At 71.8% G+C, this 461,373-nt stretch carries 342 protein-coding genes and 1 tRNA gene (1 of these 343 only partly in view); 170 read left to right on the plus strand and 173 right to left on the minus strand.

Annotation, left to right across the window (positions count from 1 at the left end):
• The first annotated feature begins 635 nt into the window (after positions 1 to 635).
• From O0S08_RS39730 to O0S08_RS39740, 3 genes are all read left to right on the plus strand, one after another.
• The gene (locus tag O0S08_RS39730) at positions 636 to 2,456 is read left to right on the plus strand and encodes a hypothetical protein (protein ID WP_269034698.1); all 1,821 of its coding nucleotides are present in this window, start codon (positions 636 to 638) and stop codon (positions 2,454 to 2,456) included.
• A gap of 622 nt (positions 2,457 to 3,078) precedes the next feature.
• Positions 3,079 to 4,650, plus strand: a complete 1,572-nt coding sequence (locus O0S08_RS39735; RefSeq protein ID WP_269034699.1) for a hypothetical protein — start codon at positions 3,079 to 3,081, stop codon at positions 4,648 to 4,650.
• 25 nt (positions 4,651 to 4,675) lie between these two features.
• Entirely contained in the window at positions 4,676 to 5,695 is a 1,020-nt protein-coding gene (locus O0S08_RS39740) for a bestrophin family protein (RefSeq protein WP_269034700.1), read from the plus strand.
• Between the two features lie 39 nt (positions 5,696 to 5,734).
• Here the strand turns inward: O0S08_RS39740 and O0S08_RS39745 are convergent, their stop codons facing one another.
• Together O0S08_RS39745 and O0S08_RS39750 are read right to left on the minus strand one after the other, a co-directional pair.
• Positions 5,735 to 6,202 (minus strand): hypothetical protein, encoded by a 468-nt coding sequence (locus O0S08_RS39745; protein ID WP_269034701.1) that lies wholly within the window; start codon positions 6,200 to 6,202, stop codon positions 5,735 to 5,737.
• Between the two features lie 332 nt (positions 6,203 to 6,534).
• Positions 6,535 to 7,587, minus strand: a complete 1,053-nt coding sequence (locus O0S08_RS39750; RefSeq protein WP_269034702.1) for a DUF445 domain-containing protein — start codon at positions 7,585 to 7,587, stop codon at positions 6,535 to 6,537.
• A gap of 273 nt (positions 7,588 to 7,860) precedes the next feature.
• Here O0S08_RS39750 and O0S08_RS39755 point away from each other — a divergent pair, with 273 nt between their 5' ends.
• The gene (locus O0S08_RS39755) at positions 7,861 to 8,013 is read left to right on the plus strand and encodes a DUF1328 domain-containing protein (protein ID WP_269034703.1); all 153 of its coding nucleotides are present in this window, start codon (positions 7,861 to 7,863) and stop codon (positions 8,011 to 8,013) included.
• Between the two features lie 287 nt (positions 8,014 to 8,300).
• Here O0S08_RS39755 and O0S08_RS39760 read toward each other — a convergent pair whose 3' ends face one another.
• Positions 8,301 to 8,759 carry a carboxymuconolactone decarboxylase family protein gene (locus O0S08_RS39760; protein ID WP_269034704.1) on the minus strand — a complete coding sequence of 153 codons (459 nt, stop codon included), beginning with the start codon at positions 8,757 to 8,759 and terminating at the stop codon, positions 8,301 to 8,303.
• The gene (locus tag O0S08_RS39765; protein ID WP_269034705.1) at positions 8,756 to 10,465 is read right to left on the minus strand and encodes a glutamine--tRNA ligase/YqeY domain fusion protein; all 1,710 of its coding nucleotides are present in this window, start codon (positions 10,463 to 10,465) and stop codon (positions 8,756 to 8,758) included. Before O0S08_RS39765 ends, O0S08_RS39760 begins: the two co-directional genes overlap by 4 nt.
• Positions 10,466 to 10,575: 110 nt before the next feature.
• On the opposite strand from O0S08_RS39765, the gene O0S08_RS39770 reads away from it, so the two are divergent.
• Positions 10,576 to 11,202 (plus strand): hypothetical protein, encoded by a 627-nt coding sequence (locus O0S08_RS39770; protein ID WP_269034706.1) that lies wholly within the window; start codon positions 10,576 to 10,578, stop codon positions 11,200 to 11,202.
• Between the two features lie 336 nt (positions 11,203 to 11,538).
• On the opposite strand, the gene O0S08_RS39775 is transcribed toward O0S08_RS39770, so the two are convergent.
• Positions 11,539 to 12,111, minus strand: coding sequence for a hypothetical protein (locus O0S08_RS39775; protein WP_269034707.1), 573 nt, complete (start codon positions 12,109 to 12,111; stop codon positions 11,539 to 11,541).
• Between the two features lie 756 nt (positions 12,112 to 12,867).
• Between O0S08_RS39775 and O0S08_RS39780 the strand changes: the two genes are divergently transcribed.
• The 3 genes from O0S08_RS39780 (at position 12,868) to O0S08_RS39790 (ending at position 15,689) form a co-directional block, all read left to right on the plus strand.
• A complete protein-coding gene (locus O0S08_RS39780; RefSeq protein WP_269034708.1) occupies positions 12,868 to 14,079 on the plus strand; it encodes a cytochrome P450 in 1,212 nt (403 codons plus the stop codon).
• 479 nt (positions 14,080 to 14,558) lie between these two features.
• Entirely contained in the window at positions 14,559 to 15,083 is a 525-nt protein-coding gene (locus tag O0S08_RS39785; RefSeq protein WP_269034709.1) for a hypothetical protein, read from the plus strand.
• 120 nt (positions 15,084 to 15,203) lie between these two features.
• Positions 15,204 to 15,689, plus strand: a complete 486-nt coding sequence (locus O0S08_RS39790; protein WP_269034710.1) for a GNAT family N-acetyltransferase — start codon at positions 15,204 to 15,206, stop codon at positions 15,687 to 15,689.
• A 161-nt stretch (positions 15,690 to 15,850) separates the two neighbouring features.
• Here O0S08_RS39790 and O0S08_RS39795 read toward each other — a convergent pair whose 3' ends face one another.
• The 6 genes from O0S08_RS39795 to rpsT all read right to left on the minus strand — a co-directional run bounded on the left by O0S08_RS39795 (position 15,851) and on the right by rpsT (position 23,098).
• The gene (locus O0S08_RS39795) at positions 15,851 to 16,180 is read right to left on the minus strand and encodes an SCP2 sterol-binding domain-containing protein (RefSeq protein ID WP_269034711.1); all 330 of its coding nucleotides are present in this window, start codon (positions 16,178 to 16,180) and stop codon (positions 15,851 to 15,853) included.
• A 342-nt stretch (positions 16,181 to 16,522) separates the two neighbouring features.
• Complete coding sequence (locus tag O0S08_RS39800; protein ID WP_269034712.1) at positions 16,523 to 18,862, minus strand: serine protein kinase PrkA; 2,340 nt, start codon at positions 18,860 to 18,862, stop codon at positions 16,523 to 16,525.
• Between the two features lie 127 nt (positions 18,863 to 18,989).
• Positions 18,990 to 19,538: a hypothetical protein gene (locus tag O0S08_RS39805; protein ID WP_269034713.1), complete on the minus strand. Its 549-nt coding sequence runs from the start codon at positions 19,536 to 19,538 to the stop codon at positions 18,990 to 18,992.
• Between the two features lie 10 nt (positions 19,539 to 19,548).
• Complete coding sequence (locus O0S08_RS39810) at positions 19,549 to 22,275, minus strand: carboxypeptidase-like regulatory domain-containing protein (protein WP_269034714.1); 2,727 nt, start codon at positions 22,273 to 22,275, stop codon at positions 19,549 to 19,551.
• A complete protein-coding gene (locus O0S08_RS39815) occupies positions 22,275 to 22,685 on the minus strand; it encodes a RidA family protein (protein ID WP_269034715.1) in 411 nt (136 codons plus the stop codon). Before O0S08_RS39815 ends, O0S08_RS39810 begins: the two co-directional genes overlap by 1 nt.
• A gap of 137 nt (positions 22,686 to 22,822) precedes the next feature.
• Positions 22,823 to 23,098, minus strand: a complete 276-nt coding sequence (gene rpsT, locus O0S08_RS39820; RefSeq protein ID WP_269034716.1) for a 30S ribosomal protein S20 — start codon at positions 23,096 to 23,098, stop codon at positions 22,823 to 22,825.
• Between the two features lie 180 nt (positions 23,099 to 23,278).
• On the opposite strand from rpsT, the gene O0S08_RS39825 reads away from it, so the two are divergent.
• The 3 genes from O0S08_RS39825 to O0S08_RS39835 all read left to right on the plus strand — a co-directional run bounded on the left by O0S08_RS39825 (position 23,279) and on the right by O0S08_RS39835 (position 26,209).
• Positions 23,279 to 24,142: a peptidylprolyl isomerase gene (locus tag O0S08_RS39825; RefSeq protein WP_269034717.1), complete on the plus strand. Its 864-nt coding sequence runs from the start codon at positions 23,279 to 23,281 to the stop codon at positions 24,140 to 24,142.
• A gap of 604 nt (positions 24,143 to 24,746) precedes the next feature.
• The gene (locus O0S08_RS39830) at positions 24,747 to 25,052 is read left to right on the plus strand and encodes an antibiotic biosynthesis monooxygenase (RefSeq protein WP_269034718.1); all 306 of its coding nucleotides are present in this window, start codon (positions 24,747 to 24,749) and stop codon (positions 25,050 to 25,052) included.
• Complete coding sequence (locus tag O0S08_RS39835) at positions 25,046 to 26,209, plus strand: iron-containing alcohol dehydrogenase (protein WP_269034719.1); 1,164 nt, start codon at positions 25,046 to 25,048, stop codon at positions 26,207 to 26,209. Before O0S08_RS39830 ends, O0S08_RS39835 begins: the two co-directional genes overlap by 7 nt.
• Positions 26,210 to 26,300: 91 nt before the next feature.
• Here the strand turns inward: O0S08_RS39835 and O0S08_RS39840 are convergent, their stop codons facing one another.
• On the minus strand, positions 26,301 to 27,230 hold the full coding sequence (locus O0S08_RS39840; protein WP_269034720.1) for a PA14 domain-containing protein: 930 nt from the start codon (positions 27,228 to 27,230) through the stop codon (positions 26,301 to 26,303).
• Positions 27,227 to 28,987 (minus strand): glycosyltransferase family 39 protein, encoded by a 1,761-nt coding sequence (locus O0S08_RS39845; RefSeq protein WP_269034721.1) that lies wholly within the window; start codon positions 28,985 to 28,987, stop codon positions 27,227 to 27,229. The genes O0S08_RS39840 and O0S08_RS39845 overlap by 4 nt, the downstream gene beginning before the upstream one ends.
• Before the next feature lie 1,018 nt (positions 28,988 to 30,005).
• Here O0S08_RS39845 and O0S08_RS39850 point away from each other — a divergent pair.
• Positions 30,006 to 30,884 carry a hypothetical protein gene (locus O0S08_RS39850; RefSeq protein WP_269034722.1) on the plus strand — a complete coding sequence of 293 codons (879 nt, stop codon included), beginning with the start codon at positions 30,006 to 30,008 and terminating at the stop codon, positions 30,882 to 30,884.
• A 69-nt stretch (positions 30,885 to 30,953) separates the two neighbouring features.
• On the opposite strand, the gene O0S08_RS39855 is transcribed toward O0S08_RS39850, so the two are convergent.
• From O0S08_RS39855 to O0S08_RS39865, 3 genes are read right to left on the minus strand one after another with little or no spacing between them, the layout of a single operon-like run.
• On the minus strand, positions 30,954 to 31,892 hold the full coding sequence (locus O0S08_RS39855) for a CHAT domain-containing protein (protein ID WP_269034723.1): 939 nt from the start codon (positions 31,890 to 31,892) through the stop codon (positions 30,954 to 30,956).
• A gap of 9 nt (positions 31,893 to 31,901) precedes the next feature.
• Positions 31,902 to 32,102: a hypothetical protein gene (locus O0S08_RS39860; protein ID WP_269034724.1), complete on the minus strand. Its 201-nt coding sequence runs from the start codon at positions 32,100 to 32,102 to the stop codon at positions 31,902 to 31,904.
• Positions 32,103 to 32,147: 45 nt separating this feature from the next.
• The gene (locus tag O0S08_RS39865) at positions 32,148 to 35,033 is read right to left on the minus strand and encodes a serine/threonine-protein kinase (protein ID WP_269034725.1); all 2,886 of its coding nucleotides are present in this window, start codon (positions 35,031 to 35,033) and stop codon (positions 32,148 to 32,150) included.
• 268 nt (positions 35,034 to 35,301) lie between these two features.
• On the opposite strand from O0S08_RS39865, the gene O0S08_RS39870 reads away from it, so the two are divergent.
• Positions 35,302 to 35,976, plus strand: coding sequence for an RNA polymerase sigma factor (locus O0S08_RS39870; RefSeq protein ID WP_269034726.1), 675 nt, complete (start codon positions 35,302 to 35,304; stop codon positions 35,974 to 35,976).
• Between the two features lie 160 nt (positions 35,977 to 36,136).
• The gene (locus O0S08_RS39875; protein WP_269034727.1) at positions 36,137 to 37,216 is read left to right on the plus strand and encodes a hypothetical protein; all 1,080 of its coding nucleotides are present in this window, start codon (positions 36,137 to 36,139) and stop codon (positions 37,214 to 37,216) included.
• Between the two features lie 45 nt (positions 37,217 to 37,261).
• Here O0S08_RS39875 and O0S08_RS39880 read toward each other — a convergent pair whose 3' ends face one another.
• The 5 genes from O0S08_RS39880 to O0S08_RS39900 form a co-directional block, all read right to left on the minus strand.
• Entirely contained in the window at positions 37,262 to 37,717 is a 456-nt protein-coding gene (locus tag O0S08_RS39880; RefSeq protein WP_269034728.1) for a hypothetical protein, read from the minus strand.
• 82 nt (positions 37,718 to 37,799) lie between these two features.
• On the minus strand, positions 37,800 to 38,600 hold the full coding sequence (locus tag O0S08_RS39885; RefSeq protein WP_269034729.1) for a class I SAM-dependent methyltransferase: 801 nt from the start codon (positions 38,598 to 38,600) through the stop codon (positions 37,800 to 37,802).
• Between the two features lie 15 nt (positions 38,601 to 38,615).
• The gene (locus O0S08_RS39890) at positions 38,616 to 39,290 is read right to left on the minus strand and encodes an HAD family hydrolase (protein ID WP_269034730.1); all 675 of its coding nucleotides are present in this window, start codon (positions 39,288 to 39,290) and stop codon (positions 38,616 to 38,618) included.
• Between the two features lie 112 nt (positions 39,291 to 39,402).
• The gene (locus tag O0S08_RS39895; RefSeq protein ID WP_269034731.1) at positions 39,403 to 40,395 is read right to left on the minus strand and encodes a phytoene/squalene synthase family protein; all 993 of its coding nucleotides are present in this window, start codon (positions 40,393 to 40,395) and stop codon (positions 39,403 to 39,405) included.
• On the minus strand, positions 40,392 to 41,921 hold the full coding sequence (locus O0S08_RS39900) for a phytoene desaturase (protein WP_269034732.1): 1,530 nt from the start codon (positions 41,919 to 41,921) through the stop codon (positions 40,392 to 40,394). The genes O0S08_RS39895 and O0S08_RS39900 overlap by 4 nt, the downstream gene beginning before the upstream one ends.
• A gap of 68 nt (positions 41,922 to 41,989) precedes the next feature.
• On the opposite strand from O0S08_RS39900, the gene O0S08_RS39905 reads away from it, so the two are divergent.
• Positions 41,990 to 42,577 carry a Uma2 family endonuclease gene (locus tag O0S08_RS39905; RefSeq protein ID WP_269034733.1) on the plus strand — a complete coding sequence of 196 codons (588 nt, stop codon included), beginning with the start codon at positions 41,990 to 41,992 and terminating at the stop codon, positions 42,575 to 42,577.
• A gap of 157 nt (positions 42,578 to 42,734) precedes the next feature.
• Here the strand turns inward: O0S08_RS39905 and O0S08_RS39910 are convergent, their stop codons facing one another.
• The 3 genes from O0S08_RS39910 to O0S08_RS39920 all read right to left on the minus strand — a co-directional run bounded on the left by O0S08_RS39910 (position 42,735) and on the right by O0S08_RS39920 (position 49,869).
• The gene (locus O0S08_RS39910) at positions 42,735 to 43,070 is read right to left on the minus strand and encodes a hypothetical protein (RefSeq protein WP_269034734.1); all 336 of its coding nucleotides are present in this window, start codon (positions 43,068 to 43,070) and stop codon (positions 42,735 to 42,737) included.
• A 311-nt stretch (positions 43,071 to 43,381) separates the two neighbouring features.
• Positions 43,382 to 47,998, minus strand: a complete 4,617-nt coding sequence (locus tag O0S08_RS39915) for an Lhr family helicase (RefSeq protein WP_269034735.1) — start codon at positions 47,996 to 47,998, stop codon at positions 43,382 to 43,384.
• 134 nt (positions 47,999 to 48,132) lie between these two features.
• Complete coding sequence (locus O0S08_RS39920) at positions 48,133 to 49,869, minus strand: hypothetical protein (RefSeq protein ID WP_269034736.1); 1,737 nt, start codon at positions 49,867 to 49,869, stop codon at positions 48,133 to 48,135.
• 279 nt (positions 49,870 to 50,148) lie between these two features.
• On the opposite strand from O0S08_RS39920, the gene O0S08_RS39925 reads away from it, so the two are divergent.
• Positions 50,149 to 51,966: a glycosyltransferase family 39 protein gene (locus O0S08_RS39925; RefSeq protein WP_269034737.1), complete on the plus strand. Its 1,818-nt coding sequence runs from the start codon at positions 50,149 to 50,151 to the stop codon at positions 51,964 to 51,966.
• Between the two features lie 542 nt (positions 51,967 to 52,508).
• Positions 52,509 to 54,038, plus strand: a complete 1,530-nt coding sequence (locus tag O0S08_RS39930) for a hypothetical protein (protein ID WP_269034738.1) — start codon at positions 52,509 to 52,511, stop codon at positions 54,036 to 54,038.
• 163 nt (positions 54,039 to 54,201) lie between these two features.
• Here O0S08_RS39930 and O0S08_RS39935 read toward each other — a convergent pair whose 3' ends face one another.
• Both O0S08_RS39935 and O0S08_RS39940 read right to left on the minus strand, forming a co-directional pair.
• The gene (locus O0S08_RS39935) at positions 54,202 to 54,783 is read right to left on the minus strand and encodes a hypothetical protein (RefSeq protein WP_269034739.1); all 582 of its coding nucleotides are present in this window, start codon (positions 54,781 to 54,783) and stop codon (positions 54,202 to 54,204) included.
• A gap of 391 nt (positions 54,784 to 55,174) precedes the next feature.
• On the minus strand, positions 55,175 to 56,626 hold the full coding sequence (locus O0S08_RS39940; RefSeq protein ID WP_269034740.1) for a sigma-54-dependent transcriptional regulator: 1,452 nt from the start codon (positions 56,624 to 56,626) through the stop codon (positions 55,175 to 55,177).
• A gap of 879 nt (positions 56,627 to 57,505) precedes the next feature.
• Here O0S08_RS39940 and O0S08_RS39945 point away from each other — a divergent pair.
• Together O0S08_RS39945 and O0S08_RS39950 are read left to right on the plus strand one after the other, a co-directional pair.
• Positions 57,506 to 58,285 (plus strand): MerR family transcriptional regulator, encoded by a 780-nt coding sequence (locus O0S08_RS39945; RefSeq protein WP_269034741.1) that lies wholly within the window; start codon positions 57,506 to 57,508, stop codon positions 58,283 to 58,285.
• A 197-nt stretch (positions 58,286 to 58,482) separates the two neighbouring features.
• Positions 58,483 to 59,718 carry a cytochrome P450 gene (locus O0S08_RS39950; protein WP_371879517.1) on the plus strand — a complete coding sequence of 412 codons (1,236 nt, stop codon included), beginning with the start codon at positions 58,483 to 58,485 and terminating at the stop codon, positions 59,716 to 59,718.
• On the opposite strand, the gene O0S08_RS39955 is transcribed toward O0S08_RS39950, so the two are convergent.
• From O0S08_RS39955 to O0S08_RS39970, 4 genes are all read right to left on the minus strand, one after another.
• The gene (locus O0S08_RS39955) at positions 59,693 to 60,427 is read right to left on the minus strand and encodes a protein kinase family protein (protein ID WP_269034743.1); all 735 of its coding nucleotides are present in this window, start codon (positions 60,425 to 60,427) and stop codon (positions 59,693 to 59,695) included. The genes O0S08_RS39950 and O0S08_RS39955 overlap by 26 nt on opposite strands.
• Before the next feature lie 539 nt (positions 60,428 to 60,966).
• Positions 60,967 to 61,611 carry a hypothetical protein gene (locus O0S08_RS39960; RefSeq protein ID WP_269034744.1) on the minus strand — a complete coding sequence of 215 codons (645 nt, stop codon included), beginning with the start codon at positions 61,609 to 61,611 and terminating at the stop codon, positions 60,967 to 60,969.
• A 415-nt stretch (positions 61,612 to 62,026) separates the two neighbouring features.
• Entirely contained in the window at positions 62,027 to 62,476 is a 450-nt protein-coding gene (locus O0S08_RS39965; protein ID WP_269034745.1) for a hypothetical protein, read from the minus strand.
• Positions 62,477 to 62,902: 426 nt separating this feature from the next.
• Complete coding sequence (locus O0S08_RS39970; protein ID WP_269034746.1) at positions 62,903 to 64,363, minus strand: hypothetical protein; 1,461 nt, start codon at positions 64,361 to 64,363, stop codon at positions 62,903 to 62,905.
• 11 nt (positions 64,364 to 64,374) lie between these two features.
• Here O0S08_RS39970 and O0S08_RS39975 point away from each other — a divergent pair, with 11 nt between their 5' ends.
• A complete protein-coding gene (locus O0S08_RS39975) occupies positions 64,375 to 64,659 on the plus strand; it encodes a hypothetical protein (protein ID WP_269034747.1) in 285 nt (94 codons plus the stop codon).
• Here O0S08_RS39975 and O0S08_RS39980 read toward each other — a convergent pair.
• Entirely contained in the window at positions 64,632 to 66,467 is a 1,836-nt protein-coding gene (locus O0S08_RS39980) for a DUF2254 family protein (protein ID WP_269034748.1), read from the minus strand. The two genes, O0S08_RS39975 and O0S08_RS39980, sit on opposite strands and share 28 nt — an antisense overlap.
• A 50-nt stretch (positions 66,468 to 66,517) precedes the next feature.
• Here O0S08_RS39980 and O0S08_RS39985 point away from each other — a divergent pair, with 50 nt between their 5' ends.
• The 6 genes from O0S08_RS39985 to O0S08_RS40010 all read left to right on the plus strand — a co-directional run bounded on the left by O0S08_RS39985 (position 66,518) and on the right by O0S08_RS40010 (position 71,385).
• Positions 66,518 to 67,327 carry a type III pantothenate kinase gene (locus tag O0S08_RS39985; protein WP_269034749.1) on the plus strand — a complete coding sequence of 270 codons (810 nt, stop codon included), beginning with the start codon at positions 66,518 to 66,520 and terminating at the stop codon, positions 67,325 to 67,327.
• 95 nt (positions 67,328 to 67,422) lie between these two features.
• Positions 67,423 to 67,995 carry a Uma2 family endonuclease gene (locus O0S08_RS39990; protein WP_269034750.1) on the plus strand — a complete coding sequence of 191 codons (573 nt, stop codon included), beginning with the start codon at positions 67,423 to 67,425 and terminating at the stop codon, positions 67,993 to 67,995.
• A gap of 10 nt (positions 67,996 to 68,005) precedes the next feature.
• Positions 68,006 to 68,923, plus strand: coding sequence for a hypothetical protein (locus O0S08_RS39995; protein WP_269034751.1), 918 nt, complete (start codon positions 68,006 to 68,008; stop codon positions 68,921 to 68,923).
• Positions 68,924 to 69,110: 187 nt separating this feature from the next.
• Entirely contained in the window at positions 69,111 to 70,130 is a 1,020-nt protein-coding gene (locus tag O0S08_RS40000) for a TlpA family protein disulfide reductase (RefSeq protein WP_269034752.1), read from the plus strand.
• Positions 70,127 to 70,822, plus strand: a complete 696-nt coding sequence (locus O0S08_RS40005; protein WP_269034753.1) for a cell surface protein — start codon at positions 70,127 to 70,129, stop codon at positions 70,820 to 70,822. The genes O0S08_RS40000 and O0S08_RS40005 overlap by 4 nt, the downstream gene beginning before the upstream one ends.
• On the plus strand, positions 70,819 to 71,385 hold the full coding sequence (locus O0S08_RS40010; RefSeq protein ID WP_269034754.1) for a DUF6939 family protein: 567 nt from the start codon (positions 70,819 to 70,821) through the stop codon (positions 71,383 to 71,385). Before O0S08_RS40005 ends, O0S08_RS40010 begins: the two co-directional genes overlap by 4 nt.
• Positions 71,386 to 71,650: 265 nt before the next feature.
• On the opposite strand, the gene O0S08_RS40015 is transcribed toward O0S08_RS40010, so the two are convergent.
• From O0S08_RS40015 to O0S08_RS40045, 7 genes are all read right to left on the minus strand, one after another.
• The gene (locus O0S08_RS40015) at positions 71,651 to 72,535 is read right to left on the minus strand and encodes an RNA polymerase sigma factor (RefSeq protein ID WP_269034755.1); all 885 of its coding nucleotides are present in this window, start codon (positions 72,533 to 72,535) and stop codon (positions 71,651 to 71,653) included.
• 439 nt (positions 72,536 to 72,974) lie between these two features.
• Positions 72,975 to 75,716, minus strand: coding sequence for a serine/threonine-protein kinase (locus O0S08_RS40020; protein ID WP_269034756.1), 2,742 nt, complete (start codon positions 75,714 to 75,716; stop codon positions 72,975 to 72,977).
• A gap of 110 nt (positions 75,717 to 75,826) precedes the next feature.
• Positions 75,827 to 76,513 (minus strand): hypothetical protein, encoded by a 687-nt coding sequence (locus tag O0S08_RS40025; RefSeq protein ID WP_269034757.1) that lies wholly within the window; start codon positions 76,511 to 76,513, stop codon positions 75,827 to 75,829.
• Between the two features lie 581 nt (positions 76,514 to 77,094).
• Entirely contained in the window at positions 77,095 to 77,319 is a 225-nt protein-coding gene (locus tag O0S08_RS40030) for a hypothetical protein (RefSeq protein WP_267704405.1), read from the minus strand.
• Positions 77,320 to 77,611: 292 nt separating this feature from the next.
• The gene (locus O0S08_RS40035) at positions 77,612 to 77,746 is read right to left on the minus strand and encodes a hypothetical protein (protein ID WP_269034758.1); all 135 of its coding nucleotides are present in this window, start codon (positions 77,744 to 77,746) and stop codon (positions 77,612 to 77,614) included.
• Positions 77,747 to 77,877: 131 nt separating this feature from the next.
• Positions 77,878 to 78,825 (minus strand): C-type lectin domain-containing protein, encoded by a 948-nt coding sequence (locus tag O0S08_RS40040; RefSeq protein ID WP_269034759.1) that lies wholly within the window; start codon positions 78,823 to 78,825, stop codon positions 77,878 to 77,880.
• Positions 78,822 to 79,805 (minus strand): MopE-related protein, encoded by a 984-nt coding sequence (locus tag O0S08_RS40045; RefSeq protein WP_269034760.1) that lies wholly within the window; start codon positions 79,803 to 79,805, stop codon positions 78,822 to 78,824. Before O0S08_RS40045 ends, O0S08_RS40040 begins: the two co-directional genes overlap by 4 nt.
• 320 nt (positions 79,806 to 80,125) lie before the next feature.
• Here O0S08_RS40045 and O0S08_RS40050 point away from each other — a divergent pair, with 320 nt between their 5' ends.
• Positions 80,126 to 80,557: a hypothetical protein gene (locus O0S08_RS40050; RefSeq protein WP_269034761.1), complete on the plus strand. Its 432-nt coding sequence runs from the start codon at positions 80,126 to 80,128 to the stop codon at positions 80,555 to 80,557.
• Positions 80,558 to 81,058: 501 nt separating this feature from the next.
• Positions 81,059 to 82,762, plus strand: coding sequence for a SulP family inorganic anion transporter (locus O0S08_RS40055; protein WP_269034762.1), 1,704 nt, complete (start codon positions 81,059 to 81,061; stop codon positions 82,760 to 82,762).
• 410 nt (positions 82,763 to 83,172) lie between these two features.
• Here O0S08_RS40055 and O0S08_RS40060 read toward each other — a convergent pair whose 3' ends face one another.
• On the minus strand, positions 83,173 to 83,967 hold the full coding sequence (locus tag O0S08_RS40060) for a DUF1963 domain-containing protein (protein ID WP_269034763.1): 795 nt from the start codon (positions 83,965 to 83,967) through the stop codon (positions 83,173 to 83,175).
• A 321-nt stretch (positions 83,968 to 84,288) separates the two neighbouring features.
• On the opposite strand from O0S08_RS40060, the gene O0S08_RS40065 reads away from it, so the two are divergent.
• The 6 genes from O0S08_RS40065 to O0S08_RS40090 all read left to right on the plus strand — a co-directional run bounded on the left by O0S08_RS40065 (position 84,289) and on the right by O0S08_RS40090 (position 93,979).
• Entirely contained in the window at positions 84,289 to 85,914 is a 1,626-nt protein-coding gene (locus tag O0S08_RS40065) for a sulfatase-like hydrolase/transferase (protein ID WP_371879578.1), read from the plus strand.
• Positions 85,911 to 86,891, plus strand: coding sequence for a formylglycine-generating enzyme family protein (locus O0S08_RS40070; protein WP_269034764.1), 981 nt, complete (start codon positions 85,911 to 85,913; stop codon positions 86,889 to 86,891). The genes O0S08_RS40065 and O0S08_RS40070 overlap by 4 nt, the downstream gene beginning before the upstream one ends.
• A gap of 126 nt (positions 86,892 to 87,017) precedes the next feature.
• Positions 87,018 to 88,196 carry an AAA family ATPase gene (locus tag O0S08_RS40075; protein WP_269034765.1) on the plus strand — a complete coding sequence of 393 codons (1,179 nt, stop codon included), beginning with the start codon at positions 87,018 to 87,020 and terminating at the stop codon, positions 88,194 to 88,196.
• Complete coding sequence (locus tag O0S08_RS40080; RefSeq protein WP_269034766.1) at positions 88,193 to 88,735, plus strand: bpX5 domain-containing protein; 543 nt, start codon at positions 88,193 to 88,195, stop codon at positions 88,733 to 88,735. The genes O0S08_RS40075 and O0S08_RS40080 overlap by 4 nt, the downstream gene beginning before the upstream one ends.
• A gap of 262 nt (positions 88,736 to 88,997) precedes the next feature.
• Positions 88,998 to 90,791 (plus strand): hypothetical protein, encoded by a 1,794-nt coding sequence (locus O0S08_RS40085; RefSeq protein ID WP_269034767.1) that lies wholly within the window; start codon positions 88,998 to 89,000, stop codon positions 90,789 to 90,791.
• A complete protein-coding gene (locus tag O0S08_RS40090; protein ID WP_269034768.1) occupies positions 90,788 to 93,979 on the plus strand; it encodes a bpX6 domain-containing protein in 3,192 nt (1,063 codons plus the stop codon). The genes O0S08_RS40085 and O0S08_RS40090 overlap by 4 nt, the downstream gene beginning before the upstream one ends.
• Before the next feature lie 248 nt (positions 93,980 to 94,227).
• Here O0S08_RS40090 and O0S08_RS40095 read toward each other — a convergent pair whose 3' ends face one another.
• Entirely contained in the window at positions 94,228 to 95,031 is an 804-nt protein-coding gene (locus O0S08_RS40095) for a phytanoyl-CoA dioxygenase family protein (protein WP_269034769.1), read from the minus strand.
• Between the two features lie 533 nt (positions 95,032 to 95,564).
• Between O0S08_RS40095 and O0S08_RS40100 the strand changes: the two genes are divergently transcribed.
• Positions 95,565 to 95,981, plus strand: coding sequence for a hypothetical protein (locus tag O0S08_RS40100; RefSeq protein ID WP_269034770.1), 417 nt, complete (start codon positions 95,565 to 95,567; stop codon positions 95,979 to 95,981).
• 113 nt (positions 95,982 to 96,094) lie between these two features.
• Here O0S08_RS40100 and O0S08_RS40105 read toward each other — a convergent pair whose 3' ends face one another.
• Positions 96,095 to 96,439, minus strand: coding sequence for an AgmX/PglI C-terminal domain-containing protein (locus tag O0S08_RS40105; protein ID WP_269034771.1), 345 nt, complete (start codon positions 96,437 to 96,439; stop codon positions 96,095 to 96,097).
• Positions 96,440 to 96,750: 311 nt separating this feature from the next.
• On the opposite strand from O0S08_RS40105, the gene O0S08_RS40110 reads away from it, so the two are divergent.
• The 5 genes from O0S08_RS40110 to O0S08_RS40130 all read left to right on the plus strand — a co-directional run bounded on the left by O0S08_RS40110 (position 96,751) and on the right by O0S08_RS40130 (position 103,621).
• Positions 96,751 to 97,362, plus strand: coding sequence for an RNA polymerase sigma factor (locus tag O0S08_RS40110; protein WP_269034772.1), 612 nt, complete (start codon positions 96,751 to 96,753; stop codon positions 97,360 to 97,362).
• Positions 97,352 to 99,055: a serine hydrolase domain-containing protein gene (locus tag O0S08_RS40115; protein ID WP_269034773.1), complete on the plus strand. Its 1,704-nt coding sequence runs from the start codon at positions 97,352 to 97,354 to the stop codon at positions 99,053 to 99,055. Before O0S08_RS40110 ends, O0S08_RS40115 begins: the two co-directional genes overlap by 11 nt.
• 71 nt (positions 99,056 to 99,126) lie before the next feature.
• Complete coding sequence (locus tag O0S08_RS40120) at positions 99,127 to 99,849, plus strand: hypothetical protein (protein ID WP_269034774.1); 723 nt, start codon at positions 99,127 to 99,129, stop codon at positions 99,847 to 99,849.
• Between the two features lie 135 nt (positions 99,850 to 99,984).
• The gene (locus tag O0S08_RS40125; RefSeq protein WP_269034775.1) at positions 99,985 to 101,076 is read left to right on the plus strand and encodes a calcium/sodium antiporter; all 1,092 of its coding nucleotides are present in this window, start codon (positions 99,985 to 99,987) and stop codon (positions 101,074 to 101,076) included.
• A 343-nt stretch (positions 101,077 to 101,419) separates the two neighbouring features.
• Positions 101,420 to 103,621: an OPT family oligopeptide transporter gene (locus tag O0S08_RS40130; RefSeq protein WP_269034776.1), complete on the plus strand. Its 2,202-nt coding sequence runs from the start codon at positions 101,420 to 101,422 to the stop codon at positions 103,619 to 103,621.
• A gap of 22 nt (positions 103,622 to 103,643) precedes the next feature.
• Here the strand turns inward: O0S08_RS40130 and O0S08_RS40135 are convergent, their stop codons facing one another.
• Positions 103,644 to 104,243: a CAP domain-containing protein gene (locus O0S08_RS40135; protein ID WP_269034777.1), complete on the minus strand. Its 600-nt coding sequence runs from the start codon at positions 104,241 to 104,243 to the stop codon at positions 103,644 to 103,646.
• Between the two features lie 190 nt (positions 104,244 to 104,433).
• On the minus strand, positions 104,434 to 105,216 hold the full coding sequence (locus O0S08_RS40140) for a hypothetical protein (protein ID WP_269034778.1): 783 nt from the start codon (positions 105,214 to 105,216) through the stop codon (positions 104,434 to 104,436).
• Between the two features lie 273 nt (positions 105,217 to 105,489).
• Between O0S08_RS40140 and O0S08_RS40145 the strand changes: the two genes are divergently transcribed.
• Complete coding sequence (locus tag O0S08_RS40145) at positions 105,490 to 106,227, plus strand: TerB family tellurite resistance protein (protein ID WP_269034779.1); 738 nt, start codon at positions 105,490 to 105,492, stop codon at positions 106,225 to 106,227.
• Between the two features lie 316 nt (positions 106,228 to 106,543).
• On the opposite strand, the gene O0S08_RS40150 is transcribed toward O0S08_RS40145, so the two are convergent.
• The 4 genes from O0S08_RS40150 to O0S08_RS40165 form a co-directional block, all read right to left on the minus strand.
• Positions 106,544 to 107,356: a hypothetical protein gene (locus tag O0S08_RS40150; protein ID WP_269034780.1), complete on the minus strand. Its 813-nt coding sequence runs from the start codon at positions 107,354 to 107,356 to the stop codon at positions 106,544 to 106,546.
• A gap of 41 nt (positions 107,357 to 107,397) precedes the next feature.
• A complete protein-coding gene (locus O0S08_RS40155; protein WP_269034781.1) occupies positions 107,398 to 107,862 on the minus strand; it encodes a ferritin family protein in 465 nt (154 codons plus the stop codon).
• A gap of 417 nt (positions 107,863 to 108,279) precedes the next feature.
• A complete protein-coding gene (locus O0S08_RS40160; RefSeq protein ID WP_269034782.1) occupies positions 108,280 to 109,080 on the minus strand; it encodes a class I SAM-dependent methyltransferase in 801 nt (266 codons plus the stop codon).
• 99 nt (positions 109,081 to 109,179) lie between these two features.
• The gene (locus tag O0S08_RS40165; RefSeq protein ID WP_269034783.1) at positions 109,180 to 109,905 is read right to left on the minus strand and encodes a hypothetical protein; all 726 of its coding nucleotides are present in this window, start codon (positions 109,903 to 109,905) and stop codon (positions 109,180 to 109,182) included.
• Positions 109,906 to 110,517: 612 nt separating this feature from the next.
• Between O0S08_RS40165 and O0S08_RS40170 the strand changes: the two genes are divergently transcribed.
• Both O0S08_RS40170 and O0S08_RS40175 read left to right on the plus strand, forming a co-directional pair.
• A complete protein-coding gene (locus O0S08_RS40170) occupies positions 110,518 to 112,230 on the plus strand; it encodes an acyl-CoA dehydrogenase family protein (RefSeq protein ID WP_269034784.1) in 1,713 nt (570 codons plus the stop codon).
• 552 nt (positions 112,231 to 112,782) lie between these two features.
• Positions 112,783 to 113,310: a hypothetical protein gene (locus O0S08_RS40175; RefSeq protein ID WP_269034785.1), complete on the plus strand. Its 528-nt coding sequence runs from the start codon at positions 112,783 to 112,785 to the stop codon at positions 113,308 to 113,310.
• 206 nt (positions 113,311 to 113,516) lie between these two features.
• On the opposite strand, the gene O0S08_RS40180 is transcribed toward O0S08_RS40175, so the two are convergent.
• The gene (locus O0S08_RS40180) at positions 113,517 to 114,962 is read right to left on the minus strand and encodes an aminotransferase-like domain-containing protein (protein ID WP_269034786.1); all 1,446 of its coding nucleotides are present in this window, start codon (positions 114,960 to 114,962) and stop codon (positions 113,517 to 113,519) included.
• 149 nt (positions 114,963 to 115,111) lie between these two features.
• Here O0S08_RS40180 and yedA point away from each other — a divergent pair, with 149 nt between their 5' ends.
• Entirely contained in the window at positions 115,112 to 116,056 is a 945-nt protein-coding gene (gene yedA / locus O0S08_RS40185; RefSeq protein ID WP_269034787.1) for a drug/metabolite exporter YedA, read from the plus strand.
• Positions 116,057 to 116,107: 51 nt separating this feature from the next.
• Here the strand turns inward: yedA and O0S08_RS40190 are convergent, their stop codons facing one another.
• The 4 genes from O0S08_RS40190 to O0S08_RS40205 all read right to left on the minus strand — a co-directional run bounded on the left by O0S08_RS40190 (position 116,108) and on the right by O0S08_RS40205 (position 120,678).
• Positions 116,108 to 117,358, minus strand: a complete 1,251-nt coding sequence (locus O0S08_RS40190; protein WP_269034788.1) for a leucine-rich repeat domain-containing protein — start codon at positions 117,356 to 117,358, stop codon at positions 116,108 to 116,110.
• A gap of 221 nt (positions 117,359 to 117,579) precedes the next feature.
• The gene (locus O0S08_RS40195) at positions 117,580 to 117,987 is read right to left on the minus strand and encodes a hypothetical protein (RefSeq protein ID WP_269034789.1); all 408 of its coding nucleotides are present in this window, start codon (positions 117,985 to 117,987) and stop codon (positions 117,580 to 117,582) included.
• Positions 117,988 to 118,347: 360 nt separating this feature from the next.
• Positions 118,348 to 119,175: a metal-dependent hydrolase gene (locus tag O0S08_RS40200; RefSeq protein ID WP_269034790.1), complete on the minus strand. Its 828-nt coding sequence runs from the start codon at positions 119,173 to 119,175 to the stop codon at positions 118,348 to 118,350.
• 120 nt (positions 119,176 to 119,295) lie between these two features.
• On the minus strand, positions 119,296 to 120,678 hold the full coding sequence (locus tag O0S08_RS40205) for an HTTM domain-containing protein (protein WP_269034791.1): 1,383 nt from the start codon (positions 120,676 to 120,678) through the stop codon (positions 119,296 to 119,298).
• 242 nt (positions 120,679 to 120,920) lie between these two features.
• Here O0S08_RS40205 and O0S08_RS40210 point away from each other — a divergent pair, with 242 nt between their 5' ends.
• From O0S08_RS40210 to O0S08_RS40225, 4 genes are all read left to right on the plus strand, one after another.
• Complete coding sequence (locus tag O0S08_RS40210; RefSeq protein ID WP_269034792.1) at positions 120,921 to 121,325, plus strand: hypothetical protein; 405 nt, start codon at positions 120,921 to 120,923, stop codon at positions 121,323 to 121,325.
• A 76-nt stretch (positions 121,326 to 121,401) separates the two neighbouring features.
• Entirely contained in the window at positions 121,402 to 121,935 is a 534-nt protein-coding gene (locus O0S08_RS40215) for a hypothetical protein (protein ID WP_269034793.1), read from the plus strand.
• Positions 121,932 to 122,918 (plus strand): HTTM domain-containing protein, encoded by a 987-nt coding sequence (locus O0S08_RS40220; protein ID WP_269034794.1) that lies wholly within the window; start codon positions 121,932 to 121,934, stop codon positions 122,916 to 122,918. Before O0S08_RS40215 ends, O0S08_RS40220 begins: the two co-directional genes overlap by 4 nt.
• Entirely contained in the window at positions 122,884 to 123,516 is a 633-nt protein-coding gene (locus tag O0S08_RS40225; RefSeq protein ID WP_269034795.1) for a TetR/AcrR family transcriptional regulator, read from the plus strand. The genes O0S08_RS40220 and O0S08_RS40225 overlap by 35 nt, the downstream gene beginning before the upstream one ends.
• 121 nt (positions 123,517 to 123,637) lie before the next feature.
• On the opposite strand, the gene O0S08_RS40230 is transcribed toward O0S08_RS40225, so the two are convergent.
• Positions 123,638 to 123,988 carry a hypothetical protein gene (locus O0S08_RS40230; protein WP_269034796.1) on the minus strand — a complete coding sequence of 117 codons (351 nt, stop codon included), beginning with the start codon at positions 123,986 to 123,988 and terminating at the stop codon, positions 123,638 to 123,640.
• A 234-nt stretch (positions 123,989 to 124,222) separates the two neighbouring features.
• Positions 124,223 to 126,802 carry an ATP-binding cassette domain-containing protein gene (locus O0S08_RS40235; RefSeq protein ID WP_269034797.1) on the minus strand — a complete coding sequence of 860 codons (2,580 nt, stop codon included), beginning with the start codon at positions 126,800 to 126,802 and terminating at the stop codon, positions 124,223 to 124,225.
• Positions 126,803 to 126,888: 86 nt separating this feature from the next.
• On the opposite strand from O0S08_RS40235, the gene O0S08_RS40240 reads away from it, so the two are divergent.
• Positions 126,889 to 127,452, plus strand: coding sequence for a hypothetical protein (locus tag O0S08_RS40240; RefSeq protein WP_269034798.1), 564 nt, complete (start codon positions 126,889 to 126,891; stop codon positions 127,450 to 127,452).
• Positions 127,453 to 127,466: 14 nt separating this feature from the next.
• On the opposite strand, the gene O0S08_RS40245 is transcribed toward O0S08_RS40240, so the two are convergent.
• A complete protein-coding gene (locus tag O0S08_RS40245) occupies positions 127,467 to 128,483 on the minus strand; it encodes a PEGA domain-containing protein (protein ID WP_269034799.1) in 1,017 nt (338 codons plus the stop codon).
• Between the two features lie 134 nt (positions 128,484 to 128,617).
• Between O0S08_RS40245 and O0S08_RS40250 the strand changes: the two genes are divergently transcribed.
• Entirely contained in the window at positions 128,618 to 131,152 is a 2,535-nt protein-coding gene (locus O0S08_RS40250) for a protein kinase domain-containing protein (RefSeq protein WP_269034800.1), read from the plus strand.
• Between the two features lie 350 nt (positions 131,153 to 131,502).
• Here O0S08_RS40250 and O0S08_RS40255 read toward each other — a convergent pair whose 3' ends face one another.
• From O0S08_RS40255 to O0S08_RS40275, 5 genes are all read right to left on the minus strand, one after another.
• Positions 131,503 to 132,915 (minus strand): hypothetical protein, encoded by a 1,413-nt coding sequence (locus tag O0S08_RS40255; protein WP_269034801.1) that lies wholly within the window; start codon positions 132,913 to 132,915, stop codon positions 131,503 to 131,505.
• A gap of 14 nt (positions 132,916 to 132,929) precedes the next feature.
• A complete protein-coding gene (locus O0S08_RS40260) occupies positions 132,930 to 133,823 on the minus strand; it encodes a hypothetical protein (RefSeq protein ID WP_269034802.1) in 894 nt (297 codons plus the stop codon).
• Positions 133,790 to 134,587: a hypothetical protein gene (locus O0S08_RS40265; RefSeq protein ID WP_269034803.1), complete on the minus strand. Its 798-nt coding sequence runs from the start codon at positions 134,585 to 134,587 to the stop codon at positions 133,790 to 133,792. Before O0S08_RS40265 ends, O0S08_RS40260 begins: the two co-directional genes overlap by 34 nt.
• Before the next feature lie 339 nt (positions 134,588 to 134,926).
• Positions 134,927 to 135,163, minus strand: a complete 237-nt coding sequence (locus tag O0S08_RS40270) for a hypothetical protein (RefSeq protein WP_269034804.1) — start codon at positions 135,161 to 135,163, stop codon at positions 134,927 to 134,929.
• Between the two features lie 222 nt (positions 135,164 to 135,385).
• Positions 135,386 to 136,174, minus strand: a complete 789-nt coding sequence (locus O0S08_RS40275) for a hypothetical protein (RefSeq protein ID WP_269034805.1) — start codon at positions 136,172 to 136,174, stop codon at positions 135,386 to 135,388.
• Positions 136,175 to 137,040: 866 nt separating this feature from the next.
• On the opposite strand from O0S08_RS40275, the gene O0S08_RS40280 reads away from it, so the two are divergent.
• Positions 137,041 to 137,937 carry a UbiA-like polyprenyltransferase gene (locus O0S08_RS40280; RefSeq protein WP_269034806.1) on the plus strand — a complete coding sequence of 299 codons (897 nt, stop codon included), beginning with the start codon at positions 137,041 to 137,043 and terminating at the stop codon, positions 137,935 to 137,937.
• Positions 137,938 to 137,977: 40 nt separating this feature from the next.
• On the opposite strand, the gene O0S08_RS40285 is transcribed toward O0S08_RS40280, so the two are convergent.
• Positions 137,978 to 138,742, minus strand: a complete 765-nt coding sequence (locus O0S08_RS40285) for a hypothetical protein (RefSeq protein ID WP_269034807.1) — start codon at positions 138,740 to 138,742, stop codon at positions 137,978 to 137,980.
• Positions 138,743 to 139,218: 476 nt separating this feature from the next.
• Between O0S08_RS40285 and O0S08_RS40290 the strand changes: the two genes are divergently transcribed.
• Complete coding sequence (locus O0S08_RS40290; RefSeq protein WP_269034808.1) at positions 139,219 to 139,680, plus strand: hypothetical protein; 462 nt, start codon at positions 139,219 to 139,221, stop codon at positions 139,678 to 139,680.
• 230 nt (positions 139,681 to 139,910) lie between these two features.
• On the opposite strand, the gene O0S08_RS40295 is transcribed toward O0S08_RS40290, so the two are convergent.
• Both O0S08_RS40295 and O0S08_RS40300 read right to left on the minus strand, forming a co-directional pair.
• Positions 139,911 to 140,684, minus strand: a complete 774-nt coding sequence (locus O0S08_RS40295) for a hypothetical protein (RefSeq protein WP_269034809.1) — start codon at positions 140,682 to 140,684, stop codon at positions 139,911 to 139,913.
• An 857-nt stretch (positions 140,685 to 141,541) separates the two neighbouring features.
• Entirely contained in the window at positions 141,542 to 144,172 is a 2,631-nt protein-coding gene (locus tag O0S08_RS40300) for a serine/threonine-protein kinase (protein ID WP_269034810.1), read from the minus strand.
• A gap of 99 nt (positions 144,173 to 144,271) precedes the next feature.
• Between O0S08_RS40300 and O0S08_RS40305 the strand changes: the two genes are divergently transcribed.
• Entirely contained in the window at positions 144,272 to 144,883 is a 612-nt protein-coding gene (locus O0S08_RS40305; RefSeq protein ID WP_269034811.1) for an RNA polymerase sigma factor, read from the plus strand.
• Between the two features lie 61 nt (positions 144,884 to 144,944).
• Here the strand turns inward: O0S08_RS40305 and O0S08_RS40310 are convergent, their stop codons facing one another.
• From O0S08_RS40310 to O0S08_RS40325, 4 genes are all read right to left on the minus strand, one after another.
• Complete coding sequence (locus O0S08_RS40310) at positions 144,945 to 148,052, minus strand: multidrug efflux RND transporter permease subunit (protein WP_269034812.1); 3,108 nt, start codon at positions 148,050 to 148,052, stop codon at positions 144,945 to 144,947.
• A gap of 29 nt (positions 148,053 to 148,081) precedes the next feature.
• The gene (locus tag O0S08_RS40315; RefSeq protein WP_269034813.1) at positions 148,082 to 149,221 is read right to left on the minus strand and encodes an efflux RND transporter periplasmic adaptor subunit; all 1,140 of its coding nucleotides are present in this window, start codon (positions 149,219 to 149,221) and stop codon (positions 148,082 to 148,084) included.
• Between the two features lie 128 nt (positions 149,222 to 149,349).
• Positions 149,350 to 149,910, minus strand: a complete 561-nt coding sequence (locus O0S08_RS40320) for a TetR/AcrR family transcriptional regulator (protein WP_269034814.1) — start codon at positions 149,908 to 149,910, stop codon at positions 149,350 to 149,352.
• Between the two features lie 352 nt (positions 149,911 to 150,262).
• Entirely contained in the window at positions 150,263 to 151,669 is a 1,407-nt protein-coding gene (locus tag O0S08_RS40325; protein WP_269034815.1) for a serine/threonine protein kinase, read from the minus strand.
• Positions 151,670 to 151,853: 184 nt separating this feature from the next.
• Between O0S08_RS40325 and O0S08_RS40330 the strand changes: the two genes are divergently transcribed.
• Together O0S08_RS40330 and O0S08_RS40335 are read left to right on the plus strand one after the other, a co-directional pair.
• On the plus strand, positions 151,854 to 152,651 hold the full coding sequence (locus tag O0S08_RS40330) for a hypothetical protein (protein ID WP_269034816.1): 798 nt from the start codon (positions 151,854 to 151,856) through the stop codon (positions 152,649 to 152,651).
• 14 nt (positions 152,652 to 152,665) lie between these two features.
• Entirely contained in the window at positions 152,666 to 154,285 is a 1,620-nt protein-coding gene (locus O0S08_RS40335; protein WP_269034817.1) for a hypothetical protein, read from the plus strand.
• Positions 154,286 to 154,320: 35 nt separating this feature from the next.
• Here O0S08_RS40335 and O0S08_RS40340 read toward each other — a convergent pair whose 3' ends face one another.
• A complete protein-coding gene (locus O0S08_RS40340; protein ID WP_269034818.1) occupies positions 154,321 to 155,121 on the minus strand; it encodes a hypothetical protein in 801 nt (266 codons plus the stop codon).
• A 25-nt stretch (positions 155,122 to 155,146) separates the two neighbouring features.
• On the opposite strand from O0S08_RS40340, the gene O0S08_RS40345 reads away from it, so the two are divergent.
• On the plus strand, positions 155,147 to 155,413 hold the full coding sequence (locus tag O0S08_RS40345; protein ID WP_269034819.1) for a hypothetical protein: 267 nt from the start codon (positions 155,147 to 155,149) through the stop codon (positions 155,411 to 155,413).
• A 357-nt stretch (positions 155,414 to 155,770) separates the two neighbouring features.
• On the opposite strand, the gene O0S08_RS40350 is transcribed toward O0S08_RS40345, so the two are convergent.
• Positions 155,771 to 156,712 carry a hypothetical protein gene (locus tag O0S08_RS40350; RefSeq protein ID WP_269034820.1) on the minus strand — a complete coding sequence of 314 codons (942 nt, stop codon included), beginning with the start codon at positions 156,710 to 156,712 and terminating at the stop codon, positions 155,771 to 155,773.
• Between O0S08_RS40350 and O0S08_RS40355 the strand changes: the two genes are divergently transcribed.
• The 3 genes from O0S08_RS40355 to O0S08_RS40365 all read left to right on the plus strand — a co-directional run bounded on the left by O0S08_RS40355 (position 156,702) and on the right by O0S08_RS40365 (position 160,034).
• The gene (locus tag O0S08_RS40355) at positions 156,702 to 156,863 is read left to right on the plus strand and encodes a hypothetical protein (protein ID WP_269034821.1); all 162 of its coding nucleotides are present in this window, start codon (positions 156,702 to 156,704) and stop codon (positions 156,861 to 156,863) included. The genes O0S08_RS40350 and O0S08_RS40355 overlap by 11 nt on opposite strands.
• Before the next feature lie 1,090 nt (positions 156,864 to 157,953).
• On the plus strand, positions 157,954 to 158,115 hold the full coding sequence (locus tag O0S08_RS40360; RefSeq protein ID WP_269034822.1) for a hypothetical protein: 162 nt from the start codon (positions 157,954 to 157,956) through the stop codon (positions 158,113 to 158,115).
• A gap of 266 nt (positions 158,116 to 158,381) precedes the next feature.
• The gene (locus tag O0S08_RS40365) at positions 158,382 to 160,034 is read left to right on the plus strand and encodes a hypothetical protein (RefSeq protein WP_269034823.1); all 1,653 of its coding nucleotides are present in this window, start codon (positions 158,382 to 158,384) and stop codon (positions 160,032 to 160,034) included.
• An 18-nt stretch (positions 160,035 to 160,052) separates the two neighbouring features.
• Here the strand turns inward: O0S08_RS40365 and O0S08_RS40370 are convergent, their stop codons facing one another.
• The gene (locus O0S08_RS40370) at positions 160,053 to 160,937 is read right to left on the minus strand and encodes a hypothetical protein (RefSeq protein ID WP_269034824.1); all 885 of its coding nucleotides are present in this window, start codon (positions 160,935 to 160,937) and stop codon (positions 160,053 to 160,055) included.
• Positions 160,938 to 161,004: 67 nt separating this feature from the next.
• Between O0S08_RS40370 and O0S08_RS40375 the strand changes: the two genes are divergently transcribed.
• Positions 161,005 to 161,142 (plus strand): hypothetical protein, encoded by a 138-nt coding sequence (locus O0S08_RS40375; protein WP_269034825.1) that lies wholly within the window; start codon positions 161,005 to 161,007, stop codon positions 161,140 to 161,142.
• A 256-nt stretch (positions 161,143 to 161,398) separates the two neighbouring features.
• Here O0S08_RS40375 and O0S08_RS40380 read toward each other — a convergent pair whose 3' ends face one another.
• Positions 161,399 to 162,286, minus strand: a complete 888-nt coding sequence (locus tag O0S08_RS40380) for a hypothetical protein (protein WP_269034826.1) — start codon at positions 162,284 to 162,286, stop codon at positions 161,399 to 161,401.
• Positions 162,287 to 162,305: 19 nt separating this feature from the next.
• Here O0S08_RS40380 and O0S08_RS40385 point away from each other — a divergent pair, with 19 nt between their 5' ends.
• Positions 162,306 to 162,527, plus strand: a complete 222-nt coding sequence (locus O0S08_RS40385; RefSeq protein ID WP_269034827.1) for a hypothetical protein — start codon at positions 162,306 to 162,308, stop codon at positions 162,525 to 162,527.
• Between the two features lie 601 nt (positions 162,528 to 163,128).
• On the opposite strand, the gene O0S08_RS40390 is transcribed toward O0S08_RS40385, so the two are convergent.
• Both O0S08_RS40390 and O0S08_RS40395 read right to left on the minus strand, forming a co-directional pair.
• On the minus strand, positions 163,129 to 163,572 hold the full coding sequence (locus O0S08_RS40390; RefSeq protein WP_269034828.1) for a hypothetical protein: 444 nt from the start codon (positions 163,570 to 163,572) through the stop codon (positions 163,129 to 163,131).
• A 73-nt stretch (positions 163,573 to 163,645) separates the two neighbouring features.
• Positions 163,646 to 164,230, minus strand: a complete 585-nt coding sequence (locus O0S08_RS40395) for a C39 family peptidase (protein ID WP_269034830.1) — start codon at positions 164,228 to 164,230, stop codon at positions 163,646 to 163,648.
• A gap of 600 nt (positions 164,231 to 164,830) precedes the next feature.
• On the opposite strand from O0S08_RS40395, the gene O0S08_RS40400 reads away from it, so the two are divergent.
• On the plus strand, positions 164,831 to 165,730 hold the full coding sequence (locus O0S08_RS40400) for a DMT family transporter (protein ID WP_269034831.1): 900 nt from the start codon (positions 164,831 to 164,833) through the stop codon (positions 165,728 to 165,730).
• Between the two features lie 226 nt (positions 165,731 to 165,956).
• Positions 165,957 to 166,502: a DUF924 family protein gene (locus O0S08_RS40405; RefSeq protein ID WP_269034832.1), complete on the plus strand. Its 546-nt coding sequence runs from the start codon at positions 165,957 to 165,959 to the stop codon at positions 166,500 to 166,502.
• A gap of 115 nt (positions 166,503 to 166,617) precedes the next feature.
• Here the strand turns inward: O0S08_RS40405 and O0S08_RS40410 are convergent, their stop codons facing one another.
• Positions 166,618 to 167,574: a hypothetical protein gene (locus O0S08_RS40410; protein ID WP_269034833.1), complete on the minus strand. Its 957-nt coding sequence runs from the start codon at positions 167,572 to 167,574 to the stop codon at positions 166,618 to 166,620.
• A gap of 403 nt (positions 167,575 to 167,977) precedes the next feature.
• Between O0S08_RS40410 and O0S08_RS40415 the strand changes: the two genes are divergently transcribed.
• Complete coding sequence (locus O0S08_RS40415; RefSeq protein WP_269034834.1) at positions 167,978 to 168,385, plus strand: GFA family protein; 408 nt, start codon at positions 167,978 to 167,980, stop codon at positions 168,383 to 168,385.
• 617 nt (positions 168,386 to 169,002) lie between these two features.
• Here O0S08_RS40415 and O0S08_RS40420 read toward each other — a convergent pair.
• Positions 169,003 to 171,699 (minus strand): MMPL family transporter, encoded by a 2,697-nt coding sequence (locus tag O0S08_RS40420; protein ID WP_269034835.1) that lies wholly within the window; start codon positions 171,697 to 171,699, stop codon positions 169,003 to 169,005.
• A 213-nt stretch (positions 171,700 to 171,912) separates the two neighbouring features.
• On the opposite strand from O0S08_RS40420, the gene O0S08_RS40425 reads away from it, so the two are divergent.
• From O0S08_RS40425 to O0S08_RS40435, 3 genes are all read left to right on the plus strand, one after another.
• Positions 171,913 to 172,401: a YybH family protein gene (locus tag O0S08_RS40425; RefSeq protein ID WP_269034836.1), complete on the plus strand. Its 489-nt coding sequence runs from the start codon at positions 171,913 to 171,915 to the stop codon at positions 172,399 to 172,401.
• Between the two features lie 79 nt (positions 172,402 to 172,480).
• Positions 172,481 to 173,803 (plus strand): vWA domain-containing protein, encoded by a 1,323-nt coding sequence (locus tag O0S08_RS40430; protein WP_269034838.1) that lies wholly within the window; start codon positions 172,481 to 172,483, stop codon positions 173,801 to 173,803.
• Between the two features lie 138 nt (positions 173,804 to 173,941).
• Positions 173,942 to 175,951 carry a choice-of-anchor L domain-containing protein gene (locus O0S08_RS40435; RefSeq protein ID WP_269034839.1) on the plus strand — a complete coding sequence of 670 codons (2,010 nt, stop codon included), beginning with the start codon at positions 173,942 to 173,944 and terminating at the stop codon, positions 175,949 to 175,951.
• A 74-nt stretch (positions 175,952 to 176,025) separates the two neighbouring features.
• On the opposite strand, the gene O0S08_RS40440 is transcribed toward O0S08_RS40435, so the two are convergent.
• From O0S08_RS40440 to O0S08_RS40455, 4 genes are all read right to left on the minus strand, one after another.
• Positions 176,026 to 177,546: a 4-hydroxyphenylacetate 3-hydroxylase family protein gene (locus O0S08_RS40440; RefSeq protein WP_269034840.1), complete on the minus strand. Its 1,521-nt coding sequence runs from the start codon at positions 177,544 to 177,546 to the stop codon at positions 176,026 to 176,028.
• 75 nt (positions 177,547 to 177,621) lie between these two features.
• The gene (locus tag O0S08_RS40445) at positions 177,622 to 178,494 is read right to left on the minus strand and encodes a hypothetical protein (protein WP_269034841.1); all 873 of its coding nucleotides are present in this window, start codon (positions 178,492 to 178,494) and stop codon (positions 177,622 to 177,624) included.
• Between the two features lie 60 nt (positions 178,495 to 178,554).
• Positions 178,555 to 179,721 carry a sensor histidine kinase gene (locus tag O0S08_RS40450; protein WP_269034842.1) on the minus strand — a complete coding sequence of 389 codons (1,167 nt, stop codon included), beginning with the start codon at positions 179,719 to 179,721 and terminating at the stop codon, positions 178,555 to 178,557.
• 133 nt (positions 179,722 to 179,854) lie between these two features.
• A complete protein-coding gene (locus tag O0S08_RS40455; protein ID WP_269034843.1) occupies positions 179,855 to 181,165 on the minus strand; it encodes an N-succinylarginine dihydrolase in 1,311 nt (436 codons plus the stop codon).
• A gap of 70 nt (positions 181,166 to 181,235) precedes the next feature.
• On the opposite strand from O0S08_RS40455, the gene O0S08_RS40460 reads away from it, so the two are divergent.
• Positions 181,236 to 181,742: a DnaJ C-terminal domain-containing protein gene (locus O0S08_RS40460; protein WP_269034844.1), complete on the plus strand. Its 507-nt coding sequence runs from the start codon at positions 181,236 to 181,238 to the stop codon at positions 181,740 to 181,742.
• Positions 181,743 to 181,968: 226 nt separating this feature from the next.
• Here the strand turns inward: O0S08_RS40460 and O0S08_RS40465 are convergent, their stop codons facing one another.
• The gene (locus tag O0S08_RS40465; protein ID WP_269034845.1) at positions 181,969 to 182,556 is read right to left on the minus strand and encodes a hypothetical protein; all 588 of its coding nucleotides are present in this window, start codon (positions 182,554 to 182,556) and stop codon (positions 181,969 to 181,971) included.
• Positions 182,557 to 183,206: 650 nt separating this feature from the next.
• Here O0S08_RS40465 and O0S08_RS40470 point away from each other — a divergent pair.
• From O0S08_RS40470 to O0S08_RS40505, 8 genes are all read left to right on the plus strand, one after another.
• Positions 183,207 to 184,718, plus strand: coding sequence for a L,D-transpeptidase family protein (locus O0S08_RS40470; RefSeq protein WP_269034847.1), 1,512 nt, complete (start codon positions 183,207 to 183,209; stop codon positions 184,716 to 184,718).
• Positions 184,719 to 185,016: 298 nt separating this feature from the next.
• Positions 185,017 to 185,655 (plus strand): glutathione S-transferase family protein, encoded by a 639-nt coding sequence (locus O0S08_RS40475; RefSeq protein ID WP_269034849.1) that lies wholly within the window; start codon positions 185,017 to 185,019, stop codon positions 185,653 to 185,655.
• A 236-nt stretch (positions 185,656 to 185,891) separates the two neighbouring features.
• Positions 185,892 to 187,064, plus strand: coding sequence for a phosphatidate phosphatase App1 family protein (locus tag O0S08_RS40480; protein WP_269034850.1), 1,173 nt, complete (start codon positions 185,892 to 185,894; stop codon positions 187,062 to 187,064).
• A 99-nt stretch (positions 187,065 to 187,163) separates the two neighbouring features.
• Positions 187,164 to 190,052, plus strand: a complete 2,889-nt coding sequence (locus O0S08_RS40485) for a DUF4215 domain-containing protein (protein ID WP_269034852.1) — start codon at positions 187,164 to 187,166, stop codon at positions 190,050 to 190,052.
• A 76-nt stretch (positions 190,053 to 190,128) separates the two neighbouring features.
• Complete coding sequence (locus tag O0S08_RS40490; protein WP_269034854.1) at positions 190,129 to 192,975, plus strand: DUF4215 domain-containing protein; 2,847 nt, start codon at positions 190,129 to 190,131, stop codon at positions 192,973 to 192,975.
• Between the two features lie 235 nt (positions 192,976 to 193,210).
• A complete protein-coding gene (locus tag O0S08_RS40495) occupies positions 193,211 to 194,443 on the plus strand; it encodes an LLM class flavin-dependent oxidoreductase (RefSeq protein ID WP_269034856.1) in 1,233 nt (410 codons plus the stop codon).
• A 136-nt stretch (positions 194,444 to 194,579) separates the two neighbouring features.
• A complete protein-coding gene (locus tag O0S08_RS40500; protein WP_269034858.1) occupies positions 194,580 to 195,563 on the plus strand; it encodes a hypothetical protein in 984 nt (327 codons plus the stop codon).
• Positions 195,564 to 195,658: 95 nt separating this feature from the next.
• Entirely contained in the window at positions 195,659 to 196,159 is a 501-nt protein-coding gene (locus tag O0S08_RS40505) for a hypothetical protein (protein ID WP_269034860.1), read from the plus strand.
• A 17-nt stretch (positions 196,160 to 196,176) separates the two neighbouring features.
• Here O0S08_RS40505 and tcmP read toward each other — a convergent pair whose 3' ends face one another.
• Positions 196,177 to 197,355 (minus strand): three-Cys-motif partner protein TcmP, encoded by a 1,179-nt coding sequence (tcmP, locus tag O0S08_RS40510; protein ID WP_269034861.1) that lies wholly within the window; start codon positions 197,353 to 197,355, stop codon positions 196,177 to 196,179.
• 22 nt (positions 197,356 to 197,377) lie between these two features.
• Complete coding sequence (locus O0S08_RS40515) at positions 197,378 to 198,166, minus strand: DUF5131 family protein (RefSeq protein ID WP_269034862.1); 789 nt, start codon at positions 198,164 to 198,166, stop codon at positions 197,378 to 197,380.
• 275 nt (positions 198,167 to 198,441) lie between these two features.
• Between O0S08_RS40515 and O0S08_RS40520 the strand changes: the two genes are divergently transcribed.
• Positions 198,442 to 199,098 (plus strand): hypothetical protein, encoded by a 657-nt coding sequence (locus tag O0S08_RS40520; RefSeq protein ID WP_269034863.1) that lies wholly within the window; start codon positions 198,442 to 198,444, stop codon positions 199,096 to 199,098.
• Between the two features lie 267 nt (positions 199,099 to 199,365).
• Positions 199,366 to 199,845: a YqaA family protein gene (locus O0S08_RS40525; RefSeq protein WP_269034864.1), complete on the plus strand. Its 480-nt coding sequence runs from the start codon at positions 199,366 to 199,368 to the stop codon at positions 199,843 to 199,845.
• Positions 199,846 to 199,958: 113 nt separating this feature from the next.
• On the opposite strand, the gene O0S08_RS40530 is transcribed toward O0S08_RS40525, so the two are convergent.
• On the minus strand, positions 199,959 to 200,939 hold the full coding sequence (locus O0S08_RS40530; protein ID WP_269034865.1) for an ABC transporter ATP-binding protein: 981 nt from the start codon (positions 200,937 to 200,939) through the stop codon (positions 199,959 to 199,961).
• A 108-nt stretch (positions 200,940 to 201,047) separates the two neighbouring features.
• On the opposite strand from O0S08_RS40530, the gene O0S08_RS40535 reads away from it, so the two are divergent.
• The 8 genes from O0S08_RS40535 (at position 201,048) to O0S08_RS40570 (ending at position 215,945) form a co-directional block, all read left to right on the plus strand.
• The gene (locus O0S08_RS40535; RefSeq protein WP_269034866.1) at positions 201,048 to 202,463 is read left to right on the plus strand and encodes a DsbA family protein; all 1,416 of its coding nucleotides are present in this window, start codon (positions 201,048 to 201,050) and stop codon (positions 202,461 to 202,463) included.
• 72 nt (positions 202,464 to 202,535) lie between these two features.
• Positions 202,536 to 207,812, plus strand: coding sequence for a protein kinase domain-containing protein (locus O0S08_RS40540; protein ID WP_269034867.1), 5,277 nt, complete (start codon positions 202,536 to 202,538; stop codon positions 207,810 to 207,812).
• A 137-nt stretch (positions 207,813 to 207,949) separates the two neighbouring features.
• A complete protein-coding gene (locus tag O0S08_RS40545) occupies positions 207,950 to 209,374 on the plus strand; it encodes a sensor histidine kinase (RefSeq protein ID WP_269034868.1) in 1,425 nt (474 codons plus the stop codon).
• Positions 209,375 to 209,496: 122 nt separating this feature from the next.
• On the plus strand, positions 209,497 to 210,690 hold the full coding sequence (locus tag O0S08_RS40550) for a hypothetical protein (protein WP_269034869.1): 1,194 nt from the start codon (positions 209,497 to 209,499) through the stop codon (positions 210,688 to 210,690).
• Between the two features lie 90 nt (positions 210,691 to 210,780).
• Entirely contained in the window at positions 210,781 to 211,173 is a 393-nt protein-coding gene (locus O0S08_RS40555) for a nucleotidyltransferase domain-containing protein (protein WP_269034870.1), read from the plus strand.
• Positions 211,163 to 211,600 carry a hypothetical protein gene (locus O0S08_RS40560; RefSeq protein ID WP_269034871.1) on the plus strand — a complete coding sequence of 146 codons (438 nt, stop codon included), beginning with the start codon at positions 211,163 to 211,165 and terminating at the stop codon, positions 211,598 to 211,600. The genes O0S08_RS40555 and O0S08_RS40560 overlap by 11 nt, the downstream gene beginning before the upstream one ends.
• A gap of 142 nt (positions 211,601 to 211,742) precedes the next feature.
• Positions 211,743 to 213,197, plus strand: a complete 1,455-nt coding sequence (locus O0S08_RS40565) for a tetratricopeptide repeat protein (RefSeq protein ID WP_269034872.1) — start codon at positions 211,743 to 211,745, stop codon at positions 213,195 to 213,197.
• A 57-nt stretch (positions 213,198 to 213,254) separates the two neighbouring features.
• Positions 213,255 to 215,945, plus strand: a complete 2,691-nt coding sequence (locus O0S08_RS40570) for a DNA methyltransferase (protein WP_269034873.1) — start codon at positions 213,255 to 213,257, stop codon at positions 215,943 to 215,945.
• Between the two features lies 1 nt (position 215,946).
• Here the strand turns inward: O0S08_RS40570 and O0S08_RS40575 are convergent, their stop codons facing one another.
• The 5 genes from O0S08_RS40575 to O0S08_RS40595 form a co-directional block, all read right to left on the minus strand.
• A complete protein-coding gene (locus tag O0S08_RS40575; RefSeq protein ID WP_269034874.1) occupies positions 215,947 to 216,642 on the minus strand; it encodes a porin family protein in 696 nt (231 codons plus the stop codon).
• Positions 216,643 to 216,726: 84 nt separating this feature from the next.
• Positions 216,727 to 217,488 carry an NRDE family protein gene (locus tag O0S08_RS40580; RefSeq protein ID WP_269034875.1) on the minus strand — a complete coding sequence of 254 codons (762 nt, stop codon included), beginning with the start codon at positions 217,486 to 217,488 and terminating at the stop codon, positions 216,727 to 216,729.
• Positions 217,488 to 220,571, minus strand: a complete 3,084-nt coding sequence (locus O0S08_RS40585; RefSeq protein ID WP_269034876.1) for an efflux RND transporter permease subunit — start codon at positions 220,569 to 220,571, stop codon at positions 217,488 to 217,490. Before O0S08_RS40585 ends, O0S08_RS40580 begins: the two co-directional genes overlap by 1 nt.
• Complete coding sequence (locus tag O0S08_RS40590; RefSeq protein ID WP_269034877.1) at positions 220,568 to 221,803, minus strand: efflux RND transporter periplasmic adaptor subunit; 1,236 nt, start codon at positions 221,801 to 221,803, stop codon at positions 220,568 to 220,570. Before O0S08_RS40590 ends, O0S08_RS40585 begins: the two co-directional genes overlap by 4 nt.
• A gap of 106 nt (positions 221,804 to 221,909) precedes the next feature.
• Complete coding sequence (locus O0S08_RS40595) at positions 221,910 to 222,479, minus strand: hypothetical protein (RefSeq protein ID WP_269034878.1); 570 nt, start codon at positions 222,477 to 222,479, stop codon at positions 221,910 to 221,912.
• Positions 222,480 to 222,880: 401 nt separating this feature from the next.
• Here O0S08_RS40595 and O0S08_RS40600 point away from each other — a divergent pair, with 401 nt between their 5' ends.
• The 3 genes from O0S08_RS40600 to O0S08_RS40610 all read left to right on the plus strand — a co-directional run bounded on the left by O0S08_RS40600 (position 222,881) and on the right by O0S08_RS40610 (position 226,728).
• Complete coding sequence (locus O0S08_RS40600; protein WP_269034879.1) at positions 222,881 to 224,605, plus strand: DUF1592 domain-containing protein; 1,725 nt, start codon at positions 222,881 to 222,883, stop codon at positions 224,603 to 224,605.
• 14 nt (positions 224,606 to 224,619) lie between these two features.
• Entirely contained in the window at positions 224,620 to 225,987 is a 1,368-nt protein-coding gene (locus tag O0S08_RS40605) for a DUF1552 domain-containing protein (protein ID WP_269034880.1), read from the plus strand.
• A gap of 165 nt (positions 225,988 to 226,152) precedes the next feature.
• Positions 226,153 to 226,728 (plus strand): alpha/beta hydrolase, encoded by a 576-nt coding sequence (locus O0S08_RS40610; RefSeq protein WP_269034881.1) that lies wholly within the window; start codon positions 226,153 to 226,155, stop codon positions 226,726 to 226,728.
• A gap of 60 nt (positions 226,729 to 226,788) precedes the next feature.
• On the opposite strand, the gene O0S08_RS40615 is transcribed toward O0S08_RS40610, so the two are convergent.
• Complete coding sequence (locus O0S08_RS40615; RefSeq protein ID WP_269034882.1) at positions 226,789 to 227,538, minus strand: SDR family NAD(P)-dependent oxidoreductase; 750 nt, start codon at positions 227,536 to 227,538, stop codon at positions 226,789 to 226,791.
• 98 nt (positions 227,539 to 227,636) lie between these two features.
• A complete protein-coding gene (locus tag O0S08_RS40620) occupies positions 227,637 to 228,551 on the minus strand; it encodes a LysR family transcriptional regulator (protein ID WP_269034883.1) in 915 nt (304 codons plus the stop codon).
• A gap of 187 nt (positions 228,552 to 228,738) precedes the next feature.
• Between O0S08_RS40620 and O0S08_RS40625 the strand changes: the two genes are divergently transcribed.
• The 3 genes from O0S08_RS40625 to O0S08_RS40635 all read left to right on the plus strand — a co-directional run bounded on the left by O0S08_RS40625 (position 228,739) and on the right by O0S08_RS40635 (position 233,398).
• Complete coding sequence (locus O0S08_RS40625) at positions 228,739 to 230,331, plus strand: hypothetical protein (RefSeq protein WP_269034884.1); 1,593 nt, start codon at positions 228,739 to 228,741, stop codon at positions 230,329 to 230,331.
• A gap of 1,363 nt (positions 230,332 to 231,694) precedes the next feature.
• On the plus strand, positions 231,695 to 232,321 hold the full coding sequence (locus O0S08_RS40630) for a hypothetical protein (protein ID WP_269034885.1): 627 nt from the start codon (positions 231,695 to 231,697) through the stop codon (positions 232,319 to 232,321).
• A 213-nt stretch (positions 232,322 to 232,534) separates the two neighbouring features.
• Positions 232,535 to 233,398 carry a hypothetical protein gene (locus O0S08_RS40635; protein ID WP_269034886.1) on the plus strand — a complete coding sequence of 288 codons (864 nt, stop codon included), beginning with the start codon at positions 232,535 to 232,537 and terminating at the stop codon, positions 233,396 to 233,398.
• A gap of 42 nt (positions 233,399 to 233,440) precedes the next feature.
• Here the strand turns inward: O0S08_RS40635 and O0S08_RS40640 are convergent, their stop codons facing one another.
• The 4 genes from O0S08_RS40640 to O0S08_RS40655 all read right to left on the minus strand — a co-directional run bounded on the left by O0S08_RS40640 (position 233,441) and on the right by O0S08_RS40655 (position 238,354).
• Entirely contained in the window at positions 233,441 to 234,136 is a 696-nt protein-coding gene (locus tag O0S08_RS40640) for an acetoacetate decarboxylase family protein (RefSeq protein ID WP_269034887.1), read from the minus strand.
• 237 nt (positions 234,137 to 234,373) lie between these two features.
• Complete coding sequence (locus O0S08_RS40645; RefSeq protein ID WP_269034888.1) at positions 234,374 to 235,393, minus strand: FAD binding domain-containing protein; 1,020 nt, start codon at positions 235,391 to 235,393, stop codon at positions 234,374 to 234,376.
• Complete coding sequence (locus O0S08_RS40650; RefSeq protein ID WP_269034889.1) at positions 235,393 to 237,849, minus strand: xanthine dehydrogenase family protein molybdopterin-binding subunit; 2,457 nt, start codon at positions 237,847 to 237,849, stop codon at positions 235,393 to 235,395. The genes O0S08_RS40645 and O0S08_RS40650 overlap by 1 nt, the downstream gene beginning before the upstream one ends.
• Entirely contained in the window at positions 237,839 to 238,354 is a 516-nt protein-coding gene (locus O0S08_RS40655) for a (2Fe-2S)-binding protein (RefSeq protein ID WP_269034890.1), read from the minus strand. The genes O0S08_RS40650 and O0S08_RS40655 overlap by 11 nt, the downstream gene beginning before the upstream one ends.
• Before the next feature lie 288 nt (positions 238,355 to 238,642).
• Between O0S08_RS40655 and O0S08_RS40660 the strand changes: the two genes are divergently transcribed.
• Positions 238,643 to 239,875, plus strand: a complete 1,233-nt coding sequence (locus O0S08_RS40660) for a hypothetical protein (protein ID WP_269034891.1) — start codon at positions 238,643 to 238,645, stop codon at positions 239,873 to 239,875.
• 31 nt (positions 239,876 to 239,906) lie between these two features.
• Here the strand turns inward: O0S08_RS40660 and O0S08_RS40665 are convergent, their stop codons facing one another.
• Together O0S08_RS40665 and O0S08_RS40670 are read right to left on the minus strand one after the other, a co-directional pair.
• Positions 239,907 to 241,103: an SO2930 family diheme c-type cytochrome gene (locus tag O0S08_RS40665; protein ID WP_269034892.1), complete on the minus strand. Its 1,197-nt coding sequence runs from the start codon at positions 241,101 to 241,103 to the stop codon at positions 239,907 to 239,909.
• 24 nt (positions 241,104 to 241,127) lie between these two features.
• Entirely contained in the window at positions 241,128 to 242,531 is a 1,404-nt protein-coding gene (locus tag O0S08_RS40670) for a parallel beta-helix domain-containing protein (RefSeq protein WP_269034893.1), read from the minus strand.
• 239 nt (positions 242,532 to 242,770) lie between these two features.
• On the opposite strand from O0S08_RS40670, the gene O0S08_RS40675 reads away from it, so the two are divergent.
• A complete protein-coding gene (locus O0S08_RS40675) occupies positions 242,771 to 244,975 on the plus strand; it encodes an alkaline phosphatase D family protein (protein WP_269034894.1) in 2,205 nt (734 codons plus the stop codon).
• 131 nt (positions 244,976 to 245,106) lie between these two features.
• On the opposite strand, the gene O0S08_RS40680 is transcribed toward O0S08_RS40675, so the two are convergent.
• The 3 genes from O0S08_RS40680 to O0S08_RS40690 form a co-directional block, all read right to left on the minus strand.
• Positions 245,107 to 246,153, minus strand: coding sequence for a hypothetical protein (locus O0S08_RS40680; RefSeq protein WP_269034895.1), 1,047 nt, complete (start codon positions 246,151 to 246,153; stop codon positions 245,107 to 245,109).
• Between the two features lie 140 nt (positions 246,154 to 246,293).
• On the minus strand, positions 246,294 to 247,046 hold the full coding sequence (locus tag O0S08_RS40685; protein WP_269034896.1) for a LolA family protein: 753 nt from the start codon (positions 247,044 to 247,046) through the stop codon (positions 246,294 to 246,296).
• A 162-nt stretch (positions 247,047 to 247,208) separates the two neighbouring features.
• Positions 247,209 to 250,136, minus strand: a complete 2,928-nt coding sequence (locus tag O0S08_RS40690; protein WP_269034897.1) for an FtsK/SpoIIIE family DNA translocase — start codon at positions 250,134 to 250,136, stop codon at positions 247,209 to 247,211.
• A 157-nt stretch (positions 250,137 to 250,293) separates the two neighbouring features.
• Between O0S08_RS40690 and O0S08_RS40695 the strand changes: the two genes are divergently transcribed.
• The 3 genes from O0S08_RS40695 to O0S08_RS40705 all read left to right on the plus strand — a co-directional run bounded on the left by O0S08_RS40695 (position 250,294) and on the right by O0S08_RS40705 (position 252,406).
• The gene (locus O0S08_RS40695; protein WP_269034898.1) at positions 250,294 to 251,118 is read left to right on the plus strand and encodes an OmpA family protein; all 825 of its coding nucleotides are present in this window, start codon (positions 250,294 to 250,296) and stop codon (positions 251,116 to 251,118) included.
• Between the two features lie 127 nt (positions 251,119 to 251,245).
• Positions 251,246 to 251,752, plus strand: coding sequence for an RNA polymerase sigma factor (locus O0S08_RS40700; protein ID WP_269034899.1), 507 nt, complete (start codon positions 251,246 to 251,248; stop codon positions 251,750 to 251,752).
• A 3-nt stretch (positions 251,753 to 251,755) separates the two neighbouring features.
• Entirely contained in the window at positions 251,756 to 252,406 is a 651-nt protein-coding gene (locus O0S08_RS40705) for a hypothetical protein (protein WP_269034900.1), read from the plus strand.
• Positions 252,407 to 252,519: 113 nt separating this feature from the next.
• On the opposite strand, the gene O0S08_RS40710 is transcribed toward O0S08_RS40705, so the two are convergent.
• Positions 252,520 to 253,005, minus strand: a complete 486-nt coding sequence (locus O0S08_RS40710) for a hypothetical protein (RefSeq protein ID WP_269034901.1) — start codon at positions 253,003 to 253,005, stop codon at positions 252,520 to 252,522.
• Positions 253,006 to 253,134: 129 nt separating this feature from the next.
• Between O0S08_RS40710 and O0S08_RS40715 the strand changes: the two genes are divergently transcribed.
• On the plus strand, positions 253,135 to 254,715 hold the full coding sequence (locus O0S08_RS40715; protein WP_269034902.1) for a benzoate-CoA ligase family protein: 1,581 nt from the start codon (positions 253,135 to 253,137) through the stop codon (positions 254,713 to 254,715).
• Positions 254,716 to 254,753: 38 nt separating this feature from the next.
• Positions 254,754 to 255,530 (plus strand): creatininase family protein, encoded by a 777-nt coding sequence (locus O0S08_RS40720; RefSeq protein ID WP_269034903.1) that lies wholly within the window; start codon positions 254,754 to 254,756, stop codon positions 255,528 to 255,530.
• A 3-nt stretch (positions 255,531 to 255,533) separates the two neighbouring features.
• Here the strand turns inward: O0S08_RS40720 and O0S08_RS40725 are convergent, their stop codons facing one another.
• On the minus strand, positions 255,534 to 255,842 hold the full coding sequence (locus tag O0S08_RS40725) for a putative quinol monooxygenase (RefSeq protein ID WP_269034904.1): 309 nt from the start codon (positions 255,840 to 255,842) through the stop codon (positions 255,534 to 255,536).
• Positions 255,843 to 255,865: 23 nt separating this feature from the next.
• Here O0S08_RS40725 and O0S08_RS40730 point away from each other — a divergent pair, with 23 nt between their 5' ends.
• On the plus strand, positions 255,866 to 256,126 hold the full coding sequence (locus O0S08_RS40730) for a hypothetical protein (RefSeq protein ID WP_269034905.1): 261 nt from the start codon (positions 255,866 to 255,868) through the stop codon (positions 256,124 to 256,126).
• A 16-nt stretch (positions 256,127 to 256,142) separates the two neighbouring features.
• Here O0S08_RS40730 and O0S08_RS40735 read toward each other — a convergent pair whose 3' ends face one another.
• Both O0S08_RS40735 and O0S08_RS40740 read right to left on the minus strand, forming a co-directional pair.
• Complete coding sequence (locus tag O0S08_RS40735) at positions 256,143 to 256,526, minus strand: hypothetical protein (protein WP_269034906.1); 384 nt, start codon at positions 256,524 to 256,526, stop codon at positions 256,143 to 256,145.
• Positions 256,527 to 256,534: 8 nt separating this feature from the next.
• Positions 256,535 to 256,834 carry a putative quinol monooxygenase gene (locus O0S08_RS40740; protein WP_269034907.1) on the minus strand — a complete coding sequence of 100 codons (300 nt, stop codon included), beginning with the start codon at positions 256,832 to 256,834 and terminating at the stop codon, positions 256,535 to 256,537.
• Between the two features lie 283 nt (positions 256,835 to 257,117).
• Between O0S08_RS40740 and O0S08_RS40745 the strand changes: the two genes are divergently transcribed.
• Positions 257,118 to 257,945: a peptidylprolyl isomerase gene (locus O0S08_RS40745; protein WP_269034908.1), complete on the plus strand. Its 828-nt coding sequence runs from the start codon at positions 257,118 to 257,120 to the stop codon at positions 257,943 to 257,945.
• A gap of 207 nt (positions 257,946 to 258,152) precedes the next feature.
• Here the strand turns inward: O0S08_RS40745 and O0S08_RS40750 are convergent, their stop codons facing one another.
• A complete protein-coding gene (locus O0S08_RS40750; protein ID WP_269034909.1) occupies positions 258,153 to 258,743 on the minus strand; it encodes a 5-formyltetrahydrofolate cyclo-ligase in 591 nt (196 codons plus the stop codon).
• A 188-nt stretch (positions 258,744 to 258,931) separates the two neighbouring features.
• Here O0S08_RS40750 and O0S08_RS40755 point away from each other — a divergent pair.
• Positions 258,932 to 259,004, plus strand: a tRNA-Gly gene (locus tag O0S08_RS40755).
• 125 nt (positions 259,005 to 259,129) lie between these two features.
• Positions 259,130 to 261,565, plus strand: a complete 2,436-nt coding sequence (locus O0S08_RS40760; protein ID WP_269034910.1) for a hypothetical protein — start codon at positions 259,130 to 259,132, stop codon at positions 261,563 to 261,565.
• A 452-nt stretch (positions 261,566 to 262,017) separates the two neighbouring features.
• Here the strand turns inward: O0S08_RS40760 and O0S08_RS40765 are convergent, their stop codons facing one another.
• Positions 262,018 to 263,598, minus strand: coding sequence for an Ig-like domain-containing protein (locus tag O0S08_RS40765; RefSeq protein WP_269034911.1), 1,581 nt, complete (start codon positions 263,596 to 263,598; stop codon positions 262,018 to 262,020).
• A gap of 56 nt (positions 263,599 to 263,654) precedes the next feature.
• On the opposite strand from O0S08_RS40765, the gene O0S08_RS40770 reads away from it, so the two are divergent.
• On the plus strand, positions 263,655 to 264,368 hold the full coding sequence (locus O0S08_RS40770; protein WP_269034912.1) for a hypothetical protein: 714 nt from the start codon (positions 263,655 to 263,657) through the stop codon (positions 264,366 to 264,368).
• 355 nt (positions 264,369 to 264,723) lie between these two features.
• Here O0S08_RS40770 and O0S08_RS40775 read toward each other — a convergent pair whose 3' ends face one another.
• The 3 genes from O0S08_RS40775 to argS form a co-directional block, all read right to left on the minus strand.
• Positions 264,724 to 265,299 (minus strand): dienelactone hydrolase family protein, encoded by a 576-nt coding sequence (locus O0S08_RS40775; RefSeq protein WP_269034913.1) that lies wholly within the window; start codon positions 265,297 to 265,299, stop codon positions 264,724 to 264,726.
• A 242-nt stretch (positions 265,300 to 265,541) separates the two neighbouring features.
• The gene (locus tag O0S08_RS40780) at positions 265,542 to 265,934 is read right to left on the minus strand and encodes an MAPEG family protein (RefSeq protein ID WP_269034914.1); all 393 of its coding nucleotides are present in this window, start codon (positions 265,932 to 265,934) and stop codon (positions 265,542 to 265,544) included.
• A 264-nt stretch (positions 265,935 to 266,198) separates the two neighbouring features.
• Positions 266,199 to 268,010: an arginine--tRNA ligase gene (gene argS, locus O0S08_RS40785; RefSeq protein ID WP_269034915.1), complete on the minus strand. Its 1,812-nt coding sequence runs from the start codon at positions 268,008 to 268,010 to the stop codon at positions 266,199 to 266,201.
• An 81-nt stretch (positions 268,011 to 268,091) separates the two neighbouring features.
• Here argS and O0S08_RS40790 point away from each other — a divergent pair, with 81 nt between their 5' ends.
• Positions 268,092 to 268,235 carry a hypothetical protein gene (locus tag O0S08_RS40790; RefSeq protein WP_269034916.1) on the plus strand — a complete coding sequence of 48 codons (144 nt, stop codon included), beginning with the start codon at positions 268,092 to 268,094 and terminating at the stop codon, positions 268,233 to 268,235.
• 15 nt (positions 268,236 to 268,250) lie between these two features.
• Here O0S08_RS40790 and O0S08_RS40795 read toward each other — a convergent pair whose 3' ends face one another.
• The 7 genes from O0S08_RS40795 to O0S08_RS40825 form a co-directional block, all read right to left on the minus strand.
• The gene (locus O0S08_RS40795) at positions 268,251 to 270,578 is read right to left on the minus strand and encodes a DUF4185 domain-containing protein (protein WP_269034917.1); all 2,328 of its coding nucleotides are present in this window, start codon (positions 270,576 to 270,578) and stop codon (positions 268,251 to 268,253) included.
• A gap of 102 nt (positions 270,579 to 270,680) precedes the next feature.
• Positions 270,681 to 271,550: a CheR family methyltransferase gene (locus O0S08_RS40800; protein WP_269034918.1), complete on the minus strand. Its 870-nt coding sequence runs from the start codon at positions 271,548 to 271,550 to the stop codon at positions 270,681 to 270,683.
• A complete protein-coding gene (locus tag O0S08_RS40805; protein WP_269034919.1) occupies positions 271,543 to 274,743 on the minus strand; it encodes a response regulator in 3,201 nt (1,066 codons plus the stop codon). The genes O0S08_RS40800 and O0S08_RS40805 overlap by 8 nt, the downstream gene beginning before the upstream one ends.
• Positions 274,744 to 274,751: 8 nt before the next feature.
• On the minus strand, positions 274,752 to 276,335 hold the full coding sequence (locus O0S08_RS40810) for a response regulator (protein ID WP_269034920.1): 1,584 nt from the start codon (positions 276,333 to 276,335) through the stop codon (positions 274,752 to 274,754).
• A 288-nt stretch (positions 276,336 to 276,623) separates the two neighbouring features.
• The gene (locus O0S08_RS40815; protein WP_269034921.1) at positions 276,624 to 277,466 is read right to left on the minus strand and encodes a bile acid:sodium symporter family protein; all 843 of its coding nucleotides are present in this window, start codon (positions 277,464 to 277,466) and stop codon (positions 276,624 to 276,626) included.
• A gap of 138 nt (positions 277,467 to 277,604) precedes the next feature.
• Positions 277,605 to 278,324 (minus strand): metallopeptidase family protein, encoded by a 720-nt coding sequence (locus tag O0S08_RS40820; RefSeq protein WP_269034922.1) that lies wholly within the window; start codon positions 278,322 to 278,324, stop codon positions 277,605 to 277,607.
• Complete coding sequence (locus O0S08_RS40825; RefSeq protein ID WP_269034923.1) at positions 278,321 to 279,805, minus strand: NlpC/P60 family protein; 1,485 nt, start codon at positions 279,803 to 279,805, stop codon at positions 278,321 to 278,323. Before O0S08_RS40825 ends, O0S08_RS40820 begins: the two co-directional genes overlap by 4 nt.
• Positions 279,806 to 280,553: 748 nt before the next feature.
• Between O0S08_RS40825 and O0S08_RS40830 the strand changes: the two genes are divergently transcribed.
• Complete coding sequence (locus O0S08_RS40830) at positions 280,554 to 281,798, plus strand: CapA family protein (protein ID WP_269034924.1); 1,245 nt, start codon at positions 280,554 to 280,556, stop codon at positions 281,796 to 281,798.
• Between the two features lie 115 nt (positions 281,799 to 281,913).
• Here O0S08_RS40830 and O0S08_RS40835 read toward each other — a convergent pair whose 3' ends face one another.
• The 6 genes from O0S08_RS40835 to O0S08_RS40860 form a co-directional block, all read right to left on the minus strand.
• Positions 281,914 to 282,717 carry a PPK2 family polyphosphate kinase gene (locus O0S08_RS40835; RefSeq protein WP_269034925.1) on the minus strand — a complete coding sequence of 268 codons (804 nt, stop codon included), beginning with the start codon at positions 282,715 to 282,717 and terminating at the stop codon, positions 281,914 to 281,916.
• A 197-nt stretch (positions 282,718 to 282,914) separates the two neighbouring features.
• Positions 282,915 to 284,486: a hypothetical protein gene (locus O0S08_RS40840; protein ID WP_269034926.1), complete on the minus strand. Its 1,572-nt coding sequence runs from the start codon at positions 284,484 to 284,486 to the stop codon at positions 282,915 to 282,917.
• 67 nt (positions 284,487 to 284,553) lie between these two features.
• Entirely contained in the window at positions 284,554 to 286,014 is a 1,461-nt protein-coding gene (locus O0S08_RS40845) for an adenylosuccinate synthetase (RefSeq protein ID WP_269034927.1), read from the minus strand.
• A gap of 821 nt (positions 286,015 to 286,835) precedes the next feature.
• Entirely contained in the window at positions 286,836 to 287,588 is a 753-nt protein-coding gene (locus O0S08_RS40850; protein WP_269034928.1) for a ferritin-like domain-containing protein, read from the minus strand.
• The gene (locus O0S08_RS40855) at positions 287,585 to 288,790 is read right to left on the minus strand and encodes a hypothetical protein (protein WP_269034929.1); all 1,206 of its coding nucleotides are present in this window, start codon (positions 288,788 to 288,790) and stop codon (positions 287,585 to 287,587) included. Before O0S08_RS40855 ends, O0S08_RS40850 begins: the two co-directional genes overlap by 4 nt.
• A 129-nt stretch (positions 288,791 to 288,919) precedes the next feature.
• Positions 288,920 to 289,609 (minus strand): SDR family NAD(P)-dependent oxidoreductase, encoded by a 690-nt coding sequence (locus O0S08_RS40860; protein WP_269034930.1) that lies wholly within the window; start codon positions 289,607 to 289,609, stop codon positions 288,920 to 288,922.
• A gap of 362 nt (positions 289,610 to 289,971) precedes the next feature.
• Here O0S08_RS40860 and O0S08_RS40865 point away from each other — a divergent pair, with 362 nt between their 5' ends.
• Positions 289,972 to 291,714, plus strand: a complete 1,743-nt coding sequence (locus O0S08_RS40865; RefSeq protein WP_269034931.1) for an IgGFc-binding protein — start codon at positions 289,972 to 289,974, stop codon at positions 291,712 to 291,714.
• Positions 291,715 to 291,796: 82 nt separating this feature from the next.
• On the opposite strand, the gene O0S08_RS40870 is transcribed toward O0S08_RS40865, so the two are convergent.
• The 5 genes from O0S08_RS40870 to O0S08_RS40890 all read right to left on the minus strand — a co-directional run bounded on the left by O0S08_RS40870 (position 291,797) and on the right by O0S08_RS40890 (position 299,756).
• Positions 291,797 to 294,622, minus strand: coding sequence for a WD40 repeat domain-containing protein (locus O0S08_RS40870; protein WP_269034932.1), 2,826 nt, complete (start codon positions 294,620 to 294,622; stop codon positions 291,797 to 291,799).
• 35 nt (positions 294,623 to 294,657) lie between these two features.
• A complete protein-coding gene (locus O0S08_RS40875) occupies positions 294,658 to 296,220 on the minus strand; it encodes a serine hydrolase domain-containing protein (protein WP_269034933.1) in 1,563 nt (520 codons plus the stop codon).
• 97 nt (positions 296,221 to 296,317) lie between these two features.
• Positions 296,318 to 297,295, minus strand: a complete 978-nt coding sequence (locus tag O0S08_RS40880; protein WP_269034934.1) for a DUF5914 domain-containing protein — start codon at positions 297,293 to 297,295, stop codon at positions 296,318 to 296,320.
• Positions 297,296 to 297,579: 284 nt separating this feature from the next.
• On the minus strand, positions 297,580 to 298,101 hold the full coding sequence (locus O0S08_RS40885; RefSeq protein ID WP_269034935.1) for a hypothetical protein: 522 nt from the start codon (positions 298,099 to 298,101) through the stop codon (positions 297,580 to 297,582).
• A gap of 476 nt (positions 298,102 to 298,577) precedes the next feature.
• Positions 298,578 to 299,756: a lycopene cyclase family protein gene (locus O0S08_RS40890; RefSeq protein ID WP_269034936.1), complete on the minus strand. Its 1,179-nt coding sequence runs from the start codon at positions 299,754 to 299,756 to the stop codon at positions 298,578 to 298,580.
• A 107-nt stretch (positions 299,757 to 299,863) separates the two neighbouring features.
• Between O0S08_RS40890 and O0S08_RS40895 the strand changes: the two genes are divergently transcribed.
• From O0S08_RS40895 to O0S08_RS40905, 3 genes are all read left to right on the plus strand, one after another.
• Positions 299,864 to 301,204, plus strand: coding sequence for a hypothetical protein (locus tag O0S08_RS40895; protein ID WP_269034937.1), 1,341 nt, complete (start codon positions 299,864 to 299,866; stop codon positions 301,202 to 301,204).
• 37 nt (positions 301,205 to 301,241) lie between these two features.
• Positions 301,242 to 302,207 carry a hypothetical protein gene (locus tag O0S08_RS40900; RefSeq protein WP_269034938.1) on the plus strand — a complete coding sequence of 322 codons (966 nt, stop codon included), beginning with the start codon at positions 301,242 to 301,244 and terminating at the stop codon, positions 302,205 to 302,207.
• A 736-nt stretch (positions 302,208 to 302,943) separates the two neighbouring features.
• Positions 302,944 to 304,071: a hypothetical protein gene (locus O0S08_RS40905; protein ID WP_269034939.1), complete on the plus strand. Its 1,128-nt coding sequence runs from the start codon at positions 302,944 to 302,946 to the stop codon at positions 304,069 to 304,071.
• Positions 304,072 to 304,163: 92 nt separating this feature from the next.
• Here O0S08_RS40905 and O0S08_RS40910 read toward each other — a convergent pair whose 3' ends face one another.
• Positions 304,164 to 305,441 (minus strand): vWA domain-containing protein, encoded by a 1,278-nt coding sequence (locus O0S08_RS40910; protein WP_269034940.1) that lies wholly within the window; start codon positions 305,439 to 305,441, stop codon positions 304,164 to 304,166.
• Between the two features lie 595 nt (positions 305,442 to 306,036).
• Between O0S08_RS40910 and O0S08_RS40915 the strand changes: the two genes are divergently transcribed.
• From O0S08_RS40915 to O0S08_RS40930, 4 genes are all read left to right on the plus strand, one after another.
• Positions 306,037 to 307,332, plus strand: coding sequence for a TolC family protein (locus O0S08_RS40915; protein ID WP_269034941.1), 1,296 nt, complete (start codon positions 306,037 to 306,039; stop codon positions 307,330 to 307,332).
• Positions 307,333 to 307,468: 136 nt separating this feature from the next.
• Positions 307,469 to 309,199, plus strand: coding sequence for a heavy metal-binding domain-containing protein (locus O0S08_RS40920; protein ID WP_269034942.1), 1,731 nt, complete (start codon positions 307,469 to 307,471; stop codon positions 309,197 to 309,199).
• A 116-nt stretch (positions 309,200 to 309,315) separates the two neighbouring features.
• On the plus strand, positions 309,316 to 312,606 hold the full coding sequence (locus O0S08_RS40925) for an efflux RND transporter permease subunit (RefSeq protein ID WP_269034943.1): 3,291 nt from the start codon (positions 309,316 to 309,318) through the stop codon (positions 312,604 to 312,606).
• 241 nt (positions 312,607 to 312,847) lie between these two features.
• Entirely contained in the window at positions 312,848 to 314,194 is a 1,347-nt protein-coding gene (locus O0S08_RS40930; protein ID WP_269034944.1) for a sensor histidine kinase, read from the plus strand.
• 42 nt (positions 314,195 to 314,236) lie between these two features.
• On the opposite strand, the gene O0S08_RS40935 is transcribed toward O0S08_RS40930, so the two are convergent.
• Positions 314,237 to 314,902 (minus strand): RNA polymerase sigma factor, encoded by a 666-nt coding sequence (locus O0S08_RS40935; RefSeq protein WP_371879579.1) that lies wholly within the window; start codon positions 314,900 to 314,902, stop codon positions 314,237 to 314,239.
• 70 nt (positions 314,903 to 314,972) lie between these two features.
• On the opposite strand from O0S08_RS40935, the gene O0S08_RS40940 reads away from it, so the two are divergent.
• The 3 genes from O0S08_RS40940 (at position 314,973) to O0S08_RS40950 (ending at position 319,345) form a co-directional block, all read left to right on the plus strand.
• The gene (locus tag O0S08_RS40940; protein ID WP_269034946.1) at positions 314,973 to 315,422 is read left to right on the plus strand and encodes a c-type cytochrome; all 450 of its coding nucleotides are present in this window, start codon (positions 314,973 to 314,975) and stop codon (positions 315,420 to 315,422) included.
• A gap of 164 nt (positions 315,423 to 315,586) precedes the next feature.
• Positions 315,587 to 317,407: a WD40 repeat domain-containing protein gene (locus O0S08_RS40945; RefSeq protein WP_269034947.1), complete on the plus strand. Its 1,821-nt coding sequence runs from the start codon at positions 315,587 to 315,589 to the stop codon at positions 317,405 to 317,407.
• 294 nt (positions 317,408 to 317,701) lie between these two features.
• A complete protein-coding gene (locus tag O0S08_RS40950; RefSeq protein WP_269034948.1) occupies positions 317,702 to 319,345 on the plus strand; it encodes a glycosyltransferase family 87 protein in 1,644 nt (547 codons plus the stop codon).
• 58 nt (positions 319,346 to 319,403) lie between these two features.
• Here O0S08_RS40950 and O0S08_RS40955 read toward each other — a convergent pair whose 3' ends face one another.
• From O0S08_RS40955 to O0S08_RS40970, 4 genes are all read right to left on the minus strand, one after another.
• Positions 319,404 to 322,079 (minus strand): sensor histidine kinase, encoded by a 2,676-nt coding sequence (locus O0S08_RS40955; RefSeq protein ID WP_269034949.1) that lies wholly within the window; start codon positions 322,077 to 322,079, stop codon positions 319,404 to 319,406.
• Between the two features lie 249 nt (positions 322,080 to 322,328).
• On the minus strand, positions 322,329 to 325,235 hold the full coding sequence (locus O0S08_RS40960; RefSeq protein WP_269034950.1) for a serine/threonine-protein kinase: 2,907 nt from the start codon (positions 325,233 to 325,235) through the stop codon (positions 322,329 to 322,331).
• Positions 325,236 to 325,382: 147 nt separating this feature from the next.
• Complete coding sequence (locus O0S08_RS40965; protein WP_269034951.1) at positions 325,383 to 327,491, minus strand: hypothetical protein; 2,109 nt, start codon at positions 327,489 to 327,491, stop codon at positions 325,383 to 325,385.
• Between the two features lie 164 nt (positions 327,492 to 327,655).
• Positions 327,656 to 328,084: an ABA4-like family protein gene (locus O0S08_RS40970; RefSeq protein ID WP_269034952.1), complete on the minus strand. Its 429-nt coding sequence runs from the start codon at positions 328,082 to 328,084 to the stop codon at positions 327,656 to 327,658.
• A gap of 116 nt (positions 328,085 to 328,200) precedes the next feature.
• Between O0S08_RS40970 and O0S08_RS40975 the strand changes: the two genes are divergently transcribed.
• Positions 328,201 to 329,103: a hypothetical protein gene (locus O0S08_RS40975; protein ID WP_269034953.1), complete on the plus strand. Its 903-nt coding sequence runs from the start codon at positions 328,201 to 328,203 to the stop codon at positions 329,101 to 329,103.
• Positions 329,104 to 329,225: 122 nt separating this feature from the next.
• Here the strand turns inward: O0S08_RS40975 and O0S08_RS40980 are convergent, their stop codons facing one another.
• Positions 329,226 to 330,752: a hypothetical protein gene (locus O0S08_RS40980; RefSeq protein WP_269034954.1), complete on the minus strand. Its 1,527-nt coding sequence runs from the start codon at positions 330,750 to 330,752 to the stop codon at positions 329,226 to 329,228.
• Between the two features lie 758 nt (positions 330,753 to 331,510).
• Here O0S08_RS40980 and O0S08_RS40985 point away from each other — a divergent pair.
• Entirely contained in the window at positions 331,511 to 342,085 is a 10,575-nt protein-coding gene (locus tag O0S08_RS40985) for a hypothetical protein (protein WP_269034955.1), read from the plus strand.
• Between the two features lie 219 nt (positions 342,086 to 342,304).
• Here O0S08_RS40985 and O0S08_RS40990 read toward each other — a convergent pair whose 3' ends face one another.
• On the minus strand, positions 342,305 to 343,468 hold the full coding sequence (locus O0S08_RS40990; RefSeq protein ID WP_269034956.1) for a hypothetical protein: 1,164 nt from the start codon (positions 343,466 to 343,468) through the stop codon (positions 342,305 to 342,307).
• 440 nt (positions 343,469 to 343,908) lie between these two features.
• On the opposite strand from O0S08_RS40990, the gene O0S08_RS40995 reads away from it, so the two are divergent.
• The 4 genes from O0S08_RS40995 to O0S08_RS41010 all read left to right on the plus strand — a co-directional run bounded on the left by O0S08_RS40995 (position 343,909) and on the right by O0S08_RS41010 (position 347,484).
• Positions 343,909 to 344,979: a hypothetical protein gene (locus O0S08_RS40995; RefSeq protein ID WP_269034957.1), complete on the plus strand. Its 1,071-nt coding sequence runs from the start codon at positions 343,909 to 343,911 to the stop codon at positions 344,977 to 344,979.
• Positions 344,980 to 345,034: 55 nt separating this feature from the next.
• On the plus strand, positions 345,035 to 345,700 hold the full coding sequence (locus tag O0S08_RS41000; protein ID WP_269034958.1) for a hypothetical protein: 666 nt from the start codon (positions 345,035 to 345,037) through the stop codon (positions 345,698 to 345,700).
• 338 nt (positions 345,701 to 346,038) lie between these two features.
• Positions 346,039 to 346,890, plus strand: a complete 852-nt coding sequence (locus O0S08_RS41005) for a 3'-5' exonuclease (RefSeq protein WP_269034959.1) — start codon at positions 346,039 to 346,041, stop codon at positions 346,888 to 346,890.
• A gap of 78 nt (positions 346,891 to 346,968) precedes the next feature.
• Positions 346,969 to 347,484, plus strand: coding sequence for a hypothetical protein (locus O0S08_RS41010; RefSeq protein WP_269034960.1), 516 nt, complete (start codon positions 346,969 to 346,971; stop codon positions 347,482 to 347,484).
• A gap of 222 nt (positions 347,485 to 347,706) precedes the next feature.
• Here the strand turns inward: O0S08_RS41010 and O0S08_RS41015 are convergent, their stop codons facing one another.
• The gene (locus O0S08_RS41015) at positions 347,707 to 348,702 is read right to left on the minus strand and encodes an aldo/keto reductase (RefSeq protein WP_269034961.1); all 996 of its coding nucleotides are present in this window, start codon (positions 348,700 to 348,702) and stop codon (positions 347,707 to 347,709) included.
• Positions 348,703 to 348,895: 193 nt separating this feature from the next.
• Positions 348,896 to 350,020, minus strand: a complete 1,125-nt coding sequence (locus O0S08_RS41020) for a hypothetical protein (protein ID WP_269034962.1) — start codon at positions 350,018 to 350,020, stop codon at positions 348,896 to 348,898.
• Positions 350,021 to 350,367: 347 nt separating this feature from the next.
• On the opposite strand from O0S08_RS41020, the gene O0S08_RS41025 reads away from it, so the two are divergent.
• The 3 genes from O0S08_RS41025 (at position 350,368) to O0S08_RS41035 (ending at position 355,365) form a co-directional block, all read left to right on the plus strand.
• Positions 350,368 to 352,362: a serine/threonine-protein kinase gene (locus O0S08_RS41025; RefSeq protein WP_269041901.1), complete on the plus strand. Its 1,995-nt coding sequence runs from the start codon at positions 350,368 to 350,370 to the stop codon at positions 352,360 to 352,362.
• A 264-nt stretch (positions 352,363 to 352,626) separates the two neighbouring features.
• On the plus strand, positions 352,627 to 354,249 hold the full coding sequence (locus tag O0S08_RS41030) for an ABC-F family ATP-binding cassette domain-containing protein (protein ID WP_269034963.1): 1,623 nt from the start codon (positions 352,627 to 352,629) through the stop codon (positions 354,247 to 354,249).
• A 111-nt stretch (positions 354,250 to 354,360) separates the two neighbouring features.
• Positions 354,361 to 355,365, plus strand: coding sequence for a ferritin-like domain-containing protein (locus O0S08_RS41035; RefSeq protein WP_269034964.1), 1,005 nt, complete (start codon positions 354,361 to 354,363; stop codon positions 355,363 to 355,365).
• Between the two features lie 189 nt (positions 355,366 to 355,554).
• Here the strand turns inward: O0S08_RS41035 and O0S08_RS41040 are convergent, their stop codons facing one another.
• Positions 355,555 to 356,367, minus strand: coding sequence for a hypothetical protein (locus O0S08_RS41040; protein WP_269034965.1), 813 nt, complete (start codon positions 356,365 to 356,367; stop codon positions 355,555 to 355,557).
• A 251-nt stretch (positions 356,368 to 356,618) separates the two neighbouring features.
• Positions 356,619 to 357,734 (minus strand): hypothetical protein, encoded by a 1,116-nt coding sequence (locus tag O0S08_RS41045; RefSeq protein ID WP_269034966.1) that lies wholly within the window; start codon positions 357,732 to 357,734, stop codon positions 356,619 to 356,621.
• 459 nt (positions 357,735 to 358,193) lie between these two features.
• Between O0S08_RS41045 and O0S08_RS41050 the strand changes: the two genes are divergently transcribed.
• The 4 genes from O0S08_RS41050 (at position 358,194) to O0S08_RS41065 (ending at position 363,429) form a co-directional block, all read left to right on the plus strand.
• Complete coding sequence (locus O0S08_RS41050; protein ID WP_269034967.1) at positions 358,194 to 360,521, plus strand: alginate O-acetyltransferase AlgX-related protein; 2,328 nt, start codon at positions 358,194 to 358,196, stop codon at positions 360,519 to 360,521.
• A gap of 262 nt (positions 360,522 to 360,783) precedes the next feature.
• Positions 360,784 to 361,503, plus strand: a complete 720-nt coding sequence (locus tag O0S08_RS41055) for a ferritin-like domain-containing protein (protein ID WP_269034968.1) — start codon at positions 360,784 to 360,786, stop codon at positions 361,501 to 361,503.
• A gap of 7 nt (positions 361,504 to 361,510) precedes the next feature.
• Positions 361,511 to 363,220, plus strand: a complete 1,710-nt coding sequence (locus O0S08_RS41060; RefSeq protein WP_269034969.1) for a carbamoyltransferase family protein — start codon at positions 361,511 to 361,513, stop codon at positions 363,218 to 363,220.
• Complete coding sequence (locus tag O0S08_RS41065) at positions 363,217 to 363,429, plus strand: DUF5989 family protein (RefSeq protein ID WP_269034970.1); 213 nt, start codon at positions 363,217 to 363,219, stop codon at positions 363,427 to 363,429. Before O0S08_RS41060 ends, O0S08_RS41065 begins: the two co-directional genes overlap by 4 nt.
• Positions 363,430 to 363,614: 185 nt before the next feature.
• On the opposite strand, the gene O0S08_RS41070 is transcribed toward O0S08_RS41065, so the two are convergent.
• The 6 genes from O0S08_RS41070 to O0S08_RS41095 form a co-directional block, all read right to left on the minus strand.
• A complete protein-coding gene (locus tag O0S08_RS41070) occupies positions 363,615 to 364,196 on the minus strand; it encodes a hypothetical protein (protein ID WP_269034971.1) in 582 nt (193 codons plus the stop codon).
• A gap of 186 nt (positions 364,197 to 364,382) precedes the next feature.
• Positions 364,383 to 368,168, minus strand: coding sequence for a LamG domain-containing protein (locus tag O0S08_RS41075; RefSeq protein ID WP_269034972.1), 3,786 nt, complete (start codon positions 368,166 to 368,168; stop codon positions 364,383 to 364,385).
• A 267-nt stretch (positions 368,169 to 368,435) separates the two neighbouring features.
• Positions 368,436 to 368,831, minus strand: coding sequence for a carboxypeptidase-like regulatory domain-containing protein (locus O0S08_RS41080; protein WP_269034973.1), 396 nt, complete (start codon positions 368,829 to 368,831; stop codon positions 368,436 to 368,438).
• A gap of 131 nt (positions 368,832 to 368,962) precedes the next feature.
• Entirely contained in the window at positions 368,963 to 370,390 is a 1,428-nt protein-coding gene (gene ltrA / locus O0S08_RS41085) for a group II intron reverse transcriptase/maturase (RefSeq protein WP_269034974.1), read from the minus strand.
• A gap of 521 nt (positions 370,391 to 370,911) precedes the next feature.
• Positions 370,912 to 374,262 (minus strand): protein kinase domain-containing protein, encoded by a 3,351-nt coding sequence (locus O0S08_RS41090; RefSeq protein WP_269034975.1) that lies wholly within the window; start codon positions 374,260 to 374,262, stop codon positions 370,912 to 370,914.
• Positions 374,259 to 376,331, minus strand: a complete 2,073-nt coding sequence (locus O0S08_RS41095; protein WP_269034976.1) for an SIR2 family protein — start codon at positions 376,329 to 376,331, stop codon at positions 374,259 to 374,261. Before O0S08_RS41095 ends, O0S08_RS41090 begins: the two co-directional genes overlap by 4 nt.
• Before the next feature lie 617 nt (positions 376,332 to 376,948).
• Here O0S08_RS41095 and O0S08_RS41100 point away from each other — a divergent pair.
• Complete coding sequence (locus O0S08_RS41100; protein WP_269034977.1) at positions 376,949 to 378,586, plus strand: hypothetical protein; 1,638 nt, start codon at positions 376,949 to 376,951, stop codon at positions 378,584 to 378,586.
• Between the two features lie 295 nt (positions 378,587 to 378,881).
• On the opposite strand, the gene O0S08_RS41105 is transcribed toward O0S08_RS41100, so the two are convergent.
• Positions 378,882 to 379,718, minus strand: coding sequence for a hypothetical protein (locus O0S08_RS41105; protein WP_269034978.1), 837 nt, complete (start codon positions 379,716 to 379,718; stop codon positions 378,882 to 378,884).
• Between the two features lie 40 nt (positions 379,719 to 379,758).
• On the opposite strand from O0S08_RS41105, the gene O0S08_RS41110 reads away from it, so the two are divergent.
• Positions 379,759 to 380,436, plus strand: coding sequence for a hypothetical protein (locus tag O0S08_RS41110; protein ID WP_269034979.1), 678 nt, complete (start codon positions 379,759 to 379,761; stop codon positions 380,434 to 380,436).
• Between the two features lie 99 nt (positions 380,437 to 380,535).
• On the opposite strand, the gene O0S08_RS41115 is transcribed toward O0S08_RS41110, so the two are convergent.
• Complete coding sequence (locus O0S08_RS41115) at positions 380,536 to 381,642, minus strand: PcfJ domain-containing protein (protein WP_269034980.1); 1,107 nt, start codon at positions 381,640 to 381,642, stop codon at positions 380,536 to 380,538.
• A gap of 1,025 nt (positions 381,643 to 382,667) precedes the next feature.
• Here O0S08_RS41115 and O0S08_RS41120 point away from each other — a divergent pair.
• The 3 genes from O0S08_RS41120 (at position 382,668) to O0S08_RS41130 (ending at position 388,021) form a co-directional block, all read left to right on the plus strand.
• Complete coding sequence (locus O0S08_RS41120) at positions 382,668 to 384,161, plus strand: hypothetical protein (protein WP_269034981.1); 1,494 nt, start codon at positions 382,668 to 382,670, stop codon at positions 384,159 to 384,161.
• 342 nt (positions 384,162 to 384,503) lie between these two features.
• A complete protein-coding gene (locus tag O0S08_RS41125; protein ID WP_269034982.1) occupies positions 384,504 to 385,484 on the plus strand; it encodes an AAA family ATPase in 981 nt (326 codons plus the stop codon).
• 11 nt (positions 385,485 to 385,495) lie between these two features.
• Complete coding sequence (locus O0S08_RS41130; protein WP_269034983.1) at positions 385,496 to 388,021, plus strand: S8 family peptidase; 2,526 nt, start codon at positions 385,496 to 385,498, stop codon at positions 388,019 to 388,021.
• Between the two features lie 19 nt (positions 388,022 to 388,040).
• Here O0S08_RS41130 and pyrF read toward each other — a convergent pair whose 3' ends face one another.
• Positions 388,041 to 388,772, minus strand: coding sequence for an orotidine-5'-phosphate decarboxylase (gene pyrF, locus O0S08_RS41135; protein ID WP_269034984.1), 732 nt, complete (start codon positions 388,770 to 388,772; stop codon positions 388,041 to 388,043).
• 47 nt (positions 388,773 to 388,819) lie between these two features.
• On the opposite strand from pyrF, the gene O0S08_RS41140 reads away from it, so the two are divergent.
• The 4 genes from O0S08_RS41140 to O0S08_RS41155 all read left to right on the plus strand — a co-directional run bounded on the left by O0S08_RS41140 (position 388,820) and on the right by O0S08_RS41155 (position 392,424).
• Positions 388,820 to 389,971, plus strand: coding sequence for a serine hydrolase domain-containing protein (locus tag O0S08_RS41140; protein WP_269034985.1), 1,152 nt, complete (start codon positions 388,820 to 388,822; stop codon positions 389,969 to 389,971).
• Between the two features lie 491 nt (positions 389,972 to 390,462).
• On the plus strand, positions 390,463 to 390,969 hold the full coding sequence (locus tag O0S08_RS41145) for a hypothetical protein (protein WP_269034986.1): 507 nt from the start codon (positions 390,463 to 390,465) through the stop codon (positions 390,967 to 390,969).
• Positions 390,970 to 391,423: 454 nt separating this feature from the next.
• Positions 391,424 to 391,810 carry a hypothetical protein gene (locus O0S08_RS41150; protein ID WP_269034987.1) on the plus strand — a complete coding sequence of 129 codons (387 nt, stop codon included), beginning with the start codon at positions 391,424 to 391,426 and terminating at the stop codon, positions 391,808 to 391,810.
• Positions 391,811 to 391,872: 62 nt separating this feature from the next.
• Positions 391,873 to 392,424, plus strand: a complete 552-nt coding sequence (locus O0S08_RS41155) for a zinc ribbon domain-containing protein (RefSeq protein WP_269034988.1) — start codon at positions 391,873 to 391,875, stop codon at positions 392,422 to 392,424.
• Between the two features lie 85 nt (positions 392,425 to 392,509).
• On the opposite strand, the gene O0S08_RS41160 is transcribed toward O0S08_RS41155, so the two are convergent.
• Positions 392,510 to 393,766: a radical SAM/SPASM domain-containing protein gene (locus tag O0S08_RS41160; RefSeq protein WP_269034989.1), complete on the minus strand. Its 1,257-nt coding sequence runs from the start codon at positions 393,764 to 393,766 to the stop codon at positions 392,510 to 392,512.
• Positions 393,767 to 394,380: 614 nt separating this feature from the next.
• Positions 394,381 to 395,538: a tRNA dihydrouridine synthase DusB gene (dusB, locus tag O0S08_RS41165; RefSeq protein ID WP_269034990.1), complete on the minus strand. Its 1,158-nt coding sequence runs from the start codon at positions 395,536 to 395,538 to the stop codon at positions 394,381 to 394,383.
• A gap of 138 nt (positions 395,539 to 395,676) precedes the next feature.
• On the opposite strand from dusB, the gene O0S08_RS41170 reads away from it, so the two are divergent.
• Together O0S08_RS41170 and O0S08_RS41175 are read left to right on the plus strand one after the other, a co-directional pair.
• Complete coding sequence (locus O0S08_RS41170; protein WP_269034991.1) at positions 395,677 to 396,762, plus strand: fibro-slime domain-containing protein; 1,086 nt, start codon at positions 395,677 to 395,679, stop codon at positions 396,760 to 396,762.
• A gap of 30 nt (positions 396,763 to 396,792) precedes the next feature.
• Positions 396,793 to 397,326, plus strand: a complete 534-nt coding sequence (locus O0S08_RS41175; RefSeq protein ID WP_269034992.1) for a hypothetical protein — start codon at positions 396,793 to 396,795, stop codon at positions 397,324 to 397,326.
• Positions 397,327 to 397,373: 47 nt separating this feature from the next.
• Here O0S08_RS41175 and O0S08_RS41180 read toward each other — a convergent pair whose 3' ends face one another.
• On the minus strand, positions 397,374 to 398,093 hold the full coding sequence (locus tag O0S08_RS41180; RefSeq protein ID WP_269034993.1) for a hypothetical protein: 720 nt from the start codon (positions 398,091 to 398,093) through the stop codon (positions 397,374 to 397,376).
• Positions 398,094 to 398,187: 94 nt separating this feature from the next.
• On the opposite strand from O0S08_RS41180, the gene O0S08_RS41185 reads away from it, so the two are divergent.
• Together O0S08_RS41185 and O0S08_RS41190 are read left to right on the plus strand one after the other, a co-directional pair.
• Positions 398,188 to 398,979, plus strand: coding sequence for a DUF72 domain-containing protein (locus O0S08_RS41185; RefSeq protein ID WP_269034994.1), 792 nt, complete (start codon positions 398,188 to 398,190; stop codon positions 398,977 to 398,979).
• A 148-nt stretch (positions 398,980 to 399,127) separates the two neighbouring features.
• Positions 399,128 to 399,724, plus strand: coding sequence for an alpha-ketoglutarate-dependent dioxygenase AlkB family protein (locus O0S08_RS41190; protein WP_269034995.1), 597 nt, complete (start codon positions 399,128 to 399,130; stop codon positions 399,722 to 399,724).
• A gap of 128 nt (positions 399,725 to 399,852) precedes the next feature.
• Here O0S08_RS41190 and O0S08_RS41195 read toward each other — a convergent pair whose 3' ends face one another.
• Both O0S08_RS41195 and O0S08_RS41200 read right to left on the minus strand, forming a co-directional pair.
• Positions 399,853 to 402,060, minus strand: a complete 2,208-nt coding sequence (locus O0S08_RS41195) for a multiheme c-type cytochrome (protein ID WP_269034996.1) — start codon at positions 402,058 to 402,060, stop codon at positions 399,853 to 399,855.
• A 197-nt stretch (positions 402,061 to 402,257) separates the two neighbouring features.
• Positions 402,258 to 403,850, minus strand: a complete 1,593-nt coding sequence (locus O0S08_RS41200; RefSeq protein WP_269034997.1) for a DUF2330 domain-containing protein — start codon at positions 403,848 to 403,850, stop codon at positions 402,258 to 402,260.
• A 602-nt stretch (positions 403,851 to 404,452) separates the two neighbouring features.
• Here O0S08_RS41200 and O0S08_RS41205 point away from each other — a divergent pair.
• The 3 genes from O0S08_RS41205 to O0S08_RS41215 all read left to right on the plus strand — a co-directional run bounded on the left by O0S08_RS41205 (position 404,453) and on the right by O0S08_RS41215 (position 406,392).
• Positions 404,453 to 404,800 (plus strand): ArsR/SmtB family transcription factor, encoded by a 348-nt coding sequence (locus O0S08_RS41205; protein WP_269034998.1) that lies wholly within the window; start codon positions 404,453 to 404,455, stop codon positions 404,798 to 404,800.
• Complete coding sequence (locus O0S08_RS41210) at positions 404,784 to 405,662, plus strand: SRPBCC domain-containing protein (RefSeq protein WP_269034999.1); 879 nt, start codon at positions 404,784 to 404,786, stop codon at positions 405,660 to 405,662. The genes O0S08_RS41205 and O0S08_RS41210 overlap by 17 nt, the downstream gene beginning before the upstream one ends.
• 136 nt (positions 405,663 to 405,798) lie before the next feature.
• A complete protein-coding gene (locus O0S08_RS41215) occupies positions 405,799 to 406,392 on the plus strand; it encodes a protoglobin domain-containing protein (protein WP_269035000.1) in 594 nt (197 codons plus the stop codon).
• 9 nt (positions 406,393 to 406,401) lie between these two features.
• On the opposite strand, the gene O0S08_RS41220 is transcribed toward O0S08_RS41215, so the two are convergent.
• Complete coding sequence (locus tag O0S08_RS41220) at positions 406,402 to 407,547, minus strand: PQQ-dependent sugar dehydrogenase (RefSeq protein ID WP_269035001.1); 1,146 nt, start codon at positions 407,545 to 407,547, stop codon at positions 406,402 to 406,404.
• Positions 407,548 to 408,119: 572 nt separating this feature from the next.
• Between O0S08_RS41220 and O0S08_RS41225 the strand changes: the two genes are divergently transcribed.
• Positions 408,120 to 409,280, plus strand: a complete 1,161-nt coding sequence (locus O0S08_RS41225) for a DUF4215 domain-containing protein (protein ID WP_269035002.1) — start codon at positions 408,120 to 408,122, stop codon at positions 409,278 to 409,280.
• Between the two features lie 102 nt (positions 409,281 to 409,382).
• Here the strand turns inward: O0S08_RS41225 and O0S08_RS41230 are convergent, their stop codons facing one another.
• Positions 409,383 to 410,105, minus strand: a complete 723-nt coding sequence (locus O0S08_RS41230) for a hypothetical protein (protein ID WP_269035003.1) — start codon at positions 410,103 to 410,105, stop codon at positions 409,383 to 409,385.
• 207 nt (positions 410,106 to 410,312) lie between these two features.
• Here O0S08_RS41230 and O0S08_RS41235 point away from each other — a divergent pair, with 207 nt between their 5' ends.
• Positions 410,313 to 410,774: a DUF1877 family protein gene (locus O0S08_RS41235; RefSeq protein WP_269035004.1), complete on the plus strand. Its 462-nt coding sequence runs from the start codon at positions 410,313 to 410,315 to the stop codon at positions 410,772 to 410,774.
• A 4-nt stretch (positions 410,775 to 410,778) separates the two neighbouring features.
• Here the strand turns inward: O0S08_RS41235 and O0S08_RS41240 are convergent, their stop codons facing one another.
• Entirely contained in the window at positions 410,779 to 411,210 is a 432-nt protein-coding gene (locus O0S08_RS41240; protein WP_269035005.1) for a hypothetical protein, read from the minus strand.
• A gap of 97 nt (positions 411,211 to 411,307) precedes the next feature.
• On the minus strand, positions 411,308 to 412,951 hold the full coding sequence (locus tag O0S08_RS41245) for a DUF2330 domain-containing protein (RefSeq protein WP_269035006.1): 1,644 nt from the start codon (positions 412,949 to 412,951) through the stop codon (positions 411,308 to 411,310).
• Between the two features lie 594 nt (positions 412,952 to 413,545).
• On the opposite strand from O0S08_RS41245, the gene O0S08_RS41250 reads away from it, so the two are divergent.
• Positions 413,546 to 415,213: a golvesin C-terminal-like domain-containing protein gene (locus O0S08_RS41250; RefSeq protein WP_269035007.1), complete on the plus strand. Its 1,668-nt coding sequence runs from the start codon at positions 413,546 to 413,548 to the stop codon at positions 415,211 to 415,213.
• A 121-nt stretch (positions 415,214 to 415,334) separates the two neighbouring features.
• On the opposite strand, the gene O0S08_RS41255 is transcribed toward O0S08_RS41250, so the two are convergent.
• The 4 genes from O0S08_RS41255 to O0S08_RS41270 form a co-directional block, all read right to left on the minus strand.
• Positions 415,335 to 416,165, minus strand: coding sequence for a hypothetical protein (locus O0S08_RS41255; protein ID WP_269035008.1), 831 nt, complete (start codon positions 416,163 to 416,165; stop codon positions 415,335 to 415,337).
• A 259-nt stretch (positions 416,166 to 416,424) separates the two neighbouring features.
• Positions 416,425 to 417,492, minus strand: coding sequence for a hypothetical protein (locus O0S08_RS41260; protein ID WP_269035009.1), 1,068 nt, complete (start codon positions 417,490 to 417,492; stop codon positions 416,425 to 416,427).
• A gap of 8 nt (positions 417,493 to 417,500) precedes the next feature.
• Positions 417,501 to 418,487, minus strand: coding sequence for a coiled-coil domain-containing protein (locus O0S08_RS41265; RefSeq protein WP_269035010.1), 987 nt, complete (start codon positions 418,485 to 418,487; stop codon positions 417,501 to 417,503).
• Between the two features lie 229 nt (positions 418,488 to 418,716).
• Positions 418,717 to 419,121, minus strand: coding sequence for a hypothetical protein (locus O0S08_RS41270; protein WP_269035011.1), 405 nt, complete (start codon positions 419,119 to 419,121; stop codon positions 418,717 to 418,719).
• Between the two features lie 97 nt (positions 419,122 to 419,218).
• Between O0S08_RS41270 and O0S08_RS41275 the strand changes: the two genes are divergently transcribed.
• The 5 genes from O0S08_RS41275 (at position 419,219) to O0S08_RS41295 (ending at position 424,271) form a co-directional block, all read left to right on the plus strand.
• A complete protein-coding gene (locus tag O0S08_RS41275) occupies positions 419,219 to 420,106 on the plus strand; it encodes a DUF6910 family protein (protein WP_269035012.1) in 888 nt (295 codons plus the stop codon).
• 338 nt (positions 420,107 to 420,444) lie between these two features.
• Entirely contained in the window at positions 420,445 to 421,116 is a 672-nt protein-coding gene (gene mobA / locus O0S08_RS41280; RefSeq protein WP_269035013.1) for a molybdenum cofactor guanylyltransferase, read from the plus strand.
• Positions 421,117 to 421,303: 187 nt separating this feature from the next.
• The gene (locus tag O0S08_RS41285) at positions 421,304 to 421,930 is read left to right on the plus strand and encodes a YqaA family protein (RefSeq protein ID WP_269035014.1); all 627 of its coding nucleotides are present in this window, start codon (positions 421,304 to 421,306) and stop codon (positions 421,928 to 421,930) included.
• A gap of 324 nt (positions 421,931 to 422,254) precedes the next feature.
• Positions 422,255 to 423,424: a ribosomal protein L7/L12 gene (locus O0S08_RS41290; protein ID WP_269035015.1), complete on the plus strand. Its 1,170-nt coding sequence runs from the start codon at positions 422,255 to 422,257 to the stop codon at positions 423,422 to 423,424.
• Between the two features lie 181 nt (positions 423,425 to 423,605).
• Positions 423,606 to 424,271: an oxidoreductase gene (locus O0S08_RS41295; protein WP_269035016.1), complete on the plus strand. Its 666-nt coding sequence runs from the start codon at positions 423,606 to 423,608 to the stop codon at positions 424,269 to 424,271.
• 475 nt (positions 424,272 to 424,746) lie between these two features.
• On the opposite strand, the gene O0S08_RS41300 is transcribed toward O0S08_RS41295, so the two are convergent.
• The 3 genes from O0S08_RS41300 to O0S08_RS41310 all read right to left on the minus strand — a co-directional run bounded on the left by O0S08_RS41300 (position 424,747) and on the right by O0S08_RS41310 (position 428,273).
• A complete protein-coding gene (locus O0S08_RS41300) occupies positions 424,747 to 425,790 on the minus strand; it encodes an amidohydrolase family protein (RefSeq protein WP_269035017.1) in 1,044 nt (347 codons plus the stop codon).
• A gap of 632 nt (positions 425,791 to 426,422) precedes the next feature.
• Entirely contained in the window at positions 426,423 to 427,145 is a 723-nt protein-coding gene (locus O0S08_RS41305; RefSeq protein ID WP_269035018.1) for an enoyl-CoA hydratase/isomerase family protein, read from the minus strand.
• A gap of 33 nt (positions 427,146 to 427,178) precedes the next feature.
• Positions 427,179 to 428,273, minus strand: coding sequence for a hypothetical protein (locus tag O0S08_RS41310; protein ID WP_269035019.1), 1,095 nt, complete (start codon positions 428,271 to 428,273; stop codon positions 427,179 to 427,181).
• Positions 428,274 to 428,407: 134 nt separating this feature from the next.
• On the opposite strand from O0S08_RS41310, the gene O0S08_RS41315 reads away from it, so the two are divergent.
• Entirely contained in the window at positions 428,408 to 429,559 is a 1,152-nt protein-coding gene (locus O0S08_RS41315) for a TolB family protein (RefSeq protein ID WP_269035020.1), read from the plus strand.
• Between the two features lie 135 nt (positions 429,560 to 429,694).
• On the opposite strand, the gene O0S08_RS41320 is transcribed toward O0S08_RS41315, so the two are convergent.
• Positions 429,695 to 430,360, minus strand: a complete 666-nt coding sequence (locus O0S08_RS41320; protein ID WP_269035021.1) for a glutathione S-transferase family protein — start codon at positions 430,358 to 430,360, stop codon at positions 429,695 to 429,697.
• Positions 430,361 to 430,510: 150 nt separating this feature from the next.
• Between O0S08_RS41320 and O0S08_RS41325 the strand changes: the two genes are divergently transcribed.
• Both O0S08_RS41325 and O0S08_RS41330 read left to right on the plus strand, forming a co-directional pair.
• Positions 430,511 to 431,860, plus strand: a complete 1,350-nt coding sequence (locus O0S08_RS41325; protein ID WP_269035022.1) for an NAD(P)/FAD-dependent oxidoreductase — start codon at positions 430,511 to 430,513, stop codon at positions 431,858 to 431,860.
• 153 nt (positions 431,861 to 432,013) lie between these two features.
• Positions 432,014 to 432,754: a fatty acid desaturase CarF family protein gene (locus tag O0S08_RS41330; protein ID WP_269035023.1), complete on the plus strand. Its 741-nt coding sequence runs from the start codon at positions 432,014 to 432,016 to the stop codon at positions 432,752 to 432,754.
• 498 nt (positions 432,755 to 433,252) lie between these two features.
• Here the strand turns inward: O0S08_RS41330 and O0S08_RS41335 are convergent, their stop codons facing one another.
• Positions 433,253 to 433,453 carry a hypothetical protein gene (locus O0S08_RS41335; RefSeq protein WP_269035024.1) on the minus strand — a complete coding sequence of 67 codons (201 nt, stop codon included), beginning with the start codon at positions 433,451 to 433,453 and terminating at the stop codon, positions 433,253 to 433,255.
• 1 nt (position 433,454) lies between these two features.
• Positions 433,455 to 433,967 carry a hypothetical protein gene (locus O0S08_RS41340; RefSeq protein WP_269035025.1) on the minus strand — a complete coding sequence of 171 codons (513 nt, stop codon included), beginning with the start codon at positions 433,965 to 433,967 and terminating at the stop codon, positions 433,455 to 433,457.
• A gap of 98 nt (positions 433,968 to 434,065) precedes the next feature.
• On the opposite strand from O0S08_RS41340, the gene O0S08_RS41345 reads away from it, so the two are divergent.
• The 5 genes from O0S08_RS41345 (at position 434,066) to O0S08_RS41365 (ending at position 440,829) form a co-directional block, all read left to right on the plus strand.
• Complete coding sequence (locus O0S08_RS41345) at positions 434,066 to 434,986, plus strand: DUF4349 domain-containing protein (protein ID WP_269035026.1); 921 nt, start codon at positions 434,066 to 434,068, stop codon at positions 434,984 to 434,986.
• A 5-nt stretch (positions 434,987 to 434,991) separates the two neighbouring features.
• Complete coding sequence (locus O0S08_RS41350) at positions 434,992 to 435,603, plus strand: hypothetical protein (protein ID WP_269035027.1); 612 nt, start codon at positions 434,992 to 434,994, stop codon at positions 435,601 to 435,603.
• Between the two features lie 632 nt (positions 435,604 to 436,235).
• Complete coding sequence (locus tag O0S08_RS41355) at positions 436,236 to 438,074, plus strand: DUF2079 domain-containing protein (protein WP_269035028.1); 1,839 nt, start codon at positions 436,236 to 436,238, stop codon at positions 438,072 to 438,074.
• Positions 438,075 to 438,620: 546 nt separating this feature from the next.
• The gene (locus tag O0S08_RS41360) at positions 438,621 to 440,030 is read left to right on the plus strand and encodes a thioredoxin domain-containing protein (RefSeq protein ID WP_269035029.1); all 1,410 of its coding nucleotides are present in this window, start codon (positions 438,621 to 438,623) and stop codon (positions 440,028 to 440,030) included.
• Positions 440,031 to 440,139: 109 nt separating this feature from the next.
• Complete coding sequence (locus tag O0S08_RS41365; protein WP_269035030.1) at positions 440,140 to 440,829, plus strand: hypothetical protein; 690 nt, start codon at positions 440,140 to 440,142, stop codon at positions 440,827 to 440,829.
• Positions 440,830 to 441,200: 371 nt separating this feature from the next.
• Here O0S08_RS41365 and O0S08_RS41370 read toward each other — a convergent pair whose 3' ends face one another.
• From O0S08_RS41370 to O0S08_RS41390, 5 genes are all read right to left on the minus strand, one after another.
• The gene (locus O0S08_RS41370; RefSeq protein WP_269035031.1) at positions 441,201 to 441,848 is read right to left on the minus strand and encodes a peptide chain release factor-like protein; all 648 of its coding nucleotides are present in this window, start codon (positions 441,846 to 441,848) and stop codon (positions 441,201 to 441,203) included.
• Positions 441,845 to 442,972 (minus strand): RNA ligase RtcB family protein, encoded by a 1,128-nt coding sequence (locus O0S08_RS41375; RefSeq protein WP_269035032.1) that lies wholly within the window; start codon positions 442,970 to 442,972, stop codon positions 441,845 to 441,847. Before O0S08_RS41375 ends, O0S08_RS41370 begins: the two co-directional genes overlap by 4 nt.
• Positions 442,973 to 443,686 carry a hypothetical protein gene (locus tag O0S08_RS41380; protein ID WP_269035033.1) on the minus strand — a complete coding sequence of 238 codons (714 nt, stop codon included), beginning with the start codon at positions 443,684 to 443,686 and terminating at the stop codon, positions 442,973 to 442,975.
• Positions 443,687 to 444,289: 603 nt separating this feature from the next.
• Positions 444,290 to 445,762: a serine/threonine-protein kinase gene (locus tag O0S08_RS41385; RefSeq protein WP_269035034.1), complete on the minus strand. Its 1,473-nt coding sequence runs from the start codon at positions 445,760 to 445,762 to the stop codon at positions 444,290 to 444,292.
• Positions 445,763 to 445,788: 26 nt separating this feature from the next.
• Positions 445,789 to 447,150 carry an Ig domain-containing protein gene (locus tag O0S08_RS41390; protein WP_269035035.1) on the minus strand — a complete coding sequence of 454 codons (1,362 nt, stop codon included), beginning with the start codon at positions 447,148 to 447,150 and terminating at the stop codon, positions 445,789 to 445,791.
• A 191-nt stretch (positions 447,151 to 447,341) separates the two neighbouring features.
• Here O0S08_RS41390 and O0S08_RS41395 point away from each other — a divergent pair, with 191 nt between their 5' ends.
• Entirely contained in the window at positions 447,342 to 447,857 is a 516-nt protein-coding gene (locus O0S08_RS41395; protein ID WP_269035036.1) for a hypothetical protein, read from the plus strand.
• 1,227 nt (positions 447,858 to 449,084) lie between these two features.
• Here O0S08_RS41395 and O0S08_RS41400 read toward each other — a convergent pair.
• Positions 449,085 to 449,528: an RNA-binding S4 domain-containing protein gene (locus tag O0S08_RS41400; RefSeq protein ID WP_269035037.1), complete on the minus strand. Its 444-nt coding sequence runs from the start codon at positions 449,526 to 449,528 to the stop codon at positions 449,085 to 449,087.
• 223 nt (positions 449,529 to 449,751) lie between these two features.
• Between O0S08_RS41400 and O0S08_RS41405 the strand changes: the two genes are divergently transcribed.
• The 6 genes from O0S08_RS41405 (at position 449,752) to O0S08_RS41430 (ending at position 459,882) form a co-directional block, all read left to right on the plus strand.
• On the plus strand, positions 449,752 to 451,002 hold the full coding sequence (locus tag O0S08_RS41405) for an RNA polymerase sigma factor (RefSeq protein ID WP_269035038.1): 1,251 nt from the start codon (positions 449,752 to 449,754) through the stop codon (positions 451,000 to 451,002).
• Between the two features lie 37 nt (positions 451,003 to 451,039).
• Positions 451,040 to 451,351, plus strand: coding sequence for a DUF493 family protein (locus O0S08_RS41410; protein ID WP_269035039.1), 312 nt, complete (start codon positions 451,040 to 451,042; stop codon positions 451,349 to 451,351).
• Positions 451,352 to 451,448: 97 nt separating this feature from the next.
• Positions 451,449 to 452,072, plus strand: a complete 624-nt coding sequence (locus O0S08_RS41415) for an LpoB-related protein (RefSeq protein ID WP_269035040.1) — start codon at positions 451,449 to 451,451, stop codon at positions 452,070 to 452,072.
• A gap of 6 nt (positions 452,073 to 452,078) precedes the next feature.
• A complete protein-coding gene (locus O0S08_RS41420) occupies positions 452,079 to 453,467 on the plus strand; it encodes a COG3014 family protein (protein WP_269035041.1) in 1,389 nt (462 codons plus the stop codon).
• A 72-nt stretch (positions 453,468 to 453,539) separates the two neighbouring features.
• Positions 453,540 to 454,154, plus strand: coding sequence for a hypothetical protein (locus tag O0S08_RS41425; RefSeq protein ID WP_269035042.1), 615 nt, complete (start codon positions 453,540 to 453,542; stop codon positions 454,152 to 454,154).
• A gap of 376 nt (positions 454,155 to 454,530) precedes the next feature.
• A complete protein-coding gene (locus O0S08_RS41430; RefSeq protein ID WP_269035043.1) occupies positions 454,531 to 459,882 on the plus strand; it encodes a protein kinase domain-containing protein in 5,352 nt (1,783 codons plus the stop codon).
• 162 nt (positions 459,883 to 460,044) lie between these two features.
• Here the strand turns inward: O0S08_RS41430 and O0S08_RS41435 are convergent, their stop codons facing one another.
• Positions 460,045 to 460,629: a superoxide dismutase gene (locus tag O0S08_RS41435; RefSeq protein WP_269035044.1), complete on the minus strand. Its 585-nt coding sequence runs from the start codon at positions 460,627 to 460,629 to the stop codon at positions 460,045 to 460,047.
• A 445-nt stretch (positions 460,630 to 461,074) separates the two neighbouring features.
• Between O0S08_RS41435 and O0S08_RS41440 the strand changes: the two genes are divergently transcribed.
• Positions 461,075 to 461,373, plus strand: the beginning of a protein-coding gene (locus tag O0S08_RS41440) for a DUF8224 domain-containing phage-derived protein (RefSeq protein ID WP_269035045.1). The gene runs 1,321 nt beyond the window's last position; only the first 299 of its 1,620 coding nucleotides appear in the window; its start codon is at positions 461,075 to 461,077; the stop codon falls past the right edge of the window.

The following is a 461,373-nucleotide window of genomic DNA, read 5'->3' on the forward strand; positions in this document are numbered from 1 at the left end:
ACCGACGCGCCGCTCGGGCCCCGCCCCGCACCCGTGCTTCGCCCGCTCGGCCTCCTGGCCCTGTCGACCGACGCGCCGCTCGGGCCCCGCCCCGCACCCGTGTGCTTCGCCCACTCGGCTCCTGGTCCTGTCGACCGACGCGCCGCTCGGGCCCCGCCCCGCACCCGTGTGCTTCGCCCCGCACCCCGGTGTGCTTCGTCCGCTCGGCCTCCTGGCCCTGTCGACCGACGCGCCGCTCGGGCCCCCCCCGCACCCGTGTGCTTCGCCCGCTCGGCCTCCTGGCCTTGTCTGTCGACCGACGCGCCGCTCGGGCCCCGCCCCGCACCCGTGTGCTTCGCCCGCTCGGCCTCCTGGTCCTGTCTGTCGCCGACGCGCCGCTCGGGCCTCGCAGTCCTGCATCCTCGCTCGCCTGGCTCCTCTGCGCGGTCCTGTCGTCCGCCGGGTCCTCGCTCGTGAGGGCGTCGTCGCTTGCCTGTACTTTTCACCATGTCCAAAGAGCCCTGTCTCTTCAGACATAACCCTGTCGCCGCCCGTCCACGTGGGCGGCAGCCCGACCTGCGTCGGCGCCGGGCATGCGCGCGACCACACGCGGCCGCTGCGCCAGCGGGCGCGCCGCCCGGAGTAAAGTGCCGGGGATGAGCGCCCGTCCCGCCGAAGCCCGGCCGAGCGCCTTGATGCGCCGCCACGAAGTCTCCGAGCGCTCGCTCGCCGCCGCGCGCGACGAGCTCCGCACCCACTCACCCGCCTCTGCGCGGATCGATCTCCTCGCCCACCACGGACGCGCCCTCGCGGCCGCGACGATCGATCCCCTCGCAAGCCGCGAGGGCTCGTCCTTGTCGACCGAGCTCGCAGCGCGCTCGAGCGCACGTCGGCGCCAGGCAAGGCACGACCGCCTCGTCGCGCTTCGGCCCTGCGCCTGCTCGCTGCTCGCAGTCGTGCTCGCGCCCGCCTGCTTCAGCGACGGCGGCTATCACCCGGCCGGCGCCGTCACCCTAACCACCGGCGAGGACGACAGCACCACCGGCACCACCACCACCGGCACTACCACTGGGCCCGACGAGCCGGCGACCACCACCACCACCGGACCGCCGCCGCCCGAGTGCGGCGACGGCGTCGTCGATCCCGACACCGAGGCGTGCGACGACGGCAACCGCGACGACGGCGACGCCTGCCTCGGCACCTGCGTCGCGGCCGGCTGCGGCGACGGCGTCGTGTGGGTCGGCGTCGAGGACTGCGACCTCGGCGCGGACAACCACCCGACCGCGCCCGACACCTGCCGACCGACCTGCAAGTGGCCCGCGTGCGGCGACGGCGGCCTCTACGTCGGCCCGCTCGGCCCGGACCTCGAGCTGCCCACCGGCGACGAGAACATCGCCGGCGGAGACGACGCCCCGCGCATGATCGGCGCCGCCGGGGACGGCAGCTTCGTCGTCACCTGGCGCGTCAGCGCCGGCTTCTTCGAACAGGTCCACGCCCGCCGCGTCGACCCCGAAGGCCTGCCGCTCGGCGAGGTCGTCCAGCTGGTCGAGCAGCCGCTCGTGCAGGTCCGCGATCCCGTGATCGCCGTCGCGCCGAACGGCGACTACGCGGTCGCGTGGCAGACCCTGCTCGAGAACAATCAGCTGTTCGTCCGCGGCGTCGCGAGCGACATGGCCGCCGAGAGCTTCAAGCTCACCGGCCTCGTCGGCTCCTCGCCCGCGCTCGCCCTCGATCCGTCGGGCGCGATGATCGCCGCCTGGCGCGCCGGCGGGCTCAAGAACACCACCCACGTCTACCTGCGCCGCTTCCCGCTGTTCACCGCGCCCGAGGCCCCGGCCGAGCAGGCGATCAGCGACCACCTGGCCGGCGTCGCCGGCTCGCCGACGATCGCCCTGCACCCCGACGGCCGCTTCCTCGTCGCCTGGAGCGACCCCGACGGCGCGATCGTCTTCCGCCGCTTCACCCCCGACCTCGTCGCCGGCCGGCTCGTCACCACCGGCCTCTCGGTCGGCGGCGGCGCCAACAACAGCGCCCTCGCGTGGACCGGCGCGGTCGTCCAGCCCGGCACCGACGCCGCGGTGATCGCCGGCCGCGACGTCGACGGTCACCTCGTGCTGCAGCGCTTCGACGCCGCCGACCTCCCGGCGGGCGTCGTCCAGATCGACGACGTCGACGCGCTCCACGTCCCGTTCGTCGACGTCGCCGCCGACCCGTGGGGCAACCTGGCCGTCGCCTGGTCGGCCTGCGGCGCGCCCGGCGATCTCGCCCCGACCTGCGCCGACGTGACCTCGGTGTCCTCGTTCCGGTGGTTTTATTCCGACCTCACCCCGCAGGCCCCTGCCGCCCAGGTCACCACCCGCAACGGCATGCCCCACCCGCTCTCGCTCGCGGTCGCCCCCACCGGCGCCGCCGCAGTCGCCCGGATCGAAGGCGACAAGGTCCTTCTAAATATGTCCCAATTGCAATGTCCTCTCTGACATTGCTCAAAGGTCATGTCCAAAAGGGCACATGACGACACGCCTCGGCGCTGCCTGCATGCGCCGGATCGAGGACCTCCCCGGCGGAGCGTGGATCTCAGGGTGTCCGATCCCCTTCGTGCGCAAGCACGGAGCGTCGCCAGCAACGAACCCGTATTCGTCGCCTCGCTGTGCCCGCAGTGATGCACGAGCGCCGTGGTCACGCTCGCGTCGGCGAGCCGCGCGAGCGCGGGCGTCGTCGGCACCGGACCCGGGCCTTCCTCGCCTCGCTGTGCCCGCAGTGATGCACGAGCGCCGTGGTCACGCACCCGTCGGCTCGCCGTGCGCGAGCGCGGCGCGTCGTCGGCGACGGACCGGGCCTTCCTCGCCTCGCTGTGCCTGCAGCGGCCGTGCATGAGCGTCGTGGTCCCGCACGCGTCGGCTCGCTGCGCACAGCGATCGCCGTACACGGGCGTCGTGCCCGCCGCTGCCCGGCCGCGTTCTTCCCGGCAGCATCACCTGTCCGCAGTCACATTTCCCTCGAGACATGTCCCTTGCGACCCGGCGCGGCCTCGCGCAGGCGCGAGCGGAGACACACGCAGCCCGGCCCGCGGCGGCGGCGGACCGGGGTAAGCTCCCGGGCATGTCGACCCGGGCGATCGCCGGAGCCGGAGCGCTGGTCCTCGCCTGCGCCGGCGTGGCCTGCTTCAGCGACGGCGGCCTGCACACCGGCGGCCCCGCGAGCACGACCACCACGAGCACGACCACCACGACCGGCACCACCGTCGAGCTCACCACCGGCGAGCCGACGACCACCTCCGCCTCGACCACCACCGGCGAGCCCCCGCCGTTCTGCGGCGACGGCCAGCTCGACCCGGGCGAGCAGTGCGACGACGGCGACGACGACGACGGCGACGCCTGCCGCACCGACTGCCAGGTTGCGAGCTGCGGCGACGGCGTCGTTCAGCGCGGCGTCGAGGAGTGCGACGACGGGCCGGCCAATCACCCGAGCGAGCCGACCGCCTGTCGGCCCGACTGTCACAAGCCCGCGTGCGGCGACGGGGCCCTGTACATCGGCCCGCTCGGCCCGCCCGTCATCGCCGCCAGCGAGCCCACCGCGGAGCAGAGCGACGACGTCCCGCGGGCGATCGGCGTCGACGCCCAGGGCACCTTCTCGGTCGTGTGGCGGGTCAACGCCCTCGTCGATCGCCTCGACGTCCAGACGGTCGCCGCCGACGGCACCCTCGTCGGCGCGCCGCTCGACCTCGCCGACCCACCGTCCCAGGTCCTGCGCGACCCGGTGATCGCAGTCTCGCCGGTCGGCGACCTCGCCCTCGCGTGGGAGATCAACGCCAACAACGACGACATCCTCGTCCGCGGCGTCGTCGCCGGCGTCGCCGAGCCCGGCATGAACGCTCTGGTCGCCAAGAACCCGATCCAGCAGTCCCCCGCGATCGCGCTCGACGACGCCGGCCGGCTCACGCTCGCCTACGTCGGCGCGGTGCTGCCCAACCTCTCGCAGGTCTATGTCCGCCGGATCGCCAACTTCGATCCCGCATCGCCGCCCGAGTTTGCGATCAGCGAGCACGACGTCGGCGTCCCCGGCCCGCCCACGGTCGCGACCTGGCCCGACGGCGCCTTCGTGGTCGCCTGGGGCGATCCCGGCGGCGCGATCGTCTACCGCCGCTTCACCGTCGACGGCGTCCCCGGGCCCGTCGTCGCCAGCGGCCTCCGGACCGGCGGGATCGCCCTCACCGGCAGCGCCAACCCGTGGAGCGGCCTCGCGGTGACACCCGATCTCCGCGTCGTGCTCGGCGGTATCGGCGACGACGGCCTCGTCGATCTGCAGACCTTCGACCCTGCCGACGTCCCGCAGTCGATCGTCGCCGTCTCCGAGGCGCCACGCATGCACGCCCCGTTCGTCGACCTCGGCAGCGACGCGTGGGGCAACCTCGCGGTCGCCTGGGCCGAGTGCGGCGACGCCGACGCGCCGGCGACCGAGGATTGCAGCGCCCTCGCCTCCGACCTGCGGCTGCGGTGGTTCCGCGCCGACCTCACCCCGCACACGCCGGTCACCGCGGTGCACAGCACCATGGTCGGCGCCCCGCCGGCCTTCGGCGTCGCCGTCGCGCCCTCGGGGATCACCGGCGTCACCTACCTCGCCGGCGACGACGTCGTCGTCCGCGTCGCCGGGCTCGCCTGCCCGGCCCCGTGATACCGTCGCCGTTTCACGCCGATCGATGCACGCGGGCCGTCATTATCCCCTCAAGCACGTCATCCTGTGGACCCGGCGCGAGACCCTCGCCTTCGCCGTCATCGCCGCCGTCCCGACCGTCCTTTACGTCGTCGCCGGCTTCACCTGGCTGACCGTCCCGTGGCTGCCGATCGCCCTCATCGGCACCGCGGTGGCCTTCATCACCGGCTTCAAGAACAACGCCTCCTACGGCCGGCTGTGGGAGGCGCGGCAGATCTGGGGCGGCATCGTCAACACCAGCCGCTCGTTCGGCGTCATGGCCTGTGATTACCTGCTCCAAGAGCCAGGTCACTCCGGCGCCGCGATCGACTTCCAGGCGCTCCGCGACGGCCTGATCGCGCGGCACATCGCCTGGCTGACCGCCCTGCGGTTCCAGCTGCGGGAGCCGCGGGCGTGGGAGAACATCGGCCTCACCCACAACGTGGAGTATCGCCGGCACTACCAGATCCCCGAGCGGGACAGCGACTACCTCGGCATCGAGCTCGGCAAGCTGCTCGGCGGGGCCGACTGCGCCGCGATCCTCGCCGCCAAGAACCCCGCCGCGCAGCTGCTGGCCCAGCAGTCGCACGCGCTCCGGGCCCTGCGCGAGCGCGGCCTGTTGTCCGACTACCGCCACGTCGCCCTCACCCGCGTCCTCGCCGAGCTCTACGAGCACCAGGGCAAGTGCGAGCGGATCAAGAACTTCCCCTACCCGCGGCAGTTCGCCACCTTGAACCTCCTGTTCGTGTGGCTGTTCATCACCCTGGTCCCGCTCGGCCTGCTGCAGGAGTTCTCGAAGCTCGGCGACGGCTTCGTGTGGTTCACGATCCCCGCCGGCGTGGTCGTGGCGTGGGTGTTCCACACCATGGACAAGATCGGCGAGAGCTCGGAGAACCCGTTCGAGGGCGGGCCGAACGACGTCCCGATCACCGCGATCGCGCGGGCCATCGAGATCGACCTGCGCGAGATGCTGGGCCAGGACGACATCCCGCCGCCGCTGCAGCCGCGCGGCGAGATCTTGATGTAATTTTGACAATGTTTAGACCTGTCCCGACGGACAGGCGATTCACACCAGCAGCTCGGGATCGTCGGGGAACAGGCGCGCGGCGATGGCGGCGGCGCGTGACGACTCGCGCGGCAGCTCGAACACCATCACCTGGCCGTCGGCCACCGCGATCGACCACACCAGGCGCTCGTCGCCGCAATACGTGCGGAGCAGCTCGGCCTCGTCGCGGCCGGCCAGCACCTCGGAGAAGTTGGGCCCCATCGTCAGCGCCAGGCGCTCGATCACGTAGGCGTGGACGCCGGGCCAGGTGCCCTTGTAGCCGCGCTCGGCCGCGTCGAGCAGGCGCGCGTCGGTGGTCCCGAGCGCCAGCGCCAGCCGCTCGCGGAAGTCGACCGGGGCGTCGGCCGGCGGCGGCGTCACGACCTCGACGTCGATCGGCAGCTCGAGCTCGTCCGTCTGCGCCAGCCGGCGCAGCAGGATCGGCGCCGACGGGGTGCGGTCGCGCCGCGGGCGGGGTTGTCGTTCCATCGGTTCCATCGCTTCCTCTCTCCGGTCCGCGCAGGAGGGACCCGCATCGGACGCATGTCCATGCAATGATCCATTTCCACGTGCGAGCAATCCGCAAACCGCTCGAATGCGCGACCCGCCCCCTGGCCCAGCCGCTCGATCGCGGCGCAGACGGCGATAATCACCGTTCAGACGCGTTCTGCGGCCTGTGCGAGTTGCGCACGCGGGCGCACGGGTGTGACCAATCGCGCGCGGCCCGCCGGCGGCGAAGACCGCGGAGTCCACGTCACACCCATCACATTCGCGGCGAATCAGCGGACCGCGCCCGACGTTTCTCCGCTCCCCGCTCGCGGTCACAGCCGGCGACGCGGACGATCGCTGCGCAGGCGCGGTCTCTCGGCCCGACGAGCCAGCTCTTCCATGAAATGACGGTCGTCGAGATCCGGCACGCGGGTGCGGATCTGCGACAGCAGCTCCTCGACGTCGGGCTTGTCACAGCCGCGGTGGAGCTCGTCGACCAGGCTGAGCAGCAGCCGCTCGGAGCGTGCGCGGTCCGCCTCGATGCGGCGGCGCAGCACCGTCGCGCGCACGACCAGGCCGATCACGATCGCCAGCGCGAGGCCCAGCACCCACGCGATCACCTGGCTGATCTGGATGCCCTTGTGCAGCGTGTGGTCGAGGCGGCTCCAGAGCGACTCCTCGTACTGGCCGAGGTCGCGCCGCACCTCGAGCTCGGCCAGCGCGTCGGCGGCGCCGAGGACCAATTGCTTGCTCGCCTCGCGCGAGACGATGCCGACCACCGGGACCAGCTCGTCGCGCACGGCGTCGCGCAGCGCCGGCGCCAGGTCGGCGCGCACCAGCTTCTTCAGCCCGGGGCCGAGGTCCTGCTCCAGCACCGAGCGCAGCGCCGGCCCGAGGTCCTCCTTCAGGCCCTTGCCGGCCGACTGCGTCAGCGCGACGACCGTCGTCCGCGTGAGCTCGTCGACCATCGCGCTGGCCTCGCGGCGCGTCTTCGGCGACAGCGCGGAGTCGAGGGTCTGCTGCACCGTGGACGCCAGCGCCGGGCTGATCTGCTCCTTCAAGCTCGTGCCCGCCGCCCTGGCGATCGTGTCGACGAAGCGCGCGGTCGCCTTCCGCAGCGCGGCCTGGCGCTCCTCGTCGGTGAGCCCGTCGAGCGCCCCCTCGACCAGCGACGCCGTCAGCTCGCGACCGGCCGCCTGGATCTGCGGGTCCGCCAGCAGCTTCTGGATCCGCTCCTGCGATTGCGGGTCCTCGAGGAAGCCCACGCTCTCGTCGAGCGCCGCCGGCACCGAACTGCGGACCACGCCCTCGGCGGTGAGACACGCCGGAGCGCCGAGAGCGAGGAGAACGATCAGGGTGACGCCGCGCTGGTCGATGGGTCGCATGCGAGAGCCATGAGAGCTGTCGGCGTCGTCGCCACCACGCGCCTCGCTGCATGGGTCGTGCACGCCAGCTCGCTAGCCGCGAAACGCCAGAGATCGACCTCCGTCGAGCCGTCCCGGCGATCGCCCGCGTGCGCGCGAGACGGCCTCGCCAGCGCGTGCAGGCGCGGCGCGGCGGAGGACGCGCGACGAGTTTGGGGTCATCGCTTGACTCTGCTCGCGCCTCGATCACGGTTTCGATGGGAGCCGCGAGGCCCCCGAGAATGGAGGTCCACCGTGCTTTACTGGTCCATCGTCTTCTTCATCGTCGCCCTCGTCGCCGCCATCTTCGGCTTCGGCGGCCTCGCGGCCGAGAGCGCCTACATCGCCAAGATCCTGGCCTTCATCGGCCTCATCCTCGCGGTCGTCACCTTCGTGATGCGGCGGTGAGCGCCAACTTCCAACCTGTCCTGCGGGACAGCTTGCTTCGCCCGTCCCGCGAGGCTCGAGCTGTCCCGCAGGACACCTCTCCGCGGGGCCGTGATCTTCACGGCCCCGCGCTCGTCGTGTCCCGAGCCCGAGGCGCGGGCTCGGCCGCGAGGCCGACGCAGGCGCCCTGACAGGCCTCCGCCGGCGGATTCACCGTCCGCGGCTCGACCCGCGAGCACCGGCCTCGACCGCGACCGTCAAGGGCCTCGCCGCCGACGCGCACGAGGCCGCTCTCGACCGCCTCGCCCTCACGGCCCGACGGGGTAGCGGCTGGCGATTGCGACCCGGTTCCACACGTTCATCTGGATCGCCAGCCACTCGACCGCGGCGATCTCCTCTGACGACAGCACCTCGGCGGCCTCGGCGTAGACGGTCTCGGGGATCTGGTCGCGGGCGACGAGGGTGACGGCCTCGGTCAGCTCGAGCGCCGCGCGCTCCTTGTCGTTGAAATACTGCGTCTCGCGCCAGGCCGGCAGCACGTTGATGCGGTCGCTGGACTCGCCGGCGGCCAGCGCGTCGCGGCTGTGCATGCGCAGGCAGAAGGCGCAGTGATTGATCTGCGACGCGCGCAGGCGCAGCAGGTGGACGAAGCCGTCGGCCAGGCCGGCCGCCCGGGCGCGCTGGGTCACCTGCGCGTCGAGGGACACCACCGCCCGGTACAGCTCCGGGGCGATCTTGCCGAGGTTGACGCGGTCGTCCTGGTTCACTTGCCACCTCCCTTGGCCTCGAGCTTGGCCCACGAGTCGCGCAGGCCGATCGTGCGGTTGACGACCAGGCGCTCCTCGGTGCTGTCGCGGTCGACGCAGAAGTAGGCCAGGCGCTCGAACTGCACGCGGGTGCCGGTGGGCGCGGCGGCCATGCTCGGCTCGACGCGGGCGTCGGCGACGACCGCGAGCGAGTGGGGGTTGAGGTTGTCGAGGAAGGTCTTGCCCTCGGGCGCCTCGTTGGGGTCCTCGGTCATGAACAGGCGGTCGTACAGGCGCGCCTCGACCGGCAGCGCGTGGGCGGCCGACACCCAGTGGATCGTGCCCTTGACCTTGCGGCCGGAGTTCGGCTGGCCGGGGCGCGACGACGCGTCGAGCGTGCAGCGCAGCTCGAGGATCTCGCCGTGCGCGTCCTTCACCACCTCGTCGCAGCGGATGATGCCGACGTGGCGCAGCCGGACCTCGGCGCCCGGGCTCAGGCGGAACCACCCCTTGACCGCCTGCTCCTTGAAGTCCTCGCGCTCGATCAGCAGCTCGCGGCCGATCGGCACCGGCCGGGTCCCGCGCGTCGGGTCGTCGGCGAAGTACGGCGCATCGATCCACTCGACCTCGCCCGCGGTCCAGTTGGTCAGCGTCACCTTCAGCGGGTAGAGCACGCCCATCACCCGCGGGCTGGTCGCGTTGAGGTGCTCGCGCAGCGCGTGCTCGAGCAGCGTCACGTCGATCAGGCCGTTGCGCTTCGACACCCCGACGCGCTCACACAGGTTGCGGATCGCCTCCGGCGTGTAGCCGCGGCGGCGCAGCCCGGCCAGCGTCGGCATGCGCGGGTCGTCCCAGCCGGACACGTAGCCCTCCAGCACCATCTGCTTGAGCTTGCGCTTGCCGAGCAGGGTGTAGCTGAGGTTGAGCTTGGCGAACTCGATCTGCTCCGGGTCGCCGGGGACCGTCAGCTGGGCGAGGATCCAGTCGTACAGCGGGCGGTGGTCCTCGAACTCGAGCGTGCACAGCGAGTGGGTGATCCGCTCGAGCGCGTCCGAGATGCAGTGCGCGTAGTCGTACATCGGGTAGACGCACCACTGGTCGCCGGTGCGGTGGTGGTGCACCTTCTTGATGCGGTAGATCGGCGGGTCGCGCATGTTGATGTTGCCGTGCTCGACGTCGATCTTGGCGCGCAGCACGTGCTCGCCCTCCTCGAACTCGCCGGCGCGCATGCGGCGGAACAGGTCGAGGTTCTCCTCGACGCCGCGGTCGCGGTACGGGCTCGCCGTGCCCTTCTTGTAGAAGTTGCCGCGGTAGGCCTTGATCTCCTCGGCCGTGAGGCTGTCGACGAACGCCTTGCCGGCGCGGATCAGGTCCTCGGCGAAGTCGTACAGCCGCTGGAAGTAGTCCGAGGCGAAGTACTTGTGCTCGCCCCAGTCGAAGCCGAGCCAGCGGATGTCCTCCTGGATCGACTCGACGAACTCGACGTCTTCGGTGGCCGGGTTGGTGTCGTCGAAGCGCAGGTGGCAGCGCCCGCCGAACTCCGCGGCCATGCCGAAGTTGAGGCAGATCGACTTGGCGTGGCCGATGTGGAGGTAGCCGTTGGGCTCGGGCGGGAAGCGGGTGCACACGCGGCCGCCGCGCCGGCCCTGGGCGATGTCCTGTTCGATCCGCTCGCGGATGAAGTTCGAGGGTCCATCGTCGACTGGCGGCTGGCTCTCACTGGTCATGGCGACGAGATCCGTACTCCAGATGGGCCCGCAGGGTCAAACGGCGGCCCGCGGCGGCTTTGTGGCGGGAAATTTGCCCCGCCCGCGCGACCGGTGTTTCCTTGCGCCCCGTGAGCCCCGGAACCTCGCGCTGGACCGCCGTTCGGGCCTTCCTCGGCCGGCACGCCTACGTCGCCCTGGCGGCCGGTGCGCTGCTCGTGCTCACCCGCACCGTCGACTTCGCCCCGCCGCCGCTCGTCCGGGCCGACCCGTCCGCGCACGGCGGGGCTGCCGGCCCGGTCGAGGTGCAGGAGTTCTCGCCCGAGCTGCGCAGCCCGCAGGTCATGCAGCTGCGGCTGGTCCTGCGCCGCTACGACGACCCCGCCCTGCCGGTCAAGGCCGACGACCACGCCCTCGACGACCGCGGCGACGTCCTGTCCTCCCCGCTCGTCACCGCCGTCGTCGGCACCGAGGCCGCCGTCGACCAGAAAGTCGCGCTCGAGGGCGGCGACCTCCAGGTCCGCCTCGGCCTGCGCGCGACCCCGCGGCTCGCGCTCGGCGGCGCCACCACCCTCGAGCACACCCTCGAGGTCCGCAGCGAGCGCGCCGGCTGGCGCGGCCACGCCGAGCGCCCGGTGTTCGTCGCCGGCGGCGTCCTCGGCGACCTCGACGGCCGCGGCCAGCGCTGGGTGTTCGCCGTCGACGACCACCTGTTCAGCCTCGACCTCGAGGCAGTGCGCCCCGGCGGACCCGCCTGAGCGCGCCCGCTCCCGCCCGCACGGAGCCGGTCGCTCGACCTCGCCGCCGCGCGGCCCCTCGCGCACGCGCGAGCGAAGGGACGAACTCGTTCGGGCTTGCCCCTCGCGGACTTCTCGTCGGCGCTGCTCACACGGTGCCGGTCGCTCGATCCTCGACCTCGAGGCCGTGCAGCCCCTCGCGCCCGCGTGCGCGGAGCGAACTCGTCGAGGCCTCCCCGCGGAGCGCTCATAAACGAGGGCCGCGGCCCGTGTGCCACGTATGTCCAAAAGGACATTTCACATTGGACATGCCCCTTGCAGCATGTCCTCGAGGACCTGCTCAATCAAACCTGTGCTTCAGCGCCGGTACGGGTCGGCCACCCGGGCCAGCAGGGTCGACTCGAAGGTCCGCAGCGCGATCATCGTCCGCCGCAGCTCGGCGAACACGTGGGCCAGGTCGGGCGCCTCGGGGTACAGCACCTCTTCCCACAGGTCGTCGCTGCGGTCGAACACCCCGGGGCGGAACAGCGCCGCGTAGAACGGCGCCGGCGACAGCCCGAGCCCGAGCAGGAACAGCCGCTCGCGCTCGTCGAGCCGCCGGAACAGCAGGAGCCACTCCCACAGCGCCCGGCGCGCCTCGCCGATCGCGCGGTCGTAGGCGTCGCAGCGGGCGCGTCGGCCCCAGGGCGTCTCCGGGGCCAGGGGGTTGTCCCAGCACGACAGCGGGGTCGCCAGCGCGTGACGGACCACCCGGGCCTGCCGCGCCAGCTCTCCCAGGCCGCGGCTCAGGTGCGCGACGCTGGGGTCGCCGTCGCCCTCGCTGAGGGCCAGCAGCTCCTGCCGCCGGGCGTCCCGCTCGCGCTCCCGCGACCACCAGCGCGCCGCGGCCACGGCCGTGACCCCTGCGCTGACGGTGATCGCCCAGCTCACTGCCGTGAATGTGAACGACGCGGGGCATGAACTCAAGGCCGCCCGGGGGCGCAGTTCCGCCCTCGACCTGCCTCTCGAGCCATGTACTCCTATTGCCCCGCGCGGCCCGGCCAGCCGTCTGTCGTCATTCACGCAGCCCATTCGTCGCGCACGCATTCCCCGCATCGACCGGCCGGCCCCGATCGCCAGGGGCGGATCGTCTGCACCGGGAGTCTGCCCACGGCCCTGGCTCCTGGAGAGACGCACACCGCCTCGCGAACCCACGCCGGGCGGGAGACTCTGCGTCGCGGTGAAGGCCCGATCCACGAGCGAGGCGCCCCACGATCGCGACAACTCACCCGCTCGAGCGCCAGTGGGATCGCGGTCGGGCCGTCGCGGCAGTTCGCCGCTCGAGCCCCTCGCGCTTCAGGCCCTCGCGCTCTGCTCACGCGACAGTTCGCCGCTCGCGAGTCGGGCTCCGCTGGCGCGCCGCAGGTCCGATCCAGGAGCGAGCCACCGGCGATCGCGAACAGGTGACAGCAGCTCGCCGTGCTCCATGACCTCGAGCCGGCGCTTCCCTGGAGGCGCGAGGCTCGTCGCGCCAAGTCTATGGATTCTCTGTGAAGCGAGCGTCGACGCGGTGGCGTGAGTGAAGCGCCGACGCGATGCGACGGGGCCGACGCGGACGCATGACCGCGGACGACCGATCGTTCATCGCATTGGCTCCACCGCGAACCCGAGACACGCGGCCGACGAGGCTGGTACGGTGATATCTGGATGACTGCGAGCAACGACGCCCGTCCCTTCCTCGATTTGCACGGACCCGAATTCTCGCGCGACCCTCACGCGGTGCTCCGGGCCGCGCGCGAGCAGAGCTGGTGCGCGGACACGGCTCTCGGCCCGGCGATCCTGCGCTACCACGAGGTCCAGGCCACTCTGGCCCAGCGCACGCTGCGGACCCCCGGACCTGACTTTTTGGCCATGCAGGGGATCCACGACGGACCGCTGGTCGAGATCATGGCCGGCTTCTTGCTCAACACCGACGGCGCCGCGCACGATCGCCTGCGCCGGCTGATCAGCCGCTCGTTCACCGTCCGCCGCGTCGAGGCCGTGCGGCCGCGGATCGTCGCCATCGCCGAGGAGCTCGCCGACGCTCTGGCGGCCAAGGGCCGCTGCGACCTCGTGGGCGAGTTCGCCGACCCGTTCGCCCGCCGCGTGCTGTGTGCATTCGTCGGCATCCCCGCCGACGCCCAGGCCCGCGTGCGCCGCTGGACCGCCGACCTCGGCCTGCTGTTCGGCCTCAGCGTCGCGACTCATCGGGCGCAGATCGAGGCCTCGATGCTCGAGCTGCGCGCGTTCATCGACGACCTGATCGCGCTCCGCCGGCGCGACCCGCTCGACGACCTGCTCAGCGAGCTGGTCGCCGCCGAGGCGAACGGCGACGCGCTCACCGACCTCGAGCTGCGGGCGATGATCGTCACCTTCATGTCGGCCGGCAGCGACACCGTGCTGAACCAGCTCGGCCACGCGTTCGCGGCCTTCCTCGCCCACCCGGAGCAGTGGCGCCTGCTCGCCGCGGACCCGACTCTGGCCGCGACCGCCGCCGAGGAGGTCGTGCGCTTCTCGCCGGCCTCGCTGCTCGGGGTGCCGCGGATCGCCACCGCCGACGTCACCGTCGCCGGGCACGTGTTCCCCCGCGGCTCCTTCATCCTCCCGATCACCGGCTCGGCCAACCGCGACGCGCAGGTGTTCGTCGACCCCGACCGCTTCGACATCACCCGCAAGCGCGACGTCCACGCCACCTTCGGCGGCGGCATTCACTATTGCCTCGGCGCCGCGCTGGCCCGTGTGCAGCTGCAGATCACCCTGCCGATGCTGGCGACCCGCCTCGGCGAGCTCCACCCCGACGGCCCGATCCCCTGGCTGCCGCCGACCGAGGCCGTCTACGGCCCGCTGCGCATCCCGGTGGCCTACCGCGCCCGCGCCTGAGCCTGCGACCGACTGCTGCGATTGGCCGCGGGGCGAGCGGGATCGCAAGACATGTCCCTTCGAGCATTCGATGATCCCCCACGAGCCCGCTGGGCCGCCGTCACCGACGAGCCCGGCTGGACGTCGCGCGACCGCTCGCTCGCTGCGACGAATGCCGCGCTCGACGGGCCTGCGCGCCCGTCCGCCCGGCACCACGGTCATTGGAACTTCGGGACATATGCGCGTACCGGTCGGTACACGGGCGCGGGCCGGCGCGACCGGCGGACCGCGGGCATTCGAGGTCGCGGCGGCGGCGACCGGCGCGGGCCCGGTTTCGCCCGCGACGGGCAGCAACCGCGGTGATTGGGGCGATAGGACGGGTCACGCTCGAGGTCGCTGTATTGGTGCCACTCGTGGCTCCGGTACATAAGCAGGCCGACCATTGTGGTGCGCGTCGGTCCGGCCGACCGGCGCGGCGCCGAGGTTCAAGGAGATCCGCCATGCTCGCACGTTCATGTCTGACCTTGCTGCTCTGCTGCACCTCGACCCTCGCGGCGGCGAAGGAGCCCGCGCAGGTCGCGGCCGCGCAGGGACCCGTCGCGCGCCCGCTGGCGGCGCGCAATGTGGAGCCCGCGAACCAGCCGGGGCTCATCTCGCCCGGCAAGGAGCCCGATATCGTCCCGCCCGACTACAAGCGCGACTGGCAGAGCGAACAGCGCTTCCTGCAGGCCGGCACCGGCGTGTCGTGGGCCCTCGCCGGCCTCGGCACGATCGGCTTCGCCGTCCCGCTCGGCATGCTCAATCGCTGCAACCAGGCGTCCGACCGCGGGGCGATGATCGACTGCAGCCAGGAGCGCAGGACCGCCGGCATCATGGCCCCGATCCTCGGCGTGCTCACCATCGCCGCGCTCGTCCCCGCCGTGATGTTCACCCGCCGCCTCGTCCAGCACGACAACAAGAAGCCCGGCAAGCGCCAGCGCGCCGCCCTCGGCGTCAACACTGGCGGCCTGGTGCTGAATTTCTAAAAAAAGCAAAAGCCGCACCACGGCGAGCTCTCGCTGCGTCTCGCGAGGCGGCCCCACGTCGCGGCCGAGAGGCTTCACCGCCGCTCGCCCGCGGCGACGGCGCGGCGTATCCTCGCGGCCATGCCTGCCCGACTGCGCACCGCCGGACCCGCCGACGCCGCCGACATCCATCGCCTGATCGTCGACCTCGCCGTCTACGAGCGCGAGCCGAACGCCGTGGAGGTCACAGTCGATCAGCTGGAGGCCCAGCTCGCGGCCGAGCGCCCGCCCTTCGAGTGCCTCCTGGCCGAGGACGATGACGGCGCGGTCGTCGGCTTCGCCCTGTACTTCCACAACTACTCGACCTGGCGCGGCCGCCCCGGCCTCTACCTCGAGGACCTGTTCGTCGACCCCTCGCGGCGCGGCCGCGGGATCGGCAAGCAGCTGCTCGTGCGCCTGGCCCAGATCGCCGTCGAGCGCGGCTGCGCCCGCATGGACTGGGCCGTGCTCGACTGGAACGCCCCGGCGATCGCCTTCTACGAGTCGCTCGGCGCCCGGGCCGTGGCGGACTGGACCATCTTCCGTCTCACCGGACCTGGCCTCAAGAACCTGGCCGAAGCGACATGACCTTCGGGTCAGCCCGTTCGCGCGCCGACGGGCTGCTCCTCGGCGTCGTCCGGCGCGAGACCGACGTCCGCCGAGCGCCACTCACGACATTCGCGGACGGCCGGGCGCGACGCCTGCGACGATTGCCAATGGCGACAGGATCCGCGCTCGCGGGGCCCGGCTCACAGCCGCGACAGCTGGCCGACGCGGGCGACCAGCGACTTGCTGCCCATCACGACCAGCCGGCCGGCGGTGGCCAGCGCGTCGACGGTGCTCGGATCGCCGGTGACCAGGCTGGTGAAGTCGGCGCTGTCGATCGCCAGCTCGCATTGCGCACCCGGCCAGTAGCCGGCCCACACGCCCGTCTTGGCGCGAGTGACCTCGACCCACCATTCGCCGCCGCCGGGGCCGGAGATCCGGAACTGATACGTCCCGCCGATCTCGGCCGCGGCCGCCGGATTACGGCGGAGCGCCGCCGGCAGGTCCTCGTTGAAGAAGCGCTGGACGTTCATCCCCGGGTGTTGCCGCCGGCCACCCTGACACGCTGTTCTGCTGGAGTCAACGATCGCGCCCCCGCTGCCTGCGTCGCGGGAGCTGGCCTCGTGGAACGCCTTATCGGCCGCGAGCGGCGCTTCCGGCGTCGTCAGCGCCTGGTCGTCGAACCAATGGTAGTACCCGGACACACTGCGACATATCGCGCGCTACCGCGCAATATGCAATCGTGACGTCTCGCCGTGAAACGGGGACCGCGCTCACCTCAATGATCGCTCGCGGCCTCCGGCGCGCCGTGCGTGGCGCTCCAGGAGGCCCGGGGAGCGGCTCGCGTGGGCCCGCGGACCTTGCCGGCCCGGCCGTCAGTAGCGGGCCTTGGACAGCTGCACGAGCGTCTCGCGCAGCGTCTCGCGGGTGTGGCGCTCGCGCCTCAGCCCGCCGTCGTGGTTGCCGAGCAGGATCTCGAGCGCGCGGCGGGCCACCTGCTCTTCTTGCGGGGCGAGCGGGTTGTCGGCGCGGCGGTCGTCGGCGAGGAGCTCGAGCATGCGCTGGATCCCCCGGGCCACCAGGCCCTTCTGCTGGCGGTAGTAGTCGTCGCGCAGGCGGTAGAAGTAATCGGCGAAGATCTCGGCGTAGGCCGGCTCCTCGTCGGGGTGGCTGAGCGCCCAGGCGCCGATCCGCGACAGCAGGTCGGTGCGGAAGTGCGGGCCCGCCTTCGGGTCCATCGTCTTCTCGAGGCCCTGCATGAACTTCTCGTCCGGGTCGCGCAGGTTGCCGGTGACGGGGTCGAACATCTTCTCGCGCTTGACCGCGTGCTTGACGTGGACCACGTACTTCTTGAAGACCTCGAGGTAGCGGGCCTCGTCGACCAGGCCCATCGCCTCGCGGACCTCCCAGTCGGACGCGCTGAGCCAGTAGTTCCAGGCCGCGGCGGTGATGCTGCCCTCGCCGTCGAGCAGGTGGAACCCGCTCGCCGCCTTGGGCAGCAGCATCCAGCGGTGGTTGAGCGCGTCGCCCATGAACTTGCGCAGCTCCTTGAACAGGCGCGGCACGGTGACGCAGGTGGTGCCCGGCTCGCTGGCGGCCGCGAGCAGCACGCGCTTGAGGTCGCGGACCGACGCGCCGAAGCTGCCCTCGTAGTCGCCGAGCAGGTGCTCGGCCCCCTCGGCGCGCACGACCGCCTGGGGGAACCGCTCCAGATGCATCTGCGGGACCGCCAGCAGCAGCTCGCGGGCCTCGTCGCTGGTGAGGCCGGCGGGCACGCGGCCGTAGGCGTAGAGGTCGGCCTTGTCGAGCGGCCCGAGGCGCGACAGCACCGCTTGCAGCTTGGGCGAGTAGTCGGCCGGGTTGGGCGGGCGCAGGCGGGTCATCACGCCCCACAGCGCGAGGATCCGCGGCACGTGCGGGGCGATGTGGATGCCCCGCAGCACGTCGCCGACCTGCTCCTGGTAGACCTTGCGCTCGACCCGGTAGTCGAGCAGGTACGGCACCGGGATCAGCTCGAGGCGCCCGCGCAGGCTCTGGTACTCGCCCGAGCGCAGCGCGCGGAACTCGAGCAGGTTGAGGTCGTTGGCCGAGCCGCTGAACACCACGTCGAGCGCCAGCACCACGTGCTCGAGCGCGACCTGCCCCGACTCGGTGGCCGTCAGCAGGTACTTGTAGTGCTCGTACGGCCGCTTCAGCAGGTCGCTGAAGTTGATGAGGCCGCGGTTGGCGTCGACCAGGTCGCCCTGACACGCGAACAGCACCTGGCCGCCGACGGCCGGCGGCAGGCTGGCGTAGGCGCGGTCGCCGGTGACCGGGAAGCTGCGCGCGTCGGCGGTCTGCTTCGGCTCGACGGTGACGAGGCCGCTGCGGTACTGCCGGCTGAGGAACAGCCGCTCGACCTGCACGTGCTGGTACACCTTGCGCAGGTCGCCCTGGTAGATGTTGAGCAGGGCGTCGAAGATCCGCCGGTTGCGCTGCGACAGGTCGCCGCGCAGGGCCGCGTCGCCGATGACGAAGTGCTCGAGCCGGCTGTCCTTCGGGTCACGTGCCTGCGCCGCCGTCAGCTGCGACTGCAGCAGCGCCGCCCGCTCGGGCACCGGGATCAGGTACAGCGGCGGGTCCTTGTTCTCGTCGCTGAGCTTGGCGTCGATCGCCTCGGCGCCGAGCTTGGCGAAGGTCGCCTCGCCGATGGCCGCGCTCCACGGCCCGCTGCCGAACCCGATCCCGCCGCTCTTCGAGCTCTTGTTGGGGAACACCCACGAGAAGCGGTAGAGCGCCCCGCCGTCGGTCTCGGAGTAGGCCTCGAGCGCGCGCATCACCGCGTCGAGGAAGGTCGTCTTGGCCGAGCCGTTGGGCCCGTGCAAGAGCAGCAGCTTGTTGACGCGGCCGATCCGGACGAAGCCGTCGAGCGCCTCGTAGAAGGCGTTCTGGGCCGGCTCCTGGCCGACCAGGCGGCCCGAGCCGCCGTCGAACTCGCAGTCGAACAGCTTGAAGCGCGCGACCTTGCCGCTGGGGATCCGGACATCCCGGCGGCCGTAGAAGTCGAAGCAGTCGCGCAGGTACTGCGCCGCGTTGCGCGCGTGGACGTGCGGCTGGGTGCACAGCAGCTCGAACCACTCCTCGAAGCTGAGCACCCGGCGGGTGCTCTCGAACTCCTGGGCGACCGCGGCCGCCAGCGCCTCGATCCTCGTCTTGGCGCTCACTGGCTCGTCCATCGCTGCCTCCGTTCGTCGCTCGGCGACGAGAAGCCCCATGGTAATCGAGCTCGCCGCGCTCGGCAAAAAGCCGGGGCGCCCGGGGCGCGAGGCCGACCCTCGCGAACGACGTTCGCGAGGCCCTGCGCTACTTCACCGCGACCTTGAAGTCGACCTTCTGCGTGACCGGCGAGCAGGCCTCGTCCTGGCACACGGCGAACTTGAACTCGCCCGTGAAGGCCTTGTCTCCGGCGGAAGTGGGCGTGAACTTCACGGCGAATTCCGCGCTCTTCTCGTCGAGCTTGGCGGCGTCGGCCTTGGCCAGGTCGGCCTTCGGCAGGGTGACGCCGTCAGGCGCCGACAGCGCGAGCTTGGTCGGGAAGTCGAGGTTGATGTGCCAGGGGCCCTGCGGCACGGCTGCGACGGTGATCACGCCCTCGCGACCGACGGCGGCGTCGGCGGGCGGGGTGATGCGGAGGGCGAAGCGGTCGTCGCCGGGGCCGTCGACGATCTTGACCTTGTCGCCGGCCGGGGCGGCGTCGGCGGTCTTGGCCGGTTCCGCCGGCTTCGCGGCCTCGGCGACCGGCTTGGCCTCGGGGCTCTTGGCATCGGGGGTCGCCGGCTTCTTCGGGTCGCCTCCGCAGGCGGCAGCGAGACCGAGCACCAGCAGCGCGTAACGCGACGAACGAATGGTCATGGCGCGCGAATCATAGCCGATCGAAGCGCAGGTCAACCTCGCGGGTCACGTGGCCGCGGCGGACGTCGGTCTGTAAAGTCACGGGTGCCAGCAGTTCGGCGAGCCCCGGCGGTGGGATCGCCTCGACCGTCACGTCGCCCTCGGGCAATCCCTCGACCGACCAGCGCCCCTCGGTGTCGGTGGTCGTCTCGGCGAGCACTGTGTTGCCGTCGCGCGTGCGCACGTAGAGGCGCGCCCCGGCGACCGGTTCGCCGCGCTCGTCGGTGACCTCGCCGTCGAGCCCGGCCGCCTCCTCGAGGTCGAGCACCAGCGTGCCCGGGGCGCCGCCAGCCGGCCGCGCGGACGAGGTCGAGACGCCGACCCAACCCGGCGCCTCGACGCGCACCCGCACCCGCTCGCGCGCCAGCCGGGCGGCCCGCACCTCGCCGGCCTCGTCGGCGGCCCACACCTGCCCGTCGACCTCGACTCGCGCCCCTGCGATCGGGTCGCCGCTGCCGGCGGCGCGGACGACGACCTCGAGCGACCACCCGCGCGCGAGCACGAGCTCGACCGGCGCCTCGCCGCGGCTGGCCTTGTCGATCTTCACGCGCTTGCTCGCCGGCGCGTACTCCGGGTGGTCGAGCTCGAGCGTGGCTGTCCCCGGGACCAGGCGCGAGAGCTCGAACAGCCCGCGCGCATCGGTGTACGTCACCTCGGTCGGCGCGAGCTCGCCCGCCGGCAGCAGCGTCACCCGCACGCCGGCGATCGGCTGGTCGTTGCCGTCGCGCACCCGGCCCTCGAGCCCGCCCTCGGCTGGTTGCAAGATCTGCTCGACCGACGTCGCCCGGCCCTCGAGGTCGACCTCGACCACCGCCGGCACCATGCCCGCCGCGCGGATGACGATCCGCTGCTTGCCGCGGCGATGGCCCGCGCTCCACATGCCGAAGCCGTCGCTCATCACCTCCGAGCCGTCGGCCAGCTCGATGCGCGCGCCGGCGATCGGCTGGCGGTTGCCGTCGAGCACGCGCCCGCCGAGCGGCACCCCGTGACCGAGCGTCAGCACCACCCCGTCCTCGCGCTCGCCCGGGGACAGGTCGACGATCACCGTCGCCGAGCCGGCGTGGTCGCCGTGGACCGCGTGCAGGCGGTAGCGGCCGGGCATCAGGGTGTCGAGGGAGAAGTCGCCGCGCTCGTCGGTCTCGGCCCAGGTGCCGACGGCCTCGTCGTCGCCGACCAGCGGGATCGGCGGGACCGCCCCGCGCGTGACCCCGAGGCTGCCGCCGCGCTGCAGCGCGCTGAAGGTGCGCGCGCGGATCATCGCCTCGCCGGGGCTGTAGAGCGTGTCGGCGTCGACGACGATCCTGGCCTCGGGGACAGGTCGTCCGTCGTCGTCGATCACGGTGCCGGCGATCCGCCCCGGGCGCACCAGCGTCAACGTCTGCCGCGGCGGCGTCTCCTTGCCGACCTCGACCGCCACCGACTCCGAGGGCAGGTAGCCGTCGGCGTCGGCGCGCACCACATACGGTCCGGGCACGACCGGGCCGAGGTCGGCCATGCCGGCGTCGTCGGACTCGGCGATCGTCTGCAGCAGGCCGACGCTGGCGTAGCCGAGGGTCACGCGGGCGCGCGGCACCGGCGAGCCGTCGGGGCTGACGACCTGCACCGGCACGCGCTGGGCGGCGATCAGCGCCAGGCTGACGTGCGCGCCGGGGCTGAGGTTCTCGAGCGGGATCGAGGCGTACTCCTGCTCGCCGGGCGTCTCGGCCCGCACCTGCGCGACCAGGCCGTAGACCCCGTCGACCAGGTCGGAGAACAGGAACTCGCCGCTCTTGCCGGCCGGCTGGACGATCGGCGGCCACAGCGACGAGCCCTCGAGCCGCACCTGGGCGCGGGCCACCAGCGCCGGGTCGCCGACCACCGCGCCGCTCAGGTCCTGCAGCGAGTCGACCACGATCACCACCGCGGCCTCGGGCGCGAACGCCTCGACCACCGACAGCGCCAGGCCTTGCCCGGTCGCGCGCAGGCGCAGCGGCCCGGCCGGCACGGTGTCGAGCACGAAGGCCCCGGCCGCGTCGCTGTCGACCCGCCACGGCTCCGGCTCGCCGAGGCCCGGCAGCGGCGTCGCCTCGATCCGCACCCCGACCACCGGCAGCCCGCGCCGATCGATCACCTGTCCCTTGAGCCAGGAGGCCGGCCCGAGCGCCAGCGTCGGCAGCACCGCCTCGGTCCCCGCCTGCGCCGGCGCGGTCAGCACCCCGCGCAGGTGCCCGGGCACCTGCGCCTCGATCGTCACCGCCGCCGCCGGCCCGGCCGGCAGCGCCAGGTCGAGCGCGAACTGCCCCTCGCCGTCGCAGCTCGCCTCGGCCAGCAGGAACCCGCCCCGCCACGCCCGCGCCTTGCACTCGCGCGGCGGCGCCAGCGGCACCGCCGGCCCGTCGGCACCTGGCTCTTTGTCCAGGGCCGAAGGGTCATAGCCGTCAGGACCGGTCCCATCGGCCATGTCCTTCGCGCCAGATTCCCCCACGGGCGCCGGCGGCTCGACTGCCCCGCCGACCTCGACCATCACCTTGCCGCGGACGCGGGCCGGCGGCGCGGTCTCTGCCGGGGCCGCGGTCGCCTCGCCCGGGAGCTCGCCGGTGCCGCCCGCGGCCTCGCCGGCGACCTCGGTCGCCGGTTCGCAGCCGCGCAGGAGCAACCCGCCGGTGGCCGCGAGGGCGACGACCAGGCCCGCGAGCGCCGCCTGGGTTCGTCGCTGCATCAGCCGACGGCGATGGCGTCGATCTCGACCAGCACGTCCTTCGGCAGGGTGGCCACCGCGACGGTCGAGCGGGCCGGGCGGTGGTCGCCGAAGTGGCGCCCGTAGATCTCGTTGACCGCCGCGAAGTCCTTCATGTCCTTGAGGAAGATCCCGCAGCGGACGACGTTGCCGAAGTCCATGCCGGCGGCGCGGAGGATCGCGGCGAGGTTGTGCATCACCCGCTCGGTCTGGGCCTTGATGTCGCCCTCGCCGACGATCTGCATGGTCTGCGGGTCGAGCGGGATCTGGCCGGCCGTGTAGAGGGTGCGACCGCCGCTGACGACGATCCCCTGGCTGTACGGGCCGATCGCCGCCGGCGCGTCGGGGGTGGAGATGACCGTACGGACCACGGGCGGGGCGTCTTGCTGCATGGCGGCAAGGGTCGCCGATGCCCGGGGCTGGGGCAAGGCCGATCGTCACTCGTGCGGCGACCCAATACGAGGAGCGCGCCGGACCACGGGCCCTGGCGCGCTCGACTCGCGCGTTGGTTGCGAGAACGACCGACGGCTCAGGCCACCGGGGCGTTCTTCTTGTTGAACGCGAGGCGCACGCGCGACGCGTAGCGCGACGCGGTGTTGCGGTGGATCACGCCCTTGCTCGCCGCCTTGCCGATCGCCTGCAGCGCGAGCGGCAGGGTCTCCTTGGCACCCTCGAGGTCACCACCTTCGAGGGCCTTGCGCAGCCGCTTCATGTACGTGCGCATGGTGGACAGGTGGAACACGTTACGCTCGCGCCGCTTGAGACGTTGACGGTTGCGCTTCTCTGCCGACTTGTGATTCGCCACGGCTCTTGCTCTTCGTTTCCTGGAGGGGAGGGAGCTTATGGACCCGAGGCGCTACCCTTGTCAAGGCGACGCCCGGCTGCCACTGTACGCCTCGCGCGCCGCGGCCCTGGGCTCCACGGGTCATTACACCCGAGTTTTGACCGTGCGCCGGCGGCCCGACGCGTGTAGACCCTCACAACCATGCCGACCTGCCCTTCGCCGCGCCCGTGGAGCCTGCTCGCCGCCCTCCTGGTCGGTTGCGTGTTCGTCCCGCCACCGCCGCTGCCGGAGGAGATCGCCGCGATGGAGGCCGCCAAGGCGGCCCGCAAGTCCGGCCAGCGGCCGACGCCGGGCGAGGAGGGCGCCGAGGAGAGCGGCGGCGGCGGCGGCAGCGAGATCGCCTTCAAGAAGGGCGACCAGGCCCCCGAGGGCCTCTCGCCGGCCCAGCTGCGGGCCTACAACATCGCCCAGGGTGACCCGGAATCCGGCGAGTTCACCCTCGAGGAAGCCCTCGCCGGCCTACCCGGCCGCCCCGACGACGCCCTGTGGGCCCTCTTCAAGACCCCGCGCGGCGTCCTCGAGTGCGAGCTCGAGGTCGACCGCACGCCGAAGACGATCGCCAACTTCGTCGGCCTCGCCCGCGGTCTGCGGCCCTGGTACGACAAGGCCTCGGACGCGTGGGTCAAGCGGCCGTACTACGACAACACCACCTTCCACCGAGTGATCCCCGGCTTCATGGTCCAGGCCGGCGACCCGACCGGCACTGGCCTCGGCAACCCCGGCTACCTCGTCGAGGACGAGATCGATCCGGAGTTGGTCCACGACGCGCCCGGTGTGCTCAGCATGGCCAACCGCGGCCCCAACACCGGCAGCGCCCAGTTCTTCATCACCCTCAACCCGACCCCGCACCTCGACGGCAAGCACACCGTGTTCGGCCACTGCAACGAGGCCGCCATGCGCCTGGCCGACGACATCGCCCTGGTCCCGCGCGACGGCAACGACAAGCCGCGCGACCCCGAGCTCCTCAACTCGGTCGAGATCGTCCGCCGCCCGCGCGCCCGCTGACGCGCCCTGCCTGTCCGCGGGGACAGGGACGTCGATCGTCGGGACCTCGGTCGAGCTCGACTGCCGCCCGCGGGTGCTCGCCTGTCCTCAAGGACAGGCGTCTGAACTTCGGGACCTCGGTCGCTCGCCCGCCGCCCGCGGACTCTCGCCTGTCCTCAGAGACAGGCGTATGAACTTCGAGACCTCGGTCGCTCGCCCCCCGTCCGCCGACGCTCGCCTGTCCTCAAGGACAGGCATCTGAACTGCGGGACCTCGGTCGCTCGCCCGCCGCCCGCGGACGCTCGCCTGTCCTCACGGACAGGCATCTGAACTTCGGGACCTCGGTGCTCGCCCCCCGCCCGCGGATGCCTGGCCTCACGGACATGAGCCCCGGTCTCTCGGGACCTCGATCGGGCTCATCCGGCGCTCGCCGCGAGCACCCGCGATCGCCTGTCCTCACGGACAGGTGCATCGATCGTCCGGGACAGCCCCGAAAGCCAGCGCCGCATGCCCTTCGGGACATGTCCCTCTCCGCCCCCGCCCCCACCGAGCCCAGTAGCCGGGCCCGCCAGGACGTGCTCGGCCGTGACTTCGTGCGCCGCCCGACCTCTGCTATGGTCGAGGCGTGCTCGTCGTCCATGTCCACGTCCACGTCGTGCCCGACCAGGTCGAGGCGTTCCGGGCCGCCACGGTCGCCAACGCGAGCGAGAGCGTGCGCGAGCCCGGCGTCGCCCGCTTCGACGTCCTCCAGCAGGAGGGCGACCCGACCCGCTTCATCCTGGTCGAGGTCTACCGCGACGAGGACGCCCCCGCGCGCCACAAGGAGACCGCGCACTACCAGCGGTGGCGCGACGCGGTCGCGCCGATGATGGCCAGCCCGCGCACCAGCGTCCGCTTCGCCAACGTCTTCCCGGCGGACGACGCGTGGTGATCCCGTTCGAGCTGGCGACCGCCGCGCGGATCGTGTTCGGCCTCGGCGCCGCCGCCCAGGTCGGCCCGATCGCCGCCGAGCACGGGCGCCGCGCCCTCGTCGTCACGGGCCGCGACCCGAGCCGCGTCGAACCTGTCCTCGAGGCCATGCGCGCCGCCGGCCTCGAGACCTCGCTGTTCACGGTCGCCGGCGAGCCGACGGTGGCCGACGCCGAGCGCGGCGTCGCGGCCGCCCGCGCCTGCGACTGCGAGGTGGTGGTGGCGATCGGCGGCGGCAGCCCGCTCGACGCCGGCAAGGCGATCGCGGCCCTGGTGCGCAACCCCGGCCCGCCGCTCGACTACCTCGAGGTGGTCGGCCGCGGGCGCCCGCTCGTCCACGACCCGGTCCCCTTCATCGCCGTGCCGACCACCGCCGGCACCGGCTCGGAGGTCACGCGCAACGCGGTGCTCGCGGCCGAGGAGCAGCGCGTCAAGGTCAGCCTGCGCAGCCCGAAGATGCTGCCGCGCGTCGCGATCGTCGATCCCGCGCTGACCGTCTCGCTGCCGCCGGCAGTCACCGCCGACTGCGGCCTCGACGCCCTCACCCAGCTCATCGAACCGTTCGTGTCGCGCAAGGCCAACCCGATCACCGACGCCCTGTGCCGCGACGGTATCGCCCGCGCCGCCCGGGCCCTGCCGCGCGCCGTCGCCGACGGCCGCGACCTCGACGCCCGCAGCGACATGGCCCTCGCCAGCCTGCTCGGCGGCCTCGCCCTCGCCAACGCCGGGCTCGGGGCCGTGCACGGCTTCGCCGGCCCGATCGGCGGCGCCTTCCCGGGCGCCCCGCACGGGGCCGTGTGCGCCCGCCTCCTGCCCGAGGTCCTGCGGATCAACGCCCGCGCCCTGCGAGCCCGCGAGCCCCACAGCCCCGTCCTCGCCCGCCTCGACGAGGTCGCCCGCCTCGTCACCGGCGACCCCGCGGCCCCCCTCGACGAAGCCGTCGATCACCTGCGCGCCCTCGTGTCGTCGCTGCAGATCCGCCCGCTCGCCGCCTGGGGCCTCGCCGCCGCCGACCTGCCCGACCTGGTCGACCGCTCGCGCCGCGCCAGCAGCATGAAGGGCAACCCGATCGACCTCACCGACGACGAGCTGCACGAGGCCCTCGCGGCCGCGCTGTGAGCCTGCCCTTCAGGACATGCTCGATCCGCCGCAGTCAAAAGGGCATGCCCTGAAGGACATGCCCTTTATTTATAAAAGGATAAGCAAGGTTTCACTCGCAGGGATCGTCTTCGTCGGCGGGCCCGCGCGGCGCGTGCAGCATCGACGGCGGGATCGGCTTCGGCGGGTCGTTCGCGTCGAAGCTGGCCAGCACCTGCACGTGAGCGTCGCCGGTGAACTCGCTGTAGTCGACGCGGACGTGGTGGACCCCGGCCTCGAGCTGGGCCTCGCCGCCGCGCGACTGCGTCTTGCCGCGGGTCCGGTTGAGCACCACGAGGTCGCCGTCGACGTACACCCGCGAGCCGTCGTCGGAGATCGACTGGAAGATCGCCTTGGTCGGCGCGTCGAGGTGCAGGCAGCTGTCCCAGCGGACCGAGAAGCGGTCGGCGGGCACGTCGTCCATCGGCGCGTCGCGGCCCCAGTCGAAGTCGATCTGCCGGTCGTAGCGGATCTGCCACTTCCCGCTGTGGTCGGAGCGGGCGTAGTAGGTCCCGCGCCACGGCTGCAGCGTCAGCGTCCACCACGGCCGCACCGCGATCAGCAGCACCGCCGCGGCCGCCGCGGCGATCGCCGCCTGCTTGTGCCACTTCGGCCGCGGCGCCGCCTCGCCGCGCGCCAGCGCGAGCAGCTGGCCGAGCCGCCACGTGTGCGCCTCGACCTCCCCGCGAGCGAGCGGGAAGCCGCCCGGCTCCCACGCCGGCCGGGCCCGCTCGGCCTGCAGCGCCGGCAACCCCCGCCCGAGCTCCGCCACCGCCCGCGGCCCGATCGCGGCCTGCAGCCGCGCCGGCAGCCACGCGCCGACGGCGGAGATGTCCTCCGGAACATGTCCATCCAGACATACCGCCCGCGCCAGCGCCTCCCACGCGCCGACGAGGTGGTGCGCCGCGCTGCGCGGCTCGCACGAGGGGTCGACGGTCACCGCGCGCGCGGCTCGATGGGCCGCCTCCGCCACGGTCAGGGCGCGTTGCGTCTCGGTCATCATCCGCTCACCTCCTGGTCCTTGTCGCTCACGGTCGGCGCCGCCTCGGCCGCGGGCTTGGGCGGGGGCAGCCGCTTTCGCGCGCCCTTCTCGGTGCGGTGCGAGATCGGCCGGCCGCGCAGGTCCTTCACCACGTTGAGCACCCCGCCGTCGCGCTCGACCGCGAAGATCTGCGGCGCGTCGGGGAAGCGCGTGTCACAGCGGTCGCGCAGGTAGCCGACGCTGAAGTCGGAGTACTGCTCGCCGGGGCGGGTCTTGAACGAGCGGAAGTTGCTCGGCACGTGCAGGTGCATCGCCTTGCCCGAGAGACAGCCCGTGAAGTAGTACACCGAGTCGAGGTAGGTCTCGCGCTCGTTGTCCCACAGCCACCGCTGCATGCCCAGCATCGCCTCGGGGTTGGTGTTGCCGTAGTAGTCGGTGTCGTAGTGCCCGATCGCCCCGGCGACCCCGCCGATGAAGCGGTTGAAGTAGACCACCTGGTGCGGGTGGAGGCGGATCGACTGCGCCAGCAGGTCGAGCAGCAGCGCGCCCGTCAGCGCCCACGCGGCCGCCCGCGCCCACCGCCGGCGCAGCCGCACGATCAGCGCCTCGTTCGCCACCGCCGCCAGCGCGACCATCGGCGGGACGACGAACAGGAAGTGGCGATAGCCGTCGTACAGCGGCGAGCCCTTGTACACCGCGTAGACCGGCGGCACGAAGATCGACATCCCCAGCAGCAGCAGCGCCAGCGCCGGCCGCACGTGCTCGGGCCGGCCGCCGCGGCGCAGCAGCGCCGCCACGCCCCACACCGTGCCGACCGCCAGCATCACCAGCACCAGCTCCGGCGTCTGGAACCCGAAGTAGTGCGGCAGGTAGTCCCAGCCGATCTCGTAGTTCCACAGGTACTCGTCGGCGAACGGCATCTTGCGCTGGTGCGCGTCGAAGCTGCTCATGCGCCGCAGGGCGATGAACGGCCGCGTCAGCGGGTCCAGCTGCGCCCACGGCCAGCCGATCAGCATCACCGCCCACGCGCCCGCGGTCACGCCGGCGCCGATCGCCAGCGCCCGCCGCACGTGGGCCGCCAGCGCCGCCCAGCTGCGCCGCAGCCAGGCCGCGTGGGCGGCGAACAGCCCCAGCACCAGCGCGAGGAAGCACAGCAGGATCAGCCCCGCGATCCGCACGCTCAGCGCCAGGCCGATCGCCACCGCCAGCTTGGCCAGCGTCCCGCGCGACGGCCGCGGCAGCTCGCCGATCGCTACCACCATGTAATAGAGGCTCCACGCGTACGCGACCGCGAACGGGCTGTCCTTGGGGTTGTTGAACATGTGGCCCCACCACACCGGGTGGAGCGTCAACATCACCAGCGCCAGCAGCCCCGCGCGCGGCCCGGCGAGCGCCCGCCCGAGCTTCCACACGCCCATCAGACCGAGCACGCCGACGAGCCCGCCGAGCAGGTGGATCGCCGGAAAACCCTCCATCGGCACCGCGATCGCGCGGAAGATCGCCCCGAGCAGGTCGTAGCCGCCGCCGTACAGATAGTTGATCCGGTACGTCAGCGCGCCGGTGTCCGTGAACCCCGAGGTGTACCACTGGGAGATCCGGTAGCCGTACGCGAGGTGCCACGCCTCGTCCCAGGTGACCCCGTACTGCCGGAACGTGGCCAGCACCGTCACCAGCGCCGCCGCCAGCCACACCCACGCCACCCGGTCGTAGACCCGCGCGCCCGCGGCCGAACTCGACGGTAACAGGCGCGACAGCAGCGACGATGATCCGTGTGACAAGAGCGCAACCTCGAAATTGCCCCCAGTGTGGCGAGCACGGCGGCCGGTTCAAGCACCCGCGCGACAAGTCGCGAGCTCGCGACCTCTGGGTCACGCGCGGCGTGACCGTTCGCGACCGTGACGCCGAGCTGTGACAGATCCCGCGCGCTCACGCACGCCTCGATCTCACAACCTGTCCCTTCGAACATTTTTGAATGAGAGGGAACGCGCGCTGGCGGGTTCTCCGCTTCGCCTCGACCTGTCCCTTCCGACAGCTCGCGCGGGCCTCTCCGCCCCTCGATCGCCCGGCCGCCACATGTCCTTCCGGACAGTTTTTAAATCAGGCACCACCCTCTCCGCCTCGTGTTTCGGTCCGCCGCCATCGACATGTCTTCTAAACAGCTCCCCCGGTCACCTCCCGTCCCATCTCTCGGCTCGCCACCTCCCTGTCCCGCCATCTCTCGGTCCGCCGCCGCCAGGATGTCCTTCTAAACAGCTCGATCCAGCCGCCTCCCGTCCCATCTCTCGGCCCGCAGCGCTCACCAGCCGCCCGTCCTCTCCGACCTTCGCTCCGTCCGCCGCCTGAAGGTCTCACGTCCTTCGGGACAGCTTCCATGTCCCTGAGGACAGCTCACTCTCCGCCGAATCGCTCTCGACTCGCGTCGCTCGTGCGACGCTCGCCGCCCTCTCGTACCGCCCCTGCACGTCGGGGCGGCTCGGGCCTGTCCATGTCCTCGGGGACAGCTCACTCTCCGCCGGATCGCTCTCGACTCGCGTCACTCGTGCGACGCTCGCCGCCCTCTCGCACCGCCCCTGCACGTCCGGACCGCCCGGGCTGCTCCTCCATGTCCTTGGGGACAGCTCACTCTCCGCCGAATCGCTCTCGACTCGCGTCACTCGTGCACCGCTCGCCGCCCTCTCGCACCGCCCCTGCACGTCCGGACCGCCCTGGCCCGCTCGGTCTGCCCCGGCCGACGTCTCCCCGCCCGCGAGGACGACCTCGGCCGGCGTTGCCCTGCGTGCTAGTCTCCCCGCGCCTGTGACCGCCCCGACCTCTGCCCCGCCGGTCCTCGCCTCGCTCTCCTGGCTGGCCCCCGGTCCGCTCCCTGCTCGCCGGGGTCTCGCCCAGCTCGGCTGGGGCCTCGCCCAGCCGCTGCTCGGCCTGCGCGTCGTCGTGCGCGAGCCGGCCCTGCTCAGGGCCGCGGCCTGGCCCGTGCTGCTGTTCGCCGGCTTCTGCGCCCTCGTGGCGCTCGGCTCCGAGGACGACCTCGGCGGCCGCCTCGACGTCTTCCTCACCACCCTCGTCACCCTCGCGCCGGCGCCGGTGATCCTGTTCGGCAAGACCTACCGGCGCCTGGCCGCCGCCGCCCGGGTCCCGCTCGGCCTGTCCCCAAGGACAGCCGACATGCCGAAGCTGCGCACCGCGATCGCCGACGCCATCCGCCAGGCCATCCTGCTCGGCATCGGCCTGGTCCCGGTGTGGCTCGCGTTCGAGCTGATCCAGGCGTTCTGGCCCGCCGCAGCCCCCGGCTTCGTGTGGATCGCCTGGGCCGTCACCGGCTTCTGGGCCCTGCACTGGATCGTCGTCGAGGCGCTCGACAACGGCCACACGGTCGACCCCGCCGCACCGACGAAGGACACCGGCGATCGCCCCGCCGACCCCTGGTTCGTGCGCCTGTGGCAGGTCCCGCTCCTGCGCGGCTTCTCCGGGCTCTTGCGCCGACTGAGCCGCCCGTGGCGGCGCGAGCTGCAGCTCGTCGCCCGCCACCCCGAGCTCGCGCTCGGCTTCGGCCTCGGCGTCGCCGCCATGCTCGCCGTCCCCTTCGTCGCCCTGGTCTTTCGGCCAGCCGCCGTCGTCGCCGCGGTCCACGTGCTCGGCCGCGTCGACGAGGCCACCCCGCCTGCCATGCCCTCGTGACAAGCGGGCGAGATGCATCGCGTCACGCATCGGCGCCGACGCGTGACGGATGCATCTCGGCGCCCCGCGTCAGCGCGTCGGCCGGGCCGGGGCCATCCGCAGCTCCCGCGGATCGGCGCCGGCGCGCGGGTTCAACTGCGGCAGCTCGTCCGCCGGCGGCTCGAGCGAGCCGAGGCGCGCGCGCGCGTAGAGGAACGCCTCCTCGAGATCGAGCCCGTCGGCGAGACGGCGATACAGGCCGCGTGAGAAGCTCAGCGCCGCCTCGTCGGTGACCTCCTTGCGCATGCCGATCACCGCGTCGACGTACTGCGTCAGCGGCGACGTGGCCGCGCCGCTGAAGCAGTTGTTGAGCACGATGCACTTCGGCGGGCTGCGCATCACGCCGATGAAGCGGGCCAGAGCGTCGTAGCGGAGCCGGTGCGTCGACCCGGCGGGGCCGACGACCAGGAGCGTACCGTCGCGGCCACCGTGTCCGCCGAAGTGGATCCACGTCGGCTTGTGATCGGCGATCAGGTCGAGCACGTCGTCGGCGCCGACCTCCCAGCCGTAGACCACCTGCACGTGGTCACGCACCGGCGTGAGCGTGTCGGTGATCAGCCCGACCTCCTTGGCGAGGTCGAGCTGCGACTGGTCTTCGGGACAGGCCATCAGGACCAGCAGCACCGGCCGGGGACGATCGCCGGAGTCTCCCGGTCCGCGCGTCGGGGCGTCGCCGCCGCGGAGGAGCGGGTCGTGACCCAGCACCGTGACTGCGACGGTGCGGACGTACGGGTCTCGCGGGCGCCACTCGGCGAACTTGACGAACAGCGCGTCGTCGACGTACCCGGACTGTTGCAGCGCGCGCACTGCATCGAAGACGTACTGCGAGACTGCCACCGCCGCGGGGCCCGGCAGGCGGGGCACGACGTCGGCGTAGTGCATCGTCAAAAACTCTTGCAGGGCCGTGGGCGGGACCTGGTGCAGCAGGTACTCGTAGAGCGCGGTGGGAAACTCGGGATAGCGAGGCATCACACCCTCCTACGCCCCGCGCATCGGGCTCTTGGGCTTGTCCGGCCGCGGCGCCGCGGGCACTCGCTCCGGACGATCGGGACCCTTGGGCGGGGCGACGTCCTTCGGCGGCGGCGGCTTGTCGATCTCGGTCGGCGCGGGGTCGGAGGATTGCGTCGCGACGTCCCTCGCGGCGCGGATGGATGAATTGACGGGTCGTTCGTGGGTCATGGCGGTCGTTGCGTGTACACAAGTGCCCACGCGCGGACGTATCGATCAAGGCTTCGACGCGAGCCAGGCCTGAATCACGTCAGCGTCCTCAGGCCGACCGGCGCTTCGGAAGAAGTCGAGCGCCGAGGTCGCCAACCCCCATGCCTCGGGCGCATCGCGGCCGAGGGCGCGTGCGAGGGCGAAGCGCAGGCGGGCCGCGAGCAGCGGATCGGGCGCCGCGGACAGCAACTCGAGCCCGGCCTCGGCGTGGCGGGCAGCCGCGGTGCGGTCGTCGGCCGCGAGGGCGACGTCGGCGGCCACGCGCAACACGAAGGCGCCGAGCCCCGGGTCCTCGGCCCGCCGCGCCGGCGGCCACCGCTCCAGCGCCACGGCCATGCGCTGAAGGGCGCGGCCGACGTCGCGGAGCTCCGGCCTGTCGATCAAGAGATCGGCGGCGCTCGCCGACAGCAGCGCAAAGTTGATGGCGTGGACCGGGAGATCGACCTCCATGAGCGCCGCGATCGCGTGCTCGTAGGTCGCCAGCGCCTCCGCGTACTTCTCGGCGCCCGCCAGCTCGCGGCCGAGGAAGACTGCCACGTACACGCGCTCGTCCAGGAGCGCCGGTTCGTCGGGGTGCCGGCGGAGGATCGCGTCAGCGCGGCTGGCGATGCGCGTCACCTCGGCGGCGTCGCCCTCGCGATCGTGGAGCCGCGCCAGCGCGACGTCGACGCTGACCAGCAGGACGCTGTCGGGCCCGAACGCCTCGGCGTAGAGGTCGCGCGCGCGGGTCAACTCGCGCCTGGCCTCGGCGCGCCGGCCCGCGTTCAGCAGGTGCTTGCCGAGCTCCTCCGCGTAAAGAGGATGCGCGTCGCTGCCGACGAACTCCGCGAGCGCCGCCCGGGCCTCCTCGGCCCGCGCAGCCGCCTCGTCGGCCTCGCCGCGCGCCGCTGCCAGCGCCGCCTCCAGACGCGGGAGGTTGTAGTGCCACAGACCGACGGGCGGATCGACCCGCAGGTGCTCCCTGGCCGACGCCAGCACCGGTCCGGCCTCGTCGACGCGACCGAGCCGCAGCAGTCGATCGGCGGTCCCCAGCTCGAGCTCGCCGAGGAGGCCGCCGCGGTCGCGCCCGGTCTGCCGCAGCCGGGCCAGCGTCTCCTGCTCCTGCCACGCAGCGGCGTCGAGGTCGTGGCAGACCACGGTCGCGCTCGTCAACAGCAGCGAGGCGTCGGCCGCGGCGAAGCTGTCGCGCGCGCCGTCGGCGAGGACCCGCGCCTCTCGCAGGTTCGTCACCGCCTCGGCGCCGCGACGCAGCCGCAGCTGCGTGCGGCCGAGGTCGTACAGCGCCTGCGAGGTCGCCGGGTCGTACGCGACGTCCCGGGCACGCGCGACCGCATCGGCGAAGTGTTCGGCGGCCGCCGGAAACTCGCCGCGCAGCAGCGCCGCCTCGCCGTCGCGCCGCAGGCCGCGGACCACCGCCACGCCGACGGCTTGCTCGGCCGTGGGCGGCGCGACGTCGGCCGCCAGAAATTGCGGATCGAGGCAGCGAGCCACCGACCCGAGCGCGCCGTCGAGATCGCCCGGCGTGATCGCCAGACTCTTCACGTTCGGCGCCTGCAGCACCGCGAGCACCGAGCGCAACGCGTCCTCGCGCTCGTCGAGGCAGGCAGTGGCGCGCGCGTGGCCGGCGTCGCCGACCTGGGCGTCGCGATGCACCTCGCACAGCGCGACGCGACCGTCGCGGAGCGAGTCGGCGAAGCCGTCGAGGTGGTCGACGAGGACCGCCGCGATCTTCCGATCCGGCACCGGCAGCGACTCCGCCAGGCCGGCGGCGACCGACGGCGACCACAACGCGTCGACGCCGGCGCCGACGTCCTTGCAGGTGCCGGCGAGCGCGTGCGAACCGGCGAGCGCGACCCCGGCGCTGCACACGGCCGTGAGCGCGAACCAGGCGAACCGCCGCTGCCGACGCAGCCGATCGAGCGCAGCCACCAGCGCGGCCATGTCGGCGTGGCGCGCCTTCGGATCGCTCGCAAGCCCGCGGCGCAGCAGCTTCTCGAGCTCCGCCGGGACGCCGCGCGGGCGAGTCTTCGGGGCGACGATGCGACCGGCGCGCTGCTCGGCGAACAAGGCCTCCGCGGTCGCCCCCTCGTAGGGTCGCTGGCCGTAGATCGCCTCCCACAGCACCACGCAGAAGCTGAACTGGTCGGTGCGCGCGTCGAGCTCGTCGCGGCGGAACTGCTCCGGGGACATGTACGCCGGCGTGCCCGCGCCGCTGCGCGACCAAGCGCTCGGCTGAGTGTGCTCGAACTCGGCCCACAGGGCGTCGTCACGGGTCGCACCCATGTGACTGTCGAAGAAGGCCAGGCCGAAGTCGCCGATCCGCACCCGCCCGTCGGCGCCGACGAGGATGTTGGCCGGCTTGACGTCGCGGTGGATGATCCCGGAGGCGTGCGCCTCCGCCAGGCCGCGGCCGACGTCGACCAACCTGTCGAGCACCAACCGCGGGCTCGGCCTGGCCTCGGCCAGCCACACGTCGAGCGGCGCCCCGCGCACGTACTCCATCACCAGGTAGACCTCGTCGCAGTGCTCGCCGGCCGCGTGGATCTGCAGCACGTGCGGGTGACTGAACTGCGCCAGGTGCCGCGCCTCTCGCAGCAGCCGCTCGCGCGCCTCCGGATCGCCGGGCGTGCGCAGGACCTTGATCGCCACCTTGCGCAGCAGCTGCGTGTCCGCGGCGGCGAACACCACGCCCATCGCCCCCTCGCCGAGCTTGCCGAGCAGCGTAAAACACCCGCCGAGGATCACCGCAGTCCGCGGCTCGTCGGGGAACAGGCGCGCGCGTCCGTCGAGATAGGCGAACGCGGCGGCGATCCCGGGCCTCGTGCCGGCGTGGGCGATGTCCGGCGGCATCGCGTCGGAGTTTCGCATGGTGCTCGTGAACTCGACTGACATGGTCGGATGGGGAGTGTCAGCCGCACGGCCCGACGATCAGTGCGCGTCCGCAAGCACACGGCTCGTCGCCGCCTCCGCCGTGATCGGCCGGCTCTCCCGCGGGCACTTCCCCTGCGCCATGAGACGCCTCCGCGGACCGCCCGCCCTTTGGGTCGCGTGACAGCCCCCGGCCCGATGCGCGGCTCGCGCATGACGCCCGTGCGAAATTTTCTCGCGGGACGGTGATCGATCGGGCGCCCACCGGGCCTTTTAAAAAGTGAGGCCCGCGATGTCCACCGTCCCCCGAATCTCCGCCATGAAGCACGACGACCGCAGCGACGAAGCCCTCCACGACGCCCTCCTCGCCGGTGACAAGCACGCCGGCGCGGTCCTCTACGACCGCTACTTCCTCAAGCTCCGCGGCTACTTCATCAACAAGGTGGCCGACCCGAGCACGGGCGACGACCTGACCCAGAAGACCTTCGAGGTCGTCGTCTTCAAGCCCGAGACCTACGAGAAGCGCTCGGGCTTCCGCGCCTACCTGTTCGGGGTGGCGCACAACGTGCTCCGCAGCGACTACCGCCAGCGCAAGCGCGCCGCCGATCGCCGCGCCGACGTCGAGGACATCGAGGCCCTGCCGGTCGCCCAGCTGGGCCCGGGCGTGTCGACCCTGGCGGCGCAGAAGGCCGCCGCTCAGCGGCTGGTCGAGGCCCTGCGGCAGCTGCCGATCCACCAGCAATCGCTGTTCGAGATGTACTACTGGCAGGAGCTGTCGGGCTCGGAGATTGCCGAGATCTTCGGCTGCAAGGAGGCGACGGTGCGCGGCCGCCTGCGACTCGCCAAGCGTGCCCTTCTGGAAAAACTCGGCCTGCCGCACGACAGCCTCGCCGAGCTCCTCCGGGCCATGCGCGACATGGCCGGCTGGACCGAGTCGATCAAGCTGCAGCTCGCCGAGGGCCGCTGACCGCGGAGCCGGCCCGGCGTCGACGCAGACGCGAACCGACGAACAGCGGCCCCGTCCGCCTCACTCCCTGACGTCCCTCGACGAGCCCCGCGCTCGACTTCGTGCGACCTCGCGGCCGGGCCGCGTTGTGTTCGTCGGCCAGGCCGACTATGGTCGCCGCGTGGATCTTCGCCTGCGTCGCCTCGCGGTCGGATGGGGCCTCCTCGCGCTCGGGTGCAACACCAGTGAGCCGAACCTCAGCGGCCAACCCGTGCCGGAGACATCGCCCGGCCCTTCCAGCGCCCCCGACCCGACCGGCTCCGGCGATCTGTCCGACACGAACACGACCGACGAGGTCGAGCCGACCACCACCACCGGCGAGGTCGAACCGACCACCACGGCCAGCGCCACGAGTGCGCCGAGTGGGCCGCTGAGCGTCGACCTCGACGCCCTGCTCTTGACCTTCCCCGACGGCTGCGTCGGCCCGGGCGTCACCCTCGACGCGCTCATCGCCGACGGCATCGTCGTGCCTGACGGCGACGCCGCCGCGACGCCGACCTGCCAGCTCGTGGCCGGCCGCGGCATGGGCTCGCGCGACTTCGACGACGACGCGAACACGCCGGACTCCTTCCCTCCCGGCATCATGGTCGACCCGTCGACCTGCGAGCTCGCGGGCGCGGTCGACGACGCCCTGCCGTTCGGCGTCCACGCCTTCATCGTCACCCTCGAGCAGGAAGGCGTCGCCGCCCACCTCCCGTACTGCATCGCCAAGACGGACCAGCCGGCGGCCGCCTACGCCGTCGAGCGCGTGGACCAGGGCGACGACCGCACCCACTCGCCCGGGCTGTGGCGAGCCCAGTCCGACGGCCCCGACATCCACTACGGCGACGACACCCCGGACCCGCAAGTGCTCGTCCACGGCCCGCCGGAGTGCGCCGGGATCCAGTGCTACTACGCCTACTACCTCCACTACAACGGCCTGTCCCAGGCCGCACAGGTCACCGCGAGCCCGGCGAGCAAGACGGTGCTCGACGGCGTCGACAGCTTCACGCACGCGATCCGCATCGACGAGCTCGCGCAGGACCTGCCGCCGGAGCTGGTCGCCCGCCCGTTCGTCGTCAACGTCACCTTCGAGTACTGCATGGCCGACAACAACGTCGACTGCGGCAACACCGAGCCCGATCCCGCGACCAAGATCGCCCTCATCCGCGAGAACGGCGGCGGCAGCGGCTACGCCTTCGCGCTCGTGGTCCTGCCGTGATCTTTAATTAAAAGACATGCTCGATCGAGCATGTCCCATGAGACATCACTCCGCGTGCGCCACCATGAACTCGAGCGCCGCCGTGCACGGGAACTGCACCTTCGTCACCGCGGATACCAGCGAGCACTGCGTCCCGCTGCAGGTCGCCCGCGCGTCGCGTCGCCCGCTGCCCTCCGTCTCCGAGGTGAAGCTGCCCACCTCGGTCAGGGTCACGTCGACCGTCGCGCCGGACAGCTTCGCCCGCAGCACGTGCTGCGGGCACTCGAACTCCTTGCCCGACAGCTCGCACGGGATCGCCCCGTTGGCCTCGTCCGGCGTGATGGTGAAGGTCCCGTCGCCGTTGGCCTTCAGCGCGAAGTCGACCGACAGCATGTCGGAGATCGTCCCGCAGCCGTCGTCGAAGATCTCGCCGACCGCGAACTCCCACCGCCCGTCGCGCGGCTCGAACTCCGGCCCGCAAGCAGACAACAACGACAAGCCGAGCAGCCACGCACGCGTCATGACTCGCAGGCTAGCAGACTCTGCGCGGTGACCCAAACCTTTCGCGCCGGCCTCTCGCTGCGACAATGCCCCGATCGCGGCGCTAGCCCGGCTTGCGCATGAACACCAGGTACTGGTACGGGAGCAGCTCGCGGTCGGTGCGCTCGTGGGACAACCCGAGCTTCTGCAGGTGAGCCGCCACGATCGCGTCGTCGACGCGCATCGCCGCCGGCGGCCCCGGTGCGTCGTCCGGCGCGTCTTTCTTGAAATCGACGACCACCAACAGCCCGCCCGGCTTCAGCGCGTCGCGGACCTTGCCGAAGAAGCGCGAGGGCTCCTCGATGTGGTGGTAGGTGTCGACCATCAGCGCCACGTCGAGGCCCTCGGGCAGCTTCGGATCGGCGCTGGCGCCCTCGACCGTGGTCACGTTGGCGAGGCCCTCCTTGGTCGCGCGCTCGCCGATCCACTTCACCATGTCGGGCTCGAGGTCGTTGGCGATCACCCGGCCCTGCGGCACCGCCTTCGCCAGCCGCACCGTGAAGTACCCGGTGCCGGCGCCGAGGTCGGCGACCGTCATCGCCGGCGTCAGCTTCAGCGCCGCCACCACCTCGTCCGGCTTCTGCCAGGCCGCGCGGTCCGGGCTGTCGAACTGGGCCGTCCACTCGGCCGCGTTGTCGAAGCGGTGGTGCTTGTGGTGCCCGCGCCCGCGGTGGTCGGAGTAGGCCAGCGCCTCCTCCTCGTGCTCCTGCGCGTGGTAGGCCCGCTCCTTGCTGGCCTCGTGGTCATGTCCTTTGGGACCTGTAGTCTCGGGCATGTTCTTCGCGTCATGTCCCGCGGGCGGGGCGGCCGGCTTGCCGCACCCGACCAGGGCCCCGGCGATCGCGGCGATCACGGCTGTTCGCATGACCGGAACATACCCTCAGCGCAGCAGCGCGGAAAGCCGCGCGCGCACCCCCGGCCACGGCGTCCACGTCGGGTCGGGCGGGTCGCCGCCGGCCAGCACGCCGAGGAAGCGCATGCCGCAGGTCTCGGCGAACCGCTGATCGGCGAACGCACGGTCGCCGACCATGACCATGCGCTCGCCGGGCAGCCCCATGCCGGCCAGGGTCCGCGCCGCCATGCGCGCCGCCGGCTTCATCGCCCCGTGCTCCTCGGTCACCAGCGAGAAGTGGAACAGCGCCGGGTCGATGCCGAGCGCGCGCAGGCGGTCGTGGGCGCCGCGGTAGTCGCTGACGAGCCCGAGCCGCAGGCCGCCGGCGCGCAGCCGCAGCAGCAGCTGGGCGGCCCCCGGGTAGGCCCGCCCGGCCCGCTCGACCCCCCGCAGCACCTGCGGCTCGTAGCGCTCGGCGATCCACCGGCGCCAGGTCTCCTGCCCGCGCGCGTCGCTCGCCAGCCGCTGCAGCGTCTCGCGCGCCAGCGCCCCGGCGTCGTCGAAATCGACCCCGGCCAGCCCGGTCCGCACCTTCGTGTACCGGAGCAGCCGCGGCAGCGCCGGCAACATCCGCGACAGCACCCACCGCTCGACCGGCCGCTTGTCGTACAGCGTCCCGTCGAGGTCGAACACGACCCCGGCGATCGCTCCTTCACTGGCCATCGTCGCCCCTCCGCTCGTTCGTCACATGAACGTCAAGACATGTCTCTTTTGTCATGTCTTTTGTCACCGGTCCCTCGCGACATGCCCTCTCGGCCAGGCGCCTCGATTGTCATCAAAAGACCTCGCGGACCAGCTCGAGCACGCGCCCGCCGCGAGTCACCCGCGCGCCCCGACGCACCCCGGCGTCGGCGCCCGGCAGGTCGGCGATCAAGCGGTGCAGCGCCGGCTCGTGGGCCGCGCGGCGCGGGCGGATCGCCCCGCGGACGAACGCCAGCAGCGCGGCCCCCGTCCACAGCGCCTTCTCCAGCGCCGGCACCACGGTGCGCCCCGCCAGCGCGTCGCCGCCGCGCCGGCGCAGGCGCAGGCCGATCGCGCGGTAGACCCGGCTCGCCACCACGATCGCCAGCCGCGTGCGCCACGGGATGAACCGCATCCCCGCGTCGGCGCTGGCGTAGTAGCGCTCGGCGAGCGCCAGCACGTCGAGCACGACCGTGGCCACCGCCTCGCGCCCGGCGGTCCCGGCCAGCAGCGCCTCGGCGCTCGTGCCCGCGAAGTCGAGCCGCGTCTCCGGCAGGTAGACCCGCCCGAGCCCGGCGTCCTCGGCGACGTCGCGGGCGATGTTGGTCAGCTGCATGGCGATCCCGAGGTCGAGCGCGAACGGGGCGGCCAGCGGCTCGCGGGCGCCGATCACCCCGCACATCATCAGCCCCACCGTCCCCGCGACCTGATAGCAGTAGCGCAGCAGCGCCGCGTCGTCGGGCAGCGCCACCGGCCCGGCGTCGGCGCGCACGCCCGCGATCAGCTCGTGGGCCACGCGCAGCGGCACGCCCCAGCCGCTCAGCAGATCGCGGTAGCACGCGACCAGCGGCCGCGCCTCCGCGGCGCCCGCCAGCTCGGCCTCGATCGCCTCGATCGCCGCCAGCCCCTCGCCCGGCGCCTGCGCCAGGTCGACCGCGTCGTCGACCAGCCGGCAGAACGCGTACACCACCGCCGCCTCGTCGAGCCGCTCCGCCGGCAGGAACCAACCCGCCAGGTCGAACGTGCGCGCGTGGCGGGCCAGCGTCGCCCGACTCTCGGCCACCACCCGGGTGCGGTCGTAGCTCACCGGCCCGCTCCTCGCATGTTTTTTAAAGAGACATGTCCCTTGCGACCTGGCCCCGGCATCACCCGCTCGAGCACCTTGGCCGAGCACAGCACCCCCGGCATGCCCGCCCCCGGGTGGGTGCCGGCGCCGACGAAGTACAGCCCGCGCACGTCCTCCGAGGTGTTGTGGTAGCGGAAGTAGGCCGACTGAGTCAGCCGGGGCTCGGGGCCGAAGGCCGCCCCGCCGTACGAGCGCAGCGTCGTCTCGAAGTAACGCGGCGTCACGTGCTTGCGGGTGACGATGTGCTCGCGCAGGCCCGGCACGTGCTGCTCGCTCAGGAAGTCGACGATCTTGGCGAAGTAGGCCTCGCCGAGCCGGTCCCAGTCGAGCCCCTCGGCCTGGGTGTTGGGCACCGGCGACAGCACGTAGAACGCCTCACAGCCGGGCGGCGCCAGGTTCGGGTCGGTCCGCGTCGGCGCGTGCAGGTACAGCGAGAAGTCGTCCGCCAGCACCTTGCGCTCGAAGATGTCCTCGAGCAATTCGCGGTACCTCGGCCCGAGGATGATCGTGTGGTGCGCCAGCTCGGGCCAGGTGCGGTCGGCCCCGAAGTAGCCGACGAACAGCCCCATCGACAGCTTCTTGCGGCTTATCAAGAAGTCGCTGTTCCACCGGCGGTGCCGCCGCGCCACCAGCTTCGTGTACACCGTCGCCGGGTCGGCGTTGCTGACCACCGCCGCGCACTCCAGCCGCTCGCCCGCCGCCGTGCGCACCGCCGTCGCGCGCCCGCCCTCGACCTCGATCTCCGTCACCGGCGCGTTCACCCGCACCTCGACCCCGAGCTCGCCGAGCAGGCGCACCATCGCCTGGACGATCGCGGTCGTCCCGCCGAGCGCGAACTCGACGCCCCACTTGCGCTCGAGCCAGTGAATGAGCGCGTAGATCGCCGGGGCGCGGAACGGGTTGCCGCCGATCAGCAGCGGCTGGAACGTGAAGACCTGGCGCAGCCGCTCGTCGGCGATCGACCGGCTGACCCACTCGTACATCGAGCGCCAGCAGCCGAGCCGCGCCAGATCGGGCACGATCTTCAGCATGTCGGTGAAGCGATCGAAGGGTCGGTCGACCAGCTCGGTGTAGCCGATGTCGAAGATCTCGCGCGCCTGCGCCGCCAGGCGGCGATAGCCGTCGACGTCGCGCGGCGAGAATTGCTCGATCTGCGCCAGGATCCGCGCCTCGTCGCCGACGTAGTCGAAGCGCGAGCCGTCGGGGAACAGCACGCGATAGAACGGATCGACCGGCACGAATTGCACGTAGTCCCGCCGCTCGCGCCCGACCAGCGCGAACAGCTCGTCGAACAGATGGCTCGCGGTGACCACCGTCGGCCCGGCGTCGAACGAGAACCCGTCCTGCTCGAACACCGCCGCCCGCCCGCCGGGCTGATCCATCGCCTCGAGCACCAGGACCTCGTGCCCGCGCGCGCGCAGCCGGATCGCCGCCGCCAGCCCACCGAGCCCCGAGCCGATCACGATCACCCTGTCCTGCTCGCTCATGCCGCCGCGCGAGTGTATCGCCACGCGCCCGCAGAACACGCCCGCGACACCCGTGGTATCCTCACTTCGTGACCGCCGCCACGAAGCTCGCCACCTACGCCGACCTCGTCGCGCTGCCGGAGGACGTCAGGGCCGAGGTCCTCGGCGGCGAGCTCGTCACTCAGCCGAGCCCGACCTTCGGCCACCAGAGGGCTCAGGTCCGCATGAGTCGCTATCTGGGCGGCTTCTTCGACGATGACGACCAAGGGCCTGGCGACTGGTACATCGTCGTCGACATCGACGTCCGATTCACCGCCCACGACATCGTGAGACCCGACGTCGTCGGCTGGCGCCGACAGCGTCTCGCGGGCGACCAGCAGCGGCTTCCCATCGACGTCATCCCCGACTGGATCTGCGAGATCCTCTCGCCCTCCTCGACCAAGCGGGACCGGCTGCACAAGTCCCTGCTCTACGCCCGGCACGGCGTCCCGCACTACTGGCTCCTCGACCCCGTCGCCCGCCTGCTCGAAGCCTACGCGCTCGACGGCGGCCAGTGGAAGACCATCGGGGTGTACGACGAGACCGCCCACGCCCGCATCGCCCCGTTCGAGGCGATCGAGCTGCCGGTCGCTCGCCTGTTCCTGCCCGAACCGCCGCCCACAGATGAGCCCCGTTGAGCCCGGAAGACGACCTCGAGCGCATCCTCGCGGACGAGTAAAAGCGCGGTGTCCCGCTCGACGTCGGCGCCGCCGCGCGTACTCTGGCACATCCCCGCGATGGCCCGCTCCTCGGCTGGAACGACGCCGGCGGCTCGCACTGTGATGAATCACCGCCTCACGCGTCGCGCTCGTACCCGTAGGCGAACGTCGGCTTGCTGGGATACGACTCGAGGGTGAACGTGTCCCCCGCGAAGAACGCGATCCCGGTGGGGAACACCTGCGTGACCGCGTCCGTCGGCGACATGTACTGCGAGCGCTCGGCCACGACCTCGTCGTTGCGCAGGATCTTGTAGCCGAGGTTCGAGTTCATGATGCCGGTCATCCACGCATTGATGACCAGCACCTTCCCCGCCGGCACCGTGTAGCTCAAGTGATCCCCCATTTCGGCGGTGAGCCGGAACACGCGCAGCTCCGACGGATCGGGGCAGTAACAATCGTCCTTCTTCGCCATCGCACCACCTCTTTCAAGACAATAGCCATTCGATGACCGCTGCGCGCCGGAACGGCCGCATCGAACATCGATCGCAGCAGTCTGACACGCCGCGATCACCCCGGCAACGGCCGACAGCGCCCCCGGCCAGCCAGCTCGTGACGCGTCGATCTTCCATTCGCACGGACGCGCCTCGCCGCCAGCAGACCGCCCGCGCCCCGCTCCTCTACGTGGGTCCCGACGCCTGGAGGGGCGACCTTCTTCGCCGCTCATGCCGGGTCGAGGCGTTCATCGCTGCGCGTCATCCATGTCTCAGGGACCGCTGCCGACTCTCAGCCCTCGCCGCCCGACCAGCGCGCGAACAGCCCCTGGCTCGTCGCCGCGAACCCGGCGCGCTCGAACAGCGGCAGCCACGGCGAGTCCTGCGCCGGCACCCCGTCGACCTGGCCGATGAGCAAGGTCCGCCGGACCGGCGACAGCAGCCCCGTCAGCGCGCGAGCGGCCGCCTCGGCCACGCGCGAGCGCTCGGGTTCGTCGGCGGGCGCGAACATCACCACGCTGCGGGCCTCCTTGCCGACGTGGGCGGCCAGCATCCCGTCGACCAGCACCACCGACGTCCCGGCCGCGCGCCCGACCCGCGTGCCTGCGTGCTCCGGCCACGGCAGCGCCGCCCCGTACGGGTTGGCCGGGTCTGTGCTTGCCAGCACCACCGCCTCGGCCTCGGCCGGCGGCTCGCGCAGCGCTCGCAACCTGTCCTCTGCGCCAGGTACTGCGAATTGCGCCGCCCCCAGCCCGTCGACGAAGTAGCCGCGGCGGACCCTGCCCGCCTCCTCCATCGCCTTCAGCACCTCGTAGACCGCCGAGAACCCGCCGGCGATCTCCTCGGCCTGGACCGCCTCACGGGTCACGATCCCGTGCCGCTCGAGCAGCGCCTGCGCGAGCGCGTGCCGCCGCCGCGTCTCGAGCGCGTTCAAACTATCTGCCCCATCGGGCATATCCCTTAAAACATGTCGCGGCGGCCAGACCAGCGACCAGCGGCCCTCCGAGCCCGGCGGGCCCAGCCTGCGCGCGCGGAACGGGCTCGGCGGCGGCGCGCCGCGGCGGCGGTCGCTGGCCGAGCCGAACACCAGCTTGCGCAGCGCCACCAGGGTGTCGTTGCTGACCTCGCCGGCCCAGACCATGTCCCACAGCGCCTGCAGCAGGTCGGGCTCGAAGCCGCCGACCAGCGGCGCCAGGTCGCTGAAGAACAGCGCCCCGCGCTCGCGCAGCGCCGCGCGGATCTTCGCCGGCAGCTCGCCGGGCACCTCCGAACCTGGCCTTCGGAGCATGTCCAATTGGTCCGCCAGGTACAGGGCGATCCGGCCGTCGCTCGAGCCGACCGCCGCCACCCCGAGCCAGCCGACCTCCCCCGCGGCGCACAGCCCGTCGAGGTCGCCGGCGCGGTAGTCGACCAGGCGGGCCGGCAAGATCTCCGTCTCGAGCGCCGACGCCAGCAGCGGCGCCCCTTGCAGCTGCCCCACGACCTGCAGCAGCGCGTCGCGCCCGTGCAGGCGCGGCTGCAGGTGCTGCCAGCGGCTCAGGAAGCGGGCGTAGGCCGCCTGCGGCGCCGGCTCGACCGCCTTGCGCAAGCGCGCCAGGCTGCGCCGCTTGATCTGCCGCAGCACCTCCGCGTCGCACCACTCCGCCCCGGTGCCCCCCGGCGTGAACTCGCCGGCGACCACCCGCCCCTCCGCCGCCATGTTTTTAAGGACATGGTCGATGGGACCTGTCCCGATGCTCAGCCGAGCCGCCACCGCCGCCGCGGTGAACGGCCCGTGCGTGCGCGCGTAGCGGCGGACCAGGTCGCCGAGCGGGTCGGCGACCGCCGCCCGCAGCGCCTGCGGGATCGTCTTCGGCAGCGCCACCCCGAGCGCCCCCTCGAGGCGGCCCGCGTCCTCGACCGCCGCGAATCGACCTGTCCCTTCGGCCATCTTGTCATGGATCGAGAAGACCCGCCGGGCCGCCACCAGCTCGCCGAGCCACTCGCCGGCCGCGTCCGGCGGCGCGCAGCGCTCGGCGATCTCTGCGCGCGACAGGTCGCCGAGCGCGATCAGCAGGTCGTGCAGCGCGTCGGCCGACGTCGCCGGCCGGGTGATTCGTTGCAGCCCGCGCTCGACCTCCGCGATCGCCTCGGCGTCGAGCAGCTCGCGCAGCGACGACTCGCCGAGCAGCGCGCGCAGCTGGCCGGTGTCGATCGCCAGCGCCTGGGCGCGGCGCTCCGCCAGCGGCGCGTCGCCCTCGTACATGAAGTTACCGACGTAGCCGAACAGCAGCGAGCCGGCGAACGGCGACGGCCGCTCGCTGTCGACCGTCACGACCCGCAGCTCTCGGGTCTGCACCTGGCGCAGCAGCTCGCGCAGCGCCGGCAGGTCGAACACCTCGCGCAGGCACTCGCGGAACGTCTCGAGCACGATCGGGAACGAGCCGAACCGCCCGGCCACGCTCAGCAGGTCGGCCGCCCGCTTGCGCTGGGCCCACAGCGGCGCCCGCCGGCCGGGGAACCGCCGCGGCAGCAGCAGCGCGCGCGCGGCGTTCTCGCGGAACCTGGCCGCAAAGACAGCCGTCTGCCCGAGCTGCTGCACCACCAGGTCCTCGATCACCTCCGGCGCCAGCAGCAGCGCCGACATGTCCGGCGCCGCCTCGGCGTCGGGGAAGCGGAACACCATCCCGTCGTCCGACCACAGCCCCTCGACCTGCTCGCCTCGTTGCTCGCGCAGGCGGGCCAGCGCCGCGGTGGCCCACGGCGCGTGCACGCGGGCCCCGAACGGCGACAGCACGCACACCCGCCAGTCGCCGACGTCGTCGCGCCAGCGCTCGACCACGATCGCCTCGTCGCTCGGCACCTCGCCGGTCGCCGCGCGCTGCGCCTGCACGTAGTCGAGCAGGTCGTCGGTCGCCTTCTCGTCGAGGAAGTGCTCGCGGGTCAGCTTGCGCCGGGCCGCCGCCGGGGTCGCGGACGCCAGCTCGCGCGCCAGCCGGCCGATCGCGCGCCCGAACTCGGCCGGCCTGCCGGCCGCGTCGCCGCGCCAGAACGGCATCTTGCCCGGCTGCCCCGGCGCCGGGCTGACGATCACGCGGTCGGGCGTGATCTCCTCGATGCGCCACGACGACGCCCCGAGCAGGAACACCTCGCCGACGCGCGACTCGAACACCATCTCCTCGTCGAGCTCGCCGACCCGCCGCATCGTCGCGCCCGGCTCGCCCTGCAGGAACACCCCGTAGAGCCCGCGGTCGGGGATCGTGCCGCCGCTGACGACCGCCAGGGTGCGCGAGCCGGCGCGCGCGGTGAGCCGGCCCGAGTCGCGGTCCCAGGTGATGCGCGGCTTCAGCTCCGCGAACTCGTCGGACGGGTAGCGGCCGGACAACATGTCGAGCACTCCCTCCAATGTCTCTCGGGACAGGTCGGCGAACGGCGCCGCCCCGCGGACCTCGGCGTGCAGCGCCTCGACCGTGGTCGCGTCCATCGCCACGCTGGCGACCACCTGCTGGGCCAGCACGTCGAGCGGGCTGCGCGGGTAGGCGATCGGCTCGACCTCGCCGGCGGCGATCCGCGGGGCCGCGGCCGCGCACGCCAGCAGGTCGCCGCGGAACTTCGGCACCAGCACCCCGCGGGACACCGCCCCGACCTGGTGGCCCGCCCGGCCGATCCGCTGGATCCCCGCCGACACCGACGGCGGCGACTCGATCTGGATCACCAGCTCCACCGCCCCGACATCGATCCCCAGCTCGAGCGACGACGTCGCCACGATCGCCGGCAGCTCCCCGGCCTTGAGCCGCGCCTCGATGATCTGCCGGCGGTCGCGCGCCACCGCCCCGTGGTGCGCCAGCGCGATCTCGGCCTGCGCGTGGTCGTTGATGGCCGCCGCCAGCCGCTCCGCCAGGCGGCGGTTGTTACAAAAGATCATCGTCGAGCGGTGGGCCCGGATCCGCTCGACCAGGCGCGGCACGATCGACGGCCAGATCGACTTCCCGCCGCCCTGCAGCCCGCCCGCGCCGGGCGCCTTGCGCCGCGCCCGCGCCGGGGAACGCGCCCCTTTCTTCGCGGATGTCCCCTCGGACATGCCCTCGGGAGCATGTCCCTTCACCCCTGTCCCTTCCGACATTCCCTCTCGAGCCTGTCCTTCGGCGCTCTCCTCGGCCGGCACCTCGATCGTCAGCTCCCACGCCTTGCGCCCCGGCGGCGCAGCGATCGTCACCGGCCGCGGCTGCCACTCGCCGGCCGCGTCCGTCGCCCCGCCCCCGAGCAGGCGCGCAACCTCCTCGAGCGGCCGCTGCGTGGCCGACAGGCCGATCCGCTGCAGGGGCGGCGCGGCCGGGTCGTGGCGGCGGCGCAGCATCTCGAGTCGCTCGAGCGTGAGGAACAGGTGGGCCCCGCGCTTGGTCGCCGCGACCGCGTGGATCTCGTCGACGATCACCGACTCGACCGCGAGCAGCCCCTCGCGCGCGCTCGAGGTCAGCAGCAGGTACAGCGACTCCGGCGTGGTGATGTAGATGTCGGGCGGCGCGCGGCGCAGCTGTCCGCGCTCGGCCTGGGTCGTGTCGCCCGAGCGCACCCCGATCGTCGGCCGCCGGAACTCCGCGCCCATCGCCTCCGCGACCGCGGCGATGCCCGCCAGCGGCCGCTGCAGGTTGCGCTCGACGTCGGCCGCCAGCGCCTTGAGCGGCGACACGTAGATCACGCGACAGCGCCGCTCGGGCGGGGGCTCGGGCGCGAACATCAGGCGGTCGATCGCCGCCAGGAACGCCGCCAGGGTCTTGCCCGAGCCGGTCGGCGCCAGCAGCAGCGTCGAGCGCCCCGCCGCGATCTCCGGCCACGCCGCCGCCTGCGCCGCCGTCGGCGCCCCGAACGCGTCCGCGAACCACCGCCGCGTCGGCGGGTGAAACAGCGAGAGCGGGTCCTTCGGGCTCACGGGCCCGCCAGTGTACGCGCCCGCCCGCCTCCGCGCACGCGCGACCTCTGGTTCGGCTTCGCAGATCCGAAGAGCGACCCTCGTGCGGGCGCGGGCACGGGCCTCGGTCGTCGGGTTCTACGTCACTCCCACGCTCACGGCGACAGCACCCCCGTCATCGCCCGCGACAGCCAGATGTCGTGTGAATCGGCGTGCGCCTCGGTCAGACCGCGGCCGCGCTCGGCGGTGACCTGAATGTAGTAATGACCGCCCGGCTCGAGGTAGCCGTCGGGGATCGTCACTTCCGTGAATTCGGTACGGATGCTGCCGAGTGAGCGGCGCAGGACCGGACCGTCGACGCCGTCGATGTCGTCGATGGTGCGGATCGTGATCGTGTAGGCATCGGGCGCGCCGAACTTCGGCGCGGAGAAGCTGATCGTCGGGTTGACGCCGACGCCGGACAGCGACGAATCGGGCGCCACCTCGACGCCGTTGACCGCCAGGTCGCGCACCAGGCCGAGCTTCGGCACGATCGGCGCCAGCGCCAGCTCTTCGAGCCGCCCCTGCACGATCAGGTCGGACCCCAGATAATCGTAGACCCCGCCGCCGCCGGGGTCCGGGACGAACACGTAGCGCGAGCACTGCACGATCAGCGTCTGCGTGCCGTCGTCCGAATACGGGTCGCCGACCTCGAGGTCGAGCACGCGGTCACCCGGGGTGACGAACATCGTCGCGCAGTCCGGGCCCATGCACCCCGGGTCGACCGGCGCGTCGAGGCCGTACACGTTGATCCCGCCGAGGTTCGGCGTCATGCCGGTGATGGGATGCTCCGTGCCGGGCTCGAGCACCGCGGCGACGAAGCAGCCGACCGACTTGAGGTCCGCGTCGTAGACCTGCAGCTCGGCCATGAACTCGCTCGCGCGCAGGTCGAGGCTGACGAACTCGCTATCGATCTTTTTAAAAGTGCCGGTCACTGCAGTCGTCGCCCCGGACTCCATCGGCGACAGCGACAGCTTGGCAGTCTCGGCCAGCACGTATTGCTGCGCGAACGACCACGGGTCCTGCAGCTCCGCGCCCATCGGCTCCGGCACCAGCGGCCGCGCCGCCAGGTGGCCGAGCCAGAAGTCGTCGCCCTCGCCGGTGTCGACCAGCGGCCAGCCGACGCGTCCGCTGTCCGGTCGCCACGCGATCGACCACTCGCCGATCTCCGTCGCGTCGAGCTGCGGCGAGCCCGACATGTCCTCCGGGTCGAGGTTGGGGAACACCAGCAGCAGCGCGTCGGCGTTGTACGAGTACAGCTCGAACTGATCCTCCGGCCCGAGCGGCAGCATATCGCCGACCGACACGCTCACCGCCGTGGCGACGTCGTCGGTGAACGCGACGTCGGACCGGCCGGCGAAGATCCCCGCGTAATTGCCGAGCTGGCGCGCCTGGCTCACCGTCACTTGCTGCGGCCCCGGCACTCCCGGCAGCTCGGGCAACCCCGGCAATCGCGTGCGCAATTGATAGACCGCCTCCGGCACCCCCGCGAACTCGAGCCGCGATTCGGCCTCGGCGTAGATCGGCGAATACGTCGCGCCCACCGCGACGATCGCCATCTCCGTGTAGTCGAGCAGAGGGTCGCGCGCCGCCGCGATCTCCGGCCCGTCGAGCGGCCGATAGGTGCGCGTCGCCGGGGCGATCACGCCGTCGAACTCCTCCTCGTCGCCGGTCGTCGGCGTCGGCGGATCGCTGGTGCTGGTCGGCATCTCACCGGTCGTCGGTGCGTCGGTGGTGCTACCGCTGCTGTCGCTGTCGCTGTCGGTGGTCGGCGTGTTGGCGACCGGCGGCGGACAACCTGCCAGGACGACCACCAGGCCGAGCGCGAGCTTAAGTCTTAGGGGAGAGCGCATGCGCCTTATTGCAGCAGATCGGCGCAGGCATACAACCCTCGCGCACGCGCGCCCGCGGCGGCGCCGGATCGTCGCCTGCCTGCCCCCAGGACCCTGGCCGCGCGAAGCCGCGGCGGCGTTTGCTCGTCGCCGACCCGCTGCACCTCGACCGCCCGGAGGCCTCGCAAGGGCGCCCGCAGCGGCTCCACGGCGCGGCGAACGCACCCGAGCGTTTCCGCGCGATCGGCAGCGTGGCCGCAAATGGCCGGCGCGCCTGCGACTCGGGCATCATCGCCGCCCGTGCTCGCCCGCCGCGACATCGGAGCCGCGCTGGCCATCGCCGCGATCGCCGGCTTGTCGTGCCTGATCCGCCTGCCCGGCTTCACCGAGGGCGGGTTCGCCTCGCACGACGTCGGCGGGATCCTCTACGAGGCCATGCTCCTGCGCGCCGGCGGCCTGCCCTACGTCGACGCGATCGAGCTCAAGGCCCCGGGCACGTTTTACCTGGCGACCGTCCTCGCCGGGCCCGAGGGGCGGGACATCGCCGCCTTCCAGATCGCCGCCAACCTGGTCGCGGTCGCCTCGCTGGTGGTGTTCGCCGCGCTCGCCTGGCGCCTGTGGGGCGCGCGCGCGGCCGTCGTCGCCGCCGCGCTGTACGCCCTGCACGACGCCCACCTCGACAGCATGGACGCCAACTACGTCACCTGGGCCCAGCTGCCGGCGGTGGCCGCCGGGCTGTGCGCGGCCTGGGCCGCGACCTGGCGCGAGGGGCATGCCCTTCGGAGCAGGTCTCTTCGGACATGGCTCTTGAGCGGGGTGATGTGCGGCCTGGCCGCCCTGTGCAAGCAGCCCTCGGGGGTGGTCCTGGTGCCGGTGCTGCTGTGGGCCCTGTGCCCGCCCGGGCGCCGCGACGTCCGGGCCGGCCTGGCCGTGCTCGCCGGCTTCCTGCTCGCGCACCTCCCCGTCGCCCTCCACTACCTCGCCCGCGGTCAACTCGGCGCGCTGCTCGGCGGCTACGTGTGGAACCCGTGGGGCTTCGAGTACATCGCCCGCAACACCACCGCCACCGCGCCGACCCGGGCGGCCTGGGAGCTCGTCGCGGCCGCGGTGCACTTCCTGGCCCTGCCGCTGGCGCTGGCCGCGTTCGCCCTGGCCGCCCGTCCCCGAGGACATGCTCCGAAGGACATATCACATGTCCCTGCGGCCAGCCCCTCCGCCCCGGCAGCCCCTGCTCGCGAGCATGCCTCGAAGGACATATCACATGTCCCCGAGGCCAGCCACGCCGTCGCCGCCGGCGAACCCGCCTCAAAGGCCGTTTTACCGGTCCCCGCGGCCAGCCCCGCCGCGCCGGCCGCCTCCGCTCGAGAACATGGCCCCGCGGACAGCGCCCATGACTTCGGGGCCCCACCACCCGCCTCGGCTGCCGGTCCCTCGGGACATGCCCCGAAGGCCAGCCCACACGTCCCCGGGACCATGCGCTTCCTGCTCGCGTGGATGGCCGCCGCCGTGGCCGCCGCCGCCACCGGCCTGCGCTTTTACAAGGGCTACTGGCTCGGCGTCCTCCCGCCGCTGTGCCTGCTCGCGGCGGCGCCGTGGGGCGCGACCTCCCCCGCCCTGTGGCGGCGCGGCCGGGTGCGCTTCCTCGTCGCCCCGCTGGTCCTGGCGCTGACCGTCCGCGCCGCCTGGGCCCTGCGTTTGACGCGAGACGACCGCGCCCGCCCGCACGACGAGGGCGCCCGCACGATCGGCCGGTGGATCGGCGAACGCACCGGCCCCGACGACAAGATCTGGGTGTGGGGCTGGCACCTGTGGGGCGTGCACGCCTACAGCGGCCGCCTCTCGGCCAGCCGCGTTTATAAAACGCTCGGCCTGCTGACGACCACGCCCGACGACACCTGGCGCACCCCCGCCGGCGCGCCGCAGGTGCTGACCGAAGGCCCGTGGGCGCAACAACTCCTGAGCGACCTGGCCGCCGACCCGCCGGCCTTCGTCGCCATCGGCGGCACTGCGCCCAAGCACGAGTTCCCGGCCCTGCGCCGCTTCCTCGTCGAGCACTACGTGCGCGACCACGGCCTCCGCGTCGGCAAGGTGGAGATCTGGCGCCGCGCCGACCGCTGACGCGAACTCGGCTTCGCCGCTTCTGCGCATTCGCTCGCCGGGCCGAGTCACGACATTCGCCGCCAATCACCCGCGAAGTCGCCCCCTGGGCGCCCTGTAATTGGGCCGACCTCGACGGCGACCTGCGATCCTCATGACGATCACTGCGAAGCTCGAGTTCGGCCACGCACGATCGGACCGTCACGCCGAACGAAGGCACCGCCGATCACGACCAAGCGAGCGCCCCGGCGTCGACGCTTCCTTTCACGCTCAAAGGCCTGGACCGGGCCGCAACGCGCGATCGCGTCGCAGGTCGATCCTGCCGGCGACGTAACGAACTCGCCTCGCGCTCCGCGACGAAGGCCGCCGCGCGACCGACGGTGCGGAGCGCCGCCATCCGGCATGTGAGCCGCTGCACGAAGCGAGGCCGCGCCTTGCGACCTCGCGGCTCGCGGACGTGATCGATCGGCCCCGCGTGTCCGCACGTCCGTGCCCGCGCTGCGCGTGAGCCCGGCCCCCTGGCGAGCGCCCGCGGCCTTCCGCTATGGTCACCGTCCACTCCTATGTCGACACCTCGCCTGCTGATCGTCCCGCTCCTCTTCTCCCTCGCCTGCGGCGGCAGCGACCCGGGCGGCAGCACCGGCGGCACCGACGATTCGACCTCGACCGGCCCCGGCACCACCACCGGTACCACCGACACCCCGGGACCGACCAGCACCGGCGTCGACCCGACCACCTCGACGTCCACCACCACCTCGGCCACCGGCACCACCACCACCGGCGACGAGACGACGACCGCGCCCGCGACCTCGACGACGACCACCACGACCACCGGCGATCCCGACACCACCACCACGACCACCGGCGACCCGGACACCACCACCGGCGGCGTGGTCGACGGCTTCCTCATCGGCGTGCACACGGCCGACGTCTCGCCGAGCGACGCGCACCTGAACCAGAACGTCTACATGGGCGCCTACGGGGCCCCGTTCACGCGCGGCCCGGCCCAGGGCGTGCACGACTCCATCTTCGCCCGCAGCTTCGCCATCGAGGGCGACGGCGGCGGCGTGATCATGACGATCGTCGACCTGCCCGGCATGGGCAACCAGAACACCCGCGCCGTCCGCCAGAAGGTCGCCGAGCTCACCGGCCTCGACGAGGGGCAGATCCTGGTCGGCACCACCCACAGCCACTCTGCGCCCGACCTCATGGGCCTGTGGGGCGGCGTGCCGGGCGACTACCGCGACTTCATCAACGAGGAGATCGCCCAGAGCATGGCCGCCGCGTGGGAGGCCCGCGTGCCGGCGACTCTGGCCGTCGCCACCGTCAAGGCGCCGAACAACAACCGCCGCGGCTGGGGCTTCACCGACGACGACATGACGATCCTCGACGCCAAGGACCTCGAGGGCGAGCGGATCGGCACGCTCGTCAACTTCGCCGCCCACCCGGTGATCCTCGGCGAGGACAACAAGGAGATCTCGTGCGACTACGTCGGCTACTCGGTCCAGAAGATCGAGGCGGCCCTCGGCGCGCCCGCCAGCCTGTTCAACGGCGCTCTCGGCGACGCCACGCCCAAGGTCCCCGACGGCCAGTACCCCGACGACTTCGCCCGCGCCCAGGCCTACGGCGAGCTGCTCGCCGACATCGCCATCGAAGCGGTCGAGACCGCCGAGCCGGTCGAGGGCTCGCTGGTGTGGTCGCACACCGAGTGGGAGCAGGGCGTCGACAACCTCCTGTTCCAGCTGGCCGCGGGGCTCGGCATCCTGCAGTTCGACTTCGAGTCGATGGGCCTGTCGCAGGTCGTCACCACCCAGAGCACCTACTTCCGCCTCGGCACCCAGGTCCAGGCCGTGGCCTTCCCCGGCGAGTCGCTGACCCGCAACGGCCTGGCGATCAAGGAGGTCATGAAGACCCCGCACAAGATGATCCTCGGCAACACCGGCGACGCCCTCGGCTACTTCATCCCCAGCGACGAGTGGCAGACCGGCAAGAACGACAACTACGAGGAGACCGTGTCCCTCGGCAAGACCGCCGGCGACACCGCCCGCGACAAGATCAACGCCCTCGTCTCCGCCGACAACGCCAACTTCTGAGCGCAGGTGCTCACGGACATGACTCGAAGAGCATGTCCGAAGGGCCATCGCGGGTGATCGGGCGGAGACCCGGACCGGCGTCCGAACCTGTCCTCCGGGACATTCGCGTCGCCGCCCGGGTCATCGGCCTCGCCCGCTCGGGCCTGTCCGCGAGGACAGGCCCTCAGCCGGCCCCCGGCGGCCGGGCCGGGCGGCCTTGGCCGGGGTTCTGGGAGACGACGCGGAAGGTCGCGCGCACGCGGTCGATGTGGCCGTCGCCGTCGGCCACGGTGATCGGCAGGACCCAGTCGCCCGGCGCGGCGAAGTCGACGGAGACCGTCCACTGGGTCCCGTCCGAGCGCGTGGGCCAGACGTCGGGGAAGAACGCGTGGCCGATCGCCGAGGCCGGCGGGACCGCGGCGTCGAACGTCAGCATCAGCGGGTACGTCGGCATCTCCGCCTCGGCCGTCTCGTCGACGGCGGCGTCCTCGTCGTCGACCACGAACCCCGGCCCGGTCCGGACCTCGAGCGACATCCGCGTGCGCCCCGGCGTCGACGGCCAGGCGAAGTTGCTGTTGGAGAACGGCGAGAACTCGAGCACGTACAGGCCGTCGTCGGTCTCGATCGGCCGGCCCGCGACGACGTAGTTCACCATCCCGCCCGGCTCCCCCGACTGGCCCGGCCGCGACTCCGGCGGGGCGCACCCGCCCGCGACCAGCAGCGCCACGACTGTCCATCCCATGAGTCCGCCGACGACGTTCGACATACGACCTCCTGGCCGAAAGCGTAGACCCGCGCCCGCTGCCGACCACCGCAGCGCTTGCGCGGGCCGGCCCCGCCGCCGGTACGATTTGCTCGGGCGCGCCGCGCAGCGGGCGAGCGGACGTCGACGTGTCCTCAGAGACAGATAACCACCGGAGCGCCGAGCGACGCGCCTCATCCTGACCGGCCTCCGCGCGACCGAGCTTCGAACACCTGTCCATCAGGACATGTCTCCGCCCGCCGGCGACCGCCGGCCCCGCAGCGGCTTCAGCCGAACCCATGTCCCAAAGGACACGTATTCGCGGGCGACCCGAGCGAGCGGACGAGCGGCATTATTATTATGATTAAAACATGTCCTTCAGGACATATCGCCAGCGCTCGCGGCCGCCCGCGCCTCACGTGATGTCGTGCTTCTTCAGCAGCCGCTTGAGCTGGTCGCGGCTGCGCAGCCCGAGCTCGCGCCAGGCCCGGTCGCGCACGCCGCCGACGCGGGCCAGGGCGGCGACGATCTGCTCGCGCGACAGCTCGCGCGGGTCGGTCGAGTCGGCGGTCGGGGCCGGCGTCGACGCGGCGGGGCGGGCGACGAAGTCGTCGGGCAGGTCGAGCAGCGAGCTCGAGCTGGTGGCGATGGCCCGCCACAGCAGCTCGGTGAGCTCGCGGGTCTGGGCGGTGAAGCGGTGGCGGGCCAGCGCGGCGACCAGGCGCGGGCTGAGCTGCGGCTCGCCGGCGACGAAGAAGCGCTCGGCGATCGTCGGGTCGCGCGCCGCGAACCCGCGCAGCAGGTGCCGCGCCACCAGCAGCACGTCCTCCGGCCGCTCGTCGAAGCCCGGCACGCGCACGCGGTGGGTGAAGCGGGCCAAGAAGTCGTGCTTGAGCTCGCCGGGCTCGCGGTTGGTGGCCGCCAGGACCCGCACGTCGGTCGCCCGCATCGACGAGTCGCCCAGGCGCTGGTACTCGCCGCTGTCCATCACCCGCAGCAGGCTCGCCTGCAGCGTCTCCGACAGCTCGCCGATCTCGTCGAGGAACAGCGACGAGCGGTCGGCGTCGCCGAACAGGCCGCTGCGATCGGGCGTCCCGGGGACGGGGTAATCCTTGAGGTTGCCGAACAGCTCGGCGTCGATCAGCCGCTCGGGGATCGTCGCCGCGTTGCGAGCGATCAGCGGCCGCGCCCCGCGGCTCGAGGCGGCGTGGATCGCCCGCACCACCAGCTCCTTGCCCGCCCCGCTCGGCCCCTCGACCAGCACGTGGCCGTCGCGCTGGGCCAGGAACAGGATCTGCTGCCGCAGCAGCCACGCCGCCGGCGACTCGCCGACCAGCCCGAACCGGTCCGCGGTGCCGAACGGGAACGGGTCGGGCCAGGGCCCCGGCCGCGGCCAGTCGAGCGGCCGCCGCGTCGCCTGCAGCATGAACCGCCCCACCGCCTCGATCGTGTCGCCGGGCAGGACCGTGGCGCCGCGCGTCGGCTGGTCGTTGATCCGCAGCTCGCCCTTGCCGATGCCCTCGATCGCCAGCTCGTCGCCCTGCTCGACGGTGATGCGGATCTGCCAGCGCGACACCCGGGCCGACTGGAACGGCCCGCGATCCTCGCTGGCGAACGGCCGCAGCCGCCTCAGCGTCAGCGGCAACGACCCGTCCTCGTAGCTCTCGACCGCCCGCCCCAGCGTGAAGCTCATCCCGCGCGCCGTGGGCGGCAACACCACCACCTCGCCGACCCGGTCCGGTTCGTCGTGCGACCACAACACCACCAGAGCCGGCGCGAACCGCTGCGGCGCCGTGAAGTCACGGTCGTAGGTGGTCTCCGCCGTCTCCGACAGCGTCGACTCGTCCGGTTGTCGCCGACCCTGCATGCTCGTCGGCCGAAGTTATGCAGTTCGCCCGCCCGACACCAGAGGGAAGCGTCCTTCGGGCTCCTGCGCGATTTCGCGCAAACAGGGCCTGAGGCCCGAAAACGCCGGCGCAGGCCGATCTTGAGCGCGAGCCCGATTTTCTCCGCGCAGCGTCCCGTCGCCGCACGCCGCCAGCCCCGCCGCGGCCGCGGTGCTCTTCCACGAGGCCGGACGATCGTCCTCCTCGCACCAGGAGTCCTCGTCGGCGCCGGCCGCCGCTTCGCCGCAGGTCCTGTCGAGGATCCGCGCCCGCTCGCCAGGGTCCGCCGAGTCGCGATCGCTTCGCCACGGACCCGCGAAGAATTCGCGCCACCCGTGCCTCACAGATCCGCCGCGAGCGATCGGTTCGCCATCGACGCGTCACGCCGCCGGCCCTGTCGACGATTCGCGCCAGGAGGATTCGCGCCCCTGCCGTCGCGCCTCGCGGGCCGCCGCTTCACGCCGCAGGTCCTGTCATTCGCGCCCGCTCGCTCGCGTCCGCCGCGAGCCACGCGTTCGCGATCGACCCCACCCCGAGGATTCGCGCCCCCGTGTCGTCGCGCCGCGGCCGCTGCCTCCCACCGCAGGTCCTGTCATTCGCGCCCGCTCACCCGCGTCCGCCGCGAGCCATTCGTTCGCCATGGACCCGCCCCGCGCTGCGCTCGACGAGGAGTCGATCCATCCGACGATTGCTCGGCAGCCCTGCGCGCAACGGGTATTGAACGGATCGTCTCTTCGCTGTCTTGACCTTGACCTTGGGTCAACGTTCATGCTTACACGTGGACACCACGAACTGTCCTGCCATCGTCGATGCGGTCCGCGAGACCGCCGCCATTTACCGACAGCGAGTCCTCCGAGCCGATGAGCAACCGCGTCACGATCAGCCAGGCGGCGGCGTTCGCCGGTGTCACGGTGAAGACCGTGCGGCACTACCACAAGCACGGACTCGTCGAGGAACCCCGGCGTGACGGCTCCGGCTACCGGCGATACGGCCCTGCCGAGCTGCTCCGGCTGGTCCAGGTCCGGACGCTGGCCGCCGCCGGCGTGCCGCTGGCCGAGATCGGGCCGATGCTGGACGCCGACGCCGCGCAGTTCGCCGCCGCCATCGCCGACGTCCAGCGGCGCCTCACCGAGCGGATCGACGACCTGATGGCCCGACGCGCCATGCTGCACCGACTCGCCGGCGGCGCCGGGGTCCTGCTGCCCGACCGGGCACGTGCGTTCCTGGACCGGCTGCCCGACTTCGGGCTGAGCGCCGAGACCATCGCGGACATCCGGGACGGCTTGGTGCTGGCCAGGGCGCTGGTCCCGGAGGGCTTCGACGACTACCTCACCGAGGTCGAGCGCGCCCTCGGCGACGCCAAGTTCGTCGAGTTGTCCAAGCGCGCCCTGGAGGCCGCGGCCTGGGCACCGGACGATCCGCGCATCGAGGAGCTCGCGACCGCCACGGTCGATCACTTCCTCGCCAACCCTGGGCTGCTGGCGATCCTGACCAGCTTCCAGGGCCACAGCGACGACGCCGACGCCCGCTACGGGATGATCCGCCGCTACGGGCCCGACCAGGCGCTGGCCTGGGCGAGGCTGACGAAGCTGGTCGAGAACAAACTCCGCGCCGCGGGCGTGCCCATTCCAGATCCATGACGGCGAGGCCTCGCATTCGCGGGTCCGTGTCGATCGGTTCGATTCCTCGGCCCGGCTCGGCGCCATCGCCTGGACGAGGCGCCACGCCGAGCGTGGTCCCTTCATTGTTCGCTCGAGCCCGTCCGCATTCGGGATCACGAACCGCGCAAAAAATCGCGGTTTGACCTTGACCCGAGGTCAAGGTGCACGCTCGCGTCATGAACGACCCCGCGTTGACGATTCCCATCCCGCACGGCCTCCCCATGGAGCGCGATGCAGGCCCCTTCGATCCGCCGCGCCCGATCACCCGGCTGCGCCAGGCTCGCCCTGTCAGTCCCATGATCTTCCCCGACGGTCACGAGGGCTGGCTCGTCACCGGCCACGACGCGGTCCGCCAGCTCATGGCCGACACCCGGTTCAGCTCTCGCCAGGACCTCGGCGTTCTCCACGTGCCGTACGAGGTCCCCGGCATGCCCGCCATGACCGAACCATCCCCGCAGGTGCCGGGCCTGTTCATCGCCATGGACCCGCCGGACCACACCCGGCTGCGGAGCCGGCTCACCGGCGCCTTCACCGTCAAGCGCATGCAAATGCTCGAAGAGCAGATCCTCGCCATCGCGGAGCGACAACTGGACGAACTGGCGCGCCTCACCCCGCCGGTCGACCTGGTCCAGGAGTTCGCGCTGCCGGTGCCCTCGCTGGTGATCTGCGAACTGCTCGGTGTCCCCTACGCCGATCGGGGGAACTTCCAGGTCAACTCCGCCAGGTTCCTGGAGAAGGACATTCCGCTCGACGAGAAGATGGCCGCGTACGGAGCACTGACCACATACCTCTCCGAACTCGTCACGCGCAAACGCGCCGTCCCCGGCGACGACATCCTGTCCGACCTGGCCCGCCACGACGACCTCACCGTCGAGGAGCTGACCGGCATCGCCTTCCTGCTGCTGCTCGCAGGTCACGAGACCACCGCCAACATGCTGGCGCTCGGCACCTTCGCGCTCCTGGAGCACCCCGATCAGCTCGCCGAACTGCGCGCTCGTCCGGAGCTGCTCCCCGACGCCGTCGAGGAGCTCATGCGCTACCTGTCCGTCGTCGACATCCTCTATCGCTACGCCACGGAGGACCTCGAACTCGGCGGCGAAACGATCCGCAAGGGCTCGACCGTTGTCGTCTCGATGCTGGCCGCCAACCGTGACCCCCGGCGCTTCGACGACCCCGACACTCTGGACATCCAACGCAAGGCCCGCGGTCACCTGGCCTTCGGCCACGGCTTCCACCACTGCCTCGGCAACCAACTGGCCCGCATCGAGATGCGTGCCGGGTTCGCGGCGCTGCTGCGTCGCTTCCCGACCCTCGAGCTCGCCGTCCCCGCCGGCGAGGTGAAACTCAGGACCAACATGCAGATCTACGGCGTCCACGAACTGCCGGTCACCTGGACGCAAACGGCCCGCTGAACCGTCGGCCGAGCGCGTGACCTCGTGGGGGGAGCGCGCCTTCGACCCCCGCCTCACGGTGCAGCAGGCGACATGCACGCCCGCGTGCCGACCGCCGCACGACGGCAGTCCGCTCAACCTCGCCGCGCGGCTCGTCGGCGGCGACCGGGACGGACGACACCGACGGCGGCCCTTCGGTCGCCCTTGCCGGACCGACGTCCATCACCCGCGCGCGCCCGTCGTCGCCGACCCTCACGTCGTCGGACCTGAAGTCGCGACGCACGAGCCCGGCCGCGTGCACCGCCGACGCTCTCCGACCTGCCTGAAAGAACAGGCCGACGCTCGCCTCGAACCCGCCCTCGCGCCGGCGCACCGCCGTCTCCTCGCGCAGCTCCATCGCCCGGAACACCGACCTCCGCAGCGCGCTCGCGTCGAAGCTCTGGACCCCGGTCGGGCGCGACATCTCGGCCAGCGCCTTGACCTCGCGGATGAAGCGACCGATCACCGCCGTGTTGCGATCGCCGTGCACCCTCTTCGGCGCCCGGTCGAGCTGGCCGTCGTACGCCGCGCGCATCACCCCCATCCCGCCCGGGCCGAGCAGGCGCAGCAGGCGGAAGCGGCCGAACTTCCGGGCCTCGCCGCCGCCCGGCGCCTCGCGCTCGCCGGGGCCGTCGTCGTCGGGGACGTCGGTCGAGAGCCGATCCGGCGCCCCGGAGCCCCGCTCGATCATGCTCCCGAAGGTCCCGAGCTCCCGCACCGGCGAGGCACGCCAACGCCCCGCAGACCCCACCAGCCCGCCGTCGGGCGCGCTCGCACGCCCGCTGACGCGCCCGCCCGCGTGGACGCCCCTCCGGAGGCGCCTGTCCCTCGAGACATGCGAGTTCCGGCCGCGCCTCGAGCCGCCTGTCTTTCGGGACATCCCATAGGACGCCCCTGGGGCCGCGTCCGCGCCGGGCCGCTTCGAACATGTCGCTCGGGACATGTCTGTGTTGCCATCCCGCGGGCCGGACCGCCGCGCTCGCCGCCGCCCGATCGCCGCCCTGCCCCCTCGCCCGGCGCGGGCGCTCGCCCACGCGCCGCGCCGCCGGGCCGCGCGCCAGCGACTGTCTCTTCAGCCATGTTCTTGTCGACATCCGCGGACTCCCCTCTGTAACGCGAACGACCCGGAGCGCAGGGGCGCCCCGGGGTCCTGGAAGGCCGTCCGACGGCCGCGGCGCCGGTTCCCTGGCGCGGACGCGGCGGCCGCACGAGCGGCCGGCAGACCGGCGCTCAGTCGTGGACGTCGAGCCAGAAGCACACGTCGACGTCGACGAACACCAGCTTCCCGCCGCTGTCGTCGTCGTCGTCGTCGTCGTCCTTGTCGTCGTCGTCCTTGTCGTCGTACTTGTCGTCGTCGTCGTCGTCGTCGTACTCGTCGTCGTCGTCGTCGTACTCGTCGTCGTCGTCGTACTTGTCGTCGTACTTGTCGTCGTACTCGTCGTCGTCGTCGTACTCGTCGTCGTACTTGTCGTCGTACTTGTCGTCGTCCCAGCGCGCGCCCTCGCTGCAGAACGCCGCGCCGGCGCCCTCGCACTGGCTGCGACAGGTCGCCTCGCGCTCGGCCTGACAGGCCTGCAGCGCCGCGGCCGAGCGCGTCCGGTCGCCGAGCTCCTGGAGGCACAGCGGCGTCACGGCCTCCGCCGTGCAGTTCGTCAGGCACTGCGGGCCCTGCTGGAGATCGCACTGGTAGTCGCGATGGGCTGGCAGCTGGACCTCGACGCAGATCAGCATCTCGAGCTTCTTGTCGCCGTCGTCGCAGCTGTCGCCCCAGCAGAGCTCGGCCGTGGGCGCCGGGGTGGCCAGCGGCCGGGCAGCGCTCGCGAACGGGAGGGTGAACGCGAGGAGCGGCGCGACCAGCAAGATCTTGCGCATCATGTTCGATCCTTTCGAAGCGGCGCCGGGGTGCATTCCGTCGCCGCCCCGAATCGTACTTCCGCGATCCTGCGGTGCAACTCGGTGATGTCGACAGTCGCACGAGCTATCATGGTGATCACAATCCAGGGAACATTCGCGGGACGTCGTCGGGCGGCGAAGACGGGGCCGCCGGGGGCGTCGATACGACGCCCCCGGCCCAGCTCCGTCCGCAGCGCCCTGCGGCTTCGATGATTCGCCCCGAATCGCGGGAGTCGACCTCCCGCCCCGCCGCGCGCCCGGGAGAGCCCCGGGACCCCCGACCTGTCCGTACTCCCCAGAACGTCAGGTCGCACCGGTCCCGGAGCCGCCCGCGACGGCCCCGTCGTCCGCGTGCAGGACGCGGGCCCGTCACGTGCGTGCGGCGGTTCCGGGGCGATTAACCGGCGTCGATGCCGACGCCGATGCACGCGAGAATATCGACGAATGCCACCTCCTTGCCGCGCTCGCAGAACGCGGCCCCGCCCGCGTCGCACTCGCTGCGGCACACGGCGACGCTGTCGGCCTCGCAGGCCGCCAGCGCCCGCGGGGTCGCCCGATCGCCCACCTCCGACAGGCACGCCGGCCCGACCGCGTCGAACGTACACGCGGCCAGGCACGCCGGCCCCTTCCGCACCTCGCAGTCGCGGTGATCCTCGCCGAGGAGCACCCCCCCGCACAGGGCGAGGTCGAGCTCGAAGTCCCTCTCGCTCGCCGCGAAATCCTCGTCGTCGTCGCAATCACCCGGGCACCACGACGTCTCGGGATCCTCCGCCTTCAGCGGCTGGGCCGCCGTCGATTGCAGCAGCACGAACGGCGACGCGAACGCAAACGTAGTCGTTAACATCATGGCAGAACGAAGCATTTCGGCCCTCCGGTCGCCGGCCATCCGCCGGGACGCACGGACCGAATATTTCGTCGACCCCCTCGGGCCGCCACGAGACACTGTGGAGAGGCGCAAGCCGGAGGCGACGCGCGCGCGCCACGAAAGCCCGCAAACACCCGTCCATCCCCCGCAGAACGCCGTTATTCACGGGCGCGGCGGGCTCCGGACGGCGGCCCGACCGCCCGTGCGGGTCTCCACAATCGCTCGCCGCGAAATCTCAGGTGCCGTCCATCGCCTACATCGGCGACGGCGACAGGTCTATACAATCGCCGACCCGACCGCCGCGGCTAACTCCGCAGGATCGTTGCGGCGACGTCTCGAGGCGAGACCGGCGCCGGAGCCGGCCGCGCACCCGCAGGGCCCGGGCGGCGGCCTCCTCGCCGCTCTCCGCTATTTGTCGAGGGAGATGGACCCGACATCGAACACCTCGCCGCGCCTCATCTCGATCCCGAGGTCGGAGCCCATGGTGATCCGCCACTTGCCCTCGGACTTGAGGGCGATGCCGTAGGCGCCGAGCGGCACCGCGTCGAACTTCCACTCGCCCTGGTCGTCGGTCTTGCCGGCGAACTTGACCGAGCTGTCGGCGCACGGCGTCTTCGTGAACATCAGCTTCGGGCTGGGGCACAGCTCCACCTCGACCCCGACCACCGGCCCACCGCCGCGCAACAGCTTGCCCTTGAGCCCGCCCGTCTGGACGGGCCCGGTCGCCGGCAGCACGGCCGGACCCGCGCCGGCGACGGCCACGCCGACCACCTCGCCCGACAGCTCCGGCACCGACCCCGACGGCCACTCCACCTTCACGTCGCCCGGCCCGAGGATCGTCACCCCGATCTCGCCACCGACCCACACTCGCCCCGACGCATCGACCGCCAGCGCCCGCACGCCCTCGGACATGTAGTCCTTCTTCCGCCACACCTTGGTGGCCTTCGGCGTCGAGATCACGAGGTCGAACAGGTTGCGCGCCGCGAACGTGCCATCTGTCCCGAGGGCCAGGTCGCTGTAGGACGGGACGCTGCCGCCGCCGATCTTCACCGCCTCCGCGTCGGCCGCCCCCGGCCCGAGTTTGATCAATGCCGCCGAGGCCAATGCGTAGACCGTGCCGTCGGCGGCGCGCCCGACCCCCTCCATGAACAGCGGGTCCTTGATCTTGCCGAGGTCGAGGGTGCTCCAGGCGCCCCTGTCCTTGACATGGACGCGGTTCGACGAGGCGATCCACACCTTGCCCTCGCGGTCGACGGCGATCCCGTCGAGGATGTCGTCGCCGGCCCCGATCGCCGGCTTCTCCTCGCGCGTCCACGCCTTGCCGTCCCAGTGCGACACGCCGCCGAAGCCCGCGACCCACAGGTCATCGTCGGCGACCACGAAGAAGTCGTCGATCGTGCCGGTCTCGCGGAAGTCGCCGCGCACGACCTCTTTAAAACCGTCGGCGTCGAGCTTGGGCAGCTTGTAGATCGTCTCGAACCCGAGCACCCACAGCGCCCCGTCGGCGGCGATGTGGAGGTTCTTGATCAGCTCGTCCGGCCCGTCCTTGAGCGGCACGAACTCGCCGCCGTCGAGCCGCACGATCCCCTTCTTGTCGACCGCGAAGAACGCCGGGCCCGCGGCCTGCGACACCACCGGGGGAGGCGCCGCCGGCTCGCTCGGCGCCGCGACCAGGGCCGCCTCGGGCACGTGCGGCTTCGGCTCGGTCTTCGCCTCGGTCTTCACCGGCTTCATCTCGGGCGCCAGGGGCGGCGCCACCGGGTTCTCCTGCGCCTCCGGCTTCGCCACGATCGGCGGGCTCGTGGTCTCGCCGCAGGCGACCGCGAGCGACCCGAACAACAGCGCGAGGGACCGGGGGGCGGGCTGCATCGCGCGCGAGCGTGCCACGAGGGCGCCCGCCGCGAGAAGCCCCGGGCGAGACAGTCGCCTCCGGCGCCCGCCTGCGCGTGATCGCCACCGAAGTGGACTGTGCCCCGCAGATGTGCGCCGACGTCCTGCAGCGCATCGCTGACGGCACCCCGTTCTCGGCCACCTTCGAGCTCACCGCCGACGAGGACGTGCCGCTGCGCCTGCTCGCGCTGGCGGACGAACAGCGCCGGCGTGGACATGTCCCTTCAGACATGTCCCGACAATCGGCTCACTTGCGCAGCACCAGCGAGTCGTAGAGCACCGGGCCTTCGGCCTGCAGGCCGTCGAACCACTGGAAGAACTTCGGCAGCATCGCCTTCTGGTCGGGCGTCAGGTAGTCGAAGTTGGACCCGCGGTCGTTGACCTCCCAGAACTCGGGCGTGTCGAGGTTGGCCAGCTCGATCCACATCGAGCGCAGGCGGCGGGGGTCCTCCAGGCGCATGTCCTCGGCGATCCGGCGCGCCAGGGAGGTCGCGCCGTACACCAGGTAGTGGGTGGCCAGCTTGATCTGGGCCTTCCGCACCCCGCGCAGCGTCTTGGCCTTGTCGCTCGACTCGGTCGCGTCGTCGACCGCGAGGAAGATCTTCAGCAGGTCGTCGTGGCACTCGCTGCTGAGCTGGAACGCCCGCTGGCACATCGTGCCGATGTCGTGGGCGATCACCTCGGCGACGAACGCCATGTTGCGCTGGAACGCGACCCCCGAGTAGTAGCGCATGCGGTGCGCGATCTCGACGGCGCGGTCGGCCAGCGTCTTGTCGCGGTCGATCACCGTCGGCTTCGAGCGCTTGCCGATCTCGAGCACCGTCTCGCCGAGCTGGCGGTACTGGTGGAGGATGTTGTACGCGGTGCGGATGTCCGACGCGTTGAGGGTGGCGCGCAGGTAGGTGTTGAAGAACTTGATCGTCAGGTCGAGCGCGCGCAGGTCGCCGTAGACCGAGGCGGCCTCGCCGAGGCGGCGGGTGTTGATGGCGAGCAGGTAGCAGATGTCCTTGATCTGCGACTGGCCCTCGGTGAACAGCATCTGGTACTGGCGCAGGACCTTCCACTCGAGCCAGGTCCGGCGGTGGCGGAGGTCGGTGATCGCCTCCGGGGACAGCGACACGAAGTCGGGGCTCTGGCGGTCCGGGATCTTGAACCACTCGAGCACCATGCCGTTCTTCATCTCGCCGTACTCGACGCAGAACTCGCGCAGGGCGTCGATCGTCGTCGAGACGATGTTCTTGTCCTTCTGCTGCAGCGCGTTGAGGCCGATGTTGGTCAGGTGCTCGACCGCCTCGACCGCGCTGCGCTGGCGCTGCTCGATGCTGATCGACTGGCGGCCGAGCTTGGTGGTGCAGGCGTCGAGCCCGTTGGTCTTGATCCGGCCGATGATCTTGTTCGGGTCGAGGAAGTCGAACACGTACGCGAAGTACGGGAACAGCAGCAGCAGGCTGGTCGTCATCAGCATCATGGAGAACATCACGTCCCAGCGCGGGCCGGCGTAGTCGGCCCCGTCGAGCGAGAAGTTCACCCACACCACGAACAGCGTCGACACCACGAAGAAGCCGAGCACCAGCATGTTGGTGCGCGCGCGGAAGAACAGCACCGTGATGTGCGGCGTGAACCGGGTCGCCGCCAGCTGCACGATGATGCTCGAGACGGTCAGCGCCAGGCCGAGGACCGCCGCCATCACCTCGCCGAGGCCGCCGACGGTGTTCTGCGCCTTCTCGAGGTCCTGGTGGATCAGGCGGTCGACGAGGCTCAGCTCGTCGGTGCCGGTGTACGACAGGACGTTGAGCCAGAACGACAGCAGGTAGAAGACCACGACCACCGCGCCGATCATCAGCAGCGGCATCGACCAGGTCTTGAGGGCCAGGCGGTACTGCCCGCGGGCCTGCTGCCGGCGCCGGATCTCCGCCTCGCGCGCCTGGCCGTCGAGCGGCAGCCGGCGGAGGATCATCGACCGACTGGCGTGCATCGTGTCGTCGAGCTTCTCCTCGCGCGTGACCGCGGTCGGCGACACGCTCGGCTCCTGCGGCCGCTGCGGCGGCTGCGGCCCCTGCGCTGCCTTGGGCTCGTCGTCCACGGGCGCCACGGTAGCAGAGGTCGAGCCGCCGGGGTTAGAGTGCCCCGGCCATGCTGCTCGCCATCGACGTGGGCAATTCCAACACATCCATCGGGGTGTTCGCGGGGGCCGAGCTGCGATGCGAGCTGCGCCTCGCCACCCAGCGCAACTGGACCCGCGACGAGCTCGCGGTCGCCGTCGAGCGCGTGCTTGCGCTCGTCGGCATCCGCTTCGCCGACCTGCGCGACGCGGTGATCGCCAGCGTGGTCCCTCCGGTCGTCGGGCCGCTCCTGCGGGCCCTCTCGCACTACGCGGGGCTCGGCGCGCTGGTCGTCGAGCCGGGCTTGCCGACCGGCATGCCGATCCTCTACGACCCGCCGCACGAGGTCGGCGCCGACCGGATCGTCGCCGCCGTGGCCGCCCACCGCCGCTACGGCGCGCGCGGCACCGCGGGCGCTTCCGAGCCGGCCCGCGGCGTCCTCGTCGTCGACTTCGGCACCGCCACGACCTTCGACGTCGTCACGCCTGCGCCCGAGTACCTCGGCGGCGTCATCGCCCCCGGGATCGGCATCAGCGCCGACGCCCTGTTCGCCCGCGCCGCCAAGCTCCCGCGCGTCGACATCGCCCGGCCCGCCCGCGTCATCGGCACCAACACGATCATGGCCGTGCAGTCCGGACTCTTGTACGGCTACGTCGGATTGGTCGAGGGCATGATCCGGCGGATCCGCGACGAGCTCGATCACCCCGTCACGGTCGTCGCCACCGGCGGCTTCGCCCCCGACGTCGCCCGCGAGACCGACGTGATCGACGTCGTCGACGACGCCCTCGTGCTCGAGGGCCTGCGCCTCATCCACGCCCTCCACCGCCCGCCCGCGGTCTGACGCAAACATCCTCGACGGCCGCGCTGAAGGCCCTCCGTGAAGCCCGGCGCCGCCTCCGCGCGCCCGCCCCGGCTGCATGTGGTACGGTTCGAGCCATGGAGGCCGCGCGCAAGCTCAAGACCTACGAGGATCTCCTGGCGGTCCCCGAAGACGTGCACGCCGAGCTGCACGCCGGCGAGATCGTCACGCAGCCGGGCGGCCTCTCCGATCACAGCCGCGTGCAGCGCAGCATGAGCCGCTTCATCGGCGGTCCTTTCGACGACGACACCGACGGCCCCGACGGCTGGTGGATCTTCACGGAGATGGACGTCCGATTCACGCGCCACGACGTCACCCGCCCCGACCTGGTCGGCTGGCGACGCTCGCGGCTCCCCTCGCCCGCCAACTTACGCCCGATCGACGTCGTGCCCGACTGGATCTGCGAGGTCCTCTCGCCCTCCAACGCCCGCAACGACCGCGTGTTCAAGGCCCGACTGTACGCAGAGCACGGCGTCCCCTACTACTGGCTGATCGACCCGGCCGAGCGGCTCCTCGAAGCATATGTCCTCAAGGACAGTCAGTGGGTAGTCGCCGGCGCCTGGGACGACACTGCGGTCGCCCGCGTCCCGCCGTTCCAGGACGTCGAGCTCCCGGTCGGCCGGCTGTTCCTCCCGCGGCCGACCACCTGACCTTTCGGCCATGTTGCACCCGCCCCTCAGCGACGCGCGCCTCGGCGCCCGCCTGCACAAGCTGGTCGGCCCCGGCGCCGGCCCGGCGCAACGCGAGCTGGCGGCCCGCGCCCTGATCCCCGCGCCGGGCAGCGACACCTGGCTGGCCCTCTATCACCTGTGGGCGCTCGATCACTCGCCGCACGCCGAGCTCGCCGGGCGCACCGCCGCCGAGCTCCCGGGCCCTGCGATCTTCGCCGCCCTCGCCGACCCGCTGCTGCCCGCGCCCGCGCTCGACTTCATGGCCCGGCGCCGCATCGATCGCGCCGACGAGCTCGCGGTGCTCGTGCGTCACCCGCAGGTCCACGCCGACACCCTCGCGCTGGTCGCTCGCTGCGGCCCGCCGCGCACCTGCGAGGCGATCGCCCTCGCGCACGCGCGCCTGTTGGCCGCGCCGGCGATCCTCGCGGCCCTGGCCCACAACCCGCGCTGTCCGAGCGCCGCCCTCCACGCCGCCGTCGAGCTCGGCGCCCGCGAGCGCGTGCCGGGCCTGCGCGGCCTGCATGGGGCCTTGCTCTCCGGACATGTCCCTCACGACAGGTCCGACGACCACGCCGCGCGCCAGCAGGCGGCCGTCCGCTCGCGCGCCGGCGAGGACCTGGCCGCCGCGCCGCCGCTGCCCGCCGATCCGCCCGACCAGGACGACGCCGATCTGCCGGCGCCGCTGGAGCCCGCGCCCGCCGCCGTCGTGCCCGTGCCCGTGCCCGCGCGACGCGTCGCGCCCTACGACGCCCGCGTCGCCGCCGTCCTCGATCCGGCCACCCCGCTGCCGCAGGCGATGAGCCTGCTGTGGCGCCTGCGTCGGCCCGACCTCCGCCGCGTCGCCGACGCGCGCCGCCTCCCGCGCCCGCTCGTCGCCGCCGCCCGCCGTAGGCTCGGTCAACCCTGAACGGCTCCGCCATGCCCCATCGCACCGCCCGATCCGCCTGTACCGCGGCCCTCCTCGCGCACCGGGCCGAACGCAGCGTGAATCATCGCGCCGCCCCCTCGACCGTCCCCCTGCTCACCACCTCCGCGGTGAACGCTCGCCTCGCCCCCTCACACCTCATCCCTCGCCCGGCCCGGAGGCGCGGCCCATGAACCGACTCCGCACCGCGCTCGCGCGCTGGGGCGGCGCGCTCCTCCACCCGCGAGCGACAGCCGCCTCGCTGGCGCCCGAGGACGGCGCGCGCGACGGCCTCCTCTTCATCCTCCTGTTCGCCGCCGGCGCCCACCTCCTGCCGATCGGCGACGCGGTGGCCGACTTCACCGCCATGGCCGGGCTGGCCGCCCTGCCCACCTTGCTGTCGGGCTTCACCGTCCTGATCCCGTGGCTCGTCACGACCCTCGCGGTCGAGGCGATCCTCGGCCCGCAGCGGGCCCACCGGGCTGCCCTGTGCCTCCTGCCGATGTTGCTCGTGGTCGCGCTCGCCCGCCTCCTCGCCGGCGCCGGCCACCCGCTGCCTGTCCCGAAGTACAGCCTCGAGATCTTCGGCGCGGTCCTGGCGGCCGGCCTCGCGCTGTGGGTCCGCCCGGCGGTGTGCATGTCCCGAGAGACAGCCACGCCCGCGCCCCCCGGCCGCGCCGCCGTCGTCGTCGGCGCCCTCGTCGTCCTGCTGCCGCTCGTCAGCGCCGGGCGCGACGCCGCCGACCTGGCCGCGCACTGGCGCACCCTCGCGCCGGTGGCCGTCGGCGAGGGGGTGCCCGACTTCCACGCCGAGGACCTCGACGGCGGCGACTTCACCACCGCCGACCTGCGCGGCGGGGCCCGGCTGCTGGTCTTCTTCACCAGCTGGTGCGGCGTGTGCAGCGACGAGATGAGCAAGTACGCCGCGGTCCACCGCGAGCTCGGCGACCGCGGCTTCGCGGTGATCGGCGTCAATTGCGACCGCGAGGGCGACCAGAGGGCGATCGCCGCCCGCTACCGCGACGACAAGCAGCTGCCGTTCCGCATCGTCCTCGACCACGGCGCGATCGCCCGCGCCTTCCGCCTGTCCGTCTATCCTCACCTGGTGCTCGTCGACGCCCACGGGCAGATCCGCTGGGTCCACCAGGGCCGGGCGATGGACAGCACCCTGCGCGCCGCGATCGCTGCGGTCACCAGCCCCGCGCCATGACGATCCGCGCCCGCCTCGCCCCCTTGCTCCTCGCGTTCGCCTGCGCCCCGATCGACGACGCGGACGACGGCCTCGACCGCCACCCCGCGCTCGGGTCTTGCCCCGAGGACATGTCCTCGGGGACAGACGATGCGTTCGCCGACTGCGTCGACGAGTTCGTGCCCGAGGGCGGCGGCTGGGGCGACGAGTCGTTCCCCGAGATCGTCCTCGGCCCGCCCGAAGCCGGCGCGAACGGCAACGCCGGCCTCGACGTGCTGTCGCTCGGCTGCGGCGGCCAGATCACCGTCTACTTCGCCGGCGACGGCGTGGTCGACGGCCCCGGCCCCGACCTGCTCGTGTTCGAGAACCCGTTCGTGGTCGGCGACGGCACCTTCGCCGAGCCGGCGCGCGTGCTCGTCAGCGACGACGGCGTCGACTGGCGCGCTTTCGCCTGCGACCCGGTGGGTGACGATCTCCTGCGCGGCTGCGCCGGCGTCGCGCTGGTCCGCGCCAACTCCCAGAACGGCCTCGACCCTACCGACCCCGCCGAGGCCGGCGGCGACGCCTTCGATCTCGCCGAGGTCGGCCTCGCGCGCGCCCACTACGTCCGCCTCATCGACGTCGGCGACGAGTACGATCCGTCCGGCCAGTGGTGCACCGGTCGCAGCGGCGGCTTCGACCTCGACGCCCTGGCCGCCGTGCACGCGCCATGAGCTTCCACCTCTACAACCGTCACGCGCTGGCCCACGTCGGCAAGCGCTTCCCGGGCGCCACCGTCCTCGACCTGACCTCGCGCGGGCCTGACCCGTGGGTCAAGTTCAGCCCCTTCTACCCGCACGGCGGCATCCCGGTGCCCTTCACCCCCGGGCGCGCCGCCGCCTCGGTCGAGGGCGTGTGGCAGGCGCTCAAGGTGTTCGCCACCCAGGACGTCGACCCGAGCAAGCTCGACATCACCACCATGAAGGGCATCAAGCGCACGGTGCAGCGCCTCGGCACCTGCCTCGGCCACCGCGACGGCCTCGCCGGCACGCGCCTCCTGTCCTACGCCGAGGCCCGGCGGCAGATCTACCTGCCCACCTACCGCTGGGTCCTCGCGCACCACCTCGGCCCCCAGCTGCTCGAGCTGCAGCGCCTCGGCGCCGCCGGCCCGGTCGTCCTCCTCGACTACGAGACCAACCCCGACCCCGACGACCTCAGCCGCCCGCTGTCGCACGTCGGCCTCGTCATTCACCTGTTACAAGGGACATGGCCCGAAGGCCCTGTCTCTTCGGACTGAGCTTTCAAGACATGCCCGAACGGGCATGCCCTGAAGACCATATAGCAGCTGACCCGCCGCACCCCGTCGCCGTCCACGACGACCGACGATCCGCGCCGTCCCGACCCATCGCCAGGAGTGCACTGCAGTCAGGCGGCGCGACGGCGGTCGCCAGGTACGACGAGCCGAACGTGATTCAGCCGCGGCGCTCGCGGGGCATCGGCGCGTGACCGACGGTGCCGGGAACGGGGTCCCTCGCCGTGGACCGCGAGTCGGCCCGCTCGCTTCACCCGCCCGCCCCGAGCACGCGCGAGAGGCTGAGGTCCAGCTGGCTGCGGATCAGCCGCAGCACGCTGTGCGACTCCGACTCGGACAGCTTCAGCGACTGCACCAGCAGCGCGCGGGTCCGCAGGGCCAGATCCTCGCGCACGCGGACCAGCCGGCGCGCGGCGGTCGCCCGGTGGACCTTCTGCAGCGCCGCGATCTGGTCGATGCTGAGGCCGTCGAGCAGGTGCTGCCGCAGCAGGTTGCGCGCCTGCTCGTCGAGCTCGGCCAGGGCCGCGTGGAACGAGCGGCGGAACGCCTCGCCGTAGGTCGCCTTGAGGTGGGCCAGCTCGAGATCGCCGCCGACGCGCTCGTCGGCCAGCTCGAGATCGTCGGCCGACGTCTGCCGCGCCTCGCGGCCCGCCAGACGCCGCGCCTCGCGAGCGACCGCCACGTACAGCCACCCGGCCAGGTCGCCGCGCCCCGAGTACGTGGCCAGCCGCCGCGTCCCGCTCGCGTCGGCCACCAGCAAGCTGCCGGCGATCCGCTGCCGCGCGTCCGCCACGACGTCCGCCGTCAGCCCCGCGCGGGCCAGCCGCTCGGCCACCGGCGACAGATACGCCGCGTCGAAGCACTGCAGCGCCCGCGGGTCGCCCGCCAGACACGCCGCGACCAGGCACAGCTCCTCGGCCCGCAGCCTCGCCAGCGCGGCCAGCGGGTCGGCCTCCGCCGCGACCTTCTCGCCGAGGAACCGCCCGACCTCGTCCTCGCTCAGCGCGACCCCGGCGAAGCGACGCCGCGCGGCCGCGACGATCGCCGCCAGCGCGGACGACACCGCGGCCCGATCGACGACCTGCGCCGGGCTCGAGAGACACGAGAGGAACGAAGCCGCGAGGACGTCCGACAAGCGCGTGCAGTTTGTCACGGAACCTGCGCCGCCGGCAGCCGCGACTCGGCGCCCGACGCCGCCTCTCCCCGGTGGCGCCGCCCTTCCCGCGGCGCCAGGAAGATCCGCCATGAAGCCCAAGAACAACCCGCCCCCGAAACCCCAGCCGCCGCGGACCGACCGCCCGCTCGTCATCCGCACCGGCGTGCGCGCAGGCCCCTACGAATTCCTGTGAACGCCCCGCCTGCGCGACCCCGACCTCGACGCTCGGGGTCGCCGCACGACGTGCGAGCGGTGGGGTTCATCCTCGCGCACGCGCGGGCCGAGCGTCGCAAGACCATGTCCTCAAGGACATGTATTATCCGACATATCGTGATCGTCTCATCGCTCTGGCGCAGCGAGCCGCCGCGAGCCACCGCGCCGCTCGGGTCGACGTCCGAGAACATGTCCCGAAGGACATCTAAAAATTACCTCGATCGTCTTGTCGCTCTCGCGCAGAGAGCCACCGTGAAGCCGCCGCGCGCCAGCTCGGGGCCGCCTCCGGGCTCTCCGCGAACGTCTTCGCGGCCGCGCGCCCCAGTTCGAGCGCGCGCGGCAGCTCGCGCTGCGCGGCCCACGACGCGCGTGCCAGCGCGAATTGCAGGTGCGCCCGGTCGAGCGCGCCCGGCTCCGCCGCTCGCATCACCGCCTCGGCCCCCGTGAGCGTCCCCAGCGCCTGCGCGAGCGCCCCGCGACCCAGCTGCGCCTCGCCCAGGCCCGCGAGCGCCACACCGCGCAGCTCGGCGCGCCCGGCGTCGACCTCCGCGAGCGCCAGCGCCCGCGCGAAGCTGCTCTCGGCGGCCGCGAACTCGCCGCGAGTCAGCTCGGTCCGGCCGACGCGCGCCCACGTCTCGCCCACCTCCACGTGCTCACGCCCGTAGGCCGACTCGTAGATCGCCAGCGCCTCTCTAAAAAAGTGCCCGGCGGCCGCGTGAGCGTCGAGCGTCTCGCTCAGCGATCCCAGGTTGAAGCGCACGTCCGCCGCGTACGTGCTGCCCGCCCCGTGCAGCCGCTCGTGGATCGCCAGCGCTCGCACGTACTCCGCGTACGCAGCGGCGTGCGAGCCGCGGCGGGTGTGCAGATTGGCCAGGTCGATCAGGATCGTCGCCACCTCGCCGTCGTGCTCGCCGAAGCCGCGCCCGTAGATCGCCAGCGCTCGCTGCATCGCCGCGACGGCCGCCTCCTCGTCGCCCGCGGCCAGCTCCAGCTGCGCGCGCGCGCCGTCGATCGCCGCCCGTCGCACGTCGTCCGGCGCAGCGTCGAGTCGCGCCCACCACATCTCCAGCTGTCGCGTCCACAACCGACCACCCGCGACGTCGCCGCCTTTCACCGCCACCACGTCGACTAGCCCGCGCGCCGCCTCGGCCGCGATCTCGTAAGCTCCCGCAGCGCCGGCGAAGTGCAGCGCGTCGAGCAGTTGCTCCCGCGCCGCCGCGAAGTCGCTGCGGTGCAGCGCCACATCGGCCGCGGCGATCGCCGTCAACGCGCGCAGCTGCGGTCGATCCTTCGCTGCCGCCTGCGCCGCGCTCACCGCCGCCGCCGCCGCGTCGAGCCGGCCCGCCACCAGCGACAGACGCACCCGCAGCGTCGCGCGCCGCACCGCCGCCACCTCGGCCTGCTCCGCCGACGGCTCGCGCAGCTGCCCCGGCTCGCGGCACGACCCCGGCGGCCGCATCGCCACCACCGCCCCGCCGAGGCGCCCCAGAGTCGCCCCCGTGCCGAGCACCTCGAGCGTCGCGTCGAGCCCCGCCAGCAGCTCGTCCAGACAGCCGCGCAGCCGCGCGTGCACCTCGGCGTCCATCGTCCCGTCGACCGTCGCCAGAGCGCAGGCCTCGCGCCGCAGCCTCGCCCAACCCGCCGCGTACTCGTCGATCCGCCGGGCAGTCGCCGCGAAGCTCGCCTGCGCCAGGGCATCGCCGCTCGCCGCGATCTCCCGCGCCAGCGCCTCGCGCCGACCCGGGCTCCACACCGTCGCGATCGCGCCCGCCTCCGCAGTGCAGGCCACGATCGCCCCCTCCCGCGCCACCACGCGCCAGCCGAGTGCGAACGCCAGCGCCAGCGTCACCCCCAGCGCCAGCCCGCGTCGCAGCTGGCGTCGCCACGGATCGTCGCGCAGCGCCGCGAGCAACGCCGCCATCGTCGCGAAGCGCCGCTCCGGCTCGCGCGCCAGCCCGCGCCGCAGCGCCCGATAAACGAACCCCGGCACGCGAGCCCCCGCGCTCGGCGTCCGCACCCGCTCGTGGATCACCGCCTCCGCCAGCGCCAGCGGGCTCGCCGTCGTGAACGGATGCTCGCCGTACAGCGCCTCCCACAGCGCCACGCAGAACGCGAACTCGTCGCTGCGAGCGTCGACCGCCTGACCCAGCCACTGCTCCGGCGCCATGTAGCGCGGCGTCCCCGGCGTCGCCCCCGGACGCGTCAACGTCCGCCGCAGCGCCGCCGCCTCGACCGCTCCGGACGCCGCGCTCGCCTCGTCGTCCGCCTCTCCGCGCGCCAGCCCGAAGTCGACCACGCGCGGTCGCCCGTCACGACCGACGAGCACGTTGTCGGCTTTGAAGTCGCGGTGCACCAGCCCTGCCGCGTGCGCCGCCGCCAGGCCCTCGCCCGCGGCCAGGAACATCGCCACGACCTCGCGCCAGCCCCGCCGTCGCGCCGCCAGCCAGGCCACCAGCGTCTCGCCGTCGACCAGCTCCATCGCCAGCCACACGCGATCGTCCTGCACCCCCGCGTCGTGCACCGTCGCCACGTTCGGGTGGGCCAGCAGGGCCATCGCCTGGGCCTCTCGCACCATCCGCGCCCGCGCCAGCGGATCGGCGGCGATGCCCGGCGCGAGGAACTTGAGCGCGACGCGACGGCCGAGCTGCGGATCGTACGCGGCATGTACGACGCCCATGCCGCCGGCGCCGAGGCGCCCCAGCACCACGTAGCGACCGATCCGCTCGGGCACGCGCGTCTCGTCCGCGGGCCCCGGCGGCTCGGTGCCCGCCAGCGCCGTCGCGCCGCACGTCTGCCAGCCGCGCACGAACGTCGCCACCAGCTCGCGGCACTCGCCGCAGCGATCGATGTGCACCTCGACTCGCCGCCGCGTCGCCGTCGACGCCTCGCCCCCGCAGTACTCGACGACCTCGTCCTCGCTCAGACAACCCGCCGACGGCGCCGGCATCGAGTCGGGACTCGTGGAAAGATCCATGAGGATGAACCCCGCGGTCGAGGTCGCCGATGGTCGTCGCGCGCGCGCGGTCCGGTCAAGCCGACCGCGCGCCACACCGGGCGTCAGCAGTCACCGCAGCCGCAGACCCCCACCACGCACTGCCCGCCGCCGATCGGCGCAGTGTGACAGTACTGGTCCCAGAACCACGCGCACCCGTTCTGGTAGCAGATGTTCGGGCAGCCGCCGTCCTCCGCGGGGCGCGGGGTGAGGGTGAGGTCGTCGGTGACGAGCGCGTCGCCGCCGGCGATCTGCTGCTCGACCTGCGCGAGCAAGCCGGGCACCAGATCGAGCTCGACGAAGGCCGCGCGCGCCAGCTCCCATTCATCGCGCACCTCGTCGAACAGCGCGCGCGCGGCCGGTTCGTCGGTCCCTTCGAGGTGCACGACCGCGCTGCGTTCGCCGGCGCGGATCGTCAGCGGCGCCGGCTGCTGGTTGGCGTCGACCTCGAACTCGAGCGCGCGGCCCTGCCAGTCGAGCTGCAGGCGCACGACCCCGGGAGCCACGGTCTCCGCGACCAGGGCGCCCGGCCCGGCCGCCCCGCGCAGGACCACGCGCGCGCCGGCGGCCTCGCGCGTGATCGTGTAGTCGGTGACGCCGCGGGCCAGCACCACCGGCGCGGTCGCGGCCGCGACCTCGAGGACGGGCGCCGCCTCGCCGTGAGCGACGTCGACGGGTTCCTCGTCGCAGGCGACCGGGACGGCGACGGCGAGCAAGAGAGCAGGGAGGATTCGCAGGGTGAAAAACGACATGTTCGTGACCTCGATGGAGCCGGCGCCGGGCGCCGCGCCTCCTGCCTGGACGAGGCAGCGCGCGCGAGCAGGTCGCGCCCCCGCGGCGAAAAATCGCCGGCGAGCCAAATCCCGAGCCCGCCGCGCGCTCCCGCTCATCCTCCAAAGTTGTCCCCGAGGACAACTTTCCGAGGACCAGCGAGGCCGACCCATCACCGCGGCCAGACAAACCTGTCCCCGAGGACAGAATCATCACCCCGTGATCCCCGCCGCGATCATTCCCGGCGCCACGCCAAGGCAGTCAAAAAAACTGCCCCCCAAGACAGCTACCATCGCCGCCCCCGTCGGCTTACTCCCGCATCCATTCACCTGTCCCCGGGACATCCTCTCACGAGCCCTGTCGAAGACGACCGCGCCAACCATCGCCGCGCCCCCCGGACATTCGACAACCTGCCCCGAGGACAACCTCTCACTGTCGCCCCGCCGGCGCTCACTCCCTGTCGATCAAAATGTCCCAAAGGACAGCCGTTCACCGCCTCGCGCTCCCGCCCCTGGCGAGCACGTCGACCGCCGTGCTCGCCCCATCCGCCGCACGAGCGGGGTTAGCTGCGGCCGCGCAGGCGCTCGAGCGCCTGGACCAGCGACTCGAAGGCGATCCGCTCCGCCTCCGTCCGCGACAGCTCGCCGTCGATCTCGCAGATCGCAGCGCGCTCGTCGAAGCGCAGCCGCAGGTCGTCGCGCAGCGCGTCGTCGCGGACCTGCGCCAGCAGCGTCGCCGCCTGCCGAGCCCAGCGGCTCGGCCCCGTCCCCGCACTCGCAGCCTTCACGCACCCCTCTATGCCCCAGCCCTCGCCGCCTCGCCATCACCGAAGCGCGCGCCGTTTCGCGCCGCGCACATTCGCCCCGCGCGGGCCTGCGCATCACGTGTCCTTCAGGACATGTTCATATTCGCGTGTCGTCGAGCGCTCGCCCTCCAGGCTGGATCCTCCATGGCTATTTCTGTCCCAAAGGACACCCAGATCCCTCGCGCGCCGCCGGCACCGCCCCGGCCTGAAGAGGGTCGCGCCGTTCGGTCGGCGCCGGACCCGGCCGCGCCGTCTGCCCCCGCTCATCGGCGTCTCACACCGCCAGGGCGCCGTCGCCGGCCTCGCTCGAGGGATCGAGCCGCGCCCCGCGCTGCGGAACCATGCGGACCGCGCCGGCCGCCGTGAACGTCGCCGCGCGGCGTGCCCCTTCGTCGACCACATGCTCCAAGGGACAGGCCTCGCACCGCCGCCGCGCCCGCATCGTCGACCGCATGCCCCAAAGGACATGTCCGATCACGCCCCGCCGTGCTGCGCGCGGCCGAATCGGACCTGCCTTGAAAGACAGCCCTCACTCGCCGCTCACGGCGGCGGAGGCCCCTCGCAGATCCACTTGTGCAGCGCCCCGCAGCTCTCGTCGACCCAGCGCTCCTGGGTGTTGCCCTTCCCCTTCGACACCAGCGCCAGGCAGTCGGCGCCGCCGTCGCCGCTGCCCTTGTCGTCGGGTTGATTCGGGGCGAAGCGGCCGTCCCACTTGGGCACCTCCGAGCCGTCGAGCCAGCGCCAGCTGCCCTCCTGGTTGCCGTCGCCGTCCTGCGCGCCGAGGTACCACTGCCCGCTGTTCTCGGCCAGGTAGCTGACCAGCAGGTTGTGCTCGAGCCAGTCGTCGTCGATCGCCAGATCGAGCCCGCGCAGCTGGCAGTCGGCGCGCGCGTCGGCCCAGTTGTGGGCGCCGGTGCAGAACGCGTACAGGCGCCCGGCCGCGAGGATGTACGTGCACACGCCGCAGGCGATGTTGCTGCGCGGGTCGAACTCGTCGACCGATTGATCGCAGTCGTCGTCGACCACGTTGCACGTCTCCGGCTGGCCCGGGAACACCGCCGCGTCGGCGTCGTCGCAGTCGCCCGCCTGCGGCGAGAAGCCCGGGCCCGCGCACGCGGTCACCGGCTGCCCGTCGTCGCCGAAGCCGTCGCCGTCGTCGTCGACGTAGAGCGCCTCCGGCGTCGCGCACGGCTCGCCGGTCGTGTCCGGCTCGCCGGCGGTCGTGGTGGTGGTGGTGGTCGGCTCCGCGGTGGTGAGCCCGGTCGACGTCACCGCCGCCTCGGTCGTCTCCGCGGGGCCGCCGGTGGTCGTGGTCGTCGGCGCGATCGTGGTCGCCGGCGGCTCGCCGGTGGTCGTCGACGTGGATGTCTCTTGGGGCAGGTCGTCCGGCTGCGCCCCGAGGCCGCTGCCGTCGTAGGTGCACGCGAGCGACAGCGCCGCCGCCAGCGCGAGGACCTGCGTCCGTCGCGGGCCCGGCGCGCCGTTCATGGCAACGGGCCCTCGCAGATGAACTTGAGCCCGCCGTCGCACATGCTATCGGCCCACTTGCCCTTCTCGCCGAAGTAGCCGCCCACGCCGTTGTTGTCGACCAGGACCATGCAGTCCGCTTCTTCCCAGACGAGCCACTCCTGGTCGTCGGGCTGATTGTTGCCCCACCCGTCGCCGGCCACGTTGACGCCGTCGGACACCCACTTGAAGGTGCCCTCGGTCATGAGGTCATTGCCGCCGAGCCACCACAGGCCGGTGTCGCCGATCTCCTGCACCAGGAAGTCGTGCTCGGCGCCGCCGTCGTCCTTGGCCAGGTGCAGCCCGTGCCCGACGCAGAACTTCTCCGCCTGCTCCCACTCGAGCGAGTTGGTGCAGAAGTAGTAGAGGCTGTCCTCGCGCACGACGAAGCGGCAGCCGGCGCAACTCTCCGAGTTCTGCTCGGCGTCGTACTCGTCGAACATGCCGTCGCAGTCGTTGTCGAGGGTGTCGCACATCTCGATGATGCCGGGGTGCGAGTAGGCAGCCATGTCATTGCAATCGGTATTGTCCGGCACCCACCCCTGCTCGCCCTCGCAGACGAGCATGGGCATGTTGGGGTCGCCGTAATTGTCGTTGTCGAAGTCCTTGTAGGCCATCACCAGCGGGCAGCCGGTGGTCATGTCCGGCATGGTGGTGCTGGTCATCGGCTGCGTGGTGGTCTCGGGCTCGCCGGTGGTCGTCAGCGACGGCATCGAGGTCGGGTCGCCGCCCGGCCCGCCGGTGCCGTCGGTCATCGACTCCGAACCCGACACGCCGACCGTCTCGTCGCTCGTCGTCGCCGGCCCCGGCCCGGTGTCCGTCAGCGGCCCCGGCTCGGTGGTCGAGCCCGTCGTCGTCGTCGGCCCCGCGCCGGCGCCGGTCTGCGGCGTCTCGCCCAGCCCCGAGGCGTCGAACGTGCAGCCCGCGGCGAGCACGAGCAAGAAGACAGCGACCCTACGCATCGCTCCCCACTCTAGCCGGAACACCGCCCCGCCGGGCCGCCTGCACCCGCCGAAGCCTCACGCGCGCGGGCGCAAGCGCGCGCCGCGTTTGATACACTCGCGACATGCGCACGCGCCTCGCCCCCACGCTCGCAGCCCTGCTCGCTTGCACGCCCGTAACAACCGACGCGCCGCCCAGCCAACCCCCGTCCTCGCCCGCGCAATCGCCCGGCCTGCCGGCCACCTCGGCTCCCGCTCCGACGCCGACGCCAGCCCCTCAGCCCGCCCCCGAGTCCCTCGAGGAGCGCAACGTCTCGAAGTCCGCCGGCACCGCGGGCGGCGTGACAGTGCTGTGGCCGCGCATCATCCCGCGGGAGATCGTCGACGACAACCGCGGCCTCGCCTCGGCCCTGCAGCAGCAGATGAAGCGCATCGTCGAGAAGCACCTGCCCGGCCGCCCGATCGACTTCCGCCCCGAGCCGGAGCGGGTGTGCCCGAAGGAGGGCTGCGCGGGCGTGTCGGTCGGGCTGCTGCTGTCGCGCCAGAACCAGGGCTGCCTGGTCATCGCCCTGATCTCCCGCCCCGGCGTGTCGCCGACGAAGATCGTCCCCTGGGTCGGCAAGGTCCAGCTCCGCGCCGACACCGTCGGCTTCCGCGAGTGGCCCGAGTCGCAGATCACCGTCGACGACTACGTGCCCTGCAACTCGCTCCTCACCACGATGGACGCCCAGGAGCCGGCCATCGCCGCGGCCCTCCAGGCAGCCGCCCAGTAGATTTTTTCCGGAGGACCACGCCGCCTGTCTTCCGGGCCAGGCGGCGATCCGGTGACTCCGTTCGACATGTCTCTCCGGACATACGGCGTCTGACACCAGGCCGATGTCCGGGGAGCCGTCTCTCTCGGGGCGTACGGAGAACGAGGTTGCGGTGCGGCCGCGGGTCTGACGCGGCGCTCGTCGTCTCCGCCCCGCCCTCGGCGTCGCTCGCCGCACCAAGGATGTCTTCAGGACATGTCCCTCGCGCCATACTTCCCATCGCGCCGCAGGCCGCATGTCCCTCGGGACACCTCACCTGTCCCTCGCGCCATCTACCCGCCGCCCCGCCCCGGCCCTCGCCGCGGCCGGCGGTGCGACCGCGGGCGTGACGAGACGCTCGTCGTCTCGCTCCGGACCGGCTGTGCCCGCCAGGACCTCGTTCGCCGCGGCGCCCGACGCAGCTGCCGCCCGGTCGCGGGCCGCTGAAGCCGGGGCGACAACGTGCCACACTCGCCGCGCCGCATGTCGTCTCTCGAGCCCAAGCGCCGCGCGCTCCTGCGCTGGACCGCGGGGTACAGCCGCCCCGACTTCGCGGCCGACCTGCTCGCGGGCGCGACCACGGCGGTGCTGTTGGTCCCGCAGGCGATGGCCTACGCCATGCTCGCCGGTCTGCCGCCGATCACGGGCCTCTACGCCTCGCTCGCGCCGCCGCTGGTGTACGCGGTGCTCGGCACCTCGCGGCGTCTCGCGGTCGGGCCGGTCGCGCTCGACTCGCTGCTCACCGCGGCCGCTCTCGCGCCGCTCGCAGCCGGCGACGTCGCCACCTACGTCGCCGCCGCCGCCGCGCTGGCGATCCTCGCCGGCGCGTTTCAGGCCCTCACCGGCGCGCTGCGCCTCGGCTTCGTCGTCAACTTCCTCTCGCTGCCGGTGCTGCGCGGCTTCACCTCGGCCGCGGCGATCCTCATCATCGCCAGCCAGCTCGGGCCCTTGCTCGGCCTCAGGCTGCCGACCAGCGCCGGCATGTGGCCGCTGTTCGTCGCGCTCGGCGAGCAGCTGCGCGCCGTGCATCTGCCGACCCTCGCGCTCGGCCTCGGCGCGGTGGTCCTGCTCGTCGCGCTCGGCAAGTTCCGCGGCAAGGCGCTGCTCCTGGTCGTCCTCGCCACCCTCGCCGGCCACCTCTTCGCCCTCGACGCTCGCGGCCTGGCCTTGCTCGGTCCGGTGCCCTCGGGCCTGCCGGTGCCCGCGTGGCCGGCGGTCGACCGCGAGCTGCTGGTCAGCCTCGCCCCCGCCGCCGCGCTCATCGCCCTGATCTCCTTCATGGAGGCGTTCTCGTCCGGCCTCGCGGTCGCGCGCCGCGGCGAGGTCGTCGAGCCCGATCAAGAGCTGCTCGCGCTCGGCTTCTCCAACATCGCCGCCGGCCTCGCGCGCGGCTACCCGATCGCCGGCGGCCTCTCGCGCACCGCCGTCAACGCCCAGGCCGGCGCCCGCAGCCCGCTCGCCGGCGTCGTCACGGCCGCGATCGTCGCCCTCACCCTCGCCCTGTTCGCCCCGCTGCTCGCCACCCTGCCGCGCGCGGTGCTGTCGGCGATCATCGTCGTCGCCGTCGCGCGCCTGGTCGACCTCGCGTTCGTGCGCGAGCTCCGGCGCACCCGCCCGCGCGAGCTCGTGCCGCTGGCGATCACCTTCGCCGCCACCCTCGCGCTCGGCGTCGGCCTCGGCCTCGCGTTCGGCGTCGGCGCGTCGCTGCTGCTGTTCGTCCTCCGGACCACGCGCCCGCACACCGCCGTGCTCGGCCGCCTGCCCGGCACCCAGGTCTACCGCAACGTCCTCCGCTTCCCCGACGCCGAGACGGTCCCCGGCGTCGTCATCGTCCGCCTCGACGCCCCGCTGTACTTCGCCAACGCGACCTACCTGATCGACGAGCTGCGGCGGCAGATCTCCGCCCAGAGCGCCCGCGCCGTGGTGATCGACGCCGGCGGCGTGCACGACATCGACGTGTCCGCGCTCGCCAACCTGCGCGACTTCCTCGGCGAGCTGCGCCAGCACGGCATCGAGCTCCACGTCGCCGACCTCAAGGGCCCCGTGCGCGACGTCCTGGCCCGCAGCGGCTTCACCGCCGAGCTCGGCCCCGACCGCTTCAGTTTCACCGCCCACGAGGCCATCCAGCGCGCCAGCGGCGGCCAGGCCCCCGCGCCCGACCCCCGCGCGACCCAGAACTGGCCCTGACCTGCCCCGCAGGACAGCCCAAGATGTTCAAGGCCCGCCAGCACGCGCCGAATAGCGCGTCAGCGGCGACCAGGTCCCCGCGCCGCCCAGAACTGGCCATGACCTGTCCCGCATGACAGCCAAGGCTTCCGAGCGCTCGCACCGGCGCACGCCGGAGCGAAAATGTCTCTTCGGACATATCATCGCAGCGCTCCGCGAGTAACCTGTCCTACAGGACATCCTCACCCCGAGGACTCGCGCTCGGCGGCGCCGGCGTCGACGCGCCGGTGCAATGAGCCGTCCCACGATCTCCCGCCTGAGGCGGATCGACATGTCCCGAAGGACATATGAAGTCCCCGACGCGCTCGGCGGTGCCGCTCACCGGAGGCTCGCCCGTCCCGACGACCCCCGCCGCGCTCGCGGCCCGCGCGTCACTGCTGGCAGAAGTACGCCTTCTTGCCGCAAGCCGGGCAGGCGACGATCCACGTCGTCCCGCCGTCGCCGACCACCACCGCGCTCTCGCCGAGCTGGAGCACCGGCTGCATCGGCGTCTTGCACTTGCACTTCACGGTCTCGGGCTCCGCCACCCAGCGCGGCCAACCAGCCAGCTTGACCCCGTCGAGCGTCTCGAGCTCCGCCTCGTCCATCGCCTCCGCGAGCGCCTCGAGCCGCTCGCGGGTCGCCTCCGACTTCGGGCTCACCGCGAGCGCGGCCGCCAGCGACTCGACCAGGGTCGACGGGTAATCCTCGACCTCGCGCCAGTCGCGGAGGAACGTGACCGACAGCGCGTCCTCGTCGTCCTCGTCGTCCTCGTCCTCCTCGCCCGGCTCGATCGGCTCTCCGAGCGCGACCTCGCGGATCAGCGCGCCCTTGCTCCACGGATTCTCCGCGCCGCCGCTGCTCTGACAATCGTCGCACCAGAACAGCTGCAGCAGCTCCCCGCTCAGGCTCGCCTGCGCCGCCTGCGGCAGGTCCGAGCGGCGCAGCTGCAGGACGAAGCGGAGCGGCTGCTTGCACTCGCCGCACCTCGGCGCCGGCGCCTCCTTCGACAGGAACGGCGCCCCGCCGACCTTCGACGCGGTGACGTCGTCGGCGCCGAGCACCGTCTCGTCGTCGACGTAATCGGGCTCGTCGGTGACTGCTACCAGCGCCGGCACGAACGCCGTCCGCACCAGCCTGGGCCGCACGTCTTCGAGGGTCAACGACTCGGTCTGCTTCTTCGCCATGGGGGGCCGCGAAGCTAGGCGATCGCATCCGCCGGCGCAAGCACCGCCCGCCCCGACCGACCGGCCATTGCGCCCGCGACCCTTCACACACGCCCTCGCAGACGCGCCCTCTCGTGCCCGACGCCATTGCGCCACACCCCGTCCGGGGCCAAGGACCTGCCCACATTTCTCGCGCTCGACCATGACGACAAGGACGGTCCCGTGCCCCCGCGCAATGTTCATACCTCGACCGCGCTCCTCCGGCGGACCGCCGCGCTGAGCCTCGCCCTCGCCTGCACGCCGCGCCCCGGGGAAAGGCCCGCAGCCGGGCAGGAGCCGCCCATCGAGGGGCCCGAGCTGGCCCCGCCGCTCGCCCCCGACGGCCTCGTCGAGCCGGAGCCCGCCGCCCGGCCGCTCGGCCCCGGCTACGATCACCCCGATCAATTCCTCAGCGCCCGCACCAGCCGCCCGGCTGCCAACATGGAACCCGTGGTCACCCACGCCGCGCAGGTCCGGGCCGCCCGCGACAAGCTGGCCGCGCTGCAGCAACGCATGGGGAGGCGCCCCAACATTCTGGTCTTCCTGATGGACGACGTCGGCTGGATGGACCCCGGCTTCAACGGCGGCGGCGTCAGCGTCGGCAACCCGACGCCGCAGATCGATCGCGTCGCCGCCGAGAGCCTGGTCCTGACCTCGGCCTATTCGCAGCCGAGCTGCTCGCCGACCCGCGCCACCATCATGACCGGTCAATACCCGGTCCATCATGGCATCCTGCGCCCGCCGATGTACGGCCAGTCCGGCGGCCTCGAGGGCGCGGTCACCCTCGCCCGCCTGCTGTCGGAGCAAGGCTACGTCACCCAGGCGATCGGCAAGTGGCACCTGGGCGAGAACGAGGGGTCTCAGCCGCAGCACGTCGGCTTCGACGATTTCCGCGGCTTCCTCAGCGTCTCGGACATGTACACCGAATGGCGCGACCCGCACTTCAACCCGGAGATCGCGCTGAGCCCCGCCCGCACCGCATTCATCCGCAGCCTGCCGTTCTCCCGCGCCGACGTCCACGCGGTCCGCGGCGGCCCGCTCGAGACGGTCCAGGTGATCGATCTCGAGACGATCCAGGACCTCGACCAGGAGTGGGCCGCCTACGGCGAGCGATTCCTGCGCCGCATGGCCGGCGAATCGCGCCCGTTCTTCATGTATTACAACACCCGCGGCTGCCACTTCGACAACTACCCCAACGCTCATTACCGCGGCCGCTCGCCCGCCCGAACCACCTACAGCGATTGCATGGTCGAGATGGACGACGTGTTCGGCCGCCTCTACCGCACCCTCGAGCAGACCGGCCTGGTCGACAACACCCTCGTGCTGTTCACCTCCGACAACGGCCCCGAGCAGGAGATCGCGCCGTACGGTCACACCCCGTTCCGCGGCGGCAAGGGCTCGACCTGGGAGGGCGGCGTGCGCGTGCCGACCTTCGCCTCGTGGCGCGGCACCATCACCCCGCGCCGGTCCGAGGGCCTGTTCGACCTCGCGGACATCTTCAACACCGCGCTCGCCCTCGCCGGCCGGCCCGGCGGCGAGCTGTCCGCGCTCGTGCCCGACGATCGCTACGTCGACGGGGTCGACCAGACCTCCTTCCTGGTCGCCGACGACGGCGAATCGAACCGCCGCAGCGTCCTCTACTTCTGGAACGACCGCCTCGTCGGCACCCGCATCGACGAGTTCAAGTTCAGCTTGCAGGCCCAGCTGCCGCAGCTGGTGACGCAGCGCGGACAGCAGGGCGGCTTCACCGGCGCGATCGTGCCGGGCGCCGGCGCGCTGATGTTCAACCTCTACACCAACCCGCAGGAGGACGACTCGATCGGGGTCCGTCACCTCCCGGTCGTCCTCGCCCTCGAGGCCGAGCTGCTGCGCTACCGCGAGGTGCTGAAGAAATTCCCGGCGCGCAAGCAGATCGAGTTCACGCAATGACCCGCCTCCTCGTCGCCGCGCGCGGCTCGCTGCTCGCCGCGTGCCTGGCAGCCTGCGAATCATCACCGCCCGGGATGGTGTGGATCCCCGCCGGCGAGTTCTGGATGGGCTCCGACGACCCGCGGCTGACCGACGCGCACCCGCGCCACCGCGTCGCGGTCTCGGGCTTCTGGCTCGGCGCCACCGAGGTCACCAACGCCCAGTTCGCCGCCTTCGTGCGCGCGACCGACCACGTCACGCTGGCCGAACGGATCCCGCGCGCCGAGGATTATCCAGACGTCCCGCCCGACCGCCTGGTCGCCGGCTCGATCGTCTTCACCCCACCCGGGCGCGTCGCCTCGCTCGCGCGCGCCGACGCGTGGTGGCGCTACGTCCCGGGCGCCGACTGGCGGCACCCCGAGGGTCCGACCAGCGACCTCGAAGGTCGCATGAATCACCCCGTCGTCCACGTCGCCCACGCCGACGCCGTCGCTTACGCGCGCTGGGCCGGCGCCCGCCTGCCGACCGAGGCCGAGTGGGAGTACGCGGCCCGCGGCGGCCTCGACCGCAAGCGCTACGTGTGGGGCGACGCGCCGCTCGTGAACGACGCGCACCCCGCCAACACCTTCCAGGGCCGCTTCCCCGGCCACGACACTGCCGCCGACGGCCACGCGGGAGCCGCCCCGGTCGCCGGCTACCCCAGCAACGGATATGGCCTTTACGACATGTCCGGGAACGTCTGGGAGTGGACCGCCGACTGGTACCGCCCCGACACCTACGCCCGCCGCCCGCCGCGAGCCGTCGATCCGCCTGGCCCTCGGGACAGCTTCGACCCGGCCGAACCCGGCGTCGCCAAGCGCGTCCAGCGAGGCGGCTCCTACCTCTGCACCGACCAGTACTGCGGCCGCTACACCCCCGACGCCCGCGGCAAGGGCGCCCCCGACAGCGCCACCAACCACCTCGGCTTCCGCATCGCCCGCGACGCCCCGGCGCCGTGAACGGGCCTCTCACATGTCCTGAAGGACATCCATCGCCCCTCGCCTCGAGGAGCCCAGCGCGAGCCCACCGCGCACTTTCGCCCACCTCACCGCTCCGCCGCCGAATCGCGTACCCTGCGGTCGCGCGTGACTCTCTCGTCTCTCACCGACGCTGCCGCTGCCGTTCGCGGGGCCCTCGCCGTCGCGGGCCGCGGGCTCGTCGAGCGCGACGCCTTGCTCGAGCTCGTCGTCCTCGCGGCCGTCGCCGGCGAGCACCTCCTGGTCATCGGTCCCCCGGGCACGGCCAAGAGCGCCGCGGTCCGGCGGATCGCGCGGGCCCTCGGCGGCAACTACTTCGAGTACTTGCTGGGCCGCTTCACCGAGCCGAGCGAGATCTTCGGGCCCGTCGATCTCCGCAAGCTCCGCGAGGGCCGCGTCGAGACCGAGACCGCCGGCATGTTGCCCGAGGCCGAGATCGCCTTCCTCGACGAGGTCTTCCTCGGCTCGACGGCCATCCTCAACGCCCTGCTCGGACTCCTCGCCGAGCGGGTGTTCCGCCGCGGTCACACCACCATGCGCTGCCCGCTGCGCGTGTGCGTCGGCGCGGCCAATGCACTGCCGCAGGAGGAGAGCCTGGCCGCCTTCGCCGATCGCTTCCTCGTGCGCGTGTTCGTCGAACCGATCCCCGACGCTCGCCTCGAGGAGCTGCTCGAGCAGGGCTTCGGCGCCGCACAAGAGCTCGACGCGCCGCTGGCCTCGCTCGCGCAGCTCGACGTCCTCGGCGCCGCGGCTCGCAACGTCGACCTCGAAGGCGTGCGTCCCGCGCTCGCGCACGCCATCCGTCGCCTGCGCGGCGCCGGCATCGCGCTGTCGGATCGCCGGCTCGTCAAGATCCAGCGCCTCGTCGCCGCCGCCGCAGCGCTGGCCGGGCGCACGCGGGCGAGCGACGGCGATCTGTGGCCGATCGTCGCCGCAGTGCCGACCGCGGCCGAGCAGGCCCAGACCCGCGACACCCTGCGCGACCTGTTGCAGCGCTCCGAGAGCGGAGTGCTCGGCGCCGCCGCGGCCGAGTCGTCGCTCGGCCCGCTGGTTCGCGCCGCGCGGATCGCCGGCGACGCCGACCTCCTGCTCGCGCGCGACCCCGGCATCGAGCCGCTCGCGCGCGAGGCGTGGCGGCTCAAGCTGGAGGCGCTCGCGCGCGAGATCGACGCCAGCTTCCGCGCCGAGGAGCTCCCGGCCGACGCCGCGCGGGTGCGGGCCGCGATCGTCGAACGATTCGCCGCGCTCGACGCCGCCGCGCCGGCGCCGGGCCCGGGCGGCGTGTGACCGCCGCGATTCACGTCACCTGGCGGACCCGCGCCGTCCCCCTGTCCCCGCAGGCGGTGGCCGCCGCCGGGCCCGTCGCCGCGCGCCTCGTCGATCGACTGCTCACATTCACCGACGACGCCCTGACGCGCTTGCGCGGGGTCGCCGGCCCCGACCTGCTCGTCCTCACCGGTGAATCCGCCGACCTGCCGTGGCTCGACGGCGTCGAGTACCTCGGCCGCGACCCGCTCGCCCCCGGATTGTACATACCGACCACCCTCGAGCCCGCGCCGGTGGCGGCGCTGCTCGAGCGAGCCCTGCGACAGCGCGCCCCGCAACTGGCCCCGCCGCTCGCGCTGGTGTCGCTCGCCGAGAAATCCCACGAGTCCGATCTCCATCGACCTGCGCCCGGCGACTCCCACGATTCGACCCGACCTCCATCCTCACCGCCTCGCGACTCCCACGATTCCACGCTGTTCGTACGGCCGCGCCTCGTCTCGCTGGCCGACGCCCGACCGCTGGTGCGCGCCAGACTCCGCGCGTGGCGAGGTCTCGCATGACCCGCTTCGCCCCGCCTCTCTCCGCCCCGCGACGCCGACGAATCCACGCGGCTCGTGCTGCCGCGATTCGTCTCGCGCGCCGATCCTCGTCGTCGAGCGAACGCCAAACTCCGCGCGTGGCGAGGTCTCGCATGAACCGCCTCGCCCCGCCCCTCTCCGTCCCGCGACGCCGACCCATCCACGCGGCTCGTGCTGCCGCGATTCGTCTCGCGGGCCGCTCCTCGTCCGTCGCGCTCCCTCGCGGCTGCGCGCGAGGTCGCGAATGAGCGTCCACGTCTTGCCGCCGGCGCTCGTGCCGTGGGAGCCGTGGCTCGCCTTGTTTCCGGCCGAGCTCGCGCTCTCGCTGGGTCCGATGATCCAGCGCCTCGCCGCCGCACTCGGCCCGCTCGCCGTCCCCGCGCACAGCGGCCACGGCGAGCCCGACGGCTTCGGCGGCCTCGATCGCCGCGGCCACTACGAGCGCCTGCTCGCCAGCGAGTGGCTGCTCGCCGAGCTCGCCCCCGAAGAATTCCTGCGCCGCGCCGCCGCCTCCGAGCACGCCTTCCTCCGCCTCGAGCGGCGCGAGCCGGCCCTCGCGCGCACCAGCGTCGTCCTGTTCGACAGCGGCCCGACCCAGCTCGGCGGCCCGCGCCTCGCCCAGCTCGCCGCCCTCATCGCCCTCGCCCGCCGCGCTCAGGCCGCTCACGCCTCGCTCGCCTGGGGCGTCCTGCAGGCGCCCGACGTCCCGCTCCACCGCGACGTCACCCGCGAGACCGTCCACGCCCTCCTGGCCAGCCGCTCGACCTCCACCGTCACCGCCGCGCACCTGGCCGCCTGGAAGACATGTCTCGGAGGACATGACTCCAAAGACACATGGATCATCGGCGGCGCCGCGGTCCGTCGCCACGCCTGGGCCGGCGTCGCCACCGTCGAGCTGCGCGACCTCGTCGCCCCCGGCGCCTCGGAGCTCGCCGCCGACCTGCGGACCGCCACCGGGCGCACCGCCGACGTTCGCCTCCCGCTGCCCGACGGCCCCACCTGCGTCCGCCTGATCCGCGAGCCCTTCCCTCCGGAGCGAGCGACCCCCAGAGTCCCCGCCCCCCGCCGCACCCGCCGCGTGCCCGTCACCAACCTCGTCATCACCAACAACGGCGAGCGCGTGTTCGCCGGCGCCAGGGGCGGCGGCGTCATCGTCTATCCCGTCCCTCACTCGCCGCAGGGCGGCGTCGGCAAGCCCAAGCTGCACTTCCCCGAATTGTCGCGGCCGCCCGTGGCGGTCGGCTGGTACAACCGCGGCAGCGCGGCCGTGGCCGACAACACCAACGGCGCGGCGATGTTGTTCCGCAAGGCGAAGCGCTCCGCGAACAGCCACGAGGACCTGCGCTACGCCGACGCCGACGCGCCGGTCGTGGCCGGCGACCGCCTGGACCTCCTGCGATTCCGCCGCGGCTACGCGTTCTTCCGCGACTGCGTCGACAAGTTGTACGCCCTCGGCCTGCCCGAGAGCGGCGCGAACGCCATGCATCGCGTCGAGACGGAGACGCTCGCCGTCGCCGACTGCCCCGAGTGGCTCGTGCACGTCTCCTTGCACATGCTCGACGACGACTGCGCCCTCCCGTGGTACTGGTCGATCTGCGTCGACAACGGCCCCCAGCCGTCGCAGCACGTCCATCTCGGCTTCGAACGTCCCCACGGCGCCCACATCACCCGCGACATCAGCGGCGACTGGCAATGCGCGATCAGCCACGAGCCCGGGCGCTGGAAGTACTACGGCAAGAAACCACTCGAGCTCGAGTGGCGCACCGACGATCGCGTGATCGGCATGCTCCCCGCGTACCGCCACGCCGACGCCCCCGACCTCGGCCCCGCGCTCGTCACCCTGGCCTCCGACCGCTACTTCATGGCCCGCCAGGGCGACAACGCGGTGCTCCTCACCCGCGCCGAGGAGCCCGTCGTCCACGCCGTCCTCTCGACCGTCACCGGCCACCTCGCCTACCTCACCGCCCTCAACACGCTTGTCGTCCTGCGCCCGCCGTACGACACCCCGCTCGCGCGCTTCGTCGTGGAGGACCCATGACCGCCGCGACCGTCCGCCCGCGCCAGACCCTTCATCGCGGCAGCGTCGAGGCGATCGGCGTGCTCGTCAGCGACCTCGCCGGCGACGAGCTCGCCGCGCGCCGCAAGATCCTCGACCTCTGGCGACCGGGGACCACCGTCTTCGTCGTCGCCGAGCAGACCTGGCTGGTGAGGTGGCCGCTGCCGCAGCGCCTCCGCTGCGATCGCGCCCCCGGCCTCCCGATCGTCTCGCGCGGCTCCTGGCTCACCACCGCGCCGCTCGCCGACGACGAGCTCGCCGCCCTCGCCGCTCCCGCCGGCGCGCTGCTGTACGTGCGCCACGGCGCCTGCGAAGTCGTCTCGCTCGAGCGGACCGTCGACGTCGCCGAGTGGCTCGCGGTCGCCGACTTCGAGCCCGTCGAGGTCGGCTCGCTCGGCGATCCGCCGCGACCTGCCGCGTCGAGCCACGACCCCGCGCCGCCCGTCCGCGCGCTCTTCCGCCACCTCGTCGCCGCCCCGCCGGCCGACGCCCGCGACGTCGCCGCCGCCATGCAGACCGCCGCGCGACGTCGCCGCGGATTGTTCGTACCCGCGGCCGCGCAAGCGAACGCGGGCGACCTCTCGGGCGCCGCGCCCGACGAGCCGCGCGCGTCCGGCAAAAAACCGGTCGCAGCGATCGCAGTCGTCCTCGCCGTCGGGCTCCTCGCCGCCTCGCAGTTCGTCGGGGCCGGCCTCTACGCCGCGCTCGCCGCCGGCGGCGTGGCCTGGGCAGCAGCCCGCTCGTCGCGCTCACGCGAGGCCGCGACGGAGCCGACCGCCCTCGCGCGCAAGTCGGGATCGATCCCCGGCACCGGCGAGCCCGCGGCGCCGACGAACGCCGCCATCACCCGCAAGGCCGGCTGGATCGCCGGCATCGGCACGGTGGGCGGCGTCGCCATGTTGCTCGCCGCACCGCTCGCCGCCGTCTCTGCGCTCGGCGTGCTCGCCACCATCCCCGTGATGCTCGCCGTCGCCGGGGTCCTGCGCCGCGTCCTCGGCATGAGCGGCGCCCCGTCCTCTCCCGGCGCTTCGCCACCGCCGCCGCAGCCGCTCCCCCGCCCCCTGCCCGCGCCGCCATCGCCGCCGCCTGCGCCCTCGCGCCTGCGCGACCTCATGCTCCGCATGCTCGCGCGCGCCGGCCTGCTGACGGGCCTGAACCGGCGCCACGCTCGCTACTTGCAACGGCTCGTCGACATGTTCGAGCGCGGCGACTACGACCAGGCCCTGCGTCACGCCATCCCGCTCGGCGACGGCGACGGCGAGCCCGGGCCGCCCGCGCTGCGCGGCCCCACCGTTCGCAAGGACCTGCAGATCCGCCCGGGCCCCGCGGCGCCCTCGTCGTCGCTGCTGCTCGCCGGCGACGACTTCTCGTTCCTCCGTCAGACCTACCGCGCCGCCTTCGATCGCCTGGTCAAGGCCGGCCGCATCGACGAGGCCGCCTTCCTGCTCGCCGAGCTGCTGCACGCCGACGAGGAGGCCGTCGGCTTCCTCGAGCGTCACGACCGCCGCCGCCTGGCCGCCGAGATCGCCGAGGCCCGCAACCTCGCGCCCGGCCTCGTCGTGCGGCAATGGTTCCTCGCCGGCGAACGCCAGCGCGGCATCCTCGTCGCGCGCCGCAAGGGCGCCTTCGCCGACGCGGTCGCCCGCCTCGAGCGCGACCCCCAGCACCGCGACGAGGCCTCCGCCCTGCGGCGCGCGTGGGCCGGCACCCTCGCCGCCGCCGGCGACTACGAGGTGGCCGTCGAGATCGCAACACCTGACCCTTCGGCCATCTCCGACGTCCGCCGGTGGATGGACCTCGCCATCGCCCGCGGCGGCCCGGGCGGCGCGCGGATGCTCGGGCGCGCGCTGCAGCGCTTCCCCGACGACCTCGCCCTGCACCTCGAGGAGCTGCTCCGCCTCGCCGACCCCGACGAACCGGCGCACACCGACGCCCGCAAGCAGCTGCTCGACGTCCTGGTCGCCGGCCCCGTCACCGACGCGGTGCGGCTGGCCGCGCGCCCGCTGCTCCGCGGCCTCCTCGTCGACGCCGACCGCGGCGACCGCCCGATCGACGAAGCAAAGCTGCAAACGCTGGCGCTCGCGCTCGGCGCCGACGCCCTCCGCGTGGATCTGCCGGCCTGGCCCAAACGCCAGGTCACGACCTCCCTCGCCATGCGCTCCGGCCTCCGCCACCTCGAGTTCGGCCCGGGCGACGTCGGCGCGATCGCGGTGCACGACCTCGCCCTGCTACCCGACGGCAAGCTGCTGGTCGCCCTCGGCGAGCTCGGCGTGCGGCTGTACGCCCGCGACGGGCGGTTGCTCTGGTACGCCGATCAGCCGGCCGAGTCGCTGGTCCTGTCCGACCACGGCGATCGGGCGATCGCGGTGGTCGGCCGCGGCCGCGGCGTGGTCCGCCTCGCCCGCCTCGACCTCGTGCGTCACAAGGCGACCTCGTGGTGCGAGGGCCGGCTCGCGCGCTGGGCCGCGAATTTCGACGGCCACACCTGGCTCGTCGCCGAGAGCTCGAGCTTGCGGCCCGACCGCCAGCAGCTGGTCGTCGTCGACGTCCTCGTCGACACCGAGCTGCGCGCCCTCGACCGCCGCGACCTCGACGACGCCGCCGTCCTCGACGTCGCCCGCTCCGCCGCCGCCGCCGTGGTCCTCCTCGCCCGGCCGTCCGGCGAGCTCGAGCGCTGGCGGTGGGACCTGCCCGACTGGACCCTGCGCCGACGCGAGGAGCTGCCGCACCCGGACCAGCTCACCGACCCAAACCTGCTCGGACCGCATCTCGTCGGTCCGATCCCTTGCAAGCGCCTGTGCAGCGCCGAATCCCCGCGCGGCGAGCACGTCGCCTGCTACAAGCCCGACATCCCGAACCTGCCGGCCCTCCTCCACGTCTCGTACCAGGACCAGCGCGCCGGCACCCTCCGCGGCCTCAACGGTGCCCCCACGAGCGTCGTCGTCGACGGCAACTGGCTCGCCGTCGTCTCCGCCTCCGAGACAAGTCTCGAAGTCCTCGTCATGACCGTCGACGACCGTGAGCCTCGCGCCGTCGTCCTGCTGGCCGGCGCCCGCCGGGCCACCTTGCGCCTGACGGACCAGGTCCTGGCGATCGCCGACGATCGCGGCCGGGCCCTGGTGATCGACCTCCTCGACGGCGAGGTCTCGCGCTCGCTGCGGATCGTCTGAAGCGCTCGCACTCGCGTCGCCTGGTTCGTTCGCAGCGAGCCCCTCATTCGGCCTCACGACTGCCGGGACGTCCCGAGAATCGAGCGCGACGAACTGCCGCGCTCGACTCCCCGGAGTCATCGAGAGACGCTCCGCAGCAAACGTCCGGGACGCGAGCGCGCCGACCTGCTGCGCTCGATTTCCGTGAGGTCCTCGAGCGCGCGGCCGATCGCCGCACGCTCGGTCACTGCATCACGCGGCGAGCCGCCTCAAGCACGACCCAGCGCGCGGCGGATCGCCGTCTCGACCGGCACATACCGCCCGTCGGCGCGCTCGAGCTGGAACGGCTCTCGCGCCAGCAGCGGCGGCTGGGCGAGGAACCGCGGCCGCGTCCCGCGATGGGGCTGGGCCGAGTGCACGAGGAACGGGTGGCACAGGTACACAGCGCCGGCCTCGCCGGTCGCCAGCGCCTCGGGCAGGTGCGCCGAGCCGGCGAAGCCATCGGCCGCCAGCTCGCGCAGGCTCAGCCCGGCCTCGCCGGCGGGAGCCAGCTGGCGCGCGATCGCCAGGTGCGAGCCGATGCGGATCCGCGTCGGCGCGTCGTCGTCGCCGACGTCGGAGAGCAGGAACAACATCAGCAGCGCGCGGCCCTGCGAGGACACGTTGACGCGCCACTCCATGAAGTCGGGGTGCTCGGTGCCGAAGCTGACGTCGACGTGCCAGCCCGCGTCGCCTGGATCGACGGGCGACGGGAAGCGCACCGGGAACGTGCCGAGCGCCCTCTGCGGCCACCAGCGGTCGCGCCCCACCAGCTTGTCGAAGGCGTCGCGCAGCGCCGCGGTGTTGGCCGCGGCGACGAACGGCGGCTGGCCGTACTGGCCGAGCCGGATCACCGGCCGGGTCCAGGTCGCGGGGTCGTCGGGGTCGCAGCCGGTGTCGCGCCAGAGGATCGCCCGGGCCTCGTCCGCCACCTCGCGCGGGAAGGCGTGGTCGATGCGGACGAATCCGTCGCGGATGAAGTTCTCGATGTCCGCGTCGCCGAGCGCGCGGAAGGAATTGTCGTGAGCAGCCATGAAAAAATTCTCCGATCGCGCCGGCCCGCGGCGCCGCGAGGCGCCCGGAGGCCGGCAGTTCAGCCGTGGGCGCCAGGCGCCCGGTTCGAAGCGAGGGGCCTCAAACGACTTCGAAGAAGGCCGAAGCGATCGTGAACATCATCATGCCGCGGCCAGCATAGCCCACCGGCCCACCCGACTCAAGCTCGGGTCCTCGCCGACAGCTCGGCGCGCACGCCATCTCCTGCGTTTATGGACATGTCGTAAAGCACATGTCCTTTCAACCATCGCGGAGCCTCGCGCGATCGATGCGGTCTCGTCCGTGGCAGTCGTCTTCGCGCGCGCATCGTGGCGACCGTCACAGGCGGATTGTCTTGCGCTCGCACGCGCCGCTCGACGGCCCGCGAAAGCGCGCTAGCGCCCGCTGCGCAGCATCGCCCCGACCCCGCGAGAAACGCCGCGTGGGCCCGCCAGCAGGCCTTTCGCGGCCGGTTCGCATGGTCCGCACCAGATAAGGCGACTGGCCTATACGAGCTCCACCCCGCGCGATCACCATGGCCTTCGACAGCGACACCCTCAACACGATCTACGCCTCCACTCAGGGCTTCTGTCACCGCTGCCGCCGCAAGCTCGCGTTCTCGCGGTTCGGCTGCTGCGACGGCCGCGGCGCCTGGGACATCGACGCAGTCAGCCCGCACCCCAAGGTCATGGCCTTGCTGCCGGGCTGCCTCCGCTGCGTGCAGAAGCCGACCCCGCGGCGGATCCCCAAGTCGGCGCCGGCCCCTGCAGTGGCCGAGGACAGGCCCCCGGCCGCCGCCGAGGACCCGCCCGACGAGCCCGCCGCGAACAGCGAGGAGCCGCCGTACGGCGACACCGCCCTCGTCGGCGGCGCCGCCGGAGCCGTGCTCGGCGGCCTGTGGGGCGCCGTGCTCGGCGGCCTGATCGCCCTCGGCCTCCAGCTGTGGGGCTGACTCTCTTTTTTAAGTTCATGTCCCATTAGACATGTTGCTGCCAGGGTCATGACCCGTGCGAGCTCGGGCGCCGCGAGCTCGCACGGGTCATTCACTCGCGCAGAATGCAGCGGTCAGCCGGGCGCGAACTCGAAGGGGTAGCTGACCTGCACCGAGCCGCCGCTGGGCGCCGGGAACTTCCAGGTCTGCACCGTCGTCGCGACGCAGCTCTCGACCTTCGCGTCGGCGAGCGTCGAGCCCTGCTGGATCTCGCTGCTGCTGACCTCGCCGCCGCCGGCGATCTCGAAGTCCACCGTCAGCTTGCCGGCCATCGTCGGCTTGCGCGTCAGGCCCTCGTTGTAACAGGCCCGGATCTCCTGGATGTGGGCCTTCACGACCTTGCGGATCTCGTCCTTGTCGAGCGAGCCGCCGCCGGCCCGGGCCGGGGTGGCCGCCGTCACGATCGTGGTGATGAGCATCGCCGGGTACCATCTGCGCATATCGTCGCGTCTCCTTCGTTCACCCTGTCTCACGGAGGCGCGGCCGCGAGGTTCCCGAGGCTGCGCTCCTTCTCGCTACCTCTTCACCGAGAAGATCGCGGGCGAGGATCTCGCTACGACCTGGGATCCGCGGCGCTCTCTCTGAAGAAGAGGAGCCCCCTCGCCGCCCGGTCGTCGAGAACCTCGGCGGGCGTCTGCGCGCAGGCGCCCCGATCGCCGCCCTGATACCCCCTCGAGGCTTTTTTGCGTCGTTCGGGAACCCGCGGGCGGCCCGCCCGTGACACCCTCGCGTGACCGCCCTCGCCTCGCGGGACCCCGACGCAGTGCCGCCTCGACCTCCACCCGACGAGCTCGACGAGCTCACCCTGGCCCGCGCCCAGCGGGGCGACGCGCGGGCGCGGAGGGACCTGGTGATCCGCTATCAACGCCCCGTGTTCGCGCTGCTGTCGCGCATGCTGCACGGGCGAGCCGCGGCGCCGCAGGTCGAGGACCTGGCCCAAGAGACATTTTTGCGGGTGTTCCGCGCCTTGCAGGGCTTCGACCGGCGCGGCCCGGCGCGGCTGTCGACGTGGATCTTGACGATCGCCAGCCGGCTGGCGATCGACGAGCTGCGGCGGCGCCGCCCCGAAGTCGCCCCGATCGACCCGCTCGCCGAGCCCGCGGGTCCGGCCGCCGCCGACGCCGACGCCGAGCGCGTGCGCCTGGCGGCCGCGCTGCAGCACGCGATCGACGACCTGTCCCCCGAGTTCCGCGCCGCCTTCCTGTTGCGCGAGTATCACGAGCTCGAGTACGCCGAGATCGCCGACAACCTGCAGGTCGATCTCGGCACCGTGAAGTCCCGACTGTCTCGCGCCCGCGCCGCCCTGCGCCGCGCTCTGGAGGAGGTGTACCGTGCACGATGAACCCCGCACCGACGCCGAGCGCCGCGCGCTCGCGGCCTTCACCGCCGCCGAGCCGCCGGCCGACTTCGCCGATCGCGTCCTCGCGGCGGCCGCCGCCGAGGGCCGCGGCGAGCCCGGGCGCGCCCCGTTCGGCCGCCTGCTCGGCCTCGGGCTCCCCCGCCTGGCCGGCGTCGCGGTCGCCGGCGTGCTCGCCGTCGCCGTCGCTGCGGTCGCCGCGGCGGCCGCCGGCTGGATGCCCGAATGGACAGGTCTTTCGCGACATGTCCCGGAGATCGTCCCGGCCGAGCTGCCGCGCGACGAGACGTCTGTGAGCGCGGTCTTGCCGGAGGGCCCGCCGACGCCGGCGCTGGCGCTGCCGGCCGACCTGGCCGCGCGGGTCGACGCCTACGTCGGCGCGTTCGGCCGCAGCTACGGCGACGCCTTCAAGTTCCACGGCGTGATCGGCGTGGTGAAGGACGGCGAGCTCGCCCTGACCCGCGGCTACGGCCGGGCCGACCTCGGCAAGGACAGCCCGATCGACGCCAACACGCGGTTCAAGATCGGCTCGCTGACCCAGACCTTCACCGCGGTGGCGGTGCTGCAGCTGCGCGACCGCGGCCTTATCGACCTCGACGCACCTGTCCGCAAGTACATCCCCGACTACCCGGCGATCGGCGGCCGGATCACCGTCCGCCACCTGCTCACGCACACCTCGGGGATCCCCAGCTACACCGACGCCGCGGTGTTCTCGGTCGGACACACGCGCGCGGTCGCGGCGGCCGACGTGCGGGCGATCTTCCAGGACCTGCCGCTCGAGTTCGTGCCCGGCACCGACTTCGACCTCAGCAACTCGGGCTACTTCCTGCTCGGGCAATTGATCGAGCAGGTCGCGCACGTGCCGTTCGCCGACTACCTGCGCGACAACGTGCTGGCGCCCGCGGGCATGCGGGACAGCGGGATCGGCCTCGCCGCCGCGGCGCTCGGCCACGAGTTCGACGAGGACGAGGTGCTGGTGCCCGCCACGCAGCGCCACTTCTCGGCCTACGGCGCCGCCGCCGGCATGGTCTCGACCGCCGCCGACCTGGCCCGCTGGGACCGCGCCCTCCGCACCCCGGGCCTGGTGCTCGCGCAGAAGAGCCTCGACGAGATGACCACCGTCGTGCGCGAGGAGTACGGCATGGGCTGGTTCGTCCGCCAGGACGCCACGGGCACGATCGCGTGGCACCCCGGCGGCGTCGAGGGCTACAACGCGACGATCGCCCGCTTCCTCGGCGACGGCATCACCGTGTTCGTGCTGGCCAACACCGAGGCGATCGACACGCGCGCGGTCGCCTACGACCTGGCGCAGATCGTCCACGGGGGCGAGGTCCCGCCGCCGCGCGAGTACGACGAGGTCCGGCTGTCGGCCGCGCAGCTCGGCCGCTACGTCGGCACCTACGTGCTGACGGAGACGACGCACAAGGAGCTGAAGGGCCTGGTCGAGGACGACGAGCTCAGCGCGATCGAGCAGGTCCGGGTGTTCCGCGCGGGCGACCGCCTGTGGATGAACGTGCCGGAGCACGGCGACAAATGGATGCACTTCATGGGCGACGATCGCTTCTTCTTCAAGGACCCTTCGGCCACGCTGGCAGAGTTCGGCCCGCCGGGCGCGCCCGTCGCCCATCTCACGCTTCAAGCCGGCGAACTGCGTTTCATCCTGAAGAAGAACGGATGAAGCGGGGAGCAGGGCGGTATTTGACAACCTCGCGTCCGCGCTCGTATCGTGCCGGCTGGGGGATCTGCTTCATGTCCAAACGTTCTGCTCTCTCGGGTCATGTCGTAACGCGCAGCTTGATGTTCGCCCTGCCGTGGGCGCTCATGGCCGCGCCCGGGTGCGACGGCGGCGAGCGCAAGTCGATCGCCGAGCAGATCGGCCCGCCGACCAAGAAGGTGTCGGAGCTCAAGCAGGACTCGGGCGTGTCGGAGGAGGAACTGGCGCGCCGCCGCAAGGAGGCCGGCTTCAAGACCAAGGCCGAGATCGACGCCGAGCTGGCGGCCGAGAACGCCAAGGAGATGGAGAAGGTCGAGCGCGAGTGGATCAAGACGCGGCTCAAGGAGTACAAGCAGCTCGACGTCGACACCGGCAAGTTCATCGACGACGTCGAGAAGGAGGCCGGCAAGTGGGCCGCCGCCAAGGACCCGCAGAAGGCCGCCGACAAGGGCATCAAGCCGCTGCAGGACCGCTTCAAGGCGCTGATCAAGCAGATCGACAAGCTGTCGGAGCGCAGCACCAAGGGCGGCAACACCCAGGCCAGCTACAACAAGCTGTTCCGCCCGCTCGAGGAGGTCGTGAACAACCTCGGGCCCGCGATCGCCAGCGAGGCCGCGTTCACCGAGGCCATCAAGAACGCGCGCACCGAGCTCGAGGGCATCAACAAGGCGCTCGAGGAGATCGAGAAGGACGAGACCCTCACCACCAACAAGTTCAAGGAGGGTGAGGGCGACGCCAAGGAAGAGAAGAAGAAGTAAGGGCGAGCGCCGCCGCGCGCCCGCGCGCAATTTCACCGCGACGGCCACGCGGCGCCCCGCCATCGCTCTCAGACCCGCGCGCAGACGCCTACGAGCGGCGAACGGCGGTTCGGTCGCGTATCCTCCCGGCCACCGATGTCCGCCGTCACCGTCGCGCTGTTCGTCCTCGGCCTCGTCCTCCTCGTCGTCGGCGCCGAGCTGCTGGTGGGCGGCGCTGCCCGCCTGGCCGCGCGCCTCGGCATCTCGCCGCTGGTCATCGGCCTCACCGTCGTCGCCTTCGGCACCTCCGCGCCGGAGCTCGCCGTCTCGATCAGCGCGGCGCTGTCGGGCGACGGCGGCGCCGACGTGGCCATCGGCAACGTCGTCGGCAGCAACATCTTCAACGTGCTGTTCATCCTCGGCGTGTCGGCCCTGATCGCGCCGCTGCTGGTCCAGCGCCAGCTGGTCCGCTTCGACGTGCCGCTGATGATCGTCGCCAGCGCCGCCTGCTGGTTGATGGCCCTCGACGGCACGATCGGCCGCGTCGACGGCGTCATCCTGTTCGTCTCCCTGCTGGCTTACACGTTCATGCTGCTGCGGATCGCCAGGCGCGACGGCCAGAGCGGCGACGAGGAGGTCCCGCTGGCCCAGCCGGGCAGCGCGACCGCGAAGCTGCCTGTCCAATTGGCCATGGTGGTCGGAGGCCTCGCCATGCTGGTGATCGGCTCGCGCTGGCTGGTCGACGGCGCGGTCGCGTTCGCCCGCCTGTTCGGCGTCAGCGAGCTCGTCATCGGCTTGACGATCGTCGCCGCCGGCACCTCGCTGCCCGAGGTCGCGACCTCGGTGCTCGCCGCCATCCGCGGCCAACGCGACATCGCCGTCGGCAACGTCGTCGGCAGCAACATCTTCAACGTCTTCTGCGTCCTCGGCATCAGCGCCGCGATCGCCCCGAACGGCGTCACAGTCGCTCCGGCCGCGCTGGCGTTCGACATCCCGGTGATGACCGCGGTGGCGATCTCGTGCCTGCCCCTGTTCATCACCGGCGGCGGCCTGGCCCGCTGGGAGGGCGCGCTGTTCCTGTTCTACTACGTCGCGTACACGGCCTACCTGGTCCTGGCGTCGCTGCAGCACGAGGCGCTGGCGACCTACGGCATGGCGATGCGCTACGTCGCCTTGCCGCTGACCGCGATCACGCTGCTGCTCGGCCTCGTGCTCGAGCTGAAGCAGCGGCGCGCCAAAACGGCGTGAAGCGTCGATGCGCCGCGCGGTCGTCCACGAGTACTGCGACCAGATCCGCGACGGCACGCACGAGCCGCTGCTGCGCGCCCCCTCCTCTCGCCGCCGGGAGAGTCCCCGCCCGCCGAAGTGCGGTCCCGGTCAAGATCTCGCGCGGACCTGGCTGCCCGCACCGTCGGGCGATCCCACTGGACGACCCTGCTGGTTCACTCCGAGCGGATGATCGGGTCGATGTGCTCCGGCAGCGACCGCCGTCACTGGTTGGTCGAGTCGGGCCTCGCGGTCGGCGAACCGCCGCCGTGCCCGCCGCGGCTCCACACGTGACCGCTGGGCGCGGATGGGCTACCGTCGCCGCGTGTCTGCCGGCGAAGCCCTCCCGATCCCCGTCCCGCCCGACCGCGACCCGCCCGAATTGACGCGCGGGCCGCTGCTGCTCGGCGTCCTGCTCGGGATCGTGTTCGGCGCCTCGTCGATCTACCTCACCCTCAAGGTCGGCCTCACAGTCTCGGCCTCGATCCCCGTCGCGGTGCTGGCGATTACGGTCCTGCGCGCGCTCAGCCGCGCGCTCGGGACCCGCCGCGCCACCATCCTCGAGAACAACACGGTGCAGACGGCCGGCTCGGCCGGCGAGTCGATCGCGTTCGGCGTCGGCGTCACCATGCCCGCGCTGATGATCCTCGGCTACGACATGGACATCGGCCGCGTCATGCTGGTGGCGATCCTCGGCAGCATCCTCGGCGTGCTGCTGTTCTCGCCGATGCGCCGGCCGATGATGGCCGACAAGACGCTGGCGTTCCCCGAGGGCACCGCCTGCGCCGAGGTGCTGAAGGTCGGCGAGCGCGGCGGGGCGACCGCGCGGACCGTGTTCACCGGCTTCTTCGTCGGCCTGTTCTACAAGCTGGCGATGGCGGGCGCGCACCTGTGGAAGGAGGTGCCGATGTGGGTCTCGGGCGGGACGAAGACGGTGGTGACGCCGCAGGGCACGCTCACCGTGAACACGCCGGGGGTCCTGCCGGGCGGCTCGGTGGGCGCCGAGATCTCACCGGAGCTGCTCGGGGTCGGCTACATCGTCGGCCTGCGCGTCGGCGGGATCATGCTCGGCGGCGGCGTGCTGTCGTACCTGGTGCTGATCCCGATGATCAAGTTCTTCGGCAGCGCCAGCCCCGACGCGCTGGTGTTCCCGGCCACCAAGCCGATCGCGTCGATGGGCATCGACGACATCCGCAACGCCTACGTGCTCTACATCGGCGCCGGCGCGGTCGCGGCCGGCGGCATCATCAGCATGGCGCGCTCGCTGCCGACCATCGTCTCGTCGCTGCGCGCCGGGCTGTCCTCGCTCGGCGCCGACAAGGGCAAGACCGAGGTGGTCCGCACCGAGCGCGAGCTGTCGATGAAGACGGTGCTGCTCGGCGCGCTGGCGGTGATCACCGCGATCAGCCTGTCGCCGTTCTTCCCGGTCGGCTTCCTCGGCGCGCTGCTGATGGGCCTGTTCGCGTTCCTGTTCGTGACCGTGTCGGGTCGCCTGACCGGCGAGATCGGCTCGTCGTCGAACCCGATCTCCGGCATGACGGTGGCCACCCTGCTGCTGACCTGCCTGATCTTCCTCGCCGCCGACTGGGTCGGGGCCGAGCACCGCCTCGGCGCGCTCACCATCGCCGGCGTCGTCTGCGTGGCGGCCAGCGTCGGCGGGACCACCGCCCAGTCGCTCAAGACCGGCGCGCTGATCGGCGCGACCCCGCGGCGGCAGCAGATCACGATGATCCTCGGCTCGGCCACCTCGGCGCTGGTGATCGGCTTCACCCTGCTGCTGCTCAACAACGCCAGCACCGTCTTCACCCTCGAGCACGAGGCCGTCGGCGTGCTCGCGCCCGCCGACGTGCCGCTCGGCCCGGCCGAGCCGCTGCGCGGGCCGGAGGCGCTGAACGATTCGGCCAGCTACCGCGTGCTGCAGCTGCCCAAGCCGCGCGAGGGGATCCCGGCCGGCAAGTACCTGGTCGACGAGGCAGGCAAGATCAAGTACCTGGTCGACCCCGGCATCAACGGTCGGGTCAAGAAGCGCGACGACGGCACGCCGGTGGTCAAGTACGACGCGCCGAAGGCCAGCCTGATGGCGCTCATCACCGACGGCATCCTCACCCAGCAGCTGCCGTGGGTGCTCGTCATCCTCGGGGTGATGATCGCGGTCACGCTCGAGCTGGCCAGCGTCAGCGCCCTGCCGTTCGCCGTCGGCGTGTACCTGCCGATCTCCGCCAGCGCGCCGATCTTCATCGGCGGCCTGGTGCGTCACTTCGCCGACCGCGCGCGCACGCGCCGGCGCGTCGCCGTGGGCCTGGCCGCCGAGAGCGAGCTCGAGGCCGAGTCGAGCCCGGGCGTGCTGATGTCGAGCGGCCTCATCGCCGGCGGGGCGATCGCCGGCATCGGCCTGGCCCTGCTGGCGCTCGCGCCCTCGGTGCAGCACGCGATCAACTTCGGCGAGACCGCCGAGCTCGGCGACCTGGGTTCGCTGATCCCGTTCGGCCTCCTGATCGCCGGGCTGGTGCTGATCGCGCGCCGCTGACATCGCGGCGCGCCCGCGCGGGTCAGTAGGGCCGCTGACCCCAGATGTTGCCGGGTGGGTCGTAGTTGCAGACCCACACCTCCTGGTCGTCGCAGCTGGCCATGCCGCAGCCGAGGCGCTCGCTGTCGGCCCACACGACCTGCGTGTAGTGGCCGCACACGCCGCTGCAGGTGTTGGCGATCGCGTCGTAGTCCGCGACCTCGACGGCCCAGCTGTCGACGACGTCCTGGGCGGTCGGCATGTAGCCCCAGCTGCTGAAGATGTTCTCGCCGTACTTCTGCGCGTCGGGCCCCTGGTACGGCCGGTGCTGCATCACGCAGCCCATCGCGGCCAGCTTGTCGGCCCACTCCTGGGCGAAGGCGGCGACCTCCGGCGACCAGGTGAGCGGAGCGATGCCCAGCTCGGCTCGCACCGCGTTGTGGGCGGCGGTGAGCCCCGCCAGCCGACCCGGCTCGGGGTCGGACCGCGGGGCGATCGGCGCGTCGATCGCGGCGATGTCTTCACATGTCTCGAAGGACATGTCTCCCTGGCAAGCCGCTACGAGCGCCAGCAGACCGGCGGTGACGGTGCCGGCGGCGCGGCGCGCGGCGGACGGGTGACTCGGGACGATGACCGTGGACATGAGGAGCGAGCGTGTCTCGAGCACCACCCGCGACTCGAGGACACTGCGGAGCCCGCCGACGTCCGGCGCACGCGCGGACCCGCCGACGCCCCGCGCGAGGTCGACCGTGGCGAGGCGCGCACGTCGACGTCGAGCGGCGCTGCGACCGTCACCGCCGAGCCGCGCGTGGACTGTCGCAGGGCGCCCCGGGTCACACGGGGAGTTGATAGCGCCAGTGCGACAGCGGATCGCGGCGGATGAACACGTGCATCCCGCCCTCGCCGGCCGCGAGGCTGAAGATCGATCGGTCGACGCTCCACTCGTAGCCGAGAGTGGACACGTCGACATGAATCAAGAGCCATGTCGGATAGGGCAGCCGCCACAGGAAGTCGCGCACGAACGCGGTGAGGCTGTCGAACTTGCCGGCGTAGACCGGGAGGGCCTCGTCGATCCCGTCGTCGCCGAAGCGGGCCCGCAGGAGCGCGCGCACCTGCTCGGCCTGCTGCGCCTCGCCCGGGTCGCCGTCGTCGCCGAGGCGGAAGGCGTACAGCGTGCCCTGGCGCTCGACGGTCCAGAAGTGCCGCTGCAGGTGCATGTCGAGGCCGATCCCCGCGAGGTCGGTGCGCGGGTGGATCCGCCCGGAGAAGCCGAGCGCGCCGCGGGCGAACGCGTCGAAGTCGGTGTAGGCCCCGAAGTACGTGCCCACGTAGGAGAACGGCCGCGCCGCCTCCGGTACGCCGGGATCGGGCGGCCGCGCCAGCCGGGTGCCGCGCCGCAGCACCCGCGCGTTGCTGAGCTCGCGGTGATGACTGCGAAAGCGGTCGACGAGCGCGTCGACCTCGTCGAAGAGCCGCGCGACGTCCGGGTCGCTGTCGCTGAGCGCCGCGCGCTGCAGCGACGCGACCGCGGTCTTGACGAGCTCCTGGGCGAAGCCCGCGGTGGTGATCCGGACGTCGCGGGTGATCTCGTGTCGAGTCCGCTGCCTGAAGTCCATGACGTAGCCTCGCCCGCACCATACCCGAGCTCGGCATGTCCCCACAAGTCCCCTCTGGTCTCGGCGCGTCCCCGTCAGTCCCCATGCGTCCCGGCCCGCGAGTGTCATCAAGAAGGCCCGCTCAGGGGCCCTGTTTCCCGGCCGTCCGCGCCGCTGCGCGAAACCACTTCTCTTTCGGGGGCGAAGGCGGATATGATGGTGGGTCGCTCGTGGGCTCGCCGGCGCCCGCACGTTCGGGGTGACGCACCGGGCGAAGCTGGCTAACGTGGGCCCGTGGCGCTCACCGACGAACAAGCGTGGACTCTGACCTCGGCCGGCCTCGTCGCGCTGGCCGACGGCGTGCTCAAGGGCGGCGAGGCGGCGCGGATCCTGGGGCTGGCGAACGAGCAGCTGGCGCGCGAGGACCAGGACGCGTGGATCGATCGGTTCGCCGACAGGGCGGCGCTGTGGGACCACGCCCGCGGCTTGCCGCGACCGCCGGCCGAGCGGACACCCGACATCCTGCGCAGCGCGTGGTCGATCGCGCTGGTCGACGGGGAAGGCAGCGCCGAGGAGGCCGCGGTGCTGGACCGCGTCGGCGAGCTGCTCGGCGTCGACGGCGAGCAGCTGAAGGGCTGGCGCAAGACCTGGACCGCGCAGGCGAACGAGCTGGCGCAGTACGTGGCCGCGTTCGCGGCGATGATGCTGCACCGCCGCGCCGACGCGGCCCGCGAGCCGATGCAGCCGATCGACGACGCCGGCCGGGCCGAGTACGGCGCCCTGCTGGCTCGCCTGCCGCTCAGCGAGCCGCGCCGCAAACGGGCGCTGCGCCTGCTCGACCAGGCGCCCACCCTCGACGAGCTCGGCGGCGCCCTGCAGCTCGCCGAGCCCGAGCGCCGCGGCCAGGCGCTCGACGAGATCGCCCGCCTGATCCGCGGCAGCGACCACGTCGCCGTCGGCCGCCAGCTGTTCCTCGCCCTCGCCGCGCGCATGGCCGTCCCCGAGGACGTGGCCCGCGTGATCCTCGGCTGAGGCCGGCCGCTCTCGCGGTCGATCTCCGCTTCACGGCGCCGAGGCGTGGCGACGGTCGACATATTGGCATGTCTCGTAAGACATGCTCTATCGAGCATGTTGATTCAGACATTCGCCTCGGGACATGCTCCTTCAGACACGTACTTCGCCCGCGGCCTGATCGCCTGCCCCGAAGGGCAGGCCGTCTCGCGCAGGCTCACCGTCGTCCGCATGTCTCGACAAGACATGAGCGATCGAGCCTGCCGACAGGGCACGCGCTCTCGTGGACGTGCGTGGCGCGCGACCTGCTCGACCGCCTCGAAGTCGTCCTCGCGAGTTACTGCTGGAAGCAGCTCTGCGGCGGCGCCACGTCCTCGGGGTCGAGGCCGGGGCACTGGCAGATCCCGTAGCCCTCGCCCCGGTGGGCGCCGCAGACGAGCCCCGCCTCGCAGTCCTCGTGGCGGGCGCAGATGCTCCCGGGCGGGCCGTCGCTCGGGTAGGGCCAGTGGCGGCAGTCGTAGCCGTCGGGGAATTCGCAGCACGCCAGCGCCCGCACCTCGGACGGCGAGCAGGCCCAGCAGCTGCCCTCGGCGTAGCCGATCGCCTCGCCCTCGCCGTCGCACCAGATGTCGATGTCGGCAGAGGTGCACACGCCCGGGCCGTCTTCGGTGCCGCGCAGGCATAGGCCGTTGCACGGCGGGTCTTCCGGCCGGCCGCAGGCCGTCGCGCCGAGGCCGGCGCAGTCGAGGTCGGTCCAGTCGTCGAACCGCGGGGTCGCGTCGGGGGCGAAGTTGATCGGCGGCAGCGGCGGCGCCGGCTCGGGGAACGGGACCTCGCAGACCGCGTGCTGGAGCCCCCCGCTGGTCGAGCTCTGCGAGTCCGCGGTGGTGGTGAGCGGCCCGCTGGTGGCGCTCGTGGTCTCCTCCGGGCTCGTCGCCACGCTCGTGCTCGGGACGGCGCTCGTGGTCGTGCTCGCGCCCTCGCTCTCGCTCCCCGGCGCCTCGGTGCTGGCGGCCGGGCCCGACGTGTCGCTCGTGGTCGTGGTCTGCTCGCCGGTGCTGCCGGTGTCGGCCTTTTGCGGGACACAGGCCGGGAGCAGACAGGCGAGCGCGATCAGCGGAGATGACAGCTCAATCCATCGTAAGTGCATGCACTCACGATGGACCAGGCCGCCGCCCGCGTCCAGCGGCCTCAGATCATCGGCCGGTTGGGCGCGGCGGGCAGGGCCTCGAGCATCGTCTCGAGGCGGATCAGGTGGTCCTGCGAGTGGTCGAGCAAGATCTGGAGCTCCTGCACGACCTCGCTCGCCAGCAGCGGGTCGGCCAGGATCTTGGCGTAGCCCTCGTAGCCGACCACCTCGCCGCGGTGCAGCACCCGCAGCGGGACCTCGTCGTTGACGATCGAGGCCAGCCCCTCGAGGCTGGTCGCCAGCGAGCCCCACGCGCCCGAGCTGTCCGGCTCGACCCCGCCGTGCTGGCGGATGATCGCCCCGAGACGCCGTACGGCGCTGACGTGGTCCTCCCGCAGCTGGCGCAACGCGCCCTCTTCCGTCTGGCCGGCGAACTTCTGCAGCGCGCGGTCGTAAGCTTCGATCGCGGACAACTCGCCGCGGTATTGCGACAGCAGCGAGTCCATGAGCGGCTTGGGTAGTGCCATGGCGCGTCCTCCGAACGCAACCGTGACCGACGACATCGAGCTGTCAAGCCGGCCGCGCGGCGCCCCCTGCGCGGCCAGCGGACGCGGCCGTGGCGGCGACGACTGGCGCGGCGTGTCATCTGTCTTTTCGAGCATGCCCATGAGGACATGCCTTCAAAGACACTCTCGTTCGTGAACGCCCCGCGCGTGGCCGCGCCGAGCCGACCGCGTCACGTCGGCGAGTGGCCGGGCGGTCGCGGCGGCGTCACACTGGACGGGATGGAGGCGCTCGTGGCCATGCTCCTGTTGCCGCTGCTGCTGGTGGCGCCGCTGGGCGAGGCGCTCGAGCGGCGGCGCGACCGGCTGCAGGACCGGGAGATCGAGCGGGCCTGGGGCCAGACCTGGATGCGGGTGCACGGGCCGCGGGTGGCGGCCGGCTCAGAGCGCCGCGGGCTTTACGAAGCGGACCACGAAGCGGTCGGCCGTGCCGCGCTTCCCCGCCGCCGCCGCGGCCGACGGCGCCGCGTTCCAGTCGCGCGGGTCGTCCGGGTTGCGGAGAAATTCCGCCGACCCCGCGCGCTCGAAGCCCGCCTGTAGCACCTCGTCGATCACCATCGACTCCTCGACGCGGTGGAGCGACTCGGCCTCGCTGGCGCCCGCGCCCGCGCCCGCGCTGTGATCGACGAGGACGTAGAAGCCGCCGGGGCGCAGGGCGGCGAAGATCGCCCGGTTCATGCGCGCGCGGTCGGTGCCCATCCAGTAGGTGTCGTGATAGAAGAGCACGTTGATCACGCCGTCGAGGTCCGTCGCCTCGGGCGGCAGCGGGTCGTCGAACTCGCGGTCGACGCGGACCACGTTGCGCAGCTCCGGCGTCTTCAGCCGCTCGGTCCAGGCGGGCTCCAGGAACCGCTCGCGGACGAACTTGTTGTTCTGCGCGTACACCACGCCGTCAGGCCCGACTGCGCGGGCCAGCAGGAACGTCGTGTAGCCGCGGCCAGCCCCGAGGTCGGCGAGCCGCATCCCGGGGCGCAGGGCCAAGAATCGCAGCAGCTCCTCCGGCTTGCGCCCGGGGTCGAGCTCCCGCTCCGCCGCCGGCCTGGCCGGGTCTTCGACGATCGCCCGGATCGCCGCCTCGTCGAGCCCGGGGCCCGCGTCGGGTGCGCTGACCACGGCCGGCTCGGCTGCCGGTCGACAGGCGGTCAGCGCGAGGATGAGGAGCGCGGCGCGACGGCGGGACATCGCGCGCAACCTAGCACCGAGGGCGCGGGCCGTCACATTGTCGGCGTCCGCCGCGGTCCCGGCCCCGAAGCGGGGTTCGGCGAACCCCGCCCGCGCAGCTCACAGCGGGACCGGGACGCCGCGCAGCCACAGATCGGCGAGGCGGTCGTCGTGCATCACGGGGGTGACGAAGTAGCCCTTCGGCCGCGAGTCGGCGATCGCCTGCGCCGACACCAGCGGCTCGTCGGTCACGACCTGTTCGCCGGTGTAGGAAGCGTGGACCAGGCGGACCTCGGCGCCGTCGACCACGGCGAAGCCGATGTGATTGGCGAGGCCGATGATGTAGAGGCCGTCGCCGAGCCCGGCGATCTTCGCGGCCAGAGCCTCGGCGGGGACGCTGAAGTAGCGGTGGAGGTCGGCCGGCGCCGGAGCCAGCGCCTTCTGCACCGTCAGCGCCGGCGCCTGCGCGTACTTGTAGCGGCTCGAGAGCTCGAGGCCGGCGTTCTCGAGCACCGCGGCGACGAAGTAACCGCACGCGACCGTCTGGCCCGGCGCGTGCGGCCGATTCGCAGTGCTGTTCTTGCCGAGCCCCCACGGCATGCCGAGCCAGGCCGGGAACACCTCCCGCACCACCGTGTCGCGGAAGTACTTGCGCGCCTCGGCGCGAATCTCCGCGCGCTTCGCCGGGTCCGTGGTGGCCGCATAACGCCGGCCGAGCCGGGCCCGCTCGCCGGCGATCGCCGCCAGAGTGTTCTCAAAAGCGGGCCGCGGGGCCTCGACCGCCGCGGCCTCCCCCGCGCCCGCGGCGAGCCCGCTGTCGGCGGGGCAACCTGCCCAAAAGGACATGGCCGCGGCGACAGCGAGGAGGAGGCCGGCGAGCCGAAGCGAGCGACGGGCCGGCGCGCCCGCCGCATTTGTCCGAACGGACATGTCCGATGCGACAGGTACATAGCTGGCGAGCGGGGGCTGGCGACGGCCCGGCCAACTTGTCCGCAAGGACATGTCCGATGCGACAGAGACAGAGCCAGCGAGCCACGGCTGGCGACGGCCCGGCCAACTTGTCCGCAAGGACATGTCCGATGCGACAGAGACAGAGCCGGAGAGCGGGGGCTGGCGACGGCCCGGCCAACTTGTCCGAAAGGACATGTCCGATCCGACAGAGGCAGGGGCGAGTCGGGACGGGCGACGGGCGGGCGCGCGCACGACTCGGCAACGCGTGAGCCGGGTCCCCGCATTCCTGGCGTCGGCGTCCGCGCGCGGGGTCTGCCGCGGTCGCGCACGGCCGTGCCCCTCCTCCGACCCCGCGAGTGGACTGCCGGCAGGCCGTGTGGCGGCTCGCGCCCGCTCGCGGTCTCCCCCTCGTCCGTTGACGCCCCGCCCCGAAGACGTCCCGATGTCCGCGAGGTCTCACGCCCGGCGGGATCCCGCGCGGGGGCGCGGACGTGCGAAGCTCCGCGCGTGCCCGGTTTGCCCGTCTGGACCCGCCTCTGCCCTGTCGACGTGTTGCGTCACCCGGTCCTCGCCGGCGTCGCCGAGCTGCTGGCCGCTCCGGACGTGCAGGCCTCGCTGCACGAGGGCCAGCGCGCGGGCGCCTATCCGGCCGAGATCGTCGCCGCGCTGCGGCGGATCGGCGTGGCCCGCCTCTACACCGACGAGGCCGAGGTGTTCCACCTCTGCGGCCTCAACGCGATCGCGGCCGCCGTCGACGGCTCGCTGGCGATCACCCTCGGCGTCAACGCCCTCGCCCTGCTACCCGTGCACCTCGGCGCCGGCCCCGAGCTACGCAGCCGAATTTTTACAAAAATCAACGACGGCGCGTTCGCGGCGATGCTGCTGACCGAGCTCGACCACGGCTCGAACCTGCTGCGCAACGAGGCCGCCGCGGCCCCGCACCCCGACGGCGGCTTCCGCCTGACCGGCGAGAAGCACCTGATCAACGGCGCCACGCACCACGACGTCCTGGTCGCGCTGATGCGGACCGCCCGCGGCGGTGCGGTCGCGTTCGGCGACTTCTCGGTGTTCTGCGTCGACCGCGACGACAGCGTCGAGGCCCTGCCTCGCTGGTCGACCCTGCCGGCGCGGGCCGCCGACATCGCCGGGGTCCGGTTCCACGGCACACATGTCCCCGAGGACAGCCTGATCGGCAAGCTCGGCGACGGCTTCAGCCTGGTCCAGCGCACCCTCACCCTGTCGCGCGGCGGGATCAGCGGGCTCGCGTCCGGCTGCGCCTCGGGGGCGCTGGCGCTGGCGCTGGCCTACGCCCACACCCGCGACGTCTACGGCGCGCCGATCGTCGGCCTCGACCCGATCGCCGACCACCTCGTCGCCCACGCCGAGCTCGACCTCGCCGCCGCGGCGATGGCGGTGAAGGCGGCGGTGGCCGCCAACGCGCTCGGGATCGGCGCGGCGGTCTACACCGCCGCGGCCAAGCTGGCCTGCTGCGCGCTGGCCGAGGAGGCGGTCGAGCAGGGCCGGCGCGTCGTCTCCAGCCGGGCCCTGCTCGCCGATCGGCCTTATGAGAAGTTCGTCCGCGACGTCACCCTCTACGGCGTGTTCGACGGCACCAGCCACCTGATGCTGAACGACCTCAGCCTGCGCCTGCCGCAGCTCGTCAAGTCGCGCGACGACGTCGAGCCGACGCTGCCGCGCGTGGCCGCGATGTTCGCCGCGCCCGTGCGCCCGCTTGCGGCCCTCGGCGACGCCCGGGCGCCGGTCCGCCACCTCGACCTCCCGGCCCACGCGCGCGCCCTCGAGGCGATCGACGGCGGCGTCGGCTTCACCGCCTTCGTCGCCCTCGCCGACGCCCTCGTCGCCCTCGGCCGCCGCCTGCGCGGGCACAAGGCGTGGCACGACCAGGGCGTCCGCTTCGCCCTCGCCGAGGCCCTGGCCTGGCTCGAGTGCGCGTTCGCCCTGGTCGAGCTGGCCGACCCGCCGCGCCGGGAGGCCGTCGGCGCGCCCGCCTTGCCTTCGGGACAGCCTGTCCCCGGGGACATCCTCGTCGGCGCCCTCGCCCGCCTCGGCCTGCGCGCCCGCGCCCGCCTGCTGGAGGTCGCCGCGGCCGCCGAGCTGCCTGTCCCTGCGGACATGTCCCAGGTCGAGCGCGACCTCGTGTCCGCCCGCGCCGCCGCCCGCCCGGGCGCGCGCGCGTGGGTGCGCGCGCAGCTGCCCTGAGAGACAGGTCGAGATCGACCGCGAGGTCGGCCACGCCGCCCCGCGCGCAGCTGCCCTCAGAGACAGGCCGTGCGCGCGACCGAGGGTCGGCCTCGGCGTCGGCCCGCGAGCAGCTGCCCTGAGAGACAGGCCCGCGACGGGCCTCTCGTCCGCCCGCGCCGCCGCCCGTCGGGCGCGCGTGAGAGCGCGCAGCTGCCTCGAGGACAGGCGCCGCTCGGCCTCCTGGTCTCCCGCCGGGGGACCCTCGCTACCGGCAGCTGCGACGGGTGACTCGCCCCTCGCCCGTGTTAGCGTCGCCGCGGCGAGACCCCGGATGACCTATCGACTCGAGCGCGAGCTGGCGACCGACACCGCGATCGGCCAGCTGCGATTGTCCCCCGACGGCGAGCGGCTGGCGCTGCTCACCAGCGACAAGAACAACAGCGTGCGCCTGCTGCGGACCGGCGACCTCGCGCCGGTGCCGGCGCCGCGGTTCATCCGCAACGACCTCGACTTCGCCGGCGACGGCGCGCTGTTCGTCGCCGGTACCACAGCTCGAGCACGTCGAGGTGCTTGTGGAGCGCGAGCCAGCGGCCGTCGGGGGCCGCGGACAGCGCCCAGCTGTGGTTCACCAGCCGCGTCTCCGGCCCGCTCTTCCTGCAGACGATCGACCTCGATCCGCAGGGGTGGAACCTGCAGCCGACGCCGCAGCAGCCGCTGCCGGCCGTGTTCGTGTACAGCCCCGTGCGCACCGCTCCGCGCGGCCTGATCGCCGTGAGCGACGCGCTCGGCGACCTCGTGCTGCTCGAGTGGGGCGTGTGGTCGCCGCGCCCGCTCGGCCTGCGCGCGCTGTGGGGCGAGCGCCTGCCGGAAGAGCTGGTCGTCGCGTCCGACTGCAGCCACGTCGCAGTCGTCGCCCGCGACCCCGACAACCGCCTGCGCCTCCGCGCGGCCGCGCTGGCCGGCGACGGCGAGCCGTTCTCGTTCCGCCCCGAGAGCCCGGCCAGCGGCCTCGCGGTCGCCCTCACGGCCGACGGCGCCCGCCTGGCCGTCGCCACCCGCACCGCGCCGAGCGTCCTCTACATGTTCGTACGGACATGACCTTCACGGCATGTTCTTAAAAACATGCCTGAAGATCCTCACCCTCGAGCCGGCTGTGGACCCGGCCGCCGGCGACCTGGCAGTCGCCCTCGCGGCCTGCGGAACCGCCTGGCCGTCGCCACCCGCGCCGAGCGTCCTCTACAGGGTCACCCAGGACATGACCTTCACATCATGTCCCATAAAACATTCTCCAAAGAACATGCCCATCAAGCCAGCTCGGGCCCCGGCCGCTCGGCGACCTCGCGGGCGAGCCGGCCGAGCGTGCGGACCGCGTGGGCCAGCAGGTCGGACCACGGGTAGCCGCAGCTCATGCGGATGCAGTTGGCGAACCGCGGCTTGGCGGAGAAGATCGGCCCGGGGGCGACGCTGATGCTGTGGGCCAGCGCGCGGGCGTGCAGCTCGAGCGCGGACGTCCCTGGCGGCAGCTCGACCCACAGCACGAAGCCGCCGGCCGGGCGCGACACCCGGGTGCCGGCCGGGAAGTGCTCGGCGATCGCGGCGCTGACCTGCTCGACCTGGGCCTGCAGCTTGCGCCGCATCGCCCGCAAGTGGTGCTCGTAGCCGCCGTTCTCGACGAAGTCGGCGATCGCCAGCTGCGGCAGCGTCGGCGTCGCCACGCTGTTGGCGAACTTGAGCTGCTCGACCTGGTCGCGGAACCGGCCGGGCATCACGTAGCCGACGCGGTAGCCGGGCGCCAGGGTCTTGGTGAACGACGAGCACAGCATCACCAGGCCGGCCTCGTCGAACGCCTTGGCCGGGCGCGGCATCGTCGGCCCGAAGTACAGCTCGCCGTAGATGTCGTCCTCGATCAGCGGGATGTCGCGGCGCGCCAGCATCTCGACCAGGCGCTGCTTGGCGGCGTCGCTCATCGACGCCCCGAGCGGCTGGCTGACCACCGGCAGGGTCAGCACCGCCTTGATCTTGTGGACCGCGAGCGCCTCCTCGAGCGCGTCGAGGTCGATCCCGGTGCCCGGCTGGCACGGGATCTCGAGCGCGCGGATCCGCAGGCCCTCCATCAGCTGCAGCAGGCCGAAGTACAGCGGGCTCTCGATCGCCACGGTGTCGCCCGGCTGGGCCACCACGCGCAGGCACAGGCCGAGCGCCTCCATCGCCCCGACGGTGGTCACCACGTCGTCGGCGGTGACCGTGCAGCCGCGTTCGACCGCGCGGCGGGCGATCTGTCGCCGCAGCGCCGGGCAGCCCGGCGGCGGATCGTAGGCCACGCCGACCGCCCCGGAGGCGCGGGCGATCCGCGCCAGGGTGCCGTTGAGGCGGTCGGTCGGCAGCAGCTCCGGGCTCGGCGTGGCCGCCCCGAACGGCACGATGTGCGGGTCGCGAGCGGCGCCGTAGACCTTGGCCACCAGGCTCGCCACCGACACCTTCGACGCCGTCGTCGACGTCCGCGGCGCTCGCGGCTCGGGTAACGTCGCGCAGCGCCGGCGCACGTAGTGGCCCGACTGCGGCCGCGCCTCGATCAGGCCGCTGCCCTCGAGGTGCTGGTAGGCCTGGATCACCGTCGACACGCTGACGCCCTGCTGCTTGCTCAGGCGCCGCACCGACGGCACGCGGTCGCCGGGGCGCAGCGCCCCGCGCTCGATCAGCCCGGCCACGTGGGCGGCCACCCGCTCGTAGAGCAACGACTGCGCGTCCACGACACCAGCCTACCCCGACGCGGCGGGTGCGACCAGCACAGCCCGGCGGGGGCGCGACCGGCACAGTTGCAGCGAACCGGAACTGTACTGGTACCATCGCGGCCTTTCTGCATCTGTTACGGTCGGGGTCGCCGGCCCATGCTGTGGCCATGGCTTCCCATTCCGGCGTCTGGATCGCCCCGCCCGTGCGGATCGCCTGGGACCGGGCCGCCGCCGCCGCGGCCCGACCCGCGCGCGCGAGGCCCCCGCTGCTGATCGTCGCGGCGATGCTGGCGGTGTACTTCCTGTGGGGCTCGACCTACCTGGCGATCCGCGTCGCCCTCGAGACCATCCCGCCGTTCTCGCTCGGCGCCGCGCGGTTCCTGATCGCCGGCGGCGTGCTCTACGCCGGGCTGCGCCTGCTCGGCGTGCCGCGGCCGACCGCCGCCGAGTGGCGGACCTCGTTCCTCACCGGCGCGCTGCTGTTCGTGGCCGGCAACGGCTTCGTGGTGCTCGGAGAGCAGTGGGTCAGCTCCGGCCTGGTCGCGCTGGTGGTCGGCACCATGCCGCTGTGGGCCGCCCTGTTCGGGCGCGCCGCCGGCCAGCCGCCGACCGTGCGCGAGTGGCTGGGCCTCGGCCTCGGCTTCGTCGGCGTCGCCGTCCTGCAGCTCGGCGGCGAGCTGGCCGGCGCCGGCCTCGGCGCCCTGCTGGTCCTGCTCGCGCCGGTCTGCTGGGCGCTCGGCGTCGTGCTCGGCCGCACCCGCCCGCTGCCGGCCGGGCCGATGGCCGCGGCCTCGCAGATGCTCGCCGGCGGCCTGATGATGGCGGTCCTGGCCGCGCTGCTGGGCGAGTCTCCGGCTGTCCCTTCGGCCAGGTCGATCGCCGCGGTCGCCCACCTGGTGATCAGCGGCTCGCTGATCGGCTTCACCGCCTACGGCTACCTGCTGCGCCGCACCCGCCCCGCCGTCGCCAACAGCTACGCCTACGTCAACCCGGTCGTCGCCATCGTCCTCGGCGCCGCCCTGGCCGGCGAATCGGTCGGCCCGCTCACCTGGCTGGCCACAGCGGTGATCCTGTCCGGCGTGGTCGTGATCGGCCTCGGCGGCAAGCGCTGAGCCTGTCCCTTCGCCCATGTCTTTTCCGACATGGCCGAAGAGGCGCTCGCGTCACGGCAAGACGCACTGCTGCCCGCCCGGGCACTCCAACAGCCCGTCGGCGAACACCCACGCCCCGGTGGCGGTGCAGAACGCCGGCAGCGCGGCCGCCAGGGAGTCGGCCGACAGCGGGTTGCCGGTCATGTGCACCTCGAGGCACTCGTCGGGGTTGTCGGTCGCGTCCCAGCCGGACCCGACCAGCGGGTCGGCCTCGACGATCTGGTTGTCGGACAGGAGCATGATGGTCGGCGTGGGGAAGCTCGCGACCGGGGTGAGGTCGGAGATCAGCGCGCTCTCGGCGTGGAAGGAGTGGATCGGCAGGCCCGTGAGCGGCTCGAGGTCGTCCACGTCGGTGTGGTGGATGCTCAAGCGCTCGAGCGCCTTCATGCCCGCCAGCGGGCCGAGGTCGGCCACGGCGGTCCCGGAGATGTCGAGCTGATCCAGCCCGGTCAGGCCGGCCAGCGGCTCGACGTCGAGGTAATCGCAGCCCGGGGCGATCAGCTTGCGCAGGCCGGTCAGGCCCGCGAGCGGCGCCAGCGTGGCCACCGCGGTGTCGCTGATGTCCAGGATGTCGAGCGCGCCCAGCCCGGCGAGCGGCCCGAGGTCGGCGACGTCCGTGCCGGAGACGTTCAAGATCTCGAGCGCCGCCAATCCAGCGAGCGGCCCCAGGTCGACGACGTTCGTGGCGTGAAGGCCGAGGTCGCGCAGCCCCGTGAGCCCCGCGAGCGGCCCTAGGTCGGTGACCTTGTTCCCCAGCAGCTCGACCCGCTCGAGCGTCGCCAGCCCCGCGAGCGGCCCGAGGTCGCCGACCTCGTGCCACACCAGCTCGAGCATCCGCAGGCCCGTGGCGCACTCGAGACCGGTGAGGTCGACGATGGTCATCGCGCCGCCGGTGAACTCCTTCAGCCCGGCCACGTCCGCGCCGAGCAGCGGTCCGTCCGGCTGTTGCAAGAGCTCGCGCACCCGGAACTCGAGGGCCGGGTCGGGGAACTCCACCTCCGCGCAATCGACCGGGACGTCGGTCGTCGAATCCTTGGTCGTCGACGACTCCGTCGAATCACTCGCGGCCGTCACGCTCTCGGTGGCCGCCGGCCCCGTGCTCGTGCCCGGCTCCGTCGGCGCCGGCCCGCCGCTGCTCGTGGGCGACGTGCTCGACGCGGGGTCGGTCGGCGCCGAATCGCTGCTGTCGTCCGTCGACGTCGCATCGGTGTCGCCCTTCTCGCCGGGGCAAGCGGCGAAGAGCAGCACCCACCCGGCGGCCATGAAACTAATTTGAAAGCTCGACATGCCGGGGACGATAGGAACCCCGGACGACGGGTGTCAACCGACCGCGAGGGGCAACGATCTGTCCCAAAGAACATACTGGATCGGGCCTGGGCCGGCGCCGCGGCCCGCCGGCGCCGCCGAGACCGCGGCTCGCCGGGGTCGCTCGACCGACACGTCCGAAGAGACCTGTCCTTCGAGACACTCGATGCCGCGCGGCCTCAGACCCGCGGCCCGTCGTAGACCTGGACGACCACGCGGATGTGGCCCGAGTTGTCCTCGTGGTTGCTGTCCCAGTAGTAGAAGCTGAGAGTCCCCTCGGTCAGGATCGTCATGCTCAGGTGGGTGCCGACGCCGAAGAACGTGCTCCCGCCGTCGAGGCTGCCGACCAGGGCGCCGAACAGGAACGACTGCGCGCCGCGGCTGTGCAGCCCGTAATCGCCGCCGAGCGGGTTGCCGAGGCCGTTCGCGTTCGAGGTGCGGTCGGCGACCCCGGCGCTCCACGTCTGTGCGGGGTCGACGTTGACGAGCAACAGCTGCCCCGGCGACAGCGCGATCCCGGTGTCGAGCGCCGCTCCGCCCGAGATGCTGTGCGTCCTGGCGTCGACCATGAAACTGCTGTGCGCCATGCTCCTCGACCTCCCACGATCTCGCGGCTTCGTGAGCCGGGACCTCGCGGCCGTCCAGCGAGCTGCCCGCGCCTCGCCCGGCGAACCGCGAACGCCCGCGCAGGGAGGCCCGCGAGCAGGACGCGCGCATTCGTGCCCTCGGCGTGCGCGATTGCCGCGACGCACGGATCGGCACGCTCCTGGGCGTCGATGGAAATGACCCAAAGGCCAGGTAGCGAGCAACCGAGGTCCTGTCGTCGACGACGCTCGCATCGCGCCGCCGGACCGCCGGCGCCGCGCGGACCGCCGGCGCTGTCGTGCGCGTCGGTCCTCGCGGACGCGCCTCGGGTCGCGCCGCTCACCGCGGAGCGGTCGTCGCCGTCACGCCGCTTCTTCCGCCAGCATCTGGAAGCTGCGGCGGGCCAGCTCGAGGTTGTCGTTGTCCCACGGGTGGAAGCTCGGCCGCAGGTACTCGCGCAGCCCGCGGAGGAACACCCGGCGGACGATCGGCTCGCGCTGCTGCGTCGCCCGCAGCTGGCGGAGGCCCTCGCGCAGGCCGAGGCCCTTCTCCTGGCGCAGCAGCATCGTCGCGCCCGCGACCCAGAACGCCCCCAGCAGCGTGGTCGCCAGCGCCATCCCGGCCATCCGCAGCGCGTAGCTCGGGTGCACCTGCTTGAGCACGTCGAAGGCCACCGCCTTGTGCTCGATCTCCTCGGCCGCGTGCCAGCGGAGCAGCCGCTGCATCTTCGGGTGCACCATCTCGAGCGTGCCCTGGTGGCCCAGCGCCCCCTCGGCCATGATCGCGGTGTAGTGCTCGAGCGCCGCGGTCACCGACAGCCGCAGCGCCGGCGGGCTGACGCGCTCGATGAAGTCGAACGCCACCCGCTTGTACACCCGCAGGAACGTGTCGATGTCGTAGCCCTGGCCGCGCAGCGTCTCGAACACGCGCTCGTGTTCGTGGGCGTGGCGGCCCTCCTGGCCGAAGAACCCGCGGATCTGCTCGCGCAGCGTCGGGTCGTCGATCTCGCCCATGTAGTGGCGGACCGCCCGCACGAAGAAGCGCTCGCCCATCGGGAAGATCAGGTGCAGCGCGTTGCCGATCGCCGTCGACACCGGCAGCCCCGCCATCCAGTAGCGCGGCATGTCGTCGAGGTCGAAGTCCATCGCTCGCGGCTTGATGGGTCCCAGGTCGGCGGGGGCGTGTTGCATCGAGATCCTCCTCTACCCGATCGAGCCTAGCGTCTATTGAATCATAGTCAATAGACCTCCGAACGCGCCTGTGGCGGGTGTTTCGGGCCCCCGTCACGGGCTGCGCGCGAAATCGCCCGGTCAGCGGTCGAAGAACTCGTGGACGATCCACGGGCACGGCAGCAGCGACGGCTCGACGCGCGCCAGGTCGACGGTCGGGTCGATCAGCGGCTGCGGCGTGCGCCCGTTGAGCGACACCAGGGCGACCACGCGGACCTCGATCGCCGCGTGGCCGCGGGCGCGCAGGTCGTCGGCGAGGAAGCGGGCGTACTGCAGGATCATCTCCGGCCGTCCGCTCATCTCCCCGCGCTGCCAGCCGCGGAGGCGGCCGGCCAGGTCGATCTTCCACGTCGCGCCGAGCTCGGGGTCGGTGGCGAAGAAGCGGACGTAGCCGTCCTTGTCGCGCAGCTTCATGCGCCACGCGAACTTGTGGCCCTCCTCCGTCCACGCGACGTCGCCGGGGTAGAGCCAGTGGCGCAGCGGGAACAGCAGCTGCCAGCCGACGTAGATCGCCAGGGCCGCGAGCGTCGCCCGCTGCGCGCGACCGAGCCGCGCCGGCGGCCGGGCGAGGAGCGGCGGCGGCGAGGCGGGGGCGCCGACGCGGGCGGCGGCGCGGTTCCACAGGCGGCGCGGCCAGTCGGGCTCGAAGAAGATCGTGGTGGCCGCGATCATCACCCACGGGAAGATGCCGATCGAGAACACCGCCGCGTTGATCAGGTGGAAGCACAGCGCCAGCACGTACGCGAGCGCGCGGGTCGGTCGCCACAGCAGCGCCGGCACCACCAGCAGGTCGAACACCAGGCCGCCGTAGCTGAAGAAGTACGGCGCCCACCACTCGCGCAGGAGCGGCCCGGCGATCGGCAGCTCCTCGCCCTGGACCAGCCACATCCGCATCGGCTCGCCGCGCAGCCAGTCCGGGTTCAGCTTGGCCAGCCCGGCGTAGAAGTACGGGATCCCGATCTGCGCCCGCACCAGCCACAGCGCCCACGTCGGGGCCGCGTCGTCGCGCAGCCGCGGCCGCAGCCAGGCGTCGACCGAGGCGGCGCGGTGGGCGGGGACGAAGATCATCAAGAAGCTGATCAGCGCGATCAGATAGATGTGATTGAGGTAGAGCGCCTGCTCGATCAGGAACACGTAGGAGATCCCGACGAAGAACAGCGCGGCGGCCAGGCGGTAGCACAGGCCGATCGTGACGCACAGCGCCGCCAACCCGAGCCCGCCGAACACCACGTACATGCCGTCGCCGGCGAGCGGCCGCACCCAGTCGAGGCCGAAGAACGTGAAGTGGAACTCCGGCTCGACGTAGTGCTCGCCGATATCGGGCATGTCGTTCCACACCTCGACGAGCATCAAGAGGCCGAACAGCAGGCGGAAGGCCGCAAGCGACGCGATGTCGACGGTGGCGAACAGCCGGCGCGCCAGCGAGGCGCGCGACGCGACGGACGAGGCAGCGGACGTGGGCATGGCCGGCGGGATAGCGCCGATCGCCGGCGATGCAGTCCGCCCGCTCCTCGCCCGCTCACGCGTCCGCGCGAACGCCCGCGCGGGCGCGGGCCTGGGCCCGGCGGGGCCGCCACGCGGGCGGACGTCGGGTGAATGGCCGCTCGCCGGGTGCCATGATTCTCGACTGAGCTCGCTTGATGCCCTCCTCGACCCGAAGCATAGACGCGTCTCGCCACTGGCCAATGGCGTGGTGGAGGAGTGACATGCGAATGAGAATCACCGAGTACACCTGGATTCATACCACCATCTTCGCGCTCGCGACCGCGTTCGTGACGAGCGCGTGCGACGAGGCGGATGCGATCGACGAGGAGGACCTGGCCGTCGAGGCGGCCGACGAGGAGAAGCCGAGGTCGACCAAGGTCGACGACCAAGCGGTCGACGACCAAGCGGTCGACGAGCTGACGGAGGAGGACGAGGACGAGGAGTCGGACGAGGCGGTCCGCGCCGACGAGGAACGTCGCCGCGACGGCTGGGGCCGACGCCGCCGCGACGGCTGGGGTCGTCACGACGACGACGGCTGGGGCCGACGCCGCCGCGACGGCTGGGGTCGTCACGACGACGACGGCTGGGGCCGTCGGCGCGACGGCTGGGGCCGCAGACACTGGTGAGTGACGCCCGACGGCCGGCCGCGGGCCCGCGACCTTCGCGTCGCCGCGCGGCCGGCCGCCGCCCCCGGAGTCGCCCATGACCCTCCGACGTCGCATCTCGCTGCTCTCGGCCGCTGCGCTTCACCTCGTGCTCGTCGTATTCGGCGGGCTCGGCATCTGCTTGTGGGAGGTCGAGGCGCTCGGACCGCTCGGGCCCCTCTTTACGTATTACAGCGCGCTGACCGGGGCCGACTCCGGCTACGGCTTCTACGCGCCCTCGGTCGGCGACCCGCCGACGATCACCCTGACGATCGTCGACGACGCCGGCCACGCGATCGCCGACACCCTCGCGCCGCACCTCACCCGCGAGGCCGACATCCGCGTCGAGGACCTCATCGAATTGTTCCACCACCGCCGCGCCGACGACGAGCTGCGCGCGCAGCTGGCCGCCTCGTGGGCCGCGACCCTGTTCTGGCGCCACCCGCAGGCCCGCAGCGTCACGATCGACATGGGCTTCCGCCGCGTGCCCTCGCTGGTCGACGCGGCCCGCGGCAAGGCGACCCGCTGGCGCTCGGTCTACCGCGCTCGCGTCGTCCGCCCGGCTCGCCCCGACGCCGGAGGTGCATCATGAAAGCCCGTCTGATCGCCGCCCTCCGCGCGATCGATCGCTTCTTCTTCGCCCCGGCGCGTCCGGCTCCGCTGGTGGCCCTGCGGATCGGCCTGGCCGCGGTGCTGCTGGCCCAGGCGCTGCAGATCGCGCCGCTGTTCCGCGCGCTCTATCACCACCGCGGTCTGCTCCGCGGCCCGCTCAAGGACGCGTTCGGGTCGCAGCACCTGCCGTCGCTCGGCGAGCTGCTGGCGTCGCCGTTCGAGACGCAGCTGCTCGCCGCCCTCGGCGCCGTCTACGTCGCCGGCCTGGTCGGCATGCTGCTCGGCTGGCGCACCCGCCTGTGCACCGGCGCCGCCTGGCTGCTGCACCTCGGGTTCATGCACCTGGCCCCGCACACCAATTACGGCGCCGACCACTTCGCCAACATCTTCCTGTTCTATTCGACGGTCGCCCCCGGCGGCGCCTTCCTGTCGCTCGATCGGCGGGCCGGCCGCGCCAGCGACGTCCCGACCGCGGGCACGCGCCTGGCGATCCGGGTGATGCAGATCCACCTCTGCATCGCCTACTTGCTGTCCGGCACGGAGAAGGCGATGGGCCACCAGTGGCACGACGGCGAGGCGATCTGGCGCTCGCTCGTGGCGCAGGGCTACGAGCTGCTCGACTTCACCTGGCTGGCCCACGTCCCGTGGCTGGCCGTCGCGTCGGGCTGGCTGGTGCTGGTGGTCGAGATCGGCTACGCGGTGCTCATCTGGCCGGCCCGCACCCGCCGGTGGTGGGTCGCCGCGGTGGCGGCGATGCACGCCGGCATCGGGGTCTTCATGGGGCTCCACGTGTTCGCGGGGATCATGATCGTCCTGACCGTGGCGATGTTCGGGGTCAGCGCGGAGCCCGCTGTGACCGTCGTGAAACAATGCAGCACGGATCACGACTTCTTGTCCGCGTCGGCCGCGACTTCGGGTACGGTGGCCCGTGGCCAAGGCGCCCCGTCGCAGCGAACCGGATGAGGCGCGCGAACGCGCGCGCCTGCAAGTCGACGAACGTCGGGCCCAGCTGGTCGAGCTGGGCCTGCGCCTGTTCAGCGAGCGCAGCTACGACGAGCTCTCGATCGACGATATCGCCACCGCGGCCGGCATCTCCAAGGGCCTGCTCTATCACTACTTCTCGAGCAAGCGCGACTTCTACGCCGCGACCGTGCGCAGCGCCGCCGAGTCGCTGCTGGCCCGCACCGACCCCGCCGGCGACGGCCCCGACCCCGAGGCGCTGCTGGCCGCGCTCGACCAGTACCTGCTGTTCGCCGAGGAGCACGCCAGCGCCTACGTCGCGCTGATGCGCAGCGGCGTCGGCCACGACGCCGAGGTCGCGGCGATCGTCGAGGACACCCGCGCGCGCTTCGTCGCCCGCCTCGCCGCCCGCCTCGGCCTGGCCGACCTGACCCCGCGCGTGCGCCTGGCCCTGCGCGGGTGGGTCGGCTTCGTCGAGGGCTCGAGCCTCGACTGGCTGGCGCGGCGCGACCTCCCGCGCGAGGAGCTGCGCGACCTGCTGGCGCAGATGCTGGTCGGCACTTTGATGGCGGTCGACGCCAACCCGCCGGCGGCCGCGTGAATCGCCGGGCGACCATGCTCATTCGCGAATAGACGCAGGCCCGACGGAGGCGAGCCTCCGCCGGACCTGCCGCGCGAGCGCGACGCTGGTCGTCTCGGTCACGCTCGCCGCATCGGTCGCCTCAATCGCGCTCGCCGAAGCACACGTCCTCGAGGCCGCCGCGGCCGCGACAGTGCCTGCGGGCGCGTCGCTCGCAGAAGTCGCGGTTGCCGCGGATGCGGATCCGGTCGGTCACACGGCGATAGCGATGGCCGCGCTCGCAAAGCGCCAGGCAATAGCCGCGCGCGTGATAGTCGTCGTCGTCGTAGCACTCCCAGAGATCGTTCTCGCTGGGGTCGACCTCGTCGGTAAATTCGACGTCGTCGACCGAGACGTCGTCCGCCGCTGTCACCTCGTCCGCGAGCTCCTCGACCGGCTGCTCCGGCGCGGCCAGAGCGGCCCACGCGCTGAACAATGCGTTGAAGATCATCATGACACCTGTCTCCTCTCACTATCGAATGTTCGTCCCCACGCGCATGACGTGGCCCCCGCGCGCCCAATGCGACGGGTGCTGGGAACCATGAGCCCGGTCCCGCGGGCCGTCGAGCGGGCTCTGCCGCGAAATTATGGGCCGGGCGGGCCGCCCGCGGCGGACGGACGGCAGTATGTCGATATGTCCCTCAGGACATCTATGATGAAAAGCGCGGGTCCGCGCAATGACCCGGCGTCAGCGCTCGCGGTCGCGCCGCGCCAGCACCACCGCCGCGATCCCGACGCACAGCGCCGTGTACGCCAGCAGCACGCCCCAGACCCCGACCACGTGCGCGGTCGAGGGGTCGTAGGAGACGGTCGGGTACACGGGGCAGCTGAGCGGATTGCCGGGGATCGTGCACGCGGCGAAGTCCCGCGGCGGCTGCAGGTGGGTGAGCGACCCGAACGCCTCCATCGCCCAGCGCGCGCTGGTGACGTACGACAGCGGCGCGAGCCCGGCCGGCAGCGACACCAGCGCGAGCGCCAGCAGCAGCTGCGGCACCAGCACCAGCGGCACCACGCTCATCGCCCGGTCCGACGTCGACGAGGTGCTCGACAGCAGGAGGCCCATGCCGAGCCCCGACAACGAGCTCAAGAAGGTCGTGACCAACAGGCCGCCGAAGAACCCCAGCCCCGCGACGCCGCGCACCACCGCCACCGGCCCGTCCGCGGTGAAGGTCGTCACCGCCGCCGAGAAGTCGACCTTCAGCGCCAGCACCGTCAGCAGCACGATCGACTGCACCAGACACACCGCCGCCAGCACCACGAACTTCGCCAGCAGGTACGGCCCGATCCGCAGGTTCGCCAGCCGCTCGCGGCGGTAGATCGCCCGCTCCTTGGTCAGCTCGCGCGCCGAGCACAAGATCCCGCACCACACCGCCACCAGCGCGACGAGGAACAGCACCAGCCGCCCGTGCGAGCTCTGGAGGTCCTGCAGCGCGGCCGGGCGGGCGACCAGCACCAGGATCGCGCCGATGATCGGCGCCTGCAGCAGCAAGGTCGAGAGGTTGCGCCGGTCGACCGCCAGCAGCCGGAGGTTGCGTCGCATCAGGATCAGCCACTGCCGCCACGCCGACACCCGCGCGGCCTCCGGCCGGTCCTCCGGGGTGGTCCCGCCGAGCTTCATCGCCGCCATCGACATCGACGGCCGGCTCTGCGAGGTCTGCGCCTTGTTCGACTTGACCGCCGGCCCGCGCGTCTCGCCGGCCAGGCGCTCGACGATGTAGCGCGTGCGGGCGTCGGAGCGGCGGAACCGCAGCTCCCACAGCTCGGCCAGCGACGGCTCGCCGCGCTCGTGGGCCTCGCGCCAGCGGGCGTACTCGCTGCGCAGCTCGCCGAGCACCAGCGGATGCGACTCGTGGGCGTCGCCGTCGACCTTGGTGTAGATGTCGGCGAAGTCGCCGCTGCGGACCCCGAAGTGCTGCAGCGCCTCGGCCGGCGGCCCGAACCACACCAGCCGCGCGTCGGCCATGAACGCGATGTGGTCGCATTGATGGATGTTGGCCGTCGCGTGGGTGACCATCACGATCGTGCGCCCGCCGTCGGCCAGGCGGCGCAAGGTGTACATCAGCCGCTTCTCGAGCCCCGGGTCGAGCCCCGAGGTCGGCTCGTCGAGGAAGAACAGGCTCGGGTCGGCCAGCAGCTCGGCGGCGATCGAGACCCGCTTGCGCTGGCCGCCCGACAGCTGGCTGATGCGAGTGGTGCGGCGGTCCTCGATGTCGACGTCGGCCAGCACCCGCTCGACCCGCGCCGCGATCTCGGCGTCACCTGTATCTTCGGGCAGGCGCAGCTGGGCCGTGAAGCGCAGCGCCTCGTCGACCGTGAGCGTCTGGTGGAGGATGTCGCTCTGCGGGACGTAGCCGATCTCGCCGCGGTAGGCGGCGAAGTTGGCGTAGTAGTCGTCGCCGTTGACGAGCACGTCGCCGTCGGTCGCGCGGCTGAAGCCCGACAGCGCGCCGAGCAGGGTCGACTTGCCCGCCCCCGAGCCGCCGACGATCGCCACGAACTCGCGCGGCTGGATCACCAGCGACACGCGGTCGAGGATCACCTTGCCGCCCCCGACCACCCGCACCAGCCGCCGCGCCTTGAGCTCGATCGCCCCGCGGTGGTCGTACGAATCGAGCGAGCGCCCGTCGTAGACCAGCTTGAACGGCCCCACCTGGATGATGTCGCCGCGCGCCAGCTTGCGGCTGAGCTGGACCCGCTCGCCGTTGACGAAGGTGCCGTTGGCGCTGCCGAGGTCGCGCACCTCGTGGCCGTCCGCCACCGCCCGCACCGTCGCGTGCCGCCGCGACACCAGAAGGCTCGCCAGCGTCAGCTCGCAGCCCTCGCGCCCGATCGTCACCTCCGGCTGGTCGAGGCGACAGCGCGGCACCTGCTCGTCCGGCGGCGCCATCGTCCGCGCCAGCCGCTGGTACGTGATCGTGACGAAGCTGCCGGTGTACGGGTCGCCGACGCGCAGCACGTCGCCGTGGCGCAGCTCGTGCTCGGGCACCTGGTGCCCGTTGAACATCAGGCTGCACGGCCCGCCGAGATCACGGACGCGATAGCCGTCGGCGACGCCGGTCGGCTCGAACTTCAGCTGGTGCGCCGCCACGAACTCGGCCTTGACGACGATGCGATTGTCGTCGGCGCGACCGAGCCGGAACGGCTTGCCGTCGAGCGGATAGGGCACCTCGCGCCGGTTGGGCTCGCGCACCACCAGCCGCGACGCCTGCAGCCGCACTGCCCACGTCACTTCCGGCGAAGGCTCGTCGCTGTCGGGCGTCAGGTCCAAGCAGGCCTTGTATTCGCAGGATCCAGCCCGCGCCGGCGAATGTCAACGTTTCTGGGCAATTTCCCCACGATGTGTATGCTTGGTGCATGACCACGAGGACCCAGATCTGTCAGACCCTGCCCCGCGTCCCGGCCCGGTGGGCCGTGAAGCACATTCCTCGCGGGCTCCTGCTGGGTGGCGCGATCCTCGTCGCCGGCTGCGACGACTCCGCCGAGCAGCGTAAACCAGGCCCGACCCCGGCGGTCCCGGCGGTCGAGCGCACCAAAGACACGCCGCCCAAGCCCGCGAAGCCGGCGACCGGCTCCGACACCGCGACCCCGCCCGTCGTCAGCCCGCCTCCTGCCACTGGCTCTCCCACCGACGTCGCCGGCGTCATCCGCACCTACAGCGGCTGTTACTCCGACTGTCTCAACGAGAAGAAGGCCACCAACCGCGAGACCTGCAAGCTCACCTGCGACGCCGCCGCCGAGGCCACCCTCGAGGGCATGCCCAACGGCCCGTCCAAGGAGACCTTCAAGGCCGCGACCGCCAGCTTCACCGGCTGCATCAACTCCTGCTTCGCCGACAAGAGCCTCAACTCGACCAACCGCGCGACCTGCGTACTGACCTGCCAGGACGCCGCCGAGGTCGCCGCGAGCAGCAGCAAATAAGCCGCGCCCCGCGCTCAAAACCGCGCCATCACTCCCAGCCCGGTCGGCAGGACCACCGCGCTCCGGGACGGCCTCGGCGCGCGATTCCGCACCAGCGCGACGATCCCCAGCGTCAGCAGCACCGCCCCCGACACCGCCAGCGCCGCTCCACCCCAGCCGGTGTTGTAGAGCCAGCGACAGTCGCCGTCGGCGTCGACCTCGGTGCCGCTGCAGCGCTTCTTGAACGGCATGTCGTCGAGCGCGAGCAGAGCCACTCCGGCCCCGAGCAGCGCCACCCCGCCGCCGAGCGCCGCCCCGCCGAGCGCCCGGCTCCGCGGGTTGCCCGGCGTGCGCTGCAGCTCGATCACCACGTCTTCGCGAGCGCCGGCGACGAACGTCTGCTCGCGCTCCTCGGCGACGTAGCCGTTCATCGTCACGCGGATCTTCCGCGCCCCCGCGAGCAGCGGCCGCTCGAGCGGCGTGGTGCCGACGACCTCGCCGTCGACGTAGACCAGCGCGCCGCTCGGTCGAGTGTCGAGCACCAGCACCGGCGGCCCCTGCCCGAGCGCCGCCAGCCGCGTCTGCAGCAGCGCGCCCTGCGAGTCGAGCAAGTCGGCGACCTCGCCGACGCCGCAGATCTCGCACTTCTCCTGCGACTTGAAGATCACCGCGCCGGAGGCCGCGTCGACCAGCTCCAGCTCGAGCAAGAAGTCGCGGCTCTTCATCGTGATGCCGGTGCGCACCACATGGGTCGCGCCCGCCTGTCGCAGCGCGTCGAGGCACGCCTGGCGCTCGCAGCCGGGCTCGCCCGCGCGGTCGGCCACCTCCTGCTCGAGCAGCGTGAAGTTGCCGCGCCCGAGCCCGCGTCGCAGGCCCGCGACCCAGCCGGTGCGCGTCGCCTCGTCGACCTGCCCCGCGACCTGCAGCGGCGCCACGGCGATCTGAACCGAAGTGGCCTGTGTCGCCGCGCCCCCGGCCGGCGCGGCCCACACCACCCCGGCGGGCGGCATCGCCAGCAGCCACCCCAGAAGCACGCACAGCGGGACCCGCACCCCTCTACCCTAGCATCAACGCCCCCGGCCCAGGGCCTCCCCGGGCGCGCCCGCACCGAGCGGAAACGCGCATCACGGTACTCGCCCCTTGTCGCGCCCCCCCATGCCCGCCCACACTCGAGGCGCCCGCCCGGATGCCCGCGCCGCCCCGAGACCTGATCCCGGCCCCGCTCGTGCCCGCCCCGCCGCGCGGACCCGCTGGTGCCCCCGCGGCCGGCGACTCCTGGACGATCTCGTTCGACGAGCCGGCGCCGCCGAGTCGCGTCGACGACCGCGCCAGGACTCGCAAGGACCACCTCGGGCCCGAACCACCGCCGGTCCGCCAGGACGACCGCGCCGTCACCCGCAAGGAGCCCGGCGGCCTCGAGTCGGGCCCCGGTCGCCCCGAGGCCATCACGCGCAAGGAGCCGAGCCCGCCCGAAGCGGCGACGCCCGGCCGTCCCGACGCCATCACGCGCAGAGAGCCGAGCCCGCTCGACGAGCCACGCCCCGCGATGCTGCGCCCGCTCGCCGGCAAGACCGGCCGCCCCGTCGCAGTCAGCGGCCGGATCTCCACCCGCAGCAGCAGCTCGCAGATCAACGCCGAGGGCAAGCAAGTCCGACTGCTCCCCGGCCGTCGCGTGCCGGGCACCCGCTACCGCCTGATCCGCTGGCTCGGCGAGGGCGGCATGGGCGTCGTCTACGAGGCCGAGCACGAGGACATCGAGCGCCGCGTGGCCCTCAAGATCCTCCGCCACGAGGCCAGCGAGGACCCGCAGCAGGCGGCCCACTTCCGCGACGAGGCGCGCGCCGCCAGCCGGATCGGCTCGCCCAACATCGTCGAGATCTTCGACTTCGGCGAGCTGCCCGACGGCCGCCTCATGTTCGCGATGGAGCTGCTGAACGGCCACGGCCTCGACAGCGAGCTCGACAAGTGTCCCATGGACCAGGCGCGGATGATCGGGATCCTGCGCCAGGTGTGCAAGGGCCTGGCGGCGGCGCACGAGGTCGGGATCATCCACCGCGACGTCAAGCCCGACAACATCATCCTGGTCACTCACAACGGCAAGGCCGATTGGGTCAAGGTCGTCGACTTCGGCATCGCCACGGTCCACGCCGAGACCGACGCCGGGGCCGCCGGCACGCCGCACTACATGGCGCCCGAGCAGGTGCTGGGCCAGCCCTTCGACGGCCGCCTCGACATGTACTCGTTCGGTTGCACGGCGTACGAGCTGCTGGTCGGCAAGCCGCCGTTCGTCGCGCCGACGATCGAGGAGATCCTCGAGAATCAATTGACGCAGTCGCCGACGCCGCCGTCGGAGCTGTGTCCGCCGGGCTCGGTGCACCCGGCGCTCGAGGCGGTGATCTTGCGCTGCCTCGAGAAGGAGCCGACGAGCCGCTACCGCGACATGCGGGACGTCGAGGCCGCGCTGTGCGAGGCCCAGATCGCCGCCGGCCTGCACACCGCGTACGACGACCTGCCGCTGCCCGACGTCGACCCCGACCGCTACGAGCGGCTGCGCAAGGACATGCCGCAGCCCGGGGTGGTCCGGCAGCGTCGGCGATGGTTGTGGCCGGCGATCGCCGGCGCCAGCACGATGCTCGCGCTGCTGCTCGGCCTGGCGCTGTGGAACCTGCGCCGGTTGCCCGCGCCCGAGGAGCAGCTCGTCGTCGACAACCTGGTCAACGAGGCGCGAGCCGCCGGCGCGCGCGCCCACTGGGTCTACCCGCCGGAGGACCAGCCCGACCTCACCGCGCTGCTGAAGATCCGCGACCTCGAGGAGCTGCGCGGCGCGGCCCGCCACATGGCCCGCACCAAGGCCACCGAGCTGCGCGAGGAGTTCGCGCAGACGCTGGTCCGCCTCGGCGACCAGTACTGGGACATGGACGGCGGCAAGCCGTTCGCCCGCGACTACTACATCCAGGCGGTGCTGTTCGACCCGGGCGACGTCCGCGCCCGCGAGCGCTCCGGCGTGACCCCCGGCTTCGTCTCCGACCTCGAGGAGCGGGCCCTGAGCGGCGGCTTCACCCCCGCCGAGCTGCGCAACACCGGCGTGCTGGTGGCCCTCGCCGAGCAGGACACCGCCAAGCGCGACCAGGCGCTGCTCGACCTCGTCGACGAGGAGGACAGCACGTCGCTGGTGATCGCCGCGTCGGCCGAGAAGCTGGTCCAGTCGACGCAAGCGCGGCCGAAAGGCCGCCGCCCGGGCGAGCCCAGGCCGGAAGTCGGCGTCGCCGAGCCCGGCCAGCCGCCGCCCGCCGCCGCCCAGCCCGAGCCCGAGCCCGCGCCGGCGACCCCCGGCAAGCCCGCGCCGAGCAGCAAGCGCGACGCCAAGCACTCGACCAATCTGGCCCAGGAGGCCCGCGCGGCCCTCGCCAGCGGCGACCGCAAGCGCGCCGAGACGCTCTTCCACCAGGCCCTCGCCGCCGACAACCGCAACGCGGTGGCGCTGATCGGCCTGTCGGACCTCGAGTTCGACAAGGGCGCCCACCAGCGCGCCGCCGACTACGCCGAGAAGGCGATCGCCGCCGCCCCCAAGACCGCCCTCTACCACCTCAAGCTCGGCGACGCCTATTTCAAGCTGCTGCGCTACGCCGACGCCCGCCGCGCCTACGACAAGGCCAAGGAGCTCGGCTCGCGCGACGCCGACGAGCGCCTCACCAAGCTCAAGGCCAAGCTCGGCAAATAGCCTGGCCCCAAGGGAATGTCCTATCAGACATGTCGCTTGGGGCATGTCCTCGGAAGCAGGCTGCGACGGCGGTCGCAGCCTCGTCCGCAAGCGCGCCGGCATCGACTTCCCCGGGCTGGGACCCCTCGATCACCTGCGTGTTCGCCGAGGTCGAGATGACCGGAGAGCCGGCGTTCGGCATGGCCACGCCGGGACTCGACTCCTCGAAGCGAGGGGCGCACGCCATGAATCGCCAGCGTGGTGGGATCGAGACCCCGCATCACGCGCCACGTGGGTCATGACCTCCGTCCGCGGGTTGCCCCCGGCACGCCGATCTGGGGGGAATCACGTCCCCACCGCAAACTCGGCGGTCACGGCTCGTGGTCGACGACCCGACACCGACGCGCGATGCTGATGGTGGTGCCGAAGAACCGCAACTCCTGCTGCTTGCCGGTGCAGACGATCCTCCCGGTCGCGCCAGGGTGGTCGCCACACGCCATCTCGGTGCCGTGGAGCATCTTATGGAACAGCCGCATCCGACAGGTCTGAAACCGCTCCACCAGATATGGCGATCCGGGCTTCTGCAACTCCGGAGCTGCCGAGAACGCCGCGGCCAGGCTATAATGAATCATGAATAACGCCTCCGGCGTGCGCTCGCTGCGCCAGGATGGGCCGCCATGCGGCATGAGGTAATACGAGTTCTTCAGACGCCGGAGGTCGCTGACGACGTCCGAGATTTCCTTTACCGTCTCCCGCCTCCACGAGGCGCCCCGCGTCCCTCCCTCCGGGTCGAGGACATGCTCGCGAAAATACAACAGCACCGCCTCTGGCGCCGCGCACTCTCCCAACGCCTCGAGCTGGGTGATACACCAGGAGGCAGCCGTCTTCGCGGCGCACTCGCGAACTTCGCTCGACACCCCGCTCGTACGCGCCAGCGCGTAATACAGCTGATTGCCCGACCTCGCCTCGACGCCGCCTTGGCGGTAGATGCTGGTCTTCCACGGGCACCTCCAGGGCAGGCATCTGTCGAGCCTGTTGCACTCCCAGAACCTCGACAGCCCGTCCCATAGGCTCGGCCGAGTCATGACGAGGGCCTCGAACTCTTTACGGCCAATGTACGGCGCACGGGCCAGCGCCGCGACTACGAGAGCGTCCCAGGACCGGCCAAGGTCAGCAAGCGACTGCGAGTCCATGAGGTCATGCAGCAGGAGGACACAGTCGAGGCCGTGCTCCGATTTTGCCCAGTACTCGCACTCACGCACCGCCTCCTTCGTCTCGTGCCTTTGGACGAGGATCTCGAGCAGCAACCCTACATGCGAGCGTTCGTACCGCTCGCCCCTGAGATATGTCCGTAAGATATCGACGCTTCGCCTCGGATCTCGACTCTTCACGGCGCCGGCGTGGGCGTACACGATGTCGGCCCGTAGTGCCCTGCGCTCGGCCGACAGACCGCTCACCCCTCCAGGATCGCTCGAGTCATACAGCGCCGCGAGCACCCAGTCAGCGAGAGTGTGTGTACCGACGGCTCGTAAACGCTCTACTAACCGCACTTGGCCCTCCTCGGTGGGCTCCCCGCACCGTCGCACGCCCAGAGCAACCGCATCTGGGCTCGCCAGTGCTTCCTGGGCGACAAGCCATGCGTCGGAACACTCAGCCGGCGGGGCGTCGACCGGTTCGGATGCCGCCCCTGTCGAGGGTATCGCGGGCTCGTCAGTCGAGCACGCTATCAGCGACAGCGCACAGAGGGCGTTCATGCCTCCTCGGACACAACTGAACATATTCATGATATCGATCCTCGTCACTCGAAACGCAGCAGATACAGTGTACCCTCACCCGACGGCGTCTCTAGTTCTTGCGACTTGATAAGGACCTCCCAGCTGCTCGCGCACACCCGCTTGCTCGGAACAGGCGAAGCACCCGCGGGGGCGTCGCTACTCCGGGTGTGCCCCGCGACCGGCCCGCGAAAGACCGGCAGCGAGCCGGGCTCGATGCAGTTAACGAAATCGATGTACGACGTGCCCCGCATCTCCGCCGACCACTCAACCCGAAGCAGCGGCGGGGTCCGCTCGAACCGCCGACGGATCTTCTCCTCGCGTTCGCGCCAGAAGCCGACTGCTGTGTCGAGGTAAGGCCGCTTGCACACGCCGTCGGCGGGCATGTCCCAGCATTTTGCCGAGAGCACGACGACCCGCGCCAGCGGGATGCGGAGCAGCAGTTCCCGTAGCAGTACCTGCGCGTGCATCACTGTATACGTGATGAAGGCCGACTCGGGGCCGCAGATTTTCTTGTAGTGACCAGGCTCGATCGTGATCGGCGCACCGAGCGACCTTTCCTGAACGCCGTCGTCCAGGCTGGCATGAATATACGCGGGGACGAGAGTTGAGTAATACTCGACACTGAGCACTAGTTTGGCCGCCGGTTGCTCCATCGGGTGAGACAGAAACCGAAAGACCATCAATTCCGCTTCAAGCCCCTCCGCGATCCCCGCGGTCAATTGAGCCGCGGGATCGCTTTCGCCAGTGCGACACCATTTGGCGTACCGCTTCTCGTCGAAGCTCGCCATACGCGCCCCATCGGTGCTCCGGTCGCCCATAAATCGCACCTCGACACTCACCAGCGTCGGTTCCTCGCTCGGAGGGATCGCAGGCGTGGCGGCGATCAAATGCAGCAGTACATGAACGAAATAATACATACGAACAGTTCCGAGTGCCCTGGGGCTGGGTCGCAGCCGGCTGACGGCCGTGGGCTCGCGCAGGCGTCCGCGCCAGGCGCCAAGTCGTGACAATAGACGATCGGCGCGGCCCCCAACACCTCTATCGACCTGGTCGGCGGGAGTTCGGGGTCATTGAGGAAAAGACCCAGCCTATGGTCGCTGCGCAGTTCGTCGAACACCAGGTGTGTCAAGTTGCCTTTGGGCGCCAATGCCGTGCACTCCGGTGCCAAAGGAAACCGCTCGCCACCCGGGTCCGCGATGGAAACCTCGAAGCGCTCGGCGTTGTCGCGCGCGCCGCCATCGTCGAGGCATACCAGGAGCATGCTGACAGCCGATGACGCGTCGGCCCCGCCGAGCGCCTGCACGATCGGGCCCCGTAGCAGCACGAGGGCGAGGCCGACGGCCAGTGACGCCACCCAGATGCCTCGCCGGACACGAGTTTCGAGCGCGGGGACGGGCGGCGGCAACTCGACACCGAACTGTCGCGCACAGGCGGCGATATCGGCGTATCGGCCGGGTCGGTCATGCAGGATGTGAGCAAAGAGCGTCGCGTCGATTCCCACGTGCTGCTTCAGCGAGAACGTCGCCGCGAATGCAAGCGTGGAGAGCGAGGCGTCGCCGTCGGGCAGTTCGTTCGCCAACCTGGAGAAACGCAGCGCAATGAACCGTCGCAGCGCGCCTGCGGTGTACAACTGTTGGAAGAGCCGGCAGAGCGACTCCTCAGGGGAGCCCGTCGGTGGCATGCGCAGCCTCAGTCTCGGGCCGGTCGTGGGAGCGAGTCAAGCGCGAACGCGCGAGCGTTCCCGCCACCGGACGCTCGGCTCGCATCGACGGCCATCGGTCCAAGTCGCCCCCGAGGTACGTGGCACCAGGAGAGGCTCTTCATCTGCGTTGCACTGCAAATCTACCCCGACAACCTCCGCAAACCGTCCCCGTTCACCCGCAAAATTATCGGCCCGGGGAGGCCGCTCGGGCTCGACGAATCGAGCAGGCACGACCACAGCGCGAGCGTCATGTTGGTGCTTCCTCTCGACGGACCCGGGCTGGACGTGCTCAGCGCTGCTTGTCCCCGGGCCTGCCACTCAACCGCGGATCCAACCCCCACCGGCGGGCGTACGCAGCCCGTCGCCGCTCAAGCGGTCGTCATCCTCCTCGTCGAAGCCGGCGGCGCGGCCGATCTCGTCGACGTTGCTTGGCTCCGGGGTCGGCTCGCTGGCGCCCGGAATCCCTTCGCCGGAGAAGAGATTCGCGAGCGGGTCGACGTCGGGATCGCCTGCTGGGCTCGCTTCAGCCGGCGTCCGGCATCGCGGCCCACTCATCACCCTCGAGTCCGGCCCCGCTGACGATTCCGTCCTGCACGCGCGCTGCGCCGTTTCGCCGCCGACTTGTGGCAGCTGGAGATGGCATTTCATATCGGCGCTGGGAACCAACCCCCTTCCGCGCTGCCCGCGACGAGCTACTCGAGATGCTCCTCGGTAACTTCGGCTGGACCCTCGCAGAGGGGGTCTAGCGACCCCCTGGAGAACTTCTTGCTGACTGCACTAGGCCGTCTTGACCCGCCGGATCAGCATCGAGAAGCTCTCGGTCCAGTGGCAGCAGTCGTTGTAGATCGCGGTGTCGACGTCGATCGCGAAGCTCTCGGCCGCGTCGATGACGAGCTCGCCGCGGTGGCCGGAGAACAGGGTCAGCGACTGCTCCGCGAGCGTGAAGTCGAGCTGGAACGACCTGGGCGTCCCCTGCAGCTCCTCGGGCCCGCAGGCCATCGTCAGGCCGATGGTGATCGGCGCGATCACCTTGGCGTTCACCGTGGGGATCGGCCAGAACCCGGCGACCAGCAGCGCGTCGTCGGCTCCGCGCAGCTCGAGCTCCTTCTCCGACGTCACGTCGAGGTCCTCCGAGCGGGACGCCAGCTGCACGCTGTCGCCGGCCGCCCACGCCACGTCGCCTTCGGGCGCGGCCGGCAGGCTCAACACCACGGCCCGCGACGTGCCGCCCTCGTCGCAGGTCAGCCGGGTGATCGCCTTGCCCGCCTCGGTCACCACCTCGTCGACCGTGCACGGCAGATCGATCTCGTGGTACGAGGCCGCGCCGTCGATCTCCACCTCGAACTCCGCCGACACCGCCGGATCGCTCTCCTCGCAGGCCGCCGGCGGCTCGCCGTCGGTGTCTCCCGCCGTCGGCTCGTCGCCCGTGTCGGTCGGCTCGCCCTCGGTCGCCCCCTCCGTCTCCTGCGGCGTCGTCTCCGACGACCCGCCCTTCGACGTGGAGCACGCCAACACCCCGCAGCACAGCGCCGCGACGACCCTAAAATTCAGACCATGAAAAGTCATTGCGACCGCGGTGTAGCACACGCCAAAGCGCCGGCAAAGCGCCGGCAAACAGCCCCAGATCGTCGTTTCGCCCGGGCTCCTCGTTCGCGCTCGCGCTCGATCGCGCCAGGATGACCGCCGAATCCGCTTCGCAGGCGCCTCCCGATGAACTGCGTGGCATGTCTTTTAAAACATGTACCAGGTGCGACGGCCCGGACCGCGCCTCGACACGCCTGACAACATGTCTCTCAGGCCATTCGCATGGCCTGTCCCTCCGGACATCTCACACCGCCCGGCGCATATCTTCCGCGGCCTCCGAACTCTCGCCCCCGGCCGACCTGCTGCCTGTCTCTCGGGTCATCCGCTCGCCGCTCGCCGAGTCCCATGCGGCTCTGGGCATCTCTCCACCGCGGCCGCCGACCGCATGCCTCTCGCGGCCTCCGCTCTCTCGGCCCCGGCCGACACGCTGTCTGTCTCTCGGGACATCCGCTCGCCGATCGACGAGCCCCGTGCGGCTCGGGACATCTCACGACCGCGGCCGCCCGACGCATGTCTCTCAGGCTTCCGCCTCTCTCGCCCCCGGCCGACGTGCCGCCTCTCTCTTCGGGGCATCCGATCCGCCAGTTTGCGAGCCCGGATGCCTCGAGCACCGTCGCCGCGTCCCGCCCGCGTCCACGGTCCACCTGTCCCTCGGGACATCCCATCTCGCGACAGCCCGCGCGCACCGCGGGGCCCCGCCGCGCCCGATCCGCACGCCGAAGCTGCCGGCCCGCCGCGTGCGGCCGCCCGCGCGCCGGCGGCTCGCAATTGCCCTTCCGCACGCCCCGGGCGGCTCCCGCGACCGTCTGCCGCGGCCTTCACGCGCCGGGCGCTGCTACACTCCGCGCGTGACCGCAGCCCAGGCTCCGTGGCTCGCCGTGCGTCGTCTCGGCGGCCTCGTCCGCTTCAGCCACACGATCTTCGGCTTGCCGTTCGCGCTGGCCGCCGTCGCCCTCGCCCACCGCCACGCCCTGGCGCACGGCGGGCCGGGCCTCGACCTCGGGCGCCTGGCGCTGATCGTCCTCGCCTTCACCGCCGCGCGCACTGCCGCGATGGGTTTCAACCGGATCGTCGATCGCCGGATCGACGCCGCCAACCCGCGCACCGCCATGCGCGAGCTGCCGGCCGGCCTGGTCTCGCTGCGCGCCGCGGTGCTGCTCACCGTCCTCTCGGCGCTGGCCTTCCTCGGCTTCGCCTGGCTCTTGGGACCTGTCCCCTTGTTGCTGGCCCCCGCCTGCCTGTGCGTCGTCCTCGCCTACAGCCTTTTCAAGCGATTCTCGTGGTCGGCCCACCTCGTGCTCGGCGTCGCTCTGGCGCTCGCGCCCGGCGGCGCGTGGGTGGCCGTCACCGGCGACCTCGCCGCGCCCGCCACTCCGCTGTGGCTGATGCTCGCCGTCGCCACCTGGGTGGCCGGCTTCGACATCCTCTACAGCCTGCAGGACGAGGCCTTCGACCGCGAGCAGCGGCTGCACTCGATCCCCGTCCGCTTCGGCACCGTCGGCGCGCTGGTCTTCAGCGCCCTCCTCCACGTCGGCACCGTGGCCGCCCTGCTGGCCGTGCACGTGCGCGAGGGCCTCGGCGCCGCCCATGCCGTCGGCGTGGCCCTGATCGCCGCGATCCTCGTCTACGAGCACGCGATCGTCCGCCCCGGCGATCTCAGCCGCATCGACAAGGCCTTCTTCGACCTCAACGGCTACATCAGCATGGCCTACCTCGCCTGCGCCCTGATCGCCACGCTGGTCTAGCGCCGCGCGCAAGGCACTCGAGCCGGCCGCGCCGCGCCGGTCAGCGCCGGCGGCTCGCAGCGACGGCCCCCGGGATGCCGACCGCGACGACGACCAGACCGAACGCGACCATCCACACCGAGAACCTGGCGCGCTCTGCCGGGTCGGCCCCGACGTCGAGCACCCAGTGCGGCGAGGCGATCACCCCCGCGCCTTCGTACGCGGAGCGGATCTCGCCCGGCAGATCGTTGCGATCGAGCGTCCCCGTGAGCGGCGAGCCGCGGTCGATGCCGTCTCGATAGCGCGCGAACACAGCCGCCGTGCTCCGGTCCGCGCGCGACACGATCGGCACGTACGTGCTCGTCGAGCTGTTCTCGCGGAAGTCGATCCTGCCCGCGTCGACGGCACCCGCGTTCGTCAGCGTGACGTACGTGCCGCGCGGGTCCTCGCCGCGCTCGAGGGCGCCGACGTCGGCGTCCGTGAGCGGGCCCCGCGTCGCGTCGCGGTACCCGAGATAGCCGCCCGCGATCGCGACCGTGGCGCCGATCAAGATCGACTTCCCCGGCCACGTGTCGAGGAAGGCGTCCCACTTGAACACCTTTCGCTCGAGCGTCCCATCCGGATCGAGGCGGCCGTGGAACACGCGGACGAGCAGGACGAACGGCGCCGACGTGACCAGGAAGGTCACCATGTACGAGACCGCCACGAAGTTCGTGCCCGTCAGCGACAGCTGAGCGTCGGCCACCCACGAGTACGGCGGGACGTAGCCGACGAGGCATGCGAGCGCGACGATCCCTCCCACGAGCCCGGCGAGCGAATAGAGCACGGGCGCAGGTTACCCCATTCGGCCGCACAGTTGGCCGGCAAAACCGCCCGAAGCGGCGGCCCTCCGGGAGCGATCGCCGGGGACGATGGGGCCTGGCCGCCTGCTCCTCGCGTACGGACGCGGCGACTCGCGGAGGCCCCGGGCATGGGCTTCCCCGCGAGCGCTGCGAGACGTCCCTCGGACATCTTGTTCAGAAGAGAGCGGGCCGGCGCTGCCGCCCGTGGCTGTCTCCCAGGACATCTTCGACGGCGACTCGCTCCGACCCGAAGAAGGGACGAGACGCGGCGGACTCGCGAGGCAGGCCCTTGCGTCGCGGGCTCGTCGCGTCGGCTCACCTGTCCGCATGGTCATGCCGATCCGCCCCAACCGGATCGACCGCGGCCTCCCCCGCGCGTGGTTCGCCGTCACCGCAAAGCCGGGCCGCGGCCGTTCGTCCCCGCTCGCCCTCGCCCCGCCGTTCGTGCGACGCTCCGCGCATGCCGAAGCGCCGCCGCCCTGGACCGCCGCTGCGCTTTCGCCAGCTCCACGACCGTGAGCCGCAGCCCCTGAGGCCCGGCACGCGCGAGTCCGTCCTCGTCGTCTGTCCTCGCTGCCACGGCTGCGCTCGTCTCGTCACCCTTTACAGCGACGACTCTCCGCCGTCGCGCCGACGCCGGCTGCACTGCCCCGCGTGCGGGGCGATCCGCGAGGAGCCGATCGGCCTCCGCTTCTGGCTGCGGACCGACTGCTGCGGCCACGTGCTGTGGGCCACCGGCGCCGAGCACCTGCAGGAGCTCGAGGACTACGTGCGCAGCCCGCTGCGCGAGCGCCTGCGCCTCTTCCTGCCCGACCGGTACAGGATCGCCCGCCTCCCGCGCTGGCTGATCCTCGCCCGCCACCGCGACGAGGTCCTCCGCGGCCTCGCCCGCCTCCGACGCATGCTGCCGATCGACGCGTGATGCTCCTCGACATGTCCCTTCGGGCATCACCAAAGGCGCGAGGCAATCATCGCATGTCCCGGAGGACATCTGCGACGATGCGCTCGCGCCCGAGAATTTTGCATTAAGAAAAGGTGACGAGACGCGGCGAGCTCGCGAGGGGGTCCAGGTGTCGCGGGCTCGCCGCTCTCGTCGAAGTCGTCGGGCCCATGGCCGCGCGGGGGCGGCCACGTGACCCGCTCCCTCCGCGATCAGCCGCAGAAGAAGAAGCCGGCGTAGATGTCGCCGTCGCAGAACAGCGCGCCGCCGAGGTTGCACGCGGCCTCGCAATGCGCAATCAGGCCGGCCTGGCAGGCCGCCATCTCGTGCAGGCTGCAGTCGTCGCCGAGCTCGACGAGGCAGGCCGCCTCGACCGCGACCGGGTCGCACTTCGCCAGGCATTCGACGCCCAGCGCCACATCGCAGTCGACGTCCACGCCGAGGCCGACGTCGAGGCAGATGTCGACGTCGAGGTCGACGTCCACCCCGAGGTCGACATCGAAGCACGCGTCGATGTCGAGGTCGATGTCGATGCCGAGCAGGCCGCCGAGGCCGCCGAGGCAGGCGTCGGCGCCGAGGAACACGCCGTCGCAGAACAGCGCGCCGCCGGCCTCGATCTCCGCCTCGCAGTGGGCGGTCATGTCCGCCACACAGCCGAGGAACGCGTCGAGGCCGCAGTCGAGCCCGAGCTCGGCGATGCACGCGGCTTCGACGCTGAGCGGGTTGCAGTACAGCTCCGCGTCGACGTCCGCGACGATGGCGCAGTCAGCTCCGAGACCGACGTCGATGTCGAAGCAGGTCCCGAGGTCGATGTCGAGGCCGACATCGATGTCGAGGTCAAGGTCGAGGTCGATTCCCAGCCCTCCCCAACCTCCTCCACAGCCGGTTTCGCAGCCGTGAGCTTCGGCGACGGGCGTCGACACGGAGTAACCGGCGGCGGCGGCGAACGAGAAAGCGACGAAGAGCGAAGAGATGATGCGAGACATGGCAAGCCTTCCTTTCGGTAACAGAAGCGTGTGAATCGCTGGTAGATGGGGGATCTACACGGCGAGGACTCCATCGAATCGCTGCGGCCGATCCCGCAGGCGACATTGACGAGCCAACCATGCTGCGCACGTTGTACCGGGCAAGCGGAAAATCGGGGGTGAGCGGTTGCACCCGGGGCCCGCAGGCCGCGTAGGCCGCCCGCTACAGCCTCGCCAGACCCGCCAGGAGGCCGTTTCCGGCGATTTTGCGGGGACCGAGTGCAACCGGGAAGTCGCCGCGCCGAGTCCGGTCGAACGCCCCCGACCTGCGGAAGCCGCGCGTAAAATCGCGGCAGTTGTGCAATGATCGCAGGCGAATTGGTACCGAGAAAGACCGCTCGAACGACCAATTCATTGCCATCACCGCAGGGCTGTAGGCGACGGTAACCACGACGCCGCCGCTCCACCGCTCGCGGCCGCCGTCGCCTCGCCCGCCCCGCGCATGAGCCCGCCTTTCCGCGCCCGCCCGGCCTCGTCCGCCGCCAGGCTCGCAGGTGCCTCTCCTGCCCGAATCGACGGCGTGCAGGTCCGGCAGAGCTCGCCTCGTCGCCTCCATCGCGGTCGGCTCCGGACAGCGAACCGAGCCGTGGGTGCCCACATTTTCCGCGGCCTCGGCGCCGCGCTGCCGACATTTCCTCCCGACATCGGCCCGACTGTCGGCGAACCGCATTGCGGCCTTCAGGGGCCCTTGAAACACGTTTCAGGGCGAGACCAGGCGCCCGAGAAGCGAGGACGTCTGCCAGTGCGAGCCCCGCGAGCTCCGGCTCGGTCCGCTGCGATGAATGTCGGTACCGCGATATGTCCCTCGAATCCTGTGGTCATTCGCCGGCTCGCGGCGATCGCAGCACGTACTCGCGCTCGATCGTCGCCCCGGCGCGAACGATCGTCAGAGTGAGGCGCCGGCGAGCCAGCGCCGCGTCGGTGTCCCACACGAAGTCCTGGCGCACCGGCACGCCGTCGACGGCCACGATCTGGTCGCGCTGCGCCAGGTCGAGCCGGCGGAGCACCTCGCTCTCGCGCGAGTTCATCACCTTGAAGCCGGAGAGCTCGCCGTCCTTCTGCGCCGGCATGAACCAGCCGCCCTCGAGCAGCGCCGCCGGATCGAGCTCGCGGGTCAGGACGGCCGGATCGATCTCGCAGCGGCTGTAGTCGTAGGTGCAGCGAAGGCTCTCGGCGAGGGCCGGCGTGTGGGCGACGACCGTGCCGGCGGAGAAGTCGAGGAAGCCGCGCTCGCCCGGCCTGCGGTTGTCGAGCTCGCCGGGGTTCGTCTCGCGCAGCGCCGCCGCCCCGGCGACGTCGCCGGCGTAGTCGAGCAGCGCCGCCTGTTGCCCGCGCAGCCACCCGCGCCTGGCCGCGTCGGTCTCGCCGCGCGACGCGGTCGCTAAGTCGTCGAGCGCCCCGCGCACCGCCTCGCACGCGGGCAGCGTGCCGTCGGGGGTGCGGCAGCTGCCCGCGGGCGTCGCGTGGCGCACGTGCGCCGCTGCGAAGATCGCCAGGTCCGCGGCCAGCCGCCGCCGCAGCCGGTGCTCCGCCGGCAACTTCGCCAGCGCGGCGCGCAGGCCATCCCACGCGGCCAGGCGCTCGTGATCGCTGTGCGGACCGGCCTCGAGCAGCTCGGCCACCGCGGCCCACGCCCGCGCGGCGACGTCGGCGAACCCGGCCGCCGCGCTCTTCTCCGCGACCACCCGCAGCCCGTTGAGCGCGCCCGTCCGCGGCGGGAGCTTGTGCTTGTAATGGATGACCTCCTCGCCGGTCCGCGGGTCGGTGTACGAATGCGTGTTCGGCGCGTCCGACGAATCGTGATAGCCGAGGATCGCCCACGCCAGCTCGATCTCCGCGTTGACGCGCGCGTCGCCCAGCAGATACGCCGAACCGAGCGCCTCGAACCCCTCGCCCAGCTCGGGGAGGCGCGCGGCGTGCAGCGCCCGCGGCCCGTAGCCGCCGGCCATCAGCAGGCGCGCCCTCCAGGCCATGCGCCGCGTCGGCGCGAAGCCCTGGCTGGTCAGGGTGTTGTAAAGCGACGTCTGCTCGCAATCGGCGAGGTCGGGCAAGAACTCCGCCGCCTGACCGACCAGCTTCGCGCTCTCGCGGACGCCCTCCTCCGCCACCGTGACCAGGTCGTCGAGCGCGGTGAGCCGATCGGCCAGGCACGTGTTGGTCCAGTTGTACAGGTCCTTGGTCGCCGACGGCTTCGCGGCCACCTCGCGCCAGCGCGTCGCGTAGTCGTCGAGCGCCACCAGCAGCGCCTCGACCTCCTCGCGCGCCTGCGGCAGCGCCCACTGCAGCGCCCGCGCGCGGTCCGGGTTCCACACCGCCTCGATCTGCTTACCCGGCCGCTCTTGGCCCCACTTGAACGTGAACTTCTCCGGCAGGTTGCTCGCCGGCGGCGTCGGCGGGTCGCCGGCGAAATATGCATAGGTCCCATAGGACATGGCCGAAGAGACAGCCACTCCCGCCGCGACCGCCAGCGCGCGCCGCCACGGCCGGTTCGCGCTCGCGCGGGCGAGCGCGGCCAGCAGCGCGTCCATCGCCGGGAAGCGCGCGGCCGGATCGATCTGCAGCCCGCGCTCCAGCACCGCCTGCAGCGCCCGCGGCACCGGTCGCGACGGCCGCGCCATCGCCCCGCGCTGGAATGACTCGCACAGCTGCGCCACGTCGTCGCCGCCGAACGGCCGGTGCCCGTGCAGCGCCTCGAACAGCACCACGCAGAACGCGAACTGATCGCTGCGCGCGCTGGCCTGCCGGCCCATCAGCTGCTCCGGGGCCATGTACGCGGGAGTGCCGAGCACCGCCCCGGTGCGCGTCATCGGCTCGGCCAGCGCCGCGGCGCGCTCGTCGGCGGTGCGCTCGACCTCGGCCGGCGCGTCCTCGCCGAGCCGCGCGAGGCCGAAGTCGGAGATCCGGATCCGCCCGCCGCCCACGAGGATGTTGGCCGGCTTGAAGTCGCGGTGGACCAGCCCCGCGGCGTGCGCCGCCGCCAGGCCGCGCCCCGCCTGCGCCAGCACCTCGACCACCTCCTGCCAGCGCCGCGGCGCCGCCCTGAGCCAGTCGGCGAGCGTCCCGCCGCCCTCGTACTCCATCGCGATCCACACCTGCCCGGCGTGGACCCCGGCGTCGAACACCGCCAGCACGTTCGGGTGCTGCAGCCGCGCCATCGCCTGCGCCTCGCGCAACAGCCGCTGCTGCGCCAGCGGCCCGAGCTGACCGGGGTGGAGCAGCTTGAGCGCGACAGTGCGGTCGAGCTGCGGATCGCGGGCCGCGTACACGACCCCCATCCCGCCGGCGCCGATCACCCGCAGCACCTGGAAGCGGCCGATCGTGCTCGGCTCGTGCGGCTCGTCGAACAGCGACGCCGCGACCTGGCGGCGGATCTGCTCGAGCGGGTGCAGGAGGACGTTCTCGGGCGCTCGCATCGTGTCGGAGCTCGGGGTGAGGGCGGCGGCGGTCATCGGAAGCTCTGCCCGCGACGTTCCCCGAGGATGCCGATCGATCACGACCAATGACGATTTTTTTTCACCGCCCGCCGCGAGCCCGACTACCATCGGCGCGTGGAGACCGACGAGGCGCTGGTGGCCGCCTGGCGAGACGGGGACAAGCGCGCCGGCAGCCGCCTGTTCGCTCGCCACTTCGAGCCGATCGCGCGCTTCTTCTACAGCAAGGTCCAGACCGGCGTCGAAGACCTCGTGCAGCGCACCTTCCTCGCCCTCATCGAGCGCAGCGAGCAGCTCCCCGAGGGCGTGCCGGTCCGCGCCTACCTGTTCGGGATCGCGCGCAAGCTGCTCCTGCGCCGCTTCCGCGACCAGTACCGCGACGGCATCTTCGACGGCGACACGGTCTCGGTCGCCGACCTCGGCGAGTCGCCCAGCGCCCTGCTCGACCGCCGCGAGCACCTGCAGCTACTCTACCACGCCCTGCGATCGCTGCCGCTCGAGCTGCAGATCGTCGTCGAGCTGTTCTACTGGGAGAGCTACCCCGCCCCGGCCATCGCCGCCGCGCTCGAGCTGCCCGAGGGCACCGTCCGCAGCCGCCTCCGCCGCGCCCGCGAGCTGCTCGGCGACCGCCTCCGCGCCCTCGCCCCCGCCCCCGAGGTCGCGGCTGCGACCCTCCACGACCTCGAGCGCTGGGCCCGCGAGCTCCGCGATCAACTCGGCCGGGCCTGAGGGACATGTCGCATCGGGCATGCCCCAATGGGCATGCCCCATACGACATGTCCCAAGAGACTCAGGCCTCCGGCTCGCCGCGGCGGCGCGAGGCGGACGCGATCAGCGCGTAGAACAGCGGGGTGGCGAAGATCGCCAGCACCGTCGCGGCGAGCATCCCGCCGAGCACGCCGGTGCCGATCGCCCGCTGGCTGTTGGAGCTCGCGCCGCTGGCGATCGCCAGCGGCACCACGCCGAGGATGAACGCCAGGGACGTCATGACGATCGGGCGGAAGCGCAGGCGGCACGCCTCGATCGCCGCGGCGCGGACCGAGCGGCCCTGGGCGACCAGCTCCTTGGCGACCTCGATGATGAGGATCGCGTTCTTCGCGGTCAGGCCGATGATCGTGATGAGGCCGACCTTGAAGTAGACGTCGTTGGGCAGCTCGCGCCACGAGATGGCGAGGACCGAGCCGAGCACGCCGGTGGGGATGACGAGCAGGACCGCGACGGGGATCGACCAGCTCTCGTAGAGCGCCGCGAGGCACAGGAACACGCACACGAGGGACAGCGCCAGCAAATAGATCGCCTGGCTGCCCGACAGCTTCTCCTGCAGCGACTGCCCCGACCAGGCGTAGTCGAAGCCCTCCGGCAGCTGGGCCGCGAGGTGCTCCATCTCCGCCATCGCGTCGCCGCTGGCGCGCCCCGGGGCCGCGCTGCCGCTGAACTTGATGCTCTGGTAGCCGTTGTAGCTGACCACCTGCGACGGCCCCATCGTCCACTCGACCGCGGCGAACGAGCGCATCGGCACCATCTTGCCCTCGCCGCTGCGCACGAACAGCTCGAGCAGGTCCTCCGCCTTCATCCGCCGGGCCGGGTCCGCCTGGACGAGGACCCGCTGCATGCGCGACTGGTTGGGGAAGTCGTTGACGTACGCCGAGCCCAGGCTGGTCGACAGCGTCTGGTTGATCGCCGCGAAGCTGACCCCGAGCGCGTTCGCCTTGTCGCGGTCGATGCGGAGCTCGATCTGCGGCGCCGTCGGCAGGCCCTCGACGTACACGTTGGCGAGGACCGGGCTCTGCGAGGCCGCCGCCAGCAACTGATCGCGGGCCGCCGCCAGGGCCGCGTGGCCCCGCTGGGCCTTGTCCTGCAGGCGGAAGCTGAAGCCGCTCGAATTGCCGAGCGACTCGATCGCCGGCGGCGCGAGGGCGAAGGCCAGCGCGTCGGGGATGGCTCCGAGCGCCGCGTTGGCCCGCGCGCCCACTGCGTCGGCCGAGTCCTCTGGCCCGCGCTCCGCCCAGTCGTCGAGCATGACGAACGCCAGCGCCGCGTTCTGGCCCTGGCCCGAGAACCCGAACCCGGCGATCGTCGCCAGGCTCGCCACCGCCGACTCGCCGGCGAAGTGCTTCTCGATCCGCTCGACCACCTCGAGCGTGCGCTCCTGCGACGCCTCCGGCGGGGTCTGGACGTCGACGATCAGGTAGCCCTGGTCCTCGGTCGGCAGGAAGCTCGACGGCAGCCGCTGCCAGCTCCACGCCAGCCCGCCGAGCAGCGCGACGTAGATCGCGAGGAAGCGCGCGGGCCGGCGCACCACCCCGCCGACGCCGGCGCGGTAGCCCATCGTCATCGCCTCGAAGGCGCGGTTGAACCACGCGAACGGCCCGCGACGGGCGCGGCCGTGGCCCTCGCGCACCGGCCGGAGCAGCGTGCCGCACAGCGCCGGCGTCAGCGACAGCGCCAGGAACGCCGAGAAGGCGATCGACGTCGCCATCGACACCGCGAACTGGCGATAGATCACCCCGACCGAGCCCGGGAAGAACGCCATCGGCAGGAACACCGCGATCAGCACCACCGTGATGCCGATGATCGCCCCCGTGATCTGGCCCATCGCCTTGCGCGTCGCCGCCTTCGGCGGCAGCCCCTCCTCGGCCATGATGCGCTCGACGTTCTCGACCACCACGATCGCGTCGTCGACGAGGATGCCGATCGCCAGCACCATGCCGAACATGGTCAGCACGTTGATCGAGAACCCGGCCAGCAGCAGCGCCGCGCAGGTCCCGAGCAGCGCGACCGGCACCACGATCGCGGGGATCACGGTGTAGCGGAGGTCCTGCAGGAACACGAACATCACCGCGAACACCAGGCCCATCGCCTCGAGCAACGTGACCAGGACCTGGCGGATCGAGACCTCGACGAACGGCGTGGTGTCGTACGGGACCGAGATCTCCACGTTCGCCGGCATCGTCCGCATCAGCTCGGCGATCTTCTCGTGCACCCCGGTCGCGGTGGCCAGGGCGTTGCCGCCGGGCGCGAGCTGGATGCCGATGCCGGCCGCGGGGATCCCGTCGAGGCGCGACTGCATCAAGTAGCTCTGGCCGCCGAGCTCGACGTCGGCGACGTCGCGCAGGCGCACGAACGAGCCGTCGAGGTTGGCGCGCAGGACGATCTCCTCGAACTCCTGGACCGTGCCCAGCTGGCCCTTGACGAGCACGTTGGCGGCGATCCGCTGGCCCTCGGTCGACGGCGGCGAGCCGACGATGCCGGACGCGACCTGGGCGTTCTGACCCTCGATCGCCGCGGTGACGTCGCCGGCGGTGAGGCCGAAGCCGACCAGGCGGGCCGGATCGATCCACACGCGCAGCGCCTTCTCGGTCGAGAACAGGGTGGCGCGACCGACCCCCGGGACCCGCCGCAGCTCGCCGAGGATCCGCCGGGCCGCGAGGTCGCCGAGCTCGATCTCCGTCATGCTGCCGTCGGTCGCGCGCACCGTGACGAACTGCATGATCGCGGTGGTCGCCTCCTCGATCTGCACGCCCTGCTGCGTCACCACCCGCGGCAATCGGGCCTCGACGCGCTTGAGCCGGTTCTGCACCGCCACGGTCGCCTTGGCCGGGTCGGACCCGGGCGCGAACGACACCATGATCTGCGTCGTCCCCGAGGCGTCGCTGGTCGACTCGAAGTACATCACCCCCGGGATGCCGTTGAGCTCCTCCTCGAGGATGCGCGTGACGCCCTCGTAGAGCCGCTCCGGCGGCGCGCCCGGGTAATTCGCGGTCACCGAGACGGTCACCGGCGCGACGCTCGGGTACTGCGAGACCGGCAAGTACGTCAGCGAGATCGCCCCCGCCAGCATGATGAACAGCGAGATGGCCCAGGCGAAGATCGGGCGGTCGATGAAGAAGGAGATCATGACAATGCCCTCGGGCGAAGATGAATCGATCAGCGCTGCGCGGTGGTCGGCGCCAGCGCCGGAGCGGACCAGGGCACCGGCTTCACGCTGGCCCCCGGACCGATCTTCTGGAACCCCTCGACGACGAGGGTCTCGCCGGCGACGAGCCCGTCCTCGACGACCCAGCCGAGGTCGGTGAGCGGCCCGGTGCGCAGCGGCTTGAGCGCGATCTTGTTGTCGCCGTCGACCACGTACGCCTGCGCCTCGCCGGCGCTGCTGCGCTGGATCGCCTGCGGCGGGACCACGATCGCCTCGGTGTCGCGCCCGCGGGCCAGCCGCACGCGCACGTAGGTGCCGGGCAGCAGGGCCCCGTCCGGGTTGGCGAACGAGGCGCGCATGGTGACCTGGGCTGTGCCCGGGTCGACGTTGACGTCGGTGAAGAGCAGCCGGCCGACCTCGCCGTACACGCTGCCGTCGGCGCGCACGAGCTTGACCTCGGCGCCCTCGCCGTCGCCCGGCTCGAGCAGGTCGACCGGCTGCACGAAGTCGACGTAGATCGGATCGATCTGCTGAATGGTCGCGAGGTGAGTCGCCGCGACGTCGCTGACGAGCGCGCCCTCGGTCACCAGGGCGCGACCGATTCGTCCGCTGATCGGCGCCCGCACCGTGGCGTGGTCGAGGTCGACCCGCGCGCGGGCGAGTCGCGCCTTCGCCGACGCGACGTCCGCCTCGGCCTGCTTGAGCGCCGAGTCGGCGACGTCGTTCTGGGCCGTGCTGACGGTCTGACGCTCGAGCAGGGTCAGGGTGCGGTTCGCGTGGCGCTGGGCCTGGTCGCGCGTCGCCTCTGCCCGCACCAGCGCGGCCGTCTGTGCGTCGCGCTCCGCCCGGTAGATCGTGGGCTCGAGGCGGAACAGCACGTCGCCCTTGCGCACATAACTACCTTCCTCGAACACGCGCTCGAAGACGATGCCGGCGATCCGCGCGCGCACCTCGGCGACGCGCGAGGAGACGCCGCGCCCCGGCAGCTCGCGCACGCGAGGGACCGCGCGGGTCTCGACCACCACTGTGGACACTTCCGGGCTCGGCGGCTCATGCGAGGGAGCAGCCTCGGTCGTCGTCGGCTGACAGCCGACGAGCAGGACGAGCAGCGCCAGACGCTTCACGAACAGGGAGAGGAGACGCGGTTGCATGATCACAGGACCTCTGTCGCATTCGCACCTCGTCTACCGGACGACGTCCGGGTCCCGGGCGCTGCGCGCATTGGTAGGAAATGTCAGGGGGCGATCGCAGGCGCCGTCGAACCAGCAGGTTCTCGTGGTCACCGCTTTCGGGTCAGGTCGATCATCTTGGAGAGCAGTGCTTGCCGGTCGATCGGGGACTCACCGTCCTGCGCCATCAGGTCCTCCAGCCATACCCCGTCCGCCGCGTAGCGTACGAGTTGCAGGGCCAGGTCCCCGTCGGTCTCACGGTGACGATTCAAACGTTCCTTGTACCAGTCGCCCCACGCCTGCCGCAGCGCCGGGTCGATCAGCGTCGAGACAGAGAGCGCCGCGCAGGGACAGGGCCCCGTCTGCTCGACGCGCAGAGTGCTGCGGACATATGCCCGCGTAAAGCGTCCGTGGGCTACCGGATCGGCGGACATGGCGGCGTCGATCTCGCCGTCGAGGATCCGGAGCTGCTCGGCGAACAGCGCCTCCGTCAGCTTTTGCTTGCTGGCGAAATGGTGCAGCAGGCCGCCCTTCGTCACACCCGCGGCCTCGGCGACTGCTTGCACCGTCAGGTTGGCCAGACCCCGGTCGACCAAAATCTGCGCAGCGCAATCGAGCAGCTTCTGCCGCACGACGTCCGGCTCCTTCTTGCGCTGATTGGCGAGCGACACGGGGGCGGGAAACATACCGGCTGGTCGGTATCTTCGCAAGCGGACCCGCGCACGTACCGGCCGCCCGTACAGCCGCTGTATGCCCGAGAACGGGGCGCCAGACAAGGTTCCTCTGGCTCACGCCCGTTCCCTGCATCGTCCTCGCGGCGCTTGCGCATCTCGCTCGCGAGGCGCGAGAACGCACAAACTACGGACCCCGACGACGGGCCGGAACCACCTTTACTTTGGCGCCGAAATGATAGCCGCGTCGGCCCTCACGACGATGCTCGGAGAGCGTGTTCGATTCGCCGCTCGCCTCGCAATCACATCACCAAGAAATTCAAGCACCGCGAATTCTACGATCGACGTCTCCTCAGAGGTTGACGATCTGCAGCCCGTCCCTGGCGCCGAGCAGACGTCGAGCGGCGCAGCGGTGCCAGGCGTCGTCGTCGCGCACGGGCTCGGAGTCGATGGCGACCAGCAGGCCGCCGTGGACCTCGAGCGCCACGGTGCCCGAGGGAGCGCCGGGGCAGCGGCGCAGCTGATCGACGAGCGAGGGCCGGCGGCGCGTCGATGCAGGCGGCGGTGATGATGATGCGATCGCGGGCGCGAGGTCCGGCACAGTCATCATCACCGGCGACGGCGCCGGGCTCGGCGGCGGCTCGTCGCTCACCGGCAGCTCCATCGGCACCGCGGGCACGAACAGCCAAAGCCACCAGCCCAGCACCAGCAGGAACGCGAGCGGCGCCCATCGCAGGAGGCGCCCGAGCGGCCGCACCGGCTTCGCGGGCGACGCCGGCGGTGCGGTGATTCGCCGCGGTGATTCGCCGGCGTCCTCGCGCTGGGCGGCCTCGGGCGGCCGCGCGGTCGCGACTTCGGGCAGCGGCTTGGACGGCACCAGCACCCGCCGCAGCTCGCGGGCGAACGCCTGCGCGGAGCTCGGCCGCTGCGACGGATCGGAGCCGAGCGCGCGCAGCAGCAGGTGCTCGAGCTCGGGCGGCACGCGCGTGCCCAGCTGGGACAGCGGGATCGGCGGCGAGCCGCCCGCGATCTCGGCCTGCTGTTGCTGCGCGGTGTGACCGACCCACGGGATCCGCCCCGTGATCAATTTGTAGAGCGTCACACCGAGCGCGAACACCTCGGAGGCCTCGGTGAACGGCGAGGTCGTGATCTTCTGCCCGACCTGCGCGTAGACCTCGGGCGCGCAGTAACCCGGGGTGTGGGCGATCCACGCCGTGGGCTCGGCCAGCTGCGACACGATCGGGGCCGCGAGCGGCCGCTGACGCACCAGGCCGAGGTCGATGAGCACGACGCGCTCGTCGTCGCCGCCGCCGATGACCATGAAGTTGTCGGGCTTGATGTCGCGATGAAACCACCCGGCCGCGTGCAAGCTCGCCACCGCGTCGGCTGCCTTCGCCATCAGGTCGACCGCCCGCCGCCAGTACATCGGCCGCCCGTCGGCGAGCACCTGCAGGCTCTTGCCGTCGAGCCACTCCATCACCAGGTATTCGACCTTGGCCTCGAGGCGGAAGTCGAGCACGCGCACCACGTGAGGGTCACGCAGGCGGAAGCCGAGGATCGCCTCCGTCTTGAAGTGCGCGAAGCAATAGTCGTCGTTGCGGGCGACGTCCTGGGAATCACCCGTGAGGCCGATCGCCCGCCGCACCTTGACTGCGACCGGCGTCTCGAGCTCCTCGTGCCAGCCCTCGTAGAGGTCGGCGAAGCCCCCGGCGGCGACGTGCCGCTTGATCCGGTAGACGCCGCCCAAGGTGCGTCCCACGAGCGCCTTCGGATCCGGCCTGGCCATGGCGTCTCATAGCACGACGCCAGGTCCGCGGTATACGAGGGTCCGTGAGCCTTCCGCCGGGAAGACGATGTACACGCACATGTTTCCCCGGCGCTGCAAGTTCTTGGTATACCAAAGACCGCAGCGGGCTCACGGCGGCAAGACGATGTACACGCACATGTTGCTCTTCACGTTGATCGGGGCCCCTGACACCTGTCCCGAAGTTTTAGTGCCGGTCTGCACCGAGCTCGCCGCCGGCCGCCGGCTCGAGGCCGCCGAGCTCGCCGCGCGGCTCGCCCGCGACGCGTCCGTCGCGCCGCAAGATCGACGCTTCGCGGCCTCGCTCGCCGCGGGCACGTGGATCCGCGAGGGCTCGCCGGCGTCGCGCTGCGAGGCGCAGTCGCTGCTCGCGGCGTACTTCGCCGACCCGGCCCTGCCGCGCACGTCGGCGCTCGAGCGCCACCACCGCGAGGTCGAGGCCGATAAGTGTGAAAAGTCCGGGGCGCCGGGCTCGACCACGTCCCCCGCGGCGTCTCCCCCGCCCGCGCCGCCGACACCTGCACTCGAGGCCAGGTCGTCCCCGGCGATCGGGACGCCGCGCTGGTCCACGCCGGCCGACCGCCCCGTCAAGACGCGCCTCGTGGCCGGCCGTGCGCTGCTCGGCACCGGCGTCGGCCTGGCAGCAGCCACGGTCATCTCGCTGTCGGTGATGAGCTACCACCTCATGGCGGCCGAGGCGATCACGACGCGAGTGCTGGTCGAGGAGCGGAGAATGACCGAGCAAGAGGAGCTCGAATTTCGCCGCGTCTACGGGATCGCGGAGCAAGCGAAGTGGGTCGCGCTGGGTGCAGGCATCGCCGGCACCGTGACTCTGGCCGCCGGCATCCCGCTGCTGATGTCGGCGAAGCGACGCGCCCGGCTGAGCCCGTACGTGCGCGGCGGGGCCGCCGGTGTCATCTTCAGCGGGGCGTTCTGATCGGAGCCGAGGACATGTCCCGAAGTACACTTCTGCTCCCGCTCGCCGCCGCCGGCTGCTTCGCGCAGGTGTGGGCCGACGGCTCGGCGCTGTTCGGCAGCGAGACCGACAGCGACGCGACCTCGGCGGCGGCGACCAGCTCCGGCGCGAGCGAGGGCACGGGCGGGCCGGTCCAGACGGTGACGAGCGAGACGCCGACGACGAGCAGCACCGGGTCGCTCGAGTCGTCGACCACGCTCCCGAACGTCCCCAACGAGCCGCCGGAGATCGTCAGCTTCACCGTCGAGCCCGACACTCTGCTCGAGGCCGGCTCGGCGGAGGCGCTAGCGATCGTCAGCGCGGACGTGGTGTCGCTGACGTTGCGCGTCGACGGCGAGGAGGTGTGGTCGGGGCCGCCGTCCGAGTTCGCGTGGGTTTTCCACGCGACGTCGAAGGCCGCCTCCGAGGGCACCTACGCGCTCGAGCTGGTCGCCAGCGACAGCGAGGGCCTCACCGCCAGCGCGTCGGCGATGTTGTGGGTGACGCTGCCGGAGACCGGGACGCAGAAGTGCGTGTTCGAGGAGGACGTCGGCGCGAGCTGGTTGACCGCGACCGTGTACGCCGACGACGCGCTGATCGTCGCCGGCGCGCTCGCAAAGCCGTCGCTCGAGGCCACGTTGTGGCGCCTCGACCGCGACTCGTGCCAGCCGCAAGCCGGCTACCCGTGGTCGATCTCGCAGTGGACCGCCCTGCCGGAGGTCCAGCCGCCGTCGCAAATCGTCGGCCTGGCGCTCGATGCCGAAGGACGCATGGCGCTCGCGGCCAACCTCGGCTCCGGCGTCTCGCGTCGGCCCTACATCGCGGTGCTGTCGCCCGAGGGCGCGCTCGAGTGGGAGCGCCTCGGGCCGATGGGTCAGACGTACAGCGCGATCGCGGCGGGGCCCGAGCGGTTCTTCGTCGTCGGGGAGTTGTTGGTGGGCGAGGCACCGCCGCGCTACGACGGGCTCGTCGAGAGCTACGACGCGATGGGCACGAAGGCGTGGTCCGACGTCCTCGCGGCGCCGCTGCCGGGCGACAGCTTCCCGGACGACATGAACATATACGACGAACATCCGCACGCAGTGTTGTGGTCCGAGGACGTAAACGCGCTCGTCATCGCTGGCGAGCGCTTCGTGCTCGCGGACAAGAACAAACGGCAACGAGCTATTTTCACTCGCTACTCCGCGAACGGAGCCATCCTTGGCGCATGGACCTCTGATGGGTCCGACGCGGACGAGGACGCCCTGCTTTCGATCACCGCGTGTGGCGACGAACTCGTGGCCAGCGGATGGGTCCGGAACGAGCAGAGCACCCGGTCGCCGGCGACACGGTGGCTGGATCCATCTAGCGATGCGGTCGCCAAGCGCCGCCTCGATCTACTGAACAGCACCATCATTCAGGGCATCGCGTGCGACCGCGAGCAGAAATTCGCGGCTGCCGCGAGCAGCGAGTTCACAGCCTTCGCGCTCGGCTTCCGCGCCGGCGACGACCCGTTCTTGTTCAAACTCGACTTCCCCGATTCGACGCTGAAAGCAGCGGACTGCGATGATCGAGGCTTCTGCGTCGTCGGGGGTCTACACGGAGATCGAGCCTGGGCGCGGGTGCATCACCCCTGAGATGAACCTCGCACCGACGAGCCGTGATTGCGTTCTCATCGAGGAATGAACTGGTCGCACAGCGGTCCCAACTTTGCGGCGACGTCTTTGAAGAAGGCCCCGTAGCTCGGCGCGCAGATCGACGCCATCTGTCCGTGCTTGAGGTACTCTTCCATGAGTGTCCGCATCCGGTTCGGCGGGCCGGGCGGCTCGTCCGGAAAACACAGGTTGGGCGACTGATCGTTGTCGGTAGTGATGGCAAGGCCGATCACAGAGTCCTCGTCACCGCCCTTGGCCGCGTACAGAGCCTTACGCCACTGGTAAGGCCCGCCGGCCGAGGCGTACTCATACGAGTCTTGAATGACGATCAGCAGCAAGAGGGCGTCGTCGCGCAGAAATCCCTCGTTGCAGCCGCCCGGGCTGTTCAGCTCAATCCCGGATTCGATCAGCGGATTGTCCAGCGCGGCGAGGATCGAGTCGAACGGTTGGGGCGAGGCGCTGCCCCAGCCGACGCGGGCGAGACAGTCGAACGCCGCAGGGAGATCGGGTTCCTCGCCGGTGATGTAGCGATGGCCTCCCGCCAGCTTGCAGCGACGGCCGGAGGAGCCTAGCTCGCTGGCGAAGGTCTCGCCGGAACCCAAAGTGTAGTCGCATTCATCGATGGTCGCACCGCACAGGTCGGGCACGCCGTTCGGATCACAATCGGCGGGATCTTGACACAAGGCGCAATCGTCCATCGACCAGGTGTACGAGGAATCCGTGACCAGAATGTGCAGATCGAACGCCCCGAGCTGCTCCTCGAGCGCCTGCGCGAACTCGGGGAAGGCCGCGATGAGGCGCGACTGGTATTCCTCCATCGTGTACTCGGTAGAAATCGCAAAGATGATGTCGATCTTCCCCTGGCACCCAGCCGGCGCTACGTCCCCGAAGTCGGGCAGCAAATTGCCCCCGCTGCTGCTGCTCAAGGCCAGCTCGCCCGTCGTGGTCGTCGTCGACGTCGACGACGAATCACCGAACACCGAGGACGTCGTGGGTGACGTCGTCGTGCTCGTGGTCGACGTCGACGTGCTGCTCGTCGTCACCTCGCCGCTCGTGCCGCCGAACGGCATCATCTCGGCCGGCGCAGCGGCATTGCAGCCAACGAGGTAGAGAGCGACGACGAAATCGGAAATGCGCGACATCGCGCACGAGGTTATCGGCCTCCGGAGAGCGTTGCTACTCGTTTGGCGCGCTCTTGCTCACTGATCCAGCAAATTTATTTCGTTGCTTGAGCAACGGCCGGTGACACGAGACCAGCCTCGACCGGCGGCACATGCGGCAACGCGTCCGGGCTCCTGTTTGGGGGCAACACCAGCAATTCCTCGATCGCCGCGGTGAGCTCTTATTGCAGAATGAACTTGTCGCCGGCGGCGACCCACTGCGCCGCCGCCGGCCTCCTGGGCGACCGCGCATGGGTCCGGGTGCATCACCCGTGATGCGTGTTCGTGCCGATGATAGCACTAGGCTCTATTTCGGAATGAACTGATCGCACAGCTTGGCGAGCTGGACCGCTGTCTCCTTGAAGAAGAGCCCGTAGGACGGGGCGCAGATCGACTCGATCTTGCCGTGCTTGATGTAATCCTCCGCGAACAGCCGGACGCGGTTCTTTGCGAACGGCGGTTCACCAGGGAAGCACAGGCTCGGCGACGCGTCCGCATCCGTCATGATGGCGAGAGCGAACACCGCGTCCTCATCGCCTCCCTTCACCGCATACAGGGCCTTTGTCCACTGGTAGGGGCCCCCGGCCGAGTCCTGGTCGTAGATATCCTGAATGACCACCACAAGAAGCAGCGCGTCGTCGCGCAAAAACCCTTCATTACAACCGCCGGGGCCGTTCAGGTCGTCGCCGGTCCCAATCAAGGGATGATCGAGCGCCGCAAGGATCGAGTCGAAGGGCAGCGGGCTGGGGCCACCCCAACCGACGCGGGCGAGACAGTCGAAGGCGGCCGGGAGGTCGGGCTCTTCGCTGGTGATGTAGCGATGACCGCCCGCGGGCTTGCAGCGGCGGCCGGAGGAGCCGATCTCGGTGGCGAAGGTCTCGCCAGCGCCCATCGTGTAGTCACACTCGTCGATGGTTGCCCCGCACAGGTCGGGCACGCCGTCCGGATCACAGTCGACGGGATCCTGGCACAACGCGCAATCGTCCATGGACCACGAGTAGGACGAGTCCGTGACCAGGATGTGCAGGTCGTACGCCCCCAGCTCCTCCTCGAGCGCCTGGGCGAACTCGGGGAACGCCGCGATGAGCCGCGGCTGGAAATTTTCCATCGTGTGCCAGGCCGAGATCGCAAAGATGATGTCCATCTTGCCCTGACAGCCCATCGGCGCGACGTCGCCGAAGTCGGGCAGCAAATTGCCGCCGCTGCTGCTGCTCAAGGCCAGCTCGCCCGTCGTCGTCGTGGTCGACATCGACGACGAATCACCGAACACCGAGGACGTCGTGGGTGACGTCGTCGTGCTCGTGGTCGACGTCGACGTGGTGCTCGTCGTCACCTCGAGGCTCGTGCTGCCGAACGGCATCGTCTCGGCCGGCGCAGCGGCATTGCACCCAACGAGGTAGAGAGCGACGGCAAGGCTCGAAATGCGCGACATCGCGCACGAGGTTATCGGCCTCTGGACAGCGTTGCTACTCGTTTGGCGCGCTCTTGCTCACTGGTCCAAGAAATTTTATTTCATTGCCTGCGCAACGACCGGGCCCAGCGCCTGCGACGCCTACGGCGACGCGTGGGTCGTGGTGGCCCTCTCGATCACTCTGCGCGTCGACAACAGCGGCTCAGCGCCCGAGCTCGTCGCTCCGCGAGGTATCCGTCGGTGAGGTGGTAATCGACGTCATCTTGGCCGGCAAGGTGGCCACGCTCCTCGTCGTTGCGTTCGGCAAGCCAGCTGGTGCCGCCTCAAGGTGAGCTCTTCGTCTGGCCAGGCGCGGCAGATAGCACGTCCGGGCCCACCGCTCGAAAGGTCGCCCCAGGTCATGTGTAGCGAGAAAACAGCGAGCATCAGCTCGACCATCCGAGACCCTCAAGCAAGAGGACGCTGTCGCTCTCTTCAACAGCTTCGTCCAGGTCTGGACCACGGCTGAGGTCGAGCAGGCGCTCGCAGACGCCGCGGAGGCGGTGCCCTCGCGCTCGTCGCTGTGCGATGTTGCCGGCGGGCTCAGTGGTGGAGCGATCGGGGAGCCGCCGGCGCCGGCTGCTGGTGGTTCTTCAAGAAGTTCAAGACGTGTAAAAAGGTCATGGTCGGTGTGACCACATCCGTCTTCGGCTACATCAAGGACAAATGCGAAGGCGCGCCGAATTAGTGCCGCTCAAGGCGCCTCTACCGCCGCAGCGGTTCGGTTTCCTGCCGACCCAGGAATTCTGGGAGCTCGCGATCTACACGCCCCTCGGAGCGCTGAGCTGCATGGGGCTATATCTGCCTGATCGGGGCGATCGGCTACCTCCTGGGTATCCCGATCAGCAGCTTCGCATGGTGGCATCACGTGCTGTTTGCCTGCGCGCTCACCGAAGTCTGGAGCGGCATCTTTGAGCTCTGTTGTCGACGAGCGCTCCAACTACGGAGAGCGCGCCTTCCGGCACGACGTTGAACCGCGCGCCCTCGCGCGCGAGAGCGCCGCCTGGGTGGCGAGAAGGCGCTGGTAGCTACCAGCGATCATGACCGGCTCGCCCGTCGACGTGTACTACGAATCACCGGACATCGAGGAAGTCGTCGGCGACGTCGTCGTGCTCGTCGTCGACGTCGTCGTGCTGCTCGGCGTCACCTCGAGGCTCGTGCTGCCGCACCGCGCTGTCGTGACGTTATACACAACAAGATAGAGAACCTGACTGAGACCACGATCGCGCGACTTCGCGCACGAAGCTATCGGGCGCCGAGGGAGGCTGCTACCTGTTTGCCGTGGGACTCTTGCTCACTTTTCGAGCAAATTTATTTCATTGCGTGAGCAACGATCGGGGAATTGGCTTCGGGCGTCAGCCTCGCCGCCGTGCGCGCGGCTCGTGGACCGTTCGCGGTCGCGACGGGGACTATCTGGTTGCCTCTGTTCGTGCGCGGCCGCTCCCCCGGTATCATCTTTGCGCGGCGCGTGCGGAGCGGAGCCGAGGACATGTCCCGAAGTACACTTCTCGTCGCTCTCTTGACCGCCGGCTGCTTCGCCGACGTGTGGGGTCAGGGTTCGGCGCTGTTCCCCACCGACACCGACAGCGACGGCGGCTCCGAATCTGCCGCGAGCGGCAGCGCGGACGAGAGCTGGGGCGATTCGTTCCAGACGGTCACGAGCAGCCCGCCGACGAGCAGCGAGACCAGCGGCGCGGACACCGAGCCGCCCTCGCCCGAGACCAGCGGCGGGCCCGCGAACGAGGCCCCGGTGATCATCAGCTTCACGATCGAGCCCGACACGCTGCACGAGGCCGGCGAGGCGAAGGCCGTCGTGATCGTCAGCGAAGACGTCGTCGAGCTGACTCTCGCGGGCGGCCCCGCGGGGGACTACATTCGCGCGCCGTCGCAGTTCGACTGGAGGTTCGTGGCCACCTCGAAGGCCGCGTCGGACGGCAAGTACGAGCTGGTGCTGACCGCCAGGGATCCCGAGGGACTGACGGACGAGGCGAGCGCGACGCTGTGGGTGTCGCTGCCCGAGACCGGCGCGGAGAAGTGCAGCTTCGAGGAAGCGCTCGGTCCCGGCTGGTTGACGGCCGCGGTCTACGGCGACGATGCTCTGGTCGTCGCGGGTGCGCTCGCGACCCCCGCCCTCGAGGCGACCGTGTGGCGCCTCGATCCCGACACGTGCCAGCCGCAAGCCGGCTTCCCGTGGCAGATCTCCGAGTGGAGCGCCCTGCCGCAGCTCGCGCCGCCCTCGCAGGCCATCGGCCTGGCCGTCGACGAGGACGGCCGCATGGCGATCGCCGCCAACCTCGGCTCGGGCCTCTCACGCCGCCCGTACGTCGCGGTGCTCTCCAAAGAGGGCGCGCTCGAGTGGGAGCACCGCGGCCCGCCCGGCCAGACCTACAGCGGGATCACTGCCGCCCCGAGCGGCTTCGTGGTGGTCGGCGAGCAGCTGGTGAACGAGCTGCCCCCGCGCTACGACGGCCTCGTCGAGAGTTTTGATGAGGGCGGGATCAAGCTCTGGACCGACACGCTGGCGGCGCCGCTGCCGGGCGACACCTTTGACGACGATCTCAATGCCTTCGACGAACATCCGCGGGCGATCGTGTGGTCCCCAAAATTGAATCGATTGGTCGTCGTCGGTGAGCGGTACGTGTTCGAGAACAACGACAAGCGGTTACGAGCCTTCTCGGCGCAGTACTCACTCAAGCAAGGCCTCATCGACGCGTGGACATCGAGCGGGCTCGACGCAGTTGAGGACGGTCTCGTCGCGCTCACGATCTGCGGTGACGAACTCGTGGCGAGCGGATGGGTCGAGGACGATCAGGACACTCGGTCGCCAGCAGCGCGCTGGCTCGACGCCGAGGGCAACGGCAGCACCAAGCGTCGCCTGGATCCGCTGGCGGGAACGACTTTTCATGGGCTCGCTTGTGACCGTGAGCGCAAATTCACTGCAGCAGGCAGTACTCCCTCCACCGCTACGGCCCTCGGGTTTAGGGCCAGCGACGATCCTTTTCTGTTCAAGTCGGACTTCGACAACGCCGGCCTGAAAGCCGCTGCCTGCGATGCGCGTGGCTTCTGCGCCGTGGCTGGTCTGCTCGGAGATCGCGCCTGGGTTCGGGTGCACCATCCCTGACAACGAGCTGCTGCACTCTCAATCAGGGATGAACTGATCGCACAACGGCGCCAGCTGAGCCGCAACATCCCTGAAAAAGGACCCGTACGCCGGGGCGCAGATCGACGCCATGTTGCCGTGCTTGAGGTAATCTTCCATGAAGATCCGCATCCGGTTGGGATTCCCTGGCGGGCTGTCCGGGGCGCAAAGGTTCGGCGAGATGTCATTGTCCGCGGTGATGGCGAGCGCGACCACGGCGTCCTCGTCGCCCCCTTTCACGGCGTACAGCGCCTTTCGCCACTGATACGGTCCGCCCAGTGAGGTCCATTCGTAAGAGTTCTGAATGATCACGAGCAGAAGGAGCGCGTCGTCGCGCAAGAACCCCTCGTTGCACCCGCCCGGGCCGTTGAGGTTCACGTCCGTCTCGATCAAGGAATGATCCAGCGCCGCGAGGATCGAGTCGAAGGCCTGCGGGGTGGCACTGCCGTAGCCGACCCGGGCCAGGCACTCGAAAGCTCCCGCGAGGTCCGGCTCCTCGCTGGTGATGTAGCGGTGCCCGCCGACGAGCTTGCACCGACGACCCGAGGAGCCGGCCTCGCTGGCGAAGGTCTCACCCGAGCCCATGGTATAGTCACATTCATCGATATTTGCTCCGCACAGGTCGGGCGCTCCGCTCGGGTCGCAATCGGCGGGGTCTTGGCACAATGCGCAGTCGTCCATCGACCACGTGTACGACGAGTCCGTGACGAGGATGTGCAGGTCGTACGCCCCGAGTTCGTCCTGGAGCGCCTGGGCGAACTCGGGGAACGCCGCGATGAGCCGCGTTTGATAATCCTTCATCCACCATTCGGTGGAGATCGCGAAGATGATGTCGATCTTGCCGTGACAGCCGGCCGGCGCGACGTCGCCGAAGTCGGGCTGCACCCCCCCACTGCTGCTGTTCGCTACCGCCTCGCTCGTCGAGGTCGACGTCGACGTCGCGGCGTCACCCGTGCTCGAGGACGAAGACGTCGTGAGCGTGGTGCTCGAGGTCGTCGTCGGGCTCGTCGTGCTGCTCGGGCTGTCCTCGCCGCTCGCGCTCCCGAACGGCACAGAATCGGGCGCGGCGGCATGGCAGCCAAACAAATAAGAGACGACGAAGCCAGCGAGGCGCGACATCGCGCACCAATCTACCCCCCTCCGCGCATCGACGCTACTCATTTGATGCGCTCTCGCGGCGAGGACGAGACCCTATAATTGATTGCGCGAACCACGAGCTCGACCTGCCTGGACTCGATGACGAAAGCTCGGCTGCACTTCTCATTTGTACAGGTCTGGACGGTACGCCTCGCTCGACGTCCGATGGGAGCAGGCAACGCCGCAATTTCGGACATGATGAAAATATCTCATCGCGGGATGAACTGATCGCACAAGGGCGCCAGCTGAGCCGCGATATCCTTGAAAGAGGACCCGTACGCCGGGGCGCAGATCGACGCCATGTTGCCGTGCTTGAGATATTCTTCCATGAAGAGCCGCATTCGGTTGGTGAACCCGAGTGGAGCAGCCGGAACACACAGGCTGGGTAACACGTCGTTGTCCGTGGTGATCGCAAGCCCGATCACGGCGTCCGCGTCGCCACCCTTCACCGCGTACAATGCCTTCCGCCACTGATACGGCCCGCCCAGTGAAGTCCACTCGAAGGAGTCCTGAATGATCACCACCAGCAGCAGCGCGTCGTCGCGCAAGAACCCCTCGTTGCAGTCGCCTGGTCCGTTGAGAGTCACGCCCGACTCGATCAAGGGATGATCCAGCGCCGCGAGGATCGAGTCGAAGGCCTGCGGCGTCGCCACGCCGTATCCGACGCGAGCGAGGCAAGTGAAGGCTCCGACGAGATCCTGCTCCTCGCTGGAGACGATGTATCGGCGCCCGCCCGCCAGGTCGCAGCGCCGTCCCGATGAGCCGATCCCGCTGCTGAACGTCTCCCCGGAGCCCATGGTCGTGTCGCAGGCGTCGAGCTTCGCGCCGCACAGGCTCGGCTCCCCGTTGGGATCGCAGTCGTCGGGGTCCTGGCATTGCGAGCAGTCTTCCATCCCCCACACGAACGACGAGTCGGTGACGAGGATGTGCAGGTCGTACGCCCCGAGTTCCTCCTCGAGCGCCTGGGCGAACTCGGGGAACGCCGCGATGAGCCGCGTTTGATAATCTTTCATCCACCATTCGGTGGAGATCGCGAAGATGATGTCGAGCTTGCCGTGACAGCCGGCCGGCGCCACATCGCCGAAGTCGGGCTGCACACTCCCGCTGCCGCTGCTCGTGACCGCCTCGCTCGTCGAGGTCGACGTCGATGTCGCTGCGTCACCCGTGCTCGACGTCGTCGTGAGCGTGGTGCTCGAGGTCGTCGTCGTGCTCGTCGTGCTGCTCGGCGTGTCCTCGCTGCTCGCGCTCCCGAACGGCACAGAACCGGGCGCAGCGGCATGGCAGCCAGCTACGTGGAAAGTGACGACGAGGCCGGCGAGGCGCGACACCGCGCACTAAACTACCGACCTCCGAGCATCGACGCTACTCATTTGGAGCGTTCTCGCGCATCTTAATTGTTTGCGTGAGCAACGAACTCCGCCCGGGCGGCGCGACCGCCCTGCCCTCGACGCAGACAATCGTGTGGGCGTCCATCGGACTCGCACAGGCTTCGAGAAGCCGCCTGGCGGGCGCGAAAGAGCCGTCCCACGCCGGTTCTGCGGGGCTCGCCGTTCCCAGGACTCACACAGGCCGCGAGGGCGGACGCAAGAGGACCGCCACACGCCGGCTCTACGAGACTCGTTCCGGGCGCGATGCAGAACTCCTCGCAGGACGATCGGCCCGCACAGCGGCGCCATCCGGACACGGAGCCCTCTTATCCGTTGCGTGCGCAACGACCTCTACCAAGCCGCCCAGGCCCGTTCTGAGCAGGTTCGAAGCGCGTCGCGGCACAGCCTGCCGATGTCGACCTCGCCGACTGTGACCTGAAAGCTCGCCTCTCCACCGCACGAACTGGGGTCTATAAATTTGCTCCCCGCCCTGCATCCGCATGCTCTGCCAACATTATATATTGTTGTTTAAATATATTTATTAAAAGATGTCTCGAAGGACAGTCCCCCCGTCAGGAGTCCTGGCGCCGCTTGCCGTTGGCGAACTTGAGGCGCAGCTCGAGCGTCCGCCAGTCGAGCTTCACGTCGGGGATGGAGATCTCCAGCGCCTCCTCGAGCGCCAGCAGGGTCGCGTAGAACACCAGCGGGGCGGTGGTGCCGATGTGGCTCGTGGACAGGCGCCTCAGCGACACGTGGAGCACGGCGAGATCGGCGCGGCCGAGGCGGAACAGGGCCTTTTCCTCGGCGAAGCGGACTGCAGCGTCGATCGTACCGGCGTACGCGGCATCCCAGCCGCCGGCGGGCTCCTCGAGGTCGACCGTGAAGGAGTGTCGCTCGGCGGGCCCCGCCTCGAGCGTGAGGTCGACCGAGAACCAGTGACTGCCGAGCTCGCGCCGGACCCGTCCCCGGCCGCGTCGGCGCGACGGAGGCCCCGAGCTCGCCGGCTCGTCGCTCATCGGACCCCGTCCTGCTCCCGGCGCGCCGGCGCGATCGTCATCCTCCGAGCGTACAGCAGCCCGCGCGACCGCGTCAGCGATACACCCGCGTGCTCGCGCCCGGCGAGACCCAGCCGTCGCCGACGCGGCGCTCGGTCGCGGTCAGGTCGTACGGATCGAGGTAATAAAAGTCGTCCCAGGCCGCGCCCGCCCCGTCGTAGCCCGCCAAAAACACCCAGTGCGGCGTGAAGCGGCTCGACTTGACGAGGACGCGCTTGCCCTGGTCGAGGCCGGCGCGGATCGCCTCCGGCGACGCGAGCGCGCCGCCGTGCACCCATTGCACGCCGCCCGCCCCGTCCATGTCCGCGGCCTCGCCCCAGTACACCAGGCAGCCGTCGCTGTAGCCGCCGTGGCCCTGCAGGTACGCGTTCAGGCTCTTGGGCGTCACGTCCGCGCCGAGCGAGCGCATGGCCATGGCGATCGCCGAGATCGCGCAACCGTCGCTGCCGATCGTCTCGCCGCAGCTGCCGAGCTGCACGTCCGCCCATGACGGATCTCGCTGCGAGAAGAACTGCAGCGCTCGCGCGGCCTCGACCTCCCCGGCGCGAAAGTCCTCGCCCTCCCCGTCCACGCACGCCGCCGTCAGACCCGCGCCGAGCGCGAGCGAAACCCATCGCATCTTCATGTCGTGCCCCTCCCTGCCGGTCCGCGCCGCGGCCCCGGACGCTACCCTGCTCATCGGCGTCGGCCCCGCCGCACGCGAGCGCCGAGCGGGGTACATATGTCTCTCGGGACAGGAATGACCGCGACGCCAGCCGCGGTCACGACCCCCGGCTCGCAGCGTAGCGAGGCCGTCCGCTTCGGCCACGACGTGGACGGGCGGCCGTGCGCGGCGGCGGGATCGCCCGACGCCCCGGGTCGGCGCCGCGTGTTTCTCGACGAACCTGGAAGCGACGCCGTACGCCCGACCCCTCGTCGCTCGTGCCACACGCCCGCCTGTGCAGCCGCCGCCACGCGGCCCGCACGCCGCCTGCGAGCTCGATCCTGGCGCCCCCGGTCGTCGCCGCGTGTTTTCTCGACAACCCGCAGCGACGTGTCTCGTGCCACACGCCCGCCTGTGCAGCCGCCGCCACGCGGCCCGCACGCCACCTGCGAGCTCGATCGCATCCTCGACGTCCGCGGCGACGGCCGGGCGAGGCCTGCGACGACGCCGGCGACTGCAGCGACACCTGCGCGGCCGACCTTCGCCGGCGCACGCCGCTCGCGTAGACTCGCCGCGGTGACGGACCACCTCGGCGAGCTCGCGGCGCTCGGCACGGCCGTGTGCTGGGCGCTCGGCTCGCTGGCGTTCACGCGGGCGGGGCGGCGGATCGGCAGCCTGCCGCTCAACGTGATCCGCCTGGCTCTCGCGCTGGGCTTCGCGGCGCTCGCCGGCCTCGCGCTGCGCGGGCGGGCCTTGCCGACCGACGCGACGGCAGAGCAGTGGTGGTGGCTCGGCCTGTCCGGCTTCGTCGGCTACTTCCTCGGCGACCTGTGTCAGTTCCGGGCCTTCATCGAGATCGGTCCGCGCCTCACCCTGCTGATCATGGCGCTGGCTCCGCCGCTGACCGCGGTGATCGACTTCGCGGTGCTCGATCAGCGACTCGGCCCGCTGTCGCTGGCGGGGATGGCGATCACCCTCGCGGGTGTCGCTTGGGTCCTGTCCGAAAGGACACCTGCGGCGGCGACCCCGGGGCCGGCCAACCCGAGGCTGCGGGGGATCTTGCTCGGCATCGGCGGCGCTCTCGGGCAGGCCGTGGGCCTGGTGCTGAGCAAGCGCGGGATGGTCGGCTGCGAGCCGCTGGCGGGCGCGCAGATCCGGATGCTCGTCGGCCTGGCCTGCTTCGTCGCGCTGGTGCTGGCGACCTCGACCTTGCCGCGGCTGCGGCTCGCCCTGCGCGACCGCGGCGCGCTCGGCTACGCGACCGTCGGCGCGCTGCTCGGCCCCTTCCTCGGCGTCTCGCTGGCCCTGTTCGCGCTCCAGCGGACCTCGGCCGGCGTCGCCGCCAGCCTGCTCGGCACCTCGCCGATCTTCATCATCCCGCTGGCGGCGGGGCTCGAGGGCGAACGCGTCGGCGTACGCGGGCTGCTGGGCGCCGTGGTCGCCGTCGCCGGCGTGGCGCTGTTGTTCGCCGGCTGAGGCGGCCGGCCAGATCGTCTCGCGGGAAACCGAGATCCGCAGTCCCGCGCCCCCATCTCGCAGCCCCCGATCTGCGAACCCGCGTGCGAGGCTTGCGCCCGTGAATTCGCGGCCCGCGCCCGCCCCTGAGGCGCAGCCCGAGGCCGCCTTCCGCCGAAAATCTCTCGCCGCGGTCGGCGCCGGAGGCGTTGCTCCTCGCTCGGTCCACGCACAAATTCACCGGCATATGAGCACCCCTGACGCCGTCCTCGAGTTCTGGTTCTCGCCGCGAGTCCGGCCGAAGTGGTTCGTCCGCTCCGACGAGCTCGACCGGGAGATCCGCGACACCTTCGGCGAGCTGCACGCGCGCGCCGCCTCCTGCACGCTCGACGGCTGGTCCGCCTCCTCGCGGGGCGCGCTGGCCCTCGTGATCCTCCTCGATCAGTTCCCCCGCAACATGTTCCGCGGGACCCCGGAGGCGTTCGCCTCCGACGCCAAGGCCCGCGAGGTCGCCCACGCCGCGCTCGCCGCGGGCCACGACCACGACCTCACGCAGGAGGAGCGAGTGTTCCTCTACCTACCGCTCGAGCACAGCGAGGACCTCGTCGACCAGGAGCGCTGCGTCGAGCTGATGCGCGCGCTCGACGACTCCCCGACGTGGCACGACTACGCCGTCCGCCACCGCGACGTCATCGCCCGCTTCGGCCGCTTCCCCCACCGCAACGCGATCCTCGGCCGCGAGAGCACCGCCGAGGAGTGCGAGTTCCTGATGCAGCCGGGCTCCTCGTTCTAGCCCGTGCGTCGGGGCCGACACGCGGGCTTACGAGGCGCGGTACGGACATGCTCGGTCAGACATGCACATTCAGGCATGTCTTCTTGAGCATGTCTGAGCGGTCATGCCCCGAAGGTCATGTCCACTGGACCACGCGACCGCGCTCGCCGTCCCAGCACCAGGGCGTGACGGCGTCGAGGCAGGCGCCGCCGAGCCAGCGGACCGGGGTGCCCCAGCGCGCGCGGCCGGCGAGGGTGGCCAGGCCGGCCTCGGTGATCTCGGCGGTCAGTTCGGGCGGGGCGGCGCCGTGGAGGCGCACCAGGGGGTCGTCGCCGCTGGCCAGTCGGCGCAGGCGGGCCAGCACCAGCAGGTCGGTCAGCCACGGGCGGGCCTCGGCGCGGCCGCAGGCCCGCAGCAGCGCGCCGACGTCGGCGGGGCCGTCGACCAGGGCGGCCAGCAGCTGGCGCTCGGTGCGGGCCAGGCCGTCGTCCCGACCTGGCCATTCAGCCAGGTGCAGCATCAACGCGTCGCGCAGCGCCGGCCAGGCGGCGAACGCCGCCGGGTCGTCGACCAGGGCCTGCAGCCGCATCGGCGCCGGCGCGCGGTAGGCGTCCCACGCGTGCACCGCCAGCGCGATCGTGGCCGGGTCGACGCGCTCGCGGGCGGCGAACGCCTGCGCCAGGGCGGCCTCGCCGAGCTCGCTGACGCTGCAGCCCGGGCGGTCGGGGTGGTCGTCCGCCGTGACCCACGACAGCCGGGCCCCGGTCGGCGCGAGGCGGGCGATCAGGCCCAGCGCGATCGCCTGGCAGAACCACTCGTTACCTGTCCACAAGACCAGCTCGTCGCGCGCCGCCGCGGCCGCCAGCGCCTCGTCCTGCGCGCGCAGGCCGGCGGCGATCCGCGAGGCGGCCGCGGGGTCGCCGGTGTGCTCGGCGAGCCAGTCGGCGCGGAGATGGCGGAACACCTCGTCGTCGGCCTCGACCGGGACCGGGCCCTCGCACAGCACCTCCGACCACTCGAGCCGCTCGCCGGGGACGCCGGCCTCGGCCAGCCGGGCGAGCAGCACAGATCCGCCATGCACGTGAATCGGCACGCGCGAAGCATAGTGAACTTCGCCGCCGTCGCCTACCCGCGGGCGGCGAACGGGCCACGGCCGAGGCCGCCGCCGTCCTTGCATGCGCACCGAACCCTGACCTTAAAGACGAGCTCACCGAGCAAGATCCTGGGACTGCCACGGTCGCCCGCTCATGTCCCGAAGGACAGATAAGAAGAGACCGGTGAGTCGGGTGTCGCTGTCACCCCACGGCCTCTGCTCCACGGGACCTGTGCGGCCTCGGCGAGCCGGCGGCGTCGGCTGAGCCTCGGCTGCACGCGTTCCACGGTCCAGGTTGGTCGGCATGTTGACTCGCGCCCGCACGGAGGTGGACCGCCCCCTCGTCGCGCGGGTCACGGTTACGCGATTGACAGCCGCCGGCCCCTGGGGGTATCGCAGGCGCATGAGCGCGAAAACGTACAAGGGTAGCTGTCACTGCCAGGACGTGCAGTTCGAGGCCGACATCGACATCGCCGCCGGCAGCGGCAAGTGCAATTGCTCGATCTGCACCAAGACCCGCGCCTGGGGCACCATCGTCAAGCCCGAGGCCTTCCGCCTGCTCAAGGGCGAGGACGCCCTGTCGGACTACCAGTTCAACACCAACAGCATGCACCACCCGTTCTGCCGCCGCTGCGGCGTGCGCCCGTTCGGCCGCGGCCACCTCGACGTGCTCGGCGGCGACTTCGTCTCGGTCAACCTCGCCTGCCTCGACGACGCCGACTGGACCGAGCTGGCCGACGCCCCGATCATGTACTCCGACGGCGCCGACAACAACTGGCAGTCGCCGCCGGCCGAGACCCGCCACCTCTGATCGCTCGCGCGGATGCACGCTGGGACATGTCTTCGGGGACATGTCTCAGAGCCCAGGCTCGTAGTTGTTCGCGGCGACGAGGCCATGCCCTCGTCGCCGCGATGATGGTTCCCCGCGCCCAGGCACGAGGCGCGGGGGAGCCGTGAAGACCGCGGCGAACGAGGCCCACGCCCTCGTCGCCGCGATGATAGTTCCTCGTACTCCGGCTCGAGCAGCTGCGGAGCCATGAAGTCCGCCGCGAACCAGGCCACGCGGTTCGAGGACGCGAGATGGCGTCTGTTCGGCGGCCAGACCTGGCCGTCGAACAGGCGCCCCACGACCTGCCCCGAAGGACATCCGCCAGCGAAGCCGAGACCGCGTGGCGGCCTCTCACGGCTGCAGCCGTGCCAGGGGTCCGGGGAAGGGTCGCCGGCGAATACGAGGCAGCATGGGCGCGAGGAACGAGCGGCCATGCAGACGCTGAACTCGCCGGCGACCCTTCCCCGGACCCCCCGCGAGGCGCAGTCGGCAATTCGCTAACCCAGGACCCCGCATCTCCCGCACGGAGAACGTGCCGTCACTCGCCCGCTCCCGCACGGAGAGCGGCCCCCATTCACGACCCCGCGAGGGCCCCCGGCTCAGTGCACGCGCACCCGCCCGCTCATCAGCAGCAGCGCCGGCAGCACCAGCAAGCTGGCGAGCAGGCAGCTGGAGATGCCCATCACCATCACCGAGCCGAAGCTCTTCATCCCGCCGTAGTCGCTGAGCGTCAGCGACGCGAAGCTGGCGATGGTCGTCAGCGCCGACAGCACCACCGCGCTGCCGGTCCCGCGGACCAGGTCGTCGAGACGCGCATGACTGTTGTGGCTCTCGCTCTCCTGGCAGCGGTGCATGAGGTGCACCCCGAACGCGGTGCCGATGCCGATCACGAGCGGCAGCGACACGATGTTGGCGACGTCGAACGTGCGGCCGACGGCCGCCATCAGGCCCAGCATCCACAACCAGCCGAGCACCGTCGGCACCAGCGCCAGCGCCCCGTCGCGGAGCGAGCGGAGGTCGAGCGTCACGACCACCAGGATCAGCAGCGCCGCCCACAGCGCCGCCCGGCGGAAGCCGGCCACGATCATCGACGAGTGCAGCTCGATGTTGATCGCCAGGCCCGACGCGTCGGGCGAGACCGACGTGACCGCGTCGCGGAAGGCCTCCGCCGACTGGGACTCCCACGGCGACACCGCCGGGACCACGAACAGCGCCAGGCCGCCGCCGTCGCGGGCGACGAAGCGGGTGCGGAACAGCTGCGGCAGGTCCTCCGGCGCGTAGCGGCCGCGCTCGGCCACGTTCTTGCCGGTGGTCCAGGCGCGGCGGAGCAGGTCGGCCACCTGCGGCTCGGCAGCGGCCAGCCGCTCCCGCTCGCCCGGGCCGGCCTTCTCGAGCCGGTCGCGCAGCGCGCGGAAGCTGGCCTGCGCCTGGTCGACGGCCTCGGTCGGCTGGCCGCCCTGCTGCATGGCGAAGCGGACCTCGTCGAGCGCGTCGACGATCGCCTTGACCTTCGGCAGCAGCTCCTCCGGCGTCGACTTGCGCGCCGCCAGCTTGGCGAAGTCGGGCAGCGGCCCGAGCTTGTCGATCGCCTTCAGCTGCGCCAGCCGCTGCTCGTCGAGCGGCGGCAGCAGGTCGGTCGCGGTCTGCACCCCCGCGACCTCGGGCAGGGCCCGCAGCGCCTCGGCCTTCTGCCGCGCCGACTCGACGTCGTCGGCGGCCACGTTGGCGTAGACCGGGCTCATCAGCGGGTCGCCCTCGAGCGACTCGAGCGCCTGCACGCCCTCGCTGTTGCGCGGCAGGAAGTCGAAGTAGCGGCCGTTGAACGCGATCCGCGACAGCCCCCAGCCGCCGCCCACGGCCGCCAGCACCGCCAGCACGACGATGAACACCCGCGCGCGCGCCACGAAGCCGACCAGGCGGTGGACCATCGGCGGCTCCTTCTTGACCGCCGCCAGCCCGGTCTTGCCGGCCAGGATGAGCAGCGACGGCAGCACGAACACCGTCGCCAGGACCACGAACACCAGGCCGATCGCGGTGATGACCCCGAGCTCCGCGTACGCCGTGAAGTCGGAGCCCAGCGTGGTGAGGAACGCCAGCACCGTCACCAGCGCGCCGACCAGGATCGGCGGCCCCGTGTGGACCAGCGCCTCGCGGATCGCCGCCGCCACCGACGAGCCGGCCCGCCGCTGCTCGTTGAAGCGGTGCATCATGTGCACGCCGAAGTCGATGCCGAGCCCGAGCAGCGTCGACACGAAGCTCGACGTGATCAGGTTGAGGTAGCCGTAGATCCAGTAGACCGCGCCGAGGGTGAGCGCGAGGCCGGCGAGCAGCGGCACCAGGGCCAGCACCGTCTGCCGCAGCGAGCGCAGCATCACCAGGCACAGCACCACGATCGCCACGCCCGACCACACGCTCGACTGGATGAGCCCGAGGCTGACCAGCTGCTGCTCCTCGGACGCGAGCGCCGGCAGGCCGGTGATGGCGGCGGAGACGCCGGCGGGGGCGCCCGCCAGCGCCTCGTCGCGGACCTCCCGGATCTTGCCCATCAGCGGCGCGAAGTCGCTGACCTCGTTGCCGAGGAACTCGGGGAACACGCTGACGACGTGGTGCTTGCCGTCGACCGTCTGGATGTAGCCGGCCTCGTCGCGGCCGCGCACCGGCGCCTCGCCGGCCTGCGCCTGCATGGCCGCGCGCATGAGATCTTCACCGGCGAGGTAGCGGTCGAAGGTGCCCGCCATCCCGCCGAGCTGCTTCAGCCCCTCGGCCGCGCGCGCCGGGTCCTGCGGCGCGGCCTCGCCGTCGAGCCCCGCCTGCAGCTGGCCCTCGATCGCCCCGAACCACGCCGGCAGACCGCCCTCGACCAGCGGCGCGAGCGCGACGTCGGGCGGCAGGTCGCCTGTCACTTGAGACAGGATCTCCGGCCGCTGTAAGAGCAGCACCTCGGCGACCTCGCTCGGACCCACGCGGGCGAGCACGCGGCCGTGCAGCTCCGGCACCGCCTCGAACCCGGCGATCAGGCGGTCGACGACCGCGCGGCGCGCCTCGACGCTGTCGCCCGAGACCACCACCACCGGCGCGTCGGGGTTGCCGAAGCGCTCGAAGAACCGCAGCATCCGCGCCTGGTCGGGGTTGGTGTCCGACACCAGGCCGTAGCGCGACGTCGACACTCGTAGCTGCGGCAGCGTCACCGCCGAGCCGACCACCAACAACCCCGCGACCGTCAGCACCAGCCGCGGACGGCCCAGGCTCAGGTTCGCGATGCGGTTAAAGATCCGTTGCGGGAGAGATTCGGGCATCGCTGGACCGCCCTGAGCTATACTCGGGCTCTGCTCTGGGCAACTTATCCAGGTTTTTTGACCGCCCCGGGCGCCCGAACGTGTGACGCGGAGCACATGTCGCCTCGTAACGCCGCTCAGAGCCGTGTAAGAGCCCGGGGACGCGGTTCAGCAGCCCCCGTGAGCGGCCCTCTCGGGCCCGGGCGGGCTGCGGCGCGAGGGGTCGGCCGGCGTGTGGTCTTGCGGCTGGTCCTGCTGCTGGGTCTGGTCGCGGGCGGGTGCGGCTTCACCAGCAAGGATCGCCGCGCGATCGAGGCGGTGCTGGCGGACCAGGCCACGGCCTGGAACCACGGCGACCTCGAGGGTTTCTTGCGCGCGTACGAGCCGTCGGAGGCGCTGGTGTTCACCGCCGGCGGCGCGATCCGGCGCGGCTTCGTCGCCGCACGAGCTCGCTACCTCGAGCGTTATGGCGCGCGCGGGGCCGAGACGATGGGCCACCTCGAGTTCACGATCCTCGACGTCCGCGGGCTCGGCCGCGACGCCGCGGTGGTCCTCGGTCGCTGGCGTCTGACGGACACGGAAGCCGCAGGCGCGGGTGTCTTCACGCTGGTGCTCCAGCGCGACGCTCGCGGTTGGTCCATCATCCACGACCACACTTCTGTCGCCAGCGAAGACCCACGGCCCGCGCCGCGCGCCGATCCGTCCGCGTCGACGTCGCCATAAAAACAGTCGCGCACGGACAGCGTGCCTGAGTTATAGTCGCCGTCGACCTTAACCTCCGTTTTCGCGCGGGAGAGTGGTGATGCGACGTTTTTCGGGTGTTCTGATCTTGGCTTCTTTCGGGCTCGTGAGCGGCTGCGGCGACAACGGCAACGACACACAGGGTGCCACCGGCACCATGACGATGACGACCACGTTGACGACGTTGACGACCACGCCGAGCACCACCACCGGCAGCGAGTCCGACACGACCGTGCCGACCACCACCGAGGGCACCGGCACCGTCAGCGAGTCGACCACCGGCCCCACCACCACCGAGGGCACCGGCCCGACCAGCACCACCGAGTCGGTCGACACCACCACCGCGGGCCCGACCACCGAGCCGCTGACGTCGACGACGCTGATGACGATGGGCACCACCGGCAACACGCCGTGTCAGGAGATCTCCGTCACCGTCCAGCCGATCAAGCCGAACACGATGCTCGTGCTCGACAAGTCGGGCTCGATGCTGCAGACGTGGGACGCCGACGCCGACCCCAACACGCCGGCCGTCACCCGCTGGTACAGCCTCTACGGCGTCGTCAACCAGGTGCTGACCGACTTCAACGACAAGTTCAACTTCGGCATGAACCTGTTCCCGTCGAAGAACGCGCTGGCCGAGTACAAGATGACGGCCTGCCTGGTCAACGACACCGTCGAGGTCCCGGTCGCCGAGCTCAACAAGGACGCGATCATCCCGGTCCTGCCGGCCCAGAGCAACATGACGATCGCCGGCGGCACCCCGACCGCGCTCGGCATGACGGCCGCGCTCGAGCACCTCAAGTCGCTCGACCCGGCGGTGCCGCGCATCGTCATGCTCGTCACCGACGGCGCCGCCAACTGCAGCACCACCGCCGCCAACCTCACCGAGCTGTTCGAGGTCTACGACGCCAACCTGGCCCCGATCGTCGGCGACGCCTTCTCGGTCGACAGCATCCCGACCTACGTCATCGGCATCGCCATCGACAACGCGCCGAACCCGAACATCCAGGACGGCAACCCCAACACCATCAACCCGTACGAGAAGCTCAACGAGCTGGCGACGCTCGGCGGCACGGCGAAGGCGGGCGACGAGAAGTTCTACAGCGCCAAGAACGCGATCGAGCTCAGCGACGCGCTCAACGCCATCGTCCAGGACGCGCAGAGCTGCATCATCCCGCTCGAGTCGCCGCCGGCGTTCCCCGACAAGACGATCGTCAAGCTCGGCAACACCGAGATCCCGATGATCACCGACTGCGCCAACGAGAGCGGCTGGCGCTACATCGAGCCGATGCCGTACACGGCGCTCGAGCTGTGCGGCACCGCCTGCGCCGACCTCAAGATCGCCGGCGCGGCCGACGTCGAGTACTACTGCGACGCCGGCTGAGCGGCGCCGCGCGGCGGTCCACCCGCAGCTTTCGAGCCGCGCGCACCGTCGCGCGGCTCGTCTGCTTCTTGCGCCCGAACGGCCGCTCCGACGCGCCTCGCTCCGGCTTCTCCGCGCAAGGGTCCCATCTTGCCGGACATGTGGACTCGTCGCCCCCCGGGCCTTGCCTCTATCGCCGCGGTCCTCGCCGCGCTGTCGTCCGCCTGCACCGACGACCGCCCCGCCGCCACGGCGGGTAACACCGACCCGCCGCCCGGCATCACCAGCGTCACGACCGTCGGCACCTCGAGCGCCGCGACCGACACCGCGGGGACAGTCACCGACGGCGGCACCGAGCCGGGTGAAGCGACCTCCATGCCGGCCGCGCCGACGGTCGGCGGCTGCGTACCCGACTGTCCCGAAGGACAGTATTGCCTCGGCGACCTGTGCCTGCCCGGCTGCGACGACGACGGCGACTGCGTCGCGCCGAGCACCTGCGACCTCGCCGACCACACGTGCAAGGGCTGCACCTCCGACGCCGGCTGCGACCCCGGCAGCGTGTGCCAGGACGGCACCTGCATGGCCGGCTGCAGCGACGGCCAGCCGTGCGACGGCGGCCTCGCCTGCTGCGGCGGCGCCTGCGTCGACCCGCTCGCCGACCCGGCCCACTGCGGCGGCTGCGACCCGTGCGAGGCCCCGCTCCACGCCGCCGCGACCTGTTCCATGGGACAGTGCGACCTCGGCCCCTGCGACGACGGCTGGCAGGACTGCGACGGCGACCCCGCCAACGGCTGCGAGAAGCAGGGCAGCTGCCAGTGCACCCCGAACGCGGTCGAGGACTGCTACGGCGGCCCGGCCGGCACCGCGGGCGTCGGCGCCTGCAAGCCCGGCACGCGCACGTGCAACCCGCAGGGCACCGGCTTCGGCGCGTGCGAGGGCGAGGTCCTGCCGGCGACCACCGACCTCTGCGCCAACACCGTCGACGACGACTGCGACGGCGAGGTCGACGAGGACGCCGACGCCGACAGCGACGGCTGGACTTTGTGCGGCGGCGACTGCTGCGACGAGATCGGCCCCGACTGCAGCAACCCCGACCTCGTCAACCCCGGCGCCTTCGAGGTCATGGGCAACGCAGTCGACGACGACTGCGACGGCGGGGCCGACAACGTCCTGCCGGCCTGCGACGGCGGGCTCGCCAGCGACTCGAGCGACCCGCTGGAGTACGCGCGGGCCATGGACCTGTGCCAGTTCACCAGCGAGGACGCGCCGCTGGCAGACCGCAAGTGGGGCGTGATCTCCGGCGCCTTCAGCCGCTCGGACGGCAGCGGCGCGCCGGCCAGCGCCGCGAAGTCGATCCGCCCCGACTTCGGCACCGTCATCGTCCCGCAGAAGAACCAGCGCCTGGTCGTCCTGTCGACCGGGGCCGCGGCCGCCAACAAGGACACCAAGCCGAGCTTCTCCGCCTTCCAGGGCGGCACCGAGCTGGGCACGCCCGCGGCCGTGCCCGCCGACTGGCTGGCCGCCAACGGCGACAACTTCCCCAACGCGCCCGGCTGCCCGAAGCCCGGCGGCGGCGCGACCGGGCAGGACACGATCCAGCTGAAGCTGCGGATCCGCGTGCCCACCAACGCGAAGTCGTTCAGCGCCCACGTGTACTTCTTCTCGAGCGAGTACCCCGAGTGGGTGTGCAGCCCGTACAACGACTTCTTCCTGGCCCTGGTCGACGGCGAGGGCGCGGGCAACCCGGCCGACAAGAACGTCGCCATCTACAAGAACCCGATGAACCAGCTGTTCCCGCTCGGGGTCAACATCCTCAAGGGCGCGCCCGGCCTGTTCACGCAGTGCAAGAACGGCCAGGTCAGCTGCGCCGCCCCGCCGGCCGGGACCTACGACAGCTGCGTCGGCAACGACGAGCTCGCCGGCACCGGCTTCCACAACCTGAACCCCCAGCCGCACTTCAAGGACGACCTGGGCTTCTGCGGCAGCAACAACCAGGTCGGCGGCGGCACCGGCTGGCTCAAGATGTCCGGCAACGTCGAACCCGGCGAGACGATGGAGCTCCGGTTCGTCCTGTGGGACACCGGCGACCCCTGGTACGACTCCCTGGTGCTGATCGACAACTTCGAGTGGTCGCTGCAAGCGTCGCAGCCGGGCGTCAAGCCGGGCTGAGCCGCTTCAGGACATGTCCCATCGAGCATGTCCGATGCGACATGTCGCCTCAGACATGCTTTCGAGGACATGTCTCATCCGCCCTCGACCTCGTCGGTGATCCCGGCGAGCGCGCGGGCCAGCGCCTTCTTGTCCTCGACCTGCATCTGCCGGGCGATCTGGATCCGCTGGGCCTGCGGCGAGCCGGCGCCGTGCATCGACTCGGTCAGGTAGCCGACGGCGTTGCGCCCCATCGTCATGTTCTCGATCAGTCGCAGCGCCCGCGCCCGCGCCTCGGCCGACACGCCGTCGCGGCCGCGCAGGTACTTCTTCAACAGCGGCCCGACCTCGGGGTCGGCGAAGTCGCGCTCGGACGGCAGCGTCGCCAGCAGCCCGCCGGCGAGGTCCTGGGCCAGGCGCGCCAGCTCGTAGGGGAAGCGGGTGACGTTGTGCTTGCACACGTTGGCGAGCATCGGGTCGTTCTGCCAGTTGCCGGCGGGCGTGGCCGTCGACTCGTGCGACGCCGCGATCCCGGCGCCGTAGATCGTCTCGTTGAGGTGGGCCATCTCGACCAGCTTGTCGCGCACGTGCGAGACCTGCGGCACCCCGTTGTAATCGGCGATCAGCGCCGCCGCGCCGATCAGCACGTCGCCGACGCCCGCCTTGCACACGTAGCTGCGGCGGTGATACGCGGTGAACCGCTCGACCAGGTCGGCCGCGAACTCGAACTCGCCGTCCATGAACACCAGCTCGTCGGGCACGAACACGTCGTCGAGGATGATGAGCGCCTCCTGGCCGCCGTAGCGGGCGTTGCCGACGTCGACCGCGCCGCCCTCGAGCGCCCGCGTGTCGCACGACTGCCGCCCGACCACGAAGGTCAGCCCCGGGTGGTCGACCGGCACCGCGCACACGATCGCGTGGTCGCGGTCGCGCGGCCCGAGCCGCATCGTCGGCATCACCACGATCCAGTGCGAGTTGATGCAGCCGGTCTGGTGCGCCTTGGCCCCGCGGATCACCACCCCGCCCGGCTCGCGCCGGACCACCCGCACGAACATGTCCGGGTCGCTCTGCTCGTGCGGCGCCTTGCCCCGGTCGCCCTTCACGTCGGTCATCGCCCCGCCGACCACCAGGTTCTGGCCCTGCATCGCCCGCACGAACGCCCGCAGGCGCTCGTGGTAGGGCGTCCGGTGCGCCTGGTCGATGAGCCAGGTGGTGGCGAACAGCGCGTTGATCGCGTCCATGCCGACGCAGCGCTGGAAGCAGGTCCCGGTCAGCTGCCCGAGCCGCCGCTGCATCTTGTTCTGCTGCACCACGTCGGCCGCCGACTCGGTGACGTGGAGGAAGCGATTGACCCGCCGGCCCGTCTCGCTCACCACCGCGGTCGCCAGCTCGGGGCGCTCGAGCGCGAGGTCGTAGGTGCGCGCGACCGCGTTGATCGATGGCCGCAGGACCGGGTGGTCGACCGGCTCGGCCACCCGCTCGCCGAGCAGGAACACCCGCAGCCCGCGCCCGCGCAGGCTGGCGACGTAGTCCTCGCCGGTGACGATCGGCGGCCGCGGCTTCAACCACGGCGGGGACGGCTCGGTCTCGCTCGACGATGCGGCGGCGCCTGACATGACCGCCAGGATACCCGACGCACCCGCCGCCGGGCACCGCCCAGCCGCCCTCGCGCCAGACCGTCACGCCGCGCATCACTGCGAGCCGGCCGACGCGCGGCGTCGGCCGAGGCGCACGCCGACCAGTCCGGCGATCACCAGCAAGGCGACCACGAGCGGCCACAGCCACGCCGGCGACTCGTCGGACCCGGGGAGAGCCGGCGGACCTCCGGCGAAATTTTCATCGGCGGTATCCACGGGCGGCGGCAGGGACTCGGGCTCGGGGATGAACGACGGGTCGGGCGGCAGATTGCCCTTGCCCGCAGGCTGCGGGCGCAGCCCGTCCACGTACGCGAGGATCTCGCGAGTGCCGTCGCGGTAGGTGTACGTCACCTGGAGGCCGTGCACGCGGAACTCCTCGCCGACGCGCGCGAGCTCGAGGACATCGTGAAAGCTCCGCAGGGGGTCGCCGCTCGGGACGACGCTGTCGCGCTCGAGCACGAAGCCGGTGTCGCGGACCCGTGGGTCCGCACGGAAGAATTTGCTGCGACCATCGGCCCCGAGAGCGTCGATCGCGGCGATATGCAGCCCGTCGCGCTCGCCCTCGCCCTCGCCGGGCAGCGGCGCCGTCGGCTCGACCTTCAAGCCGGTGACGTCGACCACGTAGAGACGGGACTCGCGGCAGTGGTACGCTGCACGATGCCTGCGGCCGGGACGGACGATCTCGTAGTCGACGAGGGCGGGCAGCTCGCCCTCGGCGTCGGCGACCTCGGCGGCGAGCGGCTCGCCGGTCCGGTAATCGCAGAGGACGGGGTACGCGACGAGGACGCGGCCCGAGAGCGCGTCGAGGCCGATGAGCTCGTAGCTGTAGTAATGGGCCTGGAAGCCCGACGCCAGCCCGTCGGCCCGGGCCGTGCTCGCGGACAGCAGGGCCAGCGCGAGGAACGCGAGCCGAAGGCTTGCGGACATCGGCCCCAGCATCGACCATGCGAGGGCGCCCGTCCAGTGGCGCTCGCAATGCTCGCGGCGCTACGCCGGCACCGCCATCGGCATCGCCTGCGCCTGCCGCGGCAGCTTGCACGTGAAGGTCGTGCCGTCCTCGAGGCTCGAGCAGACGTCGATCGTGCCGCCGTGCGCCAGCACGATCTGGCGCGAGATGTGGAGCCCGAGCCCCAGCGAGGCCCGCGTCTGCAGCGACGAGTCGCTCTGGAACGGCTCGAAGATCGTGGCGCGGCGCTCCTGCGGGATCGGCGGGCCCCAGTTGTGCACCTCGAGCACCACAGCGTCGCTGTCGACGTCGACCCGCGTCCCCACCCGCACCACGGTGCCCGCCGGGCTGAACTTGAGCGCGTTCGTCAGCAGGTTCGAAAGCACCTGCGCGATCCGGTCGGGGTCGACGCGCGCCTCCATCGGGTCGTCGCACGCGTACTCGATGATGCGCTCGGGGAACATCGTCGCCGCCTCGTCGATGGCCTCGCGCACGAGGCCCCGCAGCGAGACGTCCTGCGGCCTGACGGGGATCCGGCCCGACTTCCGCTCGTGGGTGTAGTCGAGGAGGTCGTTGATGAGCCGGGTCGCCCGGTGCGCGCCGGTCTCGATCCGCAGCAACAGGCGCGCCGTCTTGTCGTCGGCCGCGCCGCGGCGGACCACCGCCTCGGCCGCGATCAGGATCGCCGCCAGCGGGCTGCGCAGGTCGTGCGAGACGATCGCTATCAACTGCTGCTCGAACTCGCTCGCCCGCTCGCGCTCGGCCGCGCCGGCCTGCAGGTCGCGCTCGCGCTCGCACGAGTACTGGTCGACCGCCTCGGCGATGCCGTCGGCGAAGGCCGCCCACAGCGCTCGCACGTCGGCCATCCGCACGGGCACGCCCGACTCGTCGATGGTGTCGAGCAGGACCTCGCGCAGGATGTTGTACTCGACCACCAGAGTGCGCAGGTCGAAGCCGACCCGGTAGCGCTGACGGCCGTGCTCGCGGGCGACGTCCTCGACGGCGAGCGGCGCCTGCGAGCACCGCCGCACCGCGGCGGCCACCTCGGCGAGGAACTCCGGCAGGCTGTTGCGCAGGGTGGTCGCGCTGAGCTGGGCGTCGACCAGCGCGTGGCCCCGCATGCGCTCGCTCCAGCGCTCGATGATGTGTTCGCGGCGGCGCTCCAGCAGCTCGGCGAGCGCACAGGCCTGCGGAGATGGCGGCGTCATGGTCCCGTCAATGTAGCCGATGTCCAACAGCCGGGACCGGGCCGCGGGCGCCTCGCCGCCGACCACGTCACGGATGCTGGGCCAGCCCCGGAGGAGCCGCCGGCGCCGCGCCCTCGCGCTGCGTTCGCCGCGGTCAGCGCTGGAACGAGTAGACCGAACCCAGCGCCAACAATTGCGTCAGCTCGTCGAGCGCGGTCCGGACCTCGCGCAGCAGCTGCGGGTCGGCGAGGTCGTCGGGCGTGAGGCGGTCGCGGTAGTGCTTCTCGACCCAGGCGACCAGCGCGGCCTCGAGGGCGTCGTCGACGATCACGCGCCCGCCGAGCGCGGCCATCTCGCGCTCGTCGAGGGTCACGCGCAGGCGCAGCGACGCCGGGCCGCCGCCGTGGCGCAGCGCCGGCCGCAGGTCGACCTCGCGGATCTGCGACACGTGGCCGTCGGCGACCAGGCGGTCGAGGTAGCCGCGCGCCGCGACGTTCTCGCGGGTCTCGGCAGCCACCAGGAAGCCGAGCTGTCCGTCGGGACAGGTGTAGAACTGGCCGCCGAACACGCTGGTGGCGACCGCGTCCTGCAGCGGCAGGTCGGCGTTGCGGGCCAGCGCGACCTGCAGCGCCGAGCCGAGGCGCCGCCGCAGCTCGGTCAGCACGCTGCCGACGTCGCGCAGCGCGAGCTCGTGGATCAGCAGCAGCGAGCCGTGCGCGACCGCGAGGACGTCGGTGTGCGAGGCGCCGCCGTCGAGGCCGTCGGGGTGCTGCTGCGGGAACAACACCCGCGCCGCCTCGAGCTGCAGCAGCCGCACCTGCGCCTGCGAGGCCTCGATCGTCTGCCGCGCCGGGAACCGCGCCGCCGCGTGCCGCACGTACGCGCCGCGGCCCCACGCGAACACGTGCACCGCCGGCCGCTCGCCGACCTTCAGCCGCAGCGTGTTGGCCGCGCCCTCGTCGCCGAGCTGATGCACCCCGGGCAGCGGCGCGTGCACGGCGAAGCGCGCCTCGTCGCGGAAGATCGCCGACAGCACCGCGTGCGTGGCCTCGGCCTCCTGCGAGCGGTGCAGCATGTGCTGCAGGTTGGCGACCACGAAGTGCACGCGGCCGTCGCGCGTGTCGCTGCTCGGCGCCACCGTCGCCGCGTTGGCGGCCCACATCGACGAGGGGTTGCTGCACAGGCGCAGCCACATGCCGTCGCCCTCGCCCGCGGCGCGCAGGACCCGCTCGTCGTCACCGGTGAAGCCGACCCGCCGCAGCCAGTCGACGTTGGGCCGCGGCTGCGGCGGCAGCACCGCCTGCTGCAGGCCGAGCGAGCGGGCCAGCCGGATCTTCGTCAGGCCCGCGAGCGCCGCGGCCTTCGGGTTGGTGGTCGAGCCGGCGCGCTGACTCGGCGCCACACCGGCGGCGAGCCCATCGTTGTAGGTCGGCCCGATCAGCCCGTCGAAGTTGACCTCGCCCATGTCCTCGGGGTTTTGGCACCACCGAGGGCCGTGGCGCAAGCGCCGGGGCGCGCGGTATAGTGGCCGCGCGTTGACGCAGCTCGGCAGCATCTTCGAACCCGAGGCGCCCGGCCCCCGCGGACGCGACCTCCACGCCGACGTCACGGTCCCCGCCTGGGCTCTCGGCCTCCCGTTCGCGTACGAGGTCCGCGTGCCGCTCGACCTCGCGGCCGAGGGCGGATACGCGCGCCGCACCGTGTCCTCGCTCGACACCGACGACCGCGTGCGCCTGTCGCTGCCGGCCGGCTTCCCCACCGGCGGGGTCGTGCGCCTGCGCGGCCAGGGCGAGGCGCTCGCGGGCGGTCGTCCCGGCGACCTCCTGGTGCACGTCGAGGTCGACCGCCGCCGCACCGAACCCCCGCCCGAGGTGCGGCTCGCCCTCGCCTCGATGCCGGCCCCCGCCCCGCCCGCCGAGGCCCCCGCCCCTGCCGTCTCCTACCGCCTGCCCGTCCACGGCCCGCCGCCGCTCGACGCCACCACCCTCACGTGGATCGCCGCGCTGCTGGCCCTGGTGGTCGCGGCGATGATGTTCAGCTGACGCCCTATCGGGCATGTTCTCCTGGACATGCTTTTTAAAGCATGTCCGATCGGGCATGCCCTCGAGGACATGCCCGATCCGTCACCCGCTTCACCGGCCGCCGAGCTGACCGCGGCCGCTCGCTGGCCCTCGAAGCGCCTCGCCGCTTCAGCCTTCCCGAGCCTCGCCGCCCGCTTTATGCGCCGCGCCACGCCTCGCGCGCCGGCCCCCGCGAGGGCCCTGGCGCTCACGAGCCGAAGTAGAAGCCGATGAACACCCCGAGGTACACGGTGTTCGACATCGGCCGGCCCTTGGCCGCCGGCAGGAAGCCGATCCAGCCCAGCTCGGGGCCGATCGAGAGGCCGCCGCCGCGCTTGGGCCGGCGCTTGGCGGCGCCCGGGAAGAACTCGTAGCGGACCGCCGCGGTGAACACCGCCCCGCCGAAGCCGGACCGGTCCTGTCGGCCGCGCTCGCGGACCGCCCCGCCGCCGGCGCCGAAGCCGGCGCGTAGCGACAGCGGCAGCTGCTTCTTGGCGGCCGGGTAGAAGCCGAAGTCGACCAGGAACGCGCCCTGCAGCAGGCGCTGGCGCGGGTCGGCGTTGCGGTAGGCGAGGTTGCCGGAGATCTCGACGCCGATGCTCATCCACGGGTAGATGACCTCGCCGACGCGCAGGGTGCCGCCGCCGCCGACGAACGGGTTCGGCGTCGGGAAGTCGTTGACCCGCGCGAAGCTGACGCCCGGGCCGAGCGTGCCGCCGACGTAGGTGCCGTCGACCCGCGGCGGCTTCGCCGAGGCCGGACGCGCCGGCGGCGGGGCCTCGGCCGGCGCCTCCACGGCCGCCGCGTCGGCCGGACCCTCGAGCTTGCGCTCCGATCTCGAGCTGTCTTCGGAGCCAGGTTCTGCCGCGGCGCCGTCGGCGGGTGCCGAGCTGTCCGAAGGACCAGGTGCGCTCCCCGCCGCAGCCGGCGACGACGCAGCCGGCGGTGACGCGGCCGGACCGGGCGCCGAGGCTGCCGGAGCCGCGCCCGCGGCCGGAGCAGGTGACGCAGCCGGGCCGGGCGCCGACGCGCCCGCTGCTGGCGCGCCAGACGAGCTGTCCGAAGGAGCAGGCGACGACGCGGGCAATGACAGGGCCTCCCCTCTTCCCGCCGCGGCCGACGACGGCGCCGCAGCCGCGGCGGTCGCGGAGCTCGCGGCCAGCGCGAGGGCCACCGCGATCGCAGAGCCCCACCGGGTCCGCCGCGAAGCGCGACGCGCCGGTGCGAGGGCGGGAGCGGGCGCGAGTCGCCGGGGCGGCGCGGGGACGAAGGTCACGGCGGAGAGCATGGACGAGCCCCTGCGTTTGGAGCAAGCGGGTTGCCACCGCGGGGCCGCGCGGCTATCGTCCGCGGCACTTCGGCGACATGCAGCGCAGGCGGCTCATCGAGGGCGTCGGGAGCTTTCTCTGCGGCGTCGTCCTATCAGCGGCGGTGTACGAGACTGGCTTGCGCCAGCCCAACGGCGGGCTCGAGGCGCCGGGCGATCACCCCGAACCGCCCGCCGATCTCGCGCCGGAACCCGCGGGGCCCGAGGCGTCCGTGATCTCCTCCGCCGCCGAACCGGCCGGAGCGCCCGCGATCGCCGCGGACACGCCGGCCACCCCGGCCGATCCTTACACGCCCGACGCCAACCGCACCTTCACCGCCTTCCCGCCGGTCTACGCCGCGCCGCCGGAGTGGACGCCCGAGCTCGAGGCCAAGTACCCCAAGCACGGCCTCGTCACCGGCCTCGCCGCGCTGGTGCGCGAGCGGACCGAGCGCGACGCCCCGATCCTCGGCATCCTGCGCATCGGCACGCGCGTGCGCACCGACACGGAGCTCAGCTTCGGCGGCGGCTGCACCAAGGGCTGGCACAAGGTCTACCCGACCGGGTGGGTCTGCCTCAACGCCGGCCTCGAGGTCGCCGACGCGCCGCCGGACGACGGCGTGGTCGCCACCCCGCGCCCGCGCCTCGACGCCGCCATGCCCTACGAGTACTGGCGCGTCTCGCACGACGGCACCCCGTTCTTCCACCGCCTGCCGGCCTTCGGCGAGCAGGATCAGGCCGACATGGCCGCAAAGACATGGCTCTCGGAACATGGCCGAGCGCTCATGCCGACCACGCCCGCCGATCGCCCGCCCGAGGTCCCGGCGGTGGTCAAGGAGTACCTCAACGCCGGCTTCTACGTCACCGTGGCCGGCGAGGCGGTCAAGAGCGAGCGCAAGTTCCTCCGCACCCTGCGCGGCACGTTCGCCCGCAAGTACCAGCTCGAGCAGCGCGAGGGCTCGACCTTCCAGGGCCTGGTGCTGCGCGGCGAGGAGGACCTGCCGATCCACTGGATCGTGCGCGAGACGCCGCTGCAGCGCCGCTCGGGCGAGGGCGACGCGCTGATCAAGCTCGAGGACAAGAAGCCGATCCGGCGCTCGCGCCACCCGTTCGTCCGCAAGGTGACGATCGGCACCGCCCGCTTTTACGAGGACGCCGAGGGCAACCTGTTGCCCGAGTACGCCGTCGGCCAGTCGTACAAGCTGAAGCGCCCGCCCGGCGTCGGCCCCGAGGAGAAGTGGGTCCACGTCGACCTGTCCGAGCAGACCCTCGTCGCCTACGTCGGCGACCGCCCGGTGTTCACCACGATCGTGTCCACCGGCAAGGAGCCCGGCATGACGCCGATCGGCGTCCACCGGCTGCAGAGCAAGCACATCGCCACGTCGATGCGCGACCAGCCGGTCGAGGACGACGCCTACTCGATCGAAGACGTGCCGTGGACGCAGTACTTCCACAACAACGTCGCCCTCCACGGCGCCTTCTGGCACGGCGGCTTCGGCCTGGTGCGCAGCCACGGCTGCGTCAACCTGTCCCCGCCCGACGCCCGCTGGCTGTTCGGCTTCACCGCGCCCGCCCTGCCCGACGGCTGGCACTCGGTCACGCCCGCCAGCGGCGCGTTCGGCAAGGCCTCGGCGGTCGTGATCACCGAGTGAGCGGCGACGTCGCAGCTGCCGAACGGCCGCCGAGCTGCGACGACCGCGAGCGACGCGCGACGACGCGATCGTGACCTGCGGTGATCCTTCGCGACATCACCGCGTCGTGCGACGATCGCACGCGCGCCTCACCTCGCACTCGCGCCGAGCTCGATGTAGGCGACTCTCCGCGCATTCGCGTTGCGCGCGAGAACATCGTCGCTCCGCCCGCTGCGACACCTCGGGCCCCGCGCGGACATGCGCGCGGCTGTCGTGATAAACATGGCGCCCACTTCCGCGAAGCAGGAGACGCGAGACGATGAAGGTCTACGGGCACCCGATGAGTACGTGTACGCGCAAGGTCCTGATGACGCTGGCCGAGAAGGGCCACCAGGCCGAGTTTGTCATGGTCGACATCATGAAGGGCGAGGGCCACAACGCCGAGCACCTGGCGCGGCAGCCGTGGGGCCAGATCCCGGCGTTCGAGGACGACGACGGCTGGCAGTTGTACGAGTCGCGCGCGATCTGCCGCTACCTCGACGCCAAGCTCTCGGGCCCCTCGCTGATGCCGGCCGACACGCGCCAGCGGGCCCTCGTGGAGCAGTGGATCTCGATCGAGACCTCCAACTTCACCGGCCCGGCGATGAAGATCATCTACAACCTCGTGTTCGGCAAGCTGTTCGGCAAGGACCCCGACATGGCCGCCGTCGAGGAGGGCCGCAAGGGCGTGAAGAAGGCCGTCGCGGTGATGGAGCGCCAGCTCGAGAACCGCAACTTCCTGGTCGGCGACGGCCTCACTCTCGCCGACATCTTCTTCATGCCCTACGTCGAGTACCTCGCGGCCGCCGGCGAGATCGGCCTCATCGACGCCAGCGAGCGCGTCGGCCACTGGTGGCGCCGCCTCAGCGAGCGCCCCACCTGGCAGCAGACGATCGGCCGGACGAGCGCCGCCTCGTGACCCACTCGGCGCTCGAGAGCCGCGCCGCCCCCACGACGGCCGCGGCCGGACCTGTCCTCCAGGACACGCCCGGCGCGGCCGTCCCCGCTCGAGCCGCGGAGAAACCTGTCCTTCCGGACATCTCGAGCGCGCATGCGCCCCCGTGCGAGCCTGTCCTTCCGGGCATGTCCCGCCCGGCAAGAGCCGCGGATCATTCCGCCCCTCGAGCCGGCTCCTTCACACATGACCGTTCGAACATGTCCTCTCGGACATGCACAACCGCCCCGCTCGCCCGCCGGCTCGTCCTCGCGGCCCTGTCGTCGCTGCTCGCCGCCGCCTGCGATCGCCCCCAGGACCCCGCGCCGGCGTCCCCCGCCCCGTCCGCCCCTCCTGTCCCCGAGCCCGAGCCCACCGTCCAGCGCGTCGGTTTTCCCTCCAACCTCAAGGCCGACGAGGACGTGCGCCTCTTGCCCGCGGTCGCGGTGCGCGACGGCGACGGCTGGCGCGTCGACCTGCGCGTCTGGACGTTCGAGCCCGAGGAGGACGCCTGGCTGCGCGGCGCCGCGATCGACGGCCTCGTGACCGCGCTCGAGCTGCCGCCCGGCAGCGAGTCGAACCAGGTGTTCCGCCGGCGGGCCCGCGCCTTCCTCGTCGACAACGAGAGCGGCAAGCGAGTCGTCGTCCGCATTGCTTCAAAAGAACACGCCCTCGCGGTCACCGGCGCCAACGGCCACAGCGAGACGACCCTGCGCCTCGACGACGCCGACCTCCCGTCGCTCATGACCCCTGTCACCGCGGTGCTGCAGCCGGGAGACGCGCGCAGCTTCGTCGGCACCATCGTCCGCCTCGACGGCGCCGGCGTCTCGGTCGTCTCGGACGTCGACGACACCATCAAGATCAGCGAGGTCCGCGACAAGCAGCGCCTGCTCGAGCGGACTTTCTTGAAAGAATTCGAGGCAGTGCCCGGCATGGCCGCGCAGTACCAGCGGTGGGCCGCGGCCGGCGCTGCGTTCCACTACCTCTCGGCCAGCCCGTGGCAGCTCTACGACGCCCTGCTCGACTTCTCCGGCGCGGCCGGCTTCCCGGCGGGCAGCATGCACCTCAAGCTGTTCCGCGCGAAGGACTCGAGCTTCTTCTCGCTGTTCGAGGACCCGAAGGCGTACAAGGGCCCGCTGCTGCGCGCCCTCCTCCGCGGCGCGCCGGGTCGGCGCTTCGTGCTCGTCGGCGACTCGGGCGAGATGGATCCGGAGGCCTACGCCGAGGCCTACCGTGAGTTCCCCGACCAGGTCGTCGCGATCTACATCCGTGACGTCACCGACGAGGGCCGCGATGCCCCACGCTACCGCACGGCCTTCGCGGGCGTCCCGGAGGCGCGCTGGCAGATCTTCCACGACCCGGCGGAGCTCCCGCCGACCATACCTTCACAATAAGAGCCCAGCGCTTCGGTTGACGGGGACTTGCGGGCGCGGCTAGCGTGCTTTGCCAGGAAGTCCATGTTCAGCCGTCTCCTGAGCTCCGCCAGTCTCGTCGTGATTCTTGCTCTTCCGCTCGCGGGCGAGGCCCAGGCCCGTCCCGTCGCGCCGGGCGCCTGGCAGCCTGCTCCGGGGGTCGGGATGCGCCTGCAGCGAGCGGTCGATCTCGGCCACACGCCGCCGCGGACGGCCACTGCCGCCTGGCGCCGGCTCACCGCCGAGCTCGGCCCCGGCGCCCAGGCGATCTGGGACGCCGACACGCACGTGCCCACGCGCGTGTGGGGCGCGGGTCTGCCGGCCGACGGCGCCCTCGCCTCGAGCCTGGTGGCGCAGCGCGTCGCCGGCGACTTCCTCGCCGCGCACCTCGACCTCCTCGCCCCTGGCGCGCGGCTCGACGACTTCGAGCTGGTCGGCGACGACCTCTCGGCCGGCATCCGCAGCCTCGGCTACGCCCAGACCTACCACGGCCGCCGCGTCGTCGGCGGGCAGCTCAGCCTCCGCTTCAAGCACGACCGCCTCACCTTGATCGGCAGCGAGGCCCTGCCGCACGTGCGAGCTGTCCTCACGGACAGCCCGATCGCCGACGACCTCGCCCGCGCGCGCGCCCTCGAGTGGCTGCGCGTCGAGCACCCGAACGCCACCGCCGGCGACGTCTCCGCCCCCGTCATCCTCCCGCTCGTCGGCAGCGGCCCGATCCGCTACGTCGAGGCGCGCGCGGTCGACGTCGCCTCCGAGCGGCCGCTCGGCGGCTGGACCGTCTACGTCGACGCCGCCACCGGCGCCCCGCTGGCGCGCGTCTCGACCGTCGTCTCGGCCACCGGCACCGTCCTCTACGAGGTCCCCGAGCGCAGCCCGAGCTTCGGCGAGCGGGTGCTGCGGCCGGCGCCGTTCCTCGACGTCACCATCGACGACGTCCCGGCCACCACCGACGGCGCCGGCGTCGTCACCTTCGACGCCAACACAGTGCAGATCGGCCTCGGCGTGCGCGGTGACTTCGTCCGCATCATCAACAAGGCCGGCGAGCTGGCCAGCCAGGTCGTCTCGCTCGACGGCGGCAGCGACGTCCAGTGGAGCGGCTCGGACGACCCGCACCTCGACGCCCAGCTCACCGCCTACGTCGCCGCGAACTTCGCCAAGGAGTACGTGAGGGGCATCATCAGCGAGCCGCTGCCCTGGCTCGACGGACAGGTCAACCTCACCGTCAGCGACAACAGCGGCGCCTGCAACGCGATGTCGAACGGCGACGACCTGTTCTTCTACGACGGCAGCGAGAACTGCGAGAACACCGCGCGGATCCCCGACGTCGTCTATCACGAGTCCGGCCACAGCGTGCACAACCAGTCGCTGATCCCCGGCGTCGGCCTGTTCGAGGGCGCGCTGTCCGAGGGCATCTCCGACTACCTCAGCGCCACCATCACCGGCGATCCCGCCATGGCCCGCGGCTTCTTCCTCAACACTCAGCCGCTGCGAGACCTCGACCCCGACGGCTACGAGTGGCACTGGCCCGAGGACCGCGGCGAGGCCCACGACGAGGGCCGCATCATCGGCGGCACCTTGTGGGACCTGCGGACCGAGCTCGTCGCCGAGCTGGGCGAGGCCGAGGGCGTCGCCCACTCCGACAAGATCTGGTACGAGTCGATCCGCCGCGCCAGCGACATCCCGACCATGTACCCCGAGGCGCTGCTGGTCGACGACGACGACGGCGACCTGTCCAACGGGACACCTCACAGCTGTCTCATCGACCAGGTGTTCTACAAGCACGGCCTGGTCGGCGCCGCCATCCTCGGCGGCAAGGTGCGCACCCTGGCGGCCGAGGCCGACGGCAGCGTCCCGGTCGCGCTCGACATCCAGGCCGCGCAGGGCTCGTGCATCGACCTGGCGCCGACCGGCGCGACCCTCGAGTGGCGCGTGCGCGGCACCCCCGAGGTCAGCGAGGCGACGATGACGACCACGCCCGAGGGCTTCACCGGCGCCTTGCCGCCGCAGGCCGACGGCACTGTGATCGAGTACCGCGTCGTCGCCGACCTCAGCGACGACACGCAGGCCCAGTTCCCGGCCAACCCGGCCTATCCGTGGTACCAGCGCTACTACGGCGAGGTCGTGCCGATCTGGTGCGAGGGCTTCGAGGGCGACGTGTCGGGCTGGACGCTCGGCACCGAGTGGGAGGTCGGCGCGCCGCAGGCCAAGTCGGGCGACCCCGACGCCGCGTTCGCCGGCGAGAAGGTGGCGGGCATCGACCTCGCGGGCGACGGCCGCTACTCGCCGCAGCGCGTCATGAATTTGACCGGCCCGCTCGTCGAGCTGCCGCCGGGCTTCGCCACCTACCGCCTGCAGTACCAGCGCTGGCTCAACGTCGAGGACGCCTACTTCGACAAGGCGGAGATCCTCGTCAACGGCGAGCTCGGCTGGCGCAACTTCAACAGCATGATGGGCGACAACAACAGCAAGACCCATCATCGCGACAGCGAGTGGAACTTCCACGACGTCGACATCACCCCGGTCGCCTTCTCCGGCACCGCTCAGCTGATCTTCCGCCTGTCGTCGGACGGCGGCCTCGAGCTCGGCGGCTGGACGATCGACGACGTGTGCATCGTCGGCGTCGAGGAGCCGCCGGCGCCCGTCTGCGGCGACGGGGTGATCGCCGCGGGTGAGGGATGTGACGACGGGAATTCCGCGGACGGTGACGGATGCAGCGCGACGTGCACCGTGGAAACGCCCGAAGACCCCACCGAAGGGGCGCCGTCGACCACCGGCGGCGAGGAGCCCGAGACTGACAGCGACGCCGGCGACGACTCGGCGACCACCGCCGGCGCGGCCGACATGGGCGGTTGTGGTTGCCGGGGCGCGGGGGGCGCGGGTGGCTCCAGCGCATGGATGCTCGCCCTCGTCGGACTCGGCTGGCGGCGGCGGACGCGACGCCGGCCGACGTCCGCGCTCCGCGCTTGACGGCCTGCTGAGGAGCGCGTAAGCGAGTAATGTGCGTTTAAAGAATATTGCTGCGGGTAGTCTTTCGACGACGATCGTGACAGCGCTCTGTTGGCTCGCGCCGGAGCGGGCCGAGGCGTTCGTCCCGCAAGCAGGCCGGCGCGCGACCGTCGAGTTCGCGGCCGCTGCCGGGCCCCAGGCGAGGTCCTCGCGGGCGGTGGTCCACGCCGCCCCGCCCGCGGCCCGGGCCGCGTATCGCCGCCTCGCCGCCGCGCTCGACCCCGGCGACGTCCTGTGGGACGCCGCGACCGGCGTGCCGCTGCGGATCTGGGGCCTCAAGGGAGCTGTCCCGAGGGCCATCCAGGGCCGCGACCTCGAGCTGCGCAGCGCCCAGGACCTGCTGGGTCGCCACCTCGACCTGCTCGCGCCCGGCAGCAAGGCCGACGACTTCGTGCTCGTCGGCGACGACCTGTCCGCCGGCATCCACAGCCTCGGCTTCGCCCAGCGCTACCACGGGCGCCCGGTCCTCGGCGGTCAGGTCAGCTTCCGCTTCAAGGGCGGGCAGCTGGCGATGATCGGCAGCGAGGCCCTGCCCAGGGTCAAGGCTGTCCTCACGGACAGCCCGGTCCCCGACCCCGTCGCGCGCGAGCGGGCCCGCGGGTGGATCGCCGCCGACGGCAGCACCGCCCGCGCCGACCTCGTCGAGGGCCCGTTCATCCTCCCGCTCGTCGACGACGACCGCGTCCGCGGCTACCGCGAGGTCCTGCGGGTCACCGTGCACACCACCGCGCCGATCGGTCGCTGGGCCGTCTACGTCGACGCCGCCACCGGCGAGCCGCTGGCGCGCGAACAGCTGCTGCGCTTCGCCTCCGGCAACCTCAAGATCAACGCGCCGGTGCGCGGCCCGGGCGGCCAGCGGCTCGAGTTCGCGGCCGCCAACCTCGGCGTGGTCGTCAACGGCGCCGCCGCGGTCACCTCGATCACCGGCGCGGTCAGCTTCGCCGACGGCGGCCCGGCCAACGTCGCCACCAGCGTGCTCGGCTCGTTCGTCGCCGTCGCCAGCGAGGCCGGTCCCTCGGCCGCCACCAACCTGGCCCTTCCGCCAGGTGGTCAGGTGACCTGGAACGCCTCGACCGACGAGTTCCTCGACGCCCAGCTCAGCACCTACGTGCACGCCGACCGGGTCAAGCAGTTCGTCCGCGCGATCGCCCCCGACTTCACCTTCCTCGACCAGCAGATGCCGGCGAACGTCAACATCGCCGACGTGTGCAACGCCTTCGCCGACGGCGAGACCATCAACTTCTTCCAGTCCGACGTCCAGTGCGAGAACACCGGCCGGATCGCCGACGTCGTCTACCACGAGTTCGGCCACAACGTGCACTTCCAGGGCATCATCCCGGGGGTGGGCTTCCCCGACGGCGCGCTGTCGGAGGGCATCTCCGACTTCCTGAGCGCGACGATCACCGACTCGCCGGACCTCGCGCCCGGCTTCTTCAAGGGCAGCGACTCGCCGCTGCGCGAGCTCGACCCGCAGGGCTCGGAGTGGCACTGGCCCGAGGACAACGGCGAGATCCACGACGCCGGGCGGATCATCGCCGGCGCGCTGTGGGACCTGCGCAAGGCGCTGCGGAACAAGCACGGCGCCGGCCCCGGCGTCACCCTCGTCAACAAGCTGTGGTTCGAGTCGATCCGCCGCGCGGTCGACATGCCGAGCATGTACCCCGAGGTCCTGCTCGCCGACGACGACGACGGCGACCTGTCCAACGGGACACCCAACGAGTGCGAGATCAACGTCGCCTTCGACGCCCACGGCCTCGTCGGCGCGTCGGCCGTCGACGCCCAGGTGATCACCGCGGCCCCGACCCCCGACGGCGTGCTCGTCGACCTGGTCGTGGCCGGCGAGCAGAAGGCCTGCCTCAACCTCAGCCCGCTCGGCGCCGAGCTGCACTGGCGCGTGCGCGGCGAGGAGCAGAGCGGGATGGTGCCGATGAACCCGAGCCAGGGCGGCTTCGCCGGCATCATGCCCAACGTCGGCGACGGCAAGGTGCTCGAGTACCAGGTGCGCCTCCTGCTGCAGGGCGGCTCGACCGTGGTGTTCCCCAAGAACCCGGCCGACCCGACCTACGAGCTCTACCTCGGCCCCGTCACCAACATCTTCTGCGAGGACTTCGAGTCGGGCCCCGGGGCCCAGGGCTGGCAGCTCACCGGCGATTGGGCCTTCGGCGCGCCCGCAGGCGGCCCCGACCCGGGCGCCGCCTTCAACGGCAGCAGCGTCGCCGGCAACGGCCTCGCCCCGCCCGGCACCTACGAGAGCTTCCTCGAGAGCCACATGCTCGGCCCCGTCCTCAACGTCGCCGGCCACAGCACGGTGCGCCTGCAGATGCACCGCTGGCTCGAGGTCGAGGACCACACCTTCGACCAGGCCATCGTGCTCGCCAACAACGGCGAGGCGTGGGCCAACGCCGCCAACGACGCCGGCAACCTCCACCACCTCGACGGCGAGTGGCGGTTCCAGGACATCGACCTCACGCCGTTCGTCAGCGACGGTCAGCTCCAGCTCGAGTTCATCCTCGAGGGCGACGAGGCGCTCGAGTTCGGCGGCTGGAACATCGACGAGCTGTGCGTCGTCGGCACCGGCTCGGTCACCCAGGGCACCTGCGGCGACGGCATCGTCAGCGGCATCGAGGCCTGCGACGACGGCAACCTCGACGCCGGCGACGGCTGCAGCCCGAGCTGCACCATCGAGTCGATCGACCCGACCACCGGCCCCGGCGGCCCCGTGCTCACCGCGACCGACACCGACACCGACACCCTCGGCGAGGACTCGGCCACCGGCGGCGGCGACAAAGATCAGGGCTGCGGCTGCAATCAGGGGGCAGGAGACCTCGGCGCGGCGATCCTCGCCCTCGCCGGCCTCTTCGTGCTCCGTCGTCGCCGCTCGTAAACCCGCCTTCGCAGCCTTCCCTTCGGCGATTCGCCCTCCGCGGCCGCCGAACCCCAAGCGACCCCGCGCCCCTCGGCCGGGGTCGCGTCGTCTTCGCGTTCCGCCGCGCTCGCGCGATCACGACCGCAGCTTTCCAGCGACCTGAGCTTGGCGCCGGACACCTGACCGCTATTCTGTTTTCTCTGCACTATTTGCAGAGGGACGAAGGCCGGGCCGCGCCCGGGAGGAGGTTGCGATGAAGCTGGATATCTTCACCGAAATTCAGGACCCGCGGCCGTGGACGCCGGACCACGAGCACCGGCGGATCATGGAGGCGCTCGAGCAAGCCAAGCTGGCCGACGAGATGGGCTACGGCACGTGGTGGCAGGTCGAGCACCACGGCGGCGAGGAGTTCAGCCTGTCGTCGGCGCCGGAGATCCTGCTGACGGCGATCTCGCAGCACACGAAGAACCTTCGCCTCGGCCACTCGGCCGCGCTGGCGCCGTACCGGTTCAACCACCCGATCCGGATCGCCGAGCGAGCGGCCTTCCTCGACCACCTCAGCAACGGCCGCGTCGAACTCGGCCTCGCGCGCTCGACCATCCCCGAGTGGCGCACCTTCAACATCGCCGCCGACGAGGCGCGCGACCAGATGCAGCAGGCGTTCGAGATGATCCCGAAGATGTGGACGCAAGAGCGCTTCTCGTGGAAGAGCCAGTACTTCGACATCAAGGACGTGCCGATCGTGCCCAAGCCGCTGCAGCAGCCGCACCCGGCGCTGTGGCAGGCGTGCTCGTCGCCGGCCTCGTTCGAGCAGGCGGGCCGCAACGGCGTCGGCGCGCTCGGGGTCACTCTGTGGGCCCCGCCCGAGCAGGTGAAGGCGTGGATCGACCTCTATCGCAAGGCGATCGCGGAGTGCAAAAAGCCGGTCGGCGAGTTCATCAACGACAAGGTCGCCTTCTTCACCTTCGTCCACTGCGCCGACACCGACGAGGAGGCGATGCGCAACGGCGCCGCCACGGCCGCGGCCTGGTACACCAACCGCTCGTTCACCTTCTTCGAGGCCAAGGAGCAGTTCCTGCAAGTCGCCGCCGAGCAGGAGCGGCGCCTCAAGGACCCCGCCGGCAGCGCCCTGCTCGGCCAGTTCCTCAATGACGAGAAGGCCCGCAGCGGCGGCCGCGTCAACCGGGCCCAGATCGTCATCGGCCGCATCATGCAAGGCGAGGACGTCCCGCCCGAAGAAGTTTACGAGGCCCTCGCCGAGCAGGACTCGCTCATCGTCGGCAGCCCCGAGACCTGCCTGCGCAAGATGCAGGTCTACGCCGACCTCGGCATCGACCGCCTCATGTGCTTCCAGCAGGTCGGCCAGCTGCCCCACGACAAGGTCATGAAGAGCATCCGCCTCGTCGGGCAGCTGATTCCCAAGCTCGAGCGCAAACCCCAGACCACACCGGCCCACCAGGCCGCCGAAGCGACCGCCGAAGCCTGATTCGCGGCACGCACCGCCCCCGGGCTCGCGGTCCGGGGGCCTCGGACGGCCTTCGGACGCGTCATTACGAGCCATTCATATTCTGCTGGCGCGGGCCGAAAACCGGGGCAATCTCAACGGAGCAAAGGACATCGCCATGCAGCGCTCCCTGCTCTCCGCTCTGACCCTGTCGTTGGGTCTGTGTGCCTGCGGCCCCGAGCTCAACCCGCCGCGTCCACCCCCCGCGCATGGCCAGCTGGCGCCCGGCGGCGTGTGGGTGGCCTACAACCTCGGCTGCGAGGTCGGCTGCGACGAGATCAAGCGCGGCGACCGGATCCTCGCGGTCGACGGTCGCCCGGTCTCGAGCGGGGCGGAGATCGATCAGATCGACCTGGCCCGCAACGCGCCGCTGAAGCTGCAGGTCGCCAAGTACGGCGGCAACGAGATCCGCGAGGTGACGATCGTCGCCAGGCCCAACGAGCTGCTGCCGCCGATCGCCGCCGCGCCGCCGATGTTCACCGTCGGCGCCGACGCCCTCGACCGCGCGCCCGACTGGGCCCGCAGCAAGCTGTTCGGCCACGCGATCCCGGCGATCCGCTTCTACCGCGCCGACGAGCCGCGCGGCTTCGTCACCGGCCGCGAGCTGTACGGCCGCGCCGCGCTGCTGGTGATCTGGGAGCTGCCGCCGATGATCGAGGAGCGCCGCAACTCGCTGGCCGTCCTGCCGGCGGTGTACGCCCAGATGCAAGAGTTCAGCGACGAGCTCGCGGCCGCCGGCGTCGACACCTACTTCGTCACCGACTTCCGCGCCGAGCCGGCCTTCCGCGACACTGTCCGCGAACACGCCGACCCCGGCCCCAACGGCTTCATCCCGATCTTCCAGCTGTACTCCTCGCCCAACAACGGCAACACGGTCGGCCTCGAGGGCTCCGCCGCCGACATCCGCGAGGCGATGTTCGACTACCTCGCCGCCCCCGTGGTCGTCATCTTCGACCGCCGCGGCATCGTCCGCTTCCACACCCGCGGCTTCCCGGCCGGCGCGAAAGACACCCTGTCCGTCGCCATCGACTTCGCCCTCCACTCCCTCACCGACGCCCCCGCCCCCCGCGCCCTCGCCTCCATCGACTCCGGCGCGCAGTGAATGCCTATTTTTAAATAGGCATGCTCTTCAGGACATGCTCGATCGGGCATGTCCTGAAAACATGTCTTCGATGCCTCCACGACAGGACCCGCGCGATGACGATGTTCCAATGCCCCGAGCACGGCCGCGACTTCGTCATCTCCCTGTGCGTCCACGTCGACTCGGCCGTCTCCGAACGCCGGCCCCTCGCGTTTCGACCCGTCGACCATGAGACCTTCCTGGCGACGTGCTGGCTGTGCGACGCGTGCCGCGACGAGCTCGAGCGCGCCGCCTGCGAGGACGAGCCCTCACGCATCCACGACAAGCTCACGGTCCAGTGCTTCCACTGCGCCCATGCGTGGGCGGACCCGGAATACCGGCGCAACGTCGTCCGGATCTACGCCGACTTCAACAACCTCGACGAGCAAGGCCGCGTGCGTCTCAACAACATCGGCTCCCTCGAAGACCTCGAGCGCGCGCGTCACACGATCATGAACGGGTTCCAGGTCGTGCTCGTCGCCCCCGCCGACTTCGAGGTCCAGGCCCTCCTCGTTCACGACGGGATCTGGCGCGCCGTACCCGACTGGTCGACGATGCGCCGCCTCGCTCCCGACTGACGGCCCGTCGCGGTAATCTAGGACGATCGCCTACCGCGCGCGCGCAGCCGGTGCTTCTTCTGGACCGCGAGCGCGCGCTCGCCCGGGCTCAGGCCCAGGAACTCGAGCCCGCCCTCATCTCGCCAGCCGTTCAGCCAGTCCTTGACGTCACCGAGGCAGGTCATGGGGTACTGGAGCGCGGCCGCGACCAGAACGTCGAAGTCGACCTCCCCGCCCTCGGACAACTTGCTCGCCACCGCCGCCCGAGCCTTGCCGTGGTAGCGCTGCTGCAGCTCCGCCATGTACGAGGTCTCCATGACCGGCGCCGCGAACATCTCGAACTGTCCGCCCTTCGAGAGCCGCTCGCGCTGCTTGGCTTCGGCCCGCGCCTCTCGCTGCTCGGGCGTCGCCTCGCGCTCGGTGTCACGGAATGCGATGAGGCCGTGGAGGCTGCGCGTGGCATAGACGAGGTGGTAGCAGGTCCGGTCGTGGCGAGGATTGAGGACGACCGTCGGGGCGCAATACGCGAAGTCACCGGCCTTGAGCACCCGCTCGCAGTAAACCTCGACGATCCGGTCCTCACGGTCGAGGTCGGCCAGCCCGCGCCAGGCCTCGCGGTAGGTCGCGTCGCCGAACAGGTCGATGAACGACTGCAGCGCGACCGACTCCCCGTCGTCGACGAACCGGGTGATGTCCTTGGTCATGAAGTTGATCAGCACTTCGCTGCGACGGACCCGCAGCAGCGGAGTGATCGCCTTCAACCCGTACCCCGTCCAGCCGGTCGGATCGATGAAGACGAAGGCGAACGGCTGGGGCCCTCCCTCCGCGAAGCGGCACGCCTCCCGGATATGCGTCTCGAACTCGCCGTTGTACGCCTCGCACTCGACCGAGGCGAACTGCTCGCCGAGCAAGCGCTCCAGCAACGCGAAGGCTTCGCGGTCCCTCTCGACGAACATCCCTCGCACGTGCAGCTCGATCGGCCGCGCCCGCAAGACCTCCCGCGCCGCGCACAGCTGAGTGAGGGCGACGTGCGGCGAGGTGTCCCGCAGCTCCTCCGTGGCGTGCTGCCAGGGTCCCGAGAACCCGTCGATATAATTCAGGGTCGTATTCGGCCGGTAGTGTCCGATCTTCAGCGCGAGCTTCTGCAGATAGTGATCGAGGACGTAATGCTTCACGAACGCCTGCTCGCGGCGTCGATAGTCTTCGCGTTGGACCATCGGGTCCCTCCAGGAAACCCGTTCAGGCTAGCACTTCGAGGCGGACGGGCTCGCGCCTCTCATCGTCGCGTGGGGCCGCGCGACGTCGAGCGACGGGCAGCTCGTCGAAGGTCCGGCCGAGCAGCGTTCGGCCGTGGCGACCCTTCTGGACGCCGCCCCACTGCTTGAAGAAGAACGGCACATCGGCGTCCCGCGCCTGCTCGAGCAGCGAGATGACCCACTTTTCCTGCATCGGCCGCGCTCCCGGCCCGCTCTCTCCGCCGACGATGACCCAGTCGATCCCGCGCAGATCGACCCGCCCGAGCTCCTCGAGCAGCGGTTCGACCGACAGGAAGCGCAATCCCGCCGGGGTCTCGCGCAACACGTCGATTCGCGGCAAGCCGTACTTGCGATCCTCGACACTGACCCCGAGCCAGATCTGCGGCTGTTGAACCAAATCGCGCGGCAGCCCGGCGCACACCGACCGCATGCGCTCGGCTCGCTTGGTCAGCACCTGGTACGTGTGCCACGGCGCGCGGTTCATCGTCTCGAACACGCTGCGGATGAACTCGACCGGCACCCCGTCCTGAAACAGGTCGCTCATCGAGTTGACGAAGATCCGCCGGCTCTTGCGCCACCGCAGCGGCTCCGCGATCTTCTCGGGCACGAGCCGCAAGTCGAACCCCTGACCGTAAGGATGGTTCGGCAGGCCCCGCCAGCGCTCGGCGAAGGTCTCGGCGTAGCAGTGCTTGCAACCCGGGCTGATCTTGGTGCATCCCCGCACCGGGTTCCACGTGGCGTCGGTCCACTCGATCGCGCTGCCGTCGCTCATCGTCTCGGGATAGCACAGGCCACCGATCGGCACGAGGCAACACCGAGCTGAGCAAACGCGCAGAACCGCGTTGGGACACGCCAACCCGTCATGGGCCTCGGCCGAGGCGAGTGGAGCGCCTCGACTGCGCCCAGTCGCGTCCGCGTGACGCGAGGCCGGCGCGCAGGCATGCTCCGCGAACGCTCTTCGCCGGGGCCGCTCGTCGCCTGCGCCGCGGAAATTCCCCGGCCTGGAAATTCGGCCCTCGAATTTGTCTCCCTCGCCAAGCCACTCTCATGCGCCCTCTCCTCGCCCCCCTCGCCCTCCTCGCTGTCACCCTCCCGGCCTGTCCTGGCACCGACAAGACGACCGCCGGCGAATCTGCCACCGACACCTCGACGACCGGCCCCGGCGCCTCGACCACGGAGCCGACCTCGAGCACGACCGACACCGGCGAGCCGGGCGCTCTGTGCCCCGAGCACACCGCCGCCGACGCCTGCTGCTGCTTCGAGGCGCACATGAACATCTCCTCCACCGTCGAGAACGTGTGCGGCACCACCAGCCTCTGTCCCGCGGTCGAGTTCGAGTGCAGCGAGATCGACGAGACCTGCACCACCGCGGACGAGGACGCCGTGAACTGCATGCTCGACGCGCTCGCGGCCGGCACCATGATCGGCTCGCTGAGCGTGCACTACGACATCGACAGCAACTACGGCCAGCGCAAGCTCGACCTCTACCTGCAGGGCGATCGCACCGCCTACGTCGCCGACAAGGAGGAGCTCGACGTCAGCGGCCACTTCGCGCCGACCGGCCGCTACGAGCTCCGCGAGGCCGCCTACTTCGACACCTGCCGCGCCGCCGCCGACATCCAGGCCAAGGCCGATTGTCTCGAGGATCTCGTGACTGGCGAGGCCAGCGAGGTCTGTATCGACGCCTTCGAATACGAGACCTGATCGCCTCCCGTCCGACTCGAGAGCACGCCCGAAGCCGCGGGTGCGCCGGCTCTTCCGCGCCGCCTGCGAGCGCCCCTCCAGCACGAACCAGTACGAGAACGACCCCCGAAGCTGTGGGCGCGCCAACTCTTCCGGCGCCGCCTGCGAGCTCCGCACCTCCAGCCCGCATCGACCGAGCCCGACCCCCGAAGCCGCGGGCGCGCCAGCTCTTCCGGCGCTGCCCGCGAGCGCCGCGGCGCAACTTCGAGGTCCCCTGCTCGCCTCCGCGTGACGCGAGCCCGGCGCGCGGGCATGCTGGGCGCGCGCGTGCCCGACTTCGCCGCCTTGCTCCCGCCCGCCGAGGCCTCGCTGCTGGTGCTGCTGCTGGTCAGCTTCCTCGCGGCGACGCTCGTGCCGCTCGCCTCCGAGGTCTGGCTGCTCGCCCTGCTGGCCGCGCGGCCCGATCTATGGCCGGCCGCGCTCGCGGTCGCCACCGTCGGCAACACGGCCGGCAGCCTCACCACCTACGCGCTCGGCCGGCTCGGCCGCGTCGCCGTCGATCCGGCCGCGCTCGCCTCGCGCCGGGCCGCCTGGCTGCGGCGCCGCGGCACCCCGGTGCTCCTCCTCGCCTGGCTCCCGTTCGTCGGCGACGCCCTGTGCCTGCTGGCCGGCTGGCTCGCCCTGCCCGCCCTGCCCGCCGCCTGCTGGATCGCCGCGGGCAAACTGGCCCGCTACGCCGCGCTCGTCTGGCTGTTCTTCCAGGCCTGACGGTCACCAGGCCGGACGCCGGACCTGTCGCTTCGAGCATGCCCATGCAGACATGCCCCGATGCACATGTCCCCTAGCACATGCCTTCACGGGCATGCTCTTGATCATAAAAATCAGCTGACCTTGTCGCGGCCGAGGCTGCTGTACACGTCCTCGAGGTCGGAGCGGACCTTGGCCAGCGCGATCACCTCGACGTCGGCGAGGACGAGCTCCTTGAGCAGGTGGGCCGCGCGCTCCTCGCTGCCGTGGATCCGCACGCGGAGCAGGCCGCGCTCGTCCTTCTCCGGGTCGGGCTGGGGCTCGCCCTTGTGCAGGGGCAAGATCGCCTCGATGAGGCCCTCGTGCTTGCGCAGGAGCTCGATCGCTCGGCCGAGCCCGCGCGTCACCTGCACCTCGTGCAGGCGGCGGCCGACCTCGTAGCGGTTGATGACCTCGTCGACCGGCCCGTGGACCTCGAGCTTGCCCTGCTGGATGACCGCGACCGCGTCGCAGAAGCCGTCGAGCTCGCGCAGGATGTGGCTGCTGATGACGATGCCGACGCCCTCGCCGGCGACCTGGCGCAGGACCTCGCGCAGCTGGCGGCGGGCCAGTGGGTCGAGGCCGTCGGCCGGCTCGTCGAGCAGAAGGAGCTCGGGCCGGTGGACCAGGGTGCGCGCGATCGCCAGGCGCTGGCGCATGCCCTTGCTCATGTCGGAGATCCGCGCGTGCGCCTTGCTGGCGAGGTCGAACACCTGGAGGAGCTCGTCGACGCGCGCCTTGGCGACCTTGTCCTCCTGGCCGTAGCACTCGGCGAAGAAGGTGAGGTAGCCGGCCGCGGTCATGCCGGGGTAGAGCGCGGTCCCGTCGCCGAGGAAGCCGATCTTCTGGCGGATCGTGTAGCGTTCGCCCCAGGCGTCGCGGCCGTCCCACAGCACGGCCCCGCGGTCGGGCTTCTGGAGGGTGGCGAGGATCCGCAGCGTCGTGCTCTTGCCGGCGCCGTTGGGGCCGATGAGCGCCAGCACCTCGCCGGCGCGGATCTCGAGGCGGAGTTCGCGGACGGCGTCGCGGACCCCGTCGTACGAGTGGTTGACGTCGACACAGACGACGCGCTGCATGGCCTGGGACTCCCGTGGTGGTTCGCGGAGAAGACGCGGCCGCCGCCGGCCGATGTTCCCGCCAGCGTACCAGGCAACGCCCGCGGCTGCGCGGTACACTGCACGCCGATGCCGCGTCTCTCGCTCCGCACCGCGCTCCTCGGCGCCTCGCTCGCGCTCCTGTCCTGCTCGCGCCACAAGGCGAGCACGGAGGCCCCGGCCGAGGCGCAGGCGACCGGCGAGAGCCCGCTGGCCCAGGCCGCCGCCGGGCTGCCCGGCTTCGAGACCGGCGGCGCCGCGCGCGACGTGCCGCACGAGCGGTTCTACGTCGAGGTCGGCGACGCGCCGGTGCGCGGGCCCGCCGACGCGCCGGTGACGGTCGTCGCGTTCTCCGACTTCGAGTGCCCGTACTGCGAGAAGGGCCACCAGAGCATGCTGGCGCTCGAGAAGGAGTTCGCGGGCCAGCTGCGCTTCGCCTACAAGGCGTTCCCGCTCGAGTTCCACGGCTACGCCCTGGTCGCCGCGCTGATGGCCCGCTCGGCGCTCGAGCAGGGCAAGTTCTGGGGGTTCTACGACCGGATCTTCGGCCAGAAGGGGCTCGACCTCGAGCGCCTGCAGGAGTCCGCGCGCGCCGCCGAGCTCGACCTCTCGAAGATCCAGGACGACCTCGAGTCGCTGCGCTGGGGCGTCGCGGTGCAGAAGGACCTCCGGCAGGGCCGCCGCCTCGGCGTCACCGGCACGCCGGCGTACTTCATCAACGGCCGCCACATCAACGGCGCCAAGCCGCTCGAGCTGCTGCGCTCCGTGGTCCGCGAGGAGCTCGAGCTGGCCGCCAAGTGGCGCGAGCAGGGCGTCGCGCCCGACCAGATCTACGCCCACGCGATCGCCGACGGCTACCGCGAGGTCCAGGTGCGGCGGCCCCGGCCGGGGCTCAAGCCCGATGTCATCTACCCGGTGCCGGTCGACGACTCGCCGCAGCGCGGCCCGGCCACCGCGCCGGTCACGATCGTCGAGTTCGCCGACTTCGAGTGCGGCTTCTGCGTGCGCGGCCACGAGACGCTGGAGAAGCTGCGCCGCCGCTACGGCGACAAGGTCCGCGTGGTGTTCAAGCACTACCCGCTGCCGTTCCACAGCCACGCCTTCCTGGCCGCGCGCGCGGCCCTTGCGGCCCAGGCCGAGGGCAAGTTCTGGGAGTTCCACGACCGCCTCTACGCCGAGAAGGCCCGGTTCGACGAGGACACGCTGCTGCAGATCGCCAGGGAGCTGAAGCTCGACCTCAAGAAGTTCAAGCAGCGCCTGCACGCCGCCGACGCCGACGCGCGGATCGTCACCGACCAGGACCTCGGCAGCACCCTCGGCGTCCGCGGCACGCCCGCGTACTTCGTCAACGGCCGCGCGGTCGACGGCGCGGTGCCCGAGCTCGAGTTCCGCCTCGTCATCCAGGAGGAGCTCGAGCGCGCGGAGGCGCTGCTGCGCGAGGGCGTCCCGCCGGCCGCGCTGTACCCCCGCCTGGTGACGCCGCCGACCGCGAACGCGACCCGCTGATCGGCGCGGATCCGAGCCGACGCGCGGCTGCGAGCGCCGCGAAGCGGCCGCCGATTGGGTGATACTTCCGCGGTGCCGGACACACCGACTGCGCAGCTGCCGGGCGTGCAGCTCCTCGAGGAGGTCGGCCGCAGCGCGCGGAGCGTGGTCTACCGGGCGCGGCGCGGCGACTTCGTGGTGGCCGTCAAGCTGCTGCGCACCGACGCCGGCGGCGACCTCGAGGCGGCGGCGCTGACCTTCCGCCGCGAGGCGGCGACGCTGGCGACGCTGTCGCACCCGTGCGTGGTCCAGGTGTTCGAGATCGGCGACGCCGGCGGGCTGCCGTACGTGATCATGGAGTACGTCGAGGGCCGCACCCTGGCCGCACGACTGTCCGCCGGACCTATGTCCGAGACCGAGGCGATCCAGCTCGGCCTGCAGCTCGCGGGGGCGCTCGGCGAGGTCCACCGCCGGCGCCTGATCCACCGCGACCTGCGGCCGCAGAACGTGCTGTTCCTGCAGAACGCCAGCGGCCTGGTGAAGCTGGTCGACTTCGACATCCGCCTCGACGCCGCGCCGCCGGGCGCCGCCGGGCCGGCGGCTTACCGCGCGCCCGAGCAGGGCGGCATGCTCGGCCGCACCGTCGACGCCCGCTCCGACCTCTACGCGCTCGGGGCCATGCTGTTCGAGGCGGTGTCCGGCCGCCCGCCCTTCCTCGCCCGCGAGCCCGACGAGCTGCTGCGCCAGCACGCGGTGCTCGCCCCGCCGCCGCTGCGCGAGCTGGCGCCCCGCTGCTCGCCCGCGTTCGCGGCCGTGGTCGCCCGCCTGCTGGCCAAGGACCCCGACGACCGCTTCCAGTCGGGCGAGGAGACCGCGAAGGCCCTGCTCGCCATCGACGAGTCCATTCCGACAGGTCCGTTCGGACATGTCTCGAAGGACAAGCTCGACGGCCCGCTGGTCGGCCGCGAGCCCGAGCTGCGCCGGCTCGAGGAGGCCCACGCGCGCGCGCGCGAGGGCCTCGGCGGCGGGGTCCTGGTCACCGGCGAGCCCGGCAGCGGCAAGTCGCGGCTCCTGGCCGCCTTCGCGGCCGCCAAGGCCGACAGCGGCGTACCTGTCCTCGCGGTCAGGTGCCGGGCCGAGGCGCGGCCGCTCGCGGGCCTGCGCGCCGCCGTCGACCCGCACCTGCGGCGGCTGCGGCCCGACGCCCTGGCGCTGGCGGGCGGCGACGGCGGCGAGCTGGTGTCGGCCACGGTCGACGCGCTGGCGCTGATCGCCGAGGCGCACCCGGGCGCGGTGCTGTGGGTCGACGACGCCGAGGCGATCGACGACGCCACCCTGGCGGCCCTGCGCCTGCTGGTCGGCCGCGTCGCCGAGCTGCCGCTCTTGCTGGTCGCGGTCGGCCGGTTCGAGCGCTGGGCCGGCGAGCTCGACCGCGACGGCGCGTGCGAATTCCTGGCCCTGGAGGCGCTGTCCGAGCCCGCGGTCGCGGCGTTGATGGCGGCGCTGCTCGGCCAGCGGCGCGTCGACGACGGCCTCGTGCGCCTGGTCGCCACCCGCAGCGGCGGCCTGCCGCTCGGCGTCATCGAGTACGTGCGGGCCATGCTCGACGGCGGGGTGCTGCGGCCCTACTGGGACGTCTGGCAGGTCGAGGTCGCCGGCCTCGCCAGCCTCCACCTGCCCGGCGACGTCCAGCAGCTGCTGCTCACCCGCGTCGCCCGCCTCAGCGAGCGCACCCGCGACGCCCTGCGCGCCGCCGCGGTCCTCGGCCCCGACGTCCAGCCCGCGCTCCTGGCCCGCGTCCTCGCCCGCGACCCGCTCGGCGTCAGCCACGCCCTCGCCGAGGCCGCCGCCGCCCGCCTGCTCGAGCGCGGCAGCCACGGCGACTTCAGCTTCGTCCACAACCGCGTGCGCGAGGTCCTGCTGGCCGGCCTCGACGCCGCCGGCCTCGCCTCCTACCACCAGCGCGTCGCCGAGGCGCTCGACGTCGCCGACGTCGACGGCGACGGCCTGCACCGCCTGGCCCACCACTACCTCGCCGGCGACCACTCCAGGCCCGGCCGCGCGATCGAGGTCTGCCTCCGCGCCGGCCGCCTGGCCCAGGCCGAGTCGGCCGACGAGGACGCCTACCGCTACTTCCGCCGCGCCGACGAGCTGCGCGCCCGCGTCGGCCTCCCGCCCGATCCGCGCCTCGACGAGGGCCTCAGCGAGGTGTGCAGCCGCACCGGCCGCCACGACGAGGCCGACGTCCATGTCTCTCGGGCCATGTCCCAAGAGCAAGACCCGCTGCGGCGCGCCCAGCTGCTGCGCCGGCGCGCCCGCGTCGAGCTGTTCCGCCTCGAGCACCAGCGCGCCCTCGCCAGCCTGGCCAGCGCCTTCGCCGAGGTCGACGCCGCCATGCCCTCGCGCGGCCCGCTGGCCCTGGCCCTCAGCGCGGTGATGGGCCTCCTCGCGGTGCTGATCGCCGCCACCGGGGCCGGCCGCGCCTCGCCGCGCCGCCGCCCCCGCGAGCGCCTGCTCGCCCAGCTCTACGACGACGCCGTGCGCGTCGCCTACTTCGACATCCGCCCGTCGACCCTGCTGCAGGCGGTGATCCGCCAGCGCTACTACAGCGAGCGCCTCGGCCCCTCGGCCGAGCTGGCGCGGGCCAAGACCGCCCTCGGCATCGTCTACGCCGCCGTCGGCCGCACCCGCTCGGCCCGCCGCTGCGCCGCCGAGGCCGTGGCCATGGCCAGCGCCGTCGGCGACCGCCGCACCCTCGCGCGCGTCAGCTTCTACGCCGCCGCGATCCACGAGTCCTGCGGCGACGTCATCGCCGCCGAGCAGATGCTCGCGCGCACCCTGGCCGACCACCACCGCTGGCTCGAGAGCTGGGGCCTCGCCTTCACCCACCAGCTGCTGGCGCTCAACTTGTGGCTGCGCGGGCACGACGGCCGGGCCCTGGCGATCTTGCGCCGCCTCGCCGCCGAGCTCGAGATCGAGGGCGACCGCACCACCCGCCAGGCGATGGTCTTCACCCACGGCCTGCACGCGGTCGTGCTCGCCGGCGCCGGCCGCCGCGACGAGGCCCTGCGCCACCTCGACCAGGCCCGCCGCGGCGCCGCCGCCTTCCCCGACGACCGCGGCCAGCTCGCCAACCTCCTCGGCCTCGAGGCCATCACCCTCGTCCTCCTGAACGAGCCGTTCGTCGCCGTCGACGACGCCGTCGCCCGCCTCGAGGCCCTGCCGCTGCGCCCGCGCCAGGTCCCCTACCACGTCCGCTTCGCCTACGCCTTCGTCGCCTACGCCCGCCTCCACCAGGCCCTCGCCGCCCCGCCGGCCCAGCGCGGGCCCCACCTCGTCCGCCTGCGCGCCGCCCTCGACACCCTCACCCTCCTGCCGGCCCACCCGGTCCTGCGCGGCTTCCTCTTACTTGGCCGTTCGGGCATGTCCTGGATGACAGGTCTCTTCGACCATGCCCTTACGGACCTGTCCGAAGCGGAGCAGATCGCCTTCGCCACCGAGAACCGCTGGCTGCGCTGCGAGGCGCTGCAGCAGCGGGCGTACGCCCTGTGCGGCGCCGGGCGGGTCGACGCCGGCCGCCGCGAGGCCCGGGCCGCCGCCGCTCTGGCCGAGGAGCTGGGTTGGCGCCCGCGGGCCGAGGCCCTGCGCAAGGCCTTCGACCTCGGGTTCGGCGACGACCACCGCGGCGCCGGCGACGGCCACCTCGGCGACGTCCAGGCCGCCCGCCTGCGCCGCCACCTCGACGCCCTGCTCGAGCTCAGCCTCGCCTCCGCCACCGCGCGCGCCTTCGAGGAGCAGGCGCGGATCGCCATCGACGAGCTCGCGCGGCTCCTGGCCGCCGAGCGCTGCGCCCTGTTCCTGTGCGACGACGCCGGCAAGCTCGAGTTCAAGGTCGGCCGCGACGCCCGCGGCGGCGAGCTCGCGGCCGACTTCGGCGTCGTCCGCGACGTCGTCGAGCAGGTCCAGAGCACGCGCGAGCCGGTCGTCGTGTCCGGCGAGGACCGCGGCGGCCGCGGGCGTCACAGCGCCATGGCGGCCCCGCTGATCCTCAAGGACCGCATGATCGGCATCGTCTACCTCGACAACCGCCTGGTCCGCGGCGCCTTCACCGGCGGCGACGTCGAGATCCTCTGCGCCATCGCCGGCCACATCGCCATCGCCCTCGAGACCGCGCGCGCCGCCCAGCTCGAGGCCCAGGTCGTCGCCGCCGCGCAGGAGAAGTCGGCCCTGCTCGAGCACGCCACCAGCGCCGTCGGCATCGGCATCGCCGTCCTCCAGCCCGACGGCGAGCTCGCGCGCCACAGCCCGATCCTCGCCGACATGACCAGCCGCTGGCCCTCCGTCGCCGACTGGTGGGCCGGCGCCGCCCGCCAGCTGCTCCTGCCCGAGCCGCGCCCCTGCCCGCACTGCGGCGAGATGCAGTCGCTCGGCCGCAGCGTCGCCGACCTCCTCCAGGGCGGCGAGCGCCAGGTGTTCGAGATCACCTTCACCGGCCACTTCCACGAGCTCGACCTCGCGACTCCGGGACATGTCCTTTTGGTCAGCGACATCACCCCGCGCAAGATCTCCGAGGAGAACCTGCTGCGGCTCAACGAGGAGCTGACCGCCGCGCGCGACCAGGCGCTGGCCGCCAGCCGGGCCAAGAGCACCTTCCTGGCCAACATGAGCCACGAGCTGCGGACCCCGCTCAACGCCATCATCGGCTTCAGCGAGATGCTGGTCGAGGACGCCGAGCACCTCGGCAGCCGGCAGATGGTCACCGACCTGGGCAAGATCCGCATGTCGGGCTCGCACCTGCTCGACCTCATCAGCACGATCCTCGACCTCTCCAAGGTCGAGACCGGCAAGATGCAGCTCGAGATCGTCGAGTTCTCGCTGCCGGCGCTGGTGGCCCGGGTCTCCGCCATGCTCACGCCGATGATCGCCAAGAACCGCAACATGCTGGCGCAGGCGATCCAGACCGACCTCGAATTCATGACCGGCGACGAGACCAAGGTGAAGCAGATCCTCTTCAACCTGCTGTCGAACGCCGCCAAGTTCACCCAGGACGGCGTCATCACGCTCGGGGTCGAGCACATCGTCGACGAGGCCGAGGGGCGCGACGACATCCTCTTCACCGTCACCGACACCGGCATCGGCTTCCGCCCCGACCAGATCGACAAGCTGTTCCAGGACTTCTATCAGGCGGACATGTCGACCACCCGCAAGTACGGCGGCACCGGCCTCGGTCTGGCCATCGTCCACCGGTTCTGCGGCCTCATGGGCGGCGAGATCGGCGTCGCCAGCGAACCCGGGATCGGCTCGACCTTCCGCGTCCGGCTGCCGCGCCAGCTGGTCACCGAGCCGCACGACGAGGCGCCCGCCGCCTGACCCGGGGCCCCCGCGCGGGCCCGCCCCGATCCTTGCGCCAGGGCCGCGGACCCGGAGCGGGCAAGCGCGGACTCCTGCGCCCTCACGATTGGACGCTGGCCCACATGGGGTGCTTTTGGCGACAATGGCGGGGCGAAATGACGGACGCGCCCAGCTTGCGGCGATGGCTCTCGTGGGCCCAGGGGCTGATCCCGGCGCAACTCCGGCGTGACCCCGTCAACCATCGTCGCTCGCAGCTCGCGCTCGGCATCCTCGGCGCCAACCTCGTCGTCGGCACCGCGCTCCTGATCCCGCTGGCGATGATCCGCGAGCCCGACCTCCGCGCGATCGCCCTCGTCAACACCAGCGTGTGCCTGCTGCTCATGCTGCTGGGCGTGCTGTTCCTGCGCCGCGGCTCGCTGTGGCTGACCGGCAACTGGATCTGCGCGATCCTCTACGCCGGCTTCGTGTTCGCCACCTTCCAGGGCGGCGGCGTGCGGGCCCCGTTCACGGTCTGCATCACCCTCTTGCCGATGCTCGCCGGCATCATCGCCGGCCGGCGCAGCGGCCTCGCCTGGGGCGTCATCAGCGTCGCCACGATCGCCGGCGTCTACGTCGCCCAGGCAGGCGGCCTCGAGCTGCCCGAGCTCAACGACCCCGAGACGACCGTGCTGCTGGCCTTCGGCGCCATCGCCGGCACCGCCACCCTGGTCACGTGGATGACCTCGTACTCGGAGGCGACGAAGGAGGCCGCGATCGTGCAGATCGAGCAAGCCTCGGCGCAGCTGGCGTCGGCGATCCAGGAGGAAGAAAAGGCGCGTCACGCCGCCGACCAGGCGATCGCCGCCAACGCCGCCAAGTCGGCCTTCCTGGCGACCATGAGCCACGAGCTGCGGACCCCGCTCAACGCCATCCTCGGCTACAGCGAGCTCGTCGTCGACGAGCTGCGCGACCGCGGCGGCGGCAACGAGGACCTGATCGACGACATCCGCAAGGTCCACGCCTCGGGCCGGCACCTGCTCGGGCTCATCACCGACGTCCTCGACCTCACGCGCATCGAGGCCTCGCGGCTCGAGCTGAGCCCGACCGACTTCGAGCCGGCCAAGCTGCTGCGCGAGGTCGTGGAGATCTTCATCCCCCTGGCCCTGCGCAACAACGACGTCCTCACCCTCGACCTCGCCGACGACGTCGGCGAGGTCCACCACGACCCGACGCGCGTGCGTCAGGTCGTCATCAACCTGATCGGCAACGCCATCAAGTTCACGCGTGACGGCACAGTCACGGTCCGGCTACGCGGCGAGCCCGAGCTGTTCGAGGTGTTCGTCGAGGACACCGGGATCGGCATCCCGATCGACAAGATCGAGCGGATCTTCGAGCCCTTCACCCAGGTCGACGCCTCGTCCACGCGCCGCTACGAGGGCACCGGGCTCGGCCTGGCCGTGTGCCGGCGCCTGGTCTCGCTCATGGGCGGCGCGATCGAGGTCCGCTCCTCGGTGGGGCGCGGCAGCTCCTTCACGGTCCGGCTGCCACGGCGTTACACGATCCCCGAGCGCACCGTCTCCGTCACCACCAGCGCCTTCTGACGGCGCCGTCCGCACGCGTTTGCTCGGGTTGCGCCCGGCTCGCCGCGCCGTTCTCGCGCTGTGTGCTGGGGCACGAGTTCGAGCGTGACCCCACCCGCCTCGCCTGGTAGATTCCGCGCGCCATGACGAAGGGCACCACGTCGCTGCTCCTACTCGCTTGCTTTGCCGTCGCCGCCGGAGCCGCGGCCTGCAAGCGCCCCAACGTCGGCTACGCGCTGTCGCCGTGGGACGCCACCGCGATGGTCAGCTGCGACCAGCACGGCCAGCTCGCGCGCACCTGCAACGAGTGCAACGGCGGCGACCTCAAGGCCTGCCTCACGGTCGCGCACGCCTACGAGGCCCGCCACGACCTGTCGCGCGGCTATCGCGACCTCAACACCGCCGCCAGCTTCTTCGGCCGCGCCTGCGAGCTCAACTACATCCCGGCGTGCGTGCTGCTCGGCAACCACTACTCGGTCGTGCGCCCCGAGCCGCCGGCGCGCCAGGACGCGATCAAGGTCCGCGACGCCTCGTGCGCCGAGGCTGCCACCGCTTGCAGCAAGAAGGACGCGCTGGCCTGTCGCATCGAGGGCATGTGCCTGAGCGACGAGTGGCTCGCCCGCCGCTCGGCCCCGGATGTCCCGAAGGCCATCCAGGCGCTGACCGCCGCCTGCGACCTCGGCGACGCGATCGGCTGCGCCCGCCTGGGCTGGCTGCACGCCGCCAGCAGCAAGGACGAGTCGTCGCTGACGCAGGCGTTCGCCGCCTACCAGAAGGCCTGCGACAAGGAGCTCGCCGAAGGTTGCGTCGGCGTCGCCGCCTATCTGCAGCACGGCATCGGCACCCCCGCCGACCCGGACCGCGCCAAGTCGCTCGCCGGCGAGTGGTGCAGCCGCGGCTCGCTCGAGGCCTGCCACGCCGAGTCGGGCCACTACACCGCGCTGTGGGCCCTGCTGGCCGACGACGCCGCGACCAAGACCTGGGCCCCGCCCGACCCCAAGCGCCTCGCCGCGCTCGACCTGCAGGTCAACTGGTCGCAGGGCATCGGCCGCACCGGCTTCTGCGTCGAGCCGACCGGCGCCGTCGACAAGATCACCACCCTCGACTCGGTCGGCGACCCGGCCGTCGACCAGGTCCTGCGCGACACCGTCAAGGCCTGGAAATTCCCGCGCCACCCGAGCACCCCGATCTGCGTCACCCACGAGCACAACTTCGTGTTCGCAGTGCGCCCGTGGCTCTTCCGCTCGTACTACATCGTGACGAACCAATGGGTCACCGCCCGCGGCGGCGTCACGATGCTCGACCACGACTGGCAGCGCCCCGCCCGCAACCGCTGAGCGTCGCGCAGCGCAGCCCGCTCCACTGCCCGGGGCGGCCTGCGCCCGCCTCGCGGGGCGGGAAGTTCATGGCGTGCTACGATGAAGTCCGTGCGCGCCGACGCCTCACGCCCGGGCCACGCGGACCGAGCCCGCGAGCGCTCGGTCCTCGATCTTCGCGGCGAAGAGATCGACCTCGCCGGCGTGGTGCCCGTTCTGGAGCGTCTCATCGCCCGCTGGAGCCCCAAACAGGTGTGGCTCTTCGGCAGTCGGGCGCGCGGCGAAGCGACGCTCGAGAGCGACTGGGACCTGCTGGTGATCGTCCCCGACGAGACCTCGGACGACGACATCGATCCGCTGGTCGGCTGGCAGCTGCGCAAGGAGTCCCGCGTGAGGGCCGACCTCATCGCCTGCCATGAGAAGGACTTCCGCGAGGATCGCGACACCCCGAACACCCTCGCCCACGAGGCCGCCCACCGCGGCGTGCTGATCTATGAGCGTTGAGAGCAAGATCGCCGGCTTCTTGCGCGTGGCCCACGAGGACCTCGCCGGGGCCCGCCTCCTGGCGGCCGCGAACAATCGGAACGCGATCTACCTCTGCGAACAGGCCGCGGAGAAGTTGATCAAGGCGGTCCTCACTTCCGAGGCGTGCACGTCGGCATCAAGCACGACCTCGATGCGCTCATCGACAAGCTCCCCGACGACAACCCGATCAAGCCCCGGCTGCGAGAGATCGAGTATCTCTCCGCCTACGCGACCACCTACCGCTATTCCCACCGACGACGGCAAGGTTCGCCGCGCTCGGCGAGAGCATCGGGTCGGCGACGCGATCGTCGCCGTCGAGGCGGTGCTCCTCGCAGTCGTCGCCCGCTTCGACGTCGACCTCGATCATCCGGACGCGCCGGCGCGCCGCCCTGTGCCGATCCGCTGACTCGCACGCAGCCGCTTCCGACCCCCACGAGCACGTCGCCGCGCGACGCGATGCTACGCGTCCCGATGAACGTCGTACACCGGCAGCCGTGCACCGGCGAGCCCCGGGCGATCTCGAGTAGACTCGCCCGAGGAGCTCGACGATGGGATTTTTTGCGCGTCTCTTCGGCAAGCGCGGCGCCGGCACCGACGATCCCGAGCAGCTTCGCCGCCAGCTGTTCGACGCCGCCGCGCGCGGCGACTTGTCGCGGCTCGGCAAGCTCTGCGGAGAGCACCGGCAGACCGTCGCGGCGCAATTCCCTGCCTGGCAGAAGGTCCCCGAGCACCTGCGGTCCGACCCCGGCGCCCTGCAATCGCACGTCCAGTCGCTCGTCGCGATCGCCCAGGTGTTCGCCCAGCAGCTGGACGACCCCTCGCTGTTCCAGCGGCTGATGGGCACCCCGGGCGACAACCCGCTGATGCGCTGGCAAGACGCGCTCGCCCGGGCCCAGGGGATGATCGAGGCGCTCGACTTCGCCGCGGCGCGCGGCCTCCTGATGCACCTGCTGCCCGACGTCGAGCGCCTCCAGGGCAGCGGCGCCGACGAGCTGCTGCCCATCACTCTCGGGCGGATCGGCGAGTGTCACTTCGAGCTCGGCGAGGCCGAGCAGGCGCTGCCGTACATGCAGCAGGCGCTCGCGCGGTGCGAGCAGACCGGCGACGAGGACGGCGTGGCGATCTACCTCGGCAACCTGTTCGAGGCCCACCGCTGGCTCGAGCAGCGCGAGCCGGCCGCTGCCTGCGCGCGGCGACTGGCCGAGCAGACCAGCGATCCCGAGGCGAAGCGACGGCGCCTGCGCCGCGCCGAGCTGGTCGCCGCCGGCGAGCCGCGCAACCGCGTCCTGGCGGTCGTCGACGGCACCCCGCACGAGCTCGACGAGCTGCCCGCGCTCGCCGAGCACGTCCGCTTCGTGTTCGAGCGCGATCGGATCACCTTGCGCCGCGCCACCGCGGCCACCGAGGAGGGCGAGGCCCACGGCGGCGAGGGCGAATACGCCGAGGCCCTCGCCTGCTTCGAGCGGGCCGCCGCCGCCGATCGCCACGATCCCCACTGTCGCTACCAGGCCGCCTTCACCCTGCTGCACCTGCGGCGCTACGCCGAGGCCGAGGCCGCCTACGCCGACGTCGAACGATTGGCCCCCGGGTGGTTCCACTGCCGCGCCGATCTCTGGCTGGCCGGCCGGCTCGCGGCCGGCGAGCTCGATCACGCCGTCTTCCTCGCCGCCCATGCCCTGCAGGACGGGCCGATGCCGCCCGACGAGAAGCTCGACCTGGCCGAAAAGACATTGATGACGGCGCCCCGGCTCTCGCTGCTGCACCTGCACCGCGGCCGGCAGCTCGCGCGGCTCGGACGCGCGACCGAAGCGGCCGCGGCCTTCCGCGACGGCCTCGCCGGCGACGGCGAGCCCGACGTGCGCAGCCGCCTGTGCGTCGAGCTGGCGGCGCACTGCGACGATCCGCAGGAGCGCGCCGCTCTGGTTCGCGAGGCGCAGCAGCCCGGCGGCAACCTGGTCGCCGCCGCCACCGCCCTGCTGATCGCGCGGGCCTCCGCGAACTAGCGCGGCCGTCCGAGCTCTGGACACCCGGGGGGTCGCGTGCTCCCATGTGCGCCCCGCATGTCCGAGGGTCCGCCGATCGAGCAGCGACTCGCCGACTTCGCGGCCCACGCCGGCGAGCTGGCGGGCGACCGGGCAGGCGACGCCGAAGCCTTCTGTGAGCGCCTCTTCCGCGCGTTCGGCTGGGACGACCTGCGCCACGCCGGAGCATCCTTCGCCCCCCGAAACACCGCGGCGCCGGCCCGGCTCGGGTGGCGCAGCAGCTTCCTGCTCGAGCTGTGGCCCCGCGGCACCCGCCTCGATCGACGCCGGCATCAGGCCTTCGAGCACTGGCAGTATCACACCCATCACCCGCAGTTCGTCGCCCTCTGCAACTTCGACGAGCTGGTCCTCCACGACTTCGCCGCGCAATTCACCGAGCCGCTCGACACCCTCGCCGTCGCCGCGTTGCCGCGCGACCACGCGGCCCTGACGTTCCTGCTCCGGGAGCCTCGCGCGCCGCGGTTCCGCAACGACCGCGTCGCCCTCACCCGCGAGGCCGCCGATCACCTCGCCACCGTGTTCAACCTGCTCGTCGTCCGCGGCGTCGATCGCGACGTCGCGCAGCGCTTCACCTTGCGCTGCGTCGCCGAGCAGCTCGCCGCCGGCCTCGACCTCGCGCACGCCGACGGCATCGGCCTGTCCGCCCCACCCGGGCCGCTCGAGCTCACCGCCGAGGAGCGAGGCTACCTCGCCAGGGCCGCCGAGGCCGACTGGTCGCGGGTCCAGCTCCCCGTGTTCGGCGCCCTGTTTCAGAGCGGCATGGACCGCGAGCGCCGGCACGCCCTGGGCGCCCACTTCACCAGCGAGGCCGACATCCAGCGGATCGTCCTGCCGACCCTGGTCCGCCCGTGGCGCGAGCGCATCGAGGCCGCCGCCACGCGCGAGCAGTCGCTCGCCCTGCACGCCGAGCTGGCGCAGGTGCGCGTCCTCGACCCCGCGTGCGGCAGCGGCAACTTCCTCTACGTCGCCTACCGCGAGCTCCTCCGCCTCGAGCTCGAGCTCCTCCTGCAGATCGATGCGGCGTCCGAGTCAGGTCCTCTCATCCGCCCGCGCGTCTCGGTCCGCAACTTCTTCGGCCTCGACAAGGATCCGTTCGCGGTCGAGCTCGCCAGGCTCACCTTGCTCTTGGGTCAGGTCACCGCGCGCCACGACCTCGGGGTCTCACCCGACCCGCTCGCCGTCCGACGTGACGACCTGCGCGACAACCTCCGCGTCGCCGACGCCCTCTTCACCGACTGGCCGGCCGCCGACGTGATCCTCGGCAACCCGCCGTTTCAGGCCAAGAACAAGATGCAGCGCGAGTTCGGCCCGGAGTACCTCCGCCGGCTCCGCGACGCCTACCCCGACGTCTCCGGCCGCGCCGATTACTGCGTCTACTGGTTCCGCAGGGCCCACGACCACCTGCCGCCCGACGGCCGCGCCGGCCTCGTCGGCACCAACACCATCCGCCAGAACGAATCGCGCGACAGCGGCCTCGGCCCCATCGCCCGCTCCGGCACCATCACCGAGGCAGTCGCCGCCGAGGTCTGGTCCGGCGACGCCGCCGTCAACGTCTCGATCGTCAATTGGATCAAGCGACCCGACCTCCCGGGCAAAAAATTCCTCGCGTGGCAGACCGGCGACGCCGCGCACAGCCCCTGGCACACCGTCGTCGTCGATCGGATCGGCCCCTCGCTCAGCCCCGACACCGACGTCAGCGCCGCGAGGCCCCTCCGCAGCAACCTCGCCGCCGCGCGCTGCTATCAGGGCCAGACCACCGGCCACGAGGGCTTCCTCCTGCCCTCCGCCGAGGCCAGCGCCCTGCGTGCCCACGCCAGTCACGACGCCGCGGTGCTGTTCCCCTACCTCGGCGGCGACGACCTCCTCGGCCGCAAGGACGGCGCGCCCAGCCGCTGCGTCATCGACTTCGGCGAGCGCGACCTGTCCGCCGCCGAGGCCTTCGCCGGCCCCTTCGCCCGCGTCGCCGACACCGTCCTCCCCGACCGCCGCCGCGCCGCCGCCGAGGAGCAGCGGCGCAACGCCGATCTCCAGCGCACCCGCCCCGGCGCCCGCATCAACCGCCACCACGCCGGCTTCCTCGACCGCTGGTGGCGCCTGTCGTGGCGACGCGGCGAGATGCTGGAAGCCCTCGCGCCTCTGCACCGCTTCATCGCCTGCGTGCGCGTCACCCGGCGGCCGATCTTCGAGTTCGTGAGCGCGCAGATCCGTCCGAGCGACGCCCTGGTGGTGTTCGCCCTCGACGACGACTACTCGTTCGGCGTCCTCCAGTCCGCGGCGCACTGGCAGTGGTTCACCGCCCGCTGCTCGACCCTCAAGCGCGACTTTCGCTACACCTCGAGCACCGTGTGGGACGCGTTCCCGTGGCCGCAGGCCCCGAGCGTCGCGCAGGTCCACCAGGTCGCCGCGGCCGCCCGCGACCTGCGAGCGCTCCGCAGCGCCGCCCTGCTCGAGCACGACTGCTCGCGCCGCGAGCTCTACCGCCGCCTCGACGGCCCGCTGCGCGACGCCCACGAGCGGCTCGATCGGGCCGTCGACGCCGCCTACGGCCTGCGCGGCGACCCGCTGCGCTTCCTATTCGACCTCAACCTCGAGCTCACCGAGCGCGAGCGCAGCGGCGAAGCGATCGTCGGCCCCGGCCTGGCCGCGCTGGCGCCGGACGACGAGCTCCGCGCGACCTGCACCTCGACCGACTGTATCGCCCCGGCCTGACTTAGCCCCTGGACCACATCTTGGTGCCCTTGCGGCCCCACACGAACGACACGCCGAACGTGAACTCGCCGTGGTGGGCGTAGCTCAGCTCGCCGCCGGCCGCCTTCGCGTACGACGGCGTCATGATGTCGCGGCCGTCGATGCGGATGGCCACCCACTTGCTGACGTAGATCTTCAGGCCGCCGCCGACGTGGAGCGCCCCGTCGACCTTCTTGCCGACCAGCTCGTCCTTCGACGAGCCGCCGAACATACCGCCGCCGGCGACGATGAACGGGGTGATCCGGGTCGGCAGCTGCAGGATTACGTGGCCACGCAGGCCGAACAGCACCGCGCGCTTGCCCTCCTCGACGTCGACCTTGGTCGGCGACACGTTGCCCTCGATCTCGACGCCGACGAAGCGGACCGGCAGGTACGCGAGGCGGAGGCCGATGTCGAAGCCGGTCTTGAACGAGCGCGGCGGGGCCGGCGGCTCGACCCCGTAGAGGCCGTGGTCCTTGGCCGGGAACAGCGCCCCCATCAGCCAGCCGACCTCGATCATGTGCAGCTCCTTGCGCCACGGCGCCACCGGCTTCTCGGGCTTGGCCTCGGCCTCCGCGGCCGGCTCGTCGTCGGCGGCGCGGGCGAGCGACGGCGGAAGCAACGCGAGGGCGGAGGCCAGGACGGGGGCCAGGGCGAGGAGGGTCGACGGTCGCATCATGCGGGCTCCAGGCGGACCATGATGTACCGCGAAGCTGGGCAAAAGACGAGCCCCCACGCGCTCGTGGCGACGCCCTGCGCCCTTTTATGCGCCTTCGCGCCGGAACTTGACCTCGGCGCTCGCCGGCTGAGGCCCCGGCACCGTCGCCTGCTCGCGGCACAGCGTCCAGCCGTCGCTGGCGACCAGCATCGCCGTCGACACGCGCGTGCCGTAGCCCGGCATGGCGATGCACAGCGGCGACAGGGCCCGCTCGAGCTCGAGCCCGACGCCCGTGTCCGGCAACTCGGCGTCGGTCGCCGGCGTCGCGTCGGCCAGCATCGCCATGATCGCCTCCGGCTCGATCTCCGCGCCCGTCAGCAGCCGCGACAGCCCCGACTTGCCGCGCACCACCTTCGGCCACGGCGTGTCGAGGGCGGCGTTGCTGATCCCGTACACCCCCGGACCCAGGCGCTGGCGATCACCTGTCTTGTTGTTCATGTACCAAACGCCACCCGGATCGCCGCACACCAGGTTGAAGCCGGCGTAGCGCTCGCCCGCGATCGCCGCCACGTACTCGCCCGGCCCGGCCGCGCCGCGCAGGTAGTCCGCCACCAGCTCGCCGCGCGAGCGGACGTCGAGGCGGATGTCCGAAGGGTCACGTACGTTCGTCAGCGCCGCCCAGCGACCGCCGCGGGTCACCCCGAACCACGTCCCGCCGGCCTGCAGGTCGCGGCCGGCGAACAGCGCCGGCGTCTCGCGCCACCACCCGGCCGGCGCGGTCTTGCGGGCGTAGAACTCGTCGCGGTTGGCCGCCAGCACCAGCGAGTAGCGCGGGTGCACCCCGAGCGCGAACAGCAGCGTGCACATCAGGCCTCGTCCTTCTGCCCGCGGACCCGGCGGCCGAGCCGGCCCAGCGCGTTGCCGGCGTCGTCGAACAGCGAGTAGGCGACCGGCACGATGAGCAGGGTGATCAGCAGCGACAGCGCCTGCCCGCCGATGATGACCTTGGCCATCGACGCCCGCGACGCCGCCCCGGGGCCCTTGCCGAGCGCGATCGGGATCATGCCGGCGATCAGCGTGATCGTCGTCATCAAGATCGGCCGCAGGCGGGTCTTGTTGGCCTCGACGATCGCCGCGTCGCGGGCCTCGCCGCGCTCGCGCAGGGTGTTGGTGTAGTCGACCTGCAGGATGCCGTTCTTCTTGATGATCCCGAACAGCATGAACACGCCGAACGTCGAGTAGATGTTGAGCGTGTCGCCGAGCAGCATCAGCGACACCAGCGCGAACGGCAGCGACAGCGGCAGCGACAGCATGATCGTCACCGGGTGCAGCAGGCTCTCGAACTGCGCCGCCAGGACCATGTACATGAACAAGAACGACAGCGCGAGCGCGCTGAGGAAGTTCGTGATCGTCTCGCTCATGGTCTTCGCCCGCCCGGTGAAGACCACCTCGTACTCCGGCGGCAGCTTCAGCTCGTCGATCATCGCCTGCACGCGCGCGACCGCGTCGCCGAGCGGCAGGCCGTCGAGGTTCGCCCCGAGCTCGACCTGGCGGATCCGTCCCAGCCGATCGATCTGCGCCGGCCCGCGCTCGCGCTCGAAGTCGGCCAGCGCCTCGAGGCGAATCAGCCCGCTGCGGGCCTGGATCGGGAGGCCGCGCAGCGAGTCGACGTCGCGCCGGTCCTCCGGCCGGAGGCGCAGCCACAGGTCGTACTGCTCGGCGCCCTCGCGGATCTTCGAGATCGGCTCGCCGCCGACCATCGTCCGCAGCGCCGCCGCGATCTCGCCGGCGCGCACCCCGAGGTCGGCGGCGCGGTCGCGGTCGATCTTGACCCGCACCTCCGGCTTGCGCACCGCCGCCGACGAGTCGATGTCGACGAAGCCCGGGTCCTCGGCCATCTTCGCCATCAGGGTCGCGGTGTACTCGCCGAGCTGCTCGAGGTCGGGGCCGCGCAGCGAGAACGCGAGCTGGGTCCGGCGCCCGCCGCCGCCCATGCCGCCGAGGTCCTGCACGCTCGGGCGCAGGTCCGGGTACGGCCGCAGCGCCGCGCGGGCCTGCTTCTGCACCGCCTCGAGCGGATAGTCGCGGTGCTCGATGTCCGTCACCTGCACGTAGATCTGGACCTCGGTGACGTCGTCGCCGCCGCGGGCCGCGCCGATGCTGGTAAACAGCCGCTCGACCCCGCGGAGCTCGCGGAGGTGGCCCTCGATGCGCGCCGCCATCGCCGAGCTCGCCTCGAGGCTCGACCCCTCCGGCATGGTGAGCACCACCATGAACTCGCTGGTGTCGTCCTTGGGGATGAAGTCCTTGCCGATCCGCTGGCCGAGCGGCACCACCGTCGCCACGGTCGCCAGCGACAGCGCGACCACCAGCCAGCGCCAGTTGAGCGACCAGCGGACCAGCCACGCGTAGCCGCGGTCGAGCCCGTCGTTGAGGCGCGCGACCAGGCCCGGCTTGTCCCGATCCCTGTGCTTCGGCCGCTTCAGCAGGCGCGAGCACAGCATCGGCGTCAGCGTCAGCGACACGAACAGCGACACCCCGATCGAGAACGCCGTGGTGATGCCGAACGAGCGCCAGAACCGGCCGATGCGGCCCTCCATGAACGCCGTCGGCAGGAAGATGACGATCAGCGACAGGGTGGTGGCGAACACCGCCAGGGTGATCTCGCGCGTCCCGTCGATCGCGGCCTGCATCGGCGGCTCGCCGTGCTCGACCCGGCGGTACACGTTCTCGAGCACCACGATCGCGTCGTCGATGACGATGCCGACCGCCAGCGTCAGCGCCAGCAGGGTGAAGTTGTTGAGCGTGTAGTCGAGCGCGTTGAGGACCGCGAAGGTGGTGACGATCGAGCACGGGATCGCCAGCGCCGCGATCAGCGTCGAGCGCAGCGAGCCCATGAACAGCAGCACCGACACGCTGGCCAGCAGGGCGCCGAGGACCAGGTGGAGCTCGACCTCGTGGATCGACCTGCGGATGAAGCGCGAGGCGTCGCGGATCGGCGTGACCTCGATGTCGCCGGGCAGGCTGCGCTTCAGCGTCTCGATGCGCTTCAGGATCGTGTCGACGACCTCGACCGTGTTGGTGCCGGCCTGCTTCTGCACCACCAGCGCGACCGCGTTCTCGCCGTCAAGCCGCGACAGCGAGCGCGGGTCCTCGGTGCCGTCCTCGACCTCGGCGATCTGCCCGAGCACCACCGGCGCGCCCTGGCGCTCGGCCACCACCAGCCGCCGCAGCTCGCGCGCGTCCTGCACGCGGGCCATCGTCCGCAGCACCTCTTCGCGCCCTGAGCTCTCGAGCCGCCCGCCCGGCAGCTCGAGGTTCTGCTGCTCGATCGCCTGCCGCACCTGCTGGATCGACAGCCCCTGGGCCGCCAGCGCGTCGGCGTCGAGCAGCACGTTGAAGGCCCGCCGCTGCCCGCCGGTCAGCTGGATCTGCCCGACCCCGGCGACCCCCTGCAGCGGCTCCAGCACCTGCTTGCGCGCCATCTCGGTGACCTCGCGCAGGTCGCGGCGGTCCGACGACACCACCAGAGTGATCACCGGCACCGCCGTCGTGTCGAAGCGGGTGACCACCGGCGGGTCTGTCCCTTCGGGCAGGTTCTTGATCGCCGCCGCGACCTTGTCGCGCACGTCCTGGGTCGCCTGGTCGCGGTCGCGGTCGAGCAGGAAGTTGATCGTGACCACCGACACGCCCTCGAGCGACGTCGAGCGCAGCTCGTCGATGCCCTCGGCGGTGCTGACCGCGTCCTCGACGATCTTCGAGACCTGGGTCTCGATCTCCTCCGGACTGGCCCCGCGCAGCGTGGTCGTCACCGTGACCACCGGGATCTCGACGTCCGGGAACTGGTCGACCCCGAGCGTGCGGAACGACAGCACGCCGAAGGTCATGCACGCGAAGATCAACATCAGGGTGAAGACCGGCCGGCGGACGCAGATCTCCGACAGCGTCACGGCGCCTTCCCCTTCTCGCCTGCCCCTTCGGGCATGTCCTTTCCTGCAGGCGCCGGCAGCGCCGCCGCGGCCTTCGTCTCCGCGCCTTTCTCGCCTGCCCCCGCGGACATGTCCTTCGCGCCCTGTCCCTCGTCACCTGTCCCCGCGGGCATGTCCTTCACCGCGGAGGGCGCCACCGGCGTGCCCGGGGCGATCAGCGCCGCCCCGCGGACGATCACCTGCGAGCCGGGCTCGAGGCCGAGGACGATCGCGTCGCCGCCCTCTTCGGCGATCAGGTCGACGTCGTGGGCGAGCGCCACCCCGTCCTCGACGCGCATCACCCGGTCGCGGCCGAGCACGTGGAACACGGCGGCCCGCGGCACCCGGACGCTGCCGGCCTCGTGGCCGAGCGACAGGGTGGCGACGGTGAACATGCCCGGGCGGAGCACGCTGCCGGCCGGCGAGAACACGGCCTCGACGGTGAACGTGCGCGTGGTCGGCGAGACCACCGGCGACACCCGCGTGACCGCGGCCCGGGCCGCGCCGGCGCCCTCGGCGATCTTCGCCCCCGCCTCGCCGGGCTCGCCGACCAGCGAGTCCTTGAGGGTGATCGTCGCCGGCGTGCCGACCTGGACCAGCGCCGCGTAGCGCTCGGGCACCTCGACGGTGAGGCGCAGCTGGTCGTCGGCCACCAGGTCGAACAGCGGCGAGCCCGGCTTCACGTAGGTCCCCGGGGCCACGTGGCGGGCCGCGATCGCCCCCGCGAACGGCGCCCGCACCGTCGTGTCGCCGAGCTGGCGCGACGCCTGCGAGCGCTGCGCCTTGGCCCCCGCCAGCCGCGTCCGCGCCCGCTCGAGCTCCTCCTGCGTCGCCACCCCGCCGAGGCTCTCGAGCCGCTTCACGTCGCTCTCCGCCTGCGCCAGCGAGGCCTCGATCTCCGACACCCGCGCGCGGTAGTCGATCGGCCGGATCGCCGCCAGCTCCTGCTCGCGCGTCACCCGGTCGCCGAGGTCGACCTTCACCTCCGTGATCGGCCCCTCGACCCGCGCCGCCACCTGCACCTTCTCGAGCGCCGCCAGAGTGCCCGAGAGCGTCAGAATACGCGGATGCGGCGCGGCCCGAGCCTCCGCCACCTCGACCGCCCGCGGCTGCGGCCCCGCGGCCGCCTTGCCCGTGTCCACCGGCGCGCTCGTACACGCTGCCCCCAGCAGCAAGGCTGCCAGCAGGACGACGCGCGCGGGTGCGAGCGGCACGGCCGACACACTGTCCCGCGGCGCCGCCGCGGTCAAGCCGGGACCGCCCCTGTGACTGCACGTACCGCCCCGGCCGCTGCGCGCTCGCGTCTCGCGCGCGGCCGCATCAGTCGAAGTACCCGGGGAACAAGAAGTGCCGCAGCTCCGGCGCCTCGGGCGCGAACTCCGGCCGCGGCCACTCCGGATCGGCGGGAGCGTGGGTGAGCTCCCAGCTCAGCACCGCCAGCCCCGCCCCCTCGCCGAGGCGCACGACCAGTTCGGCGAGCGCCCTCCTCGTCTCACGACCCGCGAACCACCGCTCGTCGAACAGATCGAAGACGTCGTGCTCCCACTCGTCGTCCTCGACCCGGAACGAATGCCACGTGCACTCCGCGACCGGCATCACCGCGCAGCTGCGGATCTCGAGGTACTCGGCCGGACCGCGGGCCTCGACCTCGTCGTAGTCGAGCTCCGAGGGGTGGTCGGGGAGATCGGCGGCGAGGGCGATGAAGATCCGGAAGTAAGCGTTCGGCCCTTCCATCCCGAACAGCGTGGTGCACAGCCCGGTCTGCTCGCGCAGCGACGTGGCCCACCGCTCCGTCGCCGCGCGCAGCCCGTCCAGCCGCGGATGCGCTCCGGACGGCCCGCGAAACCACAGGTTCTTCGCCATCTGGGCGCGGAGCTCGGAGAGGTTCATGCCGCTGCTCATGAGCCTACCGCGTCGCCCCTCTCGCACTTCGCTTCTCGACACGTGAGTGCAGATGGCGGCGACGAGCCGCACCCCGCCTTCGCGAACACGGGGCGAGCCCCACCTCGCTACGTCCTCGACTGCCGCGCTCGGGTCGTGGCCCGCGTCGTCCACAGCGCGCCCCCGATCTCCGCCCCGCGCTCCCCACCATCCTCGAGCACGCACGAGCGCCGATCGATCGCGTGACCCCGCCGCAGTGGGGCGCGCCTCGCACCGACGGGGTCCCTGGCCATCGGGACATCCGGCCCCTCGCCGCGTCACTGCCTCGTGCATGCGCGCGTTCGCGTGGCCTTGACACCCTCTTCGTCGCCGCCGCAAACATGGAGGATGCAGGGGACGCGGAGGTGAGGATGCAGCGGCGATCGATCAGCGCATCATTGTGGCTTTGCACGGTCGCCAGCGGCTGCTACAGCGGCGCCGCGAGCACCGGCGACGGGCCCGACCCTGGCGCCACCGAAGGCGCCGGCACCGTCGGCACCACCGACGCGGCCACCACCGCGAGCGAGCCGACCACCGGTGACGCCCCGCCGGCCGACGAGTGCCAGACGATCGACCTCTCGCCCACCCCGCTGCGCCGCCTCACCCGCGCCCAGTACGACTACACGATCCAGGACCTGCTCGGCGTCGCCGACGTCCCCTCGGCCGCGCTCGCCGGCCTCGACGCCAAGGTCGGCACCTTCGACAGCAACGTCGTCGTCCCGCTCGACACCATCGGCGTCAGCTCGCTGGCCGACATCGCCGAGCAGGTCGCGGGCATCGCCGACCTCGCCGGCCTGGTCCCGTGCGACGTGCAGAACCTCGCGCCCGACGCCCCCGAGCTGACGACCTGCGTCCGCGAATTCGTGCGCGACTTCGGGGCCCGGGCGCTGCGCAAGCCGCTGACGACCGAGGAGATCGATCGCTACGTCGGGGTCTACGACGTCACCCGCGCGCTCGCGGGCGAGACCCCGGCGACGGCAGTGCGGCAGGTGATCGCCACCATGCTGCAGTCGCCGTACTTCCTCTACCAGGTCGAACTCGGCGCCGCCGCGCCCGACTCGCGCGGCTGGACCCCGCTCGGCGACCACGAGCTGGCCGCGCGCCTGTCCTACTTCCTGTGGAACAGCATGCCCGACGACGCCCTGCGCGCCGCCGCCGACGCCGGCCTGCTCGAGGACGACGCGCAATTACTCGCGCAGCTCGAGCGCATGCTCGCCGACGACAGGGCGCGACGCGGCCTCGGGGCCTTCGCGGTCCAGTGGCTCGAGCTCGACCACCTCGACTGGGTCGAGAAGGCCCCGCACCCGCTGGTGCCGGAGTTCGGCGACGACCTGCGCGAGGCGATGAAGCGCGAGGCCGCCGACTTCATGGCGATGGTGGTCCGCGACGACGACGCCCGCCTCTCGACCTTGCTGACCGCCCCCTACTCCCCGGTCCCCGACGAGCTGCTCGGCCTCTACGGCCTGGCCCAGCCGGCCGAGCCCGGCGGCTACGTCCAGCTCGACCCGGCCCGCCGCGCCGGCCTGCTCACGCAAGTCGGCTGGCTAGCGACCCACGCCAACCCCGGCCAGTCCTCGCCGGTGCTGCGCGGCGTCGTCGTGCTCGAGAGCCTGCTCTGCACCTTCTTGCCGGCCCCGCCGAACAACATCTTCCCGCCGCCGCCCGACCCCGACGCCACCACCCGCGAGCGCTTCGAAAAACACTCGAGCGAGCCGAGCTGCGCCGGCTGTCACCTCTACATCGACGGCATCGGCTTCGGCTTCGAGGGCTACGACGCGTTCGGCGTCGTGCGCGAGCAGGAGAACGGCCTGCCCGTCGACGAGAGCGGCGTCCTGCGCGGCTACGGCATCACCGACAAGCCGTTCGAGGGCCCCGTCGAGCTGGCGCAGCTGCTCGCCGACGACCCCGTCGTGCGCGACTGCGTCGCCTTCCAGTGGACCACCTACGCGCTCGGACGGATCCTCGCCACCGCCGACACCTGCCAGGTCGCCGACCTCCAGGACCGCTTCGCCGCGCACGACGGCGACATGCGGGCCCTGCTCGGCGACATCGTCACCAGCCCCGCCTTCCGCACCCTGGTGTTCGCCGCCCAGTGAAGGAGCCCGCCGCCATGACCGCAACGAACCATCGCAAGAGCGGCCGCTGGGGCCGTCGCAAGCTGCTGCAGGCGCTCGGGCTCGGGGCCGCGTGCGCCCCCTTCGTCCCGCTGCTCGACGCCCGCGGCGAGACCGACCCCGCCCCGCGCCGGCTGATCCTCGTCTACACGCCGCACGGCACCCTCCACAAGTTCTGGAACCCCGAGGGCAGCGAGACCGACTTCGTCTTGCCCGAGCTGCTGGCCCCGCTCGCGCCCTATCAACAGGACAACCTGATCGTCCTCAAGGGCATGCGCCTCAACGGCCAGGGCGGCGCCGGCCCGCACACGCGCGGCATGCCGCTCCTCTTCACCGGCTCCGAGCAGCTGCCCGGCGACAAGTACAAGCACGGCGGCGCCCCGCCCGACGACCCGCTCGGCTGGGGCGGCAACGTCAACGCCTCGATCGATCAGGTCATCGCCCAGGGCCTCGCCGGCGCCACGCCCCTCAATTCGTTGCACCTCGGCTATCAGGTCGGCGGCGTCCACGTCGCCAACCGCATGTCGTTCACCGCGCCCGACACCCCGACCGAGCTGTACGAGGACCCGCAGCACGCGTGGGACCAGCTGTTCGGCCTGGCGGCGCTCGACAAGGAGGCCTACGAGCGGCTCAAGACCAAGCGGATGAGCTCGATGGACGTCGTGCGCGCCGAGCTCGAGGGCCTGAGGTTCAAGGTCGGCAGCGACGAGCGGCCGAAGATCGAGTCGCACCTGGCGGCGCTCGGCGACATCGAGACCGCGCTGATCAACGGCTATCAGTGCGAGGTCCCGCCGCTCGGCGAGCCGATCGACTTCACGGCCAACGAGTCGAGCGCGGAGGTGCTGTCGCGGCACATCCAGCTGCTCGCCGCCGCGCTGCGCTGCGACCTCACGCGCGTGGCCACCCTGCAGGTCGCGCGCGGCGAGTGGGACGCCAACACGTACCCGTGGATCCCGGCGCCCATGACCGACTTCCACCACGCGCACACCCACAACGCCCCGGAGGGCAGCGAGGCCGAGGCCTACCTGCGGGGCATCCGCCGCTACTACGCCGAGAAGGTCCGCGAGCTGGCCGACGCCCTCGCCGCCGTGCCCGAGGGCGACGGCACCATGCTCGACAACACCATGATCGTGTGGGGCACCGAGGTCGGCCACGGCCAGACCCACCAGTTCACCGAGATGCCGTTCGTCATCCTCGGCGGCAAATCTTTTCTGAATAGCGGCCGCTTCGTCACCCACCAGGACGTCGCCCACCACCGCCTGCTCGTCGGCATCCTCCACGCGATGGGCCAGACCTCGATCGCCAACTACGGCGAGAACGACGTCGACGTCGGCTCCGGCCCGCTCCCGGGTCTGCTGCTGTAGCGACAAAGGACATGTCCTTCAGGGCATGTCTTTTACGCCATTTTAACCCGCCGCGAGGACGCACTGGCGTCGCCGGAGCACGTGGCTGCATCGCCCGCCGAGACGCGCCGGTCGTCGCGCGCCGACCTCGCCCCTCGCGCGCGGCTCCGGCTATCCTTCTCGGCGATGCCTCGCCTCCTCGTCGCCCCGCGCTGGGCCGGCACTCCGCGCTCCGACTACTACCCCTGGCTGGTCGACGCCCTCGCCAGCGCGCCGGGCCGGCCGTTCGACCCGGTCGTGGTCGCAGACCTGCCGAACCCCGGCACGCCGCGCCTCGACACCTGGCCGCCGGCGCTCGGCCGGCTCCTCGGCGACGACCCGGCTGTCCTTCGGGACACCTTCGTCCTCGGCCACAGCGTCGGCTGCCAGGCCCTGCTGCACGCCCTCGCCGCCCTGCCCGCCGGCTGCCGGATCGCCGGCATGCTCGCGGTCGCCGGCTGGTGGCGCGTCGACGAGCCGTGGCCGACGATCCGCCCCTGGCAAGACGACCTCCCCGACCTCGAGCGCGTGCGCGCGGCCGTGCCCCGGCTGACCGTCCTCCTGTCCGACGGCGACCCCTTCACCCGCGACTACCAGACCAACGCCGCCCTGTGGCGCGAACACCTGAGCGCCGCGGTCGAAGTGGTCCCGGGCGCCCGCCACTTCAACGCCGCCGAGGAGCCGGCCGTCCTGGCCGCCCTGCTCCGCCTCGCCGCCGCGTGACGCGTAGGTGTCCGAAGGGGCATGTCTCATTGAACATGCCCCTTCGAACATCTCATTTCGCTACACCTGGGAGATCCCGCCGTCGGCCACCAGGTCGATGCCGGTGCTGAAGCTGCTGTCGTCCGAGGCGAGGAACAGCGCCGCCGCGGCGAGCTCCTCCGGACGGCCGATCCGGGCCAGCGGCGTGACCGCCACGAAGGCCGCCCGCTCCGCGTCGGCCTGCTCCTTGCTCGCGAACTGGCCGTCGATGATCGGCGTCTCGACCGGCCCCGGGCTGAGGTTGTTGACGCGGATCTTGCGGCCCTTGAGCTCGGCCGCCAGGGTGCGCGTGAACGACCGCACCGCCGCCTTGGTCGCCGCGTAGACGCCATGCTCCGGCAGACCCAGGAGGTGGACCGCCGACGAGACGAACACGATCGACCCGCCCTGCGTCATCAGCGGCAGCGCCTTCTGCACCGTGAAGAACGCGCCGCGCGCGTTGATGGCGAACGTCCTGTCGAAGTGCTCCGGCGTGACTGCGGCGAGGGTGCGACGCTCGATGACGCCGGCGTTGGCGACGACGATGTGGACCACGCCCTTGTCCGCCGCGACCCTCGCGTACAGGCGATCGAGGTCCGCGAGGTCGGCGACGTCGCCCTGCACCGCGGTGACGTTCCCGCCGATCGCGGCGACCGCCGCGTCGAGCTCGGCGCGCCGGCGCCCGGTGATGAACACGTGCGCGCCCTCGGCGACGAACTTCTTGGCGGTCGCCAGGCCGATGCCGCTGCTGCCGCCGGTGATGACCGCGATCTTGCCGTTCAACTTTCCCATGACCGATCCTTCCGCTCTCTCGAGCTGCGCCGTGACTGGCGCGGTCGGAACATGAGCCCCGCGGCGCGGCGCCAGAACTGCCGGCCGCGGAATACGAGCTATTCCGCGGCGTGCAGCCGCAAGCTCGGGTGGTCGGCGAACAGCTCCGCGAGGAAGTCGACGAACACCTTGACCCTGCGAGGCACGCGGCGGCCGCTCGCTACCACCGCGTGGAGCGGGTGGTAGACCGGCCTGTCGTCGGCGAGCACGCGCACGGCCGCGCCCGACGCGACCTCGGCGGCGAACAGCCAGCCCGCCGCCTGGGCCACGCCGACGCCGGCGAGCACCGCGGCGCGGATGTACTCGGCGTCGTTGGAGAGCACCGGACCGTGCGGCGTGAACGTCACCGTCTGCTCGCCGCGCCGGAACTCCCACGGCCGCGGCTTGCCGTCGAACACGAAGGTCACGCACGCGTGGTGGGCCAGCTCGCCCGGGCTCCTCGGCTCGCCGTGGCGCTCGAGGTACGCGGGCGAGGCCACGGTCACGAGGTCGACGCTGCCGATCCGGCGCGCCGACAGGGTCGAGTCGGCGAGCCGCCCGATCCGGATCGCCACGTCGATCCCGTCCTCCACCAGGTTGACGTGCCGCTCCGAGACGCCGAAGTCGAGCGTGATGCCCGGATAGCGGGCGAAGAACTCGGGCAGGCGAGGCACCACGTACATCCGCCCGAAGCCGGCCGAGATCGCCACGCGCACCACGCCCTCGGGCGCGCTGTGATTGCCGCCCACCCGCGCCTCCGCGGCCTGCAGCTCGCCGAGCAGGCGCACCGTCGATTCGTAGTAGTCGCGCCCGGCCGCGGTGAGGCCGAGGCCGCGCGAGGTCCGGCGCAGCAGCTGGACGCCGAGCCGCTGCTCGAGCGCCGCGATCTGCTTGCTCACCGCGGGCTGACCCACGCCCGCCGTCTTGCCCGCCTTCGAGAAGCTGCCGGTCTCGACGACCCACACGAACAGTTGCATGACGGCGAAGCGGTCCATGAGCCGCGCGAGTCTGCCCCGGCTCGCCCGCGAGCGTCCACCCGCGCGCGGGCCGGTCGTGCGCCTCGCCCCCGGATCGCCCATCAAACCGCACCGACGGCACAATCTGTCTGTTTAGCCATGTCTTTCAAGACACATCGACTCCCCGACCTTGACGGCCGACCGCCGCCCGCGGGATACCCGGCCCATGGCTTCCCCCCGCCTCCTGCCCCTGCTCCTCGTCGTCGCGGCCGCCTGCGGCGACGACGGCACCGCCAGCTCCTCCGTCTCCGACTCGAACTCGGGCGACACCACGACCGCCACCACGAGCACCAGCGGCGCGACCGGCAGCGACACCGTGGTGCCGACCACCGGCGAGGCCGGCTCGAACAGCGACTCCGAGAGCGAGACCGGCGTGCCGACCACCGGCGCCACCATGTCGACGGCGGTGAGCGCCTCCGAGTCGGGCGCGACCGAGACCGGCGTCGCGACCGTCACTGACGGCACCGCGACCACGGACACCACCGGCACCTCCGACGCCACCGGCACCTCCGACTCCAGCACCACCGACACGACGAGCAGCAGCACCACCACCGGTTGCGTCGACGCCTGCGAGGACGGCGACGTGCAGTGCGTCGGCGACGGGGCCGTGCACACCTGCGGCGTCGGCCGCAGCGGCTGCCTCGAGTGGTCCGAGCCCGAGCCGTGCGACGCCGACGAATCGTGCCAGGACGGCGAGTGCGTGGTCGGCTGCGTCGACGCCTGCGACGCCGGCACCAGCCAGTGCACCGGCGGGGGCGTCAGCGAGTGCGTCGACGACCCGATGTCGGGTTGCACCGTGTGGACCGACGCGGCCGCCTGCGGGCCCAATCAGGTCTGCCAGCAGGGCGAGTGCCTCACCCCGCCGCCGGCGTGCCTCGACGACTGCGTCTTCACCAAGCAGAGCGTCCCCGGCGACGTCGACTTCTACAGCGTGTGGGGCAGCGACGCCAAGGCAGTGTGGGTCGTCGGCGCCAGCGGCACCGCGCTCTACCACAACGGCGTCAACTGGAAGTCGATCGACAGCGGCGTCGGCAAGCGGCTCGAGTGCGTCCACGGCAGCGCCGCCGACGACGTGTACGCGATCGCCAGCGACGGCGCGATCATCCGCTGGGACGGCCTCGAGTGGCTGCCGTACGCCGACCTCAACCCGATCTGGGAGTCCTCCGCCTGCCTCTCGGTGCTCGGCCAGGAGGACCTGCTCGCGCTCGTCTACGACGAAAACGGCGAGAAGCAGGTGCTGTACCGCGTCACCGGCGGCGTCAAGACCCAGCTCGCCGTCTACACCCCGCAGGCAGTGTTCACCCCCGACGGCAGCAAGGCCCGCACGATCTCCTTGCGCGCCTTCTCGGCCGACGACGCCTTCATCACCGCCGACCGGGCCCTGCGCTGGAACGGCACCAACATCGTCAACATGGCCGCGCCCAACCCCTCGTTCGGGCTGTGGGCCCTCACCCCGCAGTTCGCCTACGCCGCCGCCAGCCACAGCGGGATCGGTCACCGCTGGGACGGCCAGTCGTGGAAGATCGTCAACCCCGGCCTCAACGGCTACCTGCACATGTTCGCCGGCACTGCCACCAATCGCGTGTTCGGCGTCGGCGAGTCGCTCGTCGGCGTCGCCTCGATCGTCGCCTTCGACGGCATCGGCTGGGGCCCCGTCGCCACCCCCGCCGACGCCAAGGCGCTGTTCGCCGCCTGGGCCGCGCCGTCCGGCGAGGTCTTCGCGGTCGGCAAGGCCGGCACCGTGCTGATCGGCAAATGATCGGTGCGGTGATTTCTCAAGAAAGAAGAGTCGAGAATGCAATCGGCGCGCGAGTCCTGTGATTCGCGCGCTGTCTTGCGCCGGGAGTCGCGGCAGCGTGCCCGCTCTCGCCAGAAATAATTGCCATGGGACCATTCGGCCCATGTCAGCAAGACGGCCGGAGCTGGCGCACGAATCGCTGGCAGCCGAACGGCTTGAGACGGGAGTTGGTCCGGGGAATCATGCGAGCTGGAGCAACCGGCAAGGGGTCCGTGGACCGCAGGTGGCGCGATTTTAGGAGTCGGCCCACACTGCGCGAAATTATGTCTGAGCGCGCCGTCGAACTTCCGAGGAAACCCTGGACCCAGCCTGGCTTTCTTCGCCGGTCACGCATCTCCAAGGATCGGCGGGGGATCCCTGCGCTGTCTCCTATCTTGGTCCCCTCTGTTGCTCCCGTGGTCCCGATGGCTCCTCCGCTGCCTGTGGCTCCTGGTCCTGAGCCCCCCTTGGTGCCCGCGCGCCCGCTCCCCGCGGCTCCCGCGCCCGCATCGCCTGCAGCACCCGCGCTCGCGCCCCCTGCACCCCCCGAGCCCGCACTTCCTGCGCCTGTGCGCCCCGCCACTCCGCACAAGCCGAGCGATTCAGCGCGGCCTCGATTTGCGGTCGCTGCGCCGGCGACCCGCAGGACTCTTCCGCTTATCAATCAGGACACCAACGCCCGGAGCGTCGGCTCGAACGCCTCTCTCAGGGCCCTCGAACGCCTCGACGAGCCGTCGATCGTAGGCGCCGCGCCCGGCACGGCGGTGTCGCACTCTTCTCTCGGCGCATTCGAGTATGCGAAGGTATTGCCCTCTCATCCTATCCCCGCAATCAGAGGACTCTTCTTGCCGGACGACGCCCCCAAAGGCGCGGTCTGCACCCACGCCCGCTACAAATTAGACGCTACAGACACCGACGAACTCGAAACATTGCATTCCTCCCCGAGCGGCTCGACGTGCAGCCTTTCAAGCCGGCCCCGCCGCGATGGTGCTCACTCGATTCATCGCAGAGGAGACGACCTCCTGGGCCTGCACCGCGGTCTCGTCCGCCGAACCGGCAGAGGGCAGCGTCATGATTCGCCTCCCGAGGATCGGATACGCCCCCGATGCAACTCTGGTCTTGCATTAGAGACCGTCGCCTCGCAAGGGCTCCTGGGGCCTGACAATTTGGCCTGCCGATTCACATACGAGTTACATTTACCACGCGCCCCACATCGTGGGCAGCTCGCGCAGCCGCATGCTGGAGAGAGAGACTCACGGCCACGGAGGCCCTCCCACCTTCTACGCGAAGAATCCGGCACACGCTTCACACATGTCGCTGCCATGCTGCACAATACGTGGGCGCCATGAGGAATGTCGATCTGGTGCAGAGCGTCCATGATCGCATCGTCCAGGCGCGGGTCAGCGCCCGGCTGTTCGGGAGCAAGCTCCGCGAGGCGAAGATGCTCCTTGGGATCGATCGTTCGCTGACTTCCTTCACGACCGGCAGCGTCATCACCACTGCGGCTCTCCAGGGGTCACAGACCTGGGCCATCGTCACGGCCGTCTCCTTTGGCCTTGGACAGGTTGTGCGTGGATTTAGAGTCGCGAGCTCGCACGATCAGTACGAGAAACTGCGCCGTTCATGGGTGCGGCTCGAGGCTGAACTCATGGCCATCCAGGGCGACCTGGAGGTGATGACTGATGAGGAACTCGACGACAAGGTCTACTCCGGCCTTGTAGCGCAGTTTCGCATGTCCGAGCAGAAGATCATGCTCTTGCAAGAAATGGAACCCCCGCTCAGCCACAGAGATGAGGTAAAGGTCAAGGCAATTCAATCGCAGGTCGAGAGCGAACTCGACGACAAGCGAGAGCCGCCAGGTCCACCTTCGGACGATGACGTCGGGGTCGACGCGCCCCGCGGCCATCTCCGGTCGACCGTCGACGCCACCAGAGAACTGGCCAGATTCGTGCCACGCCCCGACAAATATTGAGGCCGGCGAGAGATCGCCTGCCTTCGGCGTCCGTGAGGTGTCCACAATGATCGGGGATGGCTCCGGCAGGCCTTTCCCGCGAGGACGAGGCCAAGGTCTGGAGCTCCAGACGGATCGGCGCTGTTCTTCGCGTGCGGGGGCACCGACCGTTGCCTCACATCTGCAGCGCGACAGCGCCTGAATCTGGGCCACCGAGCGCGCGTTCTCCCCCGAATGATCGCCCGCACGCTCCTCGCGGCCGCAGCGTTGTTCTTGCTCGTCACCCCTCGGCCCGCGTCGGCGTGCAGCAAGCCCTACATGACCCAGTTCGAGCTGTTCGAACAGGCCGCGCGCGTGGCCGAGGTCCGCGTCGAGGAGACTCCCGGGCGGCATCAGGCGGGGATGGCCCGGCTCCACGTGCTGCGGACGCTCAAGGGCTCGCCGCGCGCGACGCTGCAGGGGGAGGAGACCAACACCAGCTGTCACGTCGGCTATCGCACCGGTCGGCGCGCCGTCGTGTTCCTCGGCCCGCGCGGCGAGACGATCGCCTATCACGAGGGCCGCGCCGGCGACCCGCAGGCCCTCGCGCTGCGGGCCTTCGCCGCCGCCAAGGATCCCGACGCCCGCGTGCGCGCCCTCGTCGATGCCATCGCCGGGGGGCCCGAAGCGGTGAAGGACGAGGCCGCGTGGTACCTGGCCAACCGGCCGGAGCTGCTCGCGCGCATCGACCTGCCCGCGCGCGAGCGCCTGCTCGCCGCCGCCGAGCCGCGCGATCAGCCGCTGCTGGTGGTCCTCGCGCGGCTCGAGCTCGACTTCCCTCCCCCCCCGCCGAACCACTACCGCAACGACTACGCCGAGCTGGCGGCCCTCCTGCGGCCGCGCGACGAGCTCGACGACCTCGGCGTCGAGGGCCTCGCCGAGCAGGTCGAGCGCGGCCGCGAGGGCTACGATCCGCAGCGGATCCGCGCGATGGACCGCTGCGAGCGGCAGACCGGCCGCATGCTGTATCCGCTGCTGCGCTACGGCCACGGCCTGCCCGGCCAATTCTGGGCCCAGCTCGCCGCGGCCTGCCGCACGGGCGAGCCCGCGAAACATTAATCTATCCTCAAGGACATGCCCTTCGGAGCATGTCCCGAAGCGCTAGCCGTCGGCCGGCCCCATATCCTCGACGCCGCCGGGGTAGACGAACGAGTCGCGCGGCGAGTAGAAGCTGGCCGCCGGCAAGATCTTCAGCGGCGACGCCGGGCGCAGCGCGTAGACCGGGTGACTCGGGTCGAGGAACTCGATCGACTGCACCTCGAACTCGTCGACGAGCTCTGCGATGTACGGGTAGTTGCCGCCGACCAGGCGGTCGCCGACGCGGGTCACGTACTTGAGGTGCCCCGCCACGGTCACGCCGATCTTCTTGCTCACCTTGACCCGGGTGCGGATGAGCGGCTTGCCGTCGACCGTGGCCGTGGCCGTCAACGTGTGCGCGTGCAGGTCGAGCTCGGTGCTGCCCGGGCTGGCCGGCACCCCGCTCTCGGCCGCGTAGGCGCGCACGATCGGCGACGAATTGAAGTAATGCGTGAAGAACCGGGCCGGCGTCGCGCCGTCGGGCGCGAACGAGTCGAGGTCGAGTCCGAGGTAGGTCAACGAGTAAGCGCCGAAGCCGGTGGTCTGCTCGGCCGAGTCGACGACGTACTGGTTCATGTAGACCGCGCCGTTTGGCGCCGGACGCAGCGCGGGCGGCAAGAAGTTGCGGCACGCGGCCGGATCTGCGGGGATCCAGCTCGTATAGAGCATCCGGCTGTTGATGACGAGCTGGGGCGCGGCGAGCTGCGGGATTTGAGTCATGATGTCTCTTTCTCTGGTTTTTAAAAGACAGCGAACGTCGCCAGCTTAGGCAGTCCGCGTCACGATGAAAAGCGCCGGCCGCGCGCGCGACCCCGCCCGCCGATTCGGCCGCGCGCGCCTGCACGACCGCCGGTCAGGGAAATCCATCGCAGCCTCGAGGGCTCGCGGCCACGCCCCGCGATTTTCGCCCGCCGAGGAGGACAGACTGTGATGATTGCGGCCGGGGCCGCAATCGCGTCACTCGGCGGACGCCGCCAGCGCTTCGATGGCGCGGCGCGTGTACACGCGGATCATGTCGCGCCGGTACGCCGCCTCGTAGGGCACGTTCTCGAGCGGCTTGCACTGCGCGTACGCGGCGTCGGACACCATCCGCGCCACGGCGGGGTCGCCGAACTTCTTGCCGACGACGTCGTCGAGCTTGCTCAGGGTGCGCGGCTTGGAGCCGAGCACGCCGACGACCACCTTGACCGCGGCGACGGTCGCCTCGTCCTCGCCGAGGTCGAAGCGCAGCGCCACGCTGACCAGCGGGAAGTCGATGCTCTTGCGCACCGACCATTTAATATAGTGCGAGCGCCGAGGGCCCTTCGGCAGCGGCACGCGCAGCTCCGTGGTCACCTCGCCGGGCTTGGCGTTGGTGTGCGCCAGGCCGTCGGCTTTATAAAATTCCTCGATCGGCAGCTCGCGCACGCCCTCCGGGCCGGCCTGCACGATCGTCGCGTCGAGCGAGATCAGCACCGGCACGTTGTCGGAGCTCATCGCCGCCACGCAGTTGCGGCCGCCGGGGACCACGTGGCACACGTTGCCCTCCGACTTGAGGCAGCCGCCCCCGAGCGCCTCGCGCCAGAAGTGGGTCTGGTTGACGTAGCGGCAGCGGGTGTCGAGGTTGACGTTGCCGCCGATGGTCCCCATGTTGCGGATCGGCGGGCTCGCGACCGCACCTGCGCTTTGGGACAGGCTGGGGAAGCGCCGCTGGACCTCGGGGTGCTCGCTGAGCTGCGAAAGAGTCACCCCGGCGCCGATCCGCAGCACCCCCGCGGCCTCGTCGAGCGCCACCCCGCGCAGGGCTGTCACTCGGGACAGGCTCACCAGGACAGGCGGCAGCTCCGCGGGATGTTGCGGCGTCCCGAGGTGGTGCTTCAGATTTGGAAGGATGTCGGTGCCGCCGGCGATGACGCGCGCGCCGGGCCGCTGCAGGGCGGTCACGACGTCGGCGACGCTCTCGGGGGCGACGACCTCGAATTGCGGCAGGCGCAGCATCAGGCGCTCCTCCGGGACTCACGGTCCGCGGGTTTGTGCGGGGCGAGCTGCCCGGCCCGCTCCCGCTCCTCGCGCTGGCGCAGGGCCGCGAGCACGGTCTGCGGCGAGAACGGCAGGCGGTCGAGGCGGATGCCCACCGCGTCGTAGATGGCGTTGGCGATCGCCGGGATGCTCGAGTGGAGCGGCCCCTCGCCGGCCTCTTTGGCGCCGTAGGGCCCGTTCGCGTCGGGCGCCTCGACGATCATCGCCTCGAGGTCGGGCGTGTCGAGGAAGGTCGGCATGCGGTAGTCGAGGAAGCTCGGGCCGACGTGCACGCCGCGGTGGGCCGGGTCGACCGCGTGGCGCTCCATCAACGCCTCGCCGAAGCCCATGTAGGTCGAGCCTTCGATCTGGCCCTCGACGATCTTGCGCGACAGCGCCTTGCCGCAGTCGTGGGCGATCCAGATCGTCTTGACCTCGACCAGGCCGGTCTCGGCGTCGACCTCGACCTCGGCCACGTGCGCCGTGAACGAGTACGCCGGCGAGGCGCCGATCGTGCCGCCGCGGTACTCGCCGTGGCGGTCCTTCGGCGTGTTGTAGCTGCCGGTCTCGCCGAGCAGGCCGTGGTCGGCCTCGGCCCACTGGAACGCCTGCGCGCTGTCGACGTGGCGCGCCGGGTCCTCGCGGTCGATCGCCATCCGCCCCGCGAGCGTGACCCGCTTGCGCGACACGCCCCAGCGCTTGGCCACGCTCTCGCACACCTTGCGCCGCAGCCGCTGCGCCGCGTCGAGGCAGGCGTTGCCGACCATCAGGGTGATGCGCGACGAGTAGGCGCCGAGGTCGACCGGGCACAGGTCGGTGTCGGCCGACAGCACGCGGATGTCCTCGAGCGGGATGCCGAGCTCCTCCGAGACGATCACCGCCAGCATCGTGTTGCTGCCCTGGCCGATGTCGTTGGCGCCGCTGAACACGCGCGCGCGGCCGCTGCGGTCGAGGCAGATCTGGACCGCCGCCTGCGGCATCTCGTTGGGATAGATCGGGTAGTTGGTGCCGCTGATGTAGGTCGAGCCGGCGATGCCGATCCCGCGCCCGTACGGCAGCTCGCGCCGCTTGGCGACCCACCCCGACGAGCGCTCGACCTTCTCGAGGCACTCGAGGAAGCCCGACGAGCCGACCTGGAACTCGTTGACGGTCTTCTCGCCGGCCTTGATCGCGTTGCGGCGGCGCAGCTCGATCGGGTCGAGGCCGAGGGCCACCGACGCCTTGTCGAGCTGGATCTCCATGGCGAAGCGCGGCTGCACCGAGCCGTGGCCGCGCTTCGGCCCGCACGCCGGCTTGTTGGTGTAGGCGCGCGTGCTGTCGAACCGGTAGGCCGGGAAGATGTAGGGCGAGCACATCAGCTGGCCCGAGTAGTACGTGGTGACGAGGCCGAAGCTCGAGTACGCGCCGCCGTCGAGGATCGTGCGGGCGTCGACGCCGAGCAGGCCGCCGTCCCTGGTGAAGCCCGTGCGGTGCCTCATCTTCATCGGGTGGCGGCCGCGGTGGGCGTAGAACACCTCCTCGCGGGTGTACAGCAGCTTGACCGGCCGACCTGTCTTCATGGCCAGCTTGGCGACCACGAACTCGAGGTCGAACGGCTCGCTCTTGCCGCCGAACGCCCCGCCGAGCGGCGGCTGGATCACGCGGATCTTGTGCGCCGGCAGCTCGAGCACCTTGGCCAGCTCGCGGTGGAGGTAGTGCGAGACCTGGGTCGCCGACCACACCGTCAGCACCCCGCCGCCGTCGACGTGGGCCAGCGCGCAGTGGGGCTCGATCGCGCCGTGGGTGGTGCCCTCGAAGAAGTACTCGCCCTCGATCACCAGGTCGGCGCGGGCCAGCTCGGCCTCGATGTCGCCGAACTCGAGCAGCACGTGCTTCGACACGTTGCCCTTGCGCGAGTACGGGTTGATCGTGCCCTCGCGGTCGCGGACCTTGAGCGCCTCCTCGGGGTCGAAGTACGGCTTCAGGACGTCGTACTCGACCTTGATCGCGCGCAGGGCCGCGTTGGCGGTGTCCTCGTCGACGGCCGCGAGCGCGGCCAGGCCGTCGCCGACGTGGCACACCTTGTCGACCGCGAGCGCGTTCTCGTCGGGCGTCCACGGGATGATGCCGTAGGGGATCTTGAAGTCCTGGCCGGTGACGACCGCGAACACCCCGGGCATGGCCAGCGCGGCCGAGCTGTCGATCGACTTGATGCGCGCGTGGGCGTGCGGGCTGCGCAAGATCTTGGCGTGCAGCATGCCCGGCAGCTTGAGGTCGTCGGTGTAGCGGGTGACGCCCCGCATGCGCTCCATCGCGTCGACCTTGCGGTGGCTCTTGCCGAGCTGCCACGCCACGCGGTCGCGCTCGGCCTGCTCGCTCGCCTCGTCGCCGACCGCGGCGCTCGCCTCGCCGATGCCGTCGCCCGTCGCCTCGCGCTCTGCGTCGTCACTCGCCACGGCCAGCCTCCTGGGTGTTCGCCCCGGCCATCACGCGGCTGGCGTCGACCACCGCGTCGATGATCTTGGTGTAACCGGTGCAGCGGCACAGGTTGCCCGCGAGCGCCTCGCACACCTCCGCGCGCGAGACCTCGCGGCCGCGCTTGCGCAGCAGCGCCTCGGCGCTGAGCAGGATGCCCGGCGTGCAGAAGCCGCACTGCGCCGCGGTGTGGCGGTCGAACGCGTCCTGCAGCGGGTGGACCCCGCCGGCCAGGAGCCCCAGCCCCTCGACCGTGGTCACCGCGCGGCCCTCGGCGTGGATCGCCAGGGTCAGGCACGCGAGCTGCGGCACGCCGTCGATCTGCACCGTGCAGGCCCCGCAGTCGCCCTTGTCGCAGCCCTGCTTGCTGCCGATCAGGTCGAGGCGGTAGCGCAGCACCTCCAGGAGCGTCCAGTGCGGCGGCGCGGCCACCTGCACCGGTTCGCCGTTGACGGTCATCGACAGCATGATCGCCGCGGGCGACATGCGTCGACTTTTGCCCGAGCCCCTGGGGCCGCGCAAGCGCGCCTCCGGCCCCAGACCGTGCGTAAGCTCGCCGCAGCGGCCCGCTGAGGCCGGCCTGCGTGAGCTTCGAGTGCGCGACGCGCCGCACGCTCCGGCGTCGCGGCCTCGCAGGGGCCACCGGACCGGCCGCGGCGGGCGCCCGCGCATCCGCAGGCCTTCGCGTGTTATGCTCGCGCGTCCATGACGGCTGCGCAGGCTCGCCGATCTCGCCGGCATCGCCGTCGCGGCCGCTCCCGGGGCGCGGCCTCCGTGCTCGCCGCCCTCCTGGCGCTCGGCGCCTGCGCCTGCGCGATCGAGCGCGGCAAGCAGTGGGGCCCGCCGGTGGTGCCCGCGGTGCCGGCTGTCCCCGAGGTCAGCCTGGTCCTGCTCGGCGACGTGGGCGCGCGCGGATCGTCCGGCCAGGCCACGGCGGCCGAGCTCGAGCGCGTCCTGGCCGAGCACAAGCGCCGCGGCCGGCCCGTGGTGGTGCTCTGGCTCGGCGACAACATCGGCCCGGTCGGCCCCGGCGACCTCGGCCGCTGCACCGCGGTCTCGGCGGCGTGGCAGGCCAAGGGTCCGGCTGCGCTGGCCCGGGTCGTCCGCGCCCACGCGGCCGCCGGCGGCGCGGCCCTGGCCGCTCTCGGCGAGCAGGACTGGCGCTGCGGCCAGCCCGAGCTCGAGCTGCAGTCGGAGCCGGACGAGGGCCCGCACCCGTGGGCCATGCCGGGCCACAACTACGCCTTCGCCGTCTATCCCGACGGACATGTCCGTGTGACCATGTCCTGTTCGACAGGTCTTTGCGCACCGGGCCCCAAGGACATGTCCCCGGAGTCATCCCCGCTGGTCGAGCTGGTCGTGGTCGACAGCGCCGCCTGGCTGGTCCCGCCGCCGGTGAACACCCCCGCGGCCGCGCGCGCCGACCAGAGCGTGGCCGAGCAGGCGGCGCTGCTGGCCGCCCTGACCGCCGCGCCGGCCCCGTGGCCGCGCCTGCTCGTCAGCCACCACCCGCTCGAGAGCGCCGGCCCGCACGGCGTCGGCGGCATGTACAGCGACAGCGGCTACTACCTCCACGCCGAGCCGGTGCGCCGGGCGGTCGACGCCGGCCTGTTCGCCGGGGCGCTGTCGGCCCACGACCGCATGCTGCTGGCGACCGGCGACATCGGCCCGGCGACCAAGCGCTCGAGCCGCTACTGGCTCAAGCCACCTGTCTTTCAGGTCATCTCGGGCTCGGCCTCCGCGCCCGACAGCCGGGCCGGCGCGCGCGGCTTCTGGTACTTCCAGGGCACCGCGCTCAAGGCCGAGCTGCAGACCAACCGGGCCGGCTTCGCCGAGCTGTACGTGCGCGAGGACAGCGTCTCGGCGGTGCTCCGCCGCCGCCGCGCCGGCCGCTGGGGCGCGGGCACGGTGACGATCCCGCTCGGCCGCCCGCCCCACCCGGTCGAGTCGCCCTCGCCGGTGATGGACCCCTGCCTCTACTGCGACCCGGTCCCGCCGCGCCAGTGAGCGCGGCGGGGCGGCTGTCCCCAAGGCCAGCTCAGGGCAGCATCTCGCAGTCCTTCGCCGGCATCCCCGCGATCCACTCGTGGATCAGCTGGACCCCGCGCGCATCGATGACGCGGTTGGGCAGCTCCGGCATCTTGATCTCCGGGTCGAGCGAGTTCATGCGGAACATGACGATGCTGTCGTCCGGCTGGCCCGGGACGATGTCGTAGTGGTGCCCGCCGGTGCCCGGGCCCGCGGCCGCCGGCACCTTGCACACGCCGTACTTGGCCTCGATCTCCTCCCAGGCGAGGAACACCAGGCCGCTCTTGCCCGCGCCGCCGCCGAGGCGGTGGCAGTGCGAGCAGTTGGCGTGCAGGTACGAGCGCGCGCGCGCCTCGAGCGGCTCGTCGCCGAACGGGTCGACCAGGCGCGGCAGCGTCTGCACTTCGGGCAATGTCCCGGAGAACATGTCCTGAGCGGCGAGCCACTCGAGCTGGTTGACGGCCTGGCCGTCGACGACCACCTCCATGTTGAGCTGGTGGGTGATCGTCCCCAGGAGCTCGGTGGCGTCGTCGCGCTCGTGGCAGCTGCCGCACTGGTCGAGGTTCGGCACGATGTACTCCTCGACCTTGGCGACGCCCTCCTCGTCGATGAACTCGACGTTCACGCGCTTGCCGATCTTGTGCAGCGTCGCCTCGGTCTGCGCGTCGTCCCACAGGTACGTCACCGACTCCCAGGCGCCGGCGACGCGGAACAGCAGCCGCGTCTCGATCATCCGCCGGCCCGCGGCGGCGTCGCGGCGGTCGTGGTCGAACCAGAAGTTCTTGATGATCACCGCGCCGTCGGGGAAGTCCCAGCCCTCGCCGTCGCTGAAGCCGATCTTGCCGCCCTCCGGGAGGACGATGAACCGGCCCTTGCCGGCCGCGTCGGACCACAGCGGCGCCGCCACGGTGTAGGGCACCACGCCGTCCTTGGGCGCCAGGTCGACCATCGGCTGGACGAAGAAGTCGTAGTCGCTGAGCTTCGGCAGCGGCCACTCGCCCTCGACCGGGCAGCGCGTGGTCCCGGCGCACGGGTCGCCGGTGGTCGGCGCGGTGGTGTCGGTGCTCGCGTCGGTGCTCGCGTCGAGGGTGGCTGCGCCGGTGCCGGTGGTCGTCTCCGTGGCGCCGGTCGCCTCGGTGGTCGCGCCGCCGGTGCCGCCGCAGCCGGCGGCGGCGACGAGGATGACCTTCAGTACATGGCCTCGCATACATGTCCTCCGGAGCATGGGCGCTCAGCCCTCCGGCAGCTCGGGCAGCGCCGTGTGCTGGCAGGTGACCGGCTCGAGGTCGGTGCTCTTGTTGGCGAGGCCGCCGCACAGGTCGAAGTTCATGTAGTCGGCGTCGCCGTTCTGCCACAGGCAGTTGACCAGCGCCGGGTCCATCGCCATCGCGTCGGGGTCGAGGCAGCCGTCGAACAGGACGTCGGCCGCCGGCACGCCCGCCACCCCGTCGATCGGCGAGGCCGGCATCATCCCGTTGCCCTCGAAGCTGTTGTCGTGGACGTAGTTGCCCTCGGCGTACTGGTCGAAGTTGGGGTCGTCGGCCGGCTCGAGGCCGATCGCCTCGTTGTAGCTGACGATGATCACGCCTGTGGTGCGGTTGCCGCGGATGATGTTGTCGCGCAGCTCGTTCTCGTCGGCGGCCAGGATCATGAAGCCGACGCCCGGCGGGACCGCGGCCACGGAGGTGCCGGGGATGCCGAAGTTCTCGCCGTTGTTGTTCTCGACGATGTTCTCGTAGGCCAGGGTGTGCTTGCCGTCCTGCACCGGCAGGCCCGGGAGGTTGAAGATCAGGATCCCGGCGGTGTTGTCGTGGGTGTGGTTGCGGCGGACCGTCGCCCCGGTCGAGTTCTCGATCTCGATGCCGGCGACGTTGTCGTAGGCCTCGTTGTCCTCGACCAAAATGTTGGTCGACTGGCCGACGTAGATGCCGGCGTCGCGGGCGCCGATGACCCGCGAGTTGCGGATCACCACCCCCGTGCTGCCGACCGGGTAGAAGCCGTAGGCGCCGCTCTCCATCGACTCCTTGGCGGCCCACTCGACCGAGACGTCGTCGAAGGTGATGTCGGCCACGTCGTCGCCGCGGATGCCGTCGCCCGGGGTCTCCTTGACGGTGAACGACCGCACCGTCACGCCGTCGCCGCTGATCTTGATGCCGTTGGCGCCGAGGTCCTGGGCGCTGAAGTCGAGGATCGTCAGGTCGCGGGCGGCGCCGCGCAGGGTCAGGTTGTTGGCGGAGATCGAGATCTCGGTGTTGAGCGAGAAGGTGCCCTCGGCCAGGCAGACGACGTCGCCGTCGGCCGCGTTGAGCAGCGCGCCCTGCAGGGTCGCCACGTCGTCGTCGCTCGGGCTGACGAACGCGTCGCAATCGGCCGGGACCTCGCCGCCCGTGGTCGGCGAGGTGCCGCCCTCGGTCTCGGTGTCGGTGGCGCCGTCGGTGCTCGTGCCGGTCGGCTCGGTGCCCGCCGTCATGTCCGCCGTGTCGTCCGTGCCCTGGGTCCCCACCGTCGAGTCGCTCGCGGCGTCGGTGTCGCCCTTGTCGTCGCCGCCACATGCCCCGAGGGACAGGCTGAGCGCGAGGCCGGTGGCGCCGGCGCGCGCGAAGGAGAAGGTGCGACGAGGACAAGGAGAGTTCATGCCAGACATCGCACCCTTCATACCCGATGCGAGGACCGCGTCGCCAGATCGACAATCGCGTGACAACTTCTTCATCACGCGGGGCTCCTCCAGCGCGCGCCGCATCGCCGGCTGCGCCGCATCCATGAGCCGCGGCAAAACGCACGGGGCGCGGACCCGCGAGCGTCTGCGCGGACTGCGATAGAGTGGCTCGCCGGAGCCACCGACTCATGACTTCACGATTCTCTCGCCGTCAATTCTTGCGCGCGACGCTCGTCAGCGTCGTCTCCGCCGGCCTGTCCGCCTGCAAGGGCGACGGCGACGGAACCACCGACAGCGACGGATCGACGGGCACCGACGGCACCGAACCGACCGGCAGCACCGCGCCGACCACCGGCGCCGAGGAGCCGCTGCTCGACGGTGCGGCGTACTTCCCTCAATCGGTGGCGTCCGGCGACCCGCGGCCCGACAGCGTGATCCTGTGGACCCGCGTCGACGACGAGGCGGCGGGCGACGGTGATCTCGAGCTCACCGTGGAGCTGGCCCTGGACCCCGATTTCTCCATGCGCGTCGAGCTCGACGCCGCCAGCGCGGCGGTCCCCGCCCGCACGATGTTCGACCGCTGCGCCAAGGCCAAGCTCAAGGGCCTGGAGCCGGCGACCACCTATTATTATAGATTTGTTCACAATCGCGAAGATGGCCGATACGGCAGCGCGGTCGGCAGAACCCGCACTGCGCCGGCTTCTGACGCCGACGTCCCGATCCGCTTCGCCTACGCGTCGTGTCAGGATTACAACGGCCGCTATTATAATAGCTACCGCGGCCTGCTGGCGCAGCCGGATCTCGACTTCTTCGTTCACCTCGGTGACTACGTCTACGAAACTACCGGCGACCCGACCTTCCAGGCGGCCGGCCGCGGGATCGCGTTCTCCGACACCGCCGGGGCGATCGTGTTCAACGAGGGCACCCCGGAGGAGTACTTCGCGGCCAGCAGCCTCAGCAATTACCGCGAGCTGTACCGCGGCTACCGCTCCGACCCGGCGCTGCGGCGGGTGCACGAGAGCCTGCCGATGATCGCGATCTGGGACGACCACGAGTTCAGCGACGACTGCTTCGGCGCCACCGCGACCTACTTCGACGGCCGGGTCGACGAGCACGACGAGGCCCGCCGCAAGCACGCCAACCAGGCGTGGTTCGAGTACATGCCGATCGACTTCGGCGACGACGAATTCGTGTACGACCCGAGCAAGCCGTACCCGCAGGACATCACGATCTACCGCGACTTCCGCTTCGGCAAGCACCTCCACCTGGTGATGACCGACCTCCGCAGCTACCGGCCCGACCACCTGATCCCCGAGGACGGCTTCCCCGGCGCGGTGGTGATCGACGAGGCCGCGCTGGTCGAGCAGTTCGGATCGATCCCCGAGTTCGCCACCCCGTACGTCGAGGACATCGACGCTTACCAGGGCGGCGTCTACAAGGACGCGCTGCTGGCCGGCGCCGCGGAGCTCGCCTTCGACCCCGCGCACCTCACCGGCAAGATCGACGCCGGCTTCATCAACAGCACCCTGGCGACTCTCGGCGACCCGACCCCGCCGATCGACGAGGCCGAGCTGGCGACGCTGCCGCGCGGCCTGTCGTTCCTCGGCATGGGCAAGCGCAGCTTCAACGGCTCGATCGGCGCCCGCTACTTCGTCGTCAAGCCGGCGTTCGACGCCTGGGCGGCCGCCCGCGCGGCGGCCGAGCCGGCCTCGGTCGACGTCATGGGCCAGGCCCAGCGCGAGTGGTTCCTGGCGACGATGAAGGGCTCGACGGCGACGTGGAAGGTGTGGGGCACCGAGTACACGCTGATGCCGCTGGTGATCGACCTGACCTCGTTCCCGATCGAGCCGTACAACCAGCTCTACTACATGAACGTCGACCAGTGGGACGGCTTCAACCCGGCCCGCGACGCGCTGCTCGCCGAGCTGCAGGCGGTCGACAACGTGGTCGCCATCACCGGCGACATCCACGCCTTCTACGCCGGCACGCCGATGGTCGCCGGGGCGCCCGAGAAGAAGATCGTCGAGCTGGTCGGCGCCGGCATCAGCTCGACGCCGTTCCAGTCGCTGCTGGTCCTCCAGGTCGCCGCCGACCCGACCCTCAGCAGCCTGCCCGGCGCCTCCATGCTGGCGTCGGCCATCGACGCCCTGTTCACCGGCACCACCACCAACCCGCACCTCGGCTTCGCCGACTCGAGCCGCAACGGCTTCGTCAGCGTGGTGGTCGACGGCGCCGCGGTCAACGCGACCTTTCACATGCTGAGCGAAGACGTGTCGCTGACCGACTACGAGGGCATGGACGACGCCCTCGCCGGCAAGTTCAAGCGCGAGAAGTTCCAGGTCCAGGCCGGCCAGCGCGACATCTTCCGCGACTTCTCCGGCACCTTCAAGCGCTGGGACCCGACCGTCAACATGTGGGTCTGACCTTCGGGGCATGCTCCTTCGGACATGTCTGAAGGGTCACGCGCTCGCACAAAATAAAACGCGGCCACCGCCGTTGCGGTGGCCGCGGTGGGCCGCCCGGGCTCCCTCCCCGGGACGCGCTCACGGAAGCCTCAGGTGCCGTTGAAGATGAGGGCGAACACGGCCATCTTGGCGCTGCCGGCGGTGCCGACCAGGCCGATCGGGTTGCCGTCGAGCTGGGCGGTGAACTTCTCGGCGATCGCCGGGTTGAGCAGGATGAACACGCCGTTGCTGCTGGTGCCGTCGCTGTTGAAGCCCATGCCGTCCTCGTTGAGGTAGCGGATCGCCGCGGTCGAGCTGTCCATCTCGGGCACGACCACCGCGCCGGCGACCGGGACGCCGCCCTGGCGCACGAGGCCGACCACGCCGCCGTTCTCGCCGAGCGGCAGGGCGTCGACGACCGCCTGGTCGGCGTCGGCCATGAGATAACCTGTCCATTCGGTCAGCTTGGCTGCGGGCACGCCCCAGATGTCGTGGATGCCGTTGAGCGGCGGGTACAGGGTCGAGCCCTCGTACGGCTGGGCCAGACCGGTGGCGGTCAGGTAGTAGTCGCCGCCGCCGACCACGCCGATCACGCCGATGCCGGTGTTGACCGGGGTCTCGGACGTCGCGTCGATGTGGCCGTCGGCGCCCGAGGTGACCTTGACGATGTCGACCGCGCTCTCGATGCCCTGGATCGCGGCCAGGGCGCCGACGACCCGCAGGTCGGCGCCCGCGATCGGCTCACCGGTGGCGAAGTCGGTCAGGGTGCCGATGAAGCGGGTGGCGCCGCACTCGGCCCGCACGCCGCAGACGGCGTCGGTCTGGCTGTCGGTCCACTTGATGCACGACTCCGACTCGCAGTCGGCGTTGAGCGTGCAGGCCGAGCCCTCGGCGCCGGCGCCCGGCATCTGCATGCCATCCTCGCACGCGCCCCCGGTCGTGGTCGGCGCGGTCGTCCCCTCGGTGTCGTCCGTCGTCGTCGTGCCCGCCGTCGCGCCGTCGGTCGTGGTCGGCGTCGTACCCGCGGTCGGCTCCTCGGTGTCACCCGAGGTGCTCGTCGTCGCGTCGGTCGCGGAGGTGCCTTTGTCGTCGCCGCAGCCGACCGTCGCGACGAGCGCGGTCAGCAAACCCAGGGTAACCAGTGAAGTGCGCTGCATGGTCGTAGTCGGCGCCACGGTACACAGCCGAGACGCGTCGCGCAACCAACGCCAGGCCGAGCGATCGCTTCCGCAAACGCGAGCGGGCCCGCACGCTGCGCGCGCGGGCCCGGGGCCTCACCGCGGCCATGAAGCCGCGTTCACTGTCTCGTCTCGACGTAGCCGGTCGGCACCTTGTACTTGAAGTCCTTCGCCGCGAGGTTCTGGTTGCTGGCGACGTCGGTGAGCACGAAGTGGTTGGTGCTGTTGTCCTGCGCCCGGACCACGAACGAGTCGACCCGGCCGGTGAGATCGTCGACGACCAGCAGCAGCGACTTGTAGTGCGGGTTCTGCTCCTTGGGCTTGAGCTCGATGACCTTGTGCCCCGGCATGCCGTAGCTCTTGGTCTGCTGATCCTGGGCCATCCGCACCTTGAACTCCTTGATCAGCTTCTGCCCGCCGAACAGGAACTTCATCGCCCCGGCGAGGTTCGAGTTGCCCTCGACCTTCTGGCTGACGACCTGCCGCGTGTCGTGCTCGACCACCCAGAGCTTCTGGCCGTCGACGTAGAAGTCGGGGTCGGCCTTGCCCTCGTAGTCCCACACCATCATGCCGGGCTTCTTCAGCCGGAGGTCGCCGGTGCTGACCGTGCGCGTGCCGTAGACCGGGTGCACGTAGGTCTGCTTGAACTTGCAGGTGAGGTCGGTGGTGCCGTCGTAGAAGGACTGGACCGACGCGAGCACCGCCGAGGCGGAGGGCTTGATCTCGGGCGCCGTCACCGGCGCAGCGGCCGCTTGCGCGGAGGCCCCCTGGGTCACGCTCAGGGGCAGCAGCGGAGCGTCGATCGCGTTCGCGAGAGCAACATCGCTGCAGAAGAGGCCGAGAGAGAGCGCGCAGATCGTGGTGGCTTCCATGTTTGAGCTCCTGGGGCGACGCCCCGTGGCCGAGAAGACGGGCGGAGGCTGGGGGCGATTCACCGCCGCGCCGACGCCGCGCTCGCGGCCGCGCAGGGCCATGCCGCGAGAGTCCTAGCACACTTCCGGCCGCGCATGCCCGGGCGGCGGAGATCTCGCCGATCACGCGGCCTGGACGAACACCTCGCGCGGCGCAGTACCGCGGGCCGGGCCGATCACGCCCTCGGCCTCCATCATCTCCACGATCTTGGCGGCCCGGTTGTAGCCGATGTTGAGCCGGCGCTGGATCATGCTGGTGCTGACCTTGCGCGTCTCGGCGACGATCTGCACCGCCTTGTCGTAGAGCGGATCGGCGCGCCGGTCGCTCGGCGCCTCCTCCTCCTCTTCGTCGCGCTTGGCGGTGATCGCCAGGTTGTACGTCGGCCGCGCCTGCTTGCGGATGAACGCCACGACCTTGAGGATCTCGTCCTCGGACACGTAGCAGCCGTGGACGCGCTGCGGCTGGCCGCCGCGGTCCATGTGCAGCATGTCGCCCATGCCGAGCAGCTGCTTGGCGCCCTTGCCGTCGAGGATCGTGCGGCTGTCGATGTCGCTCGTCACCTGGAAGGCGATGCGCGACGGGAAGTTGTTCTTGATCGTGCCGGTGATGACGTCGACGCTCGGCCGCTGCGTCGCCAGGATCAGGTGGATGCCGCACGCGCGCGCCTTGGCGGCGATCCGCGCGACGCTGGTCTCGACCTCCTTGCTGGCGACCATCATCAGGTCGGCGAACTCGTCGATGATGACGACGATGTACGGCATCTTCTCCGGCTTGTCGCCGACCTTGGCCCCGCTCGGCAGGCCGCCCATCGACTCGACCGGACCGTCCTCGTCGAAGCCGACGCCGCCGAGGAACTCGGCCGGGATGGCGTCCTCGCCCTCCTCGCGCGCGGCGGCGCTGGCGTCGGCCGCGGCCTCCTCGAGCGCCCGCTTCTCCGCCTCCCACTCGTCGATCAGCTGCGGCAGCTTCTTGTTGTAGCCGGCGATGTCGCGCACCTGCGCGTCGCTCAGCACGGCGTAGCGCCGCTCCATCTCGTCGACCGCCCAGCGCAGGGCCATGCTGGCCTGCTCGGCGTCGGTGATGACCGGCAAGAGCAGGTGCGGGATGTCCTTGTAGATGCTCAGCTCGAGCATCTTCGGGTCGATCATGATCATGCGCACGTCCTCGGGCGTGCACGCGAACAGCAGCGAGCAGATCATCGCGTTGACGCCGACCGACTTGCCCGAGCCGGTCGCGCCGGCGACGAGCAGGTGCGGCGCCTTGGCCAGGTCGATCGCCACCGGCTTGCCGGTGATGTTCTTGCCCAGCACCATCGGCAGCTTGCCGCCCCGCGCGGCCTCGAACGCCTCGCTCTCGAGGATCTCCTTGATCGAGACGGTCTCGCGGGTGGCGTTCGGGACCTCGAAGCCGACGGTCGCCTTGCCGGGGATCGGCGCGAGGATGCGGATGGCGATCGCCTCGAGCGCCATGGCGAGGTCGTTCTCGAGGCTCTCGATGCGCGACAGCTTGACGCCCGGGTCGGGCTTGAACTCGTAGCGCGTGATCACCGGCCCGGGGTGGATCTTGGTCACCTTGCCGTTGACCTTGAACTGCGCCAGCGCGTGCTCGATGCGCTCGGCCTGCTCGAGCACGAAGTTCTTGTCGACCTCGACCGCCGGCGTGTCGGCGGCCTCGAACAGCTTCGACGGCGGCAGGTTGTACGGGCCCGAGGTCAGGCGAACGATGCCGGGGATCGACGGCACGCGCTCGACCGGCTTGGCCGCGGCGGCGGCGGGCGCCAGCGGCAGCTGCTCGGGCACGCGCGCGGGCGCGGGCGCGGGTGCGGGCGCGATCGGAGCCCTGGCGGCGATCGCCGGCGGGGCGCTCTCCTCGTCGTCGAGCTCGGTCGTGACCTCGACCGCGGCCGCTAGCTCCTGCGGCCGCGGCGGCGCCTTCTTGCCGGCCTTGGCCGCGACCGCGACCTTGGCGGGCGCGGGCACGGGGACCTCGATGTCGGCTGCCTCTTCGGCCCTGTCCTCGGCGACATGTCCTGAAGTCTCTTCGAGGTCGGTGGACACCTCGGGCTCGACCTTGGCCGGCTTGCGACGGCGACGCGGCGCGACGTCCTCGGCGAGCTCGGCCTTGTCCGCCTCGCTCTTGTCCGCCTTCGCCTTCTCGGCCTTGCCTGCCTCGGCCTCCGGGCGTCCGCCCGTCAGCACGATCTCCGGCATGTCCTCGGGCCGGCGCGCGACCTTCCGGTTCTTGCGCGGGGCGTCGGCCACGGCCGCCGCGGGCACCGACGGCGCGGCGGGCTCCTCCTCCTCGACCTCGGCGGGCGCGGCCTTGGCCTTGTTGTTGCGGCGGCGACGCTTGGGCTTCGGCTCCTCCTCGACCTCCTCCTCCTCTTCCTCTTCTTCCTCGGCCTCTTCCTCCTCGGCCTCTTCCTCCTCGTCGACCTCTTCTTCCTCTTCCTCTTCCTCCTCGACGTCCTCGGCGCGGCCGCGCAGCGACTCGCCGATGCCGACGAGGCCGCCCCAGAGGTACTGACCGACGGCGACGAAGCCGCGGCCGACCATGCGCACTGCGCCGATCAAGTGAGCCGTCGACAGCGGCGTCGAGGCGAACAGGCCGACGCACAGCAGCGCCCCGGCGATCAGGTAGGTCCCTGCCCGATCGAACATGCCGAGGCCGATCTCGCCGAGCACCTCGCCGGCCAGGCCGCCGGCGGTGAAGCCGTAGATCCGGTAGGTCGGGAACATCACGTGCAGCAGCACGCAGCCGGCCACCGTCGCCAGCGAGAAGCCGAGGCCCTCGCCCGAGCGCAGCTCCATCGCGTCGCCGTGCAGCGCCTTGACCCCGAGGCCGAGCACGCCGAGCACCAGCAGGTACGAGCCCATGCCGAGCGAGGCGTACAGCGCCCCGGCGACCAGGCGGCCGACCGGGCCCATGAGCGTGCCGGTGCCGAACTGGTACGAGAACAGTCCGCCCAGCATCAGCACGCCGATGGCGAGCAGCACCACGCCGAGGAACTCGCCCCACGGCCGCGGCAGCCCGGAAGAACTTTCGCGCATTTGCGCATTGCGCGCAGGGGGAGAGTTGGCTCGCTTGTTGGCCATTTTCTCTGTGATCTCGCTGCGTTATGGCCCAGAACCCGGGCCCGGACCCCGAGGGTAAGCCCCGAAGTCGAGATGCGTCAAAAATTTGGCCGGCATGGGATAGCCTTGCGCCATGCGCAAGCTCGCCGTCTTCATGCTCCTGTCCACGCTGGCCCTGTCCGGCTGCAAACGCAAAGAACTCGAGGCAGCCCTCGCGGAGACGCAGGCCAAGCTCACGAAGACGGAGGGCGAGCTGCGCGACGAGCAGGGCAAGAACAAGAAGCTCAACGAGGAGAACACCTCGCTGAAGGACAAGATCGCCCAGCTCGAGAAGGACGTGGCGCGGCTGGGCAACGAGATCAAGGTGCTCGAGGAGCAGAACGCCGACCTCGCGCGCAAGGCCGGCGCGACCGCCGACGAGCTCAAGAAGCTGCGCGACGAGAAGGCCAAGCGCCTGGCCGAGCTGCAGGTCTACAAGGACCTGTTCGCCAAGCTCAAGTCGCTCATCGACGCCGGCACCATTCAGGTCGAGGTCCGCAAGGGCCGCTTCGTCGTCAAGCTGGCCAGCAGCATCCTGTTCGACTCCGGCAAGACCGACCTCAAGCCCGAGGGTCAGGCCGCGCTCGGCAACCTCGCCAGCGCGCTCAAGAGCCTCAACGACCGCGAATGGCTGGTCGCCGGCCACACCGACAACGTCCCGATCAAGACCGCCAAGTTCAAGAACAACTGGGAGCTGTCGACGGCCCGCGCGGTCGAGGTCGTGCAGTTCCTCGTCACCCAGGGCATGCCGCAGGGCACCCTCGGCGCCGCCGGCTACGGCGACGTCGACCCGGTCGCCGACAACACCAGCGAGGACGGCAAGGCCAAGAACCGCCGCATCGAGATCGTCCTGATGCCGCTGCTCGGCGAGATCCCCGGCCTCAAGGAGATGCTCACCGGCGGCGGCGGCCAGAGCTGAGCCGCCCCCTTCGCGCGCACGCGGCCGCCCCCCGGGCGGCCGTTTTCGTTGGGTCGCGCGCCGGCGAAATTAATTTCGCCGACCCTGTGAACCTCGCGGGGGCTCGCGCGAATCACCAGCGCAGACCATGACGGGCGACGACCTCCGGCCGCGATTTTTGGCGCTGCTGCGCGAGCACCACAAGATCGTGCTCAAGGTCGCGAGCGTGTACGCGCGCGGGCGGCAGGACCGCAGCGACCTCGCGCAGGAGATCGCGATCCAGCTGTGGCGCTCGTTCCCCCGCTACGACCCCGAGCGGCGGTTCTCGACGTGGATGTACCGCGTCGCCCTCAACGTCGGCATCTCGTTCGCGCGGCGCGAGCGGACCCGCGACGGCCGGTTCGAGCCGCTCGGCGATCCGCGCGACATCGCCGACGACGCCGACGAACCCGACGAGCGACTCAAGCAGCTGCACGCGGTGATCGCCGGACTCGCCGAGCTCGACCGGGCGCTCATCCTCCTCTACCTCGAGGAGCGCCCGCACAGCGAGATCGCGGCGATCCTCGGCATCAGCGAGACCAACGTGGCGACCAAGCTCGGCCGCCTCAAACAGCGCCTGCGCGGCCAGATGACCGCCGCGGCGACGGAGACCTGACGCATGGAACTCGACGACCTCAAGCAAGCCTGGCAAGCGCTCGACCGCCGGCTCGAGCGGCAGGACGCGCTCCAGCTGCAGCTCCTGCAGGAACGTGCGATCGGCCGCGCCCGCTCGCGCCTGCGCCCGCTGGTGTTCGGCCTGTGGTGCCAGACGCTGATCGCCGGCGCGCTGGTGTTCGTGTGCGCGTCGTTCTGGGTGAACCACCGCGACAGCCTGCACCTCATGCTGTGCGGCGTCGTCCTGCAGGCCTACCTGATCATGGTCGTGGTGCTCGGCGCGCGCGAGCTGGCGATGGTCCGCGAGATCGACCCGGCCGAGCCGGTGGTGACAAACCAGCGCCGCCTGGCCGAGCTGCGGGCCTGGCGGGTGCGCACGTCGCCGTGGCTGGGGCTGCCGTGGGCGCTGTTGTGGATCCCAATGATCATCTGCCTGGCCGCGAGCAACGGCGACGACCTGGTCGCGCGCGCCCCGGAGTTCGTGATCCTTCAGCTCGTGATCGGCGCGGTCGTGCTGGCGGCGATCCTGGTGTTCATCCGCTGGTCGAAGTCGCGGCCGCAGCTGAACGCCGCGCTCGAGCGCAGCGCCAGCGGTCGCAGCGTCGAACGAGCCCGCGCCGCCCTCGACGCGATCGCCCGCTTCGAGCAGGAGTGATTTCTCGCGTGAGGTCGACTCCGGTTGGCGCGATCACCAAGCGCTCACGCGATCCCCGCGCAGCGTGCGGCGGGCTCGTCCCCTCGGCGTGCACGGGCCCCTCGCGTCGCCGCTCACGCGAGCACGCGCAGGCGCTTGCGCTCGACCAGCTCGAGCTGCACGCGCAGGTTGGCCTGGCCGGCCACGTGCCAGCGGTCGCCGGGGGTCGACGGTTGCAGCTGCAAGAGGGGCGTGCCGGGCAGCTCGGTGAGCTCGGCGTCGTCGTCGCGCACGTGGTAGAGCGCGGCGTAGGGGGCGTTGGCGATCGAGCCGTGGATGATGAGCTGGACGTCGAGCAGGCCGCGGCGCGAGGCGACGCGCAGCACCTCGGTGCAGCGGCTCCTGGGCACGCGGTACAGCCGCGGGGCCGCCTCGAGCTCGCGCCGGTAGGCGATCGTCGGGCCGAGCACCGCGTTGCGGTTGAGCTGCAGCTCGACGCGGATGCCCTGCGACGGCGGCGCATCGGGCGACGGCGGCCGCTCGAGCGACACCCAGCGCAGCCAGACCACGAACGAGTCGCGGTCGAGGTCGAAGGACAGGCGCGGGTAGACGACCTCCACGGGGCGGGGAACATACCCCAGCTCGCGCGGCGGCCCAACGCGCGGCGCGGCGGGCGGCCCACCGTGAGACCCCGCACCCGCGCGCGCCTGCCCGCACCCGCGGGCCCTGTGGGAATTTCGCCGCGACCCATGCCCGCCCCGATCGTCGTCCCCGATCGCCTCAACATGGCCGAGTGGTTCCTCGACGCCCGCGTCGCCGAGGGCCTCGGCGACAAGACCGCGATCTACTGCGGCGACGCCCAGGTGACCTACCGCGAGCTGGTGGCCGCGTCGTGTCGCGTCACCAACCTGCTGCGCTCCCTCGGCCTGCGCATCGAGGACCGCGTGCAGCTGCTCCTGCTCGACACGCCCGAGTTCGCGGCGGCCTACTTCGGCGTCCTGCGCGCCGGCTGCGTCGCGGTGCCGACCAACACCTGGCTGCTGCCGCCCGACTACGCCTACTACCTCGAGTACGCGCGGCCGCGGGCGGTCATCGTCGACGCCGAGGTCTACCCGCAGCTCGAGCCGGTGTGGCGCGACGCGCCCTACCCCCCGATCGTGATCGTCGTCGACCGCTCCGGCGCACCTGTCCCCAAGGACACCCTCGACTGGCACGCCGAGCTGGCCCGCCAGCCCGACACCGCGCGGACCGAGCCGACCTACCGCGACGACTTCGCCACCTGGCTGTCGTCGTCGGGCTCGACCGGCAAGCCGAAGTGCGTCGTGCACATGCACCACGACTTCGTGTGGAACACCGTCGCCTACGCCCAGCGCACCCTCGGCATCAAGCGCGAGGACGTCACGATCTCCGCGCCCAAGCTGTTCTTCGGCTACGCGCTGGCCAGCAACATGCTGTTCCCGTTCAGCGTCGGCGGCAGCTGCGTGCTGGTGCCCGAGCGGGTCGCGCCCGAGCGGTGGTACGGCCTGATCGAGAGGTACCGCGCGACCCAGTTCGTGACCGTGCCGACGACGATCGCCAAGATGCTCGACCACCTCGACGAGGCCGGGCGGCGCGACCTGTCGTCGCTGCACTCGCTGGTCAGCGCCGGCGAGGCGCTGCCGTCGCGGCTGTACCGGCTGTGGAAGCAGTCGACCGGGGTCGAGATCTTCGACGGCATCGGCTCGGCCGAGATGTTCCACGTCTACATCACCAACCGCCCCGGCGACGTGAAGGACGGCAGCCTCGGCAAGATCGTCGACGGCTACACCTACCGCCTGCTCGACGACGACGGCCGCGAGGTCCCGCCCGGCGAGATCGGCACCCTCGTGATCACCGGGCCCTCCGCCGGCCAGGGCTACTGGCGCATGCGCGACCAGAGTCGCGCGACCTTCTGGGGCGACTCGGTCAAGGGCGCCGACAAGTTCCACGTCGACACCGAGGGCTACTTCTGGTTCTGCGGCCGCGGCGACGACATGCTCAAGTGCTCAGGCGTGTACGTCTCGCCGGTCGAGGTCGAGAACTGTCTTTTGGGACATCCGGCGGTGCACGAGGCCGGGGTGGTCGGTTACCGCGACGCCGACGGCCTCGAGCGCGCGGTCGCCTACGTCGAGCTGGCCGCCGGCCACACCGCCGGCGAGGCGCTGGCCGCCGAGATCCTCGCCCACGCCCGCGCCAACATCGCCGCCTTCAAGGCCCCCCGGCGGGTCGAGTTCGTGGCCGCCCTGCCGCGCACCGAGACCGGCAAGATCAAGCGCGGCGAGCTGCGCAAGCTGGCGGCGGCCCTCACCTGAACGTTCCGACATGCCCGGAAGGACCTGCTTGAAACGCCATGGCTGAACAGACACCCGGCCTCTACGTCCGCTTCGCCGAGCTCAGCTACCCGGAGGTCGAGCGCCTGCTCGCGCTGCCGCAGCCGAAGATCGCGCTGCTGCCGGTCGGCAGCACCGAGGCGCACGGGCCCCACCTGCCGCTGGCGACCGACAGCCTGATCGGCGAAGCAGTGGTCGACCGCGCCGCCGGCGAGCTGGCGGCGCGCGGGCACTTCGCGGCCGCGCTGCCGCCGATCCACTACGCGGTGACCGAGTGGGCCAGGGACTTCGCCGGCTCGACGTCGATCGGCGCCGAGGCGGCGATCGGCCTGGTCCTCGGGACATGTCGGGCGATGCGGGCGATGGGCTTCGACCGCGTGGTGGTGTTCACCGCCCACCTCGAGCCGGACCACATCGCCTCGCTGCGGGAGGTCGCGCGCCGCTACCAGGCGGAGACCGGCGACGCGCTGCTGTTCGTCGACACCACCCGGCGCGCGCTCGCGGCCCGGCTGACGCCGGAGTTCCAGAGCGGCTCGTGCCACGCCGGCCGCTACGAGACCAGCCTGGTCCTGGCGATCCGCCCCGACCTGGTGCGCATGGACCTCGCGGCCGCGCTGCCCGAGCACACCGTCCCGCTCGCCGAGCACATCCGCGCGGGCAAGCGCGGCTTCCTCGAGTGCGACATGCCGCGCGCCTACTGCGGCGCGCCGGCGGCCGCCACCGCCGAGGAGGGGCGCGAGATCCTCGAGACCCTCGCCACCCTCGTCGTCGAGGCCGTGGTCGCCTCGCTCGCGTGAGCCTCAGCGCTCGACGCTGCGGTAGCGGGCGAACCGCGGCGCCGCGCGCAGGAGCGGCGTCAGGCGGGCCAGCGCGACCTTCGCGTGCGGGCTGCGCATGTGGGCGTCGGCGGCCACGTCGCTGTCCCAGCGCTCGACCGTGACGAGCTGGGTCGGGTCGGCCTCCTGTTGCAGGACCTCGAAGCGCAAGCAGCCGCGCGAGGACCGGCTGCGCTCGGCGAGCTCCTGCAGCAGAGAGATCGCGGCGTCGAGGGCGACGCGCTCGACGGACAGCTTGACGACGGCGAGGATCGAAGGATCGAATACTGGCATGAAAATCCTCGAAGGATTGGTCGATGAGCGACGCGAAGGGTAAATTGATCCGGCAAGAAGAGGCGGTGCTTCTGCTCGACGCAATCGGCGACGAGAAGACGAGGCATATCGCGGGCGCGTTGTTTGCCGCTCTCTGGCGAGAGACGCGAGCTGGCGTCACTCCAGCCTGTGATTTTGATCTGGAGTTCTTCGTGCGAATCGTGAATCAGATTTGCGGGGAAACACGAGCTGATCAAATCCATCGTGGATGGCAAGGAAGTCGGATGGCCCGACGAATGCCCTGACGGTGACTGGAAGGAGTCAGAGGAGCGCCGCGCGCATGCGCGGGATGGCTTCGGGGAGCACGACGCTGACCATGATCCCGAGCTGCGCCCGGGTGCAGTCGAGCGCCATGCCCATGCGGTACTTGTCGGACAGGTCGACGACGATGATCATGACCTGGCCGTCCTCGCCGAGCCGCAGCATGGTCTGATGCACGTTCTCGGGCACCGGCAGGCCGGTCTTCTTGAGGGTGTCGCTGATCCGGTCGAACAGGATGTTGAACAGCGCGCACGCCCGCGGCGAGGTGCGCAGGCCGGCGACCGACATGCCCGACGTCTTGGCGAACACGTCGATCGCGGCCAGACCGCCGAGCATCGAGTCCTCCATGTCGGCCAGGGTGTGGTGGAGCTCCTTGATGTTCATGACGAACCTCAGGCGACGCGGACGTGCCGGACGAGCGCCGATGGCACCTCGAGCAGCGGACCTATCGCGCCGAAGGCCTGCTCGGTGTGATCCGCGCTCAGGTGCGCGTCCGCGGCCTCGTCGCTGTCCCACACCTCGATCACCACGAACTCGCGCGGGTCCGTGGTGCCCTGGTAGGCCTCGAAGCGGCGGTTGCCGGGCAGCTCGCGGCCGGCCTGGACGAGCTCGCGCATGGCGCCGGCGAACACCTCGGGCGCCTGCGGCCTGGTCGACATGGTCGTGACGACGTGGACCGATCGATCTTCCATACCGGCAGGGTGCAGACCGCTCCCAGGCCTGTCGATTGCTGATTTCGTCGCCCCGTCCGCGGCCGCGGCCGGGCGCGCTCGCGAATTTTCGCGAGCGCCCGGTCCGGCCGCGAAGACCGCGCGAAGCGGCGTGAAGGGCTTCGCGCGGCGATCGCGGGCAGTTCCTGTCCCCGGGGACAGGCCCGGATCGCCGATGTCGCCTGTCGATATCGGCGACCCGGCGAGCTCGGGCGGCAGGGATGGCGCTCGCTCGGGCGGCCGCGCGCGGTGTATCCTCGCCGCGATGAAGCGCGCCGCCCTGTCCTGCCTGGTCCTCCTGCTGGCCGCCTGCGACGGGGGCGCCGCCAAGTCCGGCGAACCGCCGGCCGAGCCGGCCAAGAAGGTCGAGGCGCCGCCGCCGGCGAAGACGGAGGCCGTCGCCGAGCCGCCGGCCCCGAAGTACCCGCAGGGCGAGGCCGACGAGGCCTGCGCGAAGATCGTGGTCGTCGCCTGGCAGGGGGCCGAGGGGGCCGAGCCGACGGTCACCCGCGACAAGGCCGCGGCCCAGACGCGGGCCGAGGAGCTCCGCAGCAAGCTGTCCTCCGGCAGAGCCTTCGCCGACCTCGCCGGCGAGTCCGACGAGCCGAAGACGAAGGCCAAGGGCGGCGCGATGGGCACCTACGCCAAGGACAAGTGGCCGGAGAAGTACGCCCCGCTGAAGGACGTCGTGTTCGCGCTCGGGATCGGCGAGACCTCGGCGGTGGTCGAGCACCCGCACGGCTTCGTGGTCGCCCAGCGCTGCAAGGTCGAGAAGGTGCACTCGCGGCACATCCTGGTCCGCTACGCCGGGGCCAAGAACGCCGAGGCCAAGATCAAGCGCAGCAAGGAGGAGGCGCAGAAGCTGGCGACGGAGCTCCACGCCGAGGCGAGCAAGGCCGGCGCCGACTTCGAGGCGCTGGCGAAGAAGCGCAGCGAGGACAGCTCGGCCGAGCGCGGCGGCGACCTCGGCTCGGTCGGCCGCGGCATGTTCGCGCCGGCGTTCGAGGCGGCCGCGTTCGCGCTGAAGCCCGGCGAGCTCAGCTCGGTGGTCGAGACCGACTTCGGCTTCCACGTGATCCAGCGGGTCGACTGAGAGCCGGCCGCACCCGCACGCTCGGGCATGCCCTCAGGGACATGTTCTGGAGAGCATGACCTGAAGAGCATGTCCCGATAGACATGCCCTGCACTGCCTCGGCAGCCCGCCGCAGTGCGCTCGCGGAGCGCGGCGACCGATCGGCGTCGGCCGCCGTCTCGCCGCAGCAGCCTGTCTCTCAAGACAGGCTGTTTCTTTAAAAACAGGTCACTGCAGGGAGACGCAGTCGAGCAGCCCCTGCTCGGTCGCCAGCGCGTGGACGCCGACGTCGTGGGGTTCTTCGGGGAGCGCCTCGACCAGCTCGTCGCTGAAGCACAGGCCGATGCGGACCGGGCGCGAGTGGTTGCGCAGCGGGTTCATGGCGCCGTCGTAGTGGCCCTTGCCGTAGCCGAGGCGGATGCCGGTGCGGGTGAAGGCGAGGCCGGGCATCAGCACCAGGTCGACGTCGGTGTCGGCGAGGGCCAGGCCGGGGCCGTCGCGCGGCTCGAGCAGGCCGAACGGGGCCGGGGCGAGGGTCACGAGGTCGGCGACGGCCACGAACTCGATCGACTGGCGGCGGTGGCCGGCCATGCGCGGCAGCCACAGCTGTTTCCCGGCCGCGAGCGCGGCGATCAGCAGCGGGCGGGTGTCGGGTTCGCCCTTGACGCCGACGAACGCGGCCACCGAGGTCGCCGCGCGCCAGCGGGCCTCCGCCAGCACGTGGGCGCAGAGCTCGGCCGAAGCGGCCGCCGCGGCCTCGGGTCCGCGTTCCCGCCGCCTCGCCGCGCTCTGCGCTCGAATGTCCGCCTTCGAAAGCATCCACCCGCGCACTTACCGCTGGTCGCGACCGGGCGCAAGTTTCGCGCCGCAGGAGCGCATTGCCGGGCCGTACGCGAGGGCAGCCGGGCCCGGGCGGGCACCCCTCGCAAGACCCGCGCTGCCGGCCGGGTGGCGGATGCGCCCCGGACTTGCGGGCCGCCGCGCAGCCTGGTAGACATACCGGCCCCGCGGGAGTAACTCAGTTGGTAGAGTGTCAGCTTCCCAAGCTGAATGTCGCGGGTTCGATCCCCGTCTCCCGCTCTCTCTCGCAAGGCCCCGCTCCGGGGCCTTGTTCGCTTTCGGGGCCTGCTGCTTCGGAGCTCGCTGCAGCGGCGGCGCGCCCGCCTCGTTGACGCTCGCTGCGGGGCTGTGAAACGCTGGCGGCGATGTTGCTGGCGTGGCTGTTGCTGCTGTCGTCGCCTGCCGCCGACTCCCACGATTGCCGCGTCGCCCCGGCCGCGAGCTGCCCGCCCGGAATGACTGGACCCGCCTGCGACCTGCCCTGCGTCGCCGGCGAATGTGATACCGCGCGGTACTGCCACGACGACGGCGACACCTACGGCCTCGCGGCTTTCGGCGCCCGGCTGTTCGCGCTGGGGCCGGACGAGCCCGACTGGCTGGTGCGGCTGCGGGTGCTGCGATTCATCGTCGACCACCCGCGCGACCTCGGGCTCGCGCCCGGCCCGAGTGCGAGCGACCTCGGGCTGCCGGCCGCGCCGATCGGCCGCGTCGAGGCCGGGGCGCTGCGACTGCTGCGATTGCGCCAGCACTACCGCGAATGGCCGGTGCACGGCGCCGACGCCACGCTGACGTTGATCGCCGATCGCACCGGGGTGATCGGGCTCCGCGGCGCGGTGGTCGACGGCCGCGAGGACTACGCCTTCGTCGCCGCCCCGGCCGGCCGCGACGTGGCCGCGGCCAGCGTCCTGGCCCACGCGGCCGCGCGGACCGGCCTCCCCGCCGGCGCGCTGCGGCCGGTCAACCTGCGCCTGGTCGCGTTCCCGCGGGCGCGCGCGCTGGCCTGGGCCGCCGCGGTGTTCCACGGTCCGGCGCGGGTCGCCGACGTGGTGGTCGCCGCCGATCCGCGGGCCGCAGTCCTGCCGCTGCTGGCCTACACCGATCCGTCGGGGGCCGGCCTCGACCACGCGCTGGCGCTCGAGGTGCGCGCCGAGAGCTTGAGCAGCGACGTCTTCACCGCGCCGATCTCGACCGTGGCGATGCCGACCTCGGGCTCGCTGGCCGACGGCGAGGTGCTGCTGGCCGACGAGCAGCTCGTGCTGATCGACGCCGCCGGCGCCGGCTCGCGCGCGGAGGCGCTGGCGAGCCCGATCTACGGCCAGCTCGGCGCCGACTTCGACGCCTACCCCGACACCCGCGAATACGGCCTGCAGAACTCCTATTATTTGCTGCGCAGCTACTATGAACATACCGACGCGGTCATGCAGGGCCGCTGGGACAGCGCCCTGCCGACGCTCGGGCTCGAGAGCGTGACGCCGGCGGGGCAGTTCTCGCCGCGGCTGGTCGTGGCCGCCGACCCCGCGGCCTCGCTGTGCGGCGCCGAGGCCAGCTGGTGCGTGTCGTCGGCGTGGGGCGGCGCGCTCGAAGAGCCGGCGGAGGCGCTGCAGCAGCCGCTCGGCGGCGGGCCGTACGAGGTCGTCGGGGCGATGTACCTCGCGGGCGCCAGCTACTCGCCGTCGGTGCTGCCGCACGAGTTCGGCCACTTCGTCGACCTGTTCGCCGCGCCGGGCCTGATGTTCGAGCCGTTCGTGTGCCTGTCGTGCGGGCCGGACTGCTACCCGGGCACCACCGACGACGCCCTGCCGCTGTCGGAGACCTACGCCAGCCTGATGGCGCTGTGGTTCTACGCCTCGCTCTACCCCGCGGCCGGCCAGGCCGACTCGTGCGCGACGCTCACCCGGCTCAGCCTCGGCGAGAACCGCAACCCGCACAGCGACGCCTGTCGCCCCGGCGGCGGCGAGTTCTCGCGCTTCGTCGCCGACGACGACCCCGCCTGCCCCAACGACGACGCCAACTACCCCGACATGTGCGACCTGCCGTCGCTCATCGACATCGACTTCGAGGAGGGCACCAGCCTGTGCGACCGCGAGGTCGGCTACGCGATCGACAGCTGGTTCCAGGCCTTCTGGGAGCTGCTGCACGGCGAGAGCTGCGCGACCGCGCCGCCGTACGAGTGCGTCCCGCTGCCCGCCCTGAGCGCCGCGCCGGCCGCCGACGCGATCGGCCGCGCCCTGCTCTGGGCCGCGCAGGTCAGCAGCGGCACCTACCGCGGGTTCGCCGACGACGTCGCCACCTACGTCGCCTGCAACCATGGCGAGGCGGCGTATCTCGAGCTCAACGAGGTCCTGTGTCACCACCACATCCGCCCGTGCGACGCTCCGCTGCCGGCCCTGTGCGACGACTGCGGCGACGGGGTCCGCACCGGCGACGAGGCCTGCGACGGCGGCGACCTCGGCGGGCAGAGCTGCGAGGCCCTCGGCCTCGGTCCCGGCGACCTGAGCTGCGACGCAGCGTGTCAGCTGGTGACCGGGGGCTGCATGTCCCCGGAGACAGGTGAGAGCGAGGCCAACTCGAGCTCGACGGGCGAGGCGCCGACCACCGGCCCGCCCGTGACCGGAGAGGGCTCGGGGACTTCGAGCACGAGCGCCGGGTTCATCGACCCGAGCGCGACCGACGGCCAGCCCGGCGAGGACGGGACCGGCAGCCAGCAGGGCGAGGACGGCTGCGCGTGCGCATCGGGTGCGGGCGGCGCGTGGTGGCTGGCAGCCCTGGCGCTGACGCGACGGCGCCGACGGACGGCTTGAACGGACATGTTCTTATGAGCATGTCGAAATAGACATGTCTATCAAGACATGTCTATCAAGACATACCGCGAAGGCGCCTCGACGCTGCCACCGCCGCGCCCGCAGACCCATGAGGCATGTCTCTTACGACGTGCCCTGAAGACCGCCTCGGCACCGGCGGCTCCAGCAGCGCCATGAAGCATGTCGCTTCCGACATGCCCCGAAGAACACCTCCGCGCCTTCGCCCCAGCAGCCGGGCCCCATGAAGCATGTCTCTTCCGACATGCCCGTGTAACACCTCAGCACCGGCGCGAGGCCCGATTCAACATGTCCATGACGACATGCTCCGAAGATCAACTCCTCCGAGCAGGCCAGCAGGGCCATGTCTCTTCCGACATGGTCCGAAGACTCGCCTAGCGAGCAGCGCCAGCAGGCGCCATGGAGCCTGTCGCTTTCGACATGTTCCCGAGAACTCACCGCCGGCGCCGGCGCAGCCCGAGCAGCGCCAGCAGGCCCCACGCGGCCCCGGCCGGCGCGCCGTCCGACCGGCAGGCGCACGAGTCCTCGGCGTCGCTCCCGGCGGTCCCCTCGCTGCCCGTGCCCTCGCTGCCCGCGGAGGCGCCCTCGCTGCCCTCGCTCGCGCCGTCGGTCGCCTCGCCGGTGCTCGCGTCGCTGTCGCCCTCGCTCTCGCCCTCGCTCTCGCTCTCGCCCGCGCTGGTGGTCGGGGCGGCGGTGCCCTCGACGGTGATCGAGATCGTGTGCTCGGCGGTCTGGTCGGCCTGGTCCATCACCAGCGCGGTCAGCTCGTAGTTGCCCGGGGGCATGTTGCTGAGGGTGAACTCGAGCGCGGCGTTGTAGTCGACCACGTCGGCCACCAGCTCGCCGTCGTGCTCGACCATCAGCTTCCAGCCGTAGCCGCCGTAGTCGTCCCACGGCTCGAAGGTGACGGTCACGTCGTCGCCCTCCTGGAACACGGCGCCGTCGGCGGGCGCGGTGATGGCGATCTCCGGCGGCACGACGTCGGGCCCGGGCGGGGCGTAGATCGCCGACAGCGTCAGGGTGTCGTCCTGCAGCTCGCCGTCGTTGCAGTGACACTTGTTGACCCCCTGGCACGCGCCCGACTGGCCCTGGACGCTGATGATCGGCGTGCACTCGGCGCCGAAGCCCATGTCGATCGGCGCGTACGTGTCGTAGCCGAACGCCATCACCCGGTCGTTGCCCTCCGTGTGGCCGAGCCCCATCGTGTGGCCGATCTCCTGGCTCGCCACGTTGGCCTGGTTGCTCGTCGACTCGTTGTTGACGAACGCGTAGCAGACGTTGCGCAGCCCCAGGTCCTCGCAGTCGGCGCCCGGCGCCACCCCGCCCGACGGGCCGGCGACGGTGTCGCTGTAGTGACCGCCCATCATGATCATCACGTAGGGCAGCACCTTCGGCGGGCGCTCGAGGTAGACCACGCGCAGGGCCCAGGCGGCGAAGTCGGCCTGGACCGCCTGCGCGACCGCGATCGCCCGCTCCTCGCCGCCCGTGTACACCGGGTACTTCGAGCCGGTCTTGGCCAGCGCCGACCAGTTCTCGGCCGAGTTGTCGCCCATGCCGTTATAAAGGGTGCCGCCGGTGTAGTTCATGTAGATCGTGCCGCGGCGCGGGAACTCGGTGCCGAGGCGGAACTCGCCGGGGTAGATGCCCGCGGGGACCGCTTCGGGGTAGGCGCACAGCTCCTCGACGCCGGGCCCCTCGACCTTGCCTGCCGCGATCTCGGGGCGCGCAGCGAACGGCGAGATCACCGGCGCGCCCTCAGCCACTGCCTCGGGCACGACCATGCCGCCGAGCTGCACCCAACCCGGCGGCAGCGTGCCGGGCTCCTTCTCGACCACCGGCCGCCCCTCGTGCGCGGCCAGGTCCGAGAAGGTCGCGCCGGTCGCGGGCGCGGGCAGGAGCGGCACCGCGTTGACCGCACCAGGGCGGAAGTCGAGCACCACCGGCCGCGCATCGGGAGCGTACGGATTGGTCACCGCGGCAACGGCGAGCGTGAGGACCAGCAGCGAACTCGACATCCACCGATCGTAGTCGCGGATTGACCCTGCACCGCGGACCGCTACGATGAACCGCCGTGCGCGACCTCTCCCCCGTGCCACGACTGCGGGCGTTCGCGTCGGGTTTCGTCGCGACCGCGGCCGGGCCGTCGGGCGGTCAGGCGCGGCCCAACACGCGACGACCCCGAGTTCGGCGCAGCAATTACATCGCGCGGGTCGGCCTCGCGCTGGTGGTCGCGGGCACGACGATCGAGGCACGGGCGGCCGAACCCACGCCGGTCCCGGCGGCCCCGTTCCGCCGCCGCGGCGGTGAGCTGGGGCTTTTCGCCGACAGCAGCATCGCCAGTCAGCTGACGCTCGTCGGGGTCGGCGTTCGCGGCGGTTACTTCCTGCGCGAGAGCCTCGAGATCGGCGGCGAGCTGCAGGCGACGGTGCTGCTCGCGTCGCCGACCGACCCGTCGCAGCGGCCGCGCGCCGGCGATCCGGGCGCAGCCTTCCGCATCGCGCCGATGGTGCGGTGGATCCCCCTGCGCACCGAGACCTTCGCCGCCTATCTGCTCGCCGCCGTCGGTCCGCAGGTGCTCGGCACCCGCGGCGGGGTGGTCGGCCACGCGGTGGCGGCCCCCGGGGCGACCATCCACCTCGGCGGCCGCGTCTGGCTCGACCTGGCGATCCGCTTCTCCCTCAGCTTCCCCGGCGGCCGCTGCCGCGCCGCGTTCTCGGCCCCGGCCGCGCCCGGCTTCTGCGAGCTGCAATTCGGCCCGCAGCTCGGGCTACTCGCAGCCTTCTGAGATTTTTAAAAAGAGAAGGACATGCCCGAGTGCGCATGTTCTTCAGGTCATGCTCGAAAGGGCATGTCTTATAAAACATGCTCTCCTCGCCATCCAGCCTGGACCGCGCCCGGCTGGCCACCAGCGTCGGCCCTCCCACGGGCGCGATGCGACCCGGCCTCGCCGCCGCAGCTCGACGCTCCTGCCGAACCCGAAGTACGCCCTCCGCTGCGAGTCGCCAGTCGAGCTCGGGCTCTCCTGACCGACCTCGCCGCCTCGGCCCCGCTGGGGCGTTGCACGCCCTTCTACCGCCGCTCCGCGAGAACGCGGACCGGTTGAAGAGTCGAGCCGTCGCGGGTCGCGCGACGGGTGCCGATCAACGCGCGGCGAGGAAGTCGAGCACGCGGCGAGTCAGCAGCGCCGCCGCGGGCTCGTCGTACGAGGGCAGGCCGGCGTCGGCGAACAGGTGGCGGTCGCCGGGGTAGAGGAACAGCTCGGCGGACGCGACCGATCCGACGAGCGCCCGGGCGGCCTCGAGGTCGCCGTCGCCGACGAAGATCGGGTCGGCGTCCATGCCGTGGATCTGGACCGGGACGTCCGCGGGCCAGGACGCGGCGAACTCGGCGACCGGGACGCAAGCGTGGATCAGCAGCGCTCCGCGGGCCCCCGGCCGGGTCTGGGCCAACTTCTGCGCCGGCAGTACGCCCAGGGAGAAGCCGGCGTAGACGAGCCCGCGAGGCAAGGCGTCGGCGGCTCGCTGGCCCCGCTCGACGATCGCGCCGAAGCCGATCGCCTGGGCGTACGAGACGCCCTCGTCCAGACTGTCGAAGGTCCGGCCGTCGTAGAGATCCGGCGCATGCACGATGTGACCGGCCCGTCGTACCGCGTCGGCGAACGCGTAAAACCCGGTCGTCGCGCCCTGCGCGTGGTGAAACAGCAACACCTCGGCCATGCCGCTCCTCGTCGTGCGGGCGCGGCCTCCGTGGCAGCGCCGGTCACTGCCGACGATACCGGGATCGCCCTGCGAGGTCGAGCTCGCCGCCCCGGTGGGCTGCGGCCCCGCTCCGTCCCGAGCCCGGAGCGGGCGACGCATGCCCGACGAGATGTACGAAGGGACATGCCCTTTTTATAGTGTCCTTTGGAGCATGTTTTTGAGGACATGCTCTTCGCGCCAGGCACTCGACGGCGCCGGCGCTACGCCCAGGCCGGGCTGGCGAGCAACGCGAGGCTGGCGCCGAAGCCGACGCTCCACACCAGCGAGCGCGCGTAGTGGATGTCCGCGAGGTAGAGGGCCGGATAGACCAGGCGGGCGGCGATGTAGGCCAGCGCGAGGCAGTCGATCAGCGCGACCTTCGGGGCGGCGACCGTGGCCACCAGCACGCCGGCGGCGAACAGCGGGAAGCTCTCGATCTGGTTGGCGTGGACCGCCCGGGCCCGCGCACCCCAGCCGGTCAGGCGGTTCTGCTGCTCGCGCGGGTTGCGGTTGTCGTAGCCCCTGCCCTCGCGCGCCTGAGCGGCGGCCAGCGGAAACTTGCTCAGCGGATGGAGGAGCGCGGCGGCGAACAGGCACCAGAGAGCGACGGTCATGATGCGTGCGACGCTAACACGACGGCGTCTCGGCGACGCGCGGGCGATCCCTCGCGGAGCGCTGAGCGAACGCGTCCTTGCCCGCCAGCAGCGCGACGAGGCGACGACGTGCGAACGATCCCTCGCGGCCCGAACGAATACGTCCTCGCCCGTGAGCGGCCACCGAGGCGACCGGCGACGTGCGAACGTACCCTCGCGAGCTTGAACGAATACGGCCTCGCGCGCCGCCGACGAGGCCACGCGAGGTCCTTGCCGCGACCTCGGCTACATCCGCTTGGGCACGGAGATCCCGAGCACCGCCAGGGTCTCGCGCAGCGCGTGCACGAACGCGTGCACGAGGAGCAGGCGCGCCTGCAGCAGCGGGCCCTCGCTCGGCTTCACGCGGCAGTTCTTGGCGTTATAAAAGCTGTTGAAGGCGCTGCACAGCTCGTGGGCGTAGGTGCAGACGATGGACGGCCGCAGCTGCTCGGCGGCGGCGGCGAGGGCCTGCGGCAGGCGGTCGAGGGCGAGCAGCACCTCGCGCTCCTGCGGCTCCTGCAGGGTCGCGGCGGCGGCCTGGACGGCCGCCTCGCTGGCGAGGAGCGCGGGGTCGAGGGCCTTGTCGACCTCGGCGCACTCGCGGAGGATCGAGCCGGCGCGGGCGCCGGTGTACTGCAGGTAGGGGCCGGTGTTGCCGTCGAGCTTGAGCCAGGCCGCGAGGTCGAACACGATCTTCTGGTTCACGTCGCGGTTCAGCATCCCGTACTTGATCGCGCCGAGCGCCACGGTGCGCTCGGCCGCGTCGATCTCCTCGGCCGGCCACTCGCCCTCGAATTGGTGGAACCACATCTTGCGCAGGTGCGCCGTCATCTGCTGGCGCAGGCTGCGGAACAGCACCACGTTGCCCTTGCGCCCGGCCATCGGCCCGTCGGGCAGCTCGACCATCTCGTACGGCACGTGCTGGCAGCGCTCGGCCTGATAAAAGCCCATCTTCTTGAGGGTGAGGAAGACGTGGCGGAAGTGGTCGCTCTGGCGCACGTCGACGACGTAGACCGAGCGGTCGATGCGGTACTCCTCGAACTTGAGGCGGGCGAGCGCGAGGTCCTTGGTCGAGTAGAGGCTGGTGCCGTCCTGCTTGCGCAGCATGAAGAACGGCATGTGCTTGACCTCGTCGTTGACGACCCCGACGGCGCCGTTGGAGACGACGAACACGCCCCTGTCGAGGAACTCGGCGACCAGCTTGAGGCCCGGCTCGTCGACCTCGCTCTCGAAGAACACGCGGTCGAAGCCGACGTCGCACCACTTGTAGATCTCGGCGAACTCCTCGAGCGACCACTCGCGGGTCTCCTGCCACACGGCCATGATCTCCGGCTCGCGCGCCTCGAGGCGGTGGAGGATCTCCGAGGTGCGCGCCTTGGCCTGCTGCAGCTCGGCCGCGGCCGCGACGTCGCCGGCCTGCGCCTGGTCCTCCCAGGCGTCGAGCTGGTTGCTGGCCGCCGCATACAGCTCGCCCAGCCACTCGCCGCGGCGGTCGGCCGGCGGCGTGCGGTCGTGCAGGCGGTCGAGGTACCACCACAGGCACTTGGCGATGTGGGCGCCGACGTCGCCGAGGTAGTTGGCCGCGACCACGTCGTCACCGGCCACGCGCAGCAGCCGGACGAGCGAGTCGCCGAGGCAGAGGTTGCGCATGTGGCCGACGTGGAACGCCTTGTGCGTGTTGGGCTGCGAGAACTCGACCATCACCCGCACGCCGGTGGCCGGGCGCCGGACCGGCTCGCCGCGAGCGAGGCGCGGCAGGACGAGCGCGGCGGCGCGGCCGAGGTCGAGGGTGAGGTTGACGTAGGGGCCGGTCGCTACGGCCCTGGAGAAGAAGCCGGCCGGATCTGCGAGCCCCGCGGCGATCTCGGCGGCGATCTGCGGCGGGCCCTTGCGCAGGGCCTTGGCCAGCTTGAAGCACGGGAAGGCGAAGTCGCCGAGCGCGGGGTCCGGCGGGGCCGCGAGGCTGGCGGCGACCTCGTCCTCGGTGAGGCCGGCGGCGGCGGGGAGGACCGGGTGCAAGGCGCGGGCGACCGCGGCGGCGAGCGAGCCAGGTTGCATGGCCGGCGAGGGTAATCGCGCGCCCTGGCCCCTGCAACCGGGGCGCGCGCCGCGACGGGCCCGGCGTGGTAGAAGCAGGCCGTGGGCAACGTCTACGCGCTCGTCGCTTTCGGGCTCCTGTGGCTGGTGCTGGCCGCGTTCTTCGTCCTGCTCATCCGCACCCTCGTGATCCAGGCCGCGCGGCGCCGCAGCGGCGACCCGCGCGTGTGGGAACACGGGCTGTGAGTCGCCGATCGGCGCTCACTCCCAGTGGATCTCGACCAGCTGCAGGGCACCGCGGCTGCCCTCGAAGTAGGTGAGGTAGTCGACGGCGCCGCCGTCGCGCGCGAGCTCGGGGTGGAGCATGGCGTCCTGGATCCGCAGCTCCGCCTGCGGGTCGCGCGGCCGATACAGCTCGGCCGCCTCGGACCACGGGCCCGTGAGCTGCGGCGCGGTGCGCAGGACCACCGCCGGCTCCTCGCGGTCGGCGTAGACCGCCACGTAGGCGCCGGCGTGCGCGTTGAAGTGGACGCTCATCGCCCCCGCGCCGGCGAACACCTCCTCGGCGCGGCGCGGTGACGGCGACCACTCGCCGGCTTCGTACCAGCGCCAGGCCTCGCGCTCGAGCGCGTGCGCCAGCGGGGCGCGCAGCAGCGTGCAGGCGCCCCCCTTGCCGCCGCAGGCGAACGCGTGGACGTGCTCGTCCTCGGCGAGCGCGGCGGCGAAGCGCGGGCCGTCGGCGCCGAACAGCAGCGTCGGCTCGTCGCTGCCCTCGGCCACCTCCGGGCGGAACGGCCGGCCGGCGAGGTCGTCGCGCCACACTGCGATCGAGCTGCCGACGTGCTGGTTGTCGGCGTTGTCCGGGAACTGGATGACCTTGCGGTAGAAGATCAGCACGCGCTGCCGCTCGGGGTCGTGGACCATCGGACCTGGCCAAAGGGACACCCGCGGGCAGTCCCTGCCGAGGATGCACTCGCCGTCGTCGTGCTCGTACTTGTAGCTGCCCTCCTTGTCGTAAAACGGCAGCAGCTCGTCGTCGTCGGTCTCCTTCGGGGTCTGGTAGGCCGTGAACGGGTGCAGGCCGTCGCGCGCGTCGAAGTCGGCGGTCACTGCGCCGGCCGTGGTCGCGCCGTAGAGCCCGCGCTCGCTGCTCGCGGTGCGGAACGCCCAGAGTGCCTGGTCGCCGAGGGCGACGCTGTGACCGCCCTGGACGGTCGCCAGATCGGGCGCTCGCCGCAGCGGCAGGTCGCCGAGCGGCAGCGCCTCGCCCGCGCGCAGCGACGGCGCCTCGCCGCAGCCGCCGGCGGGCAGCGCCAAGAGACATGTCCCGGCGACCATGCTCGTTCGGACATGTCCTTTACGCCGCCGACGGCCGAGCGCGAGCAGGCCGAGCAGCAGCAGCCCGCCGGCGTCGGTCTCGGCGCTGCGGCAGCCGCAGCCGGCCGGGGCCAGGCAGGTGGCGGGCGGCTTCCAGCTGGCGTCGGCTTCGACGGTGTTGAACAGCGTGGGCTCGCGGGTGCCGGCCCACGTGAACTCGAGGTCGGCCGACAGGTCGCCGTGGCGGGCGCGGAGCACCAGCTCGCGCGGGCCGTCGCGGTCCTCGGGGGCGATGCAGTCGTCGGCCAGGGCGATCTGCTCCGGCAGCGTGTCGAAGGGCGCGGACGCCATGTTGCCGACCTCCGCCGACCACGTGAGCGGCAGGCCGATCACCCGATCACCGACGGCGTCGCGCGCGATGGCGCCGGCCGCGAGCGGCACCCCCGTGCGACCGATGAGCGGCGCGTCGGAGTCCTCGACGATGAGGATGGCGCCGGCCAGCTCGAGCGAGGTCACCGACTCGGCCTCCACGCCCGTCACGCGCGCGAGGGGCCAGCTGTGGCCGTCGAACTCGAAGGTCGCCTCCGACTCTGTGCCCGCGAACGTGACCAGATCGAGAACTTCACTGGGATAGGTGACCGCTGGTCGCCCGCGCGTGGTGGTCCAGGAGACCGCGGCCGCGGGCTCGGCCTGACGCGCGACGCTGAGCCCGGTGTCGCGCTCGAACAGGCCGACGCCGATCTCGACATCCTGACCGGCGACGAGCTTGAATTCGTAGGGCAGCACCTCGCGCCACTCGGCGCCGAGGACCGTGATCAGCGGATTTTCGCGGACCGAGTGACGCGCGGCCAGGCCGTCGAGCCAGGGTGACACGCGGGCCTCGGCCTGGTCGGGGCCGACGACGCGCATGTTCACGCGGTCGGGCGCCTGCCCCGGGGCGCCGCACGTCGGATCGACCGTCCACACCACCTCGCCGGGGGCCTCGGCGACGAAGCAGCCCTCCTCGTCGACCGCGATCGGGCCGCTGGCGTGGATGGCCGCGTCGCCGCAGGTCGCCTCGTCGGGGCAGGCCTCGCACCTCAGCTCGGGGCACAGCCGCGTGCCGGCGAGCACGAGGTACGGGGCCTCCCAATCCGTGTCGGCGAGGAAGTCGCCGCGGACCCGGAGGCCCTCGGCCGACAGGCGGAAGTCGCCGCGCTCGCTGACCATATACGGCGGGTCGCAGGCCGTGAACGTGACTGCACAGAATCCTATCAACCAAGCACGTCGCATATGCCGCCAGGATAACCGCGGTCCCCGGCGCTGTCGAAGCCGCCCGGCGATCTTTCTCGTCGGGCGAACACCGATTCGTGGGAGCGTGGCGAAATGCCACACTCAGGCGGCTCGGCGCAAATAGAGCCGTTCGCGGGCGTCGAGCGGCTCGTAGTCGTGCTCGTGCGGGGTGCCGATCAGCGCCTCCTTGCGCCCGAGCGCCAGCAGGCCGTCGTCGCTCAGGCTGGCGTGGAGCAGCCGGTGGACGCGGCCCTGGAGCTCGTTGTCGAAGTAGATCAGCACGTTGCGGCAGACGATCAGGTCGAAGCGCCCGGGCGACGGGTCGCTCCCCAGGTCGTGGCGGGCGAACGCGATGTTGCGCCGCAGCGACTGCTTGACGATCGCGCGGTCGTAGCGGGCGGTGTAATAGGCGGAGAAGTCGCCGTGCGCGCCCGAATGGAGGTAGTTGGCGGTGTACTCCTGCATCACCTCGATGGGGAAGATGCCGGCCCGGGCGCTGCGCACCAGCGCCTCGTTGACGTCGGTCGCGTGCAGCCGCGCGCGCTCGTACAGGCCCTCCTCCTCGAGCAGGATCGCCATGCTGTAGGCCTCCTCGCCCGTCGAGCAGCCCGCGTGCCAGATCCGCAGCTGCGGCCGCTCGCGCAGGCGCGGCACCACCTGCTCGCGCAGCGCCCGGTAGAAGCTCGGGTCGCGGAACATCGCCGTGACCCGCACCGACAGCGCCAGCCGCAGGCGCTCCATGCAGCCGACGTCGTGCAGCACGCGCTCCTGCAGGGCGGTGACGGTGGCGAGCTTCTCGGCGCGGATCTGGTTCCAGATCCGGCGCCGCAGGGAGGCGCGGGCGTAGCCGCGGAAGTCGAGGCCGTAGCGGCGGTGGATGGCCTCGAGCAGCAGGTCGAGCTCCAGCTGCTCGAGCTCGGACGCGGGCCGGAGCGCCGCGACCGAGAGCACGTGGATCGGCTCTTCAGCCATACAGCCACACCCGCAGCAGCGAGAGCAGTCGGTCGGGCTCGACGGGCTTGGTGATGTAGTCGGAGGCGCCGGCGCCGAGGCACTTCTCGCGGTCGCCTCGCATGGCCTTGGCGGTGAGGGCGATGAGCGGCAGCGAGGCGAACCGCGGGTCCTTGCGGATCTCTCGCATCGCCTCGTAGCCGTCCATCTCCGGCATCATGACGTCGAGCAGGACCGCGTGGATGTCGGGGTTGTCGCGCAGGATCGCCAGGCCGCGCCGGCCGTCCTCGGCGTAGAGCACCCGCATCTTGTGCCGCTCGAGGACGCTGGTGATGGCGAAGATGTTGCGCACGTCGTCGTCGACGACCAGCACCCGCTTGCCCGTGAACACCGGGTCGACGTCGATCTGCTGGGCGAGCAACGGGTGGCGCGTGGCCGGCAGGTCGGCCTCGACTCGGTGGAGGAACAGCGCCGCCTCGTCGAGCAGGTGCTCGAGCGACTGCGGGCTCTTGACGATGATCGCCTCGGTCATGCGCTCGAGCTCGCGCTCATCCTCGGCGCTCAGCGACTGGCCGGTGTGGACGATGATCGGCAGCTCGCGCAGGCGGGCGTCGCGGCGGACGGCGCAGATCATCTCGAAGCCGGACATCGCCGGCAGGCCGAGGTCGATCACGGCGCAGTCGAAGTGGCGCTCGCGCAGCAGCGCGAGGCCCTCCTCGGCGCTGCGGACGGCGGTGACGTCGACGTCGCCGTCGCCGAGCAGCTCGACGAGGGCGTCGCGCTGGAGCGGGTCGTCCTCGACGACGAGGAGGCTGCGGACGCGGCGCTCGACGAAGCCCTTGACGTCGGCCAGCGCGGCGGCCAGCGCCTCGCGCGAGACGGGCTTCGGCAGGAAGGCCAGCGCGCCCTGCTTGAGCGCCTTGTTGCCGGCGTCGGCCTCGGTGCCGGAGATCAGGTGGACGGGGATGTGGCGGGTGCGGGGGTCGTGCTTGAGGCGGTCGAGGACGGTCCAGCCGTCGAGGCCGGGCAGGTCGAGGTCGAGGGTGATGGCGTCGGGCTTGACGTCGCGGGCGAGCGCGAGGCCGTCGTCGCCGCGCAGGGCGACGAGGCCCTTGAAGCCCTTCTCGCGCCCGAGGTCGAGGATCAGGCGGGCGAAGGTTGGGTCGTCTTCGATGACGAGGAGGGTGCGGTCGCCGGGGACGATGCGCTCGCGGTCGTCGCGGAGGAGCGCCGGCGAGGACCCGTCGGGCGCGTCGTCGGCCGGCAGGCGCAGGGAGTTGGCGCCGAGCACGGCCTCGGGGGTCGGCGGGATCAGCAGGGTGAAGGTGCTGCCGGCGCCCGGGGCCGAGCGCACCATGATCTCGCCGCCGAGCAGGCGGGCGATCTCGCGGCTGATCGAGAGGCCGAGGCCGGTGCCGCCGTACCTGCGGCTGGTGGTGCCGTCGGCCTGCTGGAACGCCTCGAAGATGATGCGCTGCTTGTGCGGCGGGATGCCGATGCCGGTGTCGGTGACCGAGAACGCGATCACCTGGCCCGAGCGGCCCTGGCTGTCGGGCGCGACGTCGATGCGCAGGTCGACCTTGCCCTTGTCGGTGAACTTGAAGGCGTTCGACAGCAGGTTCTTCAGCACCTGCAGGAGCCGCCGCGGGTCGGTGTAGATGACGGCGGGGACGTCGGCGGCGACGTGGATCTCGAAGGCCAGCCGGCGGGTCTCGGCGACCGGGCGGAAGCTGCGCTCGACCTGGTCGCGCAGGCCCTCGATCATCAGCTCGTCGATGTCGATGCCCATCGTGCCGGACTCGATCTTCGACAGGTCGAGGATGTCGTTGATCAGCGACAGCAGCTCGGAGCCGGCGCTGTGGATCGTGCGGGCGAACTCGACCTGCTTGGCGTCGAGGTTGCCCTCGGGGTTGTCGGCCAACAGCTGCGCCAGGATCAGCAGGCTGTTCAGCGGCGTGCGCAGCTCGTGCGACATGTTGGCGAGGAACTCGGACTTGTACTTCGAGGACAGGATGAGCTGCTGCGCCCGCTCCTCGAGGTCGAGCTTGGCCCGCTCGATGTCGCGGTTGTTGCGCTCGACCTCGAGGTTCTGCTGCTGCAGCAGCTCGCTCCGCTCCTCGAGCTCGCGGTTGGTCTGCTGCAGCTCCTCCTGCTGCAGGCGCAGCCGCTCCTCGCTGGCCTGCAGGGCGAGCGCCTGCTGCTCGAGCCGGCGGTTGGTGGCGGTGAGCTCGCGCTGCTGGCCGCGCAGCTCCTCGGCGAGCGACTGCGACTGGGCCAGCAGCTGCTCGGTGCGGGCGCTGGCGGCGAGGGTGTGGAGGACGACGCCGATCGAGTCGGTAACCTGGTCGAAGAAGGCGAGGTGGATGTCGCCGAAGGCGTAGAAGGAGGCGAGCTCGACGACGGCCTTGAGCTCGCCCTCGAAGGCGACCGGGAGGACGACCACGTTGCGCGGGATGGCGTCGCCGAGGCCGGAGCCGATCCGCAGGTAGCCCGCGGGGACGTCGGTCAGCAAGATCCGCCGCTGCTCGAGCGCGCACTGACCGACGAGCCCCTCCCCCAGCTGCACGACCTCGCGGAGGTGCTCGGCCGGCGCGGCCCAGCTCGACGCCAGCCGCAGGCGCCGCGGCTCGGGGTCGCCGGGCTCGCCGCCCTCGACGACGTAGAAGAGGCCGAGCTGGGCCCGCACCAGCGGGGTCAGCTCGCGCAGCACCAGCGCGGCCAGCTCGGCGCGATCGCGGTGGCCCTGGAGCAGCCGGGTGATGCGCGCGAGGTTGGTCTTGAGCCAGTCCTGCTCGTTGTTCTTGCGGGTGGTGTCGCGCAGGTTGGCGATCAGCAGGCCGATGCTGTGGGCGAGCACCCCGAATTGGCCCCGCGCGTCGCTGGGGATGCTGCGGGTGAGGTCGCCCTCGGTGACCGCGACGACGACGTCGGCGAGCGCCCCGATCTGCTGGCCGAGGTTCATGACCATGCTGTCGACCTTGTCGGTCGGGGTGATGCCGCCGACGTGGGCGACCTCGGCGCGCGCGCGGTCGAGGTCGCGGATGAGCCGGCGGTTCTGGTCGAGCATCTCGTTGCAGGCGGCGTAGAGCTCGCCGACGGGGCCGGGCTCGCCCGCGGGCAGGCGGCGCGAGGGGTCGAGGGAGCGCAGGGTCTCGAGCAGCGGCCGCAGTTCGGGGGCTTCGGCCAAACTACGCGGCAAGGTGACTCGCGACATGGAGGACTCTACGTGGCGAGCAGCCGGAACAGATCGTCGAGGTCGATCGGCTTGACGAGGTGGGCCATGAAGCCGGCCTCGAGCGAGCGCCGGCGATCTTCGGGCTGACCGTAGCCGGTCATCGCCACCAGGCGCGTGCGCATGTCGGGCTCGGACTGGAGGATCTGGGCGACGCGGTAGCCGTCGAGGCCGGGCAGGCTGATGTCGATGAGCGCGAGCTCGGGGTGCGCGGAGCGGATCCGCTCGAGCCCTTCGTGTCCGCTCTCGGCGACCTCGACGCGGTGCCCGAGCAGCTCGAGCTGGTCGGCGAGCGTGGCCCGGATGTCGGGGTTGTCGTCGACGATGAGGATGTGACGCGAGAGGTCGGGCGCGACGGCCTCGCGCGGGGCGGCGACGGCGACCGGGGCGCCGGCGAAGACCGGCAGGCGGACCACGAACTCGGCGCCCTGGCCCTCGCCGCGGCTGTGCGCCGACACGCTGCCGCCGTGCAGCTCGGCGAGGCGCTTGACCATGGCCAGGCCGACGGCGAAGCCGCCCTCGGCGCGGTCGCGGGCGCGGTCGTTGTGGACGAAGAGCTCGAAGATCCGCGGCAGCACCTCGGGGCGGATGCCTCGCCCGGGATCGCGGACGCGGAACTCGAGCTCGTCGCCGTCGCGCGCGACCGTGAGGGTGATCGCGCCGCCGGGGTCGGTGCAGCGGGCGGCGTTGTTGAGCAGGTTGACCAGCATCTGCGCGACGCGGTCGGGGTCGGCGACCAGCTCGAGCCGGCCCTCGGGCAGCTGGACGTCGAGGCGGTGCTGACGAGCGCTGAACAGCGGTTGGCTCATCTGCGCCGCCTGCTGGATGACGGCCGCGACGTCGATGCTCTGCAGGTGCAGCTCGATGGTGCCGGCGGTGTAGCGCGAGGCCTCGAGCAGGCCGTCGACCAGGCGGACGAGGTGCTGGACCTGGCGCTCCATGGCCTGGCGGGCGCGCTCGAGCTGGAGGGTGCCGGGCTGGGCGCGGCGCAGGGTCTCGAGGGCGGTGGCGATCGGCGTCAGCGGGTTGCGCAGCTCGTGCGCCATGACGGCCATGAACTCGTCCTTGCGACGGTCGGCCTCGGCGAGCACCTGCGCGCGGGCCTCGAGCTCGGCGACGGCGAGGCGGCGCTCGTGGGCCTGGCGCTCGGCGACCCGCAGCTGCTCGGCCTGGCGGCGGACTTCTTCTGTCTTTCGGTACAGGTCGGCGAACACCGCGACCTTGGAGCGCAGGATCTCGGGGACGATCGGCTTGAACAGGAAGTCGACGGCGCCGAGGGCGTAGCCGCGGTGGACCTGAGTGTCGCTGCGGTTGAAGGCGGTGAGGAAGATGATCGGGATCCGCCGCGAGCGTTCGCGGCCGCGGATCATGGCCGCGGTCTCGAAGCCGTCCATGTCCGGCATCTGGATGTCGAGGATGATGAGCGCGAAGTCCTGCTCCAGCAGGCACTTGAGGGCGTCGACGCCGGACCGCGCCTTGACGAAGCGCGCGCCGATGTCCGACAGCAATGCCTCGAGCGCCAGGAGGTTGTTCGGGTTGTCGTCGACCAGCAGGATGTCTACGGGCGCTTCCACCGGGTGTGCTCCCCTCCTTGGAGGAGCCTATCGGTGTTCGTTCCAAGTTGTCGGCCACGCCTTCGCGGGGTCCTCACGCACAGGCCCTCGCGGGCGCCCCCGTAGAAGCCCCCTGCGGAGTCAGCGCACTCGCCGCACTGGCAGAGAATCAATGTTCACAGCGGCCGCGACGATGTTCCGCGATGCTGCGGTGCAACAAGGAGGGGCGGCGGCGCGGCCGCCGGAGGGGGTGCGGCGGGGGTCTACGGGTCCGCGCTGAAACGGATCGTCCTGACCCCCACGCGCGGCTCAGGCGGTCCGGCTCGTGCCGCGGTTGACGAGGTAACCGAACGCGGCCGCGGTGAAGAACATGATGAGGCTGTAGACGGCGGGCGGCACCGCCATGGTGGTGTTGTTGAGCAAGGACGGGGTGCTGGCGATGGCGATCGCCAGGGTGCCGTTGTGGATCCCGATCTCCATGCCGATCGCGATCGCCTGGCGCCTGGGCAGGCGGACCACCACCGGCACGAGGTAGCCGACGGCCATGCTGACGAGGTTGAAGGCGAGCGCGGCCAGGCCGACCTGCTGGAAGTACTCGACGACGTGGGCCCGCTCCTTGGCGACGGTGGCGGCGATGACGAGCAGGAGGAACACCGCCGAGAGGATCTTGACCGGCTTCTCGAGGCGGTCGGCGAGGTCCTGCTTCTTCGCCCGCACGAACATGCCGATGGCGACCGGCACGAGCACGATGGCGAACACCTGCACGACCTTGTCGAACTGCAGCGGGATGACCTTGCCCGCGCCCATGAAGTGCACGAGCGAGTAGTTGACGATGAACGGCAAGGTCAGCAGCGAGAGCACGCTGTTGACGGCGGTCAGGCTGATGTTGAGGGCCACGTCGCCCTTGGCGAGGTGGCTGAACAGGTTGGCCGTGGCGCCGCCCGGCGAGGCCGACAGCAGCATCAAGCCGACCGCGAGCGCCGGCGGGAGGTCGAAGCCGGTGGCGATCGCGAAGCACACCGCCGGCAAGATGAGCATCTGACAGAAGAGGCCGATGAACACCGGCTTCGGCATCAGGACGACGCGCTTGAAGTCTTCGAGCGTCAGGCTGAGGCCGAGGCCCAACATGATGACGCCGAGCGCGATGGGCATCAGGACCGCAGTAAGAACATTCGACTCCACGCGAGACCTCCGACGTTCGCACGATACCCCGACCCACACCCACACCCAAGCGCCGCGCCCGCGGGCCTTCAGGTGCAGGCGCGTGTCCGCGCGGCCGCAAGGGGTGGGTCAGTCGAGACCCAGGCGCTGCATGTCGTCCTCGTCGAGGCCGAAATAGTGGCCGATCTCGTGGAGGATGGTGACCTCGACCTGCTCGCGCAGCTCGTCCTCGTCGGCGAACATGGCCAGCAGATTCGCGTAATAAAGGACGATCCGGCTGGGAGCCGCGGCCGCCTCGAGGCCCCGCTGATGGAAGTGGTCGGGGCCCTCGAACAGGCCCAGCGCGCGCGGGTCGAAGCCGTCCTGCACGAGGTACTTGGCCGGCCGGGCCTCGAGCACCACCGGGACGTTGCCCAGGCGCTGCTTGAACTCTTCGGGCAGGTCCTCGAGGACAGCTTCGGCGACGCCGGCGATGAAGCGCTGGTCTTCCTTGGTGCCGATGCCGGCGCCGATGTCGTCGTGGGCGTCGAGGCGCAGGACCTCGAGGTAGTGGCGGATCATCGCCGGGCGCTCGTCCATGGCCTCGTGGACCTGGGCCAGGGCGTGGTGGGCGTCGGCGAAGCGCGGGTTGCCCGCGAGCGCGCGGCGGAAGTGCGGCTCGGCGGCCTCGGGGCCCTCGATCGTCCACACCAGGTCGCCGCGGAAGTAGTGGATCTCGGGGTGGTCCTGCCAGCCGGGGCTGGCCTCGTCGAGCAGCTCCAGCGCCTCGGCGGGGTCGTCGGCGGCGACGTCGGCGACGTCGTCGAGGAAGGCGTGGAGGGCGGGGTCTTCGGGCGGCCGGGACTTCACGGGCGGGGCTCCGGGGGAGGCGGGGCGAGGACGGTGATCTTGGAGATCCGCTGGACGAAGGCGCCGCGCGAGGTGCCGCGCCCGAGCTCGAGGTCGCTGACGTGGACGCCGTCGACCTTGAGCAGGGTCTCGCGCTCGCCGGCGGGGGCGCCGTCCGTACGGCCGGGGCACGGGACCAGGTACTCGGCGAAGGAGTGGATCGCCATCGCCGCGCCGGCGTCGTCGCGGCCGAGGTAGAGCATGATGTGCCCGGGGAAGTGCAGCAGGACGACGCCGCGCCGGTGGGCGGCGTCGATCCGCCGCAGCCGCTCGGCCTCGGGCAGGTCGGGCGCGAGCTCCTCGACCTCGCCCGCGATCGCCTGGTCGCTGGTGTGCCGCGGCAACACCAGGCCGAGGCCGCCGAACATGTCCATGAGGTAGCGCGAGCAGTCGCGGCCGCCGGCGTAGTCGCCCCAGCCGTAGGGCCGGTGCAGGAAGGAGAACGCCTCGGTCAGCACGGCCCGGCGCGTCAGCGGCCGCTCCCGGGCCGAGACCAGCGCGGCGTCGACGGGGCGCGTGACGACCCCGCCCGGGCCAGCCAGCAGCACCTCGCCGCGGCGGGCGGCGGTCGGCAAGAGGCTGGCGAATGGGACATGGATCTTTGGACCGGTCCTGGAGGACATGTCCTCGGGGACATCGAAGTCGCGGGCGGCGCGGACGAACGGGCCGTCGCTGAAGCGGCGGACCTGCTCGGGGGCGAGCGGCGGCGAGAGGGCGGCGCTGCCGAGGTCGATCCAGCCCATGACGTAGGGGGTGCGGGCGAGCGCGAGGCCGCCGTCCCAGGGCCGGAGGATCTGCACCGGCTCCTGCGCGCGGGCCATGCTGCACAGGTTGCGGTCGAAGGCGAGGTCGCGCGTGGGGGTGTAGTAGGGCTCGCGCTGCGGGGCGCAGCGGATCGGGATCAGGTCGAGGGCGACGCGCACCTCGACCGGCAGCTCGGCGAAGGCGCCGGCGTCGAGGACGGGCGTGAGCGCGGCGATCTGCTCCGGCGTCATGGCGGCGCCGTCGGGGTTGACGTAGGCGGCCGACTCGAACTTGCCGCGCAGGTAGCCGAGGCGCGTGTTGAGGTCGTCGGCGAGGCGCGCGGGGTCGACGGGCGCGAGCAGGTCGGCGCGGGCGCTGGCGCCGAAGAAGTCGCGGCGGGCGATCCGGGCGTTGTGGGCCGCGAGCTCGCGCGGGGTGAACAGCGGGCGGTCGAGGTCGGCGATCTGGGCGGTGCGCGCGAGCCAGTAGTCGAGCTGCTCGTGCTCGAGGGTCGTGCGCGGGAGCGGGTCGACGGCGACGCCGGTGGCCGGACAGTCGGCGACCGGCTCGGCAGGCCCGGCCCGCCGCTCGGCGCTGGCCGGCGGCGGGGCCTGCGGGGCAGACTCCGGCGGCGGAGTGCCGCAGGCGAGCCCGAGGAGGCCGCCGAGGAGGGCACCGCAGGGGAAGGCGGACTTCACGGGTCGCGGCAGTGTACGCGAAGCGGCCGGACGAGGAGAAATTCGCGGCCGAGCGAGCACATGCGCGCGCATGGGCAGAGGGCGGCGAGCGAGCGGGGTGCCGGCGCCCGTCGCGGCGGTCTCGGCGAGGCGCGGTGAAGGCCGGGACGGCGGCGATCCTGGCCGCAGGCGCTCGCGGGCGACCCGACCTCGGCGAGCACGAGGGGCGCGAAAAGCTGGTATGAGGTCGCTCGTGCGGTGCTTCGGGCGTTCGGGCACGAGCAGAGTTCGCCGGCGCGACGCGGTGAGCGCGGGACGAGCGGCGGACGGGTCGGACAGGGTCGGCCGTGAGCGCGTCGCGGCATGTCCTTTTGGGCATGTCTTGAAGGCCATTCGATCACGGCGAGGCTCGACGACCGCCGGCGGGGAGCGCCGAGCGGCGGGCGGGTCCTCGTTACAAGCAATGCTCGAGGCTCGCGGCTGCAAGGAGCGCGCGAGCGGGCTGCTGGCTGCGTTGGGGCTGGCGCTGGCTGTCGGCTGCGCCGGGCGCCCGCCGGAGGAGAGCGGGCGGGCCGAAGCAGGCGCGAGGCCCGGGTCGGCCGCCGGGCGCGGCTCGTCGGGGAATGAACGTTCGGACATGTCCGATCTGCCAGCACAGCCGCAGCCGCTGGCCGTCGGCGAGAGAGAGGCCGCGGACAAGAGGTCCGATGCCTCGGCCAGGACTACGTCCGGATCGACAGGTGCCGCGGCTGGAAATGGCGGAAAGGACATGTCCGCTGCGACAGGCGACGCCCGGGCCGTGGGCTCGCCGGCCACGGGCGGTGGAGAGGACATGTCCGTGGCGACAGGTGCGGCCGGACCGGCCGCCGGCGGAGCGACGGCGAGCGCTCCCCTGCCCTCGCCGCGAGCCATGCCGGCGGGCTACCTGGCGTTCTCGCGGGCGTGCGAGCCGGGCGAGCGGATCGTGGTGGCGGCGGTCGGCGACCTGCTGCTGCACCACGAGCTGCAGATCCAGGCGACCCTGGCGAAGCGGCGGTTCCGCGTGCTGTGGGAGAACGTCGAGGACCTGCTGGCCGCGGCCGATCTCACCTACGCCAACCTCGAGGTGCCGCTGGCGGCCGGGGTGCTGCGCTCGGGGGAAGAGGTCGCGGACCCGGGCCTGGTGTTCGACCGCAAGGTCTACACGGCGTACCCGCGCTTCAACGTCCACCCGTCGCTGGCGCTCGACCTGGTGACCAGCGGCTTCGACGTGGTGTCGACGGCGAACAACCACGCGCTCGACCGCGGGCCGCTCGGGGTCGACAAGACGCTGACGGCGCTCGACGCGGCCAAGCTGCCGCACACCGGGACGCGCGCGCGCGGCCAGGCGGGGCCGTGGCACACGGTGACGAAGGCGGGGTCGTTCACGGTGGCGTGGCTGGCCTGCACGCTGCACACCAACATGATCGCGGACGAGGCGGGGCAGGTGCTGCGCTGCTTCGACACGCCGACGGGGGTGGCCGACGCTGTGCGCGCTCTGGCGCGGACGCCGGGGATCGACGCAGTGATCGTGACGCCGCACTGGGGCAAGGAGTACGCGCCGGCGGCGACGAAGCAGCAGACGGAGTTCGCCCGCCGCTGGGCCGAGGCGGGGGCGACGGCGATCATCGGCAACCACCCGCACGTGCTGCAGCCGTGGGAGTCGCTGACGACCGGCGACGGCCGCGAGGTGCTGGTCGCCTACTCGCTCGGCAACTTCGTCAGCCATCAGCCGGAGCTGCCCAAGCGGTCGACGGCGATCGTGTACTTCGGCCTCGGCCGCGCGGGGAAAGGGCCGGCGTTCGTCACCGGTGCCGGCTACGTGCCGGTGCACGTGCGCCAGACCGGCGAGGAGTTCTTCGCCGAGGCGATCGACCGCGTCGGCGGGCCGGACGACAGCCGCGCGCACATCGTCGCCAACTTCGGCGCGGCCAACCTGCTGGCCGCGGACAAGCCGATCGAGGTGACGCCGCAGTGCCGACCGCCGCGCGAGTAGCCGGGCATCAAGCGCTCGCGCAGCTCGTGCTCCGCGCGCGCCAGCATAAGTGGTTCGCCTTCCAGCTCTCGCGCCGCGTTGCCCTGGACTCGAGAGGACGCAGCAGCGTGGCGCGTCAGACGATCGTGGTGCCGGCCAGGCCGGGCGGGCTCGTCGGGTACTCGAGGTCCATGTGCTCGAGGGCGCGGACGACGATGCGGGCGACCAGGTAGTTGCGGAACCACTTGCGGTCGGCGGGGATCACGTGCCAGGGCGCGTCGTCGGTCGAGGTGCGGACGAAGATCTGCTGGTAGACGGCGGTGAAGTCGTCCCACAGCGCCCGCGCCTTGAGGTCGTGCGGGTCGAACTTCCAGTGCTTGTCGGGGCTGTCGAGCCGCTCCTGCAGCCGCTTGCGCTGCTCGTCCTTGCTGATGTGGAGGAAGAACTTGAGCACGCAGGTGCCCGAGTCGTGCAGCAGCTCCTCGAAGCGGCGGATGTGGTCGTAGCGCGGCTCGACGACGTGCTTCGGCAGCAGCTTCTCCACCGTCGGGACCAGGATGTCCTCGTAGTGTGAGCGGTTGAAGATGGCGACGTGGCCGGCCGCGGGGACGTGGTGGTGGATCCGCCACAGGAAGTCGTGCGCGCGTTCGAGCTCGTTCGGCGCCTTGAACGCCATCACGTGGGTGCCGAGCGGGTTGAAGCCCCCCGCCACGTGCTTGATCGTGCCGTCCTTGCCGCTGGCGTCGCGGCCCTGCAAGATGAGCAGCAGCGACCGCTTGCGCTCGGCGTACAGCCGCTCCTGCAGGTCCTGCATGCGCACCAGGAGACCCGGCAGCTCGGCCTCGGCCTCGCTCCGCTCGAGGCCCCCGTTGTCGTCGGGCTCGTAGCCGCTGAGCTTGGCCCCTCCCGCTCCCCGGACCCGGTAGTCGTCGAGATCCATGGAGTTGTTCTTGCGCGATCGACGGCGAATGTCCACCCGGGTCGACAGGCCGCCCGCGCGCCGGGCGAGGCCGCGCGTGCGGCTGTCCTCTCGGACAGGGTCGAAGAGTCAGCATGTTCTTCAGGACATGGTGTTTTAGCCATGTCCTGAAGGACTTGTGATGCGAGCCCGCCGGGGCAATGCCCCGGCCGCGGAGGTCAGCGACGGCCCGCGCGCGTCGGTCGCGGGGCGGCCGAGGGGCGCGGGGACGAGGGACGCGGCGCCGGATGCGAGCCGCCGGGGCGCGAGCCGCCGGGACGCGCTTCGGGGCGCGGGGTCGGACGCGGGGTCGGACGCGACTCCGGCGGGCGCGGGCTCGGCATCGGCCGCGACTCGGGCGGGCGCGGGCGCGACTCAGGCACCGGACGCGGCTGCGGGCGCGGTTCGGGCCGCGGGCGCGACTCCGGCTGCGGTCGCTCCGGTCGAGGAGCCGAGCCGGGCTCGGGCCGCGGGAACGGCCGCGGGGTCGGCAGGGCGCCGGGGGTCGGCCGGTTGCCCGGGTCGGGCCGCGTGCCGGGATCGGGCCGCGGAACCGTCGGATCGGGCCGCGTGCCGGGGTTCGGCCGCGGGATCGGCACCGGACGGTCCGGATAGTCGGGCCGCGTGCCCGGGTTGGGCCGCGGGATCGGCACCGGCCGGTCCGGCCGCGTCGGGTCCGGCCGCGTGCCCGGGTCGGGCCGCGGGATCGGCACCGGCCGGTCCGGATAGTCGGGACGCGTGCCCGGGTCGGGCCGCGGGATCGGCACCGGCCGGTCCGGCCGCGTCGGGTCCGGCCGCGGGATCGTCGGATCGGGGCGGTCGGGATCGGGCCGCGGGACGGGCACCGGCCGCTCGCCTGGATCGGGCCGGGGCACAGTCGGGTCGGGCCGCGGGACCGTCGGATCGGGGCGATCAGGACGGTCGGGCAGCGGCTGGCCGCCAGGGCCGGGCACCGGGCGCGTGCCGGGAGGCGGGACCGGGATCGGCTGGCCGCCGGGGCCCGGGACCGGGCGCGTGCTCGGCGGCGGCACCGGGACGGGCTGGCCGCCGGGGCCCGGGACGGGTCGGGTGCCCGGAGGGACAGGTTCGGGCAAGGGCTGGCCGCCGGGGCCGGGCATCGGCCGCGTGCCCGGCATCTCGGGGCGGTCGGGGTAGTCGGGATAGTCGGGGTACGGGCGGCTCGGCGGCGGGACCGGCATGGGCCGACCGCCGGGTCGCGGGTACGGGCGCACGCCGGGACGCCCCGCGGGCACCGGCAGGATCGGGCGATAGCTGGTGTCGGCGTAGCTGTGGAAGCCGTCGGTGCGCGCGCCGCCCCAGTACCAGCCGGCGCCGTAGCAGCCGTCGCCCCAGCTGTACTGGCGCGCCGGATAGGCGCCGTTCCACACGTAGATCAGCGCGGTCGGCGGGGTCCAGTAGTAGACCCACGTGTGCATCTCCGGGCTGAAGAAGACGAGGTGGCCCTCGATGTTGTAGTAGGGCCGCCCGGCCCAGGTGACCCGCGGGTACGAGTCGATGGGCATCGTCGACAGGTGCGTGTACTCGACCAGCTCGAGCTGCTGGCTGTCGTACATCTCGTAACCGACGACGACGGAGGACCGGGTGCCGCACACCGACTCGCAAGTGCCAGTGCCGGTGCTGTAACCGTAGCCGCCGACCGTCGTCACCCGGGTGTCCCGGGCCTGGGGATAGACGCTGTAGTAGGTGCAGCCGGAGCCGCCGAGGAGCGCCGCGACGGCGATCGCAGCCAACGAGAGGAACCGAAACCGAGAACCACTCATAAAATGACCGACTCTCGATAATAAAAACTGTTCATGATCACCTTCGCTTCCCCGATTCGTCGCGTTCCTCGAATGCAGACCATCCTCGCTGGTCGCTCGCGCGCGGGCCCCAGGCCGTGGCGGCGATCCGGACGCCCAGTTCGAGGGCGACGAAGTCGAGGAATTCGCCGGCTTCCCGGCTGTCCGGGCCGTTCCAGCCGAGCAATCGACGCCAGCTCGGACGGGCCTCCGCGAGCGCTCGAGTGGCCTCGGCGCGGCTCTCCAGGCTGCCGGTCGCCGGGACGAAATCGCGCACCTCCGCGCCGTCTCTGAAGCTCCAGGCGTCGCAGACAGAGATCTGCTTCCGGCCGGCGAGACGGTCGAGGTGGGTGACGACGAGGCCGTCGACGCGACCGGCGATGGCGAGGCCGAGGCGCGCGGCGACGAGGTCGAACCAGCCGACGCGCATCGGGCCCTGCCAGGGGCCCGGGAGGTTGTGCGATTCGGGCAGGTCGAGCGACGGATCTTCGGCGACGAAGGGGCCGGGGCCGTGGCGGGTGCCGTAGGCCCGGAGCACGCCGAGCCGGCGCAGCGGCGGCGCCGACGGGACCTCGGCGCAGAGGGCCTCGGCCTGGGCGAAGCTGACCGCCGACGGGGTGACGAAGGGGAAGAAGCCGCGATCGGCGTCGAGCAGCGCGCCGTGGGCGCCCTCGAAGATCACGGCCTCGGGGCCCTCCTGCAGGGCAGCGCGCAGCTGCTCGCCCTCGTCGACGAGCAGGCGCGCGGCGATCCCGAGGTAGGCGTCGGCGACGACGTCGGCGAGGTCGGGGCGCGCGAGCTCGGCGACGAGCGGAGCGATCGCCGGCGCGGACGCGGCCTCGGCGAGCTGCTCGGCGCGGTCGAGCTTGAGCAGCTGGATCTGCCGCAACACCCGGACCAGGCCCGGGCGATCGCCGGTCAGCGCGCCGACGCGGAGGCACACCGCGTGCGGGTTGTGAGCGTCGCGCCAGGCTGGCCCGACGCCGAGGCCGCAGCTGCCGTGACGAGCTGTCCCTCGGGACAGCTCCTCGATGCGGCCGAGCAGGCGGTGGAACGGGGTGACGACGGCGCACCGGCGATCGACGACGAGGCCGGACCACGGATCGGCGAGGCCGGCGTCGCACAGGACGTCGGCCTCGCGGGCGAGCGCCAGCGGCTCGACGAGCATGAAGCGGCTCAGACAGCTGCGCGCCCCGGCGAGCGCGCCGGCGCCGAACTGGGCGAAGCAGTGGACGCGGCCCTCGGGGTCGACGACGTGGTGGGCCGCCTGCGGGCCGCCGTTGAAGCGGACCACCAGCGGCCGGCGCCCGCCCGCACGCGCGCGCGCGAGGGCGTCGACGACCGCGCCCTTGCCCTCGTCGCCGAAGCCGCAGCCGAGGACGGCGACAGGTCCTTCGGGACAGGTTCGAAGTGCCAGGCCACCGACCACGGACGCGTCGACGCAGGCTGGCACGAGCTGGCCGCGACGGTCAAGCCGCACGACCGCGCGCGGATCGGGGCGCGCGGCGACGTCCCGGCGGGCAGCGAAAGACTTCTTCAGCGAGTGAGCGAGCGCGGACGCAGAGGTGGTGGCTGTCGGCGGAGGAAGAAAGCGACGAGCGCCAGGACGCGCCGCGAGCGTGCCGCCGACGACGATGCGTCGGCGGCGCGCCGGCGCCAGGCGCCGTACTCGAGAGTGTCACCCAACCGTCTTCCACGACCTCGCCCTCCGAACGGTGAGACGTCAACGACTCGGCTCTCGGGCGCTGTACTTGAGCGTGCCGCCCGCTCCTCGGCCACGACATCGCGCTCGGCGGGTGCGCCGACGCCTCGGCGATAGGCCCCTCACTCGAGCGGACCGTCGACACGTCGCCCACGACCTCGCTCGCCACGCCGATCATCCGCCTTGCTCGAGCTTGGCGCCGCAACTCGTCGACGACCTTGCCTCACGGCAGATGCGCCGACGCCTCGGCGACACGCCCTCACCCGCCGTGCTCGAGCGGACCGTCGGCACGTAGCCCGCGACCTCGCTCGTCACGCCGCTCCACCCGCCTTGCTCGAGCTTGGCGCCGCCACTCGTCGACGACCTTGCCTCACGGCAGATGCGCCGGTGCCTCGGCGATAGGCCCCTCACCCGCCGTGCTCGAGCAGACCATCGACTCGTCGCCCACGTCCTCGCCCTCCAGGGAGATGAGCATCAGCGACGCGAGCCTCACCCGCCGTGCTCGGGTCTGCCACCGCGACTCGTCAAAGACCTTGCGTCCGCCGACCTCGAGCGGGTCGCCGCACTCGCCGACGACCTCGCTTCACAGTCGCGTCGCTTCAGGCGCTGTACTTGAGCGTGCCGCCGACCACCAGCGCCGCATGTCTCTTGAGCCAGGCCGTCACTGCGTCGCGGTGGCGCAGCTCCTGGGCCAGCGGCTCGCGCAGCTTGGTTGCCAGCGCGGCCTCGCCGAAGTCGTCGGCGAGGTCGACCAGCTGCTCCCACGAGGCGCTGTCGACCAGCTCGGCCACGAGGTGAGCGTGGAGCGCCTGCGGCAAGGTCGTGCGCGGGTCGGACACGACCTGGACGATGCCGGCCAGCTCGACGCCGGCGAGGTCGGCCGACGGGGTGACGGCGGTCGGGTCGGCGCCGAGGTTGATGAGGACGTCCTGCAGCAGCGCGAAGTGATGCGCCTCGTCGGCGCGGAACTGCGCCAGCTCCTCGAGCGTGGGCCCGCGGTCCCAGCTGCCCTGCGCCTCGAGCTTGGCCAGCAGCGCGTCGAACAGGCGCACGCCGGTGCGCTCGAACGCGAGGCGCTCGCCGAGCTTGTCGAGCAGGAGGTGGACGCGGTGGCGCCGCAACACCGCGCCGCCGACGTGCTCGACCACGCGCAGGCTCGCGGGCGCCGGCATGTGGCCGATCAGGCCGACCTCGCCGGCGTACTGCCGCCGCACCTCCGACAGCGCGCGCGCGCAGCCGGGCGAGCTCGGGGCGTCGCGCGCCCCCTCGACCACTGCGGGTCCGTCGGTCGGCGAGAGGTAGATGCCGGTGCGGTTGAGGACGAGGTCGGTGGGTCGTCGAGCGCGGTTCATGATCCGGTCGCTTTCAGCGGGGGGAGGACGGAGGCGTCGCGGATCCGCGGGTCCGCGAGCTCGGTGCCGGGCGACCAGCGATAGCCGGCGGCCACGGTCTCGGACGGCGAGCCCTCGCGCTCCAGCTGGGCGCGGTAGCTCTGGGTGGCCCGCGACTCGGCGTCGCGCGGGACGAACTCGGTGCCGGCGGCCCCGAGCTCGGCCTCGGCGGCGAGCACCTCGCGGATGAACGCGCGCTCGCCGACGAACCCGAGCGGCTCGCTCAAGCTCGTGGGCACGACCTCCGAGGCGTCGCGCATCTCGGTCTTCTCGTACAGCTCGCGGACGATCCGCAGGTGCTCGAGCTCGTAGGCGAGGAAGCGGTCCCAGACCGCGCGCACCCGCGGGTTCGACTCCGACGCCAGGCAGCCCCAGTACAGGTGGACCTCGGCGGCCTCTTGCAACAGCCACTGCTCGAGCCACGTCTCGGCGGGGTCGACCAGCGACTCGCACTGTGTGACGTGCTGCTCCTTGACCGAGGCGAGCTCGGCGTAGAGCTGGCGCGCGACCGGGTCGGCGAAGGTCGGGCCGACGTCGAGGTAGTGCTCCCGGGCGTGACAGGCGATCGCGGCGGCCAGCCGCACGTGCAGCTTGGTGAGCGGCGCGGCGGCGTAGCGGTCGTACCAGCGCCGCAGGTCGTCCTCGGGCGCGCGGTGCTGGGTCGCGGTCGGCCGGCCCGGGCGGATGTCCGTGTACGACTGCAAGATCGCGTTGGCGTCGCGGCCCTCGAGGCGGTCCATCAGCGCGGCGAGGCGATAGAGGTGATCGAAGTCCTCGAGCAGGCCGAAGCGCAGCGCCTGGGCGACGTACGGGTCGGGCTCGCAGCGGGCGATCCTCGCCCCGACCTCGACCGCGGCCTGGGCGACGGCGATCGAGCACTCGAGCGGCGACTGATCGGCGGGCTGCAGCCAGCGCAGCAGCGTGGCCTGGTGGTGCTCGACGCGACGGATGTCGGCGAGGAGGATCCGGTGCTCGGCGCCGAAGCGGACGGCGGCGTGCTGAAACCGGACCGCCGCCTGTTCGACGGCGTGGCCGACGATCAGCCGCACGCGCGTGAAGGCCTCGTCGTCGAGCTTGCTGATCGGCTCGCGCACCAGGTCCTTCCACGTGAACACCTGGCGCGCGAGCGGGGTGCCATGCTCTCGCAGCAGATCGAGGGTCATGGCCAGAGATGTGACCGGGTCGGTCGACCAGGCAAGCTCAGGCGCGGCGCCGACGGCGAGGGACGGCGCGAGCGCCGGAGCCCCGGGTCGCAGCAGAGCCGGCCGTCGTCGGCGAGGCCGGCGCCGCGGTCATCGCGCGCCGCGATCGACGAGCTCGCCGCTCATGCTCCGGGCCGCGTCGCTGGCGAGGAACACCAGGTCGTCGGCGCCGAGCTCGGGGTCTTCGCCGGGGACGACCGCGTTGACGCGGACCTTCACGCGCGCGAGGTTGTGGGCGAGCGAGCGCGTGCAGGTGCCGATCGCGGCCCGGATCGCCTCCTCGTCGCGCACCGGGTCCCCGGGCGGCCGCGGTGACGCGGTGTTGATGATGCTCGCACCTGACCTGTCGCGCAGGTGCGGCAGCAACCGCCGCGTCAGGAAGAACAACGAGAAGAAGCTCGGGGGCGACCGGCGCGCGACCAGGTTGTTGACCAGCACGTCGACGCCGCCGAAGCGCTCGATCACCCCGGCCACCAGCGCCTCGCAGAAGCCGGGGTCGTCGACGTCGCCGCACACCGCCAGGCAGGCGCGGCCCTCGCGCTCGACCGCGCGCACCAGGGCGTGGGCGTCACCGTGCCCGGCCAGATGGGTGAAGGCGACGTCGGCCCCCTCGCGGGCGAACCGGACCGCGGCCGCGCGACCGATCGCGGTGTCGCCCCCGGTGATCAGCGCGACCTTCCCGACCAGCGCTCCGACCCGCCGGGTCGCCGGCGACGAGGACTCGCGCGACAGGCCCGGGCGCGGCGGGTCGGCAGCGGAAATTTCGGCGGGATCGTCCATATCCCGGGTCTTTGGGCGGGGTCCGTCGGCCTCGCAAGGAAAAGCGCGGGGACCTGTGATCCGTTGCGTACCCTCGTGACACTACCTCGGAGCGACGACCGAGCCGGGCGCGGTCGTGCGCCGCTCCGGTGGTATTCCGGGCGACTATCCCGGCCCTCGTCGAACAGCCGCCCTTATCCTATCTCCGCGGCTCCGATCGGCGCTATTCGTATTGGACATGTCCGTTAGGACATGTGAGGCTGGAGAGTCATTTAGCGGCGTATGAGCCCGCGGTCGCTGAGGGACGACTTAACTCACGGACCTCAGCGCCCGCCGCGGACGCCGCCCCACGGCGGCCGTTTATGGCCTGCTATCGTGCGGGCATGCGTACCTGCTTGAGGCTTATCGCAGCGATCTCGTTCATCGCCGCCTGCGGCGATACGACGGCAAACACCGGCACGAGCGAGGGGACGAGCTCGACCGGTGAGTCGACGTCTTCGTCGTCCACGACCCCCGACACCCCGACGACCACCGGGACCACCGCGCCGACCGATTGCGCGCCCGACACGGTCGTGTGCGTCACCGAGACCGAGGTGTCCGTGTGCGGGCCCGACGGCCAGCTCGGCGCGGCGACCCCCTGCCCCGCCGGAGGCGTCTGCGTCGCGGAGCTCGGCTGCACGGGCTGCGAGCCCGGGTCGGTCCGCTGCGACGGCGAGCAGCTGCAGCAGTGCAGCGACGCGGGCGAGTGGCAGATCCAGCAGACGTGCAGCGCGGCGCAGGGGCTCGCCTGCGACCCCGGCGCGATGGCCTGCACCGGCGCGTGCGCGCCCGAATCGCTGCCGTGGACGGCCTCGGGCTGCGAGTTCTACGCGCTGACGGCCCTGCAGCTCAACCAGAACGGCGGGATCTTCGCGATCGTGGTCGAGAACCCCAACGACGACCCCGCGACGATCACGGTCAGTCAGAACGACGACTTCATGCCGGTGATCGAGACGGTCGACGGCCACAGCCACCGCGTGATCGAGCTGCCCTACACGATGGGGCTGTTCAACGCCCTGGTCGGCAAGCTCATCTACGACGGCGGCTACCGCGTCGAGAGCGACCTGCCGGTGCGGGTGATCCAGTACAACACCATCAACCTCTCGGCCTCGAGCGACAGCTCGCTGCTGTGGCCGCGGCACACCTGGGGCACCGACTACTTCGTCGCCTCGTACGCGCCCACGGACGTCCAGACCGGCTTCTACCACGGCGCCTGGGCGGCGGTCGCCGGCGCCGACGAGATGTCGGTCGAGGCCATCGCGCTGCCCGGCACCAAGTCGAAGGCCGCGCCGGGCATCGGCGTCGACGGCAACGGCAAGGCCCCGCTCAACACCGGCGACGTCCTGCAGCTCGTCAGCGCCGACGACGGCGACCTCACCGGCACGCGCCTGGTCGCGGACAAGCCGATCGAGGTGCTCGGCGGCCACGAGTGCAGCTTCGTGCCGGCCGGCACCGGCTACTGCGACCACCTCGAGGACATGATGCTGCCGGTGTCGCAGCTCGGCACCGAGTACGTGATCGTCGCGCCCGCCCACGCAAACCCGCCGACCGAGCGCCGCGACCAGGTCGTGCGCGTGATCGCCACCGAGGCCGACACCACGCTGGCGTTCGAGCCGCAGCCCCCGGGCGCCCCGACGACGATCGCCAACCCCGGCGAGTACGTGGAGCTCGAGCCGACCAACCAGAACTACTTGCTCATCAGCGACAAGCCGGTGCTGGTGACGCAGTACATGGTCGGGCAGACGTACGACGGCGAGTACACCGACCCATCGATGCTCGCGACCCTGCCGGTGAGCCGCTGGCACGACACCCACTACGTCCACACGCTGCCCGACTGGCTCCCGGTCGACATCGACATCACGCTGCCGACCGGCGCGACGGTGACCGTCGACGGCATGCCGATCGCCGGCCTCCAGGACATCGGCGACTCGTCCTACCAGACCGCCCACGTCCGCTTCTACGAGGACCCCGGCCTGGTCGAGGTCGCCTCCGACCAACCGATCGCCGTGAGCGTCTACGCCGTCCGCTCGGACACCCCCGCCACCAGCTTCTGGCACAGCGCCGGCGGCTCCCTCGCCCAGCCTTGAGGTGATCTTCGGAGCATGCTCTTGCGGACATGCTCCGAAGAGCATGCCCTTCAGAGCATGCTTTGAAGGACATGTAGCGGCCTCACGGCGCGAGGCGCAGCGGCGGGGCTGCGTCGTCGCCGGCGAGCGCGCGCGCGACCAGGCCGGCGACGTGGAGGCCGTCCCACGCCAACCGGCCCGGGGCCACGAACTCCTCGCCGACCCCGCGGACGCGCGCGAGCAAATGATCTGGTGCGTCGTCGCTGCCGTCCATCGCCCCGGTGCGGCCGAGCGCCAGCCAGCCGCCCGACAGCAGCGAGGCGACGGTGAGCCGGCCGGTCAGCGCGGCGTCGTTGTCGTGCACGAGCACCCGCCCGTAGCCCGTCAAGAACAGGTGCTTGCCGTCGTCCGCGACCGCGACCTCCAGCAAGCCGGCCAGCGCGTCGCTCTTCAGGTCGTCCCGCGCGCCGGTGTGCGGGCGCCAGCGCGTCAGCGCCCCGTCTCCGCGCAGCACCAGCACCTCCTCGCCCGCGGCCGCGAGCCACGTGCCCCAGGCGCCGAGGGCGAGCTCGTGGATGTCCTCGGGGCCAGGTCCGTCGAGCCACCTGGCCCGCACCCGCACGCTCTCCGGCGTGCGGTCGGGCTGGACCAGCCAGGCGACGAACGAGCCGTCGGACGCGAAGGCGACGCGGTGCACCTTGTCGTCGAGGCTGGCCACGACCTCACCGCCGGCGGCGCGGACGATCTTCAGCGGCGAATCGTGGCGCCAGCTGGCGATCCACCGCCCGTCGGGGCTGAGCTGCAGGCCGGTCGGGTCGTCGAGCCGCAACGGGTGGCGCGTCCCGGCCGGCAGCTCGATCCGCTCGATCGTCCGGCCCCGATCGTCCTTCATGCCCACGAGGACATGTCCAGAAGTTCTGCTGAACTGCACCTCGCTGGCGAACGGCGAGGCCCGGGTCGGCACGCGCGCGAGCGCCTGGGGCGAGCCGACCTGGCGGATCTCCAGGGCCTCACCGGTGTGCACCGCGACGTGCGAGGCCGTCGGCGACAGCGCCAACACCTGTTGCCGGTCGTCGGCGACGAGCTCGAGCCGGCGGCGCGCGACCAGGTCCCAGGCGACCACCGGCTCGCCGACGGTGAACTGGGCGAACACGCGGCCGTCGCTCGAGATCCACGGGCGCACCGGACCGGTGCGGGGCTTGAGCGCGAGCGGCTGCGGCGGGCTGGCGGGCGCGATCAGCTGGACCGCGCCGTAGAGGTCGGCCATCACCACCGCGCCGCTCGGTGACACCGCGAAGTACTGATCGGGCAGCCCGTCCTCGAGGTGCAGGGCGATCGGCGCGCCGGTCCTCGCGTCGCGCAGTCGGACCCCATTCATACCGCCGCCGGTGACCACCAGCCTCGCGTCGGGCGACAGGGCCGCAGCCGTCGCGCGCCCGCAGCTCTCGCGCTCCTCGGCGGTGGCCTCACGCGGCGGCTCGCCGGGCTCGGCGTAGCGGTTGACGACGCGCCGGGCCTCCTCTGCGCTGCAGTGCGGTCGCACGTGCTTGCGCAGGGCACCGGTGCGGGCGTCCCAGATCAGGATGTCGCCGTGCTCGTGCACCGCCACCAGCTGCGCGCCGTCGGGGCTGAAGCGCAGCGCCAGCGCGCTGTTGAGGTCGGGGTTGGCGCCCATGGGCCGGCGCTCGACGTACTTCCAGGCGAACGCGAGCTCGCGCGGCTTGCCCCCGCCGCGGTCGAACAGCCGCACCTTGCCGTCGGAGCCGCCGACGGCGATCCGCGATCCGTCGGCCGTCAGCGCCAGAGAGGTCGGCCAGGTCGGCGAGTCGCGCAGGATGTTGTCATGGCGGGTGCCCCGGCCGGCTCGATAGACGCGGGTGATCGTCGGCGTGGTGCCGGCCAGCGCGAACCGCTGCAGCGGCGCCCCGGCGGCGTCCCACAGCACGATCTCGCGGCCGTGGGCGGCCAGCACCCTCATGGCGGCGCCCGAGCCGGCCACCGCGAGCGCGTACATGGGCGCGTCGGCCTGCGCAGCGATCCGTCGCATGACTGCCCCTGAGGACATGTCCTGAAAGACAAGCGCGCCGGCCTCGTCGCGCACCAGAGTGCGACCGTCGTCCGAGAACGCGGCGACCTCGGCCGGGTGGGTGAAGCGGAGCCGACGCGTCAGCGGCATGCCCGGCTCGGCCGCGACCAGGTCGAGCGCTCCCGTCTGGCTGACCCCGTAGTCGAACGCCGGCGTGTAGCGACGGACCAGCGCCAGCCGACCGTCGCGCCACAGCACCTGGTTCGTGTACCAGGTCTCGACCGCGACCACGTCCACCGCCCCGCCGCGCTCGCGCAGCAGGGTCCGCGCCCGCGACCACCAGCGCCGGGCCCCGACCGCGTCGCCCCGCCGCCACTGCAGCTCGCCGGCCTGGGCGAGCTCGGCCGGGCCCGCGTGGACGGGTGCGTCGAGCGGTTCACCGATCGCGGCGGACTCCCGGGAAAAGATGTCGCTCAGCTCCCGCACTGCCGCCGCGTCCGACGGCTCCTTCGGCAACGAGGCGATGCGCGCGTCGAGCGCCGCCACCCAGTCCGACTGCCCCAGGCGCACAGCCTCCGCACGACCCGCAGTCAACGCCGCGCGGGCGGCCTCCAGCGCGCCCTGGTCGATCAGCGGCTCGACCCATGCGGACAGCGACGATGCGTCGGGCGCGAGCGCGAACACCCGCCCGCGATGCGCCGCGGCGACGTCGAGGGCCCCGAGCCGCTCCGCCTGCGCCGCCTGCTCGCGCCAGCACTCGACCGAGCCACACCCCGAGGGAGTGCCCGTGCTCTCGCCCCCACCCGCGACGGGCCTCGCCTCCGGCGTCGGCTCGTCGGGCGGCGCGCTCGCGCGGGAGCAGGTGCCGAAGGCGAGCAGGAGCGCGGGGACGATCGATCGCATCACTGTCGTCTACGCACTCGCTGCGAGCCGCGATCTTACTCGACCCGCGCGCCGACGAAGACGTGTCCTCGGAGGTCGCTGGCGCGCGCGTCGGCGCCGACGAACAGGAAGGTGAAGCCGCCCAGCTCGGGCCGACCCGCGACGAAGCGGCCGTCGCCGGCGTGCCCCAGCGGGACGTCCGTGAGCAGCAGCCCGGGCGCCGACAGGCGCAGACCCGACCCGTGCGCCGAGATCGTCACCTCCTCGTCGAACCGATCGGCGCGGTACGTGCCGGTGTAGAGGTGCGCGGGCCCCATCGCCGCCGCGCGCTCGGGCGCGACCTCCAGCAGCTCCTGCAACACGGTGGCGAGGGTCATGCGCAGCGGGTCGCCGTCGTTGCTCAGCGCCGCCGCGGCGAACCGTCGATCTGGCGCGAAGACCAGGTCGGCCGCGAAGTCCCCGGTCGCGCCGCTGTGGCCGTAGATGGGCGACCCGCCGGCCCCCACGCGCGCGCGCACGCCGAGGCCGTAGCGCTCGCCCGGCCGCTCCAGGGTCGGCACGTCGGCGGCCAGCAGCTCGCGCCGGGCCGCGGGCGACAGCGGCGAGCGGCCGGGGTCGACCAGGTCGCGGGCCAGCGTCACGAGCTCGGCCGCCGAGACGATCGCCCCGCCGGCCGGCGCGGTCCAGCGGGCGTCACCTGTCCCGAGCGCCAGGTCGTCGACGACGCTGAACGCCCGCGCCTGCTCGCCGCGCCCGAGGTGGCCGCAGGCCGCGCCTGTCCGCAAGGCCATCTCGGGCTCGACGATGGCCGCGTCCAGCCCCAGCGGCGCCAGCAGCTCGTCGGCGAGCAGCCGGGTATAGCCCTCCCCGCGCAGCTGCTCGAGCGCGGCGCCCACGACCGCGTAACCGTCGCTCGAGTAGCTCCACAGCGCCCCCGGCTCGCGCCACAGCGGCCGCTCGCCGAGGGCGGTCAGCCACTCGCTGCCGAGCTCGAGCGGCGACGGGTCCGGCAGCCCCGCGGTGTGCGTCAGCAGCTGCCGCCAGGTGATCGTCCCGGCCCGCTCGTCGACCCCCGCGGCCAGCTCCGGCAAGACGCGCACGACCTCGTCGTCGAGGTCGAGTCGCCCGGCGTCTGCCTGACGCAGCACCAGCGCCGCGGTCAACAGCTTGGTGATCGAGCCGACGCGGAAGCGCGTGGCGGCGGTGACTTCCTGGCCTCCGAGACATGCGACCCCCGCGGTGGCCACGAACGGCGGCCCGTCGCCCTCGACGATCGCCAGGCTCGCGCCGACCCCCGCCAGGTTGTGGTACTCGGCGCAAAAGGCCGCGACGATGCGGGCGTAGCGCGCCGGCGCCCCGGCGTTACGCCGAAGGCACGCGGCCCGGCGGTCGCTCCGCTCCTCCCCCCCACGAGCGGCCCCTCGCTCGCCCCCGTCCTCGGCTCCCCCCGTCCCTTGCCGCCCGTTCCCTGACCCGACCACGGGCGCAGCGGCGAGCTCCGTGGCCTCGATGCCGCCGTGCCCGTGCGCGGCCGCCTCGCACGCGAGGATCAGCGCGCACCACCCGACCCACGCGCGCCGCGGCGCCCCCGTAGACCTTCCCTTTCGGGCATGTTTCAACGAACATGTCTCTTTAAACATGCATTTTAACACATGTCCGAAGAGGCTCTCCTCGCCGGCGGCGATCCGCGCCCCGCGCATCGCCGGGGGCCCTCGCCTACTCCGCCTCGCCGCGGATCGTCCGCAGCCGCACCGGCGCGCGGGCGCGCTGGCGGAAGCGGCGCTCGGCGTAGGCGACGTCCTCGACCCACAGCCGGGCCGCACGGCGCTCGATCAGCGGGCGCAGCAGGCGACCTGCCCCGAGGGCCAGCTTGAAGCCGGGGCGCTCCGACGTCGCCAGCGTCGCCTCGAGCACCGCGCAGCGGCCGGGCCCGAGCGGCGTCGCGTGGGTCTCGACGACCGAGCCGACGCCCTCGCCGCCGACGATCGTCATCACGATCGTGCGCCGGTCGGGGCAGTGGAACGTGGCGTCGACCTCGACCGCTAGCGGCCCGAGCACGCGGTAGGCGACGCGGACCAGCAGGTGGTCGGGCTCGTCGGCCAGCACCTTGAGGCGGGCGAACGAGTGCGGGTGGTAGTGGGCGCCGTGCCATGGGTCGAGGCGGTTGGCGAGGATGTCCGAAGAGTCACATTCGGCCTCCATCCGCACCACCCCGGCCAGGAACCGGGCCGGTCGCGGGGCCAGGATCGGCGCCGGCGTCGGCGCATCCTCTGTCTCTTCGGACAGCTGCACCCACACCAGCACGCCGTCGTCGTGGGCCGGCAGCGGATGCCAGCGGCCGTGCGGCTCGTCGCCGAGCTCGAGCCCGTGCCACGGGCAGACCAGGTTGTCGCCGCGGACCCGCGCGCACGCCAGCGACCCGCCCATGTGCGGGCAAGCCTCGGGCGCTGCGCGCACGCTGCCGTCGCTGGCCCGCCACAACACCAGCTCGTGGCCGTCGATCGTGTAGGCGCGCGGGCTGCGGCCGATCTGCTCGCGCGCGTCGACGGCGAACCAGCCGCCGCCCGGCAGCGCCAGCGCCCGCTGCAGCGCCTTCTCGATCCGCCCCGGGTTGGCCTGCACCCAGTCGGGCGCCTCGCTGTGGGCCTCGTCCGGAGCGGCGGGGGGATTGCCGAAGGTGTAGAGGCGCGCCATCGGAGGGAGCGCCAGTGTACTATGGGCGCGCCCCTTCGGCACGAGACGCCGGGTCCGGAACCATGTCCGGTCGCGACCGAGTCTGCGACCGGAACGAAGCTCCACGACGGCCCGTGCCACTCGCTCGAACAGCTCCGCGAGGGCTCCCGAGCGCGTCGGCCCTGGCAGCAACCACGGCGCGACGCGCCGGCAGAGACGCGCGGCGCGGACCGCCCGCCCTGCAGGCGACGCGCAAGCCGAGCCGGCCGAGCGCGTCGCCCGGCCCGGACGAGGAGCACTGCGCGCTACCACACCGCGAACGCGGAGCAGTCCAGCGCGTCGAGCGAGCCCGTGTGGCTGAGCGGGATCAACTTCGTGCTGTTGTTGGCGAGCGGGCCCGAGGTGTTGCCGATGAAGGGCGCGGGGCTGCCGAAATAGTGGGTGACCGTGTACTGGATGAGGGCGCCGGACGGGATATTCGTGCCGATCGAGCAACCCTCCGAGGCCAGCGTGGAGAGCCGGGCGTTCGGGTTGAAGATCGTCGGGAAGGTGATGTCGCAGCACAGCGTCGCGAAGCCCTTCGCCGGATCGGGGCGGTCGGTCAGAGCGTCGATGTCCTGGTCGGCGAGGCCGCCGGCGGCCGCCTCGGCCGCCTCCGCCTCCTCGGCCTCCTCGGCGGCGAGCTTGTCGCTGGCCTCGACGTCGTCGAGCGCGGCGAGCTCCGCCTCCTGAGCGGGGTCGTCACAGGCGGTCGCGAGCAGCGCGAACGGCAGGGCGAGCGCGAACATCCGGAACGAGCGATGGGTGATGCGATACGTGATGGTCATCGTGATTTCCTCTCTCTGACGAGCAATCCGCGCGACCACTCGTCGCCCCGCCGATGGGCGGATGCAACGTTTCGTCGCGCTCGATCGCTAGGTGTCCCCTGTCGGCGGAACAATTGCCGCATCGCGAATCTTTCTTGATGCGAGGACGATCGGCTCATTCGAATGGGTGGGGTCCAGGACGGACTTCGGGCCGCACCCGAGCGCACGGCCGCACGGCCGCGGCGGTGTGGCCGGGCGCGGCTCGTCGCATTCCCGCGGGAATGCGGCGAGAAAGATCCCCCACCCCAGCCGATCGATTCGACGACCCGGTGAGAATGCGTCGACGCGGGGCTCTTCACGCTCACGCCCGGGCCGGAGCGGCGAGCTGACTGCTCGTCATTTCAATCGAGGCGCCGCGGCGCGTCGGATACCCTGTCCATTCGTCCGGGGAGAACTACCCGTGCATTCGCTGCGGCCGCGTCGGCGTGAATGCGGCGTCAGGTCGCCGCGCGCAGCCACAGCGCCCGCGAGCGCACCACCGCCGCCGTCATCTCGGCCATCGGCGTCGCCAGCATCACCCGCGGGTAATCGAGCGGCCCCGCGTGGTCGCTGAGGAAGCGACACAGCAGGTCGGGCGGCAGGCGCTCGAACAGGTCGACCAGCAGCGGCGGCCCGCGGGAGGGCGTGCGCTGCAGGTGGGCCAGCAGCACCCGGTCCATCGCCACCGCCGCGGTCGGCCGGGGCGCGGGCACCCGCGGCGGCGCACCTGGCCTTTCGAACAGCTCGCACGCCAGCAGCTGCGAGGCCCGCTGGATCGCCTGGAACGCGTAGCCGGTCGAGCCCTTGGCCAGGCCGCCGCGCAGGCCGAGGTGGATCACCCGCGGGCCGGAGCGCAGCGACGCCGGCCGGCTCGTCATCGCGATCGCCCCCCGCTCGCGCCACAGCACCGTCGGCGCCGCCAGACCGAAGCGGCTCCGCAGGTAGCCGCGCAGGTCGTCCTCGTAGGTCGCGTCGGGCAGGCTCGCCGGCGAGATGTAGGTCGTCTCGACCAGCGCGCGGGTCGGCGAGAACGGCAGGACGTACATGAAGTGGATCCCGCGCGACTGGTCGACCGCGAAGTCCATCAACGTCGGCACCTCGGGGTCGAACACCGGCGTCGGCGCCTCGACCTCCCAGCCGACGAAGTGCTGCAGCAGGTCGACCTCGTCGCCGCCGCTCGCCGGCATCGGCGCCGGGCGGCTGTCGAACACCAGCCGCGCGCGCACCACCTCGCCGTCGCTCACCACCTCGCACTCGCCCGCGGCCTCGCGGATCTCCTGCACAGCGGCGCCGCGGCGCAGCTCGATCTCCGGAAACTTCGAGAGTGTCTCGAGGGCCATGTCGTAAAAGACATCCGACGGCACGTGCTCGTACGGGTGCGCCGCGGTGCCGCGGACCAGCGAGCGGTCGGCGTCGGCGACGCGCCAGCGGGTCCAGCGGTGGCGGACCGCGGCGGCGAACGGGTGATCGACGAAGCGCCAGTAGCACCACGTGCGGTCGCGGGCGTGCCGCGCGCGCGGCTCGATCAACACCACGCGCGGGCAAGCGACCCCGCGGCGACGGGCCTGCAGGGCGATCTGCACCGCGAGGCTGAGGCCCGCACAGCCGGCCCCGGCGATCACGTAGTCCGCGCGCACCGCCACATCTATGGCCCAGGCCAGGCCCGATCTCAAGCCGCCGGGAGCTCCTCGCGGGGTGATCGCCGCGAGCACGACCCGCGATCCTTAATGCTAACGTCGGCCGCATGCGCGACCTCCGGCTGCTCCGCCGACGCCTGCACACCGCCCTGACCTCGGGGCTCTTGCTCGCCGCCTGCGGCCCGGCTCCGACGCCCGCGCCGGCCGAGGCTGCCAAGGCCGCGCCCGCCAAGGCCGCCGCGCCCGAGGCCGCGCCCGCCAGGGTCGAGGCGACGCCTGTGGCCGCTCCCCCGCCCGCGCCGGCCGGCCCGCAGTACCCGGCGCGCACCGGGATGGATCCGTACGACCCTGACGGCCTCGAGGAGGAGGGCTGCACCAACGGCGACTGGTGCGGCTCGCCCGAGGCCGCCAACAAGTTCCGCGCCCCGCAGGCGACCGACGAGATCGGCTGCCCGACCCGCCTCATCGGCCGCCCCGACCCGGGAGTCGGCCCCAACGACAAGACCTACAAGGGCCTGTCGATGAACCCGATGATGATGGGCCGCCTGCGCAAGATCGCCACCGGCGACAAGCGCAAGGCCACCGGCGACCAGCAGATCTGCTGCTACCACTGGTTCGACTACTGCAGCGGCCGCCCGCTGCTGACCGCCGGCGACGACGCGGTGGCCGCGCCCGTCCTGCCCGGAAGTACATGGCTCGCGGAGCAGGTCCCTCAGGACATGCTCGGAGAGCCAGGCGAGGACGAGCGCGCGCTGCTGGCCGCCGCCTGGCTGGAGGACGCGCAGATGGAGCACGCCTCGGTCGCCGCGTTCGCCCGCGCCGCGCTCGAGCTGATGGCCGTGGGCGCCCCGCCGGAGCTGCTGGCCGGCTGCGCCGAGGCCGGGCTCGACGAGGTCCGGCACGCGCAGGTGTGCTTCGCGCTGGCGGCCGCGTACGGCGGCGTCGCGCTCGGGCCGGGCCCGCTGCCGGCGGTGCAGCCCCGCGCGGGCGGCCTGGTCGCGCTGGCCCGCGACACCTTCCGCGAGGGCTGCGTCGGCGAGACGATCGCCGCGCTCACGGCTCTGCGCGGCCGACGCGGCTGCCAGGCTGCGGCCGCGGACGTCGCCCTGGCGGCGATCGCCGCGGATGAGACGCGTCACGCCGAGCTCGCCTGGGCGACCGTCGCGTGGGCGATCGACGTCGGCGGCCTCGAGGTCGCCGCGGCGGTGCGCGCAGTCGCGACCGAGCTGCGAGCCGCCGCGTTCGTCGACGAGCCGCTCGCGGGCGAGGCCGACCTGCGCCGCTTCGGTCGCCTCGGCCCGCAGGAGCGTGTCGACACCCGCCGCGCCGCGTGGACGGGCATCCTCGATCGCATGCTCGCGCTGGTGCTGGGCGACGCGGACGAGGTCGCCGGCCCGCAGCCCGATCGCGCCGAAGCCGCGAGCTCGGACGCGAACATGAGCGCCTGAATTGCGGCGCGGTGGCGCACCCGCCTATGATCGCGGGATGGTTCGCCGCTTCACCTACCTCGCGCTCGTCACCCTCGCGGCCTGTGCCGGCGGCGAGGACGTGACCCAAAGTTCAGGTTTCGGCGGCTCGTGGCCGTCGCCGACGGGGGCCTCGCAGCCCACCACGCAGGGCATGTCGGGCACCTCGGCGCCGACCACCGAGGACTCCGGCGCCACCACCGACATGATCCGCCCCGACTTCGGCGACGAGGTGCCGACCACCGACGCTCCGCCGACCACCGGCGGCGTCGACCCGAGCGGCGTCACGACTGACGAACCCGGCACCACCGGGCCGGCGGAAAACTGCGGCGACGGCATGATCGAGGCCCCCGAGGAGTGCGAGGGCGCCAACGTCAACGGCCAGACCTGCCAGGGCCTCGGCTTCACCGGCGGCCTCCTCACCTGCGACGCCGCCACCTGCACGTGGAACAAGAGCCAGTGCGTCAGCGAGTCGTGCGGCGACGGCACCAAGAACGGCGGCGAGGAGTGCGACTGCGGCCAGCAGGGCAGCTCTTGCACCGCTGCGCAGCTCGGCAACGCCGTCTGCGCCGGCCTCGTGGCCCCGGCCAACGGCAACTACCACGGCGGCAACCTCGCGTGCGGCAGCCCTGCGAGCTGCCTGTTCGACAAGTCCGGCTGCTTCTGGTGCGGCGACGGCGTGCGCAACGGGCCCGAGTCGTGCGAGGGCGGCGACCTCGGCGGGCAGACCTGCAACGGCCTCGGCTTCAGCGGCGGCACCCTGAGCTGCAACGCCAACTGCACCCACAACACCGCGGGCTGCGTCAACATGGTCTGCGGCGACGGTCAGTGCAGCCCCGGCGAAGACGAGTGCTCCTGCCCCGAGGACTGCCCCGGCGACCCGAACTCGTGTTCGCCCTGCGAGTGCGGCGACTTCAGCGAGAACTGCGCCTGCGACCCCGATTGCCTGTTCTTCGGCGACTGCTGCTTCAACGGCCCGTGCTGAGCCTGCAGGGACGTCCGAAGTCGTGCCGTGACGACTGCATCGTCGGCGGCCCGCGCCGACGATGCAGGACCGGCCGATGACCGGACCTCGTGTTCGCCGCGCGAGTGCGACTTCCGGGGCAGCTGTGCTGTGACCGCGACTGCTGCAAGTACATCTTCTTTCCTGCGAGCGTGACTTCGGTGCAAGCCCATCGTCTTCGGCGACCGCTGCTTCACCGACCCGCGCGCCGAGAATGCAGCATCACCCGGCGCCCCGAACTTCGCCTTGCGAACGCGACAGCGACGACTGCAAGCCCATCGTCTTCGGCGACCGCTGCTTCACCGACCCGCGCCGAGAATGCAGAATCACCCGGCGCCCCGAACTCGCCTTGCGAACGCGACAGCGACGACTGCAAGCCCATCGTCTTCGGCGACTGCTGCTTCACCGACCCGCGCGCCGAGAATGCAGGATCGGCCCGACGCCCCGAACTCATGTTCGCCTTGCGAACTCGACAGCCGCGACCGCAAGCGCATCTTCTTCGGCGACTGCGTCTTCACCGGCCCTTACCGAGAATGCAGCATCACCCCGACGCCCTGCACTCGGTTCACCCGGCGAATGCAACTCCAGTGTAAGCGCATCTTCTCCGGCGACTGCTGCCGAGAATGTTCACCCCGCGGCCCGCGTCCCCCCGAGCACGATTCTTGCCGGCGGTGGCGCGGATGCTATCGTCGGCTCGCGTACCCGGGGGAATTGCGACATGCGTGCAATCGCTCTGTTCAGCCTGACCTTCGCGACCGCCGCCCTGCTCGGCCAGGGCTCCGCCCGCGCCACCGCGCCGGCCAGCGAGTCCTGCCTCGCCAGCTGCACCGCGCCCGGCCTGTCCGCCGACGACCAGGCCACCTGCCGCCTCCAGTGCGCCCGCCTGGCCCAGTCCGCGCCCGCGACTCCGCCCCCCGCCGCCAGGCCTCCTGCAGCCACGCCGCCCGCGACTTCGCCTCCCGCGACTTCACCTCCCGCGTCTTCGCCGCCGCGTCCGGCTCAGCCTGCTGTTCAGCCCGCCCCCGACCTCGCGCACAAAAAATTTCTGTGCGAGTCGCAGTGCGACGCCGAGCCCAACCCGGGCGACCGCGCCACCTGCCGCCTGCAGTGCGGTCAGCTGGCCCGCGTCAGCGGCCCCCAGTCCACGACCTCGCCGGTCGGCAGCACCACCGTCGGCAACACGACCACGTACAGCTTCGCCCCCGGCGGCGGCTCGGTCCCCGTCACCACCACGCCGGGCCCTAGCAACACGACCACGTACAGCTTCGCCCCCGGCGGCGGCTCGGTCCCCGTCACCACCTCGCCGGGCACCGCGGCCGCGTACAACCCTCAGGCAGCCCAGCGGCAGCAGCAGATCGCCGCCTGCCAGGCCAGCTGCGACCGCGAGGCCTCGGCCACCGACCGCGCCACCTGCCGCAACAACTGCGGCGCGGTCGGCACCGTGGTCGGCCCCGCGGCCCCGAGCCAGTGGGTCCTCGGCCCGGCGCCGACCATGACCGAGGCCGAACAGCGGGCCGCGGTCATCCGCTCCTCGGGCGGCGTGGTCCCGGGCAGCGCCCCCGGCGGCGCGCCGCGGCCGGTCGCGGTCCCCACCAATCAGCCCGCGCCGACCTTCACCGCCCCGCAGGGCCAGCAGCCGCAGAACCCCCAGTGCGCCGCCCAGGCCCAGAGCTGCAAGGTCGGCTGCGCCGGCGAGCAGACCACCTGCAGCGCCCAGTGCGACCAGGGCAAGATGTCCGAGACCGACCGCGCCACCTGCAAGCTGACCTGCAGCAGCAGCGGCGACATGTGCCGCGACGACTGCCGCATGAAGGAAGCCGCCTGCAAGCCGGCCGTCTATCGTTGATCGCGGATCGCTGACCGTTCGGACATGCCCGCGAGGGCATGTCCCTTCGAACATCGCCCCCGGGACATGCTCCGAAGAGCATGTCCTTGCGCTCACCCGGGGATCGGCACGTCGCAGCCGAACACCACGTCGACGTCGACCACCTGCCCGCCCTTGAGCGCCTCGCAGGCCGTGCCGTGGAAGGTGACCGTGTTGGTGTTCGGGTCGTAGGTCCAGCCGTTGTTGGGGTCGTTGGGGACCCCCGGGACCATGTCTTCAAAAAACACGTAGATCTCGTTCGGGTCCTCCGGCACCGTGTCGAGCTCGAAGGTGCACGAGACCACCGCGCCGGCGATCGCGTCGAGGGCCGCCTCGAGCGAGGCCGGGTTGTTGGCGTTGTAGGGCGTCATCGTGCCGCCGTTGGCGGCGATCTGGGCCAGCGAGCCGAGGATCCCGTCGGCGAAGCCGACCGCGTAGGTGCGGACCGAGATCGCCTGCGCGAACAGCTCGGCCGCGGCCGCCGGCCCGTTGGTGGTGCCCTGGCAATCGCCGCTCTCGTCGCCGTCGGTGATCAGCAGCACCGCGTTGGCGCGCGTGACGTCCTGGACCTGCGGCTCGCCGACCAGCGCCTTGAGCGTGTTGCCGGTGCTGGTCTCCGGGTCGCCGGAGTCGCACAGGTAGCCGTTGCCCTTGTCGCTGAGGAACTGCTGGATCGCCCCGCCGTTGAAGTCGGCCACCGGCACCACGATCGTCCCGGCCGAGCAGCCGTTGCCGACGCACGCCGAGTAGGTCACGAGGCCGAACCGGATCTCCTCGTTGAAGGTCGTCACCAGCTTGTTGATCGCGTCCTTGGCGACCTCCCAGCGGTTCTTGTCCGAGTCCTGGACGTCGCCCTCCATGCTCCCGCTGCGGTCGAGCACGATCATCACGTTGGGCACGACCTTGGACAGCTCGAACTCCTGCGCCCCGCAGTCGCCGCCGATCACGCACATGCCGTCGGTGCACGTCTGGCCGGCCTCGCAGTCCTCCTTGACGAGACAGCCGCCCTCCGGCAGGCACTCGCCCGACCACGCGCCGCAGTGCTGTCCTTCGGGACAGTCCGTGTCCTCGACGCAGCCGCCGGTGCCGGTCGGCGAGGTCGTCGGCGTGCCGGTCGGCTCGCTCGTCGGGTCACCGCTCGACGTGCCGTCGGTGGTCGTCCCGGTCGTCTCCCCGCCGGTCTCGGTCGTGCCGGTCACGCCCGTCACGCCCGTCACGTTCGTCGCCCCCGTGACCCCCGTCGCCGCGGTCACCCCCGCGGTCGAATCGCCGCCGCGCCCGTCGTCGCCGCAGCCCACGACCATCGCCCCCACCATCAGCCACCCCGACACTCGCCTCGCCTGCGCGCGCATGAACGACTCCTCCGGCGCAAGGTGCGCCAGGCCCCGGCTCTTACCGGAGCGCGCGCTTCGGTGTCAATCAGCCGCCCACTGAAGCGGAAGCCCTCGCCCGCCTGTGTCACGGCCGCACGTCTCCTCCTCCGTCACTGCGAGTTCCACCAGCACGGGCTTCTCTCCGCGCTCTCGCAGCGAGCTCCACCATTGCGAGTTCTCGCGACCTGCCTCGCAGCGAACTCCGCCATGCATTCCCTCGCTCGCGCGCGCCTGCCCCTCGCTACCAACACCGGCTTCAACCGCACGCACCCCGCAGCGAACCTCCGCCATCACAGTTTTTTCCCGCGGGCCCCTCGCAGCGAACCTCATCCACCCCAAGCCTCTGGCAAGGGTCCAACAGCCACCAGTCGACCGCGCTCTCACATGTCCTCGAGGACAGCCCGCCTCTTGCCGGATTCGGCGATCGCCCTTGCCGCGTTCGGCATCCTCCACGGCCTCACGATCTTCGCGACCCCGCTTGAGAATCTTCGCGATCCCTACCGGCGGCAGTCGCGCCGCCGCGCGAAAACCTTGATATTTCCGGCCTGACGCGCGCCGTGCATATAGACGCGGTGTGCCCCTCGCGCGCAGCGTCTGCCTCGTCCTCGCCCTGTCCGCGGGCTCCTTGCGCGCGGCCCCGGCCGAGTCGGCCCTGAGCGGGCCCTTCGACATCGACACTGCGGTGGCGATCGCGCTCGAGCGCAGTCCGGGTCTGCAGGCAGAGGCCCACCGGATCCGCGCCGCCGAGCACCTCGCCGAGGCCGAGCGGCGGCCCGAGGCCACGCGCCTCACCTTCGACATCTGGCAGGTCCCGCTGGCCAGGCCGTGGGCGTGGAACGAGTCGCCGATGGTGATGCTCGGCCTGCGCCAGCCGGTGCCCGCGGCCGGCAGCCTCAAGCTGCGTTCGGCGGCCCGGCGCAAGGACGCCGCCGCCGACGCGGCCTCGCGCGACGTCGTCGCCCAGGACCTCGCCACCGCGGTGCGCCACGCCTTCATCGACTACGCCGCCGCGGTCGCCCGCCACAGCGTCCACCTCGAGCATCAGCGGGTCAGCGAGCACGTGCTCGGCCTGGCGCGGGCGCGGCAGGTCGTCGGCGGCACGCTCCTCGAGATCGCCCGCGCCGAGACCGAGGTCGCCCGCGCCCGCGCCGACGTCGCCACCGACGCGACCGCGACCCAGGCCGCGCGCACTCGCCTCAACACGCTCATGGCCCGCGAGGCCGACGCCCCGCTCGGCGCCCCCGCGGAGCCCGCCCCCGCCACCGTCGCGGTCGACGCCCGCGGCCTGATCGCCGACGCCCAGAGCGCCCGCCCCGAGACCCGCGCCGCCGACGCCCGCCGCGAGGCCGCCGCCCTCGACCTGCGCGCCGCCAAGCGCGAGGCCAACCTGCCGAGCGCGATGCTCGGCGTCGCCTACTTCCCCGCGACCAAACCGATGCCGATGCACGGCTACGGCCTGATGATCGACCTCCAGCTGCCCTGGCTCACGGGACAGGGCCGAAAGCGCAGGGACGCCCAGGCCGAGCTCACCGCCGCCGCCGCCCGCGACGTCGCCCAGGTCAAGCTCGGGATCGCCGGCGAGGTCTCGGGCGCCCTGGCGACCGTCCAGAGCGCCTCGGAGCGCTACCAGGCGCTGGTCCGCGAGGCCCGCCCGGCCAGCGCGCGCGCCCGCGAGGTCGCGCTGACCGGCTACGAGTCGGGCCGCGGCGACTTCACGGCCCTCCTGTCCGCCGAGGCCGTCCACGTCGAGGTGGCGATGGACGTCATCGCCGCCAAGTCCGACCTCGACCACGCTCTCATCGACCTCGACCGCGCCGTCGGCTCGCCCGTGGCCCGCCGCGCGCTGGCGCAGGGCCCCGCCGACCGCTGACCTGTCCGCAAGACCAGCCGACCCCGAGCCTGTCCCCGAGACCCTCTCACTCACCCCAGATACCGCCCCGCCCGACCTGTCCCCGAGACCCTCTCACTCGCCGCTCCGCCCCCTGACCTGTCCCGAAGGACCTCCCGTGACCGACCTCCACCATGACGACCCCGAGACCATGCGCGAGGGCGCCGAGGCGCCGCCGCCCGGCGTCGCCCTGATGGCGGGCGTGCGCTGGCTGCTGCTGCTCGGCACCCTCGCCGCGGCTTGCTTCGCCTGGTGGTCGTACGCCAACGCCGAGCCGGTGGCAGCCCAGCACGCCCCCCGCTACCGCTGCCCGATGCACCCGCAAATCACCTCGCACGAGCCCGGCGAGTGCCCGATCTGCCACATGGCGCTCGAGCCGATCCCGGAGGACGAGGCCGAGACGGTCTACCGCTGCCCGATGCACCCGCAGATCCAGCAAGCCGAGCCGGGCGAGTGCCCGATCTGCGGCATGGATCTCGAGCCGGTCGCGGCCGAGGCCGTGGCTGTCTCTGCGGACATGCCCGCAGGGACAGCCGCGATCACCCTCGGCCTCGACCGCCTGCAGGCGATCGGCGCCCGCGTCGTCGTCGCCGAGGAGCGCGAGTTCACCGCCGAGCTGCGCAGCGCCGCCCTGACCGAGTTCAGCGAGGACGGCGCGGCGCGGGTACACGTGCGCGCGGCCGGCTTCATCGAACGGATCGCCGTCGCCGAGACCGGCGTCCGCGTGCGCAAGGGTCAGGTGCTGGCCGAGTACTACAGCCCGGAGATCTACCAGGCCCAGGCGGAGCTGCTGGCGGCCCACAGCTGGTCGGGGCCGGTGGTCGGGGCGGCTCGCCAGCGGCTCGAGCTGCTCGGCCTGTCGTCGGCCGCGGTCGACCGGATCCTCAAGTCCGGCAAGCCCGACCGCACCACCCCCGTGGTCGCCCCCGCGGCCGGCGTCGTCGTCGCCCGCACCGCCGTCCTCGGCGCCTACGTCCGCCCCGAGGAGCCGCTCTACGAGCTGCGCGAGGACCACGGGCTCTACCTGGTGGCCGAGCTGCCGGCGGCGCGCGCGGTGTCTGTAAAGCCAGGAACCAAGGGACATGTCCGATTCACCAGCCGTCCGGAGCTCGACCGCGAGCTGGCCGTCGACCTGGTCTACCCGTCGGTCGCCGCCGACAGCCGCAGCGTCCGCGTGCGCATGCCGCTCGACAACGACGACCGCGCGCTGGTGGCCGGCATGCCGGCGGTGGTGACCTTCGCCCTGCCGAGCGAGACCGGCGTGGCCGTCCCGCGCGACGCGATCGTCGACGCCGGCAACCAGCCCTACGTGTTCGTCGACGCCGGCGGCGGCCGCCTGGTCCCGCGCCCGGTCGTGCTGGGCGTGCGCGACCCCGAGTTCGTGCGCGTGCGCGAGGGCCTGACCGCCGGCGAGCGCGTGGTCGCCGGCGCGACCTTCCTCGTCGACGCCGAGAGCCGCCTGCGCGCCGCGCTGATCCCCAGCTCGACTCCCGGCGCCGCGACGCCCTCGCACGCGCAACACCCGACCGACCCGCAACCCTCGGCGGAGGCGACGCAACCCTCGGCCACCACCGCCTCCGCCGCGCCCGCGCAGCACTCCCCCGACAAGCACGCGCAGCACTCCCCCGCCGAACATGCGCAACACTCCGACAAGCACGCGCAGCACTCCCCCGACAAGCACGCGCAGCACTCCCCCGCCGAACACACGCAGCACTCCGACAGCGCCCCGCAACCCGCAGCCCACTCGAAGCACTCCTCCGCCGAGCACTCGAAGCACTCCCCCGCCGCGCACTCGCAGCACTCCTCCGACGCCGCCTCGCAGCACGCCGGTCACGCCCACGCTCCGTGACCGCCTTCCCCAAGTCGCCATGCTCACCACCATCGGCAAGCTGATCGACGCCTGCGCGCACCACCGCGGCCTGGCGAAGCTCGCCGGCCCCGCACACGCCCCCTGTTGAAGCCTCCATGCTCACCGCCATCGGCAAGCTGATCGACGCCTGCGCGCACCACCGCGGCCTGGTGATCATGGCCTACGTCGTGCTCGCCTGGCTGGCCTTGCGCGCGCTCGAGCGGGTCCCGCTCGACGCCGTGCCCGACCTCTCGGACCCGCAGGTCATCGTCTTCACCGAGTGGCGCGGCCGCTCGCCGACGCTGGTCGAGGACCAGGTCACCTACCCGCTGACCGCCTCCTTGCTGGCCGCCCCCGGCGTCGAGGCCGTGCGCGGCTACTCGATGTTCGGCATGTCCTTCGTCCACGTCCTGTTCGCCGAGGACGTCGACGTCTACTGGGCCCGCTCGCGCGTCCAGGAGTACCTCGCCGGCATCGGCCCGCGCCTGCCCGAGGGCGCCAGCGTCACTCTCGGCCCCGACGCCACCGGCATCGGCTGGGTGTTCGAGTACGCCCTGGTCGATCGGACAGGTCGGCACGACCTCGCCGAGCTGCGGGCGATCCAGGACTTCGAGCTGCGCTACGCCCTCGAGAGCGTCCAGGGCGTCGCCCAGGTCGCCAGCGTCGGCGGCTACGAGCGCCAGTTCCAGGTCCAGCTCGACCTCGAGCGCCTGCGCGCCCACGGCCTCACAGTCGCCGACGTCGCCGACGCGGTGCGCAAGACCTCCGGCGAGTCCTCCGGGCGGATCCTCGAGCTCGGCGGCCGCGAGGCCTTCGTCCGCGGCCGCGGCTATTTGAAAGATCTCGCGGGGCTCGAGTCGGCTGTCCTCAAGGCCAGCCCCGAGCTCGGCGCCCCGCTGCGCCTCGGCGACGTCGCCGAGGTCCGCTACGGCCCCGACATCCGCCGCGGCCTCGCCGAGCTCGACGGCCAGGGCGAGGTCGTCGGCGCCATCGTCGTCGCCCGCTACGGCGTCAACGCCCGCGACGTCATCGAGCGCGTCAAGGCCCGCCTCGACGAGGTCGCGGCCGGCCTGCCCCCGGGCGTCGAGGTCGTCACCACCTACGACCGCAGCGGCCTCATCGACCGCGCGATCGACACCCTCAAGGCCGCCCTGGTCGAGGAGGGCCTGGTCGTCGCCCTCGTGATCCTCGTGTTCCTCCTCCACGTGCGCAGCGCCCTGCTGCCGATCGTCGGCCTGCCGCTGGCGGTGCTGCTGGCGTTCTTGCCGATGGCCTGGCTGGGGATCCCCGCCACCATCATGAGCCTCGGCGGGATCGCCATCGCCATCGGCGCCACCGTCGACGCCGAGATCGTCATGGTCGAGGCCTGTCACAAGCGGCTCGAACATGCCCCCAAGGACATGTCCGAAGAGCAACGCAGGAACCTGCTCGCCGAGGCCGCGCGCGAGGTCACCCCGGCGATCTTCTTCTCGCTGCTGATCATCGCCGTCGCCTTCATCCCGGTGTTCGGGCTCGAGGGCCAGGCCGGGCGCCTGTTCAAGCCGCTCGCCTACACCAAGACCTTCGTCATGCTGGCGGCCGCGCTGCTCAGCGTGACCCTCGCGCCGGCGCTGCGCGACCTGCTCGTGCGCGGCAAGATCTACAGCGAGCAGCGCCACCCGATCTCTCGCGCCATCCGCGCCGTGTACGAACCGTTCGTCTACGTGGCCCTGCGCAAGCCCCGAACAACTCTGGCGATCGGCCTGTTCGCGGTGCTGTCGGCGATCCCCGTGTTCATGCGGCTCGGCAGCGAGTTCATGCCGGCGCTCAACGAGGGCGACATCCTCTACATGCCGACGACCTTCCCCGGCCTGTCGATCGAGGAGGCCAAGCGGCAGCTCGCGCGCCAGGACGCCAGGCTCGCCGAGTTCCCGGAGGTCGAGCGCGTGTTCGGCAAGGTCGGGCGGGCCGAGACCGCGACCGACCCCGCGCCGCTCAGCATGGTCGAGACGGTGGTGATGTTGCGGCCGCCGGAGGAGTGGCCGAAGGTCACGCGCGAGCGCTGGTGGAGCGGCTGGGCCCCGTCGCTCCTGCACGGTCCGCTGACGCGGATCTGGCCGGAGGAGACGCCGGAGACCTGGGACGAGCTGGTGGCCAAGCTGTCGGCGAGCGTGCAGATGCCGGGCTGGACGCAGGCCTTCACCATGCCGATCCGCGCCCGCGTCGACATGCTCACCACCGGCGTGCGCACCCCCGTCGGCGTCAAGGTGTTCGGCCGCGACCTGCCGGCGATCGAGGCCGCCGGCGCGCGCATCGAGTCCGTCCTGCGCCGCGTGCCCGGCACCCGCAGCATCCTCTACGAGCGCTCGCTCGGCGGCGTCTACGTCGACATCGTCCCGCGCCGCGAGGACCTCGCGCGCCACGGCCTGCAGGTCGCCGACCTCGGCGAGTTCGTCGACACTGCGATCGGCGGCGAGCCGATCGCCGCGACCATCGACGGCCGCCGCCGCTACACCGTCCAGCTGCGGGTCGCCGAGGAGCTGCGCAGCGACCTCGATCGCCTCCGCGAGCTCCCGGTCGCGGTGCCCGGGCCGGCGAGCGCCGTCACCCGCACCGTCCCGCTGTCCGAGCTCGCAGACGTCGCGCTCGCCGAGGGCCCGCCGATGCTGCGCAGCGAGGCCGGCCTGCTCGTCGGCTACGTGTACGTCGACATCGAGCCGTGGCGCGACCTCGGCGGATACGTGAACGACGCCCGCACCCGCGTCGACGCCGCGCTCGCCTCGGGGGAGCTCGTCCTCGGGCCCGGGATGTACCTGAAGTGGACCGGCCAGTACGAGCAGATGCAGGCCATGGAGGCGCGGATGCGGGTGCTGATCCCTCTCGCCCTCGCGCTGGTGGCTCTGCTGTTGTGGCTACAGTTCCGCGATCTGACCGAGGTCCTCATCGTCCTCCTGTCGATCCCGTTCGCGCTCGTCGGCAGCGCCTGGTTGCTGTGGTTGCTCGACTATCGCCTGTCGACCGCGGTGTGGGTCGGCATCATCGCCCTCGTCGGCCTCGCCGCGCAGACCGGCGTGGTGATGATCGTCTACATCGATCAGGCCTTCTTTCGCCGCCTGCGGGCCGGCAAGATCCGCGACCTCGACGACATCATCTGGGCCCACATGGAGGGCACTGTCCTGCGCGTGCGCCCGAAGTTGATGACGGTCGCCTCGATGATGCTGGGCCTCGTCCCGCTGCTGTGGGCCACCGGCAGCGGCGCCGACGTGATGAAGCGGATCGCGGCGCCGATGGTCGGCGGACTGGTGTCCAGCGCCTTCCTCACCCTCGAGCTGATCCCCGTCGTCTACACTTACTGGCGTTACGCGCAGCTCCGCCGGTCCCAACGGACAGGTCGTCCTCTGGCCGAGATCTGCGGTCTGCACCGCTGAGCGCGCGGACCACCGTACGCATGCGCAGGCGCGCAACGCTTCTCGCGCGCACGCGCGCCTCGGCGGCCGCGGCGCCGCGCGCCTACACGTGGGCGTGATCCGTCGCTGGCGAATTTTCGCTACAGTCGTTGAAGTGTCGACGGCCATCCCGGACGGAGCAGGCTCCGCTCCTGTGGCGAGGCGTTCGCCAGCGTCCGCCTCGCTCGGCGACGCACGGATCCGCCAGATCCGCTTCGCCATCATGGCCTTCGTCGGGCTGACCACGACCCTCGTGGGTGCGGCGATCCTGAGCACAGCCGGGCCCGAGCAGGACTGGGACCGGCTGTCGGGCATCGTCTACGTCGTCATCGCCGCGTTCTGCTTCGCCACCTGTTCGCTCACGCGGACGCGGCTGACCCGCACCTCCGAGCTGATGATGCTCGGCACCGCCTACGGCGGCACGGCCGGGGTCGTCATCACCAGCAAGCCCGACACCGCGCTGCTGGCCGGGGTCGCCGCCCTCACCCTCGTCGTCTTCCTGCCGGGCATCGCCATCCGGACCCGCGGCCGCTCCGGCATCGCCCACATCGTCACCATCAGCTCGGTGTACGTCGCCAGCGTGGTCGCCCGCCTGGTCCTGCGCGAGGACGAGACCGGCACCCAGTTCGGCGACATCGCCATCAAGCTGCTGGTCCCTCCGACGGCCTTCTGGCTGCAGTGGTTGATGGCGCGCGCCCTCAACCAGCGGATCATGGAGGCGCTCGAGGAGAGCGAGCGCTCGCGCGGCGCGCTCGCTGTGTCCAATCAGCTGCTCGAGCTGACCAACCGCAGCCTCGAGGTCGCGCGCATCGACGCCGAGCGGGCGCGCGACGGCGCCGAGACCGCCAACCGGGCCAAGAGCACCTTCCTGGCCAACATGAGCCACGAGCTGCGGACCCCGCTGAACTCGGTGATCGGCTACACGGAGATGATCATCGAGGAGGCCCGCGAGGACCGCCAGCGCCCGATCAGCGACGTCCTGCCCGACCTGCGCAACGTCGTCCTGTCGGCCAAGCACCTGCTCGGCCTCATCGGCGGCGTGCTCGACCTGTCGAAGATCGAGGCCGGGCGGATGGAGATGGTCCACGAGCACTTCGCGCTCGACGACTTCGTCCGCGAGGTCGAGCAGACCATCTTGCCGGCCGTGCGCCGGCGCAACAACCAGCTGCACGTCAAGTGCGACGGCGACATCGGCTGGGTCGTCACCGACCGCGGCAAGCTCAAGCAGGTCCTGCTCAACCTGCTCGGCAACTCCGCCAAGTTCACCAGCGAGGGCCAGATCTACCTCCGCGCCCGCCGCGAGGCCGCCTTCCTGGTGTTCGAGGTCCGCGACACCGGCATCGGCATCGACCCGTCGAAGCTGAACCTCATCTTCGAGAAGTTCACCCAGATCGACGCCACCTCGACCCGCCGCTACGAGGGCGCCGGCCTCGGCCTCGCCATCACCCGCGAGCTGTGCGTCATGATGGGCGCGACCATCGACGTGAAGAGCGCGATCGGCAACGGCACCACCTTCACCGTCGTCCTGCCGACCAGCCCGACCCTGCCCGAGCGCGCCGCTGCGGCCTGAGGCGACATGTCCCTCAGGGAATGTTTTTGAGGACATGCCCGATCAGGCATGTCCGAAGGTACCGGCGAGGCGAGCCAGCACCGCGGCGACGATGCGGTCGCAGCGCTCGCCGGCGAAGGCGAAGGCGTCGCGCAGGCTGGCGCCGGCGCGCGCGAGCAGCTCGACGCGGGCCAGCTGGCGGGCGCGGTGCAGGCGGACGCGCACGGCCTCGGCGCTGCAGCCGAGGCAGGCGGCGGTCTCGGCGGTGTCGAGCTCCTGGACGTCGCGCAGGACCAGGACCAGGCGGTAGCTCTCCGGCAGGGCGTCGAGGGTGCGCACGAGCAGGTCGGCGAGGGCCCGGCGGTCGAGGGCGAGGTCGGGGCCGGGCACGTCGTCCGCGGCCTCGTCCGGCGCCGGCTCGTCGTCCCGGGCGAGGGCGAGGGGATCGCCGCGCCGACGCCGGCGCAGCGCCTCGTGGACGGCGATGGTGGTCAGCCAGGTCGACAGCCGGGCGTGCCCGGCGAACTGGTCGAGGTGGAGGAACGCCTGCAGATAGGCCTGCTGGACGACATCCTCGGCCTCGGCGTCGTCGCCGACGATCGCCCGCGCCGCCCGGTAGAGCCGCTGGTTGTTGCGGCGCATGATGACCTCGAAGCGGGCGACCTCGCCCGCGCGGACCCGCGCAAGAGCTTGCTCGTCCGTGAGGGTCTCGACCGGCTCGGGGGGCATGCCGGCCGCAGTCTCGCACGACCTGCGCGGGCGGGTGTAACGCCGGCCGGGGGTCGCGACTCGGATGGGCATGACCCGAACCCTGGCGATGTCCACCAGCCTGTCCTTCCTCCTGTCCCTGACGTTCCCGGCGTGCGGCCCGGCCAAATCCTCGGCCGGCAGCGCCCCGCCGACCGAGGCGCCCGACTTCGCGGCGCAGGCGAAGCGCGGCGAGGCGCTGTACGGCCAGCACTGCGCCCGCTGCCACGGCGCCAGCGGCGAGGGCGGCCGCGGCCCGGCCCTCGTCGGCGAGTCGGCGCTGCCGCAGGCGCCCGCCGGCGGCGAGCGAGACGTCGAGTTCCGCACCGCCGCCGACGTGTACCAGTGGATGAAGGCCCACATGCCGCCCGGCGCGCCCGGCAGCCTCGGGGATCCGGCCTACCTCGAGATCCTCGCCTTCGACCTCCAGGCCAACAAGATCGATCCGGGCCCCGCCCCGATCACCGCCGACTCGGCCGCGACCGTCACCCTGCACCCCTGACCGGGGCCTTGGGACATGTCCTGAGAGACATAGTACGGCTCCGGCCGTGCGATCTGCCGGAGCGGACATGTCTCTTCGGACAGGCGTAACAGCGCCTTTCACCGGCCATCCCCCGCCCTTGAAACCTGCCCGCCCGCGCTGTTATCCCGTCACCTACCCCCCGTATGTCCTGGGATCCGCCCGACCTCGTCCCCATCTTTCGTCGCTACGCCGCCCCCGGCGCGCCGATCCTGCAGATCTTCCTCGGCAAGCCGCACGCGCTGGCCTTCCTCGCCGACGGCTCGCTGGTCGTCGGCGGCAGCCGCGAGCTCACCGTGCACGACCCGGCCGCGCCGACGCCCCCGCGCGCGACGTTCGACCTCGACGGCGGCGTCGAGTGGATGACCGCCCACCCCGACGGCGTGTCGGTCGTCGCCGCCGTCCGCAACTCCCGCGGCAGCGCGGTCGTCCGCGTCTGGCCCGCGGCGGGGAAGATCGTCCGCCTGTTCACCGCGCCCAGCTTCGGCTGGATGTTCATCGGCAACCTCTCGCCCGACGGCACCCAGCTGGTCTGGCGCCGCTACGGCGAGCCGCCGACCCTGCACACCGTCGACGTCGAGACCGGCGCCGAGCTCCGCGAGCTCCCGCTCCCGCAGGCGACCATGAGGGCCGCCGCCCTCGCCGTCCGCCCCGACGGCGCCGTCTACATCAACGGCGAGGAGGGCGGGCACCTCGTCCACCCCGACGGCCGCGTCGAGGCCTGCACCCACTTCGACAGCTTCACCGCCCCCTTCTTCGTCGCCGGCGGCGGCGTCATGACGATCAACGGCAGGCGGTTCGGCCCCGTCGAGGGCAAGCTCGAGCAGTTCCCGGGGCTGAAGGACAGCGCCAACGGCGGCTCCATCAGCCACGACCGCCGCCACCTCACCTTCCACGCGGCGCGCTTCGTGCAGGTGTGGGACGTGCTCGCGCGCAGCGTGATCTTCAGCGCCGACCGGGCCGCCCTCGGCGGCGGGTGGCGCGGCCAGGCGGCGGCGGCCTCGGCGACCCACGTGGCGGCGATCGAACACCTCGAGGCGACCGTGGCGATCTGGCGCATCGACCAGCCGGCCGAGCCGATCGCCAAGCTCGGCGGCTACGGCCAGGGCGCGGGCCGGCTGTCGTTCCACGGCGACTCGCTGACGGTGAAGGTGCTGCTGCCGCTCCACAAACAACACATGGTGACGGAGATCGACCTGCAGAGCGGCGCGGCGCAGTCGCTCAGGGTGGGCCAGATCCACGACTTCGTCCGCACGCGCGACGGTCAGCGCATCGTCGCCCTCCGCGAGGGGTATCATCAACCGATCGGCGTCCTCCACCTCGACGCCGCCGCCGCGGAGCTCGAGGAGATCGAGGTCAAGGCCAACGGGGGCGCGCTCGCGCTGGCGCCGAACGACGCGACCTGGGGCTTCCTCGGCTACCGGTACACGGACCGCGAGCCGAGCGTCCAGGCCCAGTGGCGCGCGTTCGGGGCGACGAAGTGGGCCAAGACGGTCAAGGGCCACAGCCACTGGTACGCCCTCGAGCTGTGCGACACCGCCGCGGCGGTGATGATCGGCCCCGACCTGTCGGTCTTCCCGCTCGGCAAGTCCAAGCCGCTCTTGACCACCAGCATCGCAGTCACCCCGCGCGCGCTGGCGCTGAGCCGCGACGGCGCTTACGTCGGCCTCGCCTGCGACGAGGGCATCCGGCTCGTCCACGTCGCCTCCGGCGTCATCACCGAGCTGAAGTACGGCATCGGCCACGAGCCCCACTGGCCCAAGTGCATCTGCTTCGACGAGCGCGGCGTGTGGGTGTTCGTCGGCTTCCCGAACGGCGCGATCACCCAGCACCGCGTCGCCACCGGCGCCCTGGTCGCCGTCCTCCACGGCCACAACGACGACGTCCGCGCCCTCGCCTGGCACGACGGCAGCCTGTGGAGCAGCAGCGAGGACGGCACCATCCTCCGCTGGGGCGACCTCGGCTGAGTCTTTACGGACATGTTCGATAGGACATGCCTGAATAGGCATGCTCTACAAGACATGTCCGAATCGCCACCTCCCTCGCCGCCCGCGAAGACCCTCGCCCGCGCCGCCGGGACTTCGCCCGGGGTCGCGCGCTCGCGGACTCGTCCGCGCGGCCGCGGCCGGCGTCATGTTTCGCGCCGCGCCTGCGACCAGGCTCACACCGGCGCCCCGCCCCGCCGGCCCCGTGCGTGCGGCACGTCGCCGCATGCGGCGATCTGCGCCTGAACGCGCGCGAGTTTTGGGTACACCATCGCCATGCCGTCCGGGACCGAATCGGTGTCGCGGCCGCGCCTCCTGGTGGGCGGGGTCATGCTGTTGCTCGTCGCGCCGATCGTCGTCCAGGGGTTCGTGCGCCTGCTGTCCTCCTGGACAGGTGAGCCCCACGCCGCCCTGCCGGTCACCCTCGCGAGCCTCCTCGCCGTCGCGCTCGCGTGGGCGGTCGCCCTCGTGCGCGGCGCGGTTCACCCGCTGGTGGCCTGGTGCGCCGCCGGGCTCGCCGGCGGCTTCTTGCTGCTCGACACCGGCGCGCCGCTGTCGTCGCTGGCGACCGCGGCGATCGTCGGCGGTCTGACTGCGGCCGGCCTCCCGCTCGCCGCCGCCCGCGCCCCGCTGCCGCGCGGGCGCGTCACCGCGGCGCTGTGGGGCCTGCTCGCGGTCGTCGCGCTGCTGCAGTTCGGGCGCATGAGCGTGTTCATGGCCGACCCGAGCCAGCGCTGGGGCGCCCTGGCCGAGGCCGAGTTCATGTCGCAGCACTCGTGCCTCACCAGCTACGTCCACGGCGCCGAGCTGGCGCGCCGCGGCGACGCCAACATCTACGACGACCGCTACGGCTCCCACCCGGAGCATCCGGTCCCCGAGCTGCCGTCGGCGATCGACATCGGCCCGCTGACGATGGACACCTACGAGTACCCGCCGCAGTTCCTGCCGCTGCCGCGGCTGATGCTCGCGCTGTCCGACGAGTTCATGGCGATCCGCGCCCTGTGGTTCGCGCTGACGACCGCGGTGTTCATCGCCGTCAGCCTCGTGCTGGCCCGCTGGCTCGGCGGCGAGGCCGAGCGGCGCGCGCGGCTCCTGCTCGTCGCCATCGCCCTGTCGCCGCCGCTGCTGATCACCGCCTACTTCGGCAACTTCCAGCCGATGGCGATGGGCCTGTCGGCGCTGGCGATGTTGTGGATCGTCGAGGGTCACACGCGCCGCGGCGCGGCCCTGCTGGCGTTCACGATCAGCGCCAAGATCTTCCCCGGCATCCTCGGCGTGTGGCTGCTGGCCTCGCGCCGGTTCGCCGCCGCCGCCTGGACCGTGCTGTTCTCCGGCCTGTGGGCCGCGCTCGCCCTCCTCCTGTTCGGCACCCGCCCGTTCGACGACTTCCTCGGCTACCACCTGCCCCGCCTCGCCAGCGGCGAGACCTTCGCCTTCCTCAGCCTGCCGCTGCCGTCGATGTCCAACCTCGGCGTGTTCGGCCTGCCGTTCAAGGCCCGGCTGGCCGGCTGGGGCGGCAGCGAGGCCGACGCCTGGGCCCTCGCCCGCCAGCTCTCGTGGGTCTACACCCTCGTCCTGTTCGTCGTCGCCCTCGCGTCGGGCTGGCGCCGCGCCACGCCGACGACCAGCCACGGCCGCAGCGTCCTGCTCGGCGAGTGGTTCGGCCTGCTCGCGCTCGGCGCCATGCGCAGCCCGTTCGCCCCGCCCGAGGCGCTGATCCCCGTGGTCTGGGCCCTCGGCTTCCGGGCCGCCGCCGCCGAGCGCCGCCGCGAGGTCGTCATGGTCGTCGTGGCCTGGGTCGCCATCATGATCGTGATCCCGGTGCCGTCGCAGCCCGCCGCCGTGTTCGCCCTCGCCGTCCAGGCCGTCGTCTACGCCACCGCCCTGTGGCTGGCCCTCGGCGGCCGCGGGAGGACATGAACAATCGGGCATGTTCCATCGGGCATGCCCATCCGGACATGCTCTCTAGAGCATGTCCTCAAGACGCGGCCGCCGCCCCGGCGCGGGCGATCGGCAGGCTGAAGCGGAAGGCCGTCTCGTGGCCGCCGCTCTCGGCCCAGATCTTGCCGCCCTGGGCCTCGACCAGGCCGCGGGCGATGTACAGCCCGAGGCCGAGCCCCTCGGCGCGGCCCTCGACGTGGGCGCGGTAGAAGCGGGTGAACAGCCGCGCGACCTGCTCCGGCGTCAGCCCCGGCCCGCGGTTCTTCGTCGACACCACCACCGTCCCGCCCGCGACCTCGGCCGTCACCATCACCTCGGCCTCGGGGTCGCCGTACTTGAGCGCGTTCGCCAGCAGGTTCTCCATCACCTGCTCGACGCGCCCGGCGTCGGCCAGCACCGGCGGCAACGAGCGCGGCACGTGCACGCGGATCCGCCGGTCCGCGTCGGCGCAGGTGCGGGCCGCGACCTCGACCAGGAGGTCGTGCAGGTCGACCGGCGCGCGGGTCAGCGTCAGCCGGCGAGCGTCGATCCGCGACGCGTCGTAGAGGTCGCGGATCATCCGGCCCAGGCGGTCGATGGCCCCGCGGATCCGCGCCAGCGCCCGCGCCGCGGTCGTGTCCGGCTCGACCGCCGCCGTGCGCGCCAGCGCCTGCGTCGACATCGAGATCACGTTGAGCGGCTGCCGCAGGTCGTGGGCCACGATCGCCGTCCACTCCTCGCGCAGCCGCTCCATCTCCTTGAGCACCGAGATGTCCCGAAGGACAGACACCGCCCCGACCCGCCGGCCGCCCGCGTCGGCCAGCGGCGACGCGCTGACCAGCACCGGCACCCGCCCGCAGTGGGCGTCGTGGGCCACCAGCTCGCGCCCGCTGCAGGTCTCGCCGAGCCGGAGCGCGCGCATCAGCGGCAGCTCGGTCCACGCGACCGCGGCCCCGTCGGACGCGCGTAGGTCGAACCCGGGCGCGCCGTCGGCGGAGGCGATGAAGCGGCGCGCGGCCTTGTTGTGCGACAGCTGGCCGTCGGCGTCGACCAGCAGCACCGCCTCGGGCATGCCGTCGAGCACGCCCTGCAGCCACGCCTTGGCCAGCGCCTCCTCGCGGTAGAGGCGGGCCAGGGCGGTCTCGGCGGCCTTGCGGGCCCGCATGTCGCGGACGAACACCTGCCAGCGGCCGCCGCGGATGGTGGCGCTGGCCTCGACGGGGATCCGCACGCCCTCGGCGTCGACGAGCTCCCAGTCGCCGACCTGGACCGCGCCGCCGAGCAGGGCGTCGCGCTCGGCCACCAGGCGGGTCGCGTCCTCGGCCGGCACGAAGTCGAGGATCGACCGGCCGACGACCTCCGCGCAGGCGCGCCCGAGCAGCCGACAGCCGGCCGCGTTGACCTCCTCGATCACGCCCGACGAATCGGCGACGAAGATCCCGTCGGACGCGTGCTCGAACAGGTCGGAGTAGCGCCGCTCGGCGGCCTTGCGCTCGCGCTGGTCGCGGATGATCGCCGCCATCCCCACGGTCCGCCCGCCCGCGTCGCGCACGATCGCCACCGACAGCACCACCTCGATCCGCGTGCCGTCCTTGGCCACGCGCACGGTCTCGTACGCCGGCACGCGCTCGCCGCGGCGCAGGCTCTCGATCAGCAGCGGCAGCTCTGCGCGCCGGTCCTCCGGCACGATCGCCAGCACCGAGCGACCGACGATCTCCTCGCGCCGCCAGCCGAACAGCCGCTCCGCCGCCGGGTTCCAGCCGATCACCGTGCCCTCGAGCGTGCGCACCAGGATCGCGTCGTCGGCCTGGTCGACGACGTCCCGCCACAGCCGCAGCTCGTCGGTGACCACCGCGCGCGCCTCGTCGACGCGGTTGAGCGAGGCCGCGGTGAGCAGCGTCAGGCCGACGGCGATCGTGGCGCTGGCGGTGGCCAGGAGCGCGTGCGACAGCGACAGGCCGGGGCTGTCGCCGCGGGTCGCCGCCAGGACGACGAACCCCAGCAGCGCCGGCCCGACCAGCGCCGGCCCGAGCAACCGCCGCGCCATCGACCCGCCCATCCGCGTCGAGGTGACGATCGCCACCACCCCGCGCTCCGGCCGCGCCAGCAGGACGCTCGCCGCGAGCAGCGCCAGGCCGAGCGCCGTCGGCAGCGACATCCCGCGCAGCGACAGCGGCGAGAACTGGAACAAGATCTCCGCCTCGTACGCGTGCCCGGTGAGCACCGCCGTCACCACCACCGCCGCCACCAGTACGGGCGCCTCCGCCGGCCGGCTGCAGCGCCGCCACGCCGCGTCGAACAGCAACAGGCTGCCCCCCAGCAGCGTCAGGCACAGCGCAGTCGTCGCCGCCGAGCGGTAAGGCAGCGGTTGTGGCGTCGGCGAGTCCCAGCGCGAGAACACGCTGTCGAGGCGCAGGTCGACCCCGGTGACGTCGTAGCCCAGGGTCGCCCCGGCCACTGCGAACACCACGAACCCGCACAGCTGACCGGCGGCCCGGCGGCGCGGCGCCAGCACGCGCGGGGTCAGCAGGAGCACCCCGGCCGCCAGGAGGATCAGGCTGACCGCGGAGTTCGGGGTCATGACGGGCCGCCCGGGGATGAACGCCTGCAGCACCGCGCTGCCGCTGGCCCAGCCGAGCAGACCGAGCACCCCGAGCACCGCCGCCGCCGACGCCAGGCCGCGCGCGAGCCGCCGCGAGCCGGCGGCAAGCCCAGGCTGGGATGCTGCTCGCACGCTGCGCACGCTCATCCTCCCGCCCGCGAAGCATGACACGCGGCCCCGACGCCGCCGGACGCCCGGCCCCCTCCCCGCCCGCCGCGCCGCCCGCCGCGTCCGGCTGAAATGTCCTATCAGACATGTCCTTCAAGGCATTTAAAATGAATCACGATGCCCTTTTGGTCATGCCTTAAGAAACATGTCCGATGCAACATGCTCTCTCCGACATGCCCTCGAGGACATCTTTATCTTTTAGAAATTCTCGCGTCAGCCCGGGTGCTCGACCAGCCAGGCCTCGATGTGCCGCTGGGCCTCGACTGGTTCGGCGAGCGGCAGCCCCTCCGCGGCCGCGCGGGCCAGGGCCCGGCCGGCCGCGCGATCGCGGCGCCAGCGGAGCGACGCCGCGGTGAGGTGGTCCTGCACGATCTCGAGCCCTGCGGACGGGTTCGCGGCCACGATCGCGCGGCTGCGGGCCCGCAGCGGGGCGGCCTCGGCCTCGCGTCCGCTGGCGGCCAGGGCTTCGGCGAGCGCGTTGGCGGCGAAGCCGACGGTCACGTGGTCCGCCCCGAACACGCGCTCGCGGATCGCCAGCGCCTGCTGCAGCGGTAAGGCCGCCCCGGCCGGGCGCTCGGACAGCAGCATCACCATCCCGAGGTTGTAGAACACCCACGACGCGTCGCCGCTGGCCTGCTCGCCGTGGGCCCGGGCGATCGCCTCGGCGCGGCGCAGGTGGCCCTCTGCGCCGGTGAAGTCGCCGCGCGCGGCCAGCTCGAGCCCCAGGTTGGACAGCGGCGTCAGCAGGCCCATGTCGGTCGGCCCGCGGGCCTCCTCGGCCAGCGCCAGAGTGCGGCGGTTCAGGGCCAGGCACTCCGCGTCGCTGCCGGAGTGGCACGAGGCCACCGCCAGGCCGCCGAGAGTGTCGGCGACGGCCGGGTGCGCCGCGCCGAGGCTGCGCTCGCGGATCGCCAGCGCCCGGCGGAAGTGAGCGAGCGCGTTCGGGTAGTCGAGGCGCAGCACCGCGATCCGGCCGAGGTTGTGCAGCACCACCGCGACGTCGGGGTGGTGCGGCCCGAGCACCTGCTGGCGCAGCGCCAGCGACTCGCGCAGCAGCGCCTCGGCCTCGTCGAGCCGGTTCTGGTCGGTGCGCGAGGACGCCAGCGCGTTGGCGGCCCGCACGTAGTCGAGCGGCGCCTCGCGCTTGCGCGGCTCGGCCAGCGCCAGCGCCCGCGTCTGCACCTCGGCCGCCTCGACCAGGCGGTCGGACCCCGCGAGGGTCAAACCGAGCGCCGCCAGCTGGGCCAGCCGCGGCGTCGGCGGGTCGCCGATCCGCCGCAGCTTGGCGTCGGCGACGTCGCTCCACAGCAGCGCCTCGGCCGGCTCGCGCAGGCGCACCCCGTTGACGTGGCTCAGCTGGGTCGCGCTCATCGCCGCCACCTCGTCGTGGCCGGCCTCCTCGGCCGCGGCGAAGGCCCGCTTCAGGGTCGCGCGCGCCCCCGGGTAGTCACCGGCCGCCGCCTGCGCCGTGCCGAGGCGGACCAGCGCCTCGGCCAGCGCCGGCCCGTAGCCGATCGCCTCCGCCGTCTCCACGCACGCCTGGGCCGCGTCGCGGGCGGTCGCGAACCGGCCGGCGTCGAACTCCGCCTTGGCCGCCGCCAGCCGGTCGCGCAGCGCCGCGACCGCCTCGACCTGCGCCGGCTCGCGCGGCGGCGGCAGCCGCTGGGCCTCGGCGCGCAGGGCCGCCAGGTCGGCGCAGCGGGCCAGCGGCGTCAACGCGCCCGCCGCCTGCGCCGCCCCGCGCACCGCGTCGACGTCGGCCGCCTGCAGCACCCCCGCCACCGCGCCCAGCTCGGCCCGCCGGCGCTCGAGGCAGCCGTCGTGCAGCGCCTGCACCTCCGCCGGCAGGCCGCCCGAGTGTCGCAACAGACATGCCCTCTCGGTCATGTCCTGAAGTTCAGCCGCGTACGCGTCGAGCCGGTGGGCCGCGGCCGCCCAGGCGTCGGCGGCGAACGGCGCCGCGGTGGCCAGCACCGCCGCGCGCGCGGTCGCCCGGCCGCCCTCGTCCCAGCCCGGCAGCAGCGCCGCCGCGGTCCGGCAGCTCTGCGCGACCTGACCTTCAGGACCTGTCCCCGCGGCCATGTACCCGAAGCCAGCCGCCGCCACGATCGCCGCCAGCGCCCCGGCCGCGATCAGCCGCCGCGTCCGCCGCTGGGCCGCCTCGGTCAACGCGGCCAGCAGCGAGGGCATGTCGGGGAAGCGGGCGTCGGGGTCGAGCGACAGGCCGCGGCGCAGCACCGCCGCCACCGCGGCCGGCACCGAGCCCCGCGGCGCCCGCAGCTGGCCGGCGAACACCTGCGGCGCCAGCTCCTCGACCCGGCGGCCGACGAACGGGCGCGACCCGTACAGCCCCTCCCACAGCGACACGCAGAAGCCGAACTGGTCCGAGCGGGCGTCGGCCGGCGCGCGCATCATCTGCTCCGGCGCCATGTAGGCCGGCGTGCCGAGCAGCGTCCCCGCCTCGGTCAGCGGCCCCGACAGCGCCGACGCGTCGGACGCGAACAGCCGCGCCGAGTCGGTCAGCGCCTGCGGCAGCCGCGGCGGCGCCCCCGGCTCGTCGTCGGTCTGCGCCGGCGCGCGGGCGATCCCGAAGTCGACCACGCAGACCCGCCCGGTCCCGTCGATCATCGCGTTGTCGGGCTTGAAGTCGCGGTGCACCAGCCCGGCCGCGTGCGCCGCCGCCAGCCCGCGCCCCGCCTGCACGTAGGCCGCCAGGACCTCGCGCCAGCTCCTCGCCTGCCTCTTGTGCCATGTCCTCAAGGTCAGGCCGTCGAAGAACTCCATGGCCAGGAACACCCGCCCGTCGGCGCTGCCGACCGCGTACACCTGGACCACGTTGGGGTGCGACAGCTTGGCCAGCGCCTGCGCCTCGCGCAGCATCCGCGCCCGCCCGAACGAGCCCTCGTGGTCGCCGCCGTGCATCCACTTGAGCGCGACGCAGCGGTCGAGCTCCTCGTCGTAGGCCAGGTAGACCGCCCCCATCCCGCCGACGCCGAGCTGGCGGATCACCGTGTAGCGGTCGATGCGGAACGGCTGCGGCGCCGCGACGTCCCGCGGCGGCGGCCCGGACTCGTGCCGCGTCGGGACTTCGCTCGGGTCGCCTGTCGCCGCCGGTTCCACCCTGGCAGCTTCAGCCTACCGAGCCGCTCCCGCGGCGGGAACGCGGGCGCATCACTGTCCCGCAATTTGGCGACACTCGCCGCGCAGGTGCGTACTCGGGTGCTCGCCGAGCCCCGCGCGCGTTCGAGCGATGCGCCCGCGCCGCCGTCACTCCGGGTCGCACGGTCCGTCGCAGAAGTTCTCGATCTGCCCACCTGGCCGGAGGAACATGTCGATCTGCTCGCGGATCTTCGGGTTGCGCCGCACCATCTCGTGGACGTTGTACTCGTCGGCCGGCTCCGGCGGGATCTTCGCCTCGACGCCCGGCAGCTCGGGCACGTGGAAGTCGACGTTGACCGCGGCCGAGCCCGCTGACGGCGCGGGTGTGGTCTGCAGGCCGTAGACCGGCTGGGCCGGCGGGTCGAGCAGATCGATCCCGGTCGCGCGCAGGAGGAGCTGGCTGGCGAGGTTGTTGACCGAGTGGTCGCCGACCCCGTACGAGAACAGGATCTTGCGCTCGGGGCTGTCGTCGTACGGCTGCTGCAGCACGCGCGGCGCGTAGGTCAGCGGGTCGACGCGGTCCCAGGTGTGCTGCGACATGGCGATGAACTTCTGGATCGCCAGCGGCTCGTCGCCGATCACCACCTTGACGATGTCGAACAGCATCGAGAACGAGCCCGAGCGCGTCATCATCAGCGAGTAGGGCCCGCCGCCGACGTCGAGCACCGCCTTCTCGACCACCGGCGACAGCGCCATGAAGGTCAGGCCGAAGATCGAGCCCTGCGAGATGCCGTACCAGTAGACCTCGTCGGGCGCGTAGAGCAGCTGGTCGAACGCCTTCAGCTCGGCGCTGTCGGCCAGCGTCGTCTGGATCGCGTACGACAGCGCCAGCTGGTTGGCGAAGCCCTGGTGGAGCCGGTCGGTGAACAGGAACACGTTCGACGGGTCGTCGAAGATCGACTCGACCACCGCGCTCTGGTCCTCGAGCGCCATCCCGGCCCACTCCGTGGCGACCATGATGAACTTGCGCTCGGTCGAGAACGCCCGCATCGCGCTCCAGTTGATCTCCTCGCGCTCGCCGAAGAACCCGTGGCCGTACTGGATGATGCGGGCCGGCTCGAAGTCGGCCTCGAGCGGCCACACCGACTTCGGCACCTGCAGCGTGAACGGCACCCAGATCGTCCCGTTGGCCGCCGGCTTGCCATCGGGCCCGCGGTGGATCCGCGCCATCGGCTCGTCGGCCTCGAGGTACAGCGGCACCTCGAACTTGCCCTCGACCCGCAGCGCGAACTCCTCGCTGTAATCGGGGATCACGTTGTCGAACTCGACCGCCGGCCCGCTCTGGCCCAGAGTCGCGATCACGTCCTCGCGGATCGCCACCAGGTCGTCGGTGTTGCGCGCCTCCGAGGCCGTCGTGAAGTCCCACGCCAGCTGCAGCCCCGCGCGCGCCACCCCGGCCTGCTCGAGCACCGGGAAGATCTGCTCCTCGTAGCGCTGCGCCAGCGGCTCCAGCACCGGGTGGCCCGCGACGTCGCCCTGCAGGACGTGCGCGAAGCCCAGCGGCGGCGCCACGGCCGTCCCATCGGCCGCCACCAGCCCCTGGAACGCCACCACGTAGCGCGCGCTGTCCTTCAATCGCACGAACGGCCGCACGATCAGCGCCTGCCGCGTCGGGTCGTCCGTCATCGCGTCGAGCTCGACCCAGTGCGGCACCAGCTCGCCGGTCTCGGCCTCGATGAGCAGCGTCGGGCTGGTCGCCGCCAGCGTCGCGTCCCCGCCGTCGGTATGAAAGGTCAGGTTCGCGGTGTCGATGCCCTCCGGGAACAGCGCCAGGATCGGCATGTGGTGCGAGAAGCCGTCGGCCGCGTGCGACGCCAGGTTGTCGACCGGCGCGCCCATCATGGTCTTGGGGACAGCCGGCTCCGTCAGCGCCACCCGCACCCCGTTCGGCAGCGCCGCGTCCTCGACCAGGAAGAAGTCCGACGGGTACGGCAGCATGCAGTCGGCCGCGTACGCGATCGGGTTGCAGCCCTCCGGCACCTCCGCCGGCGGCAGCGGCTCCCCGGTCGTCGGCTCCCCGGTCGTCGTGGTCGCGTCGGTCGTCGCCTCCGACGTCGTCGGCGTCCCCTCGGTCGTCGGCGCCTCGGTCGTCGTCGGGTTGCTCGTCGAGGTGGTGTCGTCGGTCGTCGCCGGCCCGGCATCGCCGCAGGCCAGCACCATCAGCGCCGCCAGCGACGCGAGACACGAACAGGAGAAAGGCAGCCGCGAAGGATTCATGATCGAGCGATCATAGGCGCCGCGGGCCCGCGTGGGAGCGCCGCGGGGCCGCGTCGACGCAACGCCGCTCGCGGGCCCGCTCACCCTCGCCAGCCCCCGCACGTCCCCCGGAGGGCGCTTTCGCCCTCACGCGCGCAGGCCCGCGAACGCCGGCCGGAGCCGCCTCACGGCCGCCCGGACGGCAGCGCCCGGCGCACCAGCGCCACGTACAGCAGCAGCCCGACCGGCCCGAGCATCAGCGTGGCCACCTGGCACGGCACCACCTGCCAGCGCGGGCAACCGCGCGACGCCGCGTCGCGACCGATCCACGCCCCGATCCACAGGTCGAACGCCAGGTAATGCACCCACCCCGCCAGCATGAACCACGGCTTCTGGAACTGGCGCAGCACCCCCTCGAGCGAATTGAAGTCGCGGAACGCGTCGAGCTCGAGGTGCGGCACCAGGACCGCGATGTAGACCGCCGCCAGCAGCAGCGAGAACAGCCCGCTGTAGACCAGCCGCTGCGTCACGCGGGCGCGAGGCGCCAGCCACAGCAGCACCCAGCCGGCCAGCGCCGCGGTATTGAGGATTGTGAACAGTCGATGCGGATCCACCGGCCGCATCCTTTCACAAGTCCGCCGCGCCGCGCACCCCCGATTCGCTCACGCTCGTCTTGCAGCGACCGCGGCGAACCGCCGCCGGCTCGTCGGCCGGGCGTATGCTCCCGCACATGCGCTCATTCTGCCTTATCAGCCTGTCGCTCGCCCTCGCCGCGGGCTGCGGTCCCTCGCCCGGGACGACCAGCGGCACCACCTCGGACGACTCGTCCGGGTCCCCGAGCGAGTCGTCCGGGAGCGAGGAGCCCACGACGGGCATGTCCGATGGGACATCCACCTCGGCGACGGACACCACCGGCGCTCCGACCACCGGGCCGGCGACGACGACCACCACCACCACCACCGAGACCTCGGCGACCGACACCGACGCGACCACCGGCGGAGCCGTGTGCGGCGCGCCCGATGCCGTCGTCGCCCAGTGGAGCATCGACTTTCAGGGCGAACGACCCGAGAGCGTATCGGCGCCGTGCACCGTCGATACTGCGACCGAGAGCCCGCCGGAACGGACCATCGCGTTCGACTGCACGATCGACGGCGCGGCGCAGGAGGTCCACCTCGCCTTCACGCGCGCGCCGTTCCCCGCGCAGGTGTTCTTCCCGGGCCAGGAGGTCCAGCTCGAGTACCGCTCGGAGCAGCCCTTCTGGCTCAATCAATGGTTCTCGCTCCGCGCCGCCTTCGACCCGACGCGCATGATCTTGGGGGGAGCGAGCGCCGACCGCCTTGTCCCGGACGGCGCCACCGCCGAGGAATTTTACGCGACGCCCATCGCGGTCGAGGACGGCCTGTGCGAGCCCGGCGACGCGCAGTGCGGACTGTCCGAGCGGCTCGCGCTCGCCGTGACGTGGCTCGAGGTCACGATCGAGGTGTTCGACGGCCAGCACGGGTCGCTCGACAACCTCCCGGGCAGCTACAGGGTGTGGCTCGAGAACGCCGAACGCGCGGTCGAACCCGGGATGTGCGACGACAACCCGCCGGCGTGGTTCCAGGCGCTGATGGAGATGCACATCGGACCGTAGCGCGGCCCGGGCGAAGCGCGCACCGACTGCCTGTTCCACGCCCCGATCGACGACGCGAGCTCCATGCGATCACCGATATGTTCGCCGCAATTGGCCAGCGGCGCGAACGGCGACCGATTCGCTCACCACCCCTCGTCCACGCGCTCGCGGAACAGCTGCAGCAGCGCGAGCTCGTCGGCCGCGAGCTCGCCGACCGGCGCCGACTCGAGCGCCTCGCGCACCGCCCACCCATCGCCGGAGAACAGCCGCGAACGATCTTCCATCACCACCAGCCAGCGGCGCGCCGCTGGGGCCAGCGGCCGCTCGAGCAGGCAGAGCAGCGCCCCCACGGCCTGGGAATCCTCGAGCTGGAACGGCTCCACGTGCTCCGTCGCCAGCACCTCGGCGATCGGCTGCAGCGCCTCCCACGGAGCTCTGCGGCCCGCTGTCGCCAGCGCCGACAGCACCGCCGACCACCGCGACAGCGCGGTCTCCATCGCCGCCGACACCTCTGACCACGACAGCCGCGCCGAGACAGCATCCCTCGCCGCTCCGACCGCCGCCGCGAGCAGGGACGCGTGGTGCTCCGAGCGGGCCCAGCGCTCCAGCATCTCCTCGTCCAGCTCGGCCAGCGCGATCGCCTGCACCTCGGATGACGCGAGGTCATGACGGCTCAGCTCCCGCGCCGCCAGCAGGCGCAAGGTCCGGTGCGGCGCCTGCAACAGCCGCGACAGCCCCGCGCTCAGCGTCGCCGCCACCTCCTCGCCGGCGAGCAGGAGCACCAGCGCCGCATCCTCGTCGCTGGCGGGCGTCACCACGCCTTCGCTACAGGCGCCCGCGAACCGCCGCAGCAGCACCTCGACCTCGCCCCCATCCGCCAGCGCCGCATTCACCTGCCCCAAAAGCCAGGCTCCCGCCGCCGGCGAGTACGGCGGCCCGAGCAGCTCCGTCACCGCCCCGGCGTCGCCCGCGGCCGCCAGCGGCGCCAACATCTCGAACGAGTAGCTGCGGCCCGCCTCGACCAGCGCCCGCACGATCGCCTCGCGCCCGCGCTCCCACGACGTCAGCGCCTCGATCAGCGCCGCGTGGTCGGCCGACCGCGCCCAGCGCGACAGCATCGAGCGCTGCAGCGCCGCGTTGGCCTCGACCTCGACCGCGCGACGGAGCACCGGCGGCACCGCTTCGCCCAGCTCGAACAGGCGGTCGCTCGCGCGAGCGCGCGTCGCCACATCGGCCGCCGAGAGCCGCAGCTCGAGCTCGGCCGCCAGCGCGTCCCAGGCGAACCGGGGGTTCGCCTCGACCAGCTCGAACACCAGCTCGGGCTCCTCCGCCGCGGCCGCGCGCACGCGCAACATCGCCGGCACCGGCGAGGGCGCCACGCGGATCAGCCAGCCCAGCGCCTCGCGCCGGATCGCCGGCTCCGGGTCGAACTGGGCCACCGCCTCGAGCAGCTCCACCTCGCGCGCCGCCGCGAAGTTGAGCAGGAGCAGCCGCCGATGACCCGCGTCGGGCCCGCCCGCGCCGATCGTCGTCAACGCCTGCCCGCGCGTCATCAGCCGCCAGCACGCCAGCGCCCGGTCCTCCGCTGCCCCGTCCTGCGCCGCCGCCCGCAGCGTCGCGTCGTCGATCGCCGCCGTGTCGGCGTACGAGGCGAACCGCCGCCCGGTCACCTCGACCCCCTCGCGGCCGCGAACAACCTGTCCCTCCGCCCAGCCCCGAGAAATCGCCCGAACTTCGCCAAATCCATCACCCCGACCTATGACATGTCCATTCGGACATCTCGCAACCGCACCGCCTCGAGTCGCCGCATCTCACTCCATGTCGTGCCCGGCCCTCACCGCCGCTCCTCGGCGCCCGGGCGATCGACCTGTCCCTCCGGCCATCTCGCACCGCCCCGGCGACGGAGCCCTCGACGCCCGGGCGATCGACCTGTCCCTCCGGCCATCTCGCACCCGCCCCGGCGACGGAGCCTTCGACGCCCGGGTGATCGACCTGTCCCTCCGGCCATCTCGTCCCCGCACCGCCGCCCCTCGGCGCCCGCGGGAACGACCTGACCCACAAGACATCTCGTCCCTCGCGCGCCGATTCATGTCGCGTGCGACGCAAGCCGCTCCGTACCGCGGCGAATGCTAACACAGCCGCGCGGCTCGCCGCCCCTCGTCGTTCGCGCCAATCTTCCAACAATTTGCAGATCTGTCTCGAGGGACATCTCTTTGCGCGCACACCGACTCGCGGCGCTGGGGTCTAGTGCCCACGCAGGCGCGCGCGGATCCGTCCGATCGGCCTTGGTTCGGCGCCTGGGTGGCTTACGATCTCGCACCCATCGCACCCCGCGATCGTGCGCGCCGCGCCGTGGGCGCTCGTGATAGATTGACGACGCTCCGGCCTGCCGCCGCACCGGGCGCCGGTCACCGCGGGAGCGAGCCTCGTGTACTTCCGTGTCGTCCAGCAGTCGCGCGACGCTCTCGCGTTCCAGGTCGTCCTCGAGGGCGAGCGCGTCGGCCTGACCAGCGTCGAGTTCCGCGACCAGACGGCGGTGCAGCGCGCGATCGAGGCCGTCATCGCCAGCTTGCGCGAGGGCGTCGACGCCTCCTTGCAGGTCGACGGCGACAGCTATCACTTCACCCTGCGCGGCGAGGACGGCGGCCTCCTGGCCCGCGGCAACGCCTACGCCAGCCCGGCCCAGGCCGACGCCGGCCTCGCCGAGCTGCAGCACTGGGCCGGCACCGTCGAGCGGTTCCGCGTCGTCAACCTCGCGCGCCCGCAGAAGAGCGGCGCCAGGCCCGTCGACACGATCCAGGTCGCAGTGCGCTACGACCTCGAGGCGTGCAGTCGGGCCAAGAAGTCCGGCCTCGAGCTGCTGAACCGCGCCAGCGACGGCCTCTTCACCGCCCACGTCCACGGCGAGCGCGGCGAGGTCCTGCTCTACTTGCGGGGCTTCACCACCCGGTTCGCGCGCGACGAGCAGGTCGAGTCGGTCCTCGTCGCCGCCGCCGACCCGCGGCGCTACGATCGGCGCGAGGCCGAGGGCCGGCGGTACTTCGTGCTGACTGCCCGCAACGGCCGGGAGATCGCGCGCAGCCCCTGGCTGGCGAGCGAGGTCGAGTGCGACGCCGCGATCGCCCAGCTCGTGCAACTCGCGCCGGGCGAGGCGAAGGAGTACGTGGCCGCCCGCACCCGGCGCAAGGTCGCGGAATCGGGCTACGACCTCACCCGCAGATCGACCTCGGGAGTCGCCGGATTCGAGGCCTTCCGCGCCGACGACGGCCATCACTACTTCCACTTCAACGACGAGCGCGGCGAGGTCCTCCTCTTCAGCCACGGCTACAGCACCCCCAAGGCCCGCGATCACGGCATTCGCAGCCTCCTCAAGGGGGCCGGCGACCCGGTGTGTTACCGCGTCGCCGCCGACGAGCTGCGCTTCGCCATCTCCGCCGTCAACGGCCGCGAGCTGGCCCGCAGCCGCCTGTTCGGCAGCCGCGCCGCCCTCGACCGCGCGATCGCGTGGATCCGCAGCGACATCGTCCAGTTCGGCCGCAAGTACGGCATTCGCCTGTGGGAGTCCTCGTTCATCGAGCTCCCGCACGAGCTCGCCGGCAGCGACGGCAGCGCCCCCTCGCAGGACCCGGACGAGCTCGCCCGCCAGGCCCTCGACGCCTCGGGCGACGCCACCCTCTCGCGCCTCGCCGCGCCGGCGCCCGCCCCTGCCCCGAACGCGTCCTCCCGACAATCGCCCGGCGCGCGCCCCGACGCCACCGCGCCCTCGCCCGAATCCCCACGCCAGGATTCCGCCCGCGACGCTCATTCCTCCACCCTCGCCCCGCGCCCGGATTCTCCGCCGCCCGACGCCTCTCCCTCCAATCTCGCCCCGCGCCCCGACTCCCCGTCCGCGCCCGACGCCCCTCCCTCCAATCTCCCCGCGCGCCCCGATTCCCCGTCCGCGCCCGACGCCTCTCCCCCCAATCTCCCCGCGCGCCCCGATTCCCCGTCCGCGCCCGACGCCTCTCCCTCCAATCTCGCCTCGCGCCCCGATTCCCCGTCCGCGCCCGACGCCTCTCCCTCCAATCTCCCCGCGCGCCCCGATTCCCCGTCCGCGCCCGACGCCTCTCCCTCCAATCTCCCCGCGCGCCTCGATTCCCCGCACTCGTCCGCCCCCGACGCCCTTCCGTCCGATCTCCACTCGCCTTCGGATTCTCCGCGCAGCGTCTCTCCCTCCAATCTCGCCTCGCCTCCGAAGTCCTCGCACCCATCTTCGCCCGCCGTCCCGCTCTCCCATCTCGCCTCGCCCTCCGATTCTCCGCCCCTCTCTTCCAGCGACGCCTCCGCCCTTCCCTCCAATCTCGCCTCCCAGCCAGATCCTCCGCGGCCCCGTTCCAGCGACGCCTCCGGGCCCGTCGCCCATTCGTCCGACCTCTCTTCCCCGGAAGCCGCCGACCTCTCGCGCGTCCCCGAGCCTCATTCCCCCGGTTCGGTCGACCACACGCCGTCCCTCCATTCCCCCGGTTCGGTCGACCCCGTAGGCGCCCTCCATTCCCTCGATTCCGCCCCTCTCGCATCCTCCCGCCAATCTCCCGACTCCGTCGCCCCCTCCCTCCATTCCCCCGATTCGGTCGACCCCGCGGGTTCGATTGACCCCACCCTCTCCCTCCATTCTTCCGGCTCGGTCGGCCCCGCAGACTCTCTCCATTCTCCCGCCACCGATCCGCGCCATCCTCTCGCTCCCGTCGCGGTTCCCTCCGAACCGCAAGACCCGGCCTCGGCGACCCTCTCGCCTGCTCTCACCCTCGACGCGGCCGTCCGTCCTGAAGGAGCCGGGCCGCTCCGCGAAGACGTCGACGCCATTGAGCTCCCCGAGCTCCAGCTCTTCGATCCCTCGCCGCGGCGGAGCGACTCCCTGCCACGCCCGCCAGCCGCCGATCCGGACCCGCCCAGCGGCCCCTTCTCCGCCCGCGAGCTCGACGACGCCCTCGCCCCGCTCACCGCCCTCGAGTTCGACGACGCGGCCCCGATCGCGATCGACCCTGAAGACTCTGCGACCTTCGCCGCCGCGTCCGTGCACGCGCTCCCGCACGTCCCGCTCGCCGACGAGGACTCGCTGACGATCGAGCTCGGCTCCACCGACCTCTCGACCTTCGCTCCCGCCTCGCCGCATCATCCCCCGCCTCCGCTCCCCGTCGAACCCCCGACAATTCGCGCTGCGCACGAGTCGGAGCCCCCGCCGCGCTCCGTCCCCGAGCACCCCCATTCCCTCGATCTCTCGCTCTCTCACCCGCCGCAACGCCCCGACGTCTCACCGCACTCCCCCCTCGATCCCTCCCATTCCCACGGCTCGCACTCCACCTCCGAGCCCACTCATCCCCTCGACCTCTCGCTCCCTCACCCGCCGCAACACCCCGACGTCTCGCTGCAATCCCCCCCTTATCGCCCGCATCCCCTCGACCTCTCGCTCGCTCGCCCGCAAGGCCCCGAGCCCCGGCAGCCCGCCGGCCCCGTGCGTCCGCGGCCTCCCCCCCATCCGCGAGCCGTCGCCACCTTCCCGCCCCCGTTCACGCCGACGCCGATCGAAGAGCCCGAGGTCGCCACATCCGTCCAATCCGAGGATTCGCTGACGATCGAGCTCGACTCTCCCGACGCCTCGACCTTCGCCGCCGCGGAGAGCATGCGCGCCGCCTCCATCCTCGAGACCCCACCCGACGGCGAGCAAGACCCCTCGCAATCCCTCGTCCTCGTCGAGGCCGCGCCCTTCACCGAGGCCGCCGTCATCCTCGGCTCCGGCCCCGCATCGATCGAAACCACAGTCGACGAGCCACGCCCACGCGCCACACCCGACATGTCCTCGCGCAGCCACGAGGACTCGCTGACCCTCGCCCTCGACGCCCTCGAAGCACCGACCGCGCCCCTCGAAGCACTCGCCGTCCCCGCTTCATCATCGTCCCCCGACGCCGACACACCGCCCCCGGTCCAGTCGAGCCCGGCCGACGGCCCCGCTCACTCCCAACCTCCGCCCCCGGCCACCACGGCATCACTCACCGGCCGCGGCGACGCACCACTCCTCGCGTCCCTCGCCAGCGAATCACCGCGCCTCCGCGACGCGGCTACCCTCTCTTCCTCGCCCGAAGCCCGCGAAGACTCCCTGACGCGAGCCCTCGACGCACTCGACCTCGCGTCCGCCTCCCAGCCTCCGAGCGCCGGCACCGTTCGATCCGCCGACCTCCCGTCCCGGGCGGCGGAAGCCCGCGACGACTCGCCCCTCCGCGAGCCTCTCGCTCCATCACCCGACCCTGTCTCGCCGCTCCAGGCGCGCGAAGACTCGCTGACGCGAGCACTCGACACTCTCGACGTCTCGCCCACCGAGCCTGCTTCCGCCGGCACCGACGTCACGCTCGACCTCCCGTCTCCTTCGACGGGACCCCGCGAAGAGTCGCGACCTCACCTCACTCCGTCACGCGACCACACCTCCTCGCTCTCGCGCCGCGAAGACTCCCTGACGCGAGCCCTCGATGCACTCGACGTCTCGTCCCCCGAGGCTCCGTCCGCCCCCGATCACCCGCCGCGCGAACCCGAAAGCAGCGCCGACTCGCAATCCCTCGAGTCCCTCGCTCCGGCCCCCGACTCGACGAACGCCCGCGAGGCCTCGCAACCGCACCGAGCGCCGTCCCCCCACCTCTCCGCGCCGCTCCTCCGCCGCGACGACTCGCCGGAAGATCACCTCACTCCGGCACCCGGCCCCAACGCGCCGCGTCTCCGCCCCGAGGACTCCCTGACGCGAGCCCTCGACGCACTCGACGTCTCGTCCCCCTCCGAGGCCACGCCCGCCGACACCGCCGCGCGCCTCGACCTTCCAGCCCATCCTCGACCCCACGCGCCCCAAGCCGCCGAAGCCTCGTTGCCCTTCTCGGCCGACCCGCCGAACTACGCCATCGAGGACCTCGCCCCGCAGCCCGGCGATTCTCTCACCTCGCTGGCCGCCATCGCGGCCCAGGACTCGGGCGGCTTCTCGGCCCCCTCGCGGTCCATCGATCCCGGCGATTCGCTCACTGCCGCGATCGACGGCCTGCAGGCGCCCGAAATCACCGACCACGACCCCGCGGATTCCCTCTCCGCCATCGCTCGCCTGCAATCGCCCGCCCATCCCCGCGCCTCCGGCGATGCTCGCTCCGCCGAGAACGCCGCCAGCGATTCCTCCGCCGCCCCGCAATCACCCGACCTCGACCACGGCGATTCGCTCACTGCCGCAATCGACGGCCTGAAGGCGCCCGAAATCACCGACCAAGACCCCGCGGATTCCCTCTTCGCCATCGCTCGCCTGCAATCACCCACCCATCCCCGCGCCTCCGGCGATGCTCGCTCCGCCGAAAACGCCGCCAGCGATTCCTCCGCCGCCCCGCAATCACCCGACCTCGACCACGGCGACGTCATCACCGCCCTGCAATCGCGCGACCTCACTCCTCCCCGCCTGGACTCCGGCGACTCCCTCTCCGCCATCGCCCAGCTCGAAGACGACTCTCCATCCCGCGACCTCTCCGCGACCCCCGGCGACTCCCTCTCCGCCATCGCCCAGCTCGAAGACGACTCCCCATCCCGCGACCTCTCCGCGACCCCCGGCGACTCCCTCTCCGCCATCGCCCAGCTCGTAGACGACTCCCCATCCCACGACCTCTCCGCGGCCCCCGGCGATTCCCTCTCCACCCTCGCCGGCCGCGATTCGCACTACTCCGAATCACCCGACCTCTCCCCGGACCCCGACGATTCCCTCTCCACCCTCGTCGGCCGCGATTCGCACTACTCCGAATCACCCGACCTCTCCGCGCCCCCCGGCGATTCCACCCTCGTCGGCCGCGATTCGCACCACTCCGAATCACCCGACCTCTCTCCGGACCCCGGCGATTCCCTCTCCACCCTCGCCGACCGCGATTCGCACTACTCCGAATCACCCGACCTCTCCGCGCCCCCCGGCAATTCCCTCTCCGCCCTCGCCGACCGCGAGCCCCGAGCTTCCGGCGTCCGCCCGTCTCCTGGAGCGCGCGTCGACCTCCACCGCTCGCCGCCGCTCCGCGAGCCCGCACCGGTGCCCGATCCCGCCGATTCGCTCACGGACCTCGCCGTCCTCGATCCGCAGGACTCCGGCAGCGCCCCTGTCTCGATCGACCCTGGCGATTCGCTCAATCCCCTCACTGCCCGCGATCCGCAGGACCCCGGCGACGCCCCCGCGTCTCACCGCGTCGACCCCGCCGATTCGCTCAATGCCCTCACTGCCCGCGATCCGCAGGACCCCGGCGACGCCCCCGCGTCTCACCGCGTCGACCCCGCCGATTCGCTCAATGCCCTCACTGCCCGCGATCCGCAGGACCCCGGCGACGTCTCCGCGTCTCCCCGCGTCGACCCTGCCGATTCGCTGACCGCACTCGCCATCCTCGATCCACCGGATTCGATCGGCCCGCCGCGACGGCGGACGGAGCGGTGGGCGCCCGTCTTCCTTACCCGCGAGCGTTCGGGACCTTCGCAGGCCCCCTCTCCCGCCGAATCGCTCACCTCCCTGGCCGTCCTCGAGCCCGACGACGACGACGCGCCGCGACCTCCTCCCATCGCCTCCCGCGACTCCCGGCCTTTCCCGCTCGTCGACGACGACGACGACGCCGACGATACGGACCTGTCCGCCACCGATCCGGCCGCTCCGCCGGAGCCCATCGCCGAATCGATCCTCGCCGCGCCCCAGCCCGAGCAATCGAGTCGGAGTGATTCTGCACATAGCTCCTCCGATCCGCCCGTGCTGGTCCAGCCGCCGCTGCTGTCGCCGCTCGAGGACGCCGCGCCGCTCTATCGATTGAGCGCACCGCCGCTGCCCGTCCACGCCGGCCCGCTGATCTCCGAGGTCGCGCCCGCCGAGCCTGCGCCCGCCGCCACCGCGCCGCACGGCGACGACGCAGTCGCCGACGATTCCGCCCCGTCCCGCGCCTCCGGCCCGCGCCAGTCCGCCTCGCGCCCCGAATCGCGGCCCACCGCCCGTCAGCCCCCGCGCCCGCCCTCGGCCGGCTCCTCGCGCCCCCGCTCCGAGCCCTCGACGGCCGCCGAGCCCAGCCGCGCCCCCTCCGGTCATTCACCGCCGGCGCGCGAACCCTCCGGCGGTGCTCCGCGCGCCGTCGGGTCCGCACATTCTCAACCCCCTCACGCGCCGACCGACACGTCCCGCCGCCGCTCCGCGCCGTTTAGCGAGCCGCCGCGCCCCCACATCCCCTCCAACGAATCCTCCCGCCCTCACCCCGCCGCGTCTCCCTCCTCATCGCCGCTCGCTCCCACCGGCGATTCCTCCCGCCCTCACCCCGCCGCGTCTCTCCCCTCATCCCCGCTCGCTACCACCGGCGATTCCTCCCGCCCTCACCCCGCCGCGTCTCTCCCCTCATCCCCGCTCGCTACCACCGGCGATTCCTCCCGCCCTCACCCCGCCGCGCCTCTCCCCTCATCCCCGCTCGCTCCCACCGGCGATTCCTCCCGCCCTCACCCCGCCGCGTCTCTTCCCTCATCGCCGCGCCCCCACACCCCCTCCGGCGATTCCTCCCGCCCTCTCCCCGCCGCGTCTCCCCCCTCGGCACCGCTCGCTCACGCCCGCTCGGGCGATTCCTCCCGCCCCCACGCCGACGCTCTCGAACCGCTCACTGCTCCCGGGCTCTCCAGCGAATCGTCCCATCCGGCGGCGCCCTCCCGCGCTCACGAATCCTCCGCCCCCCGTTCGCAGGAATCCTCTCTGTCCCCCGGCGGATCTCTCACGCCTCCCGACGATTCATCCAACCGCGCCTCTGCCGGCGAACCTCCTCCCACCGAGCCCACGCGAGCCCCTCACCAGCCCGCTGAGGCCCCCGCCGGCCGCGACGAATCCACGCCAGCCGTCGCCCTCGACGAATCATTCCCTGCCCGCAGCTCGGCCCCGCACTTCGCCTCGAGCCTCCCCGCCGCCGCGTCCGCCATCACCGCCTCACCGCTCCCCGATCCCGCACGAGTCGCTCCCCCGGCCGCGTGGATCCCCCCGCACCGCCCTGCCTCCGGCTCCGGCTTCATTCCGCCGATCACCAATCCGTACCCGCGACCCTTCATTCCGCCCGGCACCCTCGCCGCCCTCGGTCTGGCCAGTCGCCCCGGCTCCGCCAATGCTGCCAGCACGAGCCCCGCTCCCGGCACCAGTCTCGTCGCCGGCACGAGCGCTCCCAGCACCAGCCCTGCTCCCGACACGAGCCCCGGCGCCCCGCTCCTCACCCCGGAGCCGCCGCCCCCCGCCCCGTTCCTCGATCCGCCCGTCTCGGGGCCCGTCTCGCCCTTCGACGCCACTCTGCTGCCCGACCTCGGCCTGCTCGTCGCGCGCGATCTCGGCGGCGACCTCCCGCGCGCCGAGGCGCCCGCGCTCGTGCCCGAGCTCGACATCCTGCTGCGTGACACCATCGCCGGCCCGCGCAAGCGCGAGGGGTCGGCCCCGCTGTTCGCCGCGCGCCGCGAGCCCTCGAGCACCCACGCCGTCCCCACCTTGCTCGCCCGCCGCGAGCCCTCGAGCGCTCAATCGTCGCCTGCGCTGGTCCCTGCGCTCGACCTCCTCGAGCTCGAATCGCCGAGCGGTCCCAAGCCGCGGCGCTCCCTCCCCAACCTCATCCCCGGGCCCGGCGCCCCCGTCACCGTCATCCTCGACCGGCCGCTCGCCGACCCTCCTCTGCGGCGCTCCCTCCCCAACCTCATCCCCGAGCCCGGCGCGTCCCTCCCGCCGCTCTCGCTCGTCGAGTCCGCGCGCCGCGAACCGCCCGCCAGCGAGCCGCCTGTCCCGAAGGACATCTCTCAATCCGCTCCGGCCGCCTCGCCGCCGATCCCGCTCCACGACCTCCCCACCCTCGTGCAGGTCGGCCTCGCGGTCACCCAGCCGGCTCCCGTCAAGCCCGCGGACGCGCCCGTCCCTCCGACCAAGGTCCCCCTCACGATCCCCCGCCTGCCGCCGATCCGCATGGCCCCCAGCGCCCGCGATCGCTGGCTGAGGGTCGGCGTCGTGCTCGCGGCGCTGGTCTTCCTCGGCGCGGTCGCCTCGCGCCTGAATCGCAGCAGCGAGCCGGCCTCCGAGGTCGCCGAGCGAGCGAGCGACGAATCACTCGACCGCGTCGAGCCCCCGCCCGTCGAGCCCCCGCCCGCCGAGCCTCCGCCTGCGGTCATTCCTCCGTCGCCCGCGCCGCCCCTGGCCGGCGCCGCCCTCGATTGCCCCGAGTCTGCCGATCCCGCGATCGGCCTCATGGTCACCCCATTCGCCCCGCTCGCCGGCCAGCCGCTCCGGATCGTCGCCGCCACCCTCGCCGACGACGTCCCGCTCGCCCTGCACCTCCTCGCCGGCGACGCCCCCGCGCAGCCCCTCGACGCCCACGTCCACCCCGGCACCCCGTCTTCGGTCATCGCCGACTTCACCCCCGCGAGCGCCGGCGAGGTCACCTTCGCCGTCGTCCGCGACGGCGCCGCCATCACCTGCCTCAAAGTACAGGTCCTCGGCGAGCCGCCGCAGCGCCCCCCGTTCGCCGCCAAGGGCCGGGCCTGGCCCGTCGAGCGGGCCTGGACCGCCGGCGAGGAGGCGCTCTACAGCGCCTGGGTGCGCCAGCTGTTCTCCGCGTCACCTGACCCGAAGGCCAGCATCGAGCGCCTCGACGTCGCCACCGGAGATCCCGCTCGCAACTTCCTCCACGACGCGCTCGGCCTGCAGGAAGATCGCGCCGACAACCCGGTCGGCCTGCGGCTGAAGCCCGACGGCGCCGACCTCCCCTACTTCGTGCGCGCCTACTGGTCGTGGAAGCGCCGGCTCCCGTTCGCCTATCGCAAGTGCCAGCGAGGCGGCGACGGCAAGCCCCCGCGCTGCGGCGACGCCCGCACCAACCTGGACCCCGGCCCCGGCTTCACCATGCCCGCCACCGAGCTCGCGCGGGCCCAGCGGTTCTTCTTCCGCAACCTCGGCTGGGGCGTCCACGCCGGCAACGCGCGCACCGCCGTCGGCGACTCCACCTCCGACCTCTACCCCGTGCGCCTCGATCACCGCGGCCTGCGTCCGGGCGCCGTCTATGCCGACCCGTACGGCCACGTCTTCCTGCTCGTCGACCTCGTGCCCGCGCAGGACGGCGAGCCGGGCGCGCTGCTGGCCGTCGACGGCGAGCCCGACGGCCAGATCGTCCGCCGCGAGTTCTGGGAGGGCCTGTTCCTGTGGAGCACCGAGCCCGCGCTCGGCGGCGTCGGCTTCAAGCAATTCCGCCCGGTCGTGCGCCAGGCCGGCGGCGGCCTCGCCCAGCTGAGCGACGCCGCGATCGCGGCCGCACCTGACCTCGGGGACATCTGGACCGCCCCCGGCGAATTGGCGGGCACCGCCTTCTACGACGCGGTCATCGCCCTCGTCGAGCCGCCGCCGTGGGACGCCTCGCAGCGGCAGCGCGAGGCGGTCGCCGCCTTCGCCGAGCTCGCGCGCAGCCGCGTCGAGCCGATCGCCCGCGCCGCCGAGTTCGCCCGCGACCGCCAGCGAGCGATCGCCATGCCGAAGGGCTGGGAGGTGTTCGAGGCCACCGGCGCGTGGGAGAGCCACTCGACCCCCGGCCGCGACCTCCGCCTGCTCATCGCCCTCGACGTCGTCCGCGGCCTGCCCGACCGCGTGCGCGCGCGGCCCAACCTGTACGCCACCGACGGCGACCCCGAGGCCCGCGCCCGCGCCCTCGCCGACGAGCTCGACGTCCTCCTCCGCGACCCCCGGCACGCGATCACCTACACCCGCAGCGACGGCAGCGAGTGGACCCTCGGCCTGCGCGACCTCGTCGACCGCGAGGCCGCGCTCGAGCTCGCCTACAACCCCAACGACTGCCCCGAGCTGCGCTGGGGCGCCCCCGAGGGCAGCGACGAGCTGTCCACGTGCAGCTTCCGCGCGCCCGAAGACCAACGCGCGCGCATGGAGGCCTACCGCGGCTGGCTGCACCAGCGCCGCCCGCCCGCCCGCGGCGACAAGTCGCCCTGAGCGGCGTCGACCGGGCGCAGCGCCGCTCGACCCGCCATGTCCCTCAAGACATGTCCTTGAGGGCATGTCCATGAGGACACACGCACGGGAGTACTTCTACGAGGCGCTCGGCTCGGAGCCGCAGCTCGCCGAGCACGCGCTGTCGCGCGGGCGGTCCGCCGAGCGCGTCGACTCCGATCCACGGCGGCCTGTCGCTCGGCGGCCGGCGCACCTCCGCGGTCATCGCCGCACGACGCCGATCAGGGTGTAGCCGCCGGAGGTGTCGGAGCATTCGACCGCGGACACCGCCGAGTAATGGGCGGCGACCCAGACATCGTAGGCGCCGAGCTGGGCGTGGGTGCGGGCGGGAATATCCGCGCTGAGCCCGTCGAGGGTGATGCGCGCGCTCTGATGCTCGACCATGGAACAGAACCCGCACTCGGGTTCGCAGGTGAGCGCTCCGTCCTCGAGCCCGAACGGCGCGAATGGCTCGATCTCCCAGTCGCCCGAGACGGCGCCGGCGAGCAGCGTCGTGCCCGTCGACAGGCGGAACATCCGCTGCGAGTCCGCCCACCCGAACTGCGTGTATTCGAGGGTGACGACGGCGCCGACGCCGAGCGCCGCGAGGTCGGGGGCCGGGTGCGCCGCGAACGTGAGCACGGGCGCCGGCTCGACCACGACGTCGCCGTCGAGGCAGGCCAGGGTCAGCGCGGCGCCGCCGTCGGTCGGGGTGACGACAGTGATCGTACACTCCCACGACACCGAGAATTCATCGACCAGCACGGAGCTGAGCCAGAAGTCCAGCGCGGCGGGGTCGGGCGGAGAGCACACCGGGTCGTCGACGGGCGGCGGTAACGCGTCGCACCAGAACAGCTCGATGCAGCAGTTCTTGCCGACCGCGCACAGCTTTCGTGGCGCATAGCGGGTCTCGCGGAGACCGACATCCTCATCCGGGTACTCGAACGTGACGATGACATCGTCGCCGTCGGCGCGGATCGTGATCGATTTGGCCGTCCCGTACCCCCACTCGAACGTGGGGTCGTCCGAAACGACGCGGATCTCCGCGCCGTCACCGACCGGCTCCCAGGTGTGGTTCCACGGCTTCGGTTCGCCCTCGCAGCTGTGAACCCACAGCGTCAGCGTGCCGTCGGGCCGGATCTCGAGGTTGCTGACGCCGGAGAAGGGCCCCTCTTGCTCCTCGCCGACGGCGTGACTGGCGTCGTGATACTCGCCGAAGAGCCGCTCCGGCCCGTCCGCGATCCCGGTGGTCGTCGGTGAGTCCGTGCTCGTGGAGGCCGTCGGCGAGCCCCCGCTCGTGGAGGTCGAAGCCTCGGTCGCTCCATCGGGCACGGGGCGCGGCGCGCACGCGAGCGCCAGGAGAGGGACGACGAACCCGCGCCGCATGCGACGACGATGCGCGAGGGACGTGCGGATCGCAAGCGCCCGTCCGGTCCACCGTGCGCTGGCGCGAGCGCGCCACGACCGCTGAGAAAACCCATCCCTCCAGTCCCACTGGCTGACCCCGTCGAGGCCGTGCCCGTCACGCGCCTTCACGCACTCCAGGAAACTCTGCGGCGAGCTGGAACGCGACGAAGCGCGTGGCCTCGTGGCAGCTGATGCCGGAGGCATGTGGCGCCTCCATCGGCCGCCGCCGCGACGCGAACACGTACGCTGGGCCCGCGCGCCCGCTCTCGCGCTGCATCCAGCGATTTCGCCGCCTCGTGCGAATCCGCCCGGACCATTCAATATGCACACCGTTCCGCCTCGCGCGTCCGCGCCCGCGGGCGCGAGCTTCCATCGCCCGGGCCTTCCTGGCACCTTGAAAGCGCCTGCAGGAGGCCGCCGTGTTCGACTCTGTCGTCCTCGACATCGCCATCGGACTGATCTTCGTGTTCCTCGCCACCAGCCTGGCCATCACCGCGGGCAACGAGCTGCTGGCCTCGCTGTTCAAGTGGCGCGCCAAGGACCTCGCGGCGGGTCTGCGGCTGCTCGTCGGCAAGGAGGACGGCGCCGGGCAGGCCAGCCAGCCCGACATCACCCGCGCCCTGTATCAGCACCCGCTGCTGCGGGGTCTCCACGGCGACGCTGCCACCGGCGGCGACAGCAAGGCTCCCTCGTACATCCCGCCACGGATGTTCGCCATGGCGCTCCTCGACATCGCCTTGCGTCCGGCCGACGGCACCGGCCAGCTCGTCGCCGGCAACATCGCCGAGATGCGGGCGCAGATCGAGACGAAGCGCGGCGAGCTCGGCAATCGCGTCACCGACACCCTGCTCACATTCGTCAATCACGTCGAGGTCGACGCGCGCGCCGGCGTCGACAAGCTCGGCCGGCTGCAGCGCGACGTCGAGGCCTGGTTCAACGCCGGCATGGGCCGCGTCAGCGAGGTCTACCGCCGGCGCGCCCAGCTGTGGAGCAGCCTCCTGGCCATCTTCTTCGTCGCCGCCCTCAACCTCGACGCCATCCGGATCACCCGCTCCCTGGCCAACGACCCCGTCCTCCGCGCCTCGCTCATCGCCCAGGCGACCGAGGCCGTCAAGCAGGAGGACCCGTCCGCGCGCCTCACCCAGGCCGCCACGCCGCCCGCCGAGGACCCGAACAAGGCCCTGCCCACCCCTCCCGCCGAGACCGCGCCCTCCGCCACCGCCGGCGCGCTGCGGCAATTGCAGACCGACATCAGTACCATCAATCAATTGGGCATCCCTGTCGGCTGGGAGGACAACCCGCCCCAGCCGGGCGTGTGGTGGTGGGTCAACAAGGTCCTCGGCCTGCTGCTCACCGGCCTCGCCGCCTCGCTCGGCGCCCCGTTCTGGTTCGACGTCCTCAAGAAGGTCAGCAGCCTGCGCGCAGCCGGTCGCATGCCGCCCCCGCCCGACACCTCGAACGCGCCCCGCGACCAGCCCGGCCCCGCCTGAACCGGCCCCGAGGCTGGTTGTGACCCGGCCGCGCCGCGCGGTAAAACCAAGGGCCATGTCGCCTCTCACCTGCTCGCGGCGCCGCCTGTCCCTGCTCGCAATCGTGCTGACCGGCTGCCCGCCCGTCTACACCCCGGGCACCACCGCCGACACCTCCACGACCGGCACCGGCACCGGCCCCGGCACCACCGAGCCCGTCGAGCCGACCGGCCCGGGTACCAGCATTGGCACCACCACGGTCGACACCACGACCACCACCACCGGCGCAGTCGACACCACCACGGGCGAGCCCGCGACCACCGGCGAGCCCGCGACCACGACCACCACGAGCGAGACCACCACCACCGGCACCACGGGCGAGCCGGACCCGGGCCTGATGGGCGAATGGGGCCACGCCTGTGAATCCGACGACGAGTGCGCCGCGATCCTCGGCGACAAGGGCGTGTGCCTCACCGACGTCCTCGGGGCCTATGCCTTGCCCGGCGGCTATTGCACCAAGGAGTGCACCCTCCCCGCCATGACCGCCTACGACCCCGGCAACCCCTCCTGCGCCCCCGACGCGATGTGCATCGGCGCCTCCGGCTACTTCGAGGCCTGCGCCGTCGAATGCACCGACGCCAGCGACTGCCCGCGCGAGGGCTACGAGTGCCGCCTGCTGCCCGTGATCGGCCAACCCGGCGACCCGATGTTCTGCCTGATGACCGACGAATACATGCTGTGAGCCCACCTGCGCGCATGTCCTTGCGGACATGTCGCCCACCGCGGCCCCTCTCGACTTACGAGCTCTCCCCCGTGTCTTCGCGCAGCCACGTATCCTCGTTCGGCAGCAGGCCCGCGAGGGTCAACCACAGGAGTCGCTGCTCGGCCGCGAGGCCGGCCGCGAGGCAGGCCCCCGGTGGGATGCTCTCGCCGACGAGCGTGGGCGAGACCCACGCCCGGGCGCTCTCGAAGACGCGGCCTCCGTGCCCGCCCCGGCGACGTCCTCGACGGCCACAAGGTGGACGCCCGCCGTCCTCCCTCGCCGCCGCGCGCGACCTGTGCCACCATCGCCGCCCCGCCATGTCCGCCGCGTTCGACCGCGTCGTCGTCCTCGACTTCGAAGCGACCTGTCAGCCGGGCGTCCCGCCGAGCCCGCAGGAGGTGATCGAGTTCCCGTCGGTGCTCGTGTCCCTGCGGGACCGCGCGGTCCTCGACAGCTTCGGCACCTTCGTCCGCCCGGTCCACCACCCCGCGCTCAGCGCCTTCTGCACCGAGCTCACCACCATCCGCCAGGAGGACGTCGACGCCGCCCCGGTGTTCGCCGACGTCCTGGCCGCCCATCGCGCCTGGCTCGAGGGACATGACCTCTTCGACAGCCAGGGCCGCGAGCGCTTCGCCTTCGTCACCTGCGGCGACTGGGACCTGCAGACCATGCTGCCGGTCCAGTGCGCCGCCTCCGGCATCCCGATCGACGCCCTGCCGCGCGCCTATCGCCGGTGGATCAACATCAAAAAGGTCTTCCTCGACGCCATGAAGAAGGCCAAGACCACCGGCATGCCGGCCATGCTGCAGGCCCTCGGCCTCGACCTGGAGGGCACCCATCACCGCGGCATCGACGACTGCCACAACATCGCCCGCCTGGCCCTCGCCCTCGCCGACCGCGGCGCCCGCTTCGAGCTGACCGGCAAGCTGGCCGCCTCGCACTACCCCGAGCTCCCGCTCGAGCTGCAATGGGGCGACCGCCGCGAGCGAGTTTTTCTGAAAAAGCGCCACCTCGCCACCCTGCTCGGCCTCGCCAGCGGCCTGTTCCGCACCCGGATCGTCCGCGCCCTCGGGCCCGACGGCGCCGCCATCGAGGACGACGATCCCCTCGCCGAGCTGCCCGCCGATGCGCGCGTCCGCGTGTTCAGCGCCCGCGACCCCTCGACATGATACTTTTTCAAGATGTCTCAAAGGTCATGTATTTTTAGGCATGTCCCATGAATCGCCCCGGCCTGCGGCCGCTCCGTCATGTCCGCCGACACACCGCTGATTCGCTACGCCTACGTCGGCCCGCCGGAGGTCGGCGAGCGCCCGCGCGGTGAGCCCGGGGCGACGATCGCCGGCACCGCCGACCTCGAGCGCTGGCTCCTCGCCCACCCGGAGGCCGAGGCCGAGGGCGCCACCTACGTCGTCGACCTCGAGGGCCGGCTGCGGCTGGCCGCGCGCCGCTCCGAGCACATCGACTGCGCGGGAGGCTGCTCCGTCCTCGCGGCCGGGGAGATCCGCTTCGCCCGCGCCGCCGATCGCCGATTCGTCGTCCGCGAGGTCAGCAATCAGTCGACCGGCTATTGCCCCGACCCCGACTGCTGGCCGGCGGTGGGTCGCGCGCTCGCGGCCGCCGGGATCGACGCCCCCAGGTCTTTCACCCGCGCCTTCGTGTTCCGCCGCTGCCCGGCCTGCGCCCAGATCAACCTCGTCAAGGACGAATGGTTCGTGTGCGCCGCCTGCGACGCCGAGCTGCCGCGCGCGTGGAACTTCGCCTGATCGCCGCTCGGCAGCTGTGGCCCTCGTCCTTGCAGCGCCCGGCCGCGAACGGCTGCAGCAGCTCGGTGTCGGCGAGCAACGCCTACGTGCCCTTCGTCGTGCCCACGCCCTCGCTGCGGATCACCGCCTGGAACACCTTGTGCTCGCGTCCCAGTCGCGCTCGAGCCGGGGCCCCGGCTCCGAGGTGTTGCTGACGAAGCGGTAGCTGCGAGGTAGACCCCCTCACCCCGCCACCAGCGCGGCGATCTTCTCCCGCTCCGCCGCGTCCGGCAGGCGACCGAAGCCGGCGCGCACGTTGTCGGCCATGTGCTTCGCCGAGCTGGTCGCCGGCAGCGGACAGTGCACGGCCGGGTGCCCGAGGATGAATTTCAAAAAGAGCTGGCCGAAGCTGGTGCACTCGAGGTCGGCGGCCCATCCCGGCAGCGGCGTGCCTCGCACGCGCTCGAACAGCGCCCCGCCGTCGAACGGGCGCATCACCAGCACCGCCACCCCCAGCTCGGCCGCCGTCGGCAGCAGGCGCTGCTCCGCCGCGCGCGTGGCCGCCGAGTACGGCAGCTGCACGAAGTCGAGCGGCTCGCGTCGGAGCACCCGCTCGAGCTCGCCCATGCCCGTGTGGGTGTAGTGCGTCACCCCGAGGTAGCGCACCCGCCCCGCGTCGCGCAGGCGCCGGAGCGTGGCGATGTGGACGTCGAAGTCGAGCAGGTTGTGGACCTGCAGCAGGTCGAGCCGGTCCGTCCGCAACAGCCGCATCGACCGATCGATCTGCGCCTCGCCCTCCGCCCGGCCGCGCGTCCACACCTTCGTCGCCCAGAACGGGCTCGCCGGAGCACCTGTCTCTGCGACCAGGTCGCCCGCGACCTCCTCCGCCCGGCCGTACATCGGCGAGCTGTCGATCACCCGCCCGCCCGCGGCCGCGTGCTGCGCCAGCACCTCGCGCAGCGGCGCCCGCTCGCCCGCGTCGCGCCCGACGTCGAAGGTCTGCCAGGTGCCCATGCCGATCACCGGCAGGGCCTCGTGCGTGCGAGGATGAGCGCGCGTCAACATGGTCGTCTCTCCCATAGAAGCTGGCGGCGTGGGCGTCGCGTCGGTCTTCGGCGCCGCCTCGGGCGTCGCGGGCGCCGGCGAGGCTCCCCCGCTTGCGGGCTCGACCTGTCCTTTGCGACAGCCGACCACCGCCAGCCCGGCGGCGACCTCGAGCAGCGCGCGACGCCTCAGCATGCCGTGAAGCTACGAGAGCTCGCCCGTCCCCGCAACCACGACGAGCAGCGGACGCGGCAGGAATCGATGCCCCCCTCGGCGTTCCCCCGGCTCGGCCTCGCGGGAAATCACTCCGGCCCGAGCTCCGCGCATTTTTTTTCGTCGTCGTCGAAGTCATCGCAATGACTCCGTGGCCCCGAACCGACGCTCGGGGTCAACGGCGGGCGCCGAACACGTCCCCGACGACGATCGAGCGGGCCCCGTCCTCGACGGTTCGCCACAGCAGCAGCCCGTCGTCGGCCGTCACCGCGTAGGCCGCGATGTCCGGCGATTCCACCGGGCCGTGGCTCGTCGCGTCGATCCACCACAGCCCGCGACCACGGACCAGCCAGAAGGCTCGCTCCGAGTCGCCGACCAGCACGTCGAGCGCGGGGGGCACCGCGGCGAGCGAGAAGAGCCGGCCGTCCGCGGTCGAGCGCAACAGCTCGAGGGCCTCGCCCTGCACCCGGAACAGCAGCGAATCGCCGGCCCAGGCCGGGCAGCCGAGCAGGCCCTCGCCCGCGTATTCACGGCGGATCGCAGCCAGCGGCAGCTCGCCCGAGTACAGCGCGCCGTCGGGGCGAGCGCGCCAGGCCAGGCGCTGGCCGCCAGCGACGACACAATCGGGACGATGGCCGAGCTCGATGACCTCGACGACTCCGTCGCCCTCGAGCTCCGCGCTGACGAAACCCGACGGCGCGGGCAGCACCACGCGATCGCCCACGAGCACCGGCCCCTGATTGTCGAGGCGCGGGTGCAGCGACGAGCCGAGCGACTCCGGCCACGGCAACGTCGCCGCCGGCCCCGGCTCACCGAAGCCGCTCTTGTCGAGGACCGTGACGTCGATGCGATCGTCATGAAGCTCGGCGCACCACAGCGAGTCGTCGCGCTCGCCGAGCAACCAACCGCGGCAAGCGAAGCCGTCGCGGATCCACCGGCGATCGAGGTCTCGCGAGATCCGCAGCAGCGCCGCGCCGAGCTCCGGCTGGACCCAATACGACTGCTCGTCGACGAGCGCGAGCGTCTCGGTGAACAGCGCGTCGGCCCCGGTCCCGGGGCGCCAGATCCCCCGGGGCGTGCGCAGCGGACCGCCGGCGACATCGACGAACAGGACCTCGCTCGCGTGAAAGCTCCGGCTCGTCGCAGGCTCCGCCGCGGGCGCACGCAGCAGCTCGCGCGAGTCCACCTGCGGCGCGTGCGATGCGGCCGCGAGCGACGCCTCGGGCCTCGCCGGTCGGCTGCAGGCGACCAGCACGAGCGCGAGCAGCAGAAGGCGAGGGCGCTCCGAACCGGCGGGCATGTCGCGCGTGGCTCGCCCACCTTAGCACCGCTGCGCCGGCGGCGACGCGACCGGCGCGCCGTCGCCGATGGCCCCGCGTCCATACCGGAAACACCGGTCATGTCCCGAGCGCCGCTCGCGTCGGTCTGCATGCGGATCGCCGCCCTTCTGCTCGCGGTCGAGCATCTTTGCCGGAGCGGCCCGGATTCACCGCAATTCCCCGCACAGACGCGCCTGCAGACCGCCGCCAATCGCGACCGCGCCCGGTGTAGTGTCGGAGCATCTCGAAGACGCACCCAGACACCCTGCCGCCGCGGGAGGACCGGCCGGTCCGGTGGATCGGTCGGATCATCGACGGTCGCTACCGGATCGTCGAGCTGCTCGGCGAGGGCGGCATGGGTGCGGTGTACGTCGCCGAGCACCTCAAGCTGCACAAGCACGTCGCGATCAAGACGATCAGGGCCGAGTTCGCCGCCAACAGCCAGGCCGAGGCGCGGTTCACCCGCGAGGCCCTGGCGACCGCGCGGCTCGATCATCCGCACGTCGTCAGCGCGATCGACTACGGCCACTTGCCCGAGGGCGGCGCCTACCTGGTGATTCAGCTGGTGCGCGGCCACAGCCTGACGAAGCGGCTCGAGCAGGGCCCGCTGACGTGGCAGCAGGCGTGCAAGCTCGGGGCGCAGGTCGCCGACGCCCTCGCCGCCGCGCACGGCCTCGGCATCATTCATCGCGACCTCAAGCCCGACAACATCCTGCTCGAGCCGCGCGAGGGCGACGAGTTTCACGCCCGCGTCCTCGACTTCGGCATCGCCCGCGTCTCGGGCGGCGAGGGCATCGGCACGATCGCCGACATCGGCCAGCCGATCACCCGCATGGGCGCGGTCGTCGGCACGCCCGGGTACATGGCGCCCGAGCAGGCCGTCGGCGAGAAGGTCGACGTCCGCGTCGACCTCTACGCGCTCGGCGTCATCCTGTGGGAGGCGTGCACCGGCCGCTACCTGTGGGACGCCGAGTCGCTCACCGACCTGTTCGCCGCCCAGCTGTCCAGGCCGGCCCCGCACCTGCCCCACGCCACGCGCCGGGAGATTCCGTCGCCGCTGGCCACGCTCGTCGATCACCTGCTCGCGCGCAAACCGGAGGAGCGACCCGCGACGGCCGCCGCAGTGCGCGACGAATTGCGCAAGCTGGCCCTCAGCGCCGAGGTCAACCTCATGCTCGCGACGACCGGCTCCGGTTCCGCCGCCGTCGCTCCAGCTCCCGCAGCGCCCGCCGTCGCGGCTCCCACTGCTCCCGTCGCGAGCGCCGCCGTCGTCGCTCCTGCTCCCGCAGCGCCTGCCGTCGCGGCACCCACTGCTCCCGCCGCCAGCTCCGTCGCCGCTCCGGCTCGTCCTGCGAGTCCCGTCGTCGCGCGTCCCGGCCCGGCCGCCGCCGCGACTCCCTCCGTCGCCGAGGTCGTGGCCGCGGTCCCGTTCGCGCGCCTCTCGGTGGTGGCACCGGGCCCCATTGCTGCGAGCGCCGGCACCGTCGCTGCGAGCGCCCTTCCCTCGACCTCCGGCGCCGGTCCGCAGGCCAATCACTCGCCCGACCCTGGCCGCGAGACCGCTCCCGCCGCGAAGCACCCTGCCAGCGACGCCGGGGCCAGCGCAAAGCATTCAGCCCTCGCCGCCGGCGCCTCGACCTCCGGGCCTGCCGCCGCGAGCGCCGTCCGACCCGCCGCCGCGTCCGGTGCTGGCCAGGCCGATCGAGCGACCACCGCCTCGAACCGCGCAGTCACGGGTCCGATGCCGGCCGGCAGCGCCAGCGCCATCCCGCGGGTCGTCTGGCTCGGCGGGCTGATCGGCCTCGTGCTGGTCGTGATCACCGGCTTCGTCGCAGTCCGCGTGGCTGGCCGAGAGGACAGCTCCGTCGGCGAAGCCGCCACGACCGCCGAGAAGTCGACCGCGACGACCGCGGCCGACCCTGCGCCTCCGCGCGGTCGCGGCGCGATCGAGGAGCAGCTGTCCGAGGTCCCGGAGCTCTACGTCGAGCACGCGCGCACCCTGCTGACCAGCGACGACGCCCGCGCCCGCGAGCGGGCAGGCACTGCGATCGCCCTCGCGCCCCCCGAGGACAAGCCGACCATTCCGGAGTACCTGCGCAACCTCGCCTGGTTCGAGCAGGTCACCGACTGCGAGGACAAGCGTCCCATCCTCGACAAGATCCGCGACGCCGGCGACCTGCGGGCCCTGCCCGGCCTGCAGCGGATCGCCGCCACCCCGCCGGGCGACTGCCGCGTCGGCTTCATGCGCTTCGAGTGCATCGAGTGCCTGCGCGACGAGCTCGCCCGCGTCGTCGCCCGCTTCGAGGTCCAGCGCGAGCGCTGAACCGCCTGGCCCGAGAGCCAGGTCGCGCCGGCGAATCATATGTCCCGAAGGACATTCGCGGCTCGATCCGCCGGCGACCGGCAGAATCATCACATGGGTCCTCCAGGGCCATCCGGGCCGCGGACGGCCGCCCCGCGACTCCCCGCACACGCCCGGACGGGCGCCCCGACGCGGCCACCGTCCCGCGCCGCGGCGATCACGCCGTGCACCTCCGCACGGCCCGCGCGAGGCCCCGGCGCCGCGGCTCGGGTAGTCTCCGCGCCCGTGATCCACATCGACGCCATCTCCAAGCAGCACGGCAAGCAGCTGCTGTTCGTCGAGGCCTCTGCCACCGTCTTCCGCGGCGAGAAGGTCGGCCTGGTCGGGCCCAACGGGGCCGGCAAGACCACCATCTTCCGCATGATCATGCAGACCGAGAGCCCGGACGAGGGCCAGGTGCGGGTCGAGAAGAGCATCTCGCTCGGCTACTTCAGCCAGGACGTCGGCGAGATGTCGGGCCGCAGCGTCGTCGCCGAGACCATGGACGGCGCCGGCCCGGTCGCGGCGGTGGCCGCCGAGCTGGCCGCGCTCGAGCTGGCGCTCGCCGACCCCGCGCGCATGGACGAGCTCGACGCCCTCGTCACCCGCTTCGGCGAGGTCCAGGGCCGCTTCGAGGAGCTCGGCGGCTACGGCCTCGACGCCCGCGCGCGCGAGATCCTCGCCGGCCTCGGCTTCGACCAGGACCTGATGGACGGCGACGTCGGCAAGCTCTCGGGCGGGTGGAAGATGCGGGTCGCGCTCGCGCGGATCTTGCTCATGCGCCCCGACGTGCTGCTGCTCGACGAGCCGACCAACCACCTCGACCTCGAGTCGATCCTGTGGCTCGAGGGTTACTTGAAGGACTTCCAGGGCGCGGTGGTGATGACCAGCCACGACCGCGAGTTCCTCAACCGGATCGTCACCAAGATCCTCGAGATCGACGGCGGCGAGCTCTCCACCTACGGCGGCAACTTCGACTTCTACGAGCAGCAGCGGGCCCTCGGCGAGGCCCAGCAGCAGGCCCAGTACGAGCGCCAGCAGGCCATGCTGGCCAAGGAGATCCGCTTCATCGAGCGGTTCAAGGCCCAGGCCGGGCGGGCCGCGCAGGTGCAGTCGCGGGTCAAGAAGCTCGACAAGATCGAGAAGGTCGAGCCGCCGCGGCGGCGCAAGGTCCTGTCGTTCGACTTCCGCGTCGCCCCGCGCAGCGGCAACGACGTCGTCAAGATCAGCGGGATCCACAAGGCCTACGGCAAGAAGGTCATCTATTCCGGCTTCGACCTGATGATCCGCCGCAAGGAGCGGTGGTGCATCATGGGCGAGAACGGGGCCGGCAAGTCGACCCTGCTCAAGCTGATCGCCGGCCAGACCCAGCCCGATCGCGGCGACGTCACGATCGGCGCCGCGGTCAAGCTCGGCTACTTCGCCCAGCACGCCATGGACCTGCTCGAAGCGACAGGTACGGTCATCGACTCGCTGATGGCCGCGTTCCCGCTGGCCTCGATCGGCCAGCTCAAGGCGCTGGCGGGCGCCTTCGGGTTCTCGGGCGAGGACGCCGACAAGCCGGTCCGGATCCTCTCGGGCGGCGAGAAGGCCCGCGTGGTGCTGGCGCGCATGCTCTACGACCCGCCGAACCTGCTGGTCCTCGACGAGCCGACCAACCACCTCGACATGGCGACCAAGGACATGCTCGTCGGCGCGCTGTCGGACTTCGAGGGCACGATCGTGTTCGTCTCGCACGACCGCCGCTTCCTCGCCGCCCTGTCCAACCGGGTGCTCGAGCTCGGGGCCGGGGAGCCCCGGGTGTACGGCGGGGGTTACAGCGAGTACGTGGCCCAGAGCGGCCACGAGGCTCCAGGAATGCGCGCGTAAGGCGGATTACAGGCGCCGCGCGCTTGACGAGCGCGACCGTCCGGCTCAAGTAGTGGACCGCCGCAGCCTTGCGGCTTGGTTTCGGCTACGATCTCGGATGATAGGTTCGTCATGTTGATATCGCGTCGTCCTCATGTCCGCCTCAGCGCCATCGCCACCGCCGTGCTCGCCCTCGAAGCGGCCGGCTGCGGCATCGGCTCCAAATGCCCCGACAACGACCCCGAGACCGGCGCCTTCCAGGGCGTCGTGAAGGGCCCGGACCTCGCGAACGCGCGCAAGGACGGCAACACCGACGCGGAGCGCTGTGAGGCCGCCTGCCGGGTCGTCGCCGACGAGGAGCTCGACGAGATCGTGACGTGCGAGGTGATCGGGCCCGCGGACGATCCCGACCACCCCTGGGCCGAGGGCGTCGAGGAGCTCACCGTCACCTGCACCGCCACCTTCACGCCGCACCAGTTCTGCACCGGCCGTCGCCCGCAGGGCCACCACGAGGCCGATATCGTCGTTCAGTCGCGGCCCGCCTGGTTCGCCGTCCACGCCCACCTCGAGCGCGCCGCAGTGACCGCGTTCCGCGAGCTGGCAGAGTGGCTGGCCGTCCGCGGCGCCCCCGCCTCGCTGGTCGCCCGCTGCCGCGAAGCCGCCGCCGACGAGGTCCGCCACGCCGACGCCCTCGAGGCGCTCGCCCGCCGCGACGGCGCCGAGGTCCCGCCCGCCCGCGCCGATCCGCCCGCCGACGACCTGTTCGCGGTCGCCTGTCACAACGCCGTCGAGGGCTGCGTGTCCGAGGCGTTCGCCGCCATCGTCGCCGCCCACCAGGCCGGCCACGCCCGCTCGCTCGAGCTGCGCGCCCTGTTCTCGCGCCTGGCCGCCGACGAGCTGCGCCACGGCCAGCTCGCGTGGGACCTCCACGCCTGGCTGTGGGACCAGCTGACCTCCGCGCAGCAGACCGCCCTGGCCGAGCTGCAGGCCCGCGCGCTGGCCGATCTACCGGTCAGCTCGCGTCGCGCCGCCGCGGCCACCCCGCGCGAGCTCGGCTGGCCCGGCCCCGACCACGCCGCCCGCATGGCCGAGCTGTTCGCCGGCCGCCTGCGCGCCGCCGCCGGCCTGGCCGCCTGACCCTTCGGCCCTGTCCGAAGCACCGCGCCCGCGGCCGGCGCGATGCCGCGCCTCGCGCCTATCCCATCCGACATGCTCGAACGGACATGGCCCTTCGCACCTGTCCGTTCGAACCTTCCCCAAACACCGAGCCCTGCGCCGCCGCGCGCGGGCTCGGCCGCGCGAGGCGCTTCCTACCTGTCCGAACGGTCAGCCGCACGCGTCCATGTAGACCATGTTGTCGTTGCCGCAGTAGTAGTTGTCGCCGTTCGGCATGCAGCAGCCGATGCCGTTGACCGGCGTGTCGGGGCTGCACGGGTCGCCGACGGCCACGTCGGGCGGGCAGTCGATCGGGTTGACGCCGTCCGGGTCGGGGCCCACGCCGCCGCAGCCGTAGTACGCGTTGCCCGCGTCCCAGCCGCAGTTGCCGTACTCGCCGCCGGTGGTCTCCGGCTCGGTCGTGCCGAAGGTCGTGCCCGGATCGGAGGTACCCGGCCAATCGGTGGTAGTCAGCGGCCCGGTGGTGCTGACGTCCGTGGTCGACGTCGAGCCGCTGCCGCCGCACTCCGGCACGTCGGGGAACAGCGCCCCGAAATTGGCGAGCCCCGAGGAGCAGGCGCTGAGGCACTCCTGCGTCAGCTCCGGCGTCGTCCAGCAGGTGCCCTCGGGCCCGTAGGCCATCTCGACCTCGGCCTGCGAGTCGGGGTTGATCGCCACGACGCACAGGATGTACTGCGGACAGTCGCCGTGCTCGCCGCCGCTGTTGGTGGTCGCCTCCGTCGGCCCGCCGGTCTCGGTCGCGCTCGCGCTCTCGGTGCCGCCGTCGGTCGAGTCGGTCGAGGGGTCGCCGCTCGGGTCGCCGCCGCTCGGGTTGCCGCTCGGGTTGCCGTTGCTGGTCGGGCCGGCCGAGGCGGTGATGTGGCCGATCGTGTCGAGCGGGTCCTTGCCCTCGCCGCAGCCGACGAGCAAGCACAGGGACGAGACCAGACCGACGAGGGGACGAGACAGGAGCGCGGGGGACATCGGCGGCGCTTCTACCAAGCGCCTCCGCCCCCCGCAAGCGTCGCCGCGGGCCCTCGGGGCCGTCCGAGGCCCTCCTGGAGCCTTTGCGTCGACCTGCCCCGTACCTGTCCCGAGAGACATCTGACAGCCGCACCGCTCCCCGGCATCGCCCGCCAGGGCCGGGCCGGGCCGAGGCCGCCGGCGCGGCCCTGCGGCCCGACTACCCCGGGCCCCGGGCCACCCGCGAGGACCGGGTCCTCGCGGGACCTCGGTCACGGCGTGCAGTAGGCCACCGTGCGGCCGGCGTAGTCCGTGGTCGCGCAGCCGGAGTAGCCGGCGGCCACGCAGTCGATCGTCCCCGGCTGGTCCCAGTCGCAGAACGAGATCGTCGCCCCCTCGCAGCTCTCGGGCGCATCGAGCCCGCACTGCGTATTCACCAGCCCGCACGACGCCCCGCCCGCGAACGGCCCCGCCTGCAGGTAGCCGCAGCCCTGGCCGAGCGGCTCGACGGCGGAGCAGTCCCGGTGGCCCAGCTTGCCCCCGGCGCACGTCTCGAGCACGTCGCCGTTGCACTGCTGCGAGAAGAAGTCGCACGGCTCGCCGGTGCCGACGCAGGCGTTCGCGTTGCGCATCGGGTCGAAGCCGCAGGTCTCGCCGGCGATCGTGAACCGCTTCTCGCCGTCCTTGCCGTTGATGAACACGAAGTTGTTCTGCGTGCGGCAGTCGACGCGCGCGAGGAACCCGTCGGGGTTGCACTCGATCAGCACGTCCGGCTCGTTCGGGTCGCACTTCGACTCCGTCACCCCGTACTCGCACGTCTCGAGCCCGCAGCCGGCCCAGATGTCGGCCCCGCACTTCAGCCCCGCCGCCGCGCAGTCCATCGCCGCGATCGGCTGCCCCTCGAAGTCGCAGGCGACCCACTGATCGCCCGCGCACAGCCCCTCGCCCGGCTTCTCCTTGCAGGCATCCGCGTGCGGCGCGAGCGACGGCGTGCAGGCCCGCACCGTCTCGCAGTCGGGCGCCGCCAGCTTGCACTCCATCGCCTTGATCGACATCAGCATCGTCCCCGTCGACGCCCACGTCCACGGCACGTCCAGCGGGTGCGCCAGACAGGCCTGCAGGCCCATCGGCGTGCCCCCGTCGGCCTCGCAGGCGTTGATCCGCAGGCAGTCCGCCACCCGCGGATCGATCTCCGACCCGGTCGTCGCTTCGGTCGTGTCCCCGCCGGTCGTCGTCGGCTCCGTGGATCCCCCCGTCGTGGATCCCCCCGTCGTCGGCTCGTTCGCCGTCGACCCACCCGTCGTCGACCCGCCCGTCGTCGCCCCCTCGGTCGCGTTGCCGTCGTCGCTGCAACCGACCATCAACGCCCCGCCGAGCGCGAGGGCCATGAGACTTCTATGTACATGCCAAGAACGCTGCATGCCGCGAGGGTTAGCACGTCACCCCGACCCGGCCACGTGACGATTCGGCCGCGAGCCGCCCGACGAGCTTGCGATCCCTCTCGCAGCCGCGGGTCCGCCGCCGCGATTCATTCATCACGCCGTCGCGCCTCCGTGTCGCACCTGATCCCATCTCCGCGCCCTCACCTGCGGATCTTCCGACATGCCCGATGCGACATGTTCAAATGCACATGTTTTTAAGAACATGTCCACTGAGACATCGAGAGCGCCCGCGGGCGCGCCCAGCGGGCCGAGCCGCGGCGACCCGCCTGCTCGCGCGCCCCGTTCGGGCGCCAGCGCGCGCAGGGCGGCCGTTTCCGCGCTTTTTGCGGGTGAGTACCCGTTCCCCTGCGATCCGGAATACCCTCATCGTGGTCGGCCGTAGGTCGGCGACCGAGCGAGGCGTCGATGGTCAAGCCTGCCGAACCCCCCAGCCTTCCGCCGCGCCGCCGCGGGCTCCGGGCGCTGTCGATCACCGCCCAGCTGCTGTTCGGCCTCGGCCTCGGCGCCGCGCTGACCGAGGTCGCCTTCTCGGTGCGAGACGGCGGCGCCTTCCCCCACGTCAACTTCTACGTCGCCGACCCCGAGCTCGGCGTCCGCCTCGAGCCGGGCGCGACGATGGAGTTCCAGCTCAAGCCCAACCCGTCGACGACGATCCACGTCAACAGCCGCGGCTACCGCGGCGACGAGTGGCCGGCGCCCGGCGGCGACGAGGTGATCGTGGTCGGCGACTCGCAGGTGTTCGGCCTCGGCGTCGACGACGACCGCACCTTCTCGGCCCAGCTGGCCCAGCTCTCGGGTCGCCCGGTGGTCAACGGCGGCGTGCCGACCTACGGGCCGATGGAGTACCTCGCGGTCGCGCGCGAGCTGCTCGCGGAGCGCCAGGCGAAGACGGTGGTGGTGGTCCTCAACTTCGTGAACGACCCGTTCGAGATCGATCGGCCCAACCGCGAGCGCCACGCGGTGTGGGACGGCTGGGCGGTCCGCAGCGAGACTGCCCCGACACAGGTCACGCAGTTCCCGGGCCGCAGGTGGCTGTTCTCGAAGTCGCACGCGTTCTACACCCTGCGCCGCTGGCTGCACGAGCGCGGGAGCGTGAAGATCCCCGAGGACTCCGAGCTCGGCAGCCCCGTCGACGTCGGCACCCCCTCCGAGGGCGGCCTCGACGACCTCGTGCTCGCCAGCCGCAACGCCCGCGCCGCCGCCGACGCCGAGCACCAGACCGCCGTCGCCGCGCTCACCAGCTCGCGCACCCGCCTCGACGCGGTCGACAAGCAGATCGCCGACCAGCGCGTGACCATCGACCGCAAGCTCGCCTCGACCAGTGAGAGCGAGCAGCTCGGCAACTTCCAGCTCGAGGTCGCCCGCGGCAAGCCCGGCGACATCGTCCGCGAGGACTACGGCGAGTCGAGCCGGTCGATCCAGGTCACCGCCGGCCTCATCCGCCAGGCCGCCAAGCTGCGCAACGACCACCTCGCCGCCCAGCTGAAGAAAGAGGAGAAGGCCGGCAAGACCGAGCTCAAGGACCTCGTCAAGGCCGAGGCCGACCTCGTCGCCGAGCAGCAGCGCCTGCGCAAGGAGATCGCCGCCGGCGTGCCGCAAAAGGACCGGCCGCCGTCGCGCTTCCACGAGTACCTGCAGCAGTTCAAGGCGATGTGCGACGAGTACGGCGCCGAGCTGGTGGTGGTCGCCCTGCCGATCGACGTGCAGGTCGACCCCGGCGAATGGGCCAAGTACGACGTCCGCGACGCGCCCGACATGCAGGACTCGCTGATCCTGCTCGACGACCTGGTCGCCGACGCCGAGGCGCTCGGCCTGCGCGCCGTCGACGTGACCGCGGCCCTGCGCTCGGCCCAGCCCGGCGCGTTCCTCGACCACGACATTCACATGACCGCCAAGGGCCACGCCGCCTTCGCGGTCGCCCTCGCCGATCGCCTCAAGACGCCGCTGCCGACCCCGCTGCAGGCCCCGCAGCCCGGCCTGCCCCCTGGCCGCTCGTTCGTGCCGACGGCCGCGGAGTGGGCGTCGGCGCCGGAGGTCAAGGTGACCGGCTCGACGGCGCTCGGCTGCTCGACCCAGATCGAGCGCGAGTGGTTGCGAGTGCAGTGCCGCCGCCGCACCGCGACCGAGGGCTTCGGCGGGGTGGTGGTCCGCGAGGGCGCGACCCCGGCGACGATGGCGATGCGCACTGCGGACGGCCTGTCGCTGGTCACGCCGCTGACCGTCGGCGAGCCGCTGACCGCCCGCTTCCACTGGAAGAAGGAGGTCCAGGATCTGCAGATCCGCTGGCCCGCCGGCGATGACGGCAAGCCGAAGTTCGTCGGCGAGTTCGTCAAAGCCGAGCCGACGATGCCGCCGGCCGACGCCGCCGCCGAGGCCGCGATCGCCGGCCTGTGCGCCTGCCACAAGCAGGCCCGCAAGGAGCAGCTGTGCGCCCAGGACGGCAAGCTGGTCGGCGACTACGAGCCCTACGCCTACGACTGCAAGGAGGTCTGCAGCGACCTGTGGGGCGACCCGTCGCTGATCGCCGCCTGCACCCTCAAGTACCCCGAGGACAAGGACTGCGCGGCCCGCCTGGCCTGCGCCCAGAACGACCCCCTGTTCCCGCCGACATGTCCCGAAGGACAAGTGCACGCATTCGCCAGCAACCACTGCCGGACCCCCTGCGACGAGGCCCACCCGTGCGAGGCCGGCGGCCGCTGCATGCCCTGGCAGAGCGGAGGCGTGTGCCTGTGAGCGCTGCGGGCGGCGTCCGGGCGCGGACACTCCGCGAAGCGAAGACCGCGCCTCCCGGGGGGTCCGGGGAAGGGGCGGCGACGCGAGCTCGCGTGCCCCTGCTCCCGATGCCCTTCGAGACATCGCCTCCTCGCCTGACGCCGGCCGCCGAGCCCACGCTCTCCGCAGCGCGATCGCGGCCCATGAATGCCATGTCCCTCGAGACATATCCTCACGGACATGCCCTGACGTTCATGTCTCATCGCACCGGGAGCCGGTCGGCATGAGCCGCGACCTCACCGCCACGCTCGCGCGGCTGCTCAGCCCGCTCGCCTGGCGCGGCCCGGCTCGCAGCGCGCGCAAGCTGTACGCCTTCGCCCTCGCCGAGCAGGGCAGCATGCTCGACCTGCGGCTCGCGGCCGCGCGCACGCCCTCGCCTGCGCGGGCAGCCGCCTACCTGCGCCACGCCGACGACGAGGCCCGCCACGCGCAGATGTTCGCCCGCCGGGCCGCCAGGCTGGCCGGCGAGGCCGCGCGGCCGTTCGTGCTCCCGCCGCTGCGGGCCGACTCCGAGCGGCTGTTCGAGCTGCTGGGCGAGCGCGACTTCCTCGCCTTCGTCCACGTCGGCGAGGAGCGGGCGCGGCGGCAGTTCGAGGCCTACGTCACCTGGTTCAAGGGACAGGCGCGCGATCAGGACGCCGCCCTCTTCGAGACCATCCTCGTCGACGAGCGGCGGCACGGCCGTTACACCCGCGAGTTCCTGTTCGAGCTCGTCGGTGACGTCGAGGCCCGCCGGGCCCTGCGTCGCGTCGCCCGCTGGGAGCTCGGTCGCCGCTGGCTGCGCGCCGGCCGGTTCGTCGCCGAGCGGGTCTACCTCGTCCTCACCCTCGCGCTCTACGTCCTGGCCGCGCCGCTGGCCCTGCTCGTGCGCCTGGTCCGGCCGATCCGCCCCGGCCTGCGCGCCGAGGCCTCCGCAGACGCGGCCTTGCCCGCGCCGAAGTGACCGCGCCATGGCCCGCGTCCTCGGGATCTCCGCCCACTACCACGACGCCGCCGCCGCCCTGGTGGTCGACGGCGAGGTGGTCGCGGCGATCCAGGAGGAGCGGCTGTCGCGGATCAAGAACGACCCCGGCCTGCCGCTGACGGCCGCCTTCGCCTGCTTGCAGCACGCCGGCCTCTCGCCCGCCGATCTCGACGCGGTCGCCTTCTACGAGGAGCCGTTCGCCAAGCTCGAGCGCGTCCTCGTCCACCTCCTGCGCCACCTGCCGCGCACCTGGCGGGCCTTCCCGCGCGCCCTCGCCGGCCAGCTCGGCAGCAAGATCTGGGTCCTCGACCACCTGTCCGAAGGGCTAGGTGTCGCCCGCGACCGCGTGGTCCGCTTCGACCACCACCGCAGCCACGCCGCCAGCGCCCTGCTCGTCTCGCCCTACGACCACGCCGCGGTCCTCGTCGTCGACGGCGTCGGCGAGGCCCACGCCACCACGATCTGGGACGGCCGCGGCGACGACCTGCGCCTGCTCGCCAGCGTCGACTTCCCCCACTCGCTCGGCCTCCTCTACGCCGGCCTCACCGCCTACCTCGGCTTCGCGGTCAACGAGGGCGAGTACAAGGTCATGGGCCTGGCCGCGTGGGGGCAGCCGCGCCTGCGCGAGCAGTTCGCGCGGATCGTCCGCCTCACGGGCGACGGCGCCTACGAGCTCGACCTCGCCTGCTTCGCCCACATGAGCGACGCCGACCTCGGCTTCGGGCCCGCGCTCGAGCGCCTGCTCGGCCCGCGCCGCCCGCCCGGCCGCCCGTGGGACTTCGAGCGCGAAGACGACCGCCACTACGCCGACGTCGCCGCCACCTTGCAGGCTGTCCTCGAGGACATCTTGCTCGCGCTCGCCCGCAAGGCCCGCGCCCTGACCGGCGCCGATCACCTGTGCCTCGCCGGCGGCGTCGCCCTCAACGCCCTCGCCAACGCTCGCCTGCAGGCCGAGGCCGGCTTCTCGCGCGTGTTCGTCCAGCCGGCCGCGGGCGACGCCGGCGGCGCGCTCGGGGCCGCCTTGTTGGCCGCGCGTGACCGCGGCGACCGCCGCCCCGGCCCGCTCCGCAGCGCCGCCCTCGGCCTGCCGATCGACGTCGACCGGGCCCACGCCATCGCCGGCGAGCTCGGCCTGCCCGTCCGCCGCGTCGACGACCCCGCCGCCCACGCCGCCCGCCTCGTCGCCGCCGGCAAGATCGTCGCCCACGCCCGCGGCCGCTTCGAGTGGGGCCCGCGCGCCCTCGGCCAGCGCTCCCTGCTCGCCTGCCCGCGCGACCCCGCCACCCGCGAGCGCATGAACCGGCTGATCAAGGAGCGCGAGCCGTTCCGCCCGTTCGCCCCCGCCGTCCTGTTCGAACGGACAGGTGATTTCTTCGCCGCCGGGCCCGACCACATGACCCCGTTCATGACCACCACCGCGCGGGTGCGCGACGACGTGCGCGAGCGCCTCGGCGCGGTCACTCACCGGGACGGCACCGCCCGCCTGCAGACCGTCGAGGCCGCGCGCGCCCCCGAGCTGCACGCGGTGCTGACCGAGCTGACCGCCCTGGGCCACGACGCAGTCGTCCTCAACACCTCGCTCAACGGCGCCGGCGAGCCGATCGTCGCCGGCGCCGAGGATGCCCTGGCCTTCTGGTTGCGCCACGGCGTCGACGCCCTCATCGTCGAGGACCTCCTGATCGAGAGGAACGCATGACCGCCCCCGTGCCCCGTCCGCCGCGCCCCGGCCTGCTGCGCCGCCTCGCCGCCCGCCTGCGCACGATCGCCGGCCTCGTCCTCCACTTCCTCCACCCAGCCCGCTTCGTCCTCGCCCCCCTGCTCATCGTCCTGCTGCTCGCCGGCGTCCTGCTGTGGCTCACCGGCGGCCTCGCCTACGTGGCGCCGTTCGTCTACACCCTGTTCTGATCGACTCATCGACATGCATGTCTTTCCGGACATGTTTATAGGTAACAATCGGCGTTCATCGCTGAATCACAGCACCTTTGAGTCCTCGTTCACCCGAGCGAGCCGACGAACACGCGATGCAGCACGGTCGTCGCCGACCGCCGCGACCTCGCACCGCAGGACCTCGAGCGCCATGACTCGCGCGATCACACCAGGCGGTAGATCGCGTGGCGCAGCGGGCGGATCAGCTGGATCGTCGCCTCGTCGCCCTTCAGCAGCGCCGCCGCGGTCAGGCACGCCTCCGCCAGCACCACCTCGATCAGCTCCGCCGACAGCCCCAGCTGCTCGCCCACCGCCCGCACGCGCGAGCGCTCGGCCCCCGACAGCCCGTCGAGCGCGGCCAGCAGCGTCCCGCCCGACAGGATGTACACCGCCAGCGAGCTGTGGGGCTGCACCACTTCGGCCACGTGCTCGGGGCGGACCGTCGCCACGTCGAACTCGAGCAGGTGCCGCTGCGCCACCTCGGGCAGGCCGTGGCGATCCATCAATCGCTTGAGCCCCGTGACCTCGGCGCCGCTGACCCCGTCGGCCGCGGCCATGTATTTTGAGAGCAGAATCAGGTGCAGCTCGGTCTCGACGCTGATCTCCGCGCCCAGGCCGTGGACCGCGTGGTCGCGGACGCTGAGCTCCACGTTGCGGTACGTCTCGTCGTCGAGGCCGGCCAGGAGCTCCTGGATCGACGCCAGGATCGGGTTCGTCGCCGCGTTCACGCTGTCCTCCGCGGCCATGGTTTATAACCCGGGCGATCGGCGGCCCGCATTGGGGTGATGCCCCCACCCGGGCGCGATCTCGTCCCGCGCGAGCGACCGCCCGGAGCGGCGTTCCGCGGCCGGAGCGACCCGCCGCCCCGGCCTCGGACGAGCGACCGGCGCGCGTGCGGCCGGCCCCGCACGCGCGGCGCGAGGCCCGCCTCGCTACCCGCTCTGCACCTCGTTGACGTTGACGTAGATCGCCTCGGTGAGGTCGACCGCGATCGACAGCACCACCAGCCCGCCGGTCACGAGCTTGATCCGGCCGGTCTTGTCGCCGTCGTCGCCCTTGTCCGAGACGCGGACCGCCGAGTTCGTCACCCACGACGTGCAGCGGAGCGAGAACGACACCGTCTCGTACTCGCCGGACAGGCCGCCCGTGCCGATCGCGATCGCCGAGCTCGCGGTCATCCCCAGGCCGATCACGCCGAACACCGCCATGTCGACGGTGCGGCCGTACTCCTTCTCCAGGGTGAAGAACGTGTACGCGCCGGCCACCATCTCGAGCGCCGCGTTGATCCCGCTGTACGGGCGCGTCTTGCTCGGATAGGCGCCGATGCGGCCGAGCGCGAACAGGCCGCGGAAGAACACGCAGCCGGCGCTGATGAGCGTCCAGAACTTGCCGCCGTTGGCCTTCGCGCTCGACGCCGACTCGCCGGTCTCCTGCGCCGTCTTGACCAGGATCACCGCCGAGTTGGCGATGCCGAGGGCCGTCGACACGTCGACGATCCAGCGCGTCCGCCGGTCCTCCTTCTCCTGCGCCGTGGGGGTCGACGACTTGCTCGTGGGGTTGATGGGCGTAATCCCGCCGCCGATCTTCGTCGTCGGCTTCGGCGTCGCCTTCGGCTCGACCTGCTTCGGCGCGGACTTGCCCGAGCTCTTCTCCGTCAGCACGCGGATGATCGCCGCCACCAGCGCGACCACCCGGGCCAGCGTCAGCTTGCGGCCGCCGAGGATCGTCTCCTCGATGAAGTCGGTCAGCCACGGCACCGACATCCGCGCCCGCAGCTGCCCCGCCATCTGCTCGCTCGCCGCCTTGCCGCGCGCGATCACCTCGTCGAACACGAAGTCGAACAGCGACGACGAATCGTCGGCCGCCTTGCCGCTGCCCGCCAGCAATTGCGACACCGGCGTCCCGAGGTACGCGCTCACCTCGGTGATGCTCGGCAGCGACTTGTTCGTCTCGGTCGCGCTGGCCACCAGCGCCGCGTCGGCGCCCTTGCCCTGGCTGGCGATCGACTTCCCGCCCTCGAACACCAGCGACGCCGACTCGAGCGCCCGGTTCACGTACTCCATGAAGTACTCCATCGGCTCGAGCACCGGGCTCGCAGCGTCGACGTCGACCCCGAGCAGGTCGCCGAGCGACTTCTTGCCGATCGCCTGCTCGACGCCGGTGCGCAGCGTCTGGCCCAGCTTCGCCTTGTACTCGGCGAGCCCCGCGACCGCGCTGCCGGCCCGATCGATCTCCTCGTCGATCACCGCCAGCGCCTCGTCGGACGCCGCGAGGAAGTCGTCCCACGCGAACAGGAACGCCAGGAACTCGAGGATCGCCTCGATCGCCGCGCCGATGCGCTTCACCACCGCCGTGATCGCCGACAGCGCCTCGTCGACGCCCGACACCACCGCCCGCCAGACGACCTCGGTCCCGTCGACGATCGTCGTCCCGACGATCTCCACCCAGCGGTTCGTCGTCGACGCCGCGGTCACTGCGATCGTGTCGGCGGTGTCGATCAGCTGCGCCACCGCGCGCGACCCGGCGTGCACCGCCGAGTTGGCCCCCCTGGCCGCCAGCGCCGCGACCTCCGCCGCCCCGCGGGTGATCAGCCCGCCCGCGCTCTTGGCCGTGCGCGTCACCGTGCCGACGAGGTTGCCGCCCGCGTCGACGATCGGCTTGGTCTGGTCGGATACCCAGTCCTCGGCGTCCTCGTACGTGTCCTTGGCGTCCTCGTACACGTCCTCGCCCCACTCGACCGCGCTCTCGCCGATGTCCTCGAGATCGTCGATGAAACTCCTCGCCTGGGGCTTCGGCGCGCTCTTCGGCGCCGCCGCGAACTGCGAGCCGAACTGCGTGAACGCCGACGCCAGCGCGCTCGCGTCGTCGTCGCTGGCCCCGGGCGGCAGCGGCGACGTGCGGCGCTTGTCGGCCGGCGACTTCAGCTCCGCCGCGGTCGTCGAGCGGATGCTCTTCTGCACTTTTTCATCGGGGCAGACCGCCCGCCACACCGACGTCCCGGCCAGTCGCACGCGGATCGCCGGGCAGGCCAGCGCCCTGGCGACGAACCGCAGGCGCAGCTTGCCCGAGGCCGGCAGCGCCACCACGTGCGTCGTCCCGGCCGCCCAGGTGGCGTAGCCGGTCTTCTCCGCGTTCGCGGTGATCGCGATCAGCTCCTCGTCGACCCGCACCTCGAGCAAGCGGCCCTGCACGCCGTCGCCGTTCTTCGCCGCCACCTCGATCGTCGCGTCGAAGATGCAGCTGTCTCCCTTGCCGGACGCACCGATCGGCTTCGGGTCGATCAGGATCTTCGTCTGCTTGCCGCCGCTGTTGTTCGCGGGCGGCGAGCTGCTCAGGCGCTCGCGCACCAGCTTGCCGCGGGTGCTCATGCGGAACCCGCGCTGCTCGGTGCTGGCGATCGGCGGCCCCGCGTCCTCGTTGATGGCCGTGTTCTTGACCGGCTCGGCCCAGCCGCGGCGCCGGCTGACGTCGACCAGGCGGTTCGAGGACAGGGCGTCGAGGCGGTAGCACGCGAGCAGCCGGTCCTCGTCGCCGCGGGCCCGCGCCAGCCACATCGCGCCCACCCGCTCCGCCGCCGCCGTTTGCCAGATCCGCACCTCCGCGATCCCGCCCGTGAACCCGTTCACCGCGGCCGGGCCCGCGCCGATCCGGACGGTCTTCACCAGCGGCGCAGACACCAGCGAGTGCGCCAGCACGTACGTGCCCATCTCCGCGATGCTGCCGATCTGCATGATCGTCGCCTCTTTGCGGAGCACGCCCTGGTGGAACAGCGACACGACGAGCCCGTTCTTCGCCGCGTTGACGCCGACCGTCGCCGCCACGTGCGACCACTCGCCGCGCTTGATCAGGCCGGTCGCGCGCACCAGCGCCGTCTCGCCCTTGCCCTTCGCCAGCAACACCAGCTCGCCCTCCGCGCCGCCGGCCCGCAGCACCAGCCCGCCGGAATCGCTCACCAGCTCGACCACGCCGCCGAGGAGGTCGTTGTCCGGGCGGACCCACGCCTCGACCGTCAGCTGTCTCTCGAGACCTGGCACAGGGGACAGGACCACCGGCGCGGCCTGGGCCTTGAACTGCAGGTACGACCCGCCGCCGTCGGCCAGCGACTCGGGGTGCTCGATCGTCTGCAAGGCCGCCGGGCTGGCCGCGTGGCGCTTGTTCGGGCCGGCGTCGACGCTGACGTACTGCTGGCTGCCGGCGTCGAGGGTCGCCGTCTTGAGCGGGTAGAAGGCGTGGAGGCGCGGCGCGTCGAGCGGGGGCGCGTCCCACGTCAGGGTGTTCGGCGCGGCGTGCTTCCAGATCTGCAACTGCGCCAGCTCGCCGACGAAGCCGCCGCCGATCGTCACAGTGCGCGCCGCGGCGCCGGGCGCGGTGAGCTGGCCGCTCGCCAGCTTCATGCCGAGGACGTGCAGCTCGCCCACGCCCGCGGCCGTCATCACCGCGCGGACCTGCACCCAGCGGTCCTCCGGCAGCCCGCCGGGCACCGTCACTTCTTGCGTCTTGCCGCCGTCGATCACCGCGAGCGACAGCGTCTCGGCGCGGTCGCCGGTGCCGAGGACGATGCGCGAGCTGCCGGCCGCGAGCGCGACGATCGGCTGGCGGACCGCGGCGCCGGTGCGGCGGACCCACAACTGCAGCACCAGCCCCTCCGGCAGGCCGCCGTCGAGCGCCGGGCCAGTGAGCTTGTGCGAAGAATTGGAGAATGCGAGGACCTTGGGCATGATGACCACTCCGAACGTGACGAATGTGCAGACCGGCCGAATGTGCGTAGTGCGTCGGCCACGACCGAAGCGGTCGCCACGAATGAGCGTACCGACCCCCCCTGTCAGGAGCTGGCCGCAGGTGGCCAGCCTCTGCCCAGGAAGCGGGCACGCCGCGCGCGTCTTTGCGCGCCCATCGACCGAACGCTCGCGCATGCGCCCGAGCTCGCGGCTCGGCGCCCGAGCTCGCGCCGCGGTGACGCTCACACGGAGCGAGCCGCGGCGTTCCTAGTCGAGGAAGATCCGGACCGCCGGTCTCTCGGGGTCGACGGCGATCGAGATGGTGGCCCGACCCGCCGCCGCCAGCGCGAGCGTCTTGGCCACGTGACCTCGCTCGTAGGACGCCTGGATCGTGTACTTGCCGGGTGGAAGATCGTCGAAGCTGTAGATCCCGCGCGCGTCGGTCTTCGTCTCGCGCGGGCCGGCGAGGCACGAACAATCCATGAGGACGAGCGCGCCGGCGATGCGTCTGCCCGTATTCACGTCATGGACGGCGCCCTGAATCGCACCTCGACCGGCGACGACCGGGGGGAGCTCGGCGGGAGAGAGCGGCGGAGCGGCCGCGTGACCGCACGCGAGCGCGCAACTGGCGAGCAACGACGAGCCGGTGCGACCGAGCAGCACTGGTAGATCCTACCCTTCCTTCGGTCTTGCCGAGTACGGCTGTTGCCCCGGAGGAAGGGCAGGACCCCCGTTCAAACCGTGCATGCGGATTTCCCGCACACGGCTTACCGGTGGACTTTCGGGCCGTTGCATTACGCTGCCTCCGGGTACTGCACGGTCCCCCGCAGACGATGGAGGCCGTGGTTGTGGAAGAAGTCGCGTGTCCAGACCTCGGCCTCCCCCGCGTGGAGATGTCGACCTTTGCGCTTCACCATGAAGGCGCGGAGTCGACTCCATACGTAGGTGTCGATCTGGTTGAACTTCGCGGCGGCGTTCCCGGTGAGGAAGTAGTTGGCCCAGCCGCGCAGCACCGGATTGATGTCGCGGATGATCACCCGCACATCTTTGACCCCGTGGCGGTTACGACCGGTCAGCTCCTTCACACGCTGTCGCACCCGCGTCAAGCTGCGCGTCGAAGGCCAGCGCTGGAGGAAGTACGCCCTGCGGCGTTCCTTCTCCCAGATCAGACCGGACATGCGCTTACGCAGGTGACAGCCGAGGAAGTCGAAGCCTTGCCGTCCCCGGCTCAGCTCGACGCGCCTCGTCTTCTCCGGATGCAGCTCGAGTCGAAGTCGACGCAGGATCTCGCGGACCCTGACCTCGGCCTCCTCGCACGCCTTCCTGGTCCTGCACAGGATCACGAAGTCATCGCAGTAGCGCACGAGCTCGCCCAGGTGGGCGTGCCGTCGCTGCCACAACTTGTCGAGGACGCCGAGGTAGATGTTCGACAGCAGCGGTGAGATGACCCCGCCCTGGGGTGTCCCCGAGAGCATCGCCGTCACCTCGCCGTCTTCCATCACGCCGGCTTCGAGCCATTGCCGCACCAGCTTGAGGACCCTTCGATCCGAGATCCGCATCTCGACGAGCTTCATGAGTCGCTCGTGATCGATGCTGCCGAAGTAGTCGCGGATGTCGGCGTCGAGCACATGGTTTCCACCTCGCGCTCCCAACACGCGCAGTCGCTCGAGCGCCTGCGTCGCGCTGCGCTTCGGCCGGAAGCCGTACGAGCACGGAAGGAAGTCCGCCTCGAATATCGGCTCCAACACCAGCTTCGCCGCCATCTGCACCACTCGGTCCCGGACTGTCGGGATCCCCAGCGGCCGCTTCTTCCCGTCCGCCTTCGGGATGTACCGCCGCATGACCGCGCTCGGCCGGTACGTCCCCGCCTCGAGCTCTGCACCGATCGCTTCGAGGAAGCGATCGACGCCGAGCTCTTCCACCTCGGCCAGCGTCTGGGCATCGATGCCCGCTGACCCCCTGTTCTTCTTCACCCGCTTCCACGCCTCCTTCAGGACGTCACGCCTGAAGATGCGGTCGTACAGCGCATGGAAGCGTCTACCCGGATGCCGCTTGGCTGCGGCCCACAGTCGGCGTCGAAGTTCTCGCACTTTGTCACGCGGCCTGCGCCGCGCGGGGTTGTTGGGACCTGTCCTGCAGGCCATGCCCTCGCGCTTACCTTCTTCTCCGACACGACCACCCCAGGGGCCCTTCCCTCCGGCGGCGTTGTTCTGCGCCGCCATCGCCGGTACTACGACCCCCTCGGACTCCCGCTGCACAGCGCTCGACTTCGCCTTCGGCTTATACGAGCCACCTTGCCCCGACACGGACCGTGCAGACGGGCCTCTCCTGTTCCGCATCGCTCCTTGAACGCGTGCTGCGCCCCGTACCCCGGGAGGACTCATCGCGCTTTCTATTCCGGACTCGTGCGCGGTGGACGTGGCCTTCGCCGCGAAGTGATCGGCTCGGCTCCCCCATTGTTTCTCTGACGAGGCTGCAGGCTTCACTTGATGTTGCGGCCCGCGTTCTTGCTCCCTCCGTAGAGGCTCTTGACGCCCCGCTCGGGCCACGAGGATCTCTCCTCGCACCTGGGGCCTGCTACCGGGCGCTCCGGCGCTTACCCGGACGGGACTTTCACCCGCTGGAACGGTGCAGCATGACGCGGCCGACCCGCCCCCTCCGGGGTCCTGCTCGTCCGTGTCTTCAGGACGCACCACCTGGCCAGGATACCCGACCGCGACGCGGCGACCGCGACGCGCGAGGCTCACCGCTTGAGTTCGAACCCGCCGGCGACCGGCGGCCGCATCACCGCGCCGGGCCGGTTGGTCAAGAAGAGCTGCGCCGACTTGTTGGCGGGGTCGATCCGCAGCACCCGCTCGTAGTAATCGGCCGCGCGATCGTAGCGGGTCATCGATTCATTGACCTGGGCCAGGCCGACCAGCGCCGTCAGGTTGCGCGGGCTGGTCTGCAGCAGCAATTGCTCGTAGTACTTCTCGGCCTCGGGGTAGTTGCCCATCGTCTGCAGGCCCTGGGCGATGCAGCGCAGCACCTCGATGTTTTGCGGCTTCTCCTCGCGGACCTGCTTCAAGATCTTCACGCCGGCCTCGGCGTCGCGGGCCCGCACCTGGAAGCAGCCCTCGTCGATGCGCTCCTCGATCGTCTTCTTCGGCTTCTTCGTCGCCGACGGTGGCTTGTCGTTGCCCGGCTTGGCTGTGGTGCTGCCGTTGGACCTGCCGGCGGTGCCCGACTCGGTCTCGTCGAGCGGGTCCGGCTCTGCGCCGCCGGTGGTGGTCTCGGCGCTGTCACCGGACGGATCGGGCTCGGACGTGGCGCCCTGCAGCTGCTCGGGCTTGTCGCCGGTCGGAGAGTTCGGCGCGCTCGTCACGGTCGCCGGCGGCAGCTCCGGGCCCATCTTCTCGAAGTGCGGGTCGTCCTGCTTCTGCGGCGCCGGCGGTTCGACGCGCGGCACGTCGCGCTTGGCATCGTGCTCGAGCGACGACGGCACGAACGGGCGCGAATCACTCTCGCCGCGCTCCTCGCCCTTGGCCGTCTCGCGCAGGCTCGGCCCGACGATCTGCAGCGCCAGCAGCACCAGCGCCGCGCTGGCGCACAGCCCCAGCAGCGCGTACACGCCGCGCCCCGGCGCGCGGGCGTACTGCACCGGAGCGACCACCGGTTGCGCCGGCGCAGCCGCTCGCTCCTGCAGCATCCCCGTCGTCGCTCGCGGCGCCTTCTCGGGCACGTCGACCTCGCCCGCGATCACGGTCGCGTCGTCGTCGAGCTCCATCTCGGCCGCCGTCGCCTGCACCGCCGTCGCCGACAGCGCCGCCGTCGCCAGCGTCGCCTCTTCCGTGCCCGCCGCGTCCTCCGGCTTCACCGTCGCCCGCGCCATCGACGGCGCCGGAGCCATCGGCCCCGCAGCCATCGGCGGCGCGACGCTCGCCGGCGCGGACATCGGCGGAGTCATCGGCGCCGCTTTGGCCATCGGCGCCGCAGGCCTCGACGCCTCGACCATCGGCGCCTCGAGAACCATCGGAGCCGCCCCCGGCGTCCTCTGCGGCGAGATCGGCTGCGCGGCGGCCAGCGGCCCCGACTCGGGCAGCGGCAGCGTCTCGAACATCCCGGTCCACGTCGGCGCCATCGCCTTCTTCGGCGGCGCCGGGATCTCCACTTCCCGCTCGGCCCAGGCCGTCGACAGCGCCTGCGTGAACTCGGCCGCCGAGCGGAAGCGGCGCTCGAGCTCCCACGCCACGCCCTTCTTCAGCACGTCCTTCATCAACCCGCCGCAGTGCAGGCGGTCGATGAAGCGGTCGGCGTCGCGGACCACCTCGAGCGGCAGCTCGGCGCCGTACAGCCCGAACACCGCCGTCATGGCCAGGCCGTAGATGTCGGCGCGGTGGTCGGCGTCCTGCGGCCGGTTGAGCACCTCGGGCGCGGAGTAGATGAACGAGCCCATCGGGCCGGTGCGGGTCGAGCCCAACGTGTCCTGCTCGCGCACCAGGTCGAAGTCGGTCAGCTTGGCCGCGCCGCCCTCGCCGAGCAGCACGTTGGACGGCTTCACGTCGCGGTGGACCAGCCCGCGCTCGTGCGCGTGGACCAGCGCCTGGCCGACGGCGACGACGCCCGCCATCACTTGATCGGCGGTGAGCTGCCGGTCGAGCACCGCCTCGTGGAGCGTCCCGCCGGACATGTACTCCATCACGAAGAAGTGGCGGCCGGCCTCCTCGCCGTACGGCTCGAGCACCTGGACGATGGCCGGGTGGCGCAGCTCGGACATCTTCCACGCCCCGCGGAAGAAGCGGTCGCGGCGGGTCTTGTCCTCGGCGAATTGTCCGTGCAGCACCTTGAGGGCCACCTCGCGCTTGGCCGACTCGTCGCGCGCGTGCCACACCGTCGCAAACCCGCCCTGACCGATCTGTCCGATCAGGCGGTAGCGGCCGCGCGCCAGCACGTCGCCCTCGCGCAGCTGCGCGCCCTCGCGGAACTCTCGCTTGAGCGCCGCGATCTCGGCCTCGACCTCGCTGGTCGTGTGGCCGTCTTCCTCGAGCTGCTGGCGCTTCGTCAGCGCCGCCTCGAGCTTGCGGCCGAGCGTCGCCTTGGCGCCGGCGACCTTCAGATCGAGCGGGCCGCCGGCCCCGAACACGCGGGCATACACCTCGTTGCGGAACGGGTCCATCCCGCGGCACAGGCCCGTCAGCTGCAGCTCCTTGCGGTCCTCCTCGCCGAGCTCCTCGCCGTCGACCAGGCGGCGGAACAGCATGGCCAGGCGCGCGTCCTGGGTGACCAGGCGGAAGATGTTGTAGAAGTGGATGTTGCGCGGGCTCTCGGCGACGATGCTGGCGACCACCGCGTCGACGTCGTTGGCGTCGAGCTTCTTGGCCCCGCGGGCGGCGCGGTTCCACAGCGCCTCGAACACCAGCTGGCACAGGAACACCGAGCCCGCCGTCAGCTCGTACACGCGGGCGACCAGGTCGGGCCCCGCGAACGCGCCGGCGGTGGCGAGATACGACGCCAGCTGGCTGACCTGGGCCAGCGACAGGTCCTCGAGCGCGATCTCGATGGCGACGTTGAACGGCGACCAGCGCGGGTCGGAGATGAAGCGCGACGAGTGGGCCGCCCCGGCCAGGACGAAGGTCAGGCGCAGCAGCGACTCCTCGTGCGCGCGCAGGTTGAAGAAGGTCCTGATCTTGCTGAAGATCTGCTCGCGGCACTCGACGTGGAGGAGCACGTCGATCTCGTCGACGAAGATCACCAGGCGGCCGGGGAACGCGGTCAGCCAGGCCTTGAACACGTCGCGCGGGTCGCCCTTGCCGATCGGCGCCGGGTCGAAGTTGGCGCTGCGGGCCACCTCGTGCAGGAACTGGCGCCAGAAGTCGTCGTACGAGCGGACCACGAACGGCGACAGGTCGACCAGCGCGCAGCGGAACTCCGGCGCCGGCAGCGACGACATCGTGCGGGCGATCAGGCTCGACTTGCCGCTCTGCCGCGGCGCCGCGAAGTACGGGTAGTACTGGTTGTCGCGGATCTGCTCGACCAGCTCCGCGTCGGCGCCGCGGCGGATGTACGCCTTGCCGGCGAACGCCCCTGCCGCCCGGTACGGGTTCTCGACCGTCACCGGTAGCTCTCCTTCTTGCGCACCCGCGCCGCCAGGTCGGCGTCGCCGATCCCGGCCGACTCGTCCTTCCACAGGTTGAAGCACAGGCACTGGGCCGGCTTCGGCAGCATCTTGGTGCGCTCGCGGATCGTCGCCCGCTCGGCCTCCGCCACCGCGCGGGCCCGCGGCGGCAGCAGGGCCAACAGCCGGCCGAGCTCCGCCTCCGTGAACGGGCGCAGCTCGACCTCGGGCCAGTCGCCGAGGTTGGGGTTCGACAGCTCGAAGCTGGCCAGCACCTCGGCGATCGGGTCGCGCGTGGTCACCACCAGCCGCAGCGCCCCGGTCAGCTGCGTGACCACCCGGTACAGCGCCGGCACGAACCGCTGCGCCACCTCGGGCGTCAGCCCGCCGAACTCGTCGAGCGTGAGCAGCAGCGGCCGCTGAGCCGCGGCCGTCTGGACCTCGCGCCAGCCCTTGAAGCCCTGGCCGTAGGCGCGGCCGACCTCGGCGAAGAACTCGTCGAGGAACAGGTTCACGTCGTCCACCCGCATCATCTGCAGGTCGAGCAGGCACACCGCCGCGCCCGCGCCGCTCGGCCACGCGCGGTCGGCCCGCAGCAGCAGGCTCGACTTGCCGATCGAGAAGTCGCCGCGGACCACGACCACGTGCGCGCCGCCCTCGAGCGCCTCCGCCAGCGCCGCGTCGGCCGCCCGGGCCACGTACGACGGCGCCGACAGCCCGAGCATGCCCGCCTTCTGGAACGGGTTGATCCCGGGGGGCATGCCCGTCTGGACATGTACCGAAGGACTTGTCCCCGCGGACATGCCCGTTCCGCCCTGTCCGCTAGAACCTGTCCCTTGGGGCACAGGAAGGACGCCGCCCGCCGAATTGTCCGGCGCGCACTCGGCCTCCGCGTGGGTCCCGAGCACCGCGACGATCGAGCCGGCGGTGTGCGACGACGCCGCGTCCGGGTCAGCCGGCGGCACGATGGGCCGCAGCCCGCTCTCGCCGGCGAAGAACAGCCCGCTCTGGCTCGTGCGCGCCCCGCTGTCGCCCGGCCGGGCCCCGCTGTCGCCGGCGTGGTGGGCCCCGCTGACGGGCGCCCGCGACTCGGCCATCCGCTCGGCCAGCCGCGGCAGGAACACGTGGGCGTCGATCCCCTTGTAGAGCGCCACCCGGGCGCGATCGATCCCCGGGCGCAGCGCCGCGAGCAGCCGGCTCGACCCGCGCACGATCGCCGCCTCGTCCTCGGGGTAGAACGCCCACGCGATCTTGATCGGCGCCAGCCCGCCCTGGACCATGGCGATCAGCGAGCGCGTGAACACGTCGTCCCAGCCGCTGTAGCCGAGCACCACCAGGGTGCGCGCGCTGATCAGGGCGGCCAGCGACGCCGCCAGCTTGGGCCGCTCCTGGCCGAGCTGCGCGGGCGTGTGCAGCGTGTCGGTGCGGAACCAGTCGCCGTGGAAGTGGACCACCAGGCAGCCCTGGCCGTCGACGCCCGAGAAGCTGCCGTCGCCGTGGAGCGCGGCCGTGTACGCGCGGCCGCCGGCCCGGCGCACGCTGATCGACACCAGCGGGTCGAAGTTCGACGTCAGCACCAGCGGCCTCGTCGCCGCCGACGCGCGCGCCAGCACCTGGCCGAGCGCGTCCGCGGCCGGCGGCAGGTGCCAGCCCTCGAGGTCGTCCTCCAGCGCGCGGCACGCCTCGGGGTCGAGCGCCGTCGACAGTGTCGACGACTGCGACGACGGCCGGCGGGCCAGCAGCACCGCGCGTCGGATCACCGCGTTGGCCGCGTCCGGGTCGCGCGTGAGCAGCAGGTGGCGAAACGCCGCCTGGTAGCGGTTGTCCGGCTCCTTCGCCAGCGCCGCCTCGAAGCGCTGCAGCTCGCGGGGATGCTGGTACTCGCCGCGGATCAGCTCGATCACCCCGTCGACCCGCGGCACCCCCGGCTCGCCCGCCCGGCTCGGGGCCGTGACCGCCGAGCCCACCAGGTACACCAGCTCTTGCGCCCGCGCCGACAGCCGGTCCAGCAGGTCCTCGTCGCTCCCGAACTCGAACGCCATCGAACCGGCAGAGGAATCGGCGGGCATCGTGTCACCCGAGGATACCTCACGCCCGGCCGCCCGGCCTCGCCGCCCGCCATGACGACGTCGACAGCGTCCCCCGCCTCCCGGCGCGTTCGCGCGACCCTGCGGAGGCCGTCTTCAGACCCCGCGCGATTCCGCGCAACCGCCGTGGGATCGCCTCCCAACGCGGCCGTGCCGCCCATCTCGCCAGGCCGAGCCCGCCGCAGACGAAGACTCCCACCTGCATCCGCCCCCCGCGAGGGCCGCAGCGGCCGCCCGTCCTCGGGCGGCGCCCACATCCTCGCCGTCCCGCGAGCGGACCCCGATCCTTCTCCCGAGGACATGTCTCAACGGTCATTCCACGTGAACCTATAGACATGTCACAAAAGACATGTCCAAACAACCATGCCCGAATATTTCAGGCACCCGCGTCGCCATCCCCTGCGCCCCACTCTGACATACACGCGCTGCAGCGAACGGGCACCGCCGACGCGCCGCGGAGATGACGCGAGTCTGACCGACGTCCTTTTCCGGCGCGCGGGAGGCTGTCACGATCCCCCGCGTCCTGGAGGACTGACATGGCTCTAATTCCCTTTTTTAGAAGAAGTACTTCGCGACGTTCCCTCGTGTTGGCGTCGGTCGTGAGCGCCACCCTGACAGCTTGCCCCGATACCCCCGGAGAGACGACCGAGACCACCGGTAACGACACCTCGACCGGCACCGACACGGGCGACTCGACCGACACCACGAGCACCGGCGGCTCGACCGACGCGCCGACGACCGACCCAACGACCACCACCGACGACAGCACCAGCACCACCGGCGAACCGGAGCTGAGCCGCATCGAGAAGATCCTCGCGGCGCTCGGCGTGGCCATGTACGAGTGCCCCGAGCGCGTGTGGCCGGACGTGCAGGACAGCTACCGCGCCCGCCAGGTCCTGCTGGCCTCGGTGCTCGAGAACCGCGCGTGGCTGTGGAACGACCAGGTCAGCCAGGCCGAACCGCCGGCGGTCAGCGACGGCCCGCTCGACGGCTTGCCGCCGGAGTGGACGGCGTCCTTCAACGTGGGCGTTCTGCAGAACGTCCAGACTCTGGGGATCTCCCTCGACGAGACGGCCGCGCAGAACGAGGCGATCGCGTCGGCGGGCCTCGAGGTGTGGCCCGACGCCGCGATCTCCCTCGCCTTCCACGAGGGCTTTCACTTCCTCAGCGCGCAGGACGACTGGAACGTGGGCAACGGCAGCCGCACCGCCCCCTACCCCGAGCCGTGGCAGCCGCGCTACCTGCGAGCCGCGCTGCTCACGGCCTTGCTCGCCGCGGTCCAGGGCGACGCCGACGCGCTGCCGGCCGCCGCCTACTGGCAGGCCCAGCTGCAGGCCGAGTTCGCCGAGGAGCTGCAGGCCGGCCGCCGCTACGAGTGCACCGAGGGCAGCGCGGAGTATGCCTCGCTGATGATGAGCGCGCTGGCCGAGCTCGGCTGCGAGGCCAGCGACGCCGAGCTGCTCGCGCTCGCCAGGGAGCGCGCCGACGACGGCCTCTTCCTCGGCATCGCCGGCTACAACCCCGGCCGCGAATTTTATGACCTGGGCGTGCTCGCGGGCCTGCTGCTGCGCGAGCAGCAGGTCCCCGGCTGGGAGCTCGAGGTCGAGGACGGCACCCCGCCGGTCGAGCTCGCGCTCGCGGGCGTGACTCCGGCGTCGCAGCCCGACGACCCCGCGCTGCAGGCCAGCGTGCAGTCGGTGGTCGACGCCCGCAACGCGTCGCTGGCCACCCTGATCGAGCCGATGCTCGAGCACATGCAGAGCGCCGAGTACACGCGGATCCCCGTCTCCTACGGCTGGATCGCCGGCTCCTTCCAGGTCGGCGGCTTCTACTACCTCGCCGAGGACCCGGCCGAGCCGGAGGTGCTGCTGAGCTTCTCGGCCGAGCTCGACCCGCCGTCCGGCGTGGCGATCTCCGTCCAGCAGCTCACCGCCCTGACCGGCGTGACGACCCCCTGCGCCTTGCCGGCCGGGAACTCGATCGTCCTGACGATCCCGACCGCCGACCTCGAGGTCGCGGCCGACAAGGCGACCGCCACCAACGCCAGGCTGAAGTTCTCCGGCCTCGAGGTCGAGGCGACCACCGACATCGGCGGCCTGCCGTGGCTGTGCCCGGTCGACGGCGGCGGAGCCGGCAACGCCCCGCCCGCCGAGCCGAACCCCGTGCTCGACGAGCTGCGCGCGCGGTCGAACGCCCCCCACCACCCGCTGCGGCGGCTGACCGACGCGAACGGATGAATCATCGTACATGTCCCCAGGGACATACATGAAAGACCACGCGTCCGGCCGGGCCCGCGCCCGCGCGGACGCGTTCCTCATGAGGCCGGCATCTGCTAGCCGCTCCTGTCGGGCCATCACCGGCGCGTGCCCCGAAACGGACTGACATGGTCGCGCTGCCGACGAGCTCCGCCGAGCGCGAAGATGCTGGCCAGCGAAGACGGCGCCCGGGTGACGGACGGGCTACCCGGACCCGCGGACGGTGCCACGATCCCGCTCGTCCTGGAGGATGACCGTGTTCCTGTCGACCGCCTCGTCAAAGAATCCGCGACGTCCCCTCGCGCTGGCGACCGTCGTGAGCGCGACGCTGACAGCGTGCCCCGATGACACCGGAGGCGAGGCGACCGACCTCGACGCCAGGGAGGCCAGCGAGCCGGAGCCGAGCCGCGTCGAGAACATCCTCGCCGCGCTCGACGTGGCGATGTACGAGTGCCCCGAGCGGGTGTGGCCGGACGTGCAGGCCAGCTACCGCGCCCGCCAGGTCCTGCTCGCCTCGGAGCTCGAGAACCGCGCGTGGCTGTGGAACGACCAGGCCGGCGCGGGTGAACCGCCGGTCGTCCGCGAGATGCCGCTCGACAGCTTGCCGGCGGAGTGGGCGGCGTTCTTCAACGTGGACGAGCTGCAGGGCGTGCGCACTCTGGGGATCTCCCTCGACGAGACGGCGGCGCTGAACGACAAGCTCGCGGCCGAGGGGTTCGACGTGTGGCCCGACACGGCGCTCAACTTTGCCTTCCACGAGGGCTTCCACTTCCTCAGCGCCCAGGACGACTGGAACGTGGCCGACACCGGCCGCTACGCCGCCTACCCCGAGTCCTGGCAGCCGCGCTACCTGCGAGCGTCGCTCCTCACCGCGCTGCTCGCCGCGCTCCAGGGCGACACCCACGCGCTGCCGGCCGCGGCGCACTGGCAGGCCCGGCTGCAGGCCGAGTTCGCCGAGGAGCTGCAGCCCGGCCGCCGCTTCGAATGCACCGAGGGCAGCGCCCAGTATGCGACGATGATGATGAGCGCTGGCGGAGCTCGGCTGCGAGGCCAGCGACGCCGAGCTGCTCGCGGTCGCCGAGGAGCGCATCGACGACGGCCTCTTCCTCGACATCCCCGGCTACGACCCGGACCGCGAATTCTACGACCTGGGGTTGCTCTCCGGCCTGCTGCTGCGCGAGCGGCAGGCGCCCGGGTGGGAGCTCGCGGTCGAGGACGGCACCCCGCCGGTCGAGCTCGCGCTCGCGGGCGTGACCCCGGCGCCGCAGCCCGACGACCCCGCGCTGCAGGCGAGCGTGCGGAAGGTGGTCGACGCCCGCAACGCGTCGCTGGCGACCCAGATCGAGCCGATGCTCGCGCACATGGAGAGCCCCGAGTACACCCGGCTCCCGGTGTCGTTCGACTGGATCGCCGGCTCGTTCGACGTCGACGGCTTCTACTACCTCGCCGACGACCCGGCCAGGCCGGAGCTGCTGCTGAACTTCACGGCCGAGCTCGATCCGCCGTCCGGCGTGGCGATCTCGGTCCAGGAGCTCACCGCCATGACCGGCATCTCGACCCCGTGCGCGCTGTCGGCCGAGGACGCGCTCGTCCTGACGATCCCGACCGCCGACCTCACCGTCGCGGGCGAAAAGGCGACCGCCACCAGCCCCAACGTCACCTTCTCCGGCCTCGAGGTCGAGGCCACCCCCGACCTCGACGGCCTGCCGTGGCTGTGCCCGGTCGACGGCGGCGGGATCGGCGACGCGCCGCCCGCCGAGGCGAACCCGCTGCTCGACGAGCTGCGCGCGCGCTCCCCCCACTCGCCGCGGCGACGGGTCGACGCGAATTGACGAATCATTATACATGTCCCAAAGGACATGCGACATGAAGCCGTCTCCCCGCGAGCGCGTCGGGCCGGTCGCAACCCCGCGACCGGCCCGACGCCCCGCTCAGGCCGCCGGCATGGCCAGCCGCTCCTGTCGGGCCCAGCGGGCGATGATCTCGCGCGCCAGCCCCTCGACCCTGCAGTTGGCGAACCCGCGGATCTGCACGATCCGCCGGCTGACGGGCTCGACCTCGATCGTGAAGCGCGACGCGAACTCGCCGTCGCGGCCGGCGCTGCGCAGCGACCAGATGCTCGAGATCCCGCGGACGCAGCGCCGCACGTACGTGCCCACGCAGTGGCGCAGCGCCCGTCCCTCGGCCCACAGCCCCGAGCTCGACAGCAGCTCGCCGATCTCCCACTCCGTCACCGACGGGCCGCTGTTCTCGTCACAGAAGCGCAGGCCCGCCCAACCCGCGCCCGCCCAGGTCTTGGCCGCGTTGCGGGTCTTCTGCAGCTCGAGCTCCCGCGCCCGCTGGACCTCGCGCTGCCACGCGCCGATCTGCCGCCACAGCGACTCGGGCGTGCGCGCACCGCCCGTGAACCGCGGCTCCGGCATCGGGTCGACCTGCGCGCCCGCGGAGCCGTCCGCCTCGCGCTCGCGGATCTGCGTCGCCCGCACGTACTTGACGATCAGCCCGACCTTCTCGGGCCCGATCGCATCCCAGTTGCGGATCATCCACTCGAAGACCCCGCGCCAGTACTCGTCGTGGCGCAGATCGGCGGCCAGGTCGGTCTGCAAGATCGCCAGCACCAGCTCCGGCTCCGCTCCCAGCGCCAGCAGCTCGGCCCGGCGGATCGCCGCGCGCACCGGCAGGTCCGCCGGTGATTTCAGCAAGATCTGCTCCATCTTGCGCGTCAGCTGCAGCGGCAGCCCCGTGAGCTTGCGGAACGGGCACCCGCCCGCGTGTTCGATGAACCACCCGCGCTCCTCGTCGCGCGGCGACGAATCGTCGCCGAACCACGCCGAAGCCAGCATTCGCGGCACCGGATAGCGGCCCATCAGGTGCTGCGCCAGCGAATGTACCAGCGCCAGCGGATGGCCCCGGCCGCCCTTCCAGCCCTCGACCGGCGCCTGGTGCCAGGCGTGGAAGCGGGCCAGGTTGACGATCGCCTGCACCGCCGCGACCCCGCCGTCCAGCAGGTTCGAGCGCTCGCTCGCCGCCCATACCATCCTCGCGAACATCTGCTGCGCCGTCACATCGCCGCGCAGCGCCGAGAGACCATGACTCACCGCGTGATCGATCGTCCGCCGCGCATGCCGGCGGAAACAAATAATATTGGACACACGACTCTCCCTGCGCGCGGCCATCACCGCACGCCGTACGAACCGACGATTCGACGCGTCGCGCGCTCGTCGTGCCGATTCGGTCGCCGGCGTCGCGGCGGCTCTCCGCCGCGCGCACACCTGACCCAATCGCCGCCGATGGCCGCAGAAGCGGCGCTCACGACCCGTCGAGGACTCTTCGTAGGACCGGCGCCGCGCCCACTCACTCACGGGCGCGATCAGCCGGTCTCAGGAGAACCGAACGAACATGCCGGGGAGAATGCACGCACCCCCCACCTCTGTCAAGCACCATTCGCACGAGCGCCCCCGCTCGCCCGCATCTGCATCGGTCGACCGGCGAATTACATGTCCCGAAGGACAGCCGGGCATTCGCCCCACCCCATTCGCCCCACCCCGAGGAACGAAGGTCCGCGGCGAGCCTCACCCATGGGGTGCCCTGCTCCCACCTCGCGACCTCGTCGAGCCCGAGCCCGCAGCCGCGATCGCAGCGTCCTCGTCCTCGCACCCGCATCCTCGCCGGGCGAGCTCGCGGACCGTCGCTCGTCGCAGAGAGGCCAGACGACCTCTCTCTCTACCTGGTTCCCGTCGAGCCCGAGCCCGCTGCCGCGCTCGCAGCGTCCTCGTCCTCGCACCCGCATCCTCGCCGCGCGAGCTCGCGGACCGTCGCCCGTCGCAGAGAGGCCAGACGACCTCTCTCTACCTGGGCCGCCGGCCGCTCCATGGTCCGCGCCGCCGCCGTCGCAACGCCCGACATCGCCGACATCTTTTCTGCAATTCGACCTCGACGCTCGCACCGCCCCGGCAGCGTCAGCCCCCGCTTGCAGGCCACGCTCTCACGCCGCACTGCGCTTCGCCGATCCGCGATCTCCGCGGGTCGTGCCGCGCGAGCATCTGATGCTACGTTGCCGGCGATGCCTCGCCTCGCCCTCGCATCCCTTGTCCTCCTCCTCGCCGCCTGCGGCGACGATCCTGCGACCTCGACCGGCGACACGAGCGGCCCCGGCCCTGCGAGCGCCACCCAGACCTCCGGCACCACCGACGACGACCCCGCGCCCACCGGCACCACCACGAGCACCGGCAGCGGCCCGGCAACGACCACGACCACGGTGACCGGCGATCCCGCGACCACCGACGCGCCCGTCACCGGCACCACGGGCACGGACACCACCGGCCCCGGCGTCGACACCGACACGACCACGGACACGACCACCGGCCCGATGGTCGAGCCGATCTGCACCGACCCACCGGCCTGCGCCGACGTCGAGCCCACCGCCACCGAGCACGAGCTGGGGCTCCTCGACGGCTGCGCCTTCGCCCTCGCGCCGAGCGACTTCGCGGCCGGCATCGCCCGCGCCGACGCCCTGCTCGAGCGCACCGGCACTGCGGTCACCATCGACGACGTCCTCGGCCAGCTCAACCGCGTGGGCGTCCCGGGCCTCTCGGCCTACCAGGCCGAGCGCATGAAGAACCACGACTACGTCGGCTTCCGCTGGAACGACGGCGACGGCGCAGTCACCTACTGGTACCCGCAGGGCATCACCGGCTCGAGCGACGCGCGGGCCGATCACAAGGTCGGCGGCAGGCGCGTGCTGCTGGTCTCCTGGTACCACAACATCGACCGCGAGCCGACCGATCCGCCGGCCCGCGGCGTGCGCCTCAGCCTGGTCGACATCACCGACCTCGACGACGTCCGCTACCGCCACCTGCTCCTCGTCACGCCGACCGGCGACGGCCCGGACGTCAACTTCGAGGCCGCCAACACCAAGGCCGGCGACGCCCTGCACGCCGGCGGCATCACCTGGGTCGGCGACCGCCTCTACGTCGCCTCGACGTCGGCGGGCTTCCGCGTCTACGACATGTCGCGGATCTTCGAGACCACCGCCAGCGACGACGAGAACGCGATCGGTATCGCCGGCGGCCAGGTGCAGGCCCACGGCTATCGCTACGCGGTGCCGGAGATCGGCCGCTACAACCTCACCGCCGACTCGTGCCCGCTGCGCTTCTCCGCCGTCTCGCTCGACCGCAGCGCCGACCCGCCGGTCCTCGTCACCGCCGAGTACCAGACCGACCTGACCGGCCGCATCGCCCGCTGGCCGATCGACCTCGACAGCACGCGGCTGGTCGAGAACGGCGGCACGGTGTTCGCCCGCGACGCCGCGATCGCCGGCCAGACCCGCATCCAGGGCGCGGTCACCTACGACGGCGTCTACTACATGTCGTGCTCGAGCCAGACCTCGCAGTGGGGCCGCCTCTACCGCAACCTCCCCGACTCGACGAGCGAGATCACCGCCTGGCCCGACGGCCCCGAAGACCTCTACATCGAGCGCGACCTCGAGCTGATCTGGACCGCCGCCGAACACCCCGACAAGCGCGTCACCCTCGGCATCCCGATGCAAGGCTATTAACCGAGCTCCATTGGCGCGGCAACCGCGGCTCGCCGCCCTGATATGCATCTGCGCAGCTCTTCTTCTCGTAACTCTCAAGCAATCAGGCCAAGCACAACGAGACGGAGTTCCGGCGCCTGTTGGATCTCCACTCGTTCGTGAACTTTTTCGCCCACCGTACAGAACGGTGATCGCGCCGCGCTCTCCGCGCAAGCACCGCCAACACTGGAACCGCGCTCTAGGTTTCCAGATGGGCATTCTTGAGCAAGATGAAGTATCTGAGAAACCTCGGCGCCGTGTCCGCGCGACTTTCATCACTTTTCTCGAACGGCGGCTCGCGCAGTATGATCGGCACAGACGGACATGGCGACCGCGGACCAACTCAAAGCGCTCATCCGGAGCCATGGAGAGGGCGATGAAACACGCTTTTATGCCATAGCGTTGCAGGTTGCCGCGCAGGCAGCGCGCAATGGCCACACAAAATTTGCCCAGGAGCTTCGAGAACTCGTCGACAATCTCCGCAAGCATGCCGGCCCTTCGATAACCCCAGCAAAGTTGATCCCGCTAGCTCAGCCCCGAGGGGAACTTGTTGGCCTTTTCGCCGCTAGCTACCCAAAGACACGCCTCGCCGACATGGCACTCGAGCCCGCCGTCGAGCACTCGTTACATCAAGTGCTTCGAGAACAGCAAGAGCGAGAGCGCTTACTCGCACATGGCTTTCAACCGCAGCGCAAACTCCTCCTTCTGGGACCTCCGGGCACTGGAAAAACGATGTCCGCTGGCGCTCTCGCCGGTGAACTGGGACTCCCCCTGCTGACCATTCAGCTTGACAGTCTTATCTCCAAGTATTTGGGCGAAACTGCCGCCAAGCTCCGGCTCATCTTCGATGCGATCGCTGAGACACGCGCAGTGTATTTATTCGACGAATTTGATGCTATTGGAGGCGAGCGCTCAGCAGTCAACGACACAGGCGAAATCCGCCGGGTAATGAGTTCGTTTCTTCAATTTTTGGAGCAGGACGAATCCCAGAGCTTGATTCTTTGCGCGACAAATCACCCAGCGCTTCTTGACCGTGCACTATTTCGCCGTTTTGACGCCATAATCGAGTACCTACTGCCATCACGTGAGGTTGTCTCTAAGATTATGGAGTCCCGTCTCGGCCTCATGGACACCTCATCCGTCCAGTGGAGCCGGGTAGCGCGCATTGCCGCGGGACTCAGTCACGCGGAAATCTGCCGGTCCTGTGAAGCCGCCGCCAAAAACGCCCTCCTGGCTCACCGTAGAACCATCAAGACCGCCGACCTTACGGCAGCTCTTGCCAGCCGCCGTACCGCGCAGGTATAGTCCATCAGGTCATGGCGGCACCTCGAGATCGTTCTCATCTCATTCTTCAAGATCCTCCCGCTACCGAGCCATTCTCTCGAAGCGGCGGCGGCTCACAAAAGATCCCGCCGCCCTTAGCAGGGAGACCGGCACATGGGCAACAGCTGACGCGCTCAATCGAGAAGGCGGAAGCAGATGGATATGTGCGCAGAACCAATCGCCCATTCACTGTGACAAGTGCAATATCCGGACTCTATATCGAAGTTGAGAGTCAGCCTGGCGTTGCATTAGCGACCGCGAGCTTGCAAGACTTGCGCAAAGGGATTGAGGTCGTCAACCAGACCGAAACCATCTCCACAACTGGAGAAACGCAATCCTTAGTACAGAAAGCGACCGTGTTCGTGCCGGACGGGCAACTTGCGCACTTCATTAAGCGTCTTGAAGCCTACTCCCAGTTGACTCCCAAGAGGCCCGGAGAGCGGCGCTACGAAGATACATTCGACCGTATCGGAGCACTACGCCTCGCAACCGTGCGTGCCCTTTGGACCGACGAAGAAGGCGGCTTTCCACCGGATGAGCAAGTCATCTGGTGGGAGCTCTGGCTTCGAAGAACGGACGGAGGCGAAGTACGTCGCCTTCGCTCTTTTGCCGAGTCGTCGCAGATACTGCTAGGCGAGCGCCATATGACGTTTCATGATCGAATCATCATACTCGCTCATGCGTCCGCTGAGCAAATCTCTACGTCCATTGATATTCTGGCCGACCTTGCTGAGCTTCGTCGCGCGAAAGAGCTCGCAACGTTTATCGTGAATGAATCACCGCAAGCACAAGCTGCCTGGGCACAAGAACTCGCTGAGCGTCTCATTGCCCCCTCATCGGATGCCCCTGCTGTTTGTGTTCTCGATACTGGCGTGACGCAGGGACACCCCCTGCTGGCTCCGGCGTTGGATCTGGCAGATGTTCACGCCGCCGATCCGCGATGGGGTGGGCATGATGATAGCAGAGGACACGGTACTGAAATGGCCGGTCTCGCTCTCTTTGGCGACCTCGCGCAGGTCATAGGTTCGTCAGGCCCTGTCGTGCTCCGACATCGCATCGAGGCCGTCAAGCTCATTCCACCTCGCGGCCGTAACGCGCCAGACTTATACGGCGCAATCACGGCCACCGCGGTGAGCTATCCGGAGGTCCAAGCACCTGCGAGAACTCGAGTTTTCTCGATGGCTATCACATCATCCGATCAACTTGCTCGCGGAAAGCCCTCGTCGTGGTCCGCATCTATTGACGCCTTGTCTGCAGGGCGAAGTATTGACGCAAGTTCGAATGAATTGCTCTACCTCGACAATAATAATTTTTCCCGGCTGTTTGTCATAGCCGCCGGAAACATCGATCCTCCCGAGAAAGATCATCTGACTCGCAGCGATTTAGAGTCAATCCAGGACCCCGCTCAAGCATGGAATGCACTCACTGTTGGCGCTTTCACTGACCGAGCGATCATCACCGATCCACATCGGGCGGGCTGGGAGCCTCTGGTCAAACCGGGGGAGCTTACGGTTTGGAGCAGTACCTCGGTCAGCTTCGCCAAAATCTGGCCTATAAAGCCGGACGTCGTCGCGGAAGGGGGAAATGTGGCCGTTAGTCAGAGCGGTACACTTGATTTTCCAATCGAAGAGTTATCCTTGCTGACCACTTACTGCCGACCGGATCAAAAAGCTTTTACCCTGAGTTGGGCGACTAGCGCAGCATGCGCTCAAGTCGCCCGCATGTGCGCTAGGATTGCCAGTCAGTACCCCTCGTTCCGCCCTGAAACCATCCGCGGAATTGTGGTTCACTCCGCTGAATGGACGAACACCATGCTGGGTCACATCGCGTTAGTAAAGAACAAAAGAGCTCGCCTCGCGCTCGTCAGGAGATACGGATTCGGTGTTCCCAGTGAATCCCGAGCTACGCGAAGTGCATCTAACAGCCTCACTCTTATCGCTCAAAGCGAGATTTGTCCTTTTGCAGAGGGTAAACTACGCGAGATGCATCTTTACAATTTACCGTGGCCCACCGAGATCCTCGAATCACTTGGCGACGCACAAGTCCGTCTCCGGATTACGCTCTCATATTTCATCGAGCCCAATCCCGCTCGTCGTGGCCGGACGGCTCGCTTTCGCTATGCTTCGCATGGACTGCGTTTTGCTGTTAAGCATTCTGTTGAGACCGTCGAGGAATTTCGAAAACGCATCAATTCTCGTGCACTGACTGAAGATGAAGGCCGGCCTAGCAAGCCCGATGACAATGGTTGGTTCCTCGGCGAATCAGCACAAACCAGTGGCTCATTACATGCTGACATGTGGCATGGCACAGCTGCGGACCTAGCCGCCCGTGGAGTCGTAGCTGTATATCCAGTGTCGGGATGGTGGAAAGAGCTTAAGAGGCAAGACCGAAGTAATCTGGGAGTTCGATATGCCTTGATCGTATCGATCGACACGGCGGCGATAGATATAGATATCTGGACTCCGGTCGCCGTCAAAATCGGCGCTCCCATTGCAGTGCCCGCCGTTGCACACCCATAGTTTTCGCGTGCCAGCCCCGTCAGTTCGCCTCCGCGCCGTCGAGCATGTCGGCCACGATCGCGTCGGCCGCGGCGGCCGGGTCGGGCGCGCCGAGGATCGGCCGCCCGACCACCAGGTACGCGGCCCCGTCGGCGATCGCCTGACCCGGCGTCATCACCCGCTTCTGGTCGCCGACGTCGGCCCCGGCCGGGCGGATGCCGGGCACCACGCAGGCGATGCCCGGGGCCGCCGCGCGCACCCCGGCCAGCTCTTGCCCGCTGCACACCACCCCCGCGCAGCCGGCCGAGCGGGCGAGCGCGGCCCGCAGCGCCACCAGCTCGGCGGGCGTGCGGGTGTGCCCGGCCTCGGCGCAGGCGGCCGCGTCCTGGCTGGTCAGCACGGTCACCGCCAGCACCCCGAGCTCCGGACCGGCCTCGGCCACGCACGCCTTGAGGTGAGCCAGGCCCGAGCCGGCGTGGACCGTGATGAAGCGACAGCCGAGCGAGCGAGCCGAGCGGATCGCCCCGCACATCGTGTTGGGGATGTCGTGGAGCTTGAGGTCGAGGAAGATCTCGAGGTCCGGCACCTCGCCGCGGAGGCGGCGCACCACCTCGGGGCCCTCGGCCACGAACAGCTCGAGCCCGACCTTCAGCATGCCGACGTGGCCCTGCAGCGTCTGGGCCGCCGCGACCGCGGCGCGGGCGTCGGGCACGTCGAGCGCGACGATCAGGCGGCGACGCAATTCGGACTCGGAGGCGACGGGCAGCGGCATGGGCGGCGATCTAGCAAGCGCGCCGCGGGTGTTGCAAGCTCGCCGGCGTGCGTGAAGATCCGCATCGCGACCTGTTCGACCTCCTCGAGGACGGCGTCCGCGCCGGCGTCTACCCGGGCTGCGTCGCCCTCGTCTGGCGCGACGGCGCCGAGGTCTACCACGAGGCCCACGGCGACCTCGGCAGCTACGAGGGCGCCCCGGGCTACCTGCGCGCGGTCAGCCGCGACACCGTCTACGACCTCGCCTCGCTGACCAAGGTCCTGGCGACCACCGGCCTCGCGGCCCTGGCCGTCGCCGAGGGGCGGGTCGAACTCACGACCCCCGTCCCGGCCGAGTGGGATCGCGCCTGCCCGGGGGCCACGCTGGCGCACCTCCTGTCTCATAGTTCAGGCCTGCCCGCGCACCGCGAGTACTTCGCCGACCTCAAGCCCGGCCGCCCCGAGCGCGTCCTCGACCGGATCGCCGAGACCCCGCCCGAGTACCCGCTCGGCAGCAAGGCCGTCTACAGCGACCTCGGGTTTATGATCCTCGGCGCCTGGCTCGAGCGCCTCCACGGCAAGCCGCTCGACCGCCTGTTCGACGACAAGATCGCCTGGCCGCTCGACCTCCACCGCGGCGACGTCCCCCGCCTCGGCTTCCACCGCATCCTCGGCGCCCGCGGGCCCTCGTCGGCCCAGCAGCACCGCGTCGCCCCGACCGAGGTCTACGACCCCGCGCTGCACCCCGAAGGGCCGCCCAGCTGGTTCGCCTGCCGCGCCCCCGTCCGCTGCGCCCACTACGAGGTCCACGACGACAACGCCTTCGTCATGAGCGGCGTCGCCGGCCACGCCGGCCTGTTCGGCGACGCCGCGGCGGTGCTCGAGCTCGCGCGCGCCTGGCTCGAGTGCACCCTGCCCGGCCTCCACCCCTCGCTTCGAGATGTCTTTTGGACCATGTCCAAAGTACCAGGTTCCACGAGACAGCTCGGCTGGGACAGCCCGAGCCCCGACGGCAGCGGCACCGCCGCCGACGTCCTGTCCGCGCGCGCCTCCGGTCACACGGGGTTCACGGGCACCAGCCTGTGGATCGATCCCACCCCGCCCGACGGCCGCGGCCCGCTGATTGCGATCTTGCTGGCGAACAGGGTCCACCCGACGCGCAACGGCCCGCCGATCCTGCCGCTCCGCCAGCGGTTCCACCGCGCCGCCGTGCGCCTGTAGATCGCGCGCGACCCGGGCAGTTCCTCCGCGCGGCCGCGTCAGAGGCGACGCATGGGCCACGCAGTGCCTCTGCGAGCGCGAAGCCCGGGCAGCACCGCGGCCCCACCCCGCCGCATCAGAGGCGACGCATGGGCCACGCAGTGCCGCTGCGAGCGCGAAGCCTGGCAGCACCACGGCCCCACCCCGCCGCGTCAGAGGCGACGCATGGGCCACGCAGCACCTCTGCGAGCGCGAAACCTGGGCAGCACCGCGGCCCCCCCCCGCCGCGTCAGAGGCGACGCATGGGCCACGCACGAAACCTGGGCAGCACCGCGCCAGCGCATGGCCGTGCATTTCCCTCCTGCATCACCACCGCCGCGCTCGTACGCGAGCTCGACGCCGGGCGGTCGCCGCCGCCGGTGAACGCGCCGCCAAGGGCCGGTAATTCCGCCCCAGAGGCCGCGCGGCCCCTCTTCACCCCAGGCCGCGGGCGTGCGATCCTCCGCGCCACGATGCCCGTCCGCCGCGCCGTCCCGTTCGTCCTCGCCCTCTCACTCAGCACCGCCTGCGCCGGCGAGGCCAAGAAGGCCGAGCCCGAGGTCAAGGCCGAGGAGCCGAAGAAGGTCGAGGACGACGCGATCGCCAAGCGCCGGGCCGAACGCGAGGCCAAGGCCAAGGCCGAGAAGGACGCCGAGGACGCGCGGATCGCCGCCGTCAACGCCCTCGCCACCCTCCCGCCCAAGCTGCCGAAGGACATCAAGAAGGCCTGCGACGCCGTCGCCGACGCCCAGCTCAAGTTCTTCGAGCGCATGTTCGAGGGCCCCGAGCTCGAGAAGCTCAAGGCCGCCCAGGGCACCCAGCGGCCGATGACCGTCAACGGCTGCACCGGCCTCGGCAGCATCGAGGCCGCCGCCTGCCAGGTCGCCGCCCTCGACGCCGCCACCGACAAGACCCTCAAGTCGTCGATCTCCGACATCATGCGGGTCTGCATCGAGAAGTACGCCAAGCCGGCCGGCTGAGCACCTGCCCCTTCGGACCTGTCGTTTCGAACAGGCTATCCGAGGTTCGATTCGAGCCCGCCGCGCGCCGACGACGACGCGCGAGCAGGCTCATGACGAGCCCGCAGAAACCTCCCGCGGAGCTCTCTCGACAACCGCACCCGCCGGGGGCGGTGTCCGTGTCTCCGCCGGTGAACGCCGCGTGAACCAGGTCGCCGAGCGCCGGCACCTCGCTCCGGTACAACCACGCGACCCACGCCGCCAGGCCGGGCAGACGCGGACACGCGCGACGTACCGCTGCAGGACCACGAATAGCGTCGCTTCCCGACCTGTCGCTCGCGCCCCGCAGGTCCTGGCCTGCGCTCGCCGTCGGAGCTCCGCACCACCTGACCCCCATCGATCGCCGGCCCCCGCCTCGGGCCGCGCGTCTGCGCCCGCGGGCGCGCAGCCCCTCGTGGATGCTACGCTCCCGTGCATGCACGACCTCCGCGACGTCGGCGGCACCCCCGGGGGGCTCCCCGTCTTCTTGCTCGGCCTCGGCATGTTGGGCGCGGGCGCGTACCTGCTGCTGAACCAGGTGATGGTCCACAGCGGCTACTGGAGCTTCTGGGGCGACAACACCTTCGGTCTGACCTTGCTGCCGCTGCTGTTCGGGATCGGCTTCCTGTTCTACAGCGCGCGCTCGATGGTCGGCTGGGCGCTCACGGGTCTGGGCGCCGTCTTCATCTTCGTCGGCATCATCGCCAACCTCGAGATCCATTTCCGCCCGACGACCCTGTGGAACACCCTCGTGATCCTCACCTTGCTGGTCGGCGGCCTCGGCCTGGTGTTCCGCTCGCTGAGGCCGATGCGGCGGCGCTGAAGCGAGCCCATCGCGGCCGCGCGCATTGACAGCCCGGGCGGCCGCGTGGTGCCATTCCGGACATGGCCCCGCCGCCCTTACTGCCTACGACTCGCCTCTACGCCTGCCCTGCCTGCCGCGAGCACATCAAGTCGGACACCTCCACCTGCCCGCACTGCGGCGCCGAGCTGCACCGCGAGGGCCGGCTGGGCCGCGCCGCCTCGGCGGTGATGGTGAGCCTGGCGCTCTCGGGTTGCCCCGCCAAGGGTGACGACACGATGGGCGGCAGCGACTCGAGCACCGGCCAGAACACCACCGGCACCGCCACCGGCAACACCACCGACGACACCTCGGGCGCCACCACCGACGGCAACTCCGGCGGCATGACCGACTCGCCGACCTCCGCCGAGCCCGAGTACGGCGTCCCCGCCACCGACACCCTCGCCACCACCACCACCACCAACACCACGCTGGAGCCCGACTACGGCGTCCCCGGCACGACCGGCGAGACCGAGGGCACCACCGCCGGCACCACCACCGAGGACACCGCGACCGTCGGCGAGCCCGAGTACGGCGTCCCGCAGACCAACACCGGCGGCCCCGAGCCCGACTACGGCGTCCCCGGCACCACCTGAGCGTTGCTGCCCGTGAGGACAGGTCCGGAGCGCCCTGTCCCCCAGGACATGCCCCTTCGGGCATGCCCGAGCGACCAGCCGCTGCTCACCCCGCCAGCACGGGCAGCCGCACCGTCGCGCGCGGCGGGGCCGCGTCCCACGGCTCCTCGACGATCTCGTACAGGCCGAAGTCGTACGGATCGCCAGGGGCGGCTTGGCGCAGGACCACGCGCTCGCGCAGCCCCTTGCGCTTCATCTGCGTCGCCCGGTAGTAGCAGAAGGGGTTGTTGCCGCGCTTGCCGATCGCGCTGTGGGCGGTGAACGAGCAGCCCGCGCGGCACACCTCCGCGTAATAGCAGGACTTGCAGAAGCCCCACAGCTCGGACGTCCCGCGCTCGCGGGCGAACGCGATCTCCGGCGCATCGTTCCAGATGTCCTCGAGCGCCGCAGTCTTCACGTTGCCGCCGGTGTAGGGCGCGGTCGGCAGCGACGGGCAGCCCTTGATCGTCCCGTCGGACTCGATGCCCATCACGAACTTGCCGGCCGAGCAGCCCTGCCAGTAGCTGTCGGGCGAGCCCGGGCGGGTGCGCAGCAGCTGCTCGTGCGGGCCGAAGTAGCCGAGGTTGTTGCCGAGGCGGACGTGAAACGCCCGCTCCCAGGCGATCCCGCGGTCCGCGGCGCGCTGCTGGGCCCAGCGCTGGATGTCCGCCAGAGTGTCGATCACCTCGAGCACCATGTACGGCTCGAGCAACCAGTCGGGGCGGTCGGCCGCGCGGCCCATCGGCGCGGTCATCTGCGCCCGCCACACCGCCACCCCCGCGTCCGCCAGCAGCTCCGCGGTCTCGCGCAGCACGTCCTTGTTGAGGCGGTTGATCTGCGAGTTCGAGGTCACCAGCATCCCCGCCTCGCGGGCGTTGCGGATGCCCTTGAGCGCCGCCGCGTGGCTGCCGGGGCTCGCGCGCAGGGTGTCGTGGGCCGCCTCGGGACCGTCGACCGACACCCCGATCGCCGCCAACCCCGCCTCGCGCAGCTTGCGACAGCGGTCCTGCGTCAGGCCGCGGCCGCCGGTCTGCATCGTCACGCGGACGCCGGCCTTCGTCATGTGCTCGATCAGCCGGTAACAATCCCCGCGCAGGTACGCCTCGCCGCCGATCAGCGTCACCTCGCGGCTGCCGAGGCGCACCAGCGCGTCGGCCACCTCGAGCAGCTCCTCGGTGCTCAGCTCGTCGGGCCGCGCGTCCCCGGCCCGCGAGCCGCAGTGGGCACACTCGTGGTCGCAGCGCAGCGTCGTCTCCCACACCACATAAATCGGTCGCGGCCGCAGCAAGTCGTCCGAGCGCAGCGCGCGTGCAGGCGAGTTCATGCGCCCACTCTACCCCATCGGGGCGCGGCCCGTCCTCCGCGCCTGCGGGCTGCGAGCCGCGTCTCCAGGAGCGGCGCAGCATTGGCACGCCCGGGCGAGCGCAGCCGTGCCCGCCGCGGACCGGCGCGCTGGTCCGCTCGCACGAGCACCCAAAACAGTCCGAACAGCAGCTCTCGTCGGCACCGAGCCGCGCGCGAGGGCCCGCGCGGTGTCGTCCGCGAGGACGTTACGAACGAACCCACGTCGCCACCTCCGACCGCACGACGCCACTTCCAGGTCGCGACTCGCTGGCCCACCTCGCAACATCACGGCTCGCTCGGCCCGCGCGCCGTCGTCCTCGAGGTCGCGACTCGCTGGCCCACCTCGCAACATCACGGCTCGCTCGGCCCGCGCGCCGTCGTCCTCGAGGTCGCGACGAGCGAGCCCACCTCGCAACATCACGGCTCACTCGGCCCGCGCGCCATCGTCCTCGAGGTCGCTACGAGCGAGCCGACCTCGCGACATCACGACTCGTTCGGCCCGCGCGCCATCGTCCTCGAGGTCGCAACATCACGGCCCGCGCGACGTCGCCTCCGCGAGATCGCAACTGGCGAGCCCACCTCACCAAATCTCCGTCACCCGCCGGAGTCGGCGTCCTCGGCGTCCGGTCCGGGTGGCGTCGCGTCGTCGAGGTCGTCGAGGTAGCCGTGCGGCAGCGCGACCTTCTGCGGCGGTCCGCTCTTGCCGCGCACGAGCCGCGCCGCCGCCGCGGGGAACGGCTCGGACGGGTCGACTTCGCTCGCCAGCGCCGCCAGCTCGGCCAGGCGGCTCGCCTGCATCAGCTTGGGCACCACCGGCTCGGCGCTGTGAAAGCCCAGGGTGTACCAGCGCGCGTGCTTGCGGAACGCCGCCATGGCTGGCTCTTCGGACATCCACGCGCACAGCCGCTCCGCGTGCTCCAGCATGATCGACCACACCTCGCCGAGCGAGGGCGGCGCAGGCGGGGGCGCGCCGGCGAACGCGGCCGCCAGCTCGCGGAACAGCCACGGTCTGCCGAGGCAGCCGCGGCCGACCACGACCCCGTCGCAACCTGTCTCTTGGACCATGCGCATGGCGTCGCTCGCCTCCCAGATGTCGCCGTTGCCGAGCACGGGGATCGTCCGCACCGCCTGCTTGAGCGCCGCGATCGCCTCCCAGCGGGCCGAGCCGGAGTACAGCTGCGCGGCCGTCCGCGCGTGCAAGGCGACCGCCGCGCAACCCTCCGCCTCGCCGATCGCCCCCGCCTGCAGATAGGTCAGCAGCGCCTCGTCGATGCCCATGCGGAACTTCATCGTCACCGGCACCGCGCCGGCCGCCTTCACCGCCGCCCGCACGATCGCGCGGAGCAGGTTCGGCTTGACCGGAATCGCCGAGCCGCCGCCCTTGCGCGTCACCTTGCGCACCGGACAGCCGAAGTTGAGGTCGATGTGATCGACGCGGCCCTCGCCGACGAGGAAGCGGACCGCGCCGGCGATCGTCGCCGGATCGACGCCGTACAGCTGCAAGCTGCGCGGCGACTCGTCGGCGCCGAAGTCCGAGAGCTGCAGGCTGCGCGCGTCGCCGCGCACCAGCGGCCCCGCAGTGATCATCTCGCTGACGTAGAGCCCCGCGCCGAAGCGCCGGCACAGCGCCCGGAACGGGTAATTCGTGATGCCCGCCATGGGCGCCAACACGACCGGCGGCCACACCCGCAACGGCCCGATCTGCAGCGCAGACGATGATCCCGACTCGCGCCTCGCCTCCGTCGTCGTCACGCCGCGCTCATAACACAGGCCCCTCCTCTGCGCCCAGAGCGGCGCACATGTCCGCGACGTAGGTGGCGTGCGGTGGCAAATCCACCGTTGACGGTTCGCGCCCGCCGCGGCCACGATAGAGGCATGAGAGTTGGAATGATGGGACGCGAAACCGCGGTCGCGCTCTTGCTCGCGACCGCCTGTGGGAATTCGGGCAACACCACCGCCGGCGCCGACGGCACCGAGACGCAGGCCAGCACCACCGACACCAGCGCCGGCACCGCCGGAGATCCGTCCGGAGGCGTCAGCGACAGCGAGACCGGCACGCCGACGACCTCGGCCGGCAGCAACTCCGGCGACAGCGACAGCGACACCGCCACCACGACCACCACCGGCGAGACGACGACCACGACCACCACCTCGCCGACCACCGAGACCGGCCCCGACACCACGACGACCACCACGTCCCCGGGCACCACGACCGTCGACACCACGACCACCGGCGACACCACGACCACCGGCGACACCACCATGGGCGTCGACGACACCGGCGACAGCAGCACCACCGCCGACCCCGGCACGAGCACCAGCACCGGCGAGCCCGACACCACCACCGGCGACCTCCCGTGCGGCAGCGTGCTCAAGGCGACCATCCGCGACTTCGCCTTCGCCCACCCCGACTTCGAGAACTACAGCGGCAACACTGCCTACAAGGGCCTGGTGAAGGAGGACCTCGGCGCCGACGACAAGCCGGTCTACGCCAACCCCGGCCCGACCCCGCAGACCAGCGGGCCCGCGGCGTTCGCCCAGTGGTACAACGACGTGCCGGGCGTCAATCACACCTTCCAGGTCGACCTGCCGCTGACCGAGATCCAACCCGGCCTCTATCAGTTCGCCGACAATACCTTCTTCCCCATCGACGGCCTCGGGTTCGGCAACGAGGGCCAGCCCCACAACTTCTCCTTCACCACCGAGATCCACACGACCTTCTTGTACCTCGGCGGCGAGGTGTTCACGTTCATCGGCGATGACGACGTCTGGGTGTTCATCAACGGCAAGCTGGCCCTCGACCTCGGCGGCCTCCACCCGCAGCTGATGGACTCGGTCGACCTCGACGACCAGGCGAACTACCTCGGCATCACCCCCGGCGAGTCGTACTCGCTGGACGTCTTCCACGCCGAGCGCCACACTGACCAGTCGAACTTCCGCATCGACACCACGATCGCCTGCTTCATCCCGATGTGACGACCGGCGCTCGGGTATGCTGCGGGCCGTATGCCCGCCCCGCCCACGACTGTCCGCGACCGCGCGCAGCTCTGCTACACCACGGCGTACTTCGTCCTGCCGCGCTGCATCGCCGCCGACCCGGCCAAGCTGCTGCGCGACCTCGAGACGCAGCCGCGGACGACGCCGGCGGTGATGTACCTGATGGCCTGCGAGCTCGAAGACTCCGAGCCGCACGAGCAGGACGTCGCCGCCCTGACGGTCCAGCCCGCCGCGCTCGGCGATCGGCTGCGCTGCCAGGTGCTCGCCTACCCGCATTATCCGCCCGTCGGCGTGGTCCTCCCGCCGTACTTCTCGGTCCTCGTCCACGCCGAGGGCGAGGCCGAAGTCCTTCACTACTTCATCCTCGGCCAGTCCCCCACCGGCGCCACCACCCTCCGCACGGTCACCCCCGACGAGGCCAACGTCAACCTCGGCCCCGGCCCCGAGCCGACCGCCGACGCTCTCCTCGCCGTCCTGCGGGACCGGCTCGCCGACGTCGACGCCGCCCTGCCGCGCCGGCGCTGGTGGCAGTTCTGGAGATGACCGAACGAGCATGGCTCGAAAGACATGCCCGTTCGTTCATCTCGAGGTCACGGTTCGAACTGCGGCGTGAACGAGATCGCGAAGTCGCCGAACGCGTGCTCCCAGATCGCCATCGTCAACGCCGGCCCGACCGCCTTGAAAAAGTAGGTCTCGCCGCGGTACTGCACGATCGCCGTCATCATGCGGTAGCCGGGGTCGTTGTAGCGCTCGCTCGCGCCCGGCGCGACCGGGGCCGCGTAGGTGCCCCCCATGTCGGCGAGCGTCACCTGGAGCGGCCCGCGGACCATCTCCTGCACCCGCACCTGCTCGTCGGACAGCGGCGCTCCGGACTCCGTGGTGAATTGCGCCCGCCATTGACGGATGTACGCCGTCGGTTCGACCCCCGCGGTGGCGAACCGCGTGATGTCGAGGTGGGCCTCCCCGCCGGGCCCCGGCAGCATGAAGCCCGGCCGCACGTCGGGCCCGGTGGCGGGGGCCGCGACCCATTCGACGGGGACGCGGAAGAACAGGCGGTCGACCGCCTCGACCCGCGTGCGTCCGCTGATCTTCGCGTCCGCCGGGTTGATGGCCGGGCGCGGGGTCCGTGGGTTCATCCCCGGCGGCGGCGCAGTCGTCGGCGGCTCCGGGTCCTTGTAGGACGACGCCTTGGTGTCGATCGCCGCGATGACCGCGAAAGGATCGGCCTTCGTCTCCTTCATGACCTCCGGCTCGCGCTGGCAAGCGACCAGCGCGAGGCCTGCGAGCCATGGGAGGAGAGCGCGCGACATCACGTGGAAGCCTTAGCAAACGGCGCAGTCGCGACAAGCGGACCCGGCCGCGCCCGCGCGCGCAATCCGTTCGCGCTTGCCCGTTCGTCGCCGCGTGCCAAGACCCGATCGCGTGTTGTGGATCGGCACCTCCGGCTGGCAGTACCGCGACTGGCGGGGCCGCTTCTACCCCGAGGGATTGCCGCAACACCGCTGGCTGTCGCACTACGCGGCCGCCTTTCGCACCGTCGAGCTCAACAACAGCTTCTATCGCCTGCCCGACGGCGACACCTTCGCCGGCTGGCGCCGCGACACCCCCGCCGACTTCGTGATCGCGACCAAGGCCAGCCGTTTTTTGTCGCACATGAAGCGCCTCAAGGACCCCGAGGAGCCGGTCGCGCGCCTGCTCGCGCGGGCGCGCCGGCTCGGCGACAAGCTCGGCCCGGTGCTCCTCCAGCTGCCGGCGCGGATGGCCCGCGACCGCGAGCGCCTCGAGCACTTTTTGACAGTGTGGCCCGCGCGTCACCGCCTGGCGATCGAGTTCCGCCACCCGTCGTGGTTCACCGACGACACCTTCGCCGCGCTGCGCCGCCGCGACGTCGCGCTCTGCCTCACCGACGTCGACGGCCGGCCGCAGGGCCCGCTCGAGCGCACCGCCGACTGGGGCTACGTCCGCCTGCATCGCGGCACCGCCGCCCCGCGCCCGTGCTACGGCGACACCGCCCTGGCCTCCTGGCTCGCGCGGATCTCCCGGCTCTACGCCGATCGCCGCGACGTCTTCGTCTTTTTCAACAATGATCCCCGGGCCTGCGCCGTCGCCAACGCGGTTCGCTTCGGCCGCCTCGCCGACGCCGCCGGCCGCGAGCGCACCCGCACCCCCGGGCCGCGAGACGTCCGGGCCGGCTAGGTCCGCGGGATCGCCTTACCCCCATCCTCTGCGCATGCGCGACCTCGCATCGGCTGGCGTGTCGTCGCGCTGCCCGGCGTCGCCGCGACGACGTACGCTCTCGACGCCGCCGCCCGGCCTCCTTTACCTGCTCCCGAGGACATGTACTATGAGCCATAGTAAAATCATCGCCGACGCCGACGGCGCCATCGTCGACTACGACGCCGAGTTCCTGAGCGCGGGTGAGCGCTCGGCCCTGCTCGCCGAGCTCGAGCAGGTGCAGGACCGCTTCGACCGCGACCGGGTGTTGATGTACGGCAAGACGATCGACTCGCCGCGGCTGGTGTGCGCCTTCGGCGACGACGGCCTGCACTACCGCTACGCCGGCGTCGACCGCACCACGCACCCGTGGACCCCGCACCTCCGCGCCGCCCGCGACCGGATCGCCGCGGCCTGCGGCCACCCCTTCAACTACGCCCTCGTCAACCTCTACCGCACCGGCGACGACTACATCGGCTGGCACGCCGACAAGGTCAGCGACCTCGTCCCCGGCTCCGCGATCGCCAGCCTCAGCCTCGGCGCCGTGCGCCCGTTCCAGCTGCGCCACAAGAGCACCGACGCCACGCACGAGGTCCTGCTGGCGTCCGGCAGCCTGCTGGTCATGCGCGGCACCTGCCAGCAATTTTACAAGCACGCCCTGCCGCGCCGACGCGGCGTGACCGAGCCTCGCTTCAACGTCACCTTCCGCCACGTGCGCGCCGGGTGAGCCCGGCCCCGCGGACCTGCCGGCCTACCTCCCTGTCATGGTCGCGCCGAACCTCTCGCTCGAGACGACCGGAAGCACCAGCGTCGGGCCGTCGACGATGCGCCTGTCTCCGCATCGAGCTCCTCTCTTCAGCGCCACACGAGCGCGTGCGTGTGCACCGGCACTCGCTCCCGCGCGCACGCCGGCGAGGCCTCCTGGCAGGCCGCGCGCCAGTCGGGCGCCTCGTCGGGCGGTCGGTGCTCGAGCTGCGACGCAGTCGCCGCCTGGACGTCGGCGCCGCCGAGGTCGGCCAGCGCCAGCGCTTGCAGCCGCAGCAGGTCGTAGTTGCGGCGCGCCCCCGACTTGAGCCCGCGCTGCGCCACCGCGATCGCCTCCGCCGGTCGAGCCGCGCTCCCGAGCGCCAGGGCCAGCGCCGCGTGGGCCAGCGGGTCGCGCGGGGCCGCCTCCGCCGCGCTGCGCAGCGGCGCGATCGCCTGCTCCCAGCGCCACACCGCCGAGTACGCCTGTCCCTTGAGCCAGGCTGGTGCGGGGTGCCCGGGGGCCAGCGCCGCCGCATCGTCGGCCAGCTTCGCCGCCGCCTCCGCGCGCCCCTGCTGCCCGGCCACCGCGGCCAGCCCGGCGACGATCGCCGCCCGCAGGTCCGCGTCGTCCTCGCCGACCAGCGCCAGCGCCCGCTCGAAGCTGGCCCCGGCGCGGCCGACCTGCTCCTGCACCTCGTGCAGCAGCCCGAGCCCGCGCACGTACAGCCGCTCGCCGTCGCGCCGCCTGTCCGTCGGGACAGGCGCCCCCGCGCCGACCCACACCTCCGCGCGCGCCAGCTCGGTCACCGGCTGCTCGGCGCACGCGTCGATCCGCTCGCCGGTCCACTTGGCCGTGGTCGCCGCGTACGCCTTGCCCGCGCGCGAGCGGCCCTCGGCGCAGGTCACCTCGCGCAGCGCCTCGGTGCGGCTGCGGTGCAGCACCCGGGCCACCGCCTTGACTGGCCAATCGGTCATGTCCTCGGGGACATCCACCGCGAAGCGGACCACCCTCGCGTCGCGCGGGGCGATCGTGTGGTCGTAGCCGAGCCCGCGCAGGTCCTCGATCTCGCGCGCCCACTGCGGCACCCCGTGCTCGTCGAGCATCGCCGAGCCGAGCCGGTGCGGCTCGTCCGGGGCGGCCAGCACCTTGCCGCTGCTCCCGACCAGCTGCAGCTCGACCACGGTGTCCTGGGCGTCGCGGGTCCCGCCGGGGAAGTTGTGGCCGACCGACTCGTTGCGGACCACCACGTCGAACACCACCCGCTGGCCGGCGCGCACCGGCGCCCCGTCGGCCGGCGCGTGCTCGCCGGCGTCGGCGCCCGGGCCACCTGGCCCCGAGGACAGGATCGTCGCCGCCGCGACGTCCACCGACACCACCCCGCGGAGGAACGCCTGCACCCGCGCGGTCGTCTCCTCGTCGCCACGGATCGCCGCCAGCCAGGTGTGGCCGCCGAGGAACCGGTGCGAGCGCACCATCCCGTCGGCGTCGGCGGCCGGGTCGATGCGGCTCGCCTTCTCGTTCGGCATGTGACACGACGCGCACGTCTGTTCCGACGTCTCTCGATCGATCCGCATCACCGCGCTGCCGGCGTACACCGAGTGCAGCCACGGCCCTATGTCGTCCGTCCCCGGCAGGTAATGCGGCTGTCCGGTCGCCTCGCTGAGGAACGCGCGGTGGCAGGAGCCGCACAGCTGCGCCGTCGTCAGCGCCGCCGGCCTCGCGGCGACCTTGTGCGCCGCCACGCTGGCCGGGTCCTCCGGATCGGGCCCCTTCAGCACGGTCGCCGACAGGCGATAGCTGCCGTTGCCGTCGAAGGTCGCGTGCTCGGCCTGGTGGCAGGTCCGGCACGTCACCCCCGAGTGGGCCCGCGGGTCGCTCGCCGCCACGGCCGCGTCCATCGCCCCGTCGACCAGCAGCGACGGATCGTGGCAGCCGCCGCAGAAGCGGCTGGTGTCGAAGCCGCGCGCGGTCCGGAAGCGCTCGACCGAGGCGCGGTAGATCGGGTTGTTGAACGACGCGAACGCGTGCGCGCTGGCCTGCCACTGCGCCGCGATCTCGGTGTGACAGCTGGCGCACGCCGTCGTGTCCGCCAGATCGGCCCCGGTCACCCGGCCCGTCACCTGCGTCAACGACGGGAAGAACGGCCCGCGGTCCTCGGGCAGCAGCGCCGCCGGCACCTCGCCGGGCACCGGCGCCGGCGCGGCGCTCGGGCTGGTCGACTCCTTGGCCCGAACCGCGACGGGCGCCGCCTCGCCGCCGGCCGGCGCGCCCGCGCAGCCGCTCACCAGCGCGAGGGCCCACGCCCACCTCGACATGATCTTAAAGACATGTCTATTAGGACATTGCAGAAGAAGGCCGACATTGGCTCGCCCTCCCTGCACCCGCTCCGAAAGCGATTCACCGCGCGGCGCCACCGGCCTCGCTCCCCCACGCGAGCGAGCGCCATGGCCGGGTGCCGCGATCACGTGCACCTCGAGACATGTCCTATTCGCCATGTCTATTAGAGAATGTCTCAAGAGACACCTCGCCTTCGCCGCCGGACCAGCGCCAGCAGGCCGACCGCGAGCATTCCGGCGGCCCCGACCTCACCCGCGTCGCAGCGGGCGCAGCCGGCCGGCGGCAGCGTCTTCGGCTCCGGCGGCGTGAATGGCCCGGACGGCAGCGCGGCCGTCTCCCCCGCCTCGCCGGTCAGGAACGTCGACAGCTCGGCGTCGCGGGCCACGAACGCCAGATCGCGCGCCACCTGCGTCCCCTGGGCGGCTTGCCCGGGCGGCGGCCCGCCCCAGATCCCCCGCCGCGGCGACTCGCACTCGATCGGCCCCTGCCACGGGTGGCGGATGATGTAGCGGGCCTGGAAGTTGTTCATGTCGTGGGGCGACACGCTCGCGCCCTGCTCGAGCTTGCCCTCGGCGGCGAACACCTCGCGCCCGCCGACGATCGGCGCCGCCGCGCGAAACACCAGATCTTCGCCGAGGTTCTCGGCGCCGTAGCGCGCGTGCAGGCGCGTCAGCACGAACTCGCCCGGCAGCTGCCACTGCAGCTCCGACGCCGCGTGCCCGCCGCGCAGCGCCGCGGCCGTGCTCGGCAGGACGTCGGCCCCGAGCGTCGTCAGCTCCTCGAGGCTCAGCGGCTGCTGCGGACACGGGTCGCAGCTGCCCGCCGCCCACGCGTACTCTGTGATCACCGCCCCCGGATGCTGCGCCAGGGTGCGGTCGAACAGCGCCGCGTAGAACGCCCCGAACGCCCCGCGCGCCGCCTCTGCGACCTCGAGGTTGGTGGGGATCGCCGCGTTGGGATAATTCGCCACCTCGTAGCGGGCCTGCCGCGCCAGCACGTGGACGATGAGGTCCTGCTTCCCGCCCGAGTTGATGAGCCCGAGCCGCACCGGCAAGTTGAAGGTGTCGCTGTCGTAGTGGAAGCGCAGCGGCGACAGCATGACCTGCCCGCGCTCGTCGAACTCGGCCTTCTCGATGTCGACCTTCGCCACGAAGAACTTCATCCCCGCCTGCACGTAGGGCCGCAGCACCGCCGCGGCGCCGGCGGGGATCTTGTAGTCCTCGCCGCGCAGCCAGGTGTCGAGCCCGTTCGAGTCCTCGGCGCTGAGGATGAGGATCTGGTACTCTCCGACGGCGAACTTGGCCTCGATCGTGACCCCGAGGTCGCGGGCCCGACGGACGCTCGACACACTCTCCACGTCCGTCGGCGCCGTTTGTTTCACCGCGAGCACCGGGTCGAAATCCGGCGCGCACGGGTCCTCCTCCCAGTACTCGACCAGCCGCGGCGCCGCGAGGGCGTCGACCCGGTCGAACACCGCCCGGTCGAGCGTCTTCACGTCCTTCTCCTTGAGCACCACCGGCACCGGCACCACCATCGCGAAGTCGGCCGGCGGCCCCTGATAGTTGTTTTGCATCGACAGCACGGTGCGCGTGCCGTCGCGCATCAGCACCACCATCGTCGCGTTGTTGTACAGCCTGGTGTCGGCCCCGCCGACGTAGAAGCCGCAGAACGCCCGGGCGACCTGCGGCGCCAGCATCAAGCTGGCTGAAAGGACAGACCCGAGGAGCGCCCCCCGGGCGAGATATCGCGACCGCGAGCTCGTGTGCATGCGACCCATCTCCGCGACTTCGCCGATGATAGCGGACACCAGCCCCCCGAACGCCCTCGACCTCGCCCGCCTTTCACCGCGGGAACCTGCGGACGCCCCCGCGGCCGCCCGGCCCCTCTCACCGCGGACCTCCCCTTGACAAGGGCGAGAGATCCTGAGGCGCTCGCTGTCGCTCCCGAGCCCCGTCAATCCGACGAGTTTGGGGTCTCCCGCCAAGGGAACGCGGTGTCTTTGCCCATTATAAGGGAGCATCGCAATCGAATCGTCGACGATGCAAATACTGCCGGATCATCGCAGTATCGACGATTTCTCCACGCTCGCCCCCGAAGCCCGTCTCGAAGGGGCCTACAGCTCTGCCCGGCGGAGAGGTCTCTCCCAGGAATGAGAGGCCCGGGCGTTTCGCCGGCGATCCCAAAACCCTACTGCAGAGTTCGCCGCTCGTACCACCGAATCGGCATCCTCCGGGAATTGGACGAGGCACGACTCGAGCGGCCCTGGCAAAATGCGGTCGCCCTGGCACAGCTTCGACCGGCCGACTTGACAGCCCCCCCGGTATGGCATAAAGAACCAATTAGTTCCAGAACCAACTGGTTCCGCACGTCATGCCACGAGACGCCCTCAGCGCCACCTTCGCCGCTCTCGCCGACCCGACGCGGCGGGCGATCCTCGACCGCCTGCGGGCCGGGGAGGCCTCGGTGGCCGAACTCGCCGAGCCGTTTCATATGACGGTGCGGGCGGTGTCGAAGCACATCGGCGTGCTCGAGGCCGCCGGGCTCGTCACGCGCGAGCGGGACGCTCAGCGGCGGCCGAGCCGGATCCGCGCCGAGCCCCTGGCGGACGTCGACCGCTGGCTCGCTAGCTACCGCCAGCTGTGGAACCGCCGCTTCGACCGCCTCGACGAGCGGCTGAAGCGCCAGCAGAAAGGCAAGCACCATGACCGGACCGGATGATTCACAGGACCGTGAGATCGTGATCGTGCGGATGTTCGACGCCCCGCGCGAGCTGGTGTTCGACAACTGGATCCGCCCCGAGCACGTGCGCGAGTGGTTCGCGCCCGAGGGCTACACCACCACCGATTGCGAGGTCGACGCGCGCCCCGGGGGCACCTGGCGCGTCGAGTATCGCTCCGACCGCGGCGCCCGTTTCAGCGAGCGCGGGCGCTTCACCGAGGTGTCGCGGCCGCATCGATTGTCCTTCACCCTCACTCAGGTCAGCGAGACCAGCGCGGGGCCCGAGACCGTCGTGACCGTCTCGTTCACCGAGGTCGGCTCGGGCACCGAGATGCGCTTCCACCAGACCGGCTTCGAATCGACGGAGCGGCGCGACGGCAACGCCGAGGGTTGGGGCGAGTGCTTCGGCAAGCTGGCGCGCCACCTCGCGGACACGGGCGCGGCCGAGGTCGAGCTGCGCGCGCTGTACGACGCGTGGTCGCGGGCCACCGCCGCCAAGGACCTCGACGCCTCGATGGCGCCGATCGCCCGCGACGTCGTGTCGTACGAGCACGAGGCGCCGCTGCAGTTGGTCGGCGTCGAGGCCGTGCGCGAGGTCTGTCGGCGCGGCCTCACGGCCACGCAGGGCGATGTCCGCTGGGACGTGCCCGACCTGCGGATCCTCGTCCACGGCGACCTCGCGGTCACCTGGGGCCTCAATCGCATGCATGCGCAGGAGCCGGGCCAGCCGCCCGTCGAGAGCTGGTCGCGCGGCACCCGGGTGTTCCGCAAGATCGACGGCGCGTGGCAGCTGGTCCACCAGCACGTCTCGTTCCCGTACGACCCGCAGACCCTCCAGGCCGTGCTCGACCTGCGCCCCTGACGTCGCGACAATCCGTCGTCGCCCGAGCGATGATTGACGCGCACGACATGCTTGTCGGGACATATGAGGCCGCCGCCGCAGCACCCGACTTTGGTCGGATGTTCCGCGCCGGCGAACTTGTCCATATCCGACGAGCATGACGCAGACATCGATCCCCGGATACACCTACGGCACGCCCCAGGTCGCCCCCTCCCCCATCTCGGACGCCGACTTCGCGCTGCTCAAGCAGACCGTCTTGCTCGGCGACGAGGACCTCCGTCACCTGCGTGCGGCGGGCGAGGTGCTCGGCCCGCAGGTCGAGGCGATCCTCGACGTCTGGTACGGCTTCGTCGGCGCCAATGCCCACCTCGTCCATTACTTCAGCGGCGCCGATGGCCGACCCGACGCGCAGTACCTCGGCCGCGTGCGCCAGCGCTTCGGCCAGTGGATCCGCGACACCTGCGCGGCCCAGTACGACCGCGCCTGGCTCGACTATCAGCACGAGATCGGCCTGCGCCACACCGCCGCCAAGAAGAACCACACCGACGGCGTGGTCTCGACCGCCTCGCATATCCACCTCCGCTACCTGATCGCCTTCATCGTCCCGATCACCGCCACAATCAAGCCCTTCCTGGCCAACGGGGGCCACAGCGCCGCCGACGTCGACGCCATGCACGCCGCATGGTTCAAGGCAGTGACCCTGCAGGTCACGCTGTGGAGCGAGCCCTACGTCGCCCCGTCGGTGTTCTGATCCCCGGCCTCAATCATCGGCCGGCGACAGGCGGAGGATCTTCGCGTTCTCCCTGTCGGTGAGCACGTAGACCAGCCCGTCGGGCCCCTGGGCGACGTCGCGGATCCGCTGGCCCAGATCGCCCAGAAGACGCTCCTCGCCGACCACCCGGCCGTCCTCGAGGTCGAGGCGACACAGGTGCTCCTCGACCAGCGCGCCGACGAACAGGTCGCCCTGCCAGGCCGGGAACGCTTCCCCTGTATAAAACATCGCCCCGCTCGGAGCGATCGACGGCACCCAGTAATACAATGGATCGACGAAGCCGGGCCCGCTCGACTTGCCGTCGCCGACCGGCGTCCCGTCGTAGTTGACCCCGTAGCTGACGCGGGGCCAGCCGTAGTTCTTGCCCGGCTCGGGCAGGTTGACCTCGTCGCCGCCTTTCGGCCCGTGCTCGACGATCCACAGCTGGCGGGTCTCGGGGTGGATCGCCGCCGATTGAATGTTGCGATGGCCGATCGACCAGATCTCCGGCAGCGCGCCCGGCTCGTCGATGAACGGGTTATCGCCCGGGATCGAGCCGTCGCCGCGGATCCGCACCACCTTGCCGAGGTGATTGTCGAGGGTCTGGGCCTTCTCGCGGGTCTCGTCGGTGAAGCGCTCGCCGAGGCCGACGAACAGCGAGCCGTCGTCCGCCACCGCGATCCGCGAGCCGAAGTGCTTGCCATTGTTGAAAGTCGGCAGCTGGCGGAAGATCACCGCCACGTCCTCCAGTCGCGGCGTCTCGTCGAGGCGCAGCGTCGCCGCCGCCACGCTGGTGCCGGAGCCGCCCTTGCGCGGCTCCGCGAAGGTCAGGTAGATCCGGCTCGACGTCGCGAAGTCGTGCGCGAGCGCGACGTCGAGCAGCCCGCCCTGGTCCTGGGCGAACACCTCCGGCACGTTCGCCAGCGGCTCGGACACCGCCCCGTCGGTCCCGACGATGCGCAGCCGACCTGGCCTTTCGGTCAGCAAGAGACGCCCGTCCGGCAGGAACTCGAGCGCCCACGGCCGATCGAGGTCGACCGCGAACTCCTCGACGCGGAAGGCCGCGGTCTCGGCCGGCGCCGGCGCGTCGGTCCGATCGCTGCGCGCGGCGTTGCAGGCGAGGATCAGCGTGAAGACGGCGAGCGAGCTGCGCATGGGGGACATCGTCGGCCTCGATCATTGCGGACACGCTCGCGGCGGCAAGCCCCGCGGCCCCGGACGCGTCACCACGTGGGTATGCGCTCACTTTGGCGCGAACCAGGCCCGTCTGCGGGACATGCGCGAAACCCGACCCGGTTTACGCCCCACGGAAGACGATTTTTCCACCTGCGCCGCCAGCTCCGTCGCGCCGAGCCGTGCCTGCGGACGTCGCGGCGATGCTCGACGCGCTCCAAGACGCGGCGGCGACGCCCCCGGCTCGCGGCGTCGTTTCTACATGGCCCAAAGACCATGTCCAAAAAACCATCTCTCGCCCCGCTCGCGCGATGCCGCCCGGGCGCGTGACCGGCCTCAGCGCCCTCGCGCCTCGAGGGGATCCCGCTGCGCGCCTGCGGACGCCCCTGGTCTGCCTCGGCCGAGCGCCCCGCGTTCGCCGTCCTCGACCTGTCCTCCGGGTCATCTTGTCACGCGGCATCGCGCGAGCGCTCGCCGGCACGCGCGGACCATCACGTTGACCGCGACCCCGCCGGGCTCTACCGTCGATCGTCGTGACGCGCGCATTTCGCCCCGTGAACCTGGTTCTGTATGTATTCGGGGCGACGGCCTGCGCCGGCGGCGAGGACCCCGATTCGACCGGCTTCGGTGTCCCGAGCTCCGCCTCGATGTCGATGACGGCGCCCACGTCGATGCCTGCGACCACCGACGGCCTCAGCTCGACCTCCGCGCCCGCCACCGACACCGAGGACGTCGAGGCCACCACCGACGCGGGCACCACCGCCGCCACCGACGAACCGACGACGACCGGCACCACCGCCGCCACCGCCGCCACCACCGAGCCCGCCAGCGCCGGCACCGGCGGTTGCCCCGACGGCAGCCTGTTCTGCGCCTGCAACGACGACGCGACCTGCGACGCCGGCCTGCTGTGCGAAAACGACGTCTGCGTGCCCGAGTCGGAGCCGGTGTGCGGCGACGGCATGCTGGCCGGCGCGGAGGAGTGCGACAACGGGGCCGACAACGCCGACACCGCCACGTGCAAGAGCGACTGTACGTCGCAGAAGTGCGGCGACGGCTTCCTCGGCCCGGGCGAGGCGTGCGACGACGGCAACGCGGTCGACAACGACGCCTGCTCCAACGCGTGCATCGCCGCCAGCTGCGGCGACACCGTGGTGCAGATGGGCGAGGCGTGCGACGACGGCAACGGCGACTCCAGCGACGCCTGCATCAATTGCCAGGCGGCCGTGTGCGGCGACACCTTCGTGCAGGCCGGCGTCGAGCAGTGCGACGACGGCAACGCCGCCGGCGGCGACGGCTGCAGCGCCGCCTGTCAGATCGAGGCGCCGCAGTGCGGCGGCAACTTCACCACCGGCTGGTGCCCGCAGAACGGCACCAACCAGCAGTTCACCCGCTGCGAGAGCGTGGCCAACGGCAACAAGACCTGCAACAACCCGTTCATCAAGTACGGCGCGGTCGAGAACGGGGTGCCGGCCCAGCACGTCACCAACGACTTCAACGCCTGGTGCACCCAGCTCGGCTTCGCCGCCTGGAGCGGCCAGGTCGCCTACGGCAGCCGCCCGTGCGACCCGCCGCAGGGCAAGCTGTTCGGCTGCACCGGCTACGACGAGGGCGTGTGGCACTGGTGCGACTGGCAGGACGGCAACTGGCTCAATCAGCAGCTCGACTACCACCAGTGCAACGACGGCGCCGAGATCACCTCGATCACCTGCCAGTGATGCCCATCGGGCGCCGCGGTCCGGCGCCACGTCGCAGCTCTCGAACCACGCCGATCACCGCGATTCTTCGGGACATGGCTCTCAGGCCATGTCCTTCGAGCATCAAATCGTCGGGCACATCGGCTCGGCCTCGGCCTCGCAGCTCTCGAACCACGCCGACCACAGCATGCACTCCGCGTGCGCCGGGTCGTCGGCGGCGACGGTGAGGCAGGCGGCGAAGAAGTCGACCGGCTTGAGGACGCAGCGCTCGACCGGGCCGACGGGAGCATCCTCGAACGAGCCCGGATCTTCGAGCCAGTTCTGCCGCAGGGCCCCGCCCTCGCCGTCGAACACGAGGTCGAACCACTCTTCCTCGCCGTGGAGCCCGTTGATGTCGAAACGCAGCGGGAACCCCTCGCCGGCCGCCAGCTTCTCCAGCGCGCACTGGGTCGCGGCCGTGTACGGCTCGGTGCACTGGTCGTTCCAAGTGTCGTTGCCGCACAGCAGCAGGACGTCGTCGCACGGCCGCGTGAACCCGCAGCCCATCGCCAGCTCGTCCGGGAAGCCGCCACCCGTCGTCTCGCCCGTCGTCGTGTTTTCCGTGGTCGTCTCACCCGTCGTCGTCGTCGTCGTCTCGCCCGTCGTCGTCGTCTCGCCCGTCGTCGGCGTCTCGGTGGTCCCCGTGGTCGTCGTCTCTCCGGGGTCCGTCTCGGAGGTCGTCGTCGGCCCGGTCGTGCCCGGCCCGGTGGTCGCGTCGCTCGTCTCGCCCTCGGTGTCGCCCTTGTCGGAGCCGCAGGCGGGGCCGAGGCCGAGGAGCCCAAGGAGTAAGAATCGGTCGAACTTCATGGCCGCACCATAGGCTCTCGCCGCCGCCCGTACCAGCGGGCGGAGGTTGCGGAGGGACACGACAAATGTGTCGCTCGCGCGGACGCGCCCCGCATTCGTCGACATGTCTCGAGGGCCAGATCGTTCCCCCCGGGCTCGCGGCGCCGGAGGGTCGCTCCCCCTGCGAGCCCTGGACGCAGGCGCGCATCGAGCCGATGATGCGCCGGCATGAGCGTCACCGCCTGCCTCACCGAACTGTCCGCGGACGAGATCCAGGCCTGTCGCGCCGACCCTGCCCTGTTGGCGGCGATCCTCGCCGATCGCTCGCGCCCGAGCTGCGGGCTCGACAAGGCGTGGGCCGGCCTGCGCTTCTTGTTCGTCGCCGGCGACTACCCGCTGGAGGCGGCCATGCTCGACGTGGAGCAGGCCGAGAAGCTCGGCGCGTATCAGGTCCGCTTCGTCAGCCCCTCGGCGATGCACAAGCTCGCCGACGACTTCGACTGGGAGGGCCGCGCCGACGACCTCGCCAGGTATTACGCCCCCGAGCGGATGGCGGGCGTCTACCCCGACATCTGGGCCCGCGACGGCGACGCAGCGCTGCGGTACCTGCTGTCCTTCATCCCCGCGCTGCGCGAGTTCACCGGCGCCGCCGCCGACCGCAAGGCCGGCGCAGTGGTCGTGATCGGCTGAGCCCTCACCCGGCCATGAGCGCCTCGAGGTCGGCCATGGTCACGCCGACGGAGATCGCCCAGCCGCTGATCTTCTTGCGCGTCACGGTGCGCAGGCCCGACGAGTCGAGCAGCACCTCGTGTTCGCGGCCCATCCGGACGTCCCGCTGCAACCACGCCAACCACACTGTCTTCGGCTTCCAGGCCGCCAGCGTCGCCTTGATGAACTTCAGCTCCGCTTCCGAGAGCTCCTCCGCCAGCTTGCGCGCGGTCGTGATCAGGTGGGCGTCGGCGTCGGCCGCCGAGCGGCACACCAGCACGTGCGCGTCTTCCTCGTGGCGGTGAAGCTCGCCGTCGCGGAGGATCGCCCGCAGCGTCCGCTGAGACGGCCATTGATCGCCCTGCTTGCCGGCGTGCGCGGCGATCCACGCGTCGATCACGTCTTGCTCGATCTGCATCGGTCAGCTCCTGTCCTTCGAGGCAGCCCCGCCGACGTCGACCCGACCTCGGCGACCGCCCCTCGTGGATGATAAATCGGTCGCCAGGGCGCGCGCATCACGGATCTCGGCGCCGGCGCCGGCGCCCGAGCCAGGCCAGCCCGAGCAGCCCCACCAATCCCCCGGCGGCATCGGTCTCGCCGGCCGCGCAACCGCAGCCCGACTTCGTCGCGGCCTCGGCGGGCCTGTCCGCCGACTTCGTCTCGGCCTTCGTCTCGGTCTTCGTCTCGACCTTCGCCTCGACCTTCGCCTCGACCTTCGGCTCCGGCAGGTCGTCGGCGATCGCTACGACCTGCAGCTCGGGCATGTCCTGCGCCACGTACATCCCGAGGTTGGCGCCGCGCTCGGCGAACGCGAGGCCCTGGGCCGCCTGCGGCTTCGCGCCGCCGCCCCCCTTCCAGTCCGGCCACGGCCCGCCCCAGCGGCCGCGGATCGGCTCCTTGCAGGTGATCGGCCCGGTCCACGGGTGGCGGATGATGTAGCGGCCCTGGAACGTGTTGTTCCCGCCCGGCTGCGCGCCCTTCTCGAGCTTGCCGGCCTCGCCGACCTCGCGGCCGCCGACCACCGCGCCGGCTGACCGAAAGACCAGGTCCTCGCCGAGCGCCTCCTTGCCGTAGCGGGCGTGCAGGCGCGTCAGCACGAACTCGCCGGGGACCTGCCAGGACGCCGAGCCGTCGGCCGACTTGACGCGGCCGGCGTACTTCGGCAGCACGTCGGCCCCGAGCGTCACCAGCTCTTCCAGCTGCAGCGGCGTCTCCGGGCACGGGTCGCAGTTGTTGGCCTGCCACGCGTACTCGGTGACCACCACCCCGGGGGTGTGGCGCATCACCGCGTCGAGCAGCGCCACGTAGAACTTGCCGAACTCGGCGCGCGCGCTCTCCTTGACCTCGAGGTTGGTCGGCACGAACGCGTTGGGGTAGTTGGCCACCTCGTAGCGCTCGGACGCGAGGACGTGGACCAGCAGGTCCTGCACCCCGGACGAGTTGAGCAGGCCGAGGCGGACCGGCAGGCCGAAGCTCTCGCTGTCGTAGTGGAAGCGCAGCGGCGACAGCATCGCCTGCCCGTCCTTGCCGAAGCTGACCTTCGAGACATCCACCTTGGCGACGAAGAATTTCATGCCCTGCTGCACGTACGGCCGCAGCACCGGCTCCGCGTTCTCGGGGATCGTGTACTTGTTGTCGCGCAGCCAGCCGTCGAGGCCGTTCGAGTCCTTGGCCGAGAGGATCACCACCTCGTACTCGCCGACGGTGAACTGCGCCTCGATCGTCACCCCGTAGTCGGCCGGCGCCCCGCCGCCGCCCTTGCCCGCGGACATCAACTTCGTCGTCGGCTGCGCGCCCGGGACCATGAGCACCTCCGGCGCGCACGGGTCCACCTCCCAGTACTCGACCAGGCGCGGCGCGGCCAGCCGGTCGACGCGGTCGAAGATCTCCCGCGGCAGCGTCTTCACGTCGTCCTTCTGCAGCACCGTCGGCACCGGCACCACCATCGCGAAGTTCTCCGGCGGCCCTTGATAGTTGTTCTGCATCGACAGCACGGTGCGGGTGCCGTCGCGCATGAGCACCACCAGCGTCGCGTTGTTGTACAGCTTGGCGTCGCCGCCGCTGACGTAGAACCCGCAGAACGCGTCCGCAGTCGCGGGAGCAAGCATCACCGCGCCCGCCAGCGCGAGCGCCGAAATCATCGAGAGCCGCTGCAGCATCGGCCCCAGCGTACCCGAGCCGCGCCGGCCCCGCCGCCGCCGAATTCCTGGCCACGAACCATGTTCCTCGCGTTCTCCGCCCGGCGCGCGCCCGCGCGCGTCCGCCCTGCGCCCGCGATCGACGACGGCCTCTCGCCGCCGCGTCGCACCTGTCCTTCGGGACATCCTCGCACCCGCGCCGAGGACGACCTGTCCCTCGAGACAGCTTCATCCCCGGCCGGGGAAGCCGGTCTTCCGCGTCAGGAACGCGGCTGCAGCTGCGCGGTGCGCACGTCCGAGCCGGTGCGTCCAAGGAGTAACGACCACCCGAATTTCGATCACCGGACTTTTGCGAGCCCGCCGTGAGGTCGTCGCGACGGCTCGCAAGAACCCGAAAATCCGCCGCCTACGCGCCCCCAAGGCCTGTTCTGGCGCTGCTGAGTGCTGCGGCCCTCTTGCGCTCGCCAGCGAGGGCGCGTAAGGACGATGGTGTCATTGTGACGGCCGTCTTACCGGCCGCTCGGAGCCGCGACGTGTCGCTCGCGGCTCTGCGCGTGAGGACATGTCTCCTCGCGCGCGCAGGCAACTTATCGCGCTGCACCCGAAGGTCCCGCCATGACGATTCGCCCGCTCCGCATCCTGACCAGCCTCGCCCTCCTCGTGCCCGCCTGTACCGGCGACGATCAGCCCGCCGACAGCGACGCCCAGGTGGGCGCCGACGCCGACGACGCCGACGACGCCACCCCCGACGAGGATGTCCCGGAGGTCGACCCGGGCGCGCAGGTCGGCGGGCTCGACGACGAGTTCCGCGACGCGGCCGAGGAGTTCGGCGTGCCGATGCCGATCCTCCAGGCGGTCAGCTACGCCGAGACGCAGTGGCAGATGATCGCGGGCGAGGCCGAGTTCGACGGCCAGGAGCCCGCGTACGGCCTCATGGCGCTGCGCGGCGAGCACCTCGGCCTCGGCGCCGGCCTCATCGACGCCAGCCTCGACGACGTCAAGAACGACCGCCGCACCAACATCCGCGCCGCCGCGGCGGTGCTGCGCAGCTACGCCGACGACCTCGAGTTCGACCGCGACGACCTCGGCGCGTGGGCCCCGGCGATCGCCTCGATGAGCGACATCGCCGTCGAGGATGCGCTCGTCAGTTACATCCACCACGACGTCTACGGCGCGATCCAGGGCGGCATCGCCGTGCTCGACCTGGCCGGCGCGCCGGTGGCCCAGCTCAAGCCCGAGGCCGGCGTGGTCCCCGACTTCACCGCCCCGAGCGACCCGACGCTCGCGCCCGGCCCCGACTACGCCGGCTCGATCTGGCGCGCCTCGCCGAACTACAGCTCGCGGCCCGCGGGCACGGCCGGCAAGGTGAAGATGGTCATCATCCACACCTGCGAGGGCAACTACTCCGGCTGCTGGGGCTGGCTGGTCAACTCGCAGGCGGGCGTCAGCGCCCACTACGTGGTCAAGGAGGACGGCTCGGAGATCTCCCAGCTCGTCCGCGAGTCGAACAAGGCCTGGCACATCGGCGCCACCTACGACTGCGACCTCAACGCCAAGAAAGAGTGCGGCCTCGAGGGCTACAACTGCAACAACTTCACCGTCGGCATCGAGCACGCCGGCTTCGCCAGCCAGAAGACCTGGAACTCGAACCTGATCAACCAGTCGGCCAAGCTGACCTGCGACATCACCAAGGGCCACGGGGTCGTCCGCGACAAGTACCACATCGTCGCGCACGCCCAGCTGCAGCCGTACAACCGCACCGACCCGGGCGCGAACTGGCCGTGGACGACCTACCTCAACAAGGTCAACGAGTACTGCGGCGCCCAGCCGCCGCCGAGCGAGCCCCCGCCGGCGCCGTCGGGCCAGATCATCGTCGACAGCAACGCGTCGAACAACGACCCGGCCAAGGCCAAGATCACCGTGTCGGCCAACTGGACCTCGACGGCCAGCACCCCCGGCTTCTACGGCAGCGGCTACTGGTTCGCCAACACCGCGCCGGTGTCCGACGGCGCCGAGTTCTCGTTCTACCTGCCCGCCGCCGCCAGCAAGACCATCGACGCCTGGTGGACCGCCGGCACCAACCGCTCGTCCGCGGCCCCGTTCGTGATGTTCGACAGCGCCGGCGTCAAGATCGGCACCGTCAACGCCAACCAGCAGACCAACGGCGGCAAGTGGGTCCAGCTCGGCACCTTCAACTTCAAGGCCGGCTGGAACAAGGTCGTCCTGTCGCGCTGGGCCGCCGAGGGCTTCGTCGTGATCGCCGACGCCATCCGCGTCCGCTGATCTCCAGGACATGAACAAAAGGCCAGGCGCTCCGCGGAGCGCCTGGCCTTCGTCGTCTCCGCTCTCTAGACAATTGCCCTCGAGGACATGTTTTAAAATACATGTCGCTCCGGGCCCCCATTCACGCCAGCCGCTCCGGCCGCCCGAGGCGGGCCCGCAGCGCCGGCTCCTGCATGACCACGTGGCTCGCGCCCATGGTCGCGAACACCCGCTCGCCGCGCCGCACGCGGTCCGTGAGCAGCTCGACCGTCCACGCGTCGCGGACCTCGCTGACGCGGCGGCCAGCCGCGTTGGTGAACGCCGGCGGCCGCGTGAACACCGGGTCGAACCACGCGGCCGGCACCTCGGACCAGTGATTGTGCGGCGGCAACAGCCGCGCACACGCCGAGGCCAGCGCGTCCGCGGTCGCCGGCGTGGAGATGCCGGTGGCGGCGTGGAAGTGCCGCAGCACCTCGACGAGCCGCGCCTCGTCCATCGGCACGCCGGCCCGCGCGCGGTGCTGCGGCGCCTGGCGCAGGACGAAGAACACCAGGATCTGCTCGTCGGTGAACCCGGACGTCCGCAGCCCCTCGACCTGCGCGCGCATCGACGGCTCGATGCTGGCGGCCGGCACCCCGTCCCGTCGCGCCAGGAACCGCACCAGCCCCGACTCGCCGAAGCGGGCCACCGCCGCCTCCGCGGACGCCTCGACCTGCGGGTCGCCGCCCTCGTTGAACGCCAGGGTCGGACGAAACTCGGCCCACAGCGCCGCGATCCGCTCGACCTGCGGATCGGCGGGCTCATGGATGTGCGCCGCGCCGAAGAACAACAGCGCCCCGCGCCCGCGAACGAACCGCAGCCCGTAGGGCGCGTCGTGCTCGACGTCCGCGCACTCGTCGTGCGAGAGGATCCGCCCGCGCCGACAAGCGGCGAGGCCGACGAGGAGCAGCATGGCGGCGCGGCGGTGGAGCATGCGCGGTCTCAGCAATCGCCGTGCCGACGATTTTTTGTCCAAATCTGATGCGCGCGTGGCTCGGCGTCCGATGACGAATTGGCGACGCCCGCGGCCGGGCATGTCCGAAAAGGCATTCCCCCGCAGCGCGGCTCACTCGCAGTGGGCCGGCACTTGTCCGGACCGCAGGCGATCACGCGTGGAATCCCATCACCGGTCCGCGGTCGCGACGACGGCGGCGCCCGCGAGGGCGCCGCCGCGAGAGCCGGCGCTGGCCTGTCTATTTAAACTTCTGCGACGTCTTGGCCTGCTCGAGCGCGATCTCCTTGACCGCCGCGAACGACGTCGAGTTGGACGCGCCGTCGATCGCCTTGATGGCGAGGTCCTGGGCCTGCTTGAGCGCGGTGGCCAGCTGCTTCGACAGCTCGAGGATCTGCTCGTCCTGCTTCTTGCTGGCCGCCTCGAGCTCGTGGACCTTGAGCTCCTGGACCTTCTTCTTGCCGTCGAAGTCCTTCTGGGCCAGGTCCGCCGCGATCTTCGACTGCCGGCGCGCGATCGCCATGCCCTCGGCCTCGGCCTTGTTGGTGGCCGCCTCGAGCTCCTTCGGGTAGGACACGGACTTCGCCTTGAGCTCGGCGTACTCCTGCTCGCGCGTGGCGATCGCCTGCTCGCGCTCGTTCCACTGCACCGTCTTGACCTCCTGCAGCCCGTCGAGCTCGGCCTGCAGGCGCTTCTTCTCCTGCGCCAGCGCGTCGGCGTCGGCCGTGCGCGCGCGCGTGGTCGCGTAGCCGTACTCCTCGGCCTCGCGGGTGCGCGCCAGCTTGCCGGCGGTGTCGGCCTCGGTGACCGAGCGGGTGCGCTCCTCCTGCTGCTTGCGCCAGCCGGCCTTGCGCCCCTCGAGCTCCTCCTCGACCTTGCGCTTGCGGGCCGCGAACGCCTCGTCGGCGGTGCGCTGGGTGTCGAGGTAGCGACGGACCAGCTCGCGCGTGGTGTCGTCGCCGACCTCGATCGCGTGCAGCACCTTGAGGTGCTCGGTGTAGCCGGCGATCTCCGTACGCAGGCCCTCGAGGCGGCCGGACTCGCGGAGGAGCTGCTGCTGCAGCGCCGACGAGGCGTCGCCGAAGCGGGTGCGGATGCTGTCGAGGTCGCGGGTCAGGTCGTCGAAATTCACGGCGGTGCTCTCCTTGGCGGCGGGGGCGGACGGGGCGGCCGGGGCGGCCTCGGGCGCGGCGGCGCGGGCCGGCGGAGCGGCGGCGCTGCGGTCCTTGAGGTCCTTCAGCTCCTGGGCCAGCTCGCCATAGGCCTCGAGGATCTCTTGCTTGGTGCTCTTGCTGGTGAACGTCTTCATCGCGAGCCTCACTTCCTGGCCGAGGTGCCCTCGATGGCCTTCTGCGCCAGGCCCTGCGTCTGGGCCAGGGCGGCCGTCAGTTGCGCGTTGAGCTCGGCGATCTGGGTCCGCTGCTTCTCGATGCGGTCCTCGAGCGCCTTGATCTTCAGCTCGCCGACCTCGAGGTTGGCCGCGTTGTCGCGCGACGACAGCTCGGCGTCGACCTTGGCATCGGCGCTGATCTTGACGATCACCTTCTCGCGCGCCGACTTGCCGGCGTCCTCGAGCTCCTTGGCGTAGGCGGCCGTCTTGGTCCGCAGCGCCTCGATCTCGGCCGCCGCGGCCGCCAGCACCTTGTCGCGCCCGTCCCAGTTCTTGTCGCGCTGTGCCTGCGTCTCCCCCAGCTGCCGCTCGAGCAGGCGCCGCTTCTCCGCGAACTCGTCGGCCACCAGCCGGCGCTGGCGCTCGATCTCGTAGGCGTACTTCTCCTCGTCGGCCTTGCGCTCCTTGGCCCGGGCCGCGTCCGCCTCGGCCTGCGCCGTCGCCTTCTCCGCGTCCTCCTTGGCCCACGCCTCCTGCTGCCGCGCGACCTTCTCGTCGAGCTCGCGCACCTCGGCCGCGAACTTGTCCTCGAGCGCCTGCAGCCGCTTGGCGTCGTCCTGATGCAGGATCTCGAGCGCCTCGGCGGCGATCCGCACGTGCTTCAGATCCTCGACCCGCGCCGCCTCGGCCGCGATCGCCTTGCGCAGCTCGTCGAGCTTGGTCGCCTCCGACGCCAGCCGGTCGGACAGCGCCTCGACCGCGGCGCCGAAGCTGACCTGCAGCTCCGCGAGCCCCTTGATAATGGTCTCGCTGGTGTACTGCGCGGCCCGCTCGACGGCCTCGCGCAGCTTGGCCCGCTCGGCCGCCTCGGCCTTGGTGGCCGGTTGCGCGGCCTGTTGCAGGTGCTTCTGCAGCAGCGGCGAGAAGCTCTTCAATACTTCATCTCGGGACTTCGGGACGATCACACTCGACACGTTCGACTCCTAGGCTGCGCACCCACCAGGGCAGCGATGCGGGACCTTACCAGAGCCGCATCGCCTGGCGGAGATCACGCGAGCGCGGACCTGTTCCCGTCCAGCGTTGCAGATGCATCGGTGCGCGTCGCCGCGCCGCATCCGCGCGGTTCTGCACAAACACAGCGTTCAGTTGCGCCGCAAGTCGGGCCAGTGGTCCCACCAGTCGCGGTGCGTCTGCAGGTCGACCTCACCGCACGAGACTTTCGCCGGAGACAGACGCAGCGTGATGCACCCGTTCGTCGGTCGCATGTTCGCCGTCGCGGGGCACGTCGACGAAGGAGAGCCGGCGATCGCCGTGGAAGCACACGAGCGAGAACACCAGCCGCTCGGGCGGCGCGATCTGCTTCCAGCGGTCGCCGTGAATGCGCTCGAAGTCCTCCTCGGACTCGGTCGCCACGGTGACCGACGGCGGCGTGCACTGCATGCAGCGCTCGCCATCGTGACAAGACCGCACCACCGGCTCGCAGGCGATCAAGTGCGCTACCCTGTCGGCGACGATGCGGTACCGGCCGCCCTCGACGCCTCGCAAGCAGAGCACGGCTGGCTGCGCCAGGATGACCTCGTGCTCGCGGCCAGGGAGCGCGGCGGCCACGTCCCGCACACCGGCGCCCTCGCTGCATTGCACGCCGCACGAGCCGGCGCGCCCCGACGTCACAGACACATGGCCTTCAGAGCATGTCGATATGAACATGTCCAAGGAAATGATTCAGCTGCACCCCCTGCGCGACCTCGAGCTGTCGGCCGCGAGCGGCCTGGTGCGCCGCGGCGGCTGGTCGTTCGTGGTCGCCGACGATGACCTCGAGCTGCACGCCTACCCCGACGCCGGCCCGCCGCGCCGCTATCCGCTGCGAGCCGGGGTCCTGCCGTGCGAGCCGGCCGCGCGCAAGCAAGCCAAGCCCGACTTCGAGGCCCTGTGCCCGTGGGACGGCGGCGCCTTGCTGGCGCTCGGCTCGGGCTCGCGGCCGAACCGCCGGACCGGCGTGATCGTCCATGTCTCCGAGGACATGTCCTCTGCAACATGCTCCGAGTTCTCCCTGGCCTCGCTGCACGCCGCGCTCGCCGGCCTCGTGCCCGAGCTCAACCTCGAGGGCGCCGCGGTGTGGGCTGACCACCTCGTGCTGCTGCAGCGCGGCAACGGGGCCGGCAACCGCAGCGCGCTCGTCCGCCTCGATCGCGCGGCCGCGGCCGCGGCCGTGGCCGCCCGGGCCGAGTGGACCGCCGACCTGATCCGCGACCTCGCGTTCATCGACCTCGGCGACGTCGACGGCGTGCCCTACGGGGTCACCGACGCGGCCGCCATGCCCGACGGCGGCCTCTTGCTGACCGCGGCCGCCGAGGACACGCGCGACACCTACGCCGACGGGACCTGCCTCGGCTCGGCGCTGATCCGCCTCGACCCGCCGCACCAGGTCACCTGGCAGCGCGCCCTGCCCGGCCGGCACAAGTTCGAGGGCGTGTGGGCCGAGCCCGACGGCGACCGCGTCCGCGTCCACCTCGTCGCCGACGCCGACGATCCGTCCGTGCGCGCGCCGCTCTTCGTCACCACCCTCGATCCCCGCACCGGCCGCCCGCGCTGAACCCGAGCTCGCCGAGCGCACCGCCTCCTCGCGCGGCGCTGCGTCACCACCCTCGATCCCCGCACCGGCCGCCCGCGCTGAACCCGAGCTCGCCGAGCGCACCGCCTCCTCGCGCGGCGCTGCGTCACCACCCTCGAGCCCCAGTCTCCCGCGCCGAAGCCGGTCTGGATCCACGCAGTCGTGGCTGCCACGCGGGCCGTCTCGCGCGTCGCACGGCCGTCTGCATCCTGGCGCAGCGCGACCCTCCGCGAGCGGCGCCGACGCGTGCGCGCGACCGGGGCACGCGCGGGCTCTCTTGCCAACGCAGTCTGCCCCTGTCAGGCTCGCCCCCGGCCGCCATGTCCGACGCCTCCATTCAGTCCTGCGGCGCCGTCGTCCTCGCGGGCGGGCGATCCTCCCGCATGGGCGCGCCCAAGGCCCTGCTGCCGTGGCGCGGGCAGCCGCTCCTGTGTCACGTCGTCGACGTCCTGCGCGAGGTGTGCGACCGACCGATCGTCGTCGTCGCCCAGACCGGCCAGCCGCTGCCTCCGCTCCCGCCCGAGGTCGTGCTGGCCTACGACCCGCCCGAGTTCGACCACGGCGGCCCGCTCGTCGGTCTGTTCGCCGGCCTCGGAGTGTTGGTCGCCCATCGCGCCGAGTTCGCCTACCTCGGCGCGTGCGACAGCCCGTTCCTCAGCGCCGACTACGTGCGCCTGCTGGTGCGCCGGCTCGTCGACGAACCTGGCCTTGGGGGCATCTTGCCGTTCGACGCCCCGGCCTCGGGCGACCCGGCCGACCGTCACTTCCCGCACCCGCTCGCCAGCGCCGTGCGCGTCGCCGCCGCTCACGCCGCGGCGGCCGAGGTGCTGGCCAAGAGCGGCAGCCGGCCGCTCTTCATGTTCGACCGCCTCGGCGCGCGCTGGCTCGACGCCGCCGAGCTGCCCGACCGCCGCGTCCTCCGCACCTGCAACACTCCGCAGGAGTACGACGAGGCGCTCGCGCTCGACCGCCAGGACAGCGAGAGAGCCTGACCGCGATCACCCCGCGCAGGCCGCCGCTGCCGCTGCCTGCGGTACGCTGCTCCGGCCCGAAAGCGCGGACCCGTCGCGCGCCGGCTGCTGTCCCTTGCGCCAGGTTCTCGTCACATCCGCGCGCGGGTGAGTCACGCCACGCGTTCGCGCCCGCCGCCCGCGCCCTTCGCGTGGTAACGTCACGCCGGTGAACGACCCCGCGTCCGTGCCCGCGCCCGCCGCCTCGCGCAACCCGCTCCGGCGGATCTACCAGTGGGTGCTCAGCTGGGCCGACACCCCGTACGGCGTCCCGGCGCTGGTGGCGATCGCGTTCGTCGAGTCGAGCGTGTTCCCGATCCCGCCCGACGTGCTGCTGATCGCGCTGGCGCTGTCGGCACCCACGCGGGCGTTCCGCTTCGCCGCGTGGTGCACCCTCGGCTCGGTGCTCGGCGGCCTGTTCGGCTACCTGATCGGCTACGCCCTGTGGTCGACCTTCGAGCCCTACATCATCGGCCCGGTGTTCTCGCGCGAGACCTTCGAGCTCGTCACCACCGAGTACCAGAAGCACGGCGAGCTCGCCGTCTTCATCGCCGCCTTCACGCCGATCCCCTACAAGGTCTTCACCGTCGCCGCCGGCGTCGCCCAGATCAACATCGTCGGCTTCATCCTCGCCAGCATCCTCGGCCGCGGCGGCCGCTTCTTCCTCGTCGCCGCCGTCATCCGCCTGGCCGGCCCGCGCGCCAAGCAGCTGATCGACAAGTACTTCGACGTCGTCACCATCGTCACCGGCCTCCTGCTGGTGCTCGGCGTCGTGCTCTACCAGCTGCTCCGATAAGCGGCTGGCCGATCGTGCATGTCCTGAGGGCCATGCAGATCCGCGCCGCGGATCAACGCGGTGGTCCCCGGCTCCGAACCGCCGTGACGAGGTGCCGAAGCGCTTCGAGCGGAAGACGCCCGGGATCTGGCGGACGACGAAGCCCTGCGCGCGGAGGATGGCCCTGATGAAGCAGTCGGCGGGCGTCGGCCAGCGCGACGCACTGTCCTGGTGCGCGTGCGAGAGGCCGGCCGTCGCCGGCGACAGGACGCCTCGGACCGTCGCCGGCGTCCGAGCCCCTTGACGCGCCCCCCGCCGCGAGCGACACCGAACGCCGGTGCGACCATGACGAACCCAGCCTTCGTGAGCTGCCCCGACCTCACCGACGACGACCTCCGCCAGGTCTTGCGTGAGCTGAAAGCGGCGCGCGACGAGCCCTCCCGCATCGGTCGAGCCCTGGCGGTGTTCCGCTACCACGCCGACTGGCACCAGGTGCTCTGGCACATCGCGCGCCACCGGCTCGTCCGCGTCGAGGATCACGGGCCGCTCCTCGACGTCCTGGCCGAGACCGCGACCATCGATCCGTCGTCGTCTCCCGACCTGCCGCAGCTCGGCGCCGACTTGCTGGCGCGCCTGCCCGACGGTCGGGACCACGGCCTGCCCGGCGGCTGGAACCAGCACGTCGACGACCTCGTGTTCGCGCTGTATCGCCACGACCCGGCCCCGTTCCTGGCCCTGCGCGCCAGCTTGCCGCCCCGCTTGCGCTGCGCCCTCGACTTCGTGCGCGGCCGCGTCGGCGATCGCCTCGGCGACGCCGAGCGCGCCGACGTCCTGGCGATGCTGCTCGCCCACGCCGGCAGCGTCGGCCTCACCACCTTCGAGCACCTGCGGCTGGTCGACGACGCCGGCGAGCAGGAGCTCATGCTCCGGTCGGCCGCGGAGGTCCGCACCGTCGCCTTGCGCTTCGGCAGCGGCGAGGCGTGGGACGACGGCCTCCTCGCCGGGGTCCGCAACGACCGCTGGACCCGCTTCGACGACGTCCTGCCGGCGCTGGCCCGCTTGCCGCTCGACGAGCTGATCCAGCGGCTCCTGCCGCGCTGCCTGTCCGCGGGCCTGCTCCACGCTCTCCTGTCCGATCGGTCAGACTCCGACGAGGCCCTGCGCGCCGCGGCCGAGGCCCTGACGAGCGACCCTCCCGGCGCGTGGCTGCGGCACGGCCTCACCGAGGTCCTCAAGGCCCGCGCGGCCGCGCCGATCGAAAAATGCACCGTCCGGCTGGTGCGCGTCGGACCCAATCGCATGCGCCTCATCAAGCTGCTCGCCACGCGCACTCCGGTCGGCGTCCAGGGAGCACGGGCGGCCGTCGAGGCCGCGCCCGCCGAGCTCGTGGACGCCATGCCTGTCGCCGAGGCCAGGTCGCTCGCCGCCGAGGTCGAGGCTCTCGGCGGCGAGATCGCGCTGGATAACTTCCGCACGCACCCGGGCCACGTCGTCAGCGACCCACTGCCGTGGTGACGCTTCGTCGCGCGACGCGACGCCGAGCGGGCCTTCCGCAGCCTGCAGGTCCCCGTCGCGCCGGACCTCGATGCCGTGATGACGACGCCGCACCGGGGGCCGGGTCACCCGGGCTCGACGACGACCTGTCGCCGCGAAATCCGAGCCGGCCGCCGATTAACGGGCTACACAGCCAGCAGCCATGAACGCCTCTCCTCGCACGGCTCTCCTCATCGGCGCCACCGGTCTCGTCGGCCGCGAGCTGCTCCGTCAGCTGCTCGCCGATCCCCGCTACACTGCGGTCACCGTCCTCGCCCGGCGCTCTGCCGGCGTGCAGCACGACAAGCTCACCGAGCACCTCGTCGACTTCGACCGCTCCGACGACTGGAGCGCGCTGGCGAAGGGCGACCACCTGTTTAGCGCCCTCGGCACCACGCTCAAGGCCGCCGGCTCGCGCGAGGCGCAGTACAGGGTCGACTACACCTACCAGTTCGAGGTCGCCCGCGCGGCCCGTCGCAACGGCGCCGACACCTACGTCCTCGTCTCGAGCACCGGCGCCGCGCCGAAGTCCTCGATCTTCTACTCGCGGATGAAGGGCGAGCTCGAGCGCGACACCGCCGCGCTCGGCTTCCCGCGCGCCCGCTACCTCCGCCCCGGCCCGCTCGACGGCGACCGCCAGGAGCACCGCACCGGCGAGCGCTGGGCCCTGCGCCTGCTCCGGCCGCTCGCCCCGATCCTGCCTGCCGCGGCGCGCCCGATCGACGCCGCCATCGTCGCCCGCGCCGGCATCGCCGCCGCGTTCGAGCCCACGCCCGGCGCCGTCGACTACGGCGCCGCCGACCTGTTCCGCCTCGGCGCGCCGAAGTGACCGTGAGGCGCGCGGCCGACGGCCCCGCGCTCGTCGCCGCGTCATTCCATGGCCCAAGGGACAGGTCCACGCGGAGACCACCGACCTGCGGCCGTGACGGCCGAGCGCATTCGGCATGATGTCCCGAGAGACATCTCGAGCCGCTGCCGCATTGTCCCGTATCCGCGTGCCTCGCCCGAAGAGCTCGAGGCACGATTCGCGGCTGCCTCGCGGCGCGCGTCTGTCTCACCGCAGACGGCGCGCCGCGTCGCAGTGAGCGCCGCGCCCACGGTCCGCGCATCGCGTCAACTCCTCGCATAGGGGACCCCTCTCCGAGGAGCGCCGGATCCGCTACCGCTTTGACCTCCAGCGCGCACGAAGCTGCCACGACGGCATGCCTGCTCGCGGCGTCAGCGAAGATTCGTCGGGCTGTTCGCGCCCGCTCGGCCTCTTGCAATCGCCGTCGACCACGCGGCCGCGTGCGGCTCGCGGCGCCTCAGCGACGCACCCCGGCGACGAACACCGCCTCGGGCTCCGCAAGCGTCCCGGGAGTCAGCCGTGGGTCGGCCGCCACGATCATGAAGCTCGCCACCCCGCCGACCCTCAGCACCCCGGGTCCCGGCGGCGTCGCCTGATCGAGCCCCCAGTACTGCGCCGGCGCCGTCGTCATCGCCGTCAAGATTGCCTGTCCGTCGAGACCTGCCTCGAGGAGCAGATCGATCTCCTCGCCGGAGATCGCCGCGATCTGCGTGTTGCCGAGGTCCGTCCCGTACAGCACCGTCATTCCCGCTGCACGCAACTTCGTCAGATTCTCGCCCGCGGCCCCGCCGAACGCCGACAGCGTCGAGATCACCGCGCGCCCGGCCCACGCCTCGACCGTGCGCGCCTGCAGCGGCTCCACCGGCGCGTGCGCCAGCACGTCGGCCCCGGCCTCCGCGGCGACGCGCGCGTGGCGATCCAGCAGCGCGTGCGCGGCCACCTTCAACCCGCGGGCGTGGGCGCGCGTCACGAGCGCCCGCAGCGTCGCTGGCGGGAGCGCCGGGGCGTCCGTCACCGGCACCTTGATCACCTTCGCCCCGGCGTCCGCCAGCGTGTCGACCGCCTGTTCGGCGGCCGCCGCGGACTCGACCTCGAGCCCGTAGCCGTCGCTACCCCAGTCGCGGGTCGGGTAGCCGCCGCGCGCGGTGATCATCGGCCCGCTGGGCAGCACCACCAGCTCGGGCGGCGCCTCGCGTTCAGCCAGCCCCGACAGCGGCGCCGCCAGATCGACCACCGCCGCCACCCCGGCGTCGAGCAAGCGGCGACCGCCCGGCAGGAAGCTCAGATGCACGTGGCTGTCGATCGCCGCCGGCACGATCCACCGGCCCGCGCGTCGCAGCTCCGGCGGTCCCGCGGGCACTGACCCGATGGCCGCGATCCGTCCGTCCTTCACTGCGAGATCCGCGACCCCGACCCCGACGATCTCCGCCCCGCGGATCACGAAATGCCCGCCCCGCGGCTCCGCCTCGACCGCACTGACGCTCGGCGCCGGCGCGCTCACCGGGCTCCCTGTCGGCCGCGCCGCCGCAGGCGTCCGCCCCGGCGCGCACGCCAGCAGTGCCAGCCCCAGGAGACACGTCGCCCCGCCCCGCCCGCGCATCGCCGCCCTCGCACGTGGCCCGGCGATACCTGCCCGAACGGACATGTCCGAACACGTCGCCTCGCCCCGCCCGCGCATCGCCGCCCTCGCGCGCGGCCCGGCGATACCTGCCCGAACGGACATGTCCGAACACGTCGCCCCGCCCCGCCCGCTCATCGCCGCCCTCGCACGCGGTCCGGCGATACCTGCCCGCACGGACATGTCCGAAAGTCCTGTCCACTCGCCGTCCGGCCTGGCGCGCAGCCCGGTAGCACCTGCTTCACCGTCGCCTCCTACCATCGCCGCCGCACCCCCTCGGCCCTCGGCCCTGCCCCGCAACCCGCCGAGACTGCCCTCGCGCACGGCAGCAACACCGACCCAACGGACAGCCCCTGCCCTCACCGCTGTGCTCCTCCGGAGCCGACCGGCGCGACCTGCCCGAACGACCGGATCACCCGTTCGCCCCTCCCGCAAGGACATGCCCCTTCAAACATGTCCCTCGTCGCCTGTCCTTCACACCATGCCCCTCCGGACATGTCTCCATTACACTAGAACTACCCCTTCTTCGCCTGCGCCTTCGCGGCCAGGAACGCGCCGATGCGGGCGCGCAGGGCGGGGTCGGACCAGTGGGGGAGCAGCGCCTCGCGCTCGGCGCGGCGCTGGGCCGGGTCGACGTCGAGGACGCCGCCGCGGATCGCCCGCTTGGCGGCGCTGTAGGCGTCGGCGGGGTGGCTGGCGAGCTCGGTGAGGCGCTGGCGGGCGACGGCTTCGGCGGCGGCGGCGACCTCGTCGACCAGGCCGACGCGGAGCGCGTCCTGGGGGTCGTAGAGGCGGGCGCCGAGGATCACCTCGTCGAGCGACTGCGGGTTGACCCGCTTCCGCGCCAGCGCCAGCGCCGTCGCGGGGAAGTGCAGGCCGAGCGCCACCTCGTTGAGGCCGATCTTCAGCCTGGGATCGGCCGCGCACACGCGGTGGTCGCAGCACATGGCGACCAGGCAGCCGCCCGCGATCGCGTGGCCGCTGACCAGCGCGACCGTCGGCCCCGGGTAGTTGTAGAGCTCGTGGAGCAGGTCCTCGAGGACAGCCAGGAATTCGTCGAGCCCGGCGGCGTCGAGCGTCGCCAGCTCGAAGAAGTTGAGCCCGGCGGAGAACGCATCACCCTCGCCGCGGAGCAGCACCGGCTGCCCCTCGGCCCGCGCCAGCTGGCCGCGAAGCGACTGCATCAGCGCCGAGCTCAGCGCGTTCTTCCCCGGACCCGACAGGACGACATCGATCATCGCCCTGATTTTACCGCGTCGGGCCGGCGCGGCTCAGCGGAACAGCGAGAGGATCCTGTCCCACCAGCTCCGGGCGCCCTCGACCTTCGACGCGATCCCCTCGTCGTCCGTGCGGCCGCCCGGGGCCGCCGGCCCGCTCGCCGCGTCCTCGGCATCCGCGCCGGCGTCGTTCCAGTCGGCGAGGATCTCCTCGAGCGTCTCGACCAGCGACGTGTAGTCCTGGATCTCCGACTGCAGGTAGATCCGCTCGGGCACGTTCTTGTTCTGGATCGGCGCGAACGCGGCCTGGACCGTCGCCAGGTGCTCACGGCCGCGGAGCAGGCAGCGGGTCACCGCCCCCTTGGCCTCGTCGCCGGTCTGACCCAGCTCGACCAGGTCGCGCGCCGCGGCCTCGGCCGAGCTCACCGTCTCCTTGTCGTGGCGGTCGAGGCAGTCGAGCAATTGCGGCACGCACGCCGCGAGCGCCTGCTTCTGGCGCGCGCGGTCGCCTTCGAGCTCGGTCTGGATCTTCTGCGCCATCAGGTGGGCCGCGTGCCAGCGCGTGCGCGGCACCGGCGACTGCAGCTCGGCGAGCGCCACCTCGAACGTGTACTCGACCTCGGGCTCCTCCTCCTGCGCCGACGACTCCGGCCGGTTGGCGATCAGCTGCGCGGCCTGGGCCTGCATCGCCGCGACGTGGGCCGGGTTGTACTTGGCGTACAGCTGCCCGTACTGCGTCGTGATCCTGTGCATCGTGTCCTGGCTCATCGCCAGGGTCCACGCCTCGCGCCCGCTGTTCCACACCGTCATGCTGACGCCGTGGCGCGCCAGCAGGGCCTCGAAGTCGACGCCGGGCTGGGCCGCCTCGGCCGACAGGCGCGCGTACATGTCGAGCGTCAGCCCGCCGCGGACCTCCTGGCTCATGTCGGCGACGTCGCCGAAGTGCGCCTGCATCGTCAGCGCGTTCTGGGCCGTGTTGAAGCGCGCCCACAGCTGCCCGCTCTTGTCGGCGTCCATGCGAGCGTGCCAGCTGTTCCACGCCTGTCCCCACGCGTGCTCGTCGACACCCTTCGTCGCGAGGTAGCGCAGGAAGTACGGCTTGAACGCGGGCTCGCCGTGTTGCGCCCGCAGCTCGTTGTGTTTGCTCATGGTCTCGGCCATGGCTTCGAGGGAGAGTCCGTGAATTGCGTCCATGGGGGGTTTCGGGGGCCGGCGGATACCACTCGCGACTCGCCGCGCACAAGACGGCGAAACCGCGCCACCATCCTGTTATCCTCCCGGACATGCGTCCCGTCCTCGCCCGCCTCGCGGCCCCGCTGACCGTCCTCGCCCTCGCCGCGTGTCAGGGCGCCGCTCCGCCGGCCGCCGACAAGCCCGCTGCCAAGCCCGCCGCCGACAAGCCCGCCGCCGACAAACCCACCGCCGACAAGCCCGCCGAGGCGCCCGCGGACAAGCCCGACCCGGGCGTCCCGCTGGCGGGCGAGCGCCACTTCAAGTCGCTGCAGCAGCTCACCTTCGGAGGCGAGAACGCGGAGGCGTACTTCTCCGGCGACGAGAAGCGGCTGGTGTTCCAGAGCACCCGCGACGGGGCCGGATGCGACCAGATCTACACGCTCGACCTGGCCGACAAGACAGCCAAGCGGGTCAGCTCGGGCAAGGGCCGCACGACCTGCGCCTACTTCCTCCCGGGCGACCAGCGGATCCTCTACGCCTCGACCCACGCGGCCGCCGACGACTGCCTGCCCAACCCCGACCGCAGCCGCGGCTACGTGTGGAAGCTCTACCCCGAGTTCGACATCTACACCGCCGCCGCCGACGGGAGCGACATCAAGCCGCTGGTCACCGGCCCCGGCTACGACGCCGAGGCCACGGTCTCGCCGACGGGCGACGCGATCGTGTTCACCTCGACCCGCGACGGCGACCCCGAGCTGTACAAGATCAACGTCGACGGCACCGGCCTCGTGCGCCTCACCAACACCCGCGGCTACGACGGCGGCGCCTTCTTCTCGCCCGACGGCAAGCGGATCGTCTACCGCGCCAACCACCCCGAGGGCGAGGCCGAGCTCAAGGCCTACGACGATATCATCAAGGAGCACCTGGTCCGCCCGACCCGCCTCGAGATCTTCGTGATGAACGCCGACGGCAGCGAGCAGCGCCAGGTGACGAAGAACGGCAAGGCCAACTTCGCCCCGTTCTTCCACCCCGACGGCAAGCGCATCGTCTTCAGCTCCAACCAGGGCGACCCCAAGGGCCGCAACTTCGACCTCTACCTGATCGGCGACGACGGCGAGGGCCAGGAGCAGGTCACCTTCAGCGACACCTTCGACGGCTTCCCGATGTTCACCCGCGACGGCAAGCACCTGGTGTTCGCCTCCAACCGCGGCGCCAAGACCCACGGCGACACTGACGTGTTCCTGGCCGAGTGGGTCGACTGACCCTGTCTTCAGGGACCTGTCCCGGGGGACCTGTCCCCGGGAGCCTGCCCTGAGAGCCAGGTCAGCGCGCTCGTCGCCGCGCCGCTCGCGCGGCGCCCGGCCTCGCACCGCGACGCGAAGCCGATGAATTCGCGCTCACGATTCGGGCTCGGTGAGATACGAGTAGGGCGTCTGCTTCCACACCGACGGCCAGGTGGCGATCACGCTGGGCCGCTCCTTCATGCGCAGGCAGAAGGCGTGGAGGTTGGGGTAGCGCTGCTCGAGCTCGAGGCCGAGGTGGGCCGCGGTGGCGACGTAGGCGAACACCGCGAGGTCGGCCAGGCTGATGGCCGAGCCGGCCGCCCAGTGGCCGATGCCGTAGTAGTACTCCCAGAAGAACAGCTCGTCGTGGAGGAACGACGCCAGGTGGTCGACCTCGGCCGGGTCGAGGTCGATCGCCTTGGTGTTCATCAGGTACGAGAACAGCGCCATCCCGACCTGCTTGAGGTTGTTGGCCTCGTGCAGCCGCGTCAGCGCCCGTCCGCGCAGCGCGTTGGTGTTGGGCAACAGCGCCGGCTGCGGGTAGGCGTATTCGAGGTAGTCGAAGATCGCCAGCGTCTCGTAGACGACGATGTTGCCGTCCATCAGCACCGGCACGGTGCCGCGCGGGTTCTTGGCCAGCATCTCCGGGCTCTTGTGCTCGCCGGCCGTGAACGACAGCAGCTTGCACTCGTGGTCGAGCCCCTTCTCTTCGAGCGCGAGCCGCACCATCCAGCACGGCGGCGAGCACTCGACCGCGCGGATCGTGCTGGGGTCCGGCATGTAAAGCCTGATCTCCTCAGACGATTCGGACGTCGACATGAGTGCGTCTTGTTAACAGATCCGTCCGCCGCGCGTCAAGCGCACAGCCGCCCGCCCGGATAAAGCCCGCTTCAGCGGCCCCTCGCGGGTCTTCGAGTACACTTCCGGCACATGAACGCGGGGAAAGCCAAGAAGCGCGTGATCATCGTCGGCGGTGGGTTCGGCGGCCTGCGCGTCGCTCGCGGGCTCGCCGGCGTCGACGATGTCGAGATCACCCTGCTCGACCGGCGCAATCACCACCTGTTCCAGCCGCTGCTGTATCAGGTCGCCATGGCCGGCCTCAGTCCGGCCGAGATCGCCGTCCCGATCCGCACCGTCTTCAGCCGCCAAAGCAACTGTCGGGTCATCCTCGAGACCGCCACCGGCATCGACTTCGCAAACAAGAAGCTCAAGACCGCCGGCCTCGGCGAGCTCGACTACGACTGGCTGGTCCTCGCGTGTGGCTCCCGTCACAGCTATTTCGGCCACATCGAGTGGGAGGACTACGCGCCCGGCCTCAAGTCGCTCGAGGAGGCGACGGAGATCCGCCGCCGCGTCCTGACCGCGTTCGAGCTGGCCGAGAAGGAGACCGACCCGGCCAAACAGCGGCGCCTGCTGACGTTCGTGGTCATCGGGGGCGGCCCGACGGGTGTCGAGCTCGCCGGCGCTCTCGGCGAGATCAGCCGCTTCACCCTGTCCCGCGACTTCCGCCGCATCGACCCCGAGCGCGCGCGCGTGATCCTCATCGAGGCGGGTCCGCGGATCCTCCCGACCTTCGCCGAGAAGCTGTCCGACAAGGCCACCCGCGACCTCGAGCAGCTCGGCGTCACCGTGTGGACCAACTCCATGGTCACCAACGTCACCGGCGACGGCGTCGTCCTCGGCGGCGAGTCGGTCCACGCGGCGACCGTGCTGTGGGCCGCCGGCGTGGCCCCACCCGAGCTCAACCGCGGCCTCGGCGTCGAGCTCGACCGCCAGGGCCGCGTCATCGTCGAGAAGGACTGCAGCATCCCCGGCCACCGCGACGTGTTCGTCATCGGCGACCAGGCCCACATCGAGGAAGAGCCCGGCAAGCCGCTGCCCGGCCTGGCCCCGGTGGCGATTCAGCAGGGCAAGCACATCGCCCGCAACATCCAGCTCGAGCTCAAGGGCAAGGCGCGCGAGCCGTTCCACTACGTCGACAAGGGTCAGATGGCGACCATCGGCCGCCGTCGCGCGATCGCCCAGTTCGCCGGCATGGAGATCGCCGGCTTCTTCGCCTGGCTCGCCTGGCTGCTCGTCCACGTCTACTACCTGATCGGCTTCAAGAACCGCCTCCAGGTCATGTGGGAGTGGACGTGGTCGTACCTGAAGTTCCGCCGCGGCGCCCGGCTGATCGTCAACAAGGAGTGGCACGCCCCGCTGCCGGCCCCGGCGAAGCCCGCCGAACCACCACCCGCGGTCGAGTCGCGCCCGCCGCCGCCGGCCCAGGCCCACGCGTGAGCTCGCCGCCGCGAGCCTGACTTCTCCGCCAGACGTCGCTTACGGCCGTTTGCCCGCGCGGATTCGCCAGCCGCGCCGGCGCGTGCGCACCCTCTCGTTACGGAAGCCCTTTGCAAAACCGGCCGGTCTGCCGCGATCATCGTAGAGCCCGCGATGTCCGCGACCCCCGACGACATCCCTCACGACTACGACATGAGCGGCTCGCTGTGGATGCGTCTCGTCGACGCCTCCAGCATGTCGGTGTTCTTCTTCTTCGAGTACCTGCTGGCGCGCGACGTCTACCTGCACCTCGATGCCACGTCGTCGGGGCTGGCGACCTGGCTGCTGCCGCTGGCGCTGGTGCTCGGCTACATCACCGCCGACTTCGTCTCGGGCTTCGTGCACTTCCTGGCCGACAACATCGGCTCGACGCGCACGCCCTTCTTCGGCCCGGTGTTCATCCGCCCGTTCCGCGAGCACCACGTCGACCCGCTGGCGATCACCCGCCACGACTTCCTCGAGGTCAACGGCGCCAACTGCCTGATCAGCCTGCCCGTGCTGATCGGCACCTGGTACTTCGTCCCGATCCACGGCACCGCCTCGCTGTTCTTCGCCGCCTACATCGGCCTGTTCCTGTTCGGCATCTTCCTCACCAACCAGTTCCACAGCTGGGCCCACCACCCGAACCCGTCCGCGTGGATCCGCCGGCTCCAGCGCACCGGGCTGATCCTCGGCCCCGAGCACCACGCGCGCCACCACACCCCGCCGTTCAACACCTACTACTGCATCACATCCGGCTGGCTCAACCCGATCCTCGCCCGCACCCGCCTGTTCGAGCGCCTCAAAGAGCCGCTCCGACGCGTGCTCGAGCCGATCGCCGGCAAGGCCGACGAGGTCGGCGGCGTCCAGGAGTAGCTGTCCCAAGAGACAGGTCAAACCGACCTGTCCCATGCGCCAGGTGATCGCCGGCGCCTCAGCCGCGCCCTGCTCGCCTGCCGCTCGCGCGAGCTCATGCCTGACGCCGGCCGTCGCCGGGATGTCTCACCCGTCTCCTGGGCCAGCCATCCCGCGTCCGCGCGAGCGGCGGCCTGGCCGGCTCGGCTGTCTCTTGGGCCAGCCATCCCGCGTCCGCGCGAGCGGCGGCCCGTTCGGCTCGGCTGTCTCTTGGGCCAGCCACTCGCCCGCCCTCTTCGCTTGCGGCTCGCCGGTCCGCCCGCATGCGTGCTCACCTCCAGCGCCAGCCGTCGCCGACCGCGACACCGGACGACTCGCCTGTCTCTTGGGCCAGCCATTACATTTCCGCGCCCCGCGCCCCGGCGGGCTCGTCTGCGCCTCGCGCCAGCCTCTCGCCGGCCCGCTCGCGTGCGGACTCACCTGTCTCTTGCGCCAGCCTCGCGCCGACCTTCGTCGTCGCTACGTCGGCCGGGTCCACAGCGGCGGCCAGTCGTCGAAGCGCAGCACCTCGACGCCATCGATCGCCAGCGCGTAGAGCGGCTCGTCGGGGAAGTCGCCGAGCCGGATCGTCCACCGCTCGCCGTCGACCTCCGCCACGTACATGGCCGAAGAGTCCTGTCCCTTCGACCATTTAATAATTCGCCGCAGCCGCCCGTCCATCTCAGAACCCCATTCCTTTGTTGACGGCGGCGTCGGTCTTCTGGGCGCTCTCGACGATCGACTGATAGGCCGCGTCGCCCTCGAGGCCCTTGGCCCTGGCGCGCTCGATCAGCCACTCGAAGGTCGGCCCGTCGGGGTTGCCGTACTTGGCGCGATCGCGCTCTTGCAGGGCCCCCAGCTCGGTGGCATCCGACATCATCGCGCGCGCAGTCATGCGGGCGTCGTGGCGGAGCTGGTAAGCGCGGCGGGCCTGCTCCTCCACGGGGATCTGCTCGGCCTTCCAGCGCTCGACCTCGCCGCCGATCGCGGCCACGCGCTCGAGATAGAGCTGACGCGCCTGGTGATTGGTCCAGCGCGTGCCGGCCTGCTCGAGCCGCTCCGCCTCGGCGGCGTCCTGCGGTCGCGGCAGCCCCTCGGGCCAGGCCTCGACCGTCGGCGCTTCGCGCGAGCAACCAGCGAGCGCCGGGCCCGTGAGGCACAGCGCGACGAGGGCGAACCGTGGCCACCAGCGCACGGGGCCATGATGCCACAAGCCCGCGCGCCTGTAAGGCGCGTCCGGGGCCCGGCGTTCGCAAGGTATCATCGGCAACCTCGCCGCCTCGTGAGCCCGTGATGCATCGACTCCGACACCTCCTGGCCGCCGCGTTCATCCTCACCTCGTTCGGTTGCGCCTCGTCGGCAAGGGAGGCAGCGGCGCCCTCGCCCCCGATGGAGGAGTCCTGGGGAGGCGGCGGCGGCGCGATGGCCGGCGGCGAAATGGCGCCCGAGATGCCGTCTCCGATGGTCGCCGGCGACGGGCGACGCGCAGAGTACGAGAGCGACGACTTCGACCAGGGGGCGTCCAAGGCGGAGGCCGCGCCGCCCGCCACCTCGCTGGGCGCCCCGCCGCCGGTCAAGAGGGAGTCGTCCGGCCCGACGCGTCCGGAGCCCAGGCCGACGAACACGCCCACGGCCACCAGCGGCGAGGGCGACGACAAGGGCAAGGAGCCGCAGAAGCAGTTCGCGCGGCAGATCATCTACACCGCCGACATGGCGATCTCGTGCTTCAAGCTCGACGACGCCATGCAGCGGACCGAGGCGCTGACGCTCGAGTCCGGCGGCTACGTGCAAACCATGTCGCAGGGCTACCTGGTGCTGCGGATCCCCGCTGCCCAGCTGCGGCGCGTCATGGAGGAGCTCGGCAAGCTCGGCGTGGTCGAGTCGCGCAACCTGCAGGCCCAGGACGTGACCCAGGAGTACGTCGACCTGACCACGCGGATCCGCGTGCTGCGCGAGACCCAGAGCCAGCTCATCGCCCTGCTCAAGCAGGCGCGCAACGTCGAGGAGGCGCTCGAGGTCCGGCGCTCGCTCGACGCCATCACCATGGAGCTCGAGCAGGCGATGGGCCGCCTCCGCCTCCTCGAGAACCAGATCGGCTTCTCCACGCTCACCGTGCGGCTGAGCGAGCGCGGGCCCCAGAACGCGGTCCCGTCGAGCAACGATCCCTTCCCGTGGGTCGACACCCTCGGCGTCGAGGCCACCGAGTGGAACTGAAGGCCATGTTCAAAAATACCTGCTCTTTGGGACTTGTCATCGCCGCGACCGCGCTCCTGTCCGGCTGCAAGAAGTACGTGATCGAGCCGCCGGTCGGCTTCGTCGAGGTCAGCAGCAACTCCTACGAGACGCGCATGAAGGCCCAGGACGACGTCGGCCTGCGCGTGCACCGGTTCGAGAACGTCCGCGGCGGCACCCTCGGCTACTGGGCGGCCGACCTCGTCACCAAGCTGGGCAAGCGCGGCTACGTCCTGACCAATCAACAGCCGGCGCGCAGCAAGAACGGCCGCGAGGGCACCCGCTTCGACTTCGACTACACGATCCCCGGCACCGACGAGCCGAAGTTTTATACGGTGATCCTGTTCGTCACCGACAAGTACAAGTTCACGCTCGAGGTGGCCGGCGACCGCGAGCACGCCAGGGCCTATCAGGCGCGGATCGGCGAGATCACCGGGCAGCTCAAGGTCCGCGGCTGCAAGCCGGCCTCGAAGATCTGCGGCAGCCCCCAGCCGCCGAAGCTGAGCTCCCCGCCGCCCGACCCGATCCCCGGCCTGCCCGAGCCGCCTGATCCTGCGACGCCCGTGACGCCGGCGCCCGCCGCGACGCCGAGCCCCTGAGGCCCGTGCTCTGCTTCGCGAGGGTTCGCCGCCGAACTCCCGCGTCGCCTCACGAGCACCCCGCCGACTGCGACAACCGATCAAGGCCCGAACGGCGGTGACCGGGGCAGCCTCGACTTGTGGAGCGTGAGGGCGATGTTCGCCTCCGAGGTCCAGGTCGAGCCGGGAAATCAGTGGTCGAACCGGCGACCACACGGCGCTGCCTGCATGCTTGGGTCTCGTCCCACCTCGCGCCTCATGGCGCTGCCTGCAGGTGCGTATGCCTCCGCCCGCCTCGCCGCGGCTGCGGCGCCCTGCATTGCGAGTTCGCTGCCGCTCGCACACTCACGGCCTCGCCGTTCTCTTGCGGTCGCGTCATCCATGGATGACCTCACCGCCGTCGGCGCCGCATTGTGCTCCCGCCCTCACGGCCTCGCCGTTCTCTTGCGGTCGCGTCATCCGTGGATGACCTCACCGCCGTCGGCGCCGCATTGTGCTCCCGCCCTCACGACCTCGCCGTTCTCTTGCGGTCGCGTCATCCGTGGATGACCCCACCGCCGTCGGCGCCGCATTGTGCTCCCGCCCTCACGGCCGTACGCCGCGCCGACAATCCATCCTTGACGTCTTGCCCCGCCGCGAGTCACCAATGACTCGTGCCGTTCGCTGCCGTCGTCTCCGCTGGACTCGCCCACGCGCGGCGGTGGGGTCTGCTCGCGGCGCTGCTCGGCTTCGCCGCCGGCTGGACCGTCTGGGCGCTGGGGCGCGGCGATCCTGCCGCGCTGGTCGGCGACGACCTCGACCTCGCGCAGCGCCTCGTCGCCCTGCGTGCCGGCCTCGCCGGCGTCGTCGTGCTGGTCGGCGTCCACGTCCTCGCCGCGCGTCGCCTCGGCCGCCCGCTCGCCGACCTCGCCGCCGCGTGGAACCGTCGCCTCCTGCTCCTCGCCGGCGCGCCCGCGTGCGTCCTGCTCGCGGCGCCCGGCCTCGCCGAGCGTCGCGGCTTCGTCCCGCTGGTCGTCAGCCTCGGCCTCGGTCTGCTGGCCGCTGCGACCGCCGCCGGCTGGCGCGACGTCCTCGCCGCCCGGCCCGCGCGTCCGCGCCTCGCCGCCGCCGTCCTGCTCGTGCTCGGCCTCGGCGTCGCCGCCGTCCTGATCCACCTCGGCGTGGTCCGCCATCACGCCCTCGTCAGCAACATCCACGACCTCGGCATCTTCGAGAACGTGCTGTGGCGCTCGCTGCACGGCGATCTGCTGGCCACCAGCCTGTTCCCCGGCGACACTTTCAATCACGAGCACTTCGCCCCGCTGCTGCTCGCGCTCGTCCCGTTTTATGCGGTCAGTCCGCGCGCCGAGACCCTGATCGTCGTGCAGACGCTGTGGCTGTGCTCCGCCGCGATCCCGCTCTACCTGTTCTCCCGCCGGCGCAGCGGCAGCGTCGCCCTCGCGTTCGCCGTCACGTTGGCCTTCCTCGTCTCGCCGCTGGTCCACGCCAACGCGCTGTGGGACTTCCACGACCTCACCCTCGCCGTCCCGCTGGTGCTGTGGGCGCTGTGGGCCCACGACGGCGATCGCCGCCTCGGCCTCGCGCTCGCCGCCGGCGCCCTCCTGCTCGTCCGCGAGGAGATGGGCCTCGTCGTCGCCGCCCTGGGCCTGTTCGTCGCCCTCGACGGCCGTCCGCGCCGCGGCCTCGTCCTGCTCGGCCTCGGCCTCGCGTGGTTCGTCCTCGTCGCCCGCGTGTTCGCGCCCGGCACCGGCGTGGGCGCGCACGCCGACGGCCTGCGCGGCAACCTCGTCGAGGCCACCGGCTACCGCGACCTCGCGCTCGCGCTGCTCGCCAACCCGCTGCGGCTCCCGCTCGAGCTGCTGCGGCCCGACAAGTTCGGCTTCCTGCTGTGCCTCGGCGCCCCGCTGCTGCTCCTGCCCGCGTGCGCCGGCCGCCTGCTCGTGCTGCTCCTCCCGGCCGCTGCGATCTTCGTGCTCAGCGGCAATCAGTACGTCGCCGACCCGTACTTCCACTACTCGAGCTTCTTCCTGCCCGCGGTGTTCGCCGCGGCCCCGGTCGGCGCGGTGCACCTGCAGCAGCGGCTCGGCCGCCCGCTGGCGCACGAGCTGGCCGCCGGCATCGTCGTCGCCGCGCTCGCCTTCGGCTGGTCCTTCGGCCTGCCCGGCGGCAGCTTCCGCGCCGGCTTCCACCCGGTCCCCACCGCGCTCACCGACGCCGAGCGCGACCGCCACGCCTGGCTCGCCGAGCTCGCGCGCAGCCTGCCCGCCGACGCCTGCGTCGCCGCCACCGGCGACGTCGGCGCGCACCTGGCCGCCCGCCGCTGCTTCGCCTGGTTCCCGGCCCGCCTCGACGTCGACTACCTCGTTCTCCACCGCGAGGACATCAACGCCAAGCACATGCCCCTGCTCCGAAACCTCCGCGCCGAGCAGCGCTTCCGCACCGTCGACGAGCAGCACAAGATCCTCGTGCTGCAGCGCAACCCCGAGAGGTGACCTCGAGGACATGCTCTTATAAACATGTCCTGAAGGACTCATCACGAGAACATCCCCTGCGCCCGCGCGACCGCTCGTGGAGCGCGGGACGTCCCGAGCCAGCGCCCCGCTCCGTGTGTCGCATCGCCAGGCTCACCGTCTCGTCGGACACGTCCTTTCATGCGGACCGCCGCGGCGAGCGGAGCGCGAGACGTCCCGAGCCTCGTCCCGCTCAGTGTGTCGCATCGCCAGGCTCACCGGCTCGCCGGGCGCGTCTTTTCATGCGAACCGCCGCGGCTCTCGAATCGCGGTGAGTCGCAGCCCGCGCTCCGGTCTGCCGCATCGCCGCGCCCCCCATGTCCTTCCGGACACTCTCTTTCGGTCATGTCCTTTCATGAGAACGCCAGGATCGAGTTCGCCCGTCCCCGCTGGATGTCGCATCAGCCGGTCCTCGCGCCACCCGCATCGCTCGCGGACGAGCCCGTAGACCCCCACGGGCACCTTTTACACAGGCTTGACGATCGCCCGCCTCGCCCTCCGCTACACCCGACCTCGCAGGAGGCAGTGATGCGGATCCGCGGCTCGCTCTGGTACACCATGGCCCTGTTCCTCTCGTCCGGCGCGCCCGCGTGCGCGGTCACGAGCGACCTTCCACCTGTCCTCGAGGACAGCAGCGGCCGCGAGCAGAGCCTCGACGAGCTCGCGCGGCTGGCCGTCGCCGACGACGACGCCGCCGCGCAGGCCGCCCGGGAGCGCCTGCGGGCGGCCGGCCCCGCGGGCCTCGCCGCCTTCGAGGCCGCCCACGAAGAGGCGCTGACCGCCGCGTACGAGGCCATCCTCGCGGCCGCCGACGCCCCGCCCCGCCGGCGCGACCCGGCCGGCCTCGCCGATCCGACCCGTGCGCGCCTGCTCGGCGCCCTCGACGAAGTGTGCGGCCAACGCGACTGCCTGCTGTCGCGCCTCTACTGGCACACCGACCTCGACGAAGCTGTCCGAACGGCCAGGCGCGAGGGCAAGCCGGTCCTCTCGCTGCGCCTCCTCGGCGACCTGCGCGACGAGCTGAGCTGCGCCAACAGCCGGCTGTTCCGCGCCGTCCTCTACCCCGACCCGGCGGTGCGCGCCCTCCTGCGCGACCGCTTCGTGCTCCACTGGGCCAGCGAGCGGCCCGCACCGAAGATCACCGTCGACCTCGGCGACGGCCGCCAGATCGTCACCACCATCACCGGCAACAGCGCGCACTTCGTCCTCGACGCCGGCGGTCGCCCGGTCGACGTCGTCCCCGGCCTCTACGCGCCCGCCGACTTCGTCGCCGCCCTGCAGCGCGCCGAGGCCCTCGCGCGCAGCACCGCCGCCCTCGACGGCCAGGCCCTCCGCGACGCCCTCGCCGACCACCACGAAGCCCGCGTACGCGACCTCGACGCGGCCTCCGTTCTGTTGGCGAGCTATGCCGGAGAACCCGCCGGCCCGTTACGCCGTGTCCGCGCGCCTCGCCTCGCCGCCCGGGCTCCGCGCGCCGGCGAGGCCGCGCCGCTGGCGGCCAGCAAGATGGCCGTCGAGGCGCCGCTGCGCGGGGTCACCGGCGAGCCCGTCGATCGCGTCGAACAGCGCTGGGAGCTGATGGCCGACGTCACTGCGCCCAAGATCGACCTCTCGCGCGCGAGCCTCGGCCTCGTGCGCACGCAGCAGTGGCGCAGCGGCGACGCGACGCGCGACGCCGCCGATCGGGCCGAAGCGATCGTCGAACTGCGCCGCACGCTCGCGCTCGACACGCTGCGCAACGAGCAGGAGATCCACCGGGAGATCCACGGCTGGTGGGCCCGCGGGGCCACCGCGCCCGGGGACCTGCAGACGATCGTCCGCCGTGTGTACGACGAGCTGTTCTTGACCCCGGCCCGCGACCCGTGGCTCGGACTCGCCGACCCGACGCGCTACGGCGGCCTCGTCGGCGGCGGACGGCGGACGCAGGCGCACCTGTGAGCGCGCGCGGGCCCGCCCTCTCGCACCCCTGCCGACAATTCCTGCCGAAGCACAGCCGACTGTGTAACTCTCAGGCCCGGAGGCCGGGGGTCGGGACCGGCTCGACCGCATGAGTGAGTTCCTCGTCGAAGCCGCCCGCAGCAGCCCCGCGATCGCCGCGAGCCTGAGCAAGCTCCGACAGCGCGCCGAGGCTGCGATCCGCGACGCGGCGATCGCCGACACCGTCCTCGACGCCCGCGACTCGGCGCCCCACCCGACCGTCCCGCGCGGCTCCGACAGCGCCACGATCATCCCGCGCGAGCACGCGCAGTCGGCCGCCCACGACTTCTCCGGCTCGCGCGAGGTCAAGAGCTGGAGCGCCGACCTCCTGCGCGACGTCGCCGCGCCCGACGTGTTCGCCAGCAACCCGCTCGGCGAGCTCGAGCTGCTGGCCCTGCGCAGCGCCCAGGCCCTGCGCACCCAGGGCTCGCGCCTGCGCCAGGTCACCATCCTCGTCGCCGGCCTCGCCGCCGCCATCATCGGCGCCGGCCTCTACGGCGCCGTCCAGGGCGAGTACGGCCTGTCCGGCGGCCTCGTCCTCGGCGGCCTCGTCGTGCTCGCCCTGGTCATCGGCAAGTGGAACCCCTTCCGCCGCGCCGCCCGCTCCGCCGAGCTCGCCGAGCTCGCCGACGCCACCGCCACCACCCTCCGCCTGCGCATGCGCGCCCTCGCCGAGCTCGGCGACAGCAAGACCCGCGCGCTCGAGCAGTGGAAGGTCGTGATCGAGATGACCGAGTCGGTCCGCCGCCACCGTTCGTGATATGTCCTTCAGGGCATGTCCCTACGGGCATGACCCATGAGGCATGACACTTACGACCTGCCCTGAGAGCCATCAGCATCAGGAGCGCGACCGCGCCGCCAGGCGCGCCGGCCTCCCGCACCGCCCGCGCCTGCTCCGTGTCCTGCGCGTCGAGGACGACGCGGAACGCCGCGACCGCGTCGCCCGGGGCCGACGGGCCGGCCTAGCCCTTCACCTCCTGCCGAGCCGCGGCGTCCGCCCGACGTACGGTCCTTCGCTGAAACACGGGTGTCGCTTCCCGCAGTCCCGCGAAGTCGCGGCGTCCGCCCGGCGCGCGGTCCCTCGCCGAGCCCGCGGTTGTCGCTCCCGCGGCCCCGCGCCTCGCCACAACCTCAGCCCTGCACGCGCGCGAACTCCGGCCCGCGGAACACCTGCCTGGCGTTGCCGCGCTCGATCGCGTTGTGCTCGTCCCAGCGGGCCCGCTCGGCCTCGCTGCGGCGCGCGGCCGCGCCGGCCAGCAGCAGGGCGGCCAGCCGCTCGCGGGCGATCCTGCGGTTCTGCCCCTGCGAGCGCTCCTCGCGGGCCACCACCTCGAAACCCGACGGCTTGTGCCGCAGGCGGACCGCAGTGCTGCGCTTGTTGACGTTCTGGCCGCCGGACCCGCCGCTGCGCACCGCCGACTCCTCGAGGTCCGCCTCGCGCACCGCGGTGGTCGCCTCCGCCTCGACCGGCAGGCGCGTCAGCTTGACGAACCAGTTGCGTCGGCGGTGCGTCGGCCGCAGCGGGCTGCGACCGATCCACTGCGCAGTGCCCTCCCACTGCGACAGCAGCGCCGCGAGTCCTTCCCCTTCGGACATGTCCTCGAGTTCATACATCAACGACCACGACGTCTCCGCCGCCGGCCCCGGCGTACGCAGCAGCTCCTCGCAGCCGAGGCCCGCCGCTGCGGCCGCCGCCGCGAACACCGGCCCGAGACGGTGCACCACCCACGCCAGCTCCGGCGGCCCGTGACCGCCGGAGATCAGCACCCACGCCTTCATCGCCGGCTCCGGGTCTTGTAGGTCAGCACCGGGCGCAGGGTCGCCACCACGGTGCACAGGCCGGCCGCGACCAGGTCGCCGACGACTGCGTCGATCTTCTTGTACGCCTCGGGCGCCTCCTCGTAGAGCAGCTCGCGGTCCTCGCAGATCACCCGCCCGCCGAGGGCCGTGCGCACCAGGTCGTCGGGGCGGTAGCGGCCCTGCAGGCGCTCCTTGACGTCGCTGCGGCGCCACTTGCGACCTGCCCCATGGGCCAGGGACCACCCGGCCTCCGCGCGGCTCGGGTCGGGCTTCACCACGTAGCTCAGCGTCCCGCGCGAGCCGGGGATCACCACGATCCCCGCCGTCGACGGCGCCGCCCCCTTGCGGTGCAGCCAGCGCTGCGGCGCCCCGTCGGGGCACGGCACCACCGCGTTGTGGCAGACGTCGAGCACCGGGGCGAGCTCGACCCCGAGCGCGTCGGCGAAGCGGCGCGCGATCAGGGCCCGGTTGGCCTGCGCCCACGCGACCGCGCCGTCGTGCGCGCGCAGGTACTCGCGCGCGTCCTCGCCGGCGCTGCCCAGCCCCGCCGCCGCGAAGCGGTCGACGTGCGCGCGCAGGATCGCCTCGCCGAGCCCGCGCGAGCCGCTGTGGACCAGCAGCACCAGCGAGTCCGCGGCGATCCCGAGCGTGGCCCAGGCCTCCGCGTCCTCGATCGCGTCGACCTGCTGCAGCTCGGCGAAGTGGTTGCCGCCGCCGATCGTGCCGAGCGACGCGTCGTGGTCGGTCGGCGCGACTGTCCTTTCGGCCAGGAACGCCTCCACGTCACCGTCCCACCGCCCGTCGAGGTCACCGAGCCGATCGGCCCAGCGCTCGAGCTTCAGCTTGCGCTGCGGCAGGTCGGTGGACCACAGCGCCATCCCGCAGCCGATGTCGTTGCCGACCAGGTGCGGGTAGATCCGCCCCTCGCTGACGAACGCCGCCCCGATCGGCGAGCCCTTGCCGGGGTGGAGGTCGGGCATGCCGACCGCCGCGATCATCCCCGGCAGCGTCGCGGTGCGCTCGAGCTGCTGCACCGCCTCGCCCTCGATCCACGTCTTCGGCGACGCCACGATCCGCACGGTCGCCTTGTCTTGCGTTTCCATTCAGCGCACCTCCGGCGGCAGCCGCCGCAGCTCTTTCTTGCCGATCTGCCGCTTCTCGGTCGCGTAGCGGTCGGAGCGGCCGTAGTGCTCGAGCAGGGTGGCCGTCATCTGCCACGTGGTCCCCAGGCCGCGCAGGGCGCCGAGCAGCACGTCGTGCAGGTCGAGCCAGTGCGGACCGGCGGGGATCGGCATCAAGGTGATCCGGTACCACTGCCCGCCGATCCTGCGGTACTGCGCGCCGCCGTCGATCGGCACCACGTCGCGCGTGACCGGCGGCTTGTAGCGGGCCGGCCGGGGCGGGACCTTCTTCAGCAGCCCCGTCTCCGGGCACACGTAGACCGGCGTCCAGCGGTGGCCGAAGATCTCCCGCACCCCCCCCGAACCGCGCTCGTACAGGCGGTCGCCGACCTTCATGACGTTGGTGTAGACCATGTCGCGCAGGTGGTCGAGGACGTGCTTCTGCACCGCGCTGGTCACCCGCAGGGTCGCGGCGATCTCCGAGTGCACGGCGTCCCACGGACGACCGACCCGGCTCAGGAGGAAGCGCCGCAACGGCGCCAGGTTCTCGTTCAGCTGCTTCGAGCCGCGGCCGCGGCTGATCGGCTCGCGGACCGGCGCGTGCTCCGGGTCGGCGCGGCGGCGCATCTCCTCCCGCCGGCCCTCGCCGCCCCAGCCGCCGCCGGTGCGCGGCCGCTCGATGATCACTTCATACATGTCCCAACGCAATCAACACCTCGCCTCTCCGCCCGTCGGGGCGATGGAGTGGGTCTCCCAGGAATCACAGCAGTTCGAATTGCCCATGGTGGTAATCTCGACACACGACAATGCCCGGGGCAGGCGCGGCGACGCTGCCCCCATTCGCCGCACCCGGCGAACGACAATGCGAGGCCTCCGCCGCCGCGTCAGGCCGGTCCGGGCGCGCGGGGCGGGGCGGCGACGCGCGAAGACGTCGCGACCCCGACCGCGTCGCGCGGACCCTCGCTGCCGGCGCTCACGGGCGCCCAGAACGGCCAGAAACGGCCTCCTGGGCCCCAAGAGCGGCGTCCTGTGCCTCGCCGCAGTCAGGGCCTCGTCGCATGGGCGACGCGGTCGGCGGGCGTCGTCACGAGACGACGCACCTCACCGGGAGACGGCGGGGAGACCCTTCAGCCGCGTGTCCGAAATGGACAGGGCGAAGGCGAACGGACGCGGCGAGCGGGCCTGCGTTCGAGCGGATGTGGCTCAGTGGCGAGACATGACATGAACCGCCTGGTGAGAGGCGATGCGCACTCTATACAGTACGCGCCGGCCCCCGTCAAGCGCCATTCATCCATCTCATTACTTCAGCGGATGTTTCGGCTGCGACCACAGGAACCAGCCGAGGCCGGCGCCGAGGCCAGCGAAGGCGAGGCAGGCGATCAGGGTGTCGACGCCGTGGGTGCGGGACTCGCCGGCGAAGCGGAGCGCCTGGACTGCGAAGCCGAGGATCAGGCCGAGCGCGGCGCCGAGCACGATGACGGCCGGGCGGGCGGCCGGTCGGTTGTCGCGGAGGATCAGGCGCTTGAGCGTCGGCGGGCGCTCGTCGAGGGCCTTGCGGAACGGGACCAGGCGCGTGTCGGAGCGGAGGATCGGCGGCTCGACGGCCGGCATCTGGCCGGTGTCGCCGGAGGCGAGGTAGAGCGCGGTGTTGCGGACCTTGCCGGCCAGCCGGCGCGACAGCTTGCGCAGCGCCTCGCGCATCTCGTCGGCCGACTGGAAGCGCGCGCTCGGGTCCATCGCCAGCGCGCGCTGGAAGAACTCGCGGAACGGCCGGGTGATGTTGGGGACGTGGTGCTCGATCGGCGTCGCCGCGTCGGTGGCGATGCTGTAGACCAGCGAGTGCACGTCGTCGGCCTGGTGCGGCAGCTTGCCGGAGATCGCCTCGTAGAGCACCACCGCGGTGCTGTAGAGGTCGGTGCGCTGGTCGAGCTGCAGGCTCGCGGCCTGCTCGGGCGACATGTAATAAGGTGTGCCGAGCAGGCCGTCCGGCGCGCTGGTCTCGGTGCTGGTGGCGAGCAGCAGCGACGCGCCGAAGTCGAGCACCTTGACCCCGAGCTCGAAGGTGTCGGTCTCGAAGTTGCGGATGTTGGCCAGCATCAAGTTGTCGGGCTTGATGTCGCGGTGGACGATGCCCCGCTTGTGCGCGGCCAGCAGCGCCGACAGCACGCCGTCCATCAGCTCGACCGCCTCGTCGGTCGGCAGCTTGCCGCCGCTGCGCTTGAGGTGGTCGCGCAGGCTGCCCTGCGTCAGCAGCTCCATCGTGATGTACTGCAGCTCGGCCGAGGCCGGCGAGATGTCGAGCACCCGCACGATGTTCGGGTGGCCCATCTCGCCCATCAGCTTGGCCTCTTGCCAGAAGCGCTCGATCACCTGCGGCTTGTGGCGGAAGCGATCGGCCAGGAACTTGATCGCCACGCTGCCGTGCATATGCGAGTGCTCGGCGCGCCAGACGATGCCCATGCCGCCGCGCCCGAGCATCGCCTCGAGCCGGTACTTGCCGTCGATCTCGGTGCCCGACTTCAGCGCCGCCGCCCGCACGTCGCTCGGCACGCGCGGCCGCGGCTGGATGCCGGTGTGTGCGCCCGAGCGGTCGAGCGTGCTGGCCATCGTCGTCCGCATGCCCGGGATGCTCTGCGTCGGCGCGCGCAAGCCGGGGTCGGTCGTCATCGTCCCCGACGGCGTGGCCATGTCGGACAGCAGGTGGGCCTGCGACGTCGACGCGCTTGCCAGCGTCGCCTCGGGGGCGGGCGACGGATCCTCGGGCTGCTTCATCAGGCGGGCTTGCGGCCCATGATGCCTCACTGAGGCCGGAAGATCACGGGGAACTCGAAGCTCGAGTTGTCGCCGTTGGCCAGGATGGCGTCCTTGCCCTGGCAATCAGTGGCCGCGTTCGACAGGCAGTAGTCGATGCTCCACTGGACCACGAACGGGCGCGTCTTGAACTCCTCCGCGGGGACATCCCCTTTCGCCCACATCTCGTGCGCAAACCCGATCTTCGGGGTTCCCATCAGGGGCAGGAGCGAGCACTGAATCGCCTTGTCGCCGTCAGGCTCGTTGCCGTCGGCCACCAGCGGGCACAGCCCGAAGCAGCCGTCCTTGTCGGACTTGCACTCGCCGGTGCCGAACGGCGACATCGACACGCGGTAGAGGAAGCCGAAGAAGCACGAGTCGCCGCAGGTGCCCTTCTTCACCTCGAAGCGGGGGTCCGCGTCGCCGTCGAAGCGCAGCGGCTGGTCGGGGTCGAAGTCGACCAGCATCGGCACGAGCGCGTTGTTCATCTGCCCGCTGTGGTTGCCGACGATCGCGTAGGCCTTCGGCGCCTGCTGAGTCTGCTTGGCGCAGTACGGCGCGTACACCTTCACCCCCGACTGCTCGGCCGCGACGATCCAGGCCCAATTGCCGTAGCGCGATTCGCCGATCGTCCCCGTGATCGCGCAGCTCTGCGCGTCGACCCCGAGGCCCGCCGGCACCTTGCCGTCGCCCGTCCCGCCCGGCGTCGCGCAGGTGATCGGCGAGCCGTCGCCGCCGGTGATGTAGTCGAGGATCGACTTGTCGCCGCCCGCGGCGACGCACGGGCCGTCGGCCGCGAGCGCGTCGTAGTCGACCTTGAGCATGTCGCCGACGGTCAGCGCCGGACAGCTCGCCATCGCCACGTTGTCTTCGAGGTCGGTGACGGTGAGCTCGACGGTGTACTCGCCCGGGGTGGTGGGGACGCCGGAGATCTCGCCGCTGTTGGGGTTGATGGCGAGGCCGTCGGGCAGGCCGGAGGCCGACCACGCGTACTTCGGCACGCCGCCCGAGGCGGTCGGTTGGTGCTGGTACTCGGCCCCCTGCGCGCCCTTCGGCAGCATCCCGCAGTCGACGACCAGCGCCGGCGGCGGCTCGTCGGTGGTCGCGGTCGCGTCGGTGGGCGTGTCGGTGGTCGCGGTGGTGGTCGTCGTCGGCGCGTCGGTCGACGAGGTCGTCGGGTTCACGTCGGTCGTGGTCCCGGGCGGCTCGGTGGTCTGCGTCGCCGAGGCGACGTAGCTCCCGCCTCCCGCGGCGTCGTCGTCGCTGCACGCCGTCGACAGCGCCGACGCGCCGAGCACGAACATCCACGTCCATCCGGGCCCGGAGAGGCGCCCTCTCCGACCGCGGCCTTCGCTGGCGAACAGCCTCATCGTCCGATCTCCCTTTAGTTCAAGGACCCCGCTAAACGGGCCGGCGGAGCATAGCACCTCGCCGCCGCCGCCCCGCCGGAATTTCTTCCGTACACCGTCCGCAGCCGCGTCTGCCGCGTCCGGGAGCAGGCGGGAAATCCTGTCCGCGGCGGTCAACCGGCCGGTCACCGCGCTACTCTACCGGTCCACCCGTGAGCTTGTGGCAGCACCTCTGGCCCCCGCGGCCGCGTCGCCTCGAACGACTGTCCGACATCCTCGGGGCCGGGCGTGACGAGCTCGTCACCTTCAGCGGCAGCGTCGAGCCGCTCGAGGCGATCCACGATCCCGTCGACGGCGAGGCCGCCGTCGCCATCGACTACCGCGCCTCTCCCCCGCACAGCGTCGTCGGCGTCGCCGGCGCGCTCAGCGTCATCTCGCGGACCTTCCACGTCGTCCGCCAGCAGGCCGTCGACTTCCTCGTCGCCGAGGGGCCGCACCGCGTCCTCGTCTGCGTCGACCACGGCACCGACCTCGACGCCTTCCACCGCGACCTCCTCACCCGCCACGGCGTCGGCCTCCGCACCGAACGGGCGCTGGTGCGCCCCGGCGACCGCGTGTGCGTGATCGGCCGGCGTCTCGGGGCACGCCCGACATCGCCGCTGCGCGACGAACCCTACCTCGCGGTCGTGCGGGCGCAGCGGTTCTGGCCCGTCGAGCCGGCGTCCTAGCCACTCGCAGCGAATTCCGTCGGACGCCGTTCGGCGAATTCTCTCGCGGTCCGGGCAGCGATCGCTCGCTACATGTTTTCCACGCGCTCTCCCGCCGACCTCACGAGCGAGCGACGCGCGTCGCGGAACGGCGCGCGCGACGTCACGGCCTTCACTCTCGACCGACCTCGCTCCAGCGCGAATCATCGCCGCTCGCAATCGACGACGCTCGCTCCAACAGCGAAGCACTCGCCTCACGCGCGGCAAGCCGCGAGCCCACAGGGCGATACTCCTCTCCCTCGAAGTTGCTCCGCGAGTCGTTCTCGGCGCCGGTCCTGGGTTGGACCGCCAGTCCGTCCGCGTCGCGTCACGCCCTCGTCTCTCGGCGCGACGGGCCCCGCCCAATCACGCGGTCCCCGTCGCATCACGACCTCGTCTCTCGGCCCAGGTCCTCGCTGCACCACCCCGCGCAGCCCGTCCGCTTCGCGTCACGACCTCGTCTCTCCGCCCAGGTCCTCGGTGCACCACCGCTCGGTCCGTCCGCGTCACGACCTCGTCTCTCCGCCCAGGTCCTCGGTGCACCACCCGCGCGGTCCGTCCGCGTCACGACCTCGTCTCTCCGCCCAGGTCCTCGGCTGCACCGCCCGATCACACGCGGTCCGTCTGCTTCGCGTCACGACCTCGTCTCTCCGCCCGACGCGCCCTAGCCCATTCGCGCAGTTCGTCCGCCTCGCGTACCACCACCCGTGCGGTCCATCCGCGTCACGACCTCGTCTCTCCGCCCAGCTCCTCGGTGCAGGGACTCCTCACCCGTGCGGTCCGTCCGCGCCGCGTCATGACTCGCCGGTGCCCCGCGCCCGCTCATTCGCCCGGTTCGTCCGCATCACACCACCTCGCCCGGCGCCACGCGACCCTCCTTCCTCTGCATCGCGTCACAACCTCGCCCGGCACGCCCCTCAATCGCGTGGTTCGTCGCGTCACCACGCTGGCGCCACGCGACTCACTCGCCCGGTTCGTCCGCATGACGTCACGGCCTCGCGACTCCCCTTCACTCGTCCGCATGACGTCCCGACCTCGCCCGACGCGACGCGACGCCCACGCCTCGGCCGGCGTGACGTCACGACCTCTCTCTGCGCGACAGCCTCACTCACGCGACTGCTCGATCGGCGTGACGTCACGACCTCGCCCGGCGCGACGTCCGGCGCCGACATCGCCATTTGCATCGGGCGGTCGGGTGCGAGCGCGTCGTCAGTAGCCGCGGAGGCGGCGGATGTCACGGCGTTCTTGCTTGGTCGGTCGGCCGAGGCCGCGATCGCGCGTGACCGTCCCCGGCACCTCGGTCGAAGCCGGGCGCGGCGGTGAACGGTCGTTGTATAGCGTGCGGGCCACGGCGGCCGGGCCGCGGCGCTCGCTGAGGCCGAGCACCTCCAGGATCCGCAGGCCATCGCCGGTCTTGATCGTGACCTCCTCGCCGCGTCGCAGCGAGCGCGCCGCCTTGGCAGTCACCCCGCCCACCTTCACGTGGCCGGCAGCGCAAGCCTCGCTCGCCAGCCCGCGAGTCTTGAAGCAGCGGGCCGCCCACAGCCACTTGTCGAGCCGCACCGATTGTAGCGCGGGGTCACCGGCAGGCCCGGTGGGGGCCGCACCGGCCTCGGCCTCGCCCTCGTCGTCGTCGTCGTCCGCGTCGTCCATCCAGGGGCTCTCAGCATGCCCGGGCCGCGACGAGTTCGCCAGCGGCGGCGACGCCTCGCGCGCGCTCGCCCGGCCTTGCGCGATCGTCGCTCGACGCGCCCCGGCGACCGCGGCGTCAGCGGGCCGGAGCGTACCGTCGCGGCCGCGACGAACATGCCCCAAGAGACATCCCCACGGCCGCGCGCTTGACAAGCGAACCCGGCCGCGAAACCCTCATGAACGCATGCAAGGCGCCCCCCCGATCAACTTCGCGGTGCCCGGAGACGTCGGGGCCGCGCAGCGAATGGCCACCGCCGCTCGCGGCGACGCCGTCGCCTTCATCGAGCTGTGCGAGAGCTACGCTCCGGCCCTGCTGGGCGCGACCCTGCGGATCCTCGGCGACCGCGTCGCCGCCGAGGGCGCCGTCTACGGCGTCCTCCTCGACGCCTGGCGCGGCGCCAAGCAGTTCGACCCGCGCCAGTACAGCGTGCGCGTGTGGTGGACCATCGGTGCCCGCGCCGCGGCCCTGCGCGCCCTGCCCGAGCACCGCGCGGCCCGCATGGCGGCCGTCCACGACACCCAGATCACCACCCTCGACGACAAGACCGAGGCGCCCGACGTCGGCCCGCTGCGCCAGGCCGTGCAGACGGCGATGCTCGACCTCGACGACGAGCCGCGCAGCGCCCTGCAGCTGGCCTACTTCGAGGGGCTCGGCGCCGGCGAGATCGCCGACCGCGCCCGCACCTCGCCCGAGGTCGTGCGCGCCCAGGTCGCCGACGGCCTGCGGCGGTTGTCGGCCGCGCTGGCCGGCACCACCCCGAACACCGACGTCCCGCGCCCGCACGACCGCCTCGCCGCCGCCTACCTGCTCGACGAGCTCACGCCGGAGGATCGCGCCCGCTTCGAGCGCGGCGACGCGATCGCCGAGCTGCAGCCCAGCGAGGTCGCGGCCCAGCGCGACAACGTCCACGGCCTCGCCCTCTACACCTTCCCGGCCGCCCTGCTGCCGCAGACGCGCGCGCGCCTGGTCGCCGCGATCGCCGGCCCCGAGCGCCTCAGCCCCTTCACCGACGACCTCGCCGCCCTGCTGCGCCTGCCGCACCACGACGCCCGCGAGATCCTCGCCCGCGTCGACACCCCCCGCGGCTGGCGCGACGACGCCGGCCTGCGGATCCTGCCCCTCGAGACCGGTTCCGAAGTCCGTGTCCCTGAGAGCATGTCCGAAGAGCCAGATGCGGTCAGCGACAGCGACGTCACCGTGGTCCAGCGGTCCGCGTGGCCGCGGCGGCTGATCGTCCGCGTCGCGCCGGGCGCCGTCATCCCGTCCCGCTACCCGCACAGCGAGGCGCGGGTGCTGGTGCTCCAGGGTGGCCTCAGCCACGAGGAGGCCGGCGCGGCTCGCCCCGGCGACCTGGTGCCGTGGCCCTCGGGCACCACTCTGGGCGTGGCGGAGGCGGGCGGGCCCGAGCTGATCCTCGCGGTCCTGAATCAATGAGGTGCCGGGCGCGCCGCGGCGTGCTAACCAGGGCCTCATGTCCGGATCTACCCACCGGCCCGACGAGTCGCGCCGGGCCCCCGCGCGCGAGGCGATCCTCGCCGCCCACAGCTTCCCCGGGGAGTACACGATCAAGGCCTTCGGCCCCGCCGACGACGAGTTCCGGGCCGCCGCGGTCGACAGCGCGCACGGCGTGGTCGGCCCCGCGCGCCTGGCCGTGAGCGAACGACTGACGCGCTCGGGCGACCGCCTCTGTCTCACGCTCACCCTCCACGCCGAGCAGGTCGAGGAGGTCGAGGAGGTGTACGCCCGGCTGTACAGCCTCCCCGCCGTCCTCTTAATCTTTTGAGGTCAGGGCGTCGCTCACTCCCTGCACCGCCTGAATGTCCCCGCGGCGCCGCGGGTCTCACCGCGCGGCTCCCGTCACCCCAGCCACCCTTCTTGCCATGCCTGCACGTCCACTCCAGCTCATCGCCCTAGGCGTCGCGCTCACCACCGGCCTCGGCGCCAACCTCGGCTGCAAGCCGAAGGCGGTGCGCGGCGGGCCCGGCACCGAGAACTCCAACCTCGACCAGGGCGCGATGAGCACCACGCTCGACCGCAAGGACCTGCAGGACTTGCTGCAGGTCGCGCTCGAGAAGCTGCACGCCTCGCCGTTCTGGGCCCAGGTCTCGAGCTTCCCCGCGCCGGTGGTGGTGGCGATCTGGCCGTTCAAGAACGAGACCTCGGAGCACATCGACGACCAGCTGAACACGCTGCTCGGCGACCTCGAGACCGAGCTGGTCAACAGCGGCGTGGTCCAGGTGGTCAGCCGCGAGCGCCAGGCGGAGATGGCCAGCGAGGCCGCGGTGCAGCAGAACCGCTCGGTCTACGACCCGAACTTCGCCGCCCAGATCTCGCGGCAGATCGGCGCCAAGTACTTCGTCACCGGCAAGGTCGGCAGCGTCGACGAGTTCTTCAACAAGGAGCGCCGGGTCCAGTACACCCTGTTCATCCAGGTCATCGAGGTCGAGACCAGCCTGGTGCGCTTCCAGTACAAGGCCGAGCGCAGCAAGGCGATCGTCCGCTAGAGGCCCATGCCCGCCCCGTCCGCGCGCCCGCGAGCCGGCTTCGCCGCGCTCTCGCTCGGCCTGGTCCTTGCGACAGGTTGTGCGACCTACTCGGACCGCACCCGCGACGCTCGCGGCGCGGCCCAGCGGGGCGATCTGCCCGCGGCGGAGAAGCAGGTCAACAAGCTGCTCGGCACCCGCAGCAGCAAGGACATGCCGACCAAGTGGAAGAAGGACACCGCGCTCGCCCTGCTCGAGCGCGGCATGATCCTCCACGCCAGCGGCGCCTGGAAGCTCAGCGCCCGCGACCTCTCGGTCGCCGAGAAGCAGCTCGAGCTCCTCGACATCGCCCGCGACGGCGCCGGCCAGCTCGGCAAGTACGTGTTCTCCGACAGCGCCACCAAGTACAAGGCCCCGCCGTCGGAGAAGCTGGTCCTCAACGCCTACAACCTCCTCAACTACCTCCTGCAGGGCGACCTCTCGGGCGCGCGCGTCGAGGCCAAGCGCTTCACCGTGATGCACGAGTACCTCACCAGCTACGACCGGCAGGGCCGGCCCCAGGGCGAGGGCGGCGACGTCGCCCACCCCCACGGCGCGTTCGGCAGCTGGCTGGCCGGCTTCGTGTTCGAGCGCCTCGGCGAGCACGAGTCGGCGCTGCGCTACTACGACGAGGCCCTGCAGGCGCGCCCGTTCGCCAGCCTGGTCGGCCCGGTCCAGCGGCTGTCGGCGCTGGCCGGCTACCGCACGCCGCGCATCGATGCTGTCCTCGGGGGCATGTCCTATGAGTCAGCCCCGGCGCCGGCCGAGATCGTGGTGGTCGTCAGCGTCGGCCGGGTCCCGCTCAAGGAGGCGCGGCGCATGCCGATCGGCGCCGCGATCGGCCTGGCCCACGCCTACATCACCGGCGACAGCCGCGTGCTCGAGCGCAGCGCGCTCAAGATGGTCGTCTACCCCGAGCTCGTGCCGTCGAACAGCGCCTTCGAGACCGCCGAGCTGCGCGTCGACGGCCAGCCGGTCGGGCTCGAGATCGCCAGCGACATCCAGACCGAGGTCATCGACGAGTACGAGCAGATGAAGCCGAAGATCATCGGCGCCGCGATCTCGCGCCTCATCGTGCGCGCGGCGGTGGCCGAGGCCGCGCGGGCGGCCGGCAACACCTCCGAGAAGGGCGGCGCGATCATCGGCCTGTTCGCCGCGCTCGCGGCCGAGGGCGCCCTGCTCGCGGCCGACCGGCCGGACACCCGCTCCTGGACCCTGCTCCCCGGCCTCGTCCTGGTCGCGCGCGTCCCCGTCCAACCCGGCCCGCACGCCGTCACCGTGGTCGCCTCCGGCCGCGGGGGCAGCGAGACCCGCGACTACTCGCTCGACATCGCCGCCGGCGGCCATGTTGTGCTGGACGTCACCACCCTGCGCTGACCCTCGCTTACTGTGATTCTCACCCGCCTCGCGCTTCGTCTCTCCTAACGCTCTCCCTCTCGAGGTGCCCTCATGATGCGTCGTCGCCTTCGTCTCCGCGCCCTGCACTCCCTCCTGATGGTCGTCGGCGCGTACCTCGGAATCTGCGCCTTCACGCCGGTCGCCGAGGCCAGCGTCCTCGGCCGCCGCGGCATCGAGATCGAGGGCCCGCAGGATCGACGCGGCTTCTTCATCGGCCCCGGCATCGGCTTCGGCGCCACCTACTTCGACAGCCCACTGTTCGCCCGCACCTTCAACGAGGCCACCGCCTTCATCCCCGGCGGCCGCATCGAGCTCGCCCTCGGCGGCGGCGTCGGCAAGCGCCTCACGCTCGGCGTCAACCTCCACCTCGGCACGTACATGTCGAGCCGCTTCGGCCCCAAGGTGTTCTTCGGCGGCGACGTCGAGGCCAACATCTTCATCATCCGCGGCTTCTTCATCCGCACCGGCCTCGGCATCGGCGGCGTCCCCCAGGGCGACGGCCGCCGCGTCCGCATGGGCGCCGGCGGCGTCGCCGGCCTCGGCTACGAGTTCTGGCTCAACGCCAGCGCCGCCCTCGGCGTCGCCCTCCTCTACGACATCCGCGCCGTCCCCGGCGACGGCCTCCGCCACACCCCCTACGTCGGCCTGCGCTTCGCCTGGTACTGACGAAAGCGGCGCGGCAAACCGTCGCCGAGCTCAGCGCAGCCGTGGATCCCATTTCTCGGTGGATCAGAGGCCGAATTCCTCGAGCCGCCGGACGGCCTTTCCACGCAGCGATCGCATAGGTCGACATAGGGCACTGGAGCCCTTCGCTCCGGCCGACGAATCCAGGGCTGATGCAGCCCGACCAAGGCCTGATCGGGTGGCGTAACCGCCGACAACGCGGGTCCGCTGCGGCGAATTGATCTGGCACCAGGTTTGCCAAGCAGACGCAACGCCCTCCCTACTCGGCGCTCGCGCGCGGGGTGCCACGACCTGCCATTCGAGTGCGAGGGCCGAGCTGCTGAGTCGCGGCTGGGCCGTGTGATACGCTGAGCGAGCCGTGGCCTCGCGCGCGCACGCCCTCGCCGAGCTGCTCGCGTCGCTATTCAGCGACGACGAATTGCGGCGCCACGTCAGCGACGAGCCATATTCACTGCGCGACGCTCTCCCAGGGGCGGCGGTGTCCCTGGCGCAGCTCGCGTTCGCGACCGCCGAGCTGCTCCTGCGCCGCGACTTCGTGGATCACGAGTTCTTCGATCGTCTCGTGGAGAGCCGGCCGCGTCGAATCGCGGCCATTCGGGTCGTCGAGCGCGGCGTCTTGCCAGCGGCTCCGCTCGAGGCGGGGGCACTGTGGAGCGGGCGCTATGAACTTCAGCACCGACTCGGCGAGGGCGGCTTCGCCGAGGTGTGGCAGGCCGTCGATATCATCACCGGGAGCTACGTCGCGCTCAAGATCCTCACGCGGCAAGCTGCCGACGACGAACGCACTCGGAGGCGGTTCATCCGCGGCGGGTCGATGTTGTCGCGGCTGCGCCACCGCGGCCTCGTGATCGTCCATGAGCCGCACGCCCGCGAGGGTGCGCACGTCTACTGCGTGATGGACCACGTCCCAGGTCGCACGCTCGCCGAGGCCGCGTGCGACGCCGGTGCGGCGCGTGAATCACTGCTCGCGGCGATCCTGGAGGTCGGCGAGACCCTCGCGTTCGTCCACGAGCACGGCGTGATGCACCGCGACGTCAATCCGAACAACATCATCGTCGACGGTGATCACCACGCGAAGCTCGTCGACTTCGATCTCGCCGGCGGGAGAGCGTTCGCGCCGCTGACGGCGACGGTGCCACTGGGTACGCTTCCGTACGTAGCCCCGGAGCTGTTGGACGGCAGCATCGACTTCGCACCGTCTACGGACGTGTACAGCCTGGCGATGACGACGCTGTACGTGCTGCTGCAGGGCCAGCTGCCGAGCAGCGTGGCGGTGCGCGAGCCTGCCCACTTGCTCGCACGCGAGCAAGTGCCGTTCGCCATGCGCGCGCCGCTGCGGGCTGCGCTGTGTCCCGATCCCCGACAGCGCACGCAGACCATGTCGGAGTTCTGCCGATCGCTGGAGCTCGCGCGCGCACGCCCTGATCCGGGTCCTCCGTCGCCTGCCTTCGCCGCCGATGGCTCCTTGCTCCTCTGGTCGTCCGCGGACGCGCTTTCGTCAGACCTCGAGTCGGCGGGTCTGCGCGTCTGGCCCGCCGAGGTCGTGGAGAGTCACATGCGGCAGAATCGGCGCACCGGGACCGAACTCGACGCACTCCTGCCGTATCCCGAATTGCTGCGCGTCGGCACTGTGCTCGCATTATGCGGCTATCGGGCCGCGTTCATCGGGATTACGTCGCATGAGACGCCTGTGTTCGTGATGCCGTACGGCCACTTGGTGCTCCACGACGACGGCATGCCCGACCCGGACGATTTGGGCCTCGCTCGGGCGCGGGCCTGCATGCCCGGCGCGCCGGTCGCGGTCGTCCTCCGCGGCGTGATTGCGTCACAAGACCGCGATGTCCGCGAGCTCGGGCGCCTGATTCGCATCGGTGCTCATGACGAGTCTCGGCTTCGCCGGCTCGCCCGCTTCGCCAAGTCACCGGACCACCACGACAAGCTTCAGCCGCTGGTTCAGGAGACCGACGAGCGCGCGATACCGGCCGTCGAGGCCCTGTTTGCCAGTACCCTCGACCAGCCCGCGACGATCGGCCTGCGCGGCGTGCTCGGAGCGGGGAAGTCGTACACGCTCCGCATGCTCGCGGCTCGCCTCGCGCAGTCGGCCATGACCGCGGGGACGCCACCCGTTGTCTTCGTCGACGCGACGGAATGGGACGCTCCTCTGCAGTTGTCGCGGTTACTCCGCAAGGGTGGTTTCTCTGCCGGGGAGACCGCCGCGATTGAAGTAGCTATCGCCGCCGGGGAATGCGTCCTCCTCCTCGATGGGTTGGACACTCCGGGTGAGCGTAACTCTCCCACGAGGGTCGCCACGGCCGTGCGAGAGGCCCTCGATGCGCTCCCCGCGACGGACGCTCGAATCGTACTCGCGGTCGATCCGGCGGTTCCTCTTCAGGTGGATACGATCATGGACCTGAGCGCGCTGCCCGGAGCAGATTTTCGCGGCTTCAAGTACTCGATCGATCGGGACCGGGCTGCCGCGTTGCGAAAGACCCTGGCACAGGAAGGACTGGCGTCGCTCCTGAACCTGCCGGGGCTGGGAGTACAACTGTTGAGAATCGCACGAGAGTGGCCCGAGCGCCTGCGGCGGTCCGAGCTATATCCGGTGCTGGCGGATTACGTGCAGTCATGGATCGCGCGCGCGGTCCGGCTGGTGTTCGATGTCACAGAGGCGGAATTCCACCGAGCGCTCGAAGCGATCGCGGCGTCGGTGTGGTTTCGCCGCGAAGCGATCGGTAGCGACGCGGTCGGGGCGAATATCGTGCATGTGCTGAGTCGCATGGCGGACGCCGCAGGCCGACGCTTCGGGACGGGTATGCAGGCCGTGCTGGTGGACGGCGCCATGCTGACCCGCGAGGCGAACCCGACGATGACGGCGACCTGGCTGGCGCGCGAGCAGGCGAGGCGCTTTCCGGCGCCCATCATCCCATTTCGCAAAACTGGCGAGCAGCCGCCGAACCCGACGAATGACGCGGTGTATTTCGTGCATGACAGCATCTTCGAATGGGTGCTGGCCGGTCACTTCACGCGCCGCCTCGCCGCTGGCGGCCTCGAAGTACTCGAAGGCGCGCGACCGAGTGCCGGGCTCTGCGCATCATGTCGCCACACGCCGTCCTGGCCGCAGGCACGTGAACGCCTGGTGGACATTCTGCGCACCGGTGAGCCCGCGGAGCTCCGCGGACACGCGCTCTTGCTGATCGCCGCCGATCCGGACATCGGCTCGACGCCGGAGCGGCCATGGCGATTGGCCGGGGTTCAACTCGAATATGCAGAGCTGGCCGGGGCACGGCTCGCCGGGGCCGACCTGACAGGGGCCCGCCTCGATCACGCGTCGCTTCGCGGCGCAGTATTGACCGGCTCCTTCCTTCGGAGCGCCAGCCTCGCTCACGCGCAGCTCGACGGCGCGAACTTCGATCGCGCGTTCGCGGTCGGGGCGAATCTTACCGGCGCGTCCCTGGGCAGTGTCACGTGGCGCGAGGCCGACCTTCGCGCGGTGAACTTCGCCGCGAGTCGCGCCGAAGGTGCCCCTCAGGACTTCACGGGCGCCCGGACCGAGGGCATGGAGATGATCGGAGTCTTCTGGCGCGCGCCGCGGGGACTCGAGCAAATGGCCGCGTTCCTTCGCGACGGTGGCGATCGGATTGAAGGAACGAGCCCACCAGCCTCGACCCGGGCGCTCGAGCAGATCCTGAGCCCGGGCGCGTTCGCATGGGTCCGCGACGTGCGCTGGACTCGCGATGGGCGCTTTTTGGTCACGATCGACAGTGCGGGCAACGTCTGTGTCTGGCACGCCGAGCCTCTGCGACCGCTGCGCCGCTGGCCTGCGACCCCTTTCGGCGCGACGCACCTCGAGCTCGCGGCCGACGGACGCACCCTCGTCGCATGGACTGAGGGCAAGGCTGCTCGACTGTGGGACCTGACCACTGGCGCCGAGGTGCACGCCGGAGCCCTCATGGACGTTCCGATTCACGCCGCCGTGTGGGCCCGCCACGCCCTCGTGTTGGTGTTGTTCGCCGAGGACGGCTCGCTGTACACGTGGCGCCCGGGCGAACCGTTGCAGATGGGCGTGCGCCTCGTCGATCGCCCGGCGAGGGGTTGCTTCGTCGCCGGTGACACTCGCCTCTTGGTGCACACGCCCGCCTCGGGCGGGCTCGCCCTTTACGAGCTGTCAGGGTTCAGCCTCCTCGCGACGTCGACGATCGCGCCCGAGCACGTGTCTCACTCCGGCTTCGCGCCGTCACCGGCGGGCGATCAGGTGGCATTCAAGAGTATGCGGGCTCTCACCATCTGTACGATCACGCCGCGGGCGCTGTCGACGTCCGACGCGGGTATCACGATCGCCGGGCAGGAGCTTCAAACGTTCGACCCGGCGGTCGACTGGTCACCGGATGGCGGGTGGATCGTGGCCGCTCATGAGCGCGGTCTGTGCATCTTCAGCACGGACAGGCAGGTGTGGAGCCATTATTTGGAAAGGAGCCGCGGTCACCGGTGGTCGTGCCTGCGATTCTCGAGCGACGGCGCTCGCATCGTCGGCGTGCACGAGAACACCGGGACCCTCGATATGTGGGATGCCCGCACCGGCCAATGCCTCGTGAGCATGCCCGCGTCGGGGGAATGGATCGACGCGGTCGCGCTCTCGAAGGACCATCGATCGATCGGTTTTACGAGTGACGGCGTCGTGCATCGCTTGGATCTCGCCAAGATGGCGCTCGATCGGTCGCTCGAGCCCGAGTACGAGCATCCGGTGGCGATCGCGCCCGACGCCGAGTCGCTCGTGTTCGCCCGCGCTCGCTCGCTCGTCCTCGTGGATGCGCAGAGCCGCGGCGAGCACGTGCTGGATCGATGTACTTGCGACGATGCCGCGGCCTGGGACCGGTGTCATTTCACCTGCGACGGCCGATTCATCATCGCTCGGGTCTGCGACGATCCGCGGTACGAACTGGCGGCCTGGGACCGAGCCACGGGCAGCAGGGTCTTCGCGGCGCCGATGGCCCCCCAGGTGCTGTATCAGTCACAGACGGTCGCGGTCGCCCGAGCCGTGGGCATCTGCGGCGGTCAGACGGCACGAGGCGAGGCGCTCCTCGACTTCGTGGCCGGCGACGGGGAGCGCACGAGCCTGCAGATGGACGAGCAGCAGTGCATTTACACGCTCGCCGTGGACGCGGAGGAGCGACTGTTGGCCACGGCGGGACAGAGCGAGCGGATCGTGCTGTGGGATGTCGAGCGCTGTCTGCAGTTACAAGACGGTCAGGCGAGCGAGAGGGCCCTGCTGGCTGTGTTCACGACGGCGTGGCCGCTCATCGATGGCCTGTGCTTCGCGCCACGGGGCGGACTGCTCGCGGCAGCCTGCGGTGATGCGGTCCACGTGTTCGACACCCGGGCCCGCTCTCTCCTCCGTCGATTCGACGGACACGGTTTTCGGATCCGCAGCCTCGCGTTCAGCATGGACGCCCGTCACGTGATCGCGGGCGACTGGTCGGGGCAAGTCCGGGTGTGGAGCGTGGGGTCCGGCGACCTGGTAGCCATGTTTCAGCTCGAGGCGCATGGTTCCGGCGTGGTCGTCCGGCACGGACGCTGCAGCGAGGTCGGCTCTTACGCAAGCGTCCGAGAATGGTTCGGCACGGTTGGCGCTTCGTGTCATCCGCTCTCCGCCTTCGCTGGGGCGGTCGTCACGCCCCGCGAGCTCGCGGCCGCGCTGTCCTGGGAAGTCTGAGCGCCGCAGCGACACGCCCGGAACACGGCAGCTTCGGTCGAGAACCTGCGTGGCACGCGGGCACTCGTGGACTCGCGTGCTCACGAACCCGAATTAGCCTCGCGCGCCCGCCTCGCTCGCCAGCGGGCGAGCGAGCGGACGCGCGATCACGCCGCGGGCGAATCACTTCGCGCGGAGGTTCTCGGCGACGAAGTCCCAGTTGACCAGGTGGTCGAGGAACGTATCGATGTACTTCGGCCGCGCGTTGCGGAAGTCGATGTAATACGCGTGCTCCCACACGTCGATGGTCAGCAGCGCCTTCTGGCCGTGCTTGAGCGGCAGGTCGGCGTTGCCGGTCTTGGTGATGGCGAGCTTGCCGTTGTCGACCACCAGCCAGGCCCAGCCGGAGCCGAACTGCGTGGTCGCGGCGTTGGCGAACTCCTCGCGGAAGCGCTCGTAGGAGCCGAGGTCGCGGGTGATCGCCTCGGCCAGCTCGCCGGTCGGGCGCCCGCCGCCGTTCGGCCGCATGCAGTGCCAGTAGAACGTGTGGTTCCAGACCTGGGCGGCGTTGTTGAACACCCCGCCGTCGCTGCGGAGGATGACCTCCTCGAGCGGCAGCTCCGCCTCCGGCTTGCCGGCGAGCAGCTTGTTCAGGTTGTTGACGTACGCGGCGTGGTGCTTGTCGTGGTGGAACTCGAGCGTCTCGGCGCTGAGGTGGGGGGCGAGCGCGTCCTTGGCGTAGGGGAGGTCGGGGAGGGTGAACGGCATCGGCGAATCCTCGGGTGCGAGTCGGAGAGGGGGCCCGTGGGTGGTGGGCGGCTTTGGTCGCCGTTGCATTAGCAGAGCTCCGGGCCCGTGGGGGGGCGCGGGATATTCTTTTGGCAGATGGACAATCTGTTGGCAGACCGGCCTCGGCTGCGAGATCTCCGATCATTCCCGGAGGAATTGCCGGACATGCCCGCCGGAATCGTGGCACTCCCTGGGGTGCCATCATTCCCGGCGCCCTCGCTCCCCCGAGATCCGCGAGCTGCCCTGAATCCGCCGCTCTCGCCGCCCGCCGGGCGGCCGCCCCGCGCGGACGAGCGCCCGTTCCTTGCGCGGGCGCGAGCGCCCCGCCGGCTGCGCCGCGAGCGCGGGGCCACTTTTCGGCCCCTGCGCGCGTCCTCGCGCCCACTCGGGCCCGGTGTTTTCGCGTACCTTCGACTGGCGTCACATGTCTGCCCCGACCGCCGCCACCACTGCTTCCGACATTCAGCGCGAGGAGGACGGACGGAGGTTGCTCGCCGCCATGCGAGCGCGCTTCGAGGCCGTCACGGCGGCGGACGGCGTGCCGCTGTTCGTCAGCGGTGCCGGCGAGCTGTGGGCCACCTTCCTCGCGGCCGTCCCGGAGCACCTGCGGCAATGGCACGACTGCGCCGCGTGTCGTCGCTTCGTCGACCGGCACGGCGGTCTGGTGCGCGTCGGCGAGGACGGCGAGCTCGTCTCCGTGCTGTGGGATCCGCAGGCCGTGCC

Source organism: Nannocystis punicea (genome assembly GCF_026965555.1).
Classification (GTDB): Bacteria; Myxococcota_A; Polyangia; order Nannocystales; family Nannocystaceae; genus Nannocystis; species Nannocystis punicea.

Coding starts and splice junctions, on each gene's coding strand:
- O0S08_RS40700 (WP_269034899.1), top strand. CDS start 251,246: ATGACGGGCGACGACCTCCGGCCGCGATTTTTGGCGCTGCTGCGCGAG.
- O0S08_RS41000 (WP_269034958.1), top strand. CDS start 345,035: ATGTCGCCTCTCACCTGCTCGCGGCGCCGCCTGTCCCTGCTCGCAATC.
- O0S08_RS41010 (WP_269034960.1), top strand. CDS start 346,969: ATGTCCGCCGACACACCGCTGATTCGCTACGCCTACGTCGGCCCGCCG.
- O0S08_RS40715 (WP_269034902.1), top strand. CDS start 253,135: ATGCCCGCCCCGATCGTCGTCCCCGATCGCCTCAACATGGCCGAGTGG.
- O0S08_RS40855 (WP_269034929.1), bottom strand. CDS start 288,790: ATGACCCTCGATCTGCTGCGAGAGCATGGCACCCCGCTCGCGCGCCAG.
- O0S08_RS40780 (WP_269034914.1), bottom strand. CDS start 265,934: ATGACCGTCGCTCTCTGGTGCCTGTTCGCCGCCGCGCTCCTCCATCCG.
- O0S08_RS41385 (WP_269035034.1), bottom strand. CDS start 445,762: ATGAAGCAGCCCGAGGATCCGTCGCCCGCCCCCGAGGCGACGCTGGCA.
- O0S08_RS40665 (WP_269034892.1), bottom strand. CDS start 241,103: ATGCGAGGCCATGTACTGAAGGTCATCCTCGTCGCCGCCGCCGGCTGC.
- O0S08_RS41200 (WP_269034997.1), bottom strand. CDS start 403,850: ATGCACACGAGCTCGCGGTCGCGATATCTCGCCCGGGGGGCGCTCCTC.
- O0S08_RS39805 (WP_269034713.1), bottom strand. CDS start 19,538: ATGACCATTCGTTCGTCGCGTTACGCGCTGCTGGTGCTCGGTCTCGCT.
- O0S08_RS40835 (WP_269034925.1), bottom strand. CDS start 282,717: ATGGATCTCGACGACTACCGGGTCCGGGGAGCGGGAGGGGCCAAGCTC.
- O0S08_RS40090 (WP_269034768.1), top strand. CDS start 90,788: ATGACCGCCGCGACCGTCCGCCCGCGCCAGACCCTTCATCGCGGCAGC.
- O0S08_RS40135 (WP_269034777.1), bottom strand. CDS start 104,243: ATGTCCACGGTCATCGTCCCGAGTCACCCGTCCGCCGCGCGCCGCGCC.
- O0S08_RS40250 (WP_269034800.1), top strand. CDS start 128,618: ATGCCCGCGCCGCCCCGAGACCTGATCCCGGCCCCGCTCGTGCCCGCC.
- O0S08_RS40730 (WP_269034905.1), top strand. CDS start 255,866: ATGAGCGACGCGAAGGGTAAATTGATCCGGCAAGAAGAGGCGGTGCTT.
- O0S08_RS39795 (WP_269034711.1), bottom strand. CDS start 16,180: ATGAACGTCCAGCGCTTCTTCAACGAGGACCTGCCGGCGGCGCTCCGC.
- O0S08_RS41180 (WP_269034993.1), bottom strand. CDS start 398,093: ATGTCGCGCGCTCTCCTCCCATGGCTCGCAGGCCTCGCGCTGGTCGCT.
- O0S08_RS40865 (WP_269034931.1), top strand. CDS start 289,972: ATGCGTACCTGCTTGAGGCTTATCGCAGCGATCTCGTTCATCGCCGCC.
- O0S08_RS40105 (WP_269034771.1), bottom strand. CDS start 96,439: ATGCTCATCACCACGATCGTGACGGCGGCCACCCCGGCCCGGGCCGGC.
- O0S08_RS39885 (WP_269034729.1), bottom strand. CDS start 38,600: ATGCGAACAGCCGTGATCGCCGCGATCGCCGGGGCCCTGGTCGGGTGC.
- O0S08_RS40200 (WP_269034790.1), bottom strand. CDS start 119,175: ATGCAACACGCCCCCGCCGACCTGGGACCCATCAAGCCGCGAGCGATG.
- O0S08_RS39970 (WP_269034746.1), bottom strand. CDS start 64,363: ATGCAGCCCGCCCCCCGGTCCCTCGCGCTGTTGTTCGGGTCGCTCGCG.
- O0S08_RS39810 (WP_269034714.1), bottom strand. CDS start 22,275: ATGCAGCGACGAACCCAGGCGGCGCTCGCGGGCCTGGTCGTCGCCCTC.
- O0S08_RS41210 (WP_269034999.1), top strand. CDS start 404,784: ATGACCGGACCGGATGATTCACAGGACCGTGAGATCGTGATCGTGCGG.
- O0S08_RS40705 (WP_269034900.1), top strand. CDS start 251,756: ATGGAACTCGACGACCTCAAGCAAGCCTGGCAAGCGCTCGACCGCCGG.
- O0S08_RS41120 (WP_269034981.1), top strand. CDS start 382,668: ATGCCTCGCCTCGCCCTCGCATCCCTTGTCCTCCTCCTCGCCGCCTGC.
- O0S08_RS40440 (WP_269034840.1), bottom strand. CDS start 177,546: ATGTCAGGCGCCGCCGCATCGTCGAGCGAGACCGAGCCGTCCCCGCCG.
- O0S08_RS40680 (WP_269034895.1), bottom strand. CDS start 246,153: ATGCAGCGCACTTCACTGGTTACCCTGGGTTTGCTGACCGCGCTCGTC.
- O0S08_RS41255 (WP_269035008.1), bottom strand. CDS start 416,165: ATGCTCCACCGCCGCGCCGCCATGCTGCTCCTCGTCGGCCTCGCCGCT.
- O0S08_RS40600 (WP_269034879.1), top strand. CDS start 222,881: ATGCAGCGGCGATCGATCAGCGCATCATTGTGGCTTTGCACGGTCGCC.
- O0S08_RS41410 (WP_269035039.1), top strand. CDS start 451,040: ATGTCCGGATCTACCCACCGGCCCGACGAGTCGCGCCGGGCCCCCGCG.
- O0S08_RS40430 (WP_269034838.1), top strand. CDS start 172,481: ATGCGACGTTTTTCGGGTGTTCTGATCTTGGCTTCTTTCGGGCTCGTG.
- O0S08_RS41065 (WP_269034970.1), top strand. CDS start 363,217: ATGACCGCCCCCGTGCCCCGTCCGCCGCGCCCCGGCCTGCTGCGCCGC.
- O0S08_RS40570 (WP_269034873.1), top strand. CDS start 213,255: ATGTCCGAGGGTCCGCCGATCGAGCAGCGACTCGCCGACTTCGCGGCC.
- O0S08_RS39960 (WP_269034744.1), bottom strand. CDS start 61,611: ATGATGCGCAAGATCTTGCTGGTCGCGCCGCTCCTCGCGTTCACCCTC.
- O0S08_RS41390 (WP_269035035.1), bottom strand. CDS start 447,150: ATGAGGCTGTTCGCCAGCGAAGGCCGCGGTCGGAGAGGGCGCCTCTCC.
- O0S08_RS40520 (WP_269034863.1), top strand. CDS start 198,442: ATGCGCCCTCTCCTCGCCCCCCTCGCCCTCCTCGCTGTCACCCTCCCG.
- O0S08_RS40910 (WP_269034940.1), bottom strand. CDS start 305,441: ATGCGCGCGCAGGCGAGGCGAGTGTCGGGGTGGCTGATGGTGGGGGCG.
- O0S08_RS40220 (WP_269034794.1), top strand. CDS start 121,932: ATGAAAGCCCGTCTGATCGCCGCCCTCCGCGCGATCGATCGCTTCTTC.
- O0S08_RS41175 (WP_269034992.1), top strand. CDS start 396,793: ATGCCCGCCCCGCCCACGACTGTCCGCGACCGCGCGCAGCTCTGCTAC.
- O0S08_RS40070 (WP_269034764.1), top strand. CDS start 85,911: ATGACCCGCCTCCTCGTCGCCGCGCGCGGCTCGCTGCTCGCCGCGTGC.
- O0S08_RS40295 (WP_269034809.1), bottom strand. CDS start 140,684: ATGTCTCGCATCATCTCTTCGCTCTTCGTCGCTTTCTCGTTCGCCGCC.
- O0S08_RS40630 (WP_269034885.1), top strand. CDS start 231,695: ATGAGGAATGTCGATCTGGTGCAGAGCGTCCATGATCGCATCGTCCAG.
- O0S08_RS40725 (WP_269034904.1), bottom strand. CDS start 255,842: ATGCCAGTATTCGATCCTTCGATCCTCGCCGTCGTCAAGCTGTCCGTC.
- O0S08_RS39995 (WP_269034751.1), top strand. CDS start 68,006: ATGTTGCACCCGCCCCTCAGCGACGCGCGCCTCGGCGCCCGCCTGCAC.
- O0S08_RS39780 (WP_269034708.1), top strand. CDS start 12,868: ATGACTGCGAGCAACGACGCCCGTCCCTTCCTCGATTTGCACGGACCC.
- O0S08_RS40880 (WP_269034934.1), bottom strand. CDS start 297,295: ATGGCGCGCCTCTACACCTTCGGCAATCCCCCCGCCGCTCCGGACGAG.
- O0S08_RS39815 (WP_269034715.1), bottom strand. CDS start 22,685: ATGCAGCAAGACGCCCCGCCCGTGGTCCGTACGGTCATCTCCACCCCC.
- yedA (WP_269034787.1), top strand. CDS start 115,112: ATGGCTTCCCATTCCGGCGTCTGGATCGCCCCGCCCGTGCGGATCGCC.
- O0S08_RS41250 (WP_269035007.1), top strand. CDS start 413,546: ATGACGATTCGCCCGCTCCGCATCCTGACCAGCCTCGCCCTCCTCGTG.
- O0S08_RS40990 (WP_269034956.1), bottom strand. CDS start 343,468: ATGCGGCGCGGGTTCGTCGTCCCTCTCCTGGCGCTCGCGTGCGCGCCG.
- O0S08_RS40210 (WP_269034792.1), top strand. CDS start 120,921: ATGCGAATGAGAATCACCGAGTACACCTGGATTCATACCACCATCTTC.
- O0S08_RS40670 (WP_269034893.1), bottom strand. CDS start 242,531: ATGAACTCTCCTTGTCCTCGTCGCACCTTCTCCTTCGCGCGCGCCGGC.
- O0S08_RS41245 (WP_269035006.1), bottom strand. CDS start 412,951: ATGCTGCAGCGGCTCTCGATGATTTCGGCGCTCGCGCTGGCGGGCGCG.
- O0S08_RS41425 (WP_269035042.1), top strand. CDS start 453,540: ATGATGCGTCGTCGCCTTCGTCTCCGCGCCCTGCACTCCCTCCTGATG.
- O0S08_RS39900 (WP_269034732.1), bottom strand. CDS start 41,921: ATGAGCGAGCAGGACAGGGTGATCGTGATCGGCTCGGGGCTCGGTGGG.
- O0S08_RS40270 (WP_269034804.1), bottom strand. CDS start 135,163: ATGAGTGGGCCGCGATGCCGGACGCCGGCTGAAGCGAGCCCAGCAGGC.
- O0S08_RS40290 (WP_269034808.1), top strand. CDS start 139,219: ATGCCGAAGCGCCGCCGCCCTGGACCGCCGCTGCGCTTTCGCCAGCTC.
- O0S08_RS41335 (WP_269035024.1), bottom strand. CDS start 433,453: ATGGACGGGCGGCTGCGGCGAATTATTAAATGGTCGAAGGGACAGGAC.
- O0S08_RS40535 (WP_269034866.1), top strand. CDS start 201,048: ATGCCGCGTCTCTCGCTCCGCACCGCGCTCCTCGGCGCCTCGCTCGCG.
- O0S08_RS39945 (WP_269034741.1), top strand. CDS start 57,506: ATGAGCAACCGCGTCACGATCAGCCAGGCGGCGGCGTTCGCCGGTGTC.
- O0S08_RS40775 (WP_269034913.1), bottom strand. CDS start 265,299: ATGGCCGAGGTGTTGCTGTTTCACCACGCGCAGGGCGCGACGACCGGG.
- O0S08_RS40530 (WP_269034865.1), bottom strand. CDS start 200,939: ATGCAGCGCGTCGTCTGTGTCGACGTCAACCACTCGTACGACGGGGTC.
- O0S08_RS41330 (WP_269035023.1), top strand. CDS start 432,014: ATGTCCGCGACCCCCGACGACATCCCTCACGACTACGACATGAGCGGC.
- O0S08_RS39750 (WP_269034702.1), bottom strand. CDS start 7,587: ATGCGACCCATCGACCAGCGCGGCGTCACCCTGATCGTTCTCCTCGCT.
- O0S08_RS41095 (WP_269034976.1), bottom strand. CDS start 376,331: ATGCCCGCCGATTCCTCTGCCGGTTCGATGGCGTTCGAGTTCGGGAGC.
- O0S08_RS41160 (WP_269034989.1), bottom strand. CDS start 393,766: ATGAACTCGCCTGCACGCGCGCTGCGCTCGGACGACTTGCTGCGGCCG.
- O0S08_RS40455 (WP_269034843.1), bottom strand. CDS start 181,165: ATGGGCGAGGTCAACTTCGACGGGCTGATCGGGCCGACCTACAACGAT.
- O0S08_RS41075 (WP_269034972.1), bottom strand. CDS start 368,168: ATGCCCAAGGTCCTCGCATTCTCCAATTCTTCGCACAAGCTCACTGGC.
- O0S08_RS39765 (WP_269034705.1), bottom strand. CDS start 10,465: ATGACCAGTGAGAGCCAGCCGCCAGTCGACGATGGACCCTCGAACTTC.
- O0S08_RS41260 (WP_269035009.1), bottom strand. CDS start 417,492: ATGAAGACGTTCACCAGCAAGAGCACCAAGCAAGAGATCCTCGAGGCC.
- O0S08_RS40690 (WP_269034897.1), bottom strand. CDS start 250,136: ATGCGCGAAAGTTCTTCCGGGCTGCCGCGGCCGTGGGGCGAGTTCCTC.
- O0S08_RS40550 (WP_269034869.1), top strand. CDS start 209,497: ATGACGAAGGGCACCACGTCGCTGCTCCTACTCGCTTGCTTTGCCGTC.
- O0S08_RS39860 (WP_269034724.1), bottom strand. CDS start 32,102: ATGACCCACGAACGACCCGTCAATTCATCCATCCGCGCCGCGAGGGAC.
- O0S08_RS40745 (WP_269034908.1), top strand. CDS start 257,118: ATGAAGCGCGCCGCCCTGTCCTGCCTGGTCCTCCTGCTGGCCGCCTGC.
- O0S08_RS39730 (WP_269034698.1), top strand. CDS start 636: ATGAGCGCCCGTCCCGCCGAAGCCCGGCCGAGCGCCTTGATGCGCCGC.
- O0S08_RS41305 (WP_269035018.1), bottom strand. CDS start 427,145: ATGATCGATGTCGTCCTGTCGGGTCCGGGGAAGAACGCGCTGAGCTCG.
- O0S08_RS40935 (WP_371879579.1), bottom strand. CDS start 314,902: ATGCCCCCCGAGCCGGTCGAGACCCTCACGGACGAGCAAGCTCTTGCG.
- O0S08_RS41360 (WP_269035029.1), top strand. CDS start 438,621: ATGCGGATCCGCGGCTCGCTCTGGTACACCATGGCCCTGTTCCTCTCG.
- O0S08_RS39870 (WP_269034726.1), top strand. CDS start 35,302: ATGTCCACCGTCCCCCGAATCTCCGCCATGAAGCACGACGACCGCAGC.
- O0S08_RS41230 (WP_269035003.1), bottom strand. CDS start 410,105: ATGAAGTTCGACCGATTCTTACTCCTTGGGCTCCTCGGCCTCGGCCCC.
- O0S08_RS40615 (WP_269034882.1), bottom strand. CDS start 227,538: ATGGGAAAGTTGAACGGCAAGATCGCGGTCATCACCGGCGGCAGCAGC.
- O0S08_RS40025 (WP_269034757.1), bottom strand. CDS start 76,513: ATGTCGTTTTTCACCCTGCGAATCCTCCCTGCTCTCTTGCTCGCCGTC.
- O0S08_RS41115 (WP_269034980.1), bottom strand. CDS start 381,642: ATGGTATGGGCGGCGAGCGAGCGCTCGAACCTGCTGGACGGCGGGGTC.
- O0S08_RS40005 (WP_269034753.1), top strand. CDS start 70,127: ATGACGATCCGCGCCCGCCTCGCCCCCTTGCTCCTCGCGTTCGCCTGC.
- O0S08_RS41220 (WP_269035001.1), bottom strand. CDS start 407,547: ATGCGCAGCTCGCTCGCCGTCTTCACGCTGATCCTCGCCTGCAACGCC.
- O0S08_RS41195 (WP_269034996.1), bottom strand. CDS start 402,060: ATGTCGAGGTGGGCGTGGGCCCTCGCGCTGGTGAGCGGCTGCGCGGGC.
- O0S08_RS40335 (WP_269034817.1), top strand. CDS start 152,666: ATGTCCCGAAGTACACTTCTGCTCCCGCTCGCCGCCGCCGGCTGCTTC.
- O0S08_RS39735 (WP_269034699.1), top strand. CDS start 3,079: ATGTCGACCCGGGCGATCGCCGGAGCCGGAGCGCTGGTCCTCGCCTGC.
- O0S08_RS39920 (WP_269034736.1), bottom strand. CDS start 49,869: ATGCGCTCTCCCCTAAGACTTAAGCTCGCGCTCGGCCTGGTGGTCGTC.
- O0S08_RS41035 (WP_269034964.1), top strand. CDS start 354,361: ATGTTGATATCGCGTCGTCCTCATGTCCGCCTCAGCGCCATCGCCACC.
- O0S08_RS39955 (WP_269034743.1), bottom strand. CDS start 60,427: ATGATCGAGCGGGGCTCCGGGGCGCCGGATCGGCTCTCGACCGACGTC.
- O0S08_RS41400 (WP_269035037.1), bottom strand. CDS start 449,528: ATGGACGACGCGGACGACGACGACGACGAGGGCGAGGCCGAGGCCGGT.
- O0S08_RS40640 (WP_269034887.1), bottom strand. CDS start 234,136: ATGACTCAAATCCCGCAGCTCGCCGCGCCCCAGCTCGTCATCAACAGC.
- O0S08_RS40815 (WP_269034921.1), bottom strand. CDS start 277,466: ATGCCCATCGCGCTCGGCGTCATCATGTTGGGCCTCGGCCTCAGCCTG.
- O0S08_RS40100 (WP_269034770.1), top strand. CDS start 95,565: ATGGCCTTCGACAGCGACACCCTCAACACGATCTACGCCTCCACTCAG.
- O0S08_RS41130 (WP_269034983.1), top strand. CDS start 385,496: ATGGCGGCACCTCGAGATCGTTCTCATCTCATTCTTCAAGATCCTCCC.
- O0S08_RS40575 (WP_269034874.1), bottom strand. CDS start 216,642: ATGATGCGACCGTCGACCCTCCTCGCCCTGGCCCCCGTCCTGGCCTCC.
- O0S08_RS41145 (WP_269034986.1), top strand. CDS start 390,463: ATGCCCGTCCGCCGCGCCGTCCCGTTCGTCCTCGCCCTCTCACTCAGC.
- O0S08_RS40595 (WP_269034878.1), bottom strand. CDS start 222,479: ATGAACCTCTCCGAGCTCCGCGCCCAGATGGCGAAGAACCTGTGGTTT.
- O0S08_RS41050 (WP_269034967.1), top strand. CDS start 358,194: ATGGTCAAGCCTGCCGAACCCCCCAGCCTTCCGCCGCGCCGCCGCGGG.
- O0S08_RS40260 (WP_269034802.1), bottom strand. CDS start 133,823: ATGTATTATTTCGTTCATGTACTGCTGCATTTGATCGCCGCCACGCCT.
- O0S08_RS40505 (WP_269034860.1), top strand. CDS start 195,659: ATGACGATGTTCCAATGCCCCGAGCACGGCCGCGACTTCGTCATCTCC.
- O0S08_RS40900 (WP_269034938.1), top strand. CDS start 301,242: ATGGTTCGCCGCTTCACCTACCTCGCGCTCGTCACCCTCGCGGCCTGT.
- O0S08_RS40345 (WP_269034819.1), top strand. CDS start 155,147: ATGATGTCGATCTTCCCCTGGCACCCAGCCGGCGCTACGTCCCCGAAG.
- O0S08_RS40545 (WP_269034868.1), top strand. CDS start 207,950: ATGACGGACGCGCCCAGCTTGCGGCGATGGCTCTCGTGGGCCCAGGGG.
- O0S08_RS40655 (WP_269034890.1), bottom strand. CDS start 238,354: ATGTCGCCCGCGGCGATCATGCTGTCGATGACCGTCAACGGCGAACCG.
- O0S08_RS40445 (WP_269034841.1), bottom strand. CDS start 178,494: ATGTCCGCAAGCCTTCGGCTCGCGTTCCTCGCGCTGGCCCTGCTGTCC.
- O0S08_RS40415 (WP_269034834.1), top strand. CDS start 167,978: ATGAGCGCGAAAACGTACAAGGGTAGCTGTCACTGCCAGGACGTGCAG.
- O0S08_RS40610 (WP_269034881.1), top strand. CDS start 226,153: ATGCCTCGCCTCCTCGTCGCCCCGCGCTGGGCCGGCACTCCGCGCTCC.
- O0S08_RS40635 (WP_269034886.1), top strand. CDS start 232,535: ATGATCGCCCGCACGCTCCTCGCGGCCGCAGCGTTGTTCTTGCTCGTC.
- O0S08_RS40020 (WP_269034756.1), bottom strand. CDS start 75,716: ATGCCGGCGCCGTCGGCGGGTTGTCTGAGCGAGGACGAGGTCGTCGAG.
- O0S08_RS41055 (WP_269034968.1), top strand. CDS start 360,784: ATGAGCCGCGACCTCACCGCCACGCTCGCGCGGCTGCTCAGCCCGCTC.
- O0S08_RS40190 (WP_269034788.1), bottom strand. CDS start 117,358: ATGGCCGCCGGGTGGGTGCTGCTCTTCGCCGCTTGCCCCGGCGAGAAG.
- O0S08_RS40500 (WP_269034858.1), top strand. CDS start 194,580: ATGCAGCGCTCCCTGCTCTCCGCTCTGACCCTGTCGTTGGGTCTGTGT.
- O0S08_RS40560 (WP_269034871.1), top strand. CDS start 211,163: ATGAGCGTTGAGAGCAAGATCGCCGGCTTCTTGCGCGTGGCCCACGAG.
- O0S08_RS40395 (WP_269034830.1), bottom strand. CDS start 164,230: ATGCGATGGGTTTCGCTCGCGCTCGGCGCGGGTCTGACGGCGGCGTGC.
- O0S08_RS41380 (WP_269035033.1), bottom strand. CDS start 443,686: ATGTATGAAGTGATCATCGAGCGGCCGCGCACCGGCGGCGGCTGGGGC.
- O0S08_RS40450 (WP_269034842.1), bottom strand. CDS start 179,721: ATGACGCCGCCATCTCCGCAGGCCTGTGCGCTCGCCGAGCTGCTGGAG.
- O0S08_RS40195 (WP_269034789.1), bottom strand. CDS start 117,987: ATGGCGCACAGCAGTTTCATGGTCGACGCCAGGACGCACAGCATCTCG.
- O0S08_RS41275 (WP_269035012.1), top strand. CDS start 419,219: ATGTCCAAGGAAATGATTCAGCTGCACCCCCTGCGCGACCTCGAGCTG.
- O0S08_RS40055 (WP_269034762.1), top strand. CDS start 81,059: ATGTCGTCTCTCGAGCCCAAGCGCCGCGCGCTCCTGCGCTGGACCGCG.
- O0S08_RS40800 (WP_269034918.1), bottom strand. CDS start 271,550: ATGGCTGAAGAGCCGATCCACGTGCTCTCGGTCGCGGCGCTCCGGCCC.
- O0S08_RS40760 (WP_269034910.1), top strand. CDS start 259,130: ATGTTGCTGGCGTGGCTGTTGCTGCTGTCGTCGCCTGCCGCCGACTCC.
- O0S08_RS41370 (WP_269035031.1), bottom strand. CDS start 441,848: ATGAAGGCGTGGGTGCTGATCTCCGGCGGTCACGGGCCGCCGGAGCTG.
- O0S08_RS41415 (WP_269035040.1), top strand. CDS start 451,449: ATGCCTGCACGTCCACTCCAGCTCATCGCCCTAGGCGTCGCGCTCACC.
- O0S08_RS40255 (WP_269034801.1), bottom strand. CDS start 132,915: ATGAATATGTTCAGTTGTGTCCGAGGAGGCATGAACGCCCTCTGTGCG.
- O0S08_RS40240 (WP_269034798.1), top strand. CDS start 126,889: ATGACCACGAGGACCCAGATCTGTCAGACCCTGCCCCGCGTCCCGGCC.
- O0S08_RS40405 (WP_269034832.1), top strand. CDS start 165,957: ATGAGCACCCCTGACGCCGTCCTCGAGTTCTGGTTCTCGCCGCGAGTC.
- O0S08_RS39890 (WP_269034730.1), bottom strand. CDS start 39,290: ATGGCCAGTGAAGGAGCGATCGCCGGGGTCGTGTTCGACCTCGACGGG.
- O0S08_RS41295 (WP_269035016.1), top strand. CDS start 423,606: ATGAACGCCTCTCCTCGCACGGCTCTCCTCATCGGCGCCACCGGTCTC.
- O0S08_RS41045 (WP_269034966.1), bottom strand. CDS start 357,734: ATGGCCCTCGCGCTCGGCGGGGCGTTGATGGTCGGTTGCAGCGACGAC.
- O0S08_RS40230 (WP_269034796.1), bottom strand. CDS start 123,988: ATGATGATCTTCAACGCATTGTTCAGCGCGTGGGCCGCTCTGGCCGCG.
- O0S08_RS41190 (WP_269034995.1), top strand. CDS start 399,128: ATGAGCCATAGTAAAATCATCGCCGACGCCGACGGCGCCATCGTCGAC.
- O0S08_RS39855 (WP_269034723.1), bottom strand. CDS start 31,892: ATGCCTCGCTATCCCGAGTTTCCCACCGCGCTCTACGAGTACCTGCTG.
- O0S08_RS40040 (WP_269034759.1), bottom strand. CDS start 78,825: ATGAACGGCGCGCCGGGCCCGCGACGGACGCAGGTCCTCGCGCTGGCG.
- O0S08_RS41150 (WP_269034987.1), top strand. CDS start 391,424: ATGCACGACCTCCGCGACGTCGGCGGCACCCCCGGGGGGCTCCCCGTC.
- O0S08_RS40905 (WP_269034939.1), top strand. CDS start 302,944: ATGCGTGCAATCGCTCTGTTCAGCCTGACCTTCGCGACCGCCGCCCTG.
- O0S08_RS40140 (WP_269034778.1), bottom strand. CDS start 105,216: ATGGACTTCAGGCAGCGGACTCGACACGAGATCACCCGCGACGTCCGG.
- O0S08_RS40275 (WP_269034805.1), bottom strand. CDS start 136,174: ATGACTTTTCATGGTCTGAATTTTAGGGTCGTCGCGGCGCTGTGCTGC.
- O0S08_RS39840 (WP_269034720.1), bottom strand. CDS start 27,230: ATGATGACCGAGACGCAACGCGCCCTGACCGTGGCGGAGGCGGCCCAT.
- O0S08_RS40735 (WP_269034906.1), bottom strand. CDS start 256,526: ATGAACATCAAGGAGCTCCACCACACCCTGGCCGACATGGAGGACTCG.
- O0S08_RS40095 (WP_269034769.1), bottom strand. CDS start 95,031: ATGGCTGCTCACGACAATTCCTTCCGCGCGCTCGGCGACGCGGACATC.
- O0S08_RS40315 (WP_269034813.1), bottom strand. CDS start 149,221: ATGCAACCGCGTCTCCTCTCCCTGTTCGTGAAGCGTCTGGCGCTGCTC.
- O0S08_RS40480 (WP_269034850.1), top strand. CDS start 185,892: ATGTCCTCTCGGACATGCACAACCGCCCCGCTCGCCCGCCGGCTCGTC.
- O0S08_RS40350 (WP_269034820.1), bottom strand. CDS start 156,712: ATGTCGACCACGACGACGACGGGCGAGCTGGCCTTGAGCAGCAGCAGC.
- O0S08_RS39940 (WP_269034740.1), bottom strand. CDS start 56,626: ATGCAGGGTCGGCGACAACCGGACGAGTCGACGCTGTCGGAGACGGCG.
- tcmP (WP_269034861.1), bottom strand. CDS start 197,355: ATGGTCCAACGCGAAGACTATCGACGCCGCGAGCAGGCGTTCGTGAAG.
- O0S08_RS40765 (WP_269034911.1), bottom strand. CDS start 263,598: ATGTCGAGTTCGCTGCTGGTCCTCACGCTCGCCGTTGCCGCGGTGACC.
- mobA (WP_269035013.1), top strand. CDS start 420,445: ATGTCCGACGCCTCCATTCAGTCCTGCGGCGCCGTCGTCCTCGCGGGC.
- O0S08_RS40740 (WP_269034907.1), bottom strand. CDS start 256,834: ATGGAAGATCGATCGGTCCACGTCGTCACGACCATGTCGACCAGGCCG.
- O0S08_RS40165 (WP_269034783.1), bottom strand. CDS start 109,905: ATGTCCTTTTGGGCAGGTTGCCCCGCCGACAGCGGGCTCGCCGCGGGC.
- O0S08_RS40685 (WP_269034896.1), bottom strand. CDS start 247,046: ATGGAAGCCACCACGATCTGCGCGCTCTCTCTCGGCCTCTTCTGCAGC.
- O0S08_RS40860 (WP_269034930.1), bottom strand. CDS start 289,609: ATGGACGATCCCGCCGAAATTTCCGCTGCCGACCCGCCGCGCCCGGGC.
- O0S08_RS40045 (WP_269034760.1), bottom strand. CDS start 79,805: ATGCGTAGGGTCGCTGTCTTCTTGCTCGTGCTCGCCGCGGGCTGCACG.
- O0S08_RS39950 (WP_371879517.1), top strand. CDS start 58,483: ATGAACGACCCCGCGTTGACGATTCCCATCCCGCACGGCCTCCCCATG.
- O0S08_RS41405 (WP_269035038.1), top strand. CDS start 449,752: ATGCAAGGCGCCCCCCCGATCAACTTCGCGGTGCCCGGAGACGTCGGG.
- O0S08_RS41040 (WP_269034965.1), bottom strand. CDS start 356,367: ATGTCCCCCGCGCTCCTGTCTCGTCCCCTCGTCGGTCTGGTCTCGTCC.
- O0S08_RS40620 (WP_269034883.1), bottom strand. CDS start 228,551: ATGGACCGCTTCGCCGTCATGCAACTGTTCGTGTGGGTCGTCGAGACC.
- O0S08_RS40930 (WP_269034944.1), top strand. CDS start 312,848: ATGGCCTTCGTCGGGCTGACCACGACCCTCGTGGGTGCGGCGATCCTG.
- O0S08_RS39985 (WP_269034749.1), top strand. CDS start 66,518: ATGCTGCTCGCCATCGACGTGGGCAATTCCAACACATCCATCGGGGTG.
- O0S08_RS40310 (WP_269034812.1), bottom strand. CDS start 148,052: ATGATCTCCTTCTTCATCGACCGCCCGATCTTCGCCTGGGCCATCTCG.
- O0S08_RS40120 (WP_269034774.1), top strand. CDS start 99,127: ATGTCCAAACGTTCTGCTCTCTCGGGTCATGTCGTAACGCGCAGCTTG.
- O0S08_RS40125 (WP_269034775.1), top strand. CDS start 99,985: ATGTCCGCCGTCACCGTCGCGCTGTTCGTCCTCGGCCTCGTCCTCCTC.
- O0S08_RS39935 (WP_269034739.1), bottom strand. CDS start 54,783: ATGTCGAACGTCGTCGGCGGACTCATGGGATGGACAGTCGTGGCGCTG.
- O0S08_RS40215 (WP_269034793.1), top strand. CDS start 121,402: ATGACCCTCCGACGTCGCATCTCGCTGCTCTCGGCCGCTGCGCTTCAC.
- O0S08_RS40205 (WP_269034791.1), bottom strand. CDS start 120,678: ATGCCCACGTCCGCTGCCTCGTCCGTCGCGTCGCGCGCCTCGCTGGCG.
- O0S08_RS40605 (WP_269034880.1), top strand. CDS start 224,620: ATGACCGCAACGAACCATCGCAAGAGCGGCCGCTGGGGCCGTCGCAAG.
- O0S08_RS39785 (WP_269034709.1), top strand. CDS start 14,559: ATGCTCGCACGTTCATGTCTGACCTTGCTGCTCTGCTGCACCTCGACC.
- O0S08_RS40830 (WP_269034924.1), top strand. CDS start 280,554: ATGTCCGCTGCGACAGGCGACGCCCGGGCCGTGGGCTCGCCGGCCACG.
- O0S08_RS40300 (WP_269034810.1), bottom strand. CDS start 144,172: ATGACCGCCGCCGCCCTCACCCCGAGCTCCGACACGATGCGAGCGCCC.
- O0S08_RS40340 (WP_269034818.1), bottom strand. CDS start 155,121: ATGGAGGAATACCAGTCGCGCCTCATCGCGGCCTTCCCCGAGTTCGCG.
- O0S08_RS40720 (WP_269034903.1), top strand. CDS start 254,754: ATGGCTGAACAGACACCCGGCCTCTACGTCCGCTTCGCCGAGCTCAGC.
- O0S08_RS40265 (WP_269034803.1), bottom strand. CDS start 134,587: ATGCCACCGACGGGCTCCCCTGAGGAGTCGCTCTGCCGGCTCTTCCAA.
- O0S08_RS40850 (WP_269034928.1), bottom strand. CDS start 287,588: ATGAACCGCGCTCGACGACCCACCGACCTCGTCCTCAACCGCACCGGC.
- O0S08_RS41015 (WP_269034961.1), bottom strand. CDS start 348,702: ATGCTGAGGCGTCGCGCGCTGCTCGAGGTCGCCGCCGGGCTGGCGGTG.
- O0S08_RS41290 (WP_269035015.1), top strand. CDS start 422,255: ATGACGAACCCAGCCTTCGTGAGCTGCCCCGACCTCACCGACGACGAC.
- O0S08_RS39790 (WP_269034710.1), top strand. CDS start 15,204: ATGCCTGCCCGACTGCGCACCGCCGGACCCGCCGACGCCGCCGACATC.
- O0S08_RS40950 (WP_269034948.1), top strand. CDS start 317,702: ATGCCGTCCGGGACCGAATCGGTGTCGCGGCCGCGCCTCCTGGTGGGC.
- O0S08_RS40925 (WP_269034943.1), top strand. CDS start 309,316: ATGCTCACCGCCATCGGCAAGCTGATCGACGCCTGCGCGCACCACCGC.
- O0S08_RS40495 (WP_269034856.1), top strand. CDS start 193,211: ATGAAGCTGGATATCTTCACCGAAATTCAGGACCCGCGGCCGTGGACG.
- O0S08_RS40795 (WP_269034917.1), bottom strand. CDS start 270,578: ATGCGACGTGCTTGGTTGATAGGATTCTGTGCAGTCACGTTCACGGCC.
- O0S08_RS41350 (WP_269035027.1), top strand. CDS start 434,992: ATGTTCAAAAATACCTGCTCTTTGGGACTTGTCATCGCCGCGACCGCG.
- O0S08_RS40390 (WP_269034828.1), bottom strand. CDS start 163,572: ATGAGCGACGAGCCGGCGAGCTCGGGGCCTCCGTCGCGCCGACGCGGC.
- O0S08_RS40420 (WP_269034835.1), bottom strand. CDS start 171,699: ATGCCCGAATCTCTCCCGCAACGGATCTTTAACCGCATCGCGAACCTG.
- O0S08_RS41105 (WP_269034978.1), bottom strand. CDS start 379,718: ATGTCGAGGAAGAGGCCGTCGTCGATGCGCTCCTCGGCGACCGCGAGC.
- O0S08_RS41375 (WP_269035032.1), bottom strand. CDS start 442,972: ATGGAAACGCAAGACAAGGCGACCGTGCGGATCGTGGCGTCGCCGAAG.
- O0S08_RS41435 (WP_269035044.1), bottom strand. CDS start 460,629: ATGCCGTTCACCCTCCCCGACCTCCCCTACGCCAAGGACGCGCTCGCC.
- O0S08_RS41240 (WP_269035005.1), bottom strand. CDS start 411,210: ATGCAGATCGAGCAAGACGTGATCGACGCGTGGATCGCCGCGCACGCC.
- O0S08_RS41005 (WP_269034959.1), top strand. CDS start 346,039: ATGTCCGCCGCGTTCGACCGCGTCGTCGTCCTCGACTTCGAAGCGACC.
- O0S08_RS41345 (WP_269035026.1), top strand. CDS start 434,066: ATGCATCGACTCCGACACCTCCTGGCCGCCGCGTTCATCCTCACCTCG.
- pyrF (WP_269034984.1), bottom strand. CDS start 388,772: ATGCCGCTGCCCGTCGCCTCCGAGTCCGAATTGCGTCGCCGCCTGATC.
- O0S08_RS40160 (WP_269034782.1), bottom strand. CDS start 109,080: ATGTCCCGCCGTCGCGCCGCGCTCCTCATCCTCGCGCTGACCGCCTGT.
- O0S08_RS40330 (WP_269034816.1), top strand. CDS start 151,854: ATGTTGCTCTTCACGTTGATCGGGGCCCCTGACACCTGTCCCGAAGTT.
- O0S08_RS39825 (WP_269034717.1), top strand. CDS start 23,279: ATGCCGACCTGCCCTTCGCCGCGCCCGTGGAGCCTGCTCGCCGCCCTC.
- O0S08_RS40940 (WP_269034946.1), top strand. CDS start 314,973: ATGACCCGAACCCTGGCGATGTCCACCAGCCTGTCCTTCCTCCTGTCC.
- O0S08_RS39880 (WP_269034728.1), bottom strand. CDS start 37,717: ATGACGCGTGCGTGGCTGCTCGGCTTGTCGTTGTTGTCTGCTTGCGGG.
- O0S08_RS40975 (WP_269034953.1), top strand. CDS start 328,201: ATGCGCTCATTCTGCCTTATCAGCCTGTCGCTCGCCCTCGCCGCGGGC.
- O0S08_RS39910 (WP_269034734.1), bottom strand. CDS start 43,070: ATGGCGAAGAAGGACGATTGTTACTGCCCCGATCCGTCGGAGCTGCGC.
- O0S08_RS41420 (WP_269035041.1), top strand. CDS start 452,079: ATGCCCGCCCCGTCCGCGCGCCCGCGAGCCGGCTTCGCCGCGCTCTCG.
- O0S08_RS41325 (WP_269035022.1), top strand. CDS start 430,511: ATGAACGCGGGGAAAGCCAAGAAGCGCGTGATCATCGTCGGCGGTGGG.
- O0S08_RS40965 (WP_269034951.1), bottom strand. CDS start 327,491: ATGAATCCTTCGCGGCTGCCTTTCTCCTGTTCGTGTCTCGCGTCGCTG.
- O0S08_RS40750 (WP_269034909.1), bottom strand. CDS start 258,743: ATGCTTTCGAAGGCGGACATTCGAGCGCAGAGCGCGGCGAGGCGGCGG.
- O0S08_RS41205 (WP_269034998.1), top strand. CDS start 404,453: ATGCCACGAGACGCCCTCAGCGCCACCTTCGCCGCTCTCGCCGACCCG.
- O0S08_RS41125 (WP_269034982.1), top strand. CDS start 384,504: ATGGCGACCGCGGACCAACTCAAAGCGCTCATCCGGAGCCATGGAGAG.
- O0S08_RS40870 (WP_269034932.1), bottom strand. CDS start 294,622: ATGCGATCGATCGTCCCCGCGCTCCTGCTCGCCTTCGGCACCTGCTCC.
- O0S08_RS40895 (WP_269034937.1), top strand. CDS start 299,864: ATGCGCGACCTCCGGCTGCTCCGCCGACGCCTGCACACCGCCCTGACC.
- O0S08_RS39800 (WP_269034712.1), bottom strand. CDS start 18,862: ATGGACGAGCCAGTGAGCGCCAAGACGAGGATCGAGGCGCTGGCGGCC.
- argS (WP_269034915.1), bottom strand. CDS start 268,010: ATGCAACCTGGCTCGCTCGCCGCCGCGGTCGCCCGCGCCTTGCACCCG.
- O0S08_RS41215 (WP_269035000.1), top strand. CDS start 405,799: ATGACGCAGACATCGATCCCCGGATACACCTACGGCACGCCCCAGGTC.
- O0S08_RS41310 (WP_269035019.1), bottom strand. CDS start 428,273: ATGAGCAAACACAACGAGCTGCGGGCGCAACACGGCGAGCCCGCGTTC.
- O0S08_RS40805 (WP_269034919.1), bottom strand. CDS start 274,743: ATGTCGCGAGTCACCTTGCCGCGTAGTTTGGCCGAAGCCCCCGAACTG.
- O0S08_RS41235 (WP_269035004.1), top strand. CDS start 410,313: ATGAGCGTCACCGCCTGCCTCACCGAACTGTCCGCGGACGAGATCCAG.
- O0S08_RS40580 (WP_269034875.1), bottom strand. CDS start 217,488: ATGTGCACGCTGCTGTTCGCGCTCGGGGTGCACCCGCGCTACTCGCTG.
- O0S08_RS40565 (WP_269034872.1), top strand. CDS start 211,743: ATGGGATTTTTTGCGCGTCTCTTCGGCAAGCGCGGCGCCGGCACCGAC.
- O0S08_RS41320 (WP_269035021.1), bottom strand. CDS start 430,360: ATGCCGGACCCCAGCACGATCCGCGCGGTCGAGTGCTCGCCGCCGTGC.
- O0S08_RS41070 (WP_269034971.1), bottom strand. CDS start 364,196: ATGGCCGCGGAGGACAGCGTGAACGCGGCGACGAACCCGATCCTGGCG.
- O0S08_RS40625 (WP_269034884.1), top strand. CDS start 228,739: ATGGCTTCCCCCCGCCTCCTGCCCCTGCTCCTCGTCGTCGCGGCCGCC.
- O0S08_RS39745 (WP_269034701.1), bottom strand. CDS start 6,202: ATGGAACGACAACCCCGCCCGCGGCGCGACCGCACCCCGTCGGCGCCG.
- O0S08_RS40010 (WP_269034754.1), top strand. CDS start 70,819: ATGAGCTTCCACCTCTACAACCGTCACGCGCTGGCCCACGTCGGCAAG.
- O0S08_RS40945 (WP_269034947.1), top strand. CDS start 315,587: ATGTCCTGGGATCCGCCCGACCTCGTCCCCATCTTTCGTCGCTACGCC.
- O0S08_RS40885 (WP_269034935.1), bottom strand. CDS start 298,101: ATGACCATCACGTATCGCATCACCCATCGCTCGTTCCGGATGTTCGCG.
- O0S08_RS39930 (WP_269034738.1), top strand. CDS start 52,509: ATGTCGACACCTCGCCTGCTGATCGTCCCGCTCCTCTTCTCCCTCGCC.
- O0S08_RS41060 (WP_269034969.1), top strand. CDS start 361,511: ATGGCCCGCGTCCTCGGGATCTCCGCCCACTACCACGACGCCGCCGCC.
- O0S08_RS40000 (WP_269034752.1), top strand. CDS start 69,111: ATGAACCGACTCCGCACCGCGCTCGCGCGCTGGGGCGGCGCGCTCCTC.
- O0S08_RS41365 (WP_269035030.1), top strand. CDS start 440,140: ATGAGTGAGTTCCTCGTCGAAGCCGCCCGCAGCAGCCCCGCGATCGCC.
- O0S08_RS41315 (WP_269035020.1), top strand. CDS start 428,408: ATGCGTCCCGTCCTCGCCCGCCTCGCGGCCCCGCTGACCGTCCTCGCC.
- O0S08_RS40515 (WP_269034862.1), bottom strand. CDS start 198,166: ATGAGCGACGGCAGCGCGATCGAGTGGACCGACGCCACGTGGAACCCG.
- O0S08_RS40475 (WP_269034849.1), top strand. CDS start 185,017: ATGAAGGTCTACGGGCACCCGATGAGTACGTGTACGCGCAAGGTCCTG.
- O0S08_RS39865 (WP_269034725.1), bottom strand. CDS start 35,033: ATGTCAGTCGAGTTCACGAGCACCATGCGAAACTCCGACGCGATGCCG.
- O0S08_RS40360 (WP_269034822.1), top strand. CDS start 157,954: ATGACCGGCTCGCCCGTCGACGTGTACTACGAATCACCGGACATCGAG.
- O0S08_RS40150 (WP_269034780.1), bottom strand. CDS start 107,356: ATGCACTTACGATGGATTGAGCTGTCATCTCCGCTGATCGCGCTCGCC.
- O0S08_RS40435 (WP_269034839.1), top strand. CDS start 173,942: ATGTGGACTCGTCGCCCCCCGGGCCTTGCCTCTATCGCCGCGGTCCTC.
- O0S08_RS41155 (WP_269034988.1), top strand. CDS start 391,873: ATGGCCCCGCCGCCCTTACTGCCTACGACTCGCCTCTACGCCTGCCCT.
- O0S08_RS40060 (WP_269034763.1), bottom strand. CDS start 83,967: ATGGCGAAGAAGCAGACCGAGTCGTTGACCCTCGAAGACGTGCGGCCC.
- O0S08_RS39965 (WP_269034745.1), bottom strand. CDS start 62,476: ATGATGTTAACGACTACGTTTGCGTTCGCGTCGCCGTTCGTGCTGCTG.
- ltrA (WP_269034974.1), bottom strand. CDS start 370,390: ATGGCGGCGCAGAACAACGCCGCCGGAGGGAAGGGCCCCTGGGGTGGT.
- O0S08_RS39990 (WP_269034750.1), top strand. CDS start 67,423: ATGGAGGCCGCGCGCAAGCTCAAGACCTACGAGGATCTCCTGGCGGTC.
- O0S08_RS40645 (WP_269034888.1), bottom strand. CDS start 235,393: ATGCTGCGCCTGCCGCAATTCGAGGTCGTCGCCCCCGAGAGCGTCGCC.
- O0S08_RS40695 (WP_269034898.1), top strand. CDS start 250,294: ATGCGCAAGCTCGCCGTCTTCATGCTCCTGTCCACGCTGGCCCTGTCC.
- O0S08_RS41170 (WP_269034991.1), top strand. CDS start 395,677: ATGGGACGCGAAACCGCGGTCGCGCTCTTGCTCGCGACCGCCTGTGGG.
- O0S08_RS39740 (WP_269034700.1), top strand. CDS start 4,676: ATGCACGCGGGCCGTCATTATCCCCTCAAGCACGTCATCCTGTGGACC.
- O0S08_RS41020 (WP_269034962.1), bottom strand. CDS start 350,020: ATGCCCGCCGGTTCGGAGCGCCCTCGCCTTCTGCTGCTCGCGCTCGTG.
- O0S08_RS40085 (WP_269034767.1), top strand. CDS start 88,998: ATGAGCGTCCACGTCTTGCCGCCGGCGCTCGTGCCGTGGGAGCCGTGG.
- O0S08_RS40155 (WP_269034781.1), bottom strand. CDS start 107,862: ATGGCACTACCCAAGCCGCTCATGGACTCGCTGCTGTCGCAATACCGC.